Origin of the sequence: Amycolatopsis melonis (assembly GCF_040064235.1) — a bacterium.
GTDB classification, from domain to species: domain Bacteria; phylum Actinomycetota; class Actinomycetes; order Mycobacteriales; family Pseudonocardiaceae; genus Amycolatopsis; species Amycolatopsis melonis.
In genome coordinates this window covers 54,252-408,626 of the sequence record NZ_JBDZYD010000010.1, presented here as the reverse complement: position 1 = coordinate 408,626, position 354,375 = coordinate 54,252, and the positions used below count along the sequence as shown (strand labels likewise).

The following is a 354,375-nucleotide window of genomic DNA, read 5'->3' as shown; positions in this document are numbered from 1 at the left end:
GCGGCACTTTCACGTGAAAGTGCCGCCTCGCCGGTCAGCGGGGGCGGAGGATGATCTCCGTCGGGTGGGCGTCCGGGGTGGCCGATACCGCCGTCACCACCGCTGTGGCCACCGAGTCTGCCTTCAGCAGGTGCGTTGTGTCGTACTCGCGGCCTTCGCCCGCGAAGATCTCCTGTTGCATCTCCGTGTCCGTGCGGCCCGGGTAGACCGACGTCACGCGGATTTCCGGCTCCTCCTCGCGCAGCGCGTCGGCGAACGCGCGGACCGCGAACTTGCTTGCCGCGTACGGGGACCAGCCGGGGCGGGCCGTTCGGCCTGCTCCCGAGTTGATCACCACCACGTGGCCGCGGGCCGCTCGGAGGGCTGGGAGGAGGAGGCGGGTCAGCTCGACCACCGCCAGTGTGTTGACCTCGAAGTTGGCGCGCCACGCCGACGCGGGCGCTTCCTCGACGCGGCCCAGGCGGGCGACGCCTGCCGAGTGGACCAGGACGTCCAGGGCGGGGATGTCCGACACCGCCGCCTCGAGGGCTGCCGGGTCCGTCAGCTCCACCGGCCATGGCTTGGCGCCCGGGAGTTCCTTCGCCAGCTCGGCCAGTGCGTCGGCGTCGCGGCCGCCGAGCAGGAGGCGGTGCGTCGGGGCCAGCTGGTGGGCCACCGCCGCGCCGATTCCGCGGGAGGCGCCGGTCACCAGGGCGAGGGGAAGATCCGTCATGCCCCCACCGTAACGGCGAACCCCGCGTCCACCGTGCGGTCCTCGCGGCGGCCCGCGCCGAGCTGCCGGACGTCGGTGCAGCCCGTTGCCGGGTCCGCGTCCGAATCCGTGGCGTCGTCGCCCTGGTCCTTCGGGGACGGGTGCAGGCCGGACGGCGGGGTGAAGCACACCTGGTAGCCGCCGTCCTCCAAGCCGTCGAACGCGTACGCGCCGTCCCCGCCCGTCACGACCGTCGCGACCTCGCCGCCCTTCTTCAGCGTCACCTTCACGTCCGCGAGGCCCGGTTCGCCCGGGTCCTGCTGCCCGTCGCCGTCGGTGTCCGACCAGGCGAAGTCGCCGATCCGGTTCGTCGGCGGGGCCAGGCCGACGTCCACCGTGAAGTCCTCGCGGGCCTTGCCGCCCAGGGTGCGTGGTGCCGTGCAGCCGTCGGCGTCCGCGTCGGAGTCGCGGTCGTCGGGCCCGGCGTCCTTGCGGGTCACCGTGAAGTCCGCCGGGACCGCGAAGCACACCTGGTACGTGCCGTCCTTGAGCTTTTCGAAGCCGTACTTGCCGCCTGCGTCGGTCGTCGTGGTGCCGACCGTGCCGCCCGCGCCGTCCTTCAGCGTCACCTTGACGCCCGCGACGCCGGGTTCGTCCGGGTCCTGCAGCCCGTCGCGGTTGCGGTCCACCCAGGCGAAGTCGCCGATCTTCGCGATCGACGGCGGCGGCAGCACGGTGATCGTCGCCGACGCCGTCTTGTCGCCGAGCGTGCCGCCCGGGTAGTGCACGCCGGTGACCTTCGCCGTGTTGACGTGCCCGGTGTCGGCCACGGTGAGGTCCGGGTGGTCGCAGGTCAGCTGCTTGTTCGCGCCCGCGGCGAGCCCGAACGGGGCGAACCGCCCGGTGCACCACGGGTCGGTGACGGTGATCCCGGTCAGCTCCTGCGTGCCCTCGTTGGTGACGGTGATCCGGTAGTGCGCGGTGTCGCCCGCGGTGACCGTCGCGAACGGGCCCCACGCGCCGGTCGCCGGGTTCTGCACTTCCTTCTTCACCGAGTACGCCGCCAGCTGCAGGCCGACGCAGTCCCAGCGCAGCCGCTCGGCGCTCGTCGTGGCGAAGAACTGCACCGCGGCCGCCTTCGCCGGGGCCGTCGTGGCCGGGAAGTCCTGCCGGGCCAGGTGCCCGTCGCTCGCGTTGTGGTCGGCGACCAGCTTCGTCTCCTGCACCTGTCCGCCGGTCGCGTCGAGGAACCGCAGGCCGGTGGCCGGGCCGGTGCCGGGCGCGTGCGCCGCCGTCCAGACGCTGAGCAGGTAGACGCCGCCGGGGACGAACTTCTCGGCCTGGGTGGCGGTGCTGGCCCGGCCGTCCGGGGTCTGGATGACCGCCGACCGCTGCCCGTCGACGGCGTAGGCCTGCTCGGTCAGCAGCCGCGGGGCCTTCGCGGGCGGGGTGCCGGGCGGGACCGGCGCGGCCGGGGTGAACACGTACCCGTCCGGAGCGCCGTTGCGGGCCGTCTCCTCGACACTCGGGTTCGCCGCGATCCCGCCACAGGACGGCCCGGGATCGGCGACGGCCGCGGGCACGACCGTTCCCGAGAGCGCCATCACCGCCACTGCCACCACGCGCGCCGAACGCATCATGCCTCGACTATGGCGCGCGGCACGGGCCCGCACCGGGCGAGAACCGTCCACTTAAGAGTGAACCTTATTCTGGTCAGGCAGGCGCTACGGATCGCGAGCGGTCGCCTGAGGCGACCTCTCGCGCCTGCCGACGGCTGAATAAGGTTCAGTGAACCTCGGCCGGTGCGGGCCCGGTGTGTCAGCGCTCGCCGATGCGCCCCGGCAGCCCGAAGGGGCCCTTCTTCCACACCGAGACGATGGCCGGACGCGGCTGCGCGGTGCCGCCGTCGGGCCAGTGCGACGTCGGGTTCGCGGAGCTGGCCGCGTTCTCGCCCGGGTGCTGCACCGCGACGAGCACCAGGTGGTCCGTCACGACTGGGCCGCACGTCTCGGCACCGACCGGCACCGAGAGGAACTGCTTGACGTGCCCGCGCTCCGGGCCGGTGACCGGCACCGAGAACAGGCCGTCGTTCGCGCCGAGCGCGTTGCCGTCGGTGGCGACCCACAGGTTGCCGTGCCGGTCGAACGCGACGTTGTCCGGGCACGAGATCGGGCTGACCTGGTCCTTGGGGAACCCGCCGAAGTAGGTGTCCGCGGCCTTGGGGTCGCCGCAGACCAGCAGCAGCCGCCAGGAGAACTTCGTCGACGCCGCGTCGCCGCAGTCCTCCTCCCACTCCAGGACGTGGCCGTTCTTGTTGCCGTTGCGCGGGTTGACCTCGTCGACGCCTGCCTTGCCCGCCGCGCCGCGGTCGCTGTTGTTGGTCAGCGCCGCGTAGATCCGGCCGTTGACCGGGTTCGGCTCGATGTCCTCCGGCCGGTCCATCTTCGTCGCGGCGACCTTGTCGGCGGCCTGGCGGGTGAAGACGTAGACCTCCTCGGCGGTGAAGCCGTCCACAAAGGACTTGTCGCCGCCGGCCAGCGGGATCCACTCGCCGGTGCCGTCGAACTCGCCGTCGGCAGGCAGCTTGCCGGTGCCGTCGATCTCGCCCGGGCTGTCGCCGGTGAACCGGGCGACGTACAGCGTGCCCTCGTCGAGCAGCGCCGAGTTGTGCCGCCGCGCGTGCGCGCTCCGGCCGGGCTTGTACTTGCCCTTCGAGACGAACTTGTAGATGTACTCGAAGCGGCTGTCGTCGCCGGAGTAGACGGCGACCCGGCCGTCGGCGGTGATCTTGACGTTCGCGGCCTCGTGCTTGAACCGGCCGAGCGCGGTGTGCTTGACCGGTGTCGAGTTCGGGTCGTTCGGGTCGATTTCGACGACCCAGCCGAACCGGTTCGGCTCGTTGGGCTCCTGCGAGACGTCCCAGCGCTTGTCGAACCGCTCCCACTTGCGGGTGCTCTCGCCCTTGCCGACGCTGTAGCGCTTGAGCCGCTCCGCCGCGACCGGGTCGGTGACCTTGTCGGAGTGCGCGAAGTACTGGTCGAAGTTCTCCTCGCCGGACAGCACCGTGCCCCACGGGGTGACACCGCCGGAGCAGTTGTTCTGCGTGCCGCGGACCCTGCGCCCGGTCGGGTCGGCCGACGTCCGCAGGTACTTCGAGCCGGCGGCCGGGCCGCGGACCTCGAAGATCGTGTCGAGCGTGATCCGGCGGCCGAAGCGGCTCGGGACGACCTCGAGGCCGCCGTGGACCGGGTCGCGGCGGGTCTGCAGCACGGACAGGCCGTGCGCGGCCCAGGCGGTCTTGACCTGCTCCTCGGTCGGGTTGGCCGGGTCGTACTGGTCGGCCGGGAACATGTGGACCTCGGTGGTGTACTCGTGGTTAACCACGAGCAGGTTGGTCAGCCCCAGCGGGTCCTGCGGGATGAGCCCGACGAAGTCGTTGTTGTAGCCGAACTGCTTGGCCTGCGCGGCCGCGGTCTGCCTGGTGAAGTCGAACTTCGGCGCGCCGGCGACGACCGGGTCGCCCCAGCGGACGACGACGCGCTGGGCGTAGCCGTCGGGGATGCTGACCGCGTCGAGCTTGTTCGGCGGGACCGGGTCGAAGTCGGTGCCTGGCACCGGACGCGCGGGCTTGGCCGCGGGACCGGCGAGCGGAGCGGGTGCGGCGGCCGCGGTGCCCGTCGAGAGCGCGGCGAACCCGCCCGCGGCGGCGGCCATCACGGCGCCCGCCTTGAAGACGCGGCGGCGGGAGATGTCCTTGACCACGTCGCCGAAGTACTCGTTCCCGGAGTCGTTCGCCTCGGGGTGCGCGCAGGCGTTGCCGCAGCGGTACTCGCAGGTGACCGGGGAACGGCCGCCCGGATGAGCGGGGAACAGCGGGAGCAGGCGGTCGGGCACAGCGCCTCCATGGTGGGAATTCGGGAACGAAGCGAACCTAAGTGCCGAAAACCAGCCTTTCCGGACTTCTGGGTGAACAACGGGTGTACAACACGACAGCCCCGGGACACGGATCCCGGGGCTGTCACGGTGGGTGCGGAGCTCAGAACTCTTCGCCGACGAGGGCCGCTTCCTGCGGCAGCGTGTGCGGGTCGGCCTGCCGCTCGCGCAGCGAGAGCAGCGCGCCCGCGACGACGCACAGCACGGCCGAGGCGACGAACGGCGCCTGTGGCGAGCCGAACCACTCGGCGACGTGCCCGACGAGCGTCGCGGCGACCGCACCGCCGAGCCAGCGGCAGAAGTTGTAGCCCGCGCTGGCGACCGGGCGCGGCGCGTCGCTGATCGACATCGCCGTGCCGGTGAACAGGGTGTTCAGCAGGCCGGACACCAGGCCGGAGACGATGATCCCGGCCACCAGCACCGGCTTGCCGGGCACGGCCAGCACCAGCATCAGCACGGCGTAACCGAAGACGGCGGCCGAGGCGGCGTGCCGCTCGCCGAGCCGGGCGGCCAGCCGCGGGGCTAGGGCGACACCGGCGACCGCGACGCACAGGCCCCAGCCGCAGAAGACCAGCCCGACGGCGATCGCGTTCCAGCCGAGGACGAACGGCGACCAGGCCAGCACGGCGAAGAACGCGGCCGTGTACAGCGCCGACGCGACCGACGTCCGCAGGAGACCGGGGTGCTTCAGCGCGCGGAGCGGGTCGAGCAGCTTGACCGGGGTGCGCCTGTCGCGCGCGTCGCTCTTCAGAAACATCGCGCACAGCACGAGCGCGCCCGCCATGAGGATCGCGGTGCCGAGGAACGGGCCCCGCCACGAGATGCTGCCGAGCAGCGCGCCCAGCAGCGGGCCGACCGACAGGCCGAGCCCGAGCGCGGCCTCGTAGAGCAGGATCGCGCCGGACTGGCCGCCGGTCGCGGCACCGACGATGACCGAAAGCGCCGTCGCGATGAAGAAGGCGTTGCCGAGGCCCCAGACCGCACGCAGGCCGACGAGCTGCTCGATCGAGCCGGCGGCCGCGCAGAGGGCGGTGGCCGCGACGATCAGCGTGAGCCCGGCGAGGACGGTGCGCTTCGCCCCGAAGCGGGCACTCGCGGCACCGGTGACCAGCATCGCGACGACCTGGACGCCGAGGTAGGACGAGAACAGCAGGGTGACCTGGGACGGCGTCGCGTCCAGCCCCTTGGCGATGGACAGCAGGATCGGGTCGACCAGGCCGATCCCCATGAAGGCGATGACCGCGGCGAACGCGGTGATCCACACCTGCTTGGGCTGGCCCTTGACCGCGTCCAGCAGGCTCGGGTGGTGTTCAGCGCTCATCGCTGATCAGTTCCTCCTTCTTGGTGTCGACCAGCTGTGTCTTCTGGGACCGAGCCCCAGACCCCAGCCGGGGGGCGAGCCCCCCCTGGACCCCCCACAAGCAATTTGGCGAGAGCGGGCAGGGCGGCTTCGATCGCGGCGCGGTCGGCTTCGTCCATGGCGATCAGCCGCTCGCGGAGGAACTCCTCGCGAGCCGTCACCAGTTCGGCGTAAAAACGCAGGCCCTCGTCGGTGACTTCGACCAGCACCGCCCGCCGGTCGGCGGGGTCCGGACGGCGCGTGGCGAGCCCGAGCCGTTCGAGCCGCCCGACGACGTCGGTCATCGACGGCAGCCTGACCCGTTCGAACTCGGCGAGCGCGCTCATCCGCTGCGGACCGCTGTGGACCAGCTCACTCAGCACCGAGCCCTGGGTGAGGGTCAGCGTCAGCTGCGGCGTCTGGCGGCGCACCTGGTGGTAGAGCCGGAAGACCAGCGGCCGCAGCCGGTGGGCGAGGTCGGTGATCGCGGAAGTCACTTAGCCAGGCTAACAAAAATTAGTAAGCGTAGCTAAGTAAGTCGGCTCACAGGCTACGCTCGGGGCATGGACGCGGTGATCTTCGACCTCGACGGCGTGCTGGTGGACTCCGAGCGGATCTGGGACGAAGTGCGGCGCGCGGTCGTCGCCGAGCACGGCGGCACCTGGCGCGAGGAGGCGACGCGGGCCCTGCAGGGGATGAGCACCCCGGAATGGGCCCGTTACCTGGTGGAAGAGCTGGGCGCGCGGACGACGCCACCGGAGATCGCGACGCTGGTCGTCAAGCGGATGGCCGCCCGGTATGCCGCGGAGCCGCCGCTGATCCCGGGTGCCGTGGAGGTCGTGCGCCAGGTGTCGAACCGGTGGCCGGTGGCGATCGCCAGCTCGTCGCCGGTGATCCTGATCAAGGGCTTCCTCGACGTGACGGGCCTGCCGGTCGGGGCGGCCGTGTCGTCCGAACAGGTCGGCGCGGGAAAGCCCGCGCCGGATGTGTACCTGCGGGCGGCCGAGCTGCTGGGCGTGCCGCCGTCGGAGTGCGCGGCCGTGGAGGACACGACGAACGGGCTGCGGTCCGCGATGGCGGCGGGGATGGCCGTGTACGCGGTGCCGAACCCGCACTTCCCGCCCGACCCGGAGGTGCTGAAGCAGGCCACGGCGGTGGTGGAGAAGATCACCGGCCTGCCCGGGGCACTCGGGCTCGGCTGAACGCGAAAGGAGGCCGCCACCCACGTGGGTGACGGCCTCCTGCGAGACTTGCTTACCGCTCGACTTCGCCGCGGATGAACTTCTCCACCGCGTCGCGGGCGGTCGCGTCGTCGTACTGCTCCGGCGGCGACTTCATGAAGTACGAGGACGCCGACAGGATCGGGCCGCCGATGCCGCGGTCGAGGGCGATCTTCGCCGCGCGGACCGCGTCGATGATGATGCCCGCCGAGTTCGGGGAGTCCCAGACCTCGAGCTTGTACTCCAGGTTCAGCGGGACGTCGCCGAACGCGCGGCCCTCGAGCCGGACGTAGGCCCACTTGCGGTCGTCGAGCCACTGCACGTAGTCCGACGGTCCGATGTGGACGTTGCCCTTGCCCAGCTCGCGGTCGACCTGCGAGGTCACCGACTGGGTCTTGGAGATCTTCTTCGACTCGAGCCGCTCCAGCTCCTTCATGTTCAGGAAGTCCATGTTCCCGCCCACGTTGAGCTGCATCGTCCGGTCGAGCTGGACGCCGCGGTCCTCGAACAGCTTCGCCAGCACGCGGTGCGTGATGGTCGCGCCGACCTGGGACTTGATGTCGTCACCGACGATCGGGACACCCGCGGCGCGGAACTTCTCCGCCCACTCCGGGTCGGAGGCGATGAACACCGGCAGCGCGTTGACGAACGCCACGCCGGCGTCGATCGCGCACTGGGCGTAGAACTTGTCGGCCTCTTCCGAGCCCACCGGCAGGTACGACACGAGCACGTCGGCCTGCGCCTCGCGCAGCGCGGCGACGACGTCGACCGGGGTCTCGTCGGACTCCTCGATCGTCTCGCGGTAGAAACGGCCGAGCCCGTCGTGGGTGTGACCGCGCTGGACGGTGACGCCGAGCGGCGGCACGTCGGCGATCTTGATCGTGTTGTTCTCCGAGGCGAAGATCGCCTCGGACAGGTCGCGGCTGACCTTCTTGGCGTCCACGTCGAACGCGGCGACGAACTCGATGTCGCGGACGTGGTACCCGCCGAAGTCGACGTGCATCAGACCGGGGACGCGGGTGGCCGGGTCCGCGTCGCGGTAGTACTGGACACCCTGGACCAGCGACGCCGCGCAGTTGCCGACGCCCACGATGGCCACCCGTACGCGGCGGTTGTCGCCCATGGGAGGTTTCTCCTTCAATCCGTCTGTCAGTAGGTCTGGTGCCGCGACGCTGCGGCCCGCGCCGGGTGGCTCAGGGCGTTTCCGGCCCCTGCCGTTCGGCTTGTTCGTGCGCGATCAGCTCGTTGAGCCAGCGCACCTCCCGCTCGCTCGTCTCCAGCCCCAGCCGGTGCAGCTCGCGGGTGTAGCGATCGATCTTCTCCTCGGCCCTCGCCAGTGCCGCACGCAGACCTTCCCGGCGTTCCTCGACCCGGCGGCGGCGGCCCTCGAGGATCCGCATCCGCACGTCGGCCGGGGTCCGCGAGAAGAAGGCCAGGTGGACACCGAACCCCTCGTCGTCCCAGGTCTGCGGCCCGGCGTCGCCGAGCAGCTCGCCGAAGCGCTCCTTGCCCTCCGCGGTGAGCTTGTAGACCCGCCGTCCGCGCCGCGACCACGCCCGGTCGTCGGCTTCGTCCAGCTCCTCCACGAGGTACCCGGCCCTCAGCAGCCTCCGCAGGGTCGGGTACAGCGAGCCGTACGAGAACGTCCGGAACGTGCCGAGCGTCTCGTGCAGCCGCTTGCGCAGCACGTACCCGTGCATGGGCGCTTCGTGCAGGAGGCCGAGGATCGCGAACTCCAGCACCGGGCACCCCCTTCCGGGAACAAACCGAGACGACGGGCGTTGCTCCGAACGATCGCCTCGATCCAACCTACTCAGCCACTATATCGCGCCGATACATCGAAGTGGCGAAGCTAACCTCCGCCGGGTACCCATCGGGGTCGAAATTCACCGGAGAGTTATCGAATGTCCGGCGTGTCCGCGCCGGTCCGGGGCCCGCGGGCGCTAGGGGGCGTGGACGACACAGGAAGAGCCCGTACTCTGTCCTGGTGATTAACCAGCGGCAGGTCGTGGACTACGCGCTGCAGCGCCGTGCGCTGCTCGCCGAAGTCCGGTCCGGGCGCGTCGGCAGCTTCGAAGCCTGCGACGCGAGCCCGTACCTGCTGCGGGCGGCGAAGTTCCACGGCCGGGCCGGTGACCTGCCCTGCCCGATCTGCCGCCAGGAGCCGCTGACCCTGGTGTCCTGGGTCTACGGCGACGAACTCAAGCACGTCGCGGGCTCGGCGAGGTCCCCCGAAGAGCTGGCCAGGATGGCCGGCCTGTTCGCCGAGTTCACCGTGTACGACGTCGAGGTGTGCCGGGCGTGCCACTGGAACCACCTGGTCCGGTCGTACGTCCTCGGCACGGGAGAACCGGCCGGTCCGCGAAGGACCACGGGCCGGTGAGCTGGATCACTACCGCTGAAGAGCGCAGAACGGCGTCCCACCGGGCGCCGGTCTGGGAGGCCCATTCGTGAACGACGACCGCAACCGCTCCTGGCCCGGCCAGGAGCCAGATGCACCTCGCCGTGCCCAGTCCGGCCCGTGGCCGGGAGAGGATCCCGGACCGGCGTGGCCCGGCGAAGAAGCCCCCCGCCGCCCGCAGCGCAGCACCCCGCCCCGAGGCGTCCCCCGCGGTGGCGGCGCGCCCGAGTGGCCGTCCGGGGACGAAGGCGGTCCCCAGTGGCCGGGCGAGGAGCCGCCCCGGCGCCCGCAGCGGCCCCGCCAGCAGGGCATGCCGCCGCGGCGGCCGGTCCCGCCGCCGGGCCAGCGTCCCCAGCAGGGCCCGCCGCCCGGGTCGCCGCCGCAGGGCTTCCGGCAGCCGCCGCCCGGACGGCGTCCGGCACCCCCGCCCCCGGAGCAGCGCGAACCGGACCTGATCACCCACCACGCGCACAACGGCACCGACGACTTCGGCCGCGACCCGTACGACGACGGCTACGAGGACGCCGCGTTCAACGAGTTCGCCGACGACGTCGAGCCCCAGGAGGAGCTGGACGAAAAGGGCAAGAAGGTCCTCACGCCGGCGCAGCGCAAGAAGCGCCGGTGGAAGATCGTCCGGCGGGTCGCCTACGCCTTCGTCGGGCTCTTCTTCGTCGTGCCCGCGATCGCGTTCGTCATCACCTACTTCCTCGTCGACGTGCCGACGCCGGAAAGCATCAAGTCGCTGCAGAACCAGCCGGTCACCTACTTCGACGCCAACGGCCAGGTGATGGGCCGGGAACTGCCGCCGGGCGGCGACCGCCAGCTGCTCAAGCCGGGCGAAGTGCCCGAGGTCGTCAAGCACGCGGTGTACGCGGCGGAGGACGCGACGTTCGAGACCAACTCCGGCTTCGACGTCACCGGCATCCTGCGCGCGGTCTACAACCAGGTCACCGGCGGGCAGGGCGGTGGCTCGACCATCTCCCAGCAGTACATCAAGCAGGCGACGCAGAACGACGCCCCGACGCTGACGCGCAAGTGGACCGAGCTGGCCAAGTCGTTCAAGATGAACAACCAGCAGTCCAAGGAAGAGATCATCACTTCCTACCTGAACATCGTCTACTTCGGACGCGGCGCGAACGGCATCCAGGCGGCCGCGAAGGCCTACTTCAACAAGGACGCCAAGGACCTCAACGCCTCCGAAGCCGCGTTGCTGGCCGGCCTGATCCAGGGCCCGAGCCGCTCGGAGAACCAGAACTACGCGCAGAAGCGCTGGGCGTACGTGATGGACCAGATGGTCGCCAACAAGTGGCTCCGCGCGGACGAGCGCGCCACCTTCCAGTTCCCGACGCCGATCCCGAAGAACGCCAACAAGGAGCAGAACTCGGGCAAGATGACCTACCAGCTCCAGCAGCGCATCAAGGACGAGCTGGCGGCGAAGGGCTACGACGAGAACAAGCTGTTCTCCACCGGCGCCAAGATCTACACCACGATCGACCCGGCCGCGCAGGACGCCGCGGAGCAGGCCGCCCAGGAGGGCATGAAGGGCCAGACGGACGAGAACCTGCTGAACGCGCTCGTCGCGGTCAACCCCAAGACCGGTGGCGTGATCGCCTACTACGGCGGACCGGAGCTGGTGAAGGACGCGAACGGCAAGGACCAGATCGGCCAGGACCGGGCCAACCAGGCACGGAACCCCGGCTCGTCGATGAAGGCCTTCGACCTCACCGCGTTCCTCAAGATGGGCAAGGGGCTCGGCGAGACGTTCGACGGCTCCAACAACCGGGTGCTCGGCGGCCGCGTCGTCCGGAACGCGGGTGACAGCGCCACGTGCGGCAAGGAGTGCACCGTCGCCGAGGCGATGGAGCGGTCCACGAACACCGTGTTCTACGACATGGTGCTGAACGTGACGAAGCCGTCGCGGGTCGCGGAGGCGGCGAAGGAAGCCGGCGTCAAGGTCGCCCCGGCAGGCAAGAGCGTCCTCTACACCGACGACAACAACATCTCCCTCGGCGGTGGCGGCACGGCCGTGACGCCGGAGGACATGGCGGCCGCGTACGCGAGTTTCGCCAGCGGCGGTGTCTACCACGAGCAGCACTTCGTCGCGAAGCTGACGAACGCGCAGGACGAGGTCGAGTTCGACGAGAACAACGTCAAGACCAACCCGGCGTTCGACGACGACGCGGGCAAGAGCCAGCAGATCGCGGGCAACGTCACCGAGGCGCTCAAGCCGGTCATCACGCACTCGAACCTCAAGTGCCCGGCGGGCCACGAGTGCGCGGGCAAGACCGGTACGCAGCAGTACACCGCACGGGACGGTGACCCGGCGGCGTACAAGGACCGCAACGCGCAGACGTGGATGGTCGGCTACACGCCGTCCGTGTCGGCCGCGGTCTGGGTCGGTGGCGACGGCAACAAGCCGCTGCACGACCCGCGGAACAAGCCGATCTTCGGTGCCACCATCGCCGGTCCGACGTGGCAGAACTTCCTCAACCTCTACCTCAAGGGCAAGCCGCCGGAGAAGTTCGACAAGGTGCAGCCGATCGGCAAGGACGTCAACGACGTGACCACCACGCCGACGAAGCCCTCGGACACGCCGACCACGACGACGACCCCGCCGACCACGACGACCCCGCCGAGCACCGAGCCGTCGGAGACCGAGTCGGAGACGACGACGCCGCGGACCCGGCCGTCCCGGCCCGGGCCGGGCGAGACGCCGACGTTCCCGTTCGGCAACACCTCCGGCTCGGGTGGTGGTGGCGGGCTCGCCGCGCCACCAGGCGGCCGCCGCGGTTGATTCCCGGGGTCCTTCGCGAACCCGCGAAGGACCCCGGTTTCGTTCCGGGAGGGATCTTTCCGGCAACCCGGGTGCTTTTCGTGCGTCCTTGTCAGAAAAGGGGTGGCGATTGCCGCTGCCCACGTCACCTGGAGGACTGCCCGTGCCCGACGATCGATCCCGCTCCTGGCCCGGCCAGGGTCCCGATCCGCGGCGTCGTGGGCCGTCCGCACCCCAGGGCCCGTACGGCCAGGCACCGCGGCGCCCGGTCCCGCCGCCGCCCGGCCGCCCGCAGCAGCCGCCGCAGCAGCGGGCCTACCGGCCGGAGCCGCCGCCGATGAGCGGCGGGCCGGAGCTGATGACGCACCACGCGTACGACGAGCCGGACGACGGCTACGACGTCGAGCCCGAAAGCGACGAAAAACCGGCACTGACCCCGGCACAGCGCAAGAAGAGACGCTGGAAGATCATCCGGCGGGTCGCCTACGGCTTCTTCGGGCTCTTCTTCGTGCTGCCCGCGATCGCGTTCGTCATCACGTACTTCCTCGTCGACGTGCCCTCGCCGACCGAGGTCGCGCAGAGCCAGAGCCAGGCCGTCACCTACCTCTACGCCGACGGCTCGCCGATGGGCAAGGACGTGCCCCGCGGCGGCAACCGGGTGCTGCTGAGCCCGGACCAGATCCCCGACGTCATGAAGCACGCGGCGATCGCGACCGAGGACGACTCGTTCGAGACCAACTCCGGGTTCGACGTCGGCGGCCTGCTGCGCGCGGTCTACAACCAGGTCACCGGCGGCGTCGGCGGCGGATCGACGATCTCCCAGCAATACATCAAGAAGGCCACCGACAACGACGCGCCCACGCTGACGCGCAAGTGGACCGAGCTGGCCAAGTCCTTCAAGATGAACCAGACGTACGAGAAGAAGGACATCATCACCGCGTACCTGAACATCATCTACTTCGGACGCGGGGCGTACGGGGTCGGCGCGGCTTCGCAGGCGTTCTTCCACAAGGAAGCCAAGGACCTCAGCTTCTCGGAAGCCGCGCTGCTGGCCGGCCTGATCCAGCAGCCGGGCCGCTCGGAGAACCCGAAGGTCGCGCACGACCGCTGGAACACCGCGCTCGACCGGATGGTGAAGAACAACTACATCAGCGCGGCCGACCGCGCGGCGGCGCAGTTCCCGACGCCGATCCCGCTGGAGGACAGCAAGCAGCAGGCAGGCGCGCCGCCCGCGTTCGTCGTGCGGCAGGTCAAGGACGAGCTGGCCGCGCACGACATCCCCGAGGACCGCTACTACTCCAGCGGCTACGTGGTCCAGACGACGATCGACCCGAAGGCGCAGCAGGCCGCGGAAAAGGCCGCCACCGAAGCACTCGAAGGCCAGGTGGACGACAACCTGCTCGACGCGCTCGTCGCCGTCGACACGAAGACCGGCGGCGTCCTCGCCTACTACGGCGGCAAGCCGATCGTGCAGGTCAACGGCCAGGACCAGGCCGGCCGCGACTGGGCGAACACCCCGCAGAACCCGGGCTCGTCGATGAAGCCGTTCGACCTCACCGCGCTGCTCAAGATGGGCAAGGGCCTCGACAGCACCTACGACGGCTCCAACAACCGCACGTTCGACGGCCGCATCGTGCGCAACGCCGGCCCCGGCAGCACCTGCTCGCAGCAGTGCACGGTCGCCGAGGCGATGATGCGCTCGGCGAACACGGTGTTCTACGACATGGTCCTCAACGACACCAAGCAGGGCCCGGTCAAGGAAGCGGCGAAGCAGGCCGGGGTCAAGGTCAAGGAGGACGGCGGCCAGTCGATCATCTCCACCAAGGACAACAACATCTCCCTCGGCGGTGGCGAAACCCAGATCACGCCGCTGGACATGGCTTCGGCGTACGCGACCTTCGCGGCCAACGGGCAGCAGCGCGCCCGGCACTTCGTGCAGAAGGTGACCAACGCGCAGAACGAGGTCGCCTACGAAGCCGCGACGGACGGCAAGGCGGCGTTCGACAGCGACGCGGGCAAGAGCCGCCAGATCGCCGGCAACGTCACCGAGGCGCTGAAGCCGGTCATCGACTTCTCGCACCTGAAGTGCCCGAACGGCCACGAATGCGCGGGCAAGACCGGGACGCAGCAGCACACGAAGGTTGCGGGCGAGCCGTCGTGGGCGGCGAACGCGAACTCCCAGACGTGGATGGTCGGGTACACGCCGTCGGTGTCGGTGGCGGCCTGGGTCGGCGGCGACGGCAACAAGCCGCTGCACGGCAAGGGCAACTCGCCGATCTACGGCTCCACCATCGCCGGCCCGATGTGGCAGAAGTTCCTGTCGCTGTACCTGACCGGCAAGCCCGGCGAGCGGTTCGAGAAGGTGGACCGCATCGGCGGCGAGGTCGCCCCGCCGTCGACGTCCGACGTCGTGACGAGCTCGGACGCGACCCCGACCGGCGAGAACCCCGACGGCAACGGAAACGGCAACGACGACGGCGACCACGGCCGTGGCCACGACCAGGACGGCAGCACCAACCCGTCGACACCGTCGAGCCCGGCGAAGCACACGAAGCCGTCGACACCGCCGAAGGAAACGCCGACCACCGGGGACACCCCGGAGAACTAGCCGGCCTGAACCGCGGTGGGCCGCGGTACGTGTGCCTCGTGAGAGGACTGCGTCCGCAGCCCACCGTGGAGGACGGCCCGTGAACAACGACCGCACCCGCACGTCGCCCGGTCGCGCTGCCGATCCCCGTCGCCGTGCCCGCCGCCCGGTGCGGCGGGCCGGGCTGCTGGGCAGCGAACCGGAGCTGATCACCCACCACGTCCACAACGGCACCGAGCCGGACGATCCGCCGACCGTGCCGATCCTGCGGCCCCGCCGCGGGCAGCCGCCGTCCCGGCCCCGGCCGACCACCGCCGCGGACCTGCGGAAACGCCGGTGGCGGCGGATCCGGCGGATCGCCTACGTCGCCGCGGGCCTGTTCTTCGTCGTCCCCGCGATCGCGTTCCTCGTCACCTACCTCGCCGTCGACGTCCCGTCGCCGGAAAACGTCGCGCAGGCGCAGGGCCAGGCCGTCACCTACCTGTTCAGCGACGGCACCGAGATGGGCAAGGACGTGCCGTCCGGCGGCAACCGGCAGATCCTCGCGCCGAACCAGATTCCCGACGTCGTCAAGAAGGCCGTGATCGCCACCGAGGACGCGTCCTTCGAGACGAACTCCGGCTTCGACGTAAGCGGCATCCTTCGCGCGGCGTACAACCAGGTCACCGGGGGTTCCGGTGGCGGATCGACGATCTCGCAGCAGTACATCAAGAACGCCTCGGGCGACGACGAGCCGACGCTGAGCCGCAAGTGGGTCGAGCTGGCGAAGTCGTTCAAGATGAACCAGACCTACGAGAAGGCGGACATCATCACCGCCTACCTCAACATCATCTACTTCGGCCGCGGCGCCTACGGGATCCAGGCGGCCGCGCAGGCGTTCTTCGGCAAGGACGTCGGGCAGCTCGACTACTCGCAGGCCGCGCTGCTGGCCGGGCTGATCCAGCAGCCGGGCCGCTCGGAGAACACCGCCGTCGCGACGAGCCGGTGGACCACGGCGCTCGACCGGATGCTGAAGAACGGCTACCTGACGCCGGCCCAGCGCGCCGCGGCGAAGTTCCCGGCCCCCATCCCGCTGCGGGAGAGCAGGCAGGCCGGTGCGCTGAACCCGTTCCTCAAGAAGCAGGTGCGGGCCGAGCTGGCCGCGCAGGGCATCGACGAGAAGCAGTACTACTCGGGTGGGTTCCAGGTGTTCACCACCATCGACCCGCGGGCACAGCAGGCGGCCGAAAAGGCCGTCGCCGAGGGGATGGCCGACCAGACCGACGACCGGATCCTCAGCGCGCTGGTGGCGGTCGACCCGAAGACCGGCGGGGTGCTCGCCTACTACGGCGGCGACCCGATCGTGAAGGGCCCGAACGGCGAAGACCAGGCCGGGCGCGACTGGGCCGACGAACCGCACAACCCCGGTTCGTCGATGAAGCCGTTCGACCTGGCCGCGTTCCTCAAGCTCGGCCGCGGCCTCGACGCGCGGTTCGACGGCACCTCACCGCGCACGTTCCCCGGTGTCGACCTGCCGATCCGCAACGCCGGCGACAGCAGCAGCTGCTCGCAGCAGTGCACCGTCGCCGAGGCCATGCAGCGGTCCACGAACACGGTGTTCTACGACATGGTGCTCAACGTGACCAAGCCGTCCGGGGTGGCCGAAGCCGCGCAGGAGGCGGGCATCCGGACCACCGAAAACGGCGGCCGCAGCACGCTGTTCACCGGGGACAACAACATCTCGATCGGCGGCGGCGGCACGCAGGTCACCGCGGCCGACATGGCGTCGGGGTACGCGACGTTCGCGGCGGGCGGTGTCCAGCGCGACCGGCACTTCGTGCAGAAGGTGACCAACGCGAACGGCGAAACCGCCTACGAGGCCAAGATCCGCTCGACCGACGCGTTCGCGGACAACGACCCGCAGAAGAGCGCGCAGATCGCCGGGAACGTGACGGCGGCGCTGGCCCCGGTGATCCCGTTCTCCCGGCTGACCTGCCCGGCGGGTCACGAGTGCGCGGGCAAGACCGGCACGCAGCAGCACACCCCGCAGAACGACGAGCCGGCGTCGGCGGCGAACGCGAACTCCCAGACGTGGATGGTCGGGTACACGCCGTCGGTGTCGGCCGCGGTCTGGGTGGGCGGCGACGGCGACAAGGCCCTGCGCGGCCCGGGCGGCGGCCCGCTGTTCGGCTCGACGCTGGCCGGTCCGATGTGGAACCGGTTCATGCAGCTCTACCTGACCGGCCGCCCGGCCGAACGCTTCACCCGCGTCCAGGCGATCAGCTCACCCCAGGACCGCGTGCAGGTGCAGGTCCAGCCGCAGCAGGAACAACCGCAGCAGCAGCAACAGCAACGGAATTCGGTGGACTTCGGCGATCGCGGCAACCGGCAGCAGAACGACCAGCTGGAGCAGCTGCGCCAGTTCCAGCAGCGGCTCCAGCAGCTGCAGGACCAGCAACGCGGGAGAAGGAGGCCGTGACCCCGGAGCTGGGGGTCACCGAGGTCACGGCCGGTCAGGGGGTCACAGGTCGACGACGGTGCCTTCGACGCCGGAGCGGTGCGCGGCCTCGATGACCCGCAGGGCCTCGACCGCCGACGCGGGATCGACCGGGAACTCGCCTTCGCCGCGCAGCGCGTCGCGGACCTGCGCGTAGAACTGCTCGTAGCGGCCCGTCTCGGTCGGGACGGTCCGGACGTCGCTGCCGACGCCGATGCGGCCCGCGTCCGCGGCGGGTTCCACGCCCCAGCCGTCGTCGCCGGGGCGCATGCCCGCCTTGATCTGGGGTTCCTGCACGTCGAGGCCGTACTTGGTGAACGTCGCCCGGTCGCCGAGGACCCGGAACCGCGGGTTCTGCGTGCCCGCGAGCGCCGACGCCCACAGGTGCGACCGGACCCCGTTCGCGTGGTGCAGCGCGACGAAGACGTCGTCGTCGACCTGGACGCCTTCACGGCGGCGGTCGACCTCGGCGTAGACCCGGGTGACCGGGCCGAACAGCTGCAGCGCCTGGTCGACGATGTGCGCGCCGAGGTCGTAGAGCAGGCCGCCCGCCTCGGCCGGGTCGCCGAACTCGCGCCAGTTGTCCTTGGGCTTGGGGACCCAGCGGTCGTAGCGGGATTCGAAGCGGAACACCTCGCCGAGCCCGCCGGACTCGAGGACCTTCCGCACGGTCAGGAAGTCGGAGTCGAGCCGCCGGTTCTGGAAGACGGTGAGGCCGACGCCCGCCGCCTTCGCCGCGGCGACCACCTGCCCGGCTTCGGCCGCGGTCGGCGCGAACGGCTTGTCGACGACCACCGGCAGGCCCGCCTCGATCGCCCGCAGCGCGAGCGGCACGTGCGTGCGGTTCGGCGTGCTGACCACGACGAGGTCGAGGTCGGCGGCCCGCGCGAACAGCGCGTCGGCGTCCGGCACGACCTCGGCGTCCGGGTGGTCGATGCGGGCCTGTGCCGCGTTGCCGGACGTCGTGATCACCGCCGGGGTCAGCCCGGGCGTCGCGGCGACCAGCGGCGCGTGGAAGACGCGACCGCCGATGCCGTAGCCGAGGATGCCCACCCGGAAGTCACGTGCCATGCCCGCCATTAAACAACAGCGTTGCCTAATTGACCACCCATGCGAAGATCGGGGGATGGCGGAAACCGGGGTGAACCTGCGGAACGTGCGGGAGCACAACCGTGCCCTGCTGCTCACGCACATCCTGCGCGCGGGCGGCCTCAGCCGGGTCGAGCTGGCCGAACGCACCGGGCTGACCCAGCAGGCGGTGTCCAAGATCGTCCCCGAGCTGCTCGACGCCGGCCTGCTCGACGAACAGCGGCAGCCCGCCGGGACGGTGGGCAAGCCACGCACCCGGCTGACCATCCGCGCCGGCGCCCGGCACGCCCTCGGCGCCCGCCTCGACCGCGACGAATACAACGTGCTGCGCACCAACCTGGCCGGCGAGATCGAGGAGACGGCGGGCGGCCCGCTGCCGGTCGGCTTCACGCCCGAGCAGGCCGTCGAGGCCATCGGCGCCACCGCGCTCGAACTGGCCGACGGCTTCGACGTCCTCGGCCTCGGGCTCGGCGCGGTCGGCCCGCTCGACCACCACGCCGGACTGGTCCGCGACGCGACGAACATGCCCGGCTGGCACGACGTCCCGCTGCGGGAGCTGCTCGAGAAGCGCACCGGGCTGGCCGTGACGCTCGACAAGAACACCAACGCCGCCGCGTTCGCGCAGCTCTGGCCGCACGGCGAGCCGACGGCGACCGCGGTGGTGCTGGTCGGCACCGGCATCGGCGTCGGGCTGCTGATCGACGGGCGGCTCTACCGCGGCCCGCGGACCAACGCGGGTGAGTTCGGGCACACCACGATCGCCTTCGACGGCCCGCGCTGCGCCTGCGGGCGGCGCGGCTGCGTCGAGATCATGGCCAAGCGGGCCCCGGACACCCGCGCGGCCGCCGGCTTCCTCGGCGTCGGCCTCGCCGACCTCGTGCAGGTGCTCGACCTGGAGCGGATCGTGCTGGCCGGACGCGCGGTCCGGGACGAGCCGGGCATCCACCGCGAAGCCGTCTCGGCCCGGCTGGCGGAGCTGCTGCCGCTGCCGCACTGGCAGCGCATCGAGGTCGTCGAGGACACCGGCGGCGAGGAGATCGTCACCCGCGGCGCCGCCGCCGAGGTCCTGGCCTCGTACTACGCGAACCCGGCATGATCGTCGGCTTCACCGCCGCCCACCCCGATCACCGCTACGATCCGCCTCGTGCCAGAGGAGACCACGCCGGAGCCGGATCCCGGCCCGGTGACGCTGACCCGGGCGGACCGGGTCGTCCCGAGCTGGACCGAGCCACTCGCGGCGGCGGTCACCAGACCCCTCGGCGGCCCGCTCGGCGAGCACGCGGCGGTCGGCAGGCACTGGTTCTGGTCGCCCCAGCGCGTCGGGCTGCTGCTGGCCACCCTCGCGCTGATGCTGTGCTGGTTCGGCAAGGGCTCCTGCATCCAGCAGTACCAGGACTCCAGCGGCGCCACCCAGCTCGACTGGCGCGCGGGCCGCCCGTTCGTGGCCATGTGCTACTCCGACATCGTGCCGCTCTACGGGTCCGAGCGGCTCGACCGGCCGGGCACCTTCCCGTACTACACGTCGTGGAAGGAAAGCTCCCAGACGGCCGAGAACAACACCCGGTACATGGAGTACCCGGTGCTCACCGGCCTCTTCCAGTGGGCGAACGCGAAGCTCGCGGCAGGCTGGTACAACCTCGCCGAAGCGGGCTGGCTGCCCGGCGCGCTGCCGGTGGCCATCTACTTCAACCTGACCGCGTTCTTCCTGTCGGTCGCGTGGCTGGTCACCGTCTGGGCGACCGGCCGGACGACGAGACGCCGTCCGTGGGACATGGTCCTGGTGGCGGCCTCGCCGCTGGTGCTGGTGCACGCGTTCACCAACTTCGACGCGATCGCGACCGCGTTCACCGCGACCGGCCTGCTGGCCTGGTCCCGCAAGCGGCCGCTGCTGGCCGGGCTCCTGCTCGGCCTCGGCGCGGCGGCGAAGCTGTACCCGCTGTTCCTGCTCGGCGTGCTGTTCGTGCTGTGCCTGCGTGCGGGCAAGCTGACGCCGTTCTGGAAGACCGCGGCGGCCACGGTCGTGACGTGGGTGGCGGTGAACGCGCCGTTCATCCTCACCGCGACCCGCGGCTGGTGGGAGTTCTTCCGGATGAGCACCCTGCGGCCGATGGACCCGGACTCGCTGTACAACGTCGTCGCCTACGCCACCGGCTGGACCGGCTTCGACGGCGTGCTGCAGAAGAACCAGAACCCGGCGTACCTGAACCTCGTGGTGGCGGTGCTGTTCCTCGGCTGCTGCGCGGCGATCGCCTACGTCGCGCTCGCCGCACCCCGCCGTCCGCGCGTCGGCCAGCTGGCGTTCCTGGTCGTGGCGGCGTTCCTGCTGACGAACAAGGTGTGGAGCCCGCAGTACTCGCTGTGGCTCGTGCCGCTGGCGGCGCTGGCCATCCCGCGCTGGCGGCTGCTGCTCGGCTGGATGCTGATCGACGCGCTGGTCTGGGTGCCGCGGATGTTCTACTACCTCGGCGTCGACCACAAGGGCCTGCCGGAGGGCTGGTTCCTCGGCACGGTGGTGGTCCGCGACCTGGCTGTGGCGGGACTGTGCGTGCTGGTGGTCCGCGAGATCTACCGCCCGGCCACGGACCTGGTCCGCAGGGCGGGCGACGACGACCCCGCGGGCGGCTTCCTCGACGGCGCCCGTGACGTGATCGTCCCGGACGCCGTCCGGCGCCGCCGCAAGGCCGTCGCCGTCTGAACGCGGCCGCTTCGGCGTCCTGAACGACTCAGCCGAGCTTCTCCCGCAGGTAGGCGATGTCGGCCGCCTGGCCGTCGGCCGGGGTCTCGACCACCACCGGGGCACCCGCCGTGCGGGCCACCTCGACCAGGACGTCCGGGTCGATCGTGCCGTCGCCCTCGACGACGTTGGCGTGGCGGTCGCGGGTCGAGCCGAACTCGTCGCGGGAGTTGTTGAGGTGGACCAGGTCGATCCGGCCGGTGATGGCGCGGACCTTTTCCACCGCCGTCGCCAGGTCCCAGCCCGCGGCGAACGCGTGGCAGGTGTCGAGGCAGAACCCGGCGCCGAACTCGCCGACCTTGTCCCACAGCCGGGCGATCACGTCGAGGTCGCGGGTCATCGCGTTCTCGCCGCCCGCGGTGTTCTCGATCAGGATCGGGACCTTGAAGCCGCCCTTCTCCTGCTCGCGTTCGAACAGCTTGCGCCAGTTGTCCAGGCCGGCCTCGACGTCGTCGTTCGCGCCGACGTGCCCGCCGTGCACGATCAGGCCCTTCGCGCCGATCGCCGCGGCGCCGTCCGCGTGCTGGGTGACGTTCTTGCGGGACGGGATGCGGATCCGGTTGTTCAGCGAAGCCACGTTGATGAGGTACGGCGAATGGATGAACACCTCGACCGGGTCGGCCAGGATCGCCTCGCCGTGCGGATGCGGCTTCGGGGCCTTCCAGCCCTGCGGGTCGGAGAGGAAGAACTGGACGACATCGGCTTTGCGCTCGGCGACCGCGGTCAACGGGTCGTCGTCGCGAACATGGGCGCCAATCAGCATGCCGAGCACGCTACTCCCGGGCGAACTCCGGGCAGCCGGTCCGGTTGGTGACGCTCGTGGAGTACCGTGAGCGCGTTCCGTGATCCAGATTGGTCCGACTGCCGGAGGGCATCGATGGGGAAGCACGTCGCCCGGATCACCGCACTGGGGTTCAGTTTCGCCGCCGCGGCCGCACTGGCGGCGCCGGGCGTGGCGAGCGCCGACCCCAGCCCGACCCTCGGCGGGAGCTGCCAGGCCACGCTGCAGAACGGCGACGCCCGCGCGGGGTCGCCGGGTCTGGTCCTCGACGCCGGTGCCCCGCTGAACGCCCCGAACCGGCTGACCGTCGGGCTCGACTCGAGTGCGCGGAACACCAACGGCACGGCCCCGCTGCTGACGCTGCCGCTGGGCGACACCGTGAAGGCGCTCGGCATCGGCGAGGTGCCGGCGGTCGGCGACCTGGCCGCGAAGGGCGTCTGCCCGGCCGCGCAGGGTGTCGTGAACACGGTTGGCGACGTGACGCAGGGCGTGACCGGCGAGCTGCCTCCGCTGCCCCTGCCGCCGGGCCCGGGACCGGGCCCGAAGCCGCCCCAGCCGGTGCCGCCCGCGCCGGTGCCGCCGGGCCAGAACCCGCCGCCGGGGTCGAGCACCGGCCCGGTGGTCACCGGCCAGGGCAACGCGGGCCTGCCGGGCGACGCCATCTCCGGCATCTTCACCAACGCCGTGCTGCTGCCGGGCAACCTGGTGCAGGCACCGGTGATCGCCCAGATCATCCCCGGCCAGCAGGTTCCCACGGTCGACACGCAGAAGTCCGGCACGGCGGAGGCGCTGCCCGGCGTCACGCCCCCGGCGAAGCTGCCCATGCTGCTGGCGGTGCTGGCACTGGCGATCGTCGCGGCGGCGCTCGTGCGGGCGTGGATCCGCCGCAAGCCCGCCTGAGTTCCACTCGAATGCCCGACAGACTTGAGCGAGCGGGCGTTACTCGCCTGCTTTAACGTCGTTGTCCTGGGCAGAGGCCAACGAGACCAGGGGCGGCAACCATGCAGGATCGGACACGGAGGGCCACGGCAGTCGGAGCAACGGCGGTCGTGCTCGCCGGCTCGGCCGTCCTCGGCCTGCCCGGGACGGCATCGGCCGAGACGAAGACCGTGCCCTGCGGCAGCACCGTGACCGCCAAGCCCGGCGACCACATCCAGGGCTCGCTGCTCGGCCTGCCGCTGCCCGTCGACCTGGGCGTCGTCGGCCAGGCGACCACCGTCCTCACCGCCACCGTCGGCGGCCTGCTCAACCAGGTCTGCAAGGTCACCGTGAACGTGGTGAACACCGTGGTGTCGCCGGTGCCCGTGGTGGGCGCGCCGGTGGCGAGCGCGATCAACCAGGGCGCCGACAGCCTCAACACGGCGGCCACCGGCGGCCTCAACACGCTCAACGGCGGGGGCGGCAAGCAGCAGTCCCCGCAGCCCGGCACCGGTGGCAGCCAGCAGAAACCGCCGGCCACCGGTGGTACCGGGGGAGCGCCGCAGGGTGGCACCCCGGCGGGGCAGTCCCCGATCCCGGAGGCCAACAGCCCGCTGCTGCCGGGGTTCTCCGGGACCCCGATGTTCGGCGGCTTCCCGTTCAGCGTCGGCACGGGGTACGCGCCGATGCGCGACTACAGCGGCATCCCGTTCGCCATGGCCGGGCTGTTCACGCCGTCGCCTGCCATCCGGTACGGCAGCCAGATCCCGGGTTACGCGCCGCAGTACGGCCTCACCGGCCCGGACGGGAACGCCACGGACAACTCGGGTGTCCAGACCGCGGGCCGCGCGGAGGCGCTACCGTCCGCGTCCGACGGATTCACGAACGGGTCGAATCTGCCGCTGCTGATTGCGGTTCTGGCACTCTCCGGAGTCAGCGCGGGGCTGGTCCGGACCTGGGTGCTCCGCCGAATGGCCGCTGCAAATTGAGCCGACTGCCGAGTATCTTTCGCGGGTCTCCCTCGTTCATCCTGGTGTCCAGGACGACGTCCCGATAACCCACGGAGGAAGTGCGCGTGCGGAAACTCCCCACCTGGCAGACGACCCGCCGAGCACTCACCGTTTCCGCGGTTGCCGCTTTCGTGGCAGGCGGCGCGTTCCTGTCCGCAGGCACCGCCTCCGCCGCGACGACCCTCGTAAGCAACAGCTGCACCGGCACGGTCACCGGTCAGATGGGCGACCGGGTCGCGATCGACGGAGCTTCGGTGAAGACCCTCGTCACCAACGGCGCCAACAACGCAGGCACCCTCGCGGTCGGGACCTGGGCCGGTGACTCGATCGCAAAGATCCACTCCATCCCGGTGGGACAGGTGCCGAATGCAGCAGCCGGCGAAGCGAGCGGCGCCGCGATCGGGAAAGCTGTCCGCACCGCGCTGGCCAATTCCGGCACCTGGGGTCTCGGTTTCAACTGGGACAAGACGCTGGACAGTGTGGAGAGCACGGTCGCGAAAGGCTGCGGCCTCACGTTGCTCGCCAGCAACTACGTGGCTCCCAGTACCCCGACCCAGCCGAGCACGGGCGCTCCGCAGGGCCGCGCCGACACCGCACCCGGCGGCGCCTCGGGCAACCTCTCGAACCTGAACCCGGGCAACGCGGCGGGCACGGGCACCGCGCCGATGCGCGACTACAGCGGCATCCCGACGGCGACCGCGGGCACCGCCGTCGCGCCGGGCGTGCGGTACCCGGCGAACGGCACCCTCCCCGGTGACGCCGCCGCGCCGCAGGCGGCACAGGGCGACCAGAGCGGCCAGGGCGCCGACGTCCGTGACGCGGGCAACGCGCAGTCGCTGGCCTCGAACGGCGGGCCGGGCGACGTCCAGCTGCCGATGCTGCTCGCCGTGATCGTGCTCGCCGGCGTGACCGCGGGCCTGGTCCGCACCTGGGTCCTGCGCCGGGCGAGCTGACCGCCACCCAGAAGACCCCGCTGTCGGGTCCTGTCGGTGCCCCCAGGTAGCCTTACCTGGACAAACCCTCCTGCCACGGACAGCCCGTGGCCGCGAGCCCATAGGAGGTGAGTGGTTGTGTCACGCCATTACGAGGTAATGGTCATCCTGGACCCCACGCTCGACGAGCGCACGGTCGCCCCCACGCTGGACAACTTCCTCAACGTGATCCGCACTTCGGGCGGTTCCGTGGAGAAGGTCGACGTCTGGGGCCGCCGCCGCCTTTCGTACGAGATCAAGAAGCACGCCGAGGGCATCTACGCCCTGCTGGACCTGAACTCCTCCGCGGACGCGGTCAAGGAGCTCGACCGCCAGCTTTCGCTGCAGGAGACCGTGCTCCGCACCAAGGTCATGCGCCGCGAGGTCAAGCGCGCCGCGGCCAAGCCCGCCGCCAAGGCCTGAGCCCGAGGGGAATCCCGATGGCTGGAGACACCGTCATCACGGTGGTCGGCAACCTGACGTCCGACCCGGAGCTGCGCTTCACCCCGTCCGGTGCGGCGGTCGCGAACTTCACCGTCGCGTCCACCCCGCGCACCCTCGACCGGCAGTCCGGCGAGTGGAAGGACGGCGAGGCGCTGTTCCTGCGCTGCAACATCTGGCGCCAGGCGGCGGAGAACGTCGCCGAGTCCCTGACCCGCGGCGCCCGCGTCGTCGTCCAGGGCCGCCTGAAGCAGCGGTCGTTCGAGACCAAGGAAGGCGAGAAGCGGACCGTCGTCGAGCTCGAGGTCGACGAGATCGGTCCCTCGCTGCGCTACGCCACGGCCAAGGTCAACAAGGTCAGCCGCGGTGGCGGCGGTGACTTCGGTGGCGGCGGTGGCGGTGGCAGCCGCGGAGGCGGCGGCGGCATGCCCGCCGACGACCCGTGGGGTTCGGCCCCGCCCGCCGGTGGCGGCGGTGGCGGCTTCAGCGACGAGCCCCCCTTCTGATCTCGCGCGCGAGCGCACACATCTGCAAGATTTGACTTTCCAGGAGTAACCAGTGGCCAAGCCACCCATCCGCAAGCCCAAGAAGAAGGTCTGCGTGTTCTGCAAGGCCGAGAAGAAGGGCCGCCCGGAACTGATCGACTACAAGGACACCAACCTGCTGCGGAAGTACATCTCCGACCGCGGCAAGATCCGGGCCCGTCGCGTCACCGGCAACTGCAGCCAGCACCAGCGTGACATCGCCATCGCGGTCAAGAACTCCCGCGAAATGGCGCTGCTGCCCTACACCTCGACCGCGCGCTAAGGGAGGGCACGGACATGGCGAAGATCATCCTCACCACCGACGTGGCCAACCTGGGCGGCCCCGGCGACATCGTCGAGGTCAAGGACGGCTACGCGCGCAACTACCTGCTCCCGCGGGGCTACGCGATCGTGGCCTCCAAGGGCGCGGAGAAGAACGTGCGCACCATCCAGCGGGCGCAGGAGAGCCGTCGCATCCGCGACCTCGACCACGCCAAGGAGATCAAGGCGACGCTGGAGGGCCTCGGCGCCATCCAGCTGACCGGCAAGGCGGCCGAGGGCTCGAAGAAGCTCTTCGGTTCGATCACCGCCGGCGAGATCGTCGAGGCGATCAAGGCGGCCGGTGGCCCGCTGCTCGACAAGCGCGTCATCGAGCTGCGCGAGCACATCAAGACCGTCGGCAAGCACTCGGTCGGCGCCCGGCTGCACCCGGACGTGAAGGTCGACGTGCGGCTCGAGGTCAAGGCCGCGCAGTAAGGCCCGGCCAGGCTCCTCACCAGGCGGGGCACCCCACGAACGGGGTGCCCCGCCTGTGTGCTTGACGGGGCAGGCCGGGAAGCGGCTGCGTTAAGATCCGAGGTGTCAGCGGGACGCAGCGAAGGGGGGTCTCTGATGAGCGAAGTGCCACCACCCGCGCCGATCCAGGTCGGCAGCGGCGGCACTCCCGGCGGCTACCGGTTCGAGCCGGGCCAGGTCGACGCGGTGATCAACCAGTGGAAGGACCTGCGCCGGGAGCTGACCAACGACATCAAGAACGCGCAGGCGATCGCCTGGGTCAAGCCGCCGGGGCAGGAGTTCGCCAGCGGCGACTTCGTCAACACCGGTGCCAAGCTGTCCGGCAACACCCTGCTCGAGCAGCACCAGAAGATGGCTCAGTACGTCGACAACTACATCAGGGCGCTCGAAGAGGCCAGCGGCAAGATCAAGGCAGGCGAGCAGCAGGCCACCGACGCGGTCAAGAGCCAGGGAAAAGGATTCTAGTGCCCGTGTTCCGCACCGTCCGGCTCGCCGCGGCCGCCGTCGCCGCGCTCACCCTGCTCACCGCGTGCAGCAGCCCGAAAACCGGGACCGGCTCGGCCGACACCACCAGTCCCACCACCGGCACCACGGCAAGCCAGGGCCAGGGCGGCGACGCGCCGAAGGTCCCTGCGCCGCTGCCGGTCGACGGCCTGCTCTCGGCGCCCTGCAGTGCGCTCTCGCCTGCCCAGCAGGACGACATCGGCATGGTCAAGCCCGGCGAGGTCACCAAGGGCCCGGCCGGCCCGGACTGCACGTGGGCCTCGGTCAGCACGGACGCCAACACCGTGTCGGTGAGCCCGTTCCCCACCAACAAGAACGGCCTGAGCGACATCTACGCGGGCAAGGAGCGCGGCGCCTACTTCGAGCCGCTGACGATCGCCGGGTACCCGGCGGTCTCCACGAACGTCTCCGACCTGCGGTCCCAGGGCAACTGCCCGATCTGGGTCGGCGTGACCGACCAGCTCGCGGTCGTCGTCACCGCCCAGATCCTCCGTGGCGAGAACAAGACCCAGCCGTGCACCGTGGCCCAGAAGGTCGCGGAAGCGATGATCCAGCATCTCAAGGGCGCGGCGTGAGCCGCGCTGCCGAGCGCCTCGGGAGGGATGGCACCTCATGGGGAACGACGCCAACACCGTCGGCAAGGAGCTGAAGTACGCCGCCGCCGGCGCCGGGATCGGGGCGGCGGTCGGGTCGGTCGTGCCCGGGGTGGGCACGGCGGTCGGTGCCGGGGTCGGGGCCGTCGCGGGGAGCCTGGTCGGCCTGTTCAGCGGCGGGCCGGACGCCCAGCACGCGGAGGCGAACCTCGGCGGCCGCTCGATCGACGCGCGCGCCATCTGGGAGCAGATCAGCCCGGGCAACACCCAGTCGCTCGACGAGGGCTCCGCGGCCGCCAAGGCCCTGCAGGAGGTGCACGCCGAGCGCTCGCGCCAGATCGACGCGCTCAACAAGACGATGGACGCCGCCTGGCAGGGCAACGCCGCGTCGGCCGCACAGGCCGGCGCCCACCCGCTGGGGATCTGGCTCGACTCGTCGGCGAACAACCTGCAGCGCAGCCACACCTACCTCACCAACCAGGCGGACTCGTTCCACACCGTCAAGGGCAAGGTGCAGGAGATCGCGAAGGAACCGCCGTCCGCGGGGTTCATGGACGGGATCAACCCGTTCAGCGACAAGGACGACGAGATCAACCGGTACAACGAGCAGGGCAAGACGAACGTCGCCGCGTTCACCGCCTACTACCAGGCGAGCGTGCAGAACGCCGCCGGCATGCCGCAGTACCAGGCCTGGCAGGGCAACAACATCTCCGACCCGGGCGGTGGCGGCAACTTCGGCAACGGCGGCGGGAACTTCGGCGGCGGCGGTGGCGGCTCCTTCGGCGGCGGCGGTGGGGGTGGCGGCTCGTTCACCCCGCCCCAGATCGGCACCCCGAAGTTCGACACCCCGCCGCGCGTGACGCCGCCACCGGTCACGCCGCCGCACGTCACCCCGACTCCGGTCCCCACCCCGCCGGGTGGGCACTACCAGCCACCGGAAATCCCCGGGCCGGGCCGGTTCGGCGACGGCACGAACGCGGCCGGGTACCTCGACCCCAGCACGAGCAGCTTCGGCCCGCCCGGCGGTGGCTTCGGCCCCGCGGGTGGTGGCGGCGGCTTCGGCCCCGGCGGCGGCGGCGTTGACGCCGGTGCCGGAACGGCCGGGTTCGGCGCCGGGTTCGGCCCGGGCAGCGGCGCGCTCTCCGGCGCGGCCGAGGCCGGGGCCGGCGGCGCGGCCGGGACGCGGGGTGCGGGCGGCATGGCTGCCGGCCGTCCCGGGGCGACCGGTGCCGGCGGGATGGGCGGCATGGGGCCGCACGGCGCCGGCAAGGGCGGCAAGGGCGCCGAGGACGAGGAGCACAGCAGCAAGTACCTCGTCGCCGAGGACCCGAACGAGCTCTTCGGCACCGACGTGCTGACCGCGCCGCCCGTCATCGGCGAATGACCCGAAGGACCGACCCGTGCTCGACCAGCCCACGAAGTTCACCATCCCGACGCTGCTGAACCTGATCAAGCGCCGGGGCGGCGAAGCGCACCAGACGTTCGCCGAGACGCCGACGTTCTACGACGAGACGGCCGAGCGCCTGCTCGACAAGCAGGTCAACGACGTGCTGACCGAGGCGGGCCTGCTGGGGCCGCGGGGCATGGACCGCGACCTGCTCGCCGTGCTCGAGTCGCTCTCGCATCCGCAACTGGAGTACTACGGCTGGTTCGACGGCGAGTTCGAGGACGGCAGCCCGGCGAAGTTCTCCGCGTTGTCCGGCAGCGGCAGCGGTGGGGGCTTCGCGCTCATCCGGGTCAGCGGTGACGACACCGTGGTGCTGCAGCGGCAGCGGTCCGACCAGGTGCTGCCGACGTTCCTCGACATGATCCCGGCCGGCCGCCCGGCGTCCGGCCAGCCGCTGGTCACCAGCAAGAGCGAGTACGAGAGCGGCCGCGCGGCCACGGCCGAGGACGACCGGCAGTCCATCATGCAGAAGGCGCCAGGGCGCCACGAGCAGCTCTCGCCGCTCAAGGAGATCCAGCGGATCATGGGCCTGCCGAGGACCGGGGCGGGCACGCTGTACGTGGCAGGCCGCCGGGGTCCCGGCACCCGGCGGCAGCGCTGCCCGCGGCCGCTCAACTTCGTCGACACCGCCGAGGGCCGCTGGCTCATGGAGGAACGCCCCGGCCGCGGCGACTCGCTCGTCGTGTTCACCCCCGGCACGCCGCAGGCGATCGGCGAGCGGCTGCGCAACGCCCAGAGCGCGCTCACCTGACCACCCTTTTCGGGGAACCCCGGACGCCCGCGCCCCGTCCGAGGAGAATGGGCGAGGACGTGAAGGGGATGGAATCGCATGGCTAACGAGGTCAGCATGTCCGCGCCCGCCAACGGCGGGCCAGGGGGCGGCGGCGGCTTCACCTTCGACGCCGACAAGATCGACGGCGTCATCAAGAAGTGGCAGGACCTGCAGGCCGACCTGAAGCGCGACTACGACGACGCCAACCTGATGGCGAACGTCAAGGCGCCCGGCAAGGAGTTCGCCAGCGGCGACTGGGAGAAGCTCGCGAACCCCTCCGGCAAGGCGTTCCTGGAACAGAACCGCAAGATGCAGGAATACGTCAAGAACTACATCGACGCGCTGACCGCCGCGAAGCAGCGGATCACCACCAAGGAGTCGGACACCCACGCCGACCTCTCGCAGACGGGGAACCAGGCCACGTGAACCGACGACTCCTCGCCGTCCCGGCACTGGCCTGCGCGGTGCTCGCCGTCGCGGGCTGCACCAGCCGGACCCACGGCACGGCCAACCCGGCGCTCGCCACGGGCACGACGGGCAGCGAGACCACCACCCGGTCCACCGCCGACACGGCGCCGCACGTGCCGCACCCGCTCAACGTCACGGCGATCACCTCGGACGCCTGCGCGACGCTCGACGCGACCGGGCGCTCGTCGCTCGGCCTCGGCGAGGGCGAGCCGCGGACCACCGGCAACGGTCCCAGCTGCACCTTCCAGGAGACCGCCGACCCGGGCAACCAGATCGACGTGACCACGGTGACGGCGAACAAGAACGGCCTGCAGGACGTCTACGACACCAGGGCCAACGACGCCTACTGGGGCGAGACGCAGAGCTACGGCTATCCCGGGGTCTACGCCGCCGCGGTGGACGACCGCAAGAACGGCAAGTGCGGCCTCTTCGTCGCGGTGACCGACCAGCTGGTGGTCAACATCCTGGTCCAGTACGACCACGGTGACGGCGCGTCGGACCCGTGCTCGGTGGCGGCGAAGTTCGGCGAGATCATGGTCCGGACCCTGGGAGCCTGAGATGCTGGAACTGGTGCTGCTGGGCGGGTTCGCCGCGTACAACCTGGCGACGACGCACTCGGACGACCACACGTCCGTGCAGGGCGACCGCAAGATCGACTGCTACGACATCTGGGAGAAGATCACCCACGGTCCCGGCCCCGGCTCGATCGCGAGCGGGCAGTCGGCGGCGAGCCGGCTCCGGGGTGCCTACCAGGAGCGGCTGGCCACCATCGACGCGCTGGCGAAGGAGATGGACGCGGCCTGGACCGGCGGCGGCGCGGAGGCGGCGCAGAAGGCGGGCGCGCACCCGCTGCGGGTGTGGATGGAGGACTCCGGCACGAAGCTCACCGAGTCCGACAAGTACCTCGGCGAGCAGCACAACGCCTTCACCACGGTGCACGCCCAGGTGCAGGAGGTGCCGAAGGACCCGCCGAAGAACAACCTGCTCAACGCGCTCAAGCCGTGGACGACCGACACCGACCGGGCGATCCGCGACTACAACGCCAAGGGCCAGGCCAACGTCGACGCCTTCAACACCTACTACAAGGCGAGCAACGACAACGGCCAGAAGATGCCGACGTACTCCGCGCTGCAGGGGCAGCAGGAGAACGTCACCGTCGACGGCGGCGGCAAGGACGGCCGCCGCAAGCCCGGCGACGACGGCCGCACCGGCAGCCAGGACCCGAACGGCTCCGGGTCGGTGCCCGGTGGCGTGAACATGCCGGGTCCGGGCGGCGTGCCGCACTTCGGCGGCCAGCCGAACACGCCCGGCGGCAGCTTCGACCCTGGCAAGATCCCCGGCTTCGACCCGTCGAAGCCGCCGAACTTCGATCCGGGCCGGATCCCGGGCGGCAACTACGACCCGCCGCGGATTCCCGGGCCGGGCCCCTACACTCCGCCGAACTTCGACGGCACCCATTCGTCGGGCTACACGCCGCCGAAGCTGCCCGGCGCGGGCGGCGGCTTCGGGCCCGGCGGGGCGGGTGGCATCGGCGATCCGACCGCGGGCTTCGGGCCCGGTGGCTCGGGCGGCATCGGCGACCCGACGGCCGGTTTCGGGCCGGGTGGCGTGGGCTTCGGGCCTGGTGGTTCGTCCGGCGTGGCCGTCCCCGACGGCGCTGCGGGCGCGGGCCGGGGCGGCCCTGGTGCCGGCGGTGCGATGGGTGCGGGCGGTGCCATGGGCGCGGGCCGCGGCGGCGCCGCCGGGATGGGCGGCATGGGCCCGATGGGGCACGGCGCCAAGGGCCAGGGCGGCGGCGACGAAGAACGGACGTCGAAGTACCTGCTCGGGGACGACCCGAACGAGATCTTCGGGACCGACGAGCTGACCGCGCCGCCGGTCATCGGCGAATAAACCTCGCAGGCTTCCGGGCGCGTGCCAAGATGGGCGCGCCCGGCGTCCGGGTTCACGATTTCACTGGGTTCGATCTTCATGGGGGAAGAGCGGTGCTGGACAAGCAGGTCACCATCACGACCGGCACCCTGATCAACCTGATCCGGCGGCGGGGCGGCGAGCCGCACACGGTGCTGGCCGAGCGGCCTGCCTGGTACAGCGACGAGGCCCAGCGCGCCGAGGACGAGCGGGCCAACGCCGAGCTGGCCAAGGCCGGGCTGTTCGGCCCGCGCGGCATGCACGCCGGGTTCGTCGCGACGGTCGAGGCGATCGCCCGGCCGCAGCTGGAGTACTACGGCTGGATCGACGGCGGGTTCCAGGGCAAGCCGGTGAGCTACCGGCTGCTGGCGGGCAGTGCCGGCGGTGAGGCGTTCGTGCTGGCCAAGCACGAGGAGCTGGACGTCGTCGTGCTGGAGTCGTCGCGGCCCGGGGAGCTGCTCGACGACTTCCTCGGCCAGATCCCGAAGCTGGCGCCCGGCCGCGGGACGCCGCTGGCGGTGCCGAAGAGCCGGCTCGAAGGGACGTCGAGCCACGACGACGGCGAGGTCGCCGTGCTCCGCGGCGGCCGCCCGGCCGAGGGGTCGCAGGAGGTGGAGGAACTCCGCCGGATCCTCGCGTTGCGCCGGATGGGGAGTGGCAGCCTGTACGTCGCCGCCCGCAGCCGCACCGGCGCGTGGCACCGGATCGAACGCCCGGTGAACTACATCGATACCTCCGAAGGCCGCTGGCTGACCGAGGAGATTCCCGGGCGCGGGGAGAACCGGATCGCCTTCACCCCGGCCGACCAGCGCGTTCTCGCTGAGCGGTTACGCAGCGCACAGGGCCGGCTCACCGCCGCCTGACCCGGCCACCGTTCAGCCCACCGGGTTACGGCTCTACGCTCCGTGATTTTCATCCACAGGTGGCGCGACCCAATGGGCCACGGCTGGTCCACGACACGCCGAAGAACGGACTTCGCGCGACACGCCGGACGAGTTTCACGGGAGTTCTCCACATCTTGTACACAGTGTTTGACCTGCGGCTTTACCGAAGCCGATCACGCTTGTCCCCAACTTGTCCACAGCTCTCGGGGAACCTGTGACTGGATACCCCCATTCATCCCCAGGTTGTCCACAGATGGGTCCCCACCCTGATTTGGCATCGGCCTTCCGGGGGATCTAGCGTGCCCGCTCGGGCCTGTACTCACGGTGGCGCTCCGCGTGTCCTGCGACGGCCGGCCGGCGTGGTCGCCGATCATCGGGAGGCGGGCACGGGGACGGGAGCACGGGCGCCGGCCGCGTGCTTCGAGAGCGAAGATCCGGCATAATCGAACGCGTGTTCGACACGATGAGGAGGTGTCCGAGGCGGTGGCGCTGACCGACGACCGCGGTCCGACGTACGCGGAGTCCGACCCGGGTCCGAGCGACCCCGGCTCCGGCGGGTTCGACCGCCAGCCACCACAGGACATCGCGGCCGAGCAGTCGGTGCTCGGCGGGATGCTGCTGTCCAAGGACGCGGTCGCCGACGTCATCGAAGCGCTCGGCCCCGACGACTTCTACCGGCCCGCGCACCAGGCCATCTACGACTGCATCCTCGACCTCTACGGCCGCGGCGAGCCTGCCGACCCGATCACGGTGTCGGCGGAGCTGGAGCGGCGCGGCGAGCTGGGCCGCGTCGGCGGCGCGCCCTACCTGCACACGCTGATCGCGACGGTGCCGACGGCCGCGAACGCGGGCTACTACGCGGAGATCGTCGCGGAGAAGGCGGTGCTGCGCCGGCTGGTCGAGGCGGGCACCCGGATCGTGCAGTACGGCTACGGCGCGGCGGCGGGCGACGGCGCGAACATCGACGAGGTGGTCGACCGCGCGCAGGCGGCGATCTACGACGTCACCGAGCGGCGGACCAGCGAGGACTACGTCGCGCTGGAAGAGCTGCTGCAGCCGACGATGGACGAGATCGACGCGATCGCCTCGCGCGGCGGCCAGTCACAGGGCATCCCGACCGGCTTCGCCGACTTCGACGAGCTGACCAACGGCCTGCACCCGGGCCAGATGATCATCGTCGCGGCCCGTCCCGGTGTCGGCAAGTCGACACTGGGCCTGGACTTCGCGCGGTCGGCGTCCATCCGGCACGGCCTGACCAGCGTCATCTTCTCGCTGGAAATGAGCCGCACCGAGATCGTCATGCGCATGCTCTCGGCCGAGGCCAAGATCCGCCTCGCCGACATGCGCGGCGGCAAGATGTCCGACGACGACTGGACGCGGCTGGCCCGCCGGATGAGCGAGGTGTCCGAGGCGCCGCTGTTCGTCGACGACTCGCCGAACATGACGATGATGGAGATCCGCGCGAAGGCCCGCCGTCTGAAGCAGCGTCACGACCTCAAGCTGGTCGTCCTCGACTACCTGCAGCTGATGACGTCCGGCAAGCGCGTCGAGTCGCGGCAGCAGGAGGTCTCGGAGTTCTCCCGGCAGATGAAGCTGCTGGCCAAGGAGCTCGAGGTGCCGGTGATCGCGATCAGCCAGCTGAACCGTGGTCCCGAACAGCGCACGGACAAGCGGCCGATGCTGTCCGACCTGCGTGAGTCCGGCTCCCTGGAGCAGGACGCCGACCTCGTCATCCTGGTCAACCGCCCGGACGCCTGGGAGCGCGACGACCCGCGGGCGGGCGAGGCGGACCTGATCATCGCCAAGCACCGTGCCGGGCCGACGGCGACGATCACCGTCGCGCACCAGCTGCACTACAGCCGGTTCGTCGACCTCTCGCACGACTAGCCGAGGGCGCTGTACCCGCGGACGAACGCCGTGAGGAGCCTGCCGAACGTCTCGCGGTCCTCCTCCGGCCAGTCCGCCATGACCTCGGCGAACACCCCGCGCCGGAAGGCGTGCATGTCGTCGAGGTGTGCCTGGCCCTCCGGTGTCGGCACGAGCACCGCGCGCCGCCCGTCGCGCTGGTCGGCTTCGCGGCGGAGCAGGCCTTGCTCGACCGCGCGCGCCACCAGGCGGCTGGCGCGCGGCTGGTCGACGCCCATCGCCGTGCTCAGTGCCGTCACCGTGCTGGGCTCGCCGCGTTCGGCGAGTTCCTCGACGACGTCGAGCAGCTCATACACCGGGTCGTGCGCGCCGCGACCGCGCGCCTTGCCGATCCGGCTCAGTGCCCGGCGCTGCTGGCTGCGGCGGATCGCGATCATGGCGCGCTCGACGTCGGCCACCGCGTCCGTCATGGTTGCCTCACCTCCGAACTACATGTACTTTTACATGTAGTTGTCCATCAACATTCAGGAGTCTCCATGAAACCCCTCGGCTGGTGGCTGCGCCACCTCCACGAGCTTCTCGAATCCTCCATGGGCCGGATCCTCGACGAGGAGTCGCTGACCCGGCGGCATTGGCAGGTACTCAACACGATCGCACTCGGCGCCCGCACGCCGGAGGAGGTCGACGAGGTCATGGCGCCGTTCGTCGCCGCGGACGGCTCGATGGCCCCGAAGATCGCCGACCTGCGCGAACGCGGCTGGGTCACGGAAACCGGCGAGCTGACAGCCGCGGGCCGCGAAGCTCACACGCGTGTCGAGCAGCGCGTCCAGGCCTTCCGCGCAACGGCGATCGACGGCATCGGCGACGACGACTACCGCACGACGATCCGCACGCTGGAGCGCTGCGCGGCCAACCTCGAAGCGGCCTGAGGAATATCCCGGGCCGCGCCGGCGTCGGATACTCTAGTAGTTGAATTTTCAATCACTGGAGCGCTCGATGACCCGCACGCCGGTTCTCTACCTCAGCCACGGCGCCCCGCCGCTCGCCGACGACGCCACCTGGACCCGCCAGCTCGCCGGCTGGGCGGCCGACCTGCCGAAGCCCCGCGCGATCCTGGTCGTGTCGGCGCACTGGGAGGAGGCACCGCTCACCATCGGCGCGACGACGACGGTGCCGCTCGTGTACGACTTCTGGGGCTTCCCCGAGCGCTACTACCAGGTGAAGTACGCGGCACCCGGCGCGCCGGAGCTGGCGGAGAAGGTGCGGAAGCTGCTGCGCTCGACAGCCACGCCGGTGCACGACGCGCCGGAGCGCGGCCTCGACCACGGCGCCTACGTGCCGCTGGTCGAGATGTACCCGGATGCCGACGTCCCGGTGCTGCAGGTGTCGATGCCGTCGCTCGACCCGCGGGAGCTGTTCGACCTGGGCCGCAAGCTGGCGCCGCTGCGCGACGAAGGCGTGCTGATCATCGGCAGCGGCTTCTTCACCCACAACCTGAGCGGCATGGCCCGCTCCGCCGACGGAACCCCGCCCGCCTGGTCGGCCGAGTTCGACCACTGGGGCGCGGAGGCCCTCGCCGGCGGCGACGTCGACACGCTGCTCGACTTCCGGCACAAGGCCCCGGCGGCCGCGCTGGCGCACCCGCGGATCGAGCACTTCGCCCCGCTGTTCGTCTCCCTGGGCGCCGGCTCGGCCGAAGCCGCCGGCCGCACGGTGATCGACGGCTTCTGGCACGGCCTCGCCAAGCGATCCCTCCAGTTCTCCTGACCCGCGAACGCGAACGAGCCCCAGGAGCCGGGTGGCTCCTGGGGCTCGCCGTCTCCAGGGAAGGAGAGCTTTCCGGGGTCCGTGATCGCGGGGAGGGGGCGTTCCGTGCGAGGTCGCCCTCGCGGCGCGGTGGAACGCCCGCCCGCGAAAACGGGGTCTGGGGCCGGGCGGACCCTGGCTGGGCCCGCCCGGCGTCACCGCACTACTTGCGCTTCACCAGGCCCAGCAGCTTCGCGAGGAAGCCGGTGGAGTCCAGGCCCGACATCGCCGGAACCTGAGCGGCCGGGGCGGCGCTGTCCAGCACCGGCAGCTTCGCGTTCACCGGCAGGGCCGGGGCGGCGGGCAGGGCCGGGAGACCACCCAGGGCGGGCAGCGCGGGCAGCGCGACCGGCAGGCCACCGGTCGGCAGGTCCGCACGCTCGGCGGGCAGGGCGGGCAGCGACGGCACGGCCGGCAGCGCCGGAACCGCGACGGGCAGGCCGGCGGCCGGCAGGTCCGCACGCTGCGTGCTGTGGCCCGGCAGGGCACCACCCAGCGCCGACAGCCCGGTCACCGCGGGCAGCGCCGAGGTCGACGGCAGGGTCGGCTTCGGCAGCGCCGGGACGCCGGAGATGCCACCCGGGGTCGGCAGGTGCGCCAGCTGCGACAGCCCGGCCAGCGGGCTGGTCACCGGCGGCACGTCGGCACGCTGGGTGCCGACCGGAGCCGTGGTGGGCAGCGCGGGCAGGCCCTGCAGCGGCAGCCCCGCCGTCGGCAGGCCACTGGCGAGCCCGGTCAGCGACGGCAGCTCGTCGGCCGCCATCTCCGAACCGTCGACCGGGAACGCGATGGCGTCCTCGGCCTCGTCGATGCTCGTCACGTCGGTCGCGTCCGCGGTGGCGACCCCGAGCAGCTCCAGGGGCACCCCGTAGATCTGCACCGGCAGCGCGAACGCGTGGTAGAAGTTGTAGCCCGACAGGCCGGACCCGTTGCCCTCGGTGACCGGCTCGCCACCGTTCTCCGTGGTCAGCGTGTTGTCGCCGACGGCGTGCGCGACGCCGCCCACGGTCACCGCGTCGCCGAACAGCTGCGCGATCGCGGTCACCGGGATGTCGAGGATGTTGCCGGAGATGGCCCCGTCGAGGCCCGACGTGGTGTCGTCGCCGGCGTTCTCCACCGAGGTCATGTTGATGCCGGTGCCCTTGGCGACACCCAGCGCGCTGACGGCGTCGCCGAAGACCTGCACCACCGGCAGCGCGTCCACGCCGACGATGTTGCCTGCCACGCTGCCGCGGTCACCGTTGGTGGTGGCGTCGCCGCCCGCCGCCGACTGCAGGTCGTTGGTGCCCGTGCCGGTGCCCAGCGCCGCCCCGGCGATCCCGTCGCCGAAGATGTTGCCGGCACCCGCGATCGGGGCCTTCACGATGTTGCCGGTCAACGCACCGTCCTGGCCGTCGGTCAGCGCGTCGCCGCCCGCCGAGGAGTCGGTGATGTTGTCGTTCTCGCCGGTGCCGATGCCGCCGAGGGCACCGCCGACACCCATCGCCTGCAGCGGCAGCGAGACCGGGGCCTCGATGATGTTGCCCGCGCCGGCACCCGCCGGGCCGTCGGCCGAGACGTCGCCGCCCGCGTGGGAGGTCGTGTCGGTCGAGCCCTTGCCGTGGCCCTGTCCGATGAACGCGCCACCGATGTTGGCGACCTGCACCGGCAGCGACGCCGGCACCGTGCCCAGGTTCGAGCTCAGGAAGCCGTTGTCGTCGTGGGTGCTGCCACCGCCGCCGCCGGAGACGACCTTGGTCTCGTCGGCCGAGCCGGAGCCCTGGCCGATGAACGAGCCGCCGATGCCGAAGACCTCGGCGGGCAGGCCGACCGGCACCTGGACGACGTTGCCCGAGCCGGACGAGTTGTTGCCCTGCGTGCCGTCGTACGCCCCGGCGGTGACCGTCTTGTCCTCGGTCGCCGCACCGGACGCGTTGCCGATGTGGCTGCCGCCGATGCCGAAGACCTCGGGCGCGCCCGCGGTCTGGGTGTTGATGATGTTGCCGCCGAGGACGGAGTCGTTGCCCCGGGTGTAGCTGCCGTTGCCGGCGTTGTCGTCGGTGGTGTTGTCGTGCGCGGCGTTCGCCTGGCCGATGTACGTGCCACCGATGCCGAAGGCCTCGACCGGCAGCGCGACCGACGGGTTCAGGACGTTGCCCGAGCCGCTCGCGTTGTCACCGGCGGTCTTGACGAAGCCACCCGAGTCGACAGTGCTGGAGGAGCTGCCGGATTCGGGGAGGCCCGAGGAGGCGTTGCCGATCCACGAGCCGGCGACACCCGCGACGTTCGCGATCGGGGACAGCGAGGCCGCCCCGCCGTTGCCGGACAGGAACGAGTCGTTGCCGCTGGTCTCGAGGTAGGTCGGGATGCCGAGGCTGCCCTCGCGCGTGTCCCCGGCCGTGGCGTCGGCGGAGGTGTTGCAGCCGTCGGAGTTCGACAGCGAGCCCCACACCGCACCGGAGTTGCAGTTGAACTTGACCGGCAGGGCGATCGGCGCACCGACCACGTTGCCCGACCCGGCGCTGTTGTCACCGGAGGTGAACAGCGAGCCGCCGGAGGTGGCGACCGTGTCGGCCGAGTAGCCGTGGCTCTGCCCGTTGCCGAGGATCCACGAAGCGGCGTTGCCGGTCACCTGGACCGGGGTGGCGAACTGGCCCGCCACGATGTTGCCCGAGAGGGCCGAGCCGTCGCCGTTCGTGTCGACGTTCCCGGTCTCGTTCGCGCTCTGGCTGGCCGACCCACCGGTCACGCGGCCGGTGCCGCCGGCGACGCCGCCGCCGTTGCCGGCGATCTGCACGGGGAGCGCCCAGTCGAGGGCGACCGCGTTGCCCGCGATGCTGGAGCCCTCGCCGGTCGTCGCGATGTCCTGGTTGTGGTCCCAGGTCTGGGTGTGGTTCCCGCCCTGGACGTTCGCGTCGCCGATCACGCCGATCGCGTTGTCCACGATCTGGATCGGGACGACGACGTCGCCGGTGACCTTGTTGCCCTTGAGCAGGTTGTGGCTCGGCGTGAAGGCGCCGGCGCCATCGGCCTTGGTGACACCGCCGAGGGTGCTCTGGCCGATCGGGCTGCCTTCGTCGACCTGCTTGACGGCCTCGTTCGCGGCCGTGGTGACCGGCTTGGCGCTCAGCTCCGTCTGCCCGGCGGGCAGGTCCAGCTGGCCGAGGGGGGTGCCGACCGCGTTGTTGGCTTCCTGGATCGGAACCGTGACGTTGAGGTCGAGCGGCGAGGCCGGGGTGTCGGGGTTGACGTTCTCGTCAGCCGAAGCGATGCCGGTACCCAGCATCAGCAACCCACCCGTGACAAGTGCGGTCTGGAGTCCGCGCTTTGCCCACGTCTGCATGGGGTTTTTCTCCTTTATTTCGGGTTCCCTTGCGGGCTCGTGGAGGTGCCTCGAACGGCACCAGAGGGGGATGGAACTTCTTGCGGGCGCACGAAAGCGCACCGCCGTGGCACGGATGGTTCGCGGACGCGGGGACGCCGTCAGATGAAGACGGACTTGGGTGCGTCAGCTACCCGTGCAGGGAGGTGTTCAGTCAGGAGTGACACCGGGCTGCTCGCCCGGGGTGCGCGCCGTCTGGCGCAGGCCGGCGCGGCTCATCGCCGCGACGGCGGTGTCGACGGCTTCGGTCGTCCAGAACGGAACGCCGAAGTTGAGGCCGTCGAGGTGTCCACCGGGGGCCGTGGTGCCACCCGGGGCGGTGGGGACGGACGGCGCAACCGGAAGCTGCGCCGGGGTCAGCGGCGACGGCAGGTCACGGTGCGCGTCGCGGGCCTTGCCCGCCGCACCGGTGCGCTCGTCGTGCTGGAAACCCGTCGGCATCGCGAGCGCGGCTCGCAACGCGGCGGGAAGTTCGACGGCCGAGACGGCGACCGTGTCCGTGGTCTGGCCGACCGGCGCGGTGACCGGCGCCTGCTCGACCGGGGCGAGACCCGGCAGCTGCGGGAGCAGGTCGCCCTCGCGGGCCGGGTCGAACAGCTGCCACACCTGGCGGCCGAAGTCCTTGGCAGGCTCGGGGGCGACGGTCTCCTCGAGGACCCGGCGGGCGTCCTCCGGCTTGCGGGCGATGTGCTCGACCGCGCCGAGGGTGCGCTGCACCGGGCTGACGACGGTGTCCGTGGCGAGGTCGGTGACCGAGTCGCTGACGCGCTCGGAGACCTCGTGCTCGAACACGCGCGGGCTGCTCCACTCCGTCGCGGCCTGCGGCGAGGTGGCGACCTCGCCGGAGACGTCCGAGACACCGCCGGTCACGTCGCCGAGGTCGCCGGCGGTCGCGTCGGCGACCGGCGCGACCGGAACGGAGACGGTGTCGGCGGAAGCGGCGGCGCCGGAAACGAGCCACGCGGCGGCCGTGCCGGCCACCGCGCCACCGAGGACGAACAGCACGCGCGACACGAGACGGCCGGCGCGCTGCGCGCCCTGCCCCTCGTTCGCCGCGGTGTTCGCCACTCGTGATCTCCTCGTGCTTGGTCCGTGATGGACGTGCCGTTGCGGAAGCGACCTAACCAAACCCGCGCCCCGCCGCGCATCCTCGACACGACTTGATGCCCCCATCGTGTGAAGAACACAGCGTGTAGCCCGTTCTGACGTCGGGTGATCACCGCTGGCCGTCCGGCATGCCGGACGCGGCAGGGCGAAAGCGGCCGGATCGGGCGGTCCAGCCGCTACGGTGAGCCGGTGAGCCACGCGCGACGCGAAGACCAGTTCCTGCCGGAGCACGAGGACATCACCGGGCTGATCCCCCGGGGCCTGCGCATCAGCGCGGCACTGGCGTGGCGGTTCATCGTGGTGGTCGCCGCGCTGTACGCCGTGGTCTGGGCGATCGGCTACCTGTCGGTCGTGGTGATCCCGCTGGGCATCGCGCTGCTGCTGTCCGCGCTGCTCGCGCCCGCGGTGCAGAAGCTGGTGGCGGTGAGGTTCCCGCGCGGGCTGGCGACGGCGATCGTGCTGATCGCCGGGCTCGCCGTGCTGGGCGGGCTGCTGACGTTCGTCGTCACGCAGTTCTCCTCCGGCCTGCCGCAGCTGCAGAAGCAGCTCAACGAAAGCCTCAACCAGATCAAGGACTGGCTGATCAACGGCCCGGCGCACCTGCGCCAGGAGCAGCTGCAGGACTTCATCAACCAGGTCTTCGGGTTCCTGCAGAACAACCAGGCCTGGCTCACCGACACCGCGCTGACCACGGCGAGCACGGTCGGCGAGATCGTCACCGGCTTCCTGCTCACGCTGTTCATCACGATCTTCTTCCTCAGCGGCGGCGAGACGATCTGGACGTTCCTCGTCCGCGGTGTGCCCGCGCGGGTGCGCAACCGGGTCGACGTCGCCGGGCGCCGCGGGTTCGCGTCGCTGGTCAGCTACGTGCGCGCGACGGCCGCGGTCGCTGTCGTCGACGCGGTCGGCATCGGCGTCGGGCTGTGGATCGTCGGCGTGCCGCTGGTGATCCCGCTGGCGACGCTGGTGTTCCTCGGCGCGTTCATCCCGATCATCGGCGCGGTGATCACCGGCGGCGTCGCGGTGCTGATCGCGCTGGTCACCAACGGCTTCATCGGCGCGGTGATCGTGCTCGCCATCGTCGTCGGCGTGATGCAGCTGGAAAGCCACGTGCTCCAGCCGCTGCTGCTCGGGCGCGCGGTGAAGCTGCACCCACTGGCCGTCGTGCTGGCGATCACCGGCGGCCTGGTCGTCGGCGGGATCGCGGGCGCGCTGATGGCCGTGCCGATCCTGGCGGTGCTCAACGCGGGCATCCGGTCGCTGCTGCACGAGACGGACCCGGACCCGGCCGAGGTCGACGTCCTCAAGGACCAGGCCGCGCAGCCGAACGACGCCGAGCCCGGGTCGCCGGGTGCGGAAGTGCCCACGCGCGGCGAAGAAGAATGACCGCCGCGCGCACTCCCGACCCGGTCACGCCGATGTGGCGGGGCGTGCTCGCCTTCCGCGTGCTCACCTGGGCGTTCGCCTGCGGCACCGTGATCGTCCAGAGCGGGCACTACCGGCGGGACTGGCTGGCCTGGACGGTGCTCGGCGTGATGGCGCTGTGGTCGGTGGTCAGCAGCTTCCTCTACCTGCGCGAGCGGACGCGGCCGCCGTGGCTGGTGGTCTTCGACCTGGTACTCACCACCGCGTTGCTGCTGACCTCGCCGTGGGTGCTCAGCGACGCGCAGTTCGCGCTGAACGTCCCGCTCATCACGACGGTGTGGGCGGCCGTGCCGCCGGTCGCCGCGGGCGCGCGGTTCGGCGCGGCGGGCGGGGTGCTCGCCGGGCTGGTGGTCGGCGTGGCGACCGGGATCGCGCGGGAGAAGTTCGACCTCGACGTCGCCCGCGACGGCGTCCTGCTCGCCGCCGCCGGCCTGCTGGTCGGCATGGCGGCGACGATGGGCCGCCGGTCCGCGGCCCGGCTGGAGCAGGCACTGCGCAAGGAAGCGGCCACGGCCGAGCGCGAGCGGCTGGCCCGCTCGATCCACGACAGCGTCCTGCAGGTGCTGGCCCGCGTCCGCAAGCGCGGCAACGAGGTCGGCGGCGAGGCGGCGGAGCTGGCCCGGCTGGCGGGCGAGCAGGAGATCGCCCTGCGGTCGCTGGTGACCACCGAGCCGGTCCGGCCCAACGACAGCGGCCGGACGAGCCTGCGAGCGGCGTTGCAGCTGCTCGCGACCTCGTCGGTGCAGGTATCGGCCCCGGCGGACGACGTCGAGCTGCCCGCCCACGTCACCGGCGAACTCCTCGCCGTGACCCGCGAAGCGCTGTCGAACGTCGAAAAGCACGCGGGCCCGGACGCGCACGCGTGGGTCCTGCTGGAGGACCTCGGCGACGAGGTCGTGGTGAGCATCCGCGACGACGGACCGGGCATTCCGGACGGCGTTCTCGAGCAGGCGGCGGCGGACGGGCACCTCGGCGTGGTGGAATCCATCCGGGGGCGGGTCCGCGACCTCGGCGGGAGCGCGACCCTCGACACCGGGCCCGGCCGGGGCACGGAGTGGGAGGTCAGGGTGCCGAAGGCGAAGGGTGCGAAATGAGCGAGCCGCGGATTTCGGTGATGGTGGTCGACGACCACCCGATCTGGCGGGACGGGGTGGCCCGTGACCTGACCGAGCACGGCTTCGACGTGCGGGCGACGGCACCGGACGCGGACGCGGCGCTGCGCATCGCGCGGACCGTGCAGCCGGACGTCGTGCTGATGGACCTCAACCTCGGCGGCAGCTCCGGGGTGGACGCCACCCGCGAGATCACCGCGGCACTGCCGTCGACGAAGGTGCTGGTGCTGTCGGCGAGCGGCGAGCACAAGGACGTCCTGGAGGCGGTGAAGGCGGGCGCGTCCGGCTACCTGGTGAAGTCGGCGTCCGCGGCGGAGCTGGTCGACGCGGTCCACCGGACCGCCGCCGGCGACCCGGTGTTCACCGCGGGACTGGCCGGGCTGGTGCTCGGGGAGTACCGGCGGATGGCCGACGCGCCCGCGGAAGGCGCCGAGCCGCCCCGGCTGACCGAGCGCGAAACCGACGTCCTGCGCCTGGTGGCGAAGGGACTGACCGCGCGGCAGATCGCCGAGCGGCTGGTGCTGTCGCACCGGACGGTCGAGAACCACGTGCAGTCGACGCTGCGGAAGCTGCAGCTGCACAACCGCGTCGAGCTGGCCAGGTACGCGATCGAGCACGGCCTCGACGACGCGTGAGGGTTCAGGGGAGGACGGCGATCCCCGACCAGTCGCCCGGCGGCAGCGCGGCCGTGCCCATGCGCCACTGCGGTTCGCCCGGGTGCCAGGCGGCGAGGACGCCGTCGGCCAGCACGAGGTCGCCGTCTTCGCTCCAGTCGATGCCGCCGCCGCGCTTGAGGTGCTCGGTGATGAACGGCATCCCCGGCGCGTGCTCCCAGGTCCGGGTGTCCGGCCGGAGCAACCAGATGTCCCGCGTCTGCACGGGCCCGCGATAGGACGGGTTGGCGAAGTCGACGGCGAAGATCCGGCCGTCCCGCGACGGGACGACGGTCGGCGGGCCGCCGCTCACCGGCCTGGTGAGCGGGGTGGTGCGGCCGTCGCGCAGGTCGAGCAGGCTCAGGTCGGTGAAGCCGTCGAGCAGCAGCCAGTCGCCGGCGGCCCCGAGGATGCGGGGGTGCTGGCGGACCGAACGGCCGGTCCGCGGGTCGATCAGCACGTCCGCCGACTCGGCGGAGCCCGAGTGGACGGTGATCAGCAGGCCGTGCCGGATTTCGCCGCGGACCTGGACCCGGCAGCCGGCGGGCCCGCCGCGGCCGAAGTCGCCACCGGCAAGCGAAACGTGCTGGAGGCGGCAGTTGTCCGTGGAGTCCTGCCGGACCAGCCAGACGCCGTCGCCCGCGGCGTCCGGCGCGACCGACCACGCCTGGCCGAGGGACCGCGGCGGGCTCGCCGGGCCGGTGTACTCGAGGATTTCGAAGGGTTCGGTGCTGTGCGTGTACGGCGGGTAGACCGTCAGGACGACGTGCTCGCCGACGCGCAGCACGCTCAGGACCCGGTTCCCGTCCGGGTAGCCGGGCGGGGTGGCCACGGGTCCGTGGTCGGCGTCGAAGACGGTCGGGCCGGTGGTCGGGAGCAGCGCCGTCACCCCGATCCCGCCGGTGCCCCGGACCCCCAGCAGGCCTTCCGGAGGGTCGGGCGCGGGACTCGGTGAAGCCGTCGTGGCCGGCGGTGGCGGCGGCGGGGTTTCGGCCGTGCACCCGGGCAGCAGGAAGAGGGCCGCGACGACCGCGGCACCGCGGAATACGGGTCCGTTCAGGGTTTTCCCCCGATCTCCCTGGTGAAATCCGGTTCTACCATCGTGGGCATGGGCCAGGAAGAGACTCCGGTGACCGACACCAAGCCGTTGAGCGAGCGCGATCTGCGGGTGTCCGACGACGAACGCGAGCACGTCGTGGGGGTGCTGCAGAAGGCGATCGGCCGCGGCATGATCGACCTCGACGAGTTCACCGAGCGCACCGACCGCGCACTGGCGTCGCGGACCCGCGGCGAGCTGAACGCGGTGCTGGCCGACCTGGCCGGCCTCTACCACCCGGCCGCGGCCGTCGCCGCCGCTCCGGCGTACGCGCCGCCGACGGGCTACAGCGGCTACCCCGCAGGGCAGCGCTTCGAGCTGAACGCGAAGTACTCGTCGCTGCACCGCGGCGGGCCGTGGGTGGTGCCGTCGGAGCTGGTCGTGCGCAACAAGTACGGCTCGACGAAGCTGGACTTCACCGAGGCCCAGGTCCAGTCGCCGGTGGTGCACATCGAGCTGGACGCCAAGTGGGGCTCGGTCGAAATCATCATCCCGGAGCACGCCGCGGTGGACGTCAACGCGATCAGCGACGTCACGCTCGGCTCGCTCGAGGACAAGACCCGCAGCAACGGGCGGATGGGCAATCCGCGCTACGTGCTGACCGGCCGGATCCACGGCGGATCGCTGGTCATCCGCCACCCGCGGCGCGGTCTCTTCGGCTAGCCGGGGTCCCTCTGCCCCCGGCAACCGGCAAGGCCTCCCCACCCCCGGCATCGGGTGGGGAGGCCTTCGCCCGTCAGGCGGCCCGCAGGTTCTTCACGACGAACCGGACGAGGACGGCGAAGGCGACGGCGGCGAGCCCGGCGACGACGTGCAGCCCGGCGGCGAACCCGTGGGCGCGGACGACGGCGCCGCCCAGCGTGCCGACGGTCGCGAGGCCGAAGGAGTACCCGAACTCGTTGACGGTCTGGGCGAGCGCGGAGGCGGCCCCGGCCTTGCGCACCGGAACCGAGCCGACGACGAGGTCGGTGCCCAGCGCGACCATGGGCCCGACCCCCAGCGACGTCACGGCGAAGCCGAGCGCGGGCCACACGGGCCCGCCGGCGGCGTCGGCGAAGACGAGCGTCGCCATCCCGGCGGCGGCGAGGGCCACCCCGCCGGCGATCAGGCCACGGGCCGGGAACCGCCGGGCGAGGACCGGCGCGGCGAGGAAGCTGACGGTCGAGGCGGCCATCCCCGGCAGCAGCCCGAGCGCGGCCCCGACCGGCGAGAGCCGCTGGGCGAGCTGGAAGAACTGCGCGACGAACAGCATGGTGGTGCCCCCGAGCATGCTGAACAGCAGCATCCCGCCGAGGGTGGTGCGGAAGGCGGGAACGGCGAACAGGCTCAGGTCGACGAGCGGGTCGTCGAGCGTCCGCTGCCGCTGCACGAAGACGTACCCGACGGCCAGCCCGGCCACGAGCGCGGCGACGGGCACGAGGTGGACACCGTCCCGCGCGAGTTCCTTGACGCCGTAGACGGCGGGCAGGATGGCCCCGAGCGAGAGGGCGACACTCGGCAGATCGAGCCGGCCGGCGGTCTCGTCGCGGTACTCGGGCAGCAGCTTCGGGCCGAGGACCAGCAGCAGGACCATGGCGGGCACGCCGAGCAGGAAGACCGAGCCCCACCAGAAGTGTTCGAGCAGGAAGCCGCCGACCACGGGCCCGACGATCGCCCCGACGGTGAAGCACCCGGCCCAGATCCCGATGGCCTCGGCCCGCTGCCGCGGATCCCGGAACATGGTGCCGATGAGCGAGAGGGTCGACGGAGCCAGCGTCGCCCCGGCAATCCCCAGCACGGCCCGCGCCCCGATGAGCATGGCGGCACTGGTGGAGAAGGCGGCAACCACGGAGGCGGCCCCGAAGGCGGCGGCCCCGGCAAGCAGCAGCTTCCGCCGCCCGATCCGGTCACCGAGGGTCCCCATGGTGACCATGAAACCGGCGATCAGGAAGCCGTAGACGTCCATGATCCAGAGCTGTTCGGTGCCATCGGCATGCAGGGCATCGGCCAGCCGCGGAAGGGCGAGAACGAGGACGAAGACGTCCAGCGAGACAAGCAGGGCAGGCAGCGCCAGCACGGCCAGCCCAACCCATTCCCGGCGCCCGGCCCGCAGAGCGGGGGCTTCGACGGTGGCGGTCATGAGGACGTCCTCTCTGTTCGGCTTTCACCTCCTCGTCGAGCGAACACACCCGGGATCGACAACCCGCCGCGATTTCTTGCGCCGGTTTTCTTGCACCGAAGGCCGCCCCGGCGATTTCCGGGACGGCCTTCGGCAGGTGGGGTTGTCCACACCCCTCGAACAATGTGGACAGCTCCGCATGATCAGCTTCGCACAGTCCGGCACTGTCGGTGATGACCGATAGACTGAAAGTGGGGGGGGCGCCCCCAGGGGCGGGGGGTGTTTTGCCGCTTTCGCCTGGGGGGAGGGCCTGGCAGCCGGTTGGCGGCGCCCCCCCCCCCCCCCCCGCGGGTTAGATTATTGCTCAAGGGGGGGGGTGGTCCGGCTACCAGCACTAAAACACCCCACTTCCGCGGCAGCACGTCAGGGCGAGCTGTCGCGACCGTGCGGACCAGGGGGAGACGTTCGCGCAGCCGATCGCCCCAAGCTGGGTCAGGGACGAGCCGTCGCGACCGTGCGGAGCCGGGCTCCACCAGCCGGCCTCAGCAGAGCAGAGGTGCGCCCGGGCCACGGGAGACGTTCGCCAAGCCCAGCGCGGCCGACCGACCAGGGCGGGGTCAGCCGCCGGTCGACCGGAGCGGGACTTGACCAGCCCGGCCTGAGCTGCCGCGACCGTGCGTCAAGCCGGCCGATCCGAGCGGGGTCAGGGGCGAGCCGCCGCGCGGGCCGCCGCGGGGTCGGACGTTTCCAGGACCGCCGTCGCCAAGGCCTCGCATTCCGCCAGCGTTGCGCTTGCCAGGCTCGCGCCGACCGCACGGATCGCCGGCGCGTTCATCGAAAGGCTCGTCAGCCCCAGGCCCGCCAGGACCAGCGCCAGCCGGGGGTCCGCGGCCGCTTCGCCGCAGACGCCTGCCGGTTTGCCCGTGGCCTTGGCCGCGTCGCCGATCAGCTTCAGCAGGCGCAGCAGGCCCGGCTGCCACGGGTCGTTGAGCTGGGCTACCGCGCCCAGCTGGCGGTCGGCCGCGAACGTGTACTGCGCCAGGTCGTTCGTGCCGACCGAGACGAAGTCGACGACGTCCAGGATCTCGCGGGCACTCAGCGCCGCCGCCGGGATCTCGATCATCACGCCCGCCCTGGCGATGCCCGCCGCGCGGACGCGGGCGGCGAACCAGGCCGCTTCCTCGACCGTCGCGACCATCGGAGCCATCACCGAGACCTCGGCCCCTGAATCGGCCGCCGCGCCCGCGATGGCTTCGAGCTGGCGGTCCAGCACCTCGGGCCGGTCGAACGCCACGCGCAGCCCGCGGACACCCAGCGCCGGGTTCGGCTCGGCCTCCGGCGAGAGAAAGGCGAGCGGCTTGTCGGCGCCCGCGTCCAGCGTCCGCACGATCACCGGCTTGCCGCGGAACGGCGAAAGCACCGCCGTGTACGCCGCGCGCTGGCCGGCGACCGACGGCTCGTCCGCGGCGTCGAGGTAGCAGAACTCGGTGCGGAACAGCCCGACGCCCTCGGCGCCCGCGTCGGCCGCCGCCCGGGCGTCGGCCGGGGAGCCGACGTTGCCGTAGACCTTGACGCGGTGGCCGTCGGCCGTCGCGCCCGTGCCGTTCCACTCCGCGAGCTGGGCGACCGTCGCCGTGACGACCGGGGCCGCCGGGTCCGCGACCTCGACCGTGCCCGTGTCGCCGTCCACCGCAAGCGCTTGCGCGTCCAGGGCCAGCAGGCCGCGGACCGCGACGACGGCCGGGATGCCGAGCGCGCGGGCCAGGATCGCGGTGTGGCTGGTCGGGCCGCCCTCCTCGGTGACGAGGGCGAGGACCTTGGCGGGGTCGAGGCCCGCGGTGTCGGCCGGGGCGAGGTCGCGGGCGACCAGCACGCTCGGCGACGCCAGCTCGGGGACCCCCGGCGGCGCGATGCCGAGCAGCTCGGCGATCAGCCGGTCGCGCACGTCCCGGACGTCGCGGACGCGTTCGGCCATGTAACCACCCGCCGCGGCCAGTGCTTCGGCGAAGCCCTCGGCGGCCTGGTAGACGGCACGCGCGGCAGGCAGCCCCTGCGTCTTGACCAGCTGCTCGGCCTGCGAGGCGAGCGCCGGGTCGGCAGCCATCGCGGCGGTCGTGATCAGGATCGTCGCCGCCTCGCCGGTCGCGGTCTCGGCCTGTTTCTCCAGCCGGCCGGCGACGATCGCGGCCGCGGGCGCGATCCGGGCGGCTTCGGCGGCGGGATCGGCCGGGGCGGGAGTCGCGGCGGGCTCGCCCAGCGGCTCGGCAACGCGGACGACGGGACCACTCGCGCGGCCGGGGCTGACGGCGACCCCGGACAGTGACGACTCAGACATGGTCTAGACCATAGCTCAGATAGGCCTGGATATCTCGTGGTGGCGGGCACAAACCGCGTTGCCGTACCTGTTCGAGCACCGGCCGGACCTCCTCGTGCCACCAGGCTTCGGCCAGCTCGTCACGGCTGCGCACCGGCCGTCCGGCCAGCATACGGCGGAATCCCCAGGCCTCGGCCGAGTCGGCGAGCCGGAACCAGTCGGCGGGATCGTCGAGCCACAGCCCGAGGCGGACGTCGTCCGGCAGCGGGACGCGCTCCAGGAACATCCGCTCGGCGGTCTTGGACGGCAGGTCGGCCAGCGTGAGGCAGCGCAGCGCGCAGGCGACCGTGCTGATCCAGCGCACCCGCGCGCGGATGACCCGGGCCCCGCGGGCGCGGGCGATGCCGACGCGGTGATGGCCGTCCTCGACGAAGAACATGTCGGACAGGCGCACGAGCCGCACCGGCGGCAGGTCCGCCGACGTCCGTGTCAGGGACTCCCAGCGCTCGCGCAGCGCCCGGTTGCGCGGCCGGAACTCGCGGTCGAAGTCCCCGGCGCGGGCCACCGTGCCGACGATGCCCTCCACCGGCACGTCGTAGACGCCTTCGTCGACCTCGGTCTGCTTGCCCAGCGCCTGGAGCGTGTCGTCGAGCGGCATGATCGCGAGGTGGTCGGGGCGCCGCGCCTCGGCGATCGCCCGCAGCTGGGCGGCGTAGCCGCGCCACCAGGCCGAACCGAACGAATCGCCCATGTGACGGGCAACACGCGCGGCCCGGTGATCATTCCCCGAGGTCGGCGGCGGTCGGGTAGGACGGCTGGGCCCCGGGCCGCGTCACGCTGAAGGCCGCGACGCGCACGGCCCGCTTCGCGGCGGTGACCAGGTCGGCGCCGTCGGCGAGCGAAGCGGCGAGCGCGCCCGCGAAGGCGTCCCCGGCCCCGGTGGTGTCCACGGCGTCGACCTTCGGCGACGCGACCTCGGTGCTGCCCCCGGCCTCGACGACGACCGCCCCGGCGGCGCCCAGCGTGACGACGGCCGCGCGCGGCCCCAGGTCGAGCAGCTTCCGGAAGTCCGCGCCGGGCCCGGTGAGCCAGGCGGCCTCGTGCTCGTTGACCAGCAGGACGTCGATCCTGCCCAGCGTTTCCGGCGACAGCTTCGCGGCAGGCGAGAGGTTCAGCAGCACCTTGACGCCGTTTTCGGCCGCCCGCGCGACGGCGTGCTCGACGGTCGGCAGCGGCACCTCGAGCGAGACGACCATGACCTCGACGCCGTCGAAGACGGCCTCGACGTCGGCGGGTTCCAGGCTGGAGTTGGCGCCGGGGGAGACGAGGATGGCGTTCTCGCCGTCCGGGGTGACGGTGATGTAGGCGATTCCGGTCGGCCGGTCGCTGGTGCGCACGAGCCCGGTGTCGACCCCGGCGGCACGCAGGGAGTCGAGCAGCAGCCGTCCGTAGGGATCGTCGCCGACGGCGCCGAGCAGCGCGACGTCCGCGCCGAGCCGTCCGGCCGCCACGGCCGTGTTGGCCCCCTTCCCGCCGGGCGAGAGGACGGTGTCACCACCCAGCACCGTCTCCCCGCCACCCGGCCGCCGGTCCACCGCGACGACGAGGTCGGCGTTGGCCGATCCCACAACGAGCACGTCAGAGTTCATGCCCGAACTGTGTCACGAACGGGCTTGGACCAGGTCAGCGAGGATGGGCAAGGGGAAAGTGAAGGTTTTTGTAACTTATCCGGTGCCGGGTGCGACAATCATGCGTGCAGCGGCTACCCGTCACTCGATCGGGGGATGTCCGTCCCCCGGCCGTCACTTCGTGACCCCGGTCCCGCTCTCCAGGTGCGTCATCACGCCGGTCGTGATGACGTTGCCCCATCCGGCGCGAGCCGGGCAGGGCATCGGGTCGCCGGCGCCGATCACGTAGCCCCCCGAGTGATCGACGCCGGCGGCGCCCCTGCGGTTTTCCCCACCCGGCCTTACGGACAACCGGCTGTCCGAGCCGCTCGGCGGCTCCTAGCGTCGGGTTCATGAGCATTTCCGACTGGAAAAGGACGTTGTACGCGGTTCTCGCGCTGCCCGCGTACCTCGCGGGGCCGGGCGCGAGACGGTGGCTGGCGCGACGCTGCCTGGACGCGGAACCGCGAGGCGGGAAGGCGTTTTTCGCGTGCCTCGCCGGCTTCCCGCTCGGGCTGCTGATCTGGTACCTCGTCGGCCGGATCACGACCTTCGGGTTCTTCTGGACGGAGGAGGGCGCGGCCGGGTCGTGGGGCGGTCCCTCGCTGATCGGCGCGTGGACCGTGCACTTCTTCGGCGCGCTCGGCATGGCCGTGGTGTGCATGTGGGTGCTGCGGCCGCTGACGCGCCGGCAGGTGCGAACGGCTGACCTGGGCCGATTCCGCACACGGCCGGTGAGCGATGAGGTATCGTCCGTGACGGAGGGGTGATCGAACGCGAGGGGAGCGCGGTTCGGTGGGGTTGTTCGGAGACATGCTCGACGCTGCGAAGCACGTCGGGTCGGAGATCGCACACGCAGTCGAGTCGGGTGGCGAGGGGATCGGCAAGGTCCTCGGCGGCGCGGGCGTCGGCTTGCTCGCGGGCGGGCCTCTCGGCGCGGTCGCCGGCGCGTATGTCGGATCGCAGACCGGGACCGGGGCGAACAATCCGCAGGCGGCCGGGTTGTCCCCGGCGCAGCTGGTCCAGGCCGTCCTGAGCGGGCCGGGCACCGAGTCGCTGCAGCACGTGCACCGCGCGGGCCTGGAGCAGGCGGAATACCAGCGCCGGCTGGAGCAGGGCACGCGCGAGCTGACCGCCGGCCTGGAGTCGGCGTGGACCGGCAGTGCTTCGGACGCGGCCAGGGAGCGTCTCAAGCCGTTGACGGCGTCGGCGACCTCGGCGTCGGCGACCCTGGAGCGGAACTCGACGCTGTCGCAGGCGCAGATCGACCAGTTCCACCAGATGAAGAACTCGCTGCACCCCGACGTCACCGGCCGGCCGCCGACGCGCAGCGCCTGGGACGTCGTGACGCCGTGGGACACCGACACCGAAGACCAGATCAACCAGTACAACCGGAAGGCCGCCGAGAACGTCGAGCGGTACAACGCCTACGCGCAGCAGTCCAGCTCGAACACCGCGGCGCGGACAATCGACTACGGCCAGCTCCGCGAGTACACCGGCGGCGACTTCCAGGTGAAGGACCCGGCCGAGCGGCCGAAGCAGCGGTCGCGTTCGGACGTCGGCAGGGATGACCGGCCGATCGGATCGCAGGTGCAGCCGCCACCGGCGGTTCACCCTGCGGTGCATCCGCCCGTTCAGCCGCCGCCTCCTGGGCAGGTCGTGCCGCCGGGTTCGCACACCGGGACACCAGGAGTGGACGACAGTGTGCGGGCGCAGGGGTACGTCCCGCCGTCCCCTGGCTATCGGCCGGACGTGCCGTCGCCGTACTTGCCCGGCGGATCCGGACCCGGCTTCGGCCCGGACGGCGGGTTCGGCCCAGGTGGCGGGTTCGGCCCCGGCTCGGGTCCTGGTTCGCGTTTCGGCTCGGGTTCCGGCTCGGGTTCCGGTTCCGGGGCGTCCGCGGGTACCGGCCCGGGTGGCCGGGCGACCGGAGCCCTGCCCGGAGGCGGCCGGGGCAGCGGAGCAGGAATGCCCGGCGAAGGCCGTCCCGGTGCGGTCCGCGGCGGTGGTGCCGCCGGGAAGCCGGGCGCGCCGGGCATGGGTGCCATGGGCGCCGGGGCAGGCAAGGGCAAGCAGGAGGACGAGGAGCACCAGCGGGCGTCGTACCTGGTGGAACCGGATCCGGAGAGCGTCTTCGGCGGGTCCGACGAGCGGACGGTGCCCCCGGTGATCGGGCTGTGAACACGCTCTTCTTGCCGAAGACGGCGTTGCTGACGGCCTGGGAGTGGGAACGCCACGGCCCACCGCCCGCGGTCCTCGGCCCGGACAACCTGTGGCTCGGCGACGAGACCCGAAAGAGGCTCGAGGAGAAGGTGCTGGACGTCCTCGCCTCGCTCCGGCTCGCCACGGGCGGCACGCTGACGCGCGAATTCCGTGACGTCCTGCGTGTCCTGGCGAGGGGCCCCCGCCGGTTGACGGCGTGGCTGGGCGACATCGAGGCGGACGAGTCGGGCACGGTCCTGGTGGCGGCGGACGGCCCGGACGCGCTGCGGCTGATCCGGAAGGACGACACGGTCCGGATCGACGCCGTGGACCGGATCGCGGAATCCCTGGTGGACGTGCTGCCCCCGGTCCCGCCGGCCCGCATCGAAGCGGTGTCGATCCCGCAAGCACGGTTCTCGGCAAGCGCGGCAGAGGAGTCGTACGACCTCGAAGACCCAACAACCGACGACGGCGGCCACGACCCACTGCCCTGGGCCCGCCGGCTGATGTCGGCCCGGCGGACGGGCCTCCACCAGTGCTACGCGGTGAGCCACGGATCTCGCAGCGCCCCGATCACGGCCGTGGACATCGCCGGAACCGGCCGGGTACTGACGTACGTGCAGCCCGGGCGGCTGGTGAGGTTCGAGCCGGGGACTCGCGCTGCGCTGGCCGAAGTGCTGTACGCAACGCTGGACGGGCTCGGCGGAGGAGCACGATGACGGAACCGAGAAGCGCGATCTTCAGCGGGGTCGGGTTTTGGGCCACCGACGCGCCGGGCGCTTCGCGACCGGCTGGTGGACAGGGGTTCGCGATGAGCTCCGAGGAGATGCGGGCGATGCTCGAGAAGGCCAAGACTCAACGCGAAGCACTCGTCCAGCAAATGCGAGCGGCCGATCACTTGTCGCAGGCGAGGCCACCGGCCGAAGAACCGGTCAGTCAAGCCGCAGTGAACGGGCCGAACGGAATCAATGAGGCCGGCGCGTACTACCAGGGTCATCTCCGGTACCAGTTCAGCTACTTCACGGAGCTGATCCGCAGGTTGCAGCAGGCCCTCGGCATCACGGAGGCCGCGGACCAGCAAGCAGCAGACTCGACCAAGACGATCAAGGGGTCGCTCCAATGAGCCGTCAAGTTCTCCTGGCCGCTGTCGCAGTCACGTTGGGAGCGGCTTTGTTGACGTCATGCACCGGCAAGAAGCCGACGAACGGCACAGCCGTCCCCGTGCCGACCAATACCGCGGCACTGCCGAACAGCGGCGCCCCGAAAGTCGACAACCCTCTCCCGGCGGCGGCTTTGGCCGGCAGTCCCTGTGATTCCGCTCTGACAGCCGAACAACTCATGGGCTACCTCGGGCCAACCACCACGCCGAAGGCGAGCGACACCGAACTGGGACCCACGTGCGACTGGGCCAGCGCCTCCGGAACGGCAGCTGGAATCCTGGTCGGATACGACACCAAGACAGGGCAAGGGCTGAGCCTCACCTACAAGAACGAGAAGCCGAAAGCCAAACGGTGGGTCGACACACTGGAGCCGATCCAGGGCTATCCGGCGGTCGGTTATGTGGACACCGGAACCACCGACAACCGCACCTGCGTGATCGTTGTCGGAGTCTCGGACGAGCTGGCCTATTCCGTCTCGCTGAGCATCGGTGACTCCGCGGTCCAGGCCGGCAAGGACGCCTGCCAGCTCGGACGCGGCGTCGCCGATACGGTCATGACCAACCTCAAGGCCCGGGCCTGAGCGGATTCGAATGAACAGGCGAGGAATCACTGCTGTCACCGTCGCCGCCGCTTGCGCGATCTTGCTCGCGGGCTGCGCGGGCAAGCGGGGCACGGCCAGTCCAGCTCCCTCGACAGCCGAATCCACTGCCGCGACTCTTCCGCACACCGGAGCACCCACGGTCGACTCGCCGCTCTCGCCGGCGGTACTCGACGGCAGCCCGTGCGACAGCGCCCTCACCAGCAGCCAAGTCGATCACCTCCTCGGGCAGCCCACCCCGGCCAAACCCAGTGACACACAGCTCGGCCCGATGTGTCAGTGGAGCAGCGCTTCCGGCTCAGGAGCAGGCATCACCGTCGCCTACCAGACCAAGTCCGACCAGGGAATCAGCCTGGCCTACCAGAACGTGCAGCCGACAGCCGCGCGATGGAAGTCGCTCGCACCGATCCGGGGATTCCCCGCCGTGGCCTACACCAACTCCGCCGACAAGCGCGCCTGCGTCATCGTCGTCGGAGTGACCGACAAGCTGGCGTTTTCGACGGGGTTGACGCTCGGCGACAAGGCCGCGGGCGAAGGCAAAGACTGCTTCGACCTCGCTCCCGAAGTGGCCGGCACCGTGCTGACCAACCTCAAGGCGCGGGCCTGAGCTGCACCTTTCGTTACGGCCGACATCGCGTTAATGCGAAAATTGTCGTAGTAAGCACCTAGACTGTCCGGATGAGCCACCCCACCCGGAGGGGTCGCGCGCGTGCGGCTACCGAACAGGACATCCGGCGGACCGCCCGGAAGCTGCTGGTCGAGCAGGGGCCCGAGGCGGTCACGCTGCGGGCCATCGCTCGGGAGCTGGGGATCACCGCGCCCGCGCTCTACCGGTACTACGAGTCTCGGGATGACCTCGTCGAGAACCTGCGGCTGGACGTCTGTGCCGATCTGGCGGACGAACTCGCCGAGGAGATCGCCGAGCTGCCCGACGACGGGATGCTGCAGCTCTTCGCCATCTGCAAGGGCTTCCGGCGGTGGGCGCTCACCCACACGAAGGAATTCACGCTGGTCTTCGCGTCGCCGACCGGGGGTGTGGGCTCGGCGGCCGGAAGTGCGCTGAGCCGGGTGGATGAGCCTTTCGGGCGGATCTTCCTCGCCGCCGCGGGGCGGGTTCTCGCGCGCCACGACATCGTGCTGCCCTCGGCCAGCGGGGTGCCCGACGAGCTGCGGGACGACCTGCAGACCTTCCAGGAATCGCTGGTCGCCGTGCTCGTCGAGTCCGACCAGGACGTGCCCGTGGAGAAGATCGACCTCGGCGTGACGTACCTGATGATCCAGTTCTGGGCCCGGCTCTACGGGCACGTCACGCTCGAGGTCTTCGGCAACTACCCGATCCCCATGTCCAAACCGGACGTCCTGTTCGAGGCCATGCTCATCGACCTCGCCCGGGAGATCGGGCTCTACTCCGGCTAGGCCGCGTGGCCGCCGTCCACGGCCAGCACCGTTCCCGTCACGTAGCCGGCGCCCGGCGAGGCCAGGTAGGCGACCGCGGCCGCCACCTCGGCCGGTGAGCCGTAGCGGTCGAACGCCGTCATGGCCGCCTGGTCCGCCGCGTACGGGCCGTCGGCCGGGTTCATGTCCGTGTCCGTCGGGCCCGGGTGGACCAGGTTGACCGTGATGCCGCGCGGCCCCAGCTCGCGGGCCAGTGCCTTGGTCAGGCCGAGCATCGCCGCCTTGCTCGTCGCGTACAGGGCCATGCCCGGGCCCGGCACGCGGTCGGTCACGCAGCTGCCGATCGTGATGATGCGGCCGCCTTCGCCCAGGACTCCGGCCGCGGCCTGGGTGGCCGCGAACACGCCGCGGACGTTCACCGCCAGCACGCGGTCGACGTCGTCGAGGGACGTCTCGGCCAGCGGTGCGACGAAGCCGACGCCCGCGTTGTTCACCAGCACGTCCAGGCGGCCGAACTCCGCCACCGCGGCCGAAACGGCGGCCGAAACCGCGGCAGCGTCCGCCGAGTCCGCCTGGATCGCCAGCGCGCGGCGGCCGAGGTTCTTGATCTGCTCGACCACCTCGGCCGCCTGCGCGGCGTTGTGCACGTACGTCAGTGCGACGTCCGCGCCGTCCTCGGCGAGCCGCAGTGCCGTGGCCGCGCCGATGCCTCGGCTGCCGCCGGTCACCAGCGCCACCTTGCCGTCGAGGGTCATGCCCGGTTCTCCTTCGATCGAACGTGTTTCCTTGACCGCTCAATCAAATCGGGAACGCGGCGACGGCACCGGCGTATTTCCGACAGGGCGCTACAGCACGATGTTGACCAGCCGGCCCGGGACCACGATCACCTTGCGCGGCGAGCCGTCGCCGACCATCGCCGCGACCTTCTCGTCCGCCAGCGCCGCCGCCTGGACCTCGTCCTGGGACGCCGAAGCCGCGACCGTCACCCGGGAGCGGACCTTGCCGTTGACCTGGATCGGGTACTCGACGGAGTCCTCGACCAGGTACTTCTCGTCCACCACCGGGAACGGGCCCTGCACCAGCGAGTCCGCGTGGCCCAGCCGGTGCCACAGCTCCTCGGCCATGTGCGGGGCCAGCGGCGCCAGCATCAGCACCAGCGGCTCGGCCAGCTCGCGCGGCGTCGCCGCCGCCCCGCCGTAGACCTTGGTGACGTGGTTGTTCAGCTCGATCAGCTTCGCGCCCGCCGTGTTGAACCGCATCTCCGCGTAGTCCTCGCGGACGCCGGCGATGGTCTTGTGCAGCACCTTGCGGTCCGCCTCGGAAGCGTCCTCATTGGACACCCGCAGCTCGCCGGTCTCCTCGTCGACGACCAGCCGCCACAGCCGCTGCAGGAACCGGTGCGCGCCCACGACGTCCTTCGTCGCCCAGGGACGCGACATCGCCAGCGGGCCCATCGCCATCTCGTAGAACCGGAACGTGTCGGCGCCGTAGTTCTCGGCCATCTCGTCCGGCGTGACGACGTTCTTCAGGCTCTTGCCCATCTTGCCGTACTCCTGGGTGACTTCCTCACCGTCGTAGAAGTACTTGCCGTCGCGCTCCTCGACCTGCTCGGCCGGGACGTAGACGCCGCGCGAGTCCGTGTACGCGTACGCCTCGATGTAGCCCTGGTTGAACAGCTTCCGGTACGGCTCCTTGGAGCTCACGTGGCCCAGGTCGTACAGCACCTTGTGCCAGAACCGCGAGTACAGCAGGTGCAGCACGGCGTGCTCGACGCCGCCGACGTACAGGTCGACACCGCCGGTGTCGTCCGCGCCGTACTCGCCGGGGCGGGGGCCCATCCAGTACTGCTCGTTCTCCGGCGCGCAGAACGCCTCGGAGTTCGTCGGGTCCAGGTAGCGCAGCTGGTACCAGCAGGAACCCGCCCAGTTCGGCATCGTGTTGATGTCGCGGCGGTACTTCTTCGGGCCGTCGCCCAGGTCCAGCTCGACCTCGACCCAGTCGGTCGCGCGGGCCAGCGGCGACGACGGCGTCGACTCGCGGTCCTCCGGGTCGAACGTCACCGGCGAGTAGTCGGCGACCTCGGGCAGCTCGACCGGCAGCATCGACTCGGGCAGGGCGTGGACCTCGCCGTTCTCGTCGTAGACCACCGGGAACGGCTCGCCCCAGTAGCGCTGGCGCGAGAACAGCCAGTCACGCAGCTTGTACTGGACGGTCCCGGTGCCGGCACCGTTCTCGGTCAGCCAGGCGATGATCGTCTTCTTGGCCTCGGCGACGTCCATGCCGTCCAGGAAGCCCGAGTTGATCGCCGGGCCGTCACCGGTGTACGCCTTGCCGTCGAAGCCCTCGGACGGCTGCACGGTCCGGATGATGTCCAGGCCGAACTTCTCGGCGAACTCCCAGTCGCGGACGTCCTGGCCGGGGACGGCCATGATCGCGCCGGTGCCGTAGCCCATCAGCACGTAGTCGGCGACGAAGACCGGGATCTGCTTGCCGTTGACCGGGTTCGTCGCGTACGCGCCGGTGAAGACGCCGGTCTTCTCCTTGTTCTCCTGCCGGTCCAGCTCGGACTTCCGCGACGCCGCGACGCGGTACTCCTTGATCGCTTCGGCGGGCGTCGCCGCGCCGCCGGTCCAGCGCTCGTCGACCTCCGGCGGCCACGCGGCGGCGACCAGCTTGTCGACCAGCGGGTGTTCCGGCGCCAGCACCATGTAGGTGGCGCCGAACAGGGTGTCCGGCCGGGTCGTGAAGATCTCGATCGCCTCGTCACCGCAGGGGAAGGTGACGCGGGCGCCGTGCGAGCGGCCGATCCAGTTCCGCTGCATGGACTTGACCTTCTCCGGCCAGTCCAGCAGGTCCAGGTCGTCGACCAGGCGGTCGGCGTAGGCGGTGATCCGCATCATCCACTGGCGCAGGTTGCGCCGGAAGACCGGGAAGTTGCCGCGCTCGCTGCGGCCCTCGGCGGTGACCTCCTCGTTCGACAGCACCGTCCCCAGGCCGGGGCACCAGTTGACCGGCGCTTCGGAGATGTACACCAGCCGGTGGTCGTCGATCACCTTCTTCCGCTCGGCCGCGCTCAGCGCCGCCCACTCGCGGCCGTCCGGCGTCGGGCGGGAGCCGTCGGCGAACGCGGCCTCCAGCTCGGCGATCGGCCGGGCCTTGCCCGCCTCGGTGTCGTACCAGGAGTTGAAGATCTGCAGGAAGATCCACTGTGTCCAGCGGTAGTACCCGGGGTCGATCGTGGAGATGCGACGACGTTCGTCGTGGCCCAGGCCCAGGCGCCGGATCTGGCGCAGGTAGGTCCGGATGTTCTCCTCGGTCGTCTTCCGCGGGTGCTGCCCGGTCTGGACGGCGTACTGCTCGGCGGGCAGGCCGAACGCGTCGAAGCCCATCGTGTGCAGCACGTTGCGCCCGATCATCCGGTGGTACCGGGCGAAGACGTCGGTGCTGATGAAGCCCAGCGGGTGCCCGACGTGCAGGCCGGAGCCCGACGGGTACGGGAACATGTCCTGGACGAACAGCTTGTCGCTGGGCACCTGCTGCCCCTCGACGGCGAGCGGCCCGACGGGGTTGGGCGCGTGGAAGGTCCCCTGGTCGGCCCAGTGGTCCTGCCAGCGCTGCTCGATCTGCCCCGCCAGCGCCGCCGTGTAGCGGTGCGCCGGGACGTCGGTCCCTGTCGCCTCAGTCATGACGTCGTCCTTCGTTTCAAGCTCGAGGCACTCTTTCCCGCCGAGAGCTCATCGATACAGCCGCTCCAGAAACAACTCGACCCCCCAGCCACCAGGGCATGAGGGGTCGCCGCGCCGGCCGGGCCGGGCCCGGTCAACGCGGCAGGCTAAGGAGCAGCCGAGCCGTGTTCACCCCTTCATCGTAACTTGCTGGTCAAAGCCGTTCGGAGGGGACCGCCAGTGCGACGAACTGGGTGACCTGGGTCGCGGAGAAGTTGTTGTCGCTGACCAAGATCAAGCTGCGCTCCCCGTTGGGCAGCTTCGGCCCCCACGTCATGCCCTCCAGGTTGTCCACAGTGGACAAGCCGAGGTCGGCGGCGTCGAAGAGCAGCCGCTTCTTCACCGGCTTGACGTGCTTCGCGTCAGCGAGAGACTTCACGTTCAGGACGTTCGTGGCGCCCTTCGTGTCGATCTCGTAGACGCGCACCTTGTTGCCGACGCCGGTGCTGAACGAGCGCTCCATCATGAGGAACTTCGTCGGGTCGGCCTGGTCGACGGCCAGCATCGAGGACACGCCGGTGGTGGCGAACGCCGTCGGCGGCACCGGCGCGGCGAACAGCGGCTCCTGCGGGTAGGCGTACTGCGCCAGTACCGGCCCGAACCGCGACTGCAGGGTGATCCGCGACAGCGCGCCGGACGTCGTCGTCGGCTCCGGGCCGTCCTGCAGCAGCGGGCCCTCGACCTCGCTGGCCAGCAGCGAGCCGAACCCGGTGAACGTGATGCCCTCGAGCACGAGGTTCTGCCGCGGGCCCGCCGTCGGCGTCATCTTCTCGTTCGCGGGAATCGGCAGGTCACGGACGTATTCGCCGGTGCGGCGGGCTTCGCGGATCGACGGGTCGATCAACGTCGTCGCGGTCCGCTCGCCCTCCTGCGACCAGTAGTAGTCACCGGTCCACGGGTCGACGCGCAGCTCTTCGGGGTCGATCGTCTGCTCGTTCTGCGGCAGCGACGGGTCGTTCTTGGCCAGCGGCGGGTACGGCGTGCCGTCCGGGCGCAGCAGCGGCTTCGTGCCGGTGAAGGTGACGTCGCCGACACCGTCCGCGGACACCGGGAACGTCGCGGTGTAGAACCGGGCGGGGTTGATCGCCGAGCGGTCGTCGCAGATCAGCGCGTAGCCGCCGGTGCGGGGGTCGTAGTCGATGCTGGACAGGCCGCCGACCGTCGTGCCCTGGAACGGCAGGGCGTTGGGGACGATCTTTTCGCCGAGCAGCCGGATCGGCCGCTGATGACTCTCGGTGGCATCCGCCGGCGCGGCGGCGAGGAGTCCCCCGATCAGGGCAGTGGCCAGGACGGTGGGGAGTACACGCGGTGACATGGCCTGTAGCACAGTCGATCAGGGTATCCGGCAGGTTGCCGGGACGTCACGCTTATCCTTGACCTCGTGTTCGCTATCGCGCTGGTTCCGATCGTGCTGGGTCTGTTCGTCGGCTTTGGTGGGTTCCTCGGTTTCCGCGAGCGCTTGACGCGCGAAGGCGGGACCGGCGTGCGCACGCAGGCCGCGCTGCGCAGCGAAGAAGCGTTCAAGCTGGCCAACCGCGTCGCCGGGCTGCCGACCATGGCGGGTGGCGCGATCGCCGTGCTGTCCGGGCTGGCCGGGCTCGCGATGCCGACGACCGGCGGGCTGGTCTCCGCCGCGCTCGCCGGTGTCCTGGCGATGCTCCTGCTGGTCATGGGTGGCGGCGTGCTCGGCAACCGGGCCGCGCTGACCGTCCCGGCGCCGGCTCCGGCGGCCCCGGCCGGGTGCAGCGGCTGCGCGTGCGGCGGCTGCGGCGTCTTCAAGAAGGACGACGCCTAATTCCGCTGGAGGTCACCCGGGTGGGTGGCCAGCAGCGCCATCGGGATGCCCTGGCGGCGCAGCACCTGGCTCCACAGGTCGCCGTTCGGTGACGCCAGGATGTCGCTCGGCAGCGCGGGCACGATGAGCCAGTCGTCGCGCTCGATCTCGCCCGCCAGCTGCCCGGAGTCCCACCCGGCGTAGCCGGCGAAGACGCGCACGCCGCGGACCTTCGGCACCAGCACCTCGGGGTCGGTGTCCAGGTCGACCAGCGCGACCGGGCCGCGGACCGCGATCACGCCCGGCACGCTCGCCGCCGTCTCGCCGGTCCGCAGCGCGGCCAGGCACAACGCCGTCTTCTTCTCGACCGGCCCGCCGACGAACACCGCCTGCGGCTCGGCGACGTGCCCGCCCCAGTTGGGCAGCACGTCGTGCACGGCGACGTCGCTCGGCCGGTTCAGGACCACGCCCAGCGTGCCCTCCTCGCGGTGGTCGATGACGAACACCACGGTCCGGCGGAAGTTGGGGTCGACCATCGTGGGGGCGGCGACCAGGAGCGTTCCCGGTTCAACCTCGGCGTCCGCTGGCACGCGACCCATGATCCCACCCCTGGCCCGGCGAATTACTTCGGCTCGGGAACAATCGTCCCATCAGCCTCGTTCGAAACATGTGGCCGGCGCACTCCGTGTCCCCCGGGCTCACTGAAGAACCGCCTTTGTGGAATACCGTCCGGCTGGAGCCACACTGCGCATAGCCGCCGAGAGGCGACCTTAGTGCGTCGGCCACCCTTTACTCTGGCATCGTGACGATCAGCGCCCAGTCGGCAACAGCGCGAAGAGGCCCTCGGGAGCTGCTCAAGGACCCGGACTTCCGGCGTCTGCTGTTCACGCGCTTCGCGGCGAGCTGGGGCGACGGCGTCTTCCGCGCCGGGCTCGCCGGCGCCGTGCTGTTCAACCCCGAACGCGGCGCCGATCCGCTGGCCATCGCGGGCGGGTTCGCCGCGCTGCTGCTGCCGTACTCCGTCGTCGGGCCCTTCGCCGGTGCGCTGCTGGACCGGTGGGACCGCCGCCGGGTGCTCGTCTTCGCGAACCTCCTGCGCGGCCTCGCGATCGTCGCCGCGGCCGCCGCCGTCGGCTTCGGCTTCGGCGGGTTCGGGCTGTTTTCGCTGGCACTGGCCGCGGAAGGGATCACGCGCTTCATCGGCTCCGGACTCTCGGCGTCGCTGCCGCACGTCGTCGAGGAAGAAAGCGTCGTGACGGCGAACGCGTTCGCCACCACGCTCGGCTCGGTGGTCGCCGTCCTGGGCGGCGGCTGCGCGATCGGCCTGCGGGCGCTGTTCGGCAGCGGTGACGTCGGCTCGGCGGAGACCACGGCGTTCGCCGTGCTCGGCACGCTGGTCTCGGCGTTCCTCGCGCGCGGGTTCGCGCGTGGCCTGCTCGGGCCGTCGGTGGTCGACGAGCCGCCGAACCCGGTGCTGGCGGTCGCGCGCGGGCTCGCCGACGGCGCCCGCCACGCCTGGCGCGCCCCCAGTGTCACGGCCGGGTTCGTCGCGCTGTTCGCGCACCGGGCGTCGTTCGGGGTGTCGCTGCTGGTCACCGTGCTGCTGATGCGCAACCACTTCACCGACAACGGCGTCTTCCGCGCCGGCCTGCCCGGGCTCGGGCAGATGGCCGCGCTCGGCGGTGCCGGGCTGCTGCTGGCCGGCCTGCTGACCGCGCGGCTGGTCCGCGTCTTCGGACGGCTCCGCGCGGTGCTCGGCGCGCTGGTGCTGGCCGCGGCCGCCCAGGCGGCGCTGGGCCTGCCGATGGTGCTGCCACTGGCGCTGCTGGCGGCGTTCCTCATCACCGGCGCCGGGCAGGTGCTGAAGCTCTGTGTCGATTCGTCGATCCAGCTCGACGTCGCCGACGAAGCCCGCGGCCGGGTGTTCGCGCTGTACGACACGCTCTTCAACATCACGCAGGTGGCGGCGGTTTCGCTGGCCGCGCTGGTCGTCCCGGCCGACGGCCGCTCGCCGGGCCTGCTCATCGCCGCGACGGTCTGCTACCTCGTCGGCGGGGCCGGGTACCTGCTCGCCCGGCGGCGCACGATTCGCTGAGGCAAACACCCGAACCGGTCACCGGGACTGCTCCATTGGCATTAGGGTGCCCCTTAGTCATTAGTAGGTTCGAGGGACACCGGGGGCACCTGTGACCACCGCCGGCGACGACCGTGCGCAGCTCGAAGCACGCAATGCCGCGATGAAGGACCGGATGGACACCCTCCTGGAGAACTTCGAGCGGCAGACCGCGCAGCTGCGCGACGCCCAGGCCGCGGCCGCCGCGACGACGGCGGAGGTGACGTCCCCCGACGGGCTCGTCCGCGCAACCATCGACGCCGGCGGCAGCCTCGCGAAGCTCGAGTTCGCGCCGAGCACGTTCGAGCGCACGACGCCCGCGCAGCTCGCGAACACCGTCCAGACCCTGGTGCGGCAGGGATCGCTGCAGGTCAAGCAGAAGATCGCGGACCTGATGGCGCCGATCACCGAAGGCCTGCCCGACCTCGCCGACCTGGTCGAGGGCGCGCCGTCGCTGGCCGGGCTGGTGCCGCCGATCCCGGACTTCGCCGAGGAAGAGCCGCCCCCGCCACCGCGCCCGGAGTCGTTCGAAGACGGCGGCTCGATCCTGCGCAACGAACAGGCACCGCCTCCGCCACCGATGCCTGCGCCCAAGCCCGCGCCCAAGCGCGTCCGCCCACCTCGTGACGACGAAGAGGAAGAACCGCCGTCGTCCTGGATGACGAGGGGTAACTGATGCCGGCGGGGGGAGCCGGTTTCACCGCGGAGCCGGACGCGGTGCTGCGCGCGTCGAACGGCCTGATCACGGCCGCGGACGGGCTCGACAACGCGGTCAAGGCACTGCAGGGCGCGCTCGCCGCACAGGGCGAATGCTGGGGCGGCGACGAGTCCGGCAAGGAGTTCGCCAAGGACTACGTGCCGGGGGCGCAGGGCGCCGTCGAAGGGTTCACCAACCTCGTGCAGGGGTTGCGGGGGATGCAGCAGAACGTCGCCAAGTCGATGAAGGCCCTGTCGGGCGCCGACGAGGACGTGACGTCCCAGCTGAGCAAGGGGCAATGACGCGTGGGGGTGGAGATGCCCGACGCGGTCAAGTGGCTGCTGCCGATCGTCGTCGGCGAAAGCTGGCCGGAGGGCGACGAGACCAAGCTGCGCGCGCTGCGGGACGCGTGGCACACGGCGTCGGCGGCGATCGCACCGGCGTCGGAAGCGGGCAACAAGGCCGCGCAGGGCATCCGCGACAACTGGACCGGCGACGGCGCCGACGCGTTCGCGGAGCAGTGGAAGAAGTTCGTCGAAGGCGACGAGGCGTACTTCAAGCAGCTGGCCGACGCGGCCAAGGCCCTCGGCGACTCGTGCGACCAGACGGCACTGGACGTCGAGTACACGAAGTACATGATCATCATCTCGCTGATCGTGCTGGCGGCCCAGATCGCGGCGATGATCGCGGCGGCAGCGGTGACGTTCGGCGGCTCGACGGCAGGCATCGCGCCCGCCCAGATCGCCACCCGGATGACCGTGCAGATGCTGTTCCGGCAGCTGCTCGAGAAGCTGGCGCAGCAGGGGTTCAAGCAGGTCGCGAAGGAGCTGCTGGAGAAACTGCTCAAGCAGGGCCTCAAGAAGATCGGCATGGAGGTCCTCAAGAACGAGGCGATCAACCTCGGCATGGACGCGGGCATCCAGGGCCTCCAGATGGCCAAGGGCGACCGCAAGAACTGGGACTGGTCGAAGACCTCGGACGCGGCAATCTCCGGAGCGGTCGGCGGAGTCGTGGGAGCGGCCTCGGGTTCGATCGGCCGCGGCGCGACCGAAGGGCTTTCGCACAGTGCCGCCGGGCAGGTTGCGGACGCGGCGATGCGCGCGGGAGCCCGGGGAGCGGTCGAGGGGGTCGCGCAGACGGTCGGGCAGGCGGCGGTCACCGGGGATCTGGGGTCGTTGACGCCGGAGCAGCTGCTGATGGGCGCGTCCAGCGGGGCGGTCGGGGGTGCTGTCGGGGGCGCCAAGGAGCAGATGCACTCGGTGCACGAGGCGAACATTCCGCGGGCTGATGGGGAGTCGGGGTCTTCCGGGAGTTCCGAGTCTTCTTCGGCTTCCGAGTCTTCGGAGTCTTCCGAGTCGCGGCGGGAGTCCTCTTCGGAGGGTTCTTCGGAGCCCGAGTCGCGGGAGTCTTCTTCGGAGCGCGAGTCCGCCGGCGAGCCGGAGTCGCGACGGGAAGCGTCGTCGGAGCCGGAGTCGCGCGGCGAAGAGGCGCGGCGGGAAGAGCCACGGTCTGCGGCGGAACCCGAGCGGCGCGAAGTGGCGTCGGAGCCGGAGTCGCGACGCGAGTCGTCCTCGGAGCCCGAACCACGGCGAGAAACGCCGTCCGAGCCTGAACCGCGACGGGAGGCGCCTTCCGAGCCCGAGCTGCGGCGAGAGGCGCCAGCCGAGCCCGAGCCGCGGCGAGAAACGCCGTCGGAGCCGGAGGCGCGACGAGAGGCGCCAGCCGAGCCGGAACCGCGGCGAGAAACGCCGTCTGAGCCTGAGCCGCGGCGGGAGGCGTCGGCGGCGGAGACGAGGGCGGCGTCCGAGCCGGAGGTTCGCCGGGAGGCCGAAACTCAGCAGCGCGCGGAGAGCACGCCGAGCCAGGAGCCCCCGGCCCCGGAGCGGCAGTCCGCCGAGCCGTCGCACCCGGGCGAGACGGAACGTCCGGCTTCCCCGCAACCCGAATCGCATCGGGCGGAGGCCACGGGCGGCGGTTCCCCGAGCGGGACGTCCCAGGGCGGCTACGGCATGGCCCCACCCCCGGGCCACGGCCCGGAACCGGCGCGTCCGAGCGTCGGACGTCCCCAGGACAACGTGGGAGCGGCCGGCTTCACCGGCGGCCAGAGCCAGCCGTTCGCGGCGGAGGCCGGTGGGCAGTTCCAGAACGGACCGTCGCCGCAGCAGGCACCGGGCGGGTTCACGCCCCCACCCCCGCCACCGGCCGGACAGCACCAGCCCCCGATGTCACCGCAGGCCGGGGGACCGCGGCCGCCGGACCCCCGGCGGATGTTCCAGCAGCAGCCGCCGGGTGGCGCGCAGGCACCGTCGCAGGGTCGACGGCCGGCGCCGCGCCCGAACGGCCAGCCAACGCCGGGCGGACACCCGCAGGCAGGACCACGTCACCCGGCCCAGAGTGGCCGGCCACAGCCGGGCGGCCAGCCGCCCATGGGCCCGAACGGGCAACCACACCCGGTCAGCCACCCGCAGACTGGGCCAGTCAGGGGCAGCCAACCACCGGTCGGGCAACCACATCCGGGCGGACACCCGCAGACAGGCCCGGTCCAGGGGCAAGCACCGATCGGCCACCCGCATCCGGTCAGCCAGCCGCAGGCAGGCCCCGCCCAGGGCCAAGCACCAATCAGCCAGCCGCATCCGGGCGGACACCCGCAGGCTGGCCCGGTCCAGGGGCAAGCACCAATCAGCCAGCCGCATCCGGTCAGCCAGCCGCAGGCAGGCCCCGCCCAGGGCCAAGCACCAATCAGCCAGCCGCAGACCGGACCAGTGCGGGGCGGCCAACCACCGATCGGACCGAACGGCCAACCGCACCTGGGCGGACACCCGCAGCCCGGACCGGTCCAAGGCCAATCACCGATCGGCCCGAACGGCCGGCCACCGGCCGGACCAGCCCAGGGCGGTCAACCACACCCGAGCAATCACCCACCGACCGGACCGGTTCAGGGCGGCCAGCCGCCGATGAATGGTCCGGGCGCGCCACCCCGGCAGCCGGGTGGGCCGAACTGGCAGTCGCCGCCGCGGGGTGGGCAGCCTGCGGGACCGCAGCCGTCCGGGGGACAGCCTGGGATGCCTGCGCAGGATCCGCGACGGATGCCGCCGCAGGGTGGGCAGCGGCCCGCGGGGTACCCGAGCCAGCCTCGGGGACCGCAGGGTCCGGGCCCCGCCGGCGGCGGACGGCCGCCGATGCCGCCTCCGCCGGGTGGCCGCCCGCCGGTGCCGCCGCAGGAGCTGCGGCTGGGACCGGTCCGTCCGGCTGGGACGCCGCAGGTTCCGCAGCCGCGGTTCGAGCAGCCGCGGCCGATGGAGCGTGCGCCGGAACAGCCGCGGCCGGTCGAGCCCGCGGCCGGGCAGGTGCCGGAAGGGCCGACCCATCACGTGCCCGCGGAACAGCACCTCGCCGAGCAGGACACGCTGGCGGGCGAGCGGTCTGCCGAACACGCAACCCCAGCCCGCGAGCAGCAGCCCGCCGAGCAGGGGCCGCGTGCGGACGAGCACGCCGCCGAGCAGCACACCCCGGCCGAGGACACGGCACGCACAGCCGAGCCCGAAACCCCGACCGGCGAACAGCGCCCCGCCGAGCACGAACCAGCCGCGGGAGAGCACACACCCACCGAGGCGCCCACAACCGAGCACGAAACCCCAACCAGCGAACAGCCGGCCGCCGAGCACCAACCCGCCACGGCCGAGCACACCTCGCCTGAGGAACCGGCGCGCACAGCCGAGCCCGCGACTCCGGCCCACGAACAGCGCCCCGCCGAGCACCAATCAGCCACGGCCGAGCACACCCCCACCGAGCCGCGCACAGCCGAACACGAGACCCCCACCAGCGAACAGCGGCCCGCCGAACACGAACCAGCCGCGGCCGAGCACACCCCCACCGAGGCGCCCACAACCGAGCACGAAACTCCGACCGGCGAACAGCGGCCCACCGAACACGAAACCCCGGCCAACGAACAGCAGCCTGCTCCCGCTGACGAACCCGGGCCCACGCCCGAACACAGGCACACCGGCCCAGACGAGCCCTACCTCACCGATGAGCACTTCCGCACTGACGATCCCGAAGGGATCCGGCGGATCGAAGACACCTTCATCGACTCCGCGAAGACGAGTCACCAGGACGGTGAGTGGCGGCACGAACAGGTCCACCGCGAAGCGCTCGAAAAGCGTGACCGGTGGCATCCCGGCATGTCCGACGCCGGGGCCGTGGCCGTGCATGCCTACACGCGGACCGAGATGGTCGGGCCGCTCAACCACGCTCTGCGGACAGGCAGTCCCGAACTCGCCCACCTCGCTCCTCAGGCGGCCGCGCTCGTCTCGGGGCTGAACGAGCTGCCGCCGCATGAAGGGCTTGTCTCGCGGCGGGTCGACTTCAAGGGTGATCTTTCGCGGCTTCAGGCCTTCCTGGCTCGGTTCCACGACGGTGCGCACATCACCGAACCGTCGTTCCTCAGCTCGTCGAAGGTCGATGCCGAGCATCCGCGCAGCACCTTCCCCGGTGAAGTCGAGATGCGGATCCAGTCGAAGACCGGCCGGGACGTCGAAGCGCTGGCCAGTCTCGGGCACGAGCGGGAAGTCCTCTTCAAGGCCGGGACGCAGTTCAAGATCACCGGCATCGAAGAGGGACCCGGGCATCCCAACCACAAGCCGAAGCCCGTGCGGGGTGAACCGCACTACGTCGTGCATGCCGAGGAAATCCCGCCAGGGGATCCGCGGCACCTCGGGGAGGCCGACGCGCGGCGGGCGATCGACGAGCGGCGGGCCGGGGAGCAGGCCGACGAAGCGCGGTTCCAGCGGGAAGCCGACGCCAAGCTCGAGAAGTTCTACCAGGAGAACCCCCAGCACCGGCCGAGCAACGACCTGGCGTCGAAGATCAACCCCTTCGACGAGCCGGGTGCTCCGCCGCTGCCCGAACGGCCTCCGCCCGCCACCGGGGAGCCCGCGGGTGGCTGGTCGCAGCTCGCCGAGCCGCTCGCGCCGGGCGGCACGCCCGTCGTGCATGCCGGGTCCGTCGAGACTCCGCAGCAGCATGCGCGGTTCGTGCGGGATGCCGTTCCGGAACTGGGGGCGGTCAACACCCGCAACCACTACAGCCCGGACGGTCTCGCCAACGGCTACCGCACCAACGCCGCCGAGTCGATGGTCGCCTTCGAGCGGCGGATGAACGGCGAGGACGTCGTGGCCGGGCCGTCGCAGCAGCGGGGGCTCGCGCACGTCAGCGAGCAGCTCGGCGGCCAGTGGAGCAGCCGGGACAGCTTCGACCGGGTGGCCGGTGAGCTGGGCGAACGTCCCGTCGGTGCCCGCGCGGCCGTCGCCTTCGAACACGCCGGGGAGTCGCGGCTGGTCGCCGCCGTGCACACCGAGCACGGGATCGCGTTCGTCGATCCCGTCACCGGACGGCTGGCGGAGCTGCCGCCCGGCGCCTCGAACATCCACACGCTGCCGCTCGGGGGCGGGGAAGCCCCGGTCCACCACGAGACCTCGGCCATCGACGACCGGCTCAACCCGGCGCCCGAGCGGGTCGTGCACGACGAGGGCTACCTCTTCGACGACGACCACCGCGGGACGCCCGCCGACCACGAGAGCATCCGCCGCGCGGTCGGCAACGACGACCTCTACCAGGAGATCCACGACCACGCGCTGGCCAAGCGCGACGCCGCGGAGAACCTGGCGCACCTGACCGACGAAGGCGCCGTCGCGCTGCACGGCTACACGCGCGGCGAGTACGCCTACGACGTCAACGAGGCCCTGCGCCGCGGTCCCGAGCATCCCGGGTTCGACCTCGCGCAGCAGAACGCCCGCGCGATCATGGACGGCCTCAACCAGGTCGCACGCGAGTCCGGGGAAGCCGTCCGCGCCTTCGACGTCCGCGGCGACGCGCACCTGGCCGACCTGGTCGCCAAGCCGTACGAACCGGGCTCGGTGGTCGTCGAGCCCGCGTTCTCCAGCGCGTCGATCAAGACCGGCGAGTTCTCGACGTCGAAGTTCGGCGACGACGTCGAGCTGCACATCCGGTCGGACAACCTGCGCGACATCTCGAAGCTCGCCGAGAACCCCGGCGAGCGCGAGACGCTGTCGCCACCCGGCACCCAGCTGCTCATCCACGAGAAGCGGCTGGAGATCGTCGACGGCCGCCGCAAGTGGGTCATCGTGGCCGAGGAGATCGGCCCCGGCCACCCGCGGTACCTCGACCCCGAGACCGCGAAGCAGAAGATGGCCGAGCGGCGCGCCGAGAACGAGCACAACGCGCCCGAGTTCGAACGGCGCAAGCAGGCCGCGATCATGGAACGGCTGCTGGGCGGCACCGAGCCGGAGCACGTCGCGGCGCCGCCGGAACAGCCGAAGGTCCACGACACCGTCCAGGACGTTGCGCCCGAGCCGCCGACGGCGCCCTCGCCGGTGCACGACTACTCGCGGCTGGCGCGGGCGACGAACCCGCCGGCGGAACGGGCCATCCACGCCGCCGGGACGACGGAGAGCGAGCGCGCGGCCTTCGTCCAGGACCGGCTCCCGCACCTGCGCGACGTCAACCCGGGCTTCCGCGAGCCGGGTGCCTTCGAAAACGGCTACATGACGAACTGCACGCGCGGCCCCGAGCCCTACATGGACCGGCTGCGCGGCGGTGACATGACGGCCGAGCCGATCCTGCCGCACGAGATGGGCACCCGCGGCACGCTCGAACACCTCGAAGGCCGCTTCGGCGAGACGTTCTCCGCGCGGGACGGCTACGACGACGTCATCCGCGAGATGCGGGAGAAGGCCCACGATCACCACGCCGTGATCGCGGTGAAGTACGAGGGCCCGAACGGCGTCGTGTACGGACACGTCGCGATGGTCGTGCACACGCCGGACGGGGTCGCGTTCATCGACCCGCAGTCCGGGGACCTCATGCACCTGCCGCAGCCGCCGAAGAGCATCAAGCTGATGCACCTCGGCACGCCGGACGAGGTGCACGTCCAGCCCGAGCACGGCACGGGAACCGCGGACCACGGCGGCTTCGGCTCGGCCCAGCCGCACGAGGCGTTCCTGGCCCGCGACGACGTCGCCGCGGCGCTCGACGGGCACGCCTCGGCCGGGTACATCCGCGAGCACCTCGGGCAGCATCCCGAGCTGGTCCGGATCGTGAGCGAGCCGGGCAACGACTACCTGACGCGCTCGCTGCTGGACAACCCGAAGACCATCGAGAGCCTGCTCAAGCACCCCGAGGCCATCCCGATCCTCGAGGACGCCGTCCGGGAGGTGGACCAGCGCGGTTACCCCGTGATCGACGACGTCCACCAGGACGGCGTCGAGCCGTTCGAACCGACGCCGGAGCAGGCCGCGATCGTCGGCGACGTGGCGGAAACGGTCGCCGGGACCGACCGGGACGACATGGTCCAGGGCAGCTTCGACCGCGAACGCCGTGGCGACGAGGCCTACTGCCGTCAGTGGCTGGCCGAGGAACGCGCGAGGTGGCGCGACAACCAGGACACCCTGAACGCCATCGCCGAGCGCGCCGCGGGAGAGGACGGCGACGTCAAGGGCAGGCTGGAGCCCAAGGAAGACGAGCGGGCGATGGCGAAGATCCGCAAGTACGGCTTCGACGGCGCGAACCTGACCGACCTCGTCGGCGCCCGGATCCAGTTCGCGCGGGTGGCCGACCTCTACCGCGCGCTCGACCAGCTGCGCCAGGACCCCGGGGTGCAGATCGTCGAGTTCGCGGACCGGATCGCCGACCCGAAACCGAGTGGCTACCGCGACCTGCAGATGTCGGTGCGGCTGGGCAACGGGCACGTCGCCGAGCTGCGGCTGCACCTGAAGGACATCGACGACGTCGCCGACTACGAGCACGCGCTGTACGAAGTGCGACGCGACTTCGAGACACTCAGCCGCAAGGAAGGCCGCGAAGGCCTGTTGTCCCCCGAGGAGGCGGCCCTCGACGCGGCGATCGTGGAGCAGGTGCGCGGGCGGTTCGAGGAAGCGCTGCGGCGAGGACTGATCACTGAGGAGGACGGCTGATGGCCTTCCGGACCCCGATGTTCTTCAAGTACTACGCCCAGACCTACCGGATCGACTCGACGCCCGACGGCGGCCTCACGGGCACGATCCTCGATCTGGACACCGGGTTCTTCCGGGAGGACAACAGCCACATCCGCGAAGTCGTCTGGTCGACCACCGAGTCCGACATCCGCGGCCCGTTCGACGAAGAGCGGTTCGTCCAGGAGACCGAGCGGGAACGGGACTACCACCTGACCGGGGACGGGCCGATCTTCGCGCTCTACGAGACGGTGGCCGGCCTCTACGAACAAGCCCGCAAGCGGGAAAGCCGTCGCCTGGAACCCCAGGAAGCCGCGCTGATCCGGTCGATATACCAGCGCACCTTCAAGATGTGGGAGGACGAGGCCGCCCGGCGGGCCGCGGGGGAGCCGCCGTCGTTCGAAGCGCGGCGCAGGTATCCGGTCCGCCGCGCGGAGCAATGATTCACGTGGAACATTCGCCCGAAGCGCAGCGCGCTCTCCTGGTCCGGCTGGGCAGGCTCGTCCGCGAGCACCGGTCCGACGCCGCCCGGCCCGCGGTCGCCGACTTCCGCCAGGTCGGCAAGCACGCCGAGCTGGTCGGCCACAACACGGCGACCCCGGACGAACTCGCCGTCCTCTTCACCGAACTGCGGGCCGCGATGTACGCCGAGGGCCGCGGCACCTGGCTGCAGGCGCGGTTCACGCTGCACCCGGACGGCACCTTCGACTTCGACTTCGCGCTCGACGACGATCCACTGTGGACGGACGCGCCGGGTGCCGCCGCCTACCCCGAAGAGCTGGCCACGTTCCCGCGCGCCGACGAGCACATCCCCGACTGGTGGCGGCTGCGCGCCGGGCTGCCGCTGGGCGTCGTCTTCCGGCACGCCGAGATCGGCGGGCCGGACGTCGAACGGCCGCCGCTGACCGACACCGAGGCGCCGCTGGTCCTGCAGTACCTCGAACGCGAAGCCGTCGTGCACGAAGTCGACGGCGAGCGCTTCCACACCGACGGCACGTGGATCTGGTCCTCGGCGGTGCCGGACCTCCTCGCCGAGCACGGCGTGCCGCCCGAGCCGGACCTGGTCGCGCACATCCGCCGCCACCACTTCCAGCCGCCGTACGTCGAGCCGCTGGTGCGCCGGACCGCCGAGGCGGACCTGCTGGGCAAGCCGCGGCCGAAGCCGGGCCGCGCCGACGTGAAGAAGACCGCCGGGGACGTCGCCGCCGAGCTGGAGACCACGCCGGATCCGAAGCTCGCCGACGACGAGCTGCTGACCGTGCTGGTGCAGCGGCTGGGCGAGCACGGCGTGTGGCCCGAGGCCTACCGCGTCGGGGACCGGGCGGACGGCACCTGGTGCCTCAACTACACGCCCGACGGCTGGGAAGTCGCCGCGTACGCCGGCGGCGAACCACGCGAGCCGAAGTACTTCGCCCGGCTCGAAGACGCCGCGCAGCAGCTGCTGGGCGCGTTGCTGCTGCACCCCGCCCGGATGACCGCCGGGCACGAAACACCGCTGGAGACCGCGAAGGAGCTGGACGACTGGCCGGTGCACCCGGCACCGGGTGAGCCTCCCCTCACCCTGCTCCGCAACAAGCGCATCACCAGGCTGGTGGCGGGTACGGTCGTCCTGCGCTTCGGCGAGGAACCCGGCAACCTCGTCCACCACGGGGAGGTACGGTTCGCCACGACGTCGCTGCCGCTCGAACGGGAGCGGGTGCGGCGGAGCTACCGGTTGAGACGCCCCCTGCACGTGATCACCGGCATCACGGTCCCGTGGGCGAACCTGCCGGGTGGTGCGGTGGCCTTCGTGCTGCCGAAGACGATCGCCGAGCACGAGTCCGACGGAAGCCTGGAGAGGATCGAGTAGGTGGAAGCGGCGGAAGCGATTGCCAAGGTCGGCCAGTGGCTGCGTGCGGTGCACGGCCCGGACGTCTCCGGTCCCGCGGGCCTGCGGGTGGACACCGAGAAGGTGCTGCGCATCCCCGAGGGCTGGTCGGTGCCCTACAACACCATCGCGTTCCTCGACGAGGGCCGTCCGGAGAAGGAGATCTTCCCGCCGCCGTCGGTCGTCGTCCGCGAGCCGGACGGCGAGCTGCGCCAGGCGCACCCGCATCCCGGCGGGCTGTCGGTGCCGGTGGCGTTCCCCGGCCAGGAGAACTGGCGCGAGGTCGTCGACCCCGAGTACGTCAAGGCCGGGCTGGGCGAGCTGGGCGTGCCGCTGCAGGCCGTCGCGGGCTGGGTGAAGGTCGACGCCGACGGCAACCAGACCGGCGAAGAGCGCGAGAACCCCGAGTACAAGGCCGGGCCGATCCGCCGCGGCTACCCGAAGCCGGAGAACACCCTCGAGACGCTGCTGTCGTTCGCCAGCGTCGGCTGGCTGACCCGCGAGCTGCTGCTCATCGGGCTGATCCGCTGCGAGGTGTACGTCCCGCTCGACCTGGAGACCGGCAAGACCGACCGCTTCTACTTCGCCGAGGAGCGCAACGAACTCAAGGTGTTCAGCTCGACGCGGCACCTGCCCGCGCGCGAGCACGGCTGGTGGAAGGTCGACGTCGCGACGCTGGCCGAGTTCGAGCACCCGCCGAACCTGGTGATCAACGGCGGCCCGACGACCATCGAGGACGTCTCCAGCGGCGAGCTGGCCGAAATCGTCAAGCGGTTCCCGCGGCACGAGCCGCGCATCGACCTCCACGGCCGCTGCCCGGAGGCCGAGGAGGACCTGATCCGCGTCGCGGCCGAGACCGCGGCCCGGATGGGCCTGCCGGAGCCGGTCAAGCCGCCGCTGCTGGCGGCCGAAAAGGCCCGCAAGCGCGGCTTCGAGCTGACCGCCGAGGAGTGCGCGAAGACCATCCTCGGCGAGTCGTGGCTGCGGCGCATGAACATGCCGGAACCGCCGCGCAGCAAGCCCAACGACCTGCGCGCGAACGGCCTGGCCCCGGCCTACGACAACACCGGGCGGACCGTCCCGCGGCTGGACACCTTCGGCAAGTACTTCGAGCGGGACCTCGACGGCTTCCGCTACGGCTGGCAGCGCGTCACGGGCGCTTACGTCGGCTTCGCGCTCGGCGAGGCCCTCGGCGCGGCCGTCGACCGGATGCCGCTGCACGACATCCACGCGAAGTACGGCATCGACGGCGTCACCGACCTGCTGCCGGCGTTCGACCAGCCCGGCCGGATCGGCTCGCTGACGCAGCGGCTGCTGTTCTACACCGAGGCCGTGATCCGCAGCCCGCACCGCGAGCAGCCGGAGTCCCGCGAAGCCGAGCAGCTCTTCCCCGGCGTCGTCCGCGGGGCGCTGCAGCGCTGGCTGCGCACCCAGGGCGCGCCGATGGACGCCCCGGACGGCTGGCTCGTGCAGGTCCCGGACCTGCACGCCCGGCGCGACATCGACGACGCCGAGCTGAACGGCTACCACCAGCTGGCGACCGGGACCGCGGGCGCGCCGATGACCGGCCCGGCCGCGCTGATCCCGGCGTTGCCCGCCGCGCTGACCATGGCCGGGCCCGGCAGCGGCTTCAGCGGCGGCGCCCGGCAGGCGGTGCGCGAGCTGGCCGGCGTCACCCACCCCGGCGAGCAGGACCTCGCCGCCGCGACCTACCTGACCTGGCTGTTCGAGCAGGCGCTGACCAAGGACGCGTTCAGCTTCCCGATCTGGAACCTCAGCCGCGAGATCCTCAACCCGGACAGCCAGTACCAGCAGGGTCCGGAGTGGACGGCGATCGGGGAGATGGTCGCCGAGTCGGTGCCGTTCTTCGGCGAGCACGGGCTGCCCGACCTGCGGATGCCCGAGCTGATCGGCGACGGCAAGACGACGCTGTCGGTGCTCGGCCGCGCGTTCGCCGCGTTGTCGGGCTTCGAGAACTACCCGGAACAGGCGCTGCTGCGCGCGGTCAACCACTCCGGCCGCAGCGCGCTGACCGGCGCGATCGCCGGCGCCCTGCTCGGCGCGCGCACCGGGATTCCCGGGCTGCCGCAGAAGTGGGTCGACCAGCTGGAGCTGCGCTACCTGGTGGAGAACGTCGCTTCGGACGTCTACTGGCACTTCGACCGGCATTCGGCGTTGAGCGCGCTCGGCGACGCGTGGATCGAGCGGTACCCGCGGCACTAGCGCGAGGATGGGGAGAATGGAAGAACAGGAAGCCGTCGCGCGCGTGCAGGAGTGGTTGCGCACGCAGCCCGGCGGCGACCGGCTGCGGATCCGGCCGGAGTTCACCGCGCGCCGCGACGGCGGCTGGGCGTTCACGGTCAACGCGGCCGGGTACCTGGACGGCACCGACATCGGCGCGGGACTGTTCCCCAGCCCGGTGGTGCTCGTGCCGGACGACGGCGAGATCGGCTACGACCTGACGGCGATGGCAGGCACGCCCGCCGAAGCGCAGTGGCGGCCGGACGTCGATCCGGAGTTCGACGAGAAGGCGTTCCCCCAGCTGGACCTCCCGGTGCGGGCGGTCCGCGGCTGGACCGGTGCCACCGGCGAATACCGCGTCAACGAGCAGTACACGCCCGGCCCGGTGTGGCGTGGCTACCCGAAGCCGTCGACCGACGCCGAGAAGCTGCTGAACTACTTCGCGGTCAACTGGATCAGCCGCGCCGAGTTCGTCCGTGCCCTGCTCGACTGCGAAGTCCTCGTGCCGTTGCCCGACGGGGAGCCGCTGCTGCGGCCGGTGCCCGGCAAGGCTGAACGGGAGGTCATCGCCTACAGCTCGTCGGCGAAGGTGCCCGGCCGGTACCCGCGGCGGTGGCGGGCCACGGTCCGGGAGCTGCCGTCGTCGTCCGGGCTGACCCTCGACCCCGGCACCGGGCTGGTCCGCAGCCTCTCCGCCGCCGAGCTGGCCGAATTCCGGGGTGCGCCCGAGCCGCGTCCGCGGGTCGAGGAGCCCGCGCCGGAAGCCGGGCCCGAGGTCGCCGAGGCGCTGCCCGCGCTGGTCGCGGAGTTCGGCGTCGAACCACCCGACCTGCTGCGCCGCCACCTGCGGTACGCGGTCGACCACGCCCGCGACCAGCACTTCGAGCTGACGCCGGCCGAGTGCCTGCGGTACCTGCGCGGGTTCGCGTGGCAGTACCGCAACGGCGTCCGGCGCCGGGCCGGGCAGGCTCCCGAATGGCCCGCCGACCTGGCCGCGAACGGGCTGATCGCGCACGTCGGCGAGGACGCGCAGCCGCGGCCGGTGCCGTGGACGTTCGGGAAGTTCTTCGCCGGCGGGACCCCGGCCGGGCGCTTCGCGTGGCACCGGATCGTCGGCGCGTACGTCGGCTTCGCGATCGGGGACGCGCTGGGCGGCGGTGCCGACCCGGCGGGTCCGCTGCCGCTGGGCGGGCTGACGCGGCACCTGCTGTTCCACACCTCCGCCGTGCTGCGCGGCCTGCCGCCGGTGCCGACCGGCGAGGTGCCGGCCACGCTGCCCGGGCCGGACCCGGACGGCTGGCTCGCGGTCGCGACGCGGCACGCGGGCCCGGCGCCCGCCGAGTTCTCCGCGCTGCTGGCCACGGCACTGGCCGCGACCCCGGCGAGCGCGGTCGCCATGGCGAACGTCGACCCCGAGCAGTACGCGAAGGACATCGCCCGCGAGCTGACCGGCAGCGCGGCCGGAGCCGAGGTCACCGAAGGCGTCGAGCTGCTGGTGGCGTTGTTCCAGGCCCTGCTCACCGAGGAGACCTTCGCGCTGCCGGTGCACATCCGCCTGCACGAGGTCGGCGGCGACCTGGCCGAGTCGACGCTGGCGCTGCGCCGGGACCGCCACGCCGACGACGTCACCCAGCTGGAGAGCATCGGCGACGGCCGGAGCGTGCGGTCGGTCCTCGGCCGGGCGCTGTTCGCCGCGGCCAAGCGCGGCCACGACCCGGAAGCGGCGATCACGCTCGCCGCGCGGTCGGGCCCGGTGGCGGGCGCGATCGCGGGCGCACTGGCCGGCGCCCGGCTCGGCGTGCCGGGCCTGCCCGCCGCGTGGGTCGCCGCGCTGCCCGACCTCGGCCTGCTCGACGACGTCGCCGGCGACGTCTTCTGGTACTTCAACCGCGCCGGCCTGCAGACCGAGGCCGCGGAACACCCGCGGTGGGAGCGCCGGTACCCGAGCGGCCGCTTCACGCCCGAACCGAAGGGACCTTCCTTGCGATCGCGACTGCGGGGCAGCCTGCTGGCCGGGGCGATCGGCGACGCGCTGGGCGCCAAGACGGAGTTCGACTCGATCGACCGCATCCGCGAGATCGCCGGGCCGGACGGCATCACCGACTTCATCCCCGCGTACGGCGGCGTCGGCCGGATCACCGACGACACGCAGATGACGCTCTTCACGCTCGAAGCGCTGATCCGGGCACACGCCCAGCAGCGGCGGACCGGGGCGGCCGACGTCGTGCACTCGCTGCAGATGGCCTACCAGCGCTGGCTGCACACCCAGGGCGTCCCGTGGGACCGTGCCCGCGGGCCGCAGTCGGAGGTCGAAGCCCCGGACGGCTGGCTGATCACCCACCAGGAGCTGTTCAGCCGGCGCGCACCCGGCCTGACCTGCTTCGGCGAGCTGGAGGCGTACGGCCGCTCGGGGGTGCGGGGCACGCTCGACCGGCCGGTGAACAACTCGAAGGGCTGCGGTGGCGTGATGCGCGCGGCCCCGGTCGCGCTGTGGTCGGACGACCTCGCCGAAGTGTTCCGGCTCGGCGCGGAGAGCGCGGCGCTGACCCACGGTCACCCGAGCGGGTATTTGTCCTCGGGCTGCTTCGCGGTGATCGTCCACGAGCTGCTGCACGGCAGGCCGCTGCCCGACGCGGTCGCGGCGGGACGCGCGGAGCTGGTGAAGCACGCCGGGCACGAGGAGCAGAGCGCGGCTCTCGACGCGGCACTGGCGCTGGCGGAACTGGGGCCGCCGACGCCGGAGAAGCTGGAGTCGCTCGGGCAGGGCAACGTCGGCGAGACGGCGTTGTCGATGTCCGTGTACGTCGCGCTGACCACCGCCGACGCCGACACGGCGTTGCTCGCGGCGGTCAACCACAGCGGGGACAGCGATTCGACCGGCTCGGTCTGCGGCAACCTCGTCGGCGCGATGTACGGCGAGGAAGCCCTGCGGAAAAGCTGGCTCGACCGGCTGGAACTCCGGGACGTCATCATCGGCCTCGCGGACGACGCACTCGCCGAGTTCGGCCCGGATGCGCCGGGCGACGACCGGTGGTTCGCTCGGTACCCGGTCGACTAAGTTTCCCGGTGTCACTGGGGACGGGGAGGACAAACGTGCGTTACCGGGTAGAAGTGGCCGAACGCCCGGACGGCCTGTATGCGACGTGGGGTGAGGGGACCTTCCGCGCGCAGCGGTCGACCACCGACGGCACCGTGCTGCTGTCGGTCCTGCCGGAGGAAGAGGCACCCGAGGGGTTCGACAAGGAGTACGACGGCCGTCCGGCGCGGGTCGTGCCGGCGAGCGAGGTGCCCGCGACGTTCACGCTGCGCACCTTCGCCGAGTACGACGGCGAGATCTTCGAGATCGCGCCGGGCGACCGGCCGGAGCTGACGCTGCGCTGGGTGCACGACGACGCCGCCCGCGCCGCGCAGCTCGGCCTGACCGACTTCTCGGTCACCGTGCCTGCCAAGCAGGTCACGGCGTTGTGGCAGCAGCGGCTGGACTTCGCCGAGACGCCGGAAGCGCGGCCGCAGCCGGGCACCGGCGACCAGAACGCGCTGCTGCGCGCCATCGGCCGGACGCTGCTGCACACCGTGCCCGGTGGCTGGGCGCGGGTCGGGGCCCAGTTCCGGCAGGTCGGCGACTACGCCGAGATCGAGGTTCGCGCGGTCGGGGACGAGGACGGCCCGGTGTCGGTGTCGCTGCCCGCGGCGCCGCGGCTCGGCGGGCTGTTCGCGCGGCTGCGGGCCGCGATGTACGACCCGGAGGGCGGCACCTGGTTCCAGGGCACCTTCACCCTCGACGCGCAGTCGCAGTTCGACTTCGACTTCGACGCCGAGCGGGAGCCGGACTGGCGGGTGCCGCCGAACGACGGCGGCCGCCCGTCGACCGCCGCCTACGAGCTGGAGCTGGCGACCTTCCCGCGGGCGCCGAAGCAGCTGCCCGCGTGGCTGACCGCGAAGGCCGGGCTGCCGCTGGACGTCGTGTTCCGGCACGCGCGACCCGCCGACTCGCACGCCGAGGGCGAGCGCCCGGTGGTCAACCGGCCGCCGGTGCCGCCGGACCAGGTCCGCGGCGTGCTCGACTACCTGTTCCGGTCGCCGGTGGCACTGCACCGGCCCGCCCCGCTGCCGGACATCTTCGGCGGGCCGGGCGCGAAGCCGGACGTGCCGAACGCGTTCCACACCGACGGCACCTGGATCTGGCCCGCGGCCGTGCCGCACTACCTGCGCAAGTACGGCGTGCCGCCGGAGCCGGAGCTGGTCGAGCACATCCGGGCGGCCGGGTTCCGGCCGCCGTTCGTCGGCGAGCTCGTCCGCGCGACGGCGGAGGCGGAGCTGCTCGGCCGTCCCCGGCCGCCGCAGACCCCCGCCGACCTGCCGGACGACCGGCCGCTGACCCGCGTCGCGCGGGGTGAGCCGGTGCGGAACCTGCGGGGCGCCGAGACGCTGGAGCTGCTCCAGCAGCGGCTCGCCGAGCACGGCGTGCCGCCCGCGGCGTACCGGATCGGCGCGAACGAGATGCCCGCCGAGGGCGTCTGGACGCTTCGCCGCGCCGAGAACGGCTGGGAGGTGTCGCGGCCGCCGTCCGACGAGCCGGTGGCGTTCGGCTCGCTCGGCGACGCGGCCCGGTTCCTGCTCGGCGTGCTGCTGATGCTGCCGCCGCGACCGGCGGAGGAGTCCGACCTGCCCGCCGACTGGCCGATCCTGCCGCTGCGCGGCGAACCGCCGCTGAACTTCTACCGGGGCAAGCGGCTGGTCGTGCTCGCGCCGGGCACGACGGTCGTCCGGTTCGGCAACGAGACCGGCAACCTGGTGCACGCGGAGGGGACGCGGTTCGTCGAGACGGCGCTGGCGTTCGACCGCGAGCGCGACCGGCGGCTGTACCGGGTGCAGCGCGCGGTGCGGGTGCTGACCGGCGTGACCGAGCCGTGGAGCGGGCTGCCCGGCGGCGGCGTCGCCTACCTGCTGCCGCGCCCGCTCGCCCAGCACCTCGAGACGGGCTCGCTCAGCAGGCAGTGATCAGGACGGCGGGCGACCACCAGTAGCCGGCGAGCGGTTCGACGCCGACCTCGGTGAAGCCCGCCGTCTTCAGCTGCGCCACCCAGACCTCGGCCGGGTGCTCCCAGTTCGTCCGCCGCTGCCCGGAGACGATGCCGAGCAGGACCGGCAGCAGGAAGCCCTGGGCGACCAGCGAGGCGTCGGCGCCGTACTCGGCGACACCCCGCTCGTAGCGCGCGGCCAGCGACCGGAGGTGCTCCGGCGAGCCTTCAGCGTACTCGGGGACGTCGAACTCGGCGAGCACCAGCGTCCCGGTCCGCGGCTGCAGCGTGCGCAGCACCTCGGCGCGCTGCTCCGGCTCGATGGACTGCAGGGCGAACGTCGACTGCGCGAAGTCCCAGCCCAGGTCGTCCCGAGCCAGGAACTCCTGAGCGGTCGCCTGCCAGCACTGTGCTGCGGGTACGCGCTCGCGGACGTCGTCGAGCAGCGCGCCCGACGGCTCGACCAGATCGATCCGCGCCGGGGTGTGCGCCGCCCGCTCCAGCGCGGGCACGACGGCGAGGCCGTCCCCGCAGCCCAGGTCGAGCAATGACTCCGGCTTCGCGGCGTCGTAGCGGGCGGCCAGCTCGTCGCTCAGCCGCCGGTAAAGCTCGACGTTGCCGCCGCCGCGGATGAACGCGGTGAACGCGCTTGGCTGGTCGTACACCGGCGCCGCGCTGTCGCCGGCGAGGAAGATCCGCAGCTCGTCCGCCAGCGGCGACCCGGCACGGCGGGCGAGTTCGGCGGCCCGGTCGCGGTCACCGGCGGCGTAGGCGGCGAGGGCGTCGGCGAGCAGCTCGGTGGAAGTCATGATCCGGGCATATCAGAAGGGCACCCACAACGTCACCCGCGTGCCGCCGCCAGGCAGGCCCGACTCGACCTTGGACGTCCCGCCGACCTCGGCCAGCCGGGCGGTGATCGACTCGCTGATGCCGAACCCGGCGGGCCGCTCGGCCTTGTCGAAGCCGCTGCCGTGGTCGCGGGTGATCACCGCGATGCCGCCGTCGCGCTCCTCGACGCGGACCACGACCCGGTCGGTGCCGGAGTGCTTCATCGTGTTCCGCAGGGCTTCGCGCACGGCGTCGCGGATGGCGATCTGCCGGACCTCCGAGAGCGTGTCGTCGTCCAGCTCCGCGACCACGAGCTGGGCCCGCAGCCCGTCGCGGGCCATCTCGGCGGCCAGCGCGGCGAGCTTCTCGCCCAGCGGGCGGGCACCCGCTTCGGCCCGCTCGGCCTTCGCCGACTCGATCGTCTGCCGGATCTGCATGGCCTGCGCCCGCGCGAGCCGCTGGATCTCGACCAGCCGCTCCTCGGCGTTGGCCGTGCTGGTCAGCGCCATCGCCTCCAGCGTCTGCAGCACGGTGTCGTGCAGCATCCGGTGCTGGCGGGCACGCTCGGCGAGCCGTCCGTTGCGGGTGCCGTAGGCCAGGGCCAGCCGCGTGCCCAGCCCGGTCAGCACCAGCGCGGCGGTGGCCAGGAACAGCTCCGCGAGCAGCACCGAGTACGTCGAGAACGCCTCGGCGACGTGGAACTCGCCGGTGTTGAGCCGGTTGGCCAGCATCCGCAGCGGGAAGCTGAGCAGCCCGAACACCAGGCCGCTGGGAACGCCGAGGGCGAGCGTCAGCAGCCCGGCCTCGCCGAAGAGGTGGACGCTGCTGACCGCGAGCGCGTCGAAGTACCCCTCCGCGGGCACGGTCAGCGCCAGGACCAGCGGCGACAGCACGGTGAAGGCCAGGTCGACGGCCAGCAGCCGTCCGGCGTTGCGCCCGCGGTAGGGCGCCGAGCGGAACATCCAGCGGAAGCCGATGACGTTCAGCGCCACCGACAGCAGCGTGAACACCCCGACCGGCAGCAGCCCGGTCGTGCCCTGCTCGAAGACGTAGACGCCGAACTGGCCGGGCACCGCGAGCAGCCGGTAGGCCAGCGGGATGAGCACGACGTACCGGGTGGCGCGCAGCAGCAGGCCGTCGCGCTCGGCCGGGTCGATCGGCCCGGACATCCGCGCGATCCGCCGGAGCGCGTGCATCGGCGCCGGGTCGGCGATCTCGTCGGGCAGCTCACTGGTGGCGGTGGCGATCGCGGGGGCGCCGCGCTTCAGCAGCGCCACCAGGAAGCTGCCCCCGCCGGCCACGCCTCACGCGTTCCCGACGCCGTTTTCCGCGGCCCACTTCTTCAGCTCGGCCACGGCCTCGTCGTGCTCCAGCGGGCCGCGGTCCAGCCGCAGCTCCTTGAGGAACTTCCACGCCTTGCCGACGTCCGGCCCCGGCTTCAGGCCGAGCAGCTCCATGATCTGCTCGCCGTTGAGGTCCGGCCGCACGCGGTCGAGGTCCTCCTTGGCCTTGAGCGCGGCGATCCGGGCTTCGAGGTCGTCGTAGGTCGCCTGCAGCGCGGCCGCCTTCCGGCGGTTGCGGGTGGTGCAGTCGGCCCGGACCAGCTTGTGCAGCCGGGTCAGCAGGTGGCCGGCGTCGGTGACGTACCGGCGGACCGCCGAGTCCGTCCACTCGCCCTTGCCGTAGCCGTGGAACCGCAGGTGGAGGAACACGAGCTGGGAGACGTCGTCGACGATCTCCTTGGAGAACTTCAGCGCCCGCAAACGTTTGCGGGCCATCCGCGCGCCGACCACCTCGTGGTGGTGGAAGCTCACGCCGCCGCCGGGCTGGAACTCCCGGGTCGCCGGCTTGCCGACGTCGTGCAGCAGCGCCGCCAGCCGCAGGATCAGGTCCGGCTCCGACGTCGGCTCGTGCGTCTTCTCCAGCTCGATCGCCTGCGCCAGCACGGTCAGGGAGTGCTGGTAGACGTCCTTGTGCTGGTGGTGCTCGTCGATCGCCAGCCGCATGCCGGGCACCTCGGGCAGCACCCGGTCGGCCAGCCCGGTGTCGACCAGCAGCTCCAGGCCCGGCCGCGGGTCGTCGGCGAGCAGCAGCTTGGCCAGCTCGGCCTGGACGCGCTCGGCGGTGATCCGGTCGATCTCCTCCGCCATCGACGTCATCGCGTCGACCACCCGCGGCGCGGCGGCGAAGCCGAGCTGAGCGGCGAACCGGGCGGCACGCAGCATCCGCAGCGGGTCGTCGGCGAACGACTCCTGCGGCGTCGCCGGCGTGTCCAGGACCTTCTCGCGCAGCGCGGTCAGCCCGTCGTGCGGGTCGATGAACGTCTTCGACGCCAGCTCGACGGCCATCGCGTTCACCGTGAAGTCGCGGCGCAGCAGGTCGCCCTCGATGCTGTCGCCGAAGGTGACCTCGGGGTTGCGGCCGACGCGGTCGTAGGTGTCGGCGCGGAACGTCGTGATCTCGAGCTGCATGCCCTTCTTCGTCACGCCGACCGTGCCGAACGCGATCCCGACGTCCCAGACGGCGTCGCCCCACTCGCTGACGATCTTCAGCACCCGGTCCGGCCGCGCGTCGGTGGTGAAGTCGAGGTCGCCGGAGCGCCGGCCGAGCAGCGCGTCACGCACGCTGCCGCCCACCAGGTAGAGGCGGTGGCCCGCCCTGGCGAACCGTTCCGCCAGCTCTTCCGCCAGCGGCGAGAGCCGCATCAGCTCCACGACCTGCGCGTCGACCACGTCGTTCACGAAAATCCCACTACGTTCCAGGTGCGATTACCTCGGGCACCGCCGGACACGGACACGGAGAGCCAGCCTACCGGGGCAACCGTTTGCTCTAGCATCGCAGCATGTCTGGATCAGCCGGCCGCCCCGGCGCCTCGAAGCCGCGCAGGCGGCGCAGGCGGCAGCGCGGCAGGCGCCTGACCACGGTCGACGAGACGTCGGCCGGCGGCCTCGTGGTGGACGCCGAGCGCGAACAGGCGGTGCTGATCGGCCGGCTCGACCGGCACGGCAGACTGCTGTGGTCGCTGCCCAAGGGCCACATCGAGGACGGTGAGACGGTGGAACAGACGGCCGTGCGCGAGGTGAAGGAGGAGACCGGCATCTCCGCGCGCGTGCTGCAGCCGCTGGGCACCATCGACTACTGGTTCGTGGCCGAGAAGCGGCGCATCCACAAGACCGTGCACCACTTCGTGCTCGAAGCGTTCGGCGGTGAGCTGTCCGACGAAGACGTCGAGGTCACCGAGGTGGCCTGGATCCCGCTGGCCGAGCTGGAGACCAAACTCGCCTACTCCGACGAGCGCAAGCTCGTCCGGAAGGCCAAGGAACTTTTCGCGCGCCCGGACGTCCACGGACGAGACGAGCACGCCCCCGAGGGAGCCCCCGAGTGAAGCGGTTCGCCGCAGCCTTCCTTTCCGTCCTCTTCCTGGGCGTCCCCGCCCTCACCGGCGCCCCGGCCGCCCACGCCGAAGCGGGTGCCCGCCTGCGCGTCGACCTGGCGGAACTCGCGCCGCGGGTGATCACCGGCGCGACGACGACGCTGACCGTCGCGGGCACGGTGACCAACATCGGCGACCGCAAGGTCACCCGGCCGCAGGTGCGGCTGCAGGTCGGCGACCGCGCGACGAGCGAACGCGGGATCAACGACGTCCTGTCCGGCGCGGTCGTCAAGGACACTCCGCTGACCGAGTTCACCTCGATCGCGGACGCGCTCGCGCCAGGGCAGAGCGCGCCGCTGAACGTGACGGTGAACCTGACCGGCCCCCGCGCGGACCGGTTCGCCCGCCCCGGCGTCTACCCGCTGCTGGTGAACGTCAACGGCACGCCGGAGTTCGGCGGGCCCGCCCGGCTCGGCGCGGTGAGCATGCTGATGCCGGTGCTGACCCCGCCCGGCAAGCAGTCCACCAGCCGCGGCGGCGCGCCGAGCATGACCCTGCTGTGGCCGCTGACCAGCAACGTCCCGCACGTCTACGCCGCGCCGTACGGCAGCCCGCTGGTGCTGGCCGACGACCGGATGGCTGCCGAGATCAGCGGCGACGGACGGCTGAACGCGCTGGTCACCGCGGCCGCGTCGGCCGTGCGGAGCAACTCCGACCTCGCCAGGTCGATGTGCTTCGCGCTCGACCCGGACCTGCTCGCCACGGTCGACGCGATGAGCCGCGGCTACCTCGTCCACACCGACGCGGGGAACATCGACGGCAAGGGCGCCGAGGCGGCGAAGACGTGGCTGGCTTCGCTGCGTTCCCTGGTCGGCGGCCGGTGCGTGGTGGCGCTGCCGTTCGCCGACGCCGATCTCGACGCGCTCACCCGCGTCCACCCCGGCGACCAGGGCCTGCTCACCCGGGCGGTCACCGGCGGCGCGGTCATCCAGCAGCTGGCAGGCGTGACCCCGCAGACGGGCGTGCTGTGGCCGGACGGCGCACCGAGCGCAACGGTGCTGGCGGCACTCGCCGACGCCGGCGTCCGCACCGTCGTCACCGACGCGGGCAAGATCGCGCCGGCGGCGGCCGGCGGCGGCGTCACCGTGCAGGGCAGCAGCGTCCGCCTCCAGCCGACCGACTCGCTGATCTCGGCGGCGCTGACCGGCGTCCCGACCGTGCCGGACTCGGTCACGGTGCCCGCCTCGACCGAGCGGGCGGTCGCCGGCCAGAACGGTCTCGGCGCGCTGGCCTTCCGCGCCGGGCTCGGCCAGACGGCCGGGCAGCAGCGGCCGGACCACCTCCTGGTGGCGCCGCCGCGGCGCTGGGACGCCTCGCCCGCCGAGCTGACCACGTACCTGAGCCAGGTCGGCACCTTCCTGAGCACGGGCCTGGTCACCCCGACCGGGCTGCCGGCGCTGCTGGCCGCCGACCCGGCGGGCCCCACCGTGGTCGACGACGGCGGCCAGGACCCGGCGGGCATCGACGAGAACGTCGTCGCGACGCTGTCCGGCGTCGACGACCAGGCCACCGACCTGGCCTCGGCCATGCAGCTCGACCCGACCAAGCGGGTGAAGCCGGACACCGTCGTCGAGCCGGTCCGGCTGGCGGAGCTGCGGGGCGCGTCGACGGCGTGGCGGGGCCTGCCCGCGGACGCGGCGACCACGAACGCCCAAGCGGAGCTGGCGGCGATCAGCGGGCGGGTGACCGTTTCGCAGCCGAAGCAGACGATCGCGCTGGCGTCCGGCAACTCGCCGCTGCCGGTGTACGTGAGCAACGACCTCCCGGTCGGCATCAACGCCCGGTTCGTCCTGAACAACAACACGGGCCTGCGCCCGGAGGAGGCGAAGGACTGGTTCCTGCCCGCCAGCGGCGGCAAGAACTACCTCCTGCCGGTGGAGGCGCTGCGGGCGGGCCGGTTCAGCGTCGATGTGTCCTTGAGCACCCCAGCCGGTACCCCGCTCGGGTCATCCGCCCGCTTCGAGCTGACGTCCACCGAGTACGGCGCGATCACCATCATCGCGACCGTCGCCGCAGGTGTGGCGCTTCTTCTGCTCGCCTCGCGGCGCATCTACCGGCGGCTGCAGGAGGCCCGCGCGGGCCGCGACGTCGTGGACTGATCTCCCGGCCTTCGGGTGTTCCGGGCGGTTCGCGATTACCCTTGGTCCGCACGTGCGCGGCACCGGGCCGCGGCACCGGAACGAGCACCGAGGATTGGGCACGCGTTGGAGAGAGAGCCGGGCTTACCACCCGAGCGTGCGAGTCGTCCTCGGCGCGAAGGCGCCCCGCCCCCGAAACGGGGTGACGGGCGAGCCGCGCAGCCGGTCCGCCGCCAGCCGCCCCCGCAGCAGCAGCCACCCCCGGTCCCCCCGGAGCGCGGCCGCCGCCAGCCACCCCGCAACGGCCACCCGCGCCAGATGCCGCCCCCGGACGACGCGACGGTCCGCGACCAGCGCCCGGTCCGCCCACCCGCGGACGACCGCCAGCGCCGTTCGCGGGATGACGCTCCTGCCCGAGGCCCGCGCCCCGCACGGGACGACGCCCCGCCCCGCGACGGTCGGGCTCCCCGTGGCGATCGCCCGGCGCGGGACGACGTGCCACCGCGCGACGACCGCGCGCCCCGAGGCGACTGGCCGCACGACGAGCGGCCCCGCGACGACCGCGCCCTCCGAAGCGACCGGCCCCGCGACGACCGGGTCCCGCACGACGAGCGCCCCCGGGACGACCGTGCCCGTGGCGACCGGCCACGCGACTGGCCCCGCGACGACCGGGCTCCGCACGACGACCGTGCCCCCCATGGCGACCGGCCCCGCGACGACCGCGCTCTCCGCGAGGAACGGCCGCCGGGTCGCGTCCCGCCGCCCGGTCTTCCGCCGCAGCAGCCCCCGCCTCGGGGCGGGCAGCCGCCGCGCGCCGCCGGTGGTCCGGCACCCACCCGCGTCCAGCCCGTGCCACCCGTGCCGCCGCCCAGTGGCCCGCAGCCGCTGCCGCCGCAGGGCGGCCCGCAGCCGGGCCCGGTTCCGCACACGGGGCGGCTCCCGCAGCCCAGCCCGCCGGTGACCCCGCCGCCGGGCACGCCCGCACCCCCCGGTACTCCGCCGCCCGGCACTCCCGTGCCTCCTCGCGGCCGGGGCGCGCGCCGCCCGGCGCCGATCCGGCCGTGGCAGGAGGAGGCTCAGCGGCCGCCGGATCCCGAAGCCACCCGCTTCATCCCGCGGACCGCCGGTGTGCCGATGAACTCGCGGTGGCCGGTCGCCGACCCGGATGTCATGCGGCCGTACGACGCGCTGGCCACCCAGGTCATGCCGGCGCTCAAGGGGCCGCTGGTCAAGCCGCGCCCCGACGGGGAGGTCACCGAGGCCCCGGCCAAGGCGCCGTCGCTGGCGAAGGCGTCCGGGCGGATGGCGATCGCGTCGCTGATCAGCCGGATCACCGGCTTCCTGTGGAAGCTGCTGCTGGTCGGCGCGATCGGCCAGGGCATCGCGAACGACTCGTTCAACGTCGCCAACACGATGCCGAACATCATCTTCGAGCTGCTGATGGGTGGCGTCCTCGCCAGCGTGGTGGTGCCGCTGCTGGTCCGCTCGCAGGACGACCCCGACGGCGGGACGGCCTACACGCAGCGGCTCATCACGGTGGCGTTCACGCTGCTGCTGGTCGGCACGGTGGTGGCGGTGATCGCCGCGCCGGCGTTCACGAGTCTCTATGTCGACTCGTCCGGCAAGGCGAGCCCGGCGCTGACCACGGCGTTCGCCTACCTGCTGCTGCCGGAGATCTTCTTCTACGGCGTGTTCGCGCTGCTCTCGGCGGTGCTCAACGCCAAGCAGATCTTCGGGCCGACCGCGTGGGCGCCGGTGATCAACAACCTGGTCGTCATCTTCACGATCCTGGTCGTCTGGATCATGCCGGGGGACATCGACACCCAGAACGTGTCGATCACCGACCCGAAGGTGCTGACGCTGGGCATCGGCGTCAGCGGTGGCATCGTCGCCCAGGCGCTGCTGCTGGTGCCGCCGCTGCTGCGGTCGGGCTTCCGGTTCAAGTGGCGCTGGGGCATCGACAAGCAGATGAAGGAGTTCGGCGGCCTCGCGCTGTGGATCCTCGGCTACGTCGCGGTGTCCCAGATCGGCTACACGATCAACACGCGCGTGCTGACCAGCGGCTCGCCCGGTGGCGTGACCGCGTACAGCAACGCCTGGCTGCTCTTCCAGCTGCCGTACGGCGTCATCGGCGTCTCGCTGCTGACGGCGATCATGCCGCGGATGAGCCGCGCGGCCGCCGACGGCGACCACAAGAAGCTGATCGGCGACCTGTCGTACGCGTCCCGGATCTCGACGGTGATGCTCGTCCCGATCTCCGCGGTGATGACCGTGGTCGGCGGCTCGATCGGGATCGCGCTGTTCACCTTCGGCAAGGGCACGATCGAGACGGCCGAGCGGCTCGGCGACGCGCTGGCCATCTCGGCGTTCGCGCTGCTGCCGTACGCGCTGGTGATGCTGCAGATGCGCGTGTTCTACGCGATGAAGGACGCGCGGACGCCGACGCTGATCATGATCGTGATGACGCTGGTCAAGGTGCCGCTGCTGTACCTGTGCCCGGTGCTGCTGGCGCCGGACAACGTCGTGCTCGGCGTCATGATGGTCAACGCGCTGACGTTCGTGGTCGGCGCGATCCTCGGCCAGGTGTGGCTCTGGGTGACGCTGGGCAACCTGCGGAGCAAGCGGGTGATCGGCGTGATTCTCTTCACGGTCGTCGCGAGCGTCCTCGGGGTCGGGGCCGCGTGGGTGGCGGGCAAGATCGTGCCGGACTCGTTCGGGCCGACTTTGGGGGCATGGGCGAAGCTTCTCCTGCAGAGCGTGGTCGGGATCGTCGTCTCGTTCGGCGTGCTCATGGCGCTGAAGGTGGAAGAGCTGAAGCCGGCCACGTCCAGGTTCACCCGGTTGATCAAGCGCGGGTAACGATTCCGGTACGGAAGGCGACGACTCCCGCGTCGTATTCTGGGTACCCTCGGTGCGGGGAGCTAACGGGAGAGTGCGGGTGGACACGAGGCGGAGCGAACAGGCGGGGGGTGCGAACCACGTGGGCAAGGCCCAGGTCGGATCGCTGGCCCCCGGGCGCGTGGTCGGCGACGGCCGCTACCGCCTCCTCGCGCAGTTCGGCGTCGACGAGCGGGGCGACGCGCACCTCTGGCGCGCCCGCGACGGGCAGCTGAAGCGGGACGTCGCCCTGACCCTGCTGGTCGGCGACCCGGCCGACCCGGAAGCCGCGCGCCTGGCCCGCCGCACCCTCGAACGCGCGACGCACGCGTCGAAGTTCGGCCACGGCGGCGTCGCCCGCGTGCTCGACGTCCTCAGCCTCGGCAGCGGCGTGACGTCCAGTGAGGGACTGCTCGGCGTCGTCGTCGCGGAGTGGACCAAGGGCAGCGACCTGGTCGACCTCGTCGCGCAGCGGCCGGTGGCCCCCGCCGCGGCCGCGCGGATGGTGCAGGCGCTGGCCGAAGCCGTCGAGCAGGCGCACCAGAACGGGCTCGTGCTCGGCCTCGACCACCCCCAGCGCCTGCGGCTGACCCCGAACGGCGCGCTCAAGCTCGCGTTCCCCGGCCCGCTGCCGGAGGCGACGCTGCGTGACGACGTCAAGGCGCTCGGCGCGGTCCTGTACCTGCTGCTGACCGGCCGCTGGGCGCTGCCCGGCGGCCCGCCCGCGATCCCGGCCGCGCCGACGACACCGCAGGGCCGGATCGTCCCGCCGCGCCAGCTGGTGCCGAGCGTCCCGGCCGACCTGTCGTCGCTGGCCGTGCGCACGATCGAGGACGGCGGCAACGGCGGCATCCGCACCAGCGCGGCCATCCTCCGCGTGCTCGACCAGGTGGCCGAGGCGGAGGAGCGCACCCAGCTGATCAAGGCCGTCGGCGGCGACCCCGCGGAGCCCGACGGCGCGGTCTGGACGACGAAGAAGCCGGTCAAGGACGTCGCCCGGCGGCGCAAGCTCGCGCTGGGCGTCACCGTGCTGGTGGTCGCCACCGTCGTCATCCTCGCCTGGGGCGGGCTGATGCTGATCAACGTCGTCCAGGGCGACTCCAAGGCGAGCGGGCCGACCATCAACGTCGCCGCGCCGCCGGCGTCGAGCCAGGCCGCCAGTTCGGCGCCGCCTTCGTCGCCGGCCGCGCCGCCGCCGTCGTCGCCTGCCGTGGGTGCCCCGGTGGCCCCGCAGTCGGTGGCCGTCTACAACCCCGAGGGCAAGGGCGACAACACCGGGCGGGCGAAGTACGCGATCGACGGGAACCCGGGCACGGTCTGGCGGACCGAGAAGTACCGGCAGCAGTTCCCGACCATCAAGCCGGGCGTCGGGCTGGTCGTCACCTTCCCGGACCCGATCACGCTCAGCCAGGTGAAGGTCGTCGGCGGCACGGCGGGCACGAAGGTGGAGATCCGCTCGGCCACCGAGAAGAACCCGGACCTGGCCGACACGAAGGTGGTCGGCAACGGCGACCTGACGAACGGCGAGACGACGATCCCGCTGGCCCAGCCGACGCAGGGTGAGTACTTCATCATCTGGATCACCCAGCTGAGCGAGGCGGACGGGCAGTACATGACCGAAATCGGTGACCTGTCCTTCCTGCCTGCGGGGTGACGCACCCGACAGGGTCAGTAGGCTCTGCCGGGTGACAGCTGCAGCTCCCACGGATGCGGATCTGATAGCGGCTCACGCCGCGGGGGACCCTCATGCGTTCAGCGAACTCGTCCAGCGCCATCGCGACCGGATGTGGGCGGTGGCCCTGCGCACGGTCCGCGACCCGGAGGAGGCCGCCGACGCGTTGCAGGACGCGTTCATCTCGGCGTTCCGCGCGGCCGGGAACTTCAGAGCGGAGTCGCAGGTCACGACGTGGCTGCACCGGATCGTGGTGAACGCCTGCCTCGACCGGATCCGCCGCCGCCAGGCGCGCCCGACCGTGCCGCTGCCGGAGACGGGCTTCAACGAGCCGGCGACCCCGCGCGACTCGATGGCCGAGCGGGAGACCAGCCTGCTCGTGCGCGAGGCGCTCGACCAGCTGCCCGAGGAGCAGCGTGCCCCGATCGTGCTGGTCGACGTCGAGGGATACTCCGTCGCGGAGACGGCGAAGCTGCTCGGCATCGCCGAAGGCACGGTGAAGAGCCGGTGCGCGCGGGGCCGCGGAAAACTCGCGAAGGTTCTCGGGCACCTGCGGAACCCCGATGCGATTGCGAACGTCCCAACTCACGAAAGCAAACGCACCGGGCGCCTGCCGGGTAACGGGGAGGGACGATGACGGACGAAAGCCGGGGGATCGGGGGGACCGTCGGTCCGCCCTGGTCTGTCGACGTGCTCGCCGACCTCCACGCCGGCGTCCTGGACGACGCGCAGGCGGCCGAGCTGTGGCCGCTGGTCAACGCCGATCCGGAGGCCAGGGCGATCCTGGACGCCCTGGACGCGACGCAGGCCGACCTGGCCTCGCTCGCCGACGTGCCCGCCCCGCCGATGCCCGCCGAGTACGCGGCCCGGCTGGACGCGGCGCTGGCCGCCGAAGCAGCGGCCCGCTTTCCGGCCGCGCAACAGGCCGCTGCGGCACCACCGGACGCCCCGGTGGTGGACCTCGCGGCGGCCCGGCGCCGCCGGAACAAGCGGCTCGGCTGGGCCGCCGGCGTCCTGACCGCGGCCGCGGCGGCGGTCGTCGCGGTGACGGTCGCGATCCCGGACACCTCCCAGCAGAGCGGCACCCCGAACGTCGCCGCGCCGGCGCCTTCGGGCCCGACCGTCGGCAGCGACGGCAGCGGCGCGCAGGCCCTGGTCGGCAAGGCGATCGGCGTCCGCGACTTCGGCCCGCTGCAGAACGAGGACCGCCTGGACGCATGCATCGCGGCCGCCGGACTGGACCCGAAGGTGCGGCCGGAGGGCATCCGCCCGGTGAACGTCGGCGGCAAGGCCGGGGTGATGATCATCCTGACCACCGGCAAGCTCGCCCAGTTCCGGCTGGTGGCCTTCGGCGCGGACTGCGGACCAGGCAACCCTGCTGTGTTGTTCGACAAGGTCGTCGGGGAGAAGTAGCGGCTGTCACGAGCGGGAACATGGCCACCTACGATCGTGTTGAGCCTGGTACACGGGTCACTACGAGCGGAGGTCACGGGTGGCTGCCGAGGAAATCAGGAACCTGATCATCGTCGGGTCGGGTCCTGCCGGATACACCGCTGCCGTCTACGCGGCGCGGGCCCAGCTTGAACCGCTGGTGTTCGAGGGCACGCAGTTCGGCGGCGCGCTGATGACGACGACCGAGGTCGAGAACTTCCCCGGGTTCCGCGACGGGATCATGGGTCCGGACCTGATGGAGGAGATGCGCAAGCAGGCCGAGCGCTTCGGCGCCGAGCTGCGTGCGGAGGACGTCGAGTCGCTGGAGCTGACCGGGGACGTCAAGTACGTCCACGCGAACGGCAAGCGCTACGCCGCCCGCGCGGTGATCCTCGCCATGGGTGCGGCGGCGCGGTACCTGAACGTGCCGGGCGAGCAGGAGCTGCTCGGCCGCGGTGTGTCGGCCTGTGCGACCTGTGACGGCTTCTTCTTCCGCGACCACGACATCGTGGTCGCCGGCGGTGGCGACTCGGCGATGGAGGAGGCGACCTTCCTGACGAAGTTCGCGAAGTCCGTCACGATCGTCCACCGGCGCGACGAGTTCCGCGCCTCGAAGATCATGCTCGAGCGCGCCCGCGCCAACGAGAAGATCAAGTGGCAGCTGAACTCGCAGATCACCGAGGTGCTCGGCGACGGCAAGGTCGAGGGCCTGCGGCTGAAGGACACCAAGGACGGCTCCGAGTCGACCCTGGACGTGTCCGGCTTCTTCGTGGCGATCGGCCACGACCCGCGCAGCCAGCTGGTGAAGGGGCAGGTCGACCTGGACGAGGACGGCTACGTCATCACCAAGGGCAAGACGTCGTACACGAACCTCGACGGCGTCTTCGCGGCGGGCGACCTGGTCGACCGCACCTACCGGCAGGCGATCACCGCCGCGGGTTCCGGGTGCAGCGCGGCGATCGACGCGGAACGATGGCTGGCCGAGCACGGCGAGTCCGAGGCGCACGAAGCGGCCGAGCTGGTCGGCGGCGGCTACGGCGCGGGCACCAACTGACTTTCCGGCGTACAACCACCTGAAGGAGAAACCATGTCCAACACCGTGAAGGTGACCGACGCGACGTTCGTCGACGAGGTCCTGACCAGCGAGAAGCCGGTTCTCGTCGACTTCTGGGCCACCTGGTGCGGCCCGTGCAAGATGGTCGCCCCGGTGCTCGAGGAGATCGCGGCGGAGAAGGGGGACAAGCTGACGATCGCCAAGATCGACATCGACGAGAACCCGAACACGCCGCGTGACTACCAGGTGATGTCCATCCCGACCCTGATCCTGTTCCAGGGTGGCAAGCCGGTGAAGCAGATCGTCGGCGCCAAGCCGAAGGCCGCGCTGCTGTCGGACCTCGCCGACGTCCTCTGAGCCGATCGAGCCTGACGAACCCGGGGCCTGCGGGAATCCTCCCGTGGGCCCCGGGTTCTTTGCTCGTTCGGGCGATTCTGCCCCGCGTGGGTGAATCGAGCGTGACGACAGCCACCGTGGGTACTCCACCAACGGGTCCTTGACTGACCAACCGGGCCTGCGCTGTCACCGAGAGTTGGCAGGGCACAATAGAGGACCTGGGCTCGCCCAGCGAAGGTTTTCCCGAAGTCCTGCCACGCACCGAACCCCCGAATCGGTGCCTTAGGAAGAGCGAGGAGTGCATGCGGGTACTCCGCCGCGGTGACGCCGGTCCGGACGTCGCCGAGATCAGGTCCATCCTGGCCGGGATGGACCTGCTCCCGCCGGTCACCGGTACCGACGACTACGGCACGTTCGACGTCGCCGTCGAGCACGCCGTCCGTGCCTTCCAGCAGCGCCGTGGGCTGATCACCGACGGCGTCGTGGGTCCGGCCACGTTCCAGGCGCTCAAGGGCGCCAGCTACCACCTGGGCAGCCGCCCGCTGTCCTACCTGATCTCCTCGCCGGTGCACGGCGACGACGTCTTCACGCTCCAGGAGCGGCTCACCGAGCTCGGCTTCGACGCCGGCCGCCCCGACGGTTACTTCGGCCCGCAGACCGAGCGCGCCCTCAAGACGTTCCAGCGCGACATGCGCCTGACGCCGGACGGCGTGTGCGGCCCGGCGACCATCCGCGAGCTGCACCGCCTGTCCTCGCCGCGGGCCCGCGGCGGCCGTCCCGTCTTCCTGCGCGAGCAGGAGCAGGTGCGCCAGGCGGGGCCGCGGCTGCGGGGCAAGCGCATCGTGATCGACCCCGGCCACGGCGGCGACGACCTCGGCGTGGTCGCCGGCGGGCTGCGTGAGGCCGACATCGCGTGGGACCTCGCGCGCCGCCTCGAAGGCCGGATGAAGGCCACCGGCATGGAGGCCCTGATCTCCCGCGGCCCGAACCACAGCCCGACCGAGCTGGAGCGCGCGAAGTTCGCCAACGACGCGGGGGCGGACCTGTTCCTGTCCCTGCACAGCGACGGCAACCGCTCGCCGCGGGCCCAGGGCATCGCGAGCTTCCACTTCGGCACCGGCAACGGCACGACGTCGACGGTCGGTGAGCTGCTGGCCGGCTTCATCCAGCGCGAGGTCGCGGCCCGCACGGGCATGCTGGACTGCCGCACGCACTACAAGACGTGGGAGATCTTCACCCGCACCCGCTGCCCCGCGGTCCGGGTCGAGATCGGCTACCTGACAAACCCGGACGACGCCCGCAAGCTCGCCGACCCGGCGTTCCGCGACATCGTCGCCGAGGGCATCCTGATCGCCGTCAAGCGCCTGTACCTGCTCGGCGAGGGCGACCAGCCGACGGGCACGTTCACGTTCGCCGACGTCCTCGCGCACGAGCTCGCGAAGGCCGAATAGGGCCGACCACAACCCCTAGCGGCTCACCTTCACCTGACCCACCATCCCTGGGGACGCGATCGCCGCGTCCCCAGGTTTGCGGGCAGTCATCCACAGGTTTTCCACCGCTCCTATCAGCGCTCTGTGGATAACTCGGCACTTCTTCCACAGTTGTGCACACCTGTGTCCGGCGTGCCGGAACACAGGTCGCAAACGTTTGCGGAGAGGGTCAGGCGCGGCCGAGGCTCGGCTCGGCCGTGGTGATCGTCACCTGGCCGAGCAGCCGCTCCAGCGCCGCCTCGACGTCTTCCTTCCAGGTGATCGCCGAGCGCAGCTCCAGCCGCAGCCGCGGCCACTTCTGGTGCGGGCGGACGGTCTTGAACCCGACGCTCTGCAGGAACGCCGCGGGCAGCACGCAGCTGTGCCCGCCGTCGGGGTCCGGCTCGTCGGGCCGGGCGTCGCCGAACGCCTCGATCGCGCGCACCCCGCGTTTGGTGAGGTCCTTGGCGACGGCCTGCACCAGCATCCGGCCGAGCCCGCCACCGCGGAACTCGGGCAGCACCTGGAACGCGGTCAGCAGGACGGCGTCGGCGCTCGGCGGCGACGTCGGGAAGGCCAGCGCGCGCGGGACGGCGTTCGGCGGGGCGTAGAGCACGAACCCGACCGGCAGCGTGTCGCTGTAGACGATGCGGCCGCAGGAACCCCACTCGAGCAGCACGCTCGACACCCAGGCTTCCTTCTCGACCTCGGTCGCGCCGAACTCCTCGGCCTGGTTCTTCAGGTGCGGGGCGAGCTCCCAGTACACGCACCGGCGACAGCTCTTGGGCAGATGTTCGAGGTTGTCCAGTGTGACGCCCACGACGCGACGCGACACCCGTGACCTCCCTGACCTGCTGCTCCCGACCGGCCGCCCGGTCGTCAAGCCGCGCGAAACCGCAGCACGAACACGGGAGCCACGGTCGAGGATAGGCCGATGTGACAAGCACCGGAAGGCCAGGGGGTCCCGATGGGTGCACGGTTACACTCGAAGGAATCTGTCAACCGAGCACTGGGTGATCGTCGATGACCGAAAACCGCCCCAGCAAGCCGCACAGCGGCCGCCAGAATCTCGACCCGCACCTCGAGCGGTACGCCGCGCGCACCGCGGGGATGACCGCCTCCGAGATCCGGGCGCTGTTCGCGGTGGCCAGCCGGCCGGAGGTGGTTTCGCTCGCCGGCGGCATGCCGAACCTGGCGGCGCTCCCGCTCGACACGCTGTCGGCGCAGGTCGCGGAGATCATCGCCGAAGACGGCCTGGTGGCCCTGCAGTACGGCTCGGCGCACGGCGTCCCCGTGCTGCGCGAGCAGATCTGCGAAATCATGGCGCTGGAGGGCATCAAGGCGCACCCGGACGACGTCGTGGTGACCGTCGGCTCCCAGATGGGCCTGGACATGGTCACGCGGCTGTTCTGCGACCCGGGTGACGTGGTGATCGCCGAAGGGCCCTCCTACGTCGGCGCGCTGGGCTCGTTCGCCGCGTACCAGGCGCAGGTCGTGCACGTGGCGATGGACGACAACGGCCTGGTGCCGGAGCTGCTGCGCGAAGCGCTCGACCGGACCGAGAAGGCCGGCCGCCGGGTCAAGTTCCTCTACACGATCCCGAACTTCCACAACCCGGCCGGCGTCACGCTGGCCGTCGAGCGCCGCGCGGAGATCCTCGAGATCTGCCGCGAGCACGGCGTCCTGGTCGTCGAAGACAACCCGTACGGGTTGCTCGGCTTCGACGGCCAGACGTACCCGGCGCTGCGGTCGACCGACCCGGACAACGTCGTGTACCTCGGCTCGTTCTCCAAGACGTTCGCCTCCGGCCTGCGCGTCGGCTGGGTGCTGGCGCCGCACGCGGTGCGCGAGAAGCTCGTCCTGGCCGCGGAGTCGGCGACGCTGTGCCCGCCGACGTTCAACCAGCTGATCGTGTCGCGCTACCTGGCCACCCACGACTGGAAGGGCCAGATCAAGAAGTTCCGCGAGAACTACCGCGACCGGCGCGACGCGATCCTGTCCGCGCTCGACCAGTACCTGCCCCCCGGCTGCTCGTGGACCAAGCCGGACGGCGGCTTCTACGTCTGGGTGACGGTGCCGGAGGGCGTCGACACGAAGGCGATGCTGCCGCGCGCGGTGACCGCCCGCGTGGCGTACGCGTCCGGAACGGGTTTCTACGCCGACGGTTTCGGCAGCCGCCAGATGCGGCTGTCCTACTGCTACCCGACGCCGGAGCGGATCCGCGAGGGCGTCCGGCGGCTGGCGGCCGTGCTGGAGTCCGAGATGGACCTCGCCCGCACCTTCGGTAACGTGAGCGCGCGCCAGATCCAGGGGCCGCAGACGCCGTCCCCGGACACGGTCTAGTTCTTCTTTCCCCTAAGGAGTTTCCACGGTGGTCGACCGTACCGTTGCCGTGCTCGCCGGCGGTCTCTCGCACGAACGTGACGTCTCGCTGAGGTCGGGGCGGCGGCTGTCCGCGGCGCTGAAGTCCGAAGGCTTCGGCATCGAGGAGTGGGACACCGACGCGGGCCTGCTGGAGCGGCTGCGCACGCAGCGCCCGGACGCGGTGGTCGTCGCGCTGCACGGCGGCGAGGGCGAGAACGGCTCGGTGCAGACCGTGCTGGAGATGCTGGACGTGCCGTTCGTCGGCACCGGCTCGCAGGGCTGCCGCCGCGCGTGGGACAAGCCGACCGCGAAGGCGCTGCTGCAGAACGCCGGCTTCTCGACGCCGGGCTGGGTCGTCCTGCCGCACAGCACGTTCCGCGAGCTGGGCGCCCAGGCGGTGCTCGACGCGATGGTGGAGCGCCTCGGCCTCCCGCTGATCCTCAAGCCCGACCAGGGTGGCTCGGCGCTGGGCACCCAGGTGGTCCGCGAGGCGAGCGAACTGCCGGCGGCGATGGTCGGCTGCTTCGCCTACGGCGACACGGTGCTGGCCGAGCGGTTCGTGGACGGCGTCGAGGTGGCCGTGACGGTCGTCGAGGGCGAGGACGGGCCCGAGGCCCTCCCGGCGGTCGAGATCGTCCCGGAGAGCGGCGTGTACGACTACACGGCCCGCTACACGGCCGGCCTGACGGACTTCTTCACCCCGGCCCGGCTCGACGACAACGCGGCCAAGGCGGTGGCCGAGCTGGCCGTCGCGGTCCACCGCGTCCTCGGGCTGCGGGACATCTCCCGCACCGACGCGGTCGTGACGGCGGACGGCACGGTGTACTTCCTCGAAGTGAACCCGTCGCCGGGGCTCACCGAGACGTCGACGGTCCCGATGGCGATCGAAGCGGCGGGCCGCTCGCTCGGCACCGTGTTCGCCGACCTGATCGCGCGCGCGATTTCCCGCTGACTCTTCCCAGTCGAAAGGCCGCCTCGGAGCTTCCGTGGCGGCCTTTTCGCATGATCACCATCTGTGTGTCCGGCGGCTCCGATGCGCAATCATCACCGTGACGAAACACCCTGGGGTGATCCCTAATCGGATTCCTGTGTCCGATTTGCCGTGTTCGCGTCGATGATCGACACGATCCGCTCGAGGTCGTCGACCGAGCCGAACTCGAGGACGATCCGGCCCTTGCGGCGGCCGAGATCGACCTTCACGCGGGTGTCGAACGTGTCCGAAAGCCGGTTCGCGAGTTCCTGCAACCCGGGTGCCTGGATCGGCTTGCGGGGAGCGGGCTTCGGCTTGGCCGGCTTCTCGCTCTTCTTGAGCGTGACGGCTTCCTCGGTCGCCCGGACCGACATGCCTTCCGCGACGATGCGGGCGGCCAGCTCCTCCTGGCTCTCGGCGTCCTCCAGCGACAGCAACGCGCGCGCGTGCCCGGCGGACAGGACGCCCGCGGCGACCCGGCGCTGCACCGGCAGGGGGAGCTTGAGGAGCCGGATCGTGTTGGTGATGACCGGGCGGCTGCGGCCGATGCGGCTCGCCAGTTCCTCGTGGGTGACGGCGAACTCGTCGAGCAGCTGCTGGTAGGCCGCCGCCTCTTCGAGCGGATTCAGCTGGACGCGGTGGATGTTCTCCAGGAGCGCGTCGCGCAGCATGGACTCGTCGGCGGTCTGCCGGACGATCGCCGGGATCGCTTCGAGCTCCGCCTGCTGCGACGCCCGCAGCCGCCGCTCGCCCATGACGAGCTCGTACTCGTCGTTGCCGAGTTCGCGGACCACGATGGGCTGCATGAGCCCGAACTCGCGGATCGAGTGCTCGAGTTCGGCGAGCGCGTCCTCGTCGAAGACCTGGCGCGGCTGCTTCGGGTTGGGCTTGATCGAGCTGACCGGGATCTCGCGGTAGACGGCGCCGGCGACCTCGCCGCTGTGCGACTTCGCCGCGCCGTTGGCCGCGAACCAGCCCTTGTCGTCGGCCGCCTTCTTGTCGGCCGCCGCGTCGCCGGGCGCGGGCAGGGGACCGCCACCGGCGGGTCCGGTCGGGATCAACGCGGCGAGGCCGCGCCCCAGCCCTCCTCGACGCTCGGTCATGGCGTACTACCCCTCTCCAGCTGTGCGCCGCGCTCGGCGATCTCCTTGGCCGCGTCGACGTAGCTCATCGCGCCCCGCGAACCGGGATCGTAGGCGAGCACGGTCTGGCCGTACCCGGGCGCCTCGGACACCTTCACGCTGCGCGGGATGACGGTCTTGAGGACGGTGTCGCCGAAGTGGTTGCGGACCTCGTTCGTCACCTGGTCGGCCAGCTTGGTGCGGCCGTCGTACATGGTGAGGAGGATCGTCGAGACGTGGAGTTCGCGGTTGAGGTGCTGCTGCACGAGCTCGATGTTGCTCAGCAGCTGCCCGAGACCTTCGAGCGCGTAGTACTCGCACTGGATGGGGATGAGCACCTCCTGCGCGGCGACCATCGCGTTGACCGTGAGGAGGCCGAGCGACGGCGGGCAGTCGATGAAGACGTAGTCGACGCCGATCTCGTTGAGGATCTCCGAGGAGATCGCCTCCTTGAGCCGGGACTCGCGCGAGGCCATCGAGACGAGTTCGATCTCGGCACCGGCGAGGTCGATCGTCGCCGGGACGCAGAAGAGGTTGGGCGACTGCTCGGTCGGCTGGGCGGCGTCCGCGAGCGTCACCTCGCCGATGAGGACCTCGTAGATGGACGGCGTCCCGGAGCGGTGGTCGACGTCGAGCGCGGTGCTGGCGTTGCCCTGCGGGTCGAGGTCGACGACGAGCGTCTTGAGCCCGTGGAGCGCGAGCGCGGCGGCGAGGTTGACCGTGCTGGTGGTCTTGCCGACGCCGCCCTTCTGGTTGGCGACGGTCAGCACGCGGCGGCGGCCGGGGCGGGGGAGTTCCCCCTCCTTGGGGTGCAGCAGACGCGCGGCGCGGGCGGCTTCTTCGGCGATCGGGGTCCAGCCCACGTCGGGGGTGGTCTCCGTGGAGTCGGACGGCGGGGGATTCACCGGTCTCGACACCTCCTCCATGTAGACGTCTGGTCGGTGGTCGAGTCGCTTTGTTTCACGTGGAACATCGCGACCCGCTAGCGCTTCCTGCTCCGTGCCTTCGGCTTGCCCGGCACCGTCTTCGACGGCAGGCGACGGATCTTCACAACCGTGCTGGGGACCTCCAGGACCGCGGCACCACACTCGACGATGAGCGGATCGGCCCCGCCTGCCTTGCGGATGGCGGCGCCGTCCCGCTCGATCTCGTCCGCCGCGCTGGCGCCCTTGAGGGCGACCAGGAAGCCGTCGGGACGGACCAACGGCAGGCACCAGTCCGCGAGCCGGGCGAGCGGGGCGACCGCGCGAGCGGTGACGATGTCGGCGCCACCGAGCTGCTCACGCACAGGCCGCTCCTCCGCGCGTCCACGGACGATGGTGATCGGGAGTTCCAGCTTCTCGGCCACCTCGGCCAGCCAGTCCACCCGGCGGGCCATCGGTTCGAGCAAGACGATATCGAGGTCCGGCCGCGCGATCGCCAGCGGTACACCCGGAAGCCCCGCCCCCGACCCGACATCGACGACGCGGGCACCTTCCGGCATCTGCTCCCCGATGACGGCCGAGTTGAGGACGTGCCGCTCCCACAGCCGCTCGACTTCCCGCGGCCCGATCAACCCGCGCTCGACGCCGTGACGCTCCAGGAGTTCGACGTACCCGGCCGCTTGGTCGACGTGCTCACCGAACACTCGCGCCGCCGCCTGCTCCAAGCTCACTCCGTCTACTCCTCATCCGCCGGTTTCACGTGAAACCGTGCTCGCTCGATTGTCCCCGATGACGGAGAGAAAACGAGCCGACAGTCCGCAGATGTGGACAACTCCACTCGGACGACCGCCGCCGTGGATGGTTCCACGTGAAACATCACGCGTGTAATTCGCGCGGCCGCGCGTTCCGCAGCCGGATGCCGCTGAAGCCGAGCGTGCTGTTCGCCGCCGTTCCTGCCCGTGCGGGTGAGCAGATCACCGACCGGCTCCGGCGCGCCCAGCGGCTCGACCGGCTCCGTCGCCACAACAGCATGACCGTGTTCGCCGAAGGAGCGGAACGACGACGCCGGGAACCGGTACGCGGACAGCCGGACGGTGTGCATCGCTGTGAGCCAGCTGTACTCGATCGCGTGCATGCGCGGGGTGCCCAGGAGCACGCGGTCCACCTCGGACGTCTCCGGCGTCACCCACGCCAGCGCCCGCGGGCACTGGCGCGCGAACCAGTAGTCCGGCATCCGGGCCGAGCCGACCGCCCAGACGTGGGCCTCCGACCGCTACGCCCGAGGACCTCACCGGGCCGCGGTCGCATGCCCACAAGAAAGCGGCCCCACCCGACCGAGTCAAGTGGGGCCGCTGCGTGCGTGAAGCTCAGGACTCCGGGAAGATCACCACACGGCGCTTCGGGTCCTCGCCCTCGCTCTCGCTCGTCACGCCGGCGACCGCCGCCACCGCGTCGTGGACGACCTTGCGCTCGAACGGGCTCATCGGCTGCAGCCGCACGCGCTCGCCGCTCTTCAGGACCGACTCCGCCGTCGAGCGGCCGAGCTCCTTCAGCTCCTCGCGGCGGTCCGCGCGCCAGCCCGCGATGTCCAGCATCAGGCGGCTCCGCGAGCCCGTCTCCTGCTGGACCGCCAGGCGGGTCAGCTCCTGCAGCGCTTCGAGCACCGTGCCGCGGGGACCGACCAGCTTCTCCAGGTCCTCGCCGCCGTCGATGCTCACGATCGCGCGGCCGGCTTCCACGTCCAGGTCGATGTCACCGTCGTAGTCGAGCAGGTCCAGCAGGCGCTCGAGGTAGTCACCGGCGATGTCGCCCTCCCGCACGAGGATGTCGTCGTCGGCACCTCCCGCCTTCTGCTCGGCGGCGTCGGCGGTCTCGCCTGCCGGGGTCACGTCGTCCTGATCGGCGTCGATCGTGTCGATCGTCTCCGACATCATTCGTCTCCTCTCCGAACCGGTCGCGCCTCAGCGGCGCTTCCGGCCCGACTTCCTGGTCGAGTCCTTGAGAAGGCCCGGCACCCCCGTGCCGTTGTCCTTCGAACCGTTCGGGCCGCTCGCGTCGGCCGGGGTGGTCTGCGCGAAGCCGTGCGGCGAACCGGCCTTCGTGACCTTCTTCGCCGAGCCGCCCTGGGTGGCCGGGTTCTTCTTCTGCTGGACCGGCTTCTGGCCGACCTTCGGCGCGGCCGGCTTCTGGCCCGGCTTCGGGCCGAGCGACGCGCGCTTCTCCGCGGCCTCCGCCTTGCGGGCCGCCTCTTCCTTGTCGATCTTCGTGTAGACGAGGCGCTGCTGCATCAGCGTCCAGCCGTTGTTCGCCAGCCAGTAGAAGAGCAGGCCGATCGGGAACAGCGCACCGAAGACGAGCACACCGAGCGGGAAGACGTACATCGTCAGCTTGTTCATGATCGCGGTCTGCGGAGTGGCCGACGCGGCGTTCTGCCGGGCCACCGAGTGCCGCGCGGTGAGGTGCGTGGCGATCGACGCGACGATCATCAGCGGCAGCGCCACCGGCAGCACGTTCCAGTGCCAGCCGGACGCGCCCGTGCCGCCGATCGCGGTGATGCTGTTGTGGATGGCGTCGCCGAGGTTGACGCCGAACAGCTTCGCGTTGACGTAGGACTCGACGTCGTGCTTGCTGAAGAAGTAGTTCTCGTTCTTCTGCTCGAGCGGCTTGTTCGTGAACGCGCGGAGGACCCAGTTCAGGCCGATGAACACCGGGATCTGCAGCAGCATCGGCAGGCAGCTGCCCAGCGGGTTGACGCCGTGCTCGCGCTGGAGCTTCTGCATCTCCTGCGCCTGGCGCTGCCGGTCGTTCGCGTACTTCTTCTGGATCTTCTTCATCTCCGGCGCGAAGTCCTGCATCTTCTTCATCGACCGGACCTGGTTCACGAACGGCTTGAACATGATGCCGCGCACGGTGAACGTCAGGAAGATGATGCCGAGGATCCAGGAGACCGCCGAGGCTTCCCCGAAGATCAGCCCGAAGACCTTGTGCCAACACCAGAGGATGAAGGACACGGGGTAGTAGATGAAATCGAGCACTGCTGCTACTCCTCGATCGGTGTTTCAGGTCTGCGGTGGCGCCACGAGAACGTCTCGGGCACGGGATCGCGGCCGGGTGGCGTCCAGGGGCCGCAGCGCAGCAGGCGGCGCAGCGCGAGGTAGGAGCCGCGGCCGGCACCGTGCCGGGTGAGGGCTTCGACTGCGTACGCGCTGCAGCTCGGATAGAACCGGCAAGCCGGCGGGAGGAAGGGCGAGATCGCCTTGCGGTAGAGCTTGACGGGGAGCAGCAGGACCCAGGCGACGGGACCGGGCCGCGGGGGCTCGACGTCGTGGTCGTGGTCCTGCTCGGGGGTGGCTTGCATGCCGGTCACACCGCTGATCCGTGGTCGGGGGTCGCGTCCGCGGGACGCGTCGGGCGGGGGACATCCCCGGCCGGACGGCGCGACGACAGAAGCCCCAGCCGACGCAGCGCGGCGTCGAGATCGGCTCCGAGCTCGGCGCTGGACGCGGTCGACGACGGCGGCAATGCCCGTACGACCAACGCAGTGCCGGCGGGCAGTGTTCCGAGCCTTGCCGAAACGAGATGACGCAACCGCCGGGTGACGCGGTGGCGGACCACCGAGTTCCCGACGGCCTTGCTCACCACAAAACCCGCCCTGGCCGCCGACGGATCGGCGGCCCCGGACGGGTCCGTGGTGAGCGCGTGGACGACGAGGCGGCGCCTGCCTGCCCGGGACCCGCGACGGAGAACCACGCGGAAGTCCTCGCTCCGCCGCAGACGTGCGGCAGCCGGCAGCACGGCGCGCCTCGACCGCGGGCGATCAGGCGGAGAGCGCGGCGCGGCCCTTGCGACGGCGGGCCGCCAGGATGGCCCGGCCGGCGCGGGTGCGCATGCGCAGGCGGAACCCGTGGGTCTTCGCGCGGCGGCGGTTGTTCGGCTGGAAGGTGCGCTTACCCTTGCTCACTGCTTCTCCTGTGTCTCGCGTCGGGCGGAAAGAAAGTTCTCCCCGCCTGGCGTGTCGTGCGGGCGCACGGCAGTCTCTGGTGTCTCCTACCAACGTGTGGCCTCGTCACGGCGAGCGACGACAACGTGGGCACGCGAAACGCACCCGTCGCATACGGGAGACCTTACGAGGGTACGCACCCCGCTCGGGCGGCCGGTAACCACCCCCTCCGCCACGGTACGCGACCGGCTCGCCGGGCCGGTCACCGTCGACGCCGCGGCACCGAATGGCAACGCGCCGTACACCGTGAAATGCTTGCGGCCCAGGATGTCTTGTGGCCGCGAGCGGGGCTTGTTAGCGTGCCCCTCTCGGGTCACCGGTCGAGGTGCACGAGTATCCGGGTGGTGGAGTGCCCACCGGCGTACGACGAGCCCGCAGGTGGCGACGCCGCGGGTCGCCGTACATTAGTGCACAGCTGTGGACAACTATGTGGATATTCGCTGTGCCAGTGAGCGGGCAGGTTCTCCTGTGATCGCCGGGTGGAGTGACCGGGGCGTCCCGGGGCCGGCTCGGCCGTCCACGCCGACGAGGGGAGGGGAGCCAGACAGGTGTCGGAGCACCAGCACAATCTGGGTGTCATCTGGGAACAGGTGGTACGCGAACTGTCCGACGGGACCCTGTCCCCCCAGCAGCGCGCCTGGATGCGCGTGACCCGCCCGATCGGCCTGCTCGACGGCACCGCTCTCCTGGCGGCCCCCAGCGACTTCGCGAAGGAAGCGATCGAACGCGGGCTGCGCGGCGCGATCACCGACGCGCTCTCCCGGCGGCTCGGCCGCGCCATCTCGCTCGCGGTGAAGGTCGACAGCGCCGAAGCCGTCGCCCCGGCGGCCGCGCCCCGCTATGCGCCGTCACCCGGCCGGGTGGAAAACGGCGCGAGTCCCGAACCCGTCGCGCCGCTGCCGTCCAACGGCGCGCCGATGATGCCGCCGCCGCGTCCCGAGCCCGCCCCGCCCATGCCGCCGCCGATGCCACAGCACCAGGCCGTCGCGGCGAAGGCGGACGACGGCGACGACACCGACGAGGAAGTGGACGAAGAGGGCGAGGCGCTCGCCGCCGTCCACGAGATCTGGCCGACCTTCTCCGGCCAGCCGATCGCCGGCCAGCCGTACACCGCGCCCGCGCAGCCGCAGACGTCGAAGACGAAGCTGAACGAGAAGTACACCTTCGACACGTTCGTCATCGGCGCGTCCAACCGCTTCGCGCACGCGGCCGCGGTCGCCGTCGCCGAAGCACCGGCCCGCGCGTACAACCCGCTCTTCATCTGGGGCGAGTCCGGGCTCGGCAAGACGCACCTGCTGCACGCGGTCGGCCACTACGCGCAACGGCTGTTCCCCGGCATGCGCGTCCGGTACGTCTCGACCGAAGAGTTCACGAACGACTTCATCAACTCGCTGCGCGACGACCGCAAGGTCGCCTTCCAGCGCCGCTACCGCGACATCGACATCCTGCTCGTCGACGACATCCAGTTCCTGGAGGGCAAGGAAGGGACGCAGGAGGAGTTCTTCCACACCTTCAACACCCTCCACAACGCGAACAAGCAGATCGTCGTCAGCTCCGACCGCCCGCCGAAGCGCCTCGAAACGCTGGAGGACCGGCTGCGGACACGGTTCGAGTGGGGCCTGATCACCGACATCCAGCCGCCGGAGCTGGAGACGCGCATCGCGATCCTCCGGAAGAAGGCGGCGCAGGACCGGCTGGCGGTGCCGGGCGAGGTCCTCGAGTTCATTGCTTCGCGCGTCGAGGCGAACATCCGGGAACTCGAGGGCGCGCTGATCCGCGTCACGGCGTTCGCGTCGCTGAACCAGCAGCCGGTCGACGTCGGCCTCGCCGAGATCGTGCTGCGGGACCTGATCCCGGACTCGCACGCGCCGGAGATCACCGCGCCGACCATCATGGGCGTCACGGCGGAGTTCTTCGACGTGACGCTGGACGACCTGTGCGGCCCCGGCAAGACGAAGGCGCTCGCCACGGCCCGCCAGATCGCGATGTACCTCTGCCGGGAGCTGACCGACATGTCGCTGCCGAAGATCGGGCAGACGTTCGGCGGCCGCGACCACACGACCGTCATGCACGCGGACAAGAAGATCCGCAAGGAGATGGCCGAGCGCCGGCGCATCTACGACCAGGTGCAGGAGCTGACGTCGCGCATCAAGCAGCGCGCCCGCCAGTAGCACATCCCTTATTTCCCAACGACTTCGGGGCGTCCACATACACAGTGGACGCCCCGAAGTCGTTTTTGGACTGTGTACGCCCGCGAAGCAGCGAAGCACGCGAAGCCGCGTACGCGCGCTTCGCAAAGTCGCGAAAATTGTTTGTACACAAGGAAGTTTCCCCAGGGTGTGGGCGGATTGCCCACAGTGCCAACGAATCTCCCACCAGCGACGATGCCGGGACGGTCCACATCCCGTCCCCAGGCCGTCCACAGGAAATCCACACGGTTGTCCACGCGGCTTCCCCAGGTTGCCCACATCTTGTGCACAGGAGGGCCCGGTCACTCGGTAGGGCGATTCGGCCGCCGTCACGCACCCCCAGACCCTGGGGATCGATCACCCCACACCTGGGGACAACCATGGGGACAACTCGGCCGATCTGTGGACGAATCCGGGGGCGCCCGAAACCATCCACGGACGGCCCGATCCGTCCACAGGTCCGCCACCACGGTTCTCCACACGCCGCCGCGCCGTCCGACCTGCGCGAACGAGCTCCATCCACACAATCCACACCGCTTACTACTGCTACTGCCCTTGGATCTTTTGAAAGAGAGAACAAAACAAAAACAGGCGATGGACGAAGTTGGGGACAGCCGCGAGATCGTGTCGTCAAGTCGACAAAGTCAAGGGGAGGCCGAGGTGACGGCGGCGCCCGTGACGGCCTAACGTGGACGCCTGCACCTGGTCCGTGCTCCGGCCGCTCGCGCGGAGGGCGGACCGGCCGGAGGGGGCAGCCGGTCACTGCCCTGCCAGAGTCACTGGCCTGCCGGAAGAGGCCTGGCCCGAGTCCGCGCCGGGCTCGGTCGTCGAAAGGATGCGCGCATGAAGATCCGCGTCGAGCGTGACGGGCTCGCCGACGCCGTCGCGTGGGTGGCCAGAAGCCTCCCCTCCCGGCCGCCGGTGCCGGTACTGGGCGGCGTCCTCCTCGACGCCGGTTCGGACGGCGAAACCGACGCGCTGACGGTTTCGGGCTTCGACTACGAGGTCTCCGCCACGGTCGGGGTCCCGGCGACGATCGCCGACGGCGGCCGCCTGCTGGTGTCCGGGCGCCTGCTCGCCGACATCACCAAGGCGCTGCCCGCGCAGCCGGTCGAGATCTCCGTCGACGGCGCACGCGCCACCATCACGTGCGGCAGCGCGCGGTTCTCCCTGCCGACCATGCCGGTCGAGGACTACCCCCAGCTGCCGTCGCAGCCCGCCTTCGCGGGCGAGCTCGCCGGCGACGCGTTCGGCCAGGCCGTCACCCAGGTCGTCGTCGCCGCGGGCAAGGACGACACGCTGCCGATGCTGACCGGCATGCGGCTCGAGATCTCCGGCAGCTCGCTGACCCTGGTCGCGACCGACCGGTTCCGGCTCGCCATGCGCGAGTTCACCTGGCAGCCCGCCGAGGGGCTGGCCGACGCCGCGGTGCTCGTCCCGGCGCGCACCCTCGCCGAAGCCGCCAAGACGCTCGGCTCGAGCGGCGCCACGATCCGCCTCGCCCTCGCCAGCGGCGAAGGCCTGCTGGGCCTGTCCGGCTCCGGGCGCTACACGACGACCCGGCTGCTCGACGCGGAGTTCCCGCCCTACCGGCAGCTGCTGCCCGCGTCGCACACCTCACGCGCGGTCATCGACGTGTCCGCCCTCACCGAGTCCATCAAGCGCGTTTCGCTGGTGGCCGAGCGGGGGACTCAGGTACGACTGGAGTTCGGGGACAACACGCTGCGGTTGTCCGCGGGCGGCGACGACGAGGGCAGCGCCGAAGAAGAGCTGCAGGTGGAGTACGAAGGTGAGCCGGTGACCATCGCGTTCAACCCGGGTTACCTCGTCGACGGCCTCGGCGCGCTGCACAGCGACCGGGCCGAGCTGACGTTCACCACGCCGAACCGGCCCGCGCTCATCAAGCCCGCCGACGCCGAGGGCAACGTCGTCCCCGGCTACCTGTACCTCCTGATGCCGGTCCGCCTGCCGGGCTGACCAGGTTCGTTAGCACGTAAGGGGATCTCATGGTTCAGCTCGGTCTGATCGGCCTGGGCAAGATGGGCTTCAACATGCGTGAGCGGCTGCGTGCGGCCGGTCACGAGGTGGTCGGCTACGACCGCAACCCGGACGTCAGCGACACGACGTCGCTCGAGGACCTGGTGTCCAAACTGGATGCGCCGCGGATCGTGTGGATCATGGTGCCGGCCGGTGAGCCGACCCGGCAGACCGTGACCGAGCTGGGCAACCTGCTCTCCGCGGGCGACATGGTGATCGACGGCGGCAACTCGAAGTACACCGACGACAAGCTGAACGCCGAGCTGCTGGCGGCGAAGAGCATCGGCTACCTCGACTGCGGCGTGTCCGGTGGTGTGTGGGGCAAGGACAACGGCTACGGCCTGATGGTCGGCGGCGCGGCCGCCGACGTCGAGAAGGCGATGCCGATCTTCGACGCCCTGCGTCCCGAAGGTCCGCGCGAGGAGGGCTTCTCGCACGCGGGCGACGTCGGCGCGGGCCACTACGCGAAGATGATCCACAACGGCATCGAGTACGGCATGATGCAGGCCTTCGCCGAGGGCTTCGAGCTGCTCGAAGCCGCGAAGGTCGTCAAGGACGTGCCCGCGGTGATCAAGGGCTGGCAGCGCGGCACGGTCGTCCGGTCCTGGCTGCTGGACCTGCTGGTGCGTGCCCTCGACGAGGACCCGGAGCTGGACGACCTCGAAGGCTACGTCGAGGACTCCGGCGAAGGCCGCTGGACGCTGGAAGAGGCGATCAACAACGCGGTGCCGGCGCCGGTCATCTCGGCCGCGCTCTTCGCGCGCTTCGCCTCCCGGCAGGAGCACTCGGCCGCGATGCGCGCGGTCGCCGCGCTGCGCAACCAGTTCGGCGGGCACGCCGTGAAGAAGGTCGGCGGGTAAGGAGCAGCGGGTGTATCTGCGGCATCTGCAGGTCACCGACTTCCGCTCCTGGCCACAGGCCGATCTCGCGCTGGAACCGGGGCCGACCGTGCTGGTCGGCCAGAACGGTCGCGGCAAGACCAACCTGCTGGAGGCGATCGGGTACGTCGCGACGCTGGGCTCGCACCGCGTCGCGACGGACGCGCCGCTGATCCGGCACGGCTGCGAGCGCGCGCTGGTGCGGGTCGCGGTGGTCAACGACGACCGCGAGCTGACCGTCGAGCTGGAGATCACCGCGGGCCGGGCGAACCGCGCGCGGGTCAACCGCGGCGCGGTCGGGCGGCCGCGCGACGTGCTCGGGATCCTGCGCACGGTGCTGTTCTCCCCGGAGGACCTGGCGCTCGTGCGGGGTGACCCTGGCGAGCGGCGCCGGTTCCTCGACGAGCTGCTGGTGCTGCGCGCGCCGCGGTACGCGGGGGTCCGTGCCGACTACGAGAAGGTCCTGAAGCAGCGGAACGCCCTGCTCAAGACGGCGGGCAAGCGCCGGACCGGGCGGGAGGACCCGTACGCGCTGTCGACGCTGGAGGTCTGGGACGACCACCTCGCGGTGGCGGGCGCGGAGCTGCTGGCCGCGCGCCTGAACCTGGTCGCCGACCTCGCGCCGTACGCTGCTTCGGCGTACATGGGGGTCGCGCCGGACTCGCGGCCGGCGAAGATCGCCTACCGTTCGTCGCTGGGTGCGGCCCTGTCGGAGGCGTACGGCGTACCGGACGGGGAACGCGCGCAACCCGAGGTCCTCAAGGACGTCCTCCTGAAGGCGCTCGGCGAAGCCCGCAAGGCCGAGCTCGAGCGCGGGATCAGCCTGGTCGGCCCGCACCGGGACGAGCTGGAGCTGATCCTGGGCCAGGCGCCCGCCAAGGGGTACGCGAGCCACGGCGAGTCGTGGTCGTTCGCCCTCGCTCTCCGGCTCGGCAGCTACGAGCTGCTGCGTGCGGAGGCGGGCGAGCCGGTGCTGCTGCTCGACGACGTGTTCGCCGAGCTGGACCGCAAGCGCCGGGCCCGGCTGGCCGAGGTGGCCGCGAGTGCCGAACAGGTGCTGGTGACCGCCGCGGTCGACGAAGACGTGCCGTCGGAGCTGGCCGGACACCGGTTCGTGGTCGCGGATGGGACGATCACCCGTGGCTGAGCAGGGCGAACGGCGTCCGGCAAGATCGAGTCGGGCACCCCGTGTGATCGCCGACACAGCAGTTACCCACCGATCTGGGGACAAACCTGTGGACAGTGTGGATAAACCCGGACGGGCGTCATCGCCGCGCGTCACCAAAACCCCGGATCGGCCGCTTGACATCCCTCGGACCGGGGTTAACCCACGTGGGGAAGACACTCCGGGTACGCAGAGTGAAGACACCGCTGCTCCGAACGGGCCCACCGGGCGCGACCTCGCTCATGCCGCCCTCGAAGCCGCGAAGGCCAAGGCGAAGGAGCGGGGCGTCCCGCCCGGGCGGCGCCGCCCGACGGTCGGCGGCGGCGGGCAGAGCCCCCGGCGCCGCCGCTGGTCGGGGCCGGGTGCGGACCCGCGCGACCCGCAGCCACTCGGCAGGCTGGTCTCCCGGCTGATGTCCGATCGCGGCTGGAACGAGAACGTCACCAGTGCCCGCGTCTTCGCGCAGTGGCCGCGGCTGGTCGGCGAAGACGTCGCCGAGCACGCCCAGCCGGTCGCGCTCAAGGACGGCGAGCTGACCGTCCGCGCCAGCTCCACGGCGTGGGCCACCCAGCTCCGGTTGCTGCAGGGGAAGCTGCTGGCCAAGATCGCGGCGGGCGTCGGCAACGGCGTCGTCAAGCGGATGCGGATCCAGGGTCCGACCGCCCCGAGCTGGCGGAAGGGCCCCCGGCACGTGCCGGGACGCGGCCCGCGTGACACGTACGGCTGACCCGGGTTGCGCGATGCTCGGTTGAATGCCCCGAGAACGCACCCAGACCTCCCGAGATACGTCAAGACTCGGCTCGAACCGATTTCGTCCGTCTGTGACGCGTTCAGGGGTGTCCTTGCCGCATGCCAGCGGGCGCGGCCAAGTACACTGTGAGGGAGCGAGCGTCCGCTCGGGCGAGACGAGGAGAAACAACGCCGGTGACCGAGAACAAGAGCGAGTACAACGCGTCGTCGATCACGGTGCTCGAAGGCCTCGAAGCGGTCCGCAAGCGCCCCGGCATGTACATCGGTTCCACCGGTGAACGCGGGCTGCACCACCTCGTCCAGGAGGTCGTCGACAACTCCGTCGACGAGGCGATGGCGGGGTACGCCACCAAGGTCGAGGTTACCCTCCTCGCCGACGGCGGGGTGCGCGTCGTCGACGACGGCCGCGGCATCCCGGTCGACATGCACCCCAAGGAACAGAAGCCGACCCTCGAGGTCGTGCTCACCGTGCTGCACGCGGGCGGCAAGTTCGACAGCGACTCCTACGCGGTGTCCGGCGGCCTGCACGGCGTCGGCGTCTCCGTGGTGAACGCGCTGTCGACGAAGCTGCTCGCCGAGGTCAAGTACGGCGGCCGCAGCTGGCGCCAGGAGTACACCGACCAGGTGCCCGGCCCGCTCGAGGACCTCGGTCCCGCCTCGGAGACCGGCACCACGATCACCTTCTGGGCCGACCCGGCCATCTTCGAGACCACGACGTACAACTTCGAGACCATCTCGCGCCGGCTCCAGGAGATGGCGTTCCTCAACAAGGGACTGACGCTGTCCCTGCGCGACGAGCGCGTCGCCGACGAAGAGACCGAAGAGGACGCCGAGGGCAAGGTCGCGCGGGTCAAGGAGAAGACCTACTGCTACCCGGGCGGGCTCGAGGACTTCGTCAAGCACATCAACGGCAGCAAGGACCCGATCCACCCGAGTGTCATCTCCTTCGAGGCCAAGGGCACCGGCCTCGAGGTCGAGGTCGCGATGCAGTGGAACACCGGGTTCACGCCGTCGGTCTACACGTTCGCCAACACGATCAACACCCACGAGGGCGGCACCCACGAAGAGGGCTTCCGCGCCGCGCTGACCCGCGTCGTCAACGCGTACGCGCGCGACAAGAAGCTGCTCAAGGAGAAGGACGCCAACCTGACCGGTGACGACGTGCGCGAGGGGCTCGCCGCGATCGTCTCGATCAAGCTGTCCGAGCCGCAGTTCGAGGGCCAGACCAAGACCAAGCTGGGCAACAGCGAGGCCAAGACGTTCGTGCAGCAGACGTCGAACGAGTGGCTGGCGGACTGGTTCGAGCGCAACCCGGCCGAGGCGAAGACGATCATCAACAAGTCGATCTCCTCGGCGCAGGCCCGGATGGCCGCGCGCAAGGCGCGTGACCTGGTCCGCCGCAAGGGCGCGCTGGAGATCGGCGGCCTGCCCGGCAAGCTCAAGGACTGCCGGTCGACCAACCCGGCGGAGTGCGAGCTCTACATCGTCGAGGGTGACTCGGCCGGCGGCTCGGCCAAGGAGGGCCGGGACTCGATGTACCAGGCGATCCTGCCGATCCGCGGCAAGATCATCAACGTCGAGAAGGCCCGCATCGACCGCGTCCTCAAGAACACCGAGGTCCAGTCGCTGATCACCGCGCTGGGCACCGGCATCCACGACGAGTTCGACATCTCCAAGCTGCGCTACCACAAGATCGTGCTGATGGCCGACGCCGACGTCGACGGCCAGCACATCACCACGCTGCTGCTCACCCTGCTGTTCCGGTTCATGACGCCGCTGATCGAGCACGGCCACGTCTTCCTGTCGCGGCCGCCGCTGTACAAGATCAAGTGGCCGCGGTCCGAGCCGGAGTACGCCTACTCCGACCGCGAGCGCGACGCCGTCATCAAGGCGGGTGTCGAGGCAGGCAAGAAGCTGCCGAAGGACGACGCGATCCAGCGCTACAAGGGTCTCGGCGAGATGAACGCCGAGGAGCTGTGGGAGACCACGATGGACCCGGCGAACCGGCTGCTGGGCCGGGTCACGATGGACGACGCCGCACAGGCCGACGACCTGTTCTCGGTCCTGATGGGCGAGGACGTCGAGGCCCGCCGCTCGTTCATCACGCGCAACGCGAAGGACGTGCGCTTCCTGGACGTGTGAGCGTCCCCCGACCTTGTCCCGCCAGGACCCACCCGAGAAGGACCTCATGACGGAAACCCTGCCGCCGGCTCCGGAAAACGACCGGATCGAGCCGGTCGACATCCAGCAGGAGATGCAGCGCTCCTACATCGACTACGCGATGAGCGTGATCGTGTCGCGCGCGCTGCCGGACGTGCGTGACGGCCTCAAGCCGGTCGCCCGCCGCATCCTGTACTCGATGTTCGACTCCGGCTTCCGGCCGGACCGCGGGTACAACAAGTGCTCCCGCGTCGTCGGCGACGTCATGGGCAACTACCACCCGCACGGCGACTCGGCGATCTACGACGCACTGGTCCGGCTCGCCCAGCCGTGGTCGCTGCGCTACCCGCTGATCGACGGCCAGGGCAACTTCGGCTCGCCGGGCAACGACCCCGCGGCCGCCATGCGGTACACCGAGTCCCGGCTCGCACCGCTGGCCATGCAGATGCTGGCCGACATCGAAGAAGACACCGTCGACTTCTCCGACAACTACGACGGCCGCACGCAGGAGCCGGACGTCCTGCCGTCGCGGTTCCCGAACCTGCTGGTCAACGGTGGTTCCGGGATCGCGGTCGGGATGGCGACCAACATCCCGCCGCACAACCTGCGCGAGGTGTCCGAAGGCGTCGTCTGGGCGCTGGAGAACCCCGACGCGACCGACGACGAGCTGCTGGCCGCGCTGCTCGTGCGGATCAAGGGCCCGGACTTCCCGACCAAGGCGATGATCCTCGGCACGGCAGGCATCGAGGACGCCTACCGCACCGGCCGCGGCTCGATCCGGATGCGCGCGGTCGTCGAGGTCGAGGAGGACGCGAAGGGCCGCACGATCCTGGTCGTGTCCGAGCTGCCGTACCAGGTCAACCCGGACAACCTGGTCGAGAACATCGCGAACCTCGTCCGCGACGGCAAGCTCACCGGCATCGCCGACATCGCCGACGAGTCCAACAGCCGGTCCGGCATGCGGATCGTCATCACGATCAAGCGGGACGCGGTCGCGAAGGTCGTGCTGAACAACCTGTTCAAGCACACCCAGCTGCAGCAGAACTTCGGTGTCAACATGCTGGCGCTGGTCGACGGCGTGCCGCGCACGCTGCGGCTCGACCAGATGATCCGCCACTACGTGAAGCACCAGATGGACGTCATCGTCCGGCGGACCCGCTACCGGCTGAAGAAGAAGGAAGAGCGCGCCCACATCCTGCGTGGCCTGGTCAAGGCGCTCGACGCGCTCGACGAGGTCATCGCGCTGATCCGGCGGTCGCCGTCGGCCGACGAGGCCCGCCCGGCCCTGATGGACCTGCTCGAGATCGACGAGATCCAGGCCGTCGCGATCCTCGACATGCAGCTGCGGCGCCTCGCGGCCCTGGAGCGCCAGCGGATCATCGACGAGCTGGCCGAGATCGAGCTGGAGATCGCCGACCTCAAGGACATCCTGGAGAAGCCGGAGCGCCAGCGGATCATCATCCGCGACGAGCTGATGGCGATCGTCGACAAGTACGGCGACGACCGGCGCACGCAGATCGTCGGCTTCGGCGGCGACGTCAGCGACGAAGAGCTCATCGCGGTCGAGGACGTCGTCGTCACCATCACCCGCACGGGGTACGCCAAGCGGACGAAAACGGATCTGTACCGCTCGCAGAAGCGTGGCGGCAAGGGCGTCCAGGGCGCGACGCTCAAGCAGGACGACATCGTCCAGCACTTCTTCGTCTGCTCGACGCACGACTGGATCCTGTTCTTCACGAACAAGGGCCGGGTGTACCGGACGAAGGCGTACGAGCTGCCCGAGGCCAACCGCAACGCGCGCGGCCAGCACGTGGCGAACCTGATGGCGTTCCAGCCGGACGAGCAGATCGCCCAGGTCATCGAGATCAAGAACTACGAGGTCGCGCCGTACCTGGTGCTCGCCACCAAGCGCGGCCTGGTGAAGAAGACCAAGCTCACCGACTTCGACTCCAACCGCTCCGGCGGCCTCATCGCGATCAACCTGCGCGAGGGCGACGAGCTGGTCGGCGCGGTGCTGGCCGGCGCCGAGGACGACCTGCTGCTGGTGTCGGCCGAGGGCCAGTCCATCCGCTTCCACGCCACCGACGAGGCACTGCGGCCGATGGGCCGCCCCACCTCCGGCGTGATGGGCATGCGCTTCAACGACGGCGACGAGCTGCTCGGCATCAGCGTGGTCAAGGAGGGCAAGTTCCTGCTGGTCGCGACCGACGGCGGCTACGCGAAGCGCACGGCGATCGAGGACTACCCGGTCCAGGGCCGCGGCGGCAAGGGCGTGCTCACCATTCAGCACGACCGCAAACGTGGCAGGCTGGTGGGTGCGCTCATCGTCGACGCCGAGGACGAGCTGTACGCGATCACCTCGAGCGGCGGCGTGATCCGCACACCCGCGGGCGACGTCCGCAAGGCAGGACGGCAGACGAAGGGGGTCCGGCTGATGAATCTCGGCGAGGGCACCACTCTTCTCGCGGTCGCACGCAACGCGGACGAGCCCTCGGACGTCGCCAATGGTGACGCTCCCGAAGCACCCGCGGCGGGTGACGAAACGACGGCGCCGCCGGAGCAGTAAGTTCACCTACGGACGGCGACCCCACGGCAACGGGTAAGGACTGACTCTTCGTGACACCATCCGAGAATCCCGAGGCAGCGGGTTCGAACGGCACTTCGGCCAGCCCACCCTGGCAGCGGGTGGACAAGGACGGCGACGCCGAAGCAACGGTCAAGCTGGCCACGGAAGACGTGCCGGCCGCCGAGGCCGAGCGCCCGGTGGTGACGGGGAGCGCAGCCCCCCGCCTCTTCGGCGGCCCCGAAGGAGCCGAGCCGTCCGCGGCGGCGGTCCCCCCGGCCTCGACCCAGCGAGCCCGCCCGAGCGCCCTCCGCCGCCCGGGCCGCGGTCCCCGCCGGGCCTCGCTGCAGGTGAAGCGCTTCGACCCGTGGTCGGTGCTGAAGCTGTCCCTGGTCTTGGGCGTGGCGATGTTCTTCGTCTGGCTGGTGGCGGTCGGCGTGCTGTACACGGTCCTCGACGGAATGGGCGTCTGGGACAAACTGAACGGCACGTACTCGTCCCTGGTGGGCGGCGAAACGGCCAACGCCTCCTCGGAACCCCTGATCAGCGCAGGCCGCGTGTTCGGCATCGCGGCCATCCTCGGCGCGATCAACATCGTCCTGGTCTCGGCACTGGCCACGGTGAGCGCGTTCATCTACAACGTCTCGGCCGACCTGGCAGGAGGCCTGGAGGTGACCCTGTCGGAACGAGAGTGACCCGGTTGCAGGGCCCCTTCGGGGGTCCTGTAAAGTTCTCCTCGTTCAAGGGCCTATAGCTCAGGCGGTTAGAGCGCTTCGCTGATAACGAAGAGGTCCCAGGTTCAAGTCCTGGTAGGCCCACACAGGTCAAAGCCCGGTTCGCGTCTCGCGGACCGGGCTTTTGCCATTCGGTCGCGTCGGGTGCCCTAAATGTCCATCAAGACCGACGGCTGTTCCGCCCTCCCCGGCTTACGGTGAAAGGGACGAAGGGAGCCGACATGGGGTGGATCGTCCTGGGGATCGTGGTCGTCGCGTTGCTGGCCCTCGCGTTGGTCGTCGACCTGCGGGATCGTCGTCGGGGTGGCAAGCCGGTCGCTGGTGGTCTGCGGCAGGCCCGGCAGACCGATGTCGTGCAGCAGCCGCAGGTTGGGGATCAGGGCGTCGCCATGTACCTGCCGTGAGAGGCACGCAGCCCTGCCGGGAAGAGAATGTCCGGCAGGGCCATCGTCTACAACGACGGTGGACGCCGGAGGTATTTCGGGTCCGGTGTGACGTCGGTTACCGCTGAAGCCCTTGGTTCCACGTGGAACCACCGGCGGCCGACAGCCGTCGAGGGGCGTGCAGTAACATCACGGGGTAAGGGAAGCAAGCTGAGAAGGGGGCTTCGGTGAAGAAGCTGCTGGCACTCGCGGTCATCGCGGGCGGCGTCCTGTTCGTCGTGAAGCGCAACAAGGCTGCCAAGGCCGAGGCCGACCTCTGGCGTGAGGCGACCGCGCCGGTTCCTTCCAGCAACGGCACCACTCCCGCCAAGCCGGCGGGCGCGTCCCACAACTGATCTTCCACGGGCGGCGTACGCTGCCCGTGTCCGGGGCTGTAGCTCAATTGGTAGAGCACCGCCTTTGCAAGGCGGGGGTCAGGGGTTCGATTCCCCTCAGCTCCACGTACTGAACGGCCCGTACCCACGAAGGGTGCGGGCCGTTTCGTGTCCGGGCCGTGTCAGGTCGGTGTCAGCCGCTCTCGTGACAGTGGCGTCATGACAGAGCCGGCTATCACGGCTTCCGGGCTCCGGAAGACCTACCAGGACAAAGTGGTGCTCGACGGCATCGATTTCGATGTTCCCGCGGGCACCGTGTTCTCCCTGCTCGGCCCGAACGGGGCCGGCAAGACCACCACCGTCAACGTGCTCACCACGCTCACCCGCGCCGACGGCGGGACCGTGCGGGTTGCCGGGCACGATGTCGGCCGCGAGGCCAAGGCCGTGCGGGCTGCCATCGGGGTCACCGGGCAGTTCGCCGCCGTCGACGAACTGCTGACCGGGCAGGAAAACCTGCAGCTCATGGTCGATCTCGCCGGGGGCGGCAACCGCCTTGTCGGTGAGCTGCTCGACCGCTTCGATCTCACCGAGGCCGCGCGCAAGCCCGCGTCGACCTACTCCGGGGGGATGCGGCGGAAGCTCGACCTTGCCATGACGCTCGTCGGGCGTCCGCGGATCGTCTTCCTCGACGAGCCCACCACCGGGCTGGATCCGCGCAGCCGCCGGACGATGTGGGCGATCGTGCGGGACCTCGTCGCCGACGGCGTCACCATCTTCCTCACCACCCAGTACCTCGAAGAGGCCGACCAGCTCGCCGACCGCATCGCCGTGCTCGACCACGGGCACATCGTCGCCCAGGGCACGCCTGACGAGCTCAAGCGGCGGATTCCCGGCACCCACGTCCGGCTCCGCTTCACCACCGCCGCCGAACTCGGGGCCGCCGCGCGGATCCTGCCCGGCTCCACGCCGGACGAAGACGCCCTGACCCTGCGGGTGCCCGGGGACGGCGGGACGAAATCACTGCGGTCCCTGCTGGACCGGCTCGACGAGTACTCCGTCAACGCCGAAGAACTGTCCGTCCACACCCCCGACCTCGACGACGTTTTCCTCGCCCTCACGGAAGGGGCCGCGAAATGAACTCTCACTCGATCGTGATGCTGCGCCGCAACTTCAAGCACATCGCCCGGAATCCGACGTCGGTGTTCAACGCGGTCCTGATGCCGATCGTCGTCATGCTGATGTTCGTCTACATGTTCGGCGACGCCTTCAATGTCGGGGTCGACTACGTCGACTACGCGACGCCGGGGTTGATGCTGCTGGCCGTCTGCTACGGCCTCGGGGCCACCGCGACCGCGGTGAACTCCGACATGACCAAGGGCATCATCAACCGCTTCAAGGTCATGGACGTCTCGCGCGGCGCGGTGCTGACCGGGCACGTCATCGCCAGCGTGCTCACCAACCTCGTGGCCATCGCGGCCCTCCTCGGCGTCGCGTTTCTCCTGGGATTCCGCCCCGCCGCGGGATTTCTCGGCTGGCTCGGCGCTTTCGGTGTCGTCGTGCTGCTCGGTGTCGCGACCGGCTGGCTGACCGTCGCGCTGGGACTGGCGGCGAAATCGCCGGAAACGGCCGGGCTGGCTTCCGTGCCGCTGGTCATGCTGCCGTTCTTCAGCAGCGCGATCGTGCCCGCCGAAAAAATGGGACCCGGGCTGCGGCAGTTCGCCGAATACCAGCCCTTCACGCCGATCATCGAAACCCTGCGCGGATTGCTCGCCGGGTCGCCGGCCACCGGTGACGTCCTCGCCGCGCTCGCGTGGTCCCTCGGGATCGCCGTCGTCGGGTACGTCTGGGCGTCCTCGACGTTCAAGAAGCGAGCGTGACCGCGGCCAGCTCCGGCCAGTCCGCCGCCGCCCCCTCCCGCGTCGCCTCGGTGAACCGCGTGTCACCGAGGCGACGTCGTGCGGTCTCCTCGATCCTCAGCGCGTCGGGGTGGGACCGGTCCGGCAGTCCGCGGACGACGGCACTGGCCGCCAGCAGCCGGGCCGCCTGCTCGTCTTCTTCGCGGCGCAACGCCAGTTCGGCGACGCCGACGAGGGCCTCGGCGATCGCCGGTGCGTGTCCGGCTTCGGTCGCCGCCGCGAGGGCCGCCGCGCGGTGTTCGCGTGACTCGCCGAGGTCGTCCGCGAGCGCGCCCAACAGGCTCTGCGTGGTCGCGCGGATGATCGGCCGCTCGGCTTCCTCGCCCAGCACGGCCGCCAGGACGCCGAGCTGACGGCGGACCTCTTCGGCGGCACCCGACCACCGGGCGAGCTGGGCTTTCGAGAGGGCCAGCGTGGCCAGCGTGCCCGGCCACGTGACGCCGACCGCGTACCGCCCGGCCTCGGCGATCGCGGCCGTGCTCGCGTCCTTGTCGCCCAGCAGCCAGTACAGCTCCGCCTGGCGCGACCGCATCCGGATGACGTCGTCCGCCGCGCCGATCTCGGTGACGGCCGTGATCGCCTGCTCGTAGTGCTCGCACGCGACGGCGAGGTCGCCGCGCAGGGCGATCAGGTCGGCCAGCTCGGTGAGCGCGAACGAAATCCCGAAGCGCTCGCCGAGCGCCCGGAACTCGGCCAGTGCCGTCGCCAGGTACTCCTCGGCGTCGCGGCCCTGGCCGAACAGGACCCGCATCTTGCCGAGCTGGAGCCGGGCCAGCGCACGGACCCAGGGGTCGTCGTCCCCGAGTGCCGGTTCGAAGGCCGACAACGCCTCCGCCGGGGACTCCAGCAGCCGTTCCATCGCCTCGACGAGCGCGCGCCCGGGGTGCTCGACCCGGACGTTCCGGCTGAGCCGGTACGCCCGGTGGATCCACTCCGCCGACTGACGTTCGTCGCTCGGCCCGGAGTTCACGAACATCGAGATCACGGCGTACACCGTGGCCCGCACGTCGTCGGGTACCTCGCCGGGCAGGGCGGCGGCCGCGGTCATCAGCTCCATGCCCTCGGACTTGTGCCCGCCCAGCCACCAGTACCAGCCCGCGCCTGCCGCGAGCCGCATCGCCTCGGGCGCTTCCCCGGCCGCGAGCGCGCCGCGCATCGCCGCCGTGATGTTGTCGTGCTCGGCCGAAAGCGTGGCGAGCCAGTGCACCTGCTCGGCGCGGCGCAGCAGCGGCTCGGCCGTTTCGGCGAGTTCGGTGAAGTACGCCAGGTGCGCGCGACGCGTCGAGTCCGCTTCTCCCGCTTCGCCGAGGCGTTGCCGGGCGTACTCCCTGATCGTGCCGAGCATCCGGTACCGCGGCTCACCGTCGTCCGTGGTGACGACGAGGGATTTCTCGGTCAGCGCGGTCAGCAGGTCCAGCACGTCGCCGGTGCCACAGACCCGTTCGGCCGCTTCCAGGCCCGCCCCGCCGGAGAACACCGAGAGCCGGCGCAGCACGACGCGTTCGGCGTCGGACAGCAGCTCCCAGCTCCAGTCGATCACCGCGCGCAGCGTCCGGTGCCGCGGCAACGCCGTGCGGCTGCCGCCGGTGAGCAGGCGGAACCGGTCGTCGAGGCGGTCGGCCAGCTGGTCGGGGGACATCGTGCGCAGCCGGGCCGCGGCCAGCTCGATGGCCAGCGGCATCCCGTCCAGCGCCCGGCAGATCCGCGCCATCGTCGCCGACGTCGCGGCGTCGTGGGGGAGGTCCTTGCGCACCGCGCCGGCCCGGTCCCGCAGCAGCCGGACCGACGGCGAGGCCTCGATCTCCTCGGCATCCGCCCGCTCGGCGGGCAGCAGCAGCGGCGCGGCGGGCCACAGCGATTCGCCGGTGATGCCGAGGGGTTCCCGGCTCGTCGCGAGGATCCGCAGGCGGCGGCACTCGCCGAGCACCCGGTGGGCGAACGCCGCCGCGGACTCGATGACGTGCTCGCAGTTGTCCAGGATCAGCAGCGTTTCCCGGTCGCGGAGGGCGCCGATCACGCGGTCGATCGGGCCGCTGTCCGGGCCGTCGCCGAGCAGCCCGTCCCGCAGCCCGAGTGCGGCGAGCGTCGCCTGCGCGACGTCGTCGGCGGCACCGATGGGCGCCAGCTCGACCAGCCAGGCGCCGTCCGGGAAGCCGCCGAGCAGCGTGCGCGCGGTTTCCGTGGCCAGCCGGGTCTTGCCCGAGCCGCCCGGGCCGATCACCGTCGTCAGCCGCTGCGCGCGGACGAGGTCGGCGACCGCGGCGACGTCGGCGTCCTTGCCGACGAAGCTGGTCAGCTCGGCGCGCAGGTTGGTCGGGTGCTTCTCCTCGCGACGGCCCAGCTCGCCCCGCAGCAGCGCGACGTGCAGTTCGGCCAGCTCGGGGGACGGGTCGACGCCCAGCGTGTCGGCCAGCAGCTCCCGCGTGCGCTCGTAGACGAGCAGTGCTTCGGTGTCGCGCCCGGTCGCGACGAGCGCGCGCATCAGCGCGGCGACGAGCCGCTCGCGCAGCGGGTGCGCGGCCACCAGGTCGGTCAGCTCGGTGACCAGCTCGGCGGCCTGGCCGAAGCGGATCTCGGCGTCGAACCGGTCTTCCAGCGCGGCCAGGCGCAGACCCTCCAGCCGCGTGACGGCCGCGTCGAACGCCGCGCTTTCCGGCAGGTCGACGTCCTGCATGGCCGCACCGCGCCACAGCGCGAGTGCTTCGCGCAGCCGCCGCGGGTCGTCGTCCTGGCGGGCCTGGGCGACAAGGCGTTCGAACCGCACGGCGTCGACGTCGTCGGCGGCCACGTCCAGCCGGTAGCCGGTCGGCTGCCCGTCGACCGTCCCGGCCGGAAGTGCCTTGCGCAGCCGGGAAACCAGGCGCTGCAACGCGTTCGCCGCGTCGGCGGGCGGCTGCTCACCCCAGATCCAGTCGACGAGCGTCGTCTTGGGCACGACCCGGCCCGGGTCGAGCGCGAGGGCGACGAGCAACGCGCGCAGCCGTGCGCCCGGGACTTCGGCCACGACGCCGTCGTCCGCACGCACTTCGAAGGGCCCCAGTACGGCGATCTGCACCAGGCAGATCTTGCCACGGACGGCGGTGGCCGAGTCGTGTCAGCTCCGTGTCAGCCCACCCCGCGATCGTCGTCCCAGACCGCCACGAAAGGACCCGAGATGACCACCGAAATCCCGGCCGGACTCCCGATGGAACGCGACGCGGGCCCGTTCGACCCGCCGCGTGCGCTCACGCAGCTGCGCGACGCCCGCCCGGTCAGCCCGCTGCGCTTCCCCGACGGCCACGACGGCTGGCTCGTCACCGGCTACGAAGCGGTGCGGCAGATGATGGCCGACACCCGGTTCAGCTCGCGACTGGACCTCGACGTCGTCCACGTGCCGTACGAGACCGGCATGCCCGCCGCGACCGAGCCGTCCCCGCAGATCCCGGGCATGTTCATCGCCATGGACCCGCCGGAGCACGGCCGGCTGCGCAAGCGGCTCACCGGCGCCTTCACCGTCAAGCGCATGAAGCAGCTGGAGGAGCACATCGGCGACATCGTCGAGCGGCAGCTGGACCACCTGGCGCGGCTGGCCCCGCCGGTCGACCTGGTCCGGGAGTTCGCGCTCCCGGTGCCGTCGCTGGTGATCTGCGAACTGCTCGGCGTCCCGTACGCCGACCGCGACACGTTCCAGGCGAACGCCGCGCAGTTCATGGTCCGCGAGCAGACGCTCGAAGAGAAGATGGGGGCTTACATCGCGCTGAACACCTACCTGTCGGAGCTGGTCACGAACAAGCGTGCCGAGCCCGGCGACGACATCCTGTCCGACCTGGCCCGCCACGACGACCTCACCGTCGAGGAACTGACCGGCGCGGCGTTCCTGCTGCTGCTCGCCGGCCACGAGACGACGGCCAACATGCTGTCACTGGGCACCTTCGCGCTCCTGGAACACCCCGAGCAGCTCGCCGAGCTGCGCGCCGACCCGGAGCTGATGCCCGGCGCCGTCGAGGAGCTGCTGCGTTACCTCTCGGTCGCCGACATCTTCTTCCGCTACGCCACCGAAGACCTCGAACTCGGCGGCGAAACGATCCCCAAGGGCTCGACGGTCGTCGTCTCGCTGCTGGCCGCCAACCGCGACCCGGAGCGCTTCGAGAACCCCGACACCCTCGACCTCCGCCGCAACGCCCGCGGCCTGCTGTCCTTCGGCCACGGCGTCCACCAGTGCCTCGGCCAGCAGCTCGCCCGCATCGAGATGCGCGCCGGGTTCGCCGGGCTGCTGCGCCGGTTCCCCACGCTGGAGCTGGCGGTGCCTGCCGAGGAGGTGAAGCTGCGGACCGACATGAACATCTACGGCGTGCACGAGCTGCCGGTCACGTGGACCGCAGGAAGCTGATCACCGCGTCCCGGCCCGCGTGCCCGCGCTCGCGGTTCTGGATCGAGTGCGACTCGCCGGGCACGATCACCAGCTTGCCGCGCGGGGCCAGCGCCGCCTCCTGCTGCGCCCACTCCAGTGGCGTCGACAGGTCGCGGTCGCCGTTGAGCAGCAGCACCGGGACGTCCGGGAGCCGCGAAGCCGGGTTCGAGGGCGCGGGCTCGGCGGGCCAGTGCAGACACGTCTGGATGAATCCCTGCTGCGTCGCGACCTCCGTCGTGTACGGCCAGGTCGCCGAGGCGGGCAGGAAGCGGGCGGTCAGCGACAGCAGCGGCTGCCGCGCCGGGACCGGCGTCGATGCCGAGCCCCAGGGGAACCGCTGGTCCGCGCACAGCGTCGCCGCGTGGAGGCCGCTGCTGTACACCTCCGGGGCGACGTCTTCGGTCGTGTAGCCCTTGACCAGCCCGTCGAGCCACCCGGCCGAACCGCCGCGGGCCGCGTGCAGGGCGCCGATGACGTCGCCCGAGTCCGGATTGCGGTACGTCGGGTCCTCGAACTCGTAGTTCACGATCGTGTCGAAGATCTTCACCCCGTCGGCGGGGCTGCGGTGGCGGACCACCCAGGCGAGGTCCTCGGCCGGGTCGTAGCCGCACGCCGGGGCCACCTCGCAGGCTGCGCGCAGCATGCGGGCCTGGCCCTGCAGACCGGTCAGGTACAGGGAATCCGCCGCCGTCGCGTGGTGGGGCAGGACCGAGTCGAGGATGACCTTGCTGACGTTGTGCGGGTGCGCGATCGCGTACCGCGCCGCCGTGCGGGAGCCGTAGGAAACGCCGTCGACCACCATCTTCGGCACGCCCAGTGCCTGCCGGAGCCAGTCGAAGTCCGCGACGCTCTGGTCGGTCGAGTACAGCGGGGCCGTGTCACCGAGGATGCGGGCGCACTCGGCGACCGCGTCCGGGGTCGGCGTTGCGATGTCGGAGCTGCCCACCTGCGTCTGCAGGCCGGGGCAGCGCAGCGCGCCGGAGCCGGTGCCCCGCTGGTCGAGCATGACGAACCGGTAGTCCTTGGCCACTTCGGGCAGCCGCAGCCCGGCGATCCGCGAGATGGCCCGGACGCCGCCCTGGCCGGGGGCCGCCGGTGAGGAACAGCAGCACGCCCTTCGGGGCGGTCACGTTGTCCGCGGTGGCCACGGACAGGTCGAGCGTGCCCGGCAGCCGTCCGGAGTGGTCGAGCGGCACGGTCAGCGTCGAGCAGGTGAAGCCCGGCTGGCCCGGGCACGGGTGCGGATCCGTCAGCTCCGGTCGTCCCCCAGGACGCGCGTCGGCCGCGGCCACACCCCCGAGTGCGGCGGTCAGCGCCAGGACCAGCCCGGCGGTCAGCATCTTCGAGCGCATGGGTGCATCATGCGCACACCCGGCCGGACCGCGTATACCCCCGATCAGGGCCAGAGGCGTTCGCGGACCCAGCCGTCGCCGTCCTTGCGGTACCGCAGGCGGACGTGCCGCCGGTCGTGACTGGCCTGCCAGAACTCGACCGTGCCGGGGTCGACGAGGTAGCGCGTCCACGTTTCCGGTGCCGCGTCCGGGTTCTCCTCGACCCAGCGGTGGGCTTCCGCGGCGGCCGCGTCGAGGTCCGCCGGGTCGTGCAGCACCTGCGACTGGTGCCCGATGAACGCCTCGACGCGCGAGGCGGGCGGCCGGGCCAGGAAGTCCGCCGCGGACACCTCGGGCGCGGCGGGGGAGACCGGGCCGCGCAGCCGGACCTGGCGGCCACGCCCTGGCCAGAAGAACGTCAGCGCGGCGCGCGGGTCCTTGCGCAGCTGCAGGCCCTTCGGGCTCTCCGAGCTGGTCGCGACCGCCCAGCCGGCGGGACCGACGTCCTTGAGGATCACCACGCGGGCGTCGGGTGCGCCGTCGGCGTCCACTGTGGACAGTGTGACGGCGTGCGGGGCCAGCACGTGCTCACCCGCTTCGGTCAGCCACTCCACGAACAACGTCTGCGGGTCCGGGGGCGCGGTGTCCGGCGTGAACACCGGGAGTTCTTCGGGGAACGACGGCCAGCCACGCAACTCCACCATGTCAGTAACCGTACGGGCCCTGCTGCGGCTGCGGGCCGGGCGGTGGGTAGACCGGCGGCTGCGGGCCGGTGGGGCCGACGTACGGCGGAGGCGGCATCTGCGGCGCGGGCATCGGTGCCTGCTGCTGCCAGCCCGGCGGCGGCACCGGCTGGCCCGGCGGCAGCTGGGGTTGCTGGGGTTGTTGCTGCTGGGCCTGCTGCCACTGGACCTGCTGGTAGACCTCGGCGGGCTGCGGGAAGCAGTACGTCAGCTTGGCGTTGACCGATCCCTGCACCGCGGCGCCCCAGAGCTTGCCGCCGACGAACGCGTACATCTGCCCGGCCGAGAGGTCGACGGCGACCATCCGCGTCTCCCCGCCGAACTGGTTGCCCGACTTCGCCGACGCGACCTGTGCGGCGTCCGGGTACACCCGGTGGCCGATCAGCCCGGCGATGACGACCGAGGCCGCGGTCCAGCCCATCGTGCCGACCAGGTTCGCGCGGGCGTGCTGGGTGGCGCGTCCGGTGAAGTCGTACAGCGCGGCGGCGGTCACCTCGGGCACGGCCGCGGCGACGACGCAGTAGTTCATCGTCGAGAGCATCACCGACTCGGTGAACAGGCCGACCACGGCCGTCGCGGGCCCGATCTGGACCGAGTTCAGCCGTCCGCCTGCCCGCTGGATGCGCTCGGCCATCGCGCCGAGGTACTGCTCGGGGGTGAGCACGCCGGACCTCCCTCACCGTCGACCGGACTGTGCCGCTTGTGCACCGCGGTCATCCTCGCACGCCGTCGCCGGCCAGCGGTTTTCACACACGCCGCATGGTTGACTGTGCGCGCTATGCGACGACTCGTACTTCTCGCGCCCGCCGTGGCCCTGCTGGCCGGCTGCAGCGCCACCATCGTGTCCGGCACGGCGGCGCCCAGCCCGCCGTCCGCGTCCACCGGCACCGCGGGCGCCGAGCTGCCGCCGGATCCCCAGCCCGGCAGGACGGCGGACTGCCCGTACCTCGGCAGCGAAGTCGTGGCCGAGGCGAACGGCCAGCACGTCTCGAAGGTGCGCGTGTCCGCCGACGAGCCGCACCCCGCGTGCTTCTTCTATCGCCCGGACGGGAAGATCCAGCTCACCGTCCGGGTGTACGTCGGACGGCCCGAAATCGCGACGGCGCTGGTCAACAAGGCCGCGCCGATCGACTCGTCCAACCCGGCGAGTGATCCGGCAGGCTGGAAGGGCGGCTACCTGTCCTCCGACGACGGCGCCGTTTACGCGGTCTCGAAAGGGGCATCAGCGGTTGTGGTGACGACGAACCAGAAGCAGAGCGTCAAAGCACGCACAGTGGCCAAGAAGGCTATCGCTGCCCTGAAGCTCTAGGTAGCGGGCTCCACACGGGTGAGTGATGTTGATCTTGTATTACCCTGTGCGTCACGCGCAGGCTTCGTGGACTCGCGCACCGCAGCCACCGGGGATCCCCACCCGGGGCCGGGCACCAACTCTGCAACGACAAAGGACAAGATTCGTGGCTGACACCCTCAAGGAAATCCTGCTCGACTCCAGCCGTCGCCCGGCGGTCGTTTCCGACTTCGAAACCCTCGTGGACGCCGAGGTCTCCGACAAGGGCGGCGTCTCGGGTGCCGTCGTGAAGACCGGCTTCGCCGCGGTCAAGAAGATCAAGCCGGGCATCATCCCCGCCGCGATCGACACGCTGCTGGACGACTTCTCGAACGCCCTCGAGCCGTTCTACGCCGACTACCGCGCCAAGGGCGGCAACGACTTCGGTGCCTACCTGTCCGGCCGCGCCGACGAGGCCGCCGACGCGCTGCTGAGCGTCACCGACGCCCGCGCGGAGAAGAGCAGCCGCGACAGCATCAAGAAGGTCTACTCGAAGCTGCGCCCGAACGGCAAGAAGAACGTCGAGGAGGCGCTGCCCCGCCTCGGCCAGCTGATCGACAAGCACGCCGCCGCTGCCTGATCGATTTCGAGCACGACCGAAGAGGCCCCCGGTGCACCCGCCGGGGGCCTCTTCGCGTCGTCTTCAGTTCTTCTTTTCGGCCGGCGCCGGCGAGGGCGCCTTTCCGTTGGCCGAGGCCTCCGGCTTGGCCGGGGCGGGCGGGGTGGCCTTCGGCGGCGCCGGCGCGACCGGCGGCTCCTGCTTCGACCGCAGTGCGTAGGCGGCGCCCGCGCCGACCACGACCAGGCCGAGCAGCCACGGCCACTTGCGACGGCTGCGGGTGCCCTTGGCCGCCGACTTCGCCTCGGCCAGCGCGGCGTAGAAGTCCTTCTTCGCCGCCTTGAAGTCCTTCTTGCCGCGGCGCTTCGACTCGCCGGCCGCCTTCGCGGCCTTGATGGCGGCCTTCTTCGCCTTGCGACCCGGCTTGCGCAGCTCGGCCAGGCGGGCGAGCGCCTCTTCGCGAGCGGCCTTCGAGCTCTTCTTGAGCTCCTTGCGGGTCAGTTCCGTCTTCTTCGCGAGCTTCTTCTGCGCGCGCCGCCCCTGCTTGACACCCTCGGTGACGAGTTTGTCGGCGGTCTCGACGGCCTGGGCTGTCGCCCGGGACATGGGCTTCACCTCATCATTCGTTTTGACACTGCTCTGTTACCCGTAACCTATCGTGCCCCTTTTTTCGCGACCGCGCCGCAGATGGCACGATGGCGTGCGTGAAAGCTACGCTGCACACCAACCAGGGTGACATCCACCTGAACCTGTTCCCCGACCACGCGCCGAAGACGGTGGCGAACTTCGTCGGGCTGGCGGAGGGCACCAAGGAGTACACCCAGCCGAACGCGGCGGGCACGAACTCCGGCCCCTTCTACGACGGTTCGATCTTCCACCGGGTCATCGACGGCTTCATGATCCAGGGCGGGGACCCGACCGGCACCGGCCGCGGCGGCCCCGGCTACAAGTTCGGCGACGAATTCCACCCCGAGCTGCAGTTCAGCAAGCCCTACCTGCTGGCGATGGCCAACGCCGGGCCGGGCACGAACGGCTCGCAGTTCTTCATCACCGTCGCGCCGACCTCCCACCTGAACTTCCGGCACACGATCTTCGGCGAGGTCGCGGACCAGGACTCGCGCAACGTCGTCGACGCCATCGCGCGCACGGCGACCGGCCCGGCGGACCGCCCGCTGGCCGACGTCGTGATCGAGAAGGTCACCGTCGAGCACTGACGGCCCCGGCCGGCTGGGTTTCGGTAGGTTGGTGACATCGTGAACCAACCGCCGAACCCCGCCGCCCAGCCGCAAGCCGCGCTTCCCGGGTGCTGGTGGCACCCGAACCGCCCGACCGGGCTGAGCTGCTCCCGGTGCGGGCGTCCGGCGTGCCCGGACTGCCTCCGCGAAGCCCCCGTCGGCTTCCAGTGCACCGACTGCGTCCACTCGGGCGCCCAGCAGCAGCGGCGGCAGCACCGCGGGTACCAGGAGGCCGGGCTCGGCCAGCGCACGGTCTTCGGCGCGCGCCTGTCCCAGTCGGTGGTCGTCACCCAGGCCATCCTCGCGGTCAACGTCCTGGTCTTCCTCCTCACGGTCGTCCAGGCCGGCAGCCTCAACGACAACGAGCAGTCGACGCTGTTCCAGTACGGCGCCCTCTACGGCGACGCGACCATGGGCCACGGCGAGTGGTGGCGGGTCCTGACCAGCGGCTTCCTGCACTACGGGCCGATCCACGTCGCGGTCAACATGTTCTCGCTGTGGATGATGGGCCGGTCGCTGGAGCAGGTGTGCGGCCGCGGCCGCTACCTCGCGCTCTACTTCGTCTCGATGCTCGGCGCCTCGGCGTCGGTGCTGCTGTTCGCCGACCCCGGTGGCTACCCCGGCACGGCGGGCGCGTCCGGCGCGCTGTTCGGCCTGATGGGCGCCTACGCGGTCACCGTGCTGAAGCTGCGGCTCAACCCCACCGGCCTAATCATCACGCTGGCGCTGAACGCGTTCATCACCTTCGGCATCCCGGGCATCTCGATCTGGGCGCACGCCGGTGGCCTGGTGACCGGCGCGCTGGTCACCGTCGCGCTGCTCTACGCCCCGCAGGCGAACCAGGCGCGGTGGCAGGCGATCGGCATCGGGATCATCACCGTCGCGATCCTCGGCCTGATCGTCTACCGGGCCACCCAGTTCGCGCCGGAAATCTGCCAGTTCGTCCAGTTCCCGTTCGGCCGGTACTACTACTGCCGCTAGCTCCGCAGGGTGCTGAGCACGTCGAGGACGTCCCGCGGGTCTTCGCCGAGGTCCAGCCTTCCGAAGACGTACAGCTGGTCGTCGTGCTCGATCTCCAGCGTGACGCCGTCGCGGCCCAGCCGCCGGGTCGTGCGCAGTCGGGTGCGCGTCCGCGCCCACGGCAGCCGGTGCGTGCCGCTCAGTGTCCGGGCGACCAGTCCCTCGGCGTCGGCGGCCAGGCGGGGCCGGACGAGCGTGGCGTGGGCCGCGAACGCGCCGACGGCGACCGTCGCCATGGCGAAGAGCACCAGCCCGCCGCGGTCGCCGCGCAGGGCCCCGGCCACGGCACCGGCCAGCAGGACCGCGGTGACCGCCCACGCCGATACCACAACGGCCTGACGCGGCGCCCAGGAGGTGGGGTAGTTATCCACAGGGGTTATCCACACTGGGGATGAGTCACACCGGTGTAATTCGACGTCAAGCCGCTGAACGGAGTAATTGTCAGCGCCAGCGCATCGTCATGAGCAGGCCCGCGATCATCAGCGCGAACCCGCCGGCGAAGTTCCAGTTGCCCAGGTCGGCCATCCAGGAGATCTTGTCCCCGGCGATGTAGTTCACCAGCAGCCAGATCAGGCCCAGGAGCATGAGCCCGAACATGGGGATCTTCCAGGCGAGGCCGGTGGGACCGGCCGCCCGCACCTTCACCGGCGTGCGCCGGTCGGCAGGCGGGGTGTACGCCGTCTTCTTGCGGACCTTGGACTTGGGCATCGTGTGTTCCTCGCGGTGCTCTTCGGGCTCGTCTGGTGGCGATGTCCCGCTGAGGGTGCGCAACCAGCGCCACGTGCACACGTTAACGTAAACGACCGCAGGAAAGCAGCGGCCAGGAGTGGTCGGATTTCCCGGACCGTGACACCGGTGTCACCCAGGGTTCGACGCGGCTTGAGAGGAGCTTGCGTGGCTACGCGCGAAGGACCGGATGACGACCGGCGCAGACACCCAGGTCAGCGGCCCATGCCTCGCCGTCGTCCCGTCCCGCCCCCGCGCGGCCAGCTGCCGCCCCGGCAGCCCCAGCAGCCCCCGCGCGGCCCGCAGGGCCAGCCGCCCCGGCGTCCGCCGGGTCCGCCGCCCCGCCGCTACACCAGCCCGCCCCCGCCGCCGGGGGCCAACGAAGAGACGGTCGTGATCGCCCCGGTCGGCAAGGGCGGCACCGCGACCAAGGAGAAGCCCGCGCCCCCGCCGCTCGGCAAGGGCGGCGTCGCGATCCGGACCGCCGGCGAAATCCTCATCACGCTGGGCCTGGTCGTCCTGCTGTTCATGGTCTACGAGCTCTACGTGACCGACCTGTTCTCCGCGGGCAAGCAGTCCGAGGCCAGCGACCAGCTCGACGGCGAGTGGGCCCACGACCGGACGCTGCACCCGGAGCTGATCGACGGCAAGGCGTTCGCCCGCATCCACATCCCCAGCTTCGGCGTCGACTACAACTTCACGATCCAGGAGGGCACCGACGAGGCCGCCCTCGAAGTCGGCCCCGGCCACTACAAGGGCACGGCGCTGCCCGGCGAGCCCGGCAACTTCGCGGTGGCCGGCCACCGCGTCGGCAAGGGCGCGCCGTTCAACGACCTGGACAACCTGTCCTCCTGTGACCAGATCGTGATCGAGACCTCGACCGACTTCTACATCTACAAGGTCCTCCCGTACGACGACGAGATCGAGAACTGGGCGGGCGGCAAGGGCGCGGACCCCAAGTGCAAGGGCGTCCCCACGCTGCGCGACCCGAACGCCGAGGACGGCGGCGCGTACAGCGAGACGTTCGGCCGCAAGGTCGTCCTGCCCAGCCAGGGCACCGCGGTGAACCCGGTCCCGTACAAGGCGCCGGACGTGCTGCCGAAGGCCCAGCAGGCGTCGCTGCTCACGCTGACGACGTGCCACCCGCAGTTCTCCGCCAGGGAGCGGCTCATCATCACGTCGGTGCTCACCCAGCAGATACCGAAGAACCAGGTCAAGGACTACGGCGACCTGCTCTCGAAGATCGGGGAGGCCTGATGTACGCCTGGATCTGGCGGAAGCTGCCGGGCCCGTTCGCGGCCAAGCTGACCCTCGCGGTGGTGCTGGTCCTCGGCGTGGTGGCGCTGCTGATGTTCGTGGTGTTCCCGTGGCTGGAGCCGCGCCTGTGGTTCAACGAGGTCGCGGTCAACTGAGGTTCGGCGTCTTCCTGGTCAGCGGCCGCTTCTCCGGCCAGGCGGACGCCGACGTCCTGCGCCGGTCGGTCCGTGCCGCCGAGCTGGCCGAAGCGGCCGGCTTCGACGACGTCTGGTTCGCCGAGCACCACTTCATGCCCTACGGCGTTTGCCCGTCGGCGATCACCCTCGCCGCGCACGTGCTCGGGCGGACGTCGCGGATCGGGGTCGGGACCGCCGTGAGCGTCCTGTCCACCACGCATCCCGTCGCGCTGGCCGAGCAGTGGGCGATGCTCGACGCCGTCTCCGGGGGACGGCTGCGGATCGGTCTCGGGCGCGGCGGCCCGTGGCAGGACCTCGAGGTCTTCGGGACCGGGCTGGACCGCTACGAGACCGGCTTCGAGGAATCCCTCGACGTCTTCCTCCACGCCACGACCGGCCGGGTTGCCGCCGACGGGCGCCACTTCGCGTTCCGGGAAGTGCCCGTGGTGCCCGAGCCGGAACGGCGGCCGGACGTCGTCGTGGCGTGTGGCGGGCCGAAGTCCGACGCCGTGCGGCTGGCCGCCGATCGGGGCCTGCCGATGCTGCTCGGCCTGCACGCCGACGACGACGAGAAAGCCGCGACCGTCGCCGCCTACGGGCAGCCCGCGGACCACGTTTCGACTGTGCTCTGCCAGGTGGGCGACGCCGACGTCGTGCGGAAAGCCCTGCCCGGCTGGCTGAAGGACGGGCTCGGCGCGCACGTCACCGTCGACGGGCGGCCCGGGCCGTCGCGGGATCCGGGGGAGTACACCGAACGGCTCTGCGCCATCCACCCCGTCGGCGATGCCGCGCACTGCGTCCGGACGCTGGAAACGAGCCTCCGGCGCACCGGCGTCTCCCACGTGCTGATGCTCGTGGAAGCGTCGGGTACGCCGGAGGGCACGTTCGAAAACATCGCGCGGATCGGCACCGAGGTGCTGCCCGCGCTGCGGGCTAGCAGTCCCGCAGTTCCGGGCTCTGGTTGAGCAGCTGGCCGCGCGGCGAGACGAACGCGCGGTAGCGGTCACTGTCGATATCGGACTTCTTGAAGACGGCGACCCGGTGGCAGTTCTGGAAGGCCAGCTTGACGCCGAAGTGCCGTTCGAGGCCACCGCGGATCGCGTCCGACGCCAGCGCCCGCAGCAGCTGCCCGCGGGCGGCCTCGCTCGGCGGCGGCGTCTCGTTGTCGGCGAAGCCGTCCGCCGCGCCCTCGGCGTCGGCGATGACGCCGGTGATGACCTCCCACGCGTACGGCAGGGATTCCTTGACGCAGGTGACGAACTCGGCGTCGGTGACCTCCCCGCGCTCGGCCTTCTCCAGCAGCGCGGGTGACACGTCCAGGGACATCGAACCTCCAGTTTGAGCAGGGCCACCCTCTTGGCTACCCGCCGGGTGGTCGCGCCACAAGAGAAAACGATGATCATCACCACTTTGGCGGAAAGCCCGGTCACTCCCAGCGAAAAAGCCGTGCCGCCAGTGCCGTTCCGGTCACCGCGAAGGCGGCGAGCACCACCAGCTGCAGCGGCTGCACGCCGGTGCCGACCCAGGCGTCCTGCAGGGACTGCGACCCCGGCGGCACGTAGTCCCCGATCCGCCGGACGACCTCCGGCAGCAGCGGCCGCGGCAGGTAGACGCCGCCGAAGAACATCGCCGGGACGAACGCGACCATCGCGATCGCGCCCGCCGCCCTTGCCGTGCGGGCGACCGCCGCCGCGACCAGGCCCAGCGCGAACATCGAGACCGTGCCGAGCACGAGCGTCAGCGCGAACGACACCGGGTGCTTCGGCAGCGGGACGTCGTAGACGGCGTCGGCCAGTCCCAGCACCAACCCGATGCCCGCCAGCGCGACGACGACGTGGATCAGCAGCTGCGCGCCGAGGAGGTTCGCCGGGTGGACCGGTGTGGTGGCCAGCCGCCGCAGCACGCCCTGCTCGCGATAGGCCGCCACGGCGGCCGGGATCGACTGCAGCGCGAGCATCGCGAGGCTCATGACGATCAGCGATGGCACCCACGCGTCGATGAACCGGTACCCGCCGGTCACCTCGCTGGGTTTCGTCATGCCCGGGATGGCGCCGATCGCGAGCAGCAGCACGGCAGGCAGCAGGAGCCCGGCCACCGCCATGAACGGCGAGCGGAGGAAGAGTTTCGTTTCGGTGGCGGTGATCTTGGCGAAGGCGGTCATCGGGCACTCCTCGTGAGCGAGACGAACGCGTCGTCCAAAGTGGACGCATTGACTGACTGGCGGAGCCCGCCGGGGGTACCGGTGGCGACCACGCGCCCGGCGTCGAAGATCGCGACGCGGTCGCAGAGCCGCTCGGCCTCGTCCATGAAGTGGGTGACCAGCAGGACCGTGACGCCGGTGGCGCGGATGCCTTCCACGAGTTCCCACGTTTCGCGGCGGGCGTGCGGGTCGAGCCCGGTGGTCAGCTCGTCGAGGATCGCCAGCTCGGGCTGCCCCACGAGGGCCAGCGCGACCGAGACCCGCTGCTTCTGGCCGCCGGAAAGCTTTCCGAAGGAACGGCAGGCGTGCTCGCGCAGGCCGAGCCGGTCGAGCAGGACGTCGACGTCGGCCGGGTCCGGGTAGAAGGAGGCGAACAGTTCGAGCGCCTCGCGCACCCGCAGCTTCGCGGGCAGCCGGCTTTCCTGCAGCTGGACGCCGACGCGGCGGGTCAGCGCGGCGCGGTCGGCCACGGGATCCAGGCCCAGCACGGAAATCGTGCCGCCGTCGGCCCGGCGCAGGCCCTGGAGGCATTCGACGGTGGTGGTCTTCCCGGCGCCGTTCGTGCCGAGGATGCCGAAGATTTCGCCGCGCTCGACGGTGAACGAAACGCCGTGGACCGCGACCCGGGAGCCGTAGCTCTTGCGGAGATCGGTGACTTCGATGAGAGGCATGGCTTCGAAACTACGAACCGGCGGCCTTCCGCGTAATGACGGTGAAACCCCAGCTCAAGTAGGGTTTTGCTGACGCGGGGGTGGGTCTGGCCCCACCCCTATCGTGGGGCTTCGCGCACTGTGACGGCAGCTACCGGCCGGGGAGGATTGCCGGATGACGTACCTGCGTGCACTCGGCCGGGCGGCCGCGCTGGCCGCGTTCGCGGTGCTCAGCTGGGTCGACGTCCTGATCCAGCTGGTCGCGTTCGCGCTGCTGTGCACCGGGCTCGTCTTCTTCTTCGGCCCCGCGGTCGTCTGGGCCCGCGGCCGGTCGGCGACCATGCGCGTGCTGGCCGCGCGCTGGTGTGGCGTCGAGGTCGCGGCGCCGTACCGGCCCGAGCCGCCGGAGCCGGTGCGGGAGCGCGACGGCTGGTACCGCGACGGCAACCAGCTCTACAAGCGGGCGTTCTGGATCCGCTGGCAGCGCCGGCTCACCTGGGCGCTCGAGGACCCGGCGGCGGGCCGTGAATTCGCCTGGCAGCTGGTGAACCCGCTCGTCACGCTGCTGCTGCCGGTCGCCGTCCTCCTCGGCGGCCCGGTGGTGCTGCGCGGCTACGGCCGGTGGACGCGCTGGTGGCTCGGTCCCCGGCCGCCCGCCGAGCCGCGCCTGAAGTGGCTGCACCGGCACGTCGAAGCACTCGGGCACCAGGCCGGGCTGTTCGCGCTTTCCGTGGTGCTGCTGGTCTTCTCGATCCCGCAGCTGCTCCTCATGGCCGGCTTCCTGCCCTTGGCCGTCCCGGTCGTGCTGGCCACCCGGTCCGTCACGGACACGCTGCGCCGCGAAGCCGGGAACTGGACCGGAGTGCAGATCGCGCGGCCGTACCTGCCGCCGCCGGGATTGCCCGTGCCGCGCCCCGACGGGCTGTACCAGGTCGGCAAGCAGCTGTACGAAGAGCCGTTCTGGCCGGTCCAGCACGCGCGCACGCGCTGGGTGCTGCGGGACCGGGCGACCTGGCGCGACCTGGCAGGCGGTGGCCTGATCCCGCTCGTGTCGTTCGTCTGCCTGCTGCCGACGGCCGCGTTGATCAGCCGAGGCGTCGCCGGCCTCGCGGCGCTGTGGATCTGGCGGCCGTTCGTCTCGTCGCCGGTCGGGTGGTGGCCGCTGCCCGAGGTGTCGACGCACGGAGGTGCGCTCGCCCAGACGCCGGTCCTGCTGGCGATGATCGTCGCCGGCCTGGTCCCGGCGCCCTGGCTCGCCCGGCAGCAGGCGCGGTTCGCGCGGGTGTGGCTCGGGCCGACCGAGTCGTCCCGGCTCGCCCGGCGGGTCGAACGGCTCACCCAGACGCGGACCGACGTCACGGTTGCGCAGGCCGCGGAACTGCGGCGCATCGAACGCGACCTGCACGACGGCATCCAGTCGCGGCTGGTGGCGATGGGGATGAAGCTGGGCGCGGTGGAAGCGCTGGTGGACACCGACCCGGCGGCGGCGAAACGGCTCGCGGCGGAGCTGCGCGCGTCGTCGTCGGAGGCGCTCACCGAGCTGCGGGTGCTGATCCGCGGCATCCACCCGCCGGTGCTGTCCGAACGCGGGCTGCTGGACGCCGTCCGCGCGCTCGCGCTGGACAGCCCGCTGAAGACCCAGGTCACCGGCTCGCTGCCGGGACGCGTCGAGGAGCCGGTCGAGGCGTGCGTGTACTTCGCGGTGTCGGAACTGCTGGGCAACGCGGCCAAGCACGGCGCGAAACGCGCGGCGATCGACGTCGGGTTCGCGGACGACCTGCTGACCGTGGTGGTGACCGACGACGGCCCGGGCGGCGCGGACCCGGCGGCGGGCTCCGGGCTCCGCGGAATCGACCGCAGGCTCGGCGGTTTCGACGGTAGGTTGACGCTGACCAGCCCGACCGGCGGGCCGACGAAGGCGTCCCTGGAGATCCCGTGTCAGCTCGGCCGAGAACTGTCATCGCCGAAGACCAATACCTCCTCCGAGACGGCCTGACGCACTTGCTGGCCGCCCACGGCTTCGACGTCGTCGCGGCAGTCGCCAGCGGCCCGGAACTGGCGGCGGCACTGCGGGAGCACCGCCCCGACGTGTCCATTGTGGACGTCCGGATGCCGCCGACGAACACCGACGAGGGCCTGCAGGTCGCGCTGGCGGCCCGCCGCGAGACACCGGGGCTGCCGATCCTGGTGCTGTCCCAGCACGTCGAGCAGCTCTACGCGCGGGAACTCCTGGCCGACGGCACCGGCGCGATCGGCTACCTGCTCAAGGACAGGGTGTTCAACGCGGACCAGTTCGTCGACGCCGTCCGCCGGGTCGCCGCGGGCGGCACCGTGATGGACCCCGAGGTGATCGCGAAACTGGTGGCGGGCAACGCATCCGACCCGCTGGCGGCGCTGACCCCGCGCGAGCGCGAAGTGCTGTCCCTGATGGCGGAAGGCTGCTCCAACGCGGCGATCGCCACCCGCCTGCACTTCAGCGAGGGCGCGGTCGGCAAGCACACGGCGAACATCTTCGCGAAGCTCGGCATCACGGCTTCGGACGACACGAACCGCCGGGTGCTCGCGGTGCTGGCCTACCTCGGCGCCGAAGCCTAGCCGCGCGACACCCGCGTCATCTCCTCGCGCTCCACGACCTTGACGCGCTCGCGGCCCGCCGCCGCGCCCAGTGCCTTCTCGTGCGCGTCCAGCCGTCCCCAGCCTTCCCAGGTGGTGAACGGAATCCCGCGCGCGGCCAGGAAGTCCAGGATCGCGTCGGGGGAGTCGTACTTCGGGGCGGTCAGCGTGTCCGCGTCGGCCAGCAGGCTCGCGATCGTCTCCGCCGCGTCGCCCTTCGTGTGGCCGATCAGGCCGACCGGGCCGCGCTTGATCCAGCCGGTCACGTACACGCCCGGCACCTGGTTCTCGTCCAGGTCCAGCACCCGGCCCGCCTGGTTCGGCACGACACCCGCCACGTGGTCGAACGGCAGCTCCGGCAGGTGCGACGACAGGTAGCCGACCGCGCGGTACACCGCCTGGACGTCCCAGTCGTGGAACTCGCCGGTGCCGCGGACAGTCCCGTCGCCGGTCAGCTCGGTCCGCTCGGTGCGCAGGCCCGTCACGCGGCCGTCCTCGCCGAGGACCTCCGCGGGCGAGTGGAAGAAGTGCAGGTGCAGCCGGCGCGGCCGGGAACCCGGCTCTCGGATCGCCCACTCCTGCAGCGTCTTCACGACCATGTCGATCTGCTTCGACGCCCGCAGTGCCGCGATGCTGCCCTCGTCGAACTCGATGTCCTCCGGGTACACGATGACCTCGACGTTCGGCGAGTGGTCCAGCTCGCGCAGCTCCAGCGGCGTGAACTTCGCCTGCGCCGGGCCGCGGCGGCCGAACACGTGCACGTCGGTGACCGGGCTGGCCTTCAGACCCTGGTAGACGTTGTCCGGGATGTCCGTGGTCAGCAGCTCGTCGGCCGTCTTCGCGAGGATCCGCGCGACGTCCAGCGCGACGTTCCCGACGCCGAGGACCGCGACCGAGGACGCGGTCAGCGGCCAGGTGCGCGGCACGTCCGGGTGACCGTCGTACCAGGACACGAAGTCGGCGGCGCCGTAGCTGCCGTCGAGGTCGATGCCCGGGATGTCGAGCGCGCGGTCGGCCGACGCGCCGGTCGAGAAGATCACCGCGTCGTAGAACTCGCGCAGCTCGTCGAGCTTGATGTCGGTGCCGTAGCCGATGTTGCCCAGCAGCCGGATGTTCGGCTTCGAGAGCACCTTCTCCAGCGCCGTCACGATGCCCTTGATGCGCGGGTGGTCGGGCGCGACGCCGTAGCGGATCAGCCCGAACGGCGCGGGCATGCGCTCGAACAGGTCGATCTGCACGTCGGCGTCGGACTTGTCCAGGATGTCGGCGGCGTAGATCCCGGCGGGACCGGCACCGACCACGGCTACACGAAGAGAACGGCTCACCCGGTCCACGGTAAGTTAGGTTCACCTAACCTAAAATGTGATTTGGCGTACGGTCCATCAGGTGGGAGCCGGTAAGCTCGGCGCCATGCGCGTTCTCGTCGTCGACAACTACGACAGCTTCGTCTACAACCTGGTCCAGTACCTGGCCCAGCTCGGCGCCGACTGCACGGTCTGGCGCAACGACGTCGTGGACCTCGACCGCGTGGCCGAATTCGACGCCGTGCTCGTCTCTCCCGGTCCCGGCACGCCGGAACGCGCAGGTCAGAGCATGGACGTCATCCGCAAGTGCGCCGAGACGCGCACCCCGATGCTCGGCGTCTGCCTCGGCCACCAGGCGCTCGGCGTCGTCTACGGCGCGACCGTCGACCGCGCGCCCGAGCTGCTCCACGGCAAGACCAGCCAGGTGCGCCACACCGGCGCCGGCATCCTCAAGGACCTGCCCGCGGAGTTCACGGCCACCCGGTACCACTCGCTGACCGTGCTGCCGGACACGATTTCCGACGACGTCTTCGAGATCACCGGGCGCACCGAGTCCGGCATCGTGATGGGCATGCGCCACCGCGAGCTGCCGCTGGAAGGCGTCCAGTTCCACCCGGAGTCGGTGCTCACCGAGGGCGGCCACCGGATGCTCGCCACCTGGCTGGCGGCCGCGGGCCACCCCGTCGACCCGGCCCGCGTGGACGAGCTGGAGCGCGCGACCAAGGCACTGCAGAAGGCCGCTGTTGCGTGATCCGGCTCGCGGGGGTCGGCAAGCGGTACGGGCGTGGTGACTTCGTCCTGCGCGACGTCGACCTGACCGTCGAGCCAGGGCACGTCGTCGGCATCCTCGGCAGCAACGGTTCCGGCAAGTCCACGCTGCTGCGGATCATGGCAGGCCTCTCCTGCCCGACCACCGGTTCGGTGACCGGAACCCCGCGCATCGGCTACCTGCCGGACCGCTTCCCGGCGGGCCAGCGCATGGGTGCCCGCGCGTACCTGCGGCACATGGCCCGCATCCGCGGCCTCGGCGACCTCTCGGTGATCGACCCGCTGCTCGACCGGCTCGCCCTGGTCGGCGGCCCGACTGCGCCGCTGCGGACGCTGTCCAAGGGCAACGCGCAGAAGGTCGGGCTCGCGCAGGCGGTCATGGTCCGCCCCGACCTGCTGATCCTCGACGAGCCGTGGTCCGGCCTGGACGTCGCCACGCACGCGGTCCTCGCCGAGCTGGTGGCCGAGACCCGGGCCCGCGGCGCGAGCGTCGTGTTCACCGACCACCGCCCGCAGGTGGTCCACGACCACGCCGACGTCGTCCACCTCATGGACGGCGGCAGGCTCACCGCGGAAAGCACGGAACCGACCACCCGCATCGTGCTGCAGGGCACCGGTCCCGCCTGGACGGACGAACCCGGCGTGCGCCACGCCGTCGCCGAGGGCCGCCAGGTGGTGCTCACCGTCGAGGTCACCCACGTCGACGCGGTGCTGCTGCGGGCACTCAAGGACGGCTGGTCGGTCCGGGAGGTGGCGCCGTGCTCGCCCTGACGCGGTACTACCTGGCGCTGCTCGGCCATTCCCAGCGGTACCTGCCGGCGTTGCTGGCCTACCTCGCGCTCTGCGTGATCCTCTACGCCGACCCGAGCGCACCCCCGCTGCCGCTGTTCGGCGTGAGCGCCGGCGGGCTGCTGGTCGTGTCGTGCTGGCTGACGATCGCGCTGCTCGACATCGAGGACCCGGTCCAGCGCCTGGTGACGCTGAGCCACGCCCGCCGCCGGCCCCGCATGATCACGGCGGCGATCCTGACGGTGCTGGCCTGCGCACTGGTCCTGACGGTGATCACCGAGCTGTGGTCGGCCCTCAAGACGGGGCAGTTCCACCCGCCGGCGCTGGGCATCGGCCTGCTGGCCCACCTGGCATGCTCGCTGACGGGCATCGCGATCGCCCTGCCGTATTCCCGGCTCCTGGTACACCGCCATCGGCTGGACGGTCCTGGCGGCGGTGGTCACGCTCATCGTGGTCCTGCTGGCGAAGATCCCGCTGGTCCACCCCCTCCTGCACGCCCTGACCGACGAGGAGCCCGTGGCGGGCCCGCTGACGTTGGCGCTGGTGACGTCGGTGGCGGTGCTGGCGGCGAGCTTCCTCGCCGTCTCGGCCCTCGTACGCCGACGGTCCTGACTGCAAATTGCAGGATGCAGTTTCCCTCCGGGCTTCCGGTCGGACGGTGAACGCGACTAAGGTTCGGGTCCTCTCCGGTTCCGGGTGAAGGGAGAACGCGTGACGGCTGGGATCGTCGCGATCACCGTGCCGGACGCCGATGGCACGGAACTCGCCGACTGGCTGCGCGGCGAGGACGAACTCCGGGGCCGCGTCCAGGTCTTCGACGCCGTTGTCGTCGGGGTGTCGAGCAACTCCGCCGGTGTCTTCTGCCGCTCGCTCTTCGCGTGGCTGCGGCGGTGCCGCGAAGCCCGCGTCTCCCTGAAGGTCAAACGCTCCGGTGCCGCCGAGGAACTCGAACTCGACTGCGGGGCTAGTAGTGATGCCGAGCAGGTGCTCGGTGCCGTCCGGGGCTTCCTGGACAAAGCCTGACGAACGCGAAAAGGCCCGCACGGCGAACCGTGCGGGCCTTCTGCGTGAGACCTCTCAGCCCCCAGAGGGGGTTGTCGTCGGTCCCGTCGGGAACGGGAAGCCGCTGTTTTCCGAGACGCCCACGGTGATGGTCTGATCCTTGGAGATCTGCGTGCCCGGCGGCACGCTCTGCTTGGTGACCGTGCCCTCGGGCTGCTTGCTGTTCTTGTCAGCCTGCTGCTTCAGGGTGCCCGTCCAGCCCATGCTCGCCAGCTTGTCCTGTGCCTCGTCGACGGTCATTCCGACCAGGCTCGGCATCTGGATCTGGTTGGACGAGGTGTCCGGACCGGTCGACACCGTCAGCGTGATCAGGCTGCCCACCGCCACCGAGCCGCCGTTCGGTTGCTGGGTGATGATGCTGTCCTTCGGCACCGAATCCGATGCCTGGTCGACCCGCTTCGTCGTGAAGCCCAGGGCTTCCAGCGCCGTCTTCGCCTGCGAGTACGGCTTGCCGGTGTAGTCGGGGACCTGCTTCATCTGCTTCGACTTGGCCACCCTGATGTGCACGGTGCTGCCCTGGTCGACCGTCGAACCCGCGGGCGGGGTCTGCGACTGCACCAGACCGGCCTGGCTCGGGTCGTCGACCTCGACCTCCTCGACGCTCGTGTCGAGGACCAGCTTCGCGTCGGTCAGGGCCTGCTGGGCCTGGTCACGCGTCTTGCCCTTGAGGTCCGGCACGTTGGCCTTGCCCGGCGCGACACCGACGGTCAGGGTGATCTTCGTGTCCGTCGCGACCGAGACGCCGACCGCCGGGTCGATCTTGATGACCCGGTTGATGTCGTCCTGGGTGCACGACGGGTTGCCGTCGGTCGCCGGGACCGAGCAGGTCACCTGCTTCTGCTCGATCGTGCCGTTGAAGCCCTTGCTGTTCAACGTCTCCCGCGCCTGCGGCACCGTTTGGTGCAGCACGTCCGGGATCGCCACCGTGGTCGGGTCGTTGCTCTTGAAAGCGTTCGACAGCCACATGATCAGCAGCACGGAACCCAGCACGAAGATCGCGGCCAGGACAGCGAAAATCGTCCGGCGGCGGCGCTTGGCCTTCGGGTCCTCGTCGTCCGGCTCGCTGTACTCCTCGTAGCGCTGCGGCTGCCGCCGGTCGGCGTTCATCACCTGCGTGCGCTCGTCCTCGGACATCACCATCGGCGCCGCCGGGCGCTGGCCCGAAAGCGTGCGCACCAGGTCCGACCGCATCTCCGCCGCCGACTGGTAGCGGTTCGCCGGGCCCTTGGCCAGTGCCTTGAGCACCACCGCGTCCAGCTCCGGGGCCACCGCCGGGTTCACCGACGACGGCGGGTTCGGGTCCTCCCGGACGTGCTGGTAGGCGACCGCGACCGGGGAGTCCCCGGTGAACGGCGGCTCGCCGGTGATCAGCTCGTACAGCACGCACCCGGCGGCGTAGACGTCGGAGCGGGCGTCGACCGACTCGCCGCGGGCCTGCTCCGGCGACAGGTACTGGGCCGTGCCGATCACCGCGGCCGTCTGGGTCATCGAGGCCTGGCCGTCGTGCATCGCGCGCGCGATGCCGAAGTCCATCACCTTGACCGCGCCGTTCTTCGTGATCATCACGTTGGCCGGCTTGACGTCGCGGTGCACGATGCCGTGGCGGTGCGAGAAGTCCAGTGCCGCGCAGACGTCGGCCATGACCTCCATCGCCCGCTTCTGCGACATCGGGCCCTCGGTCTTGACGATGTCGCGCAGCGTCCGGCCTTCGACGTACTCCATGACGATGTACGGCAGCGGACCGAACTCGGTGTTCGCCTCGCCCGTGTCGTAGACCGCGACGATGGCCGGGTGGTTCAGCGCGGCGGCGTTCTGCGCCTCGCGGCGGAAGCGCTCCTGGAACTGCGGATCCCTGGCGAGGTCGGCACGGAGGATCTTGATCGCGACTTCCCGGCCGAGACGCACGTCGTGGCCGTGATGGACCTCGGACATGCCTCCGTAGCCGAGCGTTTCGCCCAGCTCGTACCGGTTGGAGAGCAGTCTGGGTGTGCTCATCTCTGGATGCCGTTCCATTCCGTCCAAGGTGTGGTCATGATGCCTTGCCGGCCATCGTCGGTCGTGCCGGGACTGTTCGCCGCGTCGGTCGGCTGCTCCCCGGGCGGCTGTCTGCCCGGGACCACCTGGCCGGTCGGCTGGCCACCCTGCGTGGGCGGGCCGGAGCTGCCGATCATCTTCGCCACCAGCACGATGCCCGCCACCAGGACAACGAGCAGGATCGCCGCGAGAAGCGCCCACCAGCCCCACTGCGACTTCTTCCGGTGGGCCGGGACCATGGCGGGCCGCACCGCGGGCCGGGACGGCGGGCCGATGGCCACCATCGGGTTCACCGCGGGGGACGGCGGGCCGGGCGGCATCGGCTGCTGGGGCGGGGCCAGCTGCGGCTGGACCGGCTGCTGCGGCACCTGCACCTGCGGCTGCTGGCCGGTCGCGTACGCGGCGTTGACCACCCCGGACGGCGCCGGGAGCGGCAGCCCGGCGCGGACCGCGGCGACGGCGGCCGCAAACTCGCCGCCGTTGTTGTAGCGCTGCCGCGGGTCCTTGACCAGCGTCGCCTCGATCACCGCGCGCGCCGCGGGCGGCACGTCCGGCGGCAGCGGTGGCGGGAGGTCGCGGATGTGCATCATCGCGACCGTCACGGCGTTCTCGGACAGGAACGGCCGGTGCCCGGCGAGGCATTCGTACCCGCACACCGCCAGCGAGTAGACGTCGGACGCCGGTTCCGCCGGGTGCCCGAGCGCCTGCTCCGGCGCGATGTAGTGCGCGGTGCCCATGACCATGCCGGACCGGGTGACCGGGGCCGCGTCGGCGGCCTTCGCGACCCCGAAGTCGGTGATCTTCACCTGGCCCGCCGACGTCACCAGGATGTTGCCCGGCTTGACGTCGCGGTGGACCAGGCCCTGTTCGTGCGCGGCCTGCAGCGCGTTGCCCGCCTGCTCGAGCATGTCGAGCGTGAACTCCGCCGACAGCCGCCCGTGCTTGGCCAGCAGCCCGGCCAGCGGGTCGCCGTCGACGAGTTCCATCACCAGGTACGCGATCGACAGGTCGCCGTCGAAGACGGTTTCGCCGTAGTCGTGGACGGCGGCGATGCCCGGATGGTTGAGCGACGCCGTCATCCGCGCTTCGGTGCGGAAGCGGTGGAGGAACTCGGCGTCGCCGGAGAGCTCGGCCTTGAGGATCTTGACGGCCACGGTCCGGTCCAGCCGGGTGTCGCTGGCCTGCCAGACCTCGCCCATCCCGCCGACGGCGATCCGGTTCGTCAGCTTGTACCGCTCGGCCAGCAGCTGACCCGAGGACAGCATGGGCTAACCACCCCCGAGCTTGGCGTTGATCGCCGCGCGGCCGATCTCGGCGGCGACCGTGCCGCCGGTGGCCGCGAGCCCGCGGTTGCCGCCGTCCTCGACGATGACGGCGACCGCGATCTGCGGGTCGTCGGCCGGGGCGAAGGCGGTGTACCAGGCGTGCGGGAAGGTGTTCTTGGAGTCCGTGCCGTGCTCGGCGGTGCCGGTCTTCGACGCGATCTTGATGTCGGCGCGCTTGCCGCCGCCCTTGGTGAAGCCTTCGGAAGCGATCATCATGTCCTTGAGGATCGCGGCGTTCGACGACGACAGCGCCGGGGTGCCGGTGAGTTCGGTGGGGCTGTAGTCCTCGATGGTCGACAGGTCCGGCGCCAGCACCGACTGCACCAGCTGCGGCTTCATCGCCATCCCGCCGTTGGCCACGGTGGCCGCGAGCAGGCAGTCCTGCAGCGGCGTCAGGCGGACGTCGCGCTGGCCGATGCCGCTCTGGTAGAGCGCGTCCGGCGAGTCGAGCGCGCCGACCGTCGACGTGGCGACCTTCATCGGCACGGTCAGGTTGGCCTGCCCGATGCCGAAGTTCGCCGCCGTCTTCTTGAGCTTGTCCGCGCCGAGCTGGCCGGCGAACTGCGCGAACGGCACGTTGCAGGAGTGCGCGAGCGCGTCCTTGAACGTGTTGCCGGGGCAGGCCGCGCCGGCGTAGTTCTCCAGCGTCTTGCTGCTGCCGGGAACCTTCGTGTTCGGGGCGGTGTCGACCTGGGTGTCCGGGCCCTTGCCGTCCTCGAGCACGGCCGCCGCGGTGACCAGCTTGAACGTCGAGCCGGGCGGGTAGGTCTCCGAGATCGCCCGGTTCAGCATGGGCTTCTTGTCGTTCTTGATGTTCGCGTTCCAGGCGTCGGTCTGCGCCTTCGACGTGTGCGCGGCCAGCTGGTTCGGGTCGTACGACGGGGTCGACACCATCGCCAGGATCCGGCCGGTCTTCGGCTCCATCGCGACGACCGCGCCGGTGTAGTTCTTCTGCGTCATCAGGTCGTACGCGGCCTTCTGCACGGCCGGGTCGATGGTCAGCCGGACGTTGCCGCCGCTCGGGTCGCGGCCGGTGACCATGTCCGACAGCCGCCGCACGAACAGCCGCGGGTCCGAGCCGTTGAGGACGTCGTCTTCGACCTTCTCCAGGCCGCCTGCCCCGTAGTTGATCGAGTAGAACCCGGTGACCGGCGCGTACAGCGGGCCGTCGGCGTAGGTCCGGATGTACTTGTACTTGTCGTTCGACGGGTTGACGCTGGCCAGCACCTCGCCGCCGGGCGCGACGATCTTGCCGCGCTGGCGCGCGAACTCGTCGTAGAGCACGCGCGCGTTGCGCGAGTCGGTGCGGTAGTCGTCGGCCTTGACCACCTGGATGTAGGTGGCGTTCGCCAGCAGCAGGACGACCATGACGAGCATCGCCATGCCGACCTTGCGCAGCGGGGTGTTCATGCCTGCGCGCCCCCGTTCGACGGCGGGCGCTGCACGAGCACGGTGTGCGCTTCCGCGATCGGCGCCTGCGGCTGCTGCTGCGGCTTCGGGCGGGTGGCGGGCTTGCGGGCCGCGTCGGAGATCCGGAGCAGCAGCGCGACCAGGATGTAGTTCGCGAGCAGCGACGAACCACCCTTGGACAGGAACGGGGCGGTGATACCGGTCTCCGGGATGAGTTTCGTGACCCCGCCGACGACGACGAAGATCTGCATGACCATGGTGAACGCGAGCCCGCCGCCCAGCAGCTTGCCGAACGTGTCGCGCACCGCGAGCGCGCTGCGCATGCCGCGCATCGCGACCAGCAGGTACAGCATCAGGACCGCGGCCAGCCCGATGAAGCCGAGCTCTTCGCCGATCGACGCGGTGATGAAGTCGGTGTTGGCCTCGGGCACCATGTCCGGCCGCCCGGCGCCGAGCCCGGTGCCGCCGACCCCGCCGGTGCCGAGCCCGAACAGGCCCTGCGCGAGCTGGTAGCCGCCGCCCGCCTGGTCGTAGGTGGCCAGCGGGTCCAGCCAGTTCGCCACGCGCTGCTGGACATGCTTGAAGAGGTTGTAGGCGATGATGCAGCCGACCGCGAAGAAGCTCAGGCCCAGCACGACCCAGATGACCCGCTCGGTCGCGACGTACAGCATCACCAGGATGACGCTGAAGAACAGCAGCGACGTGCCGAGGTCCTTCTCGAACACCAGGATGCCGATGCAGGCGAACGCGGCGATGAGGATCGGGCCGAGGTCACGGGCCCGCGGCAGCTCGACGCCGACCAGCTTCTTGCCCGCCACCATGAACAGGTCCCGCTTCGACACCAGGAACGAAGCGAAGAAGATCATCAGCAGGATCTTCGCGAACTCGCCCGGCTGGATCGAGAAGAACGGCAGCTTCAGCCACACCTTGGCGCCGTTGACCTCCGACAGGCTCGACGGCAGCAGCGCGGGCAGCGCCAGCGCGACGATCCCGACCAGGCCCGCGGTGTAGCCGTAGCGGGTCAGCGTGCGGTGGTCGTTCACCACGATCAGCACCACGACGAAGAACACCAGCGAGATCACCGTGAACATGACCTGCGCGGTGACCGCGGGCGTGTAGTCCCGGCCGTTCTGCGCGGCGCGCTCGGCCAGTGCCAGGTCGATCCGGTGGATCATCACCAGCCCGATGCCGTTCAGCAGCGCGACACAGGGGAGCAGCACGGGATCGGCGTAGGGCGCCCACTTGCGGACCGCCAGGTGCGCGCCGGTCAGCACGCCGAGGTAGGCCAGGCCGAGCCAGAGGATCGACGCGGTGAGCTCCTGCTCCTGGTTCGCCTCCACCAGCACCAGCGCGACGGTGACGATGAACGTGGCGAAGCCCAGCAGCACCAGCTCGGTGTTGCGGCGGGTCGGGACCTCGCGCGGCGGGTTCGTCTGGAACTGCGCGGCGAGCGGATCGGCCGGACGCGCGACGGGCTGGCTCATCAGTTACCGCCTCCCGTCGTCGGTGCCGTCGAACTCGGCGTCGAGCAGTCCCTCCCCGCTGGCTGGTTCGCCGACGACGGGGCAGTCGAGCCGGCCGGAGCCGACGGGGTCGTCGTCGGCGTGGCCGAGTTCGCCGGGTTCGGCTGGCCACCCGACGGCGCGCAGTTGTTCAGGCGCTTGTGCAGCTGCAGGAAGTCGTCGATGTACTTCCGGGCGTCGTCCAGGCTGTCCTTCTTGACGCCGTTCTGCACCGCCAGCCGCGCGTCCTCCTGGAGCTGGGTGACGCGCAGCTTGTCCGTGCACACCTGGTTCGGCGGGCAGGAACCCTGCTCGTAGGTGTGCAGGTCGATGCCGAGGATGCTGCCGGGGACGCCGCGGTAGATCACGACCTCCTGGTCCGCGCCCTCGCCGACATAGTACTGACTCAGCACGAAGTAGCGGGTGGCGATGGCGGCCGCGGCGAGCACCACGAGCACGACCAGCGCCCCGGCCAGCCAGCGGAACCGTTTCCGGCGCTTGGCCTTCGGGTCTTCGGTCGGCTGCGGCAGCTCCGGGCGCGGCGGCGGAGGCGGCTGCGTCAGCGCCCTGGCCCGCGCCGCGGGCGAGTCGCCCTGGTGCCGTTCGTCGCTGCCGTCCCCGGCGGCGCCGCCCACGATGGGCGCGTCCTCGCCGAAGTCGACGTCGACCACGTCGGCGATGATCACCGTGACGTTGTCGGTGCCGCCGCCCTTGAGCGCCAGCTCGATCATCCGGTCCGCGCACTGCTGCGGGTCCGGGATCTGCACCGCCTCGGCCAGCGTCTCGTCGCTGACCATGCCGGACAGGCCGTCGGAGCAGATCAGGTACCGGTCGCCGGCGCGGGCCTCGCGCACGGTCAGGCTCGGCTCGACCTCGTGGCCCGTCAGCGCCTTCAGCAGCAGCGACCGCTGCGGGTGCACCGCCGCCTCTTCCGGCGTGATCCGGCCCTGCTCCAGCAGCTCGTTGACGAAGCTGTCGTCCCGCGTGATCTGCGCGAACTGGCCGCCGCGCAGCAGGTACGCCCGCGAGTCGCCGACGTGCACCAGCCCCAGCCGGTTGCCGGCGAACAGGACGGCGGTCAGCGTCGTGCCCATGCCGTCCAGGTCCGGGTCCTGCGAGACCAGCTCGGCGATCGCGGCGTTGCCGTTCGCCACCGCCTCGCGCAGCTGGGCGAGCAGGTCGTCGCCGGGCTCGTCGTCGTCGAGCGGGGCGAGCGAAGCGATGACGACCTTGCTGGCCACTTCACCCGCCGCGTGCCCACCCATGCCGTCGGCGAGCGCGAGCAGGCGAGGGCCGGCGTACACGGAGTCCTGGTTGCTCGAACGCACCAGGCCCCGGTCGCTGCGGGCTGCGTAGCGGAGGACGAGAGTCATGGGCGAAGCTCGATCACCGTCTTGCCGATCCGGATGGGAACTCCGAGCGGGACCCGGAGCGGTGCAGTGACCTTAGCCCGGTCGAGGTAGGTCCCGTTCGTCGAGCCCAGATCTTCCACGTACCAGTCCTCGCCACGCTGCGAAATCCGGGCGTGCCGGGTCGACGCGTAGTCGTCGTCGAGGACCAGCGTCGAGTCGTCGGCACGGCCGATCAGGATCGGCCTGCCGTCCAGCGCGATCCGCGTCCCCGCCAGCGCGCCGTGGGTCACCAGCAGCTGCTGCGGCGACTTGCTGTTGCGCGGCTTCTTCTCCTTCTTCCGCCCGAAGGCCGGCACCTGGACGCGCATGCCCGACGCCGCGTAGAGGTCCGAGCGGACCACCCGGAGCGCGGCGAACACGAAGAGCCAGAGCAGCACGAGGAAGCCCACCCTGGTGAGTTGTACGACCAGCTCTGGCACTTGGTGTGTCCGCTCCCGACTCTTCCGCGCAGCCGCGACGCGGGTACGCCGCAGTCCCCCCGCACGTCAATTCTGCGGGAACAGTATTCCGTGTCCCGAGTCAGCCCTGTGTACGGAACACCAGGGACGAATGCCCCACCCGGATGACGTCGCCGTCGGCGAGCTGCCAGGTCTGGACCGGAGTGCCGTTCACGGTGGTGCCGTTGGTCGAGCCGATGTCGGCGAGCGTCGCGCTCTGGCCGTCCCAGGTGATCTCCAGGTGGCGGCGCGAGACACCGGTGTCCGGCAGGCGGAAGTCCGCGTCCTGGCCACGGCCCACGACGTTCCCGCCCTGCTTCAGCGAGTACGTCCGGTTCGAGCCGTCGTCCAGCTGCAGGCTCGCCGAAAGCTGGCGGCCCGGCGCGGGCGGGGCGTACCCACCCTGCTGCCCGTACGGGTCACCGGCAGGCTGGCCGTACGCCTGCTGCCCGTACTGGTCGTACCCGCCACCCTGCTGCGGCTGGCCGTACTGGTCGTACCCGGGCTGCTGGTAGCCGCCCTGGTCGTACCCACCACCCTGCGGCTGGCCGTAACCCTGGTCGTACCCGCCCTGAGGCTGCGCGTACCCACCCTGGTCGTACCCGCCGCCCTGCGGCTGGCCATAGCCCTGGTCGTAGCCGCCGCCCTGGGGCTGCGCGTACCCGCCCTGGTCGTAGCCACCCTGCTGCTGGCCGTACTGGTCGTACCCACCGCCCTGCTGCGGCTGCCCGTACTGGTCGTAACCGCCCTGCTGGCCGTAACCCTGGTCGTACCCGGGCTGCTGGCCACCCTGCTGTCCGTAGCCGTACTGGCCCTGCTGGCCGTACGGGTCACCCTGGTCGTATTGGCCGTAGCCGGGGGGCTGGCTCATTGCTGGGTCTCCTGCGTTGCTGGGTCGTGCCGACCGCGGTGAACCGGCGCCTGAGGGGCGGGCGTCGGGATCGACGGACGAACGGGTCTTGAACTGTCCAGTATGCAGCGCCTCGTTGCGCTCGAGTGATACGACGACGTCACCATAGGTGTCCAGGCCCTGCGCGGCGAGGTGTTCGGCCACCGCCTTGGCCAGCACCTGGGTGACGCGCTGCTCGTCACCGGCCATGCGCTCGTGATCAGCCGCCCCCAGGGACACGATGTAGTGATTCGGGGCGAGCTGCCGACCGCCTGCCAGCTCACGAACGTTCTCCTCACTCTCCCGCTCCAGGGCGATCGCCACTTCCTGCGTGACGACGTTGCCACCGAACATGCGCGCAAAGGTGTTCCCCACCAGGTTCTCGAGGCGTCTGTCGAAACGCTCGGCGCGGCCCACCGGGGAAAACCTCCTCACACGTGTGCTTCCGCACCGATCCTATCCGGGTGAGCCAGCCTCTACACGGCCCCCGGTGAAACCCGCCGGAACGACCTGATAGTCTTCTCCTCGCTGCCGCAAGGAAGCACTCGGGCGAGTGGCGGAATGGCAGACGCGCACGGTTCAGGTCCGTGTGTCCGAAAGGACGTGAGGGTTCAACTCCCTCCTCGCCCACGCTGTTCAGGGCCGGTCGCTGACGCGACCGGCCCTTTCCCGTTGGCCCTGTATTACCCGGGGGGCCGAGCCCCCCGGACCCCCCACGGTGCGTTCGCTCCCGACCCAGCGTGGTCACCTCTGGGTCCCGTCCCGCGGGTTGGTGGCGTGGTGGGGTTGGTGGGGAATGTCACCCGTTCGGCTCTGCGTGGTGTTCGCTCTTGGCTCGGCTGGGGTTTAACAAGCTGGGGTCAGGGCGATCGACAGGCGCATCTGGAGCGCTGCCGCGATGCGCTCGAGGACCGGGAGCGTGGGGATCGTTCCGCCGGCTTCGAACCTGGCCATTGCCGACTGGGTCATTCCCGCTCGCTCCGCCAGTTCGGTCTGGGTCCAGCCTCGCTTCTCACGCAGCGTTCGGACTTCGGCTCCCAGCTCGAACGCCAGCCGGGCTGCTTCGTAAGCATGGTGGGCGCGGTCGACCTTGAGTTCCTCGCGCAGTTCGCTCCACGACGTGCGCTCGCTCATGACTCCTCCTCGTCCACCGTGTGCCGCTCGTCCTGGCAGCGGCGCAGAGCCCGAGCGGCTCGCTCCACCTCGGCGGTTTCGCGCATTTTTGTCTTGTGCCACACCGTCATCAGGACGATCCGTCTTCCCGGCGCGCGATCCAGTAGCTGATGCGCGTGGCCTGCTCGCCGAGCCAGAAACGGAGTTCGCGCAGCTTCCCGTCCAGCTGTCTCGTGTACGGCTCGCCGAGCAGGGGGCCACGCTCGGCCAAGAGGTCTATGTAGAAGGCGACGTGGTTGATCGCGTTCTCGTCCAGACCTCTCAGCCAGCCGCAGACCTCCGGCTCGAGCTCGATGGTACCCCAATCCATAGCGGCGATGCTATAGCCGTCGCTTACGGAAGGTGACTTTGGGGCTCCATTTGACTACCGAAAGTATCTCTAGGCGGCCCGGCTCTCGATCCAGTTCGCCAGCACGTCCACCCGCGACGTTGTCTCTATTCCTGCGTGGGGGCAGCCTGGGCCCGTTGCCTCCACTGCCACCAGGTGGTCTTCCGTGAAGTACGGGGCTCCTGAGTCGTAGGTGCACGCACTTGTCGTGATCTCCGGGGCCGCTCCTCGGACTCCCAGGGTTGTTGGCTCCACCTTCGCCACCGTCACCGTTCCCTGCTGGAGGTGGGTTGCCGGGGTCGGGTTTGCTGACGTCAGGCTTCCCCAGCCCGCCAGGGTCAGCTGCTGGCCGATCTTCGGGGGCGTGGTCGCCGGGGCAAGGGGTGTCACTGTGGTCACTGGGGTGTCCAGGCGGAGGAGGGCTATGTCGTTCTCCTTGGCCTGGAGGACCTCGGTGGCTTTGCGGGCGATGCCCGACTCTGTTGCTTCGTCCACCAGGCCCAGCGTCACCGTTGTCGGGTAGGGGACCTTGCCTGATACCCGGTTGCGGTGGGCGTCGTGGAAGCAGTGGCCTGTGGTCAGGATCCAGGCCGGGGCTATCAGGGCTCCGGTGCAGAAGCTGCTGTACGTCGAACCGTCCGGGCGGGGGATCTTCGTCATTGCCAGCTTGGCGACGAAGCCGAAGTGGCCCGGTGGGACGTCTGTTCCGTGGGCGACCGCCGAGGCGGCCGGGGCCGTTGTGATTGTGATCAGGGCGGCGGCGAGCAGGGCGCGCAGTCGCATTCTTCCCCTTCGTCGAGTTGTGGTCGGCGTTCGACGTTAGGGGCCTGGCCGCGCGGGGGGTATTCCCTGGCCGGGCGTCACCCGGGTGATGCCCGGCCAGGTTTTCGGTCTAGTTCACGCCGACCAGGTCGACCACGAAGACGAGCGTTTCGCCCGGCTTGATCACGCCGCCCGCGCCGCGGTCGCCGTAGGCCAGGTGCGGGGGGATCACCAGCTTGCGGCGGCCGCCGATCTTCATGCCCGCGACGCCCCGGTCCCAGCCCGAAATGACCTGGCCGGCGCCGAGGCCGAAGCGCAGCGGCTCGCCCCGGTTCCAGGACGCGTCGAACTCTTCGCCGGTCGAGTGCGCGACACCCACGTAATGCACCGTGACGGCCTTGCCGGGCGTGGCCTCCGCGCCGTCACCGACCGTGATGTCGGTGATTTCGAGGTCGGCGGGCGGTGGGCCGTCCGGGCGTTCGATGAGGGGCTTTTCCAAGGTCATGGGCCTCACCGTACCCACGCGTGAAGGGCTGCGCCGAACGGACTACGCCCAAGGATTGAAAAACGCGAAAACTCTTCACACTTCGCCTACTGCTGGGTAGCGTGCGCTTCGTCACTCTTCTGGACTGAGGGGAGCCCGGCATGCGACGTCGCATCCGCGCCCTGACCTGCACGGCACTGGGAGCCCTCGTGGCCGGGCTCACCCAGGTCGCCGTCACCGCCCCGGCCGCCGAAGCGGCCCTGTCGCCCGACGACTACTGCGGCGGGCAGTGCAGCGACATCCTGCCGCCCGGCGAGAACGGCAGCGCCACCCTCGCGGAGATCCTCGCGCACAAGGCGTTCGGGACCCGGCCGGCGCACGCCTCCGACCAGCTCGGGAAGTACTCGTCGCTGGCCAACGGCTATCCCACGCTGACCACCAGTGCCATCAACCAGTACTTCAACGACTCGTCGTTCGGTGTCCCGGCCGACCAGGTCGCGAGCACGACGAAGCCGCGTGCCGACGTGACGATCGTGCGGGACAAGGCACTCGGCGTCCCGCACATCACCGGCACCACCCGCTCGGGCACCGAGTTCGGCGCCGGGTACGCCGCCGCGCAGGACCGGCTGTGGCTGATGGACGTCCTGCGGCACGCCGCGCGCGGGCAGGTCACCTCGTTCGCCGGGGGCGCGGAAGCCAACCGCGAACTCGAGCAGCAGTTCTTCGCGAACGCGCCCTACACCGAAGCCGAGCTGCAGCAACAGATCGACCGCACCGCCGCCAGCGGCCCCCGCGGCGCGCAGGGCCTCGCCGACGCGCAGGCCTACGTCGACGGCATCAACAAGTACATCAGCGACTCCTACAACGGCCGGTACTTCCCGGGCGAGTACGTGCTGACCGGGCACGTCGACTCGATCACCAACGCCGGCACCATCGAGCCGTTCAAGCTGACCGACCTGGTCGCGCTCGCCTCGCTGGTCGGCGCCGAGTTCGGCGCGGGTGGCGGCGGCGAGGTGCAGAACGCCATCGCGAAGCTCGCGCTGCAGGAGAAGTACGGCGTCGTGCAGGGCGAGAAGGTGTGGCAGAGCCTGCGCTCGGAGGACGACCCCGAGACGGTCAAGACCCTGCACGACGGCCAGACCTTCCCCTACGGCAAGACGCCGGCCAACGCGGTCGGTCGCGCCATGCCGGACAAGGGCTCGGTCACCCCGCAGCAGCTGGTGTTCGACAAGACCGGCTCGGCCTCGACCGCGTCGCCGTCCACTGTGGACGTCGCCGCGCCCGCCGCGCTGGAGCCCGCCCGCGGGATGTTCGAAAACGGCGTGCTGCCCGGCAACATGCTGAGCGAGAAGCACGGCATGTCCAACGCCCTGCTCGTCTCCGGCGCGAAGACCGCCAGCGGCCACCCGGTCGCCGTGTTCGGCCCGCAGACCGGGTACTTCGCGCCGCAGCTGCTGCTGTTGCAGGAGCTGCAGGGCCCGGGCATCAGCGCCCGCGGCGCCGCCTTCGCCGGGCTGAGCATGTACGTGCTCCTCGGCCGCGGCCAGGACTACTCGTGGAGCGCGACGACGTCCGCGCAGGACATCATCGACACCTATGCGCTGCAGCTGTGCGACCCGAACGGCGGCACGCCGACGAAGGACTCGAACTACTACACCTACCAGGGCAAGTGCGTCCCGATGGACACCGTGGAGGTCAAGAACGCCTGGAAGCCGACCGTGGCCGACGGCACCGCGGCGGGCTCGTACACGCTGCGCAGCTACCGGACCAAGTACGGGCCGGTGCAGAGCCGGGCGACCGTCGGCGGCAAGCCGGTGGCGTACGCGGCGCTGCGGTCGTCCTACTTCCACGAGGTCGACTCGCTGATCGGGTTCCAGGAGCTCAACGACCCAACCTTCGTCAAGTCCGCCGCGGACTTCCAGAAGGCCGCCGCCGACATCAACTACACGTTCAACTGGTTCTACGCCGACTCGAAGGACATCGCCTACTTCAACTCCGGCGCCAACCCGGTCCGGCAGTCCGATGTGGACCCGAACATGCCGGTGTGGGGCGACCAGGGCCACGACTGGGTCGGCTGGAACCCGGCCGGCAACGTCGCGAACTACACGCCGGCGTCGCAGCACCCGCAGTCGGTCAACCAGGACTACTACGTCAGCTGGAACAACGCGCAGGCCAACGGCTACGCCGCCGCGGGCGCGGACAAGTCCGCCGTGCACCGCGCCGACCTGCTCGACGCCCGCGTGAAGAAGCTGATCTCCAGCGGCACCAAGGTCACCCGGGTCAACCTGACCCAGGCGATGGCGGACGCGGCACTGGCCGACCTGCGGGCCGAGCGTGTGCTGCCGCTGCTGCTGCAGGTGCTCGACAAGGCGCCGGCCACCGGCGCGGCGGCGGACGCCGAGGCGAAGCTCAAGACGTGGCTCTCGCACGGGCAGCTGCGCAAGGAGACCTCGCCCGGCAGCAAGACCTACGCCGACGCCGACGCGATCCGCATCTTCGACGCGTGGTGGCCGCTGCTCGTGCAGGCCGAGTTCAAGCCGGGTCTCGGCGACGCCGCCTACACCGCGATGACGAACGTGCTGGGCATCAACGAAAGCCCGTCCGGCTGGCAGAACGGCACCGGGCAGCACACCGGCCAGCCGCACAAGGGCTCGTCGTTCCAGTACGGCTGGTGGGGCTACGTCAGCAAGGACATCCGGCAGGTGCTCGGCCAGCCGGTGGCCGGTCCGCTGGCCCAGACGTTCTGCGGCGGCGGCGACGTCACCGCGTGCCGCCAGGCGCTGCTCGACTCGCTGACCACCGCCGCCGGCCAGGCCGCGAACACCGTCTATCCCGGTGACGCGAACTGCTCGGCCGGTGACCAGTGGTGTGCCGACTCGATCGTGCACAGTCCGCTGGGCGGCATCACGCAGGACAAGATCAGCTGGCAGAACCGCCCGACGTTCCAGCAGGTCGTCGAGTACGCCGCGCACCGCGGCGACTCCGTCGCCAACCTGTCGGCGGGGAAGACGGTCAGCGCCACCAGCGCCGAGACCGGCTTCTACTCCTCGCCCGCGGCCAACGCGATCGACGGCAACGCCTCGACCCGCTGGGCCAGCGACTGGAGCGACGACCAGGCGATCACCGTCGACCTCGGTGCGGTGCAGCAGGTCTCGCGGGTGATCCTGAACTGGGAGGCGGCGTACGGGAAGGGCTACAAGATCCAGCTCTCCCCGGACGGCGTGCACTGGACGGACGCGGCGGTGGTCACCGACGGCGACGGCGGCCAGGACAACGTCGCGTTCGCCACGACGTCCGCCCGGTTCGTGAAGCTGCAGGGCGTCCAGCGCGGCACGAAGTACGGCTACTCGCTGTACGAGTTCGAGGTCTACGCGCACTGAACCCGCCGGGGCACTCGCGGACGCGTGAGTGCCCCGGCCCCTTACCGTGGGCGGATGGACGACTGGACACCCCGCACCAAGGCCATCGCCGCCGGGCGGCCGCACGGTCCCGGTGAGCCGCTGAACACCCCGCTCGTCGCCGCCAGCACCTTCCAGGCCGGCGGCGATTTCACGTACGCCCGCAGCGAAGGCACGCCGACCTGGGTGGCGCTCGAAGAAGCCGTCGGGGCGCTCGAAGGCGGGCACGCCACGGCGTTCGCCTCCGGGGTCGCCACGCTTTCGGCCGTCCTGGACCTGCTGCCGGTCGGCTCGCGGGTCGTCGTGCCGACGTTCAGCTACGCCGTGACGCGCGGGGTGCTCGCCCACGCGCAGAAGCTCGGCAAGCTCGCCGTCACCGAGCTGGCGCCGGCCGACACCGAGGCCTGGGTCGCCGAGGCCGCGACGTCCGACCTGGTCTGGCTGGAGTCGCCGACCAACCCGACCCTCGACGTGATGGACATCGCCACCATCGCCGCCGCCGCGCGCGGCCGGGTCGTCGTCGACAACACCTTCGCGACGCCGTTGCAGCAGCGGCCGCTCGAACTGGGGGCCGACGTCGTCGTGCACTCGGCGACCAAGCTCATCGGCGGGCACAGCGACCTGCTGCTGGGCATCACCGTCGCGAAGGACCCGGCCGTCGCGGCCGAGCTGCGGGGCGCGCGGACGCGGGTGGGATCGACGCCGGGTGCGCTCGAAGCGTGGCTCGCGCTGCGCGGCCTGCGCACCATGCCGGTGCGGCTGGCCGAGCAGTCCCGCACCGCCGCGCTGCTGGCCGAGCGGCTCGCCGGGCACCCCGCGGTGCGGCAGGTGCGCTACCCCGGCTTCGGGATGATGATCTCCTTCGACCTGGCCGACGCCGAGACCGCGGACCGGTTCTGCGCCTCGGTCCGGCTGATCCGCGCGGCGACCAGCCTCGGCGGGGTGGAGAGCCTGGTCGAGCGGCGGGCGTGGCTGGCGGGCGAGGAGCGCGTCCCGCCCGGGCTGATCCGGTTCAGCGTCGGCCTGGAAGACCCTGACGACCTGTGGCGCGACCTGATGTTCGCCCTCCCGGAGTAACGCGGACGGGTGAAACCTCGATAGTCGCGGCATCGCAGGTCAACATCGTGGGAGTGCACTGTGGGCAGAGCGCTGAGCCGGGTCGCCGGGGTCGTTTTCGCGGGTGCGCTCGCCACACTGGCCGCCGCGCCTGCCGCGTCCGCGCAGGACGAAACCAGCACCACGCCCACCGAGACGTCCACTTCGGAACCGACGTCGAGCAGCTCGGCGACGACGACCACGACGTCGGACACCCCGACCACGGTGCCGTCGTCCACCTCGCCGATCACCACCGCCGTCCCGACCCCGTCCGAGGTCAAGACGACCGAGCAGCACGTCGCGCCGAAGGCCGAGCCGGAGCTGCCGGAAGCCCAGGAACCGCCGAAGGACGACAGCTACCAGGACAACGTCGGCCACGGCTACATCGGCCTCGGTGGCGAGGGCGTGCTGGTCATCGCGTGCGCGGGCAAGGCGCCCGGGAACGTCGCGACCCAGTACCTGAGCGTCACCGGCGGGCCGGACCAGGACGAGGCCGACGGCCGCTACTGGAACTACACGGTGCGCGTCGTCGACGCCCCGCCCGGCACGACCACCGCGAAGTTCAGCTGGACCTGCGGCAAGCAGGAAGGCGAAGGCATCGTGGAGTTCGAGCAGGAAGAGCCGCCGACCAGCAGCAGCACCAGCACCACCACCGCGGCCCCGTCGAGCACCGCGCCGATCACCACGGCGACCTCGGCCGCGGGCCGCGCGCCCGGCAACGCCGCCCCGAAGGCCCAGGTCAAGGTCGCGCCGCGCGGCGGGGTCGAGACCGGCTTCGGCGGCACGGCCGGATGACCGTCCGGCGGGCAGGCGCGGCCGTCGTCGCGCTCGCCCTCGTCCTGGCCGGGTGCGGCACGGCGGCGGAACCGCCGCCGGCCGCCGCGCCCGTGCCGTCCTCGGTGCCGGTGACCGTGCCGTTCAAGGGACTGCGCCCGACGTCGGTGAAGATCCCGAAGATCGGCGCGGAGTCCAGCCTGCTCGCGGTGGCGGTCAAGCCCGACGGCTCGATCTCGGTCCCGTCGGTGCACACGCCGATGCAGGCGGCCTGGTACAAGCTGTCCCCGGTGCCCGGTGACGTCGGCCCGGCGATCGTGCTCGGCCACGTCGACGGCGACAAGAAGCCGGGCATCTTCTTCAAGCTCAAGGACCTCGCGCCCGGCGACGAGGTGGACGTCGACCGCAGCGACGGGAAGAAGCTGAAGTTCGTCGTCGACCGCGTCACGCAGGTCCCGAAGGACACGTTCCCGCGCGACGCCGTCTACGGCAACAGCGACCGCCCCGAGCTGCGGCTGATCACCTGCGGTGGTGCGTTCGACCACGCCGAGCACAGCTACAAGGACAACATCGTCGTCTACGCGAAGCTAGCCGACGCCTGAGCCGGGATACGGAAACTCCGGCTTCAGCGTGGTTTCCGGGCACACCCACCGCCGCATGCCCGCGTCGCACACGGCGTAACCCCAGTTGATCAGCCGGTCCTGCAGCTGCTCCGGCAGGCGTGTGAGCCGCGTCCTCGTCACGGCCAGCGCGCGGGTCTGCTCGATCGGCGCGGGCAGGGCGTCGGGGACCTCGAAGTGCTCGATGTTGCTGTAGGTCGCCCAGTACGTGCCCGCGAACTGCTTGTCCTCGTAGGCTTTCAGCAGCGAACCGGTGCGCAGCTCGCGGACCTGGTTGTCCATCACGGTCAGCACGCGCAGCAGCTGCATCGGCCAGTTGCGCTTCGGCTTGTCCTCGTGCTGCATCTTCTTGCCCGCGTCGCTGACCAGCACGACCGCGCGCTGGTTCTCGATCGGGTCGAGGCCGAGGTTGTCGTACACCCCCGCGTCGCTGAGCACGATCTTGCGGCCCGGCTGGTGCGGGTCGGGGATCACCACCGGGGACAGCATGGGCGGGAACGCCGAGGACGCGGCCACGGCGGTGGCCAGCGGGATCCGGCCGTGCGGGCCCTGCTGGCGGAAGAACCACCACAGCGAGCCGTCCTGCAGGTTGGTCGCGGTGAAGACGAACTGCGGCCCGGCCGGGTCGAGGTCGGCCAGGCAGCAGTCGCCGAAGAGGTGCTTGGCGTAGCGGCGCGCGAGTTCCTCGCCCGCGCTGCGCCAGGGCATGACCATCGCCTTGAGCGTCACCGGGATGTCGAGGCTGGTGCGAGCGAGCCGGCGGATCGGCTGCACGACCTCCTTGCCGAAGTTCTCCGCGACGCCGTCGTCGCCGAACCACAGCCGCGGCCACGCGTGCGCGAGGATGCCCGCGGCGATCGATCCGCCGGAAACGCTGGAGACGGTGGTCAGCTTCGGCAGCCAGCCGAGTTCGTTGAGCCGCCAGAGCGCACCGGCGTGGAAGAGCATCGCGCGGTAGCCGCCGCCGGACAGCGCGAGCCCGGCGCCGTCGCGTTTCGTCGCATCCACGCGGCGAGTTTACGGCCGCAGCAGTGGTGCCAGGAGCGGTCTCTGCTCGGCGGGAACGTATTCGGCGTAGTTGTCGTACAACGCCTGTTTCGCCAGGTGTGCCGCGCCGGCGCCGTCGGCCGAGCGGATCGCGTCGAGCACCTCGGCGTGGTGGGCCAGCCAGGTGCGCATCAGCGACGTCCGGTTGCTCGCGCGCTCCAGCTTGTCCTCGATGAGTTCCAGCACGACCCCGCGCACGACCTCTTCGCTGATCACCAGCAGGGGATTGCGCGAGATCCGCGCGATGACTTCGTGGAAGGCGACATCGGCGCGGCTGAACTCGGCATACCCGCGTGAGACGCCTTCGCGCATCGACTCCAGTGCCGCGTCGAGGCCGGTCAGGTCGTCATCGGTGCGCAGCTCGGCCGCGAGCAGATGGGCCGAGCCGTCGAGGATCATCCGGAACTGCAGCAGCTCGGCGAGCCCGACGTGGTTGGCCCGCGCGAGCCGGTGCATGGACCGGTGCAACGCCGCCGGTGACGCGGCCAGCACTTCGGGGCCACGCGGATCGCCGGGCCGCGACCGGATCATCTCGGCCGCCTGCAGCACGCGCAGGGCTTCGCGGATGGTCGACCGGCCGACGCCGAACTGCGTCATCAGCTCGCGTTCGCTGGGCAGGCGTTCGCCCGGCTTGAGCTCGCCGCTGATCACGGCCTGCTCGATCTGCTCGACGACCCGCTCGTACGCGCGGACCGGAGCCACCGGTTCGAACCGCATCCCTTGACCTCGCCGTCCGCGTAATGTCAGGCTACTGGTCAGACCAGTGTACTAACTTCTTTTCGGGGGTCCGGGTGGCGGAGCCCCCGGCCCGGGGCGAAGCCCCGGTTGTTACAGCGCGGGAGGCGGAATGAAAGCCCGGATCACCGCGTGCACAGCGGCTCTGCTGCTCGTGGTGTCCGGCTGCTCGGCGGGCTCGTCGGCGAGCGTTTCCGCTGGTCCGGACACGCTTTCGGTCGGCTTCACGGCCGAGCCGGCGAACTTCGACTTCACCCGCACGGACGGTGCCGCGATCCCGCAGGCGCTCCTCTACAACGTCTACGAAGGCCTGGTGCGGCTCGACGCACAGGGCCGCGTGGTGCCGCTGCTGGCGCAGTCGTGGACGGTCAGTCCCGACCGGCGCACCTACGACTTCCGGCTGCGCCAGGGCGTGAAGTTCAGTAACGGCGCGCCGTTCACCGCCGAAGACGTCAAGTTCTCGCTCATGCGCGTGAAGACCAACTGGACCATCTCGCTCAAGTCCACAATGGACGTCGTCGACCACGTCGACGTCGTGGCGCCGGATCATGCGCGGGTCGTGCTTTCCAAGCCGTCCAACGGCTGGCTGTTCAGCCTCACCAGCAGGCTGGGCGCGATGTTCAGCCCGACCGGCGTGGCCGACCTGGCGAACAAGCCGGTCGGCACCGGGCCGTACGTCGTGGCGGCGCGCAAGCGCGGCGATTCGGTGGTGCTCAAGGCGAATCCCGCGTACTGGGGCCGGAAACCGGCGTACTCGACGGTGGTCCTCAAGTACATCAAGGACCCGACCGCGTTGAACAACGCGTTGTTCAGCAACGGCATCGACGTCATCTCGGCGGTCACCGCGCCCGACTCGGTCCCGCAGTTCCAGGCCGACGACCGGTTCCAGGTCGTCCAGGGCACGACGAACTCCGAGGTCACCCTGGCCATGAACAACAAGCGCGCGCCGCTGAACGACGTCCGCGTGCGCCAGGCCCTGACCTACGCGATCGACCGGAAGGCGCTGCTCGACACCGCGTGGGCGGGCCGCGGGACGCTGATCGGCAGCATGGTCCCGCCGACCGATCCCTGGTACGAGGACCTGGCGAACGCCTATCCGTTCGACCCGGCGAAGGCCAAGGCGCTGCTGAGCGAGGCCCACGCGGCGAACCTGAACCTGCGGCTGCGGATCCCGAACCTGCCGTACGCGGTGTCGGCCGCGCAGGTCGTCCAGTCGCAGCTGGCCGACGTCGGCGTCCGCACCACGATCGAGCCGCTGGACTTCCCGGCGGTGTGGCTGAAGCAGGTGTTCACCGACCACGACTACGACCTGTCGATCATCCAGCACGTCGAGGCCCGCGACATCACGACGTTCGGCAAGCCCAAGTACTACTGGGGCTACGACAGCAAGCGCGTCCAGCAGCTGCTGGCCGAAGCCGACAGCGGGACGCCGGAGCAACAGGTCGCGGCCATGAAGCAGGTGGCACGGCAGCTCAGCGCCGACGCGGCCGCGGACTGGCTGTTCCTGTTCCCCAACGTCATCGTCGCGAAGACCAAGGTCGGCGGGTTCGTGCCGAACCAGGTCAGCGAGTCCTTCGACCTGACCGGGCTGGCGCCGCGATGACCGCCCGCGTGCTGCGCCGGGTGGCGATCTTCGTGGTCAGCGTGCTGGCCGCGTCGATCGTGGTGTTCCTGTTCATGGCCGTGCTGCCGGGCGATCCGGCGCAGGTTGCGCTCGGCGTCAACGCGACGCCGGAGCTGCTCGCCAAGACGCGGGCAGAGTTCGGCATCGACCGCCCGCTGGTCACGCAGTACTTCGACTGGATCGGCGGGGTGCTGCACGGCGACTTCGGCCGCTCGTACGTGACGCGGGAGGCGATCGGCCCGCAGCTGCTCGACCGGCTCGGCGTGACGCTGTGGCTGGTCGGCGCCGGAATGCTGGTGGCGCTGGTGATCGCCGTGCCGGCCGGGACGTTCGCCGCGGTGAAGCACCGCAAGGCCGTCGGCGCGGGTGTGTCCGGGCTGTCGCAGATCGGTGTCGCGATTCCCGCGTTCCTCGCCGGGATCATCCTGGTGCAGATCTTCGCGGTGCAGCTGCGCTGGCTGCCGTCCGGTGGGTGGACGCCGCCGGACCAGGACTTCGGCGAGTTCGCCCGCGGGCTCGTGCTGCCGGCGTTGTCGCTGGGACTGGTGCAGGGCGCGGTGCTCACGCGCTATGTCCGGTCGGCGGTGCTCGACACGCTCGGCCAGGACTACCTGCGCACCGCGCGGTCGAAGGGCCTGCGGCCGGGGCAGGCGCTGGTGCGCCACGGCCTGCGCAACGCGTCCGTCCCGGTGGTCACCGTGCTCGGCCTGCAGCTGGCGACGCTGCTGATCGGCGCGGTCGTCGTCGAGCGCGTGTTCGTGCTGCCGGGACTGGGCTCGATGCTGCTGGACGCCGTGTCGGCGCGTGATCTGCTGACCGTGCAGGGCATCGTGCTGGTCCTGGTGGCCGGGGTGCTGCTGGTCAACTTCGTCGTCGACGTCCTCTACACCGTGCTCGACCCGCGATTGCGAGGTTCGTGATGCGCAATCTCGTGCTGGGCTCGGTGCTCGTCGGCCTGGTCGTGGTGGCCGCGCTGCTGTCGTTCGCGTGGACGCCGTTCGACCCGGTGAAGGTCGACGCGACCCACCGGCTGCTCGGCTTCGGCGCCTCGCACTGGTTCGGCACCGACAAGTTCGGCCGCGACCTGCTCAGCCAGATCATGGTCGGCGCGCGCACGACGTTGTACGTCGGGGTGGTCGCGGTCGGCATCGCCGCGGTGATCGGCACGCCGCTGGGTGTGCTCGCCGGGATGGCGCCGCGGTGGCTGGGCGAGTTCGTCATGCGCGTCAACGACCTCGTGCTCGCGTTCCCCGCGCTGCTGCTGGCGATCATGTTCGGCGCGGTGTTCGGGGCGGACACGCTGACCGCGATGGTCGCCATCGGCATCGCCACCATCCCGTCGTTCGCGCGGATCGCGCGGTCCGGGACGCTGCAGGTGATGAGCACGGAGTTCGTGCTCGCCGCCAGGGCAGGCGGCCGGTCGCGGCTCACCATCGCCGTGCGGCACGTGCTGCCGAACATCTCCGGCCTGCTGATCGTGCAGGCGTCGGTGTCGTTCGCGATCGCCGTGCTCGCCGAGGCCGCCCTGTCGTTCCTCGGCTTCGGGACGCGGCCGCCGACGCCGTCGTGGGGCCGGATGCTGCAGGAGTCCCAGGAACTGCTGACCGTGAACCCGCGGCTGGCGCTGGTCCCCGGCATCGCGATCGCGGTCGCCGTGCTCGGGTTCAACCTCCTCGGCGACGGCCTGCGCGACCGCCTCGACCCCCGATTGGCGGCCCGCGTATGACGCTCTCGGTGCGTGGCCTCAGCGTGAATTCCCTGGTGCGTGACGTCTCGTTCGAGATCGGCGCCGGCGAGCGCGTCGGCCTGATCGGCGAGTCCGGCTCCGGGAAGTCGCTGACGGCCTTGGCGATCATGGGCCTGCTGCCGGAGGAACTCCGCGCGTCCGGCTCGGTTTCCCTGCACGGCCGCGAGTTGCTCGGACTGTCCGAAAAGGACCTTTCGCGGCTGCGCGGCGACGAGCTGGCCATGGTGTTCCAGGAGCCGATGACGGCACTGAACCCGGCGATGCGGATCGGCCGCCAGGTCACCGAGCCCGGCCGCATCCACGGCCGCCGGCACCGCGCCGAGGACCTCCTGGCCGCGGTGGGTCTGCCGGGCACGGCCCGCGCGTACCCGCACCAGCTGTCCGGCGGTCAGCGGCAGCGCGTCGTCCTCGCGATGGCCCTGGCCAACGAACCGTCCCTGCTGATCTGCGACGAGCCGACGACCGCACTCGACGTCACCGTGCAGGCCCAGATCCTTTCGCTGATCAAGACGTCGCTGCCTGCCGAGAGCGCGTTGCTGTTCATCACCCATGACCTCGCAGTGGTGGCTTCGGTGTGCGAGCGCGTCCTGGTGATGCTGGACGGCGAGATCGTCGAAGCGGGCTCGACGCGCGAAGTGCTGACGCAGCCGAAGCACGAGTACACGCGGAAGCTGCTGGCCGCGTCGGATCTGGAGGCCCGGCGATGAGCATCATCGAAGTCCGCGACCTCGAACGCCGGTACGCCCGCCGGGACGTCCACGCACTGCGCGGGGTCAGCTTCGACGTCGAAGCCGGGCAGCGCTTCGGCATCGTCGGCGAGTCCGGTTCCGGGAAGTCGACGCTGGTCCGGCTGCTGGCCGCGCTCGACAGGCCCACCGCGGGCACGGTGTCGTTCCAGGGCCGCCGGATCGACCACCTGCCCGAACGCAAGCTCGGTTTTCTCCGCTCGGAACTGCAGATCGTCTTCCAGGACCCGATGGGTTCGCTCGACCCGCGGATGCGCGTGCGGGACATCATTTCCGAGCCGCTGGGCCGCCGCGAGCCCGACCGCGTGGCCGAGCTGCTCGCCGCCGTCGGCCTGCCCGTCGACGCCGCCCAGCGCTACCCGCACCAGTTCTCCGGCGGCCAGCGGCAGCGGATCTCGATCGCCCGCGCGCTGGCGCCGAACCCGAGCGTGCTGATCGCCGACGAGCCGGTCAGCGCACTGGACGTGTCCGTGCGCGGCCAGATCCTCGACCTGCTCGGCTCGCTGGTGGAGCAGTTCGCGCTGACGCTGGTCTTCGTGTCGCACGACCTCGGTGTCGTCCGGCACGTGTGCGACCGGGTCGCGGTGATGCGCCGCGGCGAGATCGTCGAGCTGGGTGACGTCGCGCAGGTCTACGACGAGCCGCGGCACGAGTACACGCGGGAGTTGCTGGCCGCCGCGCCGAACCTGCGCGCGGAGCTGGCCCGGCTGAGCGGAGGTGACGATGGCTGAGTACCCGGACGGCCTGCCGGTCGGCGCGGGCTGGGTGTCCACTGTGGATACCGAAGAAATCGTTTTCCCCTACGACGGCAGCGTCATCGGCCGTGCCCCGGTGGGGACGCCGGAGCTGGCGACACACGCTGTGGACGAAGCTGTCGCCGTTGCGCGCGAAGTGGCTTCGCTGCCTTCGCGAACCCGTCGTGCGGTGCTGAACGACGTCGCCGGCCTGCTGCGCGAGCGGCGCGAGGAGTTCGAGAACCTGCTCGTGCTGGAGACCGGCAAGCCACTGGTCGACTGCCGCGTCGAGGTCGCGCGCACGATCGTCACCTGGGAAGCCGCCGCCGAAGAGGTCTCCCGGCTGCACGGGGAGACCGTCCCGCTGGATCTCCTGCCCTCCGGCGACGGGCTGGTCGGGTTCTGGAAACGCAAGCCGATCGGCGTCGTCGTCGGCATCGCGGGCTTCAACTACCCGCTGCTGCTCGCGTCGCACAAGATCGCGCCCGCGATCGCCGCGGGCTGCCCGGTGATCGTCAAGCCCGCGCCCCAGACACCCCTGGCGACGCTCTGGCTCGTGCACCTCGTGCGTTCGGTGGCGCCCGTCGCGTCGATGGTCCAGCTGGTCACCGGCGACGCGGCGGTGGGCGCGGCGCTGACGACGGACCGCCGGATCGGCGCGGTGTCCTTCACCGGCTCGGCCGCGGTCGGCCACCGCATCGCCCGCGACGCGGCCCCGACGAAGACGTTGCTGGAACTGGGCTCCAACGCGGCACTGGTCGTCGCCGAAGACGCCGATCTCGATGCCGCCGTGGACGCCGTGCTGCGCGGCGGGTTCTACGCCTCCGGCCAGGCCTGCATCTCGGTGCAGCGGGTCCTGGTCGTTTCTTCGGTCGCCGCGGAGTTCACCGAACGGCTCGTGGCGCGGCTGGACGAGGTCGTCGTCGGCGATCCCCGGGACGAGAAGACGCGGGTGTCGGCGCTGATCGATCCCGGTTCCACCGCACGGGTTTCGGACTGGGTCGCCAAGGCCGTCGCCGCGGGCGCCCGGCAGGCAGGCGGCGGTGTGTACGGCACAGTGCTGCGGCCGACAGTCCTCCTCGACGTCCCGGACGGCGTCGCAGCCTGGGACGAGGAGATCTTCGGCCCGGTCGTCTGCCTGCGCACGGTGTCCGATGTGGACGAAGCGTTCGCCGCGGTGAACGCGTCCCGCTACGGCCTCCACGCGAGCGTCTACAGCCGGTCGCTGAACACGGCGTTCCGCGCGCTGGACGAACTGGAGGTCGGCGGCGTCGTGGTCAACGAGGTCCCCGGCTTCCGCTCGGACACCATGCCCTACGGCGGCGTGAAGGACTCCGGCATCGGCCGCGAAGGGCCGCGCTTCGCCGTCGAAGAACTGACCGTGACGAGGATGGCGGTGCTGCGCCCGTGAACTACTCGACGTTGTTCCGCCTGGACGGCCGTCGGGCCGTGGTGCTCGGCGCGGGCGGCATCGGCCGCGAAGCCGCGCGGGCGCTGGCCGCGCACGGCGCCGACGTCGTGTGTGCCGACCGGGACGTCGAAGCCGCGCGCGAGGCGGGCGTGGGGGAGGCGTACGAGATCGACCTCCTGGACTCCGCCGCCGTCGAGCGCGCCGCGACCGAGCTGGGTGACGTCGACGTCGTCGTGCTCACCGCCGCGATGAACGTGCGCAAGCGGCTGGTCGACTACACGCGCGAGGAGTTCGACCGGGTCCTCGCGCTCAACCTCGGCGCGACCTTCGACGTCGTGCGCACGTTCGGCGCCCGGATGGCCGGGCGCGGGCGTGGCAGCATCATCGGGTTCTCGTCGATCCGCGGCACGACCGTCGAGCCCGGCCAGGGCCCGTACGCGGCCACGAAAGCCGGTCTGGTCCAGCTGTTCCGGACGGCCGCGGCGGAGTTCGGCCCGGCCGGGGTGCGGGTCAACGCCATCGCGCCGGGTGTCGTCGAGACGCCGCTGACCGCGCAGATCAAGGCCAACCCGCAGTGGTACGACGCGTACGCGACGAAGGGCGCGTTGGGGCGCTGGGCGCGTCCGGAGGAGCTGGCCGGCGCCGTCGTGTACCTCGCTTCGGATGCTTCGTCGTTCGTGACCGGCTCCGTGCTGGCGGTCGACGGTGGCTGGACCGCCGTCGACGGCCGCTTCGAACCACCCGCTTCGTGAGGAGGGCTCATGACCGAGCTGCCCGACCTGACCGCCGTCGAACTCGTGGCGCAGTACCGCGCGAAGACGCTCTCGCCGGTCGAGGTCACCGAAGCCGTTCTCACGCGCATCGAGGCGCGAGAGCCTGAGCTGCGCGCGTTGTACGCGTACGACCCTTCGGCCGCCCGCGAAGACGCGAAGGCGTCCGAAGCGCGTTGGGCGTCCGGCGAACCGCTGGGTCCGATCGACGGCGTTCCGCTGACGCTCAAGGAGAACATCGCCACGCGCGGCACGCCGGTGCCGCTGGGCACGGCGGCGACGGCACTGGTCCCGGCCGCCGAGGACGCGCCCGCGGCCGCCCGCGTCCGCGAGTCCGGTGGCGTCCTGCTGGCCAAGACGACCATGCCGGACTACGGGATGCTGACCTCCGGGCTGTCGAGCTTCCACGCCACGGCCCGGAACCCGTGGCTGACGTCCGCGACGCCGGGCGGGTCGAGCGCGGGCGCGGGCGCGGCGGCCGCCGCGGGCTACGGCCCGCTGCACGTCGGCACCGACATCGGCGGCTCGATCCGGCTGCCCGCGGGCTGGTGCGGCCTGGTCGGGCTGAAGCCGAGCTTCGGCAGGGTCCCGGTCGACCCGCCGTTCCTCGGCCGCGTCGCCGGCCCGATGACCCGCACGGTCGCGGACACGGCGTTGCTGATGAGCGTGCTGTCGCGGCCGGATTCACGCGATCACCTGTGCCTGCCGCCGTCGGACCTCGACTGGTCGTCGCTGGATCTTTCCCTGGACGGCCTGCGCGTCGGCCTGCACCTCGACTCCGGCCCCGGGCTTCCGGTGGACCCGGAAACCCTCGACGCGGTCACGGCCGCGGCCCGGACGTTCGAGGCCGCGGGCGCGGTCGTCGAGCCGGTCGGGCCGTTCCTGACCCGCGAGATGCTCGACGGCCTCGACGTCTTCTGGCGCACGCGTGCCTGGTCGGACCTGCTCGCGGTCCCGCAGGAGCGGCGCGCGAAGGTCCTGCCGTACATCGCGGAGTGGGCGGCAGGCGGCGCGGAAGTGTCCGGAGTGGACGTTTACCGCGGCTTCGCGCAGATCGACGCGACCAGCGTCGCGGCGCTGCGGGCGACGTCCGCCTTCGACGTCGTCCTGTCGCCGACGTGCCCGGTCGCGGCCCCGCCTGCCGAGTGGGCGTCCCCGACGAACGACCCGGCGCGGCCGTTCGAGCACATCGCGTTCACCGTCCCGTACAACATGTCCGGCCAGCCCGCGGTGTCGCTGAACTGCGGGTACACCGGCGACGGACGGCCGATCGGCCTCCAGATCGCGGGCCGCCGCTTCGACGACCTCGGCGTCCTGCGCGCCGCGGCGGCGTACGAACGGCTCCGGCCGCCGCAGCGGCCCTGGCCGATCGGGTAGGGAAGAAGTTCCGGCCCTTCGGCGAAGTGGGGGTGAAGCTGTCGCCGACGGGAAGGAACCCCATGACAGAGGCAGCCCCATGACGGCGGCCCCGGTGCTCGGCAGCGAGCAGTTCACCGAGGTGCACGACCGCTACTTCGCGGACATCCACCGGTACGTCGCAGGCCGCCTCGGCACCCAGGCGGCGGAGGACGTCGCGGCCGAGACGTTCCTGGTCGCCTTCGACCGCCGCCGGACGTTCGACGCCACCCGCGGCGACCTGCGGGCCTGGCTGTTCGGCATCGCGACGAACCTGGTGTCCCGCCACCGCCGCAAGGAAGCCCGCCACTACCGCGCCCTCGCGCGGCTGGAGGCGTCCCCGGCCGTGGAAGGCCACGAGAACCGGGTCGTCTCGGCGGTCATGACCGGCCGGATCGCCAAGGCCCTCTCCCGGCTGTCCACCGGCGAGCGCGACGTCCTGCTGCTCGTGGCGCTCGGCGAACTCGGCTACGCGGAAGTGGCCGAAGCACTCGGCATCTCCCCGGGCACGGTCGGCTCCCGGCTGACGCGTGCCCGCCAGAAGCTCACCCCCGTTCTCGCCAAGGAGTCCGTCGATGAATGACCTGCAGACCCTGCGCGCGGCCCTGCTGCCCGCCGAGCCCAGCCAGGAGGTCGTGGACCGCAGCCGTCACCGCCTGCTGAACCGGATGCTCGCCACACCCCGCCGCCGCATCCGCCCGTTCGCCCTCGGCGCGGGCCTCGTGGCCGCGGCAGCCGCGGCCGCCGTCGTGGTGGCGACCCTGCCCGGCGCTCCGGCGCCGGCGCCTCAGCCCCAGGCGGTGGCCCCGGTCGTCACCGGACAGCAGGTGCTGCTGGCGGCGGCCACCGTCGCGGAACGCACCCCGGACGGCACCGGCAAGTACTGGCACATCCGCACCGGCTCGGGCAAGGACGCCTACGAATACTGGACGAGCGCCGACGGTCACCTGTGGTTCCGCGGGGCGAAGTCCGGCGGCCGGGTCATGTCACTGGGGTACTTCCCGCTGCGGCTGGCGGCCATCGAGGTGACGTTCGAGCAGATCCGCACGCTGCCCACCGACCCGGCGGCGTTGCGCGACTGGCTCGCGAACGCGATCGCCCACAGCGGCGCCCGGACGAGCGCGGGCCCGTTCACCGCGGCGGACCGGGAGCGGGAGCTGCTGCTGTCGATGGTTTCCCTGGTGTCGACCCTGCCGGCACCCCCGGCGGTCCGGGCGGCGGCATTCCGCTCGATCGCGGCCTACCCGGGAGTCAAGGACCTGGGCCCGGTCCCCGGCGGCCGCGGGTTCCTCCTTCCGGAGGACTACCGCCTGGTCGTCGACCCTGCCACGGGCCGCATCAGCCACACCTCGATGTACGTGACCGCGGACGGCGCGGTCATGCAGGTCCCCGGCCCGCAGGGCGCCGAGGTCAGTGCCGAGTGGACGGACTCGCTGCCGCAGTGAACCGCCGGCGGGCTGGAGGACTCCTTCAGCCCGCCACGGCCTCCGCCAGCGCCAGCACCCGCCGCGCGTTCTCGACGTGCAGGTTCTCGATCATCCGCCCGTCCACAGTGACCACACCCCTGCCGGACGCCTGCGCCTCTTCGAACGCCTCGATGATCCGCCGCGACCGGTCGATCTCCTCCTCCGACGGTGCGAAGATCCGGTTGCACGGCTCGACCTGGGCCGGGTGGATCAACGTCTTCCCGTCGAACCCGTACTGCCGTCCCTGCTCGCACTCCGCTTCGAACCCCTCGAGGTCCTTCACGTCGTTGTAGACGCCGTCGAGGATCACCTTTCCGGTCGCCCGGGCCGCCAGCAGGCACAGCGAAAGCCCGCCCAGCAGCGGCCCGCGGCCAGGGACGAACTCCGCGTGCAGCTCCTTGGCCAGGTCGTTCGTGCCCATCACCAGCACCGTCAGCCGCTCCGAGGCTGCCGCGATCTCCTCCGCGTGCAGCATGGCCACCGGCGTCTCGACCATGGCCCAGATCTTCGTGTGGTCCGGGGCGCCGCCCAGCTCCAGCGCACGTTCGATGTTGTGTACCTCGGCCGCCGAGTTCACCTTCGGCACGACCACCGCGGCCGGTCCGGCGGCCGCCGCCGCGCGCAGGTCGGCGTCGTGCCACTGGGTGTCCAGGCCGTTGACCCGGATCGTCACCTCGCGGGAACCGTACGAACCGACCGCGGCGCACACCCGCTCGCGGGCCGCCTCCTTCGCGTCCGGGGCGACGGCGTCCTCGAGGTCGAGGATCAGCGCGTCCGCCGGGATCGTCTTGGCCTTCTCCAGCGCGCGCTCGTTCGCGCCGGGCATGTACAGCACCGAACGCCGGGGCGTGGTCATCCGAGAGCCTCCTTGGTGGCCGCGTCGTAGGCGGCCGCGAGTTCGGGGTCGTCCGCCGCGAGGGCGTCGGCCAGTTCGGCGACCACGCGGCACTGCTTCACCGACGCGTCGTCCTGCATCTTGCCGTCGATCATCACCGCGCCCGTGCCGTCGCCCATCTCGGCGATCACCCGGCGCGCCCAGGCCACATCGGACGGCGACGGCGAGAACACCTTCTTCGCGATGTCGATCTGCACCGGGTGCAGGCTCCACGCGCCGACGCAGCCGAGCAGGAACGCGTTGCGGAACTGGTCCTCGCACGCCACGACGTCGCGGATGTCCCCGAACGGCCCGTAGTACGGCAGGATCCCGTGCATCGCGCACGCGTCGACCATCCGCGCCACCGTGTAGTGCCAGAGGTCCTGCTGGTACGTCGTCCGGCCCGCGGTCAGGTCCTCGCCGACCGGGTCGGTGCGCACCAGGTACCCCGGATGCCCGCCGCCGACGCGCGTGGTCTTCATCCGGCGGCTCGCGGCCAGGTCGGCCGGGCCCAGGGAAATGCCCTGCATGCGGGGGCTCGCGCCGGCGATCTCCTCCACATTGGCCACTCCGCTGGCCGTCTCGAGGATGGCGTGCACCAGCAACGGCTTCGTCAGGCCCGCGCGGGCTTCCAGCTGGGCCAGCAGCCGGTCGACGTAGTGGATGTCCTGCGCGCCCTCGACCTTCGGCACCATGATCACGTCGAGCTTGTCGCCGATCTCGGTGACCAGCGTGATCAGGTCGTCCAGCACCCACGGCGAGTCCAGGCTGTTGACCCGGGTCCACAGCTGCGTCTTCCCGAAGTCGTTCGCCTTGGCGATCGCGACCAGCCCGGCGCGCGCGGCCTCCTTGCGGTCGGCGCGGACGGCGTCCTCGAGGTTCCCGAGCAGGACGTCGACCTTCTTCGCCAGGTCCGGCACCTTCGCCGCCATCTTCTCGTTGCCGGGGTCGAAGAAGTGGATCATCCGGGACGGCGTCACCGGGATCTCCCGCACGGGAGCGGGCGCGCCCAGGGCGAGCGGGGCGAAGAAGTCCTTCGGGGAGCGCATCGGTCCTCCACGGCGGCGACTAAGTGACTGGTGGGTAACTTTAGTCCCGGGCGCCCGTGTCCGCTGCGGCGTAGCTCACCGCCATGTGGGTGACGGCGGACATCCGCAGCTCAGCGCCCCGCGTCCACTGTGGAACGCCACCCGGTTGGGCCGAACGGCCCAGCCGGACCGGGTTTGCCGCGGACGTCCCCGGGTAGTCGGTCGTGGGCGCACCGTAATGCCACTCACCTCGCTCTCACTCGGTTGGCCGCACCGTTCGACCGAAGTCCGATGACCGCCCACCGACCGGTCATCGACCGCTGGGCGCCGCCGATCGCAGCCACTCGCACTACCCGGCGACGCCGCGCCGCCGCGCTGTTAGACAGGTCCTGTGCCGGTTTTCCCCGGTCACGGTGCAGTGCAGGTTTGAAGGAGGCGGACTCGTGGCGGCTACACCCCAGAACACCGAGCGCTCGACGGTCGCCGGTGGCGCGAAGCGCAGCCGGTCGATGCCGAGCCGCGTGGTGCCGCCGATCGAGCTCCCCGCGAGCGTCGACGAGCTCGCCCGCGCCGCCGCCGCCCAGCTCGGCTGGAGCGGCGTCGTCCTGCCCGAGACCACGATCCTCGGCCGCAAGGTCTGCGTGGTCGCCAAGCTCCGCACCGACGTGCACGCCGAGCGCATCGCGATGGGTGCCGGCCCGGTGGCCGACCGCGCCACCGTCGACACCTGGACCTGGCCGGAGCTGGCCGGAACCGCCCCCGCCCCGGCCGCCGAGATCGTCGGCGTCCTGGCCGTCGCGCGCCACTGGCGCACCGCGATGGCCTCCGCGGTTCCGTTCGCCCGCTACGGCGAGGCCGCGATGGTGCTCCCGTCGCCGACCGTCCTCACCGAGGACTACGTCGGCAACTGCCTGCCGCGCGCCCGCGCGTACGGCCTCGCCGTCGTGACCGCCGACCCGAACGCGGTCGTCGACCTCGACCTCGAGGGCCGCACCGAGCGCGTCGTGCTCGCCGAGGACCCGGTCTCCCGCCTGGTCAACGAGCTGGTCTACGACCACCTCCTCCGCACCGCAGAGGCGCCCGCTTCCCACTAGTGTCGGCTCCATGCGAGTCGTCATTGCAGGTGGACACGGTCAGATCGCGCTGCGGCTGGAGCGGCTGCTCGCCGCGCGCGGTGACGAAGCGGTCGGCATCGTCCGGAACCCCGCCCACGTGGCGGACCTCGAAGCCGCCGGCGCCGAGGCCGTGGTGCTCGACCTGGAGAACTCCGATGTGGACGCCGTCGCCGAGGTCCTGAAAGGCGCCGACGCCGCGGTGTTCTCCGCCGGCGCGGGCCCGGGCAGCGGTCCCGCCCGCAAGGACACTGTGGACCGTGGCGCCGCGGCGCTGTTCGCCGAAGCGGCCGAGCGCGCCGGGGTCCGCCGTCACATCCAGGTCGGGTCGATCGGTGCGGGCAATCCGGAGAACCCCGACGTCACCGAGGAATTCCGGCACTACCTGCGTGCCAAGCGGGCGGCCGAGGACGACCTCAAGGCCCGCGACCTCGACTGGACGATCCTGCGGCCGGGGCAGCTCACCGACGACCCCGGCACCGGACGCGTCCTGCTGGCCGAGAAGGCCGACCGCGGCCCGATCCCGCGCGACGACGTCGCCGCCGTGCTCGTCCGGCTGCTGGAGACGCCCGCTTCGGTGCACCGCACCCTGACCCTGGTCTCGGGCGAGGCCACCCTCGACGAGGCGATCTCGGCACTGTGAACGACACATCGAGAGAGATCGCCGTCTTCAGCGGCAGCGCGCACCCCGAGCTGGCCGAAGAGATTTGCCAGCACCTCGGCGTGCCGCTGCGGCCGGTCGAAATCCAGCGGTTCGCCAACGACTGCCTCGAGGTTCAGCTGCAGGCCAACTGCCGCGAACGCGACGTCTTCATCATCCAGCCGCTGGTCAAGCCGGTGCAGGAGCACCTGGTCGAGCTGCTGCTGATGCTCGACGCGGCCCGCGGCGCCTCGGCGTCCCGCATCACCGCCGTGATGCCGCACTACTCGTACGCGCGCTCGGACAAGAAGGACGCGCCGCGCATCTCCATCGGCGGCCGCCTGGTCGCCGACCTGCTGGTGACCGCGGGCGCGAGCCGCGTGCTGGCGATGACCCTGCACTCGCCGCAGGTCCACGGCTTCTTCAGCGTCCCGGTCGACCACCTGCACGCACTGCAGGAGCTGGCCAAGCACTTCCGGCAATACGACCTGTCGCGCGCCACCGTCGTTTCGCCGGACCTGGGCAACGCGAAGGAGGCGTCGCACTTCGCGCGGCTGCTCGGTGTCCAGGTCGCGGCCGGCGCGAAGGAACGCTTCCCCGACGACCGCGTCCAGATCACGTCGGTGATCGGCGAGATCACCGGCCGCGACGTCATCGTGCTCGACGACGAGATCGCCAAGGGCAGTACGGTGCTGGAACTGCTGGACCGGCTGGCCGAGCTGAAGCCGCGCTCGATCCGCGTCGCGTGTACGCACGGGCTGTTCGCGGCGAAGGCCATCGAGCGCATCGGCGGCCGTCCCGAGGTGCTGGAGATCGTCTGCACCAACACGGTCCCGGTGCCGGAGGAAGAGCGCACCGAGAAGCTGAAGATCCTGTCGATCGCGCCGGCCATGGCCGAGGCGATCCGCCGGATCCACAACGGCGAATCGGTGTCGGCGCTGTTCTAGGCCGGGCCGAGCACCCGGTCCAGGTAGGTGTTGGTGAACACGCCGTTCGGGTCGGTTTCCTTGCGCACGCGCAGGAAGTCGTCGAAGTGCGGGTACCGCGAGCGGAGGACGCCGGCGTCGAGGTCGTGCATCTTGCCCCAGTGCGGGCGGCCGCCGACGGCGCCGGCGATCTTCTCGAATGCGCTGAAGTACTCGCGGTAGGGCATGCCGACGAACTGGTGGATGGCGATGTAGGCGGAGTCGCGGCCCTGCGCGGTCGACAGCCAGATGTCGTCGCCGGCGGCAACCCGCACCTCGACCGGGAACATCACCGGGTCCTTCAGCTTCGGCACCAGCGCGCGCAGCTCGGCGAGGACGTCCAGCACGGATTCGCGCGGAACGGCGTACTCGGTCTCGGTGAACCGGACGTCCCGCGCGGTGACGAAGACGCGGTGCGAACGGTCGCTGTACTCGCGCGCGCTCAGGACGTTCGAGGCGAAGCTGCCGAGCGAAGGCACCAGCTTCGGCATCAGCCGCCCGGTCCGGCAGAGGCCGCCGAAGGCGACGTTCTCCATGATCCGGTAGTCGACGAACTCGCGCAGCTTGCTCAGCGGCCGGGCGGTGTCACCCCGGTTGTTGCGCTTGACCAGCGCGTTCTTGCCGTACGGGAACCAGTAGAACTCGAAGTGGTCGTTGCTGTCGGCGAAGTCGTGGAAGCCTTCGAGCACCTGCTCCAGCGGCTCCGGCCGCTCCTGCGCGCGCAGGAAGAACGCCGGCTCGCAGCGCAGGGTCACGGTGGTGATGACGCCGAGCGCGCCGAGCCCGACGCGGGCGGCGGCGAAGAGGTCCGGGCGTTCCCCGGCCGAGCAGGTGACGATCGAGCCGTCGGCGAGGACGAGTTCCAGCGCGGCGATCTGGGTGGCGAGGCCGCCGAGCTTGGCGCCGGTGCCGTGGGTGCCGGTGGAAATCGCGCCGGCGATGGTCTGTGCGTCGATGTCGCCGAGGTTGGTCATGGCCAGGCCCAGCGCGTCGAGGGCGGCGTTGAGCTCCCGGATCGTCGTGCCGGAGCGGACGGTGACGAGCCCGGTTTCGAGGTCGGCGCGCTCGATGCCGGTCCAGTGCCGCAGGTCGAGGGCATCTGAGTCGGCAGCGGCGATCGCGGTGAAGGAGTGCCCGCTGCCCCAGGGGCGCACGGTCCGGCCGGCCGCGGCGACACCTTCGACGGCGGCCGCGATCTCCGCGGTGCTGCGCGGCTGGTGAACGTGCTGCGGTGAGGCGGACGCCGTGCCCGCCCAGTTGGTCCACCGGGTCATGCGCGCACACCCTTCGTCGTCGAGTGTCCGAAACAGTAAGTGAATAGTATTCGCGTTTCAAGCCTTCGTGTCGTACTTTAGACCTCGTGACCAGTGCGACGGTGTACGACTTGGCGACCAAGGACCTCGATCCGCCCTTGGCCGTCGTCGACTTGGCGGCCTTCGACGCGAACGCCGAAGACCTCCGGCGCCGCGCGGCGGGCAAGCCGATCCGCGTGGTCAGCAAGTCGGTGCGCTGCCGCGCGTTGCTGGAGCGCGTGCTGGCGATGCCGGGCTTCGAAGGCCTGATGTGCTACTCGCTGGCCGAAGCGATCTGGCACGTCGAGCACGGCACGACGGACGACATCGTCGTCGCGTACCCGACGGCCGACCACGAGGCCCTCCGCCGCCTGGCCGCATCGGAGCGCGCCCGCGCGGCGATCACGATCATGGTCGACTCCCCGGAACACCTGGACCTGGTCGACGCGGCCCTCGGCCACGGCCACCCGGAGATCCGGGTGTGCCTGGAACTGGACGCATCCTGGCGCCCGGCCCCCGGAATCCACGTCGGAACGCGTCGCTCACCGCTGTTCACCCCGAAGCAGGCAGCCGCGTTCGCCCGCGAAGTCGTGGCGCGAGCCGGCTTCCGCCTGGTGGGCGTGATGGCGTACGAAGGCCAGATCGCGGGCCTCGGCGACGCGGCAGGCCGGAGGCTGAAGCAGCTGGTGGTTGGTTGGATGCAACGCCGTTCGGCAGCCGAGCTGGCCCGCCGCCGCGGCGCGGCGGTCCGCGCAATCCAGGCGCTGACGCCATTGGAGTTCGTCAACGGCGGCGGCACGGGCAGCATCGAGTCGACGGGCGCGGACGCGGTGGTGACGGAGATAGCGGCAGGCTCGGGTTTGATCGGTCCCACGCTCTTCGACGGCTACAGCAGGTTCAAGCCCCGCCCGGCAGCCCTGTTCGCCCTCCCGGTGGTCCGCCGCCCAACCCGGGCGATCGCCACGCTCTTTTCGGGCGGCTACATCGCATCCGGCCCGACGGGCCCATCCCGCCAGCCGTCCCCGTACCTCCCGGCGGGCCTCAAGTTCCTCGGAGTGGAGGGAGCGGGCGAAGTCCAGACCCCGGTAACGGGCCGGGCGGCCCGAACGCTGAAGCTCGGCGACCGGGTGTGGCTCCGCCACGCGAAGGCGGGCGAGCTGGCCGAGCGGTTCACGCACTACCACCTGGTGCTGGGCGACCGGGTGGAACGCACGGTCCCGACGTACCGGGGAGAGCACCAGAACTTCGGCTGAGCTCACCGTCCCCGAGCTTCGAACTCCGCTTGGCGGCGCGCGAGATAGGCGGGCCAGTCGGCCCGCGCCGCGATGACGTCGTCGATGGAGAGCTTGACGACCGCGCACCCGCTGAGCGAGCAGGCCCGCGGAGAGCTGGCGTCGATCAGCGAGATGCCCCCGATCTCGTCGCCATCGTCGACGTAGGTGCAGAGGACGGGATGGAACGAGCAGTCCTCGTAGATATCCCCCGGACGGATTTCCGCAGGCAGTCCGGCCACCGCACGCCTTTCGCCGACCGATCGTCACCACACCGCAGGAGAACAGCCATCCCGGGCCCGAGCTGAACGCCCTGGTGGATGAACCCCCGAAGGCGCCTGTCGCGGCCGCACATCGCCATCCGCAGCCCCCACCCTATCCCGGGAAAGTCGCTGTGCCGCGGGGGTGACCGGACGTCATGAACGAGTCGTTCACCTCGTCTGACGACAGGAAAGAGTCGTTCACCTCGTGGAGGCGCAGGCTCACCCGGGTCCGGTCTTCGGGACTGCCGGCTCACGCTGAGCCGAAGGGCACCTTGCTTACCTCTGATGCAGTGAAGGCGCCCTTCACCGCATCAGATACACCGAAGGGCACCTTCAGCGCGACGGCACAGCGGGACGGTGCCGGGCCCCCGCCACTCCCAGGGGGGCGTCCCCAGGCCCAGTCTACCGGCGCCCCCCGACAAACCCCGCCGAACCGAGCAGGTTGTCCACAACTGTGCATACCTGTGGACAACTTCTGTGGACAGGCGGACAACGAGTGTCGTGCGTCGGACGGGGTCGACGAAGGGCGACATGAACGACTCATTCACTACATCCGGCTGAGGAGCCCGGCTGAAAGGGACTTTCCTCGCATCAGGTGAGCCGAAAGGCCCGTTCGCTGCACCAGATGCGACGAAAGCGCCCGGCCCCGATGGGTCCAGTCGATACAGACCCTAGGACCGCTCCCCGAACCGAGCCGCCAGGTACCCCTTCACCACATACTTCGCCTCGGCGACGATCTTCTCGTCCCCGCTCGGCTCCCGCCGGAACGCCAGCTTCAGCAGAGCGTCCGCCACCTCGTTGGCGATCGTGATCGCGAACCGCAGGTCCTCCACCGGCCGGTCGACCCGAGCCGCCAGGAGGTCGGTCAGGGAATCGACGATCACCGTGTTGTTGTCGCGGGTTTCGTCGAGGAGCTGGCGGTCGATGATGTCGCCGAAGTGGACCTTCGAAAAGCCCGGGACCGTTCGGTGCATCTCGAGGTAGATGTCGAGGATCGAGTCGACGAGGTCCCACCAGTGCTCCGACTCGAGTTCCTTGAGCCGCTCGTTCACCGCTGCGACGAAGCGTTCCAGGTTGCGGGCCGTAAGCGCTTGCACGACCGCGCGCTTGTCGGGGAAGAACTGGTACAGCGAGCCGACCGCCACCCCCGCTCGTTTGGCGATCAACGTCGTTGTCAAAGCGTCGTAACCGAGTTCGTCGATCAGGGCCGCGCTTGCGTCGAGCATCTGCTCGACCCGCTTCGCGCTGCGCTGCTGAACCGGTTGGCGACGCAGGGGGGTGGCTTCTGCCGGCACCTTCGCGGCCTGGATGTCGGACACGGCGCTCCTCCTCGTCTGATCTGGGACTTTATCGTGCCGACGGGCTTCCCCACGGACGAGTGAAGACCTAGTATATGAGAACTTTTCATGTTCACCCGTACGGGTGGCCTGACGAAGGGGTCAGCAGCCGGTGCAGAACCCGATCTTCCCGTCCGACTTCCTCTGGGGTGTTTCGACCTCGGCGTTCCAGATCGAAGGCGCCACCCGCGAAGGTGGCCGCGGACCGTCCATCTGGGACACGTTCACCGCGACCGAAGGCAAGATCGCGCGCGGTGAACAAGCCAACGTAGCCGCCGACCACTACCACCGCTACCCCGAAGACGTCGCGCTGATGGCCGAGCTCGGGGTCGGTGCCTACCGGATGTCCATCGCCTGGCCCCGCATCCAGCCCGACGGCAAGGGCGCGCCAAACCCCGAGGGCCTCGGCTTCTACGACAAGCTGATCGACGCCGTCTGCGCCGCGGGCATCGCCCCCGCCGTCACGCTCTACCACTGGGACACCCCGCAGGCGATCGAGGACGAGGGCGGCTGGCTCTCCCGCGAGACCGCCGACCGCTTCGCCGAATACGCCCGGATCATCGGAGACCGCTTCGCCGATCGGGTGAAACTGTGGATTCCGCTCAACGAGCCGATGGTCATGTCCATCTTCGGGTACGGGATCGGCGAGTACGCGCCCGGCAAGATGCTCCTGCTCGACGCCGTTCCCACCGCGCACCACCAGAATCTCGCGCACGGCCTCGCCGTCCAGGCTCTCCGCGCGGCCGGCGCGACGAACATCGGCACGGCCAACAACCACTCGCCGATCTGGCCCGCGGACGACGACTCGGAAGCCGCCGCGGTCTGGCTCGACGCGCTGCTCAACCGGCTCTACGCCGACCCGATGCTGCTCGGCACCTACCCCGAGCAGCTGCACGAGCACCTCCCCGCCGGCTTCGCCGAGGACCTGCCGACGATCGCGCAGCCGCTGGACTTCTACGGCATCAACTACTACGAGCCGCAAGGCGTCGCGAAACCCGGTCCGGGCAACCCGCTGCCCTTCGAGCTTCACCCGATCGAGGGTTATCCGATGACGACCAACGACTCGCCGATCGTCCCGCACGCCCTGCGTGAGCTGCTGCTGGACTTCCACCGCCGCTACCGCGAGAAGCTGCCGCCCATCCAGATCACCGAGAACGGCTGCAGCTTCGACGACGAAGTCGCCGAAGACGGCGGTGTGCACGACCCGGAACGCATCGACTTCCTGCACAGTCACCTCGTCGCGCTGCGCGAGGCGATGGACGCCGGCGTCGACGTCCGTGGCTACTTCTGCTGGTCCCTGCTGGACAATTTCGAGTGGTCCAAGGGCTACGCGCCGCGCTTCGGCCTGGTGCACGTCGACTACGAGACCCTGCGGCGGACGCCGAAGGACTCGTTCCACTGGTACCGGAAGCTGGTGCGGAATGAGTGAAACGACCCAGGCGCTCCCCGAAGCGCTCGCCGAGCCCGTCGTGCGGGTGCGGCCCGGCTGGATGAGCCTGCTGTTCTTCGCGAACATCGCGCTGTGGCTGGGGATCTACGCGCCGATCCAGGTCCTGCTGCCGAAGCAGGCCGAGCTGCTCGACCAGGTGAACAAGGAGTTCGTGCTCAGCCTGGTGATGGGTGTCGGCGCGGCCGTGGCGCTGGTCGTCAACCCGGCGGTCGGGCTGCTGTCGGACCGGACGTGCTCGCGGTTCGGCCGCCGCCACCCGTGGACGGTGATCGGCGCGGCCGTCGCCGCCGCCGGGCTGCTGGTGCTGGCGTTCGCCCCCGGCGTCGCGGTGATGGTCACCGGCTGGTGCCTGGTGCAGGCCGGGCTCAACGGGATGCTGGCGACCCTGATGTCCGCGATCGCCGACCGCGTGCCGGTCGGGCAGCGTGCGCACGTCGGCGGGCTGGTCGGGATCGCGCAGATGCTCGGCACGGTGCTGGGCGCGGTCGTGGTGGTCGTCGTGCTCGGCATTGCCGGACTGCCGCTCGCCTACGCCGTCTGCGCGGGGATCGTCGTGATCGGCGCCGCGTTCTTCGTGCTCCGGACCCCGGACGCGCGCCTGCCGGTCGAGTTCCGCCCGTCGTCGAAGGCAGGCGAGGTCGTCCGCAACCTCTGGGTCTCGCCGCGGCGGCACCCGGACTTCGCGTGGGCGTGGTCGTGCCACTTCATGATCAACCTCGGCAACGCGTTCGGGACGCTGTACCTGTGGTTCTTCCTCAAGGACGCGGTGCACTACGCCGACCCGGACGCCGGGCTGCTCATCATGATGGCGCTCTACGGCGTCGCGCTCGTCGCCGGCGCGGTGCTCGCGGGGAACTTCTCCGACAAGTCGGGACGGCGCAAGCCGTACGTCCTGGCGGCGTCCGCGGTGATGGCGGTGGCCGCGCTGCTGCTGGTGTTCTGGCCGAGCTGGCCGGTCGCGCTGACGGCGTCCCCGCTGCTCGGTGTCGGCTTCGGCGCGTACATGGCGGTCGCGCTGGCGATGCTGACGCAGGTGCTGCCGACGGCGCAGGACCGCGCGAAGGACCTGGGTGTCATCAACATCGCGAATTCGCTGCCGCAGGTGGTGGCCCCGCTGGTGACGCCGCTGGTGCTGGCTTACCTGGGCGGTTACTCGGGCCTGTTCGCGGCTTCGGCGGTCGCGACGCTGCTGGCCGCGGTGCTCGTGCTGCGCGTGAAGGCGGTCCGCTGACGAGCGGAGACGTGGAACCGCGGGCCGGTGCCGGTCGGGGGAGGGGAGTGCAACGGCACCGGCCCGCGGAATTCGGGGGCCGCTTGGAAGCGGGTTGCGGCAGGACCAGACCCATGATCCATGGCCGTCTTCGGTGATCAATCTAGCGGGGGATTACCGCCTGGGCTAGGGCTAACGCGGAAATTTTTCGATTAATCGCGGTGGGGACCGGGTGCTGGCCGAGGACTGGTTCGCACTGCTCGGGGGTGCGGGCGAAACAGTCCCCGGCCGACGGCGAGGTCCGGCACGGGTCCGATGGGGCGATCGGAGCGGGGCCGTGCTCGCCGGTCTGGGGGGATCAGGCCGTGACCGGGCGGCGCGGGTTCACCAGCGCGTGGCGGCCGGTGGTCTCCGCCGCCGTCGGGGCGGCCGGGTGGACCTGGACCGGGCTCTTGCGCCGACCGTGCAGGCGGCTCGCCGGGGCCTGCTGCTGCGGGGCCAGCCCGCCTGCCACCAGGTGCTCGTGCGCAACCTGCCAGACCGAGCACGGCGCCTTGCAGCGGTGCCACCGGGTCGAGCAGGTCGGGCAGTCGCCGCGCTCGTCGGGCTCGTGCATCTTGAGCATCGCGCGCCACGCTTCGGTCAGGCGCGGCAGTTCGGACCGCGCGACCGAGACCAATGACTGGGCGTCGGCGCGGTTCGCCAGGTCGGTCAGCATGTCGAGGCGCTCCCAGACCGCGTTGCGGAGCACCTGTCCGAGAACCTGATCCATGTCAGCTCACCGTCACCTTTCCGCCATCTTGGCGGCTTCGTTGAGCGCGGCGCGCAGCTGGCCGAGCTGGCCGGACGTCAGCCGCGCGGTCTCGCCGGGAGGCGAGACCAGTACCACCTGGTTGTCTTCGACGAACACCGTCACCGCACGTTCCCGGCTGATCAGGTCGCCGCACTGCACCCGCCACACCAGCTGGCCGCCTTCGTAGTGGCGGACGCTCGCGGTGCGGGGGTCCACCGCCGGGGCCGGGGCGACGGGGCGGACGGCGGAGACGGGAGAGACCGTCGCGACCGACGGCCGCACGGCGCGGGTGGCCGTGCCGGCATGTCCTCCTGCGAACGAGTCCACGAACTCCACGCCCTTCTCCGCTCTGTCGAAAGTCCTCGAAGATGCCTTCTGCAACATCGTCTTGTCACCACGCTGCGGTTTTCGTAGCTCTCCGTGATCGCTGCCGGTGTCCGGGCGGTGACGGAGATCTGACAACTACAGTGAGGTGAAACCCGGTGCGATAGAAGGTCGAAATGGCGTCATAGCGGTGACCGGACTCGGTTCCACGGTAAGCGGTCAACGGACTTCGCCCGGACCGATCAGGGCGCCAGTCCGGCTGTTCCCACGGTTTCCCAGGTTTGCCTACGCTGTTTCACAGACGCCCGACCGGACAGTGGAGGGGGCGCGATGGACGCCAGTAACGGTGGCAGTGCCGAAGCCCGGCAGAGCCACGCAGTGCCCGCCGACGCCTGGGAACAGGCGGAGATGAGAGCTGCGCTCGCCACCCGCGAGATCAGTGCCGTCTACCGCCTCCTGCGCAAGCACGGTGTCTCGCAGCGCCAGATCGCCGCGATGACCGGCCAGTCCCAGTCCGAGGTGTCGGAGATCCTCAAGGGTCGCCAGGTCATGGCCTACGACGTGCTCACGAGGATCGCCGACGGCCTGGGCGTCCCCCGTGGATACATGGGCCTCGCCTACGACGAGGCCACGCAGATACGGGTCGTCGGCTCCGCCGACGGCCAGCAGGCTGAGGAGGACGAGTCCGTGAAGCGACGGAGGTTCCTCGCGCATGCCGCCCAGGTCACGATGGGGGCGGCGGTGTTCGGTCCGGAATCGGGCACCTGGTCGGCGGGACCGGCGCGGACGCCGGCACCGGGGCGCATCGGCATGACCGACGTGCGCCAGGTGGAGGCCGCCACGCGCGCGCTCCGGGCGCTGGACTACCAGTACGGCGGCGGGTTCTGCCGCGACGCCGTGGTCGCGCAGCTGTCCTGGGGACAGCAGATGCTCGAGGCGCAGGGCACCGACCTCGTCAAGAACCGCCTGTACGTGGCGCTCGCCGACCTCCACTCGCTGGCAGGCTGGACCTCCTTCGACACCGGGCTGATGGACTCCGCCCGCGGCCACTTCGCGAACGCGCTGGACCTGGCCAAGCAGGGCGAGAACCACCCGCTGGTGGCCAACGTGCTCTACCGCATGGGCCGCGTCTACCTGCACCAGGACGCCCCGAACGACGCGCTGAAGCTGTTCCAGCTTGGCCAGATCGCCGCCCAGGAAAGCGGTTCCGAGCTGGCCGTCTCCGTGCTGTGCGCCAACGAGGCCTGGGCCTACGCGATGATGGGCAACGAGGAGCAGGCGGTGAAGCTGCTCGGCCGGAGCAAGGACGAGTTCGAGCGCGCCAACCTGGCCGAAGCCGAGTCGTGGGTGAAGTTCTTCACCGAGACCGACGTCTACGCCATGGTCGGGACCGTCCACACCGTCCTCGCGCAGAAGAACGCCGAGCACACCAAGTACGCCATCCCGGCGCTGACCAGGGCCGTCGAGTCCTACGACGACGACATGGCCCGGTCGAAGGCGTTCATGCTGAGCGCGCTCGCCACCAACCACCTGCTCGACGGCGACCTCGACCACGGCGCCAAGGTCGGCGGCAAGGCCATCGACTGCGCCGAGGGCATCAAGTCCGAGCGGGTCAAGGACCGCATGCGGCCGCTGCAGGAAGAAGCCGAGCGCCGCCGCAACAACGCCGACGCCCGTGACCTCGCCGATCGCCTCCACGCTTTCTACGCCGCCTGACGCCGGGAGCGGCAGGGGCGCCGGAGCCGTCTTGGCCGGCCGGTTCACGTCCGCGAAACTGCGGGGCGTGCTGGCCGAGACTTGCGCGCTTCTCGGCCTGGATCCGACGGGTGCGCGGTTGCTGCGGTTCACGAACAACGCGGTGTATGCGCTGGTCACCGCGCCTTTCGTGATCCGGATCGTCGGCTCGACGCGGCTGCGGCACCGGGTCGGGACGGTCGTGCGCGTGGCCCGGCACTTCGAACGGCACGGCGTCCCCGCCATCCGGCTGCTCGACGGCGTCGAGCAGCCGCTGGAAGTCGGCGGGCACCTGGTGACCGTGTGGCACCAGGTGCCGAGCATCGGCCGCCCGGCGACGGCCGCCGACCTGGCCCGCCTCCTGCGTCAGGTGCACGCCCTGCCTCCGCCGGACGGCCTCGCCGAGTGGGCGCCGTTCGCCGCGGTGCGGGCCAGGGTGTCCGACGCCGAGGAGCTGAGCGACGCCGACCGGGCGTTCCTCCTCGACCGCTGCGCCGAACTCGAAGCCGCCCTGGCCGAGCTGGAGTTTCCGCTGGCCAGGGGCCTGGTGCACGGTGACGCCTACCCCGGCAACGTCATCCCGGGCCCGGACGGGCCGGTGCTCTGCGACTTCGACTCCTCGTGCGTCGGCCCGCCGGAATGGGACCTGACACCGCTGGCCGTCGGCCGTGAGCGGTTCGGCGACCCGCCGGTGGCGTACCGGACGTTCGCCGCCGCCTACGGCTTCGACGTGACGTCTTGGCCCGGTTTCGCCGTGCTCCGCGGTATCCGCGAGCTGAAGCTGACGACCAGCGTGCTGCCCATCCTGCGCAGCAGGCCGCAGGTGCGGCCCGAGCTGTTCCGGCGCCTGGAGGACCTCCGGACCGGCCGGACGGACGCGCGCTGGACGCGTTACCGCTGAGCCCGATCTGTCACTTCGTGTGATCGGCACCACAGTCTGCACGTGCATTCGCCGACTGCAAATGACCGTTCGTCGCTTCCGAAAGGGCACCCGCTCTGGGTAGAAAGTTCGGTCGGACGTATCGCCCCCAATGGATCACGGGTCATCCCAATGCGCAATTTGCAGCTACCCACCGTGTCCGACCTGCGAGGATGAGGTTCAGGACGCGACGACCGGCGCCCGCGTCAGCACGACGGCGAACCCGAAAGCCAGTCCCATCACCGTCAGCTCGAGCGTCGCCCACGCGGCGAGCGCCGTCCGCTGGTGCCGGACGATCCGCGGCATCAGCCGCCAGCGCACGTGGGCGCCGAGCAGCGCGATGAGCCCGGTGCACACCGTCTTCAGGACGAACAGCTGCCCGTACGGCGTCGTGAAGATCCCCGCCCAGAAGCCGAGGGTGGGATTGAGCGAGATCTCGATCAGGCCGTTGAACAGCCCGGTCGCGGCCGACATGACCAGGCAGAGCGTGGCGAGCTTGGAGAACCGGGGCAGCGCGTGCGCCAGCAGCGTCCGGTTCGCCACCAGGAGCACGGCCATCGCGCCGAGGCCGCCGGTCCAGGCGACGGCGCTCATGACGTGCAGCTCCATCGAGATCATCGTGTAGTCGTGGTAGTTCCAGTTCGACGCGTGCCCGGTGACCGGCAGCGGCAGCAGCGCGAACAGGCCGAGCCCGACGCGGACCTCGGCGGGCACCTTCTCGCCGAAGCGCAGTGCCAGCGCGCCGAGCCCGGCGTGCCCGAGGGCGAGCACGGCCACGATGACGAGTGCCTTGCCCGCCCCGACGTCGGCGATGTACCGGCCGATGTCCGACGGCGCGAGCGTCGACGATCCCGGCTTGTACTCCGCGGTCTGCAGGATCAGCGCGACGACCGCGGCGGTGGCCCACACGAGCGCGGCGGCGACGGCGGCCGGGCGGGCCAGCCGCATCACCGGCTCGGTGAGCTTCGGCCGGTCGTAGCCGACGAGCACCGACAGCAGCGCGAGCCCGATGGTCGTGACCGCGGCGAGGTCGAGCAGGACCCGCACGACCGGGATGCCCGCCGAGACCACCGCGCTGGGTTCCACCACGCCGGGGACCGGGGCGGTGGTCATGAGCGCGACGCCGATCAGGGCGCCGAGCAGGCCCGCCGTCACGACGCACAGCAGCGTCGCGTAGCGGGGGTGGACGGTGGTCTCGGCCTGGGTCATCCGTTCTTCTCTTCGATCTTGCCGCCCGAGCGCAGGGCGACGGTCAGCCCGATGGCCAGCAGCACGACGGCGCCGGCGATCCAGACCCAGATCGGCACGCCGGTCGAGGACGACGGCTGCGGTGCCGCCTGCGCCGAGCCGCCCGGCGAGCGGGCCGCGTCGACGGCGGCAGGCGTGCCGGTGCCCGCCGTGGTCAGGGTGAAGGACAGCTCACCGGTGACGGGATGGCCGTCCGCGGACAGCACCCGGTACCCGATTGTGTACTTCCCGGCCGGGCCGAGCGGCCGCAGCGGCGCGCTGATGACGTTGTTCACGACGCTGATCGGTCCCTCGGCCCACTGGCCGCCACCGGGTCCGGTCACCGCGATCTGGTTGACGTCCGCGCCCTGCACGTACTGGTCGAAGGTCAGGCTGATCTTCGCCGGGCCGGTGGCGACGGACGAGCCGTTCGCCGGGTCCGAGGAGATCAGCACGTTGTGCGCCAGCGCCGGGGTGGCCGTGCCGAGCACGGCCACCCCGGTGAGTGCCAGCGCGACGAGCACACCGCGCATTTGGCTGTTGCCTCCCGACTTCGCCGTGGCCTTGCGGGCGCGGATGGTCGCGCCTGCCCCGACGCCGAGCCCGATGGCGCCGACGAGCAGGCCTGCCCCGCCGAGCCAGCGGGCCGTGCCGTCGGACGTCGTCGCGGCGGCTTCGGTGTGCTCACCGGTGGTCGACGCCGTCCCCGCCATGGTGCCGTGCGCGTCGCCGTCCGCGGCCTTCGCGGCCAGCTTCACGACCGGCGCCGGGTGTTCCGGCTCCTCGCCGTTCGCCGGGGTGGGCTGGTTCCAGTCGACGACCTTGCCGTCGCTGTAGGTCTGGTGGGCGGGGAACTCCACCTGGTCCACAGTGGTCGGCAGCGGGCCGAAGCTCACCGCGAACTCCTGGTAGTCGGTCGCGTGGAGCTCGCTGCCCGGCTGCGCGGTCCAGGTCACCGCGGTGACGGCTTCGGTGATCTGCGTGCCGTTGTCCTTGGTGATCGGGGCGGGCAGCTTCGACTTCGTCACCTGGGCGGTCCAGCCGGGAACCGGCTTGGTCCGCACCGAGCCGATGCCGTAGTCGGCCTTGAAGTCGACGGTGACCTTCGTGGTGGTGACGGGGTCCTTCTCCTCGCTGGGCACGCGGAACACGATCGCGGCGTAGCCGCCCTTCGTGGGCTGCGGGCCGTAGACGTTCGCGGTGACGTGCGCGGAGGCGACGCCGGCGCCGAGGAGGCCGGCGACACCGACGGTGGCGGCCAGGAAACCGGCGCGCTTGAAGACGTGCTGGGACATGGGTTCACTCCTGATGAACTCAAGAAGGGGCCGGCGGATATCGGGGGGACCGCCGGTGCGGGGACGAGCTGGGTTCAGGAGCAGACAGGCGGGCCACGCCGCCCGCGGATCCGGCGCAGGTCGACGCCGACGAGGTGACCCGGCGCGTCGACGCGGACCGGGACGAGTGCGGGGGCCACCGGCACCGGCAGCGGGGTGAGCAGCCGCGGCAGGATCGCGCGCAGCACGGCCAGCACCGCGAGCAGCATCGCGTCCGCGCGGGCGAGCAGCAGCGCGGTCAGCACGGTCGCGACCGTGTGCGCGGTGATCATGCCGAGGCCGGTGCGGTCCGGCACCGCATACATGTCGTGGTGGCCGGCGAGGGTGGTGAGCAGCAGGTGCATCACCAGCTGGGCGAGGCCGAGCAGGGCGATCGTGGCGAGTGCCCCGCGGGCCCGGCGGGCGAGCGCGGTCGCCGTCCAGCCGAACAGGCCGGTGAGCAGCAGGGTCATCGCCGGGTCGGGCAGGCCGCCGTCGGCGAGCCGGTGCGCGGTGACGGACAGCGTCGCCGCGCTCACGGCGAGCGACACTCCACGGGCAGCGCCGAGGACGGCGGGTCGCCGTCCCGGAACGCTCATGAGCAGCAGCCTAAGGGACCTGCGTGGCTGTGAGCGTGTGATCTCGTGAAGTGAGCACACGCCGAGTTCACGTCCCAGGTCGGGCCGGGGTTCACCGCGCTGTGGTTGCCGAACGCTGTGGCCTGGGCCACGGTGGGCCGGAGACGGGGGTTTGGGACGGCGGGGTCGTGGGTACTGAGCCGTCGGTCAGGGACTAGCCCGTTCGGGTGAAGGTCGGCACGAAGGGCGGGAGACGGACACGGATGAACCTCTTCGAGTACATCTCGGACCGGGCGAGCAAGCTGTGGCTGGAGGCCTACCTGCACACCAGCATGGTGGTGCAGTGCACGGTCCTCGCGGCGATCCTCGGGGTGCTGATCGGGATCGCGGTCTACCGCAGCCCGGTCGGCTCGGCCGTGGCGACCGCGCTGGCCAGCACGATCCTCACGGTCCCGTCGTTCGCCCTGCTGGGCCTGCTGATCCCGATCTCGGGGCTCGGCCCGACGACGGCCGTCATCGCGCTGGTGCTCTACGGCCTGCTGCCGATCGTCCGCAACACGATCGTCGGGCTCGACGGCGTCGACCCGGCGGTGACCGACGCGGCCCGCGGCATCGGGATGAGCCGCTTCGGCGTGCTCACCCGCGTCGAGCTGCGGCTGGCCTGGCCGGCGATCCTCGCCGGGATGCGGGTCGCGACGCAGATGCTGATGGGCATCGCGGTGATCTCCGCCTACGCGAAGGGCCCCGGCTTCGGCGCCGAGGTCTTCTCCGGGCTCACGAACGCGGGGAGCACGAACTCCCTCAACCAAGCCGTCACGGGCACGGCCGGCGTGGTCATCCTCGCCCTGCTCCTCGACGGCGTCTACGTCCTGATCAAGCGCTTCACCGTATCTAGGGGTGTCCGTGGCTGAGAACGAGGAAGTCTCCGGCGTCGAGATCGAGCTGGAGCACGTGACCAAGCGGTACCCCGGCACCCGCGTGCCCGCCGTCGACGACTTCTCGATGGTCGTGCCCGCCGGCAAGATCGTCGTCTTCGTCGGCCCGTCCGGCTGCGGCAAGACCACGACGATGCGGATGATCAACCGGCTGGTCCAGCCGACGTCCGGCCGGATCACCATCGGCGGCGAGGACGCGCTGAAGCTCGAGGTCGACACCCTGCGCCGCCGGATCGGCTACGCCATCCAGCAGGCCGGGCTGTTCCCGCACTTCACCGTCGCGCAGAACATCGCGGTGGTGCCCGGCCTGCTCGGCTGGGACAAGAAGAAGGTCGCCGACCGGGTCGAGGAGATGATGGAGCTGGTCGGGCTCGACCCGGCCGACTTCCGCGACCGCTACCCGCGTCAGCTCTCCGGCGGGCAGCAGCAGCGCGTAGGCGTCGCGCGGGCACTGGCCGCCGACCCGCCGGTGCTGCTGATGGACGAGCCGTTCGGCGCGGTCGACCCGATCACCCGCGGCAACCTCCAGGACGAGCTGCTGCGCCTGCAGACGGACCTGAAGAAGACGATCGTGTTCGTCACGCACGACTTCGACGAGGCGGTGAAGCTCGGCGACAAGATCGCCGTGCTCGGCAACCAGTCGAAGATCCTGCAGTACGACACCCCCGAAGCGATCCTGGCGAACCCGGCGGACGACACGGTCGCGGGCTTCGTCGGCGCGGGCGCGTCGCTGAAGCAGCTGACCCTGCTGCGTGTCCGGGACGTCGAGCTGCAGCAGGACGCGCTGACCGTGACCGTCGACGAGACACCGGCGTCGGTACGGGAGAAGCTGCAGGCGTCACGCAAGCACTTCGCGCTCGTGCTCGACGCCCGCCGCCGTCCGACGCGCTGGGTGCACGTCCGCGAGCTGACTTCGGCGACTTCGCTGGCCAACCTCGGCAAGCCGCTGCGCGACATCGTCAGCCTGCAGTCGACGCTGCAGGACGCGCTCGAGGCGATGCTCGCCGAGGGTGGTTCGGTGCCGGTCACCGGCCCGCGTGGCGAGTACGCGGGCACCATCCAGCTGGACACCGTGATCGCGACCATCCAGCAGCTGCGCGACGAGCACACCAACGGCGAAGAGGTGCCCGCATGACGGCTGCCGTCGACACCGGGTTCAGCACCGAATCCGGCTCCAAGCGCGCGGAACGCGTCCGGCTGCTGGCCCAGCCCGCGGCGGTGCTGCTGATCGTCGCGGTGACGCTGATCTGGGTGTTCAACAGCGGCCTCAACGCGACCGAGCGGGAGACGCTCAACGCGTCGACGCTGCTCACGGCGTTGTGGGACCACCTGCTGATCACGCTGGTGGTGACCGCGATCGTGGTGCTGGTCGCGGTGCCGCTCGGCGTGCTGGTGACCCGCCCGTGGGCCCGTTTCCTCGCGCCGGTCTTCCTGGCGGTGGCCAACATCGGCCAGGCCGCGCCCGCGCTCGGCGTGCTGGTGCTGTGGTTCATCGTCACCGGCGCGACCGGCGGCCTCTGGGTGGCGGCGCTGCCGCTGGCGTTCTACTCGCTGCTGCCGGTGCTGCGGAACACGATGGTCGGCATCCAGCAGGTCGACCCGGCCCTGATCGACGCGGGCCGCGGCATCGGCATGTCGGCGGGCGCGGTGCTGTGGCGCGTCGAGCTGCCGCTGGCGGTCCCGCTGATCCTGGCCGGCCTGCGCACGTCGCTGGTGCTGGCGGTGGGCACGGCGACGTTCGGCATGTTCGTCAACGCGGGCGGGTTCGGGCTGCTCATCGACACCGGCTACAAGCTGAACCTGACGTCGGTCCTGGTCACCGGCTCGGTGCTGGCGGTCGCGCTGGCACTGCTGGTGGACTGGGCGGGCGCGGTCGCCGAACAGTACTTCGGACCGAAGGGACTGCGATGAAACTCCGGCGACTGCTCGGCGTGGCGCTGCTGGCGGCAACGCTGTCCTCGTGCGGCCTGACGGTCAACCAGGCGGTGCCCTACGACATCCGCCCGGGCTCGATCCAGCCGATCCCGTCCCTGCAGGGGGTGAAGGTGACGGTGGGGTCCAAGGACTTCACCGAGAACATCATCCTGGCGTACATGGCCGAGATGGCCCTGACGGCGGCGGGCGCGGACGTCGTCGACCTGTCCGACATCAAGGGCTCGAACTCGTCGCGGCAGGCACTGCTGTCCGGCCAGACGGACGTGACGTGGGAGTACACGGGCACGGGCTGGATCAACTACCAGGGCAACGAACTCCCGGTCCCGGGCGGCGAAAAGGCCCAGTACGAGGCGACGGCCAAGGCGGACGAGGAGAAGTTCGGCGTCACGTGGCTGAACTACTCGCCGCTGAACGACCAGTACGCGTTCGCGGTGACCGAGGCGTACGGCGCCGCGAACAACCTGAAGACGACGTCCGACCTGGCGGCGTTCCTGAAGCAGAAGCCGGACCAGGCGGTGTTCTGCCTGGAGACGGAGTTCACCAGCCGCCAGGACGGCTTCCCGGCAGCGGTCAAGGCGTACGGCTTCCAGAACCCGACGGTGAAGAACTTCGGCATCGGCACGATCTATTCGGCGGTCGCGAGCGGAACCTGCCCGATCGGCGAGGTCTTCACGACCGACGGCCGCATTTCGGGACTGAACCTGCGAGTCCTGGAGGACGACAAGAAAGCGTTCCCCCAGTACAACGCGGTCCCCACGCTGCGCACGGAGTTCATCAAGGCCCACCCGGAGCTACGCGCCCCCCTGGAGACGGTCGCCGCGGCCATCGACAACGACCAGATGATCGAGCTGTGCAAACAGGTCGACGTCGACGGCAAGGACGCAGGCAAGGTGGCCTACGACTGGATGCTCGAGAAGGGCTTCATCAAGTAGCCGGAACGGCCGGGCAGCAAGGCCGCTGCCCGGCCGGTTGTCAACTCGGCCATCCACAGGCTCGAAGTTGTCCACAGATTTCCGCGGCACCCCTTTTTGCCCCTGCCCGCCGATAGACTGGACCAGGGGACGCCCCCCGGGACAGGGCGGGGGCTGCCCGCGCGAGAGTGTGGCGGCTGGCAGAGGCCGCGCCCAATGTGGCCTTCGGTGCGTTCAACGCCACCAATGCCGCCCTGGGACATCGAGCCTCGTCGCGACGCCTCGGCAGCCCGCAGCCAACCCGGAAACGCACTGCCCGATGGGCACAAGCCGGAACTCCGCCGCGTCCTTGGTCTCCCGGCGACGTGAATGACTCATTCATGTCGTCAGACGACATGAATGAGTCATTCACAACATCCCGTGACCGCCGGGCTTCCCCGCAGGACCCACGAAAACCGCGGCCGCACGTCTTCGGCCCATTGCGAGCGTCGCGAATGAGTCATTGGGGACCTCACACGTCCCGAATGAGTCATTCGCGGCACCGCAGCGGCACCAGCCTCGCGGGACCGGCCGGGTTCAGATGCCCAGCCGGTGCAGCAGCTGGCCCTCCAGCCGTTCCAGCTCGCCCGCCACCGCCCGGTGCGCCGACTTCCGGCGCGCCGCCGGCATCCGCTCGGCCGCCCGGACCGTCGCCGCCAGCTGCTCCAGCGTCCCCAGTGCGTCCCGCGCGAACTCCGTGTCCGCCTTCGACGCCTTCTCCGACTTCTGCAGGTCGCGGCAGCCGTCGGCCAGCCCGGCGATGCGGGCGTGCAGGGCTGCGCCGCGGCCGGTGTACTCGTGCAGCTTGTCGACCGACACGCCCAGCCTGCGTGCCTGGTAGCGGTCGTATGCCTCCCGGGCCGCGCCCGCCGCGCGCACCGCGAGCGGTGCCACCACCGGGATCACGGCCGGGCCGAGCACCTTCGCCACCGCGACCGCGTTCTTCGCCCTCTTAGGGGTGAACCTGGCTTCACCCTCGACCTTGGCCTTGCGCGCCATGGCACCTCCTGCGACGTGTCGGGGTCGAACTTACTGGTCGCCTGGGTGGCGGGCATGTCGGCTCGGCGGTGGGAATCTAGAGTGATCTCCATGAACACCGAGGTGGTCCTCGACGCGGGAGCGGTCAGCCGCTGCCGCCGTCGCGTGCACCTCGAACACGATCCGGCCATGCGCGAGGTCCCGCTCTCGCCGCCGGACCCCACCGCGCAGCAGCGGATCGCCGACGCCACCGCGCACCGCGAGGACATCGCCGGACGGCTGATGGCGGCCAACGGCGGCCACTGGGTCAAGGTCGGCCGCGACCTGCCCGCGCACGAGCGCGTCGAGCAGACCCAGCAGGCGTTCGCCGACGGCGCGGACTACATCTGGGGTGCGCTGCTGCCGGTCGACACCGCCGGGCACCGGCGCGGCGGCATCGACCTGCTCGTCCGCACCGGCCGCGGGTACGTGCCGGTGCTCGTCGTGCGGCACCGCATCACCGACCGCGGGGCCGGCGCCATCGTCACCGAGCTGACCGACCTCGACCCGGCGCACCGCCAGCCCGACGAGGGCCGCAAGGTGCGCTCGCAGCCGCGCGACCAGCTGCGGCTCGTGCACATCCGGCGCATGCTGCAGACGCTCGGGCAGGCCGACGAAAGCCTCACCCTCGGCGGCGTGATCGGCCTCGACGCCGACGTCGTCGTCTGGCACGACCTCGCCGCGGGCACCTGGCCGGGCGGGCGCACCGCGCTCACCGAGTACCAGGTCCGGTTCGCCGACCGGCTCGCCATCGCCACGGCGGCCGCGAACGGCGAGCCGGCGCTGGCCGAGCCGTCGCGGGTGCTGGAGTGCCGCCGCTGCCCGTGGTGGCCGACGTGCGAGGTCGTGCTCACCGAGACGCGGGACGTCAGCCTCGTCGTCCGCGGCGAGGACGCGGTGGAGCTGCGCCGGGCCGGCGTGTCCACTGTGGACAAGCTGGCGGCGCTCGACCCGGCGGGCGAGCCGCCGCCGGTGAACTGGACGGGTGTCACCTTCCCGGACGCCGTCGTGCTCGCCCGCGCGTGGCTGGCCGACCTGACCCTGGTGCGCCGCGTCGACCGCGTCGAGGTGCCGCGCGCCGACGTCGAGGTCGACGTCGACATGGAGAGCTTCGGCGACGCCGGCGCGTACCTCTGGGGCTGCCTGCTGAGCGGCGCCGACATCGGGATCCCGCGGGGCTACCGCGCCTTCGCGACCTGGGACCCGCTGCCGACCGACGACGAGGCCCGGTCGTTCGCCGAGTTCTGGGCGTGGCTCACCGACGTCCGCGAGCGCACCGAAGCGGCCGGGCTGACCTTCCGCGCCTACTGCTACAACGCGCTCGCCGAGAACCGCTGGCTCTTCGGCTCGGTGGAACGCTTCGGCGACTACCCGGGTGTGCCGACGAAGAAGGAGATCCAGTCCTTTGTGGACTCCGACGAGTGGGTCGACCTCTTCCGCAGCGTCACCGACCAGTTCCTGTGCTCCCACGGCAAGGGCCTGAAGGTGATCGCCCCGGTCGCCGGGTTCTCGTGGCGCGATCCCGAGGCGGGCGGCGAGGCGTCGATGCGCTGGTACCGCGACGCCGTGGGCATGGACGGCGAGAAGCCGGACGACGACCAGCGCGAGCGGCTCCTGCGCTACAACGAGGACGACGTCCTCGCCACGCGGGCGCTGCGCGAGTGGATCAGCGCGCGGGCCCAGGACGAGGTCCCGTTCATGTTCGACCTCTGAGAAGTTTCGTCGACTAAGACACTTGCCTCCTGACGCGTCCTGCGTAATACTCGTCTGCGGGTACTCGTAGACGAGGAGTCGGGATGAAGCGGCGGAAGGTCGGCAACATGCTCGGCCTGGCCGTGCTGTCGGCGGTGCTGGAACGGCCCATGCACCCGTACGAGATGGCGGCCGTGCTCAAGCACCGCGGCAAGGACGCCGACATGCCGATCAAGTGGGGCTCGCTCTACACCGTCGTCGGCAACCTGCAGAAACACGGCTTCATCGAGGCCGTCGAGAGCGTCAAGGACGGCGGGCGGCCCGAGCGGACGGTCTACCGGATCACCCCGGCGGGCCGCGAGGAGGTCGAGGACTGGGTCCGCGAGCTGGTCGGCACGGTCGAAGCCGAGCCGCCGCGGTTCCAGTCCGGGCTGTCGCTGATCGGCGTCCTCGGCCCGGACCAGGCGATCAGCCTGCTGCGGCAGCGGCTCGACGCCCTCGTCGACCACCTCGGGAAGCAGCGGGCCACGCTCGGCCAGTTGCGGTCGCTGATGCCGCGGATGTTCCTGGTGGAGGTCGAGTACGCGATTGCGATGGCCGAGGCCGAGGAACGCTGGGTGCGCTCCTTCCTCGGGGAGCTGACCAGCGGCGCCATGCCCGGCATCGAGGCCTGGCGGCACTACCACGAGACCGGCGAACTGCCCGCTGACCTGGGGGAGTTCGTGGAGGAGAAATAGCACGGACCCCGGGAGGTGCTGGCACACCGCCCGGGGTCCTCGACCCCGAACCGAGCACGCCCGGTCACGAGGTGGCACCGCAAGAATAACCGGGTGCGCTCTTCGGTTCGGACCGACCGAAGAGGAGAGATCCATGGAAACGACCCGCAAGCACAAAGTGCCCGAGATGGAGGGTTTCCAGGCCCGCTGGTACGCGAAGAACCGCGGCACCGAGGCTCAGCTCGCGCAGTACCGGCGGCAGGCGGCCGAGGTGACCGCCGGGCTGGCCGTCGGCGCCGAGATCCTGGAGGTGGCGCCCGGTCCCGGCTTCTTCGCCGTGGAGCTGGCCAAGCGCGGCTTCCGCGTCACCGGGCTCGACATCAGCCACACGATGGTGGAGATCGCCCGCGAAGAGGCCCGCAAGGCGGGAGTGGACGCCGACTTCCGGCAGGGGGACGTCACGCACACGCCCTTCGCGGACGAGTCGTTCGACTTCGTGGTCTGCCAGGCCGCGTTCAAGAACTTCCGGCAGCCCGTGGTGGCGCTGAACGAGATGCACCGCGTCCTGCGGCCGGGCGGGTGCGCGGTGATCCACGACCTCAACCACGAGGCCACCGGCGCGGACATCGAGCGGGACGTCGCCGCGATGAACCTCGGCGCGGTGAGCAGCTTCACCGTCCGGCAGACGCTGGGGTGGCTGCGGCGCCGGGCGTTCACCCCGGCGCAGTTCGAGGCGCTGGCCGCGGAAAGCGCGTTCGGCGGCTGCTCGGTCACCACCGACGGCATCGGCCTCGAAGTCCGGCTCACCCGCTGACCGGCCAGGGCGGCACTTTCCCGGGAAAGTGCCGCCCTCGGGGTCAGCGCGGGGCCATCCGCAGCGCGCCGTCCATGCGGACGACCTCGCCGTTCAGGTAGTCGTGCTCGATGAGCGACAGCGCCAGCTGGGCGTACTCGTCCGGGCGCGCGAGGCGCTTCGGGAACGGGACGCCGGCGGCGAGCGACGCGCGGAACTCGTCGCTGACCGTGGCGAGCATCGGCGTGTCGACGATGCCGGGCGCGATGGTCAGCACGCGGATGCCGTGCGAGGCCAGGTCGCGCGCCGCGGGCAGGGTCATGCCGACGACACCGCCCTTGGATGACGAGTAGGCGACCTGCCCGATCTGGCCGTCGAAGGCCGCGATGGACGCGGTGTTGATGATGACGCCGCGGGCGTCGTGGTCGAGCGGCTCGGTCTTCGCGATCGCCTCGGCGGCGATGGTGAGCACATTGAAGGTGCCGACCAGGTTGATCTGGACGACCTTCGCGTACAGCGCGAGGTCGTGGCGGCCCTTCTTGGACAGGATGCGCGCGGACGGCCCGATGCCGGCGCAGTTCACCACGGTCCGCAGCGGCACGCCGGACCCGGCGGCCTGCGCGACGGCCGCCTCGACCTGCTCGACGTCGGTGACGTCGGCCTCGACGTAGGTGACGCCGTCGACCTGCTCGGCCTTCTCGATGGACGACGCCAGGTCCAGCGCGAACACCCGCGCGCCCTGGGCCGCGAGGGCCTTCGCCGTCGCCCCGCCGAGGCCGGACGCGCCGCCGGTGACGAGCGCCGCGGTGCCGTTGATCTGCATCTGTGCGATTCCCTTCGCTGCTCCGATTCGCCCGACCCAGGTTAACGCTCGTTCGCATCGGTGGTTCGTGTCTTCGCTCACCGCTTCCAGGGGCGACTGGTTCCGTTAGCGCGGTGGTCAACTCCGGCTGTCACCTTCAGCGGCATGACACCAGCTCGGATCGTGGTGGTAGGAACCGGATACGTCGGCTTGACCACGGGGGCCTGCCTGGCCAGTCTGGGTCATTACGTCACCTGCGTGGACGTCGACCGCGCCAAGGTCTCCCGCCTGGCCGCGGGCCGCGTCGACATCCTCGAACCCGGCCTTGCCGACCTCGTGCACCGCGGGCTCGCGGCCGGGCGTCTGCAGTTCGTCGTCGGCGCGCGCGACGCCGTCCGCCACGCGCAGGCGGTGTTCCTCTGCGTGCCGACGCCGATGGGGGCGGGCGGCTCCGCGGACCTGCGTGCGGTCGAGGCGGTGACCGCCGAGATCGGCGACGTCCTGCCCGCCGGCTGCGTGCTGGTCACCAAGTCGACCGTGCCGGTCGGCACTTCGCAGCGGATCCGGGAGCTGGTCGGCCGGACCGACGTGCCGGTGGTGTCGAATCCCGAGTTCCTCCGCGAAGGCACCGCGGTCGCGGACTTCCTCGGCCCGGACCGGATCGTCGTCGGCTCCGACGACCTCGCCGCCGCGCGCTGGGTCGGCGAGCTGTACGCCGAGCTGGACGCGCCGGTCGTCGTCGCCGACGCGGCGAGCGCGGAACTGGTCAAGTACGCCGCGAACTGCTATCTCGCGCTGAAGCTGTCCTACGTCAACTCGATCGCCGAGCTGTGCGAACGGCTCGGTGCCGACATCGACCTCGTCGCCGAGGGCATGGGCCACGACCGCCGGATCGGCCGGACGTTCCTCAGTCCCGGCCCCGGCTGGGGTGGTTCCTGCCTGCCGAAGGACACCAGCGCGCTGGTCAAGGTCGCCGAGTCGGTGAACTACGACTTCCGGATGCTGACCTCGGCCATCGACGAGAACATCGCCCAGCGCGACCGGATCGTCGCGAAGATCGCCGGCGCGGTCGGCGGCACACTGGCCGGCGCCCGGATCGGCGTGCTGGGCCTGGCGTTCAAGGCGGGCACCAACGACCTGCGCGACTCGCCCGCGCTCGCCGTCTGCTCGGTGCTGTGCGCGCTGGGCGCCGACCTGACCGCCTACGACCCGGCCGTCGACGGCGCGATCCCCGGGATGACCGTCGTCGACGACGCCTACCAGGTCGCCAAGGACGCCGACGCCGTGGTCGTGCTGACCGAGTGGGCCGAGTTCAAGCACCTGGACTGGGCGGCGATGGCCGAGCTGATGGACGGCATCGACGTCGTCGACACGCGCAACCTGCTCGACCCGCGGGTGATCGTGGCCGCCGGGCTGTCGTGGCAGGGCGTCGGGCGGCCGCGGGCGGCGGCGCGGATCACGGTTTCCTGAGCGGTGGATCTTGGCTAGGCTGGCGGCACGGCATCGCGTGTCGGTCACCGGCTGGGTGAGACATGGAGGTGGCGGGAGTGCCCCGGAGGCATTTCACTCGTGTCGGTTTCCGTTTCCGTTGAACTGAACCATCTGATCGTCCCGTCCCGGAACAACCGGGAATCCGCCGAATTCCTGGCGAACCTGCTCGGCCTCGAAGCCGGGGAGGAATGGGGCCCGTTCATCCCGGTCGAGACCCGCAATGGCGTCCGCCTGGACTTCGCGACCGTCCCTGAAAAGGACCTTCGCCTGCAGCACTACTGCTTCCTGATCCCGGAGGACGACTTCGACGCCGTCTTCGCGCGGCTGGTGGAAACCGGCGTGACCTACCACGCCGATCCGATGGGCAAGCAGGTCGGCGAAATCAACCACAACCACGGCGGCCGTGGCGTGTATTTCCTCGATCCCGGAGGGAACGGGATGGAGATCATCACGCAGCCGTACGAGCCGGAACGGCGGCGTCCGGCCCGCTGGTGACTTCCTTAGCGTTGCGTACTATCGGGGCATGTTCACGACACGGCCGGAGCTGGCAGGCACCTTCGGGATGGTGGCATCGACGCACTGGCTGGCTTCGGCCACCGGGATGGCGGTGCTGGAGGACGGCGGCAACGCGTTCGACGCGGCGGTCGCGGCCGGATTCGTCCTGCAGGTCGCCGAGCCGCACCTGTGCGGCCCGGCGGGCCAGGTGCCCGGCCTCTTCGTGACGGCGGACGACCCGACCCCGCGGGCGCTGGCCGGACAGGGCCCGTCGCCCGCGGGGGCCACGCCCGGGCACTTCGCGTCGCTCGGGCTGGACCTGATCCCGGGCAGCGGCCTGCTCCCGGCGACCGTCCCGGGCGCCTGGGACGCCTGGTTGCTGCTCCTGCGCGACTACGGCACGAAGCCGCTTCGCGAGGTGCTGAAGTACGCGATCGGGTACGCCCGCAACGGCGTCCCGCTGGTGTCGCGCGTCACCGACACGATCAGCGCGGTCTCGCGCCTGTTCACCGAGCACTGGCCGACGTCGGCGGCACTCTGGATGCCGGACGGCAAGCCGGCCTCGGGCCTGCACCGGAACCCCGCGCTGGCCGATACCTGGGAGCGGCTGCTGCGCGAGGCGGAGTCCGTCCCTGGCCGCGAAGCGCAGATCGACGCGGGCCGCCGGGCCTGGTCGCAGGGGTTCGTCGCCGAGGAGATCGAGGCGTTCAGCCGCCGGGCGTTCCGCGACGACTCGGGCCGCGACCACGCGGGCCTGCTGACCGGCGACGACCTGGCGTCGTGGTCGGCGTCGTACGAAGCACCGGCGTTCGCCGACGTCGGTGACTGGCGCCTGGTCAAGCTCGGCGGCTGGACGCAGGGTCCGGCGTTGCTGCAGCAGGCGTTGCTGCTGCACGGCTTCCGCGACGAGCTGTCCTATGTGGACGGAGTGCCGTCGGAACGCACGGTGCACCTGGCGGTCGAGGCGGCGAAGCTGGCGTTCGCGGACCGCGAGGCGTGGTACGGCGACACCGACGTCCCCCTGGACGTACTGCTTTCGCCGTCGTACACCGACGCGCGGCGCGCGTTGATCACCGACACGGCGTCACCCGACCTGCGGCCCGGGGACGCCAGGGGCCCGGCCCGGCTGCCGAAGATCCTGAACTCACTGCAGGGCATCGAAGCCGAAGGCGGCGCGACGGGCGAGCCGACGGTCGGCCCCCAGGGCCAGACCCGCGGCGACACGGTCCACCTGGACGTCGTCGACGCGGCGGGCAACCTGGTGTCGCTGACGCCGTCGGGTGGCTGGCTGCAGTCCAGCCCGGCCATCCCTTCGCTGGGCTTCTGCCTGGACTCCCGCGGCCAGATGTTCTGGCTGGAACAGGGCCTGCCGAACTCCCTGGCCCCGCGCAAGCGCCCGAGGATCACGCTGTCCCCGTCCCTGGCCCTGCGCGACGGAGTCCCGGCACTGGCCTTCGGCACCCCGGGCGGCGACCAGCAGGACCAGTGGCAGCTGTGCTTCTGGCTGGCCCACGTGTACGGCGGGTTGAACCTGCAGGAAGCGATCGATTCGCCCACCTGGCACACGACGGCGTTCCCGAGTTCGTTCTACCCACGCTCGTGGAACCCGCGCGAGCTGGTGGTGGAGTCCCGGCTTGGTGCGTCCACAGTGGACGCCCTCCGCGCCCGCGGCCACGAGGTGGTCGACGCGGGCGCCTGGGCACTGGGCCGCCTGTCGGCAGTCTCCCGCGACGGCGCCCTGCTGCACGCGGCGGCCAACGCACGCGGCATGCAGGGCTACGCGGTGGGCCGTTAGGGCGAAGCCCAGCCCCCGCCCTCGGCGAGCAAGGAACGCACGCCGTGGACGTGGTCGGCGAACCCGGCGAGATCGTTGTGCAGCAAAGCCATCCGCTCGGCATCGAGCGGCGTGGTGTCGTCCTGCCACAGCTCCCGGATCCACCCGGCGGCCGGATGCAGGGAGCGGACCAGCGCTGCCAGCCCGGCTTCGTCCGACCCGCCGGCGGCCAGGTAGCCGTCGAGGACTTCGTCGCAGGCGGCCAGCAGGTCCTGCAGCCCCCGCACGGCCTCACCGGGACTGCCGTCCCAGTCCGGCCGCGGCCACACCGACGAGCCGAGTTCGAGCCACAACCGCCGCCCGGCGGTCAGCTCGTCGTGGTCACGCGGCACCCATTGCCCGGCCATGCCTCCAGTGTGCGCCGTCCGGCGGGGTGACCGGACGTGATGAACGAGTCGTTCACCTCGTCTGACGACAGGAAAGAGTCGTTCATGTCGTGGAGGCGCGGGCTCGCCGGGTCCGGCGGCCGGGCTGCCGACTCAGCTGCCGGACAGGCGCGGCTCAGCTCCGCGGCTTCTCCCACAGCCAGAACTCGATGCCCTGGTTGTCCACGCAGTCCGCGGTGATCCCATACGGATGCCGCTCGACTTCCCCGGCCTGCCCGCCGTTCTCCTGGACCCGCACCAAAGCCGCCTCCAGATCGTCGACCGCGTACATCAGCTTCCAGCCGGTCTGCCGGTCGCCGCCCCACAGGCCGCCTTCGAGGCCCGGTCCCGAAAATCCCCACGCGTCCGGGACCGACCCTGGCGTGAACTGCCAGCCCAGCACCGCGCCGTAGAACGACTTCGCCGCCGTGGCGTCCGGCACCTGGAACGTGAAGTACATGGCTTCGCCGTGCCGGGCCGGGCGGGGGCCCGCCGCCGGGGACGGTGCCTGGGCGACCAGCCAGCGCTGGCCGAACGGGTCGCGGAACGACCCTCCCCGCCCGTACGGCGAGTCGGTCACCGGCCGGATCAGCGTCGCGCCCCGCTCCAGTGCCCGCTCCACCGCACTGTCCGGGTCCGGCACCTCCACCCGCACCGACGCGCCACCCGAGTGCGGTGCCGTGTGGCCGATCTCCGGGTACTCCTCGGCGAGCATCAGCACCGCGTCGCCGATCGCCAGCTCCGCGTGCCCGACGCGGCCGTCGTCCATCAGGATCGGCTCGCCGCGCCGGACCGCGCCGAACACCTCCACGTAGAAGTCGAGTGCCGCGCGGGCGTCGGACACCGCCAGGTACGGCGTCAGCGACCGCAGCTGCGACGTCGCCGGTGCCGGGGAAGTGGTCGTCATGTCGGCTCCGTTCAGGATCAGGCGACGCAGGTCGTCGCGCAGTTCGGCGGCGAAGTCCGGGTCGGGGGCGACCCGCTCGGAGGGACGGCGGAGCGCGTCGAACGGCTCAGGCATCGCGACCCTCCTTCTCCTCGTAGGCACGGCGGAACGCGGCACGGGCCCGCACCAGCAACGCCTCCGTGGCGTGCACGCTCCGCCCCAGGTGGGCCGCCACCTCCGGCACGCCGAGCCCGTCGACGTACCGCAGGGTCAGCGCGGCCCGGTGGTGCGGCCCGAGGCCGTCGAGCACCTGTCTCGCGCGCAGCGCGTCGAGCTGCTCGTCCCACGGGTCCTCGACGTCCGGCTCGCTGTCGTGGACCAGCCGCAACCCCCGCTCCTCGCGCTCCTGGCGTCGCCAGTGGTCGGCGAGCTTGTGGCGGGCGACGCCGATCAGCCAGCCCGTGCTCACCGGCGGGGCGTACTCCTTGCGACAGGCGGCGACCGCGCCGAGGAACGTCTCGGACGTCAGCTCCTCGGCCAGCGTGCGGTCGCCGCAGCGGGACAGCAGGTACCCGTAGACCTCCGGCAGGGCCGTTTCGTACAGCCCGAGCAGCGCGAAGGCCGGGTCCGGTCGTACCCGAGGTTCCGTCACACCCTCATCGTCGTCCGGCGCGCGGGTTTTCCGACGGGTGAATCCGGGATTTCTACGCCCGCGGGTCCGGTAGCCGCCGCCCGGTCACCGCCACGATCGCCGCCAGCACCGCCACCAGGCCGATCACCAGCGCGAACGCGTCGCGGCCGCCCAGCGAGCCGGAAAGCGCCGCGTACAGGCTCCCGAGCGTCGCCACGCCCAGCGCCAGCGACGTCTGCTGGTTCGTCGTCATGACCCCGGAACCGACACCGGCGAGGTCCGTCGGCACGTGCGACAGCACGATCCGGAACAGCGTCGTCATCGCCAGCGCGTTCCCGACGCCGATCGCCACCATCGCCGGGGCCAGGTCGAGGATCGTCACGTGCGGCCACGCCGCCAGGGTCGTGCACAGCAGCGCCACCATGCCCACTGCCGTGATCGCGCCGCCCACCGGGACGACCTTCTGGCCGTAGCGGGTCACCAGGCGGCTGCTCAGCATCGACACCGTGAAGTAGGCGACCGCCAGCGGCGTCAGCGCGCCACCCGCACCCAGCGGGCCGAAGTGCAGGTCGCCCTGCAGCGTCATCGCGAACACGAACATGAACGAGCCGAACGCGCCGAAGAACGGGATCGCCACCGTCAGCCCGCGGCGCACGCTCGGCAGCCGCATCACCGACGGCGGCAGCAGCGGAGTGCCGCCCAGCCGCTCCAGCCGGCGTTCGACGTGCACGAACGCGGCGGCCGCGAACGGCGACACCACCAGCAGCGCGATCGTCCACGCCGGCCAGCCCAGCGCGCGGCCCTCCATCAGCGGCACCAGGAACGACAGCAGCGTCACCGCCAGCAGCACCGTGCCCAGGCGGTCGACGCCCAGCGGGTTGTGCGCGCGGCTTTCCGGCAGCTTGCGGGCCATCACCAGCACCACGAGGCCGATGGGGACGTTCACCAGGAAGATCGGCCGCCAGCCGCTGCCGAACAGGTCGGCCGCCACCAGCCCGCCGCCGAGCAGCTGGCCGACGACGGTCGAGATGCCGCCCGTCGCGCCGTACAGGCCCAGCGCCCGCGAGCGCCGCTCGCCCGACGTCGTCGCCTGGATGATCGAGAGCACCTGCGGCAGCAGCAGGGCCGACGCCGCCCCCTGCGCGGCGCGGGCCACCACCAGCGTGCCCGCCGTCGGGGCGAGACCGCAGGCCAGGGACGTCAGCGTGAACAGCCAGAGGCCGGCGAAGAACAGCCGCCGCCTGCCGAACGAGTCGCCGAGACGGCCGCCGACCACCAGCAGGACGGCGTACGCGATGCCGTAGGCCGCCACCACCAGTTCCAGGGTGGCCGTGGACGCGTGGAGGTCGGCGTCGATCGTCGGCAATGCGACGTTGACGATGAAGAAGTCGATGATCGGCAGTGCTGCCCCCAGCAGCACCGTGACCAGGCCGGCGGGGGTCAGTCCCGGCCGGGCGGGGGCGCCGGTGGTGATCGGCGCGAGTTCGGTCGTGGTCATGGGTACTACGATCGACCCGTTCCGAAACTGGTACCAGTTGCTGCTTATCCAGGTATCAACCACTACCTGGTACCAGTTTCCGATGCGTGTCATCCTGGCACCATGACCACCGCTGTCGAATCCGAGCTCCGCCGCCAGGAGCTGGCGAGGTTCCTCCGCAGCCGTCGCGAGCGCATCACGCCCGAGCAGGTCGGCCTCCCGGTCGCCGGCCGCCGCCGGACGCCGGGGCTGCGCCGCGAAGAGGTCGCGCAGCTCGCGGGCGTCGGGGTCACCTGGTACACGTGGCTCGAACAGGGCCGCGACATCAACGCGTCCGAGCAGGTGCTGCAGGCCATCGCCCGCACGCTGCGGCTCGACCCGCACGAGCACACCCACCTCTTCCGCCTGGCCGGCGCGCCCGAGCCGGAACGGGAGAAGGACTGCCAGGTCATCACGCCCGCCATGGAGCTGATGCTGAAGAAGCTGGAGCCGTACCCGGTCGCGATCCGCAACGCCCGCTGCGACCTGCTCGGCTACAACCGCGGCTACACCTGGCTGATGGGCGACGTCGGCGCCATCCCGTTCGAGGACCGCAACACCCTGGTCCAGTGCCTGCTCAACCCCGAATGGCGCAAGCGGATGCTCGACTGGGAGACGAACATCCCGCGCGTGATCGCCTCCTTCCGCGCGGCGATGGCCGACCACGTCGCGGAGCCGGCGTGGAAACAGCTGGTCAAGCGCCTCAAGGCGGAGTCGCCGCTGTTCGCCGAGCTGTGGCCGCACCACGACGTCAACTCCGAGCCGATCCGCACCAAGCGGTACCTGCACCCGGACGTCGGGCTGCTGCAGTTCAACTTCACCTACCTCTACTACGGCCGCCGCTCGGAGATCACCATGTCGACCTACACCCCGGCCGACGAGGAGACCGCGGCCAAGCTGCCGCTCATGTTCGACTGAGGACGTAGGCCCGGCTGCCGCTCCGGGACGGACGCGGCGTGGCCGTCCGGCCGGTAGTTTCGCGGCATGAGATGGCCGCCGTGGGCGTGGCGCGTGGTGCGCACCGTGGTCGTGCTGGGCTTCGTGCTCGGGGCGACGAGTGCCTCGTCGCGCTGGCAGCCCGGGGCGGCGCCGCTCACCCCCGCCGGGGTCGCGTGGCTGGCCGCGACCGCGCTGACCCTGCTGGCCGTCCACCGCTTCCCGCTGACGCTCTTCCTGGTCACGACGGCGTCCGCGTTCGGCTACTACGCCTCCGGGCTGCCCGGCGGGCCGGTCATCGTGGTCCCGACCATCGCGTTGTTCGTGCTGACCCGGCAACGCGGCCCGCTCTCCGCCGGGATCACCGGCGCCACCGCGCTCGCCGTCCTCTACCTCGTCCGCGTCGTGACGTCGGGGTCGTTCGCGCTGGAGTTCGGCGCCGGTTTCCTGGTCGTCTGGCTGGTCGCGGTGGTCGGGATCGGCACCGCCGTCCGGTACCAGCTCGACGCGCTCGCCGCCCGCCGCGAGCAGGCCGACGAGCACCGCCACCGGCTCGCCGAGCAGGAACGGCTGCGCATCGCCCGCGAGGTCCACGACGTCGTCGCGCACAGCCTCGCCATGATCAACGTCCAGGCGGGCGTGGCCGCGCACGTCGCCGACCGGCGGCCCGAGCAGGCGAAGGAAGCGCTGCTGAACATCAAGGCGGCCAGCGCGTCCGCGCTCAAGGACCTGCGTGCGACGCTGGCCGTGCTGCGCTCCGGCGAGGACAAGGCACCCGCGCCGAGCCTCACCCAGGCGGGGGAACTGCTCGCGCACGCCCGCGACGCCGGGCTCACGGTCGACGTCGGCGGGGAAGCCGGCGACCTGCCCGCCCCGGTGGACGCCGCCGCCTACCGGATCCTGCAGGAGTCGCTGACCAACGTCGTCCGGCACGCCGACCGCGCCGACCACGTCGACGTCCGGTTCGACCGGCGGCCGGGGGCCTTCACGCTCCGGGTGCGCGACAACGGCCGCGGCACCACCCGGCCGTCACCGGGCCACGGCCTGCGCGGCATGGCCGAACGCGCCACGGCACTCGGCGGGCGGTGCACCGCCGGTCCGGTCGACGGCGGGTTCGAAGTCTGCGTCGAGCTACCGATCGAGGGGGAAGCATGATCCGCGTCCTGCTGGCCGACGACCAGGTCCTGGTCCGCGCCGGATTCCGCGTGCTGCTGGAGACCGAGGACGGCTTCGAGGTCGTCGGCGAGGCGGGCGACGGCGAGCAGGCCGTCGCGCTGGCGATCGAGCACCGGCCCGACATCGTCGTGATGGACGTCCGGATGCCGGGCGTCGACGGCCTCGAAGCCACCCGCCGGATCACCGCGAACCCCGAGCTGGCGGGCACGAAGGTGCTGGTACTGACGACGTTCGACGTCGACGAGTACGTCTACGAAGCCCTGCGCGCGGGCGCGAGCGGCTTCCTGCTGAAGGACACCGAGCCGGTGGAGCTGCTGCGCGCGCTGCGGGTCGTCGCGAGCGGCGAGGCCCTGCTGGCGCCCACGGTGACCCGGCGGCTGATCCAGGAGTTCGTCGGCCGCCCGGAGAACCGGCGCATCGACACCGCCGCGGTCCGCGAGATCACCGACCGCGAGCGCGAGGTACTCGGCCTGGTGGCCGGCGGCCTGTCCAACGACGAAATAGCGGCCCACCTGGTGATCTCGACGGCGACGGCCCGCACCCACGTCAGCCGCATCATGACGAAGATCGGCGCCCGCGACCGAGCCCAGCTGGTGGTGCTGGCCTACGAGTCGGGGCTGGTCACCCCACGCCGCCCCGCCTGACCCGCCGCACCACACGCACGGCCCGCACCAGGAACACGACGGCGAGGACACCGACCAGGCAGATCCAGACCACGGCGCCTCCTCTCCCGGCCGATGCTCTGCCCAGAAGGCGCCCGACCGTGGGAGGGGGTTCACCGACACGGCGGAAGTCACACCTTTCGGGTTACGCGGAACCCCGGAGATCCGACCCTCCACAAAGGCCGGTTTCTCCGCTACGTTGCGGGTCAACCACAAACCGCAACCTCGCTGGTCGGCCCTCCGTGCCAGACTGATGCCTCGAACGGTGGATGGGGGTCAAGATGAGCTGGCAGGAAGATCTGCGCCGACTCGACGCGGACCTGGCGGCCGGGCGGATCGAACCGGCGGCCCACCGCAAGCAGCGCGACGAACTCCTTGCCGCCGCTTCCGGCTCGACGGTGCCGTCGCCCGTGCCCTCGCCGCTGCGCCGCCCGGACAACCGGTCCTGGCAGAGCACCAACCCCGCCCACGACCGGCCCGCCGAACCGGTTCCGGCCCCCGCCGTGCCGCCGCAGCCGGTGGCCAAGGCGCCGACCCCGCAGGAACGGCCGTGGATGCGCGGGCCGCACGTGCCGAGGACGAGCAGCATTCCCGAGCTGCCCGACCACATGACCACCGCGCCGAGCCCGGCCGACATCGTCCCGACGCGCTACCTGCGCGTCGAGGGGACGAACCTGCAGCACACCACGCCCAGCCGGTTCCCGCCCGTCGGCGGCGGGCCGGGGACGGCCGAGGCGCCGCCGTTCGGCGAGCCGGAAGGCAGCGGGCGGCACCGGTGGCAGACCTCCCCGCCCGCCGGGGACGGGTCGCGCCGCGGCCTGCCCGCCTGGCTCGTCGTCACCCTCGGCGTCGTGCTGGTGGCCGGCCTGGTCGCCGGGGGCATCCTCTGGTTCGGCGGCAAGGACGACGACCAGTCCGGCGTCGCCGTGCCGCCGCCGTCGCCCAGCGTGCCGTCGGCGACGAACGGCGTCGCCGACCCGTCGCTGACGCTCGAGCAGCGCCTGCCCACGTTGCCCGGCAAGGCAAATCCCGCCAACGCGACGATGACGGTCGAAAAGGCCCTCGAAGCCAAGGTGATCACCGAAGCCGACGCGCAGCAGATCCGGGCGAGCAACGCCAAGGAGGTCATCTTCCGCGCGTCGTCCGACCCCGGGAAGGCCAGCGACGGAAACCTGCTGATGGTCATCCCGACCCTGTCGGTCTTCGACGCCAAGCACCTCGTGACCGGCCTGCGGCAGAACCTCTCCGGGGCGCAGCTGGCGGCGACCCGGCTCGGCCCGACCGACGACGACCTGATGTACACCCAGCGCGGGTCCGACAGCTGGGTCGGGATCCTCTGGTACTCCTCCGGCGCGGTGGCCGTCGGCATCGGGGTTTCGCAGGCGGGCACTGCCGACTCGGGGGCGCTGCGGTCGCGCCTGGAGGCGATCCGCGCGTCGGTGACGGCGGTCCTGCCGCCCGGCTGAGGCAACGCCCTCGAACGCCGGGTCACAAAACGACCCGCGGGGTGGTCGGACCACTTCGAAGTGCACAATATGCGTGTCGTTGAACAGGCCAAGTGTGTCGGCCGGCCGGCGGTCGGCCGATCGGACCGGAATAAGGGGGCTCCTGGTGTCCTGGCAGGAGGAGCTGCGGCGACTGGACGAGGAGCTCGCGGCAGGCCAGCTGTCCGCCGACGAATACCGGGCGCGCCGTGACCAGGTGCTTTCCTCGGCCGTGGGCGTGCAGGACCAGCAACCGCAGCAGCCGGCTTCGAACGCCGACGCGACGCAGGTGATCGCCCCGGTGAGCCCGCCGGGCGGGACACCCCAGCCGACGCCGCAGCCGGGCGACGCCGAGCGCACGCAGGCCGTTTCCTGGCAGGCCCAGCAGGGCCGCCCCGGCGACCCCAACGCCACCGCGTACGTGCCGCCCGTGCAGGCGCAGCCGTTCTCGCCGCCGGGCGGCTTCGCGCCGCCGCAGCCGGGTGCCGACGACAACCCCGAGCGCACCCAGGTCGTCCGCAACACGGGCGACTTCCAGCCCAACTACCAGGGTTATTCGCAGCAGCCGCCCGCGCAGCCGGGCTGGAACCAGGTGCCGCCGGCGGCCGCCGCGCCGCCGTGGGGTGCCGACGACACCGGGTCGGCGCACAACCCGAACGACCTGAGCTGGATGCGCCAGGGCCCGGAGTCCTACTTCGAGACCAAGAGCGGCTCCGGCAAGAAGAAGGTGCTCAGCATCGTCGCGGCCGTCGTGGTCGTGCTGCTCGCCGGCTTCGCCATCTGGTGGTTCGGCCTGCGCGGCGACTCGACGCAGACCGCGGGCCCGACGAACGCCCCGACGTCGGCGGCGCCGAGCACCACCCCGCCGCCGCCGAGCGTCGCGCCCACCCGGGTGCCGCCGATGCCCGGCAAGGCGAGCGACAAGAACGGCACGATGAGCGTCGACGACGCCGTGCAGAAGGAGTTCCTCAACGCGGCCGAGGCCAGCTCGATCAAGGCCGCCGGCTCCGCGTACGTCACGTGCCAGGCGTCCAGCAACACGCCGTTCGACTACACGGTGCTGCTGGTGAACACCAAGAGCGTCGCGGACGCCAACCGGCTGGCGCAGACGCTGCAGCGGCCCGCGGCCAGCACCGGCCTGCAGACGGTCAGCGACCACGCCGGGCTGCCGCAGTCGGTCGCGGTCTTCAAGGCCGTCCTGCCGGACCACACGACCTACCGTGCCGTGTACGTCTCGGGTGCCGCGGTGATCCGGGTGGACGTCAACCAGGCGCCCGCCACCGACACGGCGGTGACGAAGGAGTTCCAGGGCGTCATGAAGGCGATGCTGGAGAACGTTCCGAACTCGTGACCGGTGTCCAGGTGACCACGCCGCTGCGGGCCGGTGCCGAGCCGGACGAGTACGGCTGCACCGTGCTGTCCACCGGCGTCTCGGACTACTCCGACGGGGCCGAGGACCTGGTCACCGCCCTGCTGGAGAACGCGCAGGACCGCAGTTCGCTCAGCGACGAGCTGACGCTGGCGGCGCGGACCTGGCCGGAGCGCTACCACCTCGACCACGGCCGCGCGAACGTGCTGCGGGCGCTGGACCTGCCCGCCGACGCCGTGGTGCTGGAGATCGGCTGCGGGACCGGCGCGGTGACCGGCTACCTGGCGGAGCGCTGCCGGTCGGTGGACGCCGTCGAGCCGGTGGCGAGCCGGGCACGCGGCGCGCGGGCCCGGACCCGGGACTTCGGCGACGTCGAGGTCTTCGTCGGCGGGATCGAGGACGTCCCCGCGGCCGAGGCGTACGACGTCGTGGTGGTCATCGGCGTGCTCGAATACGTCGGCGGGGGCAGCAACGACGACGCCGTCTACACCGATTTCCTGCGCGCGGCGCACGCCCGGCTGCGGCCGGGCGGGACGCTGGTGCTCGCGATCGAGAACCAGCTGGGCGTCAAGTACCTCTGCGGGGCGGCCGAGGACCACACGGGCATCCCGTGGGACGGCGTGGCAGGCTACCCGGCCGGCGGGGTGGCGCGGACGTTCTCCCGCGCGCGGCTCACCGGTCTCGTCGAGCGGGCGGGGTTCACCGGGACGGCCGTGCTCGGTGCCTTCCCGGACTACAAGCTGACGCGGGCCGTGCTCACCGACGAACTGCTCGCCGCGAACCCGCGGCTGGCCAAGCGGCTGCCGGGGTTCCCGAGTCCCGACTGGGCGGGCGGCGGCGAGCGGGTCGTGGCCGAGGAGCGCGTCTGGGCCGAGCTGGTCGACGCCGGACTGGCCGCCCAGCACGGCAATTCGTTACTGCTGCTGGCCGGAAAGGACAGTGCGCCGAAGCTCTGGCCGCCGGACACGCTGGCCGCGTTCTTCAGCACCGACCGGGCGGCCGACTTCTGCACGCGATCGGTCGTCGAGCGCAGCGGTGCCGGCCTGCGGGTCCGCCGGACGCCGCTGGCCACGCACCCGGCTGCGGCGCACGGGGTGCGCATCGTGTCCACAGTGGACGAAGTGGTCGACGCCCCGACCGTGCTCGACGTCGTGCGCGACGAACCGGCCCGGCGGACGGAACTGCTCGGCCGCTGGCGGGAGTTCCTGCTGTCGCAAGCGGGTGAACTGGGTCCGCGGCTGTGGGACCTGACCCCGCAGAACCTGCTCGTGACCCCGGCCGGGCTCGTCCCGATCGACCTCGAATGGTCGGTCGACGGCTGCTCGGCGGACGACGTCCTGGCCCGCGGAATCCTGATCACGGCCGACGAACTGGCCCGCGGCGGGCACGGCGACGGAGACACCGTCGGCGACGTCGTGCGCGACCTCTGCGCGCGTCTCGGCCTGGCCGAGGCGGCAGTGCTGGGTGTCGTGCCGTCGGAGGCGCGGTTCCAGGCCGTCCGCCAGGCGGGCCGGTGCGATCCCGCATACCTGGCCGAGCGGACCGCGGAACTGACCAGGGCCTGGACGGTCCGGCTCGCCGAACCGTCCGGCCGCTGAGCCTCAGGCGCGCATCGACTCCGGCAGCATCCGCCGCATCGCCCGCCGCGTCGGCTCTTCGAAGAAGCGGTGCAGGACGTGCGCGATGCCGATGGTCAGCGCGAGGAAGCCGAGCACGATCAGCCGGTACTCCCAGCTCGTCGGCATGTCCGTGAGCTTGAGCTTGGTCTGGATGACGTGCCGCATCACGTCGATCACCAGCCAGTGGACCAGGTAGAGCGCGAACGACACCTTGCCGCCCCAGATGAGCAGCCGGGTGCGCAGCAGCCACGCCGACGGCTCACGGGTGCTGATCGCCAGCCCGCCGATCAGCAGCAGGAACAGCGGCACCACGACTACCGTCTCGGCCGAGCCCCACATGATGTGGCCGTTGATCCGCCAGTCCAGGTTCATGTTGAAGCGGCGGAACGGGTCGAAGTGGTGCACGAGGAAGATCACCGCGACGATCACCACGAACACGACGGTCGGCCGCAGGAACCACGGCAGCCGCGCGGACCGGCCGTACCGCAGCACGATCAGCGCGGTGAACGCGCCGCCGAAGAACTCGGTGAGCACGCGCAGCGGGATCATCCCGGGCACCAGCGCGTTGTGGAACAGCAGCAGGTCGCTGCCGTCCTCCATGGTGAGGCCGATCGCGACGATCGGGAACACCGACACCAGGGCGCACAGCACGAGCGAGCGGACGCGCACGGTCTTGAGCATCTTGGCCAGCACCGCCACGGCGACGCTGAACACCAGGTACGCCAGCCATTCCGCGCTCAGCGACCAGTCGATCGGGTTCCACTGGTCCGGTTCGATGAACCAGCCCTGGATGAGCAGCACGTGCTCGAGGAACCGCGCGGGACTGGCGGCCGCCTGGAGGCTAGCGTCGTTGTTCGCCTGCAGCGAGTACGCGCGGTAGAGCGCCCAGCCGAGCAGGACGAGGAACATCACCGGCCAGATCCGGCTCAGCCGCAGCCAGAGGAAGCCGAGTGCCTTGCGCGGGGTCCACGGCTCGGACATCCGGTCGAGGTGGGTGTAGGTCATGATGAACCCGCTGAGGACGAAGAACAGGTCCACGCCGAGGTACCCGGCGTCGAACAGCGGGGCCAGCCTGCCCAGGAACGGGAACGACGAGACCAGCTCGGGGCGGAAGTGGAAGGCCAGCACCCACAGCGCCGCCAGTGCGCGGACCCCGGTCAGCTGCGGGATGAACGCGGGCAGCGGGCCGCGGTCGTCCTTCGCGGCGGGCTTCGCCGGTTCCTCGGGCCGTCCGGGCAGCTCGCCGGTGAATGCCGGCAGCACGTCCGTCGTCTCGGTTCTGTCCATGTCCTACCGTTTCGCGTTCGTCGCGGCCCAGGCGCGCTGGGGATCGAGGTCGACCGGCCGGGCCGGCGGATCGGGCACCACCCGGGACAGCAGGATCTGCTGCACGAGCGCCGTGCGTTCGTCCCGGGCGGCGACTTCCCGCCACACCCCGTGGTGTTCCAGTCCCTCCAGCCACGGGTCGTCCGGCCAGCCGCCGATCCGCTCGAGCACGGTCCGCCGCACCAGGTAGCCGCTGCCGAGGTAGGGCAGCCGGGCCAGCCGCCGCGATTCCGGCGGAAGCGCGCCGACCAGGCCGGCGGCCGGGTCCGCGACCGGGCAGTGGGCCAGGTCCGCGCCCCCGCGCACCGCGGCCAGCAGGCGGGCCACCAGGTGCGGTGAGCATCGCATACCCGCGTCCAGTACCAGCAGCAGGTCGGCGCGCGACTCGGCCAGCAGCCGGTTGTACGCGTAGCCCGCGCCACGGGCGAGCGGGTGGTGGAGCAGGTCGTAGGGCTTCGGCCCGGCGGGTTCGGCGGTGCCGTCCTGGCAGACGAGGACCCGCGATGGCACCGCGGTGCCGCGCGCCAGGTCGTCGACCAGCGCGGTGACGCCGGGATCGCCCGCCCGCCGCACGATCAGCACGTCGAGATCGGGCACGCGCTCGGGGGCGCTCGGCGCGAGCGGCAGGGCCGCCGGCGTGCAGACGACGTCTTCGGTGCGCCGCGCGGCTTCGGTCCGCTCCACGGTGAGCCGGGCCGCGAGCCGGCGGTCCGGTCCGGGATCGGCGCCGAGTGACGCTTCGCCGCGGAACCGGGGATCCCAGCTCGGGGTGTCGACGGCCAGCGGCGTCTCGGCCGGGCGGGCCACCGCCGGTGCCGGGCGCACCGGCCGGTCCGACCGGGCCGGGGCCGGGTGCCGTTCCGCCAGGTCCGCCGCCAGTTCCAGCAGCTGACGGGCCGACGGGCCCATGTCGAGTTCCTCGCGGACGTAGCGGTAGGCCTCGGTGCGGATCGAGCGCTCCAGCTCGCCGTCACGCAGCAGCGCCGCGGTGGCCGCGCCGACGACGGTCTCCCTGGCCACCACCAGGTGCCGTCCGGCGGTGAACGGCGCCAGGTCGCGGCTGGGTTCGGTGACCACGACGCAGCCGTTGCAGGCGGCCTCCAGCACGCGCACCCACTCCAGTGCCTTCGACGACTCCCGGTGCAGGTTCAGCAGCACCCGGCTGCGCGCGAGGTGCGCGTGCTTCGCCCGGTTCATGAGGAAGTCCGGCCGCGGCTTGACCATCGGCTCGTGCGGCGGGGTCAGCAGCCGCACGTCGAGCCCGTCCAGGTCGCGTGCGGCGCGGGCGAGCAGCGCCGAGCGCCGGTGCTCGGCCGTCCCCAGGTAGGTGACGTCGATGTCGCGGACGCTGTCCGGGTCGCCGCCCCACTGGTCCCACAGCGGCGTGTAGCCGAGCTGGAACCGCCGGACGTCGTGCCCGCGGCGCACCAGTTCGCCGGTCGAGTCGGCGTTGATGTCCATCGCGCCGCCGAACTGCGGCAGCAGGCTCGCGCTGGTGTCGAAGGTCCGCGTGCCGGGGTGCTCGACGCAGAACGCGATCGTCCGCCGCAGCTGGTCCGGCCGCGGCCGCTGCGCCTCGGGCAGCACCACCAGGTACTCGTGCGGGACGACGACGAAAACCGTGTCGTCGTCGTCCTCGGGCAGCGGCCCGAGGTGGGTCTCGGCCCGCCCGCCCGCCGACCGCACGGCGTCGGCGACGACCTCGAACAGCTCCTCCATGAACGCGCTGCCGCCCGGCGCGGACGCCAGCACGAGTCGGGGATCGGCCACCGTCAGAGGGTCTTCCGGCGCACGGTGCGCAGCGGCGCGGTGACCCGCCAGCTGAGGGTCTGGCGGTGGGCTTCGAGCTCCTGGGTCAGCTCGGCGACGCGGCGGCGCAGCTGCTCGGCTTCCCGCTCGTCGTGCTGCACCGCCTCGGGCAGGTCGGCGCCGTGCAGGGCCAGCTCGGCCTGCAGCAGGTCCATCCGCAGCTGGTCGCGCTCGGTCCGGGTCCGCTCCAGCTCCTGCCGGGCGAGGTCGCGGTCGCGGCGCAGGGCGTCCAGCTCGACGCGGGCCTCGGAGCTCTCGTCGACCTGACGGCGCAGGTCGTCGGCCGCGCGGGCCTCCTCGGCGAGCCGTTCCTGCACGCGCAGGGCTTCCCGCAGGTCCGCGTCGGCGCCGCGGAGCCTGCCGAGCAGGCGTTCGCGCTCGGCCATCAGCACCGAGCGCTCCGCCCGCAGCTGCAGCAGCTCGGCACGGACGGACGCGGGCACGGCGTACTCGACGGGCTCGTCGTCGCGCGGAGCCGGGGTGTTCGGGCCTTCTTCGGAGCTCATGCGTGCCGTTCCTCGGTACCGGTGCCTCGGGCGAGGCCTTTCAGGATGGTGGAGAACTCCTGGCCGTAATGGGCGGAGTCCAGGAAGGAGCCGATGCCGGCCAGCGCGCGCTCGGCGATCCGCTCGCGGTCGGCGGGCGAGGTGTCCAGCGCCCGCAGCAGGCCGACGGTGAGCGCGTTGAGGTCGTTCGGCACGAAGAGCCAGCCGCTCTCGCCGTCGGTGACGATCTCGCGGGTGCCGAACACGTCCGCGGCGACCACCGGGACGCGGAACGCCATGGCCTCCAGGATCGAGCGCGGCAGCGACTCGATGTCCGAGCTGTTGACGAACAGGTCCGCCGCCCGCAGCCACGGCAGCGGATCGCGGACGATCGGCACCAGGCTGACCGAGCCGCCCAGCCCGGCCGCCTCGACGTAGTCCCGCAGCGCCTCGCAGTACGGCGATTCGTGGGTGCCGACGATCACCAGGTGCGCGTCCGGGTGGGTGGTCCGGACCTGCTCGAAGGCCAGCAGCAGCGGGGCGTGGCCCTTGCGCGGTTCGCTCACCCCGACGTTGAGCAGCACCGTCGCCCGCTCGGGCAGGCCCAGCTCGCGGCGGACGTCTTCCTTCGCCGTGTACAGCGCCTGCTTGGCAGGCGCGAGGTCGATGCCGTACCGGACGGTGATGCAGCGGCGCGGCCGCGACCACGGCAGGAACATCTCGCGCGTGGCGTCGGCGACGAACAGCAGCGCGTCGGCGTCGGACAGGCAGTGTTCCCAGCGCTCGCGGACCAGCGGGTCGAGCGCGTCCATGCCCCAGTTGAGGTAGGCGAAGTCCTCCAGGCTGAAGCTCTCGTGGATGACCCACGCCACGGGCAGGCCCGCGCGCATCGCCGCGTCGACCCCGGCGAACATGCCGAGCGTGTTGACCAGCACGACCCCGGCGCCGGTCGCGGTGGCCAGCATGGCCAGCTCGCCGACGTACGCGGTGTAGGTGACCGCGTCCTGGACGCGGTGGTGCCCGGTGACGTGCACGGTGACGCCCAGCTCTTCCAGCTCGGCGCGCAGCGGACCGTCCTCGGGCGAGACGAGCGTGACCTTGTGCTCGTGCGGGCCCGCCAGGTGGCGCAGCAGCTCACTGAGCCAGAACTGGCCGCCGCCGACCCGCAGGCTGTGCGTGACGACCAGGACGTGGTCGGTGTCGACGGCCGCCTTGACCCGGCCGAGCAGCTCTTCGGTGAACGCCGCCGAGCGCTGCACGGTTTCGGCGTCGCGCCGGCTGACCGGGCGCCGCCGCAGCGTCGCGTACCGGGTCGGGGAGGTCCATTCGCGGCCGTCGCGGGTCCAGGCGTGCACCCGGAAGGCCACCTTGCGGCTCTCGCCGGGGGCCTGCGGCAGGGCGACGCGGGCTTCGTAGCCGCTCAGCCCCGCCTGCCGGACCTGGCCGGGCAGGGCGCTGGTGACGTCCGGCCGGGGCAGCATGAGCCGCGCGCGCTGCCGCGGGGCGCCTTCGACGTCGACCTCGACGCGGCTGGGCAGCTTGCCGTCGAGCAGCAGCCAGCCCGAGACGACCATGAGGTCACCGGCGATCTCGGCGTCGGCTGCCGGGAAGTCGATCTCACCCAGCGGCGCGGGCTCGCGGTGGCTGCTCTCCGGCCAGACGCTCGTGCGGGCGAGCTCGGTGCCGTCGGGTGCGGTGACGGTCGTTTCCGCGCCGACCGGCTGGGCGGCCTCGGCCTCCGCGCGCCACGCCCAGACCGGCCAGTCCGCCGGGACCCCCGGCACGGCCGCGGTGCCGCGTTCCCAGTGCACCCGCGCGACCTGCCCGCCGATCCGGATGGTGCTGCCGTCCGGGCCGGCAGGCGAGACCAGCCAGCCGCCGACCGAAATCCGGCCGCCGGTCACCGAGGCACCGGCGGCGTCCACGCCGGCGAGCCACGGCAGCTCCCGCTCGATCATCTTGTTCCTTCGTCCGTGCGCGGTGGCGCGCTCATCGCCGGGGATGGTTCACGAGCTGCTCGCTCAGCGTCCTGACCACGGCCGGGGCCAGAATAGGGCTTTGCCCGCCGATGAGGTTGCGTTCGGCGATTTCGATCACGACGACGTCGCTGTCGACGAGTTTCGCCGCGGCCGCGCCCGGGTCGTTCTGGACGTAGTCGGAGTGCATGATCGTCATGTCGTTGAACGCGGCGGCGAGGTACATGTTGGCGAAGCCGGTGAAGGAGTCGCCGATCATCGCGACCTTGTCGGGGACGGTGCCCGTGGTCGGCTCGCTGCGCAGCTCGATCGGGGTCAGGTTCGGCTGGCCGAAGAAGGTGCGGGTGCGGTCGGCGCCGCCGTCCGGGGCGAGGGACTCCAGCTCGGCGGGTTCGGTGCCGGTGCGGCCGATCAGCGGCGGCAGGTCGGTCTGCTTGTCGAACGTCTCCTTGGGCGCGGTCCGCCAGGTGCTCGTCACGCCGGGCCGGAGGTTCTCGGCCAGGGTCCGGACCATGGTCAGCCCGCCGTGGAACTGCCAGTGGGTGTCCTGCTTGAAGTAGATCGGCGCGCCCCGCCGCTGCGACTCGGCGAGCAGGGGCTGCCGCAGGTCGAGGTAGCCGACCTCGGTGTCCAGCCGGTGCCACATCGTCCGGGCCGCCACCGGCGCGCAGTCCTTGCCGGCGTACTGGCCGGGCAGGAACTGCGGGAAGATGTCCGACTTGTCCGGCGGCACGATGAGCACGAGCCGCCGTCCCGACGCCTCGACGGCCCGGCGCAGCCCGATCAGCTCGTCGATCACGGACGCGGTCGGGATGATCGGGTTGCACTTGGCGTACATGTCGTTGCCCAGGTACAGCCAGCCGTCGCGGCCCTCGACCACCGGTGGGTAGTTGCTGTTGGTCTGGCCCTGGGTCGGCCCGGTCTCCGGCCGGGAGGGCGGCTGGTTCGCGACCGGGCCGACACCCGGCTGGCCGGCCTGCGCGCCGAGCGCGGGCGGCTCGCCGAAGACCGAGCGGCTGATCGCGTCCTCCGCCTGCACGGCGGCTTGGCGGCCGGGCAGCCAGTCGGTGGCCCACGCGCTGAGCCCGCCGAAGAACCCCCAGCCGTCGGACAGGCTCGGGAAGTCGTGCAGCTTGTGGTTCTCGAACGCCTCCGGGCGGCCGAACACCCCGAGCGACACCATCGGGGACAGGAAGAACACGATCGCGCAGATCAGCGCCACCTGCTGCCGCCCGTGGCGGGGCCGGTACATCGAGTGGTCCTTGGGCAGCCAGGCCTCGTGGACCGTGAGGGGCCGGACCCGCTTGCCCGGCTTTCCGCCGTCCAGGTGCACCGACACGCTCCCACCATAGACGGGACCGGGCGGGCAGCGGTTTTCCACCCGCCGTCACCCGTCGAGCGGCCGAAAACTGTCGTACATATGTTCTAAAATTGGCGTTGTCCAGGGGAGATGCCGCCCGCACCCGCGGGGGGCGTGATGGAGGAAGGCAGGGCCATGGCCTACATCACCCTGTCCACGTTCGTGGGCTACAGCGCCAGTTCCGGGCCGTCGCGGTCGTCGTTCGTGCGGCGGCAGCGCCGTCAGTACGAGGATCCGGCGCGGGCGGCGTTCAACTACTACCGGCGGGCGGCCAACGCCGTGCGGTCCGGCCGGGCGGCGAACCAGGACGAGGTCGCCCTGCGCGCCCTCGTCAACGCCGCCGACGAGCGGACGAAACCGCACTACGCGGCGATTGCCGAGGGCTGGCTGCGGTACCTCGGCCGTCGGCAGCCGCGGCTGGTCGAGGTCGGGCGGGGCCGGTGCCGGATCGGGGAGCTGGAGATCGGCGTCAGCCCGCAGATCGGGCTGCGCAAGAGCGACGGCCGCCGCTACGCGACCTGGCTCTACTTCAAGGAGGAGCCGCTGGCGAAGGACTCGGCGCAGCTCGCGCTGTGGGTGCTGGAGCAGGCGATGCCGGACGTGCTGCCCGGCGGGCACGCGCTGGTCATCGACGTCCGCCGCGCGAAGGAGTACCAGCTGTCCGACCGCGATCGCGAACGGCTGCGGCCATGGGCACGCAGTGAGGCGTCGGCGTTCCTGACCCTCTGGGACGCCGCCTGAGCAGGGGAGGCGCCGGGATCGCCCGGCGCCTCCCTTAGCATCGCCCCGAGCGTTCAGGGGGGCGACGATGAGACTGGTCGCGGGGCGGTACGCGATCTCGGCCGAGCTCGGCCGGGGCGGGATGGGCGTCGTCTGGCGCGCCGAAGACCGGGTGCTGGGCCGCCCGGTCGCGCTCAAGGAACTGGCCACGCCGCCCGGCACGAACCTCGAACGCGTCATGCGCGAGGCCCGGACCGCCGGCCGGCTCAACGATCCCGGCGTCGTCACGGTGTACGACGTCGTCCACGAGCACGGCGCCACGTTCATCGTCATGGAACTCGTCGTCGCGCCGACCCTCGCCGACGTCGTCGGCCGTGAAGGGCCGCTGGCGAACGACCGCGTCGCCGCGCTCGGCCTGCAGGTGCTCGGCGCGCTGGAGAGCGCGCACGCGGCCGGGATCGTGCACCGGGACGTCAAGCCCAGCAACATCATGGTGCTGCCCGGCGACCGCGTGAAGCTCGCCGACTTCGGCATCGCGCGGGCGATGGACGACCCGCGCCTGACGCAGACCGGCGGGGTCATGGGCTCGCCCGGCTACATGGCGCCCGAGCTGTTCGCCGGGGCCGGCCCGTCGCCGGCGTCGGACCTGTGGGCGCTCGGCGCGACGCTGTTCCACGCCGCCGAGGGCCGGGCGCCGTTCCAGCGCACCACCACGGCCGCGACCCTGCACGCGATCATGTACGACCGGCCGGTGTTCGAGCACTGCCGCGGCCCGCTCGCCGAGGCCGTGCGCGGGCTGCTCACCCAGTCCACTTCGGACCGTCTCGGCGCGCCGGGTGTCCGGCGGCTGCTGGAAACGGCCCGCACGGCGATCACCGACGCGCCGACGCAGGCGGTCGACCCGGCCGAGCTGCCCACGGTCGTCTTCGAGCCGGTGACCGCGAAGGTCGCGGCGCCGTCACCGACCACAGTGGACTGGGACCGGCCGCGGAAGAAGCGCCTGCCGCTGGTGCTCGCCGGGGTGGCGGCCGCGGTCGTCGTGGCGCTGGGCGCGATCTTCCTCCTCAAGCCCGGAACCACGACCCCGGTCGCCGCCGCGGACGCCACCAACGCCGCGTCGGCGCCCGCGCCTTCGACGTCCGCCGCGCCGGGCACCACCGCGAGCCCGACGTCGGCCACGGCCACCACGGCGTCTTCGGTCCCGCCGTCGGCGAGCCTGCCGGTGCTGCCGGGCGCCAGCACGGTGACGCCGCCGCCCAGCACGCCGTCGAGCGGCGAGCCCGAGAAGCCGAAGCCGGTGATGGTGCCGCTGACCCGCTACCACCACCCCGACGGCGGTCACTTCAGCGCGACCCAGAAGATCGGCCCGCCGCCGGGCTTCACCAAGGAAGGCGTGTTCGGCTCGCTCGTCGCCACGGCCGAGCCCGGCACGCGCAAGTTCTACGCGTGCAAGGTGACCGGCCAGAACGACTGGTTCACCTCGACCGACCAGAGCGGCAAGTGCGAGGGCCAGCAGGTCATCGGCCTGCTGGGCTACGCCTACGCGAACCCGCCGACGTGGGCGTCGGCCCGCGCGATCTACCGCTGCAACGCGGGCGGGAGCCACTTCGACTCCCTGTCGGCGGGCTGCGAGGGCAAGACCAAGGAGTTCCTCATGGGCTACCTGGTCTTTTGAGCCCGCCTGCCGGCGGTGATCACCTGACCGAACGCACCCGGACGAGTGACACAGTTCGCGCTGAGCGGGCGACGACTGGACAAACCGGAGAGCGAACACGAAGCTTTCGCGTGTTCTTCCGTCCCTGGCCAGACTCGAGGTCGAAACAGTGAATGCTGCCTGGGAAGCCGTCTCCCGCGTCGTGGACGAGCCCGCCTGGTACTGGGTGTACGACAAGCTGGCGTTCTGGCCGAGCACCTACGCCCACGCCTGGCCCGGGTTCCGGGAGCCGGCGCCGTCGCGGACCTGGGATCTCTCGCCGGGGAACCTCGACCGCGGCTCGGCCGAGTTCCGGCTCGGCCCGTACGCCGTCGAGGAGCACCAGGTCGCGGCCATCGCGCTCGCCGCGTTCCGCGAGGTCTGCGGGCCGGACGACCGGATGTGGGCGCTGCACTGGCAGCACCAGTCCTACCTGGTCCGCCCGCACCTGATGACCGAGGGCGCCCGCTGGCCGGTGCCGGTGTTCCCGCGCGCGGACTACCACCTGTTCCTCGCCGAGGACTTCTCGTTCGGCACGCTCGGCCACCCGTGGGAGCGGACGCTGTGCGTGTTCGGCGAGAAGCTGGTGCCCGCGTTCGAGCGGCTCGGCGAGGGCGTGCTGACGAACGTCCTGCGCCGCGACGGCAAACCGTCCGCGCTGGCCCGCTGAAGGCGGCGTTGATCTCTTGCTACCGTCTTGCGGGTGTTCGAATATCACGGCTGGGTGACCATCCAGGCGACCGCGAGCGGCGACGACGACGCGGCGCTGCTGGAGCGCCTCGTCGACCGCGTGCACCGCGCGATCCGCGACGCCGGTGACTTCGACCTGGTGGACCTCCGCTGGAGCGCGGGCATGCCGATGCTCCACTTCGGCGGCTTCGACAAGCACGGCGGCCGCCTCGGCCCGGAACTGCTGGAGCTGTTCACCCGCGTCGGCGAGCTGGCCCCCGGCTCGTACGGCCTGCTGTACGTCTGGGACGACCAGGACACCGAACACGACAACGACTTCCGCGTGTACCGCATGGCCAGGGGCCAGGTGACGGAACACGAGGACCCGCACCTGACCCCGGTCGCCCCGACGGTCATCGACGTCTACGAGCTGTAGCCGCTCTCGTACTCACGGCACCCGCGGCCGCCCGCCCGGCTCCTGCCGCGGCGGTTTCTGGTCCGCGCCCGGGAACGTCGGCGCGGGCAGGTGGGCCTGCTCGTAGCGCGAGAGCGTCAGCGGGCCGGACGTGTCCGGCAGGACCGGTGGCTGCGCCCTGCGGTCGTGGAAGCGGAACGCCGAGGTCAGGTCGCCGAACGTGCGGCGGCGCCAGTCCGAGATGTTCGGCTCCGGCACGCCCGTCACCTTCTCGAGGAACTGCAGCGTCGACGTGTGGTCGAAGTTCTCGCTGCACACCCAGCCGCCCGCGGTCCAGGGGGAGACGATGATCGCCGGGACGCGGTAGCCCGCGCCGACCGGGAGGCCGTTGCCGGGGGTGCCGCCAGGGGACGTCTTCGTGACGAACTCGCCGGGTGTCCCGGGCGGCGGCGTCGGCGGCACGACGTGGTCGAACAGGCCGTCGTTCTCGTCGTAGTTGAGGATGAACACCGTCTTGGCCCAGACGTCCGGGTTGGCGGCGATCGCGTCGATCTTCGACGCGACAAACGCGGCGCCCTCGGCGGGCGTGTAGTTCGGGTGCTCCGACGCCGTCGACGTGCAGATGATCCAGGACACCGTCGGGAGCTTGTCGTTGCGCGCGTCGTACTCGAACTGGCCTTCGGGCCGGTGGGTGAGGCCGTTGACGACCAGCGGCGAGCCGGCCGGGGCGTTCCGGAAGTTCGCGAACTGCTCCAGCATGTTGCAGCCGTAGGTGTCGTCCTGCTCGTACACCTTCCAGCTGACGCCCGCCGCCTGCAGCCGCTCCGCGTACGTCGTCCAGGTGTAGCCGCCCGCGGGAGCCTTGTTGTCGAGGATCGGGCCGCCGTGCTCGCCGTCGGGGTCGATCGTGCCGGTCATCCACATCATCCGGTTCGGCCAGGTCGGGCCGAGCACCGAGCAGTGGTAGGCGTCGCAGATGGTGAACGCCTCGGCGAGCGCGAACTGGAACGGCAGGTCGGCCCGCGTGTGGTAGCCCATGACGTACGGACCGTTCTTGCCGTCGGCCTTGCGGTGCGCCGGCAGCCAGTTGTCCATCCGGCCGCCGTTCCAGGCGTCGTGCTGGACCTGCCACGCGTGCGACGTCGACGGGATCTTCTGCGCGTTGGTGGCGTGCGTGTCGAGGTGGAACGGCAGCGCGTAGCCCGCCGGGTTCTGCGGATCCGGCTGGTAGAAGACGGACCGCCCGTCGGGCAGCTTGGCGGCGTGCGGGTCGCCGAAGCCGCGGACGCCCGACAGCGTCCCGAAGTAGTGGTCGAAGGACCGGTTCTCCTGCATGAGCAGCACGACGTGCTCGATGTCCTCGAGCGACCCGTGCTTCGGGGCGCCCTGCGCGAGGGCCTTCCGGACGTTCGGCGGCATGAGGGTGGCGGCCGCGGCGAGCCCGGCGGCCCCGCCGAGAACACGACGGCGAGTCAGTTCGGTCATGTCCAGCACCCTCACCGCCGAGGATCACCCGAAGAGGTGGCTTCCGGCGAACGGTCCCGGAACACGAGATGAAAACGACTGCCGAACCGCCGCAAACCCCGCCAGAAGGTCACAGCGCCGTCTGTGACTGCGATCACGAAAAAGAGCCGCTCCCCGGCTGGACCAGGGAACGGCTCTCGATCTTGAGCGGATGACGGGATTCGAACCCGCGACCCTCACCTTGGCAAGGTGATGCGCTACCAGCTGCGCTACATCCGCACTGCCTTGCTGATGGGGAACACTTTATACCCACGCTGATTCGCGCCGAACGGGGGGTACCCCAGTGCCCTGACCCGGTGCTTCGGTGTCACAGCTGGCGTACAAGGGGTGACGACGGCTGTTTCCCTCCGTATGGTGTCTCCATTCGACCGAATGGGGAGACCTTCGGGGAGGAGGTGCCGGGCCGGATGACCGAGCTGGGCACGGTGCCGCCACCAGCGGCCTCGGAATCCGACGAGCAGGCACTGCTGCAACGGCTCCGTGACGGCGAGGACGCCGCGTTCGGGGAGCTGTTCGAGCTGCACGCCGCCGCCGTCCGACGGCTCGCGCAGAGCCTGGCGGCCGACCGCTCCGAGGCCGAGGACATCACCGCGGAGACCTTCTTCCGCGTGCTGCAGGCCCTCCGCCGGGGTGCCGGCCCCCGTGACTACGTCCGTGCCTACCTGCTGACCGTCGCCCGCCGGGTGTCCTGGGAGTGGCACGGTGCCCGCCGGGACGTCCCCGTCTCCGACGACGAACTGACCTTCCGCGCCGGCGCGGGTGCCGACACCCACGCGCGCACCGCCGAGCACACGCTGATCACCACCGCGTTCACCAGCCTGCCCGAACGCTGGCGGACCGTGCTGTGGCAGACCGAGGTCGAGGGCGAGCAGCCCGCCATGGTCGCGCCCCACTTCGGGCTGAGCGCGAACGCCACCGCGGCGCTGGCCCGCCGCGCCCGCCAGGGCCTGCGTGCGGCGTACCTGCAGGCCCACCTTTCGGTGAACCGCGGGCCGGACTCCTGCCGCGCCGTCGTGGAAAAGCTCGGCGGGTTCACCGCGGGCAGCGTCACCGGCGCCGAGGCCGAGCGGATCAAGGCGCACCTGCACGGCTGCCCGTCGTGCCGGGCGACCCAGGACGAGCTGCGTGACGTCTGCTCGTCGCTGCGCGCGCACGCCGGGGTGCTGGTGCTGCTGGTGCCTGCCGCCGCGTCGATGGGCGGCAGCGGGGTGCTGGCCGGGCTCGGCGCGACGATCAAGGGCGTCCTGGTCGGGTCGAAGGTCAAGATCGGGCTCGCGCTGGCGTCGACCGCCGCCGTCGGCGCGGTCGGCGTCGCGGCCGGGCCGGTGCTGTTCGGCTCGACGCCGGCGCAGGACGTCGGGCTGACCGGCGGGGCACCCGAGCTGATCGTGGTGCCGCCGCCCGAGGTGCACCAGCCGCCCCCGCAGCCCCACCAGGAACAGCGGATCGGCGTCGGCGTGCTCAACGGCCGCGGCACCGGCGCCCCGGTCCCGGTCGTCCGGCCGCGGGCCGAGGTCCACCCGGTCGCCGTGAACGAGATTCCGCAGGTGCCGCCGCCCGCCGGCGTCCCGGCCGGCGAGAAGGGCGGCCTGGAGACCGGCACCACCCCGCGGGACGACCTCACGTCCAAGACCTACAGCACGACCAGCCACCCGGAGACGTCCCCGCGGCTCGACACGACGACGAGCCCGGACATGACGATGACCACCGAGTCGAGCGACGGGACCACCCCGGACAGCGGCGAGGCGCCCGAGCTGTCGCCGACCGGCAAGCCCGGCGAGCCGACGGACCCGACCGAAGCGAAAGCCAAGCCCCAGCCCACGGACGAGCCGACGGAGACCACGACCGAGCCGTCGACGACGGTGACCCCGACCTCGGGGAAGCCGTGCCCGGGCAGCGCGTCCGGCGTCACTGGTTCGGGCGAACCGACGGACAGCACGCCGACCGGCTCCGAACAGCAGTGATCAACTCCGGCGGGCGGGATGTCCGGTTCATCCCTCGCGCGGGCGAGGCCCGGCACGGTACCGTGGAAGCGCTCACCCTGCGGGCGGCCCGGGAGGCTACTGAATGAACCGGCTGGTACGCGGCGAAGACGGCCGCGACTGGGTGGTCCGTGCCCAGATGGAATGGCGGGCACCGGCGACGGCCGACGACTTCGAGCACGACGTCGCGGGCAGCTACGGACCCGGGATCGCGATGATCGTGGTGACCGCGCTGCTCGCCGTCATCCTCGTCGTGTGGACGCCCGACCAGGTCAACGTCCCCGCGTGGGTGCTGCTGGCGCTGCTGCTGGTGGTGTTGTTCTTCCCGCTGCGCTGGATCCTGCGCCGCCCGTGGACGGTGGTCGCGGAGACCGAGGGCGACGTGACCGGCGACCGGCCGTCCGAGCGCTGGGTCGGCACGATCCGCGGCATGTTCACCGTGCAGGGCGAGGTCAAGAAGATCTCCAAGACCATCCAGCGGCACTCGCTGCCGGACTTCGACGGGCCGTTGCACCCCGTCGAGTAGGACCGTCGAGTAGGACACTGAGGCCATGCCCGAGCTGCCCGAGGTCGAAGCACTGGCCCACCACCTGCGCGAGAACGCCGTCGGCCGGACGATCTTCCGCATCGATGTCGCGTCGCTGAGCGTGCTGAAAACGGCGACGCCGCCGTGGACGGACCTGCACGGCCGCGAGATCACCGGCGCGACCCGGCACGGCAAGCACCTCGACGTCGTGGCCGGCGATCTGCACCTGGTCGTCCACCTGGCCCGCGCGGGCTGGCTGCGCTGGTCCGACGGCCTCGCCGCGGCGCCGCTCAAGCCCGGCAAGGGCCCGATCTCGCTGCGCGTGCACCTCGAATCGGCCACCGGGCCCGGCTTCGACCTGACCGAAGCGGGCACGAAGAAGGGCCTCGCGGTGTGGATCGTCAAGGACCCGCAGGAGATCGCGAGCGTGGCCCGGCTGGGCCCGGACGCGCTGGCCGTGGACGCCGCGCGGCTGCGGGAGCTGTTCGCGGGCAAGAACACCCGGCTGAAGTGGGCGCTCACCGACCAGTCGCTCATCGCCGGGATCGGCAACGCCTACTCCGACGAGATCATGCACCGCGCGAAGCTCTCCCCGTACGCGACCATCGGCAAGCTCGACGAAGGCGCGCTGGAGGTGCTGGCCGAGGCGATCCACGAGATCGAGACCGACGCCGTCGAGCGTTCGGTCGGCCAGAAGGCGGCGCGGCTGAAGGGCGAGAAGCGGTCGGGCCTGCGCGTGCACGCGCGCACCGGGCTGCCGTGCCCGGTCTGCGGCGACACGATCCGCGAGATCTCCTTCGCCGACAAGTCGTTCCAGTACTGCCCGACATGCCAGACCGGCGGCAAGCCGCTGGCCGACCGGCGGATGTCGCGGCTGCTCAAGTAGCCGGATTCGCCCGTTCGGCGGCACGTGCTGCGCCGGGCGTCACCGAGGCCGGGGTCCGGACCGCCGAAACCACGTCCGGCCTGCCTCTTTCGCCAGAAGGGGTGGAACAGAAGCCGCCGCCCGCGTGTTGCGGACAGTGACCGTGACGGCCCGGTTCCGACTCTCGGTAGGGTCCCTTCCACCCTCGGTCATCACAGTTGGACAGAAAGTGGGATCAGGCCTTGCACCCGGTTGGTCGAGCGCAGAGCATGGACGCCGTGTCCGGGTTCCCGCTTGCGCAGATCGTTCCGTGGGGGATCGCGGTGCTGCTCGGCATCGCGGTGATCGTGCTGCTCGTGAAACAGCGCAGGCCGGCCAGCGTGGTCGAGGACGCCATGCTCCAGGCGGTGCACCGGATGTCGAAGGCGGCGCCGAACCTCCGCTCGGGCCTCGACGAGGACGCCGCCGACAAGATCACCACCCAGCTGCTGCAGATGCTCGACTGCGTCGCCGTCGGCATCACCGACAGCGAGGGCACGCTGCTGTCCTGGGACGGCGAGGCGAACGAGCACTACGTCGACCTCGTCGACGCCATCGGCGCGGCCATCCGCAAGCACCGCCGCGAGGTCGTGGCGCACGACCGGATGCCGTGCAACCACCGCGGCACCTGCCGGATGAAGACCGCGGTCATCGTGCCGCTGCTGGTGGAGGGCGAGACCGAGGCCGCGCTGATCGTCGTCGGCCGGACCCGCGGCAGGCTGGTGCAGATGGCCGACGCCGTCGCCCAGTTCGTCTGCACGCAGTTCGAGCTGGCGCGGCTCGACGAGTCGAAGCACCAGCTCCAGCAGGCGGAGATCAAGGCGCTGCGCGCGCAGATCTCGCCGCACTTCGTCTACAACGCGCTCAACACGATCTCCGCGCTCATCCGCACGGACCCCGAAGAGGCGCGAGAGCTGCTTCAGGACTTCGCCGACTTCACGCGCTACTCGTTCCGGACGTCGGGCATGTTCACCACGCTCGCCGAGGAGCTGCGCAACATCGACCGCTACCTGACGATCGAGAACGCCCGCTTCGGCGGGCGGCTCGAGGTGCGGATGAAGATCGCGCCCGAGGTGCTCAGCGTGGTCGTGCCGTTCCTGATCATCCAGCCGCTGGTGGAGAACGCGGTGAAGCACGGGCTGGCCAGCAAGCCCAGCGGCGGCTGCGTCACGGTGATCGCGCAGGACTACGGCACCGAGGCGCTGATCAGCGTCGAGGACGACGGCATCGGCATGGACCCGCGGCGGCTCAACGAGCTGAAGAGCGCCCACCGCACCGGCGCGCACGTCGGGCTCGGCAACATCAACCAGCGCATGCAGCAGGTGTTCGGCAGCGACTACGCGGTGATGGTCGAGACCGCGCCCGGCGCCGGGATGAAGGTGACGCTGCGGGTGCCGAAGTTCGTCCCGGGCGTCCGGCCGAACATGCCGGACTACAGCTCCGAGAACCACACAGCCGAAGCCGACGTCCCGGCACAGGCGGGTCCGGCGCAGCTGAACGGCGCCGAGGTGAACGGCGTCAACGGCACGCGCTCGGGCATCCTCCCCCTTGGCTGAATCCGGCTAGCCTGGGGTTATGAGCGTTACGGACAAGCTGGCTTCGCGGATCCCGGTTCTCGCCGACCGGGTCGAGCGCAAGGACGTCGTGGCCGTGGTGCGGCTGCACGGCGTGATCACCCCCTCGCCGTCGCCGCTGGCCCGGGGCGCGATCAACCTCGGCGCCGTGGAATCGGCGCTGACCAGGGCGTTCGGTCACGAGCGGCTCAAGGCGGTCGCCCTGCTGGTGAACTCGCCCGGCGGCGCGCCGACGCAGTCCGGGCTGGTCGCCGAGCGGATCCGCCAGCTGGCCGACGAGAAGAAGGTGCCGGTACTGGCGTTCTGCGAGGACGTCGCGGCCTCCGGCGGCTACTGGCTGGCCTGCGCGGCGGACGAGATCTACGCCCACCGGACCTCGATGGTCGGCTCGATCGGCGTGATCAGCGGCGGCTTCGGCTTCACGGGCCTGCTGGAGCGGTTCGGCATCGAACGCCGCCTGCACACGGCGGGCGCGAACAAGTCGCGGCTCGACCCGTTCTCGCCGGAGAAGCCCGAGGACGTCGAGTGGCTGAAGAAGATGCACACCCAGCTCCACGAGCTGTTCGTGAACTGGGTGAAGGAACGCCGCGGCAACCGCCTCGCGGACTCCGACGACCTGTTCACCGGCGACGTCTGGCTGGGCGCGAAGGCGGTCGAGCTGGGCCTGGTCGACGGCCTCGGCAGCCTCCGCCAGATCATCACCGAGCGCTACCCGGACGCGGAGATCTCGGTGGCCGAGCCGAAGAAGCCCCTGCTGGCCCGCCTCGGCCTCGGCGCCCCGGCCGCGGCATCGGCGGTCCTGGACGCGGTGACCCAGAAGGCGGCCTGGTCCCGCTTCGGCCTCTGACTTGCCAAGACTTCTGAAAAAGTTCAGAATTGAGGTATGGCTACCACCGAGGTGCAGTGGAGCGAGCTGCAGCGCGACCCCAAGAGCGTTGCTGCGCTCGCCGACGAGGGTGACGTGCGGGTCCGCCGCCGCGACGGCGCCGCTCTGCTGCTGACGAGGGAGGACCGGGCGCACTCGGCTTCGGAAGGTTCCGTGGTGGCGGCCCGGGCGCTGCGCAACGTGCTGTCGCACCTGCCGCACGACGTGGCGGCCGCCGCGCTCATCGACGAGTTCCCGTGGGTGGACGTCCTGCCGGAGGCCGAACGGGTGCAGTTCGTCCGGGACTTCGCGCGCGCTTTCCAGGCTTCCGCGGAACTGGGGCAGTGGTCGGTCCTTGCGCAGACGATCACGGAGTGGCGCAGCACAGCAGCCATTCACGCCGACCCGGCACTCGCTGGCAAGCTCTCCGGTCCGATCGACGAGGACTTCGGTCCCGTTCCGGGCCCCACGGACAGCTGACGATGCCCGCGAAACGCGGCGACCGTGTTGCGCCACCCGCGCGTCCAGGCGGCTGGGAAGCACGCTTCGCGACTTCCGAAGCGGCGAAGGGCTGGGAGGCCCTTTGCCAGGCAGCCAGGTCCAACACCTGGGAAGCGTGGATCGTGCTGACCGAACGGCCGGTGGCCCCGGAGAATCCGGCGCGTCAGCACAGACTCAAAGGTGCGTTCGCCACTCGTGAGATCGGTGGCCGGGCTCTCGATCAGTGGCAGTACGAGGTCACTGCGGGCGGCCGGATCTGGTACTGCCCGGATCCGGACAGGCGGATCGTCTGGGTGGTCCTGGCGAGCACCGGTCACCCGAAAGGCACGGAGTGAACCTGACCTGCCTCACGCTCGTGCACTGAACGAGCAACTGACCACTTCCGGAAGACGGGGGCTGGACATTGCAGTCGGCAATGGGCAGGATGCGTTTCACTGTGAGTGCTCACGATGACACCCGGAAGCTCGTGGTCCTGGCTGTGGACGACGAGCCGCGAGGTCTTGACGAACTCGTCCACTGCCTGCGCAACAGCCCGCACGTGGCCAAGGTGTTCCCGGCGATCGACGCCTCCGAGGCGCTGCGGTTGCTGTCCACCGACGACCCGCGGCTGCGCGAGCGCAAGGACCGCGGCCTGCCGATCGTCGACGCCGTCTTCGCCGACATCGACATGCCCGGGCTGTCCGGGATGGAGATGTCCCGGGTGTTCGCCGCGCTGCGGCCGTCGCCGTGCCTGGTCTTCGTCACCGGGCATGCCGAGGAGGCCGTGAACGCCTTCGATCTCGGTGCCCTCGACTACGTGCTCAAGCCGTACCAGCAGGACCGGCTCGACCGCGCGATCTCGCGTGTCATGGACAAGCTGGCCGCCGCCGCGGCGCCGCCGCCCGGTGCGGTGGCAGGCGAGCCGGTGAAGACCAACGACGAGGTCATCCCCGTCGAGCTGGCCGGCACCACCAAGCTCATCCCGCGTTCCTCGGTCCGCTGGGTCGAGGCGCAGGGCGACTACGCGCGGCTGTTCACCACCGAGGGCAGCCACCTGGTCCGCATCCCGCTGGCCCAGCTGGAGGAACGCTGGGAGAAGGCCGGGTTCGTCCGGATCCACCGGTCGTTCCTGGTCGCGCTGCCGCTGATCACCGAGCTGCGCATGGGCCAGGGCGGCTACCAGGTCGTGATCGGCAACGAGGAGAAGGTGCTGCCCGTCAGCAGGCGGCACACCCGCGCGCTGAAGGACCGGCTGGTCGGTTCGGGCCGGAACGGCTGACCAGGGCCCGGTCATGTCCGACGACTTCTACGAGCGCCGCGCGAACGGCGTCCGCGAACCCGATCCGACACTCGGCAGGCGGGCCCGGCACCGGCCGCTGCCGCAGCCTGCCGACCGGGCCGTCGTCGAGCCGCTGCCGCCGGCGCCCGAGCCGCCGCCGAAGCCGGAACACCACGCGAAACCGAAGCGGGAGCGAGTGATCCTCGCCGACCCGCGCCGCGGCGCCGGCACCCTGCGCGCCCGCGTCGAGCTGGAAGAGCAGACCAGCTGGGGGAAGCTGCTCGTCCGGGACCACCTGGTGAAGGTGCAGCTGCGGACGGCGGTGCTGCTCGCGCTGCTCGTCGTCGTCGTGTTCGGCTCGCTGCCGGTGCTGTTCCACCTCCTGCCCGGCTTCGCCCGGTCGAGCTTGGCAGGCATCCCGGTGCCCTGGCTGATCCTCGGCGTGCTGCCGTTCCCGTTCCTGTTCGGTGTCGGCATCTGGTACAACCGGCTGGCCGAACGCAACGAACGCGCGTTCGTGGACATGATCGAAAACTAGGTTCGCACCGAGTCGTGCGAGGATTCCCCCGTGCAGCTGAACCCGTGGGCGTTGACCGGCATCGTGCTGGTCGCCGTGGTGGTGCCCTACCTCGGTCACCGGTCCTCGCGGTCGGCCACGAGCACACACGACTTCCTGCTCGCGCGGCGCACCGTGCGGTCCCGGCGCAACGCCGCCGCGATCTCGGGTGAGTACCTGTCGGCGGCGTCGTTCCTCGGCATCGCCGGCATCGTGCTCAAGGACGGCGCCGACGCGCTGTGGTTCCCGATCGGTTTCACCACGGGCTATCTCGCACTGATGCTCTTCGTCGCGGCACCGCTGCGCCGCTCCGGCGCGTACACGCTGCCGGACTTCGTCGAGATGCGGCTCGGCTCGATCGGCCTGCGCCGGTTCTCCACGGCGTTCGTGGTGTTCATCGGGATTCTCTACATGGTCCCGCAGCTGCAGGGCGCCGGCCTGACGCTGGCGACGATCCTGCCGATGCCGGCGTGGGCGGGCGCCGTCGTGGTCATGGTCCTCGTGGCGTTCAACGTGATTTCCGGCGGCATGCGCGCGATCACCGTCGTCCAGGCCTTCCAGTACTGGCTGAAGCTGTTCGCCATCGCGGTGCCCGCGTTCGTGCTGTGCATGGTCTTCTTCGCCGGTGGCGGCCCGGACGGCTTCCGCCCGCTGGGCGCGCCCGCACCGCCGGTGTTCACCAGCGACACCACGGTCGACGTGCGGACCGACGTCACGCTGCACGTCACCACGGACACCTACCTCTACGCCTACGGCCGCACCGACAACGGCCCGGCGGCCGGGCCGACGCACTGGACGCCGCTGGCGCCGCACACGGTTTCCGAAGGCACCAAGCTGAAGTTCATGGCGGGCACGCCGGTGCCCGTGGTCAGCGACTCCGTCGCGGACAACGCGGACTGGCTGCACCCCGGGTCCGGCAGCCTCACCGACCTGCTCCAGACGTACTCGCTGATGTTCGCGACGTTCCTGGGCACCATGGGCCTGCCGCACGTGCTGGTCCGCTTCTACACCAACCCCGACGGCAAGGCCGCGCGCCGCACCACCGTGCACGTCCTGCTGCTGCTCGGGCTGTTCTACCTGTTCCCGACGCTGCTGGGCGCGCTGTCCCGGATGTACGTCCCGGAACTGCTGGTCACCGGCAACACGGACGCGGCGATCCTGCAGCTGCCCTCGGCGATCCTGCCCGGGATCGGCGGCCAGATCCTCGGCGCGGTGACCGCCGCGGGCGCCTTCGCCGCGTTCATGTCCAGCACGTCCGGGCTGCTGGTGAGCGTGGCAGGCGTCGTGTCGACCGACGTGCTGCGCGGCCGGGTGCGGGACTTCCGCGTGGCGACCGGGCTGGTCGCGCTGTTCCCGATCGGGCTGGCGGTCGGGCTGCGGCCGGGCGACATCTCGCTGTCGGTCGGGCTGACCTTCGCGCTCGCCGCGTCGACGTTCAGCCCGCTGCTGGTGCTGGGCATCTGGTGGCGGAAGCTGTCCTGGCCGGGCGCGCTGGCCGGGATGTTCGTCGGCGGCGGGCTGGTGCTGGCCGCGCTGGTGCTCGACATCGTGAGCGGCTACACCGGCGGCTGGGCGCCCTGGTACGTCAGCCAGCCCGCCCTGATCACCGTGCCGGTGGCGTTCGTGACGACGTACCTGGTCAGCCGCGTCACCGGGTACGGCCGTCCGGAGCACGTCCACGACATCATGCTGCGGCTGCACGCACCCGATCCGCTCGGTTTCATGCGGGACCGGGCGGTCGCGCGGTTCGGCCAGGCCGAGGAGAAGACCCGGATCGCCGGGCGCGGTCGACACCGCAAGTGATTTGTCCGAAATTTTTTACCGGATCGGGTGAGGCTCGTTCTGGTAAATGACAGGGTGCGCAAATCTCTCAGTGGGTTTTTACTTGAGAGCTGACGCCCGATCGGACGAGAACGGAAGGTGGCGATCCGCTGTGAGCAGCGTCGAGCCGACCGACTGGGAGAAGATCCATGGAAGTCCCGAATTCACGGACCTGCGCCGGAGGCTGCGGGTGTTCGTCTTCCCGATGACCGCGTTGTTCCTGCTCTGGTACCTGCTGTACGTCCTGCTCGCCGACTACGCGCACGGCTTCATGAGCACGAAGCTGTTCGGCAACATCACCGTCGGCCTGGTCTTCGGCCTGCTGCAGTTCGTCTCGACGTTCGTCATCACCGGCGTCTACGTGCGCTACGCCAACCGCAGGCTGGACCCCGTCGCCGACGAGATCCGCGCGCGCATCGAAGGGGAGCCGGGCCGGTGACCGTCGCGGCGGGCGTGGAGGGCAGCAACTCCACCCTCAACATCATCATCTTCCTCGTCTTCGTCGTCATCACGCTGGTGATCGTGTTCCGCGCCAGCCGGAACACGAAGACCGCGTCGGACTACTACGCCGCCGGCCGCGCGTTCACCGGCCCGCAGAACGGCATCGCCATTTCCGGCGACTACCTTTCGGCGGCCTCCTTCCTCGGCATCGCGGGCGCGATCGCCGTCAACGGCTACGACGGATTCCTCTATTCGATCGGGTTCCTGGTCGCCTGGCTGGTCGCGCTGCTGCTCGTCGCGGAACTGCTGCGCAACACCGGCAAGTTCACGATGGGCGACGTCCTGGCGTTCCGCATGAAGCAGACGCCGGTCCGCGCGGCCGCGGCGATTTCCACGCTGGCCGTGTCGTTCTTCTATCTCCTCGCGCAGATGGCCGGCGCCGGCGGCCTGGTGAACCTGCTGCTGGGCATCTCCGGCGAAGCGGGCCAGGACGTCGTGATCGCCGTCGTCGGCGTGATCATGATCCTGTACGTGCTGATCGGCGGGATGAAGGGCACCACGTGGGTGCAGATCATCAAGGCCGCGCTGCTCATCATCGGCGCGTTCGCGATGACGCTGTGGGTGCTCGCCAAGTACGGCTTCAACCTGTCCAGCCTGTTCCAGGCCGCCGTCGACAAGGGCGGCAAGACCGGCGCGGCGCTGCTCGACCCCGGCAAGCAGTACGGCAAGACCGGCACGACCAAGCTCGACTTCCTGTCCCTCGGCATCGCCCTGGTCCTCGGCACGGCGGGCCTGCCGCACGTGCTGATGCGCTTCTACACGGTGCCGACGGCGCGCGACGCCCGGCGGTCGGTCGTCTGGGCCATCGTCCTGATCGGCGTGTTCTACCTGTTCACCCTGGTGCTCGGCTACGGCGCGGGCGCCATCGTCGGGCCCGACAAGATCGCGAAGGCGCCCGGCACGACGAACGCGGCGGCGCCGCTGCTGGCCCTCGAACTCGGTGGCCCGGTGCTGCTCGGGTTCATCTCCGCGGTCGCGTTCGCGACGATCCTCGCGGTGGTCGCCGGCCTGACGATCACGGCGTCGGCGTCCTTCGCCCACGACGTCTACGCGAACGTCATCAAGAAGGGGCAGCTCTCCACCGGCGGCGAGGTGCGGGTCGCCCGGATCACCGCGCTGGTGATCGGCGCGCTGGCCATCGCGGGCGGCATCCTCGCGAAGAGCCAGAACGTGGCGTTCCTGGTGGCGCTGGCCTTCGCCGTCGCGGCCTCGGCGAACCTGCCGACGATCCTGTACTCGCTGTTCTGGAAGCGGTTCAACACCCAGGGCGCGCTGTGGTCGATCTACGGCGGCCTGCTCGTCACGATCGTGCTGATCGTCTTCTCGCCCGCAGTGTCGGGCAAGCCGGTGGACCCGAAGACGGGCCGGAGCGCGTCGATGATCCAGGGGGTCGACTTCCACTGGTTCCCGCTGGACAACCCGGGCCTGGTCTCGATCCCGGCGGCGTTCCTGCTCGGCTGGCTCGGCACGGTCCTGTCGAAGGAGCGGAACGCGGCGAAGTTCGCCGAGATGGAGGTCCGGGCGCTGACCGGTGCGGGAGCCGAGAAGGCGGTGGCTCACTGACGTCCACCTCACGCGCGGGCAACGCACCCGCATGGCAGCATGGAGATCGTGGTGAGCCCTGCTGAACTGCCGACCGCCGAGGTCCGCGACCTGCCCACGGACGGCCTCGTCCTGCTCGACGTCCGCGAAGACGACGAATGGGCCGCCGGCCACGCGCCCGGCGCGGTGCACATCCCGATGGGTGAGCTGCCCGCCCGCGTCGGCGAGCTGGCCGACCTGCCCGACGACCAGCCGATCCACGTGATCTGCCGCAGCGGCGGCCGGTCCGCGCGCGCGGCCGCGTGGCTCAACCAGAGCGGCTGGGACGCGGTGAACGTCGCCGGCGGCATGGGTGCCTGGCAGCGCGAAGGCCGTCCGATGGTCGGCGAGCACCCCGGCATCGAACCCGAAGTGATCTAGCCTTGCACCCGGGTCAGCCTCCGTCCCACCCTCCTGGGTACTGGCCGCGCCAGACGCCCCCGCCCACCGCGCAGCAGCTGCAGGGCCGGACGCTGGCCGCCCAGCCGGAGCCGTACCCGTACCACCGCCGTCCGGTCCACCGGCCGAAGCTGCGCTGGGTGGCGACCCCGCCGCCCGGCGCGTGGCCCCGCCGTCGCGTCGTGGTGCCCGAGCGCTACCTCGGCCCGCCGTCGTACCCGGTGCCGCCGCGCTGGGGCTTCCCGAACCTGGTGTGGCGCCGCCCGACGTCCGTGCCCGGCACGGCGTCCGACGAGATCCGCCCGATCGACCGCGTGCCGGTGCTGAGCCGCAGCCTGGTCGGCATCCTCTACGGGTTCGCCGTCCTCGCCGTGGTCGCCGCCGTCGCGGAGATCTGGCGGTACGTGCTGCTCGTGCAGGGCCGCGACTCCGCGCTGTCCCGCTCGGTGGTGGCGTTCTCCGACGGCTTCGTGCTGACGTCCGGGCTTCTCGCCTCGATCCTGGCGCTGCTGCCCGCCGGCCTGTCGCTCTGGTGGCTGCTGGTCGCCCGCCAGGCCGCGGCGGACGCCTCCGGCGACGACCCGCCGCGCCCGCTGTGGCAGGTGCTGGTGGGCGTCCTCGTGCCGGTGGCCAACCTCCCGATGGCGCTGTCGATCGCCGGCGAGCTGGAGCACGCGGTCCTGCGCCGCCCACGCGACGTCCGGCCGAAGCCGTCCCGCCAGGTCATGGTGTGGTGGGGAGCCTGGCTGCTGAACTGGATCCTGCTGGCCGCGTCGATCGTGTGGCGCTTCCGCGGCGACGTCCAGTCGATGGCGGACAGCGTCGTCCTGGTCGCACTGACCGACCTGGCCGCGGCCGCCCTCGCCGTGCTGACCGCGCTGGTGGTGCGGCGGTTCTCGGCCCTGCTGGTCCCGTCCGACGCCCTGGACGTGCGCGAAATGCGCGTGCTGAAGGTGACGGGCGCCCCGGAACCGGAACTGCGCAACTCGCGGCCCGCCGGCGCCGCGCGCTAGTACCCGCCGAAGACCGGTTCGAGCTGGTCGAAGGCCTGTTCCGCGGCCGGCCACACGGCGTCCACGATGTCCTTCCGCGGCTGGCCGTCCAGCGTGCGGTCGAAGACGTCCTGGAACAGCACCCGCAGCAACGTGGCGAGGTGCGCGGCGGCGAGCACCGGACGGAGGCCGTCGCCGGGGTGGCGTCCGGTCAGCAGGTTCGCCAGGTTCGCCTCGCGCTCGCGGTGCAGTTCGTGCAGGGCGTTGGTCAGGACCGGGCTCTCCTTGATCATCCGGGCGAATCCCCGGCCCGAGAACCCCACCAGGGCGTGCTGGGCGTCGAGCAGCTCGAAGTACAGCTCGCGGGTGTCGTGGAAGACGCTGTCGTGGATCAGCTCCGACGGCCACGCCGTGAAGTCCGCGCGGATGTCGAAGACGAGGTCTTCCTTGCGTGGGAAGTGGTTCGTCACGGTCATCTTGGCCACGCGCGCCTCGGCGGCGATCTCGGCGATCGTCACGTCCTCGAAGCCGTCGCGGATGAACAGCCGCGTCGCGACGTCGGAGATGTTCTTCCTGGTCTCGTGCTTCTTCTGGGCCCGGAGTCCCTCGCTCATGCCGTTCACTCTACTGGGTCGGACCCAAGTTTGTGCTTGACCTAGTCACTGGGTCGGACCTAATCTGAGGTTCGACCTAACGACTGGGGGTGGACATGACGACGGCTCTCCGTCCGGATGCCGCGCTGTGGCGGCTCGGCGGCGTCCTGATCATGGGCGCGGTGCTGTCGATCCTCGATGCGACGATCGTGACCGTCGGGATCGACTCGATCGCCCGTGACCTGGGCAGCCCGCTGACCACGGTGCAGTGGGTGGCGAGCGGGTACCTGCTGGCGGCGTCGGCGGCGATTCCGCTGTCGGGCTGGCTGGCCGACCGGTTCGGCGGCCGCGCGGTGTGGCTGACGGCGGTGGCGCTCTTCACGGCGGGCACGCTGCTGTGCGGCTTCGCGTGGTCGGCACCGGCGTTGATCGCGTTCCGGGTGCTCCACGGCCTGGGCGGCGGGCTGATGCAGCCGGTCGGGCAGGCGGTGTTCGCGCAGGCGGCGGGCCCGGCACTGGGCCGGATGATCGGCGTGGTCACGCTGCCGGCCACGGTGGCCCCGGTACTGGGCCCGATGCTCGGCGGCGCACTGGTCGCGGACCTGGGCTGGCGCTGGATGTTCTTCGGCATCGTCCCGCTGGGCGTGGCGACGTTCGTGCTGGCCTGCCGGCTCCTCCCGGCACCGCCTCCGGACGGCGTCCGGGCGCCCCTCGACGTCGTCGGCATCGCGCTGCTCTCGCCCGGGCTCGCGGCGCTGGTGTACGGCCTGTCGGAAGGCGTGGCCTGGGCGGCGATCGCCGGGGCGGTGTTGCTGGCGGCCTACGGCGTCCACGCGGCGCGGACGCCGTCGCCGGTGCTGGACCTGACGTTGTTCCGGAACCGGGGTTTCGCGGTGGCGAGCGGCAGCACGTTCCTGCTGGGGGCGTCGCTGTACAGCTCGATGCTGGTGCTCCCGCTCTACTACCAGCAGGTCGAGCAGGCGAGCGCGTTGCGCGCGGGGCTCCTCCTGGCACCCCAGGCTTTGGGCTCGGCGGCGGTGATGCTGCTGGGCGGCCGCCTGCTGTCCCGCTTCGGCCCGCGCCGGATGATGCTGGCCGGAATCGCCCTGTCCCTGCTGGGCACGATTGCGTTCACCCAGCTGGGTTCGGCCCCGGGCGGCGCTTGGCTGACGCTGTCCCTGCTGATCCGCGGCGCAGGCCTGGGCGCGGCCACGGCTCCGGGCATGACAACGCTGTACGGCAGCCTGGAGCGCACCCGCATCCCCCGGGCGGCGAGCGCGTTCAACGTGGTCAACCGCATCGGCGGTTCCCTGGGCACGGCCCTGCTGGCGGCGGTCCTCCACCACGCGCTGACGACGTCACCGCCCCCGGCAGCCTTCGGTACGACGTTCACGTGGGCTCTGGCCCTCTCCGCGCTGACCCTGATCCCGGCAGCGTTCTTCCCGTCCCGATCCTTGAAGGAGTCCCGTTGACCCTCCGCCTGTTGAGCGTCCACGCCCACCCCGACGACGAGTCCAGCAAGGGCGCAGCGACGTTGGCCCGCTACGCGGCCGAAGGCGTCGACGTCCTCGTGGCCACCTGCACGGGCGGCGAACGCGGCGACATCCTGAACCCGGCCCTCGACACCCCGGAAATCCGGGCCAATCTCCCGCAGATCCGGCGCCGCGAAATGGCGGCGGCGGCCCAAATCCTGGGCATCCGCCAACGCTTCCTCGGCTTCACCGACTCCGGCCTCCCGGCCGAGGGCGAGCCACTGCCCGAAGGCAGCTTCGCCACGCTGCCGCTGGAGGAAGCGGCAGCCCCGCTGGTCGCCCTGATCCGCGAGTTCCGTCCCCACGTGGTGATCACCTACGACGAAACGGGCGGCTACCCCCACCCGGACCACATCCGCACCCACGAGGTGACAGTGGAGGCCTTCTCGGCGGCCGCCGACCCCACGCGCTACTCCGGCACGCCGTGGCGTCCGCAAAAGCTGTACTACCAAGCGGTCCTGAGCCGATCGTGGTTCCAGGCCATCCACGACGCAACTTTGGCCGCAGGCCTCGACTCCGCCATGGGCGACGTCCTGGCCGAACTGCCCGCCGAGGACGAACTGCCGGTCACGACGAGAATCCGCTGCGAGGAATACTTCGCCACCCGCGACCAGGCCCTCCTGGCCCACGCCACCCAGGTCGACCCAGCCCACCCGTTCTTCGCGCACTCACGCGAGATCGAGCGGAAGGTCTGGCCCTACGAGGACTACCACCTGGCCTACCCGAAGCCAGGCCCCGAACCGGAAGACGACCTGTTCGAGGGAGTAAAGCCATGACCGGATTCCGCGAAAGGAGTCACACCGTGACCCGAAGCTCCTGCAACCCCCTGATCACGAACTCCGGCCGCCGCCGAGGCGGCTCCGCCAACTGCAGCCCCGGCAGCTTCGCCGCCAGCGCACTCACCGCGGCCGCGATCTCCACCCGCGCGAGAGGAGCACCCACGCAGTAGTGAATGCCCAGCCCGAACCCCAGGTGGGCGTTCGGCGTGCGGCCGATGTCCAGGCGGTCCGGGGCGTCGAACACCTTCGGGTCGCGGGCGGCGGCTCCGAGCAGTGCGCCGATCTTCTGTCCTTGCGGCACGGTGAATCCGGCGATCGTCACGTCTTCGGTTGCCGTCCGCTCGAACAGCTGCAGGGGCGCGTCGAACCGGATCAGTTCCTCCACACACGAATCCAGGAGGGATGGTGAGGCCAGCAGGCGCTCCCACTGGTCGCGGTGCGTGAGCAGTGCCGTGACGCCGTTGCCGAGCACGTTGACCGTTGCTTCGTGGCCGGCCATCAGCAGCAGCACCGCCGTGGCGACCAGCTCGTCCGGGGTCAGCTCGCTGCGGAGGAGGTCGCTGATGATGTCGTCGCCCGGGGCCGAAGCCCGGGCCTGCGCCACCGAACGGACGTAGGCCACGAACTCGGCGGAGGCGCGCTCGGCCGCGTCGCGGCCCTCCTCGGGCAGGCCGTACTCGTACATCTTGACGATCGCGTTGGACAGCTCGACCATCCGCGGGCCGTCGGTGGCGGGGACGCCCAGCAGCTCGGCGATCACCGCGACCGGCAGCGGCTGGGCCAGGTGCTCCAGGAGGTCGGCGCTGCCGTCCGCGGCGATCGCGGCCGCCAGGTCGTCGACCATCCGGTCGGCGAGCGTGGCCACCATCGGGCGCAGCCGCTGGACGTGGCCGCGGCCGAACGCGCCCGCGATCAGGCGGCGCAGGCGCGTGTGGGCCGGGGGTTCGTTCTCCAGCAGCGAGTTGCGGTGCAGCAGGTTGAAGGCCGCGAAGCGCTCGGCAGGCTGGGCGTCGGTCCAGATGCGGCCGAGGCCGCGGTGCCTGAGCACCGCCGAACACGCCGCGTGCGACACCGCGACGGCGATGCCCAGCCCGTCGTGCCGGTGGACTTCGCCGCGCTCGCGGAGGTCGGCGAAGAACGGGTACGGGTTCTCGATGAAGGCCGGATCGGCAGGGTCGAACACCCGCCGACTCTAGCTCCGGCGGGCTCGGGAACCCCGGATCGCGGGGGCCGGACACGTGCCGGGACCAGCCCTTCGATAGCGTTCCAAGCCGAGGCAGAGGAGGCAGCAGTGGGCAAGGGCGCGCGCAAGAAGGGTCCCAAGCAGGCGTCGGACCGCAAGCCGAAGGTGCGCGACGTCTTCGTCGGCCAGCCGTTCGAAGGCCTGGCCGCGGAGCCCGAGCTGATCGCGCTGCGCGAGTTCGTGCCCTCCGCGACCGCCAAGCTGACCCTCGCCGACGGCGGGGACGTCACCCTCGGCACCGTGCTGCCGATGGCCGCCGCCGCGTTCGTCCGCTCGGACGGGGAGCGCTACCTCGGCCTTCAGGTGCAGACGCGGTCCTCCGACATCAGCCGTGACCTCGGCCGGTCGCTGAAGTGGCTGCTGGACGCCAAGGAGGGCGACGTCCTCGGCGTGCCGGACACCACGACCCCGCCGTCCGCCGACGAGCACGCCCGCCTGCAGGACCTGCTGGAGCCCGGCGCCGAACTCGACGTCACGCTGCACAGCGACTTCGCCTGGTGGCTGCCCGAGGACGCGGACGCGACCGGGGACGTCGCCGTGTCGCTCGAACGCGCGAACGCCGCCATCATGCCCACCGAACGGCTCGGCTCGGGGGCCTACTGGGTCCTCGCCGGCGAGAAGGCGCACCTGCGCTGGGTGCGGCCGGAGCCGGAGAACCTGCTGCTCCAGGCGCTGGCGCGGCTGTCAGCCGCCGGGGAGCTGGGGCTCGGGGAGGGCTCGCGCTACGCGGGTTCGTTCCGGGCGCACGGCCTGCTCGTGCCGGTCTGGGACCTCGACCCCGAGGCGCACGCCCGCGAGTGGGCGGACGCGAAGGACGCCCTCGGCGCCCGTCTCGAGACGGCACTGAAGTCGCTCGACGACGAGCCGCTGAACGCCGCCGAGCGGCGGGCGCGGGACGGCCTCATCGGTCGTCAGCTCACCCTGCGCTGAGCCTCCGTCACCGGGTCCGGCCGACTCGGTGAGCGTTCAACCAGGCATTATGTGGCGCAAGAGACACCGACGGCGGATCGCGCCGGTGGGACGATTCTCGGCGTGATACTTCACATCTGCGGGGCGGCCGACTGGGCCGAGGTGGGGGAAGGCGGCGAATACCGGCCGCCGTCACTGGCGGAAACCGGGTTCGTCCACTGCTCCGACTTCGGCACGGCACACCTGCCTGCCGACGAGTTCTACCGGGGGCGCACCGATCTGGTGCTGCTCGAGATCGACCCGGCGAAGACCGGGGCACCGGTCCGGTGGGAGGACGGCGTGCCGCCGCATCCCGCCGGGATCCGGTTTCCGCACGTGTACGGCCCGATCCCGCGGGCAGCGGTCGTCGGCGTGCACGCATTCCGCGAGGTGGACGGCGGCGGCTTCCGCCTGCCGGACTCGCTCGCCCGCCGCTGAGGTGGGCAACTCGTCACCCGGCCCGATCTCCGAAAAATCCGGCCGGGTATGCGGGCAACCTGAGGGGGATCTGATGCGTGTTGGGGAGGAAAGCGACTCGGCTTCCGGCTACCCGACCCCGATGGGAGGCGATACGGTGACCGCTGCGGCACCCGTCTTCACCGGGGGAGATACCTGGGTGACCAGCGCAGGCCGAGGGAGGGCCGCGACGTTGCCGGCTGAGCTTGCCGACTTCGGTGCTTTCGTGCAGGCGACCTTGCCCGGCTTGCTGCGGTACGGCCACGCGCTCACCGGCAACCCGCACGACGCGGCGGACCTGGTGCAGACCGTGCTGGAGAAGATCGGTTCGCGCTGGACGTACGTGCACGAGAAGACCGGCGACCCGCTGGCCTACGTCCGCCGGTCGATGGCGAACGCGCACGTCAGCCGCTGGCGGCGGACGCGGCGCGAGAACCTGGTGGCCGACCTGCCGGACACCAGCCCGCACGTGCCTGCGGACCCGTTCGAGCACGAGCCGCTGTGGCGCGCGTTACGAACTCTGCCGCCGAGACAACGTGCGGTCATGGTGCTGCGTTACTACGAAGGCCTCTCCGAAGCGGAAATCGCCAGTGCCCTCGGCGTCACGCAGGGCACGGTGAAGAGCCAGGCCAGCAAGGCGATCGCCTCGCTGCGGATGAAGCTGCAACCGGCCGAAGGCGAAGGGAGTGATGCGGGTTGAACATCTCCGAGGAGGAGCTGGAACAGCGCCTGCGTGAACTGTTCGCCGACGAGCGTCTCGACCTGCCGCCGCCGTCCGGCGCCGCCCCGGTCATCGTGGCGGGCGCGCGACGGCGCCGCCGTCGCCGCCACGCCGTGCAGGCCGTGACGGGTGTCGCCGCGGCCGCCGTGGTCGTCGCGGGTGGGCTGGCGATGCTCCGGCTCCACACCGAAGACAGCACCGCGGTGATGTCCGCCGACGGCGGCACCCTCGGCGTCGCACCACCCGAGAACCTCACCCCCGGCCGTACCCCGCAGCCCTCGCCGTCGACGCCGGGCCCGACCGGCACCCAGAGCATGGCCGGTTCCGTGCCGCCCGGGGCGCCGGCGTCGAAGCCGTCGCGGCCGCCGTCCGCCGCCCAGCCGTCCCGGCTGCCGGACGTGACCACCGGGCCCCTGCTCGCGGCCGACGGCTTCGGCAAGCTCAAGCTCGGCATGTCGCAGGCCGACGCCGCCCAGGTCGTCACGCTCACCGAGACCACGGCCACCCCGGCCTGCACCATCTACCAGGCGCAGGGCGCCGGCGTACCCGCCCCCGCGACCGTCGTCATCTCGAAGTCCGTCGGCGTCGTCACCGTCAGCCCGGACGGGCCCGCGCACACCGCCGAAGGGGTCGGCGTCGGGTCGACCAAGGAGCAGGTGCTCGCCGCCTACCCGACGGCCAAGCAAGACCCCAACGGCGTCGTCGCCCCGGCGAGCGAAAGCGCCACCTACAGCTTCCGGCTCGGGGAGAGCGGAGTCGTCCAGACGACGCTCGCCAGCATCACCCAGGACTGCGCCGGCTGACCGGCCGGCCGCATGCGAAAAGCCGGGCTGTCCACAGGGGGAGAGCCCGGCTTTTTCGTCGCTGCGTGAAGCTCAGAGCTTCCCGCCGGCCACCGGCGGCATCTGCGAGTCGGTGCCGCCGTCGCCGACGGACTCGCGGTACAGGTGGTTCTCGACCTCGAACAGGTTGCCGTTCGCGCGCTTGACGACGTTCAGCAGCGTGTTCATCTGGGAGATCTCTTCGACCTGTTCCTTGAGGAACCACTGCACGAACTGCTCGCTGATGTAGTCCTCTTCGGCGCGCGCGGCCTTGGCCATCGCGGAGATGTCGGCGGCGACCTCCTTCTCCTGGTTCAGCGCGAGCTCGATGAGTTCGGTGACGCTGGAGAAGTCGTTGCGCACCTCCCCGGTGCCCGGGATTTCGACGTGGTGGTCGCGGTCGAGCATGTACTGCACGAGCGCCATCGCGTGGTTGCGCTCTTCGACGGACTGCTTGTAGAAGTGCTTCGCCAGCTGCGGCAGGTCCTCGGCGTCGAACCACACCGCGAGCGCGATGTACTGCTGGGACGCGTTGAACTCGTTGTGGATCTGCGCCTGCAGCAGTTCGTAGAACTTGGAGCGCGGTTCTTTCTTCTTCGTGAGGGCCATGGCACCACCGTACGTCAGTGATCGATTGTTTTCCACTTCGGACTGGTGATCTGCCCCCTATTAGGGTTACCATTCCTAAAGAAGACTCACCTTATTTAAGTAAGCCTTCCCTAAATTGCCGGGCAATTTTAGGGAAGGCTTACTTCATTTACCGCAGTGGATCGCGCCGTACCGGGCAGGACATGCACCGCGGCCCGCCCCGGCCGGAGCCCAGCTCGGACCCGGCGATCGGCAGCACCTCGATGCCTGCCGCCTCCAGCCGCTCGTTCGTCTCGACGTTCCGCTCGTAGCCGACGACGACGCCCGGGGCCAGGGCGAGCGTGTTGTTGCCGTCGTCCCACTGCTCGCGCTCGGCGGTCACCGGGTCGAGGCCGGTGTCGATGACGCGCAGCCGGTCGATCTCCATCGCCTCGGCCGCGGCCGTCAGGAACGGCGCCGGGCCGGCCACCTTCACGCCGCCGTCGCCGGTCGGGCGCAGCGTGAACGCCGTCAGCGAGTCGCGGGCGAGCGGGTACATCACCACCGCGTCGGCGTCGACCATCGTGCACACGGTGTCCAGGTGCATGGTCGCGCGGGACTGCTCGATCGGCACCGCCAGCACGGTGTGCGCGATGCCGTCGGCGAACACCGACCGCGCCAGGGACTCCGCGCCTGCCGCCGTCGTGCGCTCGCCGACGCCGATGGCGAGCACGCCCGGCGCCAGCAGCATGACGTCGCCGCCCTCGATCGGCGCCGAATGCGCGCCGTACGCGCGGGCCGCGTGGCGGAACTGCGGGTGGTAGGCGTAGATCAGGTCGAGGACCGCGGTTTCGCGGCGGCGCGCGGGCATGGTCAGCGACGAAATCGCCACCCGGTCGGCGATCCACACCGACGAGTCGCGGGTGAACAGCAGGTTCGGCAGCGGGTCGACGGCGAAGTCGTGCGGGTGGTTCATCATCCGCACGAGCGACGCGCCTTCCGACGACGGCAGCTCCTCGAACGTCATCCCGGCCATCAGCACCTCGGCGAGGCCCGCGGCGTCGACGCTCGACAGGTGCGACCGCAGCGAGTCGGCGAGGTCGCCGCCGAGCCGCCGGTCGTCGACCGCCGCGTGCACGCCCGCCGCGTGGGCGCGGTCGTCCTCCAGCGCCGTGCGGAGCGCGTCGGCCAGCAGCAGGACGTCGACGCCGCGGCTGCGCAGCACTTCGGCGAACGCGTCGTGCTCGGCCTGTGCCCGGTCGACCCACGGGATCGAGTCGAATAGGAGCTGGTCGTTGTTGCGGGGCGTCAGCCTTTTGAGCTCGTTGCCGGGCCGGTGCAGCAGCACCGCGCGCAGGGGTCCGACTTCGCTGTCCACCCGGGGAGGTGTCGTTTCGTCGATCACCCGCCGAGCCTACTCAGGGCAACCAGGAAACGTGACCCTTGAGCAGCGAATATCCGACGAACGACACGAAGTCGAACAGCGTGTGGGCGGCGACCAGCGGCCACAGCCGGTTCGTCTTCTGCCACAGCCGCCCGAACACCAGCCCCATCACGAAGTTCCCCACGAACCCGCCGAACCCCTGGTACAGGTGGTAGGACCCGCGTAGCACCGCGGCACCGAACACGGCGGTGTTCTCCCGGACGCCGAGCTGCCGCAGCCGCGTCAAGAGATAGCCGACGACCAGGACTTCCTCGGCGAAGGCGTTGCCGAACGCCGAGAGCGTCAGCGAGATCGGCCGCCACCACGTGTCGCCCAAAGTGGACGGTTGCACCGCCAGGCTGAACCCCAGGTGGTAGGAGACGAAGTACAGCGCCAGTCCGGGGATCCCGATCAGCGCGGCGAGCAGGAGCGTCAGCAGCGTGTCGCGCCCCGGCGACCGGCGGTCCAGGCCCAGCTGCGCGCCCTTGATGCCCGCGCGCCACAGCAGGTACAGCCCGAGCGCGCCCCAGCCGACCAGCTGGGCGGCCGACAGCAGCTGCTTGAGCAGGTCGATCAGGCTCGCCGCGGCCTGCGGGACGTTCAGCTGGGCCTGCTGCTGGGCCAGCGGCACCGGCTGCAGCAGCGAGTCCACAAGGGACAGCAGGCTGCGCACGCCGGACAGGCCGAGCGTGATCCCGAAGACGATCAGCAGCTCCAGCTTGATCGCCCGGCGTTCGGCCGGGTCCTCGACCGTGCCGGGGAACTCCGGGCGGGACGGCGCCAGCCACGATCGCGCGGTGAACGTCATGGGCGCACGCTACCTTCGGGGTATGCCGAGGAGCATCGCCACCAACGAAACCGTCGACCGCGCCACGCTGGTCGAGTTCCTGTCCACCCGCCACCGCGCGATCCTGCTGACCACCAAGGCCGACGGCGGCCCGCAGCTGTCGCCGGTGACCTGCGGCGTCGACGGCGAGGGCAGGCTCGTCGTGTCGACCTACCCGAAGCGCGCGAAGGTCGTGAACATCAAGCGCAACCCGAAGGTCTCGGCCTGTGTGCTGTCCGACGAGTGGAACGACCAGTGGGTCCAGATCAACGGCACCGCCGAGGTGATCGACGTCCCGGACTCGGTCGAGCCGCTCGTGGAGTACTTCCGCAGCATTTCGGGCGAACACCCGGACTGGGACGAATACCGCGAAGCCATGGTCAAGCAGGGCAAGAGCATCATCCGCGTCACGATCGAGAGCTGGGGCCCGGTCGCGAAGGGCGGCTTCCCCGCCGAACTAGCCTGACGCGCCGCGCAGGAACGGGCAGCCGACCAGCCGCCGCAGCTCCGCCGCGAGCTGCGGCGGGCTCTCGACCGACCGCGAGAACGCCAGCCGGACGTCGTGGTCGCCCGCCTCGGACTCCACGCGCAGGCGCAGCCCGAACCGGTCGAGCCCGAGCGGGCGGATCCGGCCGCCGCGCAGCTGGGCGGGCAGGTGCTTCGCCAGCTGCTCGACGACGTCGGCGTGGTGGCTCTCCAGGTGCCGCAGCCACTGCGCCTCGTAGTCGTGGAACGGGTCGGGTGGCGCGGCACTGAACATGTGCGGGCGCAGCGAGTGCGTGCCTTCGGCGTCGGCGAGCACCAGGGACGCGGGCGTGAGCCGCAGCATCGTGACGCCGTGGCCGACGTCGAGCAGCCGCTCGTCGGGCCGCGTCTCGGCGATCGCGACCGCCCGCGCGCGGGCCGACACCGGCGAGAGCGGGCGCAGCCAGCCGGTGATCCACAGCAGGCCGCGGATCGGTTCCCGCAGGTCGACCGGCGCCTGGTCGGCCAGTTCGACCATCACGGCGAGTTCGCCGCGCTGGGTCTGTTTCGCCGCGTGGACCAGCGGGTGGTCGTCGGGCAGCAGCACGCTGACGCTGCCGCTGTGGTGGACGTGGTGCAGGAGGGGCACGACCCGCTCGCCGTCGAGGTTCGCGCGGTCGCAGGTGGGCATCAGCGACGCGGGCCCGTTGCGGGTCGCGATCGTCTTGGCTCGCTCGGCGGGGTTCGGTGCCGGCGGGCGGCGGATGGATGCGGGTGCCTCGGTCACGGCTCACCTCCTACTTAGGTGAGCCTAACCTGAATCCGCGGGATCTGGGTAGTCGCCCGATTGCGGCGACCGTCACGTCGCTTCGCTGAGCGGGGCATCCCGGTAACGCCGGTGTGCAATTCGTCGAAAAGCGGATGACCAAGACCGACCCGGTGGGGGCCCGCGTGGAGATCGTCCCGGTGCCCGAACGCGTGCGCGCGTTCGAGCTCGACCCCGCCATGCCGTCGGGGGCACTGCCGATCTTCGGCGAGTACCTCGACCGGCTCGGCAGGGCCACGGCCGACCGGCGGCTGCTGACCTGGCTGTTCCTGGTGTTCGGCGCCGCCCAGTTCTTCACCGGCACGGGCGTGGCGTTGTCGGTCGGCACGATCGCACTGGCCGGTTCGGCCGAGGCGTGGTGGCTCTACCGCGCGTACGTCCGGGTGCCCGAAACGCGGCTGAAGCGGGAGGCGTTCCGGCTGGTGGACATCGCCGCCGACGGCCTGGTCGCGGCGGGCCGCACGGTCGGTGTCCGCCTGCCCGACGGCCGCTGGCTGCACGTCCGGCTCGGCGAGGCGTACCGGCTGCTGCTGGCCGGGCACCGCCGGATCTGGCTGCTGGGCCGCGGTGCGAAGGTGTTCGCCGGCTTTCCCGGCCTGGTGCGGGTCCGCCGCGCCCGCATCCACGACGCGCCTCCGGCAGGAGCGGCGCCGCTGCCCGCGCCGGCCGGATCGGCGTCGCCGCGGCTCGACCCGGTGCTGGCCGCCCACCGCCGTCAGATCGCCCGCGAACTGCGCCGGACGTCGGCGTTCCTGCTGGTCCTTGCCGCGTTCGCGATCTGGGTGCGGCACGACTTCCCGCCGACGGGCTGGGTCGCGTGGACGTTCGCGGCGGGCGCCCTGCTGGGCGCGCTGGCCACGGCGGCCCGTGCGCTCGCCCACACGCGCCCGCTCCCGGCGGACCACTGGACGGAACTCCGCGCGGTCCCGGACGGCCCGGTCCGCATGGGCCGCCGCGGCTCGGCCCGGCTGAGCGGCCTGACCATGCTGGCCGACGGCACGGTGGTCGGCTTCCGCCTGCCCAAGGCGGACCCCTCGATGGCGGCCAACATCGCGGCGACGGGCCGCCTGTGGATCGCGGGAGTCCCCCGCCGCGGCGCGGCGACGACGGGGCTGCCGGGCTACCCGGTGCTGGGCACGGTCTGGCTGGGCTGAGCGGCCCACCCGGCCGCCACGCGCGGGTAACGCGGCAGCCGGGCCTTTCAGCCCATTCCGTCGGCGACCACCGAACGGCTGCGAGGCACGGTCTGGCTGGACTGAGCCCACCCCGGCCGCCACGCTCCGGCGACCTGCCGTCCAGGCCGCAGATACCGCCGAAGCGCCGCCAGCGCGGGATGCGGATCCTCGGGGCGCCAGACCAGCGAATGCGGGTAGACCGGCGTCGGATCCTCGATCCGCACCCGCCGCAGGTCGTACTCCGCGGGCCAGTGCAGCCGGGCGCCGGTGGCGATCAGCGTCGCGACTTCGGCCGACTCCGCGAGGGCGTCGAACACCACCTCCGTGCCGAAGTTCGGGCCCGCCGTGTCGATCGACAGCCCGAACGCCGCCGCGAGGTCCGCGTAGTACGCGGCCCACTCGGTGCCCGGGACGATGCCCGGCATCCACAGCCGGTGCCCGGCGAGCCCGGCCAGGGTCACCGACGGCTCAGCCGCCAGCGCGTGCCCGGGACCGCACAGCAGCTCGAGCGGCTCGTCCCACACCGCCGCCGCCGCGAGATCCGCCGGAAGACCGTTCACCGCGCGGAACGACGCGTCGATCGAACCCTCGCGCAGGGCACTCAGCGCGCTTCCGGCGTCGAACAGCGTCACGACCTCCAGCTCCACCTCCGGATGCGCTTCGTGGAACTCCCGCAGCAGCGCCGCCGGGCCCAGCCGCCTGCCGATCACGTCGACGCGCAACGCCCGCCGTCCCGAACGCACCGAGGCGATCGCGCGTGCCTCGGCCCGCAGCAGCTCGCGGGCATGCGGGAGGAACGCCTCGCCGTCGCCGGTCAGCACGGCTCCGCGGGCCGTGCGCGTGAACAACCGCGCCCCGAGTGTCTTCTCCAGTGCCGCGATGCGCTTCGAGACCGCCTGCTGCGTGATCGACAGGTCGGTGGCGGCGTCCTGGAACCGGCCCGCCGCCACTACGGCGACGAAGGTGCGCACGGCGTCGAGGTCCACGATCACCGACTCTAGATTCACAACGCCGCGTTGTGGCGTCGGTTGTTTGCCGCGCGGGACGCTTCCTCGCTTTGATCTCCCGGTGATGCGCGGGCGGTCGCTGGGACCGCGGTTCAGGTGGCTCTGGTCGGCCTACGCCGTGAGCGCGTTCGGGACGTGGCTCGGCTTCGGAGCCTTCCCGATGCTGGCGATCCTCGTGCTGCACGCCGGGCCCACGGCGGTCTCGGCGCTCGCCGCGGTGGGACCCGCCGTCGGGGCGCTCGTCGCCGTGCCGCTCGGGCCGTGGGTCGACCGCCACCGGAAGCAGCCGGTGCTGGTCGCCATGGACCTCGTCCGGTTCGCCGCGCTGGTCAGCGTGCCCGCCTGCTACGCGCTCGGCGTGCTGAGCTTCGCCCAGCTGCTGGTCGTCTCGGTGGTCGTCGCCGCGGCGGACATCACCTTCACGTCCGCGAGCGGCGCCTTCCTCAAGGGGTTCCTCCCGCCCGAGGACCTCCTCGTCGCGAACGGCCGGTTCGAGTCGACGAACTGGACGGCCACCGCGCTCGGCCCGCCGCTCGGCGGGGCGGCGTTCGCGCTGTTCGGGCCCGTGACGTCGGTTGCCGCCAACGCCGTCAGCTTCCTGCTCTCCGCGCTCGGGATCCGCGCGATCCGCGGGGACGAGCCGCACCCGCACAACGCCGGACGGCTGCGCGTGCGGGAACTCGCCGACGGGTGGCGTTTCCTGCTCGCCCACCCCGGCCTGCGGCCGCTGCTGTTCAACACCATGGTGTTCAACGGCCTGGTGATGGGCACCGAGCCGGTGCTCGCCGTGCTGATGCTCGACCGGCTCGGGTTCCCGCCGTGGCAGTACGGGCTCGCGTTCGCGGTGCCGTGCCTCGGCGGGCTCGCCGGGTCGCGGCTGACCCCGCGGCTGGTCGCCCGGTCCGGCCGCCACCGCGTGCTGGTGACGGCGGGCGCGGTCCGGGCCTGCTGGCTCCTCGCGCTCGCCTTCCTGCCGCCCGGCACCGGCGGGCTCGTCTTCGTCATGGTCGTCGAGCTGGGGCTGATCGTCAGCTGCAGCGTGTTCAACCCGGTGCTGGCGACCTACCGGCTCGAGCAGCTGCCGCCGGGCCGCGTCGCGCGGACGCTGTCGGCGTGGTCGGTCAGCACCAAGGCGGCGATCGCGACGCTGACCGCCGTCTGGGGCGTGCTCGCCGAGGTCATCGGGCCGCGGGTCGCGATCGGGGTGGCCGGGGTGCTCGTGCTGGCGACGCCGCTGCTGCTGCCGCGGCGCGACCGGACGCCGGTGACCGTCTAGCCCAGCGACCTCCGGGTCGCCTGCTCGGTCTCCAGCACGCCCTGCCGGATGCCCTCCAGCTGGTCGCTCAGCTCCCGCACGGCGCCGGTGTCCACGGTGACGTCCGTCGTCGCGGCCGTCAGCTCCGCGACCCGCGCCACCAGGCTGTCCAGGCCGAGGGCGCCCGACTGCAGCTGGGCCAGCAGCTTGTCGCGCGCGCCGGACAGCCGCGCGTGCACGTCGGCCTGTGCCTGGACCGCCGTCAGCGCCTGTTCGAGATCGGCGCGCACGTCCGCGTGGGCCGACCGCAGCTCGCGTTCCAGCCGGCGGCGTTCGCGGGCGACCGCGTCCAGGTCGACGCGGGACAGGGCGTTGCCGGTCGCCGACGCCCGGCCCGCCAGGCGCCGCAGCGTCGCCAGCGTCTCGCGGACCACCGGTTCCATGTCCGCGACGCGGTCGGCGAGCGGGCCGTGGCCGAGGGAGTCGCTCAAGGACACGAACCCGTCCGCCGCGGCCTCGGCCCGGCGCAGCCAGTTCTCCTCGGCCGAGCCGGCGGCGACGTCGAGCACCCGGGCTTCCCGCGGCGCCGGTTCCTTCTCGCGGGTGGCCACGGACACCCCGGCCCAGGCGGCGAGCACGGCGACGCCGATCCCGGCCGACGCGGCGACCGGCAGCTGCACGGCCCACGCCACGCCCGCCGACGTGGCGGCCAGCAGCAGTCCCCACGGCTGGGCGAGCTCACGAGCGAACTTCATGTCAGAAATTCGAGATCACGGAGGTGAACACCTGGTTGATCGAGTCCGGTTTGGACGAATCGTACTCCGATCCGGAGGTCGCTTCGGCGATCTGCTTGAGCACGCCCTGGTCGGCGTCCGAGCCGTAGGCGATGGTGAACAGCCGGACCGTCTCCGCGTTGCCCTCCGGCCGCAGCTGCGGCACCAGGTGCTCGAGGTCGATGCCGCCGGAGTCCTCGTTGCGGCCGTCGGTGAGCACGACGACCGCGTTGATCGCCGCCGGGTCGAGGTGGGACTTCAGGTACTCGTACGCGGCCAGCGACGTGTCGTACAGCCCGGTGCCCGACTGCGGCGTCAGCCCGCTCAGCCGCGTCGCGAGGGTCTCCTTGCCGTTCGCGCCGAGCGGCTGCACCGGCAGCAGCTCCTGGTAGTCCTTGTCGCCGTCGAGCTTGGTCGCGAACTGCCACAGCCCGACCTGGTCCCGCGGCACGAACTGGCCGAGCGAGTCGATCGCGGCCTGCTTGGCCAGGTCGATCTTGCTCTTGCCGGTGCCCTTGACCTCCTCGCCCATCGAGCCCGAGACGTCCACGACGAGCAGCATGTTCGCCTTCTTGCGCAGGTCGCTCCACGACGCCAGCAGCTTCGACAGCACCGGCGGCGCGGGCGGGCGCAGGAAGCTGATCTTCGCGTCCGGCTGGACGCCGTTCGCGGTCGTCACCTGCGGCCCCGGCTTGCCGTCGAACGACCGGAAGCCGAGCGCGGCGAACTTCGCCTGCGTCTCCTCGCCGCGCAGGTAGCCGAGGAAGTCCGCGGCGATCTGCCTGCGTGCCGGGTCCGCCCAGTTCAGCGTGACGAAGGGGTGGTCGGAGTTCAGCGTCCCGTCGCCGGGGTAGAGCGCGACCAGCGGCACCTTCGGCGGCGCGTGCTGCCCGACCTTCGCCGGGTCGTTCGTCGGGTTGCCCTGGTTGTAGCCGATCAGCGAGTTCTCTTCGACGGTGACCGCGGAGATGTACGACAGCGCGGCGCCCTTGTCGTCGGCCTTCTGCAGGTTGGTCAGGAAGGTGAGCGTGGTGTCGCCGTAGTGCACGATCGCCTGCTCGATGTTCGTGACGAACTGCTTCGCCTCCGGCTTGCCGAGCGCGGCCGCGGTGAGGTCGGACGACGTGCCGGTGGCGGCGTAGTAGGCGCCGATGGTGGCGTTCAGCCCGGACGTCGAGATGTTCGGGTTCGTCTTGCCGAGCCGGAACTTCCCCCACTCCGGGTGCCCGTACTTCGCCCAGCCCGCCGGGTCGGTGGCCAGCGCGGCGAGGTCCTTCCAGCCGATCGCCCTGCCCGGCCATCCGAGCGCCTCGGCCATCGGCTTCGGCATCGCGACGACCAGCGGCGAGTTCGCGACCGACTGCGGGTCGCCGTCGGGCACGATCGAGGCGGTGTCGCCCTTCGCGTTGACGCGCAGCAGGTTGACCCAGCCGCTCGCGGCCGGTGTCCAGACGTCCGGGCGCGGCCCGTCGGTGGCCTCGTTCCAGCCGTTGGCCAGCGCCTGCATCGCCACGCCCGAGGACTTGGACCGCACCTTCACGTCGACGCAGTGCCCGGCGACCGACCGTCCGGAGTAGGCCTTCGCGGCCTCCTGGAGGACGCCTGCCTTCTCCGGCGACGAAGCGACGTTGAGCGCGATCGCGTCCGAGCCGGTGCATTTCGCTTCGTCGGCGTCGTCCGAACTGCTGGTCCAGTACCGGATGCCGATGATCAGTCCGGCGGCGACCACGATCGCCGCGAGGAACGGAAGAATCTTTCTCCTGCGCCGAGCCGGCTGGGAATCGATCATCGAACCCTCCCCGTTCCGCCATCCGGATTTCCATTATCCGGGCGGCGGAACGGGATCGGGCCCGCGTTGCGCAGACTTGACTATTGCTTGGGGCCGCGCCGCGACCACGTCCACGCGTACCCCGGGTCTTCGGACGCCGCGGCGGCTTCGCCCAGGTCAAGCGGTGCGAAAGTGTCCACCATGACCGCGGTTTCGTCGAAGAACTCCGCGCCGATCGACGCCTCCGCCGCACCCGGCTGCGGGCCGTGCGTGAAGCCCGACGGGTGCAGGGAAAGCGAGCCGATCCCGATTCCGGAACCCTTGCGGGCCTCGTAGTTGCCGCGCACGTAGAACATCAGCTCGTCGGAGTCGACGTTCGCGTGGTTGTACGGCACCGGAATCGAATCCTTGTGGTAGTCGACCTTCCGCGGGCAGAACGAGCAGACCACGAAGTTCGGGCCCTCGAACGTCTGGTGCACGGGCGGCGGCTGGTGTACGCGGCCGGTGATGGGCTCGAAGTCGTCGATGTTGAACACCCAGGGGTAGAGGCAGCCGTCCCAGCCGACGACGTCGAAGGGGTGCGTCGCATACGTGTAGCGCGTCAGCCCGGCGCGGTGCCGGACGAGCACCTCGACGTCCTCGCCGTCCTCCAGCAGCGGCTCGGAGGGCCCGCGGATGTCGCGCTCGCAGTACGGCGAGTGCTCCAGGAACTGGCCCTTCGCCGAGAGGTAGCGCTTCGGCGGGCCGATGTGGCCGCGTGCCTCCAGGGTCAGCATGCTGACCTCGCCGTGGGGGACGACGCGGTAGGTGCACGACGTCGGGATCACCAGGTAGTCGCCGTCCCCGACGTCGAGGCGGCCGTAGATCGTTTCGACCGTCGCGGACCCGCCCTGGACGTAGCACAGCTCGTCGCCCGCGGCGTTGCGGTACAGCGGGCTGGGCGCGGTCGCCGTGACGAACCCGATGGTGACGTCGTTGTTGCCGAACAGCCGTCGCCGCCCGGTGACCGCGTCGGCGTCGCCGCCGAACTTGAGGTCCTGCGTCTTGAAGGCGCGCGGCTTGAGCGGGTGGTTCGGGGTGAGGGCGCCGCGGTCGTCCTCGACGGCGACGGCGTCGACGATCGCCGTCGGCAGGCCGCGGTGGTAGAGCAGCGCGGAGTCCGCGGAGAAGCCCTCGACACCCATCAGCTCCTCGGCGTAGAGCCCGCCGTCCGGCTTGCGGAACGCGGTGTGCCGCTTGTGCGGGATCTCGCCTACCCGCCGGTAGTAAGGCATCGACGCCCCCTTCTGACGTGTCCGTTGTGCGAACGATTTTGTCCTGATGTCGTACGCTACTAGCGTGTCAGTCGTGTCAAGCGCTGTGGAACTCACGCCCCCCGGCCCCCGTGGAATTCCTCCCCTGTTCGCGAGGCTCGTCGACGACTCGGCGCTGTTCCCTCCGGGCGACGCGGCCATGCCCGAAGCGCTCCGTGCGCACTTCGCCGTCCGGGAGTCCGAACACGCCGGTGTCCTGGGGGTTTTCCTCTGCCAGGCGTCCCGGCTGCCGGAACTGATCACCGAGCTGATCAAGATCAAGCCGAAGCAGCCGCTGCCGCTGTCGCTGATCATCGACACCGGCCTGGGCGGTGTTCCGAAGGCGATCTCGATCGTCGAATCGCGCAGCGAGCTGCTCGCCCTGCGGATGGTCGAGATGCCCGCGCCGTCGGACGTCGACGAGGTGTGGCTGGAGCGCGTCTCGGAGTTCGTCCCCGAGGACGTCATCCGCGTGGTCGAGCCGCGGCGCGGCGTCGGCTGGCTCGACGGCGTCCGCAAGGTGATCGAGCACGGCAGCTGGCCGAAGATCCGCTGCGGCGGCCAGGCGGGCGAGAACTTCCCCAGCGTCGACGAGGTGGCCGACTTCCTCGCCGTCGTGAGCGGCTCCACCGGGGCGTCGTTCAAGGCGACCAACAGCCTGCACCGCGCGGTCCGGCACATCGATCCGGGCACCGGGTTCGTGCACCACGGCTTCCTCAACCTGCTCGTCGCGTCCGCGCGCAGCCTGGCAGGCGGCGACGTCCGGGGCGCGCTGGAGTCGACCGACGCCAAGGCGCTGGCCGACGAGGCCCGTGCGCTCTCCGAGCCGGCGGCGAAGGCCGTGCGCGCGCTCTTCGCGTCGTACGCGGCGGCGTCGTTCGAGGAACCGGTCGCCGACCTGGGCGAACTCGGCTTGCTGTGACCAGCAGGGAGGGGTCGCTGACGCTCGACCGGGGCCTGGCGCTGCTGCAGGCCGTGGCCGACGCCGGTGGGGACGCGGCGACCATCTCCGAGCTGGCGGTGGCCATCGGCGCCAGCCGCGCGGCCGTCTACCGGCTGCTCGTGCCGCTGTCGGAGCGCGGGCTGGTGTGGCGCGACGGCACCAAGGTCCGGCTCGGCGTCGGCCTGCTGCGGCTGGCCGGGCAGGTGCTCCCGCAGCTGCGGGACGCGGCCGGGCCGGTGCTGCGCGAGCTGGCCGAGAAGGTGGGCGCGACCGCGCACCTGTCGGTCGCGCAGGGGACGCAAGCGCTTGCGGTGGCCGTCGTCGAGCCGACCTGGACGAACTTCCACGTCGCCTACCGCGTCGGCAGCCGGCACTCGCTGACCGCGGGGGCGGCAGGCAAGGCGATGAGCCTGCGGCCCGGCGGCGAGGGCTGGGTGACGTCCTCGGGCGAGCTGCAGGCGGGCGCGTCCGGCGTCGCGGCGCCGGTGCGCGGGGTGCCGGGGCTGAAGGCGAGCGTGGGTGTCGTCTCGCTGGAGCCGCTGGCGGCCGCGGAGGTGGGCCCGCAGGTCGTCGCGGCCGCCGCCCGGCTGGCCGACATCCTGCGGACGGACGCCTAACGGCGCGAGACCGCCAGGAGCGGCCGGACCATCGTCAGCAGCAGCGCGACGTCGACGGTGAACAGCAGGCGCTCGAACAGGCCGAGCGTGAGCGTGAGGACGAACCCGCCGAGCACGACGCCGACGCTGGCGAAGCTCGCCGTGGCCAGCCGCCGGATCGTCGTCCGGCGCGGCTCCCACGGGCAGCGCTCACGGCCCTTGCGGGTCAGCACGAACGCGGCCGCGGGCAGCGCGACGAACGCCGTGAGCGCGGCGAGGTTGTGGACCTGCCCGGCGAGCGAACGCGCCTGGCCGTCCGGGTCGACCGGCACGAGGCCGCACACCAGCAGCCCGGCCGACCAGACGCCGAGCAGCACGCAGACGGCCGTGGTGCCCGGCCGGTGCGCCTTCGCGATGCCGGCGAGCAGCGCGACCGAGCCCAGTGAGAGCGCCAGGCACATCACGCTGAACAGGGGAGCGGCCGAGGACGTGCCGAGCTTGCCGTAGACGTACTCCGACAGCGTCTGCCAGATCGGGCTGACCTGGCCGGAGAGCCGCAGGTGCAGGTCGATCGAGATGGTCACGGCGAGGCCGATGCCGCCGAGGGCGATCCGGCCGTGCAGCGGCGAGACCGCGGTCGATGGCTTGTTCACCTGGTGCTCTCCCCTTCGTTGCCGAAAGGTTACCGGGTGAACCTGTGAGCCTGCGGTCAGAAAGCCAGCTGGACCAGGGCGAACGTCGCGAACCCGGCAAACGCGAACCCGGCGCAGCGCTGGATCAGCTTCGGGCGGATGCGGCTGCGGAGCTTCGCGCCGATGAACACCGCGAGCCCGGCGACCACGACGAGCGCGCTGAACGCGCCGACGCCGACGGCGACGGGGTTGCCGATCCGGGCGGCGAGGCTCGCGGTCGCGAGCTGCGAGGCGTCACCCCACTCGGCGGCGAAGAGCACGCCGAAGGACGCCGTCGCCGACCGCAGGAAGGACAGTGGCGAGGGACCCGACCGCGAAGCGTCGTCGCCCGCTTCGTCCGCTTCGCTGAAGCCCTCGCGAAGGAGCATGAAAGCGCCGAGGCCGAACATCGCGGCGACGACGAGCGAAAGGACCACGTCGGGCAACAGCGTGAGCACGCTGCCGAACGCCACCGCGATGACGCATTGCACGGCAAACGCCGCGCACACCCCGGCAAATACCGGCCACGCACGGAAACGGGTGGTCAGCACCAGGGTCGCCACGAGCGTCTTGTCGGGCAGTTCCACGGCGAGGACCAGGCCGAACGCGCTGATCAGCGCCACCATCGCGGCAGTCATGAGTATTTTCTCGCCCCTTTCACTGCAACGATAAAGGGACGTTTCACCGTGCCGCAAGCTGATGGCTTGCGCGAAATTGCCCGATCGGCGGTCATGAATTTGTCATCCCGGGGTGGCGCACATATTTTTTCGGCGTACCGAATTTTGGGTTGCGGCCTGCGGTAGGTTGTCCGGCATGGGGTCTGGGGCGCGTGCTGCGCAGGTCGAAGAGGTCATCCGCCGGGTGGAAGCCCACTACGTCTTTCCCGACGTCGCCGCGAAGGTGGCGGAGGTGCTTCGCGCGCGTCTCGCCGAAGGCGCGTACGCGAACCTCGACGAGCCGGCGCTGGCGACGTCCGTCACAGCGGACCTGCAGTCGGTGAACGACGACAAGCACCTCCGGCTGCGCCACCACGTCGACCCGATCGCCGAGGACGGTGACGGCGAACACGCCCGCGAGGCCTTCCGGCACGCGGCCGAGCTGGAGAACTTCGGGATCGCGTCGGTCCGGCGGCTCCCGGGCAACGTCGGCTACGTCGACACGACCATGCTCTACCCGCTCGACCTCGCGGCGCCCGCGTTCGCCGCGGCGATGACGCTGGTCGCGGCGGCCGACGCGCTGCTGCTCGACGTGCGGCACAACCGCGGCGGCGACCCCGAGACCAGCGCGTTCCTGCAGTCCTACCTGGTCGCCGGGCGGACCCACTACCTCGACTTCTACGACCGCGATGGCGACCGCGTCTCCCAGATGTGGACGCTGCCGTACGTGCCGGGCCCGAAGTTCGGCGGCACCAAGCCGATCTGGGTGCTCACCGGCCCGGCGACGTTCTCCGGCGGCGAGGACCTCGCCTTCTCGCTGCAGCGGCAGGGGCGGGCGAAGACCGTCGGCGAGCGCACCCGCGGCGGCGCCCACCCGTGCGAACAGTACAAAGTGGACACCCACCTGGACGTCACGGTGCCGGTCGCCCGCTCGTACGACCCCGAGACGGGGGAGAACTGGGAGGGCGTCGGCGTGACGCCGGACATCCCGGTGCCCGCGGACGAGGCGTTCGACACGGCGTACAAGCTGGCGCTGGAACACGTGCTGACGCTGGGGGACACGGGCCCGCGGCGGAAGGTCGCGCAGGAGGCACTCGACCAGCTGTAGTCACCCGGGACGTTGGTCCTGTGCCGGACGGGACCAGTTGATCTGGCCGCTCCCTGGCACCGGGAGCAGGCTGGACCACGTGGAGGTCCTTGAGCTAGCGCGGTGGCAGTTCGGCATCACCACCGTCTACCACTTCCTGATGGTCCCGCTGACCATCGGGCTGTCGATCCTGGTCGCGGCGATGCAGACCGCCTGGGTCCGCACCGGCGAGCTGCGGCACCTGAAGATGACCAAGTTCTGGGGCAAGCTGCTGCTGGTCAACTTCGCCATGGGCGTGGTGACCGGCATCGTGCAGGAGTTCCAGTTCGGGATGAACTGGAGCGCGTACTCCCGTTTCGTCGGCGACGTCTTCGGCGCGCCGCTGGCGATGGAGGGGCTCGTCGCGTTCTTCGTCGAGTCGACGTTCCTCGGCCTGTGGATCTTCGGCTGGGACCGGCTGCCGAAGAAGGTCCACCTGGCGTGCGCGTGGGCGTTTTCGCTGGCCACGATGGCCTCGGCGTACTTCATCCTGGCGGCGAACTCGTGGATGCAGCACCCGGTGGGCGTGACGTTCGAAAACGGCAAGCCGACCATGAACTCGATCTGGGCGGTGCTGACGAACAACACGGCCCTCGCCGCGATCCCGCACACCCTCGCGGGCGCGTTCTCGGTGGCGGCGGCGTTCCTGGTGGGCGTCGCGGGCTGGCACCTGTGGCGCCGCCGAGGTCACGAGGACGTCTGGCGCTCGTCGCTGCGCCTCGGCGGCTGGGTCGGCGTCGCGGCGTTCGCGGTCCTCGCGATCACCGGCGACGCACAGGGCAAGCTCATGTTCGAGCAGCAGCCGATGAAGATGGCCTCGGCGGAAGCGTTGTGCCACACGGAAAAGCCGGCCAGCTTCTCGATCATCGCGATCGGCGACGTGTCGGGCGCCAACTGCGAGGACGTCAAGACGTTCAACGTGCCGGCGTTGCTCTCGTTCTTGGCCCACAACGACTTCACGACCGAGGTCAAGGGCGTGGAGAACCTGGTTTCGGAGTACCAGGCCAGGTACGGCACGAACTACCCGGACGACCCGGCCCTGGGTTCCCTGGCGGGCAAGCCGATCGACTACGTGCCCAACCTCCCGGTGACGTACTGGGGCTTCCGCATGATGATCGGCTTCGGCGCAGTCTCGGCAGGCATCGGCCTGCTGGCCCTGTGGCTGACCCGCCGCGGCCGCATCCCGGAAGGCCGCTGGTTCCCGCTCCTGGTCCTGGCCGGCATCGCCACCCCGTTCCTGGGCAACAGCGCAGGCTGGATCTTCACCGAGATGGGCCGTCAGCCGTTCGTGGTCGCCCCGAACCCGACGGGCGTCGACGGAGTGTGGATGTTCACCGCCCAGGCGGTCTCACACCTGACAACGGGCGAGGTGTGGACATCGTTGATCGCCCTGACGAGCGTGTACGCGGCCCTCGGCGTGGTCGAGCTGTACCTGATGCGCAAGTACATCCGCGGCGGCATCGAAGCCGTGATGCCCCCGGAAAAGCAGGATTCGGACAAGCCGGGCGAGGACACCCTCGCCTTCGCGTACTGAGGAGCCACCAGTGGATCCGAAGCCAGCCCCCACCCGTCCCGCCGGCGCCGCGGCAAAATCGCGGTCGCTTCCAGGCGGCCGGTGCCGAGGCGTAACGGCCGACGCCGCGAACAACGCATTCGCGACCTTGGACGCGGGCTCACGGGCTGCCCGGCTTCCGCGAAGGCAGGCCGCGCAACCGACCCCCACCCTTCCCGGGGGGACGTCCCACACCCAGTGTATCGGGGTGATCACTCTCGCGGGTTACCCACAGCAAATCTGTGGACAACTCGACCCCTTGTGGATAACTCCCGGCTACCGGGCCGCGGAGCGCCGGAATCGTCGGAGTGATGTGGTAGGTGCCCGATGACCCTGGAAATCGTCTGGTTCGTCGTCATCGCCTTCTTCTGGCTCGGCTACCTCTTCCTCGAGGGCTTCGACTTCGGCGTCGGCATGCTGCTGCCGGTCCTCGGGCGGGACAACACCGAACGCCGCGTCATGGTCAACACCATCGGGCCCGTCTGGGATGGCAACGAGGTGTGGCTGATCGTTGCCGGCGGGGCCATGTTCGCCGCCTTTCCCGGCTGGTATGCCAGTCTCTTCTCGGCCGCCTACCTGCCGCTGCTGCTCGTGCTGCTCGCCCTCATCGGCCGCGGTGTCGCCTTCGAATACCGCGGCAAGGTCGACTCCGAGCGCTGGCGGCGCAACTGGGACCGCGTCATCATGGCCGGTTCGTGGATTCCGCCGCTGGGCGTCGGCCTCATTCTCGCCACGACCGTCCTCGGCCTGCCGCTGGACGCCCACGGCAACCGTGTCGGGTCGGCCTTTGCCGCCGTGCGGTGGGACACGCTGCTCGGTGCCGTCGCGATTGCCGCTTTCTCGATTGCCCACGGTGCCGCCTTCCTGGCCCTCAAAACCAGCGGTGACCTGCGGGAACGGGCGCGCCGCCTGGCGTTGAAGCTGCTGCCGGGTGCGATGGTGCCGATGGTTGCCTTCCTGTCGGTCGTCCAGTGGCGGGCGGGCACGCTGTGGACGCTGCTCGCGTTCGGGATCAGCGCCGTCGCGGCGGCCGTCGCGTGGCTGCGGCTGCGTGCCGACCGTGACGGCCAGGCGTTCGCCGCGCTCGGCGTGGTCATTGCCGGGGCGGCCGTCACGATGTTCGGCTCGCTGTTCCCGGACGTGCTGCCGTCGACGCTCGACGCCGCCAACACCCTCACCATCGAAGGTGCCGCGTCGAGCCCGTACACGCTGACCGTCATGACGTGGGTCGCCGTCTTCGGCGCTCCCGCTGTGCTGATCTACCAGGGTTGGACGTACTGGGTGTTCCGCAAGCGCATCGGTACCCAGCACATCCCGGCGGTCCACGCACCGTGAGCACACTTCCCGGACGCGCTCCCCTTCTCGCCTCGGAGTCCACAGTGGACTCGGCGCGGCCGGGAAAGGGCCCGCTCGGCGCGCTGCCGGCCCTCGTGCCTGCCGTGCGCCGGGCGCTGGCCCTGGTGGGATTCCTGTCCTTCCTCCACGCCGCCGCGCTGGTGGCACAGGCATTCCTGCTCGCGGACGTCCTCGCGGCGATCGTCGGAGCAGGCTCCGGGGGAAGCACCGCCCAGCTGGTTGCGCTGCTCGCGCTCGTCGCGACGCGCGCGCTGACCGGCTGGGCGGTGCGCACGGTTTCCGCCCGTGCCGCCGCGACGGCGCAACGCGAGTTGCGCGCCAAGGCCGTCGACCACGCGCTGCGCCTCGGTCCCGAGTGGATCGCCCGCCGCGGCCACGGCGAGCTGACCGCGCTCACCACTCGCGGGCTCGACGCGCTCGACGCCTATTTCCGCGAATACCTGCCTGCCCTGGTGACGGCGGCCGTCCTGCCGCTCGGTGCGGGTGCGGCGATCCTGTTCGCCGACTGGCCGTCCGGCGTGATCGTCGCGCTGACCGTGCCGCTGCTGCCGGTCTTTGCGATCCTGATCGGCAAGTACACGGCAGGCCGCGTCGCCGGATCGACCGACGCGGCGCACCGGATGTCCGAACGGCTCCTCGAACTCGTGCGCGTGCTGCCGGTGCTGACCGCGTTCCGCCGCGCGGGCGCGCAGGCCGAGACCGTCCGGCGGCTGTCCGAACGCCACCGCCGCGCCACGCTCAAGACGTTGAAGGTCGCGTTCTCCTCGGCGTTCGCGCTGGAACTGATCGCGACGCTCTCGGTGGCGCTGGTCGCGGTGGTGATCGGCGTCCGGCTCGTCGGCGGCAGCCTCCCGCTGGCCGTCGGGCTGGGCGTGCTGATCCTCGCGCCGGAGTGCTACCAGCCGTTGCGCGCGGTCGGTGCCGCGTTCCACGCCAGCGAGGACGGCGTCGAGGCGGTCCGGCGCGTCGCCGATCTGCTGGCCGAGCCCGTCCCCGCGGCAGGCACCGCGATCCCCGAGCCCGGCGAGCTGCGGGTGTCGGCTCTGCGCGTGGCGCGACGCGGCGGATTCGCCCCGGACGGCGAGACGTTCTCGGTCCGGCCGGGCGAAACGGTCTGGCTCCGCGCCCCGAGCGGCGGCGGCAAGTCGACGACGCTCTCGGCCCTGCTCGGTTTCGTGCCCGCCCACGACGGCGCGATCACGGTCGGTTCGGCGAATCTCGCCGACGCCGACCTGGTGCGCTGGCGCGAGCAGGTGGCGTGGGTCCCGCAGTCGCCGGTGTTCACGGGCGGGACGGTCCGCGAAGAAGCGGGCGACGACGAGGTGCTCGCCGAACTCGGCCTGGCCGGGCTCGCCGACCGCCCGGTGACGAAGCTGTCGCTGGGCCAGCGTCAGCGCGTCGCGGTCGCCCGGGCACTGCACCGGGTGCGGTGCGGCGCCTGGCTCCTGCTGCTCGACGAACCGACCGCCCACCTCGACGAAGCCAACGCACGCCTGGTGCTCGACGCGGTCCAGCGCGCGGTCGACAACGGCGCGGCAGCGATCATCGCGGCCCACGAGCGCCTGGCTGCTGTCGACATGTCGACCGAGCCGGTGGCGCCTCCTGTCGTGTCCACAAAGGACGTTCCCGGGACGCCGCTGGCGTGGCGACGGCTTCTCGACGGACGGCTCTTCGCCGGAGCGGTCCTCGGCGCGGCGGCGTTGCTGGCGGGGGTGGCGCTGACGGCGACGTCGGGCTGGCTCATCGCCAAGGCGTCGCAGCAGCCGCCGATCCTGACGTTGACCGTGGCGGTGGTCGGCGTCCGCGCGTTCGGGCTGGGCCGCGCGGGCCTGCGGTACGTGGAAAGGCTGGTCACGCACGACGCGGCGTTCCGTATTGCCGGACGTCTCCGCGTCCGGTTGTGGACTTCGCTGGTCCGGCTGGGGCCGGCGCGCAGCCTGCGCGCGGGCGAGGGCCAGCGGCGTCTGGTCGCCGACGTCGACACGGTGCGCGACCTGCTGCCCCGGGTGGTGTCGCCGCCGCTGGTGGTGGCGCTGGTCGCGGCGGGAGCGATCGCGGTGCAAACCTGGGTGCTGCCCCCGGCCGGCGCGGCACTGGCGGCGGCGGTGGCGCTCGGGCTGTGCGCGCCGTGGGTGGCGTTGCGGGTGGAACGCCGCGCGACCTCGGCACTGGCGGAGGGCCGCCGCGACGTGGCAGCCCGGGTCCTGGTGCTGTTCGAGGCGGCGGCGGAGCTGCTGGCATTCGGAACGGCCCGGCAGCATCGCGACGCCCTGGCGAACGCCGACACGCGCCTGGCCGCGCAGGCCCGCAGGCAGGCATTCGGCGCGGGCGCGGCGGAGGCACTGATCACGCTGGTCTGCGGGGCGGCCATGGTGATCAGTACGGCGCTCGCTGCGCAGGCGGTCGCCGACGGACGGTTGGATCCGGTGCTGGCGCCGGTGTTGGCGTTGGTGCCGCTCGCGTTGGCGGAGGTGCTGGCGTTGCTGCCGCCGGTGGCGCAGCACTGGGACACGCTGCAACGAGCGCGTCGCCGTTTGGCGGATGTTCGGGAGGAGGTGCCGGGTGGAGGGCCCCAGCCAGGTGCCGCGGTCACGATGCGCGGCGCCGATTTCGGCTGGCCCGACGGACCCGTTGTCCTCCGGGACGTCGATCTCGACCTGGCGCCAGGGACGTATGCCGCGGTCGTCGGGGCGAGCGGGGCGGGGAAGTCCACTCTCGTGGCCGCGCTCCTCGGCTTCCTCGCTCCTCGGCGGGGCGTGGTCTCCGTTCCGGAGCGGGTCGCCTGGGCGCCGCAGGAGCCGATGCTCGCGGCCACCACCGTTGCCGAGAACCTCCGGCTGGCCCGGCCGGACGCCACCGACGACCAGCTGCGCGAGGCGCTGCGCCAGGCGTCCCTCGACGACGTCGACCTCACGACGGTGCTCGGCAGCGGAGGCAGCGGACTCTCCGGTGGACAGGCTCAGCGCGTCGCACTGGCGCGGGCGTTGCTCGGGGCGCCGTCCGCCGGGCTCGTGCTGCTCGACGAGCCCACCGCGCACCTCGACGAGCCGACCGCCCAGGCCGTGCGGGCGCGCTTGCGGGAGGCGCTTGCGGGGCGGACGGTCGTGCACGTCACGCACCGCGCCGAGGAAGCCGACGGCGCCGACGTGGTGCTCGAGGTCCGCGACGGCCGCGTGGTCAGCCGGGTGCCGGTGACGTGATCGGTTCGCGCACTCTCCTTACCGCCCCGCCGCCGCGCCGCGCGATAATGACGGAACTCATGGATCCGACGCTTGCCGCGCGGGCACTGTCCGCAGCCACCGAGATCACGAGCACCGCCCTCTCCGGCGACGACCCGGGCGCGGTGCTCGAGACGGTCGTGGCCAGGGCCGCCGAACTCGCCGACGCCGACCTCGGCCTCGCCATGGTCACCGCCGACGACGGCCGCGTGGTGGTCGAGGCAGCGCACTACGCCACTGCGGGGAATGGGCCGACCGGCAGCGAAGACGCCTTGCCGGGGCAGGCGCTTCCCGCCGAGCCCGGTCCCGCGAGCGGCGGGGAATCCGCGCGACGGGCGTTCTCCGCCGAGCCCGCAGCGGCCGGGCCGGGGCCGACCGGCAGCGAAGCCCCTTTGCCAGGGCAGCCGCTGCCCGCCGAGCCTGATCCGGGGGCCGCGGCCGTCGGAGGTGGGGCGTCGGTCCCGGGGCAGCCGCTTCCCGCCGAGCCCGGTCCCGCGAGCAGCGGCGACTCCCTGCGTGGCCTGGCACTCCCCGCCGACTCCGCGGCCGGGCGGGTTGCGCGGGGTGGCGAGCCCGTGGCCAGTGAGGACTTCACCGTCGATCCGCGGACCGCTCCCTACGTCCCCGCCGAACTGCATGGCTATGGGCCCTTCGCCGCTGCTCCGTTCGGGTCCGGGGGGCGGGTTCTGGGTGCCTTGACCGTCTACCGGAAGCGGGGGCGTGAACCCTTCTCCGCCGGGACCGTCGAGATGCTCGTCGCCTTTGCCGCGCAGGCTGGGGTGGTGCTCGCCCTTGCCGAGGGCGCCAATGCCCGGCACCGGGTCGCGCTGTTCGAGGAGCGGGAACGCATTGCGCGCGAACTGCACGACGTCATCGTCCAACGTCTCTACGGCGCGGGCATGCAGCTGGACCGGGTCCGGCGCAACATGCGCAAGCGCTTCGCCCAGGCCGACGGGGCCCGGTTGTCCGACGCGATCGACCAGCTCGACCAGACCATCGAGGAAATCCGGGGCACCGTGCGCGCGCTGCGGTCACCGGAGCCTCGCCACGACACCGGCACGCCCACCGACCTCGCCGAGTCGGCGCGCGGCGAGGTTCGCATCGCCGGCGAGCTGCTCGGCTACCCACCGACCCTGGAGCTGTCCGGCGAATTCGCCGACATCCCCGCGGAACGCGCCGACCACATCCGGGCCGCCCTGCGCGAAGCACTGTCCAATGTGGTCAGGCACTCCGGCGCCAGTGAAACCCGCGTGACGCTGACCAGGGACTCCAGTGGCGTGAAACTCCGTGTCCGGGACAACGGTTCCGGTGTCCCCCAGGGCGTCGCCACCCGTGGCCTGCGTCATCTCGCCGAACGCGCGGACGCCGCGGGCGGGAAGTTCTTCCTGAACTCCTCACCCAGTCTCGGCACGCTCGTCGCGTTCGATCTGCCTCTCGACTGACCGGTCCTCCGGCACATCTCAGCATCTCAGCCTTCTCGGGTCATCCAGCCTCCCTTCCACGCCCTCGCCATGATCGTACCGAAAATTCGAACACGCATTCGACTCACGTTCGAGTGAATCTCTCGCGCGGAAAACGCTGATCGACATGGCGGTCCGTGACCGGGGCCGGGAAAAGGATCAGCGAACGGCGGATTGCGGACGGGCTGGACCGCGAAGCGTCACTTCTCGCGCCGGGCGATCCAGGCGGCGGCCTGCGTCCGGCGCTGCATGCCCAGCTTCGCCAGCACGGACGTCACGTAGTTCTTCACCGTCTTCTCCGCGAGGAACAGCCGCTCGGCGATCTCGCGGTTCGACAGGCCCTGGCCGATCAGCTCGAGCACGTCGCGCTCGCGCTCGGTGAGCGTCGCCAGCTCGTCGGTCGGCGGGTGCCGCATCTTGTCCAGCACCCGCGCGGTGCTCACCGGGTCCAGCAGCGACCGGCCGGCCGCGACCTCGCGGACCGCGTGCACCACGTCCTGCCCGCGGACCTGCTTCAGCAGGTAACCCGCGGCCCCGGCCATGATCGCGCCGACCATCGCCTCCTCGTCGTCGAACGCGGTGAGCATCAGGCAGGCCGGCGGATTCGGCTTCGACCGCAGCTCGCGGCAGAGCGTGATGCCGTCGCCGTCGCCGAGGCGGACGTCGACCACCGCAACCTCCGGCTCGACGTGCATCGCCACCGCCAGCGCCTCTTCGACGGTGCTCGCCTCGGCGACGACCTCGATGTCGGGCTCGTCGCCGAGGAGGTCGCGCAGCCCGCGGCGGACCAGTTCGTGGTCGTCGACGAGCAGAACCTGGATCGGCATACCCCGAGGTTACGGGGTGCGCGGCGGCCGTGGTGGCGGCCCGCCGGTGCCGTCACACGTGAATTACGTCAAACGTGTGACTTCGAAACCCGTAACATTCTCCGCCGCCGGTATTCCGGGGAGGCGAACCCGCAGGTGACGGCGAATACGGCAGAGAATCACCGGACGCGCGACGCCTGGTGGATCGCTGTCATTTCCGGAATTCCGGAAAGGCGCGTAACAGGCGCGCCGAGGCCGCGATAGTAACCACGCAATCACCCCCTGACGCCCTCCGAAGGGACTCCCGTTGTCCTTGCTCCGCCGTGCCTTGACGACGTCCGCGGCCGTCGCCGGGCTCGCTTTCCTCGGTCCCGTTCCCTTCGCTTCCGCGCAGCTCGCGACGCCTCTGACGGCCGATGTGGACTGTCCAGACTTCGAATACCAGGAAGACGCGCAAGCGGTTCTCGACGCAACGCCGGGAGACCCCAACCACCTCGACGCGGACAACGACGGTATCGCGTGTGATTCGCTGCCGCGCCGACCGCAGCACAACGCCGCCACGCCGACGTCGGAACGGCCCGCCACCACGCCGAAAACCACGGCAAGGAAAGCCGCCTCGGGTGGTCAGGTGAAAATCAAGCCGGTCGGCGGCGTGGCCACCGGCGGCGGTGAGCCCGACGCGGAAGTCCCCGGATTCCTGCTGGTCGCCGGTGCGGTGCTGGCCGCGTCGGCGTCCGGCGGCATGGTGCTCTACCTGCGCCGGCGGCCGAGTTGAGGCACCCGCGTCTGTGGCCCGCGGTCGCGGCGGTCGTCGCCGCGCTCGGCGTCGTCGTGGCCGTCGCGCTCGTCCTCGTCCTGTCGCCGAAGGCGCCGCAGCCCGCCGTCCCGCCGTCCCCCGTCGCGACCGCGGTGGTCACCACCGGCTCGCTGCCCGCGGCGAAACCGGCGTCCCTGACCATCCCGGCGATCGGCGTCCGGGCCGAGGGCCTCCGTGACCTCGGGCTGACGCCGGACGGCGCACTGGAGGTGCCGCCCGACGCCACGACCGTCGGCTGGTTCACCGGTGCGCCGTCACCCGGCGAGGCCGGCCCGGCAGTGCTGGCCGCGCACGTCGACTACCAGCACGTGCCCGGCGCCTTTTCGCGCCTGAAAGACCTGCGGCCCGGAGAACAGGCCAGAGTCGGCCGCACCGACGGCCGGACGGCGGTCTTCACGGTCTACCGCGTCGACCGCTACGCGAAGGCCGCCTTCCCGACCGACCGCGTGTACGGCGACACGGCGGAGCCCGAGCTGCGGCTCATCACCTGCGGCGGGGCGTTCGACCGGGCGAGCGGCAACTACCTCGACAACGTCGTCGCCTACGCGAAACTCACCGCGGTCGAAGCCTGAGCCAGGTCGAGCCGGGCCAGGTCGAGCCGCCGGTAGGTGCGTTCGTTCAGCGACCAGACGTCCAGGAGGTCGCCGTCCAGCTCGGGATACGCGATCACCAGGTGTTCGGGCTCGGCGCCGTCCTCGCGGTACAGGACGTCCACCGGCAGCCCGGCTTCGAGCTGCCAGCAGAGCTGCTGCTGCTTCGTGGTGAGCCGGCCCGCGTAGCGGTCGCTCATCGCGCGCGCGAGCTGGCCGCGCAGCAGGCCCGGTCCGCTTGCCGGCGCCGCGAGAAGGCGCTTCGCGTGCTCGGCGGGATCGGGCGGCCCTTCGTCGGGATCGGCGTCCCGGACGGCGGCCTTCGGCGCGGACTGCTGCTCGCGAGCAGGCAGCACGATGCTGCCGTCGGCGGCATGACGCGTTGGCGCATAACCCGCGTCACGCAAGGCGTTCACCGTTCCCGCAGCGTCCACTGTGGACGTCAGGACCGTCGGAGCCACGGCACGCAGGCCGAGCTTGGCGAGTTTCCGGTGCGCCGCCAGCTCGGCGAGCACGGCGGCGTCCCCGACGACGACGCTCGCGACGTCGATCACCTGCGCCTCGCCGTGCCGCCGCGCGACGTCGTTCACCAGGTACACCAGCGGTTGCGGCAGCTCGCCCGCCGCGATCGTCCGCAGCTCGGCGAGCAGCTCGCCTGCCGTCGCGCCCTGGTCGAACGCCCGCCGCACGGACGACGGCGAGAACCGCCAGCTGGTCGCGGTGCCCTGTGTCTCGCGGTCGGCGACGCGGTCCAGCAACGCGGCGAGCCGCGCGTCCGGCGAGCCGGGCACGATCGCGGTCAGGTCGGTGCCGAACAACGCCGTCGTCCGCGCGCGGGAGACCAGCTCGTCGGTGACTTCGACCAGCCCGTGCCCGGCGAGCAGCGCACGTCCGGCCGCGGTCACGGCACCGTGCGCGACGACGCCGAGCAGCTCGGCTTCGGTGAGCGCTGCCCGGACGTACGCGGCGAAGTCGTCGGCAGGCAGCATCGGCGCGTGCCACTGGACGAGCCGGACCAGCTGGCCGACGTCAGCGACGGCGTCACCGGGGTCGAGCCGCGCCAGCAGCCGCACGAGCGCTCGCCGCACCAGCGCGTCGACGTCGGTTTCGAACTCCGGCGGGACCGGGTCCCACCAGGTCGTCACCAGCAGGCGGTACAGCAGCGCGGGCTCGGGCCGCGCGAGCTCCGGGTTGATCCCCAGCGTCGGCGGCGGAGTCTTGTGCCCGCGCCGCGGCGGCTCCGGTTCGTCGGCCAGCAGCAGCCCGGTCTGCGCCGCGAGGTCGAAGGCCAGCTCGATCTCCGCCGGCGTGCCTCCGGTTTCCTTGGCGACCTTCTTGATCAGGCGCGTCCCGATCGTGCCGTCCTTGAGCAGCGGAAACGGCTCCGCGGCGGCCATGTCGAGAATCGCCGACACGCGATCGAGCAACCGCAGCGCGGCGGCCGACGACGCGGCCTCGCCGGACTCGGTCCCGACGTGCGTGACGGCGTACTCCGGTTCCTCGGGCGTGAACGGCAGCTGGCGGCCGGGGCCGCGCAGGGCGAGCGCGACCTCGATCGGCATGGCGACGCTGCCGTAGTAGGTCGCGAAGAGGAAACCGTGCTCGAAGGCCCACCCCGCCGGCGCGTGACCCTCGACTTCGGGCACACCTTCGGCCATGTCCAGCAACAGTTTGCGGGCATCGCCGGGCGCGGTGGCGAAGCGCTCGCGAACGCGGTCGGCGTCGCGGAAGAAGTCCAGGAGACTCAGGAAGAGGTCCCGTTTCCGCTCGGTGTGCGGCAGCCCGTTGGCCTGCGCCAGCTTCGCCAGCCGCGGCGTGCCGAGTTCGCCGAGCAGGTCCGCGACGGGCAGGCCGAGGCCCTCGGGCTGAAAACTGTTGCGCCGCAGCAGTCTCGGCAGGACGACTTTGTCGTCTTCGCGCCACAGCAGTGAGCGCTCGGCCAGTTCGTCCACATAGGACTCGACATCGGTGGCGCCGAGCAGCCGCGCGACTTCGGCAAGGGGCGCGGGCCCCTCACCGAGCACGTAACACAGCTGGACGGCGCGCATGACCTGCACCAGCGGAAGCGGCAGCCGAAGCAGCGCCGCGTCGATGGATTCGGGCGAGGCGAGCCGCGCCGCGACGACGTCGAGCCGCCGTGGCCACGGCTCTTCGAGCACGTCCGGCCGGTGGGCCAGCAGCTTCGCCAGCTCATCGGCGTTCAGGCGGGTGAGCCTGCCGAGCAGTTCGTCGGCGGTGGTCATGGGCCCAGGCTAGCGGCCGCCGGACGGCTATTCGCAGGCCACACCGTCGTGGTCACGGTCCAGTCCGGGCCGGTACCCGGGATCTCCCACGTGCAGGGGAGTGACTCCCGCTGCCCTCGCCTCACTGCAGTTGGCGTAGTAGGCGCTGCTCGTGTCCGGCTTGGGAGCAGGCGGCTCCGGGGTGGGCGTCCGCACCGGCGGCGGTTTGGGCGCCGCTTTCGTGCTCGGCGCGGGAGGTGCCGAGGTGGGTTCAGGTGCAGGCGTCGTGAGATTGACGGAGCCGTTGCACGGCGGGCCCCAGAATCCGTGCGCTGCCTGCCTGGCCGCGGTCTCGGCGGCGCTGAGTGCGGCCGTCGTGGACTTGAGATAGCCGTTCTGGACCGCCAGCGTTGCGTAGTCCTCGCCGTCGGCGAGGGTCACGGTGACACCGCCTGCCATGTCGGCGCCCAGCTTGACCGGCCGGCCGGCGAGCTTGCTGCCGGCCCAGGCCAGCGATTCCGCGCCAAAGCAGTCGCTGGTCGTCCCCGTCGTCGCCACACCCGTGACGTGCACCGTCTTCCGGGTGCCGTTGCTGCCGATCACCTCGAACGTGGCGCCATCCGTCACGGTTGCGACGGTGTAGGTCTCCGCGACGGGAGCCGGGGTGCCACTGGTGGTGGTGGGAGCGGCCGTCGTCGACGACGGCGAAGCCGTCAGCGCCGGTTCGGGTGACTTCCCGAAAATCGCGCCGAGAACGAACAGCACCAGGAAAACGGCCAGGGTGATCCGGAGCCAATTCGGGAATTGCCTTTTCGGGCGCGGCTGTCCCGGGGTGGGTGCGTACATGCGGGGTGATCCTCGTTCCTCGACGCGACGTGCCGACCCTGGGTTCGGGAAAAGCCCCGCCGGTGTTACGCCTCAGCGCGAAACGGACCACCATCTGTTATCCGGCCGAATATTGCCGTCACGATCCGGTCACGAACATCCGCCGGTGACGGAAAAGCTGTCACGGCCGAACGCGTCGGCGCGATCAGCCAGCGTGATCGAATCTCTCCCGTTGTCCGGCGCCGGCGGCCGTCCCGCGCACGATCTCGACTTCACCGCGGTGGAAATCCGTACCACGGGATTGCGGCCGGGACGCATTGTCGAGCTCGCCGCCGTGCGGATGCGGCCGGACGGCACCGTGGCCGGCGAATTGACGACGACGATCAATCCCGGCCGGGCGGTCACGCCGGGCTCGGTCTTCGTGCACGGCCTCACCCGGGACGAACTCGATGATTCGCCGCCCTTCGGCGCTGTGCTGGGCCCGCTGCTGGACCTGTGCGGCGGCAGTGTCGTCGTGGCGTACAACCTGCCTTTCGTGGCCGCCTTCCTGCGCGACGAAATCGCCCGGCTGGGGGTGCAGGTGCCGGTGCTGCCGGGCGTCGGCCTGCTCGCCGCCGCTCAGTCGGCCGTCCAGCTGCCCAACTACCGGCTCGCGACGGTGGCGCACGCTTTCGGCGTCTCCGTCCGGCTCGGCCGGCCCGCGGTGACCGGCGCCCGTGCGGTCGCGCGGCTGGCGGTCACGCTGTTCGGCAGGCACGGGTTCACTTTCGCGGTCGCTCCGGCCTTTCCCGCGGTGCCGCGGTTCGCGGCAGGCGGACGGCTGCGCCCACGGGGCGAGGAACCGCCGGTCGAGCAGGGCTGGATGGCCGATGTCGTCGAACGTGTGGTGATGGGACCGGTCGGTGGTGATCCGGCGCTCGGGTACGCGTACCTCGACCTGCTCGCCGGAGTCGTCGCCGACGCGCACCTGACGCACGAGGAGGTCTGGGCGCTGGCCGCGCTGGCGACCGAGGCCGGGCTTCCCGAAGCGCAGGTCCGGGCCACCCACGAGCAGTTCGTGACGTCCTTGCGTGCCGTGGCCGAAGGTGACGGGGTGGTGACCGATGCGGAAGTCCGTGAGCTGAACCAGGTTGCGGAAGCGCTCGGCGTGCCGGAACTCGTCAGTGATCTGCGGCGCTCCGGCGGGGACCGGCCGGTCAGGGTGCTCGTGCTGGGCAGCACGGCCGCCGCGGACCGGCTGCGTGCCCGGGTCCTGGCCGAAGGGGCTCAGCTGGCGAAGAAGCTGACCGCGACCGTGACCCATCTGGTTCGCGACGAGACGGTTCCGGACTCCGAGCCCCGGCTGGCCAGGGCAGCGGAGCTGGGGGTGATCGTCCTCGGCCTGCCCGAGGCGACGGCTGTCCTCGGATTCGGTCCGGCGCCGGCCCAGCGCACGTCCGTTCTGCCGGAGGTGCCTGCCGTGGTGGCTCCGCCGGTTCCCCAGCCGGCGCAGGTCGTCGCGCCTGCGCCCCGGACGGTGAAAGTCCTCGGCGGGCGGATCCTGATGGGCTTCGGGCTGCTGCTGATGTTCATCGTCGTCGTCACCATGTTCGCCGGGTCGCCGCTCGCCGTGGGGATCTTCCTCGGGATGCTCGGAGTCGGGGCGCTCCTCGGCGGGTGGTGGATCGCCGAGCCCGCGCCGCGGTGAGCCGATCTTCGGTACTCTCGGTCCGGTGCCCCGGCTGATCCATCTGAACGGCCCGTCCGGAATCGGGAAGTCGACCATCGCGCAGGCCTACGTGGACCGGCATCCCGGTGTCCTCAACCTGGACACCGACCGCGTCGTCTGTCTCATCGGGGGCTGGCAGGACACCTTCTTCCGGACCTTCCAGGCCGCGCAGCTGCTCACGGCCGCCATGGCCGGGGCGCATCTGCGGACCGGGTTCGACGTCGTCATGCCGCAGCTGGCCACGCGCGTTGCCGACGTCGAGCCCTTCGAGGCCGTCGCCGCCGAATGTGGGGCCGAATACCGGGAAATCCTGCTCACCGCGGACAAATCCGTGGCCTGCGAGCGCTTTGCCGGCCGGGCCGCCACGGAGGATGCCGTCACCAAGGGCATCGACGACGTCCTGTGGGAACGCGGGGGCACCGCCATGGTCGAGAAGATCCACGACCAGCTCACCGCCTACCTGCCGCAGCGGCCGCGGTGCGTGGTCGTGCCCACCGGCGGGCGGGCGCCCGAAGACACCTATGCCGACGTCGTTGCCGCGCTCGGCGCCCCCGTGCGGGGCCGCTGAGCCGGTCCGGTTCACTGGAGTCATGGCGGGCATTCCGGAACTGGCGTTGCGGCAGATCGAACGGTGGTGCGCCCAGCGCGTCCCCGAGCGGCTCAGGGACCGGATCCGGGTCGAATGCCGGACCCGCGGCCGGACGGTCACCATCGTCGAACGGCGTGCGCCAGGGCAGCCCGAAGCCGACTGGACCGAGCAGAAGATCGCGCAGCTGCGGCTGGACGACTTCGGGATCTGGTCGGTCTTCTGGGCCGACCGCACCGGCCGGTGGCTGTCCTACCCGGACGCGCCGGTTGCCAGCACCCCGCCCGCGCTGCTCGCCGAGATCGACCGCAACCCCGACGGCGTCTTCTGGGGCTAGGCAGGCGGCGGGAACCGCACCTCGTTGCGGTCGATCTTCGCGTGCGCCGCCGCGGCCAGGTCGACGCCGAGGCGGTCGGCCAGCTGCAGCAGGTACAGCGTGACGTCCGCGATCTCGTCCAGCACCTTCGCCGCCAGCTCGGGATCGTCGCGCCACGCGTCCGACTCCTCCGGCGTCAGCCACTGGAACAGCGAGGTCAGCTCGCCCACCTCGCCGGAAAGCGCCATCACGAGGTTCTTCGGGGTGTGGTACGGCTCCCACGCGCGCGCCGCCGCGAAGCCGCGCAGGCGCCGGGTCACGTCTTCGAAGGTCACAGGCCCGATTATCCCGGCCGTCACCGTGCGCTAACGGCCGTATGGCGGATCCGCGTTGACCGGTGAATCTCTCACTCAATAGGTTGACGCTCGTCGGGATGTGTGCGGGGTCCAAGGCCGGGAAAGGAACGTCTTGAAGTACCTGCGATCCGTCCGCGGCCGCATGCTCGGCATCGCCTGCATCCCCGGCGGTGCCCTCGTCCTCGTGGCACTGGTGATCGCGGTTTTCCTGATCCACCAAGCGGTTCGCACCCGCGACCTCGCCATGGAGACCGCTTCCGCGGCGGAACGGACGGCCCGTGCGGTGGTCGCCCTGCAGGCCCAGCGCAGCGCGGCGATGGCCGTGCCCGGCCAACGGGATGACGCGTACGCGAATTTCACCCAGCGGATCGACGACGCCATCACCGGACTGAGCGGCTACGCGCGGCGGGCGCCGGACGCCGAATCCGGCTTCCAGCAGACCACCGCCGTCGAACTGCTTTCCGTGGCCGAAGGGATGTACCGCTCCGATTCCCTTGCCCTGTCCGGGCTCGACAGCGGAACGCGGCGGCAGTTCACCGCCGCCGTCGCCGCCTACCGCGACCGGCTCGCGCGGGTTGCCCCGCAGCTCACCGAGAGTGGCCGGACGGCGTACGAGTCGCTGGTCCGCAGCGCCGACTGGAGCAGGCTGACCGCCGCGGAGGACGCGCTGACCGCGGCCGAACCGCTGCCGGTACCCGAGTCCACCTGGCGCAGCGCCGCCTACACCGTCTCCGACCAGCTGGGCAGGCTGTACACGCAGCAGAGCGAGTACGCCGTCGAACTCACCCTCGACGACGGCCGCCGCACCCTCGCCGGCGCGCTCGCCGCCGGCGCGGCACTTCTGCTGTGCGCGGTGCTCCTGCTGTTCGTGGTGCGGCGGCTGGTGGCGCGGGTTCCGGTGCCGGTCGTCCCGATCATGGTGCCGACCGTCCGCCCGGCCATCCCGCGGCCCCGGCACGCACGGTCACGACGGCCGCGGCTGCCCGAACCGTGGCCGCTGAAAGCCGTGTTCGACGATCTGCGCCGCCGGTGAGCCGCACACGAAGCGTCACGGACTACTCCGAAAAGAGCACGCGGTTGGCGCACACGCGCCGCACCGGGGGTCGGGCAGACTGGTGCGCGTGAGTCCCCACCCCGATCTTCGCCTCTACCTGCGCACTTTGGACGCGGAGACGCTGGCGGACCTGCTGTACGCCCAGGCCGAGCGTGACCCTGAGTTACGCCACTCGCTCGAACTGCGCGCCGCCACCCAATCCGGTGACGTCAGCGAGGCCCACCGGCTCCTGGACACCGCGGTCACCGGCGGGAACGCCGAGTACGCCGCGAAGGTCGGCGCGGTCCTCGACACGCTGCAGCGGATGCTCGACGCCGGCAGCCGCGCCGACCTCGCGCCGCTGGCCCGCCGCACGGTCGACGACATCAGCGAGGTGCTGGAACAGTCCGGCGACTACACCGGCGACCTCGGCGACCGGCTCGACCGGGCCGTCGAGCTGTACGCCCGCGCGTGTGCCGCCCGGCCACCGGACCCGGAGAAGCTGGCCGACTGGATCCTCGAAGTCGAGTTCGACGGTCCCGGGCGGCCGTCCATCGACCTCGCCGACTTCGCGGCCGCGCTGGGCGAGCCGGGGCTGCAGCGGATCAAGTCCACTGTGGACGACGTGCTCGCGGCGAGCGGGCCCGGCCACCGCCGTGACGTGGCCGAACGGCTCCGCGAACAGCTCGCCGAGGTCCTCGGCGACGTCGACGAGCTGGTCGCGATCCTGTCGGCCAAGCCGCCGCGCGTCGACGTCAGCCTCAAGATCGTCCGGGTGCTGCGGGCCGCGGGACGGCACAGCGAGGCCATCGCGCACGCCGCCCGCGCGCTCACCCACGACAAGCAGCCGCCCCCGGAACCAGAGGACGAAACGTCCCGCCGCCGCAAGGAGTTCGACGCCGAGCCGGGCCGGGAGACCTACGCCGCGCTGCGCGAGGCCGCGCAGGCCGACGGCAAGTGGACGGCCCAGCGGCGGGCCGCGCTCGCCCGGTTGCGGGAGCTGGCCGCCGAAAGCCCGGAACGGGGTGACGAGCTGGCCCGCGTCCTGCTCGACGACGGCCGTCCCGACGAAGCCTGGCGGGCCTGCGTGCGGTTCGGCGCGTCCCCGGAACTCAAGCTGGAACTGGCCGCGCAGCGTGCCGCGGAGCACCCGGCCGAGACCATCCCGGTCTTCCGCGAACACGTCGAGGACCTCATCGAGCGCAAGGACCCGCAGTCCTACCGCGAGGCCGCGCGACGGCTGAAGCTGTTGCGCAGCTTGCACAAGCAGGCCGGAACGCCGGAGGAGTTCACCGCCTTCGTCGGTGCGCTGGCGGAAACCCACCGCCGGAAAACCCGCCTGATCACGGAAATCCGTACCGCGCGCATCGCCATCCCCAAAGCCGTAACCTCTTCGCGCACCTCTCGTTGACCCGGATGAACCGGTGATACACGTGCACCGGGACACCGCGAGCCCGCCAAGGCGGTCACCCGCTCTGGCCAGCGACGTCGCGGTGGCCCTGTTCCGCCGTCCGGCTCGGCGCCTCCCCGCCGGGCAGGCGGGGGGACCCGCGCCAGGGCCACCGCGACCGGCTGACGGGCGCGGTGCAAACATGACGTCATGAGCCCGGTGAGTCGCGCCCGCAAGAGGCAGCCGCAGCCCGTCACCCACAGCGTGACCGGCCTGTTCAAGGACGTCCTGAACGACTTCTCGGCGCTGGGCGCCGACCCCGCGCCCGTGGACGTCGAGCTGCTCGCCTCCGAGGTGCTCGGCCAGTTCCGCGACCTGCCCGCCGAGGACGGCGCCGAGCCGCTCGGCCTCGAGCTGATCGCTTTCGCACAGCGCAAGATCACCCCCGGTGCCGCCGCGCTGCTGGCCGCGCTGAAGGTCGTCGCGGAGACCGACGTCGAACGCAAGGCCGCCGACGCCGCGCTGCAGGTCGTCCTCGGCCGCGGCATCCCCGAGCCCGCCTGGGCCGGCGCGCTCGGGCAGGTCACCTCCGGCGAGTGCTGGCGCACCGGGGACGTCTACGGCGACGAGTCGTCCCTGCTCTGCGTCTTCACCCACGGCGGGCAGGCGTACGGCCTGCTCGCGCTGCTCGACTTCACCGAGGGCGGCCGCGTCCGGGACCTCGTCGTGATCGACCAGCCCGCCGACGTCGTCGCCGAGATGCGCGAGCAGTCCGACGCCGACCCGGAGCTGGTCGTCTTCGAAGCCGTCGACCCGGCCGAAGCGCACCGCCTCGTCGCCGACGGCCTCGCCGCGACCGACCACCTCGAAGACGCCGACGTCAGCGAGGACTACGCGCGCTTCCACGCGATCGCCCTCACCTGGTGCCGCGCGCTGCCGGAGCCCGCACTCGTGCCCGAGGTGGCCGAGTGGTCCGAGGCCGAGCGCGCCGCCGTCGTCGAGCAGTTCGTCGCGGCGAGCGGGGAGGACGCCGGCGCCGCGCGCGCGATCGGGCGCCTGCTGCTGGAGCACGGCCTGCGCACCGACCCGGCGAACCCGCTGCGCGTGGGCCCGGAGAAGATCGCGCGGTTCCTCGAGGGCCTGCTGGGCGAGGAGTACGAACTCGACGCCGACCACGAGGAAGCCGTCGAGCCGGTCGTGCTGGCCTGGGTCCAGTGGGCGGCGGAGCGGGCCGGGCTGACCGAGACGGCGATCGCCGGGCTCGACGAGGCCGTCGCCGACTACCTGAGCGAGTACGCCGACGAGGACGACTCCCCGCTGGAGCGCTACTTCGGCGACGTCGGCGACCTGTCGCCGACCGAGCTGGCCGACGCGCTGGAGCGGCGGATGTTCGCCGTGCCGTCGCTGACCACGGAGATCGACGAGGAAGAGGTCGACCTCGACCCGGCCGACCCCGAGCAGCGCCGCGCGCTGGTCATCGCCGAAGCCGACGAAGACGAGGAGGAGCAGCGGCTGATCCTGCGCGCCACGATCGTCGACCAGCTGTGGGACGACGAGCCCGCCGAGCTCTGGCAGGCCGTCCAGCGGCTGCAGGAGGGCGAGCTGGACCGCGACGAGATCTTCGAGCAGCTGATCGACGCGCTGGAAAACAGCCTGGTCGACGCGGAAACGCTCGAATACGACGCCGAGGCCTACCTGGAGGCCGTTGCCGCACTCTGAGGGTTCAGGGGAGGGGGCCTGCCGGTTCGGCGGGCTTCCCCTTGCGGCGGCGCTCCTGCAGCCTGTCGTCGAAGTCCACGACGAACGTCCCGGCGGCCATCGCGATCAGCAGGGTCAGACCGAGCACCGCACCGACCCAGGTGAGGATCATCGAGAACATCGTGGGCCTCCTCCCCAGCTCAGAGTCGTTTTCCGGACTCCTTCAGGGTCGCTTTCGGACCCGCGCACCGGTATCGGCCAACCGGTTACGGCTGCCGGGCCCGCCTCGGCCGATCGGCCGGGAAACGGCCGCGGAAAGTCGCGGACGGCGACCGCGCGTGCCCCGGTGTTCGCCCACCGTGGAAATGGGACGCGTGTGGGTGACAGCCGGGCTTGCGTCCCGCGGCGGCGAGGCTCAGAGCTTGCGCAGGCGGACCCGGTTGATGGTGTGGTCGCAGTCCTTGCGCAGCACCAGCGTGGCTCGAGGCCGGGTCGGTTTGATGTTCTCCATGAGGTTCGGCTCGTTGATCGACCGCCACAGGTGGCGGGCCTCGGCGCGGGCCTCGTCGTCGGGCAGGCCCGCGAAGTGGTGGAAGTGCGACGCCGGGTCCGCGAACGCCGTGTGCCGCAGCTCCAGGAACCGCTCGATGTACCAGCGCTGGATGTCGTCGGTGTGCGCGTCGACGTAGATCGAGAAGTCGAACAGGTCGGACACCATCAGCCGCGGGCCCGGCTGCAGGACGTTCAGCCCCTCCAGGATGAGGATGTCCGGCTGCTGCACCACCTGCTCCTGGCCCGGCAGGATGTCGTAGGCCAGGTGCGAGTACACCGGCGCCGTGACGCGCTCGGCGCCCGACTTCACCTCGGTGACGAACCGCAGCAGCGCGCGGCGGTCGTAGCTCTCGGGGAAGCCCTTGCGGTGCATGATCCCGCGGCGCATCAGCTCGGCGCGCGGGTACAGGAACCCGTCGGTGGTGACCAGGTCGACGCGGGGGTGGTCGGGCCAGCGGGCGAGCAGGGTGCGCAGGATGCGGGCGGTGGTCGACTTGCCGACCGCCACGCTGCCCGCGATGCCGATCACGAACGGCACCTTCGTGCCGCGGGAGTCGTCGCCGAGGAACGTCGTCGTCGCCTCGTAGAGCCGCTGGCGCGCGGCGACCTGGAGGTTGATCAGGCGGGACAGCGGCAGGTACACGTCGGCCACCTCGGCCAGGTCGACCTGCTCGCCGAGACCGCGCAGCCGCAGCAGCTCGGCCGCGGTCAGCGGCAACGGCGTGGAACTGCGCAGTTCCTTCCATTGTTCGCGGTGCAGCTCGACATACGGGCTGAGTTCGCGGACCCGGGTCATCGCACACTCCTCCGGCCGTCGCCTGCACTGGCGGACGTTCACCTGCCTGATTAACGGTAGGGCTTACGGCCCGTGAACGCGCTGTGATGTAGTCCACCCCTTACCTGGGGGTTGATCACTGCGGGTGACCGAAAACCTCGGTCCAGGCGGCCGCGACCTGCCGGGCGCACGTCGACGGCGCGACCCCGCCGACGCCGGTGCCGAGGCCCGGCATCGCGATCGTCTCGACGAACTCGCGCAGCGGGCCCTGGTCGAGCCGCCCGTCGCGCCACTTCAGGAACACCGCGCGGGCGGCGAGGTAGGGGTGCACCGTGCCGGACGGCAGCAGCTCGCCGGGTTCCCGCATCGTCGGCGCGCTGATCAGCCACGCCGGCCGGTCCTCGCCGGTCGGGACGACCACGGCCTCGCCGACCGGCAGCTCACCGCCGTGAAAGGCCAGGACAGCGCTGCGCACGCGCTGCTCGACCTCGGGAAAAGCCCGTGCGTAGACCGCGTCGATGCCGCCGCGCATCCAGCCGTAGGAGTTGGCCGGGCTGACCACGGCCTGGGCGGCGACGTCGAGCACCGACCCGCGGTGCACGCGGACGCGTCCGCCGAGCTTGTCCGCGGCGGCGCTCCAGGCCGCGGCGAGTGGTTCATCGACGGCGCACAGCACCAGCTCCGGGGTGCGAGGGAAGACCGGCGGCTCGGCGCCCTCACGGCCGGTGTGCGTGCCCGGGTCGGCGGTCACGCGTCCCAGCATCGCAAAAAACGCCACCCGGCGTAACCGGTTCCCGTACCGGCTGTCCGAGTGAAAGTCGCCACGGCCGGGCCCCGTAGCCTGGGTGTGTGTCACGGATCGCATACTTCGGCCCCCGGGGGACCTTCACCGAGCAGGCCGCGCGGGCACTGGCCGCCGGCGAGGACCTGATCCCGCTCGAGACCATCCGGCTGGCCATGACGGCCGTCCGCAAGGGCGAGGTGGACGCCGCGTGCGTCCCCATCGAGAACTCGGTCGAAGGCGTGGTGCCCGCCACGCTCGACGCGCTTTCGGAGTCGACGCCGCTGGTGGCCGTCGCCGAGACCATCCTGCCCGTCCACTTCAGCGTGCTGACCCGGCGCGGCGGCGGCGAGATCCGGACCGTCGCCAGCCACCCGCACGCGCTGGCCCAGGTCCGCGAGTGGCTGGAGGCCAACCTGCCGGACGCGCACCCGGTGGCGTCGTCGTCGACGTCGGCCGCCGCGGTCGGCGTGCTGGAGGGCGAGTTCGACGCGGCCGTCTGCGCGCCGGTCGCGGTCGAGCACTACGACCTCGAGGTGCTGGCCACCGAGGTCGCCGACGTCGCCGACGCGGCGACGCGGTTCCTGCTGGTCCGGCCGCCGGGTGACCTGCCGGCGCCGACCGGGGCCGACCGGACGTCCGTGGTCGCCGCGGCCGCGAACCGCACCGGCACGCTCGCCGAGCTGCTCACCGAGCTGGCCACCCGCGGCATCAACCTGACCCGGCTCGACGCCCGGCCGACGCGCAACAACTTCGGCGAGTACCGCTTCTTCATCGACTTCGAGGGGCACGTGGCCGAGCCGCGGATCCTCGACGCGCTGACCGCGCTGCGCCGGCACTGCCGCAACCTGCGGTTCCTCGGCTCGCACCCGCGGGCCGACAGCACGCGCACCACGATCGAACCCGGCTTCGGCAACGACGACTTCGTCGAGGCGGCCGTGTGGGCGGACGCGGTCCGCAAGGGAGACCTCGCGTGAGGCTGCTGCTCATCCGCCACGGGCAGACGGAGGGCAACGTCCGCGGCGCGCTGGACACCGCCCTGCCCGGCCCGCCGCTGACCGAGCTGGGCCGCCGTCAGGCGGACGACCTGGCGGCGCGGCTGGCGGGGGAGCCGGTGGTCGCGGTCTACGCGTCGCAGGCGATCCGCGCGCAGCAGACCGCCGCGCCTCTGGCGGCGCGGTTCTCGCTGGACGTCCAGGTCGTCGACGGCGTGCACGAGGTCGCCGCGGGTGACCTCGAAGGGGCGACCGACCACCACTCGGTCCGGGTCTACATGGACACCGTCCGGCGCTGGACGCTGGGCGAGCTGACGCCGTCGCTGCCCGGCGGCGAGAGCGGCACGAGCGTGCGCACCCGGATGCTCGACGCGGTCGGCCGGCTGCGGGCCAAGCACGAGCAGGCCGACCCGGACGGGGTGGTCGCACTGGTCAGCCACGGTGGCGCGATCCGGCTGAGCGCGGAGTGGCTGGCCGCGAACGTCCACGCGGACGTCGCCAACGCGGCGCTGATCCCGAACACCGGCCTGGTCGAGCTGGAGGCGCGGCCGGACGGGCAGTGGCACTGTCTCACCTGGGTGGACACCCCGCTGTAGCCGTCACGAAAGTGTGACCCTGTCACGTTTAAGACACGTTTGGTGGGGAATTCACCGGTCCGAACCAACCTGCCCGCGCTGCGGTACGTCTACCCAGCACCAACCAGGGAGGCGATGGAAATGGTTCGGACGAAGCTTTCACGGTTCTTCCCGGTCGCCGCGGCCTCGGCGGGTGTCCTCGCGCTGGCGGCCTGCGGAGGCGGCGGCAGCACGCCCGCGGCGAGCACGTCGACGCCGTCGACCACGGCGTCCCCCACCACCACGACGGCCACCACGGTCGCGAGCGCCAGCACGGCGGCGCCGGCCACCCAGGCGACCGCGCAGCCCGCGGGCAACGGGCTCTGCAAGGCGGGCGACGTCAAGCTCGCGCTCGGCCAGGGCGACGCCGGTGCCGGGTCGGTGTACCGGCCGCTGCTCATCACCAACACGAGCGCGAAGCCGTGCACCGTCCAGGGCTTCCCCGGGGTGTCCTATGTGGCCGGTTCGGACGGGCACCAGGTCGGCAAGGACGCCTTCCGCGAAGGCACCAAGGGCAACGCGGTCAAGCTGAACCCCGGCCAGACCGCGGCCGCCGACATCCAGTTCGTCAACGTGCACAACTTCGACCCGGCCGTCTGCCAGCCGACGCCGGTCAAGGGCCTGCGCATCTACCTGCCGCAGGAGACCGCGTCGAACTTCGTGCCCGCCGACGGCACCGGCTGCGCGAGCACCAAGATCCCGGGCAACCAGCTGGCCGTGAAGACGGTTCACCCCGCCTAAATGCGGCCGCAGATCTCCTTCGCTTCGGTGAGGTGCCGCTGGCCCGAGATGTCGTTGAAGTGCAGGCTGAGCACCATCCGGCTGACGCCGTCGATGTGGTCGGCCAGCGGCTGGTAGTTGGCGTTCACCTGCGCGGCGGCCGCCGACAGGGCGCGCGCCGCCGTCATCCGCTGCAGCCGTTCCGCGCTGAGGGCGGGCGTCAGCGACGGCTGCGCGTCCCGGCTCGTGTCGGGCAGCTCGCCCACCCGGTCGAGCGCCTGGCACGCCGCGACGGCGTCTTCGAGTGCGCCCGCGTGCACCCCCGACAGGCCCCAGAGAAGGCCGAGCACGCTCGCGCCCAGCACGAACCCGGCGACCGCGCTCAGCACGAGCGGACGGCGTGACGGCCCCGCCGTCTCTCCGCGGTCGACCGAAGACTCCTCGTAGTCGGGCTCGGCGTCGGTGCCGGTGCCCGGGTCCACGGTGCGCATAGCCGCCTCCTCACCACCTGGGTGAGGAGCTATTTCAGCTCACATTCCCGGATCCTGGTGCAGCAGCGCCGCGGCTGAGTCCGATTTGTCATCGAGCGGGAACCGCCGCAGTGCCGCGAACGCGCACGCGGCGATCGCCAGCATCGCCACGCCGGACACCGCGAACGTCCGCGCGGCCGTGCCGAGCGCCTCGGTCAGCACGCCGCCGAGGAGCGCGCCCAGCGGGATCGCGCCCCAGACGACCGTGCGCCACACCCCGAGCACCCGGCCCAGCAGCTCGCCGGGCACCAGCGTGTGCCGGGCCGTCGCGAGGACGACGTTCACCGCGACGACCGCCGCCGCGAACAGGCCGAACAGGGCCGCGCCCGCCACCGGCGAGCGCACCAGGCCCATGCCGCCGAAGCCCGCGCCGCAGCAGACGATCCCGCCGACCACCAGCGCGCGCCGCCCGGCCGCGCGCACCAGGCGAGGCGCGACGCCCGCGCCGATCAGCCCGCCGATCCCGCCGACGAACGCGAAGAGCCCGAAGGTCGCTTCGGACAGGTGCAGGTCTTCCAGCGCGTACAGCACCAGCTGGGCCTGCGCCAGCTCGCTGACCAGGCTGAGCAGCCCGGCGACCACGACCAGCCGCAGCAGCAGCGTGTGCCCGCGCAGCCAGCGCAGGCCGTCGGCCAGCTCGGTGCGCAGCTTCGCCGGCCGGACAGCGCTTTCCGCCTGGCCCCGGTAGGTACCGGCCAGCCCGAGCAGCACCGCGGCCGCGATCGCGAACCCGGCGGAGTTGAGGATGAACGGGAAAGCGGCGAAGAGCGCGAACGTCATGCTGCCGACCGGGCCGCCGAGGAACGTCTGGCCGACGATCTCGCACGCCTGCAGCTTGCTGTTGGCCGCGTCGAGTGAGCCGTCGCCGACGACCGCCGGGATCAGCGCGTTCGCCGCGCTGTCGGCGATCGTTTCGGCCGTCCCGATGATCAGCGCGGTGAGGTAGACCAGCCAGATCGTCATGCCGCCGGTGGCGACCAGCACGGCCAGCACGCCGACCGCGGCGGCGCGGGCGGTGTTCGCGACGATCATCGCCCGCCGCCGGTCGATCCGGTCGACCAGTGCGCCGGCGACCGCCGCGAACAGCAGCCAGGGCAGGAACTGCGTGGCCGACAGCCCGGCGATCAGCACCGGATCGCGGGTCAGCGTCGTCGCCAGCAGCGGCAGGGCCACCTTGCCGATGCCGTCCCCCAGGTGGGACGCCGCACTCGACGTCAGCAGCCACCCGAGTCTTCGGCCGCCGTTCCGGGTTCCGTCCACTGTGCCTCCCCGCACGAATCGAAGTCACCCTGCGACTTTGGGTCACCAGGATAACGGCGGTGCTGGCGCGGCGTGGTCACGTTGTCACTACTCGTGAATACCGTGACCGTTCGACGGAATCAGTGCGGAAAGCGGCGGAAGATCTTGGCGGGGCAGGGAAATCCGCGCGGCCCTAACCCCAGCCGAGTTCGTGGAGCCGGGCGTCGTCGATGCCGAAGTGGTGGCCCAGCTCGTGCACGACGGTGATCAGGACCTCCTCGACGACCTCGTCCTCGTCCTCGCACATGGCGAGGATCGGCTGCCGGTAGATCGAGATCCGGTCGGGCAGCACCCCGCCGTAGGACGACGTCCGCTCGGTCAGCGCGATCCCGTGGTAGAGCCCGAGGATGTCCGGTGCCTCGTCGTTGAACTCCTCGACCAGCACGACGACGTTGTCCATCGCCCGCGCGAACTCGGGCGGCACCTCGTCGAGGGCTTCCGAGACCAGTTCCTCGAACCGCTCCCGGCTCATCTCGACCGGCATCAGCCGTTCTTCTTCGACGTCGGGGGAGCCGCGGAGCCGGTGGCCGGGCCGCCGCCCCCGTCCGACGGCGGGCCGCCGTCCTGCGGCTGGCCGCCGTCGGCGCCTGCCGGGGCGGCCTTGATGCTGCCGGTCACCGCCTGCAGGCCGCTCCGGTCGGGCAGCGCCGCCGCCACCTTGCAGTTGACCTTCGTCGAGCCGGCGTCCCAGCTCTCCTGCTCCCGCAGGTCCCAGGTCAGGGTCAGCTTCTTCGCGTCGAGGTCGGCGCCGCCGGTGTAGTCGCCCGCGGCCTTGGTGCACTCGGTGTCGAGCCAGGCCTTCTGGTCGTCCTGCTTCGGGTAGCCGTCCTTGAACTTCGTCTTGAGGTCGAGGGTGGCCACGATCTCGTAGGAGTGCGGCTGGGCGCAGTCGACCGGGTCGCCGACGCCCTTGCCGAGCAGCGCCAGGCAGGTGCCCGGCTCGAAGACCGGCGACTGGTCCTGCTCCTTCGCCGGGCCGGTCGTCGGCAGCAGCTTGCCGCCCGGGCCCGCCCACTGCAGGCCGCAGCGCAGCTGGCGGTCGCCGTCCTCCCACTGCGACGGCGTCGGGCGCAGCAGGTTCGTCGTCAGCTTCCCGTACGGGTCGAGGTTGTGCCCGAGGTAGGGCTTCACGTCGGAGGTGCACTTCTGCTGCGCGATCTGCTGCCACTGCTCCAGCGACGGCACCGGCGCGCCCGCCGGGAACTGCGCGCCGATGTCCACCAGCGCGGTCACCTCGAACAGGTGCGGCTGGGTGCAGGCCACCTTCCGCGCGTCGCTCGCGTCCGGGTTGTCCCAGGTCAGGCAGCTGCCGGGCGGTGAGTGGAACGCCTCTTCGGCGGCCGCGGACAGCTTGCCGGCGCCCCCGCCGGACCCGCCGGCGACGCCGTCGCTCCACGAGAAGACGACGCTGAGCGCGAGCGCGATGAGCGCACCCGCGAAGATCCCGCCCATCACGACGCGGGTGTGCAGCGTCTGCGTGGCGGTGGGGAACCGATCGGCGCTGGGAGACATCGCAGTCCATGATGCCCGCGTCGCGCGCGACGTGCGCGGTCCGGGTGGTTAGGGTGGTCACGGTTTCGCGGTGGCCGGTGATTACGGAGCGCACATGACGCAGGACAACAATACTGGGGACCAGCCGCCCCCCGAGCCGCCGAAGCGCGGCTCGATGAGGTTCCAGGACTCGAACACCCGGCCCCGGCAGCCCTCGATCGCCGAGCAGCGCGCCCGTCAGCAGGCGCTCGCCCAGCAGGAACGCGACGAGGAACTGGCCCGCCAGTCCGACGCGAAGGCGGCGACGCGGCGCAAGATCCTCATCGGCAGCGGTGTCACGGTCGGGCTGGTCGGCCTGGTCGCGACGTTCTACACCGTGGCGAAGCCGACCAACGTCACCGCCGTCTGCACCGACGCGAACGGCGTCGTCCAGAACGACGACTACTGCGACGAGTCGTACGTGAGCAGCCACCACGGCTACCACAGCGGCGGCTTCTGGTTCATCCCGATCCCGGGCGGCGGCTACAACAGCTACCGCTACAACTACGGCGGCACCGGCGTCATCGGCCAGCGCGTGTCCGGCGGTTCCTACGACCCGCCGTCGGCACGCACCAACGTCACCACGAAGACCGGCAAGTCCGTCCAGCGCGGCGGGTTCGGCATCAGCGGCAAGAGCAGCGGCAGCGGCGGCAGCGGCAAGAGCGGGGGATCGTAGGTGTACCGGGACCGGCGGGAGCCGCGGCGCGACTGGCAGCGGATCGTCGAAGAGCAGGGACTCGTCTACGGCACGCCGGCCCGCGACAGCAGCGGCCGGGTGCGGCCGTACTGGGACGAGTCGGTGCACTACGTCTTCGACATGGACGAGGTCCTGTCGCTGGAGGCCGACGTCGAGCTGCTCCACTCGATGTGCCTGGAAGCGGTCGACAACGTCGTGACGACCGAGGGCTACCAGCGGTTCGGCATCCCCGAGTGGGTGTGGCCGCACATCGCCGAGTCGTGGAAGCGGCAGGACCCGCACGTCTACGGCCGGTTCGACCTGCGCTACGACGGCAAGTCGCCGGCGAAGCTGCTGGAGTACAACGCGGACACGCCCACCACGCTGCTCGAGGCGTCGCTGCTGCAGTGGTACTGGAAGACCGACGTCTTCCCGGACGACGACCAGTGGAACTCGGTCCACGAGAAGCTCGTCGAGCGCTGGGGGCAGCTGCGGGACAAGCTGCCGTCGAACGAGCTGCACTTCACCTGGTCCGCGGCCGACCCGACGGGCGAGGACAACGTCACCACGGCGTACCTGCAGGAGACCGCGGCCGAGGCCGGGCTCGACACGGTCGGCCTGGCGATCGAGGAGATCGGCTGGGACCCGGTGCTCAAGCGGTTCGTCGACCTCGAAGAGGCGCAGATGGCGACCGTGCTGAAGCTGTACCCGTGGGAGTGGGTGGTCGACGAGGAGTTCGGCCGCCACGCCGTCGAGTCGCTGCCGCGGACGCTGTGGATCGAGCCGCTGTGGAAGATGCTGCTCTCCAACAAGACGCTGCTGGCGATCCTGTGGGAGAACTACCCGGGCCACCCGAACCTGCTGCCGGCGTTCGCCGACGACCCCGGCATCCTCACCGAGTACGTCCGCAAGCCGAAGCTGGGCCGCGAGGGCGCGAACGTCCAGATCGTGGCGACCGGCTACGAGACCCAGACCGACGGCGTGTACGGCGCCGAAGGCTTCGTCTACCAGGCGTTCGACCCGCTGCCGGAGTTCGACGGCTACCGGCCGGCGCTGGGCGCGTGGATCGTCGGCGACAGCGCCGCGGGCCTGGGCATCCGCGAGACGGGCGGCCTGGTCACCGACGACGGTGCGGCGTTCGTCCCCCACCGCATCCCCGAGCCGTGATAGAACACCCCATCGCTGACCTTTTGGGAGAAAACTCGTGACCTCGACGCTTGCGCTGTCCGAGACGTTCGGCTCCGACCTCGTGCGGGGGATCGGCGCGATCCTGCTGTACGGCGTCGTCGGCCTGCTGCTGATGTTCGCCGGCTTCTACGCGATCGACTGGACCACGCCCGGCAAGCTGTCGAAGCTGGTGCACGCGGGCCTGCCGAACGCCGTGATCGTGACGGCGTCGGGAATGCTCTCGATGGCGTTCATCGTGGTGGTGGCGATCTTCAACTCGGCGAGCGACCTCACCGAGGGCCTGATCACGTCCCTGGTGTACGGCCTGCTGGGCATCATCGTCCAGGTGGTCGCGGTCCGGCTCCTGGAGTGGGCCACCCGCATCGACGTGGCCTCGACGATCGAGAGCGAGAAGTTCGCCCCGGTGAGCATCGTGGTGGCGGCGGCGCACCTCGGCCTCGGTCTCGTGGTGGCGGTCGGCATTTCCTGAGCGTGGCCACGCTGGTCCGTTCGCACTAGCGTGGAGTCCGTGCGCCTGCTGAGGACACCGGACGACCGGTTCACGGACCTGCCCGCCTTCGACTTCGAGCCGCGTTACGCCGAGCTGACCGACCAGCACGGCGGCGTGATCAGAGTGGGGTACGTGGAGGCGGGCCCATCGGACGGCCCGGTGGTGCTGCTGCTGCACGGCGAGCCGAGCTGGTCGTACCTGTACCGGAAGATGCTCCCGGTCCTGGCTGCGGCGGGGCTGCGCGCGATCGCCCCGGACCTGGTCGGCTTCGGCCGGTCCGACAAGCCGGCCAACGTCGCCGACCACACGTATGCCCGGCACGTGGAGTGGATGCGCACGTTCGCGTTCGACGCGCTGGACCTACGTGAGGTGACGCTCGTCGGCCAGGACTGGGGCGGGCTGATCGGCCTCCGGCTCGTCGCGGCGGAGCCGTCCCGGTTCTCGGGCGTCGTGGCTTCGAACACGGGCCTGCCGACGGGCGACGTCGACATGCCGCCGGTGTGGCATGCGTTCCGCGAGGCCGTGGAGAAGGCCCCGGTGCTGGACATCGGCCGGTTCGTGCAGTCGGGCTGCCGGTCTTCCCTGCCGGACGAAGTGCGGGCGGCGTACGACGCACCGTTCCCGAACGAGATGTACAAGGCCGGGCCACGGGCAATGCCTTCGCTGGTGCCGTATACGCCGGACAACCCGGAATCCCAGGCGAACCGGGACGCGTGGAAGACGTTGACGGAGCTGGAAATCCCCTTCCTGGTGGCATTTTCCGACGGCGACCCGATCACCGGCGGAATGGCCCCGGTGCTGCAGCGGGCGATGAGGGGTGCGCAGGGGCGCGAGCATCCGGTGATCGCGGGGGCAGGGCACTTCCTGCAGGAAGACGCCGGCGAGGAGCTGGCCGAGCACGTCGCCCGGTTCGTACGGGGCTGACGGGAAGGCGACTGTGATCTCGCCAGACCTCCCCCGCCCCTCCTCCCAAGCCGCTTTTCAGTCGACGGTCAGGTTTGTCAAGGCACGCTTTCCCGCCTTGACAAACCTGAGCGGCGACTGACACTCCTAGCGGAGGGGCGGGGGAGGTCACGCTCTGCCGCGGCAGAGGTGGTTGCTGAAAAAAACATGTCCTCGCCGGACGGGCAGGCTCCGGGATGACCGCCTTGTTCGTCTTCTTCTCGCCTTTTCGTTGGGTTCGCTGTCCGGTCATCCCGTCGCCTGGACGAGGCCTATCACTTTGAGCCAGGCCCGCAAGCTTTGTGCTCTTGTCCTGGCTTGGTGCTTTGGTTGCGGGCCTGGCTCAAAGTGATTTGACGGCCTCAGGCGACGGGATGACCGGACAGCTCTTTGGGATTGGTCCCTATGACAGCGCTGCGTGCGTTGCCGCCAGTGCGTCCACCAGGATTTCCAGGCCCTCCTGGGCTTCCTCTTCCGTCAGGGTCATCGGGGGGCCCAGGCGCAGCACGTTGCTGTGCAGGCCGCCCTTGCCGATCAGGAGCCCGCGCTTCTTCGTCTCCTCCAGCATTCGGGCCGCGGCCTTGGGGTTCGGCTCCGTCGTGCCCGGCTTGATCAGCTCCACGCCGATCATCAGGCCCTTGCCGCGCACCTCCGCCACGATGGGGCTCTCGTATGCGCGCAACCCCGTCAGCAGCTGCTCGCCACGGGCCGCGCAGTTGGCCTGGAGGTCGTGGTCCTTGATGTAGTCCAGGACCGCCGTTGCTCCCGTCATCGCCACCGGGTTGCCGCCGAACGTCGAGAACGACTGGGCCTCGAAGCAGTCCAGGACGTCGCCGCGGGCCACCACTCCGCCCACTGCCAGGCCGTTGCCCAGGCCCTTGGCGAACGTCATCATGTCCGGGGTCACGCCGTGGGACTCGATGCCCCAGAAGTGCTCGCCCGTGCGGCCCCAGCCCGTCTGGACCTCGTCCGAGACGAACAGCACCCCGTATTCGTCCAGGACCTCCTTCATCGCCCGGAACAGGCCGTCCGGGGGGAGGCTGAAGCCGCCAACGCCCTGGATCGGCTCGGCGATCAGGCAGGCCACGTCGCCTGCCGTCGCCGTTTCCAGGATGTCCACCAGGTCCGCCACGCACGCCTTGATGTAGTCCGCGTCCGAAAGGTCGCGGAACGGGCTGCGGTACCGGTAGCCGCCGTGGACGTAGCTGACCTTCACCGGGCTCAGGGACGAGGCCGACCAGCCTCGGTTGCCCGTGATCGCCACCGTTCCGAACGAGCGGCCGTGGTAGGAGTTGCGCATGGCCAGTACCTGGTTGCTGCGGCGGTACTGCGTGGCCAGCATCAGGGCCGTGTCGTTGGCCTCGCTGCCCGAGTTCGTGAAGAACACCTTCGCGTCCGGGATGCCCGACAGCTTCGCGATGCGCTCGGCCAGCTCGACCTGGGAACGGATCAGATACAACGTCGAGGTGTGCAGGATGCCCGTGTCGAGCTGCTTGCGGATCGCGTCGCCGATCTCGGCGACGTCGTAGCCCATCGAGTTCGTCAGCACGCCGGCGAAGAAGTCGAGGTACGTGCGGCCCTGCGAGTCCGTCATGCGGCGGTCGTGGGCGTGCACGATCTCGATCGGCTCTTCGTAGAGCAAGGACATCCAGCTCGGCATCACTGCGCGGTGGCGCGCCAGCAGCTCGTCGGTCATTCAGACGCCTCCTCTGCGGTCTCCAAGGAGTATGGGGAGGCCGTGAACAGCGCTTCAACGATCAGACTGTCGGGACAACCGAGTAGGAGCGCACAGTCTGTACGGACTACCCTCTGTCTTCGTGATTGACCCCAGGACTCTGCGCGAAGACCCGGAAGCCGTGCGCGCGTCGCAGCGCGCCCGTGGTGAAGACGAGGGAGTGGTCGACAAGCTGCTCTCCCTCGACTCCCGGCGCCGGTCTTCGATCGCGGCCGCCGACAAGCTGCGCAACGAGCAGAAAGTGCTGGGCAAGCAGATTCCGAAGGCGCCGCCGGAGGAGAAGCAGCAGCTGCTGGCCACGGCCAAGGAGCTGGCCGCGCAGGTCAAGGCGGCCGAGGCGGAGCAGCACACCGCGTCGGAGGAGTTCGACCAGCTCTTCCGCACCCTGCCGAACCTCGTGCACCCGGACGCGCCGGTCGGCGGTGAGGACGACTACGCCGTCCTCAAGCACGTCGGCGAGCCCACGAAGTTCGGCTTCACCCCGCGTGATCACCTCGAACTGCTCGAAGGCCTCGGCGGCGTCGACATGGAACGCGGCGCGAAGGTGTCCGGCTCGCGGTTCTACTTCCTCACCGGCATCGGCGCGCAGCTGCAGCTCGGCCTGCTCAACATGGCCATCGCGCAGGCGCTGGAGAACGGCTTCACGCCGATGATCACGCCGTCGCTGGTCCGCCCCGAGGTCATGGCGGGCACCGGCTTCCTCGGCTCGCACTCCAGCGAGATCTACCACCTCGAAGAGGACGACCTGTACCTCGTCGGGACGTCGGAGGTGCCGCTGGCCGGGTTCCACTCCGACGAGATCCTCGACCTCACCGAGGCGAAGCGGTACGCGGGCTGGTCGTCCTGCTACCGGCGCGAGGCAGGCTCGTACGGCAAGGACACCCGCGGCATCATCCGCGTCCACCAGTTCGACAAGGTGGAGATGTTCGTCTACGCCAAGCCGGAGGACGCCGAGGCGGAGCACGCCAAGCTGCTCGGCTGGGAAGAGCAGATGCTCGCCAAGATCGAGGTGCCCTACCGGGTGATCGACACCGCCACCGGCGACCTCGGCACGTCCGCGCACCGCAAGTTCGACTGCGAGGCGTGGATCCCGACCCAGGACACCTACCGCGAGCTGACCTCGACGTCCAACTGCACGACGTTCCAGGCGCGCCGCCTGGCGATCCGCTACCGCGACGAGAACGGCAAGCCGCAGATCGCCGCGACCCTCAACGGCACGCTGGCCACCACCCGGTGGATCGTCGCGATCGTCGAGAACCACCAGCAGGAGGACGGCTCGGTCCGCGTGCCGGAGGCGCTGCGCCCGTTCGTCGGCGGCAAGGACGTCCTCACCCCTCGCTGAATCGGGCGGATCCCCGGTGACCTCCCGTTCGTCCCAGTAAGGTCCGGGCCGAACGGGAGGACGCACATGCGCATGAAGTGGCAGGCCGCGGCGGCCGTCGCGGCGGTGGCCGTGGTGACCGGCTGCACGGTGACGGTCGGTGGCTCGGCGTCGCCGGTACCCGGCCAGGGCCCGGTGGCCAAGGCCGCCGACCCCTGCTCGCTGCTGAGCCCCGAGCAGGCCGACGCCCTCGGCTTCAAGACCCCCGGCCGGGCGACGAAGGAGGACAAGGAGCGCCTCCAGCCGCCGATGTGCCTGTGGAGCACGAAGGACGACGTCGACCCGTCGGCCGTGATGAACGTCGGCGTCGCGACGGACATGGACTTCAACGAGTACCTGGCCGGCGCCGTCCCGAAGTCCAAGCCGGAGCAGATCGGCGGCTTCAGCTGGACGCAGTACGCGTCGATCATGCCCGACGACTGCTCCTACTACGCCGTGCTGAACGACCGGTCGTTCGCCTTCGTCGGCGTCTCGGCGGGCAAGCTCGAACAGTCGTGCGCGCTGGCCAAGCTGGCCATCCCGCAGGCCGCGGCGCACCTGCCGGGCGGGCGGGAAGCGCCGCCGATCACGCCGACGACCTCGGCGAAGCCGGAGCCGGGCGGCCCGCTGCTGTCGGCCGACCCGTGCGCGATGCTCAAGCCCGACCAGGTCGCCCGGCTGAAGAACATCTCGCCGACGGGCGAGAAGGACAACTCCTCCTCGGTCCCCAACGCCACTTACTGCCTGTGGGACGACACCGACGGCGACGACGGCCAGAAGGCGTTCGAAGTCTGGTTCGGCCCCAGCACACCGGTGACCGAGTGGCCCGGCGCGAAGGACGTCACCCCGGCCGAGACCGTCGACGTAGGCGGCCGCAAGTGGGGTCTGTTCCCGAACATGGGCGGCCTGCGGGTCACCTGCGGGGCGACGCTGGCGATCACCGAGACGTCGTCGGTGCAGGTGGTCAGCGGGTTCATCGGCGACGACAGCAAAACCTGCGACCTGGTCCGGCAGGGCCTGCCGCTGGTGACGGCGAACCTGCCGGGCTAGTCCTTCGCGACCCGGTCGGCGATGTGGCGCGCGATCTCCAGCGCGCTCGTCGCGGCCGGGGAGGGCGCGTTGAGGACGTGCACCTGGTCGCGCGCGGTCTCGATGAGGAAGTCGTCGACGAGTGAGCCGTCGCGGCGCATCGCCTGGGCGCGGACGCCGGAGCCGTGGCGGACGATGTCGTCCTCGGTGACGGCCGGGACGAGCCGGGCGAGGCTGGCGGCGAACCGCTTCTTCGACAGCGACCGCCGGACCTCGTCGAGGCCGGTCGGGAACGCGTACCGGCGCGCGAGCCGCCAGACGCCGGGGAAGGCCGCGACCTCGGCGACGTCCTTCGCGGAGAAGTCGCCCCAGCGGTAGCCCTCGCGGCGCAGTGCCAGCACCGCGTTCGGGCCCGCGTGGACGCTGCCGTCGAGCATCCGCGTGAGGTGCACGCCGAGGAACGGCAGTGTCGGGTCGGGCACCGGGTAGATCAGGCCGCGGACCAGGTGCCGGCGGTCCGGCTTCAGTTCGTAGTACTCGCCGCGGAACGGCACGATCTTCGCCGACGGGGTCAGCCCGGCCAGCCGCGCGACCCGGTCGGAGTGCAGGCCTGCGCAGTTCACCAGCGCGTCGGCGGTGACGACGTCGTCGCCGGTGGCGACCTCGACCCCGCCGGTGCGCCCGGGGCGGATGGCCAGCGCGGGACTGTTCAGCCGCAGGTCGGCGCCGGTCTCGTCGAGCAGCCGGACCAGCGCGTGGCACACGGCGGGGAAGTCGATGATCCCGGTCGACTCGACCCGCAGCGCGGCGACGCAGGACACCTCGGGCTCGTACTCGCGGGCTTCGGCGGGCGAGATCTTCTTCGCCGGGACGCCGTTGGCTTCGGCCCGCTCGGCGAGCGTGTTCAGCCCGGGGAGTTCGTGTTCTCCGGTCGCGACGACGAGCTTCCCGCACACCTCGACGGGCACGCCGTACTGGCGTGCGAAGTCCACGATGGACCGGTTGCCCGCAACGGACATCTGCGCCTTGAAGGAACCGGGCTTGTAGTAGAGCCCGGCGTGCACGACGTTCGAGTTGTGCCCGGTCTGGTGCGCCGCCCAGCGGGATTCCTTCTCCAGGACGGTGACGTCCAGCCCTCGCCTGGTCAGCTCCCAGGCCACGGCCAGACCGACGATCCCGCCCCCGACGACTACCACGTTGCGCACGATCGACCAGGCTACGCGAGGCGCGCGGGCTCAGTCCGGCAGACCGGCCGTGGTGAGGGCTTTCCGGGGCGGCATGGACCGGCCGGCCGCGTAGGCCCGCTCGAAGCCGTCGCCGAGGGACGCCTGCAGCCGCGTCCGCACGGCGGCGACGTCCGGATCCCCGGCGATCGCGGTCCCGCGGACCGCCACCGCCGCACCCAGCAGGACCGCGGCCTGCTCCGGCTCGGCCACCTCGGCCAGCGCTTCCAGCGCGAACGCCACGACGTCCGCCGCGTGCCACCGGTGGCCGGTCAGCATTGCCTCGCGGTGCAGGGCGGCCGCTTCGCGCGGGCGGCCTTCCGCCAGCGCGAGCCTGCCCAGCGCGATCATGGCGTGCGCGCGGACCGACTCCGCCGCGAACGACCCGCCCGCGCACTCCGCCAGTGCGCGCTCGCAGAGTTCGCGGCACGCGGCCAGGTCGCCGGACAGCCGCGCCAGCGTCGCCAGGCCGAGGTACGCGGCCGCCCGCGTCTCCGGCATGCCCGTGCGGCGGGCCATCGACGCCGCCAGTTCGTAGTCCGCACGGGCGCCGGCCCGGTCGCCCGCCAGCAGTCGGGTCCACGCGCGGCGGCCGATGAGGTCGGCGGCGTCGTCGGCCGCGCCGATCTCCTGCATCAGGCCCAGTGCCTCGTCCATCATCGGCAGCGCGGCGCCGTGCTCGCCCCGCCACGTCAGCAGCTGCGACAGGTGGTCCAGCGCCATCGACAGCCCCCAGCGCTCACCCAGCGCGCGGAACTGCGCCGCGCCCTCGCGCAGGTTCTCCTCGGCCTCGGCCAGCTCGGCCCGCATCATCGCGCGCAGGCCGGCACCCGTCGGCAGCAGTGCCCACGCCCACGCGTCGCCGTGCTTCAGCAGTCCTTCGCCGCGGGTGAGCAGCTCGTCGTCGTCGCCCGGCGGCCCGGCGACCACGCCCAGCAGCATCACCAGCATGGGGTTGCGGGGTGAGAAGTCCGCGTCCGCCGCGAACCGCCGGACCAGCGGCAGGTACTGCTCCAGCGACTCGTGCGGTGGTCCGGACAACGCGCCGAGCACGCAGATCAGGAACTCCTCGGCGTACTCCTGCTGCAGGTCGGGCGGGCAGCGCCGGACCACGGCCAGCGACAACCCGGCGCCTTCGAACCGCCGTCCGCGCATCCACCAGTACATCGCCAGCAGCGGCACCATCCGCAGCGCGAGCTGGACGTCGTGCTCGGTCGCCCAGCGCAGCGCCGCCAGGATGTTGTCGTACTCGGCGTCGAACCGCTCCAGCCACGTCAGCTGCGCCGCGGTCCGCAGCATCGGATCGGCTTCCTCGGCGAACCGGAGGAAGTACTCGGCGTGCGCGCGGTGGACCGCCTCGGTTTCGCCCGCCTCGGCGAGCTTCTCCGCGCCGAACGCGCGGATCGTCTCCAGCATCCGGAACCGGCCGCCTGCCGCTTCGACCAGCGACTTGTCCGCCAGCTCCGGCAGCAGGCCGTCGACGGCACCGCAGACCTCGGCCGCCGCGGCGAGCGTCGCGCCACCGGCGAACACCGTCAGCCGCCGCGCGAGTTCGCGTTCCTCGCCGGTCAGCAGGTCCCAGCTCCACTCGACGACGCCGCGCAGCGAGCGGTGCCGGGCCTCGGCCGTGCGGCTGCCGCGGGCCAGCAGCCCGAACCGGTCGTCGAGCCGGGCCGCGATCTCGCCGGGCGGCAGCGTCCGGACGCGGGCCGCGGCCAGCTCCAGTGCCAGCGGCAGGCCGTCGAGCGCCGCGCAGACGTGCTGGACGTCGCCGATCGTGGTCTCGTCGAGCGTGAACGCCGGATCGCTCGCGGCCGCGCGGTCGGCGAAGAGCCGGATCGCCGCGAACGTCCCGGCTTCGGCGGCCGGCGTGCCGGGCGGCGGGACGGCCAGCCGCGGCACCGGCGCCAGCTGTTCACCGGTGATGCCCAGCGGCTCACGGCTGGTGGCCAGCACCCGCAGTCCAGCGCAGGCGGCGAGCAGCCGCGCGGCGAGCCGGGCCACGACGTCGACGACGTGCTCGCAGTTGTCGAGCACCAGCAGGACCGGGCGGTCGCGCAACGCCGAGACCAGCCGCTCGACCGGGTCCTGCGGGCCGCCGCGCGCACTCTCGCGCAGGCCGAGCGCGGCCAGCACCGCGCCGGGGACGTCGGCGCCACCGTGCGGCGCGAGTTCGGCGAACGCGACCGGACCGGCCTGGGCCGCGGCGGCCTCGATGGCCAGCCGCGTCTTGCCGGTGCCGCCGGGGCCGGTCAGCGTGACGAGCCGGGCACGGCCGAGGAGGTCCGCGACCTGCCGCAGCTCGGCGTCCCGGCCGACGAAGCTGGTCAGCTGCGCGGGCAACGCGGGAAGAACCGGCTTCTCGCCTTCGCCGCGCAGGACGGCGAGGTGGGCTTCGGCGAGTTCCGGGCCGGGGTCGGCGCCCAGCTCGTCGGCCAGCGTGCGGCGGGCGTCCTCGAACGCGGCGAGTGCGTCGGCGGGCCGTCCCGCGGCATGGAGCGCGCGCACCAGCTGGGCCCGCGGCCGTTCCCGCAGCGGCTGGGCGGCGACGGTGTCCCGCAGGCCAGGGATGACGTCTTCGGCCTGCCCCAGCGCCAGCCGGGCCTCGACGTGGTCGTCCACCGCGTCCGCACGCAGCTCTTCGAGCCGGGCGGCGGCCGCGGGCACGCCGGTCAGGTCGCTGAACGCGGGCCCGCGCCACAACGCCAGCGCCTCGCCCAGCACCCGCGCAGCCCGCGCGTGCTCGCCGTCCTTCAGCAGCGCGCGGCCTTCGCGGGCCAGCCGTCCGAAGAGGAGCGCGTCCACTTCGTCCGGTTCGACGGCCAGCCGGTACCCGGCCGCGGCGAACTCGACCGGCGCCAGGTCCTTCACCGTCGTCCGCAGCCGCGACACCTGCGACTGCAGGGCGTTGGCCGCGCCGTCGGGCGGGTACTCGCCGTACATGCCGTCGATCAGCCGTTCGGCCGGGACGAACCGGCCGGCGTCCAGCGCGAGCAGGGCCAGCAGCGTCCGCGAGCGCGGGCCGCCCAGCGCCACCTGCGTGCCGTCCGGGTGCCACGCGGCGACGGCCCCCAGCACCCCGAATCGCATGGGGCCAGCGTAGGACGTCCGCCGACCTGCGGTGAGCTTCACTCGAAAGTGGGGTACGGCGTGGGGCTGTGAATCACCTGAGCGTGCGTCTATACACTTCGCCGGGTCCCCACGCAATGGGAGAGTTATGTCGTCCGACAGCAGTATCGCCCTCGGTCAGCCGACCGTCGGCGAGGAGGAGCTGGCCGCCGTCGCCGAGGTCTTCCGGTCCGGCTGGCTGGCCGGTGCCGGGCCCGCGTGCCGCCGGTTCGAAGAGCGGTTCGCGCAGGTCACCGGGACCGCGCACGCCCTGACGACCGCGAACTGCGGGTCGGCGCTCTTCCTCGGCCTCAAGGTGCTCGGCGTGCGGCCGGGCGACGAGGTCATCGTCGGCGACTACACCTTCCCGGCCACCGGCCACGCCGTCGTCCAGGCGGGCGCGACCCCGGTGTTCGCCGACATCCGGCCGGACATCTTCAGCGCCGACCCGGCGCACGTCGAGGCGCTGGTCACCCCGCGCACGGTCGGCATCCTCGCCGTCGACGTCGCGGGCCAGCCCGGCGACTTCGACGAATACCGCGCGATCGCCGACAAGCACGGCCTCTGGCTCTTCGAGGACGCCGCGTGCGCCGCGGGCGCGACGTACAAGACCCGCCCGGCAGGCAGCCTCGCCGACCTCGCCGCGTTCTCCTTCCACGGCCGCAAGGGCATCACGGCAGGCGAGGGCGGCGCGCTGGTCTCCGACCGCGAGGACCTCATCGCCCGTGCCCGCAAGCTGCACACCTACGGCATCGAGCCGGCGATCAGCCGCGAGGGCTCGGACACGCTGCCGATCCCGGAGTTCCACGAGCTCGGCTGGAACTTCCGCCTGTCGGACGTGCAGGCCGCGATCATGAACGTCCAGCTCGACCGCCTGCCGGACCTGCTCGCGGCCCGCCGTTCGGTCGCCAAGCGCTACCACGAGGCGTTCGCCGACGTCGACGCCCTGACCGTGCCTGCCGAGCTGCCCGACCGCGAGCACCCGTGGCAGGCCTACCTGCTCACGGTCGCGCCGGAGATCAGCCGCGACGCACTGGCCCTGCGGATCCGCTCCCAGGGCGTCCAGTGCAACTTCGGCACGTACGCCTCCCACCTCCAGCCGGTCTACGGCCCCCAGCCCCCGCTCCCCGTCTCGGCCGACGCGTTCGCGCGCCAGCTCGCCGTTCCCATGCACGCCAACCTCACCGACGCCGAGGTCACCCGCGTCGCCGAGGTCGTGCGCGCCGCCGTGCAGTCCCTGTCCTGAAGCCGCCTACCGAGGAGAAATTGGTGTCCGACAAGAAGGTGCTCTTCACCGGGGGCGGTGGGTTCATCGCCGCGCACGTCATCCCGCTGCTGATCGAGGGTGGCTACACGGTCCGGATCTTCGACAACATGACGCGCGGCGACCGGGCCCGCGTCAACGAGTTCGTCGCCACCGGCAAGGTCGAGCTGGTCGAGAAGGACGTCCGCTACGGCGGCGCGGTGCGCGAGGCGATGCGGGGCTGCACGCACGTCATCCACTTCGCGACGGTGTCGATCAACAAGTCGATCGCCGACCCGCACGAGTCGATCGACATCAACATGATCGGCAACCACAACGTGTTCGCCGCGGCCGCCGACGAAGGCGTCCAGCGCCTGGTGTTCGCCTCGACCGCGTCGGTCTACGGCGACCCGAAGCGGCTGCCGATGCACGAGGACGACGAGCTGCGCCCGCTGACGCCGTACTGCATCTCCAAGCGCGCGGGCGAGGACCTGCTGGGCTTCTACGAGCGCACCAAGGGCCTGTCCTGGACCGCGCTGCGGTTCTTCAACGTGTACGGGCCGGGCCAGAAGATCGAGGCGTACTACACCTCGGTCATCAACCACTTCATCCAGCGCCTGCGCGCGGGCCAGCCGCCGATCATCGACGGCCGCGGCGACCAGTCGATGGACTTCGTGCACGTGTCCGACCTCGCGCGGGCCGTCGTCGCGGCGCTGGAGTCGGAAAAGGCGAACCTGCCGATCAACATCGGCACCGGCATCGACACGTCGATCGCGGCGCTGGCCAAGATCCTCATCGAGGCCGTCGGCGTCGACGTCGAGCCGCTGTTCAACGAGCGTGACGTGCTGGTCTCGCGGCGCGCGGCCGACATCAGCCGGGCCCGCGAGGTGCTGGGCTGGGAGCCGCGGATCACCGTCGAGGACGGCATGCGGGACCTGGTCAAGGAAACCGAGTGAGTGCTACTGCGGGGCCTGCCCGAGGACGTGCGATGCGCATCGCGGTGGTGAACAACTTCTTTCCGCCGCGGGTGGGCGGCAGCGCGCACATGGCGGCCTCGCTGGCGGCGCAGTTCGTCGAAGCCGGGCACGAGGTCCTCGCGATCACGGCCGCGTACGGCGAGGCACCCGCCGAGGAGGAGCGCGACGGCTACCGCGTCGTGCGTCTCCCGGCGGTGAAGATGCCGCAGATCGGGCTGTCGATCGACTTCGACATGAGCTTCGCGTCGCTGCGGCCGGGCAACTGGCGGCGGCTGTGGAAGCTGCTCGACGAGTTCAAGCCGGACGCGATCCACCTGCACGGCCAGTTCTTCGACCTGTCGTGGCTGGCCGGTATCTGGGCACGCCGCCACGGCGTCCCGGCGCTTCTGACCATCCACACGCTGCTGATCAGCGAAAACAAGCTGTACGGCGGGGTGTTCCGGTTCCTGGACGCGGCGCTGGTGCGGCCGATCCTGAACTACATCAAGCCGCGCTACGTCATCCTCGACAAGCTGGGCGTCGACTACTGCGTCGAGCGCTACGGCACGAGCGACGCGAACTCGGAGTACTTCCCGATCGCGGTCGACACCGGCCACTTCGCGAAGCCGGTGACCAAGGACGTCCGCGCGGAGCACGGGATCGGCGACGCGCCGCTGATCGTGTCGCTGGGGCACGTGATCCCGCTGCGCAACCGGCTGCCGCTGATCGAGGCCCTGCCGTCCATTTTGGACAAGCACCCGGGTGTCCGGGTGATCGTGGTGGGCCGCGTCTACCACGACGCGTTCCTCAAGCGGGCGGCGGAACTGGGCGTCGCGGAGGCACTGGTCGTCACGGGCGCGGTCCCGAAGGAGGACGTCCCGGCGTACTTCGCGGCGGCGGACATCGTGACGCACGACCTCAACGGCGGCTGCGGCACGGCGTCGCTGGAGGCGATGCTGTCGGGCACGGCGACGATCGCGTCGGTCACCGAGGACAACTACCCCGGCATCGAGCTGCGCAACGGCGAGAACGTGCTGCTGGTCCGCCCGGACGACGCGGACGCGGTGGCCCGCACGGTGATCGAGCTGCTCGACGACCCGGAGAAGCGCGCGCTGATCGCGCAGCGGGAGAGCGAGCTGGTGCGGTCGAACTTCGGCCTCGACGTCGTCGCCGAGGAGCACCTGCGCACGTTCGAGAAACTGGTGTCGGAAGCCGATGTTCTTCGATGACGAGCGCAGCCACCGGCTGCGCCCGCAGATCCTGACCGAGCTGGTCTCGCAGTACATGAACGACGCCGAGCGGGCGGCGTTCTACGGGCTGCCGTCGACGTGCCGCGTACGCGAGCGCGTGAAGATCATCAGCCCCGAGAACCTGAAGATGGGCGACCACTGCTGGATCGGCGAGGGCGCGGCACTGGACGCGAGCGGCGGCCTGGAGATCGGCGAGCACACGAGCATCGGGCTGAACACGCTGATCTTCACGCATTCGAGCTGGCTGGCGAACATGACGCTGCAGAACCATTCGGGCAGCGACCTGATCGAGCGCAAGCCGGTGAAGATCGGCAAGGGCTGTTTCATCGGCGGCCTGGTGGTGATCATGGCGGGCGTGACGATCGGCGACTTCGCGACGGTCCAGCCGAACTCGGTGGTGGCCAAGGACGTCCCGCCGCGCACGCTGGTGGCGGGCAACCCGGCCCGGGTGTTCCAGCGCTACGACGAGGAGTACATCCAGGCCGAAGCCGAGCGCGTCCGCGCGGAGAACGCCCGCCGCCGCGCCCTCGCGGAGGAACGCGGCCAGTCATCGGGCTGGGGCGCCCCACCGGGTGACTTTTCGGAGTAGATTCCCCCGGTGACTGGGGAAAGAACAGCTACCGGGCGTCCCGACGACCGGATTTCGTCCGTGTTCCGCTTCGCGACCGAACTCGTGGCCTGGGTGGCGACACCGTGGGCGCTGGCGGGATATTCGTGGCCGCTGGCCGTGCTGTCGGTGGTGGTGCTGATCGGCCTGCCGACCTGCTTCTCGACACCGGGCGACAAGGCCAAGGTGATGGTCCCGGTCCCGGGCTGGGTGACGATCCTGCTGGTGCTGTTGCAACTGGTGGCGGCGGCGGTGAGTTCGTGGATCGCCTGGCCACTGTGGGCAGCGGTGGTGGTGACGCTGCTGGCGGCCGTCACGGTGGTCACCGAGCAGCCCCGCTGGCGGTGGCTGGCTGTCCGGCGCTCGTGACGGTTTCCGCTGGTGGGGCCCATTGGGCGGCTAGAGCCGGCCGCCGAGCAGCTTCGCCAGGGAGTCGTAGACGTCGGTCCGTGTCGGTGCGATGAAGAGCTGGGCGACCCGCAGCTGACCGTGGCTGTGTTTGCCCACGACGACCATCTCCGCGCCGTCGGCCATCTTGCACCGGGCGGCGGTGTCGCCGGCGCCCGGAACCGGCGTGGCGGCTTCGCCGCATTTCTTGGTGAGGGTGCCGATCATCGCCGACGGCGACGGGCCGCCGGGGAGGGCGGCCACGTAGAGCTTGGCACCCCGGCCGGGGTAGGTGCACTGGTATGCCTTGCCGGACCCCACGTTCTGCGCCGGCCCTTCGGTGCTTTCGTCGCTGCTCTTGTTCCCGTCCCCGACGACCTGCCGGAGTTCGATGCTCCCGAGGAACGGGCAGGCACCGGTCACCTTCGACGGCGACACGGCCGCGGCGAAGGTCGGCGTCGGCGTGGCCGTGGTGGTCTTGGGCTTGCTGACCGAAGCGGAAGTGGATGACGACGGCGCCGACGTCGTCGCCGGCGCCGCCGTCGTGGAGCCGCCCGAACACCCTGCGACCCAGGTCAGCAGGCATGTGGCGGCGAAGATTCCCCCCAATTTGCGCACGGAGGACAATCTAGCTCTCTGTAACCTGCTGTGGGATTGCGGTTACGCAACGTTTCGGCCGTGGCCGCGACGCAACCTTTCCCCGGCCCGTCCGTCGCTGGGGAAAGGAACGGGGGGTGCTGCATGGCGCGCGGGGACGAGGAGTTCGCGGAGTTCGTCCGCGCGTCGTCGGCCCGGCTCACGCACGCCGCCTACCTGCTCACCGGCGACCGTCACCAGGCGGAGGACGCCGCCCAGACCGCCTTCACCCGCACCTACGCGGCCTGGTCGCGGGTCCGGCACAAGGACGCCTACGGCTACGCCCGCACGGTACTGGTGAACCACGTCATCGACGGCTGGCGGCGCCCGCTCCGCGAGTACGCCACCGAGGCGATGCCCGAGCGGCCGGACCGGCTCGACGTCGACAAGGCCGTCACCCAGCGGGCCTGGCTGACCGCGGTGCTCAAGACGCTGACCGCGCGGGAACGCGCCGTCGTCGTGCTGCGGCACTTCTTCGACCTGCCGGAAGCCGATGTCGCCCGTGAGCTGGGCGTTTCGCTGGGTACCGTGAAGAGCACGAATTCGCGGGCGCTGGCCAAGCTGCGCGTCGAGGCAGGCACCGAGGACACGCTGATCGGAGGGAGCGGGCGATGAACGATCTCGACGACTTCCGCGCCGCACTCCGGCAGCCGCCCCGCGAGCCGTTCGCCGAGCCGGACCTGGCCCGGATCATGGCCGACGGGACGCGCCTGCGGCGTCGCCGCCGCGTGCTGACCGGTGCGGGCGGGATCGCCGCCGCGGCCGTCGTCGTGCTCGTCGTGGTGTTCGCCGTCCAGCTGCGGCAGCCCGCGCCCGCGCCGGTCGCGCAGCCGCCGTCGGCCGCCCTGTCCACGACGTCTCCGGCACCGTCCGGCGAGAAACCGATGGGGGACGTCGTCGGGACCGGGATCCGGACCCGCGACGGCCGCGGCGAGCTCGTCCTCTACGCCAGGGCCATCGCCCTGCCCGAACTGCCGGAAGTCGGGTTCGGCCTGGTCGTCGGCGTCCGGTCCGGGACGTCGCTGCAGTCACTGATGGTGACGAACGAGTTCCGCGGCTCCGACCGTTCGTTCGGCTTCCACGCCACCGACGGCGGCGAGACCGTCGGCAACCAGGTCATCCCGGTCTTCGGCTACTTCGCCGGCCCGGCGGCGCGGATCACGACCACGGTGCACGGCCGGACCGTCGAGGCTCGCCTCGCCCGGTGGAGCGAGGACCCGAAGGTGGTCATCTTCTGGTTCAACCCCGACGTCGTCCCCGACTCCGCCGTCCTGACACCCCTGATCGCCTACGACGCCGACGGCAAGCGCCTCACCAAGTAGGCGGCTAGGCCGCGGCCTGCGTCAGCACCTGCTCGACGACGTGGTGCGACGGCAGGATGAGGTCCCGCTCGGTGTCGGCGTCGATCTTGCCTTCGAGCAGGTCGCAGAACCGGTCCAGCTGCGTCGCGAGCGGCTCCCGCGCGGTCACCAGTTCCGGGATCTCGATGACCGTCTGCTGCCGGTAGCCGAGGCCGTCCGGGGTGACGGAGTCGTGCGAGACGTGCCGGTAGATCGTGACGTCGCGGCGGAGCAGGTCGATCTCGATCAGCCGGTCCAGTTCCGACACCACCAGCGAGCGGACCTTCTTCTGGCCCAGCCGGGACGCCGACACCGTGGCCAGGCCGGTCGGGAACGACAGCACCGTCTCGATCGTGTCCTCGGCGCCCTCGGCCGACTGCGGGTGGAAGTAGCCCGCGCCGGACGTCACGCGCGACGGCGTCGCGCCGCCGAAGAACTGGATCGCCAGGTCGACGTCGTGCACCAGCAGGTCCCACGCCACGCCGGTCTTGATCCGCGGCGCGTACGGGCCGTGGCGGCGCGCCATCAGGTGCACCGGCTCGTGTACCAGCGCCCGCGCCGTCATGACCGCCGGGTTGTAGCGCTCCAGCAACCCGCACATCAGCGGGACGCCCTTGGCGGCCGAGAGGCTGACGATCTCCTGCGACTTCTCGAAGCTGTTGCAGACCGGCTTCTCGACCAGCATCGGCTTGCCCTGGCCGAGGATCTCCTGCGCCAGGTCGTAGTGCGCCTCGGTCGCCGACGCGAGCACGACGGCGTCCACATCGGACAGTGAGCCGATCTCCGGCGTCCACTGCGTCTCGTACCGCTCGGCGACCGCCTTGCCGGCTTCTTCCCGCGGGTCGATCACGCGGACCAGGTCGACGCGTTCGTTGGCGGCGAGCACCCGGGCGTGCAGGGAGCCCATGTTCCCGGTCCCGACAAGAGCGATCCGATGCGTCATGCGCCCAGTACCTCGCGAACGGTCTCGATGATGGTGTCCAGGTCGGACTCGGACAGGTGCGGGTGGACCGGCAGCGACAGCGCCTGTTCCGCCACGGCGCGAGCCACCGGGAAGTCCTCGACGCGGGCGCCGGGGATCAGGTCGTGACCCGCGTAGCAGTCGTAGTCGAAGACGATCTTGGGGTAGTAGATGCCGTTGCCGATGCCGCGCTCGGTCAGCGCCGCGGACAGCTCGTCGCGCGAGAGCATCGCGTGCGGGCCGACCAGCACGGTGTACTGGTGCCAGACGTGCTCGCGGCCCGGCAGCACCTGCGGGACGTCCAGGCCCGGCGTGCCGGCGAGGCCCTCGGAGAGGCGCTTCGCGTTGGCCTGGCGGGCGGCGGTCAGCTGGTCGAGCTTCGCCAGCTGCGGGATGCCGACGGCGGCGTGCAGGTCGGTCATCCGGTAGTTGTGGCCGGCGACCTCGTACTGGTAGCGGGCGCGCATGCCCTGGTTGCGCAGCACGCGCAGCCGGTCGGCCAGCGCGTCGTCGTCGGTGGTGATGACGCCGCCCTCGGCGGTGGTGATGTTCTTCGTCGCGTACAGCGAGAAGCAGCCGATGCCGAACGAGCCCGCCGGCTTGCCCTCGAACGACGCGCCGACGGCCTGCGCCGAGTCCTCGATCACCTGCAGGCCGTGCTCGGCGGCCAGCGGGACGAGCTTGCCCATGTCCGCCGTCTGGCCGTAGAGGTGCACCGGCATGAGCACCTTCGTGCGGTCGGTCACGGCCGCGGCGACGGCGTCCGGGTCGATGCTGAAGTCGTCGCGCCGGATGTCGGCGAAGCGGACGGTCGCGCCGGCCTCGAGGATCGCGTTGAGCGTCGCCACGAAGGTGAACGGCGACGTGATGACCTCGTCGCCCGGCTGCAGGTCGAGCACCTGGATCGCGGCGACCAGCGCGGTGGTCCCGCTGTTGACCGCGATCGCGTGCTTCGTCCCGGAGACCGCCGCGAAGGCGTCTTCGAAGCGCTTGACCATCGGTCCCTGTGCGATGGCGCCGGAACGCAGCACCTCGACGACGAGGTCCTCCGCGTCGCGTACGTCGACCACGGTGATGGGGATCATGGGCAGTCTCTCTCGGCAGGCGATTTCGGCGCGTCCGGTACAGTGAGCCGCCGGTTCTGCGCCCGGCCGCCCTGCAGCAACGCGGGCCACACGTTACCGGGCGCGGTAGCACGCCCAGTACCCAGCCGCCGACGAACGGACGACCACCCGTGGCCAACCGCATCCACCCGACCGCCGTCATCGGCGAAGGCGTCGAACTCGGCGAGGACAACGTCATCGGCCCGTTCACCGTGATCGCCGGCCCGACGCGGATCGGCGACGGCAACTGGATCGGCCCGCACGTGACGATCGGCACGCCCGGCGAGGACCGTAACCGGCCGCACCCCGCCGCCTGGGCGGACGCGCCGTCCGGTGACCCGGATCACGACGGTCACGGCGTCGTCATCGGCAGCCGCAACCGCATCCGCGAGTACGTCAGTGTCCACCAAGGGACCTGGCGGACAACGACCGTCGGCAGCGACGGCTACTACCTCCGCAACTCCCACATCGCGCACGACTGCCTGGTCGGCGACGGCGTGACGATCGCCTCCAACGCGGTCACCGGTGGCCACTGCCACATCTGGGACGGTGCGAACCTCGGCATGGGCGCGATCCTGCACCAGAAGGTCGTGATCGGGCCCGGCGCGATGATCGGCATGGGCTCGGCGGTGCGGCGCGAGATCGGCGCGTTCACCATCGCCGTCGGCAACCCGGCCCGCGTGACCGGCGTCAACGTGGTGGGCCTGTCCCGCCGCGGTCTCGACGAGGAGACGATCGAGGCCCTCGGACCGTGGCTGAAGGGCAAGGCGGGTCTCCCGGACGTCACCCTGCCCGGCGACCTCTCTACCTTGGTAAAGGCGTGGGACGCCCGCCCGCGCGAAGAGCACTAGGAGCTGTGAGCATGTCGGAAGTCGCCCCCAAGCTGCGCGAGGTCTTCGTCGAGGCGCTGGATCTCGACGGTGACGTGGACGTCGAGAACCTGAAGTACCGCGACATCGAGGCGTGGGACTCGGTCGGTCACATGGCGCTGGTCGCGGCCATCGAGGACGAGTTCGACGTCGAGTTCGACACCGACCAGGTCATCGACATGTCGAGCTTCAAGGTCGCCGTGGACATGGTGACCGAGCTCCAGGCGAAGAATGACTGATCTGACCGGCCGCGTCGCGCTCGTCACCGGCGGGACGCGGGGGATCGGCCTGGCCACCGTCCGCGCCCTGGTCGAGGCGGGCGCGACGGTCGTGCTCACCGGCCGCGACGAGTCACGGGCCAAGGAGGCGGCCGCCTCCGCGGGCGCGGCTTCCGGGCTCGCCCTCGACGTCACCGACGCGAAGGCGGTGGCTTCGCTGGTCAGGGGCGTCGCCAAGGAGCACGGCAAGCTCGACATCGTCGTCGCGAACGCCGGGATCATGGAGGACGCGCTCCTCGGCATGATTCGCGAGGAGACCGTCGACACGACGCTGAGCACGAACGTCGCCGGCACGCTGCACACCGTCCAGGCCGCGGCCCGGGCGATGCTGCGGAAGAAGACCGGCGCCATCGTCGTGCTCGCCTCGATCGTCGGCGAGTACGGCAGCGCAGGTCAGACGGTGTATGCGGCGTCGAAGGCGGCGGTGGCGAACATCGCGCGGTCGGCGGCGAAGGAACTCGGCCGGTCCGGCATCCGCGTCAACGCGGTCGCGCCGGGCGTGATCGAAACCGACCTGACCGCGGGCCTGAGCGAGGACGCGAAGGCGGAGAACGCCGGCCGGACGCCGCTCGGGCGCCTCGGCCGCGCGGAAGAAGTGGCGAACGCGATCCGGTTCCTGGTGAGTGACGAGGCGTCCTTCGTCACCGGGCAGGTGCTGGGCGTCGACGGAGGCTTGGTGCTGTGACGTTGCTGGGTGCGGGGGCTCGGCTGGTGGACGTGGCCGGGGGCCGCACACTGGCGGGCGCGGAACTGTCGGCCGAGGTCGGCCGCTCGATGGAAGCGCTGAGCGCGCTGCCGGCCGGAGTCGTGTTCGCGCGGATGTCGGTCGACCTGCCCAGCGTGCTGACCTACCTTGGCGCGTTCGAATCCGGCCGGGCGATCGCGCTGATCGACCCGGCGCTGGACGCCGACGTGCTGGCCGGGCTGGTCTCGCGGTTCCGCCCGGCGGCCGTGCTGTCGGCGTCCGGCGACGCGCCCGCGGGGTACGTCACGCGTGGCGCCGACTGGGTCCGCACGTCAGCCGACGGCGTGACACCGCATCCCGACCTGGCCGTCCTGCTCCCGACCAGCGGATCGACCGGCAACCCCAAGCTCGTCCGGCTCTCGCGGCAGGCGATCCTGGCCAACGCCGACGCCATCGCGCAGGTGCTGCACATCGACGCCGACGAAGTCGCGCCGACCTGCCTGCCCCTGCACTACAGCTACGGGCTGTCGGTGCTGAACTCGCACCTGGTGCGGGACGCGACCATCGTGATCGAGCCGTCCGGTGTGCTCGGGCGCGGGTTCTGGGACGCGGTGAACACCTACGGCGTCACGTCCCTGTCGGGCGTCCCGTACCACTACGAAATGCTGCGGCGGCTCAAGTTCGACCCCGCGAAGTACCCGACGCTGCGCACGCTGACGCAGGCAGGCGGGAAGCTGCGCGACGACCTGATCGCCGAGTTCAACGACAAGATGCTCGCCGTCGGCGGCCGGATGTACGTCATGTACGGCCAGACCGAGGCGTCCCCGCGGATGACGACCGTGCCCGCCGAACGGCTGGCCGAAAAGCTCGGTTCCGCCGGGCCGGCGCTGCCGGGCGGGTCGTTCTCCGTGCGCCGGGACGACGGGTCGGAGACCACGCATCCGAAAATTGTCGGTGAGGTCGTCTACCGTGGGCCCAACGTGATGATGGGCTATGCGGACGACGAGTCCGGACTGGCCAAGGGTGACGAATACGGCGGCGTGCTCGCCACCGGTGACCTCGGGTACCTCGACGAAGAGGGGTACCTGTTCATCACCGGGCGGCTCAAGCGCATCGGCAAGGTGTTCGGCAACCGCGTCAGCCTCGACGACCTCGAGCACGCCGTGCGTGCCGCGGCGGTCGGGATCGACGTGGTGGCGGCGGTGCCCGCGGGTGACAAGGTGGTGCTGTTCGCCGAGGGCGCCGATGCCGGCATCTGCAAGGACGCGTCGAAGGCGCTGGCCGAGCGGCTGCACCTGCACGCCAGCGGGTTCGACGTGCGCCCGATCGACACCGTGCCGCTGCTGGCCAGCGGCAAGATCGACTACCGGACCTTGGAGGGGCGGGTATGAGCGTGTTCACGCGGTCGCAGGCAGACCGGGAAGCTTTGCTGCTGCCCGAACTTGCTTCGCTCACCGCCCACCATCGGGTGAATTCCGAGGGCTACGACCGGATCCTGGCCTCGCTCGGGATCGCGCCTTCCGCGTCCTTCGCCACGATCGCGGACCTGCCGTGGCTGCCGGTGCGAATGTTCAAGACGCACGATCTCAAGTCGATCCCGGACAGCGAGGTGTTCAAGACGCTGACGTCGTCGGGCACCACCGGTGCCGGCGCGTCCCGGATCTACCTGGACAAGGAGGCGGCGGGCGCGCAGACCAAGCAGCTGGGCGCGACGCTGCAGGAGGTCCTCGGCGGCGAGCGGCTGCCGATGCTGATGGTCGACACCATCGGCATCATCAAGAACCGCCGGTCGTTCTCGGCGCGCGGCGCGGGCGTGCTGGGCATGGCGAACTTCGGCCGCAAGCACACGTACGTGCTCGACGAGAACGACAAGCCGGACGTCGAGGCGGTCAAGAAGTTCCTCGCCGAGTACGGCGACAAGCCGTTCCTGATCTTCGGGTTCACGTTCATGGTCTGGCTGTACCTCTACGAGGTCGCGCGCGACCACGGGCTGGACCTGTCGAACGGCATCCTCATCCACAGCGGCGGCTGGAAGAAGCTGATCGACCGCGCGGTGGACAACGCCGAGTTCCGGCGGCGGTTCAAAGAGGACACCGGCCTGACCCGGATCCACAACTACTACGGGATGATCGAGCAGATCGGCACCGTGTTCCTCGAAGGCCCGTCCGGGAACTCGCTGTACTGCCCGGACTTCGCCGACGTCGTGATCCGCAACCCGGAGACGTGGGAGGAGCAGCCGGTCGGCGAGCCGGGCGTGATCGAGGTCGTCTCGACGCTGCCGCGGTCGTACCCGGGGCACGTGCTGCTCACCGAAGACCTGGGTGTCTACAACGGAATCGACGACGGCGACTGGCCGGGCAAGCACTTCTCCGTGCTCGGCAGACTGCCGAAGGCCGAGGCCCGCGGGTGCTCGGACACGTTCTCGGGAGCGGCCGCATGACGTCCCTGACTCAGCGTTTTCCTGCGGCGGCCCCGGTTCCGGTCGGCGCTCTGGTCGACGAGCTGCGTGCCGAGCCGCCCGGCGGACGGCTGCGCGTGGGCGACCCGCGGATCGTCGAGTTCGTCACGAAGTTCGCCCGCAAGCTGCTGGCCCCGGCCACCGCGCGCCGGTTCCCGGAGCTGGCGTCGCTCGGCTTCTTCCTGCGCAAGGGCGAAATCGCCAAGGCGTTGTCCACTCTGGACGCTTCCGGCACGGCGCTGCGCTTCCCGCGCGGCCTGGTGTTCCACGTGCCACCGGCGAACGTCGACACGATCTTCGTCTACTCGTGGGCGTTGTCCGCGCTGGCGGGCAACCACAACGTCGTGCGCGTGTCGTCGCGCTCGGCGGGTGCTGCGGAGGCGGTGCTGGAGGCACTGAACGCGGCACTGTCCGAAGTGGACGCCTCGGTGGCGGACGCCATCCGGGCGACCCAGCGCATGGTGACCTACGACCGCAGCGACGAGGTGAGCGGCGCCCTGTCGCTGGCGGCGGACCTGCGCGTAATCTGGGGCGGCGACGCCTCGGTGGCGGCGCTGCGGAAGTACCCGCTGGCCCCGCACGCGCGTGACCTGACGTTCCCGGACCGTTCGTCGTTCGCGGTGGCGTCGGTGGCGGGCTGGCAGCGAGCGTCGGCCGAAGAGCGCCGCGCGGCGGCCGAGGGCTTCTACAACGACTCGTACTGGTTCGACCAGGCCGCCTGCTCGTCCCCGCGCGCGGTGTTCTGGGTCGGCGACGCCGCCGGTGCCCAGGCCGCGGGCCAGGAGTTCCGCACGCTGCTGGCGTCGGTCCTGGCGGCGAAGCAGCACGTCACGGAGCCGGCGATGGCGGTCCAGAAGCGCGTCTCGGCCTACGGCGCGGCGGTCGACGGCCTGGTCAAGGAGATCGAGTTCCAGGGCAACGGCCTGGCGACGCTGGAGCTGACGGACCCGGCGGTGCTCCCGCGCGAGTGGCTGGGCGCGGGCACATTCGCGAACGCGCAGGTGTCGTCGCTGTCGGAGCTGGTCCCGATCGTGGTCCGCAAGGACCAGACGGTCAGCCAGTTCGGCTTCTCGGCGGAGGAGCTGACGGCGTTCGCGCACGAGCTGGCCGGCCGTGGGGTCGACCGGATCGTGCCGTTCGGCTCGGCCCTGACGTTCTCCGCGGTCTGGGACGGTTACGATCTGCTCTCCGAGTTCAGCCGCCTGGTGACGGTGCAGGCCTGAGGAGATGTGTCGATGACGACGGTCGAGGACCTGCCTGCTGCGGGAAAGCAGCCGAAGTCCGCCAGGGCGCGGATCCTCGACGTCGTCCGCTGGGCCGCGATCGTCCTGGTCATCGCGTTCGCGGCAAAGCAGCTGGCCGCGAACTGGGCCGAGTTCTGGCACACGCTGCGTGACGTCGCGTGGGAGTCCTCGCTGCTCAGCCTGCTGGCCCTGGTCGCGGCGATCATGGTGTCGACCTGGGGCTGGCAGGTGATGGTCGACGACCTGGGCAAGCCGGTCGGCTACGCCAGGGGAGCGCAGATCTGCCTGGTGGGTTCACTGGGCAAGTACGTGCCGGGTTCGGTCTGGGCGTACCTGCTGCAGATGGAGCTGGGCCGCAAGGCAGGCGTGGCCAGAGCCCGCATCTTCACGGGCTCACTGATCCAGCTGGCCGTGGGCGTGGTGTCGGCACTGGTGGTCTCCCTCCTGGCGGCCCCGGCGGTGTTCAGCAACAGCCCCCGGGCGCTGTGGTTGTTCGTCCTGATCCCGCTCGGCCTGGCGATGCTGCACCCGAAGATCCTGACCTGGGGAACCTCCCTGGTCCTGCGCATCCTCCGCCGCCCCCCGCTGCAGCATCCCCTGGGCTGGCGAGTGGTGACGAAGGTGTTCACCGCCTCGACGGCGGCCTGGTGCCTCCAGGGAGTCCACCTGTGGCTCCTGGCCAATTCGGTAGGAGCCCCCGGCTTCGGCGGTTTCGTCCTCTGCGTAGGCGCAATGGCAGTGGCGATGACGGTCGGCACGTTCGCCTTCATCCTCCCGAGCGGAGTAGGAGTCCGCGAAGTAGCCCAGGTAGCAGTCCTGACGGCCAGCGGCCTGACGGTAGGCCAGGCAACAGCGTTCGCGGTGGCCTCCCGAGTGATGTTCACGGTGGCCGACCTCCTGACGGCAGGCCTGGCAGCAGTAGCCGCCCGCTCAACCCGCCCCGCCGTCACCCCAGCCTGACCCAGCCCGCGGCCCTTGGCCGAGCGTGCCGTGGGCACCTCACCCCGGCCTGACGATCCGCCTCCACGCCCGCTGCCGCGAGTTCCCGCGGGTAAGCAATCCCCAGGTTGTCCACAGCCCTTACGCACATGTGGACAACTCCGCCGCCCAAGCGCCCAACCAGCCTTTTTGTCGCCCACCCCCGATAGAATGGACCTGGGGACGCCCCCCTGGGAGTGGCGGGGGCTGGTCCGGTGGTGTCGGCGGTGGTAGCGACCCATTCACCTCATCCGACGACATGAACGAGTCGTTCACGTCATCCGGGGCGGCCCGCGAGATCACGACGGGGTCCTGGGAGCGGCGGGGCCGACCTCAGCATCCCCGGCGAACTACCCCCAGCCGAGCCAGCCCCCCCCGAACCCCCGTCAACCCACCAGCCGGTAAATCACCGAGTCCGAATTGCGCCACACTTCCTTCAAGAACGGCTCCCGATCCAACCCCACCAGCCCCGGCTGATAAGGGGGCTTCCCCGGCTCGCTCGACGGCTTCCCCAGAATCACCCAATGGATGTTCAACCGCCGGACGGCGGCGCGCACCGCCGGGTCCGTCTGATAATCGCGAAAGTGTCCCGCCAGCAACAATGCGTCCGATGGCAGGAGCGTCTCGTCGAAATGGCCCGCCACCGTCCGGACTCCGGACAATGCGTACGTCCATGCCGTTCCGTCGAAGCGGTCGTTCATCGCCCACTCGCCCGGGGCCGCCAGCCTGCCCAGTTCCTCCATCGCCGCCTGCTCGCCCGGGGTCACTCGCAGCTGGCCCTGGTAGCCCGTGTACACGCGGGCGCCGTTGGACCGGACATACAGCCCGTTCGACAACACCACGAAACCCAGCAGCACCACCACCGCGATCGCCGCCGCCGGCACGCGGGACGGCAGCCGTTCCCGTAACCACGCCTGGGTGGATGCCAAGCCGTGGGCTGCCAACACCGTCAGGGGAATCGCCGCCATCGAAAAGAAGCGGTACGGGTCGTCCCACCACGGGCGGGACAATGCCATCACGATCGGCGAATTCGACGACGCCACCGCCATGTACGCCAGGCCCGTCACGCCCGCCGTCAGGCCGATCCAGCGCAACGACCCCGCCCGCGCGAAGAACACGATTCCCAGGAACAGCGCCACCGACAGCCACACCTGCGGGTGCGGCTCGTAGTGCTGGAATCCCAGCAACGCCCCCAGCGCCGTCGTCGCACGATACTCGCTCGGCCAGCCGTAGTACGGCACCGCGCTCTCCGCCAGCCCCAGCGCGCCGAACAGCTGGAGCCACGCCACCAGCAGCGACACCACCGCGATCGGCAGCAGCGCCAGCAAATCACGCACCACGCCGCCCGACAGCCAGCGTTGCACCAGCAGCGGCCCCGCGAACAGGATTCCGCCGAACAACGTCGACGAATGAATGCACAACAGCCCCACCGCCGCCAGGACCAGCACCAGGCCCGTGTCCAGGGCGACACGCTCCAGGTACCGGCGCAACGCCACCGCCGCCAGCGGGGTCAGCGTCACCCCCAGCGCGAACGGCAGCAGCGGCCCTCGGTCCATCGACTCGTAGACGCCCATCACCGGCGCCACCGCCGTCAGCGCCACCGCGCCCGCCAGCACCGCGCGGCCGCGGAACTCGCGGACCAGCGTCACCAGGGACAGCGCCAGCAAACCCGGCAGCAGCACCGTGTTCGCGTCCAGCGTCGCCGGGATCGGGGCCCCGCCGAGCCGGTACGTCACCGACGCCAGCAGGTGGTAGGCGTTCGGGTAGAACACCGGCGCCGCGTCGCCGTACCAGTTCACGTGGCCCGTGCCGAACAGGCTGCCGTCGCCCGTGTCCGCGATGTAGCGGACCGCGTTGCCGTGGTACACCGCGTCGAAACCCTGGGGCAGCGCGCCGATCCGGCCCATGCCCAGCAACGCCGCGTACGCGCCGACCGCCGCCGCGAACAGCAGGCAGGTCGCCACCGCGAGGTGCCCGCGGCGGTCCCACAGGCCCGGCTCCGGTTCCGGGTTCCGGCGGCGGACCGTCAGTTTCCGGGCACCGAACGCGATCGCGGCGAACACCACCGTCGAAACCGCGTACGTCAGCGGCGTGAACGGCACGCCCATCGCCGCCGTCCACGGCCCGGTGAGACCGCCGATCGCGTAACTGAGCAACGGGGCCAGCCCGGCCAGGGCCCAGCCGCGCAAACCCGCGGCGAGACCGGTCAGCAGGCCCGGGACGGCGATGACGAGAATGGCGACGCTGACGGAGAGCACGGTGGAGAGTAAGCCGCCCCGGATCCGTCCCGTGCCGCGGGGTGACGCATTTCGGTGACGTCACTTCGGCCGTCCGAAATGCCACCCGATCGGGTTATATTTACCCCTGCTTCGCCCTGATTGACTGGCGCGGGTGCGTGATGTTCGGATTTTTCGGACGAGGACCGGCGAACCGAAAGAAACGCATCACTGCCCGTGATCGATAACCTGGCGAAGAGGGCGTGGCGACGAGGTGAGGGGGCCGGGTGGTCTACGCGGTCGTGCTGGCGTGGCTGGTGCTCGCCGCGATCGTGGTGCTGACCTGGAGCCGCCTGGACACCGAACGCGGCTGGCGCGGCACGGTCGTCACGCTCACCCTCGGCCTCTCCCTGCTGCACCAGCTGCTGTTCGCGACCGTCACCGAGGACGCGTTCGTCTCCTTCCGCTACGCGCAGAACATCGCCGACGGCAACGGCCCGGTCTTCAACCCCGGTGAACGCGTCGAGGGGTACACGAACTTCCTCTGGCTGGTGCTGATCGCCCTGCCGCGCGCGGCTTTCGGGGCCGACGTGCGCAGTGCCGCCGTCGTGTTCGGCGTCGTCTCCGCGCTCGGCTGCGTGCTGCTGGCGTACTTCCTGGTCAACCGGATCGTCGCCGGGGCAGGCGGCGGGGACCGGCCCGCCATCGGGGTCGCCGCCGCGGTGCTCACCGCGAGCGCCGGCGGCCTGGCCGTCTACGGGCCGTCCGGCTCCGAGGTCCCGCTGTTCGTGCTGCTCGTCCTCGCGGTCTGTTACGCGCTTGCGGCGCGGCGCCCGGTGGTTGCCGGGGTGCTCGTCGCCTTCGCCGTGATGACCAGCCCGGAAGGCCTGGTGGTGGCCCTGCTGGCCGGGCTGTGGCTGGCCGGCGCCGCCCTGAAGAAGGAGCACAGCTGGTGGGCGCCCGCGGGGTATGCGCTGGGCGCGCTGGTGTTCCTGGTGCCCCGGCTGGCCTGGCGGGTGACGTTCTACCAGCACTTCCTCCCGGCGCCGCTCGCCGCGCGGCTGGGTGGGCCGGTCGGCTCGCGGCTGTCCGCCGGCTGGCCGTACCTGTCCGGGTTTTCCCTGGCCCACCAGGGTTTCCTGCTGCTCGGCCTGGTCGCGGCGGTCGCGTTGGTGCTGCGCCGAACGCAGGCGCGCGAGGCCCGGGCGCTGATCTGGCTGCTGTTCGCGACGGCGCTCGCGTTCGCCGTCGTCGCCGTGCCCGCCGGGGGCGATCCCGGTCCCGCGTGGCGGCTGCTGGCCCCGGTGCCGCCGTTGCTCGCGGTCGCGTCCGCCGCGACCTACGGCGTGCTCACCGCGGAGGTCGCGGCCAAGCCGGCGCCGCGGCCGCGGGCGTGGCCAGCCGCGACCCGGCTGGTCCCGGTCACCGCCTGCGGGCTCGCCGGGATCGCGGTGCTCGTCTCGGTGTTCAGCCCCGAGATGCTCGACCGCGTGCGCGACTGGCGCGCACACGGCAGCGAACTGGCCGAGATCGGCGGCTGGCTCGGCGAGTACCTGCCGCCGGGGTCGGTGGTCAGCGCGGCCGCGCCCGGCGCGCTCGCCGCCCGCGACGGGCAGCTGCTCATCATCGACGTCCTCGGCCGCACCGACGACCACATCGCCCGCGAAGGGCGCCACGACGGCGGCATCGCCACCGACTACGACTACGTCGTCAACGGCCGCCGTCCCACCGTCGCGATCCCCGCCGACGGCGGTTACCTCGACCGCCAGCACTGCGCGATCGACCCGGTGTACGCGGGCCAGTACGAGGTCGCGACGTTCCGCCGGGTCGGCACGCCGTACTGGGTCGTCGTGTACCCGCGTGCCGAGCAGGCGAAGTCCGTGGTCGCCGACCTCGACAAGGGGCCGGACTTCCGCTACGTACCCTGTCCGTCGTGAAGCTCGAAGCCCCGGACCGGCGGCTGGGCGCCGAAGCCCGGCTCGGGATCGGGGTGTTCGGCGCGTCGCTCGCCCTGTTCGTGGTGCGGTTCCTGGTGCCGCGCCCGATCGCGATGTCGAACAACGGCGACGGCGGCCGCGTCCTGTGCGGTGCCGGGATCACCTGGAAGGGCCTGCCCGAGCCGTTCGTCCACCTCGTCTACACGGCCCCGCCGGGCGTGCCGCCGTGCCGTCCGACGTACCTGCTGACGCAGAGCTGGCTGGCCGACCTGGCCGTCCGGCTCGCGCGGGTCGCCGGCTTCCCGCACACGCTGAGCCTGGTCGTGCTGGGCCTGCTGAGCAGCGTCATCGCGGCGGCCGCGGTCACCGAGATCGTGCTGGGCCTGCCCGGCGGGCGCCGGGTCCGCCTGGCCGTGGCGGCCGGGCTTCTGCTGGTCGTCGCCGATTCGGCGTTCTTCGGGTACTTCGCCGCGATACTCGGCGAAGGCCCGGCCTTCCTCGGGCTGCTGCTGAGCACCGGCGGCCTGCTGCTGACCGCGCGTGACGGCCGCTGGAGCCACGCGGGCATGGTGGTGACGTTCGCGGGCGGCGTCCTGGCGGTCAACGCCAAGGTCCAGACGCTGGCCATCCTGCCGATCCTCGCGCTCGCGGTCCTGCTCGTCCGGCCGGGCACGCTGCGCGGAGTCCGGCGCTGGGCGTCGGCGGCGCTGGTGATCGGCGCGATCGGGGCCGTCACGCTGTACGCGCAGCAGAGCGTCGAACCGGCGGTGGCCCCGGACGGCACGCTCGCGGCGCGGCCGGGCGACGACTCCCGCGAGATCAACGTCTTCAACTCGATCTTCCTCAACATCGTCGACGGCAGGCACGACACCCAGGCGGACCTGGCGGAACTCGGGCTGCCGCCGTCGTTCGCGCAGTACGCGGGCAACGGCTGGTGGCACCCCCACCCGGCCACGATGGACCCGCTGTACCCGCAGTACCGCGACCGGATGAGCCGCCGGAACGTCGTGACGTACTTCGGGACCCACCCCGGCCGGACGCTGGAGGTGCTGAACCGCGCGGCCACCGACCAGCTCACCGCGCGGCCGGACTACCTGGGCAGCTTCGACGAGTCCGCCGGGTTCCCGCCGCACGCCCAGGAGCACCGGGTGCCGGTGGTGTCGTGGCTGACCGGCCTGGTCGCGCCGCTCGGGCTGGTCGCGCTGGTGCCGATCTGGCTGCTCGTGCTGGCCGCTGCCTGGAGGCGGCGCCGCACCGCGCTGGGAGTGGTCCTGGCGTTCCTGTTCGCCGTCTCGCTGACGCAGTTCGGCACGGCGGCCCTCGGCGACGGCATCGAAGGCATCAAGCACCAGTCGGTGGCGCTGTTCTCGCTCCTGCTGGCCGTGGTCCTGGCGGTCGCCGGAATGTGTTCTCCCTCGCTGAACGGCCGGGGACAACCTACGGTCCCGTAACCTTGCCGGATGGCCGATCTCGTCTACCCGCCCGTGATCGCGGCGGCCCGGACCATGTTCCGGGTACTCGACAACCGCATCCGGGTCGAGGGTGCGGAGCACATTCCGCGGCGCGGTGGGGCCGTCATCGCGTGCAACCACATCAGCTACCTGGACTTCATCTTCTGCGGCCTCGGAGCGCGCCCGGCCAAGCGGCTGACGCGGTTCATGGCGAAGAAGGAGATCTTCGAAAACCGCATCGCCGGCCCGCTGATGCGGGGGATGCACCACATCGCCGTCGACCGTTCGGCCGGGCAGGCGTCCTACGCCGAAGCCGTCGCGGCGCTGCAGGCAGGCGAGGTCGTCGGCGTCTTCCCGGAGGCGACGATCAGCCAGTCGTTCACCGTGAAGGAGATCAAGTCGGGCGCGGTCCGGATGGCGGCCGAGGCCGGGGTCCCGCTGGTGCCGATGGCGCTGTGGGGCACCCAGCGGCTGTGGACGAAGGGCAGGCCGAAGGACCTCACCCGGCGGCACGTCCCGATCTCGATCCTCATCGGCGAGCCGATGCACCCGGCGGCCGAAGACGACGCGGACGTCCTCACCAAGGACCTGCGCACGCGGATGAGCGCACTGCTCGACCGCGCCCAGGCCGAGTACCCGGAGCGGCCCGCGTCCGACGAGGAACGCTGGTGGCTCCCGGCCCACCTGGGCGGCACGGCACCGACCCCGGCCGAGGCCGCCGAGCTGGACCGCCGCTAGAACCAGCGTTCGAGGACCTGGGCGACGCCGTCCTCGGCGGCCGGGCCGGTGACCTCGTCGGCCACCGCGAGGACCTGCGGGTGGCCGTCGCCCATCGCCACGCCGTGGCCGGCCCAGCGGAGCATCTCGACGTCGTTGGGCATGTCGCCGAACGCGATGACGTGCTCAGGGGCGACTTCCAGGCGCTCGGCGAGGTCCGCCAGCCCGGTCGCCTTCGTGATGCCGTGCGCCGACAGCTCCACCAGGCCGCCGGACGACGAGTACGTGACGTCGACCTCGCGGTCGAACAGCGCGTTCACCGCTTCCGCCATCTCCTCCGACGACATGCCCCGGTGGCTGACCAGCAGCTTGATCGCCGGGTGCCCGAGCACCTCGGCGCGCGGGCCGGTGCGGCCTTCGCCGTCGCCCCACGGGTTGTGGTAGTCCGGCTCGATCACGAAGTTGCGCATGTCGTGGTCGACCGCGCCGGTGGCGGCGCGCTCGGCGGCCAGCCGGCAGCCCGGCAGCGCCTTGTCGAGGGCGTGCGCGATGTCGTGCAGCAGCGTCGGCTGGAGCAGGCCGTGGACCTCGACGATCTCCTCGCGGCCGCAGTCGTAGAGCACCGCGCCGTTCGCGCACACCGCGTAACCGGTCAGCTCCAGCGGCCCGGCGATCGGGGCGATCCAACGCGGCGGGCGGCCACTGGCCAGTACGAACGGCACGCCCGCCTCGACCGCCCGGCGGACGGTCGCGATGGTGCGGCGGGTGAGCGTTTCCGAAGGGCCGAGCAGGGTGCCGTCGACGTCGGACGCGATCAGTCGGGGTTTCTCCACCCGGCCATTGTCCCTGACACATCCGGGTGAAGGTCTGCCCGTCCGGACAACTGTCGGTGGTAACCGATACCCTCCGCCTTCCTCCCCGCCCCCACCCTCAACGGAGAAGCTTCGCTTCACTGTTACTTTCCGTACTGTGCGAGTAGGCATCGTGATTCTCCCGGAAGACCGGTGGTGGGCCGCCGAGCCGAAGTGGCGCGCCGCCGAGGAGTACGGCTTCGACCACGCCTGGACGTATGACCACCTGGGCTGGCGCAACCTCGTCGACGGGCCGTGGTTCTCCGCGGTCCCGACCCTGACCGCGGCGGCGATGGTCACGTCCCGCATCCGGCTCGGCACCTTCGTGGCGTCGCCGGTCGCGCGGCACCCGGTGCCGTTCATGCGCGAGCTGAACACCCTCGACGACATCTCCGACGGCCGGTTCGTCCTCGGCGTCGGCGCGGGCGTCGACCACGGGAGCTACGACGCCAAGGTCCTCGACGGCCCGGAGCTGACGGCGAAGCAGCGCGCCGACCGCTTCACCGAGTTCGTCGAGGCACTCGACGGGTTGCTCATGACCGACAAGTTCGACTTCGACGGCGAGTACTACACCGCGCGCGCGGCCCGGAACCTGCCGGGACCGGTGCAGCGCCCGCGGCTGCCGTTCGTGGTTGCGGCGAACGGCCCGCGCACGATGACGCTGGCGGCGCGCTTCGGCGCGGGCTGGGCCACCACGGGCAAGGGCGGCGAGACCGCCGACGAGTGGTGGCGCGGCGTGCGGCAGCTCACCGAGGTCTTCGACCAGCGGCTCGACGCCGCGGGCCGCGAGCGCGCGAGCATCCACCGGTACCTCAGCCTGGACGCCTCGCCGGTGTTCTCGCTGACCAGCGTCGAGGCGTTCCGCGACGCGGTCGGCCGGGCGGGGGAGCTGGGCTTCACCGACGTGATCGCGCACTGGCCGCGGTCGTCGTCGCCGTACGAAGGCCGCGAAGCCGTTCTGGAACAGGTCGCGAGCGACGTCCTCCCGGAACTCCACGGTTAGTACGAACGGGTGACATTCGGGCGGCCGGGAAACCGTTTGCCGCTCCGCAGGCGTCATGGCCTGTAGACGTCCGAGATCAACCCCGGGGGTACGGGAGCCCTCGTGGCCGCGGAGGGAGCCGCGGCCACGAGGGCGCTTTTATTTCACGATCCGGTAGATCACAGCGCCGGGGTTCCGGTAGACCGGCTTGACGAAGTCATGCCCGTCCAGGTGCTGCAGGCCCGGCGCGATCGGCGTGTCCCGGCGGATGGTGCCGCTGCCCACCAGCACGTAGTGGATGTTCAGCCGCCGCACCGCCGCGCGGACCTCGGGGTCGCTGTCGTAGTCGCCGAAGTGCCGGGCCAGGTAGAGCGCGTCCGGGGGCGCGACCCCCGCGTCGTAGTGGCCGGCCACCGGGTGCACGCCGGTCAGCGCGTACATCCAGGCCGTGCCGTCGAGCCGGTCGTTGAGCACCTTCTGGTCGGCCGGGATGCCGACGGTCCCCAGCTTCTCCATGGCCTCGATCTCGTCGGCGCTCACCGGCGGGACCACCTCGCCGGGCAGGCCGTTGTAGTACAGCAGCGACACGGTCTTGGCGTTGGCCGCGCGGTAGAACCCGCCGGTCAGCACGCCCATCGCGACGACCAGCAGCACCGCGGAGGCCAGGCCGACCCGCCCGGTCAGCCACGGCCGCGCCCGCACCCACGCCCGCCCGCTCGCGATCTTCGCCAGCCACCGCTGGGTCTCGCTCATGCCGTGCGCGGCGAGCAGGCACAGCGGGATCGACGCCAGCGCCATCAGCCGGAACCGGTCGTTCCACCAGGGGCGCGACAGCGAGACGACCCAGGCTTCGCCGCCGAAGCACGCCACGACCACGAACAGCGCGGACAGCCCGAGTGCCGACAGCACCAGCCAGCGCATCCGGCGCAGCGCCACCAGCGTCAGGACGCCGACCGCGAGGAACACCGTCAGCCAGACCTGCGGCACCGGCAGCACCTGCTTGAACGTCGCCAGCATGGCCAGCGCCTTCCACACCGGCATGTGCGAGCCCCAGGCGTGGTACGGGTACGACCCCGACGTGAAGCCGATCGCGCCGAGGATCATCGGTGCCGACAGCAGCCCGGCCGCGACCATCGCCGGCACCATCCGCAGCACGTCGCCGCCGACGACCCGGCCGCCGCGCCTGCCTTCGGGGACGCCGTCGACGCGCCGTCCGCGCAGCGCCCGGTACCAGCGCTGCACCACCAGCGGGAACGCGAACAGGATCGCCCCGAACAACGCGCTCGAATGCGCGGCGAGCAGGCCGGACGCGCTCAGCGCCAGCACCGCGCCCGTGTCGACGCCGGGCCGGACGAGAAACCGCTGCAGCGCGACCACGGCCAGCGGCGTCAGCACGATGCCGAGCGCGAACGGCAGCAGCCCGCTCGACACCGACTCGTACGCCCCGGTCGTCGCGCCGCCCGCGACCAGCGCGGCACTGCCCGCGAACACCGCGCGGCCGCCGAGCTGGCGCACCAGCGCCACCAGTGCCAGCGCGAAGAGCCCGGCGATCGGCATCGTGATCGCGTTGAGCGTGACCGGGATGGACGTCCCCGACAGCTCGTAGACCAGGGCGCCGGCCAGGTGGTAGGCGTTCGGGTAGAAGGAGCCGTCCGGGTACCAGTTGATGGTGCCCATACCGGTCAGCGAGCCGTCGCCGGTCTCGGCGATGTAGCGGATGCCGTTCGCGTGGAACACCGTGTCCCAGCGCTGGAACACCGCGGTCGTCCCGCCGCGGCCGGAGACGACCACGGCGATCGACACCGCGACGGCGACCGTGACGCACGCCCCGACGGCCAGATGCGCCCGGCGCGTCCACGGCAGCACCGGTTCCTCGGCGCCGGGGGTGAGCCAGCCGCGTGCGGTGGCCAGGCGGCGCAGGCCGTACAGCACGGCGGCGAGCAGCAGGGTGACCGCGGTCACGCTCGGCGCGCCGTACGGGATGTGCGCGATGGCCAGCCACGGGCCGGCCAGTCCGGTCACGGCGTAGCTGAGCAGCGGCGCGAGCCCGGCCAGCGCCCAGCCGCGCAGGCCGGTGGCCCATCCGACGAGCCCGCCGGGAACCGCCAGCACGGCCAGATAGGTCGCCACCGCGCCGAAGTAGCTCCAGAAGTCCTCGGGTGCAGGCACTGCTTTCCAGGTGTGTCGTAGGCCGAAATGTGATAGTCGGGTGCGGGCCGGGTAACCGACCTGCGTACCCTCGACGCCCGTGAGCGCGCACACGAACCCCGCACAGATTACTGAAGACGATTTCGCAGGTTACGACCTCGTCGTCGTCGGGTCCGGCTTCTTCGGCCTGACCGTCGCCGAACGGGCCGCGGCCGAGCTGGGCAAGAAGGTCCTCGTCCTCGAGCGACGCAGCCACATCGGCGGCAACGCGTACTCGGAGCCCGACCCGGAGACCGGGATCGAGGTGCACAAGTACGGTGCGCACCTGTTCCACACCTCGAACAAGCGCGTCTGGGAGTACGTGAACCGCTTCACCGAGTTCACGAACTACCAGCACCGGGTGTTCGGCAAGTACCAGGGGCAGGTCTACCCGCTGCCGATGAACCTGGCGCTGATCAACCAGTTCTTCGGCAAGTCGCACACGCCGGACGAGGCCCGCGAGCTCATCGCGAAGCAGGCGTCGGAGTTCGAGACCGACGCCGCGCAGAACCTCGAGGAGAAGGCGATCTCGCTGATCGGCCGTCCCCTGTACGAGGCGTTCATCCGCGGTTACACCGCGAAGCAGTGGGAGAACGACCCCAAGAACCTCGGCGCGAACATCATCACGCGCCTGCCGGTCCGCTACACGTTCGACAACCGGTACTTCAACGACACCTACGAGGGCCTGCCCGTCAACGGGTACACCGCGTGGCTCGAGAAGATGGCCGAGCACGAGAACATCGAGATCCGGCTGAACGTCGACTACTTCGACGTGCGCGAGCACATCCCGGCGGGCACCCCGACCGTCTACACCGGGCCGCTGGACCGCTACTTCAACTACTCGGCGGGCCGGTTCACCTGGCGCACCGTCGACTTCGAGTCCGAGGTCGCCCCGACGGGTGACTTCCAGGGCACCTCGGTCGTCAACTACAACGACGAAGAGGTCCCGTACACCCGCATCATCGAGTTCCGCCACTTCCACCCGGAGCGGGACTACTACCCCAAGGACAAGACGGTCATCTTCCGCGAGTTCTCCCGCTTCGCGCAGGAGAACGACGAGCCGTACTACCCGATCAACACCCCGGAGAACCGCGAGAAGCTCGAGGCCTACCGGGAGCTGGCCAAGATCGAGGCGCGCGAGAAGAACGTCCTGTTCGGCGGGCGGCTCGGCACCTACAAGTACCTCGACATGCACATGGCGATCGGCTCGGCGCTGTCGGTGTTCGACAACAAGATCGCCCCGCACCTGACCGACGGTGCGCCGCTGGACGGGTCCCTCGATGCTTGAGAAGGGCACCCCGGCGGGTGAGGTCGCGGTCCTGGCGAAGGCCCAGGGCTTTCTGAAGAGTGAAGCTTCGGTGAAGGCTGCGCGCGGCCTTTCGCACTTCGGTGAGCACGCGCTCGGCTGGTTCGGCCTTGGCGTCCTCGGCGCCGTCGTCGACAAGAAGCGGCGCAAGGACTGGCTGGTCGCGTCGGCGGGCGTCGTCGGCGCGCACGCTGCCTCGATCGCGGTGAAACGCGTGGTCAGGCGGCCGCGGCCGGACCACCCGAGCGTCGAGGTCCTGGTCGGCACGCCGAGCAAGCTGAGCTTCCCGTCGTCGCACGCGACGTCCACCACGGCGGCGGCGGTGCTCTACTCCGGATTGACCGGGCGTAACCTGGTGCCCGCCCTGGTACCGCCGATGCTGGCCTCGAGGCTCGTGCTCGGCGTTCACTATCCGACAGACGTTCTGGCCGGTGCAGCTCTCGGGGGGCTCGTCGGCGGTCTGATACGACGGAAGCTGAAGAAGAACCCATGAGCGAAACGACCGAGCAGCGCCCCAGCGAGGAAACGGACGTGACCACCGAGGCTCCGGCGACCCCGGAGACGGCGTCACGCGGCCCGTTCGGCCTGGTCGGCGGCGTCGTCAAGACGGCGCGGCCGCGGCAGTGGGTGAAGAACGTGCTGGTCTTCGCGGCCCCGTTCTTCGCCTTCTCGAAGTCGACCGACCGCACCGGTCTGCTGATCGACGCGATCATCGCCTTCGTGGCCTTCTCCCTGACGGCGAGCTCGGTCTACCTCATCAACGACGCGATCGACGTCGAGGCCGACCGGGCCCACCCGACCAAGCGCAACCGGCCGATCGCGGCAGGCATCGTGCCGGTCCCCGTCGCGTACGGGGCCGCGGTCGTGTTCTTCCTGGCCGGCCTCGGCGTGTCGTTCGCGGCGAGCTGGCAGCTGGCGGTCGTGCTGGGCGTCTACGAGGCGGTCCAGCTCGGCTACTGCTTCGGCCTGAAGCACCAGCCGGTGGTCGACCTGGCCATCGTCGGCTCGGGCTTCCTGATGCGCTCGATCGCCGGCGGCGTCGCGGCGAGCATCTCCCTTTCGCAGTGGTTCCTGCTGGTCACGGCGTTCGGCTCGCTGTTCATGGTGGCGGGCAAGCGCTACGCGGAGATCATGCTGTTCGAGCGCACGGGCGCGAAGATCCGCTCGTCGCTGAAGAAGTACTCGGCCAGCTACCTGCGGTTCGTCTGGGCGACGTCGGCGGCGATCCTGATCATGTCGTACTGCCTGTGGGCGTTCGAGATCCGCCAGACCGAGCACAACTCGGTGTGGGCGGTCATCTCGATGGTCCCGTTCGTGGTGGCGGTACTCCGGTACGCGGTCGACGTCGACGGCGGCAACGCGGGCGAGCCGGAGGAGATCGCGCTCAAGGACCGCGTCCTCCAGGTGCTGGGCGCGACCTGGGTCGTGACGCTGTTCCTGTCGTTCTACCTGTGACTCTTCGTGAATCGACAGGTTCGATACAGGTGACACACAGCTGAGCGGCGCACCCTGAGGTGGTGGGGGCGGGCAGTACGCCCGTCCCCGTGACCCCAGGAGCAACGATGAACGACCAGCCGCGCGAGGTCCCGGAGCGGGCCGACCAGCCGACCGAGCAGGCCGGCGCCGAGAGCCAGGGCGGTCCCGCCGCGCCGGGAACCCCTCCGGCGGCCGACCAGCCGACCGAGCAGCTTCCCGTCGGCCAGGAGAAGCCCGCGGCACCCGGCACCCCCGAACCGGCCCCGGCCGAGGCCGCACCGGCCGCCGCGGACCAAACCGCGCCCGTGCCGCCCACGGCCGAGTCCGCAGCACCCGGCGCCGCCGACCAGACCACGGCCCACAGCCAGTCCGCAGCGTCCGGCGCCGCCGACCAGACCGCCGCCCACGGCCAGCAGCCTCCACCCGCGCCACCCACGCCGCAGCTCTCCCACCCCCACAGCGCCTGGGCCCCGCCCCCGCCACGGCAGCCGGGCGGATTCCGCCGTTTCGTCGGCCACCGCGCCACCCAGCTGGTCGGCGTCGGCCTGCTGGGTGCCCTGGTCGGCGGCGGGATCGTCGGGGGCATCGCCGCCGCGTCCCACCACGGCCCGCGGGACGGCCGTCCGGGCATCCACCGCCAGTACGACGGCAACCAGGGCTTCCCCGGCCCCGGCTTCCGCGGCCGCGGGGACGGCCACTGACCGGCCACTTTCACGTGAAAGTGGCGGCAGGCGGATGTGGCCTGCGCCACCGGGCCCCCGCTCAGATCACGGAAGCATCACGGCCGGGGTACCGTGTCCCGGATGCGAAGCGCCTCCGCAGAACTTCCCGAGGCCGCCGGTGCGCTGCCGTCGGCCGTGCCCGTCGCCCGCTCGCTGGCCCTGCCCGCGGGCGCCGCGGCGGCGTCCGCCCTCGTGTTCGCCCTGGTCAGCCGCCATCTCATCGATGACACCTACATCACGCTGTCCTACGCGAAGAACCTCGCCTTCCATGCCCACTGGGGCCTGATCGAGCAGGGGACGGCGAACACCGCGACCTCCCCGCTGAACGTCCTGGCCCTCGCCGCGGTCACGTTCCTCGTCCGGGACGCCGTGCTGGCCGCCGGGATCGTCTTCGTCGTCGCCCAGGTGCTGCTCGTGCTGGGCCTGCGACGGCTCGGCGAGCGCACCGGCCTGCCGGCGGCGTTCGCGCCACTGGCGTTCGCGTTGCTGCTGGTCAACCCGCTGCTGCTGTCCTCGGTCGGGCTGGAGGTCGCGCTCGGCGCCACCGGGGTCGTCTGGACGCTGGTGTACGCGGGGGAGCGGCGTCCGGGACGGCTCGGCGTCGTGATCGGGCTGCTCGCGCTCGTCCGGCTGGACCTGCTGCTCGTCGCCGCCGTGCTGTTCGCCGCCCGCCGGGAGTTCTGGACCGGCATCTGGCGCACCGCGTTCGCCGCGCTCGCCGTGACGCTGCCGTGGTTCGGCTTCAGCTGGGTGGTGCTCGGCTCGGCCGTGCCGGACACCCTCGTCATCAAGATCAGCCAGCAGTCGTGGGGACCGTTCGGCTTCACCAACGGCCCGCTGCTGTACTGGCGCAACTACCCGGCCGCCGCGGCGCTGTCGTTCCTGCCGCTGCTGCTGGCCGGCGTGGCCGGGGTGTTCTGGATCGTCCAGTACCGCCGCGGCTCGGAAACCGCCCGCCGCCTGACGCCGTTCGCGGCGCTCGCCATCGCCGGCGCCCTGCACTACGCGGCCTACAGCCAGCTCGGCGTGCCGCCGTACCACTGGTACTACGCGCCGAGCATCATCAGCGCGACGATCTTCCTCGCCGCCTGCGCCTCGGCGGTGCCGGAGCACGTCCGGCGCGGAACGTGGACGCTGGCAGGCGCGGTGCTGGCGGCGAGCGTCGCGGTGTACGCGCTGCCGGGCCTGCCCCGCCAGTTCGCGCCGATCACCAGCAACCACGCGTCGACGACGGAGTACCGAGAAATCGGCCGCCAGCTGGCGGCGATCGCCCACGGCCGCAAGGTCGAGACGGCGGGCGAGGTCGGCGCACTGGCCTACGCGTGCGACTGCCAGCTGGTCGACGAGTTCTCCGACCGCGGCGCGGTCGACCCGGCGATCGCCGAGACGAAACGCCGCAGCGGTGACGTCGGGCGCGCGCTGCTGGAGGCCAACTTCCACAACTTCGACCACAGCGTGGCGCCGCTGAGCCCGGACCTGGTACTGGCGACGACCCGCCGGACCCCGCCGCGGGCGGCGCTGGCGAGCTGGCGGATCGACTCGCCGTGGATGGGCAGCCAGAGCCTGTACCTGATGCCCGCCCACGCCGCGGGCGGCTGAAGTACCCTGGCGGGCGATGGGGGTTCTCCGACGCTGCCTGCGGCACGAAGCCGTGCTCTTCTCGAGCATCGGCCTGCTGCTGCGCGGCCGCAAGGACGTGCCGGACGACGGCGTGGCGCTGCCCTACGCCGGCCCGCAACGGCCGATGATCGTGGTGTTCCTGGTCGTCTCGCTCGTCGAGACCGGCGCGTTCCTGCTCGTGGACTTCGGCCCGGTCGGCGACACGCTGCTGCTGGCCGCAGAGATCTACACCGCCGCGTGGCTGCTCGGCTACCTGGCCGCGCTGGTGACCCGCCCGCACGTGGTGTCGCCGCACGAGCTGCGGCTGCGCGTCGGCGCGCTGTTCGACCTGCGCGTGCCGCTCGAGGACGTCGAGAGCCTCACCCGGCGCAAGGAGACCCACGCGAGCGCCCGTGGCCTCATCTGGGGCGACGAGGAGCTGGTCATGGGGCAGTCCATGGAGACGAACGTCGTCGCCGTCCTGCGCCGTCCGGTCGTCGCGACACGGCCGCTGGGCGGGACCGAGACCGTGCGCGTGGTGAAGTTCTTCACCGAGGACCCCGCGCTGGCGGTGCAGGCCTTCTCAGCCCAGCGCGCGTGACACCTTCATGCCCGCGAGCGCGTCGCGCAGGAACACCGCCGAGCCGTCGGTGAAGCCGAACCGGATCGACGGCGACGGCGGGAAGCTCACCCCGCCGGGTACCGCGTCCAGCCGGGCGACCACCCGCGCGTCGAACTCCTCCGCCGTCGTGAACGGCCCGCCGGTGGCGCCCTCCAGCAGGCTCGTCGGGTAGACGACGGCGAGGCGCTGGTTCGTCCAGGTCAGCCGGGCGTGGCCGGCGCCGCCGGCGAAGTGGTCGGCCAGCCGGACGGCGAGCTGGCCCGGGTCGCCGGCGGTGACCCAGTAGCCGAGTGCCGGGTCGTCGGCCCAGTCCTCGTCTGCGACCTCGGCAGTCGGCAACGGCCAGCGCCCCGGCCCGCTGGTCAGCTTCGGCGTCTCGCGCGCGGGCACGTACGGCGCGTGCCGGACGCCGCCGAGCGACAGCCCGACGTGCGCGTAGTGCGGCGCGCAGCCCAGCCGGAGCACCTCGCCGGGACGCAGCCAGTAGCCGCCCAGCTCGCGCCGGATGATTTCGTCGTCCTTCGCGGCGGTCTTGGCTGCCAGCTTCACCGGCCACCGTTCCTCGGCGAAGTCGAGCCCGGAACCGTCCACGAGGGACACCCGCAGCACCGGCTTGCGGCCCCGCTTGGCCCGCTCGACGCGCGCGATCCGGGCGCCGGGCAGCTCCGCCACCGGGACGAACTCCCGCAGCCCGATCGGCTCGCCCTCGCGGTTGGTGCCGTAGGTCCGCGTCCGGTCGGTGAAGATCTCGGCGACGTCCTTGCCGAACTTCGCGACGCCGCGGCCGAAGCCGATCGCCTTGCCCAGCACCGACTTCGCCGGCTCGGGCGCCGGTTCGGGCGGCGGCACCAGCGCGTCGAGCACCAGCAGCCGCGCCGGGGTCAGCACCCAGAGCCGCTCGATCGCCGCACGCAGCGGGATGCCGCGCAGGAACTCGTGCGCCAGCACGCCCGCGCGGTCGCCGAACGCGATCACCTGCGGGGGCGGCGGCTTGTCGGAGCCGCCGTCGTCCCCGCCCGCGATCGCCTCGAACAGGAAGTCCCCCGCGATCCCGGCCGCGCCCGAGCCGATCTTGCGCAGCAGGCTCTTGTCCGGCTGCCCCTCCGGCGTCAGGCCGCGGACGGCGAACGCCAGCACCCGGCCGTAGGTCGCCCACTGCGGCTGCTCGCCGGGGCGCAGGTACGGCCGGGACTGGCTGCCTGCGCCGATGGGGTCGGCGAGGCTCAGATCGGCAGCTTGCGGAAGAGCGGCCGGGGGACGTGCCGCAGCACCGACATCACCAGGCGGAACTGGGCGGGTGCCCACACCAGGTCCTTGCCAGCGCGCGCCGCGCCGACCGCGATCTCGGCGACCTGCTCGGCGGTCTGGGCCAGCGGGGCGTCCTTGAGACCCTCGGTCATCTTCGTCTTGACGTGACCCGGGCGCACGACCGTGACCTTGACGCCGAACGGCGCGAGCGCCTCGCCGAGGCCCAGGTAGAAGCCGTCGAACCCGGCTTTGGTCGAGCCGTAGACGAAGTTGGACCGCCGGACGCGCTCACCGGCCACCGACGACAGCGCGATCACCGTGCCGTGGCCCTGGACCTTGAGCTTCTCCGACAGCGCGACGCCGGCCGACACCGCCGCGGTGTAGTTCACCGTGGCCAGCTCGACGGCCTTCGCGTGGTCCTGCCAGACCTCCTCGGGATCACCGAGCAGGCCGAACGCGACGACCGCGACGTCGATGTCGCCGCCCTCGAACGCCTTGTCCAGCACGGCCGGGTGCGAGGCGGTGTCCTTCGCGTCGAAGTCCACAGTGGACACCTCGGCGCCGCGGTCCTTCAGGCGCTGGACGGCCGCCTCCAGCCGCGGCGACGGCCGCGCGGCCAGCACGACCCGCAGCGGCTTCTCGGCCAGGTACTTCTCGGCGATCGCCAGCGCGATGTCGGACGTGCCGCCGAGCAGGAGCAGGGACTGGGGGTTGCCCACCGCGTCGATCACAGTTCGAGCCTCCGGCTCATGTCAGAGGCGAAAACGCCTTCGGGGTCAACGGAAGCGCGCACCTTGCGCCACTCTTCGAGCCGCGGGTACATCTTCGCGAACGTCTCGGGCGAGGTGCGCGAGTCCTTCGCGGTGTACAGCCGCCCGCCCAGCTCCAGGACGTCCTCGTCGAGTTCCTGGCAGAACCGGCTCAGGCCGTCCTTGATCGGGAAGTCCAGGCAGATCATCCAGCCGGGGTGCGGGAACGACAGTGGTGCCGGGTTGCCCTCACCCATCTGCTTGAACACGTTGAGGAACGAGACATGTCCGGAGTCGGCGATCTTCTGGAGGATCCTGCGGAGCGGCTCGTGCGCGTTCAGCGGCGTCGAGAACTGGTACTGCAGGAAGCCCTTCGTGCCGTAGGCCCGGTTCCACTCGCCGAACAGGTCCAGCGGGTGGTAGAAGGCGGTCAGGCTCTGGATCTGGTCGCGCGCGTTCTTCGCGGTCTTGCGGTAGTACAGCTCGCCCACGGCGGTGAACGACAGTTTGTTCATGAGGCCGTTCGGGAAGATGTCCGGCAGCGTCGCCAACTGGCCCGGGTTGAACTTCAGCGGGTCGGTGCGCAGTTTCGGCGGCAGCTCGTCCAGCTTCGCCAGCGAACCGCGCTGGAAGGCCGCCCGTCCCAGCTTCGGGCCGCGGGAGATCGAGTCGAACCACCCCGAGGAATAGGTGTAGTTGTCCTCCGAGCCGTCGGTGACCAGCGCGAGGGTCTCGTCGAGGTTCGCCGTGCGCTGGATGTCGGCCTTGAAGTAGGCCGTCTCCGTCCGCGTCATCCGGATCTTCGCCCGGACGATGATGCCGGTCAGGCCGATGCCTGCCACGGTCGCCCAGAACAGCTCGGCGTCCGGGCCCTCGGGCGTCAGCGTGCGGACCTGCCCGTCGGCGGTGATCAGGTCCATCGACACAACGTGGTTGCCGAAGCTGCCCGCGCTGTGGTGGTTCTTGCCGTGGATGTCGTTGGCGATCGCGCCGCCGATGGTCACCTGGCGGGTGCCCGGCAGCACCGGGACCCACAGGCCGTACGGCAGCGCCTCGCGCATCAGCTGGTCGAGGCTGACCCCGGCGTCGACGTCGACGAGCGCGGTGTCCGGGTCGATCGAGTGGATCCGGTTCAGCGCGGTCATGTCGATCACGAGGCCGCCCGCGTTCTGCGCGGGGTCGCCGTAGGACCGGCCGAGGCCGCGGGCGATGACACCGCGCGGACCGGCCTGGGCGACGGCGCGCGCGATGACCTCCACGTCGTCGGTCCGCAGCACGTCGGCGATGGTCGGTGACGTCCGCGCCCAGCCCATGAGCGTGCGACGCTGTGTTTCGGGTACGTGGGTCACTCATCAAGTAAACCAGCGGCGCGAAGCGCCTCCGTTGAGGGTGGTGGCGGGGGCATGGATGGAGGTAGCCACGCCCAACCATGCCCGAGACGTGACCCTGAAGTGCCCGTCTCTACACTTTGCGCATCAAGGCACAAGCGCCCGCGCGGGTGACCATGACACAGGTGACGAGGTAATGCAGTGGTGGCGACCGATCCGCAAGCCGAGGTAGCGGCTGGGCAGTCCTCCCCGGGACTGCTGGGCCAGCTCATCCGCTTCGCCCTGATCGGGGGCTTCTGCGCCCTCGTCGACCTGGGCACCTACACGCTGCTGACCCAGCTGGCCGGGATGGCCGCTTCACCGTGGGTCGACATCGCGCGCGCTATCAGTTTCATCGTGGGCACGACCACGGCCTTCTTCCTGAACCGGAAGTTCACCTTCGCCGGCGGGCGCCGGGACGGGAAGGCGCAGATCGGCTCGTTCGTCCTCCTCTACACCGTGACCTTCTTCGTCGCGGTCGGGGTGAACCAGCTCATGCTGAACGTGCTGCCGGAGTCCGCGTGGCAGCACACCCTGTGCTGGGCCGTGTCGCAGGCCACCGCCACCGTGATCAATTTCGTGATGCTCAAGTGGGTCGTCTTCCGCGAGCCGTCGACCAAGGAGAACTGAGGACTTCCATGCCCGGTAAAACAGCAACCCCGGCGCCGACCACCCAAGCCGGCGCGGCCGCCGAGACGCGGTTCACCGAGCACACTCCGCAGGGTCGCCTGACGGCGCAGCGCGGGCTCTACGCCGGCCCGGCGCCGATCGTCAGCAAGGACCTGTACGCCGAGCTCGAGTGGGGCACGGCCGTGCGGGAACGTGCGGCGATCACGCTCGAACCCGCCACCAAGGTGTCGGGCAACACCTACTTCGGCCGCTTCCCGGCCAGCTACTGGCAGCGCTGGACGACGGTGACCGAGGTCTCGGTCGAGGCCGTCGTCACCGGCACCGGCCTGCTGTCGCTGGGCGCCTCCGACGTCGAGGGCGAGCCCCGCGTCGTCGCCGCCGAGCAGGTCAGCGACGTCAAGAAGGCCAAGGTCACGCTGACCGGCAAGCTGGACAAGTTCCACGACGGCGGCGCGCTCTGGCTGGACCTGGAGACCGAGGGTGGGCAGAACCTGCACGTCGAGCAGGTCCGCTGGACGGTCGAGGCGCCGGAGAAGATCCGCCCGACCGCGGTGACCATCTGCACGATGAACCGCGCCGACGACTGCCTGAAGAACCTGCAGGCGCTGGCCGCGGACGTCTCCTCGCTGGACACCCTGGACGCCATCTACGTCGCCGACCAGGGCACCGACCTCGTCGAGTCCCGCGACGGCTTCGAGCAGGTCGCCAAGGACCTCGGCGAGAAGCTGCACTACATCAAGCAGCCGAACCTCGGCGGGGCAGGCGGCTTCACCCGCGGCCTCTACGAGGTGGCCGGGCACACCGCGACCGAGCACGCGAACGTCCTGTTCATGGACGACGACGTCCTGCTCGAGCCGGACCTGGTGATCCGGATGACGGCGTTCTCCAACCGCGCCGCCAACCCGATCATCGTCGGCGGGCAGATGCTCAACCTGTTCCACCCGAACCAGCTGCACGTCGGCGCCGAGTACGCCCGGCTCAACACCCTCGAGCCCGGCCAGCCGGTCGAGCACTCGCTGTCGACGGCCGACCTGCTCGGCGTCGACGAGGAGACGCTGAAGCCGAACCGCCAGGAGCGGCGCCTCGACGCCGGCTACAACGGCTGGTGGTCGTGCCTGATCCCCTACGAGGTCGTGCAGGCGACGGGTTACCCGCTGCCGTTCTTCTTCCAGTGGGACGACGCGGAGTACTCCTACCGGGCCCGCGCGCACGGCTTCCCGACCGTGACGCTGCCGGGCGCGGGCGTGTGGCACGCGGACTTCCACATGAAGGACTGGGACGAGTGGCACCGGTACTTCAACCTGCGCAACTCGATCATCACCGCCGCGCTGCACTCGCCGTTCAACCTCAACCTGCTCTCGCGGGTGCTGATCTCCCAGCTGGTCCGCTACCTGCTCGGCATGCAGTACGGCCTGTCGGCCACGCTGATCAAGGCCGTCGAGGACTTCCTGGAGGGCCCGGAGATCCTGCGTGACGGCGGGGTCGAGGCGATGCAGGAGATCCGCCGCATCCGCGACGCGTACCCGGAGACCAAGCGCCACAAGGCCACCGACGTCCCCGGCATCGCGTCCAACGACATCGGCATCATCAACAGCGCGCCGCGGCCGAGCATGCAGCGCCTGGTGCTGATCAAGCGGATCCTCGACCGGGTGCTGGGCCGCAGCCGCTTCGGGCTCGGCGCGGTGCCGATCGACGAGGCGAACTGGTGGCACATCGCCCTGTTCGACACGGCGGTGGTCACCGACGCGAACCAGGAAGGCGTCCGCGTCCGGCACTACGACCGCGCGAAGATGTTCGACCTGGCCAAGCGTGGCGCGAAGGTGATCCAGCGGCTGCGCAAGGAAGGCGCGGCGGTGCAGGAGCAGTACAAGCGGGCCATGCCCGAGCTGACCTCGCGCGAGAACTGGAAGCGCCTGTACAAGCTCTGATCCCCGGCGTTCGCGAAGGCCGTCTCACGCTGGTCGTGGGGCGGCCTTCGCCGTTCAGGCGTGCAGGCCGAAGACCTGGTTCTTGCGGGCGAGGTCGTCGATGTAGGCGGCGGCGACGTGGGCGAAGTTGATCGCGACTTTCGAATCGTCCTTGGTGGTCACCGATTCGACGGCGCCCGCCTTGACGAGCTGGGTGAGCCTGCCGGCCAGCTTGCCGGATTCCTCGGCGGTCAGCGCGAACAGCAGCGGCTCGCCGCCGGTCGCCAGGTGCAGGACGAGTGCGGGTTTGGGGTCGGCCATGCGTCCATCGGACCAGCGGCGATCTTGGCAGGGCAAGCGGGTTCGCTGAGGGCGGAGCAGGTGGACTACCGTTTGCCCGAGATCGGAAGAAACCGCGGGGGGAAGACGCGATGCCTCACTCGTTCTCGCTGTCGCTGGCGGCAGTCGACATCCTGCTGGAGCAGCTCGGGTTCGGCCGCGCACCGACGCCGTTCGAGGTCCCGCACGTGGGCACGACGATCGAGCAGCGCGCAATGATCCGCGACGCGGTCGTCCGCGACCTGACCGGCCGCGGCCTGTGGCACCGCGGCCGCCTCGACGCGGACGCCGAGCTGGCGCTGAGGACGTTCGCCCACGGCGGCACCACCATCAACGCGGCCGCCGAGCTGGGCGACAAGCACCTGTTCGCCCGCGTCGCCTCCGACGGCCAGTTCGCGGTGCTGGCCCGCCAGGAGGAGAACCTGATCGTGTTCGAGGAGGTCCGCCCGACGGGCATCGTCCCGGCGATCGTCGACCTGCTCCCGCTGACCCCGCCCGCCCCCGGCCAGTCGGTGACGATCTCCCGCCCGGCCCCGCAGCCCCGCCACCAGCGCCGCGACGACACGTACGACCCGTTCGCCGGCGTGAGCGGCCCGCGCTCGCAGAGTGGTGGTGGCCCCCAGCTCCGCATGATCGAGCGGGTGTTCCAGGAGCCGAAGAAGCGCATCGGCCAGTTCACGGCCCAGACCCCGGCGGCAACGCACCCCCCGCTGGCCTGGTTCGACACCCCCTCCGGCCGCTGGCTGATGTCGACAAGGGACGCGGCCGACGGCCAGCGCTGGATCACCTACGCCCCGGCCGACAACGCCCGGCTGGCCCAGCAGCTGTATGCCCAGCTCGAAGGCCAGTTCTGAGCCGTCCGGAACCACTCGTGACGCGGCTGCGTCCGAGGTGAAGATCGGTGAACGGCCGTGGCGGAGGGTGTCCGGCTAGTAGACTCCCGGGTGCACACGCACGGGTGAAGCGATTCGGGGTGGAACAGCGATGCAGATGGCTGACGGCGGGGGCGGAGGCTCGTTCGCGGACGTCATGAGCCCGTTCTCGTCGGCAAACATGGCGGCGGCGGTGAAGAGCGTCACGGCCGAAACCCAGAAGCTGATCGCGGCGGCCAAGGGCGGCGGGTTCAAGATCACTCCCGAGGGCGTGAAACCGATCCGGGACGCGCTGACCGACCTGGTCAACGACCTCGGGAACCTGCAGTACCAGAGCTTCCGGCTGGACCAGGCCCCGCAGCTCGGTGACCACCCGTACGGGCACACGGTGGCGAAGCACGACCAGAAGAGCGCCACGGAGGCGGAAGGCTCGGCGACGCAGGTCCTGCAGCAGCTCAGGGAAGTTGCCAAGCAGGCCGACGAAGCACTCGCGAGGGCTGCGGGGCTCTACAAGGAAACCGAGAACCAAGCCTTCTCCTCGCTCCAGACCAAGCAGGCCTGAGGTATGACGAAACTTCTCGTTCGTGTTGTCCTTCCGCTCGTGGCCGGCGGTGCGCTGCTGGCCGGGTGCACCAGTACCCAGACGGGGACGGCATCGCCCGCGCAGTCGCCTTCGGCCAGCGCGCCCGGCACGCCGGAAAGTTCGCCTTCGGCCTCGGGTGGTGGCGGGACGCAGTCGATCACCGATGCCTGCTCGCTGCTGAAGATGAGCGACCTGAGCAGCTACGGCGAGTTCAACCCGCCGGTGCAGGACTCCGACGCGAGCGCGCGGTCCTGCAGTTACCGGCAGAAGATCGCCTCGGCGAGTGACACCGCGAAGGTGATCGGCGTCAACATCCGCGACACCGCGTCGGTCGCGCAGGTCAACGACACCGGCGGTGGGGTCCTCGACAAGGACGTCAACGGCAGGAAGGCGAAGGAAGCACCCGGCAGCGCGTCCCTGCCGGCCTGCACGCTCGCCCTGCCGGTGGGCGACGCGTCCCGGGTGGACGTGGCACTGGTCGGTGCCGATTCCGCGGACCAGGCCTGCCAGATCGCCGAGGCGGTGGCCAAGGCCGCCGTCGAACCGCGGCTGCCGAAGGGATAGGGGGAACCCCAGATGACGACGCAGAAGACTCCGGACAAGTCACCCCAGGAAGTCCAGAACATGGCGCCCGCGGAGCGGGACGCCTACCTGCAGAAGAAGGCCGAAGAAGGCGTCGACCCCGACAACTGGCTCTTCGGCTGGGTCCAGGACTTCGTGGCGCGGGCCCAGGCCAAGAACCAGGCCGAGCAAATGGGCAAGAAGAACGTCGAGGAAGCCACGAAGGGCCGCGATGTTCAATACGTCCAGGGGCTCCACGCGCCGAACGCGGACTACAAAGGTACCGACCACGCCCAGTTGCAGGCGTTCCTCCAGAGCAACCTCAACGTCGACCAGGTTTCCGACGTTTCGACCGCGTACCACGAAATCCACAAGGTCTTCGACAAGTTCGCCCAGTCGATGACCACCGCGGTCAACGCGTCCAAGGGCACCTGGGAAGGCCCCGCGGCGGAAAACGCCCAACAATACTTCACCAGCCTCAGCAAATGGTCCGACGCCAATTCCCAGAACGCGAAACTGGCCTCGGAAACCATTTACGACCAGGGGCAGGCCGCCGCCACGGCGAAGAACTCCATGCCTGCTCCCATTCCGTTCAGCTGGAAGGACGAGTTCAAGGACTGGGTCACCTCGAACCCGTTCAGCCTTGCCGACAACGTCGACAAGTCCATCCAGAAGCAGAAGGACAGCCAGGCCGCGCACGACCAGGCCGCGAGCGTCATGGCGACCTACGACAACAACCTCTACGAGGCCGCGTCGAAGCAGCCTGCCTTTGCTCCGCCGCCCAGCTTCAGCACCGGGTCCGGCAGCGGGGACCCCAACGGCTCCGGGGACCGGAACGGCATCAGCAACCCGAACGTCAGCATGCCGACCGGGCATCCGGTCGGTACGCCGAACGGGACGAACAACGCCTTCGTGCCCGGCACCACCGGGACGCCGCAGTTCTCCGGTCCCGCTTCGACGACCGGGTCGGGGTTCGTGCCGTCCGGCACCACCACGCCGTCCAGCTTCACGCCGGGTCAGCTGCCGGGTGGGGGGACGCCGAACCCGAACCAGCAGTTCGGCGGCATGCCGCCGATGAGCCCGATGCCGATGGGCGGCATGAACTTCGGCGGCGACGAGGCCTACAACTCCAAGGTCGGCGGTGGCCGCGGTGGGGGCGGGGGCTTCGGGCCCGGTGGCTCGTCCGCGGGCAATGCGACCGGCGCAGGCGCCGCGTCGGGTGCCGCCCGGCCGGGTGGCATCGGGGCGGCCGAAGCTGCTGCCGGACGCGGGATGGGCGGGCTCGGTGCGGGTTCCGCGAGCCGCGGGGGCATGGGCGCCGGCGGTGGCCTCGGGCACGGCCAGAAGGGCGAGGGCGACGAGGACACCGAGCACTCGCGGCCGACCTACCTCGTCGAGGGAGACCCCGACGCGGTCTTCGGCACCGACATGCGCACGGCGCCGCCCGTCATCGGCGAATGAGCGAAGGGCCCCGCGGGATGCGGGGCCCTTTCTCGTGAACCTCAGTAGCGGTAGAACTTCTCCGCGCGGCCCTGCCGCACCAGCTTCAGCCACTGCAGGAACGCCTTCGGGTCGCGCTTGACGCCCACGAAGTACAGTCCGAACCGGACGATCTCCAGTGCGCCGATCTTGCGCATTCCCGGCTGGGACAACAGGTATCCGCGGTTGCGGTAGGTGTAGTAGCGCTTGACCTCGTTCTCCGGGTCCTGCGCGTGGAACTTGCCGCCCAGCATCGGCTTGAACTCGTCCGAGCCGTCCGGGTGCAGGTACTTCGTCTTCAGCGACGTGCCGAACGGCAGTCCCGAGCGGGCCAGCCGCCGGTGCAGCTCGACCTCGTCGCCGCGGAAGAACAGGCGCAGGTCCGGCACACCGACGACGTCCAAAGTGGACGCACGGAACAGCGCGCCGTTCATCAGGGACGCGATGCCGGGCAGGAAGTCCACGCCCAGCTCGGACTGCGACCGCTTCCAGGTCAGGCCGCGGCGCAGCGGGAACGCCAGCTTGTCCGGCGCGTCGATGTTCGACACCACCGGCGAGATCTCCGCCAGGCCGCGCTTCTCCGCTTCCTCCAGCAGGATCGCCAGCACGTTCTCGTCGGCCGGGCGGCCGTCGTCGTCGGCCAGCCACACCCACTCGGCACCCAGCGACAGCGCGTGCAGCATGCCGAGGGCGAACCCGCCCGCGCCGCCGAGGTTCCGGTGCGACGGCAGGTACGTGTACGGCAGCGGGTAGTTCTCGACGACCTCGCGGGCCGAGTCGTCCGGCCCGTTGTCCACGACCACCAGGTGGTCGACCGGCCGGGTCTGGGCCGCGATGACCTTCAGCGAGTCCGCCAGCAGCTCGCGCCGGTGCCGCGTGACGACCACGCCGACGACCGCGCCGTCGGGCAGCTGCCGGGTCTCGCTGGCCATCATTCCCCGCCGTTCGTCGTCGCCACCGGCTCGATGCCGAAGCGCTCCAAGGTTTCCTGGCTCATGTTCTCGAAGGGATCGCGGCCCTTGTACGCCGTGAGGACGTCCCGCAGCGAACCCTGTTGCTTGAGGTGGCCTTCGTCCATCCAGATGGCCGAATCGCACAGCTCGAACAGGAACTCGTCCGAGTGGCTGGCGAACACCAGGATGCCGGAGCGCTTGACGAGGTCCTTGAGGCGGTCGCGCGCCTTGTTGAGGAACGCCGCGTCGACCGCGCCGATGCCCTCGTCGAGGATGAGGATCTCGGGGTCGATCGAGGTGACCACGCCCAGCGCGAGCCGCACCCGCATGCCGGTCGAGTACGTCCGCAGCGGCATCTGCAGGTAGTCGCCGAGCTCGGTGAACTCCGCGATGTCGTCGACGCGCTTCTCCATCTCCTTGGCGGTCATGCCGAGGAAGAGGCCGCGGATGATGATGTTCTCGACGCCGGAGATCTCCGGGTCCATGCCGATGCCGAGGTCGAACACCGGCGCGATCTTGCCGTTGATCCGCGCGGACCCGCGGGTCGGCTCGTAGATGCCTGCCAGCAGGCGCAGCAGCGTGGACTTGCCGGCGCCGTTGTGCCCGACCAGGCCGACGCGGTCGCCTTCGCGCAGCGAGAGGGTCACGTCGTGCAGGGCTTCGATGATCGGGACCTTGGTGTCGGTGCCGATCTTGCCGCCGACCTTGCCGAGGACCTTCTTCTTCATCGACCGCGTCTTCGCGTCGAAGATCGGGAAGTCGACGAACGCGTTGTGGACGTCAATGCTGACCATGTGTCACACCCAATAGGAGACGCGGGCACGGTAGTTGCGCATCGCGACCAGCGCGAGAGCCCAACCGACGACGGTGATGGAGCCGACCACGATCCAGTTCTCCGGCGAGAACTCCTGGCCGAGCAACGGCGCGCGGATCACCTGCATGAAGTGGTAGAGCGGGTTCGCCTTGACGATCGGCAGGATCCAGGAGACACCCTCCTTGCCGCCGCCGCTCATCAGCTGGTCGACCGGCCACACGATCGGCGTCCCGTAGAACAGCAGCTGGATCAGCGAGTTGACCACCTGCGGGATGTCGCGGAAGCGGGTGGAGATGATGCCGAACAGCAGCGTCACCCAGGCGGCGTTCAGGGCCAGCACCAGGAAACCGGGGATGGCCAGCAGGATGGTCCAGCTGAGGCCGGGGTGGCAGATGTGGCCCGCGACGCACTTCCCGTCGCCGAGCAGCGAGTACTTCTGGCTGAGCGCGCCGAAGAAGATCACCAGCACGGCCACGTAGACGATCATGTTGTGGAGCAGCATCATCGTCTGCCGCCACACCGTGCGCAGCATGTACACGCTCAGCGGCGCCGGGAGCTGCTTGATCAGCCCCTCGTTCGCGATGAACGTCTCCATGCCCTCGGACAGGCAGCCACTGATGAAGCCCCAGATGATGAAGCCCGTGGAGATGTAGGGCAGGAACACCTCGACCGGCAGCTTGAACAGCTGCGAGTACAGCAGGCCGAGGCCGAGCGCGAGGACGGCCTGGCTGATGGTGATCCAGAAGGGCCCGATGACCGAGCGGCGGTACCGCTGCTTGATGTCCTGCCAGCCGAGGTGACCCCACAGCTCGCGGTTGCGGAAACCGGCCTTGATGTCGGCGAAGGCACGCGCGAACGTCTTGCTGTCCGACCCCGGCGGGGCCGGCGTCGCGGCGGGTGAGTCGGCGGCCTGAACCGTGCTGGTGGCATGCACGTGGACGAGGGTACCGATGGGATGAGCGGCGTCCGGGCCACCCCGCCCGTGTGGTAGTGGTTATGGGCCGCTACGCGGCGAGGTGTGACCTTCGTACTGGTACTTTCTCGGCTTATGACTGCTGCTCTCGGCGCGGCGAGCCTGATGGTCAACCTGCTCGCGGCCTACGCCGACCGGCCGGACCCGCGATCGGTGGCCGTGGTCGGCAACCAGCCGCTCCCGCCCGACCCCCAGCGGGCGAAGGCGATCGACGCGTGCGACCTGGTGATCCGGGTCAACGGCTTCGTCGTCGACGAACCCGGGCAGGAGATCGTCGGCCGCCGCACGCACGTCGTCGTCTTCAACCGCGCGATCCGGGCCACCAAGCACGTCTTCCAGGACTACCGGAAGCGGCTGTACCTGCTGGTCGAGCCCGGCCGGATGCACTGGGAACCGGAGGACCTGCCGGGCTGGTGGCCCGCGGACCTCGGCGCGGTCCCGGTGCCGAACCGCGAGGTCGTGCTGCCGCTGTCGGACGCGCTGGGCCTGCCGACGCGCACCGAGCCGACGTGGTCGACCACCGGCACCCTGGCGGCCTGGATCGCCCGGACGTCGTTCCCGACCGCGCAGCTGGTGCTCACCGGGTTCTCGTTCATCGACAACCCGGACCAGACCTCGTGGGAGCACGCCGCGGGCGACTCCTGCATCGTCGGCCCGGAACACCAGATCGCCGCCGAGGGGCGGCTGCTGGACTCCTGGACCAAGACCGGCGACACCACCCTCCTGCGCTGAGCGCAGCACCGACTCCCCGAAGGAAATCCCCATGGCAGTGCAGAAACTGGGCAGAGGCCTGATCGACCGGATCGTCAAGGTCATCGACTTCCGCGTCGACGACCGCACCCGCGGTCTCGCCGCGCGCGTCAACGACCTCGAGCACGCGACCGCCGACCACCGGCGACGGCTGGACAGCGCCGAGCGCAGCCTGGAGGAGGCCCGCGGCGACCTGCGCTGGGCCCGCGCCGAGCTCGACCGCCTGATCCCGCACGTCGCGGCGCAGGAAGGCAGGCTGGAGACGCTGCGCGAGTCGATCGCGCTGGTGCCGAACGCCGACCCGCCGCAGCTGGCCGAGGCCCGCACGCTGATCGAGGAGATCCAGCGCCAGCACGCGCAGATCCGCGTCCGGCTCGCGGGCATCTCCCGCTACGAGGACCGGCTCCGCCGCCTCGAGGACCGGGCCGAGCAGCCCGTCACGCAGTAGGTGCGGGCCCGCGAGGCCACCGAAGCGGACGCGGGGCTGCTGCTGGGCTGGCGCAACGACCCCCGGACGCGGCAGGCGTCGCGGTCGGCGGCCGTGGTCGCCCTGGACGAGCACCTGGCCTGGCTGCACGGCGTGCTGGCCGATCCGGACCGGCTCCTGCTCGTCGTCGAGCACGAGGACGTCCCGGTCGGCACCGTCCGGTTCGATCGGGAGGACGGCGACGCCTGGGAGGTGAGCATCACCCTGGCGCCCGCGAGCCGCGGCCGCGGGCTGTCCGGGGCGGTGCTCGCCGAGGGGGAGCGGGTGGCGCGGGAACGCCTCGGCGTGCGGGTGGTGCTGGCCGCCGTGCACCAGGACAACGCCGCTTCGGCGGCCTTGTTCGAGCGCGCCGGGTACGCCGAAGCCGCGCCTGCCGTCGGCGGCTTCCGGCAGCTGCGCAAGACTCTGGGCTGACCCGCACCCGTCCACCCCGGGGAGGCACCATGCCCGCAGACGACATCCGGATCGGCGCGCACTCGATCGGCCCCGGCCACGCGCCGTTCGTGATCGCCGAGATGTCCGGCAACCACAACGGCGACCTCGGCCGGGCGCTGGCCATCGTCGACGCGATCGCCGAGACCGGCGCGCACGCGGTCAAGCTGCAGACCTACCGGCCCGACACGATCACCATCGACGTCGACACCCCGGCGTTCCGGATCGGCGACGCGCACGAGCTGTGGGGCGGCCAGAATCTGTACAAACTGTACGAAAAGGCCCACACGCCGTGGGAGTGGCACGAGCCGCTGTTCGAGCGGGCCCGCGCCCGCGGCCTGGAGATCTTCTCCAGCCCGTTCGACCCGACCGCGGTCGAGCTGCTGGAGTCCCTCGACGCGCCGGCGTACAAGATCGCCTCCTCGGAAATCGTCGACCTGCCGCTGGTCGAGCTGTGCGCGCGCACCGGCAAGCCGCTGATCATCTCCACCGGCATGGCCAACGTCGCCGAGATCGACGCCGCGGTGCGCACCGCCCGCGAAGCGGGCAACGACCAGCTGATCGTGCTCGGCTGCACGGCGAGCTACCCGGCCTCGCCGCGTGAGAGCAACCTGCGCGGCCTGCCGCTGCTGGCCGGGCTGACGCAGTCGCTGGTCGGCCTGTCCGACCACACGCCGGGCATCGGCGCGCCGGTCGCCGCCGTCGCGCTGGGCGCGGTGGCCATCGAAAAGCACGTCACGCTGGCCCGTGCCGACGGCGGCGTCGACTCGGAGTTCTCGCTGGAGCCCGCCGAGCTGGCCGCGCTGGTCACCGAGACGCACCGGGCGTGGGAGGCACTCGGCGAGCCGGTCCTGGGCCCGCGGGAGAGCGAGAAGGAGGGCCTGCGGCTGCGGCGGTCCCTCTACGTCGTCGAGGACGTCCGCGCCGGTGACGAGGTCACCACGGCCAACGTCCGGTCGATCCGGCCCGCGGGCGGGCTGGCCCCGGCCGCGATCACCCAGGTCGTGGGGCGCACCTTCCGCGTCGACGCCGCGAAGGGCACGCCCCTGACCTGGGACCTGATCTAGGCCCCGAAGAACGCGCGCACGGCGTCGGCCACGCGGTCGACGTCGGCGTCCGTCAGCGACGGGAACAGCGGCAGCGACAGCTCCTGCGCGTAGTACGCTTCGGCGTTCGGGCACAGCCCGCGCCGGTACCCGAGGTCCTCGAACACCGGGTGCCAGTACGCCGGGATGTAGTTGACCTGGACGCCGATGCCGGCGCCCCGCAGGTGGTCGAACAGCGCCCGGCGGCGGCCGTCGAGGACCCGCAGCGGGTAGAGGTGCCACACCGGGTCGGCGCCCGGCCGGGACGGCGGCGTGGCGACGCCGTCGACGTCGGCCAGCGCCGCGTTGTAGCGGGCGTGGATCTCGGCTCGGCGCTTCTTGAACTCCGCGAGCCGCTTGAGCTGGCTGCTGCCCAGTGCGCAGAGGACGTCGGGCAGGCGGTAGTTCAGCCCGAACTCGTGCACCTCCTGGTGCCAGCCGCCTTCGTCCGGATAGCGCTGCTCGGCGCGGTCGCGGACCAGGCCGTGGTTGCGGAACTTCCGCGCCCGGTCCAGGAGGTCGTCCCGCGGGGTGACGACGGCGCCGCCTTCGGCCGTCGTGAGGTTCTTGGTCGGGAAGAACGAGAACGTCGTCAGGTCGGCGATCGACCCCACTGCCCGGCCCTGCCAGGACCCGCCGACGGAGTGCGCGGCGTCCTCCAGCAGCAGCGCGCCCGCGTCGTGGGCGACGCCGGCGAGTTCGTCCAGCTCGGCGGGCAGCCCGGCGTAGTCGACCGCGGCGACGACCTTGGTGCGCCCGGTGACCGCGGCCTTCGCCGCCGCGACCGAAAGATTCCCGGTGTCCGGTTCGACGTCGGCGAAGACCACCTTCGCGCCGTGCAGCGCGGCGGTGGCGGCGGTCGCGACGAACGTCATCGGCGAGGTGACGACCTCGTCGCCCGGCCCGATCCCGGCCGCCGCGTAGGCGACGTGCAGGGCGGCCGTTCCCGAGGTCACGGCGACCGCGGGCGTCCCGCCGGTGTGCGCCGCGAGGTCCGTCTCGAACTGCCCGACCGCGGGCCCGGTGGTCAGCCAGTCGCCGCGCAGCACGCCGACGACGGCCTCGATGTCCTCTTCGCTGATCGACTGGCGGCCGTACGGGAGGAAGTCACCCATGCTGCTCGACCAGCTCGCGCAGCTCCTCCGCGTCCAGCCAGAGGTCGTTGGTGTCCGAGCGGTAGGCGAAGCCCTCCGGCATCGGCGTGCCGCCCGCCGGCGGCTCGAAACCCCAGCCCGCGAGGTGCGGCTGGACGACGTAGCGGTCCTTGAGCTGCACGGTCCGGCGCGCGTCGTCCGGCGCGATCATCTCCTCGTGCAGCTTCTCGCCGGGCCGGATGCCGACCTCGTGCATCGGGCTGCCCGGGGCGATCGCCTGGGCGAGGTCGACCAGCCGCATGCTCGGGATCCGCGGCACGTACAGCTCACCGCCGTGCATCTGGTCGAACGAGTCGACCACGAACCGCACGGCCTGCGGGAGCGTGATCCAGAACCGGGTCATCTCCTTGTGCGTGATCGGCAGCGACTCGCCCTGCTCGGCCAGCTTCCGGAAGAACGGGATGACGCTGCCGCGCGAGCCCATGACGTTGCCGTAGCGGACCACCGAGAAGCGCGTCACGTGCGCGGCCGCGTAGTGGTTGCCGCTGATGAACATCCGGTCGGCGCACAGCTTGGTGGCGCCGTAGAGGTTGATCGGGCTGGACGCCTTGTCGGTCGACAGCGCGACGACCTTCTTGACGCCGGTGTCGATCGCCGCCTCGATCACGTTCTGCGAGCCCACGACGTTGGTCTGGACGAACTCGAACGGGTTGTACTCGCCGGTGTCGACCTGCTTGAGCGCGGCGGCGTGCACGACGTAGTCGACGCCGTGCATGGCGCGCTCCAGACGGCGGCGGTCGCGGATGTCGCCGATGAACCAGCGCAGCCGCGGGTCGTCGCCGAACAGCTGCCGCGTTTCGTACTGCTTGAGCTCGTCGCGGGAGAGCACGACCAGGCGGCTCGGGTTCAGCTCGGCCAGCGCGTGCGCGATGAACGCCTTGCCGAAGGAACCGGTCCCGCCGGTGAGCAGGATGCTGGAGCCATCCAGCTCGGACATCGTTGACCTCCGCGTTTCGGGGTAAGTGCCGTCGGCCATCATGTCACCCATGCGTGGAGCGCCCGGTGTCAACGCCGTCATCCAGGCCCGGTCGTCGTCGACCCGGCTGCCGGGCAAGGTGCTGCGCCCGCTCGCCGGCCGCAGCGTGCTGGGCTGGGTCGTCCGGGCCGCGGCGGCCGCGCCGGGCGTCGACGAAGTCGTGGTCGCGACGTCTTCGGACCCCTCGGACGACGCCGTCGCCGCCGAAGCCGCCCGCTGCGGCGCGGCGGTGGTCCGCGGCCCGCTCGACGACGTCCTCGGCCGGTTCGCGGTCGCGCTGCGCGAGCACCCCGCCGACGCCGTGATCAGGCTCACCGCCGACTGCCCGCTGCTGGACCCGGCGCTGATCGGCCAGCTCGCGGCGCTGTGGCGGGCCCAGCCGTCGCTGGACTACGTGAGCACGACGCTGGTCCGGACCCTGCCGCGCGGCTTCGACGCCGAGCTGGTGCGCGCTGCCGTGCTCCAGGAGCAGGTCGCGACCGCCACCGGAGCGGACCGCGAGCACGTCACCTCGGGCATCTACACACAGCCGTCGCGCTATGCGTGCACCGGCGTCGTCGTCAGCCCGGCGGCCGGCGACCTGCGCGTGACGCTGGACACCGCGGAGGACTGGGACCTGCTTTCGGCGATCGTGGCCGAGCTGGGCGACGGTGTCGCCGACTGGCGGGCGGTGGTCGCGCTGCTGCGGTCGCGCCCGGACCTGGTCGCGCTGAACGCGCACGTCGAGCAGAAGAAAGTCGCCCGGTGAAGCTGCTGCTGCGCGCGGACGCGTCGGCGGCCATCGGCGCCGGGCACATCGCGCGGGTGGTCGCCTACGCCGAGCGGGCGGTCGCCCGCGGCTGGCCGGTGACGTTCTCGGGCAGCGTCGAGAACGCGGAGTGGCTGGCCGCGCGGTTCGACGAGCTGGGCGTCTCCCGCCTGGCGCCGGAGTCGCCGCTCGGGGAGGGCTTCGACGCGGTCGTCGTCGACCACTACGGCCTCGGTGACGTCCGCAAGGAGGTCAACGCGGCCGGCGCGGCGCTCGTCTCGATCGAGGACGACGTCTTCGGCCGCCGCCCGGCCGACATCGTCGTCGACTCGGGCTTCGCCCCCGGGCCGCGGCCTGACGACGGCTCCGACGTCCTGCTGCGCGGAGTCGCGTACGCGCCGCTTCGCGACGTTGTGCTGCGTACGCGCGAGCGTCGTGCGCCTGGCGGCTCGCCTCCGCACGTCACTGTGGTCCTGGGCGGCGGAGCCGAGTGGGCCACGACGGTGGCGTTGCTGCTTCGCGCGCTTCGCGACACTGAACTGCCGTTCGTGGCGGACGCCCTGGTGCGGGGTGAACCGGCGCTGCCGGAGCTGCGGCCCGGCCAGACGATCCGGCTCTCCGCGCCGAGCCCGGCGCTGCTGGACATCCTGGCGACGACCGACGTCGCCGTGAGCGCGTCCGGCGTGACGTTCGTGGAGCTGTGCTGCCTCGGCGTCCCGACGGCGGCGGTGCAGCTGGTGGACAACCAGGAGCCGGGCTACCGCGCGGCACTCGGCCTGGGACTGGCGGCCGGTCTCGGCCCCGCGGACACGCTGGCGGACCGGCTGCCTGAGGTGACCGCCACGCTGCGCTCGCTGCTGTCCGACGCCTCGCTGCGCCGGTCGCTGTCGGGCACGGCGTCGTCCGTTGTGGACGGACGCGGCGTCGACCGGGTGCTGGATTGCCTGGAATCGAGGACCGGAGCTGTCCGCGACGGCTTCTAGCGTCGAGGAATGACATCCACCCCGTTCCGCATCGACGTTCCCCAGTCCGACCTCGACGACCTCCGCACGCGGCTGGCGAACACCCGCTGGCCCGACCAGCCGGAGGACACAGGCTGGCGGCTGGGCGCGCCGGTCGGCTACGTGCGTGAGCTGGCCGAGTACTGGCGCACGGGCTTCGACTGGCGGGCGCAGGAGGAGCGGATCAACGCGTTCCCCCAGTTCACGACGACGATCGACGGCACGAACGTGCACTTCCTCCACGTGGTGTCCCCGGAGCCGGAGGCACCGCCGGTGCTGCTGATGCACGGCTGGCCGGGATCGATCGTGGAGTTCCTCGACGTGATCGGCCCCCTGACGGACCCCCGCGCGTACGGCGGCGACCCGGCGTCGGCGCTGACCGTGGTGGTCCCGTCCCTCCCCGGCTACGGCTTTTCGGGCCCCACCCCGACGCCGGACTGGGGCCCGGACCGCATCGCGCGAGCGTTCGCGGCACTGATGACCGACCTCGGCTACGAGCAGTTCGGCGCCCACGGCGGCGACTGGGGCGCGATGATCGCGCGCGAGCTGGCGGTCCAGTTCCCCGAGCGCCTGCTCGGCATCCACGTGACGATGCTGGCGTCGGCGGTCCCCCGGACGCCGGCGGACCTCGAAGGCCTGTCGGGCGCAGAGCTGGCCGCGGGGCAGCGGGCGCTGGAGAAGGGCCAGGCGTTCTCGGTCTCGGGAACGGGCTACGCGATGATCCAGTCGACCAAGCCGCAAACGCTTGCGTACGGCCTGCACGACTCCCCGGCAGGCCAGCTGGCCTGGATAGCGGAGAAGTTCCGCTCGTTCTCGAACACAACAGAGGACCTGATCGACCGCGACGACCTCCTGGCGGACGTGTCGATCTACTGGTTCACCGGGACGGCGAACTCCTCAGCCCGCCTGTACGCGGCCCTGACAACGGGCTGGGGCGCGCCTGTGCCCCTGAACCCGGTCCCGACGGGCGTCGCGGTCTTCCCGGACGACATCGGCCTGCCGATCCGGACTCTGGGGGAGCGGACGGACAAGATCATCCGCTGGACGGAGTTCCCCCGCGGCGGTCACTTCCCGGCACTGGAGGAACCGGACGCGCTGATCGGTGACCTGAGGGCGTTCTTCACTGAGCTTGGGTGCATCCGCGCCGGTCACACCAGTCGCGAGGAGTCTCGGTAGTCCCACCAGCAACGCGCCCCTGACCGGAGCCGCCGCTGAACGAGTCGTGCGTGGTGCGACCACCCGGTCACCGGCTTGGCTCGGCGGAGAATTTCACAGGTCCTGAATGACTCATTCAAGACACCAAGAAGCCCGACCAGCGGCCCCAATCCGCGGGAAGCGACCTCGCGGAGCCGAACTGACCCGAGCCGAGGATCAAGCGGCCCGCGCAACTCCATGGCAGGGTCCCGGCAACTCTCGTGAACCGGCCGATCCACGCCCGGTCACTTGACGGC

General features: G+C 71.3%; 330 protein-coding genes, 4 tRNA genes and 2 pseudogenes. 212 read left to right on the top strand and 124 right to left on the bottom strand.

Annotated elements, in window-relative coordinates; translation table 11 throughout:
- Positions 1 to 34: 34 nt before the first annotated feature.
- From ABJI51_RS27695 to ABJI51_RS27675, 5 genes are all read right to left on the bottom strand, one after another.
- Positions 35 to 712 carry an SDR family oxidoreductase gene (locus ABJI51_RS27695; RefSeq protein ID WP_348949586.1) on the bottom strand — a complete coding sequence of 226 codons (678 nt, stop codon included), beginning with the start codon at positions 710 to 712 and terminating at the stop codon, positions 35 to 37.
- Positions 709 to 2,331, bottom strand: a complete 1,623-nt coding sequence (locus ABJI51_RS27690; protein WP_348949588.1) for a DUF7850 domain-containing protein — start codon at positions 2,329 to 2,331, stop codon at positions 709 to 711. The genes ABJI51_RS27695 and ABJI51_RS27690 overlap by 4 nt, the downstream gene beginning before the upstream one ends.
- Before the next feature lie 178 nt (positions 2,332 to 2,509).
- Entirely contained in the window at positions 2,510 to 4,585 is a 2,076-nt protein-coding gene (locus ABJI51_RS27685; RefSeq protein WP_348949590.1) for a PhoX family protein, read from the bottom strand.
- Positions 4,586 to 4,727: 142 nt separating this feature from the next.
- On the bottom strand, positions 4,728 to 5,945 hold the full coding sequence (locus tag ABJI51_RS27680) for an MFS transporter (RefSeq protein WP_348949591.1): 1,218 nt from the start codon (positions 5,943 to 5,945) through the stop codon (positions 4,728 to 4,730).
- A complete protein-coding gene (locus ABJI51_RS27675; protein ID WP_348949593.1) occupies positions 5,942 to 6,460 on the bottom strand; it encodes a MarR family winged helix-turn-helix transcriptional regulator in 519 nt (172 codons plus the stop codon). Before ABJI51_RS27675 ends, ABJI51_RS27680 begins: the two co-directional genes overlap by 4 nt.
- A 66-nt stretch (positions 6,461 to 6,526) precedes the next feature.
- Here ABJI51_RS27675 and ABJI51_RS27670 point away from each other — a divergent pair, with 66 nt between their 5' ends.
- Positions 6,527 to 7,165, top strand: a complete 639-nt coding sequence (locus ABJI51_RS27670) for an HAD family hydrolase (RefSeq protein WP_348949595.1) — start codon at positions 6,527 to 6,529, stop codon at positions 7,163 to 7,165.
- Between the two features lie 52 nt (positions 7,166 to 7,217).
- Here the strand turns inward: ABJI51_RS27670 and ABJI51_RS27665 are convergent, their stop codons facing one another.
- Entirely contained in the window at positions 7,218 to 8,306 is a 1,089-nt protein-coding gene (locus ABJI51_RS27665; RefSeq protein WP_348949596.1) for an inositol-3-phosphate synthase, read from the bottom strand.
- A gap of 70 nt (positions 8,307 to 8,376) precedes the next feature.
- Positions 8,377 to 8,925 (bottom strand): PadR family transcriptional regulator, encoded by a 549-nt coding sequence (locus tag ABJI51_RS27660; protein ID WP_348949597.1) that lies wholly within the window; start codon positions 8,923 to 8,925, stop codon positions 8,377 to 8,379.
- Between the two features lie 245 nt (positions 8,926 to 9,170).
- Between ABJI51_RS27660 and ABJI51_RS27655 the strand changes: the two genes are divergently transcribed.
- The 4 genes from ABJI51_RS27655 to ABJI51_RS27640 all read left to right on the top strand — a co-directional run bounded on the left by ABJI51_RS27655 (position 9,171) and on the right by ABJI51_RS27640 (position 17,402).
- Positions 9,171 to 9,566, top strand: a complete 396-nt coding sequence (locus ABJI51_RS27655) for a DUF5318 domain-containing protein (RefSeq protein WP_348949599.1) — start codon at positions 9,171 to 9,173, stop codon at positions 9,564 to 9,566.
- Between the two features lie 67 nt (positions 9,567 to 9,633).
- Positions 9,634 to 12,378, top strand: coding sequence for a transglycosylase domain-containing protein (locus tag ABJI51_RS27650; RefSeq protein WP_348949601.1), 2,745 nt, complete (start codon positions 9,634 to 9,636; stop codon positions 12,376 to 12,378).
- 142 nt (positions 12,379 to 12,520) lie between these two features.
- Positions 12,521 to 14,965, top strand: a complete 2,445-nt coding sequence (locus tag ABJI51_RS27645) for a transglycosylase domain-containing protein (protein ID WP_431605590.1) — start codon at positions 12,521 to 12,523, stop codon at positions 14,963 to 14,965.
- Between the two features lie 79 nt (positions 14,966 to 15,044).
- Positions 15,045 to 17,402, top strand: a complete 2,358-nt coding sequence (locus ABJI51_RS27640; RefSeq protein ID WP_348949602.1) for a transglycosylase domain-containing protein — start codon at positions 15,045 to 15,047, stop codon at positions 17,400 to 17,402.
- 42 nt (positions 17,403 to 17,444) lie between these two features.
- Here ABJI51_RS27640 and ABJI51_RS27635 read toward each other — a convergent pair whose 3' ends face one another.
- Entirely contained in the window at positions 17,445 to 18,491 is a 1,047-nt protein-coding gene (locus ABJI51_RS27635; protein WP_348949604.1) for a Gfo/Idh/MocA family oxidoreductase, read from the bottom strand.
- A gap of 55 nt (positions 18,492 to 18,546) precedes the next feature.
- Here ABJI51_RS27635 and ABJI51_RS27630 point away from each other — a divergent pair, with 55 nt between their 5' ends.
- Both ABJI51_RS27630 and ABJI51_RS27625 read left to right on the top strand, forming a co-directional pair.
- The gene (locus ABJI51_RS27630) at positions 18,547 to 19,605 is read left to right on the top strand and encodes an ROK family transcriptional regulator (RefSeq protein ID WP_348949606.1); all 1,059 of its coding nucleotides are present in this window, start codon (positions 18,547 to 18,549) and stop codon (positions 19,603 to 19,605) included.
- A gap of 48 nt (positions 19,606 to 19,653) precedes the next feature.
- The gene (locus ABJI51_RS27625) at positions 19,654 to 21,204 is read left to right on the top strand and encodes a glycosyltransferase family 87 protein (RefSeq protein WP_348949608.1); all 1,551 of its coding nucleotides are present in this window, start codon (positions 19,654 to 19,656) and stop codon (positions 21,202 to 21,204) included.
- Between the two features lie 28 nt (positions 21,205 to 21,232).
- Here the strand turns inward: ABJI51_RS27625 and ABJI51_RS27620 are convergent, their stop codons facing one another.
- Entirely contained in the window at positions 21,233 to 22,006 is a 774-nt protein-coding gene (locus tag ABJI51_RS27620) for a deoxyribonuclease IV (RefSeq protein ID WP_348949610.1), read from the bottom strand.
- Between the two features lie 114 nt (positions 22,007 to 22,120).
- Between ABJI51_RS27620 and ABJI51_RS27615 the strand changes: the two genes are divergently transcribed.
- From ABJI51_RS27615 to dnaB, 16 genes are all read left to right on the top strand, one after another.
- Entirely contained in the window at positions 22,121 to 22,924 is an 804-nt protein-coding gene (locus ABJI51_RS27615) for a hypothetical protein (protein ID WP_348949612.1), read from the top strand.
- A gap of 101 nt (positions 22,925 to 23,025) precedes the next feature.
- Entirely contained in the window at positions 23,026 to 23,931 is a 906-nt protein-coding gene (locus tag ABJI51_RS27610) for a hypothetical protein (RefSeq protein ID WP_348949614.1), read from the top strand.
- A gap of 80 nt (positions 23,932 to 24,011) precedes the next feature.
- Positions 24,012 to 24,905 (top strand): hypothetical protein, encoded by an 894-nt coding sequence (locus ABJI51_RS27605; protein ID WP_348949615.1) that lies wholly within the window; start codon positions 24,012 to 24,014, stop codon positions 24,903 to 24,905.
- A 117-nt stretch (positions 24,906 to 25,022) separates the two neighbouring features.
- Entirely contained in the window at positions 25,023 to 25,346 is a 324-nt protein-coding gene (gene rpsF, locus ABJI51_RS27600; RefSeq protein ID WP_177328751.1) for a 30S ribosomal protein S6, read from the top strand.
- A gap of 17 nt (positions 25,347 to 25,363) precedes the next feature.
- On the top strand, positions 25,364 to 25,870 hold the full coding sequence (locus tag ABJI51_RS27595) for a single-stranded DNA-binding protein (protein ID WP_072475379.1): 507 nt from the start codon (positions 25,364 to 25,366) through the stop codon (positions 25,868 to 25,870).
- Between the two features lie 52 nt (positions 25,871 to 25,922).
- Positions 25,923 to 26,171 carry a 30S ribosomal protein S18 gene (gene rpsR / locus ABJI51_RS27590; RefSeq protein ID WP_003098744.1) on the top strand — a complete coding sequence of 83 codons (249 nt, stop codon included), beginning with the start codon at positions 25,923 to 25,925 and terminating at the stop codon, positions 26,169 to 26,171.
- 14 nt (positions 26,172 to 26,185) lie between these two features.
- A complete protein-coding gene (gene rplI / locus ABJI51_RS27585; protein WP_348949616.1) occupies positions 26,186 to 26,644 on the top strand; it encodes a 50S ribosomal protein L9 in 459 nt (152 codons plus the stop codon).
- 135 nt (positions 26,645 to 26,779) lie between these two features.
- Positions 26,780 to 27,148 (top strand): hypothetical protein, encoded by a 369-nt coding sequence (locus tag ABJI51_RS27580; protein ID WP_348949618.1) that lies wholly within the window; start codon positions 26,780 to 26,782, stop codon positions 27,146 to 27,148.
- A 5-nt stretch (positions 27,149 to 27,153) separates the two neighbouring features.
- Positions 27,154 to 27,762: a DUF3558 domain-containing protein gene (locus ABJI51_RS27575; RefSeq protein WP_348949619.1), complete on the top strand. Its 609-nt coding sequence runs from the start codon at positions 27,154 to 27,156 to the stop codon at positions 27,760 to 27,762.
- A 37-nt stretch (positions 27,763 to 27,799) separates the two neighbouring features.
- Positions 27,800 to 29,164: a hypothetical protein gene (locus tag ABJI51_RS27570; protein WP_348949620.1), complete on the top strand. Its 1,365-nt coding sequence runs from the start codon at positions 27,800 to 27,802 to the stop codon at positions 29,162 to 29,164.
- 16 nt (positions 29,165 to 29,180) lie between these two features.
- A complete protein-coding gene (locus tag ABJI51_RS27565) occupies positions 29,181 to 29,978 on the top strand; it encodes an ESX secretion-associated protein EspG (RefSeq protein WP_348949621.1) in 798 nt (265 codons plus the stop codon).
- A 78-nt stretch (positions 29,979 to 30,056) separates the two neighbouring features.
- Complete coding sequence (locus tag ABJI51_RS27560; protein WP_348949622.1) at positions 30,057 to 30,425, top strand: hypothetical protein; 369 nt, start codon at positions 30,057 to 30,059, stop codon at positions 30,423 to 30,425.
- The gene (locus ABJI51_RS27555) at positions 30,422 to 31,024 is read left to right on the top strand and encodes a DUF3558 domain-containing protein (RefSeq protein WP_348949624.1); all 603 of its coding nucleotides are present in this window, start codon (positions 30,422 to 30,424) and stop codon (positions 31,022 to 31,024) included. The genes ABJI51_RS27560 and ABJI51_RS27555 overlap by 4 nt, the downstream gene beginning before the upstream one ends.
- 1 nt (position 31,025) lies before the next feature.
- Positions 31,026 to 32,360 carry a hypothetical protein gene (locus ABJI51_RS27550; RefSeq protein WP_348949626.1) on the top strand — a complete coding sequence of 445 codons (1,335 nt, stop codon included), beginning with the start codon at positions 31,026 to 31,028 and terminating at the stop codon, positions 32,358 to 32,360.
- Between the two features lie 92 nt (positions 32,361 to 32,452).
- Positions 32,453 to 33,241, top strand: coding sequence for an ESX secretion-associated protein EspG (locus ABJI51_RS27545; protein WP_348949628.1), 789 nt, complete (start codon positions 32,453 to 32,455; stop codon positions 33,239 to 33,241).
- A 504-nt stretch (positions 33,242 to 33,745) separates the two neighbouring features.
- Entirely contained in the window at positions 33,746 to 35,149 is a 1,404-nt protein-coding gene (dnaB, locus tag ABJI51_RS27540; RefSeq protein WP_348949821.1) for a replicative DNA helicase, read from the top strand.
- Here the strand turns inward: dnaB and ABJI51_RS27535 are convergent.
- Entirely contained in the window at positions 35,146 to 35,598 is a 453-nt protein-coding gene (locus ABJI51_RS27535; RefSeq protein ID WP_348949630.1) for a MarR family winged helix-turn-helix transcriptional regulator, read from the bottom strand. The two genes, dnaB and ABJI51_RS27535, sit on opposite strands and share 4 nt — an antisense overlap.
- 66 nt (positions 35,599 to 35,664) lie before the next feature.
- Between ABJI51_RS27535 and ABJI51_RS27530 the strand changes: the two genes are divergently transcribed.
- Both ABJI51_RS27530 and ABJI51_RS27525 read left to right on the top strand, forming a co-directional pair.
- The gene (locus ABJI51_RS27530) at positions 35,665 to 36,057 is read left to right on the top strand and encodes a helix-turn-helix domain-containing protein (protein ID WP_348949631.1); all 393 of its coding nucleotides are present in this window, start codon (positions 35,665 to 35,667) and stop codon (positions 36,055 to 36,057) included.
- A 67-nt stretch (positions 36,058 to 36,124) separates the two neighbouring features.
- A complete protein-coding gene (locus ABJI51_RS27525) occupies positions 36,125 to 36,895 on the top strand; it encodes a dioxygenase family protein (RefSeq protein ID WP_348949633.1) in 771 nt (256 codons plus the stop codon).
- Between the two features lie 202 nt (positions 36,896 to 37,097).
- Here ABJI51_RS27525 and ABJI51_RS27520 read toward each other — a convergent pair whose 3' ends face one another.
- A complete protein-coding gene (locus tag ABJI51_RS27520) occupies positions 37,098 to 40,256 on the bottom strand; it encodes a beta strand repeat-containing protein (RefSeq protein ID WP_348949635.1) in 3,159 nt (1,052 codons plus the stop codon).
- Positions 40,257 to 40,445: 189 nt separating this feature from the next.
- On the bottom strand, positions 40,446 to 41,363 hold the full coding sequence (locus ABJI51_RS27515) for a hypothetical protein (protein ID WP_348949637.1): 918 nt from the start codon (positions 41,361 to 41,363) through the stop codon (positions 40,446 to 40,448).
- A gap of 228 nt (positions 41,364 to 41,591) precedes the next feature.
- Here ABJI51_RS27515 and ABJI51_RS27510 point away from each other — a divergent pair, with 228 nt between their 5' ends.
- From ABJI51_RS27510 to ABJI51_RS27500, 3 genes are read left to right on the top strand one after another with little or no spacing between them, the layout of a single operon-like run.
- Positions 41,592 to 42,788 (top strand): AI-2E family transporter, encoded by a 1,197-nt coding sequence (locus tag ABJI51_RS27510; RefSeq protein ID WP_348949638.1) that lies wholly within the window; start codon positions 41,592 to 41,594, stop codon positions 42,786 to 42,788.
- Positions 42,785 to 43,921 (top strand): MacS family sensor histidine kinase, encoded by a 1,137-nt coding sequence (gene macS, locus ABJI51_RS27505; protein ID WP_348949639.1) that lies wholly within the window; start codon positions 42,785 to 42,787, stop codon positions 43,919 to 43,921. The genes ABJI51_RS27510 and macS overlap by 4 nt, the downstream gene beginning before the upstream one ends.
- Complete coding sequence (locus ABJI51_RS27500) at positions 43,918 to 44,574, top strand: response regulator (protein ID WP_348949641.1); 657 nt, start codon at positions 43,918 to 43,920, stop codon at positions 44,572 to 44,574. Before macS ends, ABJI51_RS27500 begins: the two co-directional genes overlap by 4 nt.
- A 4-nt stretch (positions 44,575 to 44,578) precedes the next feature.
- Here ABJI51_RS27500 and ABJI51_RS27495 read toward each other — a convergent pair whose 3' ends face one another.
- Positions 44,579 to 45,481 carry a hypothetical protein gene (locus ABJI51_RS27495; RefSeq protein WP_348949642.1) on the bottom strand — a complete coding sequence of 301 codons (903 nt, stop codon included), beginning with the start codon at positions 45,479 to 45,481 and terminating at the stop codon, positions 44,579 to 44,581.
- A 219-nt stretch (positions 45,482 to 45,700) separates the two neighbouring features.
- On the opposite strand from ABJI51_RS27495, the gene ABJI51_RS27490 reads away from it, so the two are divergent.
- A complete protein-coding gene (locus tag ABJI51_RS27490; RefSeq protein ID WP_348949644.1) occupies positions 45,701 to 46,351 on the top strand; it encodes a DUF1707 SHOCT-like domain-containing protein in 651 nt (216 codons plus the stop codon).
- A 73-nt stretch (positions 46,352 to 46,424) separates the two neighbouring features.
- On the opposite strand, the gene ABJI51_RS27485 is transcribed toward ABJI51_RS27490, so the two are convergent.
- The 4 genes from ABJI51_RS27485 to ABJI51_RS27470 all read right to left on the bottom strand — a co-directional run bounded on the left by ABJI51_RS27485 (position 46,425) and on the right by ABJI51_RS27470 (position 51,749).
- The gene (locus ABJI51_RS27485; protein ID WP_348949646.1) at positions 46,425 to 47,807 is read right to left on the bottom strand and encodes an MFS transporter; all 1,383 of its coding nucleotides are present in this window, start codon (positions 47,805 to 47,807) and stop codon (positions 46,425 to 46,427) included.
- 682 nt (positions 47,808 to 48,489) lie between these two features.
- The gene (gene ptsP / locus ABJI51_RS27480; protein ID WP_348952442.1) at positions 48,490 to 50,121 is read right to left on the bottom strand and encodes a phosphoenolpyruvate--protein phosphotransferase; all 1,632 of its coding nucleotides are present in this window, start codon (positions 50,119 to 50,121) and stop codon (positions 48,490 to 48,492) included.
- Positions 50,114 to 50,851: a hypothetical protein gene (locus ABJI51_RS27475; protein ID WP_348952443.1), complete on the bottom strand. Its 738-nt coding sequence runs from the start codon at positions 50,849 to 50,851 to the stop codon at positions 50,114 to 50,116. The genes ptsP and ABJI51_RS27475 overlap by 8 nt, the downstream gene beginning before the upstream one ends.
- Before the next feature lie 28 nt (positions 50,852 to 50,879).
- Positions 50,880 to 51,749 carry a ribokinase gene (locus tag ABJI51_RS27470; protein ID WP_348952444.1) on the bottom strand — a complete coding sequence of 290 codons (870 nt, stop codon included), beginning with the start codon at positions 51,747 to 51,749 and terminating at the stop codon, positions 50,880 to 50,882.
- A 371-nt stretch (positions 51,750 to 52,120) separates the two neighbouring features.
- Between ABJI51_RS27470 and ABJI51_RS27465 the strand changes: the two genes are divergently transcribed.
- The 7 genes from ABJI51_RS27465 to ABJI51_RS27435 all read left to right on the top strand — a co-directional run bounded on the left by ABJI51_RS27465 (position 52,121) and on the right by ABJI51_RS27435 (position 57,143).
- Complete coding sequence (locus tag ABJI51_RS27465; protein ID WP_348952445.1) at positions 52,121 to 52,537, top strand: hypothetical protein; 417 nt, start codon at positions 52,121 to 52,123, stop codon at positions 52,535 to 52,537.
- Positions 52,538 to 52,580: 43 nt separating this feature from the next.
- Positions 52,581 to 53,948 carry a hypothetical protein gene (locus ABJI51_RS27460; RefSeq protein ID WP_348952446.1) on the top strand — a complete coding sequence of 456 codons (1,368 nt, stop codon included), beginning with the start codon at positions 52,581 to 52,583 and terminating at the stop codon, positions 53,946 to 53,948.
- On the top strand, positions 53,945 to 54,688 hold the full coding sequence (locus ABJI51_RS27455) for an ESX secretion-associated protein EspG (RefSeq protein WP_348952447.1): 744 nt from the start codon (positions 53,945 to 53,947) through the stop codon (positions 54,686 to 54,688). Before ABJI51_RS27460 ends, ABJI51_RS27455 begins: the two co-directional genes overlap by 4 nt.
- Positions 54,685 to 55,092 (top strand): hypothetical protein, encoded by a 408-nt coding sequence (locus ABJI51_RS27450; RefSeq protein ID WP_348952448.1) that lies wholly within the window; start codon positions 54,685 to 54,687, stop codon positions 55,090 to 55,092. The genes ABJI51_RS27455 and ABJI51_RS27450 overlap by 4 nt, the downstream gene beginning before the upstream one ends.
- Positions 55,089 to 55,709 carry a DUF3558 domain-containing protein gene (locus ABJI51_RS27445; RefSeq protein WP_348952449.1) on the top strand — a complete coding sequence of 207 codons (621 nt, stop codon included), beginning with the start codon at positions 55,089 to 55,091 and terminating at the stop codon, positions 55,707 to 55,709. Before ABJI51_RS27450 ends, ABJI51_RS27445 begins: the two co-directional genes overlap by 4 nt.
- A gap of 10 nt (positions 55,710 to 55,719) precedes the next feature.
- The gene (locus tag ABJI51_RS27440; RefSeq protein WP_348952450.1) at positions 55,720 to 56,334 is read left to right on the top strand and encodes a DUF3558 domain-containing protein; all 615 of its coding nucleotides are present in this window, start codon (positions 55,720 to 55,722) and stop codon (positions 56,332 to 56,334) included.
- A gap of 71 nt (positions 56,335 to 56,405) precedes the next feature.
- A complete protein-coding gene (locus ABJI51_RS27435) occupies positions 56,406 to 57,143 on the top strand; it encodes a TetR/AcrR family transcriptional regulator (protein WP_348952451.1) in 738 nt (245 codons plus the stop codon).
- Here ABJI51_RS27435 and ABJI51_RS27430 read toward each other — a convergent pair.
- From ABJI51_RS27430 to ABJI51_RS27420, 3 genes are all read right to left on the bottom strand, one after another.
- A complete protein-coding gene (locus ABJI51_RS27430) occupies positions 57,140 to 57,877 on the bottom strand; it encodes a 3-oxoacyl-ACP reductase family protein (RefSeq protein ID WP_348952452.1) in 738 nt (245 codons plus the stop codon). The genes ABJI51_RS27435 and ABJI51_RS27430 overlap by 4 nt on opposite strands.
- A gap of 90 nt (positions 57,878 to 57,967) precedes the next feature.
- Positions 57,968 to 60,808 (bottom strand): leucine--tRNA ligase, encoded by a 2,841-nt coding sequence (leuS, locus tag ABJI51_RS27425; protein WP_348952453.1) that lies wholly within the window; start codon positions 60,806 to 60,808, stop codon positions 57,968 to 57,970.
- 193 nt (positions 60,809 to 61,001) lie between these two features.
- Entirely contained in the window at positions 61,002 to 62,162 is a 1,161-nt protein-coding gene (locus tag ABJI51_RS27420) for an esterase-like activity of phytase family protein (protein ID WP_348952454.1), read from the bottom strand.
- A 66-nt stretch (positions 62,163 to 62,228) separates the two neighbouring features.
- Here ABJI51_RS27420 and ABJI51_RS27415 point away from each other — a divergent pair, with 66 nt between their 5' ends.
- On the top strand, positions 62,229 to 62,642 hold the full coding sequence (locus ABJI51_RS27415; protein WP_348952455.1) for an SdpI family protein: 414 nt from the start codon (positions 62,229 to 62,231) through the stop codon (positions 62,640 to 62,642).
- Here the strand turns inward: ABJI51_RS27415 and ABJI51_RS27410 are convergent.
- Positions 62,639 to 63,220, bottom strand: a complete 582-nt coding sequence (locus ABJI51_RS27410; protein ID WP_348952456.1) for a YqgE/AlgH family protein — start codon at positions 63,218 to 63,220, stop codon at positions 62,639 to 62,641. The two genes, ABJI51_RS27415 and ABJI51_RS27410, sit on opposite strands and share 4 nt — an antisense overlap.
- Before the next feature lie 203 nt (positions 63,221 to 63,423).
- Here ABJI51_RS27410 and ABJI51_RS27405 point away from each other — a divergent pair, with 203 nt between their 5' ends.
- The 9 genes from ABJI51_RS27405 to ABJI51_RS27365 all read left to right on the top strand — a co-directional run bounded on the left by ABJI51_RS27405 (position 63,424) and on the right by ABJI51_RS27365 (position 82,549).
- The gene (locus tag ABJI51_RS27405; RefSeq protein WP_348952457.1) at positions 63,424 to 64,716 is read left to right on the top strand and encodes an MFS transporter; all 1,293 of its coding nucleotides are present in this window, start codon (positions 63,424 to 63,426) and stop codon (positions 64,714 to 64,716) included.
- Positions 64,717 to 64,807: 91 nt separating this feature from the next.
- Positions 64,808 to 65,410: a YbaB/EbfC family nucleoid-associated protein gene (locus tag ABJI51_RS27400; RefSeq protein WP_348952458.1), complete on the top strand. Its 603-nt coding sequence runs from the start codon at positions 64,808 to 64,810 to the stop codon at positions 65,408 to 65,410.
- A complete protein-coding gene (locus ABJI51_RS27395) occupies positions 65,410 to 65,733 on the top strand; it encodes a WXG100 family type VII secretion target (RefSeq protein WP_348952459.1) in 324 nt (107 codons plus the stop codon). Before ABJI51_RS27400 ends, ABJI51_RS27395 begins: the two co-directional genes overlap by 1 nt.
- 15 nt (positions 65,734 to 65,748) lie before the next feature.
- Positions 65,749 to 73,422: a WXG100-like domain-containing protein gene (locus tag ABJI51_RS27390; protein WP_348952460.1), complete on the top strand. Its 7,674-nt coding sequence runs from the start codon at positions 65,749 to 65,751 to the stop codon at positions 73,420 to 73,422.
- The gene (locus ABJI51_RS27385; protein ID WP_348952461.1) at positions 73,422 to 73,883 is read left to right on the top strand and encodes a hypothetical protein; all 462 of its coding nucleotides are present in this window, start codon (positions 73,422 to 73,424) and stop codon (positions 73,881 to 73,883) included. The genes ABJI51_RS27390 and ABJI51_RS27385 overlap by 1 nt, the downstream gene beginning before the upstream one ends.
- Positions 73,880 to 75,289, top strand: coding sequence for a TNT domain-containing protein (locus tag ABJI51_RS27380; RefSeq protein ID WP_348952462.1), 1,410 nt, complete (start codon positions 73,880 to 73,882; stop codon positions 75,287 to 75,289). Before ABJI51_RS27385 ends, ABJI51_RS27380 begins: the two co-directional genes overlap by 4 nt.
- Positions 75,290 to 77,530 carry an ADP-ribosylglycohydrolase family protein gene (locus ABJI51_RS27375; RefSeq protein ID WP_348952463.1) on the top strand — a complete coding sequence of 747 codons (2,241 nt, stop codon included), beginning with the start codon at positions 75,290 to 75,292 and terminating at the stop codon, positions 77,528 to 77,530. It begins immediately after the preceding gene.
- 16 nt (positions 77,531 to 77,546) lie between these two features.
- Positions 77,547 to 80,606, top strand: a complete 3,060-nt coding sequence (locus ABJI51_RS27370; RefSeq protein ID WP_348952464.1) for an ADP-ribosylglycohydrolase family protein — start codon at positions 77,547 to 77,549, stop codon at positions 80,604 to 80,606.
- A 35-nt stretch (positions 80,607 to 80,641) separates the two neighbouring features.
- Entirely contained in the window at positions 80,642 to 82,549 is a 1,908-nt protein-coding gene (locus tag ABJI51_RS27365) for a TNT domain-containing protein (protein ID WP_348952465.1), read from the top strand.
- On the opposite strand, the gene ABJI51_RS27360 is transcribed toward ABJI51_RS27365, so the two are convergent.
- Genes ABJI51_RS27360 through ABJI51_RS27350 form a run of 3 tightly spaced genes read right to left on the bottom strand, consistent with a single transcriptional unit; the run spans position 82,536 to position 86,138 of the window.
- Positions 82,536 to 83,378, bottom strand: coding sequence for a class I SAM-dependent methyltransferase (locus ABJI51_RS27360; RefSeq protein ID WP_348952466.1), 843 nt, complete (start codon positions 83,376 to 83,378; stop codon positions 82,536 to 82,538). The genes ABJI51_RS27365 and ABJI51_RS27360 overlap by 14 nt on opposite strands.
- Before the next feature lie 12 nt (positions 83,379 to 83,390).
- Complete coding sequence (locus tag ABJI51_RS27355; RefSeq protein WP_348952467.1) at positions 83,391 to 84,698, bottom strand: sensor histidine kinase; 1,308 nt, start codon at positions 84,696 to 84,698, stop codon at positions 83,391 to 83,393.
- A gap of 3 nt (positions 84,699 to 84,701) precedes the next feature.
- On the bottom strand, positions 84,702 to 86,138 hold the full coding sequence (locus tag ABJI51_RS27350) for a CCA tRNA nucleotidyltransferase (RefSeq protein WP_348952468.1): 1,437 nt from the start codon (positions 86,136 to 86,138) through the stop codon (positions 84,702 to 84,704).
- 101 nt (positions 86,139 to 86,239) lie between these two features.
- Between ABJI51_RS27350 and ABJI51_RS27345 the strand changes: the two genes are divergently transcribed.
- Positions 86,240 to 86,782 carry an NUDIX hydrolase gene (locus ABJI51_RS27345; RefSeq protein ID WP_348952469.1) on the top strand — a complete coding sequence of 181 codons (543 nt, stop codon included), beginning with the start codon at positions 86,240 to 86,242 and terminating at the stop codon, positions 86,780 to 86,782.
- Positions 86,779 to 88,929, top strand: coding sequence for a DUF6049 family protein (locus ABJI51_RS27340; protein WP_348952470.1), 2,151 nt, complete (start codon positions 86,779 to 86,781; stop codon positions 88,927 to 88,929). Before ABJI51_RS27345 ends, ABJI51_RS27340 begins: the two co-directional genes overlap by 4 nt.
- A 123-nt stretch (positions 88,930 to 89,052) precedes the next feature.
- On the opposite strand, the gene ABJI51_RS27335 is transcribed toward ABJI51_RS27340, so the two are convergent.
- Positions 89,053 to 89,835, bottom strand: coding sequence for a hypothetical protein (locus tag ABJI51_RS27335; protein WP_348952471.1), 783 nt, complete (start codon positions 89,833 to 89,835; stop codon positions 89,053 to 89,055).
- A gap of 126 nt (positions 89,836 to 89,961) precedes the next feature.
- On the opposite strand from ABJI51_RS27335, the gene murJ reads away from it, so the two are divergent.
- From murJ to ABJI51_RS27300, 7 genes are all read left to right on the top strand, one after another.
- Positions 89,962 to 91,767, top strand: a complete 1,806-nt coding sequence (murJ, locus tag ABJI51_RS27330) for a murein biosynthesis integral membrane protein MurJ (protein ID WP_431605646.1) — start codon at positions 89,962 to 89,964, stop codon at positions 91,765 to 91,767.
- A gap of 79 nt (positions 91,768 to 91,846) precedes the next feature.
- Complete coding sequence (locus ABJI51_RS27325) at positions 91,847 to 93,439, top strand: protein kinase family protein (protein ID WP_431605640.1); 1,593 nt, start codon at positions 91,847 to 91,849, stop codon at positions 93,437 to 93,439.
- A gap of 31 nt (positions 93,440 to 93,470) precedes the next feature.
- Positions 93,471 to 94,094, top strand: a complete 624-nt coding sequence (gene sigM / locus ABJI51_RS27320) for an RNA polymerase sigma factor SigM (RefSeq protein WP_348952474.1) — start codon at positions 93,471 to 93,473, stop codon at positions 94,092 to 94,094.
- Positions 94,091 to 94,870: a hypothetical protein gene (locus ABJI51_RS27315; protein WP_348952475.1), complete on the top strand. Its 780-nt coding sequence runs from the start codon at positions 94,091 to 94,093 to the stop codon at positions 94,868 to 94,870. The genes sigM and ABJI51_RS27315 overlap by 4 nt, the downstream gene beginning before the upstream one ends.
- A 79-nt stretch (positions 94,871 to 94,949) precedes the next feature.
- Positions 94,950 to 95,942: a thioredoxin-disulfide reductase gene (trxB, locus tag ABJI51_RS27310; protein WP_348952476.1), complete on the top strand. Its 993-nt coding sequence runs from the start codon at positions 94,950 to 94,952 to the stop codon at positions 95,940 to 95,942.
- Positions 95,943 to 95,975: 33 nt separating this feature from the next.
- Positions 95,976 to 96,299 (top strand): thioredoxin, encoded by a 324-nt coding sequence (trxA, locus tag ABJI51_RS27305; protein ID WP_093945794.1) that lies wholly within the window; start codon positions 95,976 to 95,978, stop codon positions 96,297 to 96,299.
- Positions 96,300 to 96,580: 281 nt separating this feature from the next.
- Positions 96,581 to 97,729: an N-acetylmuramoyl-L-alanine amidase gene (locus ABJI51_RS27300; RefSeq protein WP_348952477.1), complete on the top strand. Its 1,149-nt coding sequence runs from the start codon at positions 96,581 to 96,583 to the stop codon at positions 97,727 to 97,729.
- Positions 97,730 to 97,937: 208 nt separating this feature from the next.
- Here ABJI51_RS27300 and ABJI51_RS27295 read toward each other — a convergent pair whose 3' ends face one another.
- Positions 97,938 to 98,582 (bottom strand): GNAT family N-acetyltransferase, encoded by a 645-nt coding sequence (locus ABJI51_RS27295; RefSeq protein ID WP_348952478.1) that lies wholly within the window; start codon positions 98,580 to 98,582, stop codon positions 97,938 to 97,940.
- Between the two features lie 188 nt (positions 98,583 to 98,770).
- On the opposite strand from ABJI51_RS27295, the gene ABJI51_RS27290 reads away from it, so the two are divergent.
- Both ABJI51_RS27290 and ABJI51_RS27285 read left to right on the top strand, forming a co-directional pair.
- A complete protein-coding gene (locus ABJI51_RS27290; protein ID WP_348952479.1) occupies positions 98,771 to 100,090 on the top strand; it encodes an aminotransferase-like domain-containing protein in 1,320 nt (439 codons plus the stop codon).
- A gap of 28 nt (positions 100,091 to 100,118) precedes the next feature.
- Entirely contained in the window at positions 100,119 to 101,063 is a 945-nt protein-coding gene (locus ABJI51_RS27285; protein ID WP_348952480.1) for a D-alanine--D-alanine ligase family protein, read from the top strand.
- A 122-nt stretch (positions 101,064 to 101,185) separates the two neighbouring features.
- On the opposite strand, the gene ABJI51_RS27280 is transcribed toward ABJI51_RS27285, so the two are convergent.
- From ABJI51_RS27280 to rpmH, 9 genes are all read right to left on the bottom strand, one after another.
- On the bottom strand, positions 101,186 to 102,184 hold the full coding sequence (locus ABJI51_RS27280; protein WP_348952481.1) for a ParB/RepB/Spo0J family partition protein: 999 nt from the start codon (positions 102,182 to 102,184) through the stop codon (positions 101,186 to 101,188).
- Positions 102,181 to 103,107, bottom strand: a complete 927-nt coding sequence (locus ABJI51_RS27275) for a ParA family protein (RefSeq protein ID WP_431605641.1) — start codon at positions 103,105 to 103,107, stop codon at positions 102,181 to 102,183. Before ABJI51_RS27275 ends, ABJI51_RS27280 begins: the two co-directional genes overlap by 4 nt.
- Positions 103,108 to 103,184: 77 nt before the next feature.
- Positions 103,185 to 103,856, bottom strand: a complete 672-nt coding sequence (rsmG, locus tag ABJI51_RS27270) for a 16S rRNA (guanine(527)-N(7))-methyltransferase RsmG (RefSeq protein WP_348952483.1) — start codon at positions 103,854 to 103,856, stop codon at positions 103,185 to 103,187.
- A 5-nt stretch (positions 103,857 to 103,861) separates the two neighbouring features.
- Positions 103,862 to 104,359 carry a DUF6886 family protein gene (locus tag ABJI51_RS27265; RefSeq protein WP_348952484.1) on the bottom strand — a complete coding sequence of 166 codons (498 nt, stop codon included), beginning with the start codon at positions 104,357 to 104,359 and terminating at the stop codon, positions 103,862 to 103,864.
- Between the two features lie 133 nt (positions 104,360 to 104,492).
- Positions 104,493 to 105,056, bottom strand: a complete 564-nt coding sequence (locus ABJI51_RS27260) for a Jag family protein (RefSeq protein ID WP_348952485.1) — start codon at positions 105,054 to 105,056, stop codon at positions 104,493 to 104,495.
- A 30-nt stretch (positions 105,057 to 105,086) separates the two neighbouring features.
- Positions 105,087 to 106,160 (bottom strand): membrane protein insertase YidC, encoded by a 1,074-nt coding sequence (gene yidC / locus ABJI51_RS27255; protein WP_348952486.1) that lies wholly within the window; start codon positions 106,158 to 106,160, stop codon positions 105,087 to 105,089.
- 5 nt (positions 106,161 to 106,165) lie between these two features.
- The gene (yidD, locus tag ABJI51_RS27250) at positions 106,166 to 106,483 is read right to left on the bottom strand and encodes a membrane protein insertion efficiency factor YidD (RefSeq protein WP_348953034.1); all 318 of its coding nucleotides are present in this window, start codon (positions 106,481 to 106,483) and stop codon (positions 106,166 to 106,168) included.
- A gap of 5 nt (positions 106,484 to 106,488) precedes the next feature.
- A complete protein-coding gene (rnpA, locus tag ABJI51_RS27245; protein ID WP_348952487.1) occupies positions 106,489 to 106,920 on the bottom strand; it encodes a ribonuclease P protein component in 432 nt (143 codons plus the stop codon).
- A gap of 22 nt (positions 106,921 to 106,942) precedes the next feature.
- A complete protein-coding gene (rpmH, locus tag ABJI51_RS27240) occupies positions 106,943 to 107,086 on the bottom strand; it encodes a 50S ribosomal protein L34 (protein ID WP_043787046.1) in 144 nt (47 codons plus the stop codon).
- Positions 107,087 to 107,673: 587 nt separating this feature from the next.
- Between rpmH and dnaA the strand changes: the two genes are divergently transcribed.
- The 14 genes from dnaA to ABJI51_RS27170 all read left to right on the top strand — a co-directional run bounded on the left by dnaA (position 107,674) and on the right by ABJI51_RS27170 (position 122,235).
- Entirely contained in the window at positions 107,674 to 109,296 is a 1,623-nt protein-coding gene (dnaA, locus tag ABJI51_RS27235; RefSeq protein WP_348952488.1) for a chromosomal replication initiator protein DnaA, read from the top strand.
- A gap of 861 nt (positions 109,297 to 110,157) precedes the next feature.
- Positions 110,158 to 111,291: a DNA polymerase III subunit beta gene (gene dnaN, locus ABJI51_RS27230; protein ID WP_348952489.1), complete on the top strand. Its 1,134-nt coding sequence runs from the start codon at positions 110,158 to 110,160 to the stop codon at positions 111,289 to 111,291.
- Between the two features lie 29 nt (positions 111,292 to 111,320).
- Positions 111,321 to 112,211 (top strand): phosphogluconate dehydrogenase (NAD(+)-dependent, decarboxylating), encoded by an 891-nt coding sequence (gene gnd, locus ABJI51_RS27225; RefSeq protein ID WP_348952490.1) that lies wholly within the window; start codon positions 111,321 to 111,323, stop codon positions 112,209 to 112,211.
- A gap of 10 nt (positions 112,212 to 112,221) precedes the next feature.
- A complete protein-coding gene (gene recF / locus ABJI51_RS27220; RefSeq protein ID WP_348952491.1) occupies positions 112,222 to 113,376 on the top strand; it encodes a DNA replication/repair protein RecF in 1,155 nt (384 codons plus the stop codon).
- Positions 113,377 to 113,536: 160 nt separating this feature from the next.
- The gene (locus ABJI51_RS27215; protein WP_348953035.1) at positions 113,537 to 114,121 is read left to right on the top strand and encodes a DciA family protein; all 585 of its coding nucleotides are present in this window, start codon (positions 113,537 to 113,539) and stop codon (positions 114,119 to 114,121) included.
- Between the two features lie 197 nt (positions 114,122 to 114,318).
- A complete protein-coding gene (gene gyrB / locus ABJI51_RS27210; protein ID WP_348952492.1) occupies positions 114,319 to 116,286 on the top strand; it encodes a DNA topoisomerase (ATP-hydrolyzing) subunit B in 1,968 nt (655 codons plus the stop codon).
- Positions 116,287 to 116,332: 46 nt separating this feature from the next.
- The gene (gene gyrA, locus ABJI51_RS27205; protein ID WP_348952493.1) at positions 116,333 to 118,870 is read left to right on the top strand and encodes a DNA gyrase subunit A; all 2,538 of its coding nucleotides are present in this window, start codon (positions 116,333 to 116,335) and stop codon (positions 118,868 to 118,870) included.
- Positions 118,871 to 118,920: 50 nt separating this feature from the next.
- Complete coding sequence (locus tag ABJI51_RS27200) at positions 118,921 to 119,562, top strand: DUF3566 domain-containing protein (RefSeq protein ID WP_348952494.1); 642 nt, start codon at positions 118,921 to 118,923, stop codon at positions 119,560 to 119,562.
- Positions 119,563 to 119,611: 49 nt separating this feature from the next.
- Positions 119,612 to 119,685: transfer RNA gene (locus ABJI51_RS27195), tRNA-Ile, on the top strand.
- A 137-nt stretch (positions 119,686 to 119,822) separates the two neighbouring features.
- Positions 119,823 to 120,005, top strand: a complete 183-nt coding sequence (locus ABJI51_RS27190) for a hypothetical protein (RefSeq protein WP_348952495.1) — start codon at positions 119,823 to 119,825, stop codon at positions 120,003 to 120,005.
- 206 nt (positions 120,006 to 120,211) lie between these two features.
- On the top strand, positions 120,212 to 120,379 hold the full coding sequence (locus ABJI51_RS27185; RefSeq protein WP_020642567.1) for a DLW-39 family protein: 168 nt from the start codon (positions 120,212 to 120,214) through the stop codon (positions 120,377 to 120,379).
- A gap of 32 nt (positions 120,380 to 120,411) precedes the next feature.
- A tRNA-Ala gene (locus tag ABJI51_RS27180) sits at positions 120,412 to 120,484 on the top strand.
- A 93-nt stretch (positions 120,485 to 120,577) separates the two neighbouring features.
- Positions 120,578 to 121,495, top strand: coding sequence for an ATP-binding cassette domain-containing protein (locus ABJI51_RS27175; RefSeq protein WP_348952496.1), 918 nt, complete (start codon positions 120,578 to 120,580; stop codon positions 121,493 to 121,495).
- Positions 121,492 to 122,235, top strand: coding sequence for an ABC transporter permease (locus ABJI51_RS27170; RefSeq protein ID WP_348952497.1), 744 nt, complete (start codon positions 121,492 to 121,494; stop codon positions 122,233 to 122,235). Before ABJI51_RS27175 ends, ABJI51_RS27170 begins: the two co-directional genes overlap by 4 nt.
- Here ABJI51_RS27170 and ABJI51_RS27165 read toward each other — a convergent pair.
- Positions 122,219 to 125,329: an AfsR/SARP family transcriptional regulator gene (locus tag ABJI51_RS27165; RefSeq protein WP_348952498.1), complete on the bottom strand. Its 3,111-nt coding sequence runs from the start codon at positions 125,327 to 125,329 to the stop codon at positions 122,219 to 122,221. The two genes, ABJI51_RS27170 and ABJI51_RS27165, sit on opposite strands and share 17 nt — an antisense overlap.
- A 99-nt stretch (positions 125,330 to 125,428) precedes the next feature.
- On the opposite strand from ABJI51_RS27165, the gene ABJI51_RS27160 reads away from it, so the two are divergent.
- Positions 125,429 to 126,643, top strand: a complete 1,215-nt coding sequence (locus tag ABJI51_RS27160; RefSeq protein WP_348952499.1) for a cytochrome P450 — start codon at positions 125,429 to 125,431, stop codon at positions 126,641 to 126,643.
- Here the strand turns inward: ABJI51_RS27160 and ABJI51_RS27155 are convergent.
- The 3 genes from ABJI51_RS27155 to ABJI51_RS27145 all read right to left on the bottom strand — a co-directional run bounded on the left by ABJI51_RS27155 (position 126,621) and on the right by ABJI51_RS27145 (position 129,402).
- Positions 126,621 to 127,694 carry an alpha/beta fold hydrolase gene (locus ABJI51_RS27155; RefSeq protein ID WP_348952500.1) on the bottom strand — a complete coding sequence of 358 codons (1,074 nt, stop codon included), beginning with the start codon at positions 127,692 to 127,694 and terminating at the stop codon, positions 126,621 to 126,623. The genes ABJI51_RS27160 and ABJI51_RS27155 overlap by 23 nt on opposite strands.
- A gap of 366 nt (positions 127,695 to 128,060) precedes the next feature.
- The gene (locus tag ABJI51_RS27150; RefSeq protein ID WP_348952501.1) at positions 128,061 to 128,699 is read right to left on the bottom strand and encodes a pyridoxine/pyridoxamine 5'-phosphate oxidase; all 639 of its coding nucleotides are present in this window, start codon (positions 128,697 to 128,699) and stop codon (positions 128,061 to 128,063) included.
- A gap of 1 nt (position 128,700) precedes the next feature.
- A complete protein-coding gene (locus ABJI51_RS27145) occupies positions 128,701 to 129,402 on the bottom strand; it encodes a hypothetical protein (protein WP_348952502.1) in 702 nt (233 codons plus the stop codon).
- Between the two features lie 114 nt (positions 129,403 to 129,516).
- Here ABJI51_RS27145 and ABJI51_RS27140 point away from each other — a divergent pair, with 114 nt between their 5' ends.
- Entirely contained in the window at positions 129,517 to 130,047 is a 531-nt protein-coding gene (locus ABJI51_RS27140; RefSeq protein ID WP_348952503.1) for a DUF2020 domain-containing protein, read from the top strand.
- Positions 130,048 to 130,192: 145 nt separating this feature from the next.
- Positions 130,193 to 130,645 (top strand): DUF6918 family protein, encoded by a 453-nt coding sequence (locus ABJI51_RS27135; RefSeq protein WP_348952504.1) that lies wholly within the window; start codon positions 130,193 to 130,195, stop codon positions 130,643 to 130,645.
- A 63-nt stretch (positions 130,646 to 130,708) separates the two neighbouring features.
- Here the strand turns inward: ABJI51_RS27135 and ABJI51_RS27130 are convergent, their stop codons facing one another.
- The gene (locus ABJI51_RS27130; protein WP_348952505.1) at positions 130,709 to 131,230 is read right to left on the bottom strand and encodes a hypothetical protein; all 522 of its coding nucleotides are present in this window, start codon (positions 131,228 to 131,230) and stop codon (positions 130,709 to 130,711) included.
- Between the two features lie 89 nt (positions 131,231 to 131,319).
- Between ABJI51_RS27130 and ABJI51_RS27125 the strand changes: the two genes are divergently transcribed.
- Both ABJI51_RS27125 and ABJI51_RS27120 read left to right on the top strand, forming a co-directional pair.
- Entirely contained in the window at positions 131,320 to 131,838 is a 519-nt protein-coding gene (locus tag ABJI51_RS27125) for a peptidylprolyl isomerase (protein WP_348952506.1), read from the top strand.
- A gap of 39 nt (positions 131,839 to 131,877) precedes the next feature.
- The gene (locus tag ABJI51_RS27120) at positions 131,878 to 132,840 is read left to right on the top strand and encodes a rhomboid family intramembrane serine protease (protein WP_348952507.1); all 963 of its coding nucleotides are present in this window, start codon (positions 131,878 to 131,880) and stop codon (positions 132,838 to 132,840) included.
- Here the strand turns inward: ABJI51_RS27120 and ABJI51_RS27115 are convergent.
- Complete coding sequence (locus ABJI51_RS27115) at positions 132,837 to 133,250, bottom strand: PH domain-containing protein (RefSeq protein WP_431605642.1); 414 nt, start codon at positions 133,248 to 133,250, stop codon at positions 132,837 to 132,839. The two genes, ABJI51_RS27120 and ABJI51_RS27115, sit on opposite strands and share 4 nt — an antisense overlap.
- A gap of 70 nt (positions 133,251 to 133,320) precedes the next feature.
- On the bottom strand, positions 133,321 to 133,587 hold the full coding sequence (crgA, locus tag ABJI51_RS27110; RefSeq protein WP_348952508.1) for a cell division protein CrgA: 267 nt from the start codon (positions 133,585 to 133,587) through the stop codon (positions 133,321 to 133,323).
- Positions 133,588 to 133,830: 243 nt separating this feature from the next.
- On the opposite strand from crgA, the gene ABJI51_RS27105 reads away from it, so the two are divergent.
- Genes ABJI51_RS27105 through ABJI51_RS27095 form a run of 3 tightly spaced genes read left to right on the top strand, consistent with a single transcriptional unit; the run spans position 133,831 to position 136,003 of the window.
- Entirely contained in the window at positions 133,831 to 134,862 is a 1,032-nt protein-coding gene (locus ABJI51_RS27105; RefSeq protein ID WP_348952509.1) for a class E sortase, read from the top strand.
- On the top strand, positions 134,862 to 135,017 hold the full coding sequence (locus ABJI51_RS27100; protein ID WP_348952510.1) for a hypothetical protein: 156 nt from the start codon (positions 134,862 to 134,864) through the stop codon (positions 135,015 to 135,017). Before ABJI51_RS27105 ends, ABJI51_RS27100 begins: the two co-directional genes overlap by 1 nt.
- Positions 134,990 to 136,003 carry an LLM class flavin-dependent oxidoreductase gene (locus ABJI51_RS27095; protein ID WP_348952511.1) on the top strand — a complete coding sequence of 338 codons (1,014 nt, stop codon included), beginning with the start codon at positions 134,990 to 134,992 and terminating at the stop codon, positions 136,001 to 136,003. Before ABJI51_RS27100 ends, ABJI51_RS27095 begins: the two co-directional genes overlap by 28 nt.
- On the opposite strand, the gene ABJI51_RS27090 is transcribed toward ABJI51_RS27095, so the two are convergent.
- The 3 genes from ABJI51_RS27090 to ABJI51_RS27080 all read right to left on the bottom strand — a co-directional run bounded on the left by ABJI51_RS27090 (position 135,972) and on the right by ABJI51_RS27080 (position 137,909).
- Complete coding sequence (locus tag ABJI51_RS27090; protein ID WP_348952512.1) at positions 135,972 to 136,364, bottom strand: SCO5389 family protein; 393 nt, start codon at positions 136,362 to 136,364, stop codon at positions 135,972 to 135,974. The genes ABJI51_RS27095 and ABJI51_RS27090 overlap by 32 nt on opposite strands.
- 100 nt (positions 136,365 to 136,464) lie before the next feature.
- Entirely contained in the window at positions 136,465 to 137,199 is a 735-nt protein-coding gene (locus tag ABJI51_RS27085; RefSeq protein ID WP_348952513.1) for an ABC transporter permease, read from the bottom strand.
- On the bottom strand, positions 137,196 to 137,909 hold the full coding sequence (locus ABJI51_RS27080; protein ID WP_348952514.1) for an ABC transporter ATP-binding protein: 714 nt from the start codon (positions 137,907 to 137,909) through the stop codon (positions 137,196 to 137,198). Before ABJI51_RS27080 ends, ABJI51_RS27085 begins: the two co-directional genes overlap by 4 nt.
- 154 nt (positions 137,910 to 138,063) lie before the next feature.
- Between ABJI51_RS27080 and ABJI51_RS27075 the strand changes: the two genes are divergently transcribed.
- Both ABJI51_RS27075 and ABJI51_RS27070 read left to right on the top strand, forming a co-directional pair.
- Positions 138,064 to 139,884: a sensor histidine kinase gene (locus ABJI51_RS27075; protein ID WP_348952515.1), complete on the top strand. Its 1,821-nt coding sequence runs from the start codon at positions 138,064 to 138,066 to the stop codon at positions 139,882 to 139,884.
- The gene (locus tag ABJI51_RS27070) at positions 139,824 to 140,483 is read left to right on the top strand and encodes a response regulator (RefSeq protein WP_348952516.1); all 660 of its coding nucleotides are present in this window, start codon (positions 139,824 to 139,826) and stop codon (positions 140,481 to 140,483) included. The genes ABJI51_RS27075 and ABJI51_RS27070 overlap by 61 nt, the downstream gene beginning before the upstream one ends.
- Here the strand turns inward: ABJI51_RS27070 and ABJI51_RS27065 are convergent.
- Positions 140,480 to 141,826, bottom strand: a complete 1,347-nt coding sequence (locus ABJI51_RS27065; RefSeq protein ID WP_348952517.1) for an FAD-dependent oxidoreductase — start codon at positions 141,824 to 141,826, stop codon at positions 140,480 to 140,482. The genes ABJI51_RS27070 and ABJI51_RS27065 overlap by 4 nt on opposite strands.
- A gap of 85 nt (positions 141,827 to 141,911) precedes the next feature.
- On the opposite strand from ABJI51_RS27065, the gene ABJI51_RS27060 reads away from it, so the two are divergent.
- The 4 genes and pseudogenes from ABJI51_RS27060 to ABJI51_RS27045 all read left to right on the top strand — a co-directional run bounded on the left by ABJI51_RS27060 (position 141,912) and on the right by ABJI51_RS27045 (position 144,385).
- Positions 141,912 to 142,556 carry an aminodeoxychorismate/anthranilate synthase component II gene (locus ABJI51_RS27060; RefSeq protein WP_348953038.1) on the top strand — a complete coding sequence of 215 codons (645 nt, stop codon included), beginning with the start codon at positions 141,912 to 141,914 and terminating at the stop codon, positions 142,554 to 142,556.
- Positions 142,553 to 143,344, top strand: coding sequence for an ABC transporter ATP-binding protein (locus ABJI51_RS27055; protein WP_348952518.1), 792 nt, complete (start codon positions 142,553 to 142,555; stop codon positions 143,342 to 143,344). The genes ABJI51_RS27060 and ABJI51_RS27055 overlap by 4 nt, the downstream gene beginning before the upstream one ends.
- A pseudogene (locus ABJI51_RS27050) lies at positions 143,332 to 143,974 on the top strand (hypothetical protein). The gene ABJI51_RS27055 and the pseudogene ABJI51_RS27050 overlap by 13 nt, the downstream one beginning before the upstream one ends.
- 99 nt (positions 143,975 to 144,073) lie before the next feature.
- The gene (locus ABJI51_RS27045; protein WP_348952519.1) at positions 144,074 to 144,385 is read left to right on the top strand and encodes an effector-associated constant component EACC1; all 312 of its coding nucleotides are present in this window, start codon (positions 144,074 to 144,076) and stop codon (positions 144,383 to 144,385) included.
- Between the two features lie 54 nt (positions 144,386 to 144,439).
- On the opposite strand, the gene pknB is transcribed toward ABJI51_RS27045, so the two are convergent.
- The 7 genes from pknB to ABJI51_RS27010 all read right to left on the bottom strand — a co-directional run bounded on the left by pknB (position 144,440) and on the right by ABJI51_RS27010 (position 153,850).
- Positions 144,440 to 146,419: a Stk1 family PASTA domain-containing Ser/Thr kinase gene (gene pknB, locus ABJI51_RS27040; RefSeq protein WP_348952520.1), complete on the bottom strand. Its 1,980-nt coding sequence runs from the start codon at positions 146,417 to 146,419 to the stop codon at positions 144,440 to 144,442.
- Entirely contained in the window at positions 146,416 to 147,723 is a 1,308-nt protein-coding gene (locus ABJI51_RS27035; RefSeq protein ID WP_348952521.1) for a serine/threonine-protein kinase, read from the bottom strand. Before ABJI51_RS27035 ends, pknB begins: the two co-directional genes overlap by 4 nt.
- Positions 147,724 to 147,726: 3 nt before the next feature.
- Positions 147,727 to 149,193 carry a peptidoglycan D,D-transpeptidase FtsI family protein gene (locus ABJI51_RS27030; protein WP_348952522.1) on the bottom strand — a complete coding sequence of 489 codons (1,467 nt, stop codon included), beginning with the start codon at positions 149,191 to 149,193 and terminating at the stop codon, positions 147,727 to 147,729.
- Positions 149,190 to 150,677: an FtsW/RodA/SpoVE family cell cycle protein gene (locus tag ABJI51_RS27025; protein WP_348952523.1), complete on the bottom strand. Its 1,488-nt coding sequence runs from the start codon at positions 150,675 to 150,677 to the stop codon at positions 149,190 to 149,192. The genes ABJI51_RS27030 and ABJI51_RS27025 overlap by 4 nt, the downstream gene beginning before the upstream one ends.
- Positions 150,677 to 152,068 carry a PP2C family protein-serine/threonine phosphatase gene (locus ABJI51_RS27020; protein WP_348952524.1) on the bottom strand — a complete coding sequence of 464 codons (1,392 nt, stop codon included), beginning with the start codon at positions 152,066 to 152,068 and terminating at the stop codon, positions 150,677 to 150,679. Before ABJI51_RS27020 ends, ABJI51_RS27025 begins: the two co-directional genes overlap by 1 nt.
- A complete protein-coding gene (locus ABJI51_RS27015; protein WP_348952525.1) occupies positions 152,065 to 152,526 on the bottom strand; it encodes an FHA domain-containing protein FhaB/FipA in 462 nt (153 codons plus the stop codon). The genes ABJI51_RS27020 and ABJI51_RS27015 overlap by 4 nt, the downstream gene beginning before the upstream one ends.
- A gap of 100 nt (positions 152,527 to 152,626) precedes the next feature.
- Positions 152,627 to 153,850, bottom strand: coding sequence for an FHA domain-containing protein (locus ABJI51_RS27010; protein WP_348952526.1), 1,224 nt, complete (start codon positions 153,848 to 153,850; stop codon positions 152,627 to 152,629).
- Between the two features lie 130 nt (positions 153,851 to 153,980).
- On the opposite strand from ABJI51_RS27010, the gene ABJI51_RS27005 reads away from it, so the two are divergent.
- Positions 153,981 to 154,063, top strand: a tRNA-Leu gene (locus ABJI51_RS27005).
- Between the two features lie 216 nt (positions 154,064 to 154,279).
- On the opposite strand, the gene ABJI51_RS27000 is transcribed toward ABJI51_RS27005, so the two are convergent.
- The 4 genes from ABJI51_RS27000 to ABJI51_RS26985 all read right to left on the bottom strand — a co-directional run bounded on the left by ABJI51_RS27000 (position 154,280) and on the right by ABJI51_RS26985 (position 156,201).
- A complete protein-coding gene (locus ABJI51_RS27000; protein WP_348952527.1) occupies positions 154,280 to 154,567 on the bottom strand; it encodes a helix-turn-helix domain-containing protein in 288 nt (95 codons plus the stop codon).
- Between the two features lie 109 nt (positions 154,568 to 154,676).
- Entirely contained in the window at positions 154,677 to 154,916 is a 240-nt protein-coding gene (locus ABJI51_RS26995) for a type II toxin-antitoxin system RelE/ParE family toxin (protein WP_348952528.1), read from the bottom strand.
- Positions 154,917 to 154,985: 69 nt separating this feature from the next.
- A complete protein-coding gene (locus tag ABJI51_RS26990) occupies positions 154,986 to 155,717 on the bottom strand; it encodes a S1 family peptidase (RefSeq protein WP_348952529.1) in 732 nt (243 codons plus the stop codon).
- A 109-nt stretch (positions 155,718 to 155,826) separates the two neighbouring features.
- Positions 155,827 to 156,201, bottom strand: a complete 375-nt coding sequence (locus ABJI51_RS26985; protein WP_348952530.1) for an FKBP-type peptidyl-prolyl cis-trans isomerase — start codon at positions 156,199 to 156,201, stop codon at positions 155,827 to 155,829.
- A gap of 140 nt (positions 156,202 to 156,341) precedes the next feature.
- On the opposite strand from ABJI51_RS26985, the gene ABJI51_RS26980 reads away from it, so the two are divergent.
- Genes ABJI51_RS26980 through ABJI51_RS26965 form a run of 4 tightly spaced genes read left to right on the top strand, consistent with a single transcriptional unit; the run spans position 156,342 to position 162,049 of the window.
- Positions 156,342 to 159,560, top strand: a complete 3,219-nt coding sequence (locus tag ABJI51_RS26980) for a penicillin acylase family protein (protein ID WP_348952531.1) — start codon at positions 156,342 to 156,344, stop codon at positions 159,558 to 159,560.
- A 54-nt stretch (positions 159,561 to 159,614) separates the two neighbouring features.
- Entirely contained in the window at positions 159,615 to 160,655 is a 1,041-nt protein-coding gene (locus tag ABJI51_RS26975) for a trans-sulfuration enzyme family protein (protein ID WP_348952532.1), read from the top strand.
- 60 nt (positions 160,656 to 160,715) lie between these two features.
- Complete coding sequence (locus ABJI51_RS26970) at positions 160,716 to 161,468, top strand: hypothetical protein (RefSeq protein ID WP_348952533.1); 753 nt, start codon at positions 160,716 to 160,718, stop codon at positions 161,466 to 161,468.
- Positions 161,465 to 162,049, top strand: coding sequence for a class F sortase (locus ABJI51_RS26965; RefSeq protein WP_348952534.1), 585 nt, complete (start codon positions 161,465 to 161,467; stop codon positions 162,047 to 162,049). The genes ABJI51_RS26970 and ABJI51_RS26965 overlap by 4 nt, the downstream gene beginning before the upstream one ends.
- Here ABJI51_RS26965 and ABJI51_RS26960 read toward each other — a convergent pair.
- Both ABJI51_RS26960 and ABJI51_RS26955 read right to left on the bottom strand, forming a co-directional pair.
- Complete coding sequence (locus ABJI51_RS26960) at positions 162,035 to 163,075, bottom strand: patatin-like phospholipase family protein (RefSeq protein WP_348952535.1); 1,041 nt, start codon at positions 163,073 to 163,075, stop codon at positions 162,035 to 162,037. The genes ABJI51_RS26965 and ABJI51_RS26960 overlap by 15 nt on opposite strands.
- A gap of 9 nt (positions 163,076 to 163,084) precedes the next feature.
- A complete protein-coding gene (locus ABJI51_RS26955; RefSeq protein WP_348952536.1) occupies positions 163,085 to 163,831 on the bottom strand; it encodes a FadR/GntR family transcriptional regulator in 747 nt (248 codons plus the stop codon).
- A 130-nt stretch (positions 163,832 to 163,961) separates the two neighbouring features.
- On the opposite strand from ABJI51_RS26955, the gene ABJI51_RS26950 reads away from it, so the two are divergent.
- The 10 genes from ABJI51_RS26950 to ABJI51_RS26905 all read left to right on the top strand — a co-directional run bounded on the left by ABJI51_RS26950 (position 163,962) and on the right by ABJI51_RS26905 (position 173,721).
- On the top strand, positions 163,962 to 165,452 hold the full coding sequence (locus ABJI51_RS26950) for an ABC transporter substrate-binding protein (RefSeq protein ID WP_348952537.1): 1,491 nt from the start codon (positions 163,962 to 163,964) through the stop codon (positions 165,450 to 165,452).
- Positions 165,449 to 166,393, top strand: coding sequence for an ABC transporter permease (locus tag ABJI51_RS26945; protein ID WP_348952538.1), 945 nt, complete (start codon positions 165,449 to 165,451; stop codon positions 166,391 to 166,393). Before ABJI51_RS26950 ends, ABJI51_RS26945 begins: the two co-directional genes overlap by 4 nt.
- Positions 166,393 to 167,199: an ABC transporter permease gene (locus tag ABJI51_RS26940; RefSeq protein ID WP_348952539.1), complete on the top strand. Its 807-nt coding sequence runs from the start codon at positions 166,393 to 166,395 to the stop codon at positions 167,197 to 167,199. The genes ABJI51_RS26945 and ABJI51_RS26940 overlap by 1 nt, the downstream gene beginning before the upstream one ends.
- Positions 167,196 to 167,927: an ABC transporter ATP-binding protein gene (locus ABJI51_RS26935; RefSeq protein WP_348952540.1), complete on the top strand. Its 732-nt coding sequence runs from the start codon at positions 167,196 to 167,198 to the stop codon at positions 167,925 to 167,927. The genes ABJI51_RS26940 and ABJI51_RS26935 overlap by 4 nt, the downstream gene beginning before the upstream one ends.
- Positions 167,924 to 168,697 (top strand): ATP-binding cassette domain-containing protein, encoded by a 774-nt coding sequence (locus ABJI51_RS26930; RefSeq protein WP_348952541.1) that lies wholly within the window; start codon positions 167,924 to 167,926, stop codon positions 168,695 to 168,697. The genes ABJI51_RS26935 and ABJI51_RS26930 overlap by 4 nt, the downstream gene beginning before the upstream one ends.
- Positions 168,690 to 170,111, top strand: coding sequence for an aldehyde dehydrogenase family protein (locus ABJI51_RS26925; RefSeq protein WP_348952542.1), 1,422 nt, complete (start codon positions 168,690 to 168,692; stop codon positions 170,109 to 170,111). Before ABJI51_RS26930 ends, ABJI51_RS26925 begins: the two co-directional genes overlap by 8 nt.
- Positions 170,108 to 170,863: an SDR family NAD(P)-dependent oxidoreductase gene (locus tag ABJI51_RS26920; RefSeq protein ID WP_348952543.1), complete on the top strand. Its 756-nt coding sequence runs from the start codon at positions 170,108 to 170,110 to the stop codon at positions 170,861 to 170,863. Before ABJI51_RS26925 ends, ABJI51_RS26920 begins: the two co-directional genes overlap by 4 nt.
- A 9-nt stretch (positions 170,864 to 170,872) precedes the next feature.
- Positions 170,873 to 172,258: an amidase gene (locus ABJI51_RS26915; protein WP_348952544.1), complete on the top strand. Its 1,386-nt coding sequence runs from the start codon at positions 170,873 to 170,875 to the stop codon at positions 172,256 to 172,258.
- 79 nt (positions 172,259 to 172,337) lie between these two features.
- Positions 172,338 to 172,859, top strand: coding sequence for an RNA polymerase sigma factor (locus ABJI51_RS26910; RefSeq protein WP_348952545.1), 522 nt, complete (start codon positions 172,338 to 172,340; stop codon positions 172,857 to 172,859).
- Complete coding sequence (locus ABJI51_RS26905; RefSeq protein ID WP_348952546.1) at positions 172,852 to 173,721, top strand: CU044_5270 family protein; 870 nt, start codon at positions 172,852 to 172,854, stop codon at positions 173,719 to 173,721. The genes ABJI51_RS26910 and ABJI51_RS26905 overlap by 8 nt, the downstream gene beginning before the upstream one ends.
- Positions 173,722 to 173,746: 25 nt before the next feature.
- Here ABJI51_RS26905 and ABJI51_RS26900 read toward each other — a convergent pair whose 3' ends face one another.
- Both ABJI51_RS26900 and ABJI51_RS26895 read right to left on the bottom strand, forming a co-directional pair.
- Positions 173,747 to 174,598: an HpcH/HpaI aldolase/citrate lyase family protein gene (locus tag ABJI51_RS26900; protein ID WP_348952547.1), complete on the bottom strand. Its 852-nt coding sequence runs from the start codon at positions 174,596 to 174,598 to the stop codon at positions 173,747 to 173,749.
- Positions 174,595 to 175,665: an HpcH/HpaI aldolase/citrate lyase family protein gene (locus tag ABJI51_RS26895; RefSeq protein WP_348952548.1), complete on the bottom strand. Its 1,071-nt coding sequence runs from the start codon at positions 175,663 to 175,665 to the stop codon at positions 174,595 to 174,597. The genes ABJI51_RS26900 and ABJI51_RS26895 overlap by 4 nt, the downstream gene beginning before the upstream one ends.
- Before the next feature lie 422 nt (positions 175,666 to 176,087).
- On the opposite strand from ABJI51_RS26895, the gene ABJI51_RS26890 reads away from it, so the two are divergent.
- The 3 genes from ABJI51_RS26890 to ABJI51_RS26880 are packed head-to-tail and all read left to right on the top strand — an operon-like array spanning position 176,088 to position 178,343.
- Positions 176,088 to 176,738 carry a hypothetical protein gene (locus ABJI51_RS26890; protein ID WP_348952549.1) on the top strand — a complete coding sequence of 217 codons (651 nt, stop codon included), beginning with the start codon at positions 176,088 to 176,090 and terminating at the stop codon, positions 176,736 to 176,738.
- Between the two features lie 10 nt (positions 176,739 to 176,748).
- Complete coding sequence (locus ABJI51_RS26885; RefSeq protein WP_348952550.1) at positions 176,749 to 177,399, top strand: SDR family oxidoreductase; 651 nt, start codon at positions 176,749 to 176,751, stop codon at positions 177,397 to 177,399.
- Positions 177,396 to 178,343 carry a ribose-phosphate diphosphokinase gene (locus ABJI51_RS26880; RefSeq protein ID WP_348952551.1) on the top strand — a complete coding sequence of 316 codons (948 nt, stop codon included), beginning with the start codon at positions 177,396 to 177,398 and terminating at the stop codon, positions 178,341 to 178,343. The genes ABJI51_RS26885 and ABJI51_RS26880 overlap by 4 nt, the downstream gene beginning before the upstream one ends.
- On the opposite strand, the gene ABJI51_RS26875 is transcribed toward ABJI51_RS26880, so the two are convergent.
- The gene (locus ABJI51_RS26875) at positions 178,340 to 179,635 is read right to left on the bottom strand and encodes a D-arabinono-1,4-lactone oxidase (RefSeq protein WP_348952552.1); all 1,296 of its coding nucleotides are present in this window, start codon (positions 179,633 to 179,635) and stop codon (positions 178,340 to 178,342) included. The two genes, ABJI51_RS26880 and ABJI51_RS26875, sit on opposite strands and share 4 nt — an antisense overlap.
- Before the next feature lie 86 nt (positions 179,636 to 179,721).
- On the opposite strand from ABJI51_RS26875, the gene ABJI51_RS26870 reads away from it, so the two are divergent.
- Complete coding sequence (locus ABJI51_RS26870) at positions 179,722 to 180,906, top strand: amino acid deaminase/aldolase (protein WP_348952553.1); 1,185 nt, start codon at positions 179,722 to 179,724, stop codon at positions 180,904 to 180,906.
- Positions 180,907 to 180,908: 2 nt separating this feature from the next.
- On the opposite strand, the gene ABJI51_RS26865 is transcribed toward ABJI51_RS26870, so the two are convergent.
- Together ABJI51_RS26865 and ABJI51_RS26860 are read right to left on the bottom strand one after the other, a co-directional pair.
- Positions 180,909 to 181,166, bottom strand: a complete 258-nt coding sequence (locus tag ABJI51_RS26865) for a hypothetical protein (RefSeq protein ID WP_348952554.1) — start codon at positions 181,164 to 181,166, stop codon at positions 180,909 to 180,911.
- Between the two features lie 692 nt (positions 181,167 to 181,858).
- On the bottom strand, positions 181,859 to 182,506 hold the full coding sequence (locus ABJI51_RS26860) for a TetR/AcrR family transcriptional regulator (RefSeq protein ID WP_348952555.1): 648 nt from the start codon (positions 182,504 to 182,506) through the stop codon (positions 181,859 to 181,861).
- Positions 182,507 to 182,636: 130 nt separating this feature from the next.
- On the opposite strand from ABJI51_RS26860, the gene ABJI51_RS26855 reads away from it, so the two are divergent.
- A complete protein-coding gene (locus ABJI51_RS26855) occupies positions 182,637 to 183,953 on the top strand; it encodes a GH1 family beta-glucosidase (RefSeq protein ID WP_348952556.1) in 1,317 nt (438 codons plus the stop codon).
- On the top strand, positions 183,946 to 185,205 hold the full coding sequence (locus ABJI51_RS26850) for an MFS transporter (protein ID WP_348952557.1): 1,260 nt from the start codon (positions 183,946 to 183,948) through the stop codon (positions 185,203 to 185,205). The genes ABJI51_RS26855 and ABJI51_RS26850 overlap by 8 nt, the downstream gene beginning before the upstream one ends.
- Positions 185,206 to 185,542: 337 nt before the next feature.
- Here the strand turns inward: ABJI51_RS26850 and ABJI51_RS26845 are convergent, their stop codons facing one another.
- The gene (locus ABJI51_RS26845; RefSeq protein WP_348952558.1) at positions 185,543 to 185,956 is read right to left on the bottom strand and encodes a hypothetical protein; all 414 of its coding nucleotides are present in this window, start codon (positions 185,954 to 185,956) and stop codon (positions 185,543 to 185,545) included.
- A gap of 12 nt (positions 185,957 to 185,968) precedes the next feature.
- Positions 185,969 to 186,313: a hypothetical protein gene (locus ABJI51_RS26840; protein ID WP_348952559.1), complete on the bottom strand. Its 345-nt coding sequence runs from the start codon at positions 186,311 to 186,313 to the stop codon at positions 185,969 to 185,971.
- A 318-nt stretch (positions 186,314 to 186,631) separates the two neighbouring features.
- Between ABJI51_RS26840 and ABJI51_RS26835 the strand changes: the two genes are divergently transcribed.
- On the top strand, positions 186,632 to 188,017 hold the full coding sequence (locus tag ABJI51_RS26835) for an NsdA family TPR-like regulatory protein (protein WP_348952560.1): 1,386 nt from the start codon (positions 186,632 to 186,634) through the stop codon (positions 188,015 to 188,017).
- 31 nt (positions 188,018 to 188,048) lie between these two features.
- Complete coding sequence (locus ABJI51_RS26830) at positions 188,049 to 188,936, top strand: phosphotransferase (RefSeq protein ID WP_348952561.1); 888 nt, start codon at positions 188,049 to 188,051, stop codon at positions 188,934 to 188,936.
- 198 nt (positions 188,937 to 189,134) lie between these two features.
- On the opposite strand, the gene ABJI51_RS26825 is transcribed toward ABJI51_RS26830, so the two are convergent.
- From ABJI51_RS26825 to ABJI51_RS26810, 4 genes and pseudogenes are all read right to left on the bottom strand, one after another.
- Positions 189,135 to 190,163, bottom strand: a complete 1,029-nt coding sequence (locus ABJI51_RS26825) for a copper resistance D family protein (protein ID WP_348952562.1) — start codon at positions 190,161 to 190,163, stop codon at positions 189,135 to 189,137.
- Positions 190,160 to 190,714, bottom strand: a complete 555-nt coding sequence (locus ABJI51_RS26820) for a copper resistance CopC family protein (protein WP_348953986.1) — start codon at positions 190,712 to 190,714, stop codon at positions 190,160 to 190,162. Before ABJI51_RS26820 ends, ABJI51_RS26825 begins: the two co-directional genes overlap by 4 nt.
- A gap of 3 nt (positions 190,715 to 190,717) precedes the next feature.
- A pseudogene (locus tag ABJI51_RS26815) lies at positions 190,718 to 191,476 on the bottom strand (YcnI family copper-binding membrane protein); the annotation flags it as partial.
- 74 nt (positions 191,477 to 191,550) lie between these two features.
- Positions 191,551 to 192,093 carry a hypothetical protein gene (locus ABJI51_RS26810; RefSeq protein WP_348952564.1) on the bottom strand — a complete coding sequence of 181 codons (543 nt, stop codon included), beginning with the start codon at positions 192,091 to 192,093 and terminating at the stop codon, positions 191,551 to 191,553.
- A gap of 242 nt (positions 192,094 to 192,335) precedes the next feature.
- On the opposite strand from ABJI51_RS26810, the gene ABJI51_RS26805 reads away from it, so the two are divergent.
- From ABJI51_RS26805 to ABJI51_RS26790, 4 genes are read left to right on the top strand one after another with little or no spacing between them, the layout of a single operon-like run.
- A complete protein-coding gene (locus ABJI51_RS26805; protein WP_348952565.1) occupies positions 192,336 to 192,983 on the top strand; it encodes an ABC transporter permease in 648 nt (215 codons plus the stop codon).
- Positions 192,976 to 194,142 carry an ATP-binding cassette domain-containing protein gene (locus ABJI51_RS26800; protein ID WP_348952566.1) on the top strand — a complete coding sequence of 389 codons (1,167 nt, stop codon included), beginning with the start codon at positions 192,976 to 192,978 and terminating at the stop codon, positions 194,140 to 194,142. The genes ABJI51_RS26805 and ABJI51_RS26800 overlap by 8 nt, the downstream gene beginning before the upstream one ends.
- Complete coding sequence (locus tag ABJI51_RS26795; protein WP_348952567.1) at positions 194,139 to 194,918, top strand: ABC transporter permease; 780 nt, start codon at positions 194,139 to 194,141, stop codon at positions 194,916 to 194,918. Before ABJI51_RS26800 ends, ABJI51_RS26795 begins: the two co-directional genes overlap by 4 nt.
- On the top strand, positions 194,915 to 195,874 hold the full coding sequence (locus ABJI51_RS26790) for a glycine betaine ABC transporter substrate-binding protein (protein ID WP_348952568.1): 960 nt from the start codon (positions 194,915 to 194,917) through the stop codon (positions 195,872 to 195,874). Before ABJI51_RS26795 ends, ABJI51_RS26790 begins: the two co-directional genes overlap by 4 nt.
- 555 nt (positions 195,875 to 196,429) lie before the next feature.
- Here ABJI51_RS26790 and ABJI51_RS26785 read toward each other — a convergent pair.
- The gene (locus tag ABJI51_RS26785) at positions 196,430 to 196,891 is read right to left on the bottom strand and encodes a DUF6474 family protein (RefSeq protein ID WP_348952569.1); all 462 of its coding nucleotides are present in this window, start codon (positions 196,889 to 196,891) and stop codon (positions 196,430 to 196,432) included.
- Between the two features lie 90 nt (positions 196,892 to 196,981).
- Here ABJI51_RS26785 and ABJI51_RS26780 point away from each other — a divergent pair, with 90 nt between their 5' ends.
- From ABJI51_RS26780 to ABJI51_RS26770, 3 genes are all read left to right on the top strand, one after another.
- Positions 196,982 to 198,622 (top strand): TM0106 family RecB-like putative nuclease, encoded by a 1,641-nt coding sequence (locus ABJI51_RS26780; RefSeq protein ID WP_348952570.1) that lies wholly within the window; start codon positions 196,982 to 196,984, stop codon positions 198,620 to 198,622.
- A gap of 83 nt (positions 198,623 to 198,705) precedes the next feature.
- The gene (locus tag ABJI51_RS26775; protein WP_348952571.1) at positions 198,706 to 199,338 is read left to right on the top strand and encodes a PadR family transcriptional regulator; all 633 of its coding nucleotides are present in this window, start codon (positions 198,706 to 198,708) and stop codon (positions 199,336 to 199,338) included.
- Between the two features lie 133 nt (positions 199,339 to 199,471).
- The gene (locus ABJI51_RS26770) at positions 199,472 to 200,131 is read left to right on the top strand and encodes a class I SAM-dependent methyltransferase (RefSeq protein ID WP_348952573.1); all 660 of its coding nucleotides are present in this window, start codon (positions 199,472 to 199,474) and stop codon (positions 200,129 to 200,131) included.
- Between the two features lie 43 nt (positions 200,132 to 200,174).
- Here the strand turns inward: ABJI51_RS26770 and ABJI51_RS26765 are convergent, their stop codons facing one another.
- Positions 200,175 to 200,933, bottom strand: coding sequence for an SDR family NAD(P)-dependent oxidoreductase (locus tag ABJI51_RS26765; RefSeq protein WP_348952575.1), 759 nt, complete (start codon positions 200,931 to 200,933; stop codon positions 200,175 to 200,177).
- A gap of 144 nt (positions 200,934 to 201,077) precedes the next feature.
- Here ABJI51_RS26765 and ABJI51_RS26760 point away from each other — a divergent pair, with 144 nt between their 5' ends.
- The 3 genes from ABJI51_RS26760 to ABJI51_RS26750 all read left to right on the top strand — a co-directional run bounded on the left by ABJI51_RS26760 (position 201,078) and on the right by ABJI51_RS26750 (position 204,693).
- A complete protein-coding gene (locus ABJI51_RS26760) occupies positions 201,078 to 202,382 on the top strand; it encodes a UDP-glucose dehydrogenase family protein (RefSeq protein WP_348952576.1) in 1,305 nt (434 codons plus the stop codon).
- A gap of 99 nt (positions 202,383 to 202,481) precedes the next feature.
- Complete coding sequence (locus ABJI51_RS26755) at positions 202,482 to 202,898, top strand: VOC family protein (protein WP_348952577.1); 417 nt, start codon at positions 202,482 to 202,484, stop codon at positions 202,896 to 202,898.
- 28 nt (positions 202,899 to 202,926) lie between these two features.
- The gene (locus ABJI51_RS26750; protein ID WP_348952578.1) at positions 202,927 to 204,693 is read left to right on the top strand and encodes a gamma-glutamyltransferase family protein; all 1,767 of its coding nucleotides are present in this window, start codon (positions 202,927 to 202,929) and stop codon (positions 204,691 to 204,693) included.
- Here the strand turns inward: ABJI51_RS26750 and ABJI51_RS26745 are convergent.
- From ABJI51_RS26745 to ABJI51_RS26730, 4 genes are all read right to left on the bottom strand, one after another.
- Positions 204,690 to 205,079, bottom strand: coding sequence for a hypothetical protein (locus ABJI51_RS26745; protein WP_348952579.1), 390 nt, complete (start codon positions 205,077 to 205,079; stop codon positions 204,690 to 204,692). The genes ABJI51_RS26750 and ABJI51_RS26745 overlap by 4 nt on opposite strands.
- Before the next feature lie 154 nt (positions 205,080 to 205,233).
- Complete coding sequence (locus ABJI51_RS26740) at positions 205,234 to 206,118, bottom strand: VOC family protein (protein ID WP_348952581.1); 885 nt, start codon at positions 206,116 to 206,118, stop codon at positions 205,234 to 205,236.
- Positions 206,111 to 206,635 carry an RNA polymerase sigma factor gene (locus ABJI51_RS26735; protein WP_348952582.1) on the bottom strand — a complete coding sequence of 175 codons (525 nt, stop codon included), beginning with the start codon at positions 206,633 to 206,635 and terminating at the stop codon, positions 206,111 to 206,113. Before ABJI51_RS26735 ends, ABJI51_RS26740 begins: the two co-directional genes overlap by 8 nt.
- 52 nt (positions 206,636 to 206,687) lie before the next feature.
- The gene (locus ABJI51_RS26730; RefSeq protein ID WP_348952584.1) at positions 206,688 to 208,112 is read right to left on the bottom strand and encodes an MFS transporter; all 1,425 of its coding nucleotides are present in this window, start codon (positions 208,110 to 208,112) and stop codon (positions 206,688 to 206,690) included.
- A 102-nt stretch (positions 208,113 to 208,214) separates the two neighbouring features.
- Here ABJI51_RS26730 and ABJI51_RS26725 point away from each other — a divergent pair, with 102 nt between their 5' ends.
- The 6 genes from ABJI51_RS26725 (at position 208,215) to ABJI51_RS26700 (ending at position 215,355) form a co-directional block, all read left to right on the top strand.
- Entirely contained in the window at positions 208,215 to 209,048 is an 834-nt protein-coding gene (locus ABJI51_RS26725; RefSeq protein ID WP_348952585.1) for a helix-turn-helix transcriptional regulator, read from the top strand.
- Positions 209,049 to 209,114: 66 nt separating this feature from the next.
- Positions 209,115 to 210,221 carry a sensor histidine kinase gene (locus tag ABJI51_RS26720; protein WP_348952587.1) on the top strand — a complete coding sequence of 369 codons (1,107 nt, stop codon included), beginning with the start codon at positions 209,115 to 209,117 and terminating at the stop codon, positions 210,219 to 210,221.
- On the top strand, positions 210,218 to 210,886 hold the full coding sequence (locus ABJI51_RS26715) for a response regulator (protein ID WP_348952589.1): 669 nt from the start codon (positions 210,218 to 210,220) through the stop codon (positions 210,884 to 210,886). The genes ABJI51_RS26720 and ABJI51_RS26715 overlap by 4 nt, the downstream gene beginning before the upstream one ends.
- Positions 210,887 to 211,185: 299 nt before the next feature.
- A complete protein-coding gene (locus tag ABJI51_RS26710; RefSeq protein WP_348952591.1) occupies positions 211,186 to 212,370 on the top strand; it encodes a hypothetical protein in 1,185 nt (394 codons plus the stop codon).
- A 142-nt stretch (positions 212,371 to 212,512) separates the two neighbouring features.
- Positions 212,513 to 213,739 carry a DUF1707 domain-containing protein gene (locus ABJI51_RS26705; protein WP_431605647.1) on the top strand — a complete coding sequence of 409 codons (1,227 nt, stop codon included), beginning with the start codon at positions 212,513 to 212,515 and terminating at the stop codon, positions 213,737 to 213,739.
- Complete coding sequence (locus ABJI51_RS26700) at positions 213,736 to 215,355, top strand: SAM-dependent methyltransferase (RefSeq protein ID WP_348952594.1); 1,620 nt, start codon at positions 213,736 to 213,738, stop codon at positions 215,353 to 215,355. The genes ABJI51_RS26705 and ABJI51_RS26700 overlap by 4 nt, the downstream gene beginning before the upstream one ends.
- 3 nt (positions 215,356 to 215,358) lie before the next feature.
- On the opposite strand, the gene ABJI51_RS26695 is transcribed toward ABJI51_RS26700, so the two are convergent.
- Genes ABJI51_RS26695 through ABJI51_RS26675 form a run of 5 tightly spaced genes read right to left on the bottom strand, consistent with a single transcriptional unit; the run spans position 215,359 to position 222,311 of the window.
- Positions 215,359 to 216,663, bottom strand: a complete 1,305-nt coding sequence (locus ABJI51_RS26695) for an acyltransferase family protein (protein ID WP_348952596.1) — start codon at positions 216,661 to 216,663, stop codon at positions 215,359 to 215,361.
- 3 nt (positions 216,664 to 216,666) lie between these two features.
- Positions 216,667 to 218,472, bottom strand: coding sequence for a glycosyltransferase family protein (locus tag ABJI51_RS26690; protein ID WP_348952598.1), 1,806 nt, complete (start codon positions 218,470 to 218,472; stop codon positions 216,667 to 216,669).
- A gap of 2 nt (positions 218,473 to 218,474) precedes the next feature.
- Entirely contained in the window at positions 218,475 to 219,017 is a 543-nt protein-coding gene (locus ABJI51_RS26685) for a hypothetical protein (RefSeq protein WP_348952600.1), read from the bottom strand.
- The gene (locus ABJI51_RS26680; protein WP_348952602.1) at positions 219,014 to 220,954 is read right to left on the bottom strand and encodes a glycosyltransferase family 4 protein; all 1,941 of its coding nucleotides are present in this window, start codon (positions 220,952 to 220,954) and stop codon (positions 219,014 to 219,016) included. The genes ABJI51_RS26685 and ABJI51_RS26680 overlap by 4 nt, the downstream gene beginning before the upstream one ends.
- Positions 220,955 to 220,985: 31 nt before the next feature.
- Positions 220,986 to 222,311, bottom strand: coding sequence for an alginate O-acetyltransferase AlgX-related protein (locus ABJI51_RS26675; RefSeq protein ID WP_348952604.1), 1,326 nt, complete (start codon positions 222,309 to 222,311; stop codon positions 220,986 to 220,988).
- Positions 222,312 to 222,467: 156 nt separating this feature from the next.
- Between ABJI51_RS26675 and ABJI51_RS26670 the strand changes: the two genes are divergently transcribed.
- From ABJI51_RS26670 to ABJI51_RS26655, 4 genes are all read left to right on the top strand, one after another.
- A complete protein-coding gene (locus ABJI51_RS26670) occupies positions 222,468 to 223,073 on the top strand; it encodes a hypothetical protein (RefSeq protein ID WP_348952606.1) in 606 nt (201 codons plus the stop codon).
- Between the two features lie 67 nt (positions 223,074 to 223,140).
- On the top strand, positions 223,141 to 224,727 hold the full coding sequence (locus ABJI51_RS26665; protein WP_348952608.1) for a serine/threonine-protein kinase: 1,587 nt from the start codon (positions 223,141 to 223,143) through the stop codon (positions 224,725 to 224,727).
- Between the two features lie 148 nt (positions 224,728 to 224,875).
- Entirely contained in the window at positions 224,876 to 225,415 is a 540-nt protein-coding gene (locus ABJI51_RS26660) for a DUF2716 domain-containing protein (RefSeq protein WP_348952610.1), read from the top strand.
- 33 nt (positions 225,416 to 225,448) lie between these two features.
- A complete protein-coding gene (locus ABJI51_RS26655; RefSeq protein WP_348952612.1) occupies positions 225,449 to 225,850 on the top strand; it encodes an immunity 7 family protein in 402 nt (133 codons plus the stop codon).
- A 12-nt stretch (positions 225,851 to 225,862) separates the two neighbouring features.
- Here ABJI51_RS26655 and ABJI51_RS26650 read toward each other — a convergent pair whose 3' ends face one another.
- Positions 225,863 to 227,314, bottom strand: a complete 1,452-nt coding sequence (locus ABJI51_RS26650) for an alkaline phosphatase family protein (protein ID WP_348952614.1) — start codon at positions 227,312 to 227,314, stop codon at positions 225,863 to 225,865.
- 185 nt (positions 227,315 to 227,499) lie between these two features.
- Positions 227,500 to 227,572: transfer RNA gene (locus ABJI51_RS26645), tRNA-Gly, on the bottom strand.
- Between the two features lie 188 nt (positions 227,573 to 227,760).
- Between ABJI51_RS26645 and ABJI51_RS26640 the strand changes: the two genes are divergently transcribed.
- The 14 genes from ABJI51_RS26640 to ABJI51_RS26575 all read left to right on the top strand — a co-directional run bounded on the left by ABJI51_RS26640 (position 227,761) and on the right by ABJI51_RS26575 (position 240,834).
- On the top strand, positions 227,761 to 229,317 hold the full coding sequence (locus ABJI51_RS26640) for a sigma-70 family RNA polymerase sigma factor (RefSeq protein WP_348952616.1): 1,557 nt from the start codon (positions 227,761 to 227,763) through the stop codon (positions 229,315 to 229,317).
- A 103-nt stretch (positions 229,318 to 229,420) separates the two neighbouring features.
- Positions 229,421 to 229,861: a hypothetical protein gene (locus ABJI51_RS26635; RefSeq protein ID WP_003076880.1), complete on the top strand. Its 441-nt coding sequence runs from the start codon at positions 229,421 to 229,423 to the stop codon at positions 229,859 to 229,861.
- 25 nt (positions 229,862 to 229,886) lie between these two features.
- On the top strand, positions 229,887 to 230,747 hold the full coding sequence (locus ABJI51_RS26630) for an Fpg/Nei family DNA glycosylase (RefSeq protein ID WP_348952618.1): 861 nt from the start codon (positions 229,887 to 229,889) through the stop codon (positions 230,745 to 230,747).
- Between the two features lie 248 nt (positions 230,748 to 230,995).
- Positions 230,996 to 232,321 (top strand): histidine kinase, encoded by a 1,326-nt coding sequence (locus tag ABJI51_RS26625; protein WP_348952620.1) that lies wholly within the window; start codon positions 230,996 to 230,998, stop codon positions 232,319 to 232,321.
- 19 nt (positions 232,322 to 232,340) lie between these two features.
- A complete protein-coding gene (locus tag ABJI51_RS26620; RefSeq protein WP_348952621.1) occupies positions 232,341 to 233,186 on the top strand; it encodes a S49 family peptidase in 846 nt (281 codons plus the stop codon).
- Between the two features lie 36 nt (positions 233,187 to 233,222).
- Complete coding sequence (locus ABJI51_RS26615; RefSeq protein ID WP_348952622.1) at positions 233,223 to 233,684, top strand: hypothetical protein; 462 nt, start codon at positions 233,223 to 233,225, stop codon at positions 233,682 to 233,684.
- Positions 233,685 to 233,686: 2 nt separating this feature from the next.
- The gene (locus tag ABJI51_RS26610) at positions 233,687 to 234,040 is read left to right on the top strand and encodes a hypothetical protein (protein WP_348952624.1); all 354 of its coding nucleotides are present in this window, start codon (positions 233,687 to 233,689) and stop codon (positions 234,038 to 234,040) included.
- Positions 234,041 to 234,129: 89 nt separating this feature from the next.
- The gene (locus ABJI51_RS26605; RefSeq protein WP_348952625.1) at positions 234,130 to 234,963 is read left to right on the top strand and encodes a LytR/AlgR family response regulator transcription factor; all 834 of its coding nucleotides are present in this window, start codon (positions 234,130 to 234,132) and stop codon (positions 234,961 to 234,963) included.
- A gap of 13 nt (positions 234,964 to 234,976) precedes the next feature.
- Complete coding sequence (locus ABJI51_RS26600; protein ID WP_348952627.1) at positions 234,977 to 235,501, top strand: hypothetical protein; 525 nt, start codon at positions 234,977 to 234,979, stop codon at positions 235,499 to 235,501.
- Positions 235,502 to 235,531: 30 nt separating this feature from the next.
- Positions 235,532 to 237,322 (top strand): sodium/solute symporter, encoded by a 1,791-nt coding sequence (locus ABJI51_RS26595; RefSeq protein WP_348952629.1) that lies wholly within the window; start codon positions 235,532 to 235,534, stop codon positions 237,320 to 237,322.
- A gap of 130 nt (positions 237,323 to 237,452) precedes the next feature.
- Positions 237,453 to 237,779: a DUF485 domain-containing protein gene (locus ABJI51_RS26590; RefSeq protein ID WP_348952630.1), complete on the top strand. Its 327-nt coding sequence runs from the start codon at positions 237,453 to 237,455 to the stop codon at positions 237,777 to 237,779.
- On the top strand, positions 237,776 to 239,404 hold the full coding sequence (locus tag ABJI51_RS26585; RefSeq protein WP_348952632.1) for a solute symporter family protein: 1,629 nt from the start codon (positions 237,776 to 237,778) through the stop codon (positions 239,402 to 239,404). Before ABJI51_RS26590 ends, ABJI51_RS26585 begins: the two co-directional genes overlap by 4 nt.
- A 39-nt stretch (positions 239,405 to 239,443) precedes the next feature.
- Positions 239,444 to 239,803 carry a rhodanese-like domain-containing protein gene (locus ABJI51_RS26580; RefSeq protein WP_348952633.1) on the top strand — a complete coding sequence of 120 codons (360 nt, stop codon included), beginning with the start codon at positions 239,444 to 239,446 and terminating at the stop codon, positions 239,801 to 239,803.
- 2 nt (positions 239,804 to 239,805) lie between these two features.
- Entirely contained in the window at positions 239,806 to 240,834 is a 1,029-nt protein-coding gene (locus ABJI51_RS26575) for a DUF4328 domain-containing protein (protein WP_348952634.1), read from the top strand.
- Here ABJI51_RS26575 and ABJI51_RS26570 read toward each other — a convergent pair.
- Positions 240,831 to 241,427 carry a TetR/AcrR family transcriptional regulator gene (locus ABJI51_RS26570; protein ID WP_348952635.1) on the bottom strand — a complete coding sequence of 199 codons (597 nt, stop codon included), beginning with the start codon at positions 241,425 to 241,427 and terminating at the stop codon, positions 240,831 to 240,833. The genes ABJI51_RS26575 and ABJI51_RS26570 overlap by 4 nt on opposite strands.
- 95 nt (positions 241,428 to 241,522) lie before the next feature.
- Here ABJI51_RS26570 and ABJI51_RS26565 point away from each other — a divergent pair, with 95 nt between their 5' ends.
- Together ABJI51_RS26565 and mca are read left to right on the top strand one after the other, a co-directional pair.
- The gene (locus ABJI51_RS26565; protein WP_348952636.1) at positions 241,523 to 242,878 is read left to right on the top strand and encodes a DHA2 family efflux MFS transporter permease subunit; all 1,356 of its coding nucleotides are present in this window, start codon (positions 241,523 to 241,525) and stop codon (positions 242,876 to 242,878) included.
- Positions 242,875 to 243,714: a mycothiol conjugate amidase Mca gene (gene mca / locus ABJI51_RS26560; protein WP_348952637.1), complete on the top strand. Its 840-nt coding sequence runs from the start codon at positions 242,875 to 242,877 to the stop codon at positions 243,712 to 243,714. The genes ABJI51_RS26565 and mca overlap by 4 nt, the downstream gene beginning before the upstream one ends.
- Positions 243,715 to 243,733: 19 nt before the next feature.
- Here mca and ABJI51_RS26555 read toward each other — a convergent pair whose 3' ends face one another.
- Positions 243,734 to 244,900, bottom strand: a complete 1,167-nt coding sequence (locus ABJI51_RS26555) for a cytochrome P450 (RefSeq protein ID WP_348952638.1) — start codon at positions 244,898 to 244,900, stop codon at positions 243,734 to 243,736.
- 108 nt (positions 244,901 to 245,008) lie between these two features.
- On the opposite strand from ABJI51_RS26555, the gene ABJI51_RS26550 reads away from it, so the two are divergent.
- The 4 genes from ABJI51_RS26550 (at position 245,009) to ABJI51_RS26535 (ending at position 247,888) form a co-directional block, all read left to right on the top strand.
- The gene (locus ABJI51_RS26550) at positions 245,009 to 245,890 is read left to right on the top strand and encodes a DUF5926 family protein (protein ID WP_348952640.1); all 882 of its coding nucleotides are present in this window, start codon (positions 245,009 to 245,011) and stop codon (positions 245,888 to 245,890) included.
- 102 nt (positions 245,891 to 245,992) lie between these two features.
- Positions 245,993 to 246,346 carry a DUF952 domain-containing protein gene (locus ABJI51_RS26545; protein WP_348952642.1) on the top strand — a complete coding sequence of 118 codons (354 nt, stop codon included), beginning with the start codon at positions 245,993 to 245,995 and terminating at the stop codon, positions 246,344 to 246,346.
- 211 nt (positions 246,347 to 246,557) lie between these two features.
- A complete protein-coding gene (locus ABJI51_RS26540) occupies positions 246,558 to 247,064 on the top strand; it encodes a SigE family RNA polymerase sigma factor (protein ID WP_348952644.1) in 507 nt (168 codons plus the stop codon).
- On the top strand, positions 247,061 to 247,888 hold the full coding sequence (locus tag ABJI51_RS26535) for a hypothetical protein (RefSeq protein ID WP_348952645.1): 828 nt from the start codon (positions 247,061 to 247,063) through the stop codon (positions 247,886 to 247,888). The genes ABJI51_RS26540 and ABJI51_RS26535 overlap by 4 nt, the downstream gene beginning before the upstream one ends.
- A gap of 72 nt (positions 247,889 to 247,960) precedes the next feature.
- Here ABJI51_RS26535 and ABJI51_RS26530 read toward each other — a convergent pair whose 3' ends face one another.
- The 3 genes from ABJI51_RS26530 to ABJI51_RS26520 form a co-directional block, all read right to left on the bottom strand.
- A complete protein-coding gene (locus tag ABJI51_RS26530; RefSeq protein WP_348952647.1) occupies positions 247,961 to 248,515 on the bottom strand; it encodes a ferritin in 555 nt (184 codons plus the stop codon).
- A gap of 148 nt (positions 248,516 to 248,663) precedes the next feature.
- On the bottom strand, positions 248,664 to 249,851 hold the full coding sequence (locus ABJI51_RS26525; protein WP_348953039.1) for an arginine deiminase: 1,188 nt from the start codon (positions 249,849 to 249,851) through the stop codon (positions 248,664 to 248,666).
- 40 nt (positions 249,852 to 249,891) lie between these two features.
- Positions 249,892 to 250,704, bottom strand: a complete 813-nt coding sequence (locus tag ABJI51_RS26520) for a CPBP family intramembrane glutamic endopeptidase (RefSeq protein WP_348952648.1) — start codon at positions 250,702 to 250,704, stop codon at positions 249,892 to 249,894.
- A 22-nt stretch (positions 250,705 to 250,726) separates the two neighbouring features.
- On the opposite strand from ABJI51_RS26520, the gene ABJI51_RS26515 reads away from it, so the two are divergent.
- A complete protein-coding gene (locus ABJI51_RS26515; protein WP_348952649.1) occupies positions 250,727 to 251,188 on the top strand; it encodes a PPOX class F420-dependent oxidoreductase in 462 nt (153 codons plus the stop codon).
- Here the strand turns inward: ABJI51_RS26515 and ABJI51_RS26510 are convergent.
- The gene (locus ABJI51_RS26510) at positions 251,180 to 251,974 is read right to left on the bottom strand and encodes a DUF2470 domain-containing protein (protein WP_348952651.1); all 795 of its coding nucleotides are present in this window, start codon (positions 251,972 to 251,974) and stop codon (positions 251,180 to 251,182) included. The two genes, ABJI51_RS26515 and ABJI51_RS26510, sit on opposite strands and share 9 nt — an antisense overlap.
- Positions 251,975 to 252,108: 134 nt before the next feature.
- Here ABJI51_RS26510 and ABJI51_RS26505 point away from each other — a divergent pair, with 134 nt between their 5' ends.
- On the top strand, positions 252,109 to 253,167 hold the full coding sequence (locus ABJI51_RS26505; RefSeq protein WP_348952652.1) for a hypothetical protein: 1,059 nt from the start codon (positions 252,109 to 252,111) through the stop codon (positions 253,165 to 253,167).
- A 47-nt stretch (positions 253,168 to 253,214) separates the two neighbouring features.
- Here the strand turns inward: ABJI51_RS26505 and ABJI51_RS26500 are convergent, their stop codons facing one another.
- Positions 253,215 to 254,174, bottom strand: coding sequence for a LysR family transcriptional regulator (locus ABJI51_RS26500; protein ID WP_348952654.1), 960 nt, complete (start codon positions 254,172 to 254,174; stop codon positions 253,215 to 253,217).
- Between the two features lie 82 nt (positions 254,175 to 254,256).
- Between ABJI51_RS26500 and ABJI51_RS26495 the strand changes: the two genes are divergently transcribed.
- Complete coding sequence (locus tag ABJI51_RS26495) at positions 254,257 to 255,471, top strand: MFS transporter (RefSeq protein ID WP_348952655.1); 1,215 nt, start codon at positions 254,257 to 254,259, stop codon at positions 255,469 to 255,471.
- Here ABJI51_RS26495 and ABJI51_RS26490 read toward each other — a convergent pair.
- The 3 genes from ABJI51_RS26490 to ABJI51_RS26480 form a co-directional block, all read right to left on the bottom strand.
- Entirely contained in the window at positions 255,468 to 256,205 is a 738-nt protein-coding gene (locus ABJI51_RS26490; protein WP_348952656.1) for a hypothetical protein, read from the bottom strand. The two genes, ABJI51_RS26495 and ABJI51_RS26490, sit on opposite strands and share 4 nt — an antisense overlap.
- 1 nt (position 256,206) lies before the next feature.
- Positions 256,207 to 258,012: a substrate-binding and VWA domain-containing protein gene (locus ABJI51_RS26485; RefSeq protein WP_348952657.1), complete on the bottom strand. Its 1,806-nt coding sequence runs from the start codon at positions 258,010 to 258,012 to the stop codon at positions 256,207 to 256,209.
- Positions 258,013 to 258,092: 80 nt separating this feature from the next.
- Positions 258,093 to 259,265 carry a homogentisate 1,2-dioxygenase gene (locus ABJI51_RS26480; RefSeq protein ID WP_348952658.1) on the bottom strand — a complete coding sequence of 391 codons (1,173 nt, stop codon included), beginning with the start codon at positions 259,263 to 259,265 and terminating at the stop codon, positions 258,093 to 258,095.
- Between the two features lie 85 nt (positions 259,266 to 259,350).
- Between ABJI51_RS26480 and ABJI51_RS26475 the strand changes: the two genes are divergently transcribed.
- Both ABJI51_RS26475 and ABJI51_RS26470 read left to right on the top strand, forming a co-directional pair.
- On the top strand, positions 259,351 to 260,205 hold the full coding sequence (locus ABJI51_RS26475) for a hypothetical protein (RefSeq protein ID WP_348953040.1): 855 nt from the start codon (positions 259,351 to 259,353) through the stop codon (positions 260,203 to 260,205).
- Positions 260,202 to 260,843 carry an IclR family transcriptional regulator gene (locus ABJI51_RS26470; protein ID WP_348952659.1) on the top strand — a complete coding sequence of 214 codons (642 nt, stop codon included), beginning with the start codon at positions 260,202 to 260,204 and terminating at the stop codon, positions 260,841 to 260,843. The genes ABJI51_RS26475 and ABJI51_RS26470 overlap by 4 nt, the downstream gene beginning before the upstream one ends.
- On the opposite strand, the gene ABJI51_RS26465 is transcribed toward ABJI51_RS26470, so the two are convergent.
- Both ABJI51_RS26465 and ABJI51_RS26460 read right to left on the bottom strand, forming a co-directional pair.
- Positions 260,840 to 261,475 carry a DUF998 domain-containing protein gene (locus ABJI51_RS26465; protein WP_348952660.1) on the bottom strand — a complete coding sequence of 212 codons (636 nt, stop codon included), beginning with the start codon at positions 261,473 to 261,475 and terminating at the stop codon, positions 260,840 to 260,842. The two genes, ABJI51_RS26470 and ABJI51_RS26465, sit on opposite strands and share 4 nt — an antisense overlap.
- A 56-nt stretch (positions 261,476 to 261,531) precedes the next feature.
- Positions 261,532 to 262,119, bottom strand: coding sequence for a TMEM165/GDT1 family protein (locus tag ABJI51_RS26460; protein ID WP_348953041.1), 588 nt, complete (start codon positions 262,117 to 262,119; stop codon positions 261,532 to 261,534).
- Between the two features lie 187 nt (positions 262,120 to 262,306).
- Here ABJI51_RS26460 and ABJI51_RS26455 point away from each other — a divergent pair, with 187 nt between their 5' ends.
- The 5 genes from ABJI51_RS26455 to ABJI51_RS26435 all read left to right on the top strand — a co-directional run bounded on the left by ABJI51_RS26455 (position 262,307) and on the right by ABJI51_RS26435 (position 270,843).
- A complete protein-coding gene (locus ABJI51_RS26455; RefSeq protein WP_348952662.1) occupies positions 262,307 to 263,257 on the top strand; it encodes a S41 family peptidase in 951 nt (316 codons plus the stop codon).
- A 79-nt stretch (positions 263,258 to 263,336) separates the two neighbouring features.
- On the top strand, positions 263,337 to 264,809 hold the full coding sequence (locus tag ABJI51_RS26450) for a cytochrome ubiquinol oxidase subunit I (protein WP_348952663.1): 1,473 nt from the start codon (positions 263,337 to 263,339) through the stop codon (positions 264,807 to 264,809).
- A gap of 345 nt (positions 264,810 to 265,154) precedes the next feature.
- Positions 265,155 to 266,162 (top strand): cytochrome d ubiquinol oxidase subunit II, encoded by a 1,008-nt coding sequence (gene cydB, locus ABJI51_RS26445; protein WP_348952664.1) that lies wholly within the window; start codon positions 265,155 to 265,157, stop codon positions 266,160 to 266,162.
- 44 nt (positions 266,163 to 266,206) lie between these two features.
- A complete protein-coding gene (gene cydD / locus ABJI51_RS26440) occupies positions 266,207 to 269,383 on the top strand; it encodes a thiol reductant ABC exporter subunit CydD (RefSeq protein ID WP_348953042.1) in 3,177 nt (1,058 codons plus the stop codon).
- A 59-nt stretch (positions 269,384 to 269,442) separates the two neighbouring features.
- A complete protein-coding gene (locus ABJI51_RS26435) occupies positions 269,443 to 270,843 on the top strand; it encodes a histidine kinase (protein WP_348952665.1) in 1,401 nt (466 codons plus the stop codon).
- 218 nt (positions 270,844 to 271,061) lie between these two features.
- Here the strand turns inward: ABJI51_RS26435 and ABJI51_RS26430 are convergent, their stop codons facing one another.
- Complete coding sequence (locus ABJI51_RS26430) at positions 271,062 to 271,688, bottom strand: response regulator (RefSeq protein WP_348952666.1); 627 nt, start codon at positions 271,686 to 271,688, stop codon at positions 271,062 to 271,064.
- Between the two features lie 286 nt (positions 271,689 to 271,974).
- Here ABJI51_RS26430 and ABJI51_RS26425 point away from each other — a divergent pair, with 286 nt between their 5' ends.
- Positions 271,975 to 272,442 (top strand): calcium-binding protein, encoded by a 468-nt coding sequence (locus tag ABJI51_RS26425; protein WP_348952668.1) that lies wholly within the window; start codon positions 271,975 to 271,977, stop codon positions 272,440 to 272,442.
- Positions 272,439 to 273,056, top strand: a complete 618-nt coding sequence (locus tag ABJI51_RS26420; protein WP_348952670.1) for a class F sortase — start codon at positions 272,439 to 272,441, stop codon at positions 273,054 to 273,056. Before ABJI51_RS26425 ends, ABJI51_RS26420 begins: the two co-directional genes overlap by 4 nt.
- Here the strand turns inward: ABJI51_RS26420 and ABJI51_RS26415 are convergent.
- Positions 273,026 to 275,317, bottom strand: a complete 2,292-nt coding sequence (locus ABJI51_RS26415) for a helicase-associated domain-containing protein (protein WP_348952672.1) — start codon at positions 275,315 to 275,317, stop codon at positions 273,026 to 273,028. The two genes, ABJI51_RS26420 and ABJI51_RS26415, sit on opposite strands and share 31 nt — an antisense overlap.
- Before the next feature lie 27 nt (positions 275,318 to 275,344).
- The gene (locus ABJI51_RS26410) at positions 275,345 to 276,061 is read right to left on the bottom strand and encodes an excalibur calcium-binding domain-containing protein (RefSeq protein WP_348952673.1); all 717 of its coding nucleotides are present in this window, start codon (positions 276,059 to 276,061) and stop codon (positions 275,345 to 275,347) included.
- 274 nt (positions 276,062 to 276,335) lie between these two features.
- Here ABJI51_RS26410 and ABJI51_RS26405 point away from each other — a divergent pair, with 274 nt between their 5' ends.
- The 3 genes from ABJI51_RS26405 to ABJI51_RS26395 are packed head-to-tail and all read left to right on the top strand — an operon-like array spanning position 276,336 to position 278,752.
- Positions 276,336 to 277,808 carry an exonuclease domain-containing protein gene (locus tag ABJI51_RS26405; protein ID WP_348952675.1) on the top strand — a complete coding sequence of 491 codons (1,473 nt, stop codon included), beginning with the start codon at positions 276,336 to 276,338 and terminating at the stop codon, positions 277,806 to 277,808.
- Between the two features lie 25 nt (positions 277,809 to 277,833).
- A complete protein-coding gene (locus tag ABJI51_RS26400) occupies positions 277,834 to 278,397 on the top strand; it encodes a P-loop nucleotide/nucleoside kinase family protein (RefSeq protein ID WP_348952676.1) in 564 nt (187 codons plus the stop codon).
- 22 nt (positions 278,398 to 278,419) lie between these two features.
- The gene (locus ABJI51_RS26395) at positions 278,420 to 278,752 is read left to right on the top strand and encodes a DUF3024 domain-containing protein (RefSeq protein ID WP_348952678.1); all 333 of its coding nucleotides are present in this window, start codon (positions 278,420 to 278,422) and stop codon (positions 278,750 to 278,752) included.
- On the opposite strand, the gene ABJI51_RS26390 is transcribed toward ABJI51_RS26395, so the two are convergent.
- On the bottom strand, positions 278,749 to 279,066 hold the full coding sequence (locus tag ABJI51_RS26390) for a nucleotide pyrophosphohydrolase (protein ID WP_348952679.1): 318 nt from the start codon (positions 279,064 to 279,066) through the stop codon (positions 278,749 to 278,751). The genes ABJI51_RS26395 and ABJI51_RS26390 overlap by 4 nt on opposite strands.
- Before the next feature lie 133 nt (positions 279,067 to 279,199).
- On the opposite strand from ABJI51_RS26390, the gene ABJI51_RS26385 reads away from it, so the two are divergent.
- The 3 genes from ABJI51_RS26385 to ABJI51_RS26375 all read left to right on the top strand — a co-directional run bounded on the left by ABJI51_RS26385 (position 279,200) and on the right by ABJI51_RS26375 (position 283,229).
- Positions 279,200 to 280,120, top strand: a complete 921-nt coding sequence (locus ABJI51_RS26385) for a nitrate- and nitrite sensing domain-containing protein (RefSeq protein WP_348952680.1) — start codon at positions 279,200 to 279,202, stop codon at positions 280,118 to 280,120.
- Between the two features lie 88 nt (positions 280,121 to 280,208).
- The gene (locus tag ABJI51_RS26380) at positions 280,209 to 281,531 is read left to right on the top strand and encodes a DUF6880 family protein (RefSeq protein WP_348952681.1); all 1,323 of its coding nucleotides are present in this window, start codon (positions 280,209 to 280,211) and stop codon (positions 281,529 to 281,531) included.
- Between the two features lie 189 nt (positions 281,532 to 281,720).
- A complete protein-coding gene (locus ABJI51_RS26375; protein ID WP_348952682.1) occupies positions 281,721 to 283,229 on the top strand; it encodes a hypothetical protein in 1,509 nt (502 codons plus the stop codon).
- A gap of 4 nt (positions 283,230 to 283,233) precedes the next feature.
- Here the strand turns inward: ABJI51_RS26375 and ABJI51_RS26370 are convergent, their stop codons facing one another.
- From ABJI51_RS26370 to ABJI51_RS26360, 3 genes are all read right to left on the bottom strand, one after another.
- A complete protein-coding gene (locus ABJI51_RS26370; protein ID WP_348952683.1) occupies positions 283,234 to 283,389 on the bottom strand; it encodes a hypothetical protein in 156 nt (51 codons plus the stop codon).
- 234 nt (positions 283,390 to 283,623) lie between these two features.
- The gene (gene coaA, locus ABJI51_RS26365) at positions 283,624 to 284,556 is read right to left on the bottom strand and encodes a type I pantothenate kinase (protein ID WP_348952685.1); all 933 of its coding nucleotides are present in this window, start codon (positions 284,554 to 284,556) and stop codon (positions 283,624 to 283,626) included.
- Between the two features lie 115 nt (positions 284,557 to 284,671).
- Positions 284,672 to 285,286, bottom strand: a complete 615-nt coding sequence (locus ABJI51_RS26360; RefSeq protein WP_348952687.1) for a macro domain-containing protein — start codon at positions 285,284 to 285,286, stop codon at positions 284,672 to 284,674.
- A gap of 98 nt (positions 285,287 to 285,384) precedes the next feature.
- On the opposite strand from ABJI51_RS26360, the gene pheA reads away from it, so the two are divergent.
- From pheA to ABJI51_RS26345, 3 genes are all read left to right on the top strand, one after another.
- Entirely contained in the window at positions 285,385 to 286,293 is a 909-nt protein-coding gene (pheA, locus tag ABJI51_RS26355) for a prephenate dehydratase (RefSeq protein ID WP_348952688.1), read from the top strand.
- Complete coding sequence (locus ABJI51_RS26350; protein WP_348952689.1) at positions 286,290 to 286,907, top strand: histidine phosphatase family protein; 618 nt, start codon at positions 286,290 to 286,292, stop codon at positions 286,905 to 286,907. The genes pheA and ABJI51_RS26350 overlap by 4 nt, the downstream gene beginning before the upstream one ends.
- Positions 286,908 to 287,021: 114 nt before the next feature.
- Positions 287,022 to 287,666, top strand: a complete 645-nt coding sequence (locus tag ABJI51_RS26345; RefSeq protein ID WP_348952690.1) for a DUF4232 domain-containing protein — start codon at positions 287,022 to 287,024, stop codon at positions 287,664 to 287,666.
- Here the strand turns inward: ABJI51_RS26345 and ABJI51_RS26340 are convergent.
- The 4 genes from ABJI51_RS26340 to ABJI51_RS26325 form a co-directional block, all read right to left on the bottom strand.
- Positions 287,663 to 288,136 (bottom strand): hypothetical protein, encoded by a 474-nt coding sequence (locus ABJI51_RS26340; protein ID WP_348952691.1) that lies wholly within the window; start codon positions 288,134 to 288,136, stop codon positions 287,663 to 287,665. The genes ABJI51_RS26345 and ABJI51_RS26340 overlap by 4 nt on opposite strands.
- A gap of 39 nt (positions 288,137 to 288,175) precedes the next feature.
- Positions 288,176 to 289,435 carry an MFS transporter gene (locus ABJI51_RS26335; RefSeq protein WP_348952692.1) on the bottom strand — a complete coding sequence of 420 codons (1,260 nt, stop codon included), beginning with the start codon at positions 289,433 to 289,435 and terminating at the stop codon, positions 288,176 to 288,178.
- A gap of 172 nt (positions 289,436 to 289,607) precedes the next feature.
- Positions 289,608 to 289,958: a metallopeptidase family protein gene (locus tag ABJI51_RS26330; RefSeq protein WP_020642760.1), complete on the bottom strand. Its 351-nt coding sequence runs from the start codon at positions 289,956 to 289,958 to the stop codon at positions 289,608 to 289,610.
- The gene (locus tag ABJI51_RS26325; protein ID WP_348952694.1) at positions 289,958 to 290,986 is read right to left on the bottom strand and encodes a septum formation family protein; all 1,029 of its coding nucleotides are present in this window, start codon (positions 290,984 to 290,986) and stop codon (positions 289,958 to 289,960) included. The genes ABJI51_RS26330 and ABJI51_RS26325 overlap by 1 nt, the downstream gene beginning before the upstream one ends.
- Positions 290,987 to 291,080: 94 nt before the next feature.
- On the opposite strand from ABJI51_RS26325, the gene ABJI51_RS26320 reads away from it, so the two are divergent.
- Genes ABJI51_RS26320 through ABJI51_RS26305 form a run of 4 tightly spaced genes read left to right on the top strand, consistent with a single transcriptional unit; the run spans position 291,081 to position 294,282 of the window.
- A complete protein-coding gene (locus ABJI51_RS26320) occupies positions 291,081 to 291,680 on the top strand; it encodes a hypothetical protein (protein WP_348952695.1) in 600 nt (199 codons plus the stop codon).
- Positions 291,681 to 292,847 (top strand): glutathionylspermidine synthase family protein, encoded by a 1,167-nt coding sequence (locus tag ABJI51_RS26315; protein WP_348952696.1) that lies wholly within the window; start codon positions 291,681 to 291,683, stop codon positions 292,845 to 292,847.
- 37 nt (positions 292,848 to 292,884) lie between these two features.
- On the top strand, positions 292,885 to 293,337 hold the full coding sequence (locus ABJI51_RS26310) for a DUF350 domain-containing protein (protein ID WP_348952698.1): 453 nt from the start codon (positions 292,885 to 292,887) through the stop codon (positions 293,335 to 293,337).
- A 39-nt stretch (positions 293,338 to 293,376) separates the two neighbouring features.
- On the top strand, positions 293,377 to 294,282 hold the full coding sequence (locus ABJI51_RS26305) for a haloalkane dehalogenase (protein ID WP_348952700.1): 906 nt from the start codon (positions 293,377 to 293,379) through the stop codon (positions 294,280 to 294,282).
- A gap of 421 nt (positions 294,283 to 294,703) precedes the next feature.
- Here the strand turns inward: ABJI51_RS26305 and ABJI51_RS26300 are convergent, their stop codons facing one another.
- Positions 294,704 to 295,996 carry an aspartate aminotransferase family protein gene (locus ABJI51_RS26300; protein WP_348952701.1) on the bottom strand — a complete coding sequence of 431 codons (1,293 nt, stop codon included), beginning with the start codon at positions 295,994 to 295,996 and terminating at the stop codon, positions 294,704 to 294,706.
- 121 nt (positions 295,997 to 296,117) lie between these two features.
- On the opposite strand from ABJI51_RS26300, the gene serS reads away from it, so the two are divergent.
- Together serS and ABJI51_RS26290 are read left to right on the top strand one after the other, a co-directional pair.
- On the top strand, positions 296,118 to 297,377 hold the full coding sequence (gene serS / locus ABJI51_RS26295) for a serine--tRNA ligase (RefSeq protein WP_348952703.1): 1,260 nt from the start codon (positions 296,118 to 296,120) through the stop codon (positions 297,375 to 297,377).
- Positions 297,378 to 297,443: 66 nt separating this feature from the next.
- Positions 297,444 to 298,445 (top strand): DUF3558 family protein, encoded by a 1,002-nt coding sequence (locus ABJI51_RS26290; protein ID WP_348952704.1) that lies wholly within the window; start codon positions 297,444 to 297,446, stop codon positions 298,443 to 298,445.
- On the opposite strand, the gene lhgO is transcribed toward ABJI51_RS26290, so the two are convergent.
- Positions 298,442 to 299,629 (bottom strand): L-2-hydroxyglutarate oxidase, encoded by a 1,188-nt coding sequence (lhgO, locus tag ABJI51_RS26285; RefSeq protein WP_348952705.1) that lies wholly within the window; start codon positions 299,627 to 299,629, stop codon positions 298,442 to 298,444. The two genes, ABJI51_RS26290 and lhgO, sit on opposite strands and share 4 nt — an antisense overlap.
- 30 nt (positions 299,630 to 299,659) lie before the next feature.
- Positions 299,660 to 302,737, bottom strand: a complete 3,078-nt coding sequence (locus ABJI51_RS26280) for an ATP-binding protein (RefSeq protein WP_348952706.1) — start codon at positions 302,735 to 302,737, stop codon at positions 299,660 to 299,662.
- Between the two features lie 127 nt (positions 302,738 to 302,864).
- Between ABJI51_RS26280 and ABJI51_RS26275 the strand changes: the two genes are divergently transcribed.
- Genes ABJI51_RS26275 through ABJI51_RS26255 form a run of 5 tightly spaced genes read left to right on the top strand, consistent with a single transcriptional unit; the run spans position 302,865 to position 307,180 of the window.
- Positions 302,865 to 304,001: a DegT/DnrJ/EryC1/StrS family aminotransferase gene (locus ABJI51_RS26275; RefSeq protein WP_348952707.1), complete on the top strand. Its 1,137-nt coding sequence runs from the start codon at positions 302,865 to 302,867 to the stop codon at positions 303,999 to 304,001.
- Positions 304,002 to 304,024: 23 nt separating this feature from the next.
- Positions 304,025 to 304,954, top strand: a complete 930-nt coding sequence (locus ABJI51_RS26270; protein ID WP_348952709.1) for an NAD-dependent epimerase/dehydratase family protein — start codon at positions 304,025 to 304,027, stop codon at positions 304,952 to 304,954.
- Between the two features lie 32 nt (positions 304,955 to 304,986).
- The gene (locus tag ABJI51_RS26265) at positions 304,987 to 306,183 is read left to right on the top strand and encodes a glycosyltransferase family 4 protein (RefSeq protein ID WP_348952711.1); all 1,197 of its coding nucleotides are present in this window, start codon (positions 304,987 to 304,989) and stop codon (positions 306,181 to 306,183) included.
- Complete coding sequence (locus tag ABJI51_RS26260) at positions 306,170 to 306,793, top strand: acyltransferase (RefSeq protein WP_348952713.1); 624 nt, start codon at positions 306,170 to 306,172, stop codon at positions 306,791 to 306,793. The genes ABJI51_RS26265 and ABJI51_RS26260 overlap by 14 nt, the downstream gene beginning before the upstream one ends.
- A 9-nt stretch (positions 306,794 to 306,802) precedes the next feature.
- On the top strand, positions 306,803 to 307,180 hold the full coding sequence (locus ABJI51_RS26255) for a hypothetical protein (protein ID WP_348952715.1): 378 nt from the start codon (positions 306,803 to 306,805) through the stop codon (positions 307,178 to 307,180).
- A 30-nt stretch (positions 307,181 to 307,210) separates the two neighbouring features.
- Here the strand turns inward: ABJI51_RS26255 and ABJI51_RS26250 are convergent, their stop codons facing one another.
- Entirely contained in the window at positions 307,211 to 307,816 is a 606-nt protein-coding gene (locus tag ABJI51_RS26250) for a hypothetical protein (protein ID WP_348952717.1), read from the bottom strand.
- A gap of 123 nt (positions 307,817 to 307,939) precedes the next feature.
- On the opposite strand from ABJI51_RS26250, the gene ABJI51_RS26245 reads away from it, so the two are divergent.
- Entirely contained in the window at positions 307,940 to 308,449 is a 510-nt protein-coding gene (locus ABJI51_RS26245) for a SigE family RNA polymerase sigma factor (protein WP_348952719.1), read from the top strand.
- A complete protein-coding gene (locus ABJI51_RS26240) occupies positions 308,446 to 309,156 on the top strand; it encodes a hypothetical protein (RefSeq protein ID WP_348952721.1) in 711 nt (236 codons plus the stop codon). Before ABJI51_RS26245 ends, ABJI51_RS26240 begins: the two co-directional genes overlap by 4 nt.
- A 4-nt stretch (positions 309,157 to 309,160) precedes the next feature.
- Here ABJI51_RS26240 and ABJI51_RS26235 read toward each other — a convergent pair whose 3' ends face one another.
- A complete protein-coding gene (locus ABJI51_RS26235) occupies positions 309,161 to 310,117 on the bottom strand; it encodes a Gfo/Idh/MocA family protein (protein ID WP_348952723.1) in 957 nt (318 codons plus the stop codon).
- A complete protein-coding gene (locus tag ABJI51_RS26230) occupies positions 310,114 to 311,220 on the bottom strand; it encodes a DegT/DnrJ/EryC1/StrS family aminotransferase (protein WP_348952725.1) in 1,107 nt (368 codons plus the stop codon). Before ABJI51_RS26230 ends, ABJI51_RS26235 begins: the two co-directional genes overlap by 4 nt.
- A gap of 149 nt (positions 311,221 to 311,369) precedes the next feature.
- On the opposite strand from ABJI51_RS26230, the gene ABJI51_RS26225 reads away from it, so the two are divergent.
- From ABJI51_RS26225 to ABJI51_RS26195, 7 genes are read left to right on the top strand one after another with little or no spacing between them, the layout of a single operon-like run.
- On the top strand, positions 311,370 to 312,089 hold the full coding sequence (locus ABJI51_RS26225) for an acyl-ACP--UDP-N-acetylglucosamine O-acyltransferase family protein (protein ID WP_348952727.1): 720 nt from the start codon (positions 311,370 to 311,372) through the stop codon (positions 312,087 to 312,089).
- Between the two features lie 11 nt (positions 312,090 to 312,100).
- Positions 312,101 to 312,346 carry an acyl carrier protein gene (locus ABJI51_RS26220; RefSeq protein ID WP_348952729.1) on the top strand — a complete coding sequence of 82 codons (246 nt, stop codon included), beginning with the start codon at positions 312,101 to 312,103 and terminating at the stop codon, positions 312,344 to 312,346.
- Positions 312,339 to 313,070: an SDR family NAD(P)-dependent oxidoreductase gene (locus ABJI51_RS26215; RefSeq protein WP_348952731.1), complete on the top strand. Its 732-nt coding sequence runs from the start codon at positions 312,339 to 312,341 to the stop codon at positions 313,068 to 313,070. Before ABJI51_RS26220 ends, ABJI51_RS26215 begins: the two co-directional genes overlap by 8 nt.
- Positions 313,067 to 314,461, top strand: a complete 1,395-nt coding sequence (locus tag ABJI51_RS26210) for an AMP-binding protein (RefSeq protein ID WP_348952733.1) — start codon at positions 313,067 to 313,069, stop codon at positions 314,459 to 314,461. Before ABJI51_RS26215 ends, ABJI51_RS26210 begins: the two co-directional genes overlap by 4 nt.
- Positions 314,458 to 315,510: a LuxE/PaaK family acyltransferase gene (locus ABJI51_RS26205; protein ID WP_348952735.1), complete on the top strand. Its 1,053-nt coding sequence runs from the start codon at positions 314,458 to 314,460 to the stop codon at positions 315,508 to 315,510. Before ABJI51_RS26210 ends, ABJI51_RS26205 begins: the two co-directional genes overlap by 4 nt.
- Positions 315,507 to 316,751 carry an acyl-CoA reductase gene (locus ABJI51_RS26200; RefSeq protein ID WP_348952737.1) on the top strand — a complete coding sequence of 415 codons (1,245 nt, stop codon included), beginning with the start codon at positions 315,507 to 315,509 and terminating at the stop codon, positions 316,749 to 316,751. The genes ABJI51_RS26205 and ABJI51_RS26200 overlap by 4 nt, the downstream gene beginning before the upstream one ends.
- A gap of 12 nt (positions 316,752 to 316,763) precedes the next feature.
- Positions 316,764 to 317,732: a lysylphosphatidylglycerol synthase transmembrane domain-containing protein gene (locus ABJI51_RS26195; protein WP_348952739.1), complete on the top strand. Its 969-nt coding sequence runs from the start codon at positions 316,764 to 316,766 to the stop codon at positions 317,730 to 317,732.
- A 404-nt stretch (positions 317,733 to 318,136) separates the two neighbouring features.
- Here the strand turns inward: ABJI51_RS26195 and ABJI51_RS26190 are convergent, their stop codons facing one another.
- Entirely contained in the window at positions 318,137 to 320,008 is a 1,872-nt protein-coding gene (locus ABJI51_RS26190) for a DUF6541 family protein (RefSeq protein ID WP_348952741.1), read from the bottom strand.
- Between the two features lie 245 nt (positions 320,009 to 320,253).
- Here ABJI51_RS26190 and ABJI51_RS26185 point away from each other — a divergent pair, with 245 nt between their 5' ends.
- Genes ABJI51_RS26185 through ABJI51_RS26175 form a run of 3 tightly spaced genes read left to right on the top strand, consistent with a single transcriptional unit; the run spans position 320,254 to position 324,092 of the window.
- On the top strand, positions 320,254 to 321,903 hold the full coding sequence (locus ABJI51_RS26185; protein ID WP_348952743.1) for a DUF8728 domain-containing protein: 1,650 nt from the start codon (positions 320,254 to 320,256) through the stop codon (positions 321,901 to 321,903).
- The gene (gene wsfD / locus ABJI51_RS26180; protein ID WP_348952745.1) at positions 321,900 to 323,354 is read left to right on the top strand and encodes a glycan biosynthesis hexose transferase WsfD; all 1,455 of its coding nucleotides are present in this window, start codon (positions 321,900 to 321,902) and stop codon (positions 323,352 to 323,354) included. The genes ABJI51_RS26185 and wsfD overlap by 4 nt, the downstream gene beginning before the upstream one ends.
- A gap of 9 nt (positions 323,355 to 323,363) precedes the next feature.
- Positions 323,364 to 324,092: a lysophospholipid acyltransferase family protein gene (locus ABJI51_RS26175; protein WP_348952746.1), complete on the top strand. Its 729-nt coding sequence runs from the start codon at positions 323,364 to 323,366 to the stop codon at positions 324,090 to 324,092.
- Here ABJI51_RS26175 and ABJI51_RS26170 read toward each other — a convergent pair.
- Complete coding sequence (locus ABJI51_RS26170; RefSeq protein WP_348953043.1) at positions 324,089 to 324,889, bottom strand: HAD family hydrolase; 801 nt, start codon at positions 324,887 to 324,889, stop codon at positions 324,089 to 324,091. The genes ABJI51_RS26175 and ABJI51_RS26170 overlap by 4 nt on opposite strands.
- Before the next feature lie 151 nt (positions 324,890 to 325,040).
- On the opposite strand from ABJI51_RS26170, the gene ABJI51_RS26165 reads away from it, so the two are divergent.
- Positions 325,041 to 325,925, top strand: a complete 885-nt coding sequence (locus ABJI51_RS26165; protein ID WP_348952748.1) for an LLM class flavin-dependent oxidoreductase — start codon at positions 325,041 to 325,043, stop codon at positions 325,923 to 325,925.
- A 138-nt stretch (positions 325,926 to 326,063) separates the two neighbouring features.
- On the opposite strand, the gene ABJI51_RS26160 is transcribed toward ABJI51_RS26165, so the two are convergent.
- Positions 326,064 to 328,073, bottom strand: a complete 2,010-nt coding sequence (locus ABJI51_RS26160; RefSeq protein WP_348952750.1) for a DUF6541 family protein — start codon at positions 328,071 to 328,073, stop codon at positions 326,064 to 326,066.
- 79 nt (positions 328,074 to 328,152) lie between these two features.
- On the opposite strand from ABJI51_RS26160, the gene glf reads away from it, so the two are divergent.
- The 6 genes from glf to ABJI51_RS26130 all read left to right on the top strand — a co-directional run bounded on the left by glf (position 328,153) and on the right by ABJI51_RS26130 (position 333,795).
- Positions 328,153 to 329,379 carry a UDP-galactopyranose mutase gene (gene glf / locus ABJI51_RS26155; protein ID WP_348952752.1) on the top strand — a complete coding sequence of 409 codons (1,227 nt, stop codon included), beginning with the start codon at positions 328,153 to 328,155 and terminating at the stop codon, positions 329,377 to 329,379.
- A complete protein-coding gene (locus ABJI51_RS26150) occupies positions 329,372 to 329,890 on the top strand; it encodes a phosphatase PAP2 family protein (RefSeq protein WP_348952754.1) in 519 nt (172 codons plus the stop codon). Before glf ends, ABJI51_RS26150 begins: the two co-directional genes overlap by 8 nt.
- A complete protein-coding gene (locus ABJI51_RS26145) occupies positions 329,887 to 330,852 on the top strand; it encodes a decaprenyl-phosphate phosphoribosyltransferase (RefSeq protein ID WP_348952756.1) in 966 nt (321 codons plus the stop codon). The genes ABJI51_RS26150 and ABJI51_RS26145 overlap by 4 nt, the downstream gene beginning before the upstream one ends.
- A gap of 107 nt (positions 330,853 to 330,959) precedes the next feature.
- Positions 330,960 to 331,574 (top strand): hypothetical protein, encoded by a 615-nt coding sequence (locus tag ABJI51_RS26140; RefSeq protein ID WP_348952758.1) that lies wholly within the window; start codon positions 330,960 to 330,962, stop codon positions 331,572 to 331,574.
- A 102-nt stretch (positions 331,575 to 331,676) separates the two neighbouring features.
- On the top strand, positions 331,677 to 333,194 hold the full coding sequence (locus ABJI51_RS26135; RefSeq protein ID WP_348952760.1) for a hypothetical protein: 1,518 nt from the start codon (positions 331,677 to 331,679) through the stop codon (positions 333,192 to 333,194).
- Between the two features lie 16 nt (positions 333,195 to 333,210).
- The gene (locus ABJI51_RS26130; protein WP_348952762.1) at positions 333,211 to 333,795 is read left to right on the top strand and encodes a hypothetical protein; all 585 of its coding nucleotides are present in this window, start codon (positions 333,211 to 333,213) and stop codon (positions 333,793 to 333,795) included.
- Here the strand turns inward: ABJI51_RS26130 and ABJI51_RS26125 are convergent.
- From ABJI51_RS26125 to dprE1, 3 genes are read right to left on the bottom strand one after another with little or no spacing between them, the layout of a single operon-like run.
- Positions 333,778 to 335,121, bottom strand: a complete 1,344-nt coding sequence (locus tag ABJI51_RS26125) for a hypothetical protein (RefSeq protein ID WP_348952764.1) — start codon at positions 335,119 to 335,121, stop codon at positions 333,778 to 333,780. The two genes, ABJI51_RS26130 and ABJI51_RS26125, sit on opposite strands and share 18 nt — an antisense overlap.
- A complete protein-coding gene (gene dprE2, locus ABJI51_RS26120) occupies positions 335,040 to 335,795 on the bottom strand; it encodes a decaprenylphospho-beta-D-erythro-pentofuranosid-2-ulose 2-reductase (protein ID WP_348952766.1) in 756 nt (251 codons plus the stop codon). Before dprE2 ends, ABJI51_RS26125 begins: the two co-directional genes overlap by 82 nt.
- A complete protein-coding gene (dprE1, locus tag ABJI51_RS26115) occupies positions 335,792 to 337,126 on the bottom strand; it encodes a decaprenylphosphoryl-beta-D-ribose oxidase (RefSeq protein ID WP_431605648.1) in 1,335 nt (444 codons plus the stop codon). Before dprE1 ends, dprE2 begins: the two co-directional genes overlap by 4 nt.
- A 216-nt stretch (positions 337,127 to 337,342) precedes the next feature.
- On the opposite strand from dprE1, the gene ABJI51_RS26110 reads away from it, so the two are divergent.
- Complete coding sequence (locus ABJI51_RS26110; RefSeq protein ID WP_348952770.1) at positions 337,343 to 337,810, top strand: GtrA family protein; 468 nt, start codon at positions 337,343 to 337,345, stop codon at positions 337,808 to 337,810.
- 8 nt (positions 337,811 to 337,818) lie between these two features.
- The gene (locus ABJI51_RS26105) at positions 337,819 to 339,738 is read left to right on the top strand and encodes a glycosyltransferase (RefSeq protein WP_348952772.1); all 1,920 of its coding nucleotides are present in this window, start codon (positions 337,819 to 337,821) and stop codon (positions 339,736 to 339,738) included.
- A gap of 54 nt (positions 339,739 to 339,792) precedes the next feature.
- Here the strand turns inward: ABJI51_RS26105 and ABJI51_RS26100 are convergent, their stop codons facing one another.
- The gene (locus ABJI51_RS26100; RefSeq protein WP_348952774.1) at positions 339,793 to 340,038 is read right to left on the bottom strand and encodes a hypothetical protein; all 246 of its coding nucleotides are present in this window, start codon (positions 340,036 to 340,038) and stop codon (positions 339,793 to 339,795) included.
- A 110-nt stretch (positions 340,039 to 340,148) separates the two neighbouring features.
- Between ABJI51_RS26100 and ABJI51_RS26095 the strand changes: the two genes are divergently transcribed.
- The 4 genes from ABJI51_RS26095 (at position 340,149) to ABJI51_RS26080 (ending at position 343,533) form a co-directional block, all read left to right on the top strand.
- The gene (locus ABJI51_RS26095; RefSeq protein ID WP_348952776.1) at positions 340,149 to 340,910 is read left to right on the top strand and encodes an ESX secretion-associated protein EspG; all 762 of its coding nucleotides are present in this window, start codon (positions 340,149 to 340,151) and stop codon (positions 340,908 to 340,910) included.
- 130 nt (positions 340,911 to 341,040) lie between these two features.
- Positions 341,041 to 341,490: a hypothetical protein gene (locus tag ABJI51_RS26090; protein WP_348952778.1), complete on the top strand. Its 450-nt coding sequence runs from the start codon at positions 341,041 to 341,043 to the stop codon at positions 341,488 to 341,490.
- A 3-nt stretch (positions 341,491 to 341,493) separates the two neighbouring features.
- Positions 341,494 to 342,075 carry a DUF3558 family protein gene (locus ABJI51_RS26085; RefSeq protein ID WP_348952780.1) on the top strand — a complete coding sequence of 194 codons (582 nt, stop codon included), beginning with the start codon at positions 341,494 to 341,496 and terminating at the stop codon, positions 342,073 to 342,075.
- Between the two features lie 12 nt (positions 342,076 to 342,087).
- The gene (locus ABJI51_RS26080; RefSeq protein ID WP_348952782.1) at positions 342,088 to 343,533 is read left to right on the top strand and encodes a hypothetical protein; all 1,446 of its coding nucleotides are present in this window, start codon (positions 342,088 to 342,090) and stop codon (positions 343,531 to 343,533) included.
- A gap of 41 nt (positions 343,534 to 343,574) precedes the next feature.
- Here the strand turns inward: ABJI51_RS26080 and glfT1 are convergent, their stop codons facing one another.
- Genes glfT1 through wzm form a run of 3 tightly spaced genes read right to left on the bottom strand, consistent with a single transcriptional unit; the run spans position 343,575 to position 346,252 of the window.
- Positions 343,575 to 344,483, bottom strand: coding sequence for a galactofuranosyltransferase GlfT1 (glfT1, locus tag ABJI51_RS26075; protein WP_348952784.1), 909 nt, complete (start codon positions 344,481 to 344,483; stop codon positions 343,575 to 343,577).
- The gene (gene wzt / locus ABJI51_RS26070) at positions 344,483 to 345,298 is read right to left on the bottom strand and encodes a galactan export ABC transporter ATP-binding subunit Wzt/RfbE (protein WP_348952786.1); all 816 of its coding nucleotides are present in this window, start codon (positions 345,296 to 345,298) and stop codon (positions 344,483 to 344,485) included. Before wzt ends, glfT1 begins: the two co-directional genes overlap by 1 nt.
- Before the next feature lie 3 nt (positions 345,299 to 345,301).
- Positions 345,302 to 346,252, bottom strand: a complete 951-nt coding sequence (gene wzm / locus ABJI51_RS26065; RefSeq protein WP_348952788.1) for a galactan export ABC transporter permease subunit Wzm/RfbD — start codon at positions 346,250 to 346,252, stop codon at positions 345,302 to 345,304.
- A 144-nt stretch (positions 346,253 to 346,396) separates the two neighbouring features.
- On the opposite strand from wzm, the gene ABJI51_RS26060 reads away from it, so the two are divergent.
- From ABJI51_RS26060 to pseI, 4 genes are read left to right on the top strand one after another with little or no spacing between them, the layout of a single operon-like run.
- On the top strand, positions 346,397 to 347,023 hold the full coding sequence (locus tag ABJI51_RS26060; protein ID WP_348953044.1) for a hypothetical protein: 627 nt from the start codon (positions 346,397 to 346,399) through the stop codon (positions 347,021 to 347,023).
- Positions 347,024 to 347,054: 31 nt separating this feature from the next.
- Positions 347,055 to 347,489 carry a hypothetical protein gene (locus tag ABJI51_RS26055; RefSeq protein ID WP_348952790.1) on the top strand — a complete coding sequence of 145 codons (435 nt, stop codon included), beginning with the start codon at positions 347,055 to 347,057 and terminating at the stop codon, positions 347,487 to 347,489.
- Positions 347,490 to 347,942 (top strand): GNAT family N-acetyltransferase, encoded by a 453-nt coding sequence (locus ABJI51_RS26050; RefSeq protein ID WP_348952792.1) that lies wholly within the window; start codon positions 347,490 to 347,492, stop codon positions 347,940 to 347,942. It begins immediately after the preceding gene.
- A 29-nt stretch (positions 347,943 to 347,971) separates the two neighbouring features.
- Positions 347,972 to 349,027 carry a pseudaminic acid synthase gene (pseI, locus tag ABJI51_RS26045; protein ID WP_348952794.1) on the top strand — a complete coding sequence of 352 codons (1,056 nt, stop codon included), beginning with the start codon at positions 347,972 to 347,974 and terminating at the stop codon, positions 349,025 to 349,027.
- Here pseI and ABJI51_RS26040 read toward each other — a convergent pair.
- Both ABJI51_RS26040 and pseB read right to left on the bottom strand, forming a co-directional pair.
- The gene (locus tag ABJI51_RS26040) at positions 349,024 to 350,160 is read right to left on the bottom strand and encodes a DegT/DnrJ/EryC1/StrS family aminotransferase (protein ID WP_348952796.1); all 1,137 of its coding nucleotides are present in this window, start codon (positions 350,158 to 350,160) and stop codon (positions 349,024 to 349,026) included. The two genes, pseI and ABJI51_RS26040, sit on opposite strands and share 4 nt — an antisense overlap.
- Positions 350,153 to 351,136 carry a UDP-N-acetylglucosamine 4,6-dehydratase (inverting) gene (gene pseB / locus ABJI51_RS26035; RefSeq protein WP_348952798.1) on the bottom strand — a complete coding sequence of 328 codons (984 nt, stop codon included), beginning with the start codon at positions 351,134 to 351,136 and terminating at the stop codon, positions 350,153 to 350,155. Before pseB ends, ABJI51_RS26040 begins: the two co-directional genes overlap by 8 nt.
- A 40-nt stretch (positions 351,137 to 351,176) precedes the next feature.
- On the opposite strand from pseB, the gene ABJI51_RS26030 reads away from it, so the two are divergent.
- From ABJI51_RS26030 to ABJI51_RS26020, 3 genes are read left to right on the top strand one after another with little or no spacing between them, the layout of a single operon-like run.
- Positions 351,177 to 351,923 carry a cytidylyltransferase domain-containing protein gene (locus tag ABJI51_RS26030; protein ID WP_348952800.1) on the top strand — a complete coding sequence of 249 codons (747 nt, stop codon included), beginning with the start codon at positions 351,177 to 351,179 and terminating at the stop codon, positions 351,921 to 351,923.
- A complete protein-coding gene (locus tag ABJI51_RS26025) occupies positions 351,920 to 352,906 on the top strand; it encodes a spore coat protein (RefSeq protein ID WP_348952802.1) in 987 nt (328 codons plus the stop codon). The genes ABJI51_RS26030 and ABJI51_RS26025 overlap by 4 nt, the downstream gene beginning before the upstream one ends.
- A gap of 9 nt (positions 352,907 to 352,915) precedes the next feature.
- Complete coding sequence (locus tag ABJI51_RS26020; RefSeq protein WP_348952804.1) at positions 352,916 to 354,100, top strand: epoxide hydrolase family protein; 1,185 nt, start codon at positions 352,916 to 352,918, stop codon at positions 354,098 to 354,100.
- The last annotated feature ends 275 nt before the right edge of the window (positions 354,101 to 354,375 follow it).

Coding starts and splice junctions, on each gene's coding strand:
- gyrA (WP_348952493.1), top strand. CDS start 116,333: ATGACGGAAACCCTGCCGCCGGCTCCGGAAAACGACCGGATCGAGCCG.
- ABJI51_RS26345 (WP_348952690.1), top strand. CDS start 287,022: ATGGAAATGGTTCGGACGAAGCTTTCACGGTTCTTCCCGGTCGCCGCG.
- ABJI51_RS26985 (WP_348952530.1), bottom strand. CDS start 156,201: ATGACCTTGGAAAAGCCCCTCATCGAACGCCCGGACGGCCCACCGCCC.
- ABJI51_RS26040 (WP_348952796.1), bottom strand. CDS start 350,160: ATGGGTGACTTCCTCCCGTACGGCCGCCAGTCGATCAGCGAAGAGGAC.
- ABJI51_RS27485 (WP_348949646.1), bottom strand. CDS start 47,807: ATGACCGCCACCGTCGAAGCCCCCGCTCTGCGGGCCGGGCGCCGGGAA.
- ABJI51_RS26785 (WP_348952569.1), bottom strand. CDS start 196,891: ATGGCGCGCAAGGCCAAGGTCGAGGGTGAAGCCAGGTTCACCCCTAAG.
- ABJI51_RS27595 (WP_072475379.1), top strand. CDS start 25,364: ATGGCTGGAGACACCGTCATCACGGTGGTCGGCAACCTGACGTCCGAC.
- ABJI51_RS26885 (WP_348952550.1), top strand. CDS start 176,749: ATGCGAGTCGTCATTGCAGGTGGACACGGTCAGATCGCGCTGCGGCTG.
- ABJI51_RS26490 (WP_348952656.1), bottom strand. CDS start 256,205: ATGAAGTTCGCTCGTGAGCTCGCCCAGCCGTGGGGACTGCTGCTGGCC.
- gnd (WP_348952490.1), top strand. CDS start 111,321: ATGGTTCAGCTCGGTCTGATCGGCCTGGGCAAGATGGGCTTCAACATG.
- ABJI51_RS26370 (WP_348952683.1), bottom strand. CDS start 283,389: ATGTTCTCGATGATCCTCACCTGGGTCGGTGCGGTGCTCGGTCTGACC.
- ABJI51_RS26580 (WP_348952633.1), top strand. CDS start 239,444: ATGGAGATCGTGGTGAGCCCTGCTGAACTGCCGACCGCCGAGGTCCGC.
- ABJI51_RS27280 (WP_348952481.1), bottom strand. CDS start 102,184: ATGACCGAGCGTCGAGGAGGGCTGGGGCGCGGCCTCGCCGCGTTGATC.
- ABJI51_RS26480 (WP_348952658.1), bottom strand. CDS start 259,265: ATGCCTTACTACCGGCGGGTAGGCGAGATCCCGCACAAGCGGCACACC.
- ABJI51_RS26630 (WP_348952618.1), top strand. CDS start 229,887: ATGCCCGAGCTGCCCGAGGTCGAAGCACTGGCCCACCACCTGCGCGAG.
- ABJI51_RS26680 (WP_348952602.1), bottom strand. CDS start 220,954: ATGATCGAGCGGGAGCTGCCGTGGCTCGCCGGCGTGGACGCCGCCGGT.
- ABJI51_RS26790 (WP_348952568.1), top strand. CDS start 194,915: ATGAAACTCCGGCGACTGCTCGGCGTGGCGCTGCTGGCGGCAACGCTG.
- ABJI51_RS27105 (WP_348952509.1), top strand. CDS start 133,831: ATGCCTCGCCGTCGTCCCGTCCCGCCCCCGCGCGGCCAGCTGCCGCCC.
- dnaN (WP_348952489.1), top strand. CDS start 110,158: ATGAAGATCCGCGTCGAGCGTGACGGGCTCGCCGACGCCGTCGCGTGG.
- ABJI51_RS26895 (WP_348952548.1), bottom strand. CDS start 175,665: ATGCGCTCCCCGAAGGACTTCTTCGCCCCGCTCGCCCTGGGCGCGCCC.
- ABJI51_RS27435 (WP_348952451.1), top strand. CDS start 56,406: ATGAGCCACCCCACCCGGAGGGGTCGCGCGCGTGCGGCTACCGAACAG.
- ABJI51_RS26750 (WP_348952578.1), top strand. CDS start 202,927: ATGTTCACGACACGGCCGGAGCTGGCAGGCACCTTCGGGATGGTGGCA.
- ABJI51_RS26910 (WP_348952545.1), top strand. CDS start 172,338: ATGACGGCGGCCCCGGTGCTCGGCAGCGAGCAGTTCACCGAGGTGCAC.
- ABJI51_RS26020 (WP_348952804.1), top strand. CDS start 352,916: ATGACATCCACCCCGTTCCGCATCGACGTTCCCCAGTCCGACCTCGAC.
- ABJI51_RS27570 (WP_348949620.1), top strand. CDS start 27,800: ATGGGGAACGACGCCAACACCGTCGGCAAGGAGCTGAAGTACGCCGCC.
- ABJI51_RS26520 (WP_348952648.1), bottom strand. CDS start 250,704: ATGACGTTCACCGCGCGATCGTGGCTGGCGCCGTCCCGCCCGGAGTTC.
- pseB (WP_348952798.1), bottom strand. CDS start 351,136: ATGTCCGAGCTGGATGGCTCCAGCATCCTGCTCACCGGCGGGACCGGT.
- ABJI51_RS26600 (WP_348952627.1), top strand. CDS start 234,977: ATGTCCGACGACTTCTACGAGCGCCGCGCGAACGGCGTCCGCGAACCC.
- ABJI51_RS27530 (WP_348949631.1), top strand. CDS start 35,665: ATGAAACCCCTCGGCTGGTGGCTGCGCCACCTCCACGAGCTTCTCGAA.
- ABJI51_RS26875 (WP_348952552.1), bottom strand. CDS start 179,635: ATGACCCGGTGGACCAACTGGGCGGGCACGGCGTCCGCCTCACCGCAG.
- ABJI51_RS26640 (WP_348952616.1), top strand. CDS start 227,761: ATGACCGAGCTGGGCACGGTGCCGCCACCAGCGGCCTCGGAATCCGAC.
- ABJI51_RS27420 (WP_348952454.1), bottom strand. CDS start 62,162: ATGTCACCGCGTGTACTCCCCACCGTCCTGGCCACTGCCCTGATCGGG.
- ABJI51_RS26505 (WP_348952652.1), top strand. CDS start 252,109: ATGACCAAGACCGACCCGGTGGGGGCCCGCGTGGAGATCGTCCCGGTG.
- ABJI51_RS26825 (WP_348952562.1), bottom strand. CDS start 190,163: ATGACCCAGGCCGAGACCACCGTCCACCCCCGCTACGCGACGCTGCTG.
- ABJI51_RS26720 (WP_348952587.1), top strand. CDS start 209,115: ATGAGATGGCCGCCGTGGGCGTGGCGCGTGGTGCGCACCGTGGTCGTG.
- ABJI51_RS26570 (WP_348952635.1), bottom strand. CDS start 241,427: ATGAGCGAGGGACTCCGGGCCCAGAAGAAGCACGAGACCAGGAAGAAC.
- ABJI51_RS26435 (WP_348952665.1), top strand. CDS start 269,443: ATGGATCCGACGCTTGCCGCGCGGGCACTGTCCGCAGCCACCGAGATC.
- ABJI51_RS27670 (WP_348949595.1), top strand. CDS start 6,527: ATGGACGCGGTGATCTTCGACCTCGACGGCGTGCTGGTGGACTCCGAG.
- ABJI51_RS26280 (WP_348952706.1), bottom strand. CDS start 302,737: ATGCGATTCGGGGTGCTGGGGGCCGTCGCCGCGTGGCACCCGGACGGC.
- ABJI51_RS27560 (WP_348949622.1), top strand. CDS start 30,057: ATGGCTAACGAGGTCAGCATGTCCGCGCCCGCCAACGGCGGGCCAGGG.
- ABJI51_RS27500 (WP_348949641.1), top strand. CDS start 43,918: ATGAGCGAGCCGCGGATTTCGGTGATGGTGGTCGACGACCACCCGATC.
- ABJI51_RS26460 (WP_348953041.1), bottom strand. CDS start 262,119: ATGGTGGCGCTGATCAGCGCGTTCGGCCTGGTCCTCGCCGTGGAACTG.
- ABJI51_RS26175 (WP_348952746.1), top strand. CDS start 323,364: ATGGCCGATCTCGTCTACCCGCCCGTGATCGCGGCGGCCCGGACCATG.
- ABJI51_RS26925 (WP_348952542.1), top strand. CDS start 168,690: ATGGCTGAGTACCCGGACGGCCTGCCGGTCGGCGCGGGCTGGGTGTCC.
- ABJI51_RS26320 (WP_348952695.1), top strand. CDS start 291,081: ATGACGCAGGACAACAATACTGGGGACCAGCCGCCCCCCGAGCCGCCG.
- ABJI51_RS26325 (WP_348952694.1), bottom strand. CDS start 290,986: ATGTCTCCCAGCGCCGATCGGTTCCCCACCGCCACGCAGACGCTGCAC.
- ABJI51_RS26955 (WP_348952536.1), bottom strand. CDS start 163,831: ATGCGGTTCGAACCGGTGGCTCCGGTCCGCGCGTACGAGCGGGTCGTC.
- ABJI51_RS27380 (WP_348952462.1), top strand. CDS start 73,880: ATGATTCACGTGGAACATTCGCCCGAAGCGCAGCGCGCTCTCCTGGTC.
- ABJI51_RS26130 (WP_348952762.1), top strand. CDS start 333,211: ATGGGGGTTCTCCGACGCTGCCTGCGGCACGAAGCCGTGCTCTTCTCG.
- ABJI51_RS27680 (WP_348949591.1), bottom strand. CDS start 5,945: ATGAGCGCTGAACACCACCCGAGCCTGCTGGACGCGGTCAAGGGCCAG.
- ABJI51_RS26650 (WP_348952614.1), bottom strand. CDS start 227,314: ATGACCGAACTGACTCGCCGTCGTGTTCTCGGCGGGGCCGCCGGGCTC.
- ABJI51_RS26235 (WP_348952723.1), bottom strand. CDS start 310,117: ATGACGCATCGGATCGCTCTTGTCGGGACCGGGAACATGGGCTCCCTG.
- ABJI51_RS26415 (WP_348952672.1), bottom strand. CDS start 275,317: ATGACCACCGCCGACGAACTGCTCGGCAGGCTCACCCGCCTGAACGCC.
- ABJI51_RS26430 (WP_348952666.1), bottom strand. CDS start 271,688: ATGCCGATCCAGGTTCTGCTCGTCGACGACCACGAACTGGTCCGCCGC.
- ABJI51_RS26915 (WP_348952544.1), top strand. CDS start 170,873: ATGACCGAGCTGCCCGACCTGACCGCCGTCGAACTCGTGGCGCAGTAC.
- ABJI51_RS27130 (WP_348952505.1), bottom strand. CDS start 131,230: ATGTCCCGGGCGACAGCCCAGGCCGTCGAGACCGCCGACAAACTCGTC.
- ABJI51_RS26745 (WP_348952579.1), bottom strand. CDS start 205,079: ATGGCCGGGCAATGGGTGCCGCGTGACCACGACGAGCTGACCGCCGGG.
- dprE1 (WP_431605648.1), bottom strand. CDS start 337,126: ATGGGCTGGGCGCGGACGTCACCGACCATCGCCGACGTGCTGCGGACC.
- macS (WP_348949639.1), top strand. CDS start 42,785: ATGACCGCCGCGCGCACTCCCGACCCGGTCACGCCGATGTGGCGGGGC.
- ABJI51_RS26300 (WP_348952701.1), bottom strand. CDS start 295,996: ATGACCGACGAGCTGCTGGCGCGCCACCGCGCAGTGATGCCGAGCTGG.
- ABJI51_RS26615 (WP_348952622.1), top strand. CDS start 233,223: ATGGCTACCACCGAGGTGCAGTGGAGCGAGCTGCAGCGCGACCCCAAG.
- ABJI51_RS27265 (WP_348952484.1), bottom strand. CDS start 104,359: ATGCCGGACTACTGGTTCGCGCGCCAGTGCCCGCGGGCGCTGGCGTGG.
- ABJI51_RS26990 (WP_348952529.1), bottom strand. CDS start 155,717: ATGCGACTGCGCGCCCTGCTCGCCGCCGCCCTGATCACAATCACAACG.
- ABJI51_RS27060 (WP_348953038.1), top strand. CDS start 141,912: ATGCGCGTTCTCGTCGTCGACAACTACGACAGCTTCGTCTACAACCTG.
- ABJI51_RS26145 (WP_348952756.1), top strand. CDS start 329,887: ATGAGCGAAACGACCGAGCAGCGCCCCAGCGAGGAAACGGACGTGACC.
- ABJI51_RS26930 (WP_348952541.1), top strand. CDS start 167,924: ATGAGCATCATCGAAGTCCGCGACCTCGAACGCCGGTACGCCCGCCGG.
- yidD (WP_348953034.1), bottom strand. CDS start 106,483: ATGCAAGCCACCCCCGAGCAGGACCACGACCACGACGTCGAGCCCCCG.
- ABJI51_RS27465 (WP_348952445.1), top strand. CDS start 52,121: ATGAGCATTTCCGACTGGAAAAGGACGTTGTACGCGGTTCTCGCGCTG.
- ABJI51_RS26765 (WP_348952575.1), bottom strand. CDS start 200,933: ATGCAGATCAACGGCACCGCGGCGCTCGTCACCGGCGGCGCGTCCGGC.
- ABJI51_RS27025 (WP_348952523.1), bottom strand. CDS start 150,677: ATGAGCCAGCCCGTCGCGCGTCCGGCCGATCCGCTCGCCGCGCAGTTC.
- ABJI51_RS26845 (WP_348952558.1), bottom strand. CDS start 185,956: ATGGATCAGGTTCTCGGACAGGTGCTCCGCAACGCGGTCTGGGAGCGC.
- ABJI51_RS26740 (WP_348952581.1), bottom strand. CDS start 206,118: ATGCCTGAGCCGTTCGACGCGCTCCGCCGTCCCTCCGAGCGGGTCGCC.
- ABJI51_RS27125 (WP_348952506.1), top strand. CDS start 131,320: ATGGCGTGCGTGAAAGCTACGCTGCACACCAACCAGGGTGACATCCAC.
- ABJI51_RS27360 (WP_348952466.1), bottom strand. CDS start 83,378: ATGACTTCCACCGAGCTGCTCGCCGACGCCCTCGCCGCCTACGCCGCC.
- ABJI51_RS26775 (WP_348952571.1), top strand. CDS start 198,706: ATGAAGCGGCGGAAGGTCGGCAACATGCTCGGCCTGGCCGTGCTGTCG.
- rplI (WP_348949616.1), top strand. CDS start 26,186: ATGGCGAAGATCATCCTCACCACCGACGTGGCCAACCTGGGCGGCCCC.
- ABJI51_RS26055 (WP_348952790.1), top strand. CDS start 347,055: ATGGCAGTGCAGAAACTGGGCAGAGGCCTGATCGACCGGATCGTCAAG.
- ABJI51_RS26455 (WP_348952662.1), top strand. CDS start 262,307: ATGGGGTCTGGGGCGCGTGCTGCGCAGGTCGAAGAGGTCATCCGCCGG.
- ABJI51_RS26940 (WP_348952539.1), top strand. CDS start 166,393: ATGCGCAATCTCGTGCTGGGCTCGGTGCTCGTCGGCCTGGTCGTGGTG.
- ABJI51_RS26710 (WP_348952591.1), top strand. CDS start 211,186: ATGAGCTGGCAGGAAGATCTGCGCCGACTCGACGCGGACCTGGCGGCC.
- coaA (WP_348952685.1), bottom strand. CDS start 284,556: ATGACCCGGGTCCGCGAACTCAGCCCGTATGTCGAGCTGCACCGCGAA.
- ABJI51_RS27580 (WP_348949618.1), top strand. CDS start 26,780: ATGAGCGAAGTGCCACCACCCGCGCCGATCCAGGTCGGCAGCGGCGGC.
- ABJI51_RS27175 (WP_348952496.1), top strand. CDS start 120,578: ATGACAGAGCCGGCTATCACGGCTTCCGGGCTCCGGAAGACCTACCAG.
- ABJI51_RS26085 (WP_348952780.1), top strand. CDS start 341,494: ATGACGAAACTTCTCGTTCGTGTTGTCCTTCCGCTCGTGGCCGGCGGT.
- cydB (WP_348952664.1), top strand. CDS start 265,155: ATGACCCTGGAAATCGTCTGGTTCGTCGTCATCGCCTTCTTCTGGCTC.
- ABJI51_RS27475 (WP_348952443.1), bottom strand. CDS start 50,851: ATGGGCGATTCGTTCGGTTCGGCCTGGTGGCGCGGCTACGCCGCCCAG.
- ABJI51_RS26770 (WP_348952573.1), top strand. CDS start 199,472: ATGGAAACGACCCGCAAGCACAAAGTGCCCGAGATGGAGGGTTTCCAG.
- ABJI51_RS27370 (WP_348952464.1), top strand. CDS start 77,547: ATGGAAGAACAGGAAGCCGTCGCGCGCGTGCAGGAGTGGTTGCGCACG.
- ABJI51_RS26625 (WP_348952620.1), top strand. CDS start 230,996: ATGGACGCCGTGTCCGGGTTCCCGCTTGCGCAGATCGTTCCGTGGGGG.
- ABJI51_RS26950 (WP_348952537.1), top strand. CDS start 163,962: ATGAAAGCCCGGATCACCGCGTGCACAGCGGCTCTGCTGCTCGTGGTG.
- ABJI51_RS26515 (WP_348952649.1), top strand. CDS start 250,727: ATGCCGAGGAGCATCGCCACCAACGAAACCGTCGACCGCGCCACGCTG.
- ABJI51_RS26290 (WP_348952704.1), top strand. CDS start 297,444: ATGCGCATGAAGTGGCAGGCCGCGGCGGCCGTCGCGGCGGTGGCCGTG.
- ABJI51_RS26205 (WP_348952735.1), top strand. CDS start 314,458: ATGAGCGTGTTCACGCGGTCGCAGGCAGACCGGGAAGCTTTGCTGCTG.
- ABJI51_RS26095 (WP_348952776.1), top strand. CDS start 340,149: ATGCCTCACTCGTTCTCGCTGTCGCTGGCGGCAGTCGACATCCTGCTG.
- ABJI51_RS26665 (WP_348952608.1), top strand. CDS start 223,141: ATGAGACTGGTCGCGGGGCGGTACGCGATCTCGGCCGAGCTCGGCCGG.
- ABJI51_RS26805 (WP_348952565.1), top strand. CDS start 192,336: ATGAACCTCTTCGAGTACATCTCGGACCGGGCGAGCAAGCTGTGGCTG.
- ABJI51_RS27635 (WP_348949604.1), bottom strand. CDS start 18,491: ATGGCACGTGACTTCCGGGTGGGCATCCTCGGCTACGGCATCGGCGGT.
- trxA (WP_093945794.1), top strand. CDS start 95,976: ATGTCCAACACCGTGAAGGTGACCGACGCGACGTTCGTCGACGAGGTC.
- ABJI51_RS26260 (WP_348952713.1), top strand. CDS start 306,170: ATGTTCTTCGATGACGAGCGCAGCCACCGGCTGCGCCCGCAGATCCTG.
- ABJI51_RS26945 (WP_348952538.1), top strand. CDS start 165,449: ATGACCGCCCGCGTGCTGCGCCGGGTGGCGATCTTCGTGGTCAGCGTG.
- ABJI51_RS27390 (WP_348952460.1), top strand. CDS start 65,749: ATGCCCGACGCGGTCAAGTGGCTGCTGCCGATCGTCGTCGGCGAAAGC.
- ABJI51_RS26810 (WP_348952564.1), bottom strand. CDS start 192,093: ATGAGCGTTCCGGGACGGCGACCCGCCGTCCTCGGCGCTGCCCGTGGA.
- ABJI51_RS27665 (WP_348949596.1), bottom strand. CDS start 8,306: ATGGGCGACAACCGCCGCGTACGGGTGGCCATCGTGGGCGTCGGCAAC.
- ABJI51_RS27620 (WP_348949610.1), bottom strand. CDS start 22,006: ATGCTGATTGGCGCCCATGTTCGCGACGACGACCCGTTGACCGCGGTC.
- ABJI51_RS26080 (WP_348952782.1), top strand. CDS start 342,088: ATGACGACGCAGAAGACTCCGGACAAGTCACCCCAGGAAGTCCAGAAC.
- ABJI51_RS27430 (WP_348952452.1), bottom strand. CDS start 57,877: ATGACCCTCGACGGCAAGGTGGCGCTGGTGACCGGCGGCAGCCGAGGC.
- ABJI51_RS27535 (WP_348949630.1), bottom strand. CDS start 35,598: ATGACGGACGCGGTGGCCGACGTCGAGCGCGCCATGATCGCGATCCGC.
- ABJI51_RS27690 (WP_348949588.1), bottom strand. CDS start 2,331: ATGATGCGTTCGGCGCGCGTGGTGGCAGTGGCGGTGATGGCGCTCTCG.
- ABJI51_RS26725 (WP_348952585.1), top strand. CDS start 208,215: ATGACCACCGCTGTCGAATCCGAGCTCCGCCGCCAGGAGCTGGCGAGG.
- ABJI51_RS26530 (WP_348952647.1), bottom strand. CDS start 248,515: ATGGCCCTCACGAAGAAGAAAGAACCGCGCTCCAAGTTCTACGAACTG.
- ABJI51_RS27450 (WP_348952448.1), top strand. CDS start 54,685: ATGACGGAACCGAGAAGCGCGATCTTCAGCGGGGTCGGGTTTTGGGCC.
- ABJI51_RS26565 (WP_348952636.1), top strand. CDS start 241,523: ATGACGACGGCTCTCCGTCCGGATGCCGCGCTGTGGCGGCTCGGCGGC.
- pknB (WP_348952520.1), bottom strand. CDS start 146,419: ATGAGCACACCCAGACTGCTCTCCAACCGGTACGAGCTGGGCGAAACG.
- ABJI51_RS26685 (WP_348952600.1), bottom strand. CDS start 219,017: ATGAGCTCCGAAGAAGGCCCGAACACCCCGGCTCCGCGCGACGACGAG.
- wzt (WP_348952786.1), bottom strand. CDS start 345,298: ATGGTCAGCATTGACGTCCACAACGCGTTCGTCGACTTCCCGATCTTC.
- ABJI51_RS26030 (WP_348952800.1), top strand. CDS start 351,177: ATGTCACCCATGCGTGGAGCGCCCGGTGTCAACGCCGTCATCCAGGCC.
- glfT1 (WP_348952784.1), bottom strand. CDS start 344,483: ATGGCCAGCGAGACCCGGCAGCTGCCCGACGGCGCGGTCGTCGGCGTG.
- ABJI51_RS27170 (WP_348952497.1), top strand. CDS start 121,492: ATGAACTCTCACTCGATCGTGATGCTGCGCCGCAACTTCAAGCACATC.
- ABJI51_RS26340 (WP_348952691.1), bottom strand. CDS start 288,136: ATGCGCACCGTGGACCCGGGCACCGGCACCGACGCCGAGCCCGACTAC.
- ABJI51_RS26140 (WP_348952758.1), top strand. CDS start 330,960: ATGAACGACCAGCCGCGCGAGGTCCCGGAGCGGGCCGACCAGCCGACC.
- ABJI51_RS27460 (WP_348952446.1), top strand. CDS start 52,581: ATGCTCGACGCTGCGAAGCACGTCGGGTCGGAGATCGCACACGCAGTC.
- ABJI51_RS27190 (WP_348952495.1), top strand. CDS start 119,823: ATGGGGTGGATCGTCCTGGGGATCGTGGTCGTCGCGTTGCTGGCCCTC.
- ABJI51_RS26820 (WP_348953986.1), bottom strand. CDS start 190,714: ATGCGCGGTGTGCTCGTCGCGCTGGCACTCACCGGGGTGGCCGTGCTC.
- ABJI51_RS26965 (WP_348952534.1), top strand. CDS start 161,465: ATGACCGTCCGGCGGGCAGGCGCGGCCGTCGTCGCGCTCGCCCTCGTC.
- ABJI51_RS26195 (WP_348952739.1), top strand. CDS start 316,764: ATGACGACGGTCGAGGACCTGCCTGCTGCGGGAAAGCAGCCGAAGTCC.
- ABJI51_RS26900 (WP_348952547.1), bottom strand. CDS start 174,598: ATGACCACGCCCCGGCGTTCGGTGCTGTACATGCCCGGCGCGAACGAG.
- ABJI51_RS26980 (WP_348952531.1), top strand. CDS start 156,342: ATGCGACGTCGCATCCGCGCCCTGACCTGCACGGCACTGGGAGCCCTC.
- ABJI51_RS27030 (WP_348952522.1), bottom strand. CDS start 149,193: ATGAACACCCCGCTGCGCAAGGTCGGCATGGCGATGCTCGTCATGGTC.
- ABJI51_RS27490 (WP_348949644.1), top strand. CDS start 45,701: ATGGGCCAGGAAGAGACTCCGGTGACCGACACCAAGCCGTTGAGCGAG.
- ABJI51_RS26330 (WP_020642760.1), bottom strand. CDS start 289,958: ATGCCGGTCGAGATGAGCCGGGAGCGGTTCGAGGAACTGGTCTCGGAA.
- ABJI51_RS26215 (WP_348952731.1), top strand. CDS start 312,339: ATGACTGATCTGACCGGCCGCGTCGCGCTCGTCACCGGCGGGACGCGG.
- ABJI51_RS26975 (WP_348952532.1), top strand. CDS start 159,615: ATGGACGACTGGACACCCCGCACCAAGGCCATCGCCGCCGGGCGGCCG.
- ABJI51_RS26395 (WP_348952678.1), top strand. CDS start 278,420: ATGGCGGGCATTCCGGAACTGGCGTTGCGGCAGATCGAACGGTGGTGC.
- ABJI51_RS27470 (WP_348952444.1), bottom strand. CDS start 51,749: ATGAACTCTGACGTGCTCGTTGTGGGATCGGCCAACGCCGACCTCGTC.
- ABJI51_RS27395 (WP_348952459.1), top strand. CDS start 65,410: ATGCCGGCGGGGGGAGCCGGTTTCACCGCGGAGCCGGACGCGGTGCTG.
- ABJI51_RS27385 (WP_348952461.1), top strand. CDS start 73,422: ATGGCCTTCCGGACCCCGATGTTCTTCAAGTACTACGCCCAGACCTAC.
- ABJI51_RS26375 (WP_348952682.1), top strand. CDS start 281,721: ATGAGCCCGGTGAGTCGCGCCCGCAAGAGGCAGCCGCAGCCCGTCACC.
- ABJI51_RS27445 (WP_348952449.1), top strand. CDS start 55,089: ATGAGCCGTCAAGTTCTCCTGGCCGCTGTCGCAGTCACGTTGGGAGCG.
- ABJI51_RS27440 (WP_348952450.1), top strand. CDS start 55,720: ATGAACAGGCGAGGAATCACTGCTGTCACCGTCGCCGCCGCTTGCGCG.
- ABJI51_RS27140 (WP_348952503.1), top strand. CDS start 129,517: ATGCGACGACTCGTACTTCTCGCGCCCGCCGTGGCCCTGCTGGCCGGC.
- crgA (WP_348952508.1), bottom strand. CDS start 133,587: ATGCCCAAGTCCAAGGTCCGCAAGAAGACGGCGTACACCCCGCCTGCC.
- ABJI51_RS26105 (WP_348952772.1), top strand. CDS start 337,819: ATGCCCGGTAAAACAGCAACCCCGGCGCCGACCACCCAAGCCGGCGCG.
- ABJI51_RS26730 (WP_348952584.1), bottom strand. CDS start 208,112: ATGACCACGACCGAACTCGCGCCGATCACCACCGGCGCCCCCGCCCGG.
- ABJI51_RS27410 (WP_348952456.1), bottom strand. CDS start 63,220: ATGGGTCGCGTGCCAGCGGACGCCGAGGTTGAACCGGGAACGCTCCTG.
- ABJI51_RS27525 (WP_348949633.1), top strand. CDS start 36,125: ATGACCCGCACGCCGGTTCTCTACCTCAGCCACGGCGCCCCGCCGCTC.
- ABJI51_RS26485 (WP_348952657.1), bottom strand. CDS start 258,012: ATGATCGATTCCCAGCCGGCTCGGCGCAGGAGAAAGATTCTTCCGTTC.
- ABJI51_RS26795 (WP_348952567.1), top strand. CDS start 194,139: ATGACGGCTGCCGTCGACACCGGGTTCAGCACCGAATCCGGCTCCAAG.
- ABJI51_RS26220 (WP_348952729.1), top strand. CDS start 312,101: ATGTCGGAAGTCGCCCCCAAGCTGCGCGAGGTCTTCGTCGAGGCGCTG.
- ABJI51_RS26995 (WP_348952528.1), bottom strand. CDS start 154,916: ATGGATTGGGGTACCATCGAGCTCGAGCCGGAGGTCTGCGGCTGGCTG.
- ABJI51_RS26850 (WP_348952557.1), top strand. CDS start 183,946: ATGAGTGAAACGACCCAGGCGCTCCCCGAAGCGCTCGCCGAGCCCGTC.
- ABJI51_RS26780 (WP_348952570.1), top strand. CDS start 196,982: ATGAACACCGAGGTGGTCCTCGACGCGGGAGCGGTCAGCCGCTGCCGC.
- ABJI51_RS27630 (WP_348949606.1), top strand. CDS start 18,547: ATGGCGGAAACCGGGGTGAACCTGCGGAACGTGCGGGAGCACAACCGT.
- ABJI51_RS26695 (WP_348952596.1), bottom strand. CDS start 216,663: ATGGACAGAACCGAGACGACGGACGTGCTGCCGGCATTCACCGGCGAG.
- ABJI51_RS27695 (WP_348949586.1), bottom strand. CDS start 712: ATGACGGATCTTCCCCTCGCCCTGGTGACCGGCGCCTCCCGCGGAATC.
- leuS (WP_348952453.1), bottom strand. CDS start 60,808: ATGACTGAGGCGACAGGGACCGACGTCCCGGCGCACCGCTACACGGCG.
- pseI (WP_348952794.1), top strand. CDS start 347,972: ATGCCCGCAGACGACATCCGGATCGGCGCGCACTCGATCGGCCCCGGC.
- ABJI51_RS26265 (WP_348952711.1), top strand. CDS start 304,987: ATGCGCATCGCGGTGGTGAACAACTTCTTTCCGCCGCGGGTGGGCGGC.
- ABJI51_RS27000 (WP_348952527.1), bottom strand. CDS start 154,567: ATGAGCGAGCGCACGTCGTGGAGCGAACTGCGCGAGGAACTCAAGGTC.
- ABJI51_RS27610 (WP_348949614.1), top strand. CDS start 23,026: ATGCAGGATCGGACACGGAGGGCCACGGCAGTCGGAGCAACGGCGGTC.
- ABJI51_RS27020 (WP_348952524.1), bottom strand. CDS start 152,068: ATGACTCTCGTCCTCCGCTACGCAGCCCGCAGCGACCGGGGCCTGGTG.
- ABJI51_RS26245 (WP_348952719.1), top strand. CDS start 307,940: ATGGCGCGCGGGGACGAGGAGTTCGCGGAGTTCGTCCGCGCGTCGTCG.
- ABJI51_RS26760 (WP_348952576.1), top strand. CDS start 201,078: ATGACACCAGCTCGGATCGTGGTGGTAGGAACCGGATACGTCGGCTTG.
- ABJI51_RS26100 (WP_348952774.1), bottom strand. CDS start 340,038: ATGGCCGACCCCAAACCCGCACTCGTCCTGCACCTGGCGACCGGCGGC.
- ABJI51_RS26200 (WP_348952737.1), top strand. CDS start 315,507: ATGACGTCCCTGACTCAGCGTTTTCCTGCGGCGGCCCCGGTTCCGGTC.
- ABJI51_RS26605 (WP_348952625.1), top strand. CDS start 234,130: ATGCGTTTCACTGTGAGTGCTCACGATGACACCCGGAAGCTCGTGGTC.
- ABJI51_RS27085 (WP_348952513.1), bottom strand. CDS start 137,199: ATGACCGCCTTCGCCAAGATCACCGCCACCGAAACGAAACTCTTCCTC.
- ABJI51_RS26635 (WP_003076880.1), top strand. CDS start 229,421: ATGAACCGGCTGGTACGCGGCGAAGACGGCCGCGACTGGGTGGTCCGT.
- ABJI51_RS27260 (WP_348952485.1), bottom strand. CDS start 105,056: ATGTCGGAGACGATCGACACGATCGACGCCGATCAGGACGACGTGACC.
- ABJI51_RS26620 (WP_348952621.1), top strand. CDS start 232,341: ATGAGCGTTACGGACAAGCTGGCTTCGCGGATCCCGGTTCTCGCCGAC.
- ABJI51_RS27090 (WP_348952512.1), bottom strand. CDS start 136,364: ATGTCCCTGGACGTGTCACCCGCGCTGCTGGAGAAGGCCGAGCGCGGG.
- ABJI51_RS26230 (WP_348952725.1), bottom strand. CDS start 311,220: ATGATCCCCATCACCGTGGTCGACGTACGCGACGCGGAGGACCTCGTC.
- ABJI51_RS27035 (WP_348952521.1), bottom strand. CDS start 147,723: ATGCTGTCCTCGGGTCAGCTGCTGGCCGAGCGGTACAAGCTGACGAAC.
- ABJI51_RS26715 (WP_348952589.1), top strand. CDS start 210,218: ATGATCCGCGTCCTGCTGGCCGACGACCAGGTCCTGGTCCGCGCCGGA.
- ptsP (WP_348952442.1), bottom strand. CDS start 50,121: ATGTCTGAGTCGTCACTGTCCGGGGTCGCCGTCAGCCCCGGCCGCGCG.
- ABJI51_RS27345 (WP_348952469.1), top strand. CDS start 86,240: ATGTCTGGATCAGCCGGCCGCCCCGGCGCCTCGAAGCCGCGCAGGCGG.
- ABJI51_RS26060 (WP_348953044.1), top strand. CDS start 346,397: ATGGTCAACCTGCTCGCGGCCTACGCCGACCGGCCGGACCCGCGATCG.
- ABJI51_RS26135 (WP_348952760.1), top strand. CDS start 331,677: ATGCGAAGCGCCTCCGCAGAACTTCCCGAGGCCGCCGGTGCGCTGCCG.
- ABJI51_RS26670 (WP_348952606.1), top strand. CDS start 222,468: ATGGCCTACATCACCCTGTCCACGTTCGTGGGCTACAGCGCCAGTTCC.
- ABJI51_RS27520 (WP_348949635.1), bottom strand. CDS start 40,256: ATGCAGACGTGGGCAAAGCGCGGACTCCAGACCGCACTTGTCACGGGT.
- ABJI51_RS27080 (WP_348952514.1), bottom strand. CDS start 137,909: ATGCCTCTCATCGAAGTCACCGATCTCCGCAAGAGCTACGGCTCCCGG.
- ABJI51_RS27300 (WP_348952477.1), top strand. CDS start 96,581: ATGCGGGTACTCCGCCGCGGTGACGCCGGTCCGGACGTCGCCGAGATC.
- ABJI51_RS26935 (WP_348952540.1), top strand. CDS start 167,196: ATGACGCTCTCGGTGCGTGGCCTCAGCGTGAATTCCCTGGTGCGTGAC.
- ABJI51_RS26835 (WP_348952560.1), top strand. CDS start 186,632: ATGGACGCCAGTAACGGTGGCAGTGCCGAAGCCCGGCAGAGCCACGCA.
- ABJI51_RS27160 (WP_348952499.1), top strand. CDS start 125,429: ATGACCACCGAAATCCCGGCCGGACTCCCGATGGAACGCGACGCGGGC.
- ABJI51_RS27290 (WP_348952479.1), top strand. CDS start 98,771: ATGACCGAAAACCGCCCCAGCAAGCCGCACAGCGGCCGCCAGAATCTC.
- ABJI51_RS27615 (WP_348949612.1), top strand. CDS start 22,121: ATGGGGAAGCACGTCGCCCGGATCACCGCACTGGGGTTCAGTTTCGCC.
- ABJI51_RS26150 (WP_348952754.1), top strand. CDS start 329,372: ATGCTTGAGAAGGGCACCCCGGCGGGTGAGGTCGCGGTCCTGGCGAAG.
- ABJI51_RS26275 (WP_348952707.1), top strand. CDS start 302,865: ATGTCGTCCGACAGCAGTATCGCCCTCGGTCAGCCGACCGTCGGCGAG.
- ABJI51_RS27150 (WP_348952501.1), bottom strand. CDS start 128,699: ATGGTGGAGTTGCGTGGCTGGCCGTCGTTCCCCGAAGAACTCCCGGTG.
- ABJI51_RS27100 (WP_348952510.1), top strand. CDS start 134,862: ATGTACGCCTGGATCTGGCGGAAGCTGCCGGGCCCGTTCGCGGCCAAG.
- ABJI51_RS26090 (WP_348952778.1), top strand. CDS start 341,041: ATGCAGATGGCTGACGGCGGGGGCGGAGGCTCGTTCGCGGACGTCATG.
- ABJI51_RS26240 (WP_348952721.1), top strand. CDS start 308,446: ATGAACGATCTCGACGACTTCCGCGCCGCACTCCGGCAGCCGCCCCGC.
- ABJI51_RS27315 (WP_348952475.1), top strand. CDS start 94,091: ATGACGGACGAAAGCCGGGGGATCGGGGGGACCGTCGGTCCGCCCTGG.
- ABJI51_RS27075 (WP_348952515.1), top strand. CDS start 138,064: ATGACGTACCTGCGTGCACTCGGCCGGGCGGCCGCGCTGGCCGCGTTC.
- ABJI51_RS26610 (WP_348952624.1), top strand. CDS start 233,687: ATGCCCGCGAAACGCGGCGACCGTGTTGCGCCACCCGCGCGTCCAGGC.
- ABJI51_RS27550 (WP_348949626.1), top strand. CDS start 31,026: ATGCTGGAACTGGTGCTGCTGGGCGGGTTCGCCGCGTACAACCTGGCG.
- ABJI51_RS26905 (WP_348952546.1), top strand. CDS start 172,852: ATGAATGACCTGCAGACCCTGCGCGCGGCCCTGCTGCCCGCCGAGCCC.